401 protein-coding genes, 15 tRNA genes, 1 other RNA gene and 4 pseudogenes are annotated in these 461,373 nt (G+C 57.8%); 262 read left to right on the forward strand and 159 right to left on the reverse strand.

All coding sequences use genetic code 11. From position 1 onward, the window contains the following. Positions 1-42: 42 nt before the first annotated feature. From dnaA to gyrB, 5 genes are all read left to right on the forward strand, one after another. Entirely contained in the window at positions 43-1,557 is a 1,515-nt protein-coding gene (gene dnaA, locus CDUR_RS00005; protein WP_040358297.1) for a chromosomal replication initiator protein DnaA, read from the forward strand. Positions 1,558-2,200: 643 nt separating this feature from the next. Further along, complete coding sequence (dnaN, locus tag CDUR_RS00010; protein ID WP_006061639.1) at positions 2,201-3,385, forward strand: DNA polymerase III subunit beta; 1,185 nt, start codon at positions 2,201-2,203, stop codon at positions 3,383-3,385. Between the two features lie 14 nt (positions 3,386-3,399). After that, a complete protein-coding gene (gene recF, locus CDUR_RS00015; protein ID WP_179418509.1) occupies positions 3,400-4,596 on the forward strand; it encodes a DNA replication/repair protein RecF in 1,197 nt (398 codons plus the stop codon). Beyond that, positions 4,583-5,155, forward strand: a complete 573-nt coding sequence (locus tag CDUR_RS00020) for a DciA family protein (protein ID WP_179418510.1) — start codon at positions 4,583-4,585, stop codon at positions 5,153-5,155. Before recF ends, CDUR_RS00020 begins: the two co-directional genes overlap by 14 nt. A gap of 124 nt (positions 5,156-5,279) precedes the next feature. Beyond that, positions 5,280-7,388 carry a DNA topoisomerase (ATP-hydrolyzing) subunit B gene (gene gyrB, locus CDUR_RS00025; RefSeq protein WP_179418511.1) on the forward strand — a complete coding sequence of 703 codons (2,109 nt, stop codon included), beginning with the start codon at positions 5,280-5,282 and terminating at the stop codon, positions 7,386-7,388. A 106-nt stretch (positions 7,389-7,494) separates the two neighbouring features. Here the strand turns inward: gyrB and CDUR_RS00030 are convergent, their stop codons facing one another. After that, a complete protein-coding gene (locus tag CDUR_RS00030; protein WP_006061635.1) occupies positions 7,495-7,938 on the reverse strand; it encodes a DUF6918 family protein in 444 nt (147 codons plus the stop codon). A 162-nt stretch (positions 7,939-8,100) separates the two neighbouring features. Here CDUR_RS00030 and CDUR_RS00035 point away from each other — a divergent pair, with 162 nt between their 5' ends. Beyond that, positions 8,101-8,862, forward strand: coding sequence for an ABC transporter ATP-binding protein (locus tag CDUR_RS00035; protein WP_179418512.1), 762 nt, complete (start codon positions 8,101-8,103; stop codon positions 8,860-8,862). A gap of 5 nt (positions 8,863-8,867) precedes the next feature. Beyond that, a complete protein-coding gene (locus CDUR_RS00040) occupies positions 8,868-9,599 on the forward strand; it encodes an ABC transporter permease (RefSeq protein WP_040358435.1) in 732 nt (243 codons plus the stop codon). Here CDUR_RS00040 and CDUR_RS00045 read toward each other — a convergent pair. Further along, complete coding sequence (locus CDUR_RS00045) at positions 9,596-10,450, reverse strand: VOC family protein (RefSeq protein WP_179418513.1); 855 nt, start codon at positions 10,448-10,450, stop codon at positions 9,596-9,598. The genes CDUR_RS00040 and CDUR_RS00045 overlap by 4 nt on opposite strands. 78 nt (positions 10,451-10,528) lie before the next feature. On the opposite strand from CDUR_RS00045, the gene CDUR_RS00050 reads away from it, so the two are divergent. Beyond that, complete coding sequence (locus CDUR_RS00050) at positions 10,529-11,101, forward strand: TetR/AcrR family transcriptional regulator (protein ID WP_179418514.1); 573 nt, start codon at positions 10,529-10,531, stop codon at positions 11,099-11,101. A 304-nt stretch (positions 11,102-11,405) separates the two neighbouring features. Here CDUR_RS00050 and CDUR_RS00055 read toward each other — a convergent pair whose 3' ends face one another. Further along, positions 11,406-11,708: a hypothetical protein gene (locus CDUR_RS00055; protein WP_006061630.1), complete on the reverse strand. Its 303-nt coding sequence runs from the start codon at positions 11,706-11,708 to the stop codon at positions 11,406-11,408. After that, positions 11,705-11,923 carry a CopG family transcriptional regulator gene (locus tag CDUR_RS00060; RefSeq protein ID WP_179418515.1) on the reverse strand — a complete coding sequence of 73 codons (219 nt, stop codon included), beginning with the start codon at positions 11,921-11,923 and terminating at the stop codon, positions 11,705-11,707. The genes CDUR_RS00055 and CDUR_RS00060 overlap by 4 nt, the downstream gene beginning before the upstream one ends. Positions 11,924-12,044: 121 nt before the next feature. Here CDUR_RS00060 and gyrA point away from each other — a divergent pair, with 121 nt between their 5' ends. The 4 genes from gyrA (at position 12,045) to CDUR_RS00080 (ending at position 15,345) form a co-directional block, all read left to right on the forward strand. Beyond that, positions 12,045-14,603 carry a DNA gyrase subunit A gene (gyrA, locus tag CDUR_RS00065; protein ID WP_179418516.1) on the forward strand — a complete coding sequence of 853 codons (2,559 nt, stop codon included), beginning with the start codon at positions 12,045-12,047 and terminating at the stop codon, positions 14,601-14,603. After that, the gene (locus CDUR_RS00070; protein WP_179418517.1) at positions 14,603-14,941 is read left to right on the forward strand and encodes a DUF3566 domain-containing protein; all 339 of its coding nucleotides are present in this window, start codon (positions 14,603-14,605) and stop codon (positions 14,939-14,941) included. Before gyrA ends, CDUR_RS00070 begins: the two co-directional genes overlap by 1 nt. A gap of 244 nt (positions 14,942-15,185) precedes the next feature. Further along, positions 15,186-15,262: transfer RNA gene (locus CDUR_RS00075), tRNA-Ile, on the forward strand. A 10-nt stretch (positions 15,263-15,272) separates the two neighbouring features. Beyond that, positions 15,273-15,345 (forward strand) — tRNA-Ala (locus CDUR_RS00080). Here the strand turns inward: CDUR_RS00080 and CDUR_RS00085 are convergent. Further along, a complete protein-coding gene (locus CDUR_RS00085; RefSeq protein WP_179418518.1) occupies positions 15,336-15,683 on the reverse strand; it encodes a hypothetical protein in 348 nt (115 codons plus the stop codon). The genes CDUR_RS00080 and CDUR_RS00085 overlap by 10 nt on opposite strands. Before the next feature lie 145 nt (positions 15,684-15,828). Between CDUR_RS00085 and CDUR_RS12940 the strand changes: the two are divergent. Next, positions 15,829-16,056 (forward strand): annotated as a pseudogene (locus CDUR_RS12940) (IS1634 family transposase); the annotation flags it as partial. A gap of 138 nt (positions 16,057-16,194) precedes the next feature. Continuing rightward, complete coding sequence (locus CDUR_RS00095) at positions 16,195-17,493, forward strand: low temperature requirement protein A (protein ID WP_179418519.1); 1,299 nt, start codon at positions 16,195-16,197, stop codon at positions 17,491-17,493. A 100-nt stretch (positions 17,494-17,593) separates the two neighbouring features. Here CDUR_RS00095 and CDUR_RS00100 read toward each other — a convergent pair whose 3' ends face one another. Then, complete coding sequence (locus CDUR_RS00100; RefSeq protein ID WP_233452960.1) at positions 17,594-17,887, reverse strand: hypothetical protein; 294 nt, start codon at positions 17,885-17,887, stop codon at positions 17,594-17,596. 193 nt (positions 17,888-18,080) lie between these two features. Here CDUR_RS00100 and CDUR_RS12945 point away from each other — a divergent pair. Next, positions 18,081-18,266: pseudogene (locus tag CDUR_RS12945) on the forward strand (IS1634 family transposase); the annotation flags it as partial. Between the two features lie 74 nt (positions 18,267-18,340). Continuing rightward, complete coding sequence (locus tag CDUR_RS00110; protein ID WP_179418520.1) at positions 18,341-18,694, forward strand: hypothetical protein; 354 nt, start codon at positions 18,341-18,343, stop codon at positions 18,692-18,694. A 339-nt stretch (positions 18,695-19,033) separates the two neighbouring features. Here CDUR_RS00110 and CDUR_RS12905 read toward each other — a convergent pair whose 3' ends face one another. From CDUR_RS12905 to CDUR_RS00120, 3 genes are all read right to left on the reverse strand, one after another. Further along, on the reverse strand, positions 19,034-19,273 hold the full coding sequence (locus CDUR_RS12905; RefSeq protein ID WP_179418521.1) for a helix-turn-helix transcriptional regulator: 240 nt from the start codon (positions 19,271-19,273) through the stop codon (positions 19,034-19,036). 535 nt (positions 19,274-19,808) lie between these two features. Then, the gene (locus tag CDUR_RS00115; protein ID WP_425551741.1) at positions 19,809-20,903 is read right to left on the reverse strand and encodes a Fic family protein; all 1,095 of its coding nucleotides are present in this window, start codon (positions 20,901-20,903) and stop codon (positions 19,809-19,811) included. A gap of 94 nt (positions 20,904-20,997) precedes the next feature. Further along, on the reverse strand, positions 20,998-21,525 hold the full coding sequence (locus CDUR_RS00120; protein WP_179418523.1) for a hypothetical protein: 528 nt from the start codon (positions 21,523-21,525) through the stop codon (positions 20,998-21,000). Positions 21,526-21,612: 87 nt separating this feature from the next. Here CDUR_RS00120 and CDUR_RS00125 point away from each other — a divergent pair, with 87 nt between their 5' ends. Together CDUR_RS00125 and CDUR_RS00130 are read left to right on the forward strand one after the other, a co-directional pair. Next, positions 21,613-22,143, forward strand: a complete 531-nt coding sequence (locus CDUR_RS00125; protein ID WP_040358425.1) for a peptidylprolyl isomerase — start codon at positions 21,613-21,615, stop codon at positions 22,141-22,143. 111 nt (positions 22,144-22,254) lie between these two features. Then, positions 22,255-22,977 (forward strand): rhomboid family intramembrane serine protease, encoded by a 723-nt coding sequence (locus CDUR_RS00130; RefSeq protein WP_179418524.1) that lies wholly within the window; start codon positions 22,255-22,257, stop codon positions 22,975-22,977. A 618-nt stretch (positions 22,978-23,595) separates the two neighbouring features. Here the strand turns inward: CDUR_RS00130 and crgA are convergent. The 8 genes from crgA to CDUR_RS00170 form a co-directional block, all read right to left on the reverse strand. Continuing rightward, on the reverse strand, positions 23,596-23,862 hold the full coding sequence (crgA, locus tag CDUR_RS00135) for a cell division protein CrgA (protein ID WP_040358289.1): 267 nt from the start codon (positions 23,860-23,862) through the stop codon (positions 23,596-23,598). 135 nt (positions 23,863-23,997) lie between these two features. Beyond that, positions 23,998-26,118, reverse strand: coding sequence for a Stk1 family PASTA domain-containing Ser/Thr kinase (pknB, locus tag CDUR_RS00140; RefSeq protein WP_006061618.1), 2,121 nt, complete (start codon positions 26,116-26,118; stop codon positions 23,998-24,000). Between the two features lie 5 nt (positions 26,119-26,123). Then, entirely contained in the window at positions 26,124-27,605 is a 1,482-nt protein-coding gene (locus CDUR_RS00145) for a serine/threonine-protein kinase (RefSeq protein WP_179418525.1), read from the reverse strand. Positions 27,606-27,625: 20 nt separating this feature from the next. Continuing rightward, positions 27,626-29,077, reverse strand: a complete 1,452-nt coding sequence (locus CDUR_RS00150) for a penicillin-binding transpeptidase domain-containing protein (RefSeq protein ID WP_006061616.1) — start codon at positions 29,075-29,077, stop codon at positions 27,626-27,628. A gap of 2 nt (positions 29,078-29,079) precedes the next feature. Beyond that, positions 29,080-30,432 carry an FtsW/RodA/SpoVE family cell cycle protein gene (locus CDUR_RS00155; RefSeq protein ID WP_006061615.1) on the reverse strand — a complete coding sequence of 451 codons (1,353 nt, stop codon included), beginning with the start codon at positions 30,430-30,432 and terminating at the stop codon, positions 29,080-29,082. Beyond that, positions 30,433-31,851, reverse strand: a complete 1,419-nt coding sequence (locus CDUR_RS00160) for a PP2C family protein-serine/threonine phosphatase (RefSeq protein ID WP_179418526.1) — start codon at positions 31,849-31,851, stop codon at positions 30,433-30,435. Continuing rightward, positions 31,851-32,333 (reverse strand): FHA domain-containing protein FhaB/FipA, encoded by a 483-nt coding sequence (locus tag CDUR_RS00165; protein ID WP_179418527.1) that lies wholly within the window; start codon positions 32,331-32,333, stop codon positions 31,851-31,853. The genes CDUR_RS00160 and CDUR_RS00165 overlap by 1 nt, the downstream gene beginning before the upstream one ends. A gap of 44 nt (positions 32,334-32,377) precedes the next feature. Beyond that, positions 32,378-33,343 carry an FHA domain-containing protein gene (locus tag CDUR_RS00170; protein ID WP_179418528.1) on the reverse strand — a complete coding sequence of 322 codons (966 nt, stop codon included), beginning with the start codon at positions 33,341-33,343 and terminating at the stop codon, positions 32,378-32,380. Between the two features lie 460 nt (positions 33,344-33,803). Between CDUR_RS00170 and CDUR_RS00175 the strand changes: the two genes are divergently transcribed. After that, positions 33,804-33,889 (forward strand) — tRNA-Leu (locus tag CDUR_RS00175). 379 nt (positions 33,890-34,268) lie between these two features. On the opposite strand, the gene CDUR_RS00180 is transcribed toward CDUR_RS00175, so the two are convergent. Continuing rightward, positions 34,269-35,678, reverse strand: a complete 1,410-nt coding sequence (locus tag CDUR_RS00180; protein WP_179418529.1) for an aminotransferase-like domain-containing protein — start codon at positions 35,676-35,678, stop codon at positions 34,269-34,271. A gap of 489 nt (positions 35,679-36,167) precedes the next feature. Between CDUR_RS00180 and CDUR_RS00185 the strand changes: the two genes are divergently transcribed. Both CDUR_RS00185 and CDUR_RS00190 read left to right on the forward strand, forming a co-directional pair. Continuing rightward, positions 36,168-36,608: a MerR family transcriptional regulator gene (locus CDUR_RS00185; RefSeq protein ID WP_179418530.1), complete on the forward strand. Its 441-nt coding sequence runs from the start codon at positions 36,168-36,170 to the stop codon at positions 36,606-36,608. Continuing rightward, a complete protein-coding gene (locus CDUR_RS00190; protein ID WP_179418531.1) occupies positions 36,605-37,645 on the forward strand; it encodes an aldo/keto reductase in 1,041 nt (346 codons plus the stop codon). The genes CDUR_RS00185 and CDUR_RS00190 overlap by 4 nt, the downstream gene beginning before the upstream one ends. Before the next feature lie 147 nt (positions 37,646-37,792). On the opposite strand, the gene CDUR_RS00195 is transcribed toward CDUR_RS00190, so the two are convergent. The 7 genes from CDUR_RS00195 to CDUR_RS00225 all read right to left on the reverse strand — a co-directional run bounded on the left by CDUR_RS00195 (position 37,793) and on the right by CDUR_RS00225 (position 63,800). Beyond that, a complete protein-coding gene (locus tag CDUR_RS00195; RefSeq protein WP_179418532.1) occupies positions 37,793-38,131 on the reverse strand; it encodes a chorismate mutase in 339 nt (112 codons plus the stop codon). A gap of 387 nt (positions 38,132-38,518) precedes the next feature. Beyond that, entirely contained in the window at positions 38,519-43,018 is a 4,500-nt protein-coding gene (locus tag CDUR_RS00200) for a condensation domain-containing protein (RefSeq protein ID WP_179418533.1), read from the reverse strand. Beyond that, the gene (locus CDUR_RS00205; protein ID WP_179418534.1) at positions 43,011-56,984 is read right to left on the reverse strand and encodes a non-ribosomal peptide synthetase; all 13,974 of its coding nucleotides are present in this window, start codon (positions 56,982-56,984) and stop codon (positions 43,011-43,013) included. The genes CDUR_RS00200 and CDUR_RS00205 overlap by 8 nt, the downstream gene beginning before the upstream one ends. Continuing rightward, complete coding sequence (locus CDUR_RS00210) at positions 56,977-58,161, reverse strand: GNAT family N-acetyltransferase (protein WP_179418535.1); 1,185 nt, start codon at positions 58,159-58,161, stop codon at positions 56,977-56,979. Before CDUR_RS00210 ends, CDUR_RS00205 begins: the two co-directional genes overlap by 8 nt. Continuing rightward, on the reverse strand, positions 58,162-61,734 hold the full coding sequence (locus CDUR_RS00215; protein ID WP_179418536.1) for a non-ribosomal peptide synthetase: 3,573 nt from the start codon (positions 61,732-61,734) through the stop codon (positions 58,162-58,164). Positions 61,735-61,750: 16 nt separating this feature from the next. Next, positions 61,751-62,806 (reverse strand): iron-siderophore ABC transporter substrate-binding protein, encoded by a 1,056-nt coding sequence (locus tag CDUR_RS00220; protein ID WP_233452962.1) that lies wholly within the window; start codon positions 62,804-62,806, stop codon positions 61,751-61,753. A 34-nt stretch (positions 62,807-62,840) separates the two neighbouring features. Continuing rightward, on the reverse strand, positions 62,841-63,800 hold the full coding sequence (locus tag CDUR_RS00225) for an MTB12 C-terminal domain-containing protein (protein WP_179418537.1): 960 nt from the start codon (positions 63,798-63,800) through the stop codon (positions 62,841-62,843). Positions 63,801-64,280: 480 nt separating this feature from the next. Here CDUR_RS00225 and CDUR_RS00230 point away from each other — a divergent pair, with 480 nt between their 5' ends. Both CDUR_RS00230 and CDUR_RS00235 read left to right on the forward strand, forming a co-directional pair. Further along, positions 64,281-64,511 carry an MbtH family protein gene (locus CDUR_RS00230; RefSeq protein ID WP_006061590.1) on the forward strand — a complete coding sequence of 77 codons (231 nt, stop codon included), beginning with the start codon at positions 64,281-64,283 and terminating at the stop codon, positions 64,509-64,511. Between the two features lie 2 nt (positions 64,512-64,513). After that, positions 64,514-65,308 carry an alpha/beta hydrolase gene (locus CDUR_RS00235; RefSeq protein ID WP_179418538.1) on the forward strand — a complete coding sequence of 265 codons (795 nt, stop codon included), beginning with the start codon at positions 64,514-64,516 and terminating at the stop codon, positions 65,306-65,308. Here CDUR_RS00235 and CDUR_RS00240 read toward each other — a convergent pair. The 3 genes from CDUR_RS00240 to CDUR_RS00250 form a co-directional block, all read right to left on the reverse strand. Continuing rightward, positions 65,305-67,017, reverse strand: a complete 1,713-nt coding sequence (locus CDUR_RS00240; RefSeq protein WP_179418539.1) for an ABC transporter ATP-binding protein — start codon at positions 67,015-67,017, stop codon at positions 65,305-65,307. The two genes, CDUR_RS00235 and CDUR_RS00240, sit on opposite strands and share 4 nt — an antisense overlap. Before the next feature lie 4 nt (positions 67,018-67,021). After that, a complete protein-coding gene (locus CDUR_RS00245) occupies positions 67,022-69,634 on the reverse strand; it encodes an ABC transporter ATP-binding protein/permease (protein WP_233452963.1) in 2,613 nt (870 codons plus the stop codon). A 73-nt stretch (positions 69,635-69,707) separates the two neighbouring features. Then, a complete protein-coding gene (locus tag CDUR_RS00250) occupies positions 69,708-71,069 on the reverse strand; it encodes a lysine N(6)-hydroxylase/L-ornithine N(5)-oxygenase family protein (RefSeq protein WP_179418541.1) in 1,362 nt (453 codons plus the stop codon). Between the two features lie 30 nt (positions 71,070-71,099). On the opposite strand from CDUR_RS00250, the gene CDUR_RS00255 reads away from it, so the two are divergent. The 5 genes from CDUR_RS00255 to CDUR_RS00270 all read left to right on the forward strand — a co-directional run bounded on the left by CDUR_RS00255 (position 71,100) and on the right by CDUR_RS00270 (position 77,545). Continuing rightward, positions 71,100-72,704 carry an AMP-binding protein gene (locus tag CDUR_RS00255; protein ID WP_233452964.1) on the forward strand — a complete coding sequence of 535 codons (1,605 nt, stop codon included), beginning with the start codon at positions 71,100-71,102 and terminating at the stop codon, positions 72,702-72,704. Positions 72,705-72,861: 157 nt separating this feature from the next. Continuing rightward, positions 72,862-73,188, forward strand: a complete 327-nt coding sequence (locus CDUR_RS12910; RefSeq protein WP_325064672.1) for a protein-tyrosine phosphatase family protein — start codon at positions 72,862-72,864, stop codon at positions 73,186-73,188. 647 nt (positions 73,189-73,835) lie between these two features. Continuing rightward, the gene (locus CDUR_RS00260) at positions 73,836-74,537 is read left to right on the forward strand and encodes an ABC transporter ATP-binding protein (RefSeq protein WP_179418542.1); all 702 of its coding nucleotides are present in this window, start codon (positions 73,836-73,838) and stop codon (positions 74,535-74,537) included. A gap of 326 nt (positions 74,538-74,863) precedes the next feature. Continuing rightward, positions 74,864-75,844 (forward strand): hypothetical protein, encoded by a 981-nt coding sequence (locus tag CDUR_RS00265; RefSeq protein WP_179418543.1) that lies wholly within the window; start codon positions 74,864-74,866, stop codon positions 75,842-75,844. A gap of 474 nt (positions 75,845-76,318) precedes the next feature. Beyond that, positions 76,319-77,545, forward strand: a complete 1,227-nt coding sequence (locus CDUR_RS00270; RefSeq protein WP_006061578.1) for an RtcB family protein — start codon at positions 76,319-76,321, stop codon at positions 77,543-77,545. A gap of 1 nt (position 77,546) precedes the next feature. On the opposite strand, the gene CDUR_RS00275 is transcribed toward CDUR_RS00270, so the two are convergent. Genes CDUR_RS00275 through CDUR_RS00285 form a run of 3 tightly spaced genes read right to left on the reverse strand, consistent with a single transcriptional unit; the run spans position 77,547 to position 79,095 of the window. Next, positions 77,547-78,203, reverse strand: coding sequence for an anti-sigma factor (locus tag CDUR_RS00275; RefSeq protein WP_179418544.1), 657 nt, complete (start codon positions 78,201-78,203; stop codon positions 77,547-77,549). Further along, positions 78,190-78,783, reverse strand: a complete 594-nt coding sequence (locus tag CDUR_RS00280; protein ID WP_179418545.1) for a sigma-70 family RNA polymerase sigma factor — start codon at positions 78,781-78,783, stop codon at positions 78,190-78,192. Before CDUR_RS00280 ends, CDUR_RS00275 begins: the two co-directional genes overlap by 14 nt. A 39-nt stretch (positions 78,784-78,822) precedes the next feature. Then, the gene (locus CDUR_RS00285; protein WP_179418546.1) at positions 78,823-79,095 is read right to left on the reverse strand and encodes a hypothetical protein; all 273 of its coding nucleotides are present in this window, start codon (positions 79,093-79,095) and stop codon (positions 78,823-78,825) included. Positions 79,096-79,285: 190 nt separating this feature from the next. Between CDUR_RS00285 and CDUR_RS00290 the strand changes: the two genes are divergently transcribed. Both CDUR_RS00290 and CDUR_RS00295 read left to right on the forward strand, forming a co-directional pair. Beyond that, positions 79,286-80,995 carry a cytochrome c biogenesis protein CcdA gene (locus CDUR_RS00290; protein ID WP_179419152.1) on the forward strand — a complete coding sequence of 570 codons (1,710 nt, stop codon included), beginning with the start codon at positions 79,286-79,288 and terminating at the stop codon, positions 80,993-80,995. Between the two features lie 256 nt (positions 80,996-81,251). Beyond that, on the forward strand, positions 81,252-81,557 hold the full coding sequence (locus tag CDUR_RS00295) for a hypothetical protein (RefSeq protein WP_233452965.1): 306 nt from the start codon (positions 81,252-81,254) through the stop codon (positions 81,555-81,557). A 222-nt stretch (positions 81,558-81,779) separates the two neighbouring features. Here the strand turns inward: CDUR_RS00295 and CDUR_RS00300 are convergent, their stop codons facing one another. From CDUR_RS00300 to CDUR_RS00320, 4 genes are all read right to left on the reverse strand, one after another. Then, positions 81,780-82,820, reverse strand: coding sequence for a putative glycoside hydrolase (locus CDUR_RS00300; protein WP_179418548.1), 1,041 nt, complete (start codon positions 82,818-82,820; stop codon positions 81,780-81,782). A gap of 19 nt (positions 82,821-82,839) precedes the next feature. Then, a complete protein-coding gene (pelF, locus tag CDUR_RS00305) occupies positions 82,840-84,591 on the reverse strand; it encodes a GT4 family glycosyltransferase PelF (protein WP_179418549.1) in 1,752 nt (583 codons plus the stop codon). Next, positions 84,585-85,892 carry a hypothetical protein gene (locus CDUR_RS00310; protein ID WP_179418550.1) on the reverse strand — a complete coding sequence of 436 codons (1,308 nt, stop codon included), beginning with the start codon at positions 85,890-85,892 and terminating at the stop codon, positions 84,585-84,587. The genes pelF and CDUR_RS00310 overlap by 7 nt, the downstream gene beginning before the upstream one ends. A 1,046-nt stretch (positions 85,893-86,938) precedes the next feature. Beyond that, positions 86,939-88,426 (reverse strand): succinic semialdehyde dehydrogenase, encoded by a 1,488-nt coding sequence (locus CDUR_RS00320; protein ID WP_233452966.1) that lies wholly within the window; start codon positions 88,424-88,426, stop codon positions 86,939-86,941. A 12-nt stretch (positions 88,427-88,438) separates the two neighbouring features. Here CDUR_RS00320 and CDUR_RS00325 point away from each other — a divergent pair, with 12 nt between their 5' ends. Then, positions 88,439-88,642: a hypothetical protein gene (locus CDUR_RS00325; RefSeq protein WP_179417163.1), complete on the forward strand. Its 204-nt coding sequence runs from the start codon at positions 88,439-88,441 to the stop codon at positions 88,640-88,642. Positions 88,643-88,726: 84 nt separating this feature from the next. Further along, the gene (gene amn, locus CDUR_RS00330) at positions 88,727-90,157 is read left to right on the forward strand and encodes an AMP nucleosidase (protein ID WP_179418552.1); all 1,431 of its coding nucleotides are present in this window, start codon (positions 88,727-88,729) and stop codon (positions 90,155-90,157) included. A gap of 16 nt (positions 90,158-90,173) precedes the next feature. On the opposite strand, the gene CDUR_RS00335 is transcribed toward amn, so the two are convergent. Beyond that, the gene (locus CDUR_RS00335; protein ID WP_179418553.1) at positions 90,174-91,559 is read right to left on the reverse strand and encodes an MFS transporter; all 1,386 of its coding nucleotides are present in this window, start codon (positions 91,557-91,559) and stop codon (positions 90,174-90,176) included. A 46-nt stretch (positions 91,560-91,605) separates the two neighbouring features. Between CDUR_RS00335 and CDUR_RS00340 the strand changes: the two genes are divergently transcribed. Beyond that, positions 91,606-92,355: an ArsR/SmtB family transcription factor gene (locus CDUR_RS00340; RefSeq protein ID WP_290208004.1), complete on the forward strand. Its 750-nt coding sequence runs from the start codon at positions 91,606-91,608 to the stop codon at positions 92,353-92,355. A 6-nt stretch (positions 92,356-92,361) separates the two neighbouring features. Here the strand turns inward: CDUR_RS00340 and CDUR_RS00345 are convergent, their stop codons facing one another. After that, entirely contained in the window at positions 92,362-92,934 is a 573-nt protein-coding gene (locus CDUR_RS00345; RefSeq protein ID WP_179418555.1) for a DNA-3-methyladenine glycosylase, read from the reverse strand. 81 nt (positions 92,935-93,015) lie between these two features. Between CDUR_RS00345 and CDUR_RS00350 the strand changes: the two genes are divergently transcribed. From CDUR_RS00350 to CDUR_RS00360, 3 genes are read left to right on the forward strand one after another with little or no spacing between them, the layout of a single operon-like run. After that, the gene (locus CDUR_RS00350; RefSeq protein WP_179418556.1) at positions 93,016-93,597 is read left to right on the forward strand and encodes a nitroreductase family protein; all 582 of its coding nucleotides are present in this window, start codon (positions 93,016-93,018) and stop codon (positions 93,595-93,597) included. Between the two features lie 54 nt (positions 93,598-93,651). Then, positions 93,652-94,242 (forward strand): HAD family hydrolase, encoded by a 591-nt coding sequence (locus CDUR_RS00355; protein WP_179418557.1) that lies wholly within the window; start codon positions 93,652-93,654, stop codon positions 94,240-94,242. 1 nt (position 94,243) lies between these two features. Beyond that, entirely contained in the window at positions 94,244-94,801 is a 558-nt protein-coding gene (locus tag CDUR_RS00360) for a gamma carbonic anhydrase family protein (protein ID WP_179418558.1), read from the forward strand. 11 nt (positions 94,802-94,812) lie between these two features. Here the strand turns inward: CDUR_RS00360 and CDUR_RS00365 are convergent, their stop codons facing one another. Next, the gene (locus CDUR_RS00365) at positions 94,813-95,784 is read right to left on the reverse strand and encodes an ROK family transcriptional regulator (protein WP_179418559.1); all 972 of its coding nucleotides are present in this window, start codon (positions 95,782-95,784) and stop codon (positions 94,813-94,815) included. 160 nt (positions 95,785-95,944) lie between these two features. Between CDUR_RS00365 and CDUR_RS00370 the strand changes: the two genes are divergently transcribed. From CDUR_RS00370 to CDUR_RS00380, 3 genes are all read left to right on the forward strand, one after another. After that, the gene (locus tag CDUR_RS00370; RefSeq protein WP_179418560.1) at positions 95,945-96,523 is read left to right on the forward strand and encodes an LOG family protein; all 579 of its coding nucleotides are present in this window, start codon (positions 95,945-95,947) and stop codon (positions 96,521-96,523) included. 117 nt (positions 96,524-96,640) lie between these two features. After that, positions 96,641-98,260 (forward strand): DUF885 domain-containing protein, encoded by a 1,620-nt coding sequence (locus CDUR_RS00375; protein WP_290208005.1) that lies wholly within the window; start codon positions 96,641-96,643, stop codon positions 98,258-98,260. Positions 98,261-98,302: 42 nt separating this feature from the next. After that, a complete protein-coding gene (locus CDUR_RS00380; RefSeq protein WP_179418561.1) occupies positions 98,303-99,133 on the forward strand; it encodes an SDR family NAD(P)-dependent oxidoreductase in 831 nt (276 codons plus the stop codon). Here CDUR_RS00380 and CDUR_RS00385 read toward each other — a convergent pair. Then, positions 99,130-99,897 (reverse strand): helix-turn-helix transcriptional regulator, encoded by a 768-nt coding sequence (locus tag CDUR_RS00385; protein ID WP_040358252.1) that lies wholly within the window; start codon positions 99,895-99,897, stop codon positions 99,130-99,132. The genes CDUR_RS00380 and CDUR_RS00385 overlap by 4 nt on opposite strands. A gap of 53 nt (positions 99,898-99,950) precedes the next feature. Between CDUR_RS00385 and CDUR_RS00390 the strand changes: the two genes are divergently transcribed. Together CDUR_RS00390 and CDUR_RS00395 are read left to right on the forward strand one after the other, a co-directional pair. Further along, positions 99,951-100,445 carry a VOC family protein gene (locus CDUR_RS00390; RefSeq protein ID WP_179418562.1) on the forward strand — a complete coding sequence of 165 codons (495 nt, stop codon included), beginning with the start codon at positions 99,951-99,953 and terminating at the stop codon, positions 100,443-100,445. A 134-nt stretch (positions 100,446-100,579) separates the two neighbouring features. Continuing rightward, positions 100,580-102,106: an ATP-binding protein gene (locus CDUR_RS00395; RefSeq protein ID WP_179418563.1), complete on the forward strand. Its 1,527-nt coding sequence runs from the start codon at positions 100,580-100,582 to the stop codon at positions 102,104-102,106. A 4-nt stretch (positions 102,107-102,110) separates the two neighbouring features. Here CDUR_RS00395 and CDUR_RS00400 read toward each other — a convergent pair whose 3' ends face one another. After that, complete coding sequence (locus tag CDUR_RS00400; protein WP_179418564.1) at positions 102,111-102,851, reverse strand: SDR family NAD(P)-dependent oxidoreductase; 741 nt, start codon at positions 102,849-102,851, stop codon at positions 102,111-102,113. 112 nt (positions 102,852-102,963) lie between these two features. Here CDUR_RS00400 and CDUR_RS12915 point away from each other — a divergent pair, with 112 nt between their 5' ends. Both CDUR_RS12915 and CDUR_RS00405 read left to right on the forward strand, forming a co-directional pair. Further along, complete coding sequence (locus CDUR_RS12915) at positions 102,964-103,395, forward strand: DUF2867 domain-containing protein (protein WP_179418565.1); 432 nt, start codon at positions 102,964-102,966, stop codon at positions 103,393-103,395. Positions 103,396-103,409: 14 nt separating this feature from the next. Next, positions 103,410-103,859 (forward strand): methyltransferase family protein, encoded by a 450-nt coding sequence (locus CDUR_RS00405; RefSeq protein ID WP_060995922.1) that lies wholly within the window; start codon positions 103,410-103,412, stop codon positions 103,857-103,859. A gap of 5 nt (positions 103,860-103,864) precedes the next feature. Here the strand turns inward: CDUR_RS00405 and CDUR_RS00410 are convergent, their stop codons facing one another. From CDUR_RS00410 to CDUR_RS00420, 3 genes are all read right to left on the reverse strand, one after another. Next, entirely contained in the window at positions 103,865-105,109 is a 1,245-nt protein-coding gene (locus tag CDUR_RS00410) for an ATP-binding protein (RefSeq protein ID WP_179418566.1), read from the reverse strand. 171 nt (positions 105,110-105,280) lie between these two features. Further along, on the reverse strand, positions 105,281-106,198 hold the full coding sequence (locus CDUR_RS00415; protein ID WP_179418567.1) for an alpha/beta hydrolase family protein: 918 nt from the start codon (positions 106,196-106,198) through the stop codon (positions 105,281-105,283). Positions 106,199-106,209: 11 nt separating this feature from the next. Next, on the reverse strand, positions 106,210-107,286 hold the full coding sequence (locus tag CDUR_RS00420; protein WP_179418568.1) for an AbrB family transcriptional regulator: 1,077 nt from the start codon (positions 107,284-107,286) through the stop codon (positions 106,210-106,212). A gap of 72 nt (positions 107,287-107,358) precedes the next feature. Here CDUR_RS00420 and CDUR_RS00425 point away from each other — a divergent pair, with 72 nt between their 5' ends. Continuing rightward, positions 107,359-107,760, forward strand: coding sequence for a DUF3151 domain-containing protein (locus CDUR_RS00425; protein ID WP_179418569.1), 402 nt, complete (start codon positions 107,359-107,361; stop codon positions 107,758-107,760). 23 nt (positions 107,761-107,783) lie between these two features. Here CDUR_RS00425 and hrpB read toward each other — a convergent pair whose 3' ends face one another. Then, complete coding sequence (hrpB, locus tag CDUR_RS00430) at positions 107,784-110,147, reverse strand: ATP-dependent helicase HrpB (protein ID WP_179418570.1); 2,364 nt, start codon at positions 110,145-110,147, stop codon at positions 107,784-107,786. 16 nt (positions 110,148-110,163) lie between these two features. Beyond that, the gene (locus CDUR_RS00435; RefSeq protein WP_179418571.1) at positions 110,164-111,075 is read right to left on the reverse strand and encodes an NgoMIV family type II restriction endonuclease; all 912 of its coding nucleotides are present in this window, start codon (positions 111,073-111,075) and stop codon (positions 110,164-110,166) included. A gap of 143 nt (positions 111,076-111,218) precedes the next feature. Between CDUR_RS00435 and CDUR_RS00440 the strand changes: the two genes are divergently transcribed. After that, positions 111,219-112,253, forward strand: a complete 1,035-nt coding sequence (locus CDUR_RS00440) for a DNA cytosine methyltransferase (RefSeq protein WP_179418572.1) — start codon at positions 111,219-111,221, stop codon at positions 112,251-112,253. On the opposite strand, the gene CDUR_RS00445 is transcribed toward CDUR_RS00440, so the two are convergent. Continuing rightward, positions 112,254-112,844 carry a sugar O-acetyltransferase gene (locus CDUR_RS00445; protein ID WP_179418573.1) on the reverse strand — a complete coding sequence of 197 codons (591 nt, stop codon included), beginning with the start codon at positions 112,842-112,844 and terminating at the stop codon, positions 112,254-112,256. It abuts the gene before it with no gap. A gap of 82 nt (positions 112,845-112,926) precedes the next feature. Between CDUR_RS00445 and CDUR_RS00450 the strand changes: the two genes are divergently transcribed. The 7 genes from CDUR_RS00450 (at position 112,927) to CDUR_RS00480 (ending at position 117,500) form a co-directional block, all read left to right on the forward strand. After that, the gene (locus CDUR_RS00450; RefSeq protein WP_179418574.1) at positions 112,927-113,544 is read left to right on the forward strand and encodes a DNA-3-methyladenine glycosylase I; all 618 of its coding nucleotides are present in this window, start codon (positions 112,927-112,929) and stop codon (positions 113,542-113,544) included. Positions 113,545-113,549: 5 nt separating this feature from the next. Continuing rightward, on the forward strand, positions 113,550-114,275 hold the full coding sequence (locus CDUR_RS00455) for an SDR family NAD(P)-dependent oxidoreductase (protein WP_179418575.1): 726 nt from the start codon (positions 113,550-113,552) through the stop codon (positions 114,273-114,275). Positions 114,276-114,430: 155 nt separating this feature from the next. After that, positions 114,431-114,724: a hypothetical protein gene (locus tag CDUR_RS00460; protein ID WP_179418576.1), complete on the forward strand. Its 294-nt coding sequence runs from the start codon at positions 114,431-114,433 to the stop codon at positions 114,722-114,724. A 145-nt stretch (positions 114,725-114,869) separates the two neighbouring features. Further along, complete coding sequence (locus CDUR_RS00465) at positions 114,870-115,199, forward strand: heavy metal-binding domain-containing protein (RefSeq protein WP_040358246.1); 330 nt, start codon at positions 114,870-114,872, stop codon at positions 115,197-115,199. Positions 115,200-115,264: 65 nt separating this feature from the next. Further along, positions 115,265-115,558, forward strand: a complete 294-nt coding sequence (locus CDUR_RS00470) for an RNA-binding S4 domain-containing protein (RefSeq protein WP_179418577.1) — start codon at positions 115,265-115,267, stop codon at positions 115,556-115,558. Continuing rightward, entirely contained in the window at positions 115,558-116,379 is an 822-nt protein-coding gene (locus tag CDUR_RS00475) for a VOC family protein (RefSeq protein WP_006061535.1), read from the forward strand. The genes CDUR_RS00470 and CDUR_RS00475 overlap by 1 nt, the downstream gene beginning before the upstream one ends. 131 nt (positions 116,380-116,510) lie before the next feature. After that, complete coding sequence (locus tag CDUR_RS00480) at positions 116,511-117,500, forward strand: hypothetical protein (RefSeq protein WP_179418578.1); 990 nt, start codon at positions 116,511-116,513, stop codon at positions 117,498-117,500. 9 nt (positions 117,501-117,509) lie between these two features. On the opposite strand, the gene CDUR_RS00485 is transcribed toward CDUR_RS00480, so the two are convergent. After that, complete coding sequence (locus CDUR_RS00485) at positions 117,510-118,127, reverse strand: NAD(P)-dependent oxidoreductase (RefSeq protein WP_006061532.1); 618 nt, start codon at positions 118,125-118,127, stop codon at positions 117,510-117,512. A 139-nt stretch (positions 118,128-118,266) separates the two neighbouring features. On the opposite strand from CDUR_RS00485, the gene CDUR_RS00490 reads away from it, so the two are divergent. Both CDUR_RS00490 and CDUR_RS00495 read left to right on the forward strand, forming a co-directional pair. After that, positions 118,267-118,635 carry a winged helix-turn-helix transcriptional regulator gene (locus tag CDUR_RS00490; RefSeq protein ID WP_006061531.1) on the forward strand — a complete coding sequence of 123 codons (369 nt, stop codon included), beginning with the start codon at positions 118,267-118,269 and terminating at the stop codon, positions 118,633-118,635. A gap of 39 nt (positions 118,636-118,674) precedes the next feature. Next, positions 118,675-119,535, forward strand: a complete 861-nt coding sequence (locus tag CDUR_RS00495) for a DUF2189 domain-containing protein (protein ID WP_290208006.1) — start codon at positions 118,675-118,677, stop codon at positions 119,533-119,535. 29 nt (positions 119,536-119,564) lie between these two features. Here CDUR_RS00495 and CDUR_RS00500 read toward each other — a convergent pair whose 3' ends face one another. Both CDUR_RS00500 and CDUR_RS00505 read right to left on the reverse strand, forming a co-directional pair. Then, positions 119,565-120,353, reverse strand: a complete 789-nt coding sequence (locus tag CDUR_RS00500; RefSeq protein ID WP_179418580.1) for an alpha/beta hydrolase — start codon at positions 120,351-120,353, stop codon at positions 119,565-119,567. Between the two features lie 6 nt (positions 120,354-120,359). Then, positions 120,360-122,291, reverse strand: a complete 1,932-nt coding sequence (locus tag CDUR_RS00505; protein ID WP_179418581.1) for a M13 family metallopeptidase — start codon at positions 122,289-122,291, stop codon at positions 120,360-120,362. Positions 122,292-122,407: 116 nt separating this feature from the next. Here CDUR_RS00505 and CDUR_RS00510 point away from each other — a divergent pair, with 116 nt between their 5' ends. Beyond that, positions 122,408-123,499 (forward strand): glycoside hydrolase family 25 protein, encoded by a 1,092-nt coding sequence (locus CDUR_RS00510; RefSeq protein ID WP_233452969.1) that lies wholly within the window; start codon positions 122,408-122,410, stop codon positions 123,497-123,499. A 553-nt stretch (positions 123,500-124,052) separates the two neighbouring features. Beyond that, a complete protein-coding gene (locus CDUR_RS00515; protein ID WP_179418582.1) occupies positions 124,053-125,474 on the forward strand; it encodes a glycoside hydrolase family 25 protein in 1,422 nt (473 codons plus the stop codon). Between the two features lie 310 nt (positions 125,475-125,784). Here the strand turns inward: CDUR_RS00515 and CDUR_RS00520 are convergent, their stop codons facing one another. The 5 genes from CDUR_RS00520 to CDUR_RS00540 all read right to left on the reverse strand — a co-directional run bounded on the left by CDUR_RS00520 (position 125,785) and on the right by CDUR_RS00540 (position 134,251). After that, a complete protein-coding gene (locus CDUR_RS00520) occupies positions 125,785-129,153 on the reverse strand; it encodes an arabinosyltransferase domain-containing protein (RefSeq protein ID WP_179419156.1) in 3,369 nt (1,122 codons plus the stop codon). A 28-nt stretch (positions 129,154-129,181) separates the two neighbouring features. Further along, positions 129,182-131,323, reverse strand: a complete 2,142-nt coding sequence (locus CDUR_RS00525) for a galactan 5-O-arabinofuranosyltransferase (RefSeq protein ID WP_179418583.1) — start codon at positions 131,321-131,323, stop codon at positions 129,182-129,184. 170 nt (positions 131,324-131,493) lie between these two features. Continuing rightward, the gene (dprE2, locus tag CDUR_RS00530) at positions 131,494-132,255 is read right to left on the reverse strand and encodes a decaprenylphospho-beta-D-erythro-pentofuranosid-2-ulose 2-reductase (RefSeq protein WP_006061522.1); all 762 of its coding nucleotides are present in this window, start codon (positions 132,253-132,255) and stop codon (positions 131,494-131,496) included. 17 nt (positions 132,256-132,272) lie between these two features. Then, positions 132,273-133,739 carry a decaprenylphosphoryl-beta-D-ribose oxidase gene (gene dprE1, locus CDUR_RS00535; protein ID WP_179418584.1) on the reverse strand — a complete coding sequence of 489 codons (1,467 nt, stop codon included), beginning with the start codon at positions 133,737-133,739 and terminating at the stop codon, positions 132,273-132,275. Between the two features lie 287 nt (positions 133,740-134,026). Continuing rightward, positions 134,027-134,251 carry a hypothetical protein gene (locus tag CDUR_RS00540; RefSeq protein ID WP_006061519.1) on the reverse strand — a complete coding sequence of 75 codons (225 nt, stop codon included), beginning with the start codon at positions 134,249-134,251 and terminating at the stop codon, positions 134,027-134,029. A 48-nt stretch (positions 134,252-134,299) separates the two neighbouring features. Here CDUR_RS00540 and CDUR_RS00545 point away from each other — a divergent pair, with 48 nt between their 5' ends. From CDUR_RS00545 to CDUR_RS00555, 3 genes are read left to right on the forward strand one after another with little or no spacing between them, the layout of a single operon-like run. Next, positions 134,300-134,818: a hypothetical protein gene (locus CDUR_RS00545; protein ID WP_179418585.1), complete on the forward strand. Its 519-nt coding sequence runs from the start codon at positions 134,300-134,302 to the stop codon at positions 134,816-134,818. Further along, positions 134,819-135,388: a hypothetical protein gene (locus CDUR_RS00550; RefSeq protein ID WP_060994417.1), complete on the forward strand. Its 570-nt coding sequence runs from the start codon at positions 134,819-134,821 to the stop codon at positions 135,386-135,388. 28 nt (positions 135,389-135,416) lie between these two features. Beyond that, positions 135,417-136,292: a hypothetical protein gene (locus tag CDUR_RS00555; protein ID WP_179418586.1), complete on the forward strand. Its 876-nt coding sequence runs from the start codon at positions 135,417-135,419 to the stop codon at positions 136,290-136,292. Here the strand turns inward: CDUR_RS00555 and glfT1 are convergent. Beyond that, positions 136,278-137,198: a galactofuranosyltransferase GlfT1 gene (glfT1, locus tag CDUR_RS00560; protein ID WP_179418587.1), complete on the reverse strand. Its 921-nt coding sequence runs from the start codon at positions 137,196-137,198 to the stop codon at positions 136,278-136,280. The genes CDUR_RS00555 and glfT1 overlap by 15 nt on opposite strands. Before the next feature lie 252 nt (positions 137,199-137,450). Between glfT1 and CDUR_RS00565 the strand changes: the two are divergent. From CDUR_RS00565 to CDUR_RS00580, 4 genes and pseudogenes are all read left to right on the forward strand, one after another. Beyond that, a pseudogene (locus CDUR_RS00565) lies at positions 137,451-138,485 on the forward strand (metal ABC transporter solute-binding protein, Zn/Mn family); the annotation flags it as partial. Between the two features lie 130 nt (positions 138,486-138,615). Continuing rightward, complete coding sequence (locus tag CDUR_RS00570) at positions 138,616-139,350, forward strand: metal ABC transporter ATP-binding protein (RefSeq protein ID WP_179418589.1); 735 nt, start codon at positions 138,616-138,618, stop codon at positions 139,348-139,350. Then, positions 139,350-140,234, forward strand: coding sequence for a metal ABC transporter permease (locus tag CDUR_RS00575; protein WP_179418590.1), 885 nt, complete (start codon positions 139,350-139,352; stop codon positions 140,232-140,234). The genes CDUR_RS00570 and CDUR_RS00575 overlap by 1 nt, the downstream gene beginning before the upstream one ends. Continuing rightward, positions 140,231-141,076 (forward strand): metal ABC transporter permease, encoded by an 846-nt coding sequence (locus tag CDUR_RS00580; protein WP_179418591.1) that lies wholly within the window; start codon positions 140,231-140,233, stop codon positions 141,074-141,076. The genes CDUR_RS00575 and CDUR_RS00580 overlap by 4 nt, the downstream gene beginning before the upstream one ends. Positions 141,077-141,080: 4 nt before the next feature. Here the strand turns inward: CDUR_RS00580 and CDUR_RS00585 are convergent, their stop codons facing one another. Next, positions 141,081-142,184, reverse strand: coding sequence for a hypothetical protein (locus CDUR_RS00585; protein ID WP_179418592.1), 1,104 nt, complete (start codon positions 142,182-142,184; stop codon positions 141,081-141,083). A gap of 217 nt (positions 142,185-142,401) precedes the next feature. Between CDUR_RS00585 and CDUR_RS00590 the strand changes: the two genes are divergently transcribed. Further along, complete coding sequence (locus CDUR_RS00590; protein ID WP_179418593.1) at positions 142,402-143,436, forward strand: DUF418 domain-containing protein; 1,035 nt, start codon at positions 142,402-142,404, stop codon at positions 143,434-143,436. Positions 143,437-143,514: 78 nt separating this feature from the next. On the opposite strand, the gene wzt is transcribed toward CDUR_RS00590, so the two are convergent. Further along, positions 143,515-144,321 carry a galactan export ABC transporter ATP-binding subunit Wzt/RfbE gene (gene wzt / locus CDUR_RS00595; RefSeq protein WP_006061507.1) on the reverse strand — a complete coding sequence of 269 codons (807 nt, stop codon included), beginning with the start codon at positions 144,319-144,321 and terminating at the stop codon, positions 143,515-143,517. A gap of 22 nt (positions 144,322-144,343) precedes the next feature. Next, on the reverse strand, positions 144,344-145,288 hold the full coding sequence (gene wzm, locus CDUR_RS00600) for a galactan export ABC transporter permease subunit Wzm/RfbD (RefSeq protein ID WP_218865457.1): 945 nt from the start codon (positions 145,286-145,288) through the stop codon (positions 144,344-144,346). Positions 145,289-145,327: 39 nt separating this feature from the next. On the opposite strand from wzm, the gene CDUR_RS00605 reads away from it, so the two are divergent. After that, positions 145,328-146,575 carry an aminotransferase class V-fold PLP-dependent enzyme gene (locus CDUR_RS00605; RefSeq protein ID WP_179418595.1) on the forward strand — a complete coding sequence of 416 codons (1,248 nt, stop codon included), beginning with the start codon at positions 145,328-145,330 and terminating at the stop codon, positions 146,573-146,575. Here the strand turns inward: CDUR_RS00605 and CDUR_RS00610 are convergent. Beyond that, positions 146,572-147,531: an NAD(P)H-quinone oxidoreductase gene (locus CDUR_RS00610; RefSeq protein WP_179419157.1), complete on the reverse strand. Its 960-nt coding sequence runs from the start codon at positions 147,529-147,531 to the stop codon at positions 146,572-146,574. The two genes, CDUR_RS00605 and CDUR_RS00610, sit on opposite strands and share 4 nt — an antisense overlap. A 110-nt stretch (positions 147,532-147,641) precedes the next feature. On the opposite strand from CDUR_RS00610, the gene CDUR_RS00615 reads away from it, so the two are divergent. Next, a tRNA-Ser gene (locus tag CDUR_RS00615) sits at positions 147,642-147,728 on the forward strand. 20 nt (positions 147,729-147,748) lie between these two features. Here CDUR_RS00615 and CDUR_RS00620 read toward each other — a convergent pair. After that, complete coding sequence (locus CDUR_RS00620) at positions 147,749-148,165, reverse strand: MarR family transcriptional regulator (protein ID WP_218865458.1); 417 nt, start codon at positions 148,163-148,165, stop codon at positions 147,749-147,751. A 114-nt stretch (positions 148,166-148,279) separates the two neighbouring features. Between CDUR_RS00620 and CDUR_RS00625 the strand changes: the two genes are divergently transcribed. Next, entirely contained in the window at positions 148,280-148,792 is a 513-nt protein-coding gene (locus CDUR_RS00625; RefSeq protein WP_179418597.1) for a DUF1453 domain-containing protein, read from the forward strand. On the opposite strand, the gene CDUR_RS00630 is transcribed toward CDUR_RS00625, so the two are convergent. After that, a complete protein-coding gene (locus tag CDUR_RS00630) occupies positions 148,764-149,117 on the reverse strand; it encodes a MerR family transcriptional regulator (protein WP_179418598.1) in 354 nt (117 codons plus the stop codon). The genes CDUR_RS00625 and CDUR_RS00630 overlap by 29 nt on opposite strands. A 99-nt stretch (positions 149,118-149,216) precedes the next feature. Here CDUR_RS00630 and CDUR_RS00635 point away from each other — a divergent pair, with 99 nt between their 5' ends. Beyond that, complete coding sequence (locus tag CDUR_RS00635) at positions 149,217-150,218, forward strand: LLM class oxidoreductase (RefSeq protein WP_179418599.1); 1,002 nt, start codon at positions 149,217-149,219, stop codon at positions 150,216-150,218. A 31-nt stretch (positions 150,219-150,249) separates the two neighbouring features. Here the strand turns inward: CDUR_RS00635 and CDUR_RS00640 are convergent, their stop codons facing one another. Next, positions 150,250-151,203 carry an Abi family protein gene (locus CDUR_RS00640; protein ID WP_179418600.1) on the reverse strand — a complete coding sequence of 318 codons (954 nt, stop codon included), beginning with the start codon at positions 151,201-151,203 and terminating at the stop codon, positions 150,250-150,252. Between the two features lie 251 nt (positions 151,204-151,454). Next, entirely contained in the window at positions 151,455-152,483 is a 1,029-nt protein-coding gene (gene hisC / locus CDUR_RS00645; protein WP_179418601.1) for a histidinol-phosphate transaminase, read from the reverse strand. Positions 152,484-152,569: 86 nt separating this feature from the next. Here hisC and CDUR_RS00650 point away from each other — a divergent pair. The 3 genes from CDUR_RS00650 (at position 152,570) to CDUR_RS00660 (ending at position 153,007) form a co-directional block, all read left to right on the forward strand. Continuing rightward, positions 152,570-152,661, forward strand: a tRNA-Ser gene (locus tag CDUR_RS00650). Positions 152,662-152,684: 23 nt separating this feature from the next. After that, positions 152,685-152,760, forward strand: a tRNA-Arg gene (locus tag CDUR_RS00655). Between the two features lie 171 nt (positions 152,761-152,931). Then, a tRNA-Arg gene (locus tag CDUR_RS00660) sits at positions 152,932-153,007 on the forward strand. A gap of 1 nt (position 153,008) precedes the next feature. Here CDUR_RS00660 and CDUR_RS00665 read toward each other — a convergent pair. The 4 genes from CDUR_RS00665 to CDUR_RS00680 form a co-directional block, all read right to left on the reverse strand. Beyond that, a complete protein-coding gene (locus CDUR_RS00665; protein WP_179418602.1) occupies positions 153,009-154,169 on the reverse strand; it encodes a hypothetical protein in 1,161 nt (386 codons plus the stop codon). A gap of 43 nt (positions 154,170-154,212) precedes the next feature. After that, on the reverse strand, positions 154,213-155,112 hold the full coding sequence (locus CDUR_RS00670; RefSeq protein WP_233452970.1) for an alpha/beta hydrolase family protein: 900 nt from the start codon (positions 155,110-155,112) through the stop codon (positions 154,213-154,215). Positions 155,113-155,590: 478 nt separating this feature from the next. Next, a complete protein-coding gene (locus tag CDUR_RS00675) occupies positions 155,591-156,643 on the reverse strand; it encodes an LLM class flavin-dependent oxidoreductase (RefSeq protein ID WP_179418603.1) in 1,053 nt (350 codons plus the stop codon). Between the two features lie 74 nt (positions 156,644-156,717). Next, complete coding sequence (locus CDUR_RS00680) at positions 156,718-157,755, reverse strand: prephenate dehydrogenase (protein WP_179418604.1); 1,038 nt, start codon at positions 157,753-157,755, stop codon at positions 156,718-156,720. A 59-nt stretch (positions 157,756-157,814) separates the two neighbouring features. Between CDUR_RS00680 and CDUR_RS00685 the strand changes: the two genes are divergently transcribed. The 5 genes from CDUR_RS00685 (at position 157,815) to CDUR_RS00705 (ending at position 159,506) form a co-directional block, all read left to right on the forward strand. Then, positions 157,815-158,366, forward strand: coding sequence for a tRNA adenosine deaminase-associated protein (locus tag CDUR_RS00685; protein ID WP_179419159.1), 552 nt, complete (start codon positions 157,815-157,817; stop codon positions 158,364-158,366). Between the two features lies 1 nt (position 158,367). Further along, the gene (locus CDUR_RS00690) at positions 158,368-158,844 is read left to right on the forward strand and encodes a nucleoside deaminase (RefSeq protein WP_179418605.1); all 477 of its coding nucleotides are present in this window, start codon (positions 158,368-158,370) and stop codon (positions 158,842-158,844) included. A 5-nt stretch (positions 158,845-158,849) separates the two neighbouring features. After that, the gene (locus tag CDUR_RS00695) at positions 158,850-159,032 is read left to right on the forward strand and encodes a CsbD family protein (protein ID WP_179418606.1); all 183 of its coding nucleotides are present in this window, start codon (positions 158,850-158,852) and stop codon (positions 159,030-159,032) included. A 91-nt stretch (positions 159,033-159,123) separates the two neighbouring features. Next, entirely contained in the window at positions 159,124-159,327 is a 204-nt protein-coding gene (locus CDUR_RS00700) for a CsbD family protein (RefSeq protein ID WP_179418607.1), read from the forward strand. 88 nt (positions 159,328-159,415) lie between these two features. Beyond that, positions 159,416-159,506: transfer RNA gene (locus tag CDUR_RS00705), tRNA-Ser, on the forward strand. 124 nt (positions 159,507-159,630) lie between these two features. On the opposite strand, the gene CDUR_RS00710 is transcribed toward CDUR_RS00705, so the two are convergent. After that, the gene (locus tag CDUR_RS00710) at positions 159,631-159,843 is read right to left on the reverse strand and encodes a PLDc N-terminal domain-containing protein (protein ID WP_179418608.1); all 213 of its coding nucleotides are present in this window, start codon (positions 159,841-159,843) and stop codon (positions 159,631-159,633) included. 202 nt (positions 159,844-160,045) lie between these two features. Here CDUR_RS00710 and CDUR_RS00715 point away from each other — a divergent pair, with 202 nt between their 5' ends. From CDUR_RS00715 to tgt, 6 genes are all read left to right on the forward strand, one after another. Continuing rightward, positions 160,046-161,416 carry a hypothetical protein gene (locus CDUR_RS00715; RefSeq protein ID WP_179418609.1) on the forward strand — a complete coding sequence of 457 codons (1,371 nt, stop codon included), beginning with the start codon at positions 160,046-160,048 and terminating at the stop codon, positions 161,414-161,416. Positions 161,417-161,488: 72 nt separating this feature from the next. Continuing rightward, complete coding sequence (locus tag CDUR_RS00720; RefSeq protein ID WP_179418610.1) at positions 161,489-162,037, forward strand: SMI1/KNR4 family protein; 549 nt, start codon at positions 161,489-161,491, stop codon at positions 162,035-162,037. 212 nt (positions 162,038-162,249) lie between these two features. Then, complete coding sequence (locus tag CDUR_RS00725; protein WP_179418611.1) at positions 162,250-162,825, forward strand: hypothetical protein; 576 nt, start codon at positions 162,250-162,252, stop codon at positions 162,823-162,825. A gap of 193 nt (positions 162,826-163,018) precedes the next feature. After that, complete coding sequence (locus tag CDUR_RS00730) at positions 163,019-163,648, forward strand: hypothetical protein (protein ID WP_179418612.1); 630 nt, start codon at positions 163,019-163,021, stop codon at positions 163,646-163,648. Between the two features lie 167 nt (positions 163,649-163,815). Then, positions 163,816-166,278, forward strand: a complete 2,463-nt coding sequence (locus CDUR_RS00735) for an MMPL family transporter (RefSeq protein WP_179418613.1) — start codon at positions 163,816-163,818, stop codon at positions 166,276-166,278. A 37-nt stretch (positions 166,279-166,315) separates the two neighbouring features. Next, positions 166,316-167,614, forward strand: a complete 1,299-nt coding sequence (gene tgt / locus CDUR_RS00740; RefSeq protein ID WP_233452972.1) for a tRNA guanosine(34) transglycosylase Tgt — start codon at positions 166,316-166,318, stop codon at positions 167,612-167,614. A gap of 45 nt (positions 167,615-167,659) precedes the next feature. On the opposite strand, the gene CDUR_RS00745 is transcribed toward tgt, so the two are convergent. Then, on the reverse strand, positions 167,660-168,364 hold the full coding sequence (locus CDUR_RS00745) for a queuosine precursor transporter (protein WP_179418614.1): 705 nt from the start codon (positions 168,362-168,364) through the stop codon (positions 167,660-167,662). Positions 168,365-169,194: 830 nt separating this feature from the next. Between CDUR_RS00745 and CDUR_RS00750 the strand changes: the two genes are divergently transcribed. Together CDUR_RS00750 and gluQRS are read left to right on the forward strand one after the other, a co-directional pair. Further along, a complete protein-coding gene (locus CDUR_RS00750; protein WP_290208007.1) occupies positions 169,195-171,006 on the forward strand; it encodes a DUF7926 domain-containing protein in 1,812 nt (603 codons plus the stop codon). Positions 171,007-171,095: 89 nt separating this feature from the next. After that, on the forward strand, positions 171,096-172,007 hold the full coding sequence (gene gluQRS / locus CDUR_RS00755; RefSeq protein ID WP_179418616.1) for a tRNA glutamyl-Q(34) synthetase GluQRS: 912 nt from the start codon (positions 171,096-171,098) through the stop codon (positions 172,005-172,007). 150 nt (positions 172,008-172,157) lie between these two features. On the opposite strand, the gene CDUR_RS00760 is transcribed toward gluQRS, so the two are convergent. Then, positions 172,158-172,242: transfer RNA gene (locus tag CDUR_RS00760), tRNA-Ser, on the reverse strand. A 124-nt stretch (positions 172,243-172,366) separates the two neighbouring features. Here CDUR_RS00760 and ffs point away from each other — a divergent pair. The 9 genes from ffs (at position 172,367) to CDUR_RS00805 (ending at position 185,280) form a co-directional block, all read left to right on the forward strand. Further along, an RNA gene (gene ffs, locus CDUR_RS00765) (signal recognition particle sRNA small type) lies at positions 172,367-172,463 on the forward strand. Positions 172,464-172,578: 115 nt separating this feature from the next. Continuing rightward, on the forward strand, positions 172,579-173,850 hold the full coding sequence (locus CDUR_RS00770) for an aspartate aminotransferase type Ic (protein WP_179418617.1): 1,272 nt from the start codon (positions 172,579-172,581) through the stop codon (positions 173,848-173,850). Between the two features lie 2 nt (positions 173,851-173,852). Beyond that, a complete protein-coding gene (locus tag CDUR_RS00775) occupies positions 173,853-174,455 on the forward strand; it encodes a suppressor of fused domain protein (protein ID WP_179418618.1) in 603 nt (200 codons plus the stop codon). A 214-nt stretch (positions 174,456-174,669) separates the two neighbouring features. Then, positions 174,670-176,250, forward strand: a complete 1,581-nt coding sequence (locus tag CDUR_RS00780) for a DUF7926 domain-containing protein (RefSeq protein WP_179418619.1) — start codon at positions 174,670-174,672, stop codon at positions 176,248-176,250. A gap of 56 nt (positions 176,251-176,306) precedes the next feature. Next, positions 176,307-178,535, forward strand: a complete 2,229-nt coding sequence (locus tag CDUR_RS00785; RefSeq protein ID WP_179418620.1) for a DNA polymerase III subunit gamma and tau — start codon at positions 176,307-176,309, stop codon at positions 178,533-178,535. Positions 178,536-178,600: 65 nt separating this feature from the next. After that, positions 178,601-178,915, forward strand: coding sequence for a YbaB/EbfC family nucleoid-associated protein (locus CDUR_RS00790; RefSeq protein WP_006061475.1), 315 nt, complete (start codon positions 178,601-178,603; stop codon positions 178,913-178,915). 87 nt (positions 178,916-179,002) lie between these two features. After that, positions 179,003-179,629 (forward strand): recombination mediator RecR, encoded by a 627-nt coding sequence (gene recR / locus CDUR_RS00795; RefSeq protein ID WP_006061474.1) that lies wholly within the window; start codon positions 179,003-179,005, stop codon positions 179,627-179,629. Positions 179,630-179,716: 87 nt separating this feature from the next. Further along, positions 179,717-180,505, forward strand: coding sequence for an NADPH-dependent FMN reductase family protein (locus tag CDUR_RS00800; protein ID WP_179418621.1), 789 nt, complete (start codon positions 179,717-179,719; stop codon positions 180,503-180,505). 335 nt (positions 180,506-180,840) lie between these two features. Beyond that, complete coding sequence (locus tag CDUR_RS00805; RefSeq protein ID WP_179418622.1) at positions 180,841-185,280, forward strand: hypothetical protein; 4,440 nt, start codon at positions 180,841-180,843, stop codon at positions 185,278-185,280. Between the two features lie 111 nt (positions 185,281-185,391). Here the strand turns inward: CDUR_RS00805 and CDUR_RS00810 are convergent, their stop codons facing one another. The 3 genes from CDUR_RS00810 to CDUR_RS00820 are packed head-to-tail and all read right to left on the reverse strand — an operon-like array spanning position 185,392 to position 188,602. Next, the gene (locus CDUR_RS00810) at positions 185,392-186,141 is read right to left on the reverse strand and encodes a type 1 glutamine amidotransferase (RefSeq protein ID WP_006061469.1); all 750 of its coding nucleotides are present in this window, start codon (positions 186,139-186,141) and stop codon (positions 185,392-185,394) included. After that, the gene (locus CDUR_RS00815; protein ID WP_179418623.1) at positions 186,138-187,430 is read right to left on the reverse strand and encodes a MurT ligase domain-containing protein; all 1,293 of its coding nucleotides are present in this window, start codon (positions 187,428-187,430) and stop codon (positions 186,138-186,140) included. The genes CDUR_RS00810 and CDUR_RS00815 overlap by 4 nt, the downstream gene beginning before the upstream one ends. A gap of 26 nt (positions 187,431-187,456) precedes the next feature. Further along, positions 187,457-188,602: a BRCT domain-containing protein gene (locus tag CDUR_RS00820; protein ID WP_325064668.1), complete on the reverse strand. Its 1,146-nt coding sequence runs from the start codon at positions 188,600-188,602 to the stop codon at positions 187,457-187,459. 166 nt (positions 188,603-188,768) lie between these two features. Here CDUR_RS00820 and CDUR_RS00825 point away from each other — a divergent pair, with 166 nt between their 5' ends. The 6 genes from CDUR_RS00825 to CDUR_RS00850 are packed head-to-tail and all read left to right on the forward strand — an operon-like array spanning position 188,769 to position 195,739. Continuing rightward, the gene (locus CDUR_RS00825; protein WP_233452973.1) at positions 188,769-189,407 is read left to right on the forward strand and encodes an MptD family putative ECF transporter S component; all 639 of its coding nucleotides are present in this window, start codon (positions 188,769-188,771) and stop codon (positions 189,405-189,407) included. Next, positions 189,407-190,150 (forward strand): energy-coupling factor transporter transmembrane component T, encoded by a 744-nt coding sequence (locus tag CDUR_RS00830; RefSeq protein ID WP_179418625.1) that lies wholly within the window; start codon positions 189,407-189,409, stop codon positions 190,148-190,150. The genes CDUR_RS00825 and CDUR_RS00830 overlap by 1 nt, the downstream gene beginning before the upstream one ends. Continuing rightward, positions 190,147-191,541 (forward strand): ABC transporter ATP-binding protein, encoded by a 1,395-nt coding sequence (locus CDUR_RS00835; RefSeq protein WP_179418626.1) that lies wholly within the window; start codon positions 190,147-190,149, stop codon positions 191,539-191,541. Before CDUR_RS00830 ends, CDUR_RS00835 begins: the two co-directional genes overlap by 4 nt. 5 nt (positions 191,542-191,546) lie before the next feature. Beyond that, the gene (locus CDUR_RS00840) at positions 191,547-193,358 is read left to right on the forward strand and encodes an ABC transporter ATP-binding protein (RefSeq protein ID WP_179418627.1); all 1,812 of its coding nucleotides are present in this window, start codon (positions 191,547-191,549) and stop codon (positions 193,356-193,358) included. 3 nt (positions 193,359-193,361) lie between these two features. Next, positions 193,362-195,101 (forward strand): ABC transporter ATP-binding protein, encoded by a 1,740-nt coding sequence (locus CDUR_RS00845; protein WP_179418628.1) that lies wholly within the window; start codon positions 193,362-193,364, stop codon positions 195,099-195,101. A 5-nt stretch (positions 195,102-195,106) separates the two neighbouring features. After that, positions 195,107-195,739 carry a TetR/AcrR family transcriptional regulator gene (locus CDUR_RS00850; protein WP_179418629.1) on the forward strand — a complete coding sequence of 211 codons (633 nt, stop codon included), beginning with the start codon at positions 195,107-195,109 and terminating at the stop codon, positions 195,737-195,739. Positions 195,740-195,808: 69 nt separating this feature from the next. Here the strand turns inward: CDUR_RS00850 and CDUR_RS00855 are convergent, their stop codons facing one another. Further along, positions 195,809-196,669 carry a LysR family transcriptional regulator gene (locus CDUR_RS00855; protein WP_179418630.1) on the reverse strand — a complete coding sequence of 287 codons (861 nt, stop codon included), beginning with the start codon at positions 196,667-196,669 and terminating at the stop codon, positions 195,809-195,811. 78 nt (positions 196,670-196,747) lie between these two features. On the opposite strand from CDUR_RS00855, the gene CDUR_RS00860 reads away from it, so the two are divergent. The 3 genes from CDUR_RS00860 to CDUR_RS00870 all read left to right on the forward strand — a co-directional run bounded on the left by CDUR_RS00860 (position 196,748) and on the right by CDUR_RS00870 (position 200,125). Continuing rightward, entirely contained in the window at positions 196,748-197,755 is a 1,008-nt protein-coding gene (locus tag CDUR_RS00860; protein WP_179418631.1) for an aldo/keto reductase, read from the forward strand. A 219-nt stretch (positions 197,756-197,974) separates the two neighbouring features. Beyond that, positions 197,975-198,988, forward strand: a complete 1,014-nt coding sequence (locus CDUR_RS00865; protein WP_218865461.1) for a pentapeptide repeat-containing protein — start codon at positions 197,975-197,977, stop codon at positions 198,986-198,988. A 213-nt stretch (positions 198,989-199,201) separates the two neighbouring features. Next, positions 199,202-200,125 carry a Dyp-type peroxidase gene (locus tag CDUR_RS00870; protein WP_179418632.1) on the forward strand — a complete coding sequence of 308 codons (924 nt, stop codon included), beginning with the start codon at positions 199,202-199,204 and terminating at the stop codon, positions 200,123-200,125. A gap of 39 nt (positions 200,126-200,164) precedes the next feature. Here CDUR_RS00870 and CDUR_RS00875 read toward each other — a convergent pair whose 3' ends face one another. Both CDUR_RS00875 and CDUR_RS00880 read right to left on the reverse strand, forming a co-directional pair. Next, entirely contained in the window at positions 200,165-201,631 is a 1,467-nt protein-coding gene (locus tag CDUR_RS00875; RefSeq protein WP_179418633.1) for a dynamin family protein, read from the reverse strand. A gap of 6 nt (positions 201,632-201,637) precedes the next feature. Next, positions 201,638-203,506, reverse strand: coding sequence for a dynamin family protein (locus CDUR_RS00880; RefSeq protein ID WP_179418634.1), 1,869 nt, complete (start codon positions 203,504-203,506; stop codon positions 201,638-201,640). Positions 203,507-203,662: 156 nt separating this feature from the next. Between CDUR_RS00880 and CDUR_RS00885 the strand changes: the two genes are divergently transcribed. The 6 genes from CDUR_RS00885 (at position 203,663) to CDUR_RS00910 (ending at position 210,479) form a co-directional block, all read left to right on the forward strand. Next, positions 203,663-204,994 (forward strand): DUF7373 family lipoprotein, encoded by a 1,332-nt coding sequence (locus CDUR_RS00885; RefSeq protein ID WP_179418635.1) that lies wholly within the window; start codon positions 203,663-203,665, stop codon positions 204,992-204,994. A gap of 82 nt (positions 204,995-205,076) precedes the next feature. Then, the gene (locus tag CDUR_RS00890; RefSeq protein ID WP_179418636.1) at positions 205,077-206,966 is read left to right on the forward strand and encodes an Hsp70 family protein; all 1,890 of its coding nucleotides are present in this window, start codon (positions 205,077-205,079) and stop codon (positions 206,964-206,966) included. A gap of 148 nt (positions 206,967-207,114) precedes the next feature. After that, positions 207,115-208,179 (forward strand): hypothetical protein, encoded by a 1,065-nt coding sequence (locus tag CDUR_RS00895; RefSeq protein WP_179418637.1) that lies wholly within the window; start codon positions 207,115-207,117, stop codon positions 208,177-208,179. A 54-nt stretch (positions 208,180-208,233) separates the two neighbouring features. After that, positions 208,234-209,319 carry a C39 family peptidase gene (locus CDUR_RS00900; protein WP_179418638.1) on the forward strand — a complete coding sequence of 362 codons (1,086 nt, stop codon included), beginning with the start codon at positions 208,234-208,236 and terminating at the stop codon, positions 209,317-209,319. Positions 209,320-209,355: 36 nt separating this feature from the next. Next, positions 209,356-209,820: a hypothetical protein gene (locus tag CDUR_RS00905; RefSeq protein ID WP_179418639.1), complete on the forward strand. Its 465-nt coding sequence runs from the start codon at positions 209,356-209,358 to the stop codon at positions 209,818-209,820. 125 nt (positions 209,821-209,945) lie between these two features. Continuing rightward, the gene (locus tag CDUR_RS00910) at positions 209,946-210,479 is read left to right on the forward strand and encodes an RNA polymerase sigma factor (RefSeq protein WP_006061442.1); all 534 of its coding nucleotides are present in this window, start codon (positions 209,946-209,948) and stop codon (positions 210,477-210,479) included. Positions 210,480-210,482: 3 nt separating this feature from the next. On the opposite strand, the gene leuA is transcribed toward CDUR_RS00910, so the two are convergent. Beyond that, positions 210,483-212,300: a 2-isopropylmalate synthase gene (gene leuA, locus CDUR_RS00915; RefSeq protein ID WP_179418640.1), complete on the reverse strand. Its 1,818-nt coding sequence runs from the start codon at positions 212,298-212,300 to the stop codon at positions 210,483-210,485. 281 nt (positions 212,301-212,581) lie between these two features. Between leuA and CDUR_RS00920 the strand changes: the two genes are divergently transcribed. Beyond that, positions 212,582-213,796: a putative hexosyltransferase gene (locus CDUR_RS00920; RefSeq protein WP_179418641.1), complete on the forward strand. Its 1,215-nt coding sequence runs from the start codon at positions 212,582-212,584 to the stop codon at positions 213,794-213,796. Here the strand turns inward: CDUR_RS00920 and CDUR_RS00925 are convergent. The 3 genes from CDUR_RS00925 to CDUR_RS00935 all read right to left on the reverse strand — a co-directional run bounded on the left by CDUR_RS00925 (position 213,763) and on the right by CDUR_RS00935 (position 218,936). Continuing rightward, a complete protein-coding gene (locus CDUR_RS00925; RefSeq protein ID WP_179418642.1) occupies positions 213,763-215,166 on the reverse strand; it encodes a serine hydrolase domain-containing protein in 1,404 nt (467 codons plus the stop codon). The genes CDUR_RS00920 and CDUR_RS00925 overlap by 34 nt on opposite strands. Before the next feature lie 68 nt (positions 215,167-215,234). After that, positions 215,235-217,526 (reverse strand): MMPL family transporter, encoded by a 2,292-nt coding sequence (locus tag CDUR_RS00930; RefSeq protein ID WP_290208102.1) that lies wholly within the window; start codon positions 217,524-217,526, stop codon positions 215,235-215,237. Between the two features lie 552 nt (positions 217,527-218,078). Further along, complete coding sequence (locus CDUR_RS00935) at positions 218,079-218,936, reverse strand: DMT family transporter (RefSeq protein ID WP_179418644.1); 858 nt, start codon at positions 218,934-218,936, stop codon at positions 218,079-218,081. 75 nt (positions 218,937-219,011) lie between these two features. Between CDUR_RS00935 and CDUR_RS00940 the strand changes: the two genes are divergently transcribed. The 13 genes from CDUR_RS00940 (at position 219,012) to CDUR_RS01000 (ending at position 235,776) form a co-directional block, all read left to right on the forward strand. Further along, a complete protein-coding gene (locus tag CDUR_RS00940; protein WP_179418645.1) occupies positions 219,012-220,277 on the forward strand; it encodes an aspartate kinase in 1,266 nt (421 codons plus the stop codon). Positions 220,278-220,367: 90 nt separating this feature from the next. Next, positions 220,368-221,402, forward strand: a complete 1,035-nt coding sequence (locus tag CDUR_RS00945) for an aspartate-semialdehyde dehydrogenase (RefSeq protein WP_179418646.1) — start codon at positions 220,368-220,370, stop codon at positions 221,400-221,402. Positions 221,403-221,819: 417 nt separating this feature from the next. After that, entirely contained in the window at positions 221,820-223,358 is a 1,539-nt protein-coding gene (locus CDUR_RS00950; RefSeq protein ID WP_179418647.1) for a SpaH/EbpB family LPXTG-anchored major pilin, read from the forward strand. Positions 223,359-223,409: 51 nt separating this feature from the next. Beyond that, the gene (locus tag CDUR_RS00955; RefSeq protein ID WP_179418648.1) at positions 223,410-224,300 is read left to right on the forward strand and encodes a class C sortase; all 891 of its coding nucleotides are present in this window, start codon (positions 223,410-223,412) and stop codon (positions 224,298-224,300) included. After that, entirely contained in the window at positions 224,297-225,523 is a 1,227-nt protein-coding gene (locus tag CDUR_RS00960) for a SpaH/EbpB family LPXTG-anchored major pilin (RefSeq protein WP_179418649.1), read from the forward strand. Before CDUR_RS00955 ends, CDUR_RS00960 begins: the two co-directional genes overlap by 4 nt. Beyond that, positions 225,520-231,561: a DUF5979 domain-containing protein gene (locus tag CDUR_RS00965; protein ID WP_179418650.1), complete on the forward strand. Its 6,042-nt coding sequence runs from the start codon at positions 225,520-225,522 to the stop codon at positions 231,559-231,561. The genes CDUR_RS00960 and CDUR_RS00965 overlap by 4 nt, the downstream gene beginning before the upstream one ends. Further along, on the forward strand, positions 231,548-232,423 hold the full coding sequence (locus CDUR_RS00970) for a class C sortase (protein ID WP_040359269.1): 876 nt from the start codon (positions 231,548-231,550) through the stop codon (positions 232,421-232,423). Before CDUR_RS00965 ends, CDUR_RS00970 begins: the two co-directional genes overlap by 14 nt. A gap of 430 nt (positions 232,424-232,853) precedes the next feature. Continuing rightward, positions 232,854-233,231, forward strand: a complete 378-nt coding sequence (locus CDUR_RS00975; protein WP_179418651.1) for a hypothetical protein — start codon at positions 232,854-232,856, stop codon at positions 233,229-233,231. A gap of 30 nt (positions 233,232-233,261) precedes the next feature. Next, entirely contained in the window at positions 233,262-233,642 is a 381-nt protein-coding gene (locus tag CDUR_RS00980; protein WP_179418652.1) for a hypothetical protein, read from the forward strand. Positions 233,643-233,840: 198 nt separating this feature from the next. Further along, positions 233,841-234,011, forward strand: coding sequence for a hypothetical protein (locus CDUR_RS00985; protein WP_179418653.1), 171 nt, complete (start codon positions 233,841-233,843; stop codon positions 234,009-234,011). A gap of 156 nt (positions 234,012-234,167) precedes the next feature. Beyond that, positions 234,168-234,722 carry a hypothetical protein gene (locus CDUR_RS00990; protein WP_218865462.1) on the forward strand — a complete coding sequence of 185 codons (555 nt, stop codon included), beginning with the start codon at positions 234,168-234,170 and terminating at the stop codon, positions 234,720-234,722. Positions 234,723-234,771: 49 nt separating this feature from the next. Next, a complete protein-coding gene (locus CDUR_RS00995) occupies positions 234,772-234,957 on the forward strand; it encodes a hypothetical protein (RefSeq protein ID WP_179418654.1) in 186 nt (61 codons plus the stop codon). A gap of 315 nt (positions 234,958-235,272) precedes the next feature. Further along, the gene (locus CDUR_RS01000; RefSeq protein WP_179418655.1) at positions 235,273-235,776 is read left to right on the forward strand and encodes a DUF2247 family protein; all 504 of its coding nucleotides are present in this window, start codon (positions 235,273-235,275) and stop codon (positions 235,774-235,776) included. A gap of 11 nt (positions 235,777-235,787) precedes the next feature. Here the strand turns inward: CDUR_RS01000 and CDUR_RS01005 are convergent, their stop codons facing one another. Then, entirely contained in the window at positions 235,788-236,369 is a 582-nt protein-coding gene (locus tag CDUR_RS01005; RefSeq protein WP_179418656.1) for an RNA polymerase sigma factor, read from the reverse strand. Positions 236,370-236,552: 183 nt separating this feature from the next. On the opposite strand from CDUR_RS01005, the gene CDUR_RS01010 reads away from it, so the two are divergent. Then, on the forward strand, positions 236,553-238,130 hold the full coding sequence (locus tag CDUR_RS01010) for a catalase (protein WP_179418657.1): 1,578 nt from the start codon (positions 236,553-236,555) through the stop codon (positions 238,128-238,130). Between the two features lie 18 nt (positions 238,131-238,148). Here CDUR_RS01010 and CDUR_RS01015 read toward each other — a convergent pair whose 3' ends face one another. Continuing rightward, positions 238,149-238,814 (reverse strand): DUF7822 domain-containing protein, encoded by a 666-nt coding sequence (locus CDUR_RS01015; RefSeq protein WP_179418658.1) that lies wholly within the window; start codon positions 238,812-238,814, stop codon positions 238,149-238,151. Between the two features lie 123 nt (positions 238,815-238,937). Here CDUR_RS01015 and CDUR_RS01020 point away from each other — a divergent pair, with 123 nt between their 5' ends. Further along, positions 238,938-239,369 carry an Ohr family peroxiredoxin gene (locus CDUR_RS01020; protein WP_179418659.1) on the forward strand — a complete coding sequence of 144 codons (432 nt, stop codon included), beginning with the start codon at positions 238,938-238,940 and terminating at the stop codon, positions 239,367-239,369. 196 nt (positions 239,370-239,565) lie between these two features. Next, on the forward strand, positions 239,566-240,813 hold the full coding sequence (locus CDUR_RS01025) for a salicylate synthase (RefSeq protein WP_179418660.1): 1,248 nt from the start codon (positions 239,566-239,568) through the stop codon (positions 240,811-240,813). Between the two features lie 8 nt (positions 240,814-240,821). Here CDUR_RS01025 and CDUR_RS01030 read toward each other — a convergent pair whose 3' ends face one another. From CDUR_RS01030 to CDUR_RS01055, 6 genes are read right to left on the reverse strand one after another with little or no spacing between them, the layout of a single operon-like run. Next, entirely contained in the window at positions 240,822-241,151 is a 330-nt protein-coding gene (locus CDUR_RS01030) for a Na+/H+ antiporter subunit G (RefSeq protein ID WP_179418661.1), read from the reverse strand. Next, the gene (locus CDUR_RS01035) at positions 241,151-241,411 is read right to left on the reverse strand and encodes a monovalent cation/H+ antiporter complex subunit F (RefSeq protein ID WP_179418662.1); all 261 of its coding nucleotides are present in this window, start codon (positions 241,409-241,411) and stop codon (positions 241,151-241,153) included. Before CDUR_RS01035 ends, CDUR_RS01030 begins: the two co-directional genes overlap by 1 nt. Beyond that, the gene (locus CDUR_RS01040) at positions 241,412-241,759 is read right to left on the reverse strand and encodes a monovalent cation/H+ antiporter subunit E (RefSeq protein ID WP_006062708.1); all 348 of its coding nucleotides are present in this window, start codon (positions 241,757-241,759) and stop codon (positions 241,412-241,414) included. Next, positions 241,756-243,261: a monovalent cation/H+ antiporter subunit D family protein gene (locus CDUR_RS01045; RefSeq protein ID WP_179418663.1), complete on the reverse strand. Its 1,506-nt coding sequence runs from the start codon at positions 243,259-243,261 to the stop codon at positions 241,756-241,758. The genes CDUR_RS01040 and CDUR_RS01045 overlap by 4 nt, the downstream gene beginning before the upstream one ends. Further along, a complete protein-coding gene (locus tag CDUR_RS01050) occupies positions 243,258-243,650 on the reverse strand; it encodes a cation:proton antiporter subunit C (RefSeq protein WP_006062710.1) in 393 nt (130 codons plus the stop codon). The genes CDUR_RS01045 and CDUR_RS01050 overlap by 4 nt, the downstream gene beginning before the upstream one ends. Beyond that, complete coding sequence (locus CDUR_RS01055; RefSeq protein WP_179418664.1) at positions 243,647-246,493, reverse strand: DUF4040 family protein; 2,847 nt, start codon at positions 246,491-246,493, stop codon at positions 243,647-243,649. The genes CDUR_RS01050 and CDUR_RS01055 overlap by 4 nt, the downstream gene beginning before the upstream one ends. A gap of 158 nt (positions 246,494-246,651) precedes the next feature. On the opposite strand from CDUR_RS01055, the gene CDUR_RS01060 reads away from it, so the two are divergent. Further along, entirely contained in the window at positions 246,652-248,070 is a 1,419-nt protein-coding gene (locus tag CDUR_RS01060) for a YhgE/Pip domain-containing protein (protein ID WP_179418665.1), read from the forward strand. 1,056 nt (positions 248,071-249,126) lie between these two features. Here the strand turns inward: CDUR_RS01060 and CDUR_RS01070 are convergent. Next, positions 249,127-249,203, reverse strand: a tRNA-Pro gene (locus tag CDUR_RS01070). Between the two features lie 58 nt (positions 249,204-249,261). Continuing rightward, a complete protein-coding gene (locus CDUR_RS01075) occupies positions 249,262-250,167 on the reverse strand; it encodes a metallophosphoesterase (RefSeq protein ID WP_179418666.1) in 906 nt (301 codons plus the stop codon). A 48-nt stretch (positions 250,168-250,215) separates the two neighbouring features. On the opposite strand from CDUR_RS01075, the gene CDUR_RS01080 reads away from it, so the two are divergent. Beyond that, entirely contained in the window at positions 250,216-250,683 is a 468-nt protein-coding gene (locus CDUR_RS01080; RefSeq protein WP_179418667.1) for a GatB/YqeY domain-containing protein, read from the forward strand. On the opposite strand, the gene CDUR_RS01085 is transcribed toward CDUR_RS01080, so the two are convergent. Further along, positions 250,666-253,008: a transglycosylase domain-containing protein gene (locus tag CDUR_RS01085; protein WP_290208008.1), complete on the reverse strand. Its 2,343-nt coding sequence runs from the start codon at positions 253,006-253,008 to the stop codon at positions 250,666-250,668. The two genes, CDUR_RS01080 and CDUR_RS01085, sit on opposite strands and share 18 nt — an antisense overlap. 135 nt (positions 253,009-253,143) lie before the next feature. On the opposite strand from CDUR_RS01085, the gene CDUR_RS01090 reads away from it, so the two are divergent. The 4 genes from CDUR_RS01090 to CDUR_RS01105 all read left to right on the forward strand — a co-directional run bounded on the left by CDUR_RS01090 (position 253,144) and on the right by CDUR_RS01105 (position 255,042). Beyond that, positions 253,144-253,488, forward strand: coding sequence for a WhiB family transcriptional regulator (locus CDUR_RS01090; RefSeq protein ID WP_040359288.1), 345 nt, complete (start codon positions 253,144-253,146; stop codon positions 253,486-253,488). Between the two features lie 56 nt (positions 253,489-253,544). Beyond that, positions 253,545-253,706 carry a Sp36 family protein gene (gene sp36, locus CDUR_RS01095; RefSeq protein WP_006062719.1) on the forward strand — a complete coding sequence of 54 codons (162 nt, stop codon included), beginning with the start codon at positions 253,545-253,547 and terminating at the stop codon, positions 253,704-253,706. After that, the gene (locus CDUR_RS01100; protein ID WP_006062720.1) at positions 253,706-254,161 is read left to right on the forward strand and encodes a RidA family protein; all 456 of its coding nucleotides are present in this window, start codon (positions 253,706-253,708) and stop codon (positions 254,159-254,161) included. Before sp36 ends, CDUR_RS01100 begins: the two co-directional genes overlap by 1 nt. A gap of 62 nt (positions 254,162-254,223) precedes the next feature. After that, a complete protein-coding gene (locus CDUR_RS01105; protein ID WP_040359289.1) occupies positions 254,224-255,042 on the forward strand; it encodes an MBL fold metallo-hydrolase in 819 nt (272 codons plus the stop codon). On the opposite strand, the gene glxR is transcribed toward CDUR_RS01105, so the two are convergent. Further along, positions 255,039-255,722, reverse strand: a complete 684-nt coding sequence (gene glxR / locus CDUR_RS01110; RefSeq protein ID WP_179418669.1) for a CRP-like cAMP-activated global transcriptional regulator GlxR — start codon at positions 255,720-255,722, stop codon at positions 255,039-255,041. The genes CDUR_RS01105 and glxR overlap by 4 nt on opposite strands. A 223-nt stretch (positions 255,723-255,945) precedes the next feature. Beyond that, complete coding sequence (locus CDUR_RS01115; RefSeq protein WP_006062723.1) at positions 255,946-256,077, reverse strand: hypothetical protein; 132 nt, start codon at positions 256,075-256,077, stop codon at positions 255,946-255,948. Positions 256,078-256,122: 45 nt separating this feature from the next. Here CDUR_RS01115 and nth point away from each other — a divergent pair, with 45 nt between their 5' ends. The 4 genes from nth to CDUR_RS01135 are packed head-to-tail and all read left to right on the forward strand — an operon-like array spanning position 256,123 to position 259,333. Continuing rightward, positions 256,123-256,857 carry an endonuclease III gene (gene nth, locus CDUR_RS01120; RefSeq protein WP_179418670.1) on the forward strand — a complete coding sequence of 245 codons (735 nt, stop codon included), beginning with the start codon at positions 256,123-256,125 and terminating at the stop codon, positions 256,855-256,857. Beyond that, complete coding sequence (locus CDUR_RS01125) at positions 256,847-257,401, forward strand: TlpA family protein disulfide reductase (protein WP_179418671.1); 555 nt, start codon at positions 256,847-256,849, stop codon at positions 257,399-257,401. The genes nth and CDUR_RS01125 overlap by 11 nt, the downstream gene beginning before the upstream one ends. A 56-nt stretch (positions 257,402-257,457) precedes the next feature. Next, complete coding sequence (locus CDUR_RS01130) at positions 257,458-258,096, forward strand: NUDIX hydrolase (protein ID WP_375379402.1); 639 nt, start codon at positions 257,458-257,460, stop codon at positions 258,094-258,096. A gap of 37 nt (positions 258,097-258,133) precedes the next feature. Then, positions 258,134-259,333, forward strand: a complete 1,200-nt coding sequence (locus CDUR_RS01135; protein WP_051033924.1) for a MarP family serine protease — start codon at positions 258,134-258,136, stop codon at positions 259,331-259,333. On the opposite strand, the gene CDUR_RS01140 is transcribed toward CDUR_RS01135, so the two are convergent. Both CDUR_RS01140 and CDUR_RS01145 read right to left on the reverse strand, forming a co-directional pair. Further along, positions 259,330-260,118, reverse strand: coding sequence for an alpha/beta fold hydrolase (locus tag CDUR_RS01140; protein ID WP_273111954.1), 789 nt, complete (start codon positions 260,116-260,118; stop codon positions 259,330-259,332). The two genes, CDUR_RS01135 and CDUR_RS01140, sit on opposite strands and share 4 nt — an antisense overlap. A gap of 57 nt (positions 260,119-260,175) precedes the next feature. Next, complete coding sequence (locus CDUR_RS01145) at positions 260,176-260,682, reverse strand: phage holin family protein (protein ID WP_006062729.1); 507 nt, start codon at positions 260,680-260,682, stop codon at positions 260,176-260,178. A 99-nt stretch (positions 260,683-260,781) separates the two neighbouring features. Here CDUR_RS01145 and CDUR_RS01150 point away from each other — a divergent pair, with 99 nt between their 5' ends. After that, positions 260,782-261,411 carry a hypothetical protein gene (locus tag CDUR_RS01150; protein ID WP_179418673.1) on the forward strand — a complete coding sequence of 210 codons (630 nt, stop codon included), beginning with the start codon at positions 260,782-260,784 and terminating at the stop codon, positions 261,409-261,411. Here CDUR_RS01150 and CDUR_RS01155 read toward each other — a convergent pair. Continuing rightward, positions 261,408-262,211: an HAD family hydrolase gene (locus tag CDUR_RS01155; RefSeq protein ID WP_290208009.1), complete on the reverse strand. Its 804-nt coding sequence runs from the start codon at positions 262,209-262,211 to the stop codon at positions 261,408-261,410. The genes CDUR_RS01150 and CDUR_RS01155 overlap by 4 nt on opposite strands. A gap of 377 nt (positions 262,212-262,588) precedes the next feature. On the opposite strand from CDUR_RS01155, the gene CDUR_RS01160 reads away from it, so the two are divergent. From CDUR_RS01160 to CDUR_RS01200, 9 genes are all read left to right on the forward strand, one after another. Next, on the forward strand, positions 262,589-263,542 hold the full coding sequence (locus CDUR_RS01160) for a quinone oxidoreductase family protein (RefSeq protein ID WP_179418674.1): 954 nt from the start codon (positions 262,589-262,591) through the stop codon (positions 263,540-263,542). Between the two features lie 117 nt (positions 263,543-263,659). Next, the gene (gene ssd, locus CDUR_RS01165) at positions 263,660-264,679 is read left to right on the forward strand and encodes a septum site-determining protein Ssd (protein WP_179418675.1); all 1,020 of its coding nucleotides are present in this window, start codon (positions 263,660-263,662) and stop codon (positions 264,677-264,679) included. Next, complete coding sequence (locus tag CDUR_RS01170; RefSeq protein WP_179419166.1) at positions 264,672-265,790, forward strand: TadA family conjugal transfer-associated ATPase; 1,119 nt, start codon at positions 264,672-264,674, stop codon at positions 265,788-265,790. Before ssd ends, CDUR_RS01170 begins: the two co-directional genes overlap by 8 nt. Next, on the forward strand, positions 265,787-266,542 hold the full coding sequence (locus CDUR_RS01175) for a type II secretion system F family protein (RefSeq protein WP_290208010.1): 756 nt from the start codon (positions 265,787-265,789) through the stop codon (positions 266,540-266,542). The genes CDUR_RS01170 and CDUR_RS01175 overlap by 4 nt, the downstream gene beginning before the upstream one ends. After that, a complete protein-coding gene (locus CDUR_RS01180; protein ID WP_179418676.1) occupies positions 266,539-267,072 on the forward strand; it encodes a type II secretion system F family protein in 534 nt (177 codons plus the stop codon). The genes CDUR_RS01175 and CDUR_RS01180 overlap by 4 nt, the downstream gene beginning before the upstream one ends. 11 nt (positions 267,073-267,083) lie before the next feature. Further along, positions 267,084-267,260, forward strand: coding sequence for a DUF4244 domain-containing protein (locus tag CDUR_RS01185; protein WP_006062737.1), 177 nt, complete (start codon positions 267,084-267,086; stop codon positions 267,258-267,260). After that, on the forward strand, positions 267,261-267,548 hold the full coding sequence (locus CDUR_RS01190) for a hypothetical protein (protein ID WP_179418677.1): 288 nt from the start codon (positions 267,261-267,263) through the stop codon (positions 267,546-267,548). Further along, positions 267,545-267,838, forward strand: coding sequence for an Rv3654c family TadE-like protein (locus tag CDUR_RS01195; protein WP_179418678.1), 294 nt, complete (start codon positions 267,545-267,547; stop codon positions 267,836-267,838). The genes CDUR_RS01190 and CDUR_RS01195 overlap by 4 nt, the downstream gene beginning before the upstream one ends. A 122-nt stretch (positions 267,839-267,960) precedes the next feature. Further along, positions 267,961-269,124 carry an HNH endonuclease signature motif containing protein gene (locus tag CDUR_RS01200; protein ID WP_179418679.1) on the forward strand — a complete coding sequence of 388 codons (1,164 nt, stop codon included), beginning with the start codon at positions 267,961-267,963 and terminating at the stop codon, positions 269,122-269,124. Here CDUR_RS01200 and CDUR_RS01205 read toward each other — a convergent pair. Beyond that, complete coding sequence (locus tag CDUR_RS01205; protein WP_179418680.1) at positions 269,108-271,201, reverse strand: DEAD/DEAH box helicase; 2,094 nt, start codon at positions 271,199-271,201, stop codon at positions 269,108-269,110. The genes CDUR_RS01200 and CDUR_RS01205 overlap by 17 nt on opposite strands. Before the next feature lie 132 nt (positions 271,202-271,333). On the opposite strand from CDUR_RS01205, the gene CDUR_RS01210 reads away from it, so the two are divergent. Together CDUR_RS01210 and topA are read left to right on the forward strand one after the other, a co-directional pair. Further along, positions 271,334-271,537 carry a cold-shock protein gene (locus CDUR_RS01210; protein ID WP_006062742.1) on the forward strand — a complete coding sequence of 68 codons (204 nt, stop codon included), beginning with the start codon at positions 271,334-271,336 and terminating at the stop codon, positions 271,535-271,537. A 162-nt stretch (positions 271,538-271,699) separates the two neighbouring features. Continuing rightward, on the forward strand, positions 271,700-274,600 hold the full coding sequence (topA, locus tag CDUR_RS01215) for a type I DNA topoisomerase (RefSeq protein WP_179418681.1): 2,901 nt from the start codon (positions 271,700-271,702) through the stop codon (positions 274,598-274,600). Positions 274,601-275,222: 622 nt separating this feature from the next. Here the strand turns inward: topA and CDUR_RS01220 are convergent. Further along, positions 275,223-276,629: an MFS transporter gene (locus CDUR_RS01220; RefSeq protein ID WP_179418682.1), complete on the reverse strand. Its 1,407-nt coding sequence runs from the start codon at positions 276,627-276,629 to the stop codon at positions 275,223-275,225. Positions 276,630-276,956: 327 nt separating this feature from the next. Between CDUR_RS01220 and CDUR_RS01225 the strand changes: the two genes are divergently transcribed. Then, positions 276,957-278,228, forward strand: coding sequence for an ATP-binding protein (locus CDUR_RS01225; RefSeq protein WP_290208011.1), 1,272 nt, complete (start codon positions 276,957-276,959; stop codon positions 278,226-278,228). Here CDUR_RS01225 and CDUR_RS01230 read toward each other — a convergent pair. Further along, positions 278,225-279,751 carry an adenylate/guanylate cyclase domain-containing protein gene (locus CDUR_RS01230; RefSeq protein WP_179418684.1) on the reverse strand — a complete coding sequence of 509 codons (1,527 nt, stop codon included), beginning with the start codon at positions 279,749-279,751 and terminating at the stop codon, positions 278,225-278,227. The two genes, CDUR_RS01225 and CDUR_RS01230, sit on opposite strands and share 4 nt — an antisense overlap. A 42-nt stretch (positions 279,752-279,793) precedes the next feature. Between CDUR_RS01230 and CDUR_RS01235 the strand changes: the two genes are divergently transcribed. The 3 genes from CDUR_RS01235 (at position 279,794) to CDUR_RS01245 (ending at position 281,588) form a co-directional block, all read left to right on the forward strand. After that, positions 279,794-280,984, forward strand: a complete 1,191-nt coding sequence (locus CDUR_RS01235) for a DNA polymerase III subunit delta' (RefSeq protein ID WP_179418685.1) — start codon at positions 279,794-279,796, stop codon at positions 280,982-280,984. A gap of 42 nt (positions 280,985-281,026) precedes the next feature. Continuing rightward, positions 281,027-281,102: transfer RNA gene (locus tag CDUR_RS01240), tRNA-Thr, on the forward strand. Between the two features lie 36 nt (positions 281,103-281,138). Continuing rightward, on the forward strand, positions 281,139-281,588 hold the full coding sequence (locus tag CDUR_RS01245) for a Panacea domain-containing protein (protein ID WP_179418686.1): 450 nt from the start codon (positions 281,139-281,141) through the stop codon (positions 281,586-281,588). 281 nt (positions 281,589-281,869) lie between these two features. On the opposite strand, the gene CDUR_RS01250 is transcribed toward CDUR_RS01245, so the two are convergent. From CDUR_RS01250 to CDUR_RS01270, 5 genes are read right to left on the reverse strand one after another with little or no spacing between them, the layout of a single operon-like run. Beyond that, entirely contained in the window at positions 281,870-282,700 is an 831-nt protein-coding gene (locus tag CDUR_RS01250; protein ID WP_179418687.1) for a cytochrome c biogenesis CcdA family protein, read from the reverse strand. After that, positions 282,700-283,578, reverse strand: a complete 879-nt coding sequence (locus tag CDUR_RS01255) for a DsbA family protein (RefSeq protein ID WP_179418688.1) — start codon at positions 283,576-283,578, stop codon at positions 282,700-282,702. Before CDUR_RS01255 ends, CDUR_RS01250 begins: the two co-directional genes overlap by 1 nt. Next, positions 283,575-283,937, reverse strand: coding sequence for a DUF2304 domain-containing protein (locus CDUR_RS01260; RefSeq protein ID WP_006062753.1), 363 nt, complete (start codon positions 283,935-283,937; stop codon positions 283,575-283,577). Before CDUR_RS01260 ends, CDUR_RS01255 begins: the two co-directional genes overlap by 4 nt. After that, positions 283,934-284,641 (reverse strand): polyprenyl-phospho-N-acetylgalactosaminyl synthase PpgS, encoded by a 708-nt coding sequence (gene ppgS, locus CDUR_RS01265; RefSeq protein ID WP_179418689.1) that lies wholly within the window; start codon positions 284,639-284,641, stop codon positions 283,934-283,936. Before ppgS ends, CDUR_RS01260 begins: the two co-directional genes overlap by 4 nt. A 16-nt stretch (positions 284,642-284,657) precedes the next feature. Next, entirely contained in the window at positions 284,658-285,476 is an 819-nt protein-coding gene (locus CDUR_RS01270; RefSeq protein WP_179419168.1) for a glycosyltransferase, read from the reverse strand. Between the two features lie 244 nt (positions 285,477-285,720). Here CDUR_RS01270 and CDUR_RS01275 point away from each other — a divergent pair, with 244 nt between their 5' ends. After that, on the forward strand, positions 285,721-286,311 hold the full coding sequence (locus tag CDUR_RS01275) for a hypothetical protein (protein WP_290208012.1): 591 nt from the start codon (positions 285,721-285,723) through the stop codon (positions 286,309-286,311). Between the two features lie 486 nt (positions 286,312-286,797). Here the strand turns inward: CDUR_RS01275 and CDUR_RS01280 are convergent, their stop codons facing one another. Next, positions 286,798-287,646 (reverse strand): glycosyltransferase, encoded by an 849-nt coding sequence (locus tag CDUR_RS01280; protein ID WP_179419169.1) that lies wholly within the window; start codon positions 287,644-287,646, stop codon positions 286,798-286,800. 723 nt (positions 287,647-288,369) lie between these two features. Then, positions 288,370-289,227 (reverse strand): annotated as a pseudogene (locus CDUR_RS12950) (transposase). A 1,245-nt stretch (positions 289,228-290,472) separates the two neighbouring features. Here CDUR_RS12950 and CDUR_RS01290 point away from each other — a divergent pair. The 3 genes from CDUR_RS01290 to CDUR_RS01300 are packed head-to-tail and all read left to right on the forward strand — an operon-like array spanning position 290,473 to position 292,954. Further along, positions 290,473-291,192: an ATP-binding cassette domain-containing protein gene (locus CDUR_RS01290; protein ID WP_179418691.1), complete on the forward strand. Its 720-nt coding sequence runs from the start codon at positions 290,473-290,475 to the stop codon at positions 291,190-291,192. Positions 291,193-291,194: 2 nt separating this feature from the next. Next, positions 291,195-292,370, forward strand: a complete 1,176-nt coding sequence (locus CDUR_RS01295; protein ID WP_233452975.1) for a hypothetical protein — start codon at positions 291,195-291,197, stop codon at positions 292,368-292,370. Continuing rightward, a complete protein-coding gene (locus CDUR_RS01300; RefSeq protein ID WP_179418692.1) occupies positions 292,340-292,954 on the forward strand; it encodes a hypothetical protein in 615 nt (204 codons plus the stop codon). The genes CDUR_RS01295 and CDUR_RS01300 overlap by 31 nt, the downstream gene beginning before the upstream one ends. Here the strand turns inward: CDUR_RS01300 and CDUR_RS01305 are convergent. The 6 genes from CDUR_RS01305 to CDUR_RS01330 form a co-directional block, all read right to left on the reverse strand. Continuing rightward, a complete protein-coding gene (locus CDUR_RS01305) occupies positions 292,951-294,321 on the reverse strand; it encodes a M1 family metallopeptidase (protein ID WP_179418693.1) in 1,371 nt (456 codons plus the stop codon). The two genes, CDUR_RS01300 and CDUR_RS01305, sit on opposite strands and share 4 nt — an antisense overlap. 12 nt (positions 294,322-294,333) lie before the next feature. Next, positions 294,334-294,984, reverse strand: a complete 651-nt coding sequence (locus CDUR_RS01310; protein WP_179418694.1) for a response regulator transcription factor — start codon at positions 294,982-294,984, stop codon at positions 294,334-294,336. A gap of 142 nt (positions 294,985-295,126) precedes the next feature. Further along, a complete protein-coding gene (locus CDUR_RS01315) occupies positions 295,127-296,395 on the reverse strand; it encodes a sensor histidine kinase (protein ID WP_179418695.1) in 1,269 nt (422 codons plus the stop codon). A 128-nt stretch (positions 296,396-296,523) separates the two neighbouring features. Next, positions 296,524-297,597: an alpha/beta hydrolase gene (locus CDUR_RS01320; RefSeq protein ID WP_179418696.1), complete on the reverse strand. Its 1,074-nt coding sequence runs from the start codon at positions 297,595-297,597 to the stop codon at positions 296,524-296,526. 31 nt (positions 297,598-297,628) lie between these two features. After that, positions 297,629-298,699, reverse strand: a complete 1,071-nt coding sequence (locus tag CDUR_RS01325; RefSeq protein ID WP_040359413.1) for an alpha/beta hydrolase — start codon at positions 298,697-298,699, stop codon at positions 297,629-297,631. 26 nt (positions 298,700-298,725) lie between these two features. Beyond that, complete coding sequence (locus CDUR_RS01330; RefSeq protein WP_411763063.1) at positions 298,726-299,814, reverse strand: alpha/beta hydrolase; 1,089 nt, start codon at positions 299,812-299,814, stop codon at positions 298,726-298,728. Positions 299,815-300,437: 623 nt separating this feature from the next. On the opposite strand from CDUR_RS01330, the gene lpdA reads away from it, so the two are divergent. After that, positions 300,438-301,853 carry a dihydrolipoyl dehydrogenase gene (gene lpdA, locus CDUR_RS01335; RefSeq protein ID WP_006062764.1) on the forward strand — a complete coding sequence of 472 codons (1,416 nt, stop codon included), beginning with the start codon at positions 300,438-300,440 and terminating at the stop codon, positions 301,851-301,853. Positions 301,854-301,944: 91 nt separating this feature from the next. Then, positions 301,945-302,055 carry a DUF6767 domain-containing protein gene (locus tag CDUR_RS12920; protein WP_353959458.1) on the forward strand — a complete coding sequence of 37 codons (111 nt, stop codon included), beginning with the start codon at positions 301,945-301,947 and terminating at the stop codon, positions 302,053-302,055. Here the strand turns inward: CDUR_RS12920 and CDUR_RS01340 are convergent. Next, positions 302,018-302,548: a short-chain fatty acyl-CoA regulator family protein gene (locus CDUR_RS01340; RefSeq protein WP_179418697.1), complete on the reverse strand. Its 531-nt coding sequence runs from the start codon at positions 302,546-302,548 to the stop codon at positions 302,018-302,020. The two genes, CDUR_RS12920 and CDUR_RS01340, sit on opposite strands and share 38 nt — an antisense overlap. 474 nt (positions 302,549-303,022) lie before the next feature. On the opposite strand from CDUR_RS01340, the gene CDUR_RS01345 reads away from it, so the two are divergent. The 10 genes from CDUR_RS01345 to CDUR_RS01390 all read left to right on the forward strand — a co-directional run bounded on the left by CDUR_RS01345 (position 303,023) and on the right by CDUR_RS01390 (position 314,282). After that, positions 303,023-303,781 (forward strand): succinate dehydrogenase cytochrome b subunit, encoded by a 759-nt coding sequence (locus tag CDUR_RS01345; RefSeq protein WP_179418698.1) that lies wholly within the window; start codon positions 303,023-303,025, stop codon positions 303,779-303,781. Positions 303,782-303,801: 20 nt separating this feature from the next. Next, positions 303,802-305,811 (forward strand): fumarate reductase/succinate dehydrogenase flavoprotein subunit, encoded by a 2,010-nt coding sequence (locus CDUR_RS01350; protein WP_179418699.1) that lies wholly within the window; start codon positions 303,802-303,804, stop codon positions 305,809-305,811. After that, positions 305,811-306,560: a succinate dehydrogenase/fumarate reductase iron-sulfur subunit gene (locus CDUR_RS01355; RefSeq protein WP_179418700.1), complete on the forward strand. Its 750-nt coding sequence runs from the start codon at positions 305,811-305,813 to the stop codon at positions 306,558-306,560. Before CDUR_RS01350 ends, CDUR_RS01355 begins: the two co-directional genes overlap by 1 nt. Before the next feature lie 40 nt (positions 306,561-306,600). Continuing rightward, on the forward strand, positions 306,601-306,954 hold the full coding sequence (locus CDUR_RS01360; RefSeq protein ID WP_179418701.1) for a hypothetical protein: 354 nt from the start codon (positions 306,601-306,603) through the stop codon (positions 306,952-306,954). Between the two features lie 234 nt (positions 306,955-307,188). Continuing rightward, positions 307,189-308,517 (forward strand): DUF445 domain-containing protein, encoded by a 1,329-nt coding sequence (locus CDUR_RS01365; RefSeq protein WP_179418702.1) that lies wholly within the window; start codon positions 307,189-307,191, stop codon positions 308,515-308,517. A 30-nt stretch (positions 308,518-308,547) separates the two neighbouring features. Further along, on the forward strand, positions 308,548-308,844 hold the full coding sequence (locus CDUR_RS01370) for a DUF2516 family protein (RefSeq protein WP_375379407.1): 297 nt from the start codon (positions 308,548-308,550) through the stop codon (positions 308,842-308,844). Between the two features lie 85 nt (positions 308,845-308,929). Next, positions 308,930-310,495 (forward strand): alpha/beta fold hydrolase, encoded by a 1,566-nt coding sequence (locus CDUR_RS01375; protein WP_179418704.1) that lies wholly within the window; start codon positions 308,930-308,932, stop codon positions 310,493-310,495. A 4-nt stretch (positions 310,496-310,499) separates the two neighbouring features. Beyond that, a complete protein-coding gene (locus CDUR_RS01380) occupies positions 310,500-311,888 on the forward strand; it encodes an ABC transporter permease family protein (protein ID WP_179418705.1) in 1,389 nt (462 codons plus the stop codon). After that, positions 311,869-312,600, forward strand: a complete 732-nt coding sequence (locus CDUR_RS01385) for an ABC transporter ATP-binding protein (protein WP_179418706.1) — start codon at positions 311,869-311,871, stop codon at positions 312,598-312,600. The genes CDUR_RS01380 and CDUR_RS01385 overlap by 20 nt, the downstream gene beginning before the upstream one ends. 344 nt (positions 312,601-312,944) lie before the next feature. Beyond that, positions 312,945-314,282 (forward strand): hypothetical protein, encoded by a 1,338-nt coding sequence (locus CDUR_RS01390; RefSeq protein ID WP_179418707.1) that lies wholly within the window; start codon positions 312,945-312,947, stop codon positions 314,280-314,282. A 198-nt stretch (positions 314,283-314,480) separates the two neighbouring features. Here the strand turns inward: CDUR_RS01390 and CDUR_RS01395 are convergent, their stop codons facing one another. Together CDUR_RS01395 and purU are read right to left on the reverse strand one after the other, a co-directional pair. Then, positions 314,481-315,728, reverse strand: a complete 1,248-nt coding sequence (locus CDUR_RS01395) for a pentapeptide repeat-containing protein (protein ID WP_179418708.1) — start codon at positions 315,726-315,728, stop codon at positions 314,481-314,483. A 130-nt stretch (positions 315,729-315,858) separates the two neighbouring features. Beyond that, positions 315,859-316,755, reverse strand: coding sequence for a formyltetrahydrofolate deformylase (gene purU / locus CDUR_RS01400; RefSeq protein ID WP_179418709.1), 897 nt, complete (start codon positions 316,753-316,755; stop codon positions 315,859-315,861). Between the two features lie 54 nt (positions 316,756-316,809). On the opposite strand from purU, the gene CDUR_RS01405 reads away from it, so the two are divergent. Continuing rightward, a complete protein-coding gene (locus tag CDUR_RS01405; RefSeq protein WP_179418710.1) occupies positions 316,810-317,682 on the forward strand; it encodes a hypothetical protein in 873 nt (290 codons plus the stop codon). Positions 317,683-318,061: 379 nt separating this feature from the next. Here CDUR_RS01405 and CDUR_RS01410 read toward each other — a convergent pair whose 3' ends face one another. After that, positions 318,062-327,181, reverse strand: a complete 9,120-nt coding sequence (locus CDUR_RS01410) for a type I polyketide synthase (protein ID WP_179418711.1) — start codon at positions 327,179-327,181, stop codon at positions 318,062-318,064. 216 nt (positions 327,182-327,397) lie between these two features. After that, complete coding sequence (locus CDUR_RS01415; protein WP_273113396.1) at positions 327,398-328,087, reverse strand: TetR/AcrR family transcriptional regulator; 690 nt, start codon at positions 328,085-328,087, stop codon at positions 327,398-327,400. Positions 328,088-328,143: 56 nt separating this feature from the next. Here CDUR_RS01415 and deoC point away from each other — a divergent pair, with 56 nt between their 5' ends. After that, positions 328,144-328,830: a deoxyribose-phosphate aldolase gene (gene deoC / locus CDUR_RS01420; protein ID WP_179418712.1), complete on the forward strand. Its 687-nt coding sequence runs from the start codon at positions 328,144-328,146 to the stop codon at positions 328,828-328,830. On the opposite strand, the gene CDUR_RS01425 is transcribed toward deoC, so the two are convergent. From CDUR_RS01425 to CDUR_RS01440, 4 genes are all read right to left on the reverse strand, one after another. Then, positions 328,715-329,209, reverse strand: coding sequence for a hypothetical protein (locus CDUR_RS01425; protein ID WP_179418713.1), 495 nt, complete (start codon positions 329,207-329,209; stop codon positions 328,715-328,717). The genes deoC and CDUR_RS01425 overlap by 116 nt on opposite strands. A 106-nt stretch (positions 329,210-329,315) precedes the next feature. Then, on the reverse strand, positions 329,316-330,080 hold the full coding sequence (locus tag CDUR_RS01430; RefSeq protein WP_179418714.1) for an LmeA family phospholipid-binding protein: 765 nt from the start codon (positions 330,078-330,080) through the stop codon (positions 329,316-329,318). Between the two features lie 42 nt (positions 330,081-330,122). Further along, positions 330,123-330,980, reverse strand: coding sequence for a class I SAM-dependent methyltransferase (locus tag CDUR_RS01435; protein ID WP_179418715.1), 858 nt, complete (start codon positions 330,978-330,980; stop codon positions 330,123-330,125). 9 nt (positions 330,981-330,989) lie between these two features. Continuing rightward, positions 330,990-331,493, reverse strand: a complete 504-nt coding sequence (locus CDUR_RS01440) for a DUF2505 domain-containing protein (protein WP_179418716.1) — start codon at positions 331,491-331,493, stop codon at positions 330,990-330,992. A 23-nt stretch (positions 331,494-331,516) separates the two neighbouring features. Between CDUR_RS01440 and CDUR_RS01445 the strand changes: the two genes are divergently transcribed. Both CDUR_RS01445 and CDUR_RS01450 read left to right on the forward strand, forming a co-directional pair. Continuing rightward, complete coding sequence (locus CDUR_RS01445; RefSeq protein WP_179418717.1) at positions 331,517-332,650, forward strand: UDP-N-acetylmuramate dehydrogenase; 1,134 nt, start codon at positions 331,517-331,519, stop codon at positions 332,648-332,650. Between the two features lie 397 nt (positions 332,651-333,047). Further along, entirely contained in the window at positions 333,048-333,497 is a 450-nt protein-coding gene (locus tag CDUR_RS01450; RefSeq protein ID WP_179418718.1) for a hypothetical protein, read from the forward strand. Between the two features lie 41 nt (positions 333,498-333,538). On the opposite strand, the gene CDUR_RS01455 is transcribed toward CDUR_RS01450, so the two are convergent. Then, positions 333,539-334,084, reverse strand: coding sequence for a hypothetical protein (locus tag CDUR_RS01455; RefSeq protein WP_179418719.1), 546 nt, complete (start codon positions 334,082-334,084; stop codon positions 333,539-333,541). A 76-nt stretch (positions 334,085-334,160) separates the two neighbouring features. Here CDUR_RS01455 and CDUR_RS01460 point away from each other — a divergent pair, with 76 nt between their 5' ends. The 4 genes from CDUR_RS01460 (at position 334,161) to CDUR_RS01475 (ending at position 337,558) form a co-directional block, all read left to right on the forward strand. Next, positions 334,161-335,075 carry an ABC transporter ATP-binding protein gene (locus tag CDUR_RS01460; RefSeq protein WP_233452976.1) on the forward strand — a complete coding sequence of 305 codons (915 nt, stop codon included), beginning with the start codon at positions 334,161-334,163 and terminating at the stop codon, positions 335,073-335,075. Further along, entirely contained in the window at positions 335,075-335,794 is a 720-nt protein-coding gene (locus tag CDUR_RS01465; RefSeq protein ID WP_179418721.1) for an ABC transporter permease, read from the forward strand. The genes CDUR_RS01460 and CDUR_RS01465 overlap by 1 nt, the downstream gene beginning before the upstream one ends. 8 nt (positions 335,795-335,802) lie before the next feature. Further along, positions 335,803-336,555 (forward strand): ABC transporter permease, encoded by a 753-nt coding sequence (locus CDUR_RS01470; RefSeq protein ID WP_179418722.1) that lies wholly within the window; start codon positions 335,803-335,805, stop codon positions 336,553-336,555. Between the two features lie 217 nt (positions 336,556-336,772). After that, complete coding sequence (locus tag CDUR_RS01475) at positions 336,773-337,558, forward strand: hypothetical protein (protein WP_179418723.1); 786 nt, start codon at positions 336,773-336,775, stop codon at positions 337,556-337,558. Here the strand turns inward: CDUR_RS01475 and CDUR_RS01480 are convergent. Then, positions 337,512-338,285, reverse strand: coding sequence for an alpha/beta fold hydrolase (locus CDUR_RS01480; RefSeq protein WP_179418724.1), 774 nt, complete (start codon positions 338,283-338,285; stop codon positions 337,512-337,514). The two genes, CDUR_RS01475 and CDUR_RS01480, sit on opposite strands and share 47 nt — an antisense overlap. A 42-nt stretch (positions 338,286-338,327) precedes the next feature. On the opposite strand from CDUR_RS01480, the gene CDUR_RS01485 reads away from it, so the two are divergent. Continuing rightward, positions 338,328-338,714, forward strand: a complete 387-nt coding sequence (locus CDUR_RS01485; protein WP_179418725.1) for a MerR family transcriptional regulator — start codon at positions 338,328-338,330, stop codon at positions 338,712-338,714. Positions 338,715-338,721: 7 nt separating this feature from the next. Here CDUR_RS01485 and CDUR_RS01490 read toward each other — a convergent pair whose 3' ends face one another. Together CDUR_RS01490 and CDUR_RS01495 are read right to left on the reverse strand one after the other, a co-directional pair. Next, entirely contained in the window at positions 338,722-339,066 is a 345-nt protein-coding gene (locus CDUR_RS01490) for a hypothetical protein (protein ID WP_179418726.1), read from the reverse strand. Positions 339,067-339,076: 10 nt separating this feature from the next. Next, the gene (locus tag CDUR_RS01495) at positions 339,077-339,757 is read right to left on the reverse strand and encodes a hypothetical protein (RefSeq protein ID WP_179418727.1); all 681 of its coding nucleotides are present in this window, start codon (positions 339,755-339,757) and stop codon (positions 339,077-339,079) included. 447 nt (positions 339,758-340,204) lie between these two features. Here CDUR_RS01495 and CDUR_RS01500 point away from each other — a divergent pair, with 447 nt between their 5' ends. Together CDUR_RS01500 and CDUR_RS01505 are read left to right on the forward strand one after the other, a co-directional pair. Continuing rightward, positions 340,205-341,086 (forward strand): YwqG family protein, encoded by an 882-nt coding sequence (locus tag CDUR_RS01500; protein ID WP_290208013.1) that lies wholly within the window; start codon positions 340,205-340,207, stop codon positions 341,084-341,086. A gap of 26 nt (positions 341,087-341,112) precedes the next feature. Continuing rightward, positions 341,113-341,256 (forward strand): hypothetical protein, encoded by a 144-nt coding sequence (locus tag CDUR_RS01505; RefSeq protein ID WP_179418728.1) that lies wholly within the window; start codon positions 341,113-341,115, stop codon positions 341,254-341,256. Here the strand turns inward: CDUR_RS01505 and CDUR_RS01510 are convergent. Together CDUR_RS01510 and CDUR_RS01515 are read right to left on the reverse strand one after the other, a co-directional pair. After that, a complete protein-coding gene (locus CDUR_RS01510; protein WP_179418729.1) occupies positions 341,253-341,843 on the reverse strand; it encodes a CG0192 family protein in 591 nt (196 codons plus the stop codon). The two genes, CDUR_RS01505 and CDUR_RS01510, sit on opposite strands and share 4 nt — an antisense overlap. Positions 341,844-341,856: 13 nt before the next feature. Further along, positions 341,857-342,357: an HPP family protein gene (locus CDUR_RS01515; RefSeq protein ID WP_343883602.1), complete on the reverse strand. Its 501-nt coding sequence runs from the start codon at positions 342,355-342,357 to the stop codon at positions 341,857-341,859. A gap of 103 nt (positions 342,358-342,460) precedes the next feature. Here CDUR_RS01515 and CDUR_RS01520 point away from each other — a divergent pair, with 103 nt between their 5' ends. Then, entirely contained in the window at positions 342,461-343,006 is a 546-nt protein-coding gene (locus CDUR_RS01520; protein ID WP_179418730.1) for a TetR/AcrR family transcriptional regulator, read from the forward strand. 104 nt (positions 343,007-343,110) lie between these two features. On the opposite strand, the gene CDUR_RS01525 is transcribed toward CDUR_RS01520, so the two are convergent. From CDUR_RS01525 to CDUR_RS01555, 7 genes are all read right to left on the reverse strand, one after another. Then, complete coding sequence (locus tag CDUR_RS01525; RefSeq protein ID WP_179418731.1) at positions 343,111-344,091, reverse strand: hypothetical protein; 981 nt, start codon at positions 344,089-344,091, stop codon at positions 343,111-343,113. Further along, on the reverse strand, positions 344,063-344,599 hold the full coding sequence (locus CDUR_RS01530) for a methylated-DNA--[protein]-cysteine S-methyltransferase (RefSeq protein WP_179418732.1): 537 nt from the start codon (positions 344,597-344,599) through the stop codon (positions 344,063-344,065). Before CDUR_RS01530 ends, CDUR_RS01525 begins: the two co-directional genes overlap by 29 nt. Beyond that, positions 344,596-345,492, reverse strand: a complete 897-nt coding sequence (locus tag CDUR_RS01535; RefSeq protein ID WP_179418733.1) for a DNA-3-methyladenine glycosylase family protein — start codon at positions 345,490-345,492, stop codon at positions 344,596-344,598. Before CDUR_RS01535 ends, CDUR_RS01530 begins: the two co-directional genes overlap by 4 nt. Positions 345,493-345,494: 2 nt before the next feature. Further along, positions 345,495-346,808: an FAD-containing oxidoreductase gene (locus CDUR_RS01540; RefSeq protein ID WP_179418734.1), complete on the reverse strand. Its 1,314-nt coding sequence runs from the start codon at positions 346,806-346,808 to the stop codon at positions 345,495-345,497. 55 nt (positions 346,809-346,863) lie between these two features. After that, a complete protein-coding gene (locus tag CDUR_RS01545; protein WP_179418735.1) occupies positions 346,864-347,187 on the reverse strand; it encodes a hypothetical protein in 324 nt (107 codons plus the stop codon). A gap of 102 nt (positions 347,188-347,289) precedes the next feature. Continuing rightward, a complete protein-coding gene (locus CDUR_RS01550) occupies positions 347,290-348,630 on the reverse strand; it encodes a cryptochrome/photolyase family protein (protein WP_179418736.1) in 1,341 nt (446 codons plus the stop codon). Positions 348,631-348,743: 113 nt separating this feature from the next. Beyond that, entirely contained in the window at positions 348,744-350,477 is a 1,734-nt protein-coding gene (locus CDUR_RS01555) for a long-chain-fatty-acid--CoA ligase (RefSeq protein WP_179418737.1), read from the reverse strand. A gap of 227 nt (positions 350,478-350,704) precedes the next feature. Between CDUR_RS01555 and mshA the strand changes: the two genes are divergently transcribed. The 4 genes from mshA (at position 350,705) to CDUR_RS01575 (ending at position 354,641) form a co-directional block, all read left to right on the forward strand. Next, positions 350,705-351,970 carry a D-inositol-3-phosphate glycosyltransferase gene (gene mshA / locus CDUR_RS01560; RefSeq protein WP_179418738.1) on the forward strand — a complete coding sequence of 422 codons (1,266 nt, stop codon included), beginning with the start codon at positions 350,705-350,707 and terminating at the stop codon, positions 351,968-351,970. Between the two features lie 70 nt (positions 351,971-352,040). After that, a complete protein-coding gene (locus CDUR_RS01565) occupies positions 352,041-352,787 on the forward strand; it encodes a phosphoglyceromutase (RefSeq protein WP_179418739.1) in 747 nt (248 codons plus the stop codon). A gap of 25 nt (positions 352,788-352,812) precedes the next feature. Next, entirely contained in the window at positions 352,813-353,949 is a 1,137-nt protein-coding gene (locus CDUR_RS01570) for a sensor histidine kinase (RefSeq protein WP_411763067.1), read from the forward strand. 2 nt (positions 353,950-353,951) lie between these two features. Then, a complete protein-coding gene (locus CDUR_RS01575) occupies positions 353,952-354,641 on the forward strand; it encodes a response regulator (RefSeq protein ID WP_006062831.1) in 690 nt (229 codons plus the stop codon). An 8-nt stretch (positions 354,642-354,649) separates the two neighbouring features. Here CDUR_RS01575 and CDUR_RS01580 read toward each other — a convergent pair whose 3' ends face one another. Continuing rightward, entirely contained in the window at positions 354,650-357,217 is a 2,568-nt protein-coding gene (locus CDUR_RS01580) for an ABC transporter permease (protein ID WP_179418740.1), read from the reverse strand. A gap of 116 nt (positions 357,218-357,333) precedes the next feature. Further along, positions 357,334-358,233: a DUF3109 family protein gene (locus CDUR_RS01585; RefSeq protein WP_179418741.1), complete on the reverse strand. Its 900-nt coding sequence runs from the start codon at positions 358,231-358,233 to the stop codon at positions 357,334-357,336. 33 nt (positions 358,234-358,266) lie between these two features. Between CDUR_RS01585 and CDUR_RS01590 the strand changes: the two genes are divergently transcribed. The 5 genes from CDUR_RS01590 (at position 358,267) to CDUR_RS01610 (ending at position 361,770) form a co-directional block, all read left to right on the forward strand. Then, the gene (locus CDUR_RS01590) at positions 358,267-358,875 is read left to right on the forward strand and encodes an acetate and sugar kinases/Hsc70/actin family protein (protein ID WP_179418742.1); all 609 of its coding nucleotides are present in this window, start codon (positions 358,267-358,269) and stop codon (positions 358,873-358,875) included. Next, positions 358,868-360,295 carry an Rv0497 family membrane protein gene (locus CDUR_RS01595; RefSeq protein ID WP_233452977.1) on the forward strand — a complete coding sequence of 476 codons (1,428 nt, stop codon included), beginning with the start codon at positions 358,868-358,870 and terminating at the stop codon, positions 360,293-360,295. Before CDUR_RS01590 ends, CDUR_RS01595 begins: the two co-directional genes overlap by 8 nt. Further along, on the forward strand, positions 360,296-361,108 hold the full coding sequence (gene proC, locus CDUR_RS01600; protein ID WP_179418743.1) for a pyrroline-5-carboxylate reductase: 813 nt from the start codon (positions 360,296-360,298) through the stop codon (positions 361,106-361,108). 262 nt (positions 361,109-361,370) lie between these two features. Next, complete coding sequence (locus CDUR_RS01605; protein WP_040359457.1) at positions 361,371-361,562, forward strand: helix-turn-helix domain-containing protein; 192 nt, start codon at positions 361,371-361,373, stop codon at positions 361,560-361,562. A 106-nt stretch (positions 361,563-361,668) separates the two neighbouring features. Further along, complete coding sequence (locus CDUR_RS01610; protein ID WP_003402602.1) at positions 361,669-361,770, forward strand: 30S ribosomal protein bS22; 102 nt, start codon at positions 361,669-361,671, stop codon at positions 361,768-361,770. 102 nt (positions 361,771-361,872) lie between these two features. On the opposite strand, the gene CDUR_RS01615 is transcribed toward CDUR_RS01610, so the two are convergent. Then, positions 361,873-362,958, reverse strand: a complete 1,086-nt coding sequence (locus tag CDUR_RS01615; RefSeq protein ID WP_218865465.1) for an HAD-IB family hydrolase — start codon at positions 362,956-362,958, stop codon at positions 361,873-361,875. Positions 362,959-362,981: 23 nt separating this feature from the next. Here CDUR_RS01615 and CDUR_RS01620 point away from each other — a divergent pair, with 23 nt between their 5' ends. From CDUR_RS01620 to hemC, 3 genes are all read left to right on the forward strand, one after another. Beyond that, the gene (locus tag CDUR_RS01620) at positions 362,982-363,218 is read left to right on the forward strand and encodes a glutaredoxin family protein (protein ID WP_006062841.1); all 237 of its coding nucleotides are present in this window, start codon (positions 362,982-362,984) and stop codon (positions 363,216-363,218) included. An 82-nt stretch (positions 363,219-363,300) separates the two neighbouring features. Continuing rightward, entirely contained in the window at positions 363,301-364,593 is a 1,293-nt protein-coding gene (locus CDUR_RS01625) for a glutamyl-tRNA reductase (protein WP_179418745.1), read from the forward strand. Beyond that, positions 364,590-365,480, forward strand: coding sequence for a hydroxymethylbilane synthase (gene hemC / locus CDUR_RS01630; protein WP_179418746.1), 891 nt, complete (start codon positions 364,590-364,592; stop codon positions 365,478-365,480). Before CDUR_RS01625 ends, hemC begins: the two co-directional genes overlap by 4 nt. On the opposite strand, the gene CDUR_RS01635 is transcribed toward hemC, so the two are convergent. After that, entirely contained in the window at positions 365,450-365,959 is a 510-nt protein-coding gene (locus CDUR_RS01635; RefSeq protein WP_179418747.1) for a PadR family transcriptional regulator, read from the reverse strand. The two genes, hemC and CDUR_RS01635, sit on opposite strands and share 31 nt — an antisense overlap. Positions 365,960-366,175: 216 nt before the next feature. Between CDUR_RS01635 and CDUR_RS01640 the strand changes: the two genes are divergently transcribed. Genes CDUR_RS01640 through ccsB form a run of 13 tightly spaced genes read left to right on the forward strand, consistent with a single transcriptional unit; the run spans position 366,176 to position 380,416 of the window. Beyond that, the gene (locus CDUR_RS01640; RefSeq protein ID WP_179418748.1) at positions 366,176-367,849 is read left to right on the forward strand and encodes a bifunctional uroporphyrinogen-III C-methyltransferase/uroporphyrinogen-III synthase; all 1,674 of its coding nucleotides are present in this window, start codon (positions 366,176-366,178) and stop codon (positions 367,847-367,849) included. Further along, the gene (gene hemB / locus CDUR_RS01645) at positions 367,846-368,793 is read left to right on the forward strand and encodes a porphobilinogen synthase (RefSeq protein ID WP_179418749.1); all 948 of its coding nucleotides are present in this window, start codon (positions 367,846-367,848) and stop codon (positions 368,791-368,793) included. The genes CDUR_RS01640 and hemB overlap by 4 nt, the downstream gene beginning before the upstream one ends. A gap of 45 nt (positions 368,794-368,838) precedes the next feature. Continuing rightward, positions 368,839-369,042: a helix-turn-helix transcriptional regulator gene (locus CDUR_RS01650; protein ID WP_040359341.1), complete on the forward strand. Its 204-nt coding sequence runs from the start codon at positions 368,839-368,841 to the stop codon at positions 369,040-369,042. Then, positions 369,014-369,475 (forward strand): hypothetical protein, encoded by a 462-nt coding sequence (locus CDUR_RS01655; protein WP_179418750.1) that lies wholly within the window; start codon positions 369,014-369,016, stop codon positions 369,473-369,475. The genes CDUR_RS01650 and CDUR_RS01655 overlap by 29 nt, the downstream gene beginning before the upstream one ends. A 9-nt stretch (positions 369,476-369,484) precedes the next feature. Beyond that, positions 369,485-371,986: a heavy metal translocating P-type ATPase gene (locus CDUR_RS01660; RefSeq protein WP_290208015.1), complete on the forward strand. Its 2,502-nt coding sequence runs from the start codon at positions 369,485-369,487 to the stop codon at positions 371,984-371,986. 39 nt (positions 371,987-372,025) lie between these two features. Then, on the forward strand, positions 372,026-373,078 hold the full coding sequence (hemE, locus tag CDUR_RS01665) for a uroporphyrinogen decarboxylase (RefSeq protein WP_179419176.1): 1,053 nt from the start codon (positions 372,026-372,028) through the stop codon (positions 373,076-373,078). A gap of 3 nt (positions 373,079-373,081) precedes the next feature. Next, positions 373,082-374,410, forward strand: a complete 1,329-nt coding sequence (locus CDUR_RS01670; protein ID WP_179418751.1) for a protoporphyrinogen oxidase — start codon at positions 373,082-373,084, stop codon at positions 374,408-374,410. Between the two features lie 31 nt (positions 374,411-374,441). Then, complete coding sequence (gene hemL / locus CDUR_RS01675) at positions 374,442-375,746, forward strand: glutamate-1-semialdehyde 2,1-aminomutase (RefSeq protein ID WP_179418752.1); 1,305 nt, start codon at positions 374,442-374,444, stop codon at positions 375,744-375,746. Between the two features lie 11 nt (positions 375,747-375,757). Then, a complete protein-coding gene (locus CDUR_RS01680) occupies positions 375,758-376,375 on the forward strand; it encodes a histidine phosphatase family protein (RefSeq protein WP_179418753.1) in 618 nt (205 codons plus the stop codon). After that, on the forward strand, positions 376,368-376,973 hold the full coding sequence (locus tag CDUR_RS01685; protein WP_006062854.1) for a TlpA family protein disulfide reductase: 606 nt from the start codon (positions 376,368-376,370) through the stop codon (positions 376,971-376,973). The genes CDUR_RS01680 and CDUR_RS01685 overlap by 8 nt, the downstream gene beginning before the upstream one ends. Next, the gene (locus CDUR_RS01690; RefSeq protein WP_179418754.1) at positions 376,970-377,725 is read left to right on the forward strand and encodes a cytochrome c biogenesis CcdA family protein; all 756 of its coding nucleotides are present in this window, start codon (positions 376,970-376,972) and stop codon (positions 377,723-377,725) included. Before CDUR_RS01685 ends, CDUR_RS01690 begins: the two co-directional genes overlap by 4 nt. A 33-nt stretch (positions 377,726-377,758) precedes the next feature. Continuing rightward, a complete protein-coding gene (locus CDUR_RS01695; RefSeq protein ID WP_179418755.1) occupies positions 377,759-379,390 on the forward strand; it encodes a cytochrome c biogenesis protein ResB in 1,632 nt (543 codons plus the stop codon). 51 nt (positions 379,391-379,441) lie between these two features. Next, complete coding sequence (ccsB, locus tag CDUR_RS01700) at positions 379,442-380,416, forward strand: c-type cytochrome biogenesis protein CcsB (RefSeq protein WP_179418756.1); 975 nt, start codon at positions 379,442-379,444, stop codon at positions 380,414-380,416. Positions 380,417-380,476: 60 nt separating this feature from the next. Here ccsB and CDUR_RS01705 read toward each other — a convergent pair whose 3' ends face one another. Then, positions 380,477-381,838, reverse strand: a complete 1,362-nt coding sequence (locus tag CDUR_RS01705) for an HNH endonuclease signature motif containing protein (RefSeq protein WP_179418757.1) — start codon at positions 381,836-381,838, stop codon at positions 380,477-380,479. An 88-nt stretch (positions 381,839-381,926) separates the two neighbouring features. Then, positions 381,927-382,286 carry a VOC family protein gene (locus tag CDUR_RS01710; RefSeq protein WP_325064670.1) on the reverse strand — a complete coding sequence of 120 codons (360 nt, stop codon included), beginning with the start codon at positions 382,284-382,286 and terminating at the stop codon, positions 381,927-381,929. Between the two features lie 23 nt (positions 382,287-382,309). Here CDUR_RS01710 and CDUR_RS01715 point away from each other — a divergent pair, with 23 nt between their 5' ends. Continuing rightward, the gene (locus CDUR_RS01715; RefSeq protein ID WP_179418759.1) at positions 382,310-382,678 is read left to right on the forward strand and encodes a hypothetical protein; all 369 of its coding nucleotides are present in this window, start codon (positions 382,310-382,312) and stop codon (positions 382,676-382,678) included. On the opposite strand, the gene CDUR_RS01720 is transcribed toward CDUR_RS01715, so the two are convergent. Next, a complete protein-coding gene (locus CDUR_RS01720) occupies positions 382,662-383,009 on the reverse strand; it encodes a barstar family protein (RefSeq protein WP_179418760.1) in 348 nt (115 codons plus the stop codon). The two genes, CDUR_RS01715 and CDUR_RS01720, sit on opposite strands and share 17 nt — an antisense overlap. A 36-nt stretch (positions 383,010-383,045) precedes the next feature. On the opposite strand from CDUR_RS01720, the gene rfbB reads away from it, so the two are divergent. Genes rfbB through rfbA form a run of 3 tightly spaced genes read left to right on the forward strand, consistent with a single transcriptional unit; the run spans position 383,046 to position 385,541 of the window. Continuing rightward, positions 383,046-384,035, forward strand: a complete 990-nt coding sequence (gene rfbB / locus CDUR_RS01725) for a dTDP-glucose 4,6-dehydratase (RefSeq protein WP_179418761.1) — start codon at positions 383,046-383,048, stop codon at positions 384,033-384,035. Positions 384,036-384,045: 10 nt separating this feature from the next. Continuing rightward, the gene (rfbC, locus tag CDUR_RS01730; RefSeq protein WP_233452978.1) at positions 384,046-384,669 is read left to right on the forward strand and encodes a dTDP-4-dehydrorhamnose 3,5-epimerase; all 624 of its coding nucleotides are present in this window, start codon (positions 384,046-384,048) and stop codon (positions 384,667-384,669) included. Continuing rightward, entirely contained in the window at positions 384,666-385,541 is an 876-nt protein-coding gene (gene rfbA, locus CDUR_RS01735) for a glucose-1-phosphate thymidylyltransferase RfbA (RefSeq protein ID WP_179418763.1), read from the forward strand. Before rfbC ends, rfbA begins: the two co-directional genes overlap by 4 nt. Here the strand turns inward: rfbA and CDUR_RS01740 are convergent. Next, positions 385,538-385,837, reverse strand: coding sequence for an ArsR/SmtB family transcription factor (locus tag CDUR_RS01740; protein WP_006062865.1), 300 nt, complete (start codon positions 385,835-385,837; stop codon positions 385,538-385,540). The genes rfbA and CDUR_RS01740 overlap by 4 nt on opposite strands. Positions 385,838-385,862: 25 nt before the next feature. Then, positions 385,863-386,114: a hypothetical protein gene (locus tag CDUR_RS01745; RefSeq protein ID WP_179418764.1), complete on the reverse strand. Its 252-nt coding sequence runs from the start codon at positions 386,112-386,114 to the stop codon at positions 385,863-385,865. Positions 386,115-386,134: 20 nt separating this feature from the next. Here CDUR_RS01745 and CDUR_RS01750 point away from each other — a divergent pair, with 20 nt between their 5' ends. Further along, complete coding sequence (locus CDUR_RS01750; protein WP_006062867.1) at positions 386,135-386,449, forward strand: DUF4229 domain-containing protein; 315 nt, start codon at positions 386,135-386,137, stop codon at positions 386,447-386,449. On the opposite strand, the gene CDUR_RS01755 is transcribed toward CDUR_RS01750, so the two are convergent. Continuing rightward, entirely contained in the window at positions 386,446-387,339 is an 894-nt protein-coding gene (locus CDUR_RS01755) for a 1,4-dihydroxy-2-naphthoate polyprenyltransferase (protein ID WP_179418765.1), read from the reverse strand. The genes CDUR_RS01750 and CDUR_RS01755 overlap by 4 nt on opposite strands. Positions 387,340-387,400: 61 nt before the next feature. On the opposite strand from CDUR_RS01755, the gene CDUR_RS01760 reads away from it, so the two are divergent. Continuing rightward, positions 387,401-388,270 carry a hypothetical protein gene (locus CDUR_RS01760; RefSeq protein WP_006062869.1) on the forward strand — a complete coding sequence of 290 codons (870 nt, stop codon included), beginning with the start codon at positions 387,401-387,403 and terminating at the stop codon, positions 388,268-388,270. Here CDUR_RS01760 and menE read toward each other — a convergent pair. The 7 genes from menE to CDUR_RS01795 all read right to left on the reverse strand — a co-directional run bounded on the left by menE (position 388,267) and on the right by CDUR_RS01795 (position 395,486). After that, positions 388,267-389,397, reverse strand: a complete 1,131-nt coding sequence (gene menE, locus CDUR_RS01765) for an o-succinylbenzoate--CoA ligase (RefSeq protein WP_179418766.1) — start codon at positions 389,395-389,397, stop codon at positions 388,267-388,269. The two genes, CDUR_RS01760 and menE, sit on opposite strands and share 4 nt — an antisense overlap. 15 nt (positions 389,398-389,412) lie before the next feature. Next, positions 389,413-389,691, reverse strand: coding sequence for a hypothetical protein (locus CDUR_RS01770; RefSeq protein WP_179418767.1), 279 nt, complete (start codon positions 389,689-389,691; stop codon positions 389,413-389,415). 119 nt (positions 389,692-389,810) lie between these two features. Continuing rightward, entirely contained in the window at positions 389,811-390,125 is a 315-nt protein-coding gene (locus CDUR_RS01775; RefSeq protein ID WP_179418768.1) for a DUF3349 domain-containing protein, read from the reverse strand. A gap of 95 nt (positions 390,126-390,220) precedes the next feature. Continuing rightward, on the reverse strand, positions 390,221-390,514 hold the full coding sequence (locus CDUR_RS01780) for a hypothetical protein (protein WP_006062873.1): 294 nt from the start codon (positions 390,512-390,514) through the stop codon (positions 390,221-390,223). After that, on the reverse strand, positions 390,511-391,725 hold the full coding sequence (locus tag CDUR_RS01785; RefSeq protein ID WP_179418769.1) for an inorganic phosphate transporter: 1,215 nt from the start codon (positions 391,723-391,725) through the stop codon (positions 390,511-390,513). Before CDUR_RS01785 ends, CDUR_RS01780 begins: the two co-directional genes overlap by 4 nt. A 301-nt stretch (positions 391,726-392,026) precedes the next feature. After that, positions 392,027-394,162, reverse strand: coding sequence for a PAS domain-containing protein (locus CDUR_RS01790; RefSeq protein ID WP_179418770.1), 2,136 nt, complete (start codon positions 394,160-394,162; stop codon positions 392,027-392,029). 388 nt (positions 394,163-394,550) lie between these two features. Next, positions 394,551-395,486 carry a 1,4-dihydroxy-2-naphthoyl-CoA synthase gene (locus CDUR_RS01795; protein ID WP_179418771.1) on the reverse strand — a complete coding sequence of 312 codons (936 nt, stop codon included), beginning with the start codon at positions 395,484-395,486 and terminating at the stop codon, positions 394,551-394,553. A 12-nt stretch (positions 395,487-395,498) separates the two neighbouring features. Between CDUR_RS01795 and CDUR_RS01800 the strand changes: the two genes are divergently transcribed. Beyond that, a complete protein-coding gene (locus CDUR_RS01800; protein WP_179419177.1) occupies positions 395,499-396,458 on the forward strand; it encodes an o-succinylbenzoate synthase in 960 nt (319 codons plus the stop codon). 91 nt (positions 396,459-396,549) lie between these two features. On the opposite strand, the gene CDUR_RS01805 is transcribed toward CDUR_RS01800, so the two are convergent. Next, entirely contained in the window at positions 396,550-396,978 is a 429-nt protein-coding gene (locus tag CDUR_RS01805; protein WP_179418772.1) for a nuclear transport factor 2 family protein, read from the reverse strand. Between the two features lie 424 nt (positions 396,979-397,402). Here CDUR_RS01805 and CDUR_RS01810 point away from each other — a divergent pair, with 424 nt between their 5' ends. The 5 genes from CDUR_RS01810 (at position 397,403) to CDUR_RS01830 (ending at position 402,275) form a co-directional block, all read left to right on the forward strand. Next, positions 397,403-397,918, forward strand: coding sequence for a helix-turn-helix domain-containing protein (locus CDUR_RS01810; protein ID WP_179418773.1), 516 nt, complete (start codon positions 397,403-397,405; stop codon positions 397,916-397,918). Positions 397,919-398,199: 281 nt separating this feature from the next. Further along, positions 398,200-399,852: a 2-succinyl-5-enolpyruvyl-6-hydroxy-3-cyclohexene-1-carboxylic-acid synthase gene (menD, locus tag CDUR_RS01815; RefSeq protein WP_179418774.1), complete on the forward strand. Its 1,653-nt coding sequence runs from the start codon at positions 398,200-398,202 to the stop codon at positions 399,850-399,852. Beyond that, positions 399,849-400,277, forward strand: a complete 429-nt coding sequence (locus CDUR_RS01820) for a DUF3592 domain-containing protein (RefSeq protein WP_006062884.1) — start codon at positions 399,849-399,851, stop codon at positions 400,275-400,277. Before menD ends, CDUR_RS01820 begins: the two co-directional genes overlap by 4 nt. A gap of 49 nt (positions 400,278-400,326) precedes the next feature. Continuing rightward, positions 400,327-401,526 carry a glycosyltransferase family 4 protein gene (locus CDUR_RS01825; protein WP_218865858.1) on the forward strand — a complete coding sequence of 400 codons (1,200 nt, stop codon included), beginning with the start codon at positions 400,327-400,329 and terminating at the stop codon, positions 401,524-401,526. Positions 401,527-401,585: 59 nt separating this feature from the next. Beyond that, positions 401,586-402,275, forward strand: coding sequence for a demethylmenaquinone methyltransferase (locus CDUR_RS01830; RefSeq protein WP_179418776.1), 690 nt, complete (start codon positions 401,586-401,588; stop codon positions 402,273-402,275). 13 nt (positions 402,276-402,288) lie between these two features. On the opposite strand, the gene CDUR_RS01835 is transcribed toward CDUR_RS01830, so the two are convergent. Continuing rightward, complete coding sequence (locus CDUR_RS01835; protein WP_179418777.1) at positions 402,289-403,566, reverse strand: geranylgeranyl reductase family protein; 1,278 nt, start codon at positions 403,564-403,566, stop codon at positions 402,289-402,291. 105 nt (positions 403,567-403,671) lie between these two features. Between CDUR_RS01835 and CDUR_RS01840 the strand changes: the two genes are divergently transcribed. The 10 genes from CDUR_RS01840 (at position 403,672) to CDUR_RS01885 (ending at position 414,845) form a co-directional block, all read left to right on the forward strand. Further along, positions 403,672-404,685, forward strand: a complete 1,014-nt coding sequence (locus CDUR_RS01840; protein WP_179418778.1) for a polyprenyl synthetase family protein — start codon at positions 403,672-403,674, stop codon at positions 404,683-404,685. 80 nt (positions 404,686-404,765) lie between these two features. Next, positions 404,766-404,846 (forward strand) — tRNA-Tyr (locus tag CDUR_RS01845). A 175-nt stretch (positions 404,847-405,021) separates the two neighbouring features. Continuing rightward, positions 405,022-405,094, forward strand: a tRNA-Thr gene (locus tag CDUR_RS01850). Positions 405,095-405,136: 42 nt separating this feature from the next. Then, a tRNA-Met gene (locus tag CDUR_RS01855) sits at positions 405,137-405,208 on the forward strand. 140 nt (positions 405,209-405,348) lie between these two features. Further along, positions 405,349-405,421, forward strand: a tRNA-Trp gene (locus tag CDUR_RS01860). Between the two features lie 34 nt (positions 405,422-405,455). Beyond that, a complete protein-coding gene (secE, locus tag CDUR_RS01865) occupies positions 405,456-405,782 on the forward strand; it encodes a preprotein translocase subunit SecE (RefSeq protein WP_179418779.1) in 327 nt (108 codons plus the stop codon). A 127-nt stretch (positions 405,783-405,909) separates the two neighbouring features. Next, a complete protein-coding gene (nusG, locus tag CDUR_RS01870) occupies positions 405,910-406,665 on the forward strand; it encodes a transcription termination/antitermination protein NusG (RefSeq protein WP_006062890.1) in 756 nt (251 codons plus the stop codon). Between the two features lie 188 nt (positions 406,666-406,853). Beyond that, the gene (gene rplK, locus CDUR_RS01875) at positions 406,854-407,285 is read left to right on the forward strand and encodes a 50S ribosomal protein L11 (RefSeq protein WP_006062891.1); all 432 of its coding nucleotides are present in this window, start codon (positions 406,854-406,856) and stop codon (positions 407,283-407,285) included. Positions 407,286-407,360: 75 nt separating this feature from the next. Next, positions 407,361-408,068: a 50S ribosomal protein L1 gene (gene rplA, locus CDUR_RS01880; protein WP_179418780.1), complete on the forward strand. Its 708-nt coding sequence runs from the start codon at positions 407,361-407,363 to the stop codon at positions 408,066-408,068. A gap of 444 nt (positions 408,069-408,512) precedes the next feature. Next, on the forward strand, positions 408,513-414,845 hold the full coding sequence (locus CDUR_RS01885) for a DUF5979 domain-containing protein (protein ID WP_179418781.1): 6,333 nt from the start codon (positions 408,513-408,515) through the stop codon (positions 414,843-414,845). Positions 414,846-414,948: 103 nt separating this feature from the next. On the opposite strand, the gene CDUR_RS01890 is transcribed toward CDUR_RS01885, so the two are convergent. After that, positions 414,949-415,740, reverse strand: a complete 792-nt coding sequence (locus tag CDUR_RS01890; RefSeq protein ID WP_179418782.1) for a DUF1266 domain-containing protein — start codon at positions 415,738-415,740, stop codon at positions 414,949-414,951. A gap of 103 nt (positions 415,741-415,843) precedes the next feature. Between CDUR_RS01890 and CDUR_RS01895 the strand changes: the two genes are divergently transcribed. The 9 genes from CDUR_RS01895 (at position 415,844) to CDUR_RS01935 (ending at position 430,014) form a co-directional block, all read left to right on the forward strand. Then, positions 415,844-416,377, forward strand: coding sequence for a hypothetical protein (locus tag CDUR_RS01895; protein WP_179418783.1), 534 nt, complete (start codon positions 415,844-415,846; stop codon positions 416,375-416,377). 33 nt (positions 416,378-416,410) lie between these two features. Next, entirely contained in the window at positions 416,411-417,250 is an 840-nt protein-coding gene (locus CDUR_RS01900) for a hypothetical protein (protein ID WP_179418784.1), read from the forward strand. Positions 417,251-417,256: 6 nt separating this feature from the next. Beyond that, complete coding sequence (locus CDUR_RS01905) at positions 417,257-418,453, forward strand: MFS transporter (protein ID WP_179418785.1); 1,197 nt, start codon at positions 417,257-417,259, stop codon at positions 418,451-418,453. Positions 418,454-418,547: 94 nt separating this feature from the next. After that, positions 418,548-419,702 (forward strand): hypothetical protein, encoded by a 1,155-nt coding sequence (locus CDUR_RS01910; RefSeq protein WP_179418786.1) that lies wholly within the window; start codon positions 418,548-418,550, stop codon positions 419,700-419,702. Between the two features lie 283 nt (positions 419,703-419,985). Beyond that, positions 419,986-420,504, forward strand: a complete 519-nt coding sequence (rplJ, locus tag CDUR_RS01915) for a 50S ribosomal protein L10 (RefSeq protein WP_006062899.1) — start codon at positions 419,986-419,988, stop codon at positions 420,502-420,504. A gap of 72 nt (positions 420,505-420,576) precedes the next feature. Next, entirely contained in the window at positions 420,577-420,966 is a 390-nt protein-coding gene (gene rplL / locus CDUR_RS01920; RefSeq protein WP_006062900.1) for a 50S ribosomal protein L7/L12, read from the forward strand. Between the two features lie 158 nt (positions 420,967-421,124). Beyond that, positions 421,125-422,144: a cell envelope lipid trafficking protein PgfA gene (gene pgfA / locus CDUR_RS01925; protein ID WP_179418787.1), complete on the forward strand. Its 1,020-nt coding sequence runs from the start codon at positions 421,125-421,127 to the stop codon at positions 422,142-422,144. 220 nt (positions 422,145-422,364) lie between these two features. Continuing rightward, the gene (gene rpoB / locus CDUR_RS01930) at positions 422,365-425,865 is read left to right on the forward strand and encodes a DNA-directed RNA polymerase subunit beta (RefSeq protein WP_179418788.1); all 3,501 of its coding nucleotides are present in this window, start codon (positions 422,365-422,367) and stop codon (positions 425,863-425,865) included. Between the two features lie 144 nt (positions 425,866-426,009). Next, a complete protein-coding gene (locus CDUR_RS01935; RefSeq protein WP_179418789.1) occupies positions 426,010-430,014 on the forward strand; it encodes a DNA-directed RNA polymerase subunit beta' in 4,005 nt (1,334 codons plus the stop codon). 77 nt (positions 430,015-430,091) lie between these two features. Here the strand turns inward: CDUR_RS01935 and CDUR_RS01940 are convergent, their stop codons facing one another. Together CDUR_RS01940 and betT are read right to left on the reverse strand one after the other, a co-directional pair. Next, positions 430,092-431,669 carry an aldehyde dehydrogenase family protein gene (locus CDUR_RS01940; protein WP_179418790.1) on the reverse strand — a complete coding sequence of 526 codons (1,578 nt, stop codon included), beginning with the start codon at positions 431,667-431,669 and terminating at the stop codon, positions 430,092-430,094. 32 nt (positions 431,670-431,701) lie between these two features. Beyond that, positions 431,702-433,828 (reverse strand): choline BCCT transporter BetT, encoded by a 2,127-nt coding sequence (gene betT, locus CDUR_RS01945; RefSeq protein WP_051033936.1) that lies wholly within the window; start codon positions 433,826-433,828, stop codon positions 431,702-431,704. A 363-nt stretch (positions 433,829-434,191) separates the two neighbouring features. Here betT and betA point away from each other — a divergent pair, with 363 nt between their 5' ends. The 22 genes from betA (at position 434,192) to CDUR_RS02055 (ending at position 455,104) form a co-directional block, all read left to right on the forward strand. Further along, entirely contained in the window at positions 434,192-435,955 is a 1,764-nt protein-coding gene (gene betA, locus CDUR_RS01950) for a choline dehydrogenase (RefSeq protein ID WP_006062909.1), read from the forward strand. 335 nt (positions 435,956-436,290) lie between these two features. Then, complete coding sequence (locus CDUR_RS01955) at positions 436,291-437,595, forward strand: PAS domain-containing protein (RefSeq protein WP_325064673.1); 1,305 nt, start codon at positions 436,291-436,293, stop codon at positions 437,593-437,595. Positions 437,596-437,898: 303 nt separating this feature from the next. Beyond that, complete coding sequence (locus CDUR_RS01960) at positions 437,899-439,260, forward strand: hypothetical protein (RefSeq protein ID WP_179418791.1); 1,362 nt, start codon at positions 437,899-437,901, stop codon at positions 439,258-439,260. 295 nt (positions 439,261-439,555) lie between these two features. Next, on the forward strand, positions 439,556-439,927 hold the full coding sequence (gene rpsL, locus CDUR_RS01965; protein WP_040359496.1) for a 30S ribosomal protein S12: 372 nt from the start codon (positions 439,556-439,558) through the stop codon (positions 439,925-439,927). 3 nt (positions 439,928-439,930) lie between these two features. Continuing rightward, on the forward strand, positions 439,931-440,398 hold the full coding sequence (gene rpsG, locus CDUR_RS01970) for a 30S ribosomal protein S7 (protein ID WP_006062915.1): 468 nt from the start codon (positions 439,931-439,933) through the stop codon (positions 440,396-440,398). Between the two features lie 193 nt (positions 440,399-440,591). After that, complete coding sequence (gene fusA, locus CDUR_RS01975; protein ID WP_179418792.1) at positions 440,592-442,715, forward strand: elongation factor G; 2,124 nt, start codon at positions 440,592-440,594, stop codon at positions 442,713-442,715. A 267-nt stretch (positions 442,716-442,982) separates the two neighbouring features. Beyond that, the gene (gene tuf / locus CDUR_RS01980) at positions 442,983-444,173 is read left to right on the forward strand and encodes an elongation factor Tu (RefSeq protein WP_006062917.1); all 1,191 of its coding nucleotides are present in this window, start codon (positions 442,983-442,985) and stop codon (positions 444,171-444,173) included. A 112-nt stretch (positions 444,174-444,285) separates the two neighbouring features. Continuing rightward, on the forward strand, positions 444,286-445,110 hold the full coding sequence (locus CDUR_RS01985) for an RCC1 domain-containing protein (protein ID WP_179418793.1): 825 nt from the start codon (positions 444,286-444,288) through the stop codon (positions 445,108-445,110). A gap of 519 nt (positions 445,111-445,629) precedes the next feature. Continuing rightward, complete coding sequence (gene rpsJ, locus CDUR_RS01990) at positions 445,630-445,935, forward strand: 30S ribosomal protein S10 (RefSeq protein ID WP_003854291.1); 306 nt, start codon at positions 445,630-445,632, stop codon at positions 445,933-445,935. A gap of 32 nt (positions 445,936-445,967) precedes the next feature. Continuing rightward, entirely contained in the window at positions 445,968-446,624 is a 657-nt protein-coding gene (gene rplC, locus CDUR_RS01995) for a 50S ribosomal protein L3 (protein ID WP_006062922.1), read from the forward strand. Continuing rightward, complete coding sequence (rplD, locus tag CDUR_RS02000) at positions 446,621-447,280, forward strand: 50S ribosomal protein L4 (RefSeq protein WP_006062923.1); 660 nt, start codon at positions 446,621-446,623, stop codon at positions 447,278-447,280. The genes rplC and rplD overlap by 4 nt, the downstream gene beginning before the upstream one ends. After that, the gene (rplW, locus tag CDUR_RS02005) at positions 447,280-447,582 is read left to right on the forward strand and encodes a 50S ribosomal protein L23 (RefSeq protein ID WP_006062924.1); all 303 of its coding nucleotides are present in this window, start codon (positions 447,280-447,282) and stop codon (positions 447,580-447,582) included. The genes rplD and rplW overlap by 1 nt, the downstream gene beginning before the upstream one ends. Before the next feature lie 30 nt (positions 447,583-447,612). Continuing rightward, the gene (gene rplB / locus CDUR_RS02010; RefSeq protein WP_006062925.1) at positions 447,613-448,455 is read left to right on the forward strand and encodes a 50S ribosomal protein L2; all 843 of its coding nucleotides are present in this window, start codon (positions 447,613-447,615) and stop codon (positions 448,453-448,455) included. Between the two features lie 15 nt (positions 448,456-448,470). Then, the gene (rpsS, locus tag CDUR_RS02015; RefSeq protein WP_006062926.1) at positions 448,471-448,749 is read left to right on the forward strand and encodes a 30S ribosomal protein S19; all 279 of its coding nucleotides are present in this window, start codon (positions 448,471-448,473) and stop codon (positions 448,747-448,749) included. A 3-nt stretch (positions 448,750-448,752) separates the two neighbouring features. Then, positions 448,753-449,115: a 50S ribosomal protein L22 gene (rplV, locus tag CDUR_RS02020; protein ID WP_006062927.1), complete on the forward strand. Its 363-nt coding sequence runs from the start codon at positions 448,753-448,755 to the stop codon at positions 449,113-449,115. Continuing rightward, complete coding sequence (gene rpsC, locus CDUR_RS02025) at positions 449,115-449,861, forward strand: 30S ribosomal protein S3 (protein WP_006062928.1); 747 nt, start codon at positions 449,115-449,117, stop codon at positions 449,859-449,861. The genes rplV and rpsC overlap by 1 nt, the downstream gene beginning before the upstream one ends. Positions 449,862-449,863: 2 nt before the next feature. Continuing rightward, complete coding sequence (gene rplP / locus CDUR_RS02030; protein ID WP_006062929.1) at positions 449,864-450,280, forward strand: 50S ribosomal protein L16; 417 nt, start codon at positions 449,864-449,866, stop codon at positions 450,278-450,280. Then, a complete protein-coding gene (rpmC, locus tag CDUR_RS02035) occupies positions 450,280-450,510 on the forward strand; it encodes a 50S ribosomal protein L29 (RefSeq protein WP_006062930.1) in 231 nt (76 codons plus the stop codon). The genes rplP and rpmC overlap by 1 nt, the downstream gene beginning before the upstream one ends. A 2-nt stretch (positions 450,511-450,512) precedes the next feature. Beyond that, positions 450,513-450,791, forward strand: coding sequence for a 30S ribosomal protein S17 (rpsQ, locus tag CDUR_RS02040; RefSeq protein WP_006062931.1), 279 nt, complete (start codon positions 450,513-450,515; stop codon positions 450,789-450,791). 359 nt (positions 450,792-451,150) lie between these two features. After that, complete coding sequence (locus CDUR_RS02045) at positions 451,151-451,756, forward strand: DUF1269 domain-containing protein (protein ID WP_179418794.1); 606 nt, start codon at positions 451,151-451,153, stop codon at positions 451,754-451,756. A gap of 126 nt (positions 451,757-451,882) precedes the next feature. Beyond that, entirely contained in the window at positions 451,883-454,396 is a 2,514-nt protein-coding gene (locus CDUR_RS02050; RefSeq protein WP_179418795.1) for a bifunctional lysylphosphatidylglycerol flippase/synthetase MprF, read from the forward strand. Positions 454,397-454,411: 15 nt separating this feature from the next. Further along, complete coding sequence (locus CDUR_RS02055; protein ID WP_179418796.1) at positions 454,412-455,104, forward strand: NUDIX hydrolase; 693 nt, start codon at positions 454,412-454,414, stop codon at positions 455,102-455,104. 18 nt (positions 455,105-455,122) lie between these two features. Here the strand turns inward: CDUR_RS02055 and CDUR_RS02060 are convergent, their stop codons facing one another. Continuing rightward, positions 455,123-455,716: a GNAT family N-acetyltransferase gene (locus CDUR_RS02060; RefSeq protein WP_179418797.1), complete on the reverse strand. Its 594-nt coding sequence runs from the start codon at positions 455,714-455,716 to the stop codon at positions 455,123-455,125. A 95-nt stretch (positions 455,717-455,811) separates the two neighbouring features. On the opposite strand from CDUR_RS02060, the gene pnuC reads away from it, so the two are divergent. Continuing rightward, the gene (gene pnuC / locus CDUR_RS02065; RefSeq protein ID WP_233452979.1) at positions 455,812-456,516 is read left to right on the forward strand and encodes a nicotinamide riboside transporter PnuC; all 705 of its coding nucleotides are present in this window, start codon (positions 455,812-455,814) and stop codon (positions 456,514-456,516) included. Further along, entirely contained in the window at positions 456,504-457,493 is a 990-nt protein-coding gene (locus CDUR_RS02070) for an AAA family ATPase (RefSeq protein ID WP_179418799.1), read from the forward strand. The genes pnuC and CDUR_RS02070 overlap by 13 nt, the downstream gene beginning before the upstream one ends. Positions 457,494-457,678: 185 nt before the next feature. Here CDUR_RS02070 and CDUR_RS02075 read toward each other — a convergent pair whose 3' ends face one another. Together CDUR_RS02075 and CDUR_RS02080 are read right to left on the reverse strand one after the other, a co-directional pair. Further along, positions 457,679-458,161, reverse strand: a complete 483-nt coding sequence (locus tag CDUR_RS02075) for a DUF3995 domain-containing protein (RefSeq protein WP_179418800.1) — start codon at positions 458,159-458,161, stop codon at positions 457,679-457,681. Positions 458,162-458,273: 112 nt separating this feature from the next. Then, on the reverse strand, positions 458,274-459,140 hold the full coding sequence (locus tag CDUR_RS02080) for an EamA family transporter (RefSeq protein ID WP_179418801.1): 867 nt from the start codon (positions 459,138-459,140) through the stop codon (positions 458,274-458,276). 98 nt (positions 459,141-459,238) lie between these two features. Between CDUR_RS02080 and CDUR_RS02085 the strand changes: the two genes are divergently transcribed. The 3 genes from CDUR_RS02085 to tsaE are packed head-to-tail and all read left to right on the forward strand — an operon-like array spanning position 459,239 to position 461,364. Then, positions 459,239-459,730 (forward strand): MarR family winged helix-turn-helix transcriptional regulator, encoded by a 492-nt coding sequence (locus tag CDUR_RS02085; RefSeq protein ID WP_179418802.1) that lies wholly within the window; start codon positions 459,239-459,241, stop codon positions 459,728-459,730. Between the two features lie 46 nt (positions 459,731-459,776). Next, positions 459,777-460,874, forward strand: coding sequence for an alanine racemase (alr, locus tag CDUR_RS02090; RefSeq protein WP_179418803.1), 1,098 nt, complete (start codon positions 459,777-459,779; stop codon positions 460,872-460,874). After that, on the forward strand, positions 460,864-461,364 hold the full coding sequence (tsaE, locus tag CDUR_RS02095) for a tRNA (adenosine(37)-N6)-threonylcarbamoyltransferase complex ATPase subunit type 1 TsaE (protein WP_179418804.1): 501 nt from the start codon (positions 460,864-460,866) through the stop codon (positions 461,362-461,364). The genes alr and tsaE overlap by 11 nt, the downstream gene beginning before the upstream one ends. Positions 461,365-461,373 lie beyond the last annotated feature (9 nt).

Here is a 461,373-nt window from a genome sequence, read left to right on the forward strand (position 1 = left end):
GTGGATCATCGTGGCGTACGTACAGAGCATGTGAGGACGAAGGTGGCGGAACATTCAACCTCCCTTGAGGAGACATGGCGACAGGTTGTTGAAGACCTCCTGCGCCTTTCAGAGCAACCTGATTCAGGTATTCCGACCCTCAACGGCAGGGCACGAGGTTTTTTGAAACTGGTCAAACCCATCGCCCTGTTCAACGGGTTTGCTGTGCTCTCAACTCCCCATGCAATGGCGAAAGATGCTGTGGAAAAAGACCTCGGTGGCTACATCACCACAGTCTTGTCTGAGCGTATGGGCCGCCCCTACAGCCTGGCTGTAAGCATTGACCCAGGCGTGGAGGAACCTGACCCTGAGCCGCCGATTGTTGCCGCAACTCCGGAACCAGCGCAAGCTCATCCTGAGGGCATGTGGAACACGACGTCGATAAGCATGCCTGACCAGGCAGCAACCATCAGCCGAGGCAGGTTTACCCACGACGATGGGCGTCGTTTTACACGCGAGCCTGCAGGACCCGCGCCGCAGCAGGATCGGTCGCTAAACCCGCGCTACACCTTTGAGAACTTCGTCATAGGTTCCTCCAACCGGTTCGCGCACGCAGCAGCAGTGGCAGTGGCGGAAAATCCGGCGAATGCCTTCAACCCCCTGTTCATCTCTGGGGGCTCTGGCCTGGGGAAGACGCACCTTCTGCACGCGGCTGGCAACTATGCACAGGTGCTGCAGCCGGGCTTGCGTGTGAAGTATGTGTCCAGTGAGGAATTCACCAACGACTACATCAACTCCGTTCGCGATGACCGGCAAGAATCGTTCAAGCGTCGCTACCGCAACCTGGACATTTTGATGGTCGATGACATCCAATTCTTGGAAGGCAAAGAAGGAACCCAGGAAGAGTTCTTTCACACGTTCAACGCATTGCACCAGGCCAACAAGCAAATCATTTTGTCTTCGGACCGGCCTCCGAAGCAGCTGACCACGTTGGAAGATCGCCTGCGCACCCGCTTTGAAGGCGGGCTGATCACGGACATTCAGCCGCCGGATTTGGAAACACGCATCGCCATTCTGGAGAAGAAGGCCCAGATAGATCAGACAGTGATGGATCGTGACGTGCTGGAACTCATCGCCAGCCGATTTGAGGCATCCATCCGAGAGCTGGAAGGTGCACTGATCCGCGTGTCCGCGTACTCCTCACTCAACGGGGAGACCACTATCAGCCGCGAAATGGCCGAAATTGCGCTGCGCGACATCATGCCCGAGGCCCCTGACGTGGAAATCACAGCATCCACAATCATGGAGGTCACCGCCGATTATTTCGATGTTTCCCTTGATGCCTTGCGGGGATCAGGTAAAACCCGAGCAGTGGCCTATGCCCGACAGCTCGCCATGTACCTGTGTCGCGAGCTTACCGATCTTTCCCTACCCAAAATCGGGGATAACTTCGGTGGTAAAGACCACACCACTGTGATGTACGCCGACCGCAAGATTCGCAAAGAAATGACCGAAAAGCGGGACACGTACAACCAGATTCAGGAACTCACACAGATCATCAAAAACCGCGGGCGGTAAAGGAACCGCCAGCGGGGAGGGGTGCCGTAAAGAGGGACGTCGACAAGCAGGGGAGGGGTAGCTAGGGGGACTTTTGTGATTTTGCCGACGGCCTACCCCCGGAAGGGAAGGTTATCCACAGGTTTACTCACAGCTGTGTAATTACAAGAATGTAGTTCAGTGATCCTTGCCACTTTCTAGTGGTAGCTTGTGGATGACATGGGTTGTGCACAACCACGGCGAAAATGTGAAGAAAATTGGGATGACATGGGGATAGATTGTGGATAAATCTCAAGCAGCCAAATTTATCCACAAGACGCAAAAGTTATCCACAGGTTTTGCACATGGCTGTTCACACCACGTTTTCTGCGTGCTAGCTTGGATAACAAGCCCTCATCCACAGAGTGCACAGGACTTACTGTTCTTATTCTCTTAAAACTTGTAATTTCTCTAGAAGAAATAGGGCGTGGGGATAACAATGATCATGCGACCCTGCCACACAGGCTGCAAGCAAGGACGAGCAGACGAATAACAAAAGATGCGAGATTCAGTTTGCGGCGGCGGGCGGGTACGTTGGTGTTGTAATTCCACGCACTCGTGGCACCGTCAGATGGCGGAATCAGGGTGAGGTGTACGTTTCATTTTTCCTAGGAGCTAGACCAGCATGGACTCACAAGCGGTGTCATTTAGGGTTGACAAGGACGACTTCGCCAACGCAGTCGGGTGGGTTGCCCGTAGTCTGCCTGCCAAACCAGCTCAACCCGTGCTACGCGGCATGGTGATCACCGCTTCTGATGAAGGCTTGGAACTCGCCGGTTTTGACTACGAGGTATCCACACAGGTCAAGATCCCCGCCGAAGTCAACGAGGCCGGACGCATTGCCGTGGCTGGTAAGCTGCTCGCTGACATCACCGCCATGCTGCCGAACAAACCCGTGGAGCTACGTGTTGAGGGCAGCAACGTGCTGGTCACCTGCGGTTCCGCGCGTTTTGAAATTCCTGTAATCCCACTGGACGACTACCCGCAGTTGCCTCAGCTGCCGCACACCACCGGAAACATTGACCCTAAACTGTTCAGTGAAGCCGTCTCACAAGTGGCTATTGCTGCAGGTAGGGACGAAACCCTGCCCATGCTCACCGGCGTGCACATGGACATCAACGGCGACACCATGCTCCTCGCGGCCACCGACCGATTCCGCCTGGCTGTACGCACATTCGACTGGGAAGCCACCGACAAATCCGCAACTGCCAAGTTGCTCATCCCGGCAAAAACGCTGCTGGATAACGCGCGATCTATCGATTCCCAGGTGGGAAATGACCTGCACATTGCCGTCGGTGTGGGCGAACAACTTGGCAGGGAAGGACTCTTCGGTCTGCAGTCCGACGCCCGCCAAACAACCACCCGCATGCTGGACGCGGAGTTCCCGAACTTCCAGCCCCTGCTTCCTAAAACCCACGAATCCATGGCAGTTGTGCAGATCAGCCCCCTGCAAGACGCCATCCGGCGCGTCTCCGTGGTGGCCGACCGAAATTCCCAGATCACCATGCAATTCTCCGATGGTGAGCTTGTTCTTTCCGCCGGTGGTTCTGAGGCCGGGCATGCCGAGGAAAACCTGCCCTGCGCCTTCTTCGGCAACCCGTTGACCATTGCGTTTAACACTGGATACCTCAAAGACGGATTGTCTGTGATCCACACAGAAAACGTGATGTTTGGGTTCACCCAGCCATCCCGGCCCGCGATCCTGATTCCCGAACCAGAGACCGTCCCCGAGGCCGACGACAACGGAGTGTTTGCCACTCCCCAGACAAACCTGACGTACCTGCTCATGCCAGTCAGGCTTCCTGGATAAGCCCATTTACCGCCGTGTACCTGCGACACCTTGAACTGCGTGACTTCCGCTCATGGCCCGAACTTACCGTTGACCTGCATCCCGGCGTGACGGTGTTTGTGGGCCGGAACGGCCACGGAAAAACCAATGTGGTTGAGGCCGTCGGTTACCTCGCGCACCTGTCCTCGCACCGAGTTTCACAGGACGCCCCCCTGGTTCGAGCCACCGCAGACAACGCGCGCATCTCAGGAACGGCAGTTAATAATGGCCGTGAACTGACCGCCCACCTGCTGATTAATCCCAAAAAAGCAAACCAGGCACAGCTCAACCGCACTCGCCTGAGCACACCACGGCAACTCCTTGGGGTGGTGAAAACGGTGCTATTTGCGCCGGAGGACCTGGCACTGGTGCGCGGCGAACCCGCTGAACGACGCCGCTACCTCGACGAGGTTATGTCCACCCGCCAACCCCGCCTTGCCGGTGTCAAAGCCGACTATGACAAGGTTCTGCGCCAGCGAAACGCCCTGCTCAAATCCGCCAACCAGGCACTTCGTCGGGGCTACGGCAACGATGACGGCGCCAGCGCGCTTGCCACCCTCGATGTTTGGGACGGTCAGCTTGCCGCACTTGGTGCTCAACTAACGGCCGCAAGAATGCAGCTTGTCACAGACCTCGCTCCCCGCGTCCATGAGGCGTACCACACGCTCGCGCCGGAATCCCGCGAGGCCCACATCCATTACCGCAGTACGCTTATCGACGCCCCCGATGCTGCTGTTGATGTTGACGTGCTGGAAGCCACCATGCTTACCGAACTGGGGCACATGCGACAACGCGAAATCGAACGGGGACTTAGCCTTGTGGGACCACACCGCGACGACCTCGAACTGATGCTGGGCAGCCAGCCCGCTAAGGGGTTTGCCAGTCACGGTGAAACGTGGTCTTTTGCACTCTCTCTGCGGCTTGCTGTGTTTTCCCTGTTCAGGTCCGATGGCACCGACCCTATCTTGATCCTGGATGATGTGTTTGCTGAACTGGACACCCAACGACGCCGCGCACTGGTCGGCATTGCAACCACAGCTGAACAAGTGCTCATTACTGCGGCGGTGGGCGATGACCTGCCGGATAGCCTCGACGATGCCGTGGTGCACACCCACACCGTAAGGGCAATAGACAATGATGGAACACGAAAATCCGTGCTGGATGTGGAGGATATGACAGATGACCACGCCTGATGATTCCGTTTCCGCTGCCTTTTCGCACATTCGCGACGTTGCCCGCAAGCGTTTCGGTAAAGTCCCGGACCTGAGTCATCAGGGGCGTGCTACGCAGCCCACCCGCAGTGCTGTGCGTGGGCCACGAGAGGTGCGGGAGGTGGGGGCGTCGATACGCAAGCGCGGCAGGCCAACCGGGCCAGACGGGCGGGCGCTGCCGAAACGTCGTGACTACGAATCCCTGGATTCGGTGCTCAACCGCGAGATACAGCAACGCGGCTGGCAGCGGGAACTTGCTGGTGGCTGGGTGCATTCGCACTGGGAAGACGTGGTGGGTGCCAGGATTGCCGAGCACACGACAGTGGAGATGCTGAAGGGGAAATCCCTGTTTATTAGCTGTAATTCCACGGCGTGGGCGACGAACCTCCGCATGATGCAGCGGCAAATTCTCCAAACGATTACCCAGAAGGTCGGACCGAACGTGGTAGAGGAACTGAAGATCTTTGGCCCATCAGTCCCGAGCTGGCGAAAAGGCCCCCTCCATGTGAAAGGTCGGGGGCCGCGCGATACCTACGGATAAGGCTAAATTTCGTTTTCGGCGATTTAAAGGCGCTTAGACGCGTTGAAACCTAAGTCGTGTAGGGGGCCTAAGGGGTGTACTATAGAGGGGTCTATTAGAACATAATTTAGGAGTGTTGCATCACGTGTCTGCCACAGAGCACCATTATGACGCATCGTCGATCACTATCCTTGAAGGCCTTGAGGCAGTACGCAAACGCCCAGGTATGTACATTGGCTCCACCGGTGAACGCGGCCTCCACCACCTTGTGTGGGAGGTCGTCGACAACTCCGTTGATGAAGCCATGGCAGGCTACGCCACCAAAGTCGACGTCACACTGCTGGAAGACGGGGGAGTGGAAGTTGTTGACAACGGCCGCGGCATCCCCGTGGAAATGCACCCCACTGGTGCACCCACCGTTCAAGTGGTGATGACCCAGCTACACGCCGGCGGCAAATTCGACTCCGATTCCTACGCCGTTTCCGGTGGTCTACATGGTGTGGGTATCTCCGTGGTCAACGCTCTGTCCACCAAAGTGGAAGCCGACATCAAACGCGAAGGCTTCCACTGGTTGCAGAACTTCACCTACGCCATCCCTGAAGAACTCGTCAAAGGCGAACCCGCCAAAGGCACCGGCACATCTGTGCGATTCTGGCCGGACCCGGAAATTTTTGAAACCACCACCTTCAAATTCGACACCATCGCGCGGCGCCTTCAGGAAATGGCGTTCCTGAACAAAGGTCTCACCATCACACTGACCGACCTGCGCGCCACGGAAGAGGAAATCGAACTCGAAGACCTTGCGGCCGCAGGCGATGAAGCCCAAGCCGTGGACGGCGACGGTAGCGCTAGCGAGGCTGCTGGCGGGGAGCAATCCCTCGAAAAATTGGACCTGCTCGACGGGGCCACTGATGGTGATGGCGAGCAATCCACCGGCGAAGCAGCAGCTAAGACCACAAAAACCAAGCGACGTGTTTTCCACTACCCAGAGGGGTTGAAGGACTATGTGGAGTCACTGAACAAGTCCAAAACCCCCATCCACCCCACCATCGTTTCCTTTGAAGCAAAAGGTGAGGAACACGAGGTGGAAATCGCCATGCAGTGGAACTCCGGCTATGCGCAAAGCGTGCATACCTTTGCCAACACCATCAACACGATTGAAGGCGGCACTCACGAAGAAGGCTTCCGTGCGGCGCTGACCTCCTTGATGAACCGCTACGCTCGCGAACACCGCATGTTGAAGGAAAAAGAAGCCAACCTCTCCGGCGAAGACTGCCGCGAAGGACTCGCAGCTGTCATTTCCGTGCGCGTGGCCGATCCGCAATTCGAGGGCCAAACCAAAACCAAACTGGGCAACACCGAAGTGCGTTCCTTTGTGCAGCGCATGACCAACGAGCACATCGCACACTGGTTTGAAGCGAACCCGGCGGAAGCAAAAGCCATTATCACTAAGGCAGTTTCCTCCGCCCAGGCACGCTTGGCAGCCCGCAAAGCCCGCGACTTGGTGCGGCGCAAGTCCGCCACCGACCTTGGTGGCCTGCCCGGTAAACTTGCCGACTGTCGCTCCAAAGACCCGGTGAAATCCGAACTCTACATCGTGGAGGGTGACTCCGCCGGTGGCTCCGCAAAATCCGGCCGTGACTCCATGTACCAGGCCATCCTGCCGCTGCGCGGCAAGATCCTCAACGTGGAAAAGGCACGTTTGGACAAGGTGCTGAAAAACAATGAAGTTCAGGCAATCATCACCGCATTGGGTACTGGCATCCACGATGAATTTGATATTGCCAAGTTGCGTTACCACAAGATCATCCTCATGGCCGACGCCGATGTGGATGGGCAACACATTGCCACGCTACTGCTTACCCTGCTGTTCCGCTTTATGCCGCAGCTGATCGAGCAGGGCTATGTGTACCTGGCACAGCCACCGCTCTACAAACTCAAATGGGCCAAGGGTGAACCTGGATTCGCTTTCTCCGACTGGGAACGCGACCAGGAACTGGAGAAAGGACTCGCGGAAGGCCGCAAGATCAACAAAGACGACGGCATTCAACGCTACAAGGGTCTTGGTGAAATGAATCCCAAGGAACTGTGGGAGACCACCATGGACCCTTCAACCCGCATCCTGCGGCACGTGACCATGGAAGATGCCGCAGCCGCCGACGAATTGTTCTCCATCCTCATGGGTGACGATGTGATCGCACGCCGATCCTTTATCACCCGAAACGCCAAGGATGTACGTTTCTTGGACGTGTAACGGGATGTAAAAATACAAAAGTGGGCGACCACCCCTCGATTGTTGGGGAGTGGTCGCCCACTGTGTTGTTTAGCCTATTGGTTTTGGCCTGTTATGTTAACTAAAACTAGCCCGCGTATTTCTCTACAATCGGGCCAACCTTGGCGATGTTAGCCTCCACGACGCTGGCAATTTTGCCGCGAATCGGGCTGTACACCTTAGCCAGGGCAGCGGGGGCTTTCTCGGCCTGCTTGTCAGCTGTTTCCAGCACGGAGTTGGATAGGGCGCTGGAGTTTTCCTGCAGGTATGCCTCGAAGCTGTCGCCGTGCCCACCTTCTTTGAAGGTTGCCCAGTAGGGGTCAAGAGCTTCAGCGAGATCGGGGAGGAGGCGAGCAACAGCCTTGTTGACAATGTTGCTGTCCACCTTCTTAGCTGCGGACAGGGCACCTTTGATGACGGTGCCGGACACGCCGCCCTGTTCGCCGACGGTGTTGTCAACGAAGGTGCTGAGGTCTGCAATAACGGCCTCGCGGTGTGCATCGGATGTAAGGAAAGTAGACGGTGACGTCACCAGAACTCCTTCAATAGAAAAATTGGTTTACAAAGAGACTACCGAACAACAGCGCTTCTGCGGCCTTATTGGGCGGCGGGTTGTGAGGAACAGGTCTCTTGGGAGCCTTGACGGCGCTTCGATAACGGTGTTATCTTCGGCGTTGTAAGCAATATTCAACAAATGTTGAGCCAGTTCAAGGCATACGAGGATGAAACGATGGATGCCGCCATTGAAGCACAGGACCTAGGAATAAGCAGGGGTAGAATAAAAGCTAACACGGTGATCCCCCACATGACTTTCAGTGTTGAAACGGGGTCGGTCACCGGTCTGCTCGGCCCCTCAGGATGCGGAAAAACCACCCTCATGCGCGCCATCATTGGCGTGCAGCGCTACCAAAACACCCTCACAGTTCTGGGAAATCCCGCGGGTTCGCGCAGAAACCTCGGGCGCATCGGCTACGTCACGCAACAAGCCAGCATCTACCCAAACCTCAGCGTCAAAGCTAATCTTGATTATTTCGCCGCACTCAACCCGGTCAAAATAAAAGACCAGGTTGATGCGATTATCGACGTCCTGGGACTCGCTGCCGTTGCCCACCGTCCGGCGGCTCAGCTCTCGGGCGGGCAACGGGGACGGGTGTCCTTGGGGTGCGCGCTCGTCGGAAAGCCTGAGTTGCTGGTGTTGGATGAACCGACCGTCGGTTTGGATCCAGTAACCCGCGACGACATCTGGACCTACCTGCGGCAGCTTTCCGACACCGAAGGCACAACGCTCCTGGTGTCCAGCCACGTGATGGACGAGGCGCTGCGTTGCGATGCCGTACTCCTTATGCGCGAGGGTGCGTTACTCGCCCATGACACCCCGGCGGGGTTGCTGCGTACTGCAGGTACGGAGACTCTTGATGATGCATTCCTGGCCCTCATCAAAGCACAAGGGAAGTGAACCTCATGTCACTCACACTCATCACCGCACGACGTGTTATTGCCGAAGTTCTGAGAGATCGACGCACTGTAGCGCTTGTTTTGCTGGTGCCATCATTCATGTTGTGGTTGATGTACCTCATTTATGACGGCAACCGGCGACTTTTTGACAGCATTGCCGTGCTCATGCTGGGAGTATTCCCCATGCTTATGATGTTCATCATCGCCAGCGTGAGTATGCAACGTGAGCGCTCAAACGGCACCCTCGAACGCCTTTGGACCACGCGGCTCAGCCGCATTCAATTCCTCGCGGCCTACGGGATTTCCTTTAGCTTCTTCGCACTCCTGCAGTCGACCCTGCTGGTGGGGGTGGCGCACTGGCTACTCGACGTCACTACTGCCGCACCGCTCGGCTGGGTGTTTCTCGTCTCACCACTATCAGGCATTGTTGGTGGATCGCTGGGACTTATGACCAGTGCCTTTGCCAGTAATGAATTTCAGGCTGTGCAATTTATGCCTGTGGTTATCGTGCCGCAATTCCTGCTCAGTGGCGTGCTTGTCCCCCGGGACACCATGCTGAGGGGACTGGAAATAGTTTCCAATGTCCTGCCGCTATCCTACGTTATCGATGCCCTTCAAGAACTCGCGGCACAGCCTGAACTGGGGGACAACTACTGGAAAGACGTGGCCATTCTAGTGCTGTTCATCGTGGGGATCCTGGTGACTGCGGCACTCAGTATTCCGAGGCAAACCACCTAAAATCTGAGTTTATTCAGCTCAATCTTGCCCATCTGCAGGATCTGGTCGCGCGTGGTGGGATCGGCCATGAGCTCAGCTATGTTGTGTGGAACAACCTGCCAGGAGACGCCCCAGCGATCTACACACCAGCCGCAGCGCTCGGCTTCTGGCGCCGCAGACAAACCCGCCCAATAGTGATCGATCTCCTTTTGATCGCGACAGGAGACGATCATGGAGACCCCAGGCGTGAAAGTGAAGTCATGGAAAGTCCCAGAATCCATGGCTGCCATCCAGGTGCCGCGCAGGGTGAAATCGGTGAACATGACCGTACCTGGATCTATTGGTGCGCCCTCCTCGTAGCGGTGCAGAGCCCCACGGTGGGAGTTGTCGAACAGGGTAATCCAGGCGTCGGTGGCCTCTTCTGCGTTGGCGTGGTTGGTACCGCCGAACATGAAGGATGGGATGACGAAGGGGCGTGGCTCACCAGCTGGGTCAGTAAGCATGAGCTGCCACGTCATGCCGAAGCGGTCACGAACCCACGCATAGCGCGGCGAGAAGGGATACTCGCCCAGCTCCGTGAGCACGCCGCCGGTGTTCAGCTGTTCATAGAGTTCATCAAGGTAGGCGCGGGCCTGCTCCTCGCTGCCGAACAGAAGTGGGTCGAAGTTCAGGAAACAACTGATCGACGGATTCGGGGCATACTGATCGTCGCCGTTGATGAGTGAAAGCCGGAAACCGTGGATGCTGACTGTGGACGCGACCCCAGGAACCTGCTCGACGACGGATGCGTCGCGGAAGACGCTGGCGTAAAACTTGGCTGCCTCGTCTGCGGTACCGTTGCACCAGACGGCGGGGGTGATGAACTGATCCATACGGCCACCGTATCTGACGTGGATTGCAGCAGCCAGCATTCTGACGGTGTTCCACGGCAAACAGCCTAAAATGGCTGCATGACGCAGATTCCCGCCAAAGAACGAATCCTCAACGCCGCGCGACGGCAATTCGCCGTCACTGGATTCAGGGCTACAACGCTGCGGGCGATCGCTGCCGAAGCAGAGTGCGATGTGGCCCTGATCCCGCACTACTTTGGCAGTAAAGAACGACTCTTCCGTGCGGCCATAGAGTTTCCCATTGATGTGGAGACGATTGTGACGCGGATGAGTGACATTCCCTTCGAACAGCTGGGGGAGACCATGCTGAATGAAGCACTCTCTGTATGGGATTCCCCGCTGCTAGACCACATCATTGCTGCGTTCAAGCGCCAAATCGACTCCCCGCAGTTACTCTCCGACTTTGTGAACAACGCGCTATGGGTAGGAATCCGTACGCGTCTAGAAGGCATGGGGCTGGAGAAGGACGTGCTGGAAAAGCGGATAGGACTTGCCCAAACACAGTTCATTGGGCTGCTTGTTGGACGGTACGTGCTGAAGCTCCCCGGCCTTGTGGAGCAGAGCCGGGATGAGATTGTGCAGGCCATGGCACCAATCCTGCAAGGAATACTAAATGGCGACCACCATGGTTGAAAGCTCAAGGGGGGTGAAGCTTTCAACGACGGAGGCCGCCTCAGGTGTTGCAACTCTTCCTCCGCAGCAACATTAGTTAACTGCAATCACAACAGTCACAGATGTTACCTGTAAACACACAAGGACACAAGTGCGACACGCCGATGCCCGCGAAACGGGTGGGTAGATAGGTAGGATGACGAACATTCGGGGGTGGCGAGGGAGTTCCGATAGTAAATGCTCACCAAAATGTTGTTTCGAAGTGTAATTTTTGACTATTTGGTATGCATTTACTATGAGATGGAGTGCTCACCAGCCCCAACCCCTACGCATTAACCTGGTGAAATACCTCCACAGCTACTGCAGCTAACACATCATTGTTCTTGTTCAGCGGCTTCAATACCAGAATCACACGAGCAAGCTCATGTTCGACTGCAGCGAGGTCCCCACCATGAATGTCAATGCCGGAAATGGCGGCCGTTGTAACAGCGCTCGCGGCACATAATGCAGAGAAGTTTGTGATGCTGCAGTGGTGTTGGTGGCATACTTCGTCAGCAATGATCAGGAGTTGTTCAGGGGTGAGGCCGATCAGTCCACGCAACTCATAAATACTCTTATACTCACTCATTTCACCCTACTTACCTGCCGGATACGCCGTTCGAGGGTGGTGCGATCGGCGAGTGTGTTACGTGCAAGTTCGGCCACCTGGGCGTCGTTAAGCGTGCGGGCTGCAGTGGAGACGATGGCGCGGACGGCAGCTTCTTGTTTGCTGGTGCCGTGGGTTTCAGCGAGGAGGGTGAGCGCGCGGTCTTGGGCGGGTGTGAGGCGGAGGGTCATGGCCATGTGCATATGGTATCAGAATGGTATCATGCCACGTTGTTACGCGGCGGGATAATCGCTGACAGCGCCAATTTCACGTAGAATGGAGGGGAAAGTCTCTCAAGCTCAAGGAAACAGGTGAATTGTGAGCGACGATAATTTTGATGGTGGCGGCGACCTTTTTGACCGCATCCACCCGGTGGATATTGGCGAGGAGATGCAGTCGAGCTACATCGACTACGCCATGTCGGTCATTGTGGGTCGTGCCCTCCCGGAGGTGCGGGACGGTCTGAAGCCAGTGCACCGCCGCATTTTGTACGCGATGTTTGATAATGGCTACCGGCCGGAGCGTAGCTATGTGAAGTCGGCTAAGCCTGTCGCGGACACAATGGGTAATTACCACCCGCATGGTGATTCGGCTATTTACGACACATTGGTGCGTATGGCCCAGCCATGGTCAATGCGGTATCCGCTGGTGGACGGCCAGGGCAACTTCGGTTCGCGCGGTAACGATGGCCCGGCCGCCATGCGTTATACGGAGTCTCGCTTGACTCCGCTGGCCATGGAGATGGTGCGCGATATTCGTGAAAACACCGTGGATTTTGCTCCGAACTATGACGGCAAAACCACCGAACCAACAGTGCTCCCTTCGCGTGTACCTAACCTGTTGATGAATGGTTCCGGCGGTATTGCCGTGGGCATGGCCACGAACATTCCGCCGCATAACCTACGCGAATTGGCCGATGCAATTATTTGGATGCTGGACAACCCGGATGCTGATGAAGCTGCGGGGTTGGAAGCATGCATGGAGTACATTAAAGGCCCAGATTTCCCGACCGCTGGCCTTATTGTGGGGGACCAGGGCATTAAAGATGCCTACACCACTGGTCGTGGTTCAATTCGTATGCGCGGCGTGACCTCTATTGAAGAGGAAGGCAACCGCCAGACCATTGTGATCACGGAACTTCCGTACCAGGTCAACCCCGATAACATGATTTCCAACATCGCGGAGCAGGTGAATCAGGGCAAGCTTGTTGGCATTTCCAAGATTGAGGATGAATCCTCCGATCGTGTGGGTATGCGCATTGTGGTCACATTGAAGCGCGATGCTGTGCCGCGCGTGGTGCTGAATAACCTGTATAAGCACTCGCAGCTGCAAACCAGTTTCGGTGCCAACATGCTGTCTATTGTTGACGGCGTGCCCCGCACCCTGCGCATCGATCAGATGATCCGCTACTACGTGGCTCACCAAATTGATGTGATTGTTCGGCGCACCCAATTCCGTCTGGATGAGGCAGAAAAGCGCGCCCACATTCTGCGAGGCTTGGTCAAAGCACTGGACATGCTGGATGAGGTTATCGCCCTGATCCGCCGGTCCGAAACCGTGGACATTGCCCGCAACGGCCTGATGGACCTACTGGACATTGATGAGGTCCAGGCCGATGCCATTCTGGCTATGCAGCTGCGCCGTCTCGCCGCCCTGGAACGCCAGAAAATCATTGATGAATTGGCAGAGATTGAAGAAATCATCGCCGACCTGAAAGATATTCTCGCCCGCCCAGAGCGCCAGCGTGCCATTGTGCGTGACGAACTCAAAGAAATCGTGGATAAGCACGGCGACGATCGCCGCACCCAGATCGTGGCTGCTACCGGCGACGTGACCGAGGAAGACCTCATCGCCCGCGAAAACGTTGTGGTGACCATCACCTCCACGGGCTACGCGAAGCGCACCAAGGTTGACTCCTACCGCAACCAGAAGCGCGGCGGCAAAGGTGTGCGCGGCGCCGAACTCAAGCAGGACGACGTGGTGCGCAACTTCTTCGTCTGCTCCACGCACGATTGGATCCTGTTCTTCACCAACTACGGTCGCGTGTACCGCCTCAAGGCATACGAACTGCCAGAGGCATCCCGCACAGCCCGCGGCCAGCACGTGGCCAACCTGCTGGAATTCCAACCCGGCGAGCATATTGCGCAGGTGATCCAGATCCAGGGCTACGAGGACGCCGAATACCTGGTGCTCTCCACCGCCCATGGCCGCGTGAAGAAGTCCCGCCTGGCCGATTACGATTCCTCCCGCTCCGGTGGTTTGATTGCCATCAACCTCAACGAAGGCGACCGCCTCATCGGCGCGGCATTGTGTTCCGCAGACGACGACCTGCTGCTGGTCTCCGAGGAAGGCCAGGCAATTCGATTCACCGCCAACGATGACACGTTGCGCCCCATGGGCCGCGCCACCGCTGGCGTGAAGGGTATGCGCTTCCGTGGCGACGACCAGCTCCTGGCCATGTGCGTGGTCCGCGACGGCGACTACCTCCTGGTGGCCACTTCCGGTGGCTACGGCAAGCGCACTGCCATGGAGGAATACCCTGTCAAGGGCCGCGGCGGTTTGGGCGTGGTCACCTTCAAATACACCCCCAAACGTGGCAAGCTTATTGGTGCCCTGGCGGTGGATAGTGATGACCAAATCTTTGCCATAACCTCAGCCGGAGGTGTGATCCGCACCGAAGTTGGTCAGATACGTCCTTCGTCCCGCCAAACAATGGGCGTGCGACTAGTTAATCTAGAAAAAGACGTGGAGCTGTTCGCCATTGACCGCAACGTCGAAGGCGAAGGCGAAGAAACAGCCGAAGCTGTGGCAATCAACGACGCTCAAGCTCCCACACTTATCGACGCCCCCGACACCACAGCAGGCGAGGAGAGCTAATGGCCACCCGTAAAGTAACCGTTCACCGAATCTCACCCATGTCCATGTTCCGCACGGCACTGGCGCTATCCCTTGCCGGGTTGGTCGCATGGATCCTGTGCGTGGTCATCCTTTTCCTAGGGATGCAGCTCACCGGCGTCCTCGGGCGAGTCAATGACGGCTTCGGCGGTAGCGGCTTCCTCTCATTCGGCACGGTCCTCAGCATTGCAGCTCTCATCGGCGCTATTAACGCTCTGCTGGTTACCGCGTTGGCCCCCATCGGTGCTGTCCTGTACAACAGCTTCGTGGACCTGTTCGGCGGCCTCGTCGTGGAAACCAAAGACGGCGCCAACAGCTAACGCGCCGTTTATCGCTTATCGACGGCCCGGGTGCACCGTGGGCTGTCATAGTACATGTTGCAGCCACTGTGACATCTGGGAGACTTCCTGGTGTTGCGGTGGCTGTCGGCGTGCTCGTGGGGGTGCCTTCGAGTGGCGCGATGCCGTAGTATCAGCTACTATGTAAGTCAGTTCCGAAAAAAGGTAGTTAACCAGCGGATTTGCCTAGTTTCATTTAACTCGGTAAAGTTCTATCTCGTTCCAAGGGCCTATAGCTCAGGCGGTTAGAGCGCTTCGCTGATAACGAAGAGGTCGCAGGTTCGAATCCTGCTAGGCCCACCATTGGAACAAAGGGGCATTAGCTCAATTGGTAGAGCATCTGCTTTGCAAGCAGAAGGTCAGGAGTTCGATTCTCCTATGCTCCACCTGAGGGGGAAGTGTCGAACTCGTGCTTTCTGGCATAGGTTCGCACTTCCCCCGCTCTGTCCCCGCTGAGAAGGGCCCCTTCCAGGTCATCGAGCTCGATGTGCTTCTCGCTGTCGTAGTAGTAGGGCACGATGACGATCTGGTTCGGCCCGACGAAGACCTTGTCGACGAAGTAGTCGAACAGCTGGTCGCGTGTGTCGACGGTGTCGATCGTGGCTTCGGCGAACCTCTTGTAGAATGATCCGATTGAGACCTCGTCCTCGAAGAGGGTTGCCTTGACACGCTCGGTCTGGATCGCGGCGTCGAGTTCTTGTTTCTGGGCCTCCAGGGCGTTCATGGCCTCAGCGGTCGACGCGTTGAAGATCCCCTGGGCGATCGCCTTGACGAAGTTGGCGAGCTTGGCCTCGCTGGCTGTCGACCTAGCCGACCACTATCGCAAGACCCACGAGCGCGGCGATGAGGTCCTCAATGCGCTGGAGGCCCGCAGGAGGGACATCGAGGCGCACCTGACCGTGGTCATGGCCGCCCTGGCCGTCGCCCGACACCTCCAGGAGACCACCGGGATCAGCATCAAACGCATCATCCGCACCCTCAAGCCCCTCCAGGACGTCACCATCAACCTCAACGGCCACCACCTCACCGCCGCCGACCCCCTGACCCCCGAAGCCGAAGAAATCCTCACCGCCCTGAGCATCCCAACAGGGCACTAAAAACTGTGCAACTCAGGCCCGACTTCCCTGGGACGCACTATATGATAACCTTGCTGACGCCCAGTAGTCGAACAGCGGATATCTTCAACACCGCCCGAGAACCGCCCGCCCACGTGTCTGCCGACAGGAACACTCCTCATGACCGATACCAGCGTAACCGACGCACCCCGTTCAGCCACTGCAGTACCCCCTTCTGCGACCGTGGGCCGCTTCCTGCACTCCCTGACGCCCATGCGCTCACGCGACCCGCACGAGGAGCACCGGGTGGCCACCACCCTGGAGCTCCTCTACGACCTGACCCTGGTGATCGCCTTCGGCGTCAGCGGCGTCCAGATGGCGCATGCCCTGGCCTTAGGGCATGTGGCGGCGGGGCTGGCTGCCTTCAGCTTCGTCCAGTTCTGCACGATCTGGGCCTGGATGAGCTACTCCAGCTTCGCCTCCTCCTACGACACCGACGACTGGGGCGTGCGGTCGGGAGTCGCGGTCCAGATGGTGGGCGTCATCATGATGACCACGGGCATCCCCGCGCTCTACGAGGGCTTCGAGCACGGATGGCAGCTGCACTCCGGCACCATAGTGGTCGGGTACGTGGTCATGAGGGTCTCGCTGGTCGTGCTGTGGCTGCGGGCCGCGCGGGCCAACCCGGACCAGGCCCGCGCCTGCCGGATCCACGCCCTGTGGATCGTACTGGTCCAGGTGCTGTGGGTCGGCACGCTCTTCGTCCACCTCAACGCCCTGTCGCTCTTCATCGTCTCGGTCCTGCTGTTCACCATGGAGTTGGCGGTGCCGATGCACCTCGTGCGCCGCTACGACCACATGGCCTGGCACCCTCATCACCTGGCCGAGCGCTTCGGCCTGTTGACGATCATCACCCTGGGCGAGGTGCTGGTGGGAACCGCGCAGTCCGTAACCGCTCTGTACACCGAGCACGGCTGGTCGGCCTCCGCCGTGGTAGTCCTGGCCTCAGGAGTCTCGATCGCGCTAGGACTGTGGTGGGTCTACTTCGAGGTGCCCTTCGGCCAGGTCCTCCACAAGCACCCCACCAGGACCGTGACGGTCGCCTACGTCCACTTCATCCTCTTCGCCTCCCTGGCAGCGATCGGGGCGGGCCTGCACGTCGCCGCCCTGCGCGAGGAAGGACACGCAGTGATCTCGTCCACCGGCGCCGTCCTGAGCGTCGCGGTACCCGTGGCCGTGTTCGTTATCATCCTGTACGCACTCGTGGTCGCGGTGAACCTGCTCGCCCTGGGGCGCATCTACCAACTCATGCTGGGCCTGACCATCGCGGCCCTGGCCGGGTCGGTGCTCCTGTCCCTGGCCGGCGTCCCCTTCGAAGCCTGCCTGGCAGTCATCGTCCTGGCACCATGGATTAACGTGGCCGGCGTGGAGACCGTGGGGTCTTGGCATATGCACAAGCGCCTGGAGGTCGATGCATAGACCGCCGATTCATCGCACAGCCCTACGAATAACCGCACAAGCCCACCAGCCCACCGACACAACCGCTCCCGTCCCGAAGGACCCGCAGCACCCCGCCTGATCAGCTCTTCTCAGCGCTGCCGCCATCCGCGCCGTCCGGCGAAGGATCCCCGTCGGGAGCATTGGCGGGAGGGATGAGCCCGGCTCTTCTGGATTGCTCGAGGTATTTCCGATACAGGCAGTCCAACGCCTCGGCCATATCGACCCGGTTATCCACTTCCAGCACGGTGAGCTGCTCATTGGAAGACGGGTCGGGCACCGGCCCCACAGCGGGCGGCAGGTCAGGACGGCGCAGCCGCCTCTGCTCCGCCAGAAGGTAGGCGCACTCGACGGATGACAACGGCATGGTGTCCATGGTCAGCGGCGTCGGCGGGAAGCCCTCTATCTTCGAGATGAGCCAGCAGTAATAGCGGCGAATGGGCCGTAGATGCTTCCATCCTGAGTTGCACAGGTTGGGGTGGTTTGTGTTTCAGGGTGGGGTTTTTCGTTGGGATTGTGGGGGTGGGGTGGTCGTTTCGGGGCACTAAGGCGGCGGTAGGATCTGGTGGGTGAGTCCGTACCTGCGTCAGGTCAAGACAGCCTCGGGGGCCACGGCCGTGCAGGTCGTGGCCAAGGACCATGGTGTGCGCCGGATCGTGGAGCACCTGGGGTCGGCCCATGACGAGGCCGAGCTGGCTGCGCTGATGCGTCTGGGGCGCCAGCGGCTCCTGGCCGGCCAGCAGGTCCTGGACCTGGGGCCGGGTAACGCAAACCACGAGGCGAGAATCTCCGGGCTGATCTCCTTGTGGGTCCATAGCAGGACGTGGACGTGATCGGTACCGACGTCCTGGTCCTGGAGAATCCAGGCCCAGCCCTTGATGGTGCGGTGGCTGAAGCCCTTTTCCAGAGCGTCGAGAGTCCAGTCCGTCCCATCGAGGTGCTGGACGAACTTGTAGACGCGCACTGGGTGCTTGTCCTCCAGGAGGTTGATCATGTTGCTGTCACTCATGGCATGTTCCTTTCTGTTGAGCAGAGGACACGTGGCAGCCCATCGACCATGTTATATGAGGACCCAGCCGTCGGAAACGCATCGGTGCTTCTGTCCCCGGAAGAGGTACAGATGTACAGATTCGCGCAACGCGTTCTGTACCTGAACCCCACCGAATTGCGCCTGTGCGCGTAAGCCGTTTTCCCTGGTAGGACACGGTTTTAGGTTCAGGGGCAGGCGAAGAGGTACAGAAGGTACAAAGATGCACGCGTTCTACGTGAGAACATCTCTGTGCCATTGAGCTCCCGAAAGCTGCTACATCTGCTACAAGGGTCTGTTTCGGTTGGTACGTCAGGGGGAACGCTGTAGCAGCTCTTGCAGCGGCTCTGCTACGAACTGCTACCGTTTCTGCTGCTTCGCGACGGTTCGCCTGGTAAACGAGGGGAAACGGTGTAGCGCGACGTGTAGCAGAACCAGTGCGCGAGTGGCTATCAAAACTGCTACAGGGGCCAGCGGGGGAGAGATCGGCGGAGGTCATCGTGCCACCGCCTTCGAGGCAGACGTCTCGACCCGGTTGGCGTCGAGCCAGGTTCGCAGGTCATCGAGACGGTAGAGCGTACGCGAGTGGGGCGTACCGACGCGAACGAAGACCGGGCCGACGCCCTGTGTGCGCCAGTTAGAGAGTGTGCGCGGGCTGACACCGATGAGGGCTGCGGCCTCCGTGGCCGGGACCGAGAGCGTGGATAAATCGTTGATCGTCTGGGGAGTAGACATAGTTCACCCCGTGGGTGAACCTCGCCAGAACGGTCTTACGTCTCCTATGCAACGGCCATATCGGTTCGTCGTGCTTCTGTGCCTGCCGGTCCGATGAGTTCCGCCCTGCGAGATTCGGCGGCAGCTGGGATTTCGTCGTACATCGGGTGACCTGACACCTTGGCGCTTCGTGGTAAGTCTTGTGCGCCAATCCTACCAAGCATGTCAACTGCGGGTCAACTGAGTGGTGCTCCAGTCTGTTTCTGCCGCATCGCCGCCTTACGCAGACAGCGCCACCAGCAGTAGGTGGTCTTGCGCCGGGATGAGTTCGACACGTGCACCCTGAGCCCCACAGCGTAACCGCTGGGTCTTAGATGTGAGACCCAGCGGTTTTGTTTGTTTGAGGGGTTGACATTGGTTCTCGCCGTTGCTGTTTGATAGACCATAACCTGCACCAATGCCATACCCTAACCCCATATGTACACTCAATCGACATATCCCCCCAATATGTCGATTTTTCCGCTCAAAATCGACATATCACTGCATCGCTCCTGGTCTAGGGCGCGGGGAGAACGTCGAGTGCGCGTTGGTTGATGAATACCTTCTGCCGTCCGTGCTTCACTTCGACGAGGATCCCAAGATCCGCAAGAGTGCTCAGCCAGTGTGCGGCTGTTTGGCGTTTCGCCAGGCCAGCCTCCTCAATGTTTTTGATACGGATGTAGGGGTGGGTGAACAGGAGTTCTGCGAGTTCCTTGGCCGGGCTGATGCCAGCTTTTTCGCGAAGCTCAGAGGCTGTCTGGTCTTGTAGTCGCCAAAGTTTCTCAATAAGCGTTGACGCAGTGCGCGCAGATTCTTCAATACCTTTGACAAGGAAGATGATCCATTCTTCCCATGCCCCTTCAGTGGTGACGGCGCGTAAAAGCCCGTAGTAGTCGGCCTTGTTGTTCACAATGTAGCCGGATAGATACAAAACTGGTAGGCGAAGTAGCCCTTCTTGCACCAAGAGCAAGATGTTGAGAATGCGTCCCGTTCGCCCATTACCGTCATAGAACGGGTGGATGGCTTCAAACTGGTAATGCAGCAGTGCCAACAAAACAAGCGGGTCAAGTCCATGGTCAGAGTAGATGAAGCGTTCCCATTGGCTTAGGTGCTGTTCAATGATCTCTTTACCTTCCGGCGGGGTATAGAACTTGATTTTTTTTACCGGATCGCCAATGTACGTGCCAGGCATGGATCGCACTACTGCAGGTGCGTCGTGCAGGGCGGAACAGACCTGCTGCGCGGTGTGGATTGATAGTGGGCGTGTTGCTAAAGATTCCACACCTAAGTGAAGTGCCTTGTTGTATCGCAAAGCTTCTTTGGTCGCGGGTGTTGGTTCGGCGTCCACTGCATAGGCGGCGCGGAAAAGCTCGTCGTTGGTGGTCACAATGTTTTCAATTTCGCTGGAGGCTTGGGCTTCTCGTAGCGGAATTGTTGAGGTGATAATGGCCGGATTAGAAATGAGACGACATGCAGAATCCAGTGCGCCAAGTTCTTTATTGGCGGCGATGACGGCCTTGAGTACCGCGACAGTTTCTACTTCGTCACGCGGCGGTAGTGGCGGCAGGTTGTTGTACGGGATATTTGGGTCGAACGGGCTGTGGTCGCTCATGTCTAGAGAATAAACATATCCCCCGAATATGTCGATTTTCCCGCCCAAAATCGACATATCACTGCATCGTCGCTGCTAGAGCAACCCCTAGAATCTACTTTTCGTCGTTATCCTCAGGCGTCTGGGTGGTGTAGACCAGCCGTGATTCGACGTAGTCGTCGCGGGAGTGTTCTTCCACGCGGGGCGGCTCGGTGCCGGGTTCTTCCGCGGTGCTGCGTGCCCACCAGTAGTAGATACCGCCTGCGATCCCCGCGAAGAGGGTGCCAAACAAGGCGAACTTGCCTAGTTTGCCGACTTTGCGGCAGCACTTTTTCTTTCCTGCTTTTTTGGCTGCGCGCTTTTCCAGTTTCGCGGCTTTGCGGCGGGCTGCACGGGACAGTTTTTTGCCGGTGGCACTGGTTTCTTTGACGAGTTCTTGGCGGCGATTGTTCAGTTCTTCACCGATGTCACCTGCGATTTCGCGGACGTTGGCGCGGAGGGAGTGGTAGGTGTTCGCGGCGTCGTTAAGCACCTCGGAGGTGGCATCGTAGGCTTCAGCGGTTTTGCGGTTGCGATAGTCTTTGAAGGTGCGGTAGGCGGTTTTCCCGGTTTTGTAGGCGAGACGCACTGTTTGTGGAGTCATCCGTTGTCCTTTCGGTGGGTTTTCATCCAGGGTAGCGATATTTCCTTGCGGGTGACAGCAGGAGGGGTGTTCATTACGATGGTGTGCATGACAAAGAAAACCGCTACGGCGATTATGCACACCAATCGTGGTGATATTGCCATTGAGCTTTTTGGAAACCATGCCCCTGTGACTGTTGAGAATTTTGTTGGGTTGGCTCAGGGCTCGAAGGAGTACCAGGCCCCGAATGCCGCTGGCAATGCTGAGGGTCCATTCTATGACGGGTCGATCTTCCACCGTGTCATTGATGGCTTCATGATCCAGGGCGGCGACCCCACCGGCACCGGTCGCGGTGGCCCCGGCTACCAGTTCGCCGACGAGTTCCACCCCGAGCTGAGCTTTGACCGTCCGTACCTGTTGGCCATGGCGAATGCTGGCCCCGGCACCAACGGTTCGCAGTTCTTCATCACTGTGAATGCGGACGCAACTCGTCACCTGACCAACCATCACACCATTTTCGGTGAGGTCACTGACCCAGAGTCCCAGAAAGTTGTGGACGCCATCGCCACAACCCCCACCGCTCCCGGTGACCGCCCGGTAGAGCCTGTGGTGATTGAAAGCATCGAAATCACTGAATAAAGCTTTCCGCACTTGTTGCGGCCCTGCTCGTTTATTGCTTATCGACGCTCGCTCGTTGTCAGCAATCCACAGCAGGGCCGCTGTTTTTATGCGTACCTAAAGGAGGAGATAGTGCGCGAAGTCAAAAGGGTGCTTCGCCGGTTGTTTAGGCAAGCACCCGCAACCTTTACCCTATGCGCCGCCAACGTGGTGGTGTACCTGCTGACGGCAGTGCAATCCCTGTCGTTTCTACACAATCTTGATGAAAGCTCGCTCGCCCAGCATTGGGTGCTGTACCTGCCGGACATGGTGGACAGCATCGTCGGGCCGTTGCGTGCAGTGGGGGCGACATTCCTTCATGATGGACCAGCTCATCTGTTGTTTAACATCGTGATGATCTACCTGCTGGGCAGGGAAGTGGAAAAGAAAATAGGCCACGCGCTATTTTCCACAGTCTATTTTGCTGGGGGTGTGTCCGGTTCGGCGCTATCGGTGTGGTTGGATCCGCAGCATGCGGTAGTGGGGGCGTCGGGAAGCGCCTATGCGCTGATGGCGGTGTTCGCTGGGCTGGCAGCGAAACGGCGGGGGAGTACCGACCTTCGGGGAGCCATTACATTGATCCTGGTCAATCTAGGTTTCAGCGTGCTCAGCCCGGGAGTCTCGCTGGCCGGGCACGCTGGTGGATTGACAGCGGGGATTGTGATGGCGGTGGTGCTCACCATTGCCAGAACCATGCTCATGCGCTGGGGTGGTGTGCTGGCCGTGTTTGGGTCGGTAGTGGGGGCGTTGATGACACGCGTTATTGAGTTCGCGGATCAGTTTTCCACAGGGGGCCTGTGGAATTCACTGCACTAAATCCACTGGCCTGTGAGTAGTTACGGATCAGTTGTCCACCGCCCGTGGGGATATTTTGTTGATATATCCCCACCGGTAGGTTATCCACAGTAGTTATCCACATTGTGGACAATAGCAGGAGTGGTGCATACCAGCGGGCTATCTAAAACCCTGATGAAATAAGGGTTGTACGTGCAAAAACCGCTGGTTACTCGAACGTGTGACCGCGCAGCGAGACTAGTGCACAGGTTTATCCACAGGCTGTGGAAACGGTGTGAAAAGAGTATCCTGGGCAAAAATTCACATGTTCTTTCACAGCCTGTGGATAACTTTCCCCACACACGGTGAATTGTGGGTAATCCAGTTATCCACAAATTACCTGTGTGTAACTCGCTCAGCCTGTGGATAACTTTTGCGCTGAGCTCCTGGTATGCGCCCCGTCGCAGACCCTGATGCTTGCCTCTGTGGAGTGCCCTGTAGCACCCGTTATGAATTGCGTACTAGCATACGCATGTTTACTGCACCGGGTGGTAGCGACACGCCGACAATAGAAGCTTTTCTTACTAGATGTGCCTATGTCTAGGCACGAAAAAGCACCCCGTCCAGTGGTGGCGGGGTGCTTCAAAAAATATGTGTGGCTTAACGCCATCCCATGGTCATCAGCAGACCAATGATCAGAAGCGTGAAACCAATGAGGTAGTTCCATGCGCCCAGCTGCAGCATGAAGTCGATATCCGGGCCAGCAAGATAGTTGACCACCAACCACAGGAGGCCAACAATCATGAAGGCAAACATGATGATCTTGTACCACATGGGTGTGCCCGAGGTGTTGATCTTCACCGGGGTCCGGCTGGCAGACGTCACAGGGGCCGGGGAGGAACTCTTAGTGACCTTTGACTTTGGCATGGGGTAAAACTCCAGAAATTGATTGGTTGCAGCCACGGCGCGGCCAAGGGCTCACTGCGAGGCGCAATTTATATGCTCACAATGTACCATTATGCCGCGCCGGGGTGGCAACGTTGTTGGCATGTACTGGGACTATTAAGGCTGCACTGCCAAGAGATCGAACACAAACACGCCGACCGTGACGGTTCCGTCCTTGCGAACAAGGGCACCACCGTTGGGAGACTGGTTGGCGATCTTGCCTTGGTCAAGCAACGCTCCCGTGCGGACCTGCTGTTGGTGCAGGGAGTTGTTGGATCCCTGCCAACCTGCGGCACGGAGAGCATCAAGAGCCTGTGACACGTTTAGCCCGATCAGCGACGGTGCCTTGATCATCTGACCGTTGGACACGCGGACGGTGACAGTGGAGCCTTTGTCCACGCTGGTGCCTTCACCGTCTATACCCACGACGGTGCCTTCCGGCTGGTCAGAGTCAACATTAGCCACCCGAGGATTGAGGCCGATAGAGGTGATGTTGTCTTGCGCTTGCTCCCACTTCATGCCAGTGATGGTGGGCACACGCACCTGGGCCTTACCAGTGGACACGGTGATCACCACCTTGGTGCCCTTACTCACCTGGGAACCGGCCGACGGGTTCTGTGAGACCACAGCACCATCATCAACAGTGTCCGATTCTTCTTCCTTGACCACAGGATCAAGCTCCAAACCAGACTCTTCCAGCAGGCGCGATGCCTCCTCCGTGGTCTTGCCGGTAAGATCTGGCACCTCAGTGACTTCCTTACCAGAGGAAATAAACAGCGTGACCGTGGCACTGGATTGTACAGACGACCCAGCGGCGGGATTGGTTTTAATAGCCACGCCGCGTTCCACATCCGGGTTGGTTTGCTGCACAACTTCCACGTGATAGCCAAGCTTCTCCAACTTGGCTTTGGCCTCATCTTCCTTCTGGCCACTCACATCAGGGACCTTCTCAGTTTTGGAACTGAGGCCAAGGCCCTGGCCAATGTAATCCCAGGCGAAATATCCACCAACGCACAGTGCAAGCACCGTGAACAGTGCGATGATCCAGGTCGCGGCGGAACGCTTCTTTGGCTCGTCTTCTTCGTAACCGTCGTCATTGCCGTCGTTGTAGTCGGTGCTATAGCCATTCTCATAGCCATTGTTGTACGTCCCACCGGAGTAATCCACTGGGGATGATGCACCCGTGGGTTGTATCGGAGGGACCACCTCGGTCGCTGGGTATGCCTGCTCTGACGATGGGACTCCGGCACCTGCTACAGGAACAATCTGCGTCGCAGCAGTGTCCGCAGCACCACCTAACGCCGCAGCGCCGGCAGCTCCAGCGGCACCGGCTGCAGCACCAGCCCCACGTCGTGGGGCATCCGTCGTGGTCAAGTGCGAACGCGCCGCCTGCGACACAGCGTTGCGGCTGACTCGCTTCAAGTCTTCCGCAAATTCCGCCGCAGACTGGTAGCGATCCGCAGGGTGTTTGGCCATGGCTGTCAGTGCCACGGCGTCGATATTCAACGCGGCAGTGGGCGACAAATCAGCGATGAAATCCGACGGCGGGTTCGGATCCTCCTGAACATGCTGGTAGGCGATGGCAAAGGGGGATTCGCCTTCGAAAGGTGGGCGTGCGGTGATCATCTCGTAGAAGACGCAGCCGATGGAGTACACGTCGGAACGGGCGTCAGCCATCTTCCCGCGAGCCTGCTCCGGCGACAAATACTGCGCGGTACCAATCACTGCTGACGTTTGCGTCATCGCTGAATGCGAATCATCCAGCGCACGTGCAATACCAAAGTCCATCACCTTCACCGCGCCGGTGTTGGTGATCATGATGTTCGCCGGCTTAATATCACGGTGAATAATCCCAGCATCATGCGACGCCTGCAGCGCCTCACAGGCGGTGACCAGGATCCTTGCTGCATCCGCAGGGCTGAATGCGCCTTCCTCGCGCACAATGTCACGCAACGTGCGGCCATGCACCAGTTCCATGACAATAAATGGCACCGCAGTGCCACTAATATCAATCTCTCCGGTGTCGTACACCTGCACAATCGCCGAGTGATTCAACCGACCCGAATTTTGGGCTTCGCGTCGGAAACGTTCCTTGAACTTTACATCCCGAGCTAGCTCAGGGCGCAGCATTTTTACAGCTACGCTTCGGCCCAGCAGCGTGTCATTGGCCTCATAGACATCAGACATGCCACCGGTACCAATGATTGCGCCAAGCTCATAGCGGTCTGAAAGTATCATGGCCGTCACTGAGATGCTCCATTTTGCTCACTAGTCGGTTGTTCAACGCTGGGCACCGATGCAGCGGAGGACGGTTCTTGATAATACTGCGAAGGATAAGTGTCCTCGTCGCGTCGCCGCCGTTGCTCCGAATTGCTGTTTTGCTCCGACATAAACTCCGAGGGCGCAGCATTCTGCGTTTCCGGTGCTCCTCTTGAAGGCTGAACAGGCTCCAAGGACGTGCCGCCTGTTGGGGCTTGTGATACAGGCTCGTCATTCCCACCCGTTGGGTTAACCGTTGTGGTCACCCACTCCGTCACCAACGGTGTACTGCTTGTCGACGTCTCGTTTGCCGAACCGCCACTCAAGATTCCAGAATTGTACAGCATCCAAATAAGTAATGCTGAAACAACAATGAGCACGATAACCACAAGCGCAATGACACCGCCGTTGCTACGCCCAGACTTGGACGATGCCCCCTGATCCTGCGGGCGTCGAGTCTGCGGCGGCCGCGCGGAATGGGCCGTCTGCTGCGGAACATGCCGCTGCACATTCACCGCTTCACCCAGCTTTGTTGCTGGCAGCGACGCTGGTGGTGGGCTATGGACGGCGGTTGCAGCCGCAGCGAAACGCGGCTGCGGGGGACGCTGCCCCAACCGAACAGCCGACACCGCCCGCTCCAGCTCCTGACCATCGGAGAACCGGCGCTGCGGATCCTTACGCAATGCAATACCAATAAGCTCACGCGCCGGGCCGGTCACTGTTTGCGGCAGCTGCGGCGGGGCTTGGTTGATGTGGGCAATGGCCACTGACACCGAGGAATCCCCGTTGAAAGGACGCCTGCCCGCCAGCATCTCGTAACCCACAACACCCAGCGAATACACGTCAGATGCCGGACTGACTTTCTGGCCTTGAGCCTGCTCAGGGGACACATACTGTGCGGTGCCCACCACCATGCCAGTCCGGGTCAGTGGCACGGCTGCGGCGGCCTTGGCGATGCCAAAGTCGGTGATTTTCACGTGCCCAGAATCTGTGATCAAAATGTTGCCGGGTTTAATGTCGCGGTGGACCATGCCCAGGGAGTGGATCACGGACAGGCCGTGGGCCACCTGCTCGAAAATATCGAGGGCGTCCTCCTCGGGGACAACGCCGTCACGTACCAGACGGTCCGCCAGGGATTCTCCAGGGACGTACTCCATGACGATGAAACAGAAGGTGTGGTCAGCGGCGTCGGTAATCTCGCGGTAATCGTAGGTTTGCACCACATTATCGGAGTCGATTTTCTCCGCAGCCATGGCCTCGTTGCGGAAGCGGCTCAGAAACTCGCTGTTGTCGGAAAACTCGGGGCGCAGAACCTTGATTGCGACCTCGCGGTTGCCGTTGTTGACGTCGTCTGCCAGCCACACTGTAGACATGCCACCGTGCCCAATGATCCACTTCAGGGTGTAGTCGGGGCCGATGAGTTGCTGGAGGCGCTCAATCCCGGTTGTATCGTTGTTATCACTCATGTGCTTTGACCTTTCCGGGACTACCGTGCGCTACGTAACGCGGCGTCGATAACCGCACGACCAATTGGGGCGGCAACGGAACCGCCAGTTGCTTGCTGGCCCCGATCACCACCATTTTTCACCACTACGGCGACAGCGACATCCGCATCCTGGCTTGGCCCGAATGCAATGTACCACGCGTGGGGGTTGGAATTGCGGGAATCCTCGCCGTGCTCGGCGGTACCCGTCTTGGAGGCAATATCTGAACCCGAGTAACCGGCGGTGTTTCGCTCGGAAGATTTCATGAGTTCCGTGATCTGTGATGCCACCTCAGGGGAGACAGCCTGGTTCAGTTCCTTTGGACCAATGGTTTTAATCGGCTTGAGGTCCTGACCCACAACCTTGGACACAATATGGGGGTTCATGCGCTTTCCACCGTTAGCCACTGTGGCTGCAATGACAGCATTTTGCAGCACAGAAAGGGAGACATCGCGCTGACCAATCGACGACTGCCCCAGGGCAGCATCATCTGTGATCTCGCCAACCGTTCCAGCGACCATAGGAACACCCAAGTCGTAGCTTTCACCAACACCAAAAGCCTCAGCTGTCTTGTTAAATTCCGACGTACCCACGCCGATGCCCATCTCCACAAATGCCGTATTACAGGACTTTGTGAAGGCGACCGTCAACGATGTAGTAGCACCTGGCGCGCAGGCCATGCCACCATAGTTTTCCAAAGTAGCAGTTGTGCCAGGAAGCGTCACTTCAGGCCTGGCATTCAACTGCGAATCCGGGGAATAGCCGTTAGCCAAACCCGCAGCGGTGGTGATCACCTTGAAGGTCGACCCGGGCGGCAGGGTTTCCTGCGTCGCGTGGTTCAGCAGCGGCGAATCCGAATCGCTGGTCAGTTCAGCCCACGAATTTTCCGCCGTCTCTGGGTTCACAATGGAACTGGGGTCAAAACTCGGTGTCGAAGCCATGGCCAGAACCTCGCCAGTCTTTGGTCGGATAGCCACCACGGCACCCGCGTAACCCTTAGAACTCAGCTGCTGGTAGGCAACGTCCTGTACTTCTGGTACCAGCGTGAGTTCCACATTGGCACCCTTCTTTTCTCGGCCCAGAATCACGTCTTTCCACTGCGCCGCGAACAACGACGGATCGTCGCCGTTCAGGATGCCGTTGTAGCTCGACTCAATGCCTGATGCGCCATAAATATCCGACAGGTAGCCCTCCACGGGGCCGTACTGAACCGGATTGGTCACATATTCACGCTGGTAAAAACCATCCGCACCCTGTACCGAGTGTGCCAAGGTCAGCCCGCCCGTGGAAATCTGTCCACGCGGAATGGATTTCATCTCAAAAAACTGACGCTTATTCAAGCCGTTTTGGGCATACCGTTCCTCGCTGAATACCTGGATCCTGGTCAGGTTCACCATCAAGATCACTGTGAGTAGCAAGGCAAAAATAGCAGCAAAACGAATAGAACGGTTCATGGTTAACGCACCGCCCCTTCCTCGACAGGTTCGCTATTCGACGCCTCAACCGCTGGGGCAATCATCGACTGCTGGGCCGTATCCGAAATGCGCAGAATAAGAGCCAGCAGAATGTAGTTGGCCATCAGCGATGATCCGCCCTGAGACATAAACGGTGTGGTCAGGCCCGTCATCGGCATCAACGCCGAAATGCCCGCAACCACCACGAACACCTGAATAGCCAACGTCAACGACAACCCAGAGGCCACCAGTTTGCCGTAGGAGTCGCGAGTGAGCAACGCTGTGCGGAAACCGCGGGAGACAAAAATGGCAAACAGCACCAAAACTCCGGCAAGACCCACCAGGCCAAGTTCCTCACCCAAAGCGGCAAGGATGAAATCCGATTCCGCAACTGGCACCTGCTGGGGATAGCCTTGGCCCAAACCCGTACCAGTGATGCCACCAAACGACATGCCAAACAGCGCTTGCGACAACTGATACCCAGTGGTGTCGTAATGGCCGATCGGGTCCATGAAGTTATGGACACGGGACTGAATCTTGTCTGAAATTTGGTACACGCCAAACCCACCAATGGCCACCAGCACAGTACCGATGATCAGCCACGATGAGCGGCCCGTGGCCAGGTACAACATGCCCAACACTGTGCTGAACAGCAGCAATGCGGGACCGAAGTCGTTTTCTCCGGCCATGATGAGCAGTGCCACTGCCCACACGCCCAAAATCGGAGCCAAATCGCGGAACCGCGGGAAGACCAAACCCAAAAAACGGGCGCCAGCTACCTGGAATAATGCGCGCTTATTCACTAGAAGCTGGGCGAAAAACAGCAGCAGGAGGATCTTGGAAAACTCACCAGGTTGCAGAGAAAACGGGCCGATGGAGATCCAAAGTTTCGCATCAGCATTGGTTCCGCTCGGCCACACCATAGGTAGCGCAAGCAGCACCAAACCCACCAAACCCAGCAAAAAGGAATAGCGGGACAAGGTGCGGTAATCCCGCACCACCAGTAATACGACGATCATCAACACAATGGCCACCAACGCCCACATGACCTGCTTCGGTGCCATGCTGGTGCCACGCGCCACATCAAGGCGGTTAATCATGATCAGGCCTAGGCCATTGAGCAGGGCAGCGACGGGCAACATCAGCTGGTCCGCATAGGGGGCCAGGAAACACAGAGCCAGGTGCGCGATGCTGAACACGCCAAAGTAGCCGCCGATGACCCACAGCACAGAGCTGGAAAGCTCGTTGCCTTGGGAAAGCTCCAGGTTAACGACAGTCACCGCCATGATGAGGGCACCTAAAAGCAGCAGACCGAATTCAACACGACGCATTGATACGCGCTGCCACATGCTCATTTAATTCACCTCCCGGCAGTTCACGCCTGGTGTTGTGAGATCGCCTGAATTTGCACCAGTGGACGATGGATCACTGGGATTATCGGGGTTTGGTGCACGGGTGACACATGCAGGAAGGGCCTGCTGCGCGAGACGCTGCGTCTGTTGCAGCACATCGTCATAGGAGCCTTCCGGCAGGGTGCTCACACTGCTACGCAGCGATTCGGGAAGGTCCTGCAGCTTAAACGTCCGGCACTTAGGGTCGTTGCTTGTTGTTTCAGTTGCCTGCAGCAACGACAAATCCCCCTCTGCGTCCATGCAGAGATTGTGGGCGCGTGTGTGCAGGTCACGCCCGAACACCGAATAGTTCAGCCCTTTTTCAATAACAATCGCGTCCTTAGAGGTGGACACGAAATATGTTTTTTTTACCTGGTTATTACCCCACCAGCCAGCAGCAACGATCCCCCCGAGAAGAATCAGGAGGATGGAAAACGTGAGAAAAAATCGGCGTTTTCGACGTCGTGGTTTCTTCGGTTTTTCCTCTGCGGTTGGCTCCTCTTTATCTTTGTCCGCTGGCGCGCTACCCGCCGGGGGAATGGTCTGTGGTTCCCGTGCAGCCATGGCCGCAGCTCGTCCAGCGGCGGTGTCGGGGCGCGGGTCTTCCGGGGCGTCGCCAAGCAGGGCACCAGCAGTGAGGGGGGTTGAGGGGACGGCGGTGGAGTGGTCGCTGCTGCTGAGGATGTCAGCAACGACGACGGTGACGTTATCTGGGCCGCCGGACCGCAGCGCTAGTTCCACAAGACGGCGGGCGGCCTCGTCGGGAGTGCCGTAGCGCAGGGCGTCGGCAATAGTGGAATCGGTCACCGGGTCGGACAGACCGTCCGAGCAGAGCATGAGGCGGTCACCCACCTCAGCGGGAATGGTCCGCAGCGAGGGTTTCACGGGACGACCGTTGTATGCCTTGAGAATCAGTGAACGCTGGGGGTGCGTGGATACATCTTCCTTGGCAAGTTTGCCCTCGTTGACCAGGGACTGGACGAACGTGTCATCAACGGTGATTTGCTCCAGCTCGTCGTTGCGCATCATGTATCCGCGGGAGTCGCCCACGTGGCACAGCGCCAGCTGCTCGCCGTCAAACATGATGGCAGTGAGAGTCGTGCCCATGCCGTCGGTTTCCGGGGCGTCGCGCACAGCGCGGGCAATAGCGCGGTTGGCGTCATCAGCGACGGAGGCGAGCATGGCCAGCATGTCGTTGTCGCCCGGGTCACCGTCCAGGTTCTGGAGGTGGCGGATCATCATCTGGGAGGCGATCTCACCAGCCGCGTGGCCGCCCATTCCGTCGGCTAGGGCCAGTAAGTTCGGGCCAGCGTAGGCCGAGTCTTCGTTGTTCCCGCGGACCAAACCCCGGTCAGACGCGACAGCATAATTTAACTTCAGCATTAGGGTTCGAGCCTCACAATTGTTCGACCAATTTTGATATCACTATTGGAATTCACACGTTCCGGTTGATCAATCCGATACCCACCAACAAAAGTGCCATTGCGGGAGTCCAAATCCTCCACAAACCACTCCGAACCATGCTTAAACAAACGAGCGTGACGTGCCGATGCGAAATCATCACCCACAACAAACGTGCATTGTGGACTGCGGCCCATCACAACTTCATCCAACGAGGAAATATCCATATGTGATCCCACCAACGGGCCTTCAATCACCCGAAGCTGGCTTGGCGCATCAGACTTTTTTAATGCAGACACAATGCTTGGTTTAGCTGGGCTGGCGGTCTGTACAGCACCTCCGCCTGTGGCCAAACTAGCCGTTGTTTTTGTGTCGGCTCGTAATGCGCGAAGTGTCATCAGCACGAAAAACCACAGCAAGACCAGCAAACCTATGCGGAATGCAAGCAATACAACAGAGTCCATGGTTTCTCCGCGCCTCCTAGAAAAGAAAAATAGATGAAATTAATCTAATCCTCTACAATACGGACCTCAATATAGGAGTGACCAATAGCGATCACATCGCCATCTGCCAGCAACCAGTTTTCGATCGGCATATCGTTGACGGCCGTGCCGTTCGTGGACTGTAAATCCACCAAAATCGCATCGCGACCGTCCCACGTAATCTCCGCATGTTTCCGAGAAACCCCAGTATCTGGCAGGCGGAAATCCGCCTCGTTGCTGCGGCCAATAATGTTTGAGCCTTCCTGCACCATGTACGAACGACTCGACCCATCCTGCAACAGCAAACTCACAACGGGGTTCTTCTCGGGGGTACCGTGCATACTTCCCGCAGCCACAACCACCGTCTCTGGGTACTCATACGAGCTCTGCCGATCGGGTGCTGCGGCCGGGGCAGCAGGAGCTGCCGACGGGACGTCGATACGCGGTGCCGCCGTGTACGGTGCCGCCTGAGGCTGTTGCGGGTACTGAGGCTGCGGGTCACGACGCCGTGTTTCCTGACGCCGCTGCGGAGCCTGCTGCGGCTCATGGCGCGACTCCTGATGCCCTGCCTGCGGGGCGTCAACGCCTTCAAAACCTGATACCAACTGGGTACCAGCATCCGCGCGGGACTCAGCCTTCAACTGGCCGGTGCGAAGCCCCTGTTCACTGAAAATCTCCACCACAACCGGGCCTGCGGCAACCCAGCGCTGGTTGCGGAAAAAACGCGACAAACGATCAGCGAAATCACCAGGCAACGTCGGTGCCTGGGACGATAGATTCTTAAAATCCTTCGGGCTTACAGCCACGCGGAACTCGTTAGGTACCTCAACGAAACCCTCATAAGTGTGAACAACGTTGTCCTCGGCCTCCTGCTTCAGCAGTTCCTCAATCTCGGCCGGGACGACCTTGCCACCAAACACGAAGGCAAAGCCATTGTCTAAGCCACGCTGCAAAGAACTGTCTAGCTTTGCGAACCGACCCATCACAGACATCGCACGCCTACCTTCCTAACTCAACGAATTACCACCCGCATGGGGCCGCCAGTAAGCCAGCGATCGGCCGACGGTCAGCTGACGGCCAAAGGAACCACCATACGGAAACGAAAAAAGAGTGTCCTGCCTAGTATAGGTTCCAAACGCTCAACTCCCTAGGTGAGTTCCCCACTAAAAGAGAAACCAAAGGCAAACGGGGTGGTAAAGTAGTCAGGCTAAGCCTCAAGGTAAACGTTAAGGTGGCGCTTAAGGTCGCATCTTCGGCGAGGGTTGGGTGGGTGATTGGTGGGTGTGAGGCAGAGGGTGTGGGAGCTGCTGGTGATGTATCTCGGCAGGTGGGCGGCAGCAGTGGATAGACTGCGCAGCTGCTTGGATGAAAATAGGCTGTGATCAGCGTATTTGACGCAATGCTGCGACTGTGTGCTATCTTAAACAAGTCGCTCAGCGGCCAAAAACACTCGGGCGAGTGGCGGAATGGCAGACGCGCTGGCTTCAGGTGCCAGTGTCCTTCGGGACGTGGGGGTTCAAGTCCCCCTTCGCCCACCATGACAAAACCGTGGATCCTTTTGTGGGGTTCACGGTTTTTCCGTGTTTCTGGGTTGTGGGGGAGTGTGGGAGAGCAGAGAGGGTGCTGCAAAGTTTGCACCGACTTTGTTCAACGGCTGTGGTCTAGGAAACTGCCTGTATGGGTGAGCCTCTGTCCTGGGTTTTGCTGTAACTACACCGTTTTGATGGGAAACGGTGTAATTACGTTCTGCGACTCTGGAAAAGTCCCAGGTTGCGGGAGTAGCACAAGACGTAACTACACCGTTTTTTCGAAAATGGTGTAAAAATGTTCCACCTTGTCAAGTGTGCTTATGCTCAAGCACGAAAATGCCCTGTTTTGCAGCTTGGGGATAAGCACATTTTACGCAGACGTTTAAGGCTAGAGTCTATCTAGCTCGCCAAGAATCTCCACCGCGTGCTCAAGGTCATGGACTGGGCTGGTGAACGGAAGCCTGAGCGCATGCGACCAGTCTCGCTGGCTGGGGGAGAACATCACGCCCGGCAAGAGCTCCACGCCACGTTCTTTGGCGCGCTGGACCAGCTCGTGCGCGGGAAGAGTGAGGTTCTGGCACCACAGGGATAATCCGCCCTCTGGTGCCTGATAGGTCCAGTGTGGAAGGTGTCGCGCCATGGCATCCGTGAGCGCTCGATACTGCGTGGCGATGAGTTCGGCGTGGCTAGGGGCTTGGGCATTGGCGGTGCGGTTCATAAGTTGCGCTGCCATCAGCTGCTCGATTACTGGCGCACCTAGGTCAACACCCAGCCGAATGTTTGCCAGGGCATCGGTGGCGCGTCTCGACGTCCTGATCCACCCGACGCGCAGCCCCGCCCACAGGGATTTCGACGTCCCGCCCACCAGGAATGTTGGTGCGCTGTCGCGATCAGTGCTCACCATTGGTGGTGGCATCTCTTTGCCGCGCCAGTTGAATGTCACAAGGGACTCGTCAATGATCAGTGGGGTGCGGCTCACGGCGGCTGCACGCAGGATGTTGGTGCGATGGGCTTCGGAAAGCACATGCCCGGTGGGGTTATGAAAATCAGGTGTGATAATTGCCGCATCAAGTGTGCCTGAGTGCAGCACCGCCGTCAGCGCGGCCGGGAAGCCGCTGGCGACATCGAGGGGGGTGATGCGGCGGCGTTCCGTGTTCACCACGCGCGGGATGTTGGGGTAGGTGGGGTTTTCGACGCCCACCAACGCACCCGGGCGCGTCGCGGCGATGAGGGACAAATGCAGGCCGCTAATCACACCATTGGTGACCACCACCTGTTCTGGGGAGGTGGGCAGGCCGCGGCGATTGTAATGCTGGCAGATAGCGTCGATGAGTTCGGGGACGCCCTGTGCCGGACTCGCTCCCAACGAGGTAATCGAACCAATCCCCGAGGCGACGGCCGTGGCGCACTCCTGGACCAGTGGGTGCGGCGGCATGACGGTCCAGCGCAGGTCAATCGCGTCATTGCTCGCCAGGGTGGGATGGGGGTCCAGCGACTCAACTGGGCGGGCAGCTCGTTTAGGAAGGCGAACACGATGCCCCGAACCTCGCTTGCTGTCCAGCATGTCGTGCTCAAGCAGCTGCTCCATCGCGCGCGTGACAGTTCCACGCGACACATCAAGCGTGATTGCCAGCGAACGTTCCGACGGCAGAATGGATCCAGTACGCAGCCGTCCCTCTGCGACCAGCGCCATAATGTGACTGGATACCCATGCACTGGTTACGCGATCAGGGAGCGGACCTAGGAGCTCAACCAGTGCCGGTGCGGCGATGGTGGATCTGCTACTTTTGTTCGCCATAAAAAACAGTGAATCACAGGTGGCTTTTTTTGATAAGTCCACTTGTTAAAGATCACACTTTTGAGGCTGGTGTGACTATTGTGATTAGTGGGGCTGCAGTGGCGATTAATGTAGGGTGATCAGCGATCTTGCTGATGATGTGAGGGTAGATGGTGCGAAATTGAGGTACCCCCAAAGGTGGGTGCAAGGTATGCCTAGGCTCAGACTCAAGAAACGCCATTTTCGCGCCTGAGCGTAGGCAGACTGTACGCAAATCTGTTGCACCAACGTTGTTCAATCTTCGTTCAATCCGTGGGGCAAAGGTGGGTGAATAAAAGTCGCACTCTATGATGTGACGGCATGCTTAAGGCAATACCCATCGGTGTGTTGATAGTCGCGGTGACGCTGCTGTGCTGGCTCAGCATCGTCCTCCGGCAGAGGTGAACTTCACACGGAATGCAATAATCACCCCTTGCGTTGGAGCGCACTCCAGCGCCTAGTGTCGGGGACATGGACTTTACAGACCACCTTGGGATTGCGGACGTCGCTAAGCAGACGGGACTGACGCAGGACACTTTGCGCTGGTATGAACGTCAAGGGGTGATCCCTCCCGTGCCGCGCCAGGGTGATGGTCGACGGTCCTATGATGAGGCGAGCGTGCGGATTATTCAGTTGATTGTTCGATTGCGGCGCACGGGCATGCCGGTGGAAGATATGCGGCAGTTCTGCGGGATGGTGACGGAGGGGGCGGCGAGCCATGGGCGTCGGATGGCTCTGCTGCGTGACCACCGCACAAGAATCGAAGAGCAGATTGCGCAGCTACAGGAGGATTTGCAGGCTGTGGATGCGAAGATTGAGCACTACGCGGACCTCATTGAACGGGGGCTTGACTGCGACGAGCAGCCGGTCACCGACCCAGATATTCGTGAACAACAGAGGAGATTGTTGTGACTATTCCTACTATTCACCTGGGCGACGGCCTAGAGGTCAGTCAACTGGGTTTCGGCGGTATGGCGCTTAGCCATGTGTACGGGGATGTGAATGAGGAGCAGGCAGAACGCACCCTGCACGCTGCCATTGATTGTGGCATCACATTTATCGACACCGCGAACGTGTATGGCAAACCTCGGCCTGGAACGGTCGGGCCGGCGGGGACGAATGAGGAGCTAGTGGGCCGGGTTCTCGCGTCGAGGCGGGACGAGGTGCAGCTGGCCACCAAGTTCGGGATCACGGGGCTGTCCAACAACCCAGAGACGCGGGTGCGGGGTGATCGTGAGTATGTTCGGCAGTGCTGTGAGGAGTCGCTGCGTCGCTTGGGCGTGGACACCATTGACCTCTACTACATGCACCGCCCGGATCTGAGCCGCCCGATTGAGGAGACGGTGCAGGCCATGGCGGAGTTGGTACGGGAAGGAAAAGTCCGCCACCTGGGGCTTTCTGAGGTCACAGCTCCCGAATTGCGCGCCGCCATGACGGTCCATCCGATCGCTGCGGTGCAAAGTGAATGGAGTGTGTGGTCGCGGGACGTGGAAAACCATGTGGTGCCCGCAGCAAGCGAACTGGGTGTCGGTTTCGTGCCGTACTCGCCGCTGGGTAGGGGTTTTCTCACGGGAACTCTGACAAAAGAGAAAATTCAAGCCTCGATTCTGGCGGACCAGCCCCGCTACGACCAGAACTTTGACGCTAACCAGGTGGTGGTCGCGGAGCTGCGCGCCGTGGCCACTAACTACGTTGTAAACGGCCACACAGCCACACCCGCACAGGTGGCGTTGGCGTGGCTGCGGAAACAAGGCGAACACTACGGCCTGCCGGTGGTACCCATTCCAGGCACCAGCAAAATCGAGCGCGTGCAGGAAAATGCGGGTTCGCTGGCGGTGGACCTCACCGACGAGGAGATGCAGCGCCTAGACGAGGTGTCCAAAAACGTCCAGGGCGAGCGGAACTTCACCTTCACTGGCCCGAACTGGTTGTCCCACCACCGGGAATAACGCCAGTTCACGCACGGCTAGCTCAAGGCGTGACGACGCCCTGAGCAACTTCCTCCCAGCACCACCAACAGTGTCATCTCCAGATAAATACAATGACGTCGTCTGGGAGGAGCGTGTGCGCACCAGTTGCTTCAACGATAAATCGGCCTAGCTTTCAGACCCGGTTTCATCATCCGAAACGACTTCTCGATCTGTATGAGATGAGCGATATTCGCCCATCTCATACTCAATATAGGCATCAATCATTGGACGATACACTTTTTCAACAATTTCGGGAGACATTCCTATTTTTTCGGCTAAGCCTCGTACTCGTTTAATGACCTCTTCGACACGACTAGAATCCCGAACGGCATGTTCGTTCTTTTTTAAAGATGAGGCTCGGTTTACCAGGTCTTGCCTTTCTTTCAGAATTTCAACCAGTCGATAATCAATCTGGTCAATTTCTTTCCGTATACTGGATAGTTGATCTTTGTTCCCATCGCTCATACGTTCAGATTCTAGCGAATGTTGAACGTAGTTATGCGTAAGACGGACTTTTGTTGAGCTAAGTTGCTATGTTTGCTTCATCTACCTGGTGATTTAGGCAAATCTGTTTTCGGTTACCCTCTGTAGGCGGGTCTCCATGATCTTAGGTACGCGGCAAGGTGACCTGGTGAAGGGCACAGAGAGCAAGATCTAACTAGAAGAACATAGACTATGCATATAGCACTCCACATCTCGCGATTTTTGCGCTCAGTGTTAGGTGTCAGGTTGGATTGTGGCGGTAAATTCTATTCCTCCACCTGTTTCCAGTAAACCTGACATGCTTCACCTTCACCGGCCCGAACTGGCTGTCCCACCACCGGGAATAACGCCAGTTCACGCACGGCCAGCTCAAGGCGTGACGACGCCCTGAGCAACTTCCTCCCAGCACGCCCGCAACGCCTCCGCATCATCCGGGGTGAATACCCCGGTGGCCAGGTTGAAATGTGCGCTGAGCTGCGGCCCACTAGCTTCCTCAGTGCCCGAACCAGCTTCACCTGGAACCACGGACAACGTGACTTCCAGCGCGTAGGTGCGGGGTAGCTCGGGATCGGGCATCTCGGGCAGTGCCTCGTAGACGGCGTGGTCTGTGCTGATGCTCCAGGCATCGTTGGGAATGCTGTCTGCGGATATGCCGCCTGCGCCTGCATCAAGACGCCCCAGGTAGTTCACCTCAATTTCCGCCGGGCCGTTACTCACCCCGCAGGCCAGGGAGTGATCAACAGGGCTGCTAGGTTGTGCGGCAATGGAGTCCGCCACACGCCCCGCCATCGCACCGATGCTTTCATCGCCCATATCAGCTGGCAGAAGCGTCGGCGTGATGGTGGTGAACCAACCTGCGGTCCGGGAAAGGTCATCGCCAGGGTGGCCGTAGGCGTCGAGAATGTTGGCATCACGGCCGTGGCCTTCCAGGTCCACAACCACCGGTCCGACCCCGCGCCAGCGGTGCAGGGTGCGCGCCAGCATGGCCAGCAGCACCTCCCGCAGGCTCACGCTTCCGCCGGTGCCGCTGCCCGCTTCGTCGGCACGCTGCAGCACCTCCGTCGCCGGGGTGAGCGAGGTCGCGGTGTGCGCATCGGCCGCCAAGTCCATGGCAGGATCCACGGCGCGACTGCCCAGCGTGCTGCGGTCCCGGGGCTCTACATAGGATGCCCAGGTGTCGCGAAGTGCTTGGGTATCTAGTGCTTCTCGACGCCGCTCCATCAGCTCCGCCCAGCGCGCAAACGAGGTTGTTTCGCTGCCGCCGGTGGCACTCATGAGTTCGCCGATCAGCACGCGCCACGAGGTTCCGTCCACGGCGTGGTGGTGGACCAGCAGCAAAAGCTGTTGCTGGGGTTTGAGCCACACGGCCCGCAGCATCCGCCCGGCCATAGGGTCGATCAGGTTGATGGCACTCTCGGCGGTCTGACGCAGCACGTCAATGTCATCGCCCGCAGCTTCTTCAACACTCAACCATTCCTCCGCAGGTGGCACCTCGGCGGGAATGGTGAATGTGCCGTCGTTGGCATTGACGGTGGCGCGCAGCATGCCATGGTTGGACAGGAGCCGCCCAATGGCCTGTTCAATATGGGTGCGATCCGTGCCCTGGGGAAGGTTGAGCAGTGCCCATTGGCTAAAGCGTCTGCCGCCGCCGACGTCGATAAGCCACTGCTGGACGGGCATGGCGCGGAAAGTTCCCACTCCGGAATCGGGCGCGGCATTCACGCTATCCGCAGCAGTGAGTTGCTCGGCGATGCCCCGGACGGTTGGGTTGCCAAGGATCATGCGGGGAGTGAGGCGCTTGAGCGCGGGGTGGGCGTCGTCAAGTGATTGCAGGTCGGAGGACAGCTGCATGAGCAGAATGCTGTCCAGCCCCAGGTCGCGAATGTCGGCGTCGCGGTCAATGGCCTGCACACCGGTCAGCCGACTGATGGTGGCCGCGAGCTGCGTCTCCACCGGACCTTCTGGTGGCGTGACCACGGCATCGGCGGTGATGCTGGGCAGTGCGGCGACATCGATTTTGCCGTTCCGGGTGAGCGGGAATTCCCGCACCGGAATAATCGCGGCCGGAATCAGGTGGCTTGCCACAGCGCTGCGCAGCTGCCCGATCAGGCGCGCGGAGGTCCCCGCCGGATCGTCCACGGCATTGTGCAGCACATCGTCGGTGGGAATCACAACCGCGATCAGGCGCGGGCCCGCATCGGTGGTGACCACCTGAACACGTGCGTCCCGCACCCCAGGCAGTGCCAGCACTCCGTGCAGCACCTGTGACGGCTCCACCCGGAAACCCCGGATCTTGATCTGGTCGTCGGCACGACCGATGTAGCGCAACGCCTGATCGTTCGGATCAAACACCACCACATCGCCTGTCCGGTAGGCGCGCTCGCCTGAGGTCGTGGCAATAAAGCTCCCCGCGGTCAGGTCGGGTCGGTCACTGTAGCCCAACGCCACCTGTGACCCCGACACATACAATTCGCCGGGCAGACCCGCTGGTAGTGGGCGCAACCAACGATCCAGCACCCGGGCTTTCAGGCCAGGAAGCGGCGCGCCAATGCACGGGGTGGTGTAGTCGGACAGCCGTGCCGCCGCTGCATCCACCGTGGTCTCGGTGGGACCGTAGAAGTTAAACACCGCTGGGCGTTCACGCGCAGCAAGCCGCGACCACACGGCGGGGTCAATCGCCTCGCCACCCAAGCCCAGCACGCTCAGACCCGGCCACTCATCCGTGGCATCCAGCAGGCCGCGCGGCTCAAGCTGGCTAAACATGGTCGGCGAAGTCTCGATCATGTCCACCCCGTGCGTGCGCAACGCCTCCATGTACAGCTGAGGGTCACGCTGCTGCTGCTCATCCAGAATCGCCACCGCATGTCCCGCAAACAACGCCGTCAACGGCTGCCACGACGCATCAAACGCCATGGACCAGGCATGCCCCACGGTCAACTGACGATCCTCCGGCAACACCCACCGCTCATGCGCGGCAATCAGCGCAGACAACCCACGCTGCGTACCCACCACGCCCTTCGGGGTGCCCGTGGAACCCGAGGTAAACACCATGTACAGCGGCGCATCCAGCGACGACGCGTCCGGTACCTGCGCCAGCTGCTTATCGACGCTCGCCGCATTCGCCGTATCTATTGGCGGCACCGTGAGTACAGGTACATCGCCATATGCGGCGGTTGTGCCAGTAGTGAGTACGGCATCCACGCCCGCCTGTTCGATAATCGACTGATTATGCGCATCGGGTGCCGAGGCATCCAGCTGCACAGCCACCGCACCCGTCCAGGCGCAGGCCACAAGGCTCGCGGGCTGAGACACCGTGCGGGGCAGCAGGATAGCCACGCGCCGACCGGTGGTGAGCTGGGCGTCGATAAGCAGGCGCGCAATATCCAGGATGTGGTTGAGAAGATCGCGCCGGGTGAGCTGCGTTGTTGCGTCCGCAAGTGCTGGGGCATCGGGATTAGCATCCGTGAGGTTCCTCATACGCTGCGGCAGGGTGCGGGGTTCAGCCGTCGGTGCATACGGGATTGTGGGAGCGGAAAAACCGTTTCCCACCTGCGCTAACGGCAGTCCATCGGCGGTGGGGAATGTGCGCAGCAGTGTCGTGATCGCCGAGGCAATCGCACTGGCGGCCGCAGGTAACGTGCCCTCCATCAAATCCGCGCGGGCCTCCACTTTCACCCGGAACACCCCATCTACCAGGGCGGGAACGATGGTGAGGGGGTAGTGCGTCGAATCGTTGGTTGCCAGGGGAGTGACCTTGAGCCCGGAATTGTCGTCGGTTGTCGCGGCACCCAGGGGAGTGTTCTGGAACACAACCAGGGTGTCGAACAGGTCGCGGGTGCCCGCCGCACGCTGAATGTCGGACAGGCCGATGTGCTCGTGAGGGCGGGTGGCCACCAGAGTGTCGCGAAGCGCCTGCACCTGCGTGGCGGCATCCTCGCGAGGGTTCAGCGTGGCGCGGGCGGGAACGGTGTTGATGAACAGGCCAATCATGGATTCCGCACCCGGCAGATCCGCCGGACGGCCCGACACCACCGTGCCCGTCAATACCTCATCGCGATCCGTCAGTGTTCCCAACACCATCATCCACGCGAACAACACCGCGTTACTCACCGTCACGCCGTGTTTCCTGCACCATGTCTGCAGCTGTTCGGTCTGTTCGCGGTCAAGTTGCGCCTCAAACACCACCGGTGGCAACCCGGGGGAACTGGGGGCCTGAGGAGCGACAAGGCAGGGGGCTGGCTGCTCGCCCAGCGCAGTACGCCACACCTGCAGGCTTTCTTCCTTCGATTTCTGCTGCAGCCAGGCAATATACTTCCGATAATCCGGGGGAGGGGGTAAGAGTTCCGCGTGGCCACCGTGCCGATACAGGTTAATCAGCTCCGCGAAAAACAACGGCGCGGACCAGCCGTCAATCAGAATGTGGTGCGCTGTGAGCACCAGGTGGTGGCAGTGGGAATCCCAGCGAAGCAGCCTCAGCCGCAATGGGGCAGGGCGGAACAGATCGAACGGCTCGCTGAAGTCGGACGCGGCAAACTCCGCAGCCTGAGCGTCGCGGGTATCCGTATCGGTGGCAGCATCTGGCGCGCTGGTAGCGGTCATCGGCACCACCTCCCAGTCGAGCTTCGCTGAGGCGGGCACCACCTGCACCGGGTGTTCCACGTTCTTGTCATAAAACGCAACACGCAGGTTGGGGTAGCGCACCAGCATTGCATCCGCGCAGCGCGCCAGCAGGGCCTCATCAAGGTTGCCGTCAATGCGGAACACGAACTGCACGTGGTACGGGTCCGCACCGGAACTCAGGCGGTGCAGGGCCAACAGCCCCTCCTGCAGCGGTGTTGCCGCGAGAACATCAACAACTGCTTTACTCACTGTCATCTCCAAACGCTCCCAGCACGCGGGACAAATCATCACCGGATAGTCCGGACAGGTCACCCATGGCGTGATCCTCGGGCGCAGTCTCCGCTGTGGTGTCGGATTGCCGTGGCCTGGAATCCGCGATGGCACCCAGTTCGTGGATGGTGGGTGCCACCAACACGTCCTGGATGGTGATGGGAAGTCCCTGCTCAGCGGCCCGTGCCGCCAACCTAATGGCGGTGATGGAATCACCACCCAGGGAAATGAACCCTTGGTTACGTCCAGGCAGCTCATCGCTGCCCAGAAGCTCGGCAACAATACCGGCGAGCAGTTTCTCCGTCTCCGTTTCGGGCTCCTGCCATTCCTCCGGTTCCGGGTCGGGAAGTGCCGCGACGTTGACTTTTCCGTTGTCCGTAAGCGGCATGTCCGGTAGGAATACCAGCTGCGCGGGCACTGAATAGTCGGGAAGGATACGCCGGAGTGCGAGCAGCAGGGTGCTCTCATCTGGGGCTGTACCTTCGGAGTTGTCCTCCAACACAACGTATCCCACCAGTGTTTTCGCCGTGCCGCGTTCCAGCACCTTGGCTGCCGCCTTGGCCACCTCGGGGAGAGAAAGCAGCGCGGAGACTACTTCGCCTATTTCCACGCGGTGTCCACGCAACTGTATTTGCTGGTCACGGCGTCCCCAATAGGTGAGCCGACCATCGGCGTGACGGCGAACCTGATCACCGGTGCGGTACATGACCCGCCCGGTGCCCTGTGGATCCGCAACAAACGACGCCGCCGTGAGGTCCGCGCGACCGACATATCCGAAGGCAATCTGTGAGCCGACCAGGTACAGGTCACCCAGCGCACCGTCGGCCACGGGCACCAGGTAATCATCCAGCACCCGAATCTCCACTCCTGGCAGCGGCAGGCCAATATCCACAGGGCCCGCATTCTGCTCACCTGCGGTGGCGAACACGGTGGCTTCGGTGGGGCCGTACAGGTTCCACACCTGGGCACCGGCATCGGCCACGGCAGTGGCTACGGTCTGCGGCAAGTCCTCGCCAGAAATGACGGCACGCACACCGCGAAGTTCGTCCGCTGCGGCCTCAGCAATGAGGGACCACAGGCCGGGGGTTGCTTCGCAGCAGGTCACACCATGCTCGGCCATGAGCGTCACGATGGCGCGTGGGTCACGGTACTGCAGGTCGTTGGCGATGATCAGCCGCGCACCCGCAGCCATCGGTGCCAGATACTCCCAACCGGTGACGTCGAAGCAGAAGGGCGACAGCGCCAGCAGTACATCCGTATCCGTAAGCGGCACGGAGTCGTTGGTGGCAGCAAGTAGTGCCTCCAGATTTGCGCGAGAGACCAGCACGCCCTTTGGCGTTCCCGTGGACCCGGAGGTGAACAGGACGTAGGCAGGGGCATCGGCCGGAATGCTCTCCGCCGCTGGAAGGTCAACCTCGGGTGCTTCGCCGATTGTCGACGCCGCATCATCACCGATAGACACCAGCGTTACCGAATCCGGAACCTCAAGACCTGCCGTGTTGCTGCATAGAGCAACACGAACACCGCATTGTGCGAACTGCGCGGCAAGCCGCTCCGCGGGAGTGTCGGGAAGAATCGGCGCGTACGCGGCACCCGTGCGCAGCACCGCCAGCTGTGCGACCAGCTGGCCTACGGTGCGTTGGCACAGAATGCTCACCACGTCGCCGGGTTTCACGCCGTGGGCGACCAGCAGGCGAGCAACGGCGGTGACGCGCTGTTCAAGCTGCTCGGCAGACAGCCACGAGCCGTCGGTTGCCAGCACGCTTCCCACAGTAGGAACGCCGCGAACCAGCTGCCGGATTGACTCGGTAGGCTGGGCAGCGGTGCCGTGCGTGGTGCGCAGGTGCGCGCGTTCGTCGTCAAGCAACACCGGAAGGTCATGCAGCTTGATGTCTGGCGTGGCGGCAGCGGTCAACAGCACGCGTTTGATGCGGCGGGCGATGCGGGCAACGGTGGCCTCATCAAACAGCGCCGAATCGAACTCGATGGCGAGCTGCGCGGGCAGGTCGGCGGACGGGTCGTCGGAACCCAAGAACACGTCCACGTTCATGTCAAAGCGGGACACCTCGGGATTGTCCGGCAGGATCGTCGCCGTCACACCGGCAGGGGCCGGGAATGCGGACGGCAGGTTCTGCAGGCCAATACCCACCGTTGCTAGTGGATGATGAGCCTTCGAGCCGCCCGCAGCGAGCTCCCGAACCAACACGTCAAATGGCATGCCACCGTGCTCAGCGGCCTGCAGGTTCGTGGTTCGAATGCGGTCCACCAGCTCCCGGAAATCCGGGTTGCCGGCAAGCGATGTCCGCAAAACCAGCAGGTTGACAAAGCACCCCACCGCAGCCTCATCCATGCCACCATGGCGGCCCGACACCGGCGTGGCCAGCGCAATATCCTCACCACAACCCAGCCGTGACAACACCGCAGCCACGGCGGCATGCACGACCATAAACGGCGTGGCATCCAGAGTGCGGGCCGCCTCGTACACGGCCTGCACCTCCGCATCGCTCAGCGCATAGGACGCCAACATGCCCTTCGTCGCGCCTTCCGGGTTGCGCGGGCGATCCAGGGGAAGCGGCAAGGGGCAGGGCACGTCAGCCAGTTGCTCCTGCCAGTACTCCCGGTCGCGCGCTTCCTGGCCAGAGCTTTCCCACGCATCCTGCCAGGTGGCGATGATGCCAGTGGGTGACGGCGCGGGTTCCACAACTGTAGTGTCTGCGGCCTCCTCGGCATGAGTCCATGCCGCCTCCAAATCAGCCATGAGCAGCGGCAACGACCAGCCGTCGCAGGCTGAATGGTGAATCACCAGCGACAACAGCACGCTATCCCCATCAGGGCAGACCGCCGCCCGAATAGGCACATCTTGGTCGAGACGGAACGGGGTGGCGCGATGCCGCAGCAGCTCCGCCTCATCCGCCAGTACCGTGATGGTCAGGCGATGGGCCGCTTCGTCAGCGGGAAGTACCACCTGCTGTGGGCCGTCAACATCCCCAGACAACAGCGTGCGTAGCGACTCATGCCGTCGCACCAGGCGCTCCACACCACGCTGAACATGCCCAGCCATGGTGCGAGCATCCAGGGAGTCAGCATCGCCCTGCCCTTCCGGTGTCAGCCGGACCATGAGCGGCAAATGGTAGGTAATGTCGCCCGGATTCACCTTCGCCAACGCCCAGAACCTGCGCTGCGCAGGTGTGGCCGGCGCAGGGACACCCGGCGTCGGCGTGTGCTGCGTGTAATGCTCGGCAAACTCCTCGGGAGTAAAACCGGTGTCTGTGTCACCGGCGGCCACCGCCTCCGCAATGGCGCGCGGGGTGCGGTGCTCCAGAATCGTACGCAGCGACACAGGGGTACCCAGAGCGGAACTCAGCCGACCGCTCAGCCGCGTGCCGGACAGGCTTTGCCCGCCCAACGCCAAGAAGTCATCGTCGGGATGAACGCGGGTGGGTTCGCTGTTCTGCTCGGCCAGCACATCCGCCATGATTGACGCCACCAAATCCACGCTTGTCGACGCCCCGACGCTCACCACACCGGCGGCCACTCCAGGCGTGGCGGTGGTGCTTGCCTCCTGGCCAGACGGTGCGCCGTCGCGGAACCAGGAGTGCAGCATCCGAATATCAGTCTTGCCGTTAGCTGTCACTGGTAGTTCTGGGACCACCAGCACCCGTTCTGGCACAAGAGCGTTATTCCCGGCGGGATCGCCGCCGCCAACCAGCTGGGCATACTGCTCACGCACATCATCAGCAATAACAGCATCGGGGGCGTCTGCTCCGGCAACCACGGCCAGACACAACACGCCATCCACCTCACACGCCGCAGCCTCCGCAACACCGGCAACAGCCTGGGCGATGGCAACAACCTCGGCGGGGGCGATACGAACACCCCTAACCTTCATCTGATCATCGGCGCGCCCACGATACTCAAAAGAACCATCCGGGTTCTTCACCACCACGTCACCCGTGCGGTGACACCGCGGCACCGCACCAATCCCGGCGGGGAACCGCTCGGCGGTGAGTTCTGGGTCATCAAGGTACCCGTCAGCCAGCGCCCCAGCGATGTACAACTCGCCAGGTTCACCATCGGGGACGGGCTGCAACTGCTCATCCAGCACCAACGCCTGGACATGCGGCAACGGGGTACCCAAGGACGGTGCTGCGAGTGCTGCGGAATCCGCCGACAGGTTGCCGGTGGCCAGCACCACATGCGTTTCCGTGGGGCCGTACTGGTTATACAGTGCCGGGCCGTCCGGGGAGGAACACCAGGCACGCAGATCCGCGCCGGGCTGCAAAGCCTCCCCGGCCTGGACTAGAACACTCACGCTTGGCTTTCCGCTGCGGGCGTACTCACGGGCGAGCGCGTTTAACACCACGTTCGTGGCAAACAGCACATCAACACCCTGGGAATCCAGGAAGCGTGCCAGCGCAGACATGTCCTGGCGTTGTTCCTCGGCCACCACCACAAGGGCATGCCGCCCAGCCACGGCGGTAAGAAGCTCCTGCATGGATACGTCAAACTGGTCCGGCGCATAGTGCGCCAGCGTCGCACCCGACGGGATGATTCCGGTGGCGGTCTGCCAGTGGATCAAATCCTCCATCACCTGCCACGGCACTACCACGCCTTTGGGGACGCCGGTGGTTCCCGAGGTGTGAATGATGTACGCGGCGTCGTCACGCGTTAACCGCCTGGTGCGGTCGGCGGGCGTGAAGCGTCGGGAAGCAGAGTCGGTGGCGGCTAGCTCCGCAAGCAGCGCGGAATCAACGACCACAGTGGGGTTCGCGCGGCCTACAATCGCGGCGGCGCGCGCCGTCATGATGCCAGTCGAATTCACCTCAATGGGCATGGTTGCGGCACCGACCAGCCAGACGGCAAGGGTGGCGCACACCTGCTCCACCCCACGGGGTAGGGCAACAGCAACCGTATCGCCGGGGCCGACACCACGGTCCCGAAGCGCCCACGCATAGGTGTTGATGATGTCATCGGTGTCGGCGGCGGATAGGCGCTGAGTAGCGGACACCATCGGTAAGCCAGCGACCTGGTCCGCTAGCAGCGGCAGGCCGGCAATACTGCGAAGGTGCCGTTCCAGATGCGCGAGAAGATCATCTGTGGTTGCCCCGCCAACAAGCTCCACACCGTCAGCCACGGCAATGCGCAACGACACCTGCCGATCCGCACTATGCGCCACCACCATCACCGGGTAGTGCGTCCCATCCTGGAACGACAAGTCCGACACAGTCACCCCATCCAGCGGGGCCAGCAATGCAGCCTGGTCAAGGGGATAATTTTCCACCACCATGAGGGAATCAAACAGGTCGCCAGGTGCATCGGCGCCGCTGGCGTCGCCATGTTCCACCAGCCGTTGCGCATCCGCCAGTGACGGCGGGTTTTCCGCACCGAGCAGTAACAACTGCGAGGCGGAACGCGCCGCATACAGAGGGGAGTCGGCGGTGACAGCGACGGGAATGGTGGTGGCGTATAGACCCACAGCCTCCTGCGCGCCGGGGGCGTCCAATGGCCTGCCGGACACCACGGAACCGAAGGTCACGCGTGTTTGACCGGTGAGTTCGGACAGCACGCGCGCCCAGGCGCCGTGAATCAGCGCCGCAACGGTCACATGTTCGCGCTGCGCCGTGGTGGTCAGAGCCTCCGAGGTTGTTGCATCAAAAGTCAACCTCAGTTCTGTTCGGGTACCCTGATCGCGTCCGCCGGCGGCAAGCATAGTTGGCTGCGCAGCACGCAGGGGTTTCCGCCATGCCGACAGTGGACTCGTGGACTGCCGCACCGCCAACAGCGAGGGCAGGGGATCAACCACAACCAGATCCTGATCCGGATCCATCAGCGTGAAGAAGTCCCTGATCAGCAGCGGAGCCGACCAGCCGTCGGCCACAATGTGGTGGAACACCACGTCAACGATGTGACGTTGCGGAGCATCAGCGTGGGCAGTGTCCACCTGCTTCATCCGCAACCGGGTCAACGGGCCAGCCGTCACATCGAACGGGCGCAGCATATCGACCTCGGTAAACGTTTCATCGTAGCGGGCGTCCAACTCCAACGCGGGATCAACAGTGGCCACAACCGACCCATCAGCATTCCGGGTGAAATACGCCCGCAGAATCGGGTGACGGTCCGCCAACCGCGACCACGCCTGCAACACACGCTCAGAATCCAGCGCGCCATCCAGCGTGAACGTCATCCTGGTTAGATACGCAGCAACTCCCGGGTCACCCTGCTCCTCCAGGTAGAACATGCCTTCCTGCGTGGGGGTCACCGGCAGGGTATAGGTTTGTGCACGCGTATCAACGCCGCGTGCATCCCCACCCTGTGCACCAACCTGACGTTCCAGTGCGGCCAGGAATTCCTCTCGCAGCTGCCGTGCAGTCTCTTCAGAAACCAACCGCGTGCCGCGAATAAACATCACCTGGATTGCCTGTTCGGCAGTGACTACCGAAGTCACTGACAGGGGATTACGCAGGGGAACATCGTCGCCGACAACCGTATCCAATGCCGGTAGTTCAGGAACCGGCGACGGCACGAACCCCACCGGGGATGAATCCTCGCCCGTGGTGAACATGCCACCCAAATGATTAAACAAAATATCCGAGCGTTCACCAGCAGCAACGCCGCGCTGCGCTGGGGGCAATTCGCGGAGGGAATCACCATCATCAACCACGGTGAACACCTGCGTCCACCAGCCCACAGAGCGGGGGTCAATGACGTCATCGCGCCCATGGTCCTCCACATCAAGGGTGACTAGGTGTGGTCCCCACGGATCGGTGGCCCGGACCGCCTGCGCCAGTGCGGACATCAGGGCGTCCCGTAGCGTGCCGCCGTGGCCGTGACGCTCGATGAGCTCGTCCGCCGTGTCTCCTGCCACAGTAAACGTATCCACCGCGGCCGTTGCGGCGACGTCGTCAGGGCTCACCTCGCCCGCAGCGATACGTGCCCGCAGTTCGGGCTGGGGTGGGGCGTCGGCTCCGCGTACCATCAGGGAACCTGCGCGTGGCGACGTCCCCTCCGGCTCCGGCAGTTCACGACCACTCATCGTGGCAATGACCATCTGCCGCATATCGCCAATGATCTGCATCCAGCTTGCCGCATCCACCGCCATATGGTGCGCGACCAGCAGCAACATCGGTCCTGAGTCCGTGGATACTTCCGCACCAGCAAGGAGCACTCCGGCGCGCACATCAAGATTCTCGGCTAGGCGGTGACGTAGCTGCGCTAGATCCTCAGTGGCCGTGTCCCCTGTGAGTGTGGTGGTCTCGGTATCGAAGTACGACTGGCCCTCGGCCAGGGTTTCACACTCGCCGGTGTCGGTGACGCGGGTGCGGAATGCGGGGTGCCGGGCCACCAGGGCGTCGACAAGCGCCGAGCCGTGTCCGCTGACAGGTTCAAGCATGGTGAGCAACATGCTTTGTGCGAAAACACTGTCGGGGGCGTCGGCGAGGTGTTCGGCGGCGACGCGGATGGGGGCGAAGGTTCCCAGGTCGGAGGGTGGTTCGATGGGTGCGACGGGCTCTGCCTCAGCGTCGTCGGTACCGCTAGTGCCATCGGCTGGGGTGAGGGCGCTGGCGAGGTCGCCGAGTGTGCGGGCATCGAAAATGTCGCGGGCAGCGGTGACCCAGCCGCGGTCCTTGAGCTTTGCGATGAGTTGCAGGGCCAGGATGCTGTCGCCGCCGAGTTCCAGGAAGTCATCGTCTTCACGGATGCTTCGGGGATCGGTGTCCAGCAGGATGGCCACTTCCTCGGCAAGCGCCTGGAACTGTGGCGATACCGGGGCAGCGGGCTCCGCTGCAGGTTCCGCATGGGATGCTTGTTCCGTGCTGGATGTTTCAACCTCGTCGGGGGCCTTGGACAGGGCGTCCAGCACCATCAACAAGGTGGTGGCGCGGTCGGCCTTGCCGTTGGGTGTGACCGGCAGGCCGGGGACCTGCACAATGCGCTGCGGAACGAGGTGTCTAGGCAGCTGGGATGCCAGCTGGTGGCGAATGTCGGCGAGGCTTGCTGCGGACAAGGTTCCCTCGGTGGGCACGACAGCGGCGGCGAGAATGTCGCGATCGCTGCCGATCCGCGAACCTGGGACATGAACCACGCGGGCACCGTCAACGCGGGAGTCGGCACGCAGCGCGGTTTCAATTTCCGCAGGCTCGATGCGCAGCCCACGGATTTTCATCTGATCGTCCACGCGGCCGAGGCACAGGAACTGGCCATCGGGCCGGAGTACCGCCAGGTCGCCGGTGCGGTACATGCGCGAGCCGGGTGGAAGCCCAAGGTGATCGGGGGCCGCGACAAACACGGAAGCGGTAGTGCCCGGCATGGCCGGGTATCCCACGGCGAGTTTGTCGCCCGCTAGCCACAATTCGCCCACCATACCGATGGGGGTGGGTTGCAGGGCGCTGTCCAACACCACGGCCGTGACATGCGGGTCGGCCACACCAATGGGGATCGCGCTGCTGGTGGGGTCGGGTGTGATGAAGCCGTGGATGGCGTTGACGGTGACTTCCGTCGGGCCGTAGAGGTTGATCAGGCGATGCCGCGCGCACCACCGTTCCGCCAAATCGGCGGGCAGTGGCTCGGCACCGGAGAAGACCTGCACGTCCTCGGAAATGGAGCTGGGGTCACCGAGGAATCCCAGCACGGTGGGGGTGGAGGCGAAGTGCGTGGCACGGTGCCTGCGCACGGCCTCCGCGAGAGGAGGACCAACGCGTTCCATGTCGTGGGCGACATACAAATGCCCGCCGGTACAGAACGTGGCAATGACCTCCAGCAATCCCACGTCAAAGGACATGGGTGCAATGGACACCAAGCGCGGGCGGAAGGCCGCGTTGTTCGGGTCGGTGCTGCTGGTGGCACTCAACAGGTCGAAGATCAGGCCGTTCAGACCGGACATGGCGCGCTGATCCACCAGCACGCCTTTCGGGCGTCCCGTTGTCCCAGAGGTGAACACCATGTAGGCGGGATAGTTCGGGTTGCGCTGGGGGGCGGGGGCGGCAAGTTCCTGCGATATGCCCAGGCTGTCCTGGGAGTCCGGTAGCACAGGCGGATGACCTGCGGGGAGTTTATCGGGGTCGCTGGAGATGATCAGTGACACATTCGCGTCAGCCAGGATTGCCGCAAGACGGTCGGCCGGGTCATCCGGCCTGAGCACGGTAAACGCCGCCCCGGAGGCCATGACACCCAGGATGGTGAGCACTTCGTCGAAGCGGGTGGGTTGGTGGATGGCCACCATGCGACCAGCGGTTATACCGTCGTACGCCGCGCTGATCCGCGCCGCAAGCCCACGCATGTGCTGCTGCACTTCCGCGCCCGTCAGGGTCACACCCACGGTGGAGAGCATGGGCTCGTCCTGGTGTTCCGTCAGCTGGCGGTCGATCAGCTCGGGGATGGTCATATCCCGCAGGTCAGGCTGGGTATCGGTCTGCGTATCGACGCCTCGTTCACCCGCCGTTTCCGGTTCGGTGCTGCGGGTTTCGGTACTGTGGGTCTCAGGACTGAGCGCAATAGCGCCCAGGGTGGTGGAGGTGTCTGACTGTCCTTGCGGGGTGGCGTGGGCCTGCGCGACACCCATGATGGTGTGTTGGAGCGCTTCCACGAAGGCGTCCGCGCCACGCTGCTCGAAGTAGTCGCCGGAAAAGAGCACGTCAATGCGGTGCGTGGTGGCGCCATCTACCTCGGGAAGCTCCGTGTGCACAATGGTGACCGGGAATTTCGGTAGCGGCGGCACCACGGGCAGGAGTTCACTGCTCCAGTCGGCGGTGGCGGGGACCTGCGGCGCTCCGACGCGGTGGTCCACAATCACCTGGAATGGCGCGGTGCCGGACAGCTCCTCAATGGGGATGCTGGAATGCTCCGCCACGTCCAAAACTTCGTGGTGAACCGCTTCAATCAGCTTCCTTGTGTCAAGGTCATGGCTGAAGGACACAGCGGCATCCCCGGCGCGATCAACAGTGACCGGCAGGGTGTTGCCCAGGTACCCCACGACGTCAAGTAGCTCCGGGTGATGCCGACCAGACACGGGAATACCCACGGCGGAGTCGGCCCCGGCGCGCTCAAGGAACAACAGCACGGCGGCTTTGACCACGTCACCAGCGGTGGCTTTGAGCGTGGGGTCGGGGCTTGCGGCGGCTATCGCGGGGATGGTGACGGTGCGGTGAATGGCCGGGCCGCGCCCACCCAAGGCTGTTCCTGCCGCTCCGGCGCTGACGGCGGCCGCCCGGGAGAACGGCAGGGGAGCGGGCGCGCCGGGTGCGGTGTCGCGTTGGCGAAGCGACCAAAAGTCCACGTCAGCAGGGTTTGTTGTGCTGGCGATGGCATGAATGCGGTGGAAGCTCGGTCCGTTGTGTGTGTTGAGGGCATCGGCGTTGTCGTAGGCGCGCGCCAGGTCTGTGAAGAAGGGTTGGAGGCTCCACTCGTCAAAAAACGCATGGTGGAACAGCAGGGCCAGCACGGTTGACGCGGTGTCCTTGTTGTTGCCTTGTTCAGCAACCTGCACAACGTATGCCTGTAGCGGCTGGTCGCTGGTGGCGGGGAAGGGGGTGCGCACAAGCTCGTCAAGGAATGTGGCGAGGCTACCTGGCGTGGTCGTGCGCTGATGTACAGCAATAGGCTGTGCCAGCGCTTCTTCTGGGGATAGCAGCGTTGCATTGATGATTCCGGCGTCGTCAATGCTCAGCCTGCTGCGCAGCACTGGGTGTGCGGCAACAACTGAGGTCAGGGCTGCGGATAAGCGCTCGGTGTCGATGGTGCCGGTGACGGTGGCGAACAGCGGAATGGTGTACAAACCATTCTCGCCGTCTAGTTGCTCGGCAAGAATGACGCGGCGCTGCCCAGCGAGCGCTTCGATGGGGCCATCCTCGGGTTCGGCGTCCTGCGGCGGTTCAGGTTGTTCAGTTATGTCCGTGGCATCGGCATCACGCAGATTCGCGCATGCCTCAGCCAGTGCCACGAGGGTGGGTTCTTCAATGACGGCGCGCACGGGAACATGCACCCCGAGTGCGGTGCTGAGCGTGAGTGCCAGTCGGTGCGCAAGGAGCGAATGCCCGCCAAGCGCCCGGAAATCAGCGTCGATGGACGGGGTGTTATCAAGCTCCAGCACGTCCTGAACGGCCTGCACAACGGCGTGTTCCTCTGGAGTGTCTGCCACGCGATGCTGGTGGCTGCCGGTATCCTCTGGCAGTGGTAGGCGCGCGCGGTCAATTTTGCCGGTGGGGGTGCGCGGAAACTCATTTACCACGACGATTGCGTTGGGGCGGGCGGCGCTTGGCAAGGCATCGGCCACAGCGGCCTGTATTGCCGCCACGCTATCGTCCTGAGCGTCGGCGAGCACCACATAACCAATGATCGTCGGGGTTTCCGCCGTGGTATCCACCCGTACCGCCGCTGCTGTCACGCCCGGTGCCGCTGCCAGCGCGGCCTCTATCTCGCCGCGTTCGATACGTAGGCCATGCAGCGACAACTGTTCGTCGGCGCGGCCAAGGTACATGAGGTCACGCGTATCGACGTCCCGTGCCACCAGGTCACCCGTCCGGTATCGGCGCTGCCCACCCGGCGCGGCCACGAAGGTGAGTGCGGTCAGCGCTGGGTCGCCAAGGTAGCCGTAGCCCAGGTGCGGTCCAGAGAGATACAGTTCGCCGAGTGCACCATCAGGAGTGGCGGTGAGGGCTGCCCCGAGAACGTCTCCGCCGACGCTGGGCAGAGTGGTGCCCAAAGGCGGTGTGCCATCGCCGGTGACGTGGTGCGATGTGGCCACGATGGCGGCTTCACTGGGGCCGTACAGGTTGAACACGTCCGCACCGGCGGCACGCAGCGTGGTCACCAGGGTGTGGGGAAGTGCCTCCCCACCAGCGCAGGCGCGGATTCCCCGCACCGCCTGCGGATCCTGGTGCACGATTTCCGCCCACAGCGACGGGGTGGCTTCCATGACGGTGGGACGTACTCGGTGCAGCAGCGCGCAGGCTGCGTCAATGTCAATGGAAAAATCGGCGGGTGCCACGTGCACCGTTGCCCCAGCGAGGAGAGGAAGCAGGTTTTCCACAATGGAGATGTCAAAGCCGAGTGTGGAGGCAGCCAGGTAGGTGTCATCCGCCGTGAGCTGGAGAGTGTCCTGCATGGATCCCAGCACAGCATCCAGGCCGGAACGGGGAATCACAATGCCCTTCGGGGTGCCTGTGGTCCCGGAGGTGAATACCAGGTAGGCGGGATGCGCCTGCGACCAGTCAGGTACTTGGGGTGCATCGACAGGGCTGGCGAGGACTGTGGCCACGTCGGAATCGTCAATGATCAGTGCGGGATTGGCCGCGTCCAGGATCATGCGGGAACGCTCCGCCGGGTGGTTCGGGTCAATCGCCACAAAAGGCGTTCCCGCCCGCAGCGCCGCAAGCAGGGCGACAGGAATACCGACGCCGCGCGATAGCCGCAACGCCACCACATCACCGGGCTGTGCCCCCTGTGCGGTGATGTGCTTGGCAAGGGTGGCCGCCGACGCGTTGAGTTGGGCGTACGTGAGGGTGGTGGTCCCATCCTCCACGGCCACGGCATCGGGAGTGGTTGCTGCATGCGATGCCACAGCACGTACCACATCCTGTGCAGTGGTGGCTACCTCAGGCAGGTCTGGTACTTCCGTGCCCTGAGCTGGGTGGATGGCCGCATCCCGCCATTCCTCAAGCACACGCTGTGCTGTTGTCGGGCGCAGGGCCGCGTGTCGGAATTCCAGCGTCAGTTGGGCATCCTGTTCAGATTCCTCCAAGGACAGCACCGCATCAAACGGCGCTGCACCGGAATGCACAAACACGCCCACTGACGGCTCGCCGTCAATAACAAGGTCGCGGGTTCCCGCACGATGCGTAACCACCACGTCCACAAGCGGCGACCTGCCCGGAATGTGTGGCAATCCCGCAGCCCGGATCACATCGTCCAGACCAGCGCAACGATCCGCGCTGGCGGCCCGCACGGCGGCAGCAACATCAGAGAGGGACGACCCTACCGGAATCGGACACGGCACCACGGATACGCGGTCGCCATCCGATTCGGCGGCGTCTCCACCCAGGGCGTCGCGCACATCCGTCGGGGTTCCCACTACCACCGTGGCATCGTGTGCAGCGCCGGCGCGCCGGGCGATGACGTGTGCCGCGGCGTCGATAAGCACCGATAGGACGGTGGTGTTGTCTGCCTTGGCACGGTCCTGAACAGCCTGAACCCAGTCCTGGGGTACCGGCAGGGTAATCCTGTCAGCAGTGTTGTCGGCGGTGGTGGTGCGCTCAGCGGCGAAGGGGTCGGGCTGAGGCGTGGGTTCACCGTCCACGTCGTGGGTTGCGGGGCGCACGGCGGTGAGTCGGCGTTCGGTCGCTGTGGCTACCTGGGCCGTCGTGGCGTCGCTACGCGGGGGCGTGGGTTGGGCGGACAGCGCACCCGGGGAGGCAATCTCGGCATTGATGTCGCGCAGTAGCAGCACCCACGTGTGCTCATCAGCGGCAACGTGATGGGTGCTCACAACCAGCATCGTGCCGTCGGGAGTGTGCAGGAAACGTGCGCGAAGTGGGGGTTCGGACGTGGGATCGATGGGGGTGGCGGCAAGCGCATCCACCTCCGTGGGTTCCGCGGAATCGGAGGAGGGGGTGACCACGGTGTCTGCGGTAAGGACAGTGCGCTGCAGCCCGCCGGTGTCGTCGGCAGAGACCGTAGTCCTGAGGTCCGGCCGGTGCTGCGCCACAGCAATGATGGCGTCGCGTATCCGAGCCTGAGTTGCGGCATCCTCAGGAATGGGAAACGCCCAAGTCAGCATGCCTGCCGCCCCGGCGTTTGCAATGAGCCTGCCTAAAATGCGCTGGTCGGTGACAGTGCCGGAATCACCCACCTGAGTATTGGCAGCCTGATCCGCCGACTCCTGTTTAAACCCTTCCGCGCGGAGCCGCGCCCGCAGCAGCTCCCGACGACGATCCGATACTGCATCACTCATATTGTGCCCTCGCTGATATAACTGCTGATAAAACTGTTGGTGCCGAGCTCAGCAACGCGGCGCATTTATGCGGAAACGCCAACTGTGCGACCTCGCCACCCATGGTGTGTTTCGCCGCTCCCCGTGCGGCATTGTTCAAAAGGTTTGGTTCCCCCAGCGCGTGGGAAAACAGCGTTTTATCCCCCAGCAGCGCCGCCACCCCAAATAGTGTCACGAGGTCACGGCCCATGCCTTTGCCCACCCGCGATGTATCGGCAACGCCGATGTGGATCCCCACCGTACGCGGGTCGGTGGGTCGCGACGCCCCGATGCTCATGTGCGCGGGGCGGTACACCTCAATGTAACCAATGGGGGCACCTTCCGCGCTCAAAATATAGGGCTGGGTGAACGGCTGGCTGTTCAGCAGGTCCAGCTCCTCCTCCCAGCGTTCCACGGACCACGGCTGCCGGAACGTGTACAGCAACTCTGACTGCATCCACTCCGCGATGCGCTCCGCATCGGCTGGGCCGTGGGCTTCACGAAGCTCACAGCCCTCAAACTCCACAGCACCCGCCATCTTCCCTGGAAGATCAAGCCCATCCAGAGAAAGCTCCGGCATGTCATCCTTCGGGCCACCAAAACCGGCAGCGGCCAGCCACGTTGTACCCGTCGGGCCGCTGTGATTCAGCGTGTCCCGGCCCCGCAATGTGGGGAAAAAGAAGGAATCAGCCTCCAGCCACGCGCCCGGCGTGTGGCCCTCCACTGAGCCATCGGCGGGCTCAGCAGGGGTGCTTGCTGCGGGAGTATTGTCAGAAGCGCTTTCGGTGCTGCTCAACACATCAACAAGCGCCTCATGAGCGTGCCCAACGGCCTCCAGATCCGGGTTATCAGGGGTGTCTCGGCCAGCCCTGAATGCCGCGACACGCTGCAATAACGCCAACAATTCCGCCGGATCAGACACCGGCACCTGCCGACCCGACTCGTCAGCAGGGTCCACCAGGCTTACCTCATCCACTGTGGGCAGCCCCACCTGCGGCACTGACCACTGGAAAGACAACGCCGCAGCATCTCGCTGGTCAGCGGCCACAAACAACGGTGGGGTCACCACACGTGTCGACGTCCCCCGCTCCACCGGCGGCAGCACATGCGTCTCTGCCGCCCACAAACGCACAATATTCGCATTATCCTCAGCAGACATTCACAGACCTTCGTTGTCGAGCTCATACACAATCGCCGCAGTCCGGTCAAACAACCCCGGCTCGGCCTCTACCTCGCGTAACGACGCCGCGACACTCCGCGGTGTCCTTGACTCGAACAACAACACCGCCGGGAGGCTCGGATCGTCCAGCACATCACGCAGCACAGAGGCGGCCTTGGTGGTCAGAACCGAATCCCCGCCCACCTGAATGAAATCATCATCCAGGCCAATGACAGACTCGGGAACGCCAATGACCTCGGCAAACACGCCTGCCACCAGGTGCTCCAACGTGCCAGGGGTGGGTGGCTCCGACGCAGACTGCTGCACCGTGTCGCGCCGGGCAGTGTCGATGAGCTGGGCGCAGTACTCCCGGTCTGACTTGCCGTTCTTGTTCACCGGAATGGCCTCTACGATCACCATGAGGTCGGGAATCATGTAGGGCGGTAGCGTCTCGCCGAGGAACGCTCGTACCTGCTCTTCCAGGTCCGGCGCAGGGTTGCTGCCAGCGGCGATGACGGCACCCAAATGGGCGGAACCATCCCGCGGACCACCAGCGGGGCGCGACACCACAGCCACGCAGCTGTGCACACCCGGGGCCTGGCGGAGCGCCGCCTCAACCTCGCCAATTTCGATGCGGTAGCCCCGGATTTTCACCTGGTCATCTCGGCGGCCCAGGAATTCAATGCATCCGCCGGGAAGGTAGCGCGCAAGATCGTTGGTGCGGTACCAGCGTGCCCCATCAATGGTGGGGAATTTACGGTCCGTCATTTCGGCATCGTGGCGGTAACCACGGGCAATGCCAGGTCCAGACACCAGGTATTCACCGGGCGCGAAGTCAGGTCTGATGCGTCCTGCATCATCAACGATGCGGGCATGCATGTTGGGCAGTGGGCTGCCAAAGGGTACCGATCCCCATATCGGATCGATGGCTTCTGGGTCCGTAACCTCGAAGAAGGTCGAGTGGATGGCGGTTTCGGTGGCGCCACCGAGTCCGGCGAAGCGGCAGTGTGGTGCGCGTTCCCTTAGGCGTCCGGGCAGGTCGAGAGTGACCCAGTCCCCGCCGAGGAGACACCAGCGCAGCTTGTCAAGCTGGGTTGTTGATGTTGAAGACAACAACATGTCAAGCAGCGGTGGGACGCAATACAGCTGGGTCACATGGTGCCGCGTCATTAAACCAATCCATGCTTCCGCGTCGCGGCGTTCCTGCTCGGTGAGTGTCACTACGGCTCCGCCGACGTTCAACGGACCGAACATGTCATGCACGGACAGGTCGAATTCCAGGGACGATAGGCCCAACGTGCGGTCGTCGGCAGTAAGGCCGACAATCTCGTTCACAGCGTTGATGGTGTTCATGACGGCACGATGCGTCAGCTCTACACCCTTGGGCTCCCCGGTGGAACCGGACGTGAACAGCACATACACCACATCGTCGGGGGATTGGGTGGTCGCCTGCGCCGCAGCATCCTCGGGGAGGTCGGTAGTCAGGGCGTCGTCAAGCAGAACACCGGTGATCCCCTCATCCGGGTCGGACAGCGCGTTCGTATCGTGCAGCACCACAGTAGCGTCGGCGCGCTCAAGGATGCGGCTCCGGCGCGTGGCGGGTTGGTCCGCACCCAGCGGCACCCACGCCGCACCCGCCGCCAACACGCCCAGCAGCGCGGTGAGTTGGTGTGGGCCTTTAGCGATGCGAACACCCACAATATCCCCAGGTGCTACGCCGTGTTTGCGTAACGACGTCGCGACGCGCAACGCATCATCCCGCAGCTCAGCGTAGGTACGCACACCGTGCTCACCCCACAACACGGCCGGTCGGTCAGGATGTGTGTCAGCAAGGTCGAAGAAACGTCGGTGTAGCAGGGCGTCCTCAGGGAGTGGGGCTGTGGTTTCCGTATCGCGCCGAGCCTGATTCTGCTCTTCCGGAACGGCACTGGGGAACGGTGCTGATGCCCATTCCGCGTCCTGCACCAGCAGATCAACATTGGCGCGGTACGACTCAAACATGGCATCTACCATGCCCGGAAGGAACATTCCTTCGCGAACATCCCAGTTGGCCAGGAAACCACCATCCAGTTCCGTGACCTGCGCATCAAGGAGAACCTGGGGGCCTTCCGAAAGGATCCACACTGGATCGCCAAACACCGAGCGCACCCGAGCAGAGAACAATTCCCCCAAACCCACCGCCGAGGTGTACACAATCGGGGCGATCACCTGACTGCCGCGACTACGGCTCATATCGCGCAAAATATCAAGCGCTGACCAGTCCGAATGCCGCATGCTGCCGTGCATACTTTCCGAGACGGCACGGATACGATCCAGCACCGTCTGCTCCTGGGAGACATCGACGGTCACCAGCACTGAGGAACTGAAATCTCCGACCACACGGTCAATATCGGGGAGGATCTGCTGCCGGTGGAACAGCGGCACGTTCAACAGGAAACGCGATTCGGTGGTGAAAGAACCAATGGCCTCTGCAAAAGCAGTCGCCAGGCAGGCCGCGGGAGTCACACCGTTATCCTGCGCATGGTGCTCAAGCGCGGCGCGCTGCCGCTCATCCAGGAACAAATGCCGACGCTGCGGGCGCACTGAATGTGCGGGCACACCGGTATAGGTGGGGAGTTTAGGAGGATCCGGCAGAGTTGCCAATTGCTCCGCCCACCACTGTTGATCTCGTTCTCGGTTCCTCAGGGACGTGACCTCCGGGGCATCAAGATACTCGCGGAAACTGCTGCTAATGGGGGCAAGCTCTTCGCCAGTGAGCACGGCGGCGAGGTCATCCAGGACGATGCGGTAGCTCATGGCGTCGCCAGCCAGCATGTCAAAATCCACGTGCAGGCGTGCACGCCCACCGGGGAGGCGGGTGAGGCGAACATCAATCATCCGGCCCAGGTCAGCTGCCGCACGCTGGCCGCTCATCTCTGAGCGAATATCCTCCAGTGTCGCGGCGACGGTGACATCGTTGGTGTCGCGTAGATCCAGCGAACTAAATATCGGGGTGTCAGGCTGTGCCTGCACTTTCTGCGTGCCGTCGTTCAGGATTTTCACCCTGAGCATGTCGTGCCGTGCGACCACAGTATCCAGTGCTGCCTGCAGGGTATCCGGTTCATGGTCGGGGCCGTCTAGTTCCACGTAGAGGTGCGCCGACACCCCGCCCAGCTTGTCGGTGTCGTAGCCGCCCGCCCAATAGGCGTGTTGCAAGGGAGCCAACCGGAATGGGGAGGCATCGTCGCTGGTGCTGCTGGTGCCGCTGTTGTCAGCAGGCGTGGCAGCTTCGGGGGCGGTACTGGGCGTCGTTACGCTTGGGGCTTGAGTGCTGGGCGCATGGTTGTTCAGCAGCTCAGCCCAGGCTGCGGGTTCTGGCTTTTCCAGGAAATCCGCGAAAGAAATGTCAAAGCCAGCTTTTCTGCACAACCCTGCGAACCGCATGATGCGCAGGGAGTCAAAGCCGACGGAAAAAAGATCAGAGTCTGGGCGGATGGAGGTGTTGGGGAGAAGGTTCTGTAGCTCTTCTATCACATCGTCCGCTGTGATTGGGGGTTGTGATGTATCAACAGCTGGACGATTGCTAATTCCCATGTCTCCATCCGATCAGTCAAAAGGTGGCAAGTGTGGGTTTGATCTGTTCGATACTCCACGGAACCGAAAGGACTGTCGGCACGCGGAACGACGTGACCGCCGCAGGATCCAGTTTGAGAACATGGTTTTCCCGTACCGCCGTGAGACCTGGCCACAGGGGAGATGACTCCATTGCAGACAGGTCCCCTGTCGAACCCATGATGATGATATCCGAATTCATCTTATCAATTGTTTCTAAGGACAGCCTACCCTGAACGCCACCTTCGCCGCCACCCAGGCCGATGAGGGAGTCTGGAAGCTTCAAACCCATTTTCGTGAGCATCTGCACCGTAATATCGTTCGGGTCCGTCACGACCTGGATATTATCCGCGCCACCAAAGAACGCAACCGCAAACGTCTTTCCTGCGGCGGCCGGGAACTCCTGGCTCACAGCCGACAGTGTCTGTTCTGTTGAGGCAACAATATTGTCTGCCTCACTTTCCTTCTTGAACAGCTGGCCAACAATCTTGGTTTGGTCCTGCCAGGAATCTAGCTTACCGTCAGCCAGCGCCGGGAGAGTGGGGGCAACATCCTGCAACTTCTTATAAATTTCCTCGTTGGAAGCCAAAGCACCGGCGAGAATCAGGTCGGGTTCCTGCTGCGCAATCTGTTCCAGCGGGACGTCGCTGGGGTTCATCAGCTTCAGCACATGGGTACTGCCCTCAGGCTCAACCTGCAGCTTGCCTTCCTCCCACGGCATGACCGACTTGGGGAAACCAGCGTAACCAGCAATCGCGGCAGGAGACTCACCCAACGCCAGCATGGCATCCGTGTAGCCCGGAACCAGCGTCACCACCTTCTTGGGTTTGGTGGGTAGCTGAGACTCGCCGTAGACGTGGCTCACTGTGATCGTTTCTCCCGACGCGCCACTACCAGACGAGGAACAAGCCGACAGGCCAGCAACCAGCACGATGCTGGCGACAAACGCCAGCATCATCAGGGCGGTTCGATACAAGGGGCGATGTGAAAGCCCTGCGGGTGAACCCATGGCTAATACGGTCATGCGAGAATGACCAGTGGTGGGATGCGTCATGGTGTTGAGAATCTCCTGCTATAAGACGTGATGATTAGTAACAGTTGACCCACGCTGCTGAAGCGAGGTTACAGACTGTGGATTTTTGCAGCTTCCATTCGCCATCCACGTACTGGAAACCGGAATTGGGGTAGGTCCATTCGCCCCAACCAGCTGGCCAGATGATAGTCATGGTCGCGGTGGCGGTGTCGCCCGTGACTACGACGTCGCGGACATCAAACTTCACAATGTCACCCATGGCTTCCATGCCGGGGGGAGGGGCCATCCTGGACCGCACAGCAGCAACCTGCTCTAGGGTGCCTGCGGTGACGGGACCGTCGACCGTGCGCTTAGCTAACTCTGCGCCAGGAACACCAGGCTGGGCTGCGGCCATGGTGGTTTGCAGCAGTAGATCGGCGGAAGGCATCGGGGCTGAAGCTGCTGGGGCCGGCGCTGCGGGGGCTGCCGGAGCTGCCTGCTGGGGTGCAGCTTGCTGTGCCGGAGCAGCGGCTTGCGGTGCTGCGGCTGCCGGAGCTGCCTGTCCTTGTGCAGCGCCGCCAGCACTGGCCGCACCCGGCTGAGCCGCGCCTGCCTGAGCTCCGCCCGCTTGAGCCTGCGCGCCAGGCTGACCCGGCTGGGCTGCGGCGGCACCGGGCTGACCCGGCTGTGCACCTTGAACTGCACCCGACTGATTTGTTGCTCCCGCAGAGCCCTGAAGGGCATATGATTGCGGTTCCTTCAGGGCTGCGACAAGCTGCGCGGTGCGTTCTTCGCTCCGGGTGGTGGATTCTAAAATATAAAATACTGTTGCCCCAGCAGTCACTGCTGAGGCTAGTGCAACGATCAACGCTGCAGCGGCGATCACGCCGAATCCTTTACCCATCCGCGTGTCCGTCACTTCCGGTTCATATTCTTCATATTCTTCTTCTGCTTCTACGGGTTCTACAGGTGCCGTAGCTTCGTCGGTGGGTTCGGTGGGGGGGTCTTCTTGGGTTCTGGCTTCGGCCAGTGTCATGACCTTCCTCCTGACGCGTTTGCGTGTTATGGAAATTACTTCTGTTATTTGGCCATAGCCCTTAAGCTGCGTCAGCCATTATGCTGCGCCAAATATTGTGGACGATTGTTGCATACTAAAAAAAGGCCGTCAAGGGTATCCTTACCTCAGTTTGTTGAACAAACTTGCACGGTTCAGATGGCTGTTTCCTCAACAAAGAACTAGTGTCTCCACATGCCTTCGATTTATCGCCTCTGACATGCCAATAGTCATTTCTTCTCACTATATAGTTTAGGTGAGCCTTGCTTTGTGGGTATCCTGGAGACGCGGCCGACACGTGATGAATAAACATTAATGTTGCGGTGCGGCTAGGCGGCAACTATGCGTCGCGCCTTGGGCCGCGCTGATCTTATATCCACGGCGGCAGCTCAGCGCCTGATGCGAACACAAGTAGTGAACGCGAATGAATAATGACACGGCACCATAACAAGGAGCGAACATATGAGCCAACCGACCAATCCCTTTGATGATGACAATGGACGCTTCTACGTTCTTCGAAACAAAGAGGAACAGCATTCACTGTGGCCCACATTCGCCGCCGTCCCCGACGGTTGGGATGTGGTGTTTGGGGAGGCAAGCCGCGCAGAATGCCTGGACTATGTGAACGAAAACTGGACTGACATTCTGCCGCTGTCAGCGAGGAAAGCCGTTGCGGAAGCACGTGGCGAATAATAATGGCCGCAGATCTTGGCCTGAACATCACAGGTGAGGGCACGCCTATCGTCATGGTGATGGGCCGGAACGCCTCTGGCCGGGTATGGGATGCCCACCAAGTCCCAGGGCTGGTGGCTCGGGGGTGGCGGGTAGCCACGTTTGATAACCGCGGCAGCGGCGGCAACATCGACCCCAACCAGCAGTTTCATTTCAACGACCTGGTCCAAGACGTCCTGACCATCATTGACCAGCACCTCGGCGAACCGGCGTTCCTCGTGGGCACGTCCCTGGGGTCCCGCATCGTTCTGGAGGCTGCGCGCCAGCGGCCTGACCTGGTGCGGGGCGTCGTTGCTGCGGCCGCCCACGCGCGCCTCACGCCCCTGCAGATTGCACAGTCGAAAGAACTCGTGGCGGTCACGGATGCTCTGTCTACCGTTGCCCCCGACTACCTCGCCGCGACCACCGCAACGCTCAATTTATCCCCCAGCACCCTGCTTGACGACGCCGCGTCTGCCGACTGGCTCGCCTTGCTCACCTTCGCGGGGCAAGGATCAACAGTGGGGCTTGCCCAACAAATCGCGGCGGACTGCGGCAGCGATCAGTCGCAGCACTACCCGCAGATCGCGGTGCCTGTGCTGACGTTGGCATACGCGGATGACCGCGTGATTTTCCCCGAGCAAGTGCGCGATGTCGCCCAGCTCATTCCTGGGGCGGAGTATGCCGAGTTACCTCGCGCCGGGCATTTTGGTTATCTGGAACGCCCCAACGAGTTCAACGAACTCGTGCATGAGTTTTTTACTCGCACGAATTCTTAAACAGTCCACTGCTCAACGTCTTGCCAGCGGTGCCACAGGTGGGTGAACAACCCGCCTTTGTCAATGAGTTCGCTGACGGTGCCGTTTTCGGCAATGGCACCGTCTTTGAGCACCACAACAGTGTCGGCGATGGATACCAACGCGGGGCGGTGCGTCACAATCACCATGGTGCGGTGACCCCGCAGCCTGCCCAGGGCATCAACAATTGCTTGTTCATTGGTGGCGTCCAGGGCGGATGTTGCCTCATCGACCAGCAACAAGCCGGTGTTTTTGGCCAGCGCCCGAGCGAGTCCAACACGTTGACGCTCGCCGCCGGACAACGTGCTCCCGCCTTCGCCGACGGTGGAATCCCAGCCGTGTGGCAGCTTGTCAAGAATGTCAACAAGCTGCACCTGATCGGCAATGCTGTCTAAATCAGCGTTGGCATCGGCTGCGGTGACGTTGTCGCGGAGTGTGCCTTGACGGAGCTCTGTCGCTTGGAACATCACAGAGGTATGTGCCAGGCGATTGGGTGCGTCCAAGACAGTGCCGTTAAAGGCAATGCTGCCAGTGTTGTGTTGCCGAAGCCCCGCGAGAACGTCCAGGAGAGTGGATTTTCCAGAGCCGGACTCCCCAACAACAACGGTGATGCTTCCCGCAGGCAGGGCAAGGTTGATGGAATTGATGCCCACAGTGGTGTCGGGGTAGTGGTAGGTCACGTCGCTGACCTGCACTTCCACCGCCTCAGAGGACGTTCCAGTGGGTGGAATGGAATCGCTGGTGTCGGCGGCGTCGACAAGCGCTCGGATGTCCCTGAAGGTGCGTTCCATGGAGCTCATGGGTGTGGCCAGGAGCGACAGGGCACCGGAGGCTTCGATGATGCGCAGCAACACGATGATGAGGGCTGCGGCAGTGGCGCCGGAGATGTCGGAATTGAGGTACAGCATGCCGGTGACCAGTGCGAATGCGAGAAGGCCGAGCTGTGAGGCGATGCTGAACAGCGTCTCACCCGGGATTTGCCAGAGGAGGAGCCGCAGGCCGCGCTGTCGTGACCCGCGGAGGACGTCGTCAAGGGCGGAACGGCTCACCCCGGCGGTGCGGAGCGTTGGTTGTGCCCAGGCGAATTCCAGTGTGGCGTCGTTGAGTTCGCGGGTGGCGTCGTCGTAGGCCGCCTCGGAGCGGGCGATCAGGCGCTGAGACCCCACCAGTGCCAAGGTCAGAAGAACGCCGGTCACGAAGGCCACCATGGCCAGCTTCCACGATATGGTGAGCAGGAAAATGCTGAGCAGTGGGGTAATCAGGATCCCTTGGATGAGAGGGAACATCAGGTGCGCAAGCGCAGAGAGGGATTCAGCACCAGCGGTGGACAGTAGTTTTGAAAGTTTTGACGCGGATTCGGAGTGCAGCTGCGAGATGTCCATCCCACGGATCGACGCCACCCCGGAAGTTTCAACGGTTTTGAGAATGCGGCACCCCAAGGAAAAACCAATGCGGTGGCTGATGTGGTCAATGCCCCACCCCAGCGCCACCAGCCCAACCAGCATGCCCACCCAGCGGATTGCGGAGGCGGGAGTATCCGAGAAAAGTCCCTCGAACAGCGGAATCAGCGTCATGATGGCCCCGGCCTGCACCGCCGTGGACACGACGCTCAGCGTGAAAAATGAGATGCGGTCGCGTGTGGCTTCGGGGCCGGTGATGGCGGCGAGGTTGGAGGGGGCGTCGAAAAGCATGGGTCTACTTTCTGTGCATGCTGGAGGCAAGGCTGCTGTACAACCCGTTGGTGGTGACCAGTTCATTGTGTGTGCCCTGCTCAGCGATGTCGCCGTGCTGGAGCACAACAATGCGGTCGGCGTGGGCGATGGTGTGCAGGCGGTGCGCAACAATGATCTTGGTGCGGCCCTCCAGAAGGGCATCGAGGCCCTTGCGCACAGCCCATTCGGAATCGGGGTCGGCGGCGGCGGTTGCCTCATCCAGCACTACAACATCCGGGTCACCCAACAATGCCCGGGCGATGGCGACGCGCTGGCGCTGGCCACCCGATAGGCTCTTGCGGTCCACGGGCGTGTCGTAGCCGTGGGGGAGGGACATGATGAAGTCGTCAATGTAGGCGGCTTGGGCTGCGGCCCGAACGTCTTCGCGTGTTGCCTCCGGGTGACCCAGCGCAATGTTGTCAAACAGGGTTCCCTTGATCAGCTGCACGTCCTGCAACACCACAGCCACTTTGCGGTGCAGCGTATCTTCTGGGATGTCGCGCAGGTTCACGCCGTCGAGAATGATGGCACCATCCTCGGGGTCCCACAGGCGCGCCAGCAGGCTTGCAAAGGTGGACTTCCCGGACCCGGACGGCCCCACCAGCGCCGTTGTGGTGCCAGCGGGAATATCAAGGTCGATCTTGTTCAGCGCCCGTGTGCCCGCCGAATAGGAGAACGAGACGTTCTTCACCGTGATGTTTCCGCAGGTGCGTGCGCTCGCGACCTCAGTTGTGTCGGCAGCGTCTTCCACGCCCGAGGCAGCATCGCGCTGCGAGCCATCGCTGGATTCGCTGAGTTCCGGTGTGGTGAGCAGCAGCTCCAGGCTCTTTTTCGCGTTGAGACCTTCGCGAATGCCGTTGGCGGAATAGGAGACGGCCAGCAGGCGATCACCAAAGGACGTTCCCAAGATCAAAAACGGAATGATGTTCTCCGCAGGCATGATGCCACTCACCACAAGACCGGTCCCTACCAGCAGCAACAACGCCATGATGCTCATCGGTTTGGTCATTTGTGTGGAGTTCAGTTTGGAGTCCAGGGTGCTCCGCTGCCAGGTGATCAGGTAATCGCCCATTTCTTGCAGTTCACGGGGCAGGTTGACTGTGGCATCGTCGCCAAACACTCGGCTCACGGCCTGCCCGGACACGAACCGTTCCGTATCGCCGCTGATGGTGGCGTTCCAGCGCAGAATCCGGGCAATTTTTTGCTTATCGGCACTGGCCTGGCGCACCGTGACCACAATGTAGAGCACGATAGGAAGCAGCAGCACCAGCGCCAACCGCCAATCCACCGTGAACAGGTAAATCAGAATGGCGAGCGGGGTGACTACCGCACCCACCATGTCCGGCACCGCGTGCGTAATCAAATAATGCAACGAAGACACATTGTCCTGCACCAACGTCTTCACTTCTGCGGACCGGCGGTCCTTAAACCAGCCCAAGGGCAGGCGTGACAGTTTGTGCAGCAGGCGCTTCCGCAGTGCCGCCGAATAGTTGGCATCGTACACATGCTGCGCGAACAGCAACACTGCCGTCCCCAACGTATTGAAGCCCAGGATGCCGACCCCCACAAGCCCCACCTGAATCAGCTCGTCCTGGTTCGCACCCCGCACCAGGCGCTGCGCGAGCTCAGAAAACAGAATAAACGGCACAATGTAGGTGATGGACAGCAGCGCCTGTGCCAGCCCACTGATAATCAACGCTACCCGCGCCGGGCGCAGCACCGAAACGGCAGCTTTATCGCTGGTCGCCGTATCGCTTGTCGACGCCGCGACCGGTGCCGTAGTCTGCTCCGTTGCTGCTGCATCCGCAGTATCTGCGCCTGAGTTGTCGGCTGTGGTGTCAGGTTCAACATCAACCTGTTTGCCCATGGCTCGGCCTTCAATCCAGTACGCCTGGGAATGCAAGGTTGCGCGATTGTGGCCAAAATTCAGTTCCAGATGCGATTTGACCAGCCGGGTTGCCGTGCTTTCGGCGGCGACCCAACAGCGCCACCCGTGAACGTCGTGGCCTTCGAGGGCGTCAACAAGCGCGCGGGCGTCGTGACGCGTGGGTATCCAGCGGACGGTGATGTCGGGGTGGTCAGGGAAGGACAGCTGAGTATCGTCGTCACGGAATTGTTCCATGACAACCTGGATGGGTGCACCGGTGGGCAGCGTGCCGATGATGGCGTTGATTGCGGGCCACGATGCTGCGTCGCCGACAAACAGGTAGCCGCGCGGCGGTTGGTCGTCGGGAGTAAAGCCGTCCCCACCGAATCGCTGCATGGTGAGTTCATCCCCCGCGCGGGCGCGCACAGCCCACGAGGATGCCGGGCCGCTGGGGGTGTGAATAAGAAACGCGATGGAAAAGACTCCAGTGGTGGGGTCGGCGTGGAGGAGGGTGTAACAGCGCTGATGAAGTTTTCCCTGGCCCTCATGGTCAGGGAACCATACGCGCACCCACGAGGCGGGAAGCTCCCCGTCGCTGTTCAGTAACGTGTCGGAATGAAACGTAATGTGTACAACGTGCTGCGTGAGCCATTCGGACTCGATGACGGTTGCGGTGTGCTCCTCAACGCGCATGGCGCGGAGCATGGCTCCCTGAAAGCCTTTCCCCATAGCGAGCTTCCTCCTCCTGGGTAGTGTCGTGTCGGTGCCACTGCCCTTAACTGCCGCCCGCATGTGTGTGGCGTTAGGTCACGCGGGTAGATGTGGTGGCGAGGTAGCTTTTCACCGATTCAAGAACTTCACCTGCCCTGATGGATACCAGGGACAACAGTGATGAACTGAAACCATGACTATGTTCTACACCACCACACAGGTAAATAGCTGGAGCGGGGGTATCACCAGTAGCTAACCGGTAGTCTCGTTCCACAATGACGCGCCCATTGTCATCCACGGGTATGTGTGATAAGTCTACAAAAAATTCCCGAGGATCGGATTCATTAAAACCTGTTCCGCAGATGAGCATGTCCGCATTGAGGGTTTCCGTGGTGCTGTCCATGGAGTTTTCCAACTGAAGCTGCACGCCATCAGGAGTTTCTGCAATCGACGTTACGTATGTGGTGTCGTGAATGAAAAGGCGTTTCTTTCCATCAAGGCGCTCTTTGTAGGTCAAGCGGAAGAGTTCATTCAGCAGATCTGGATCCACCGCAGTGTAGTTTGTCCCAGCATGGACGGCCCGCAGACGCTCGCGTTCTTCGACGGGGGCGGCGTGCCACTTGTCCACGGCGTCGGGGTCAAACACTCGGTTGGCAAAGGGTGAATCGTCGCTGGGGGTAAGCCCATATCGGGTGTGAATCAGGTGGACTTCCGAATCGGGGAACGTAGCGTGCAGGTACTTTGCTATTTCCGCTGCGCTTTGTCCGCCGCCCAACACGGCGAGTTTTTTGTTCGGAGTGGTGGTGTTGTGTTCCCTGAATTGTTCAAGGAACGGCAGAATGTGCACGCTGTGGGACACTCGATCATTCTCGGTGAGGCCGTCGGGGAGTGATGGATTCAGTCCCGTGCCTAGGAGAACGGCGCGGGCACGATAGTGCTGGGTGTTGCCGTCTGCGTCGACCGTGTTGACCACGGCGATGTCTCCATCGGTATCGATGCTGGTTACGCTGGTGCCGTACTGCACGTCAACGGGGACGTTGCGGGCCGCCCACTGGATGTAATCTGCGATTTCCTGGCGGGAGGGGAAGAACGTTTGCAGATTAATGAAGTCCGTGAGCCGATTGTTTTCAAACAAATAGTTGAAAAAAGTGAAGCGGCTGCGGGGATTGCGCAGTGTGGCTAAGTCCTTGGGGAAAGCGATCTGCATCACGGCGTCGGGAAGCAGCATGCCCGGGTGCCAGGCGGTGGTGGGGGAGGACTCCAAGAATAGGGCTGTGAGCTGTGCTTTGTCTGGGTGTGCTTCGTTTTCGTCGGCCAATGCCGCTGCGAATGCGATGTTCGACGGTCCGAAACCAATGCCAATGACATCAAGGGTGTCTGTGCCATTGGTTTGGCGAATGTCTTGATGTGATGGCAAGCTATCTGAAGACAAACTAGTGGTAGGCAAGGTCATATCTAATTATATTAGGTTAGACTTACCTTTATGCACAAGGAAACTACCTCACCTGCTCCGATGTCAAGCACCGACAACAACCTCCGCACAGGATTCGTCGGCTCCCCCATGCTGCCTTTCCTTAACGACGACCCCTCACTCGATGCCGGGCAGCCCCTGGACCAGCTGGTATGGGACCAGCTAGAACAGTCCCCGAACAAGGTCGCGATTATCGACGGCCCACGCACCCTCACCTACGCACAGTTACGCGCCCATGCGGAAGGTGTTGCGCGGGGGCTAGTAGCGCGGGGACGTCAGCCGGGCGACCGTGTGCTGTTGCACCTTGAGAATGGTCTAGCGTTTGCCGAAGCGCTGATGGGAACCCTGCTTGCCGGATGCGTGCCAGTACTCACACTGCCAGGTCATCGCTTTGCGGAACTGTCGCACTTGGCGCAGCTCAGCGGGGCGGCCGAACTAGTGGGCACAGATAAGGCTCTGCTAGACGAGGTGGCTGCTTCGTGCGATGTTTCTGTTGTGCATGTTGGGGGGCTGCCGATTACAGAAGGGACTGACAGGGGAGATGCTGGTGCGGATGCGGCCGAGTGGCATCCCGGGTTTGTACCAGATAACCCTGCCGTATTGCTTGTGTCTGGCGGAACCACAGGGTTGCCCAAGCTGATTGCCCGGACCCACCAGGACTACCGCTACAACATTGCCTGCGCGGCCGCTGCCTGCACCATTACGGGAGACGACGTCTACCTTGCTGCGCTGCCGTTGGCACACAATTTCCCGCTGGCAAGCCCTGGGCTGTTTGGGGTGCTGGCCGCAGGCGGGACTGTTGTCTGTGCGCCCATTCCCAGCCCCGACATGATCTTTGACCTCATCGAACAACACCGCGTCACCATTGTCTCCGCAGTTCCTTCCCTTGCATTGCTGTGGGCCGAAGCCACCGAATGGGAAACCCAAGACCTCAGCTCACTGCGTCTTGTGCAGGTCGGCGGCGCGCGGTTTAGCCCGGAACAAGCGGTTATTGTGGATGAGGCATTTAACAACACCCTCCAGCAAGTATTCGGCATGGCCGAAGGACTATTGTGCTTCACCACTCCAGGAGACTCGGACCGCGACCGTGTGCGCACCACCCAGGGCTACCCCATGAGCCCGCTCGATAAGCTCCGCATCGGTGCCGATGGTGGCCTGGAAACCAGCGGACCCTACACCATCCTCGGTTACTACCGGGCACCCGCCGCCAACGAAGCATCCTTTACTGACGACGGCTGGTACCGCAGCGGCGACAACGTGCACATCCACGACGACGGCTCCGTGGTGGTGATGGGCCGCATCAAAGACGTAGTGATCAAAGCCGGGGAAAATGTGGACTGCGTGGAACTGGAAGAAGTGTTATCGCAGGTACCAGGTGTAGCGAACGTTGTGGTGGTCGGTGCTCCCGACGAGTACCTTGGCGAAGCCGTGGTGGCGGGGATTGTTGCGCAGCCCGGAAGCCAGATTGACCTGGAACTACTACGCGCAGCCGTCCACGATGCGGGCATGGCCGACTTCAAACAACCCGACCGGTTGCTCATGATGAACCGCGTTCCACTCACCGCCGTGGGAAAGCCAGACCGGAAGGTTGTGGCGGAATGGGCGCGGGAGGCTTAACGCCTTCGGTGAGTGATGATGTAATAGATACGTGAATGCAACGGTGCAGTGGAGTGAACAAGAACCCGGCGTTGTTGTATTCCCTTCCGGTGCGCGAATAAGAGGTCGGCCTCGTAGCTATTACCGGGAAGGCGTGGAATTACCCGATCATATTGTGATGCTCGCAGGGTTTTCTCCACGTACTTTACCCATAGCTGAGACTCAGTGGATTAGGTGGCCGGATTTTTGGATTCCAGTTGATGGACCAAAAACTCGCTGTGTTTTAGAAACCGCGCTTAAAAAGGCACGGGATTCCCGTGTGGACATAACATGTGGCGGAGGAATTGGGCGAACAGGAACTGCGCTCGCATGCATTGCGGTACTTGATGGAATAGATTCAGCCAGCGCAGTGGCCTTTATTCGAGAAAACTATCATCCGCGAGCAGTGGAAACTCCGTGGCAACGCTGGTACATTTCACGGTTTGCGTCCACAGTTGGTCAGTGAAGGAACGCGAAAGAGAAGCGATTTGTTGTTTGGTTGTTTATGTTGCGACGTGCAGGCGTGTCTCACGATTATCGCTGGATAAGCGTGTTACAGTGAGTTATCTACGTTGACGCGTCCCCATCAAAGCGCTATCTACCCAGTTCAAGCATGTTTTTGAACGGGGTTAACTTGCAGGGGTGGTGGGGTGGTCTCAGATAACTCGATACCGGCGTTTGGTGTGTAGTGGGTTGACCTGGTGTTTTTATTGGAAATTAAGGAAGCAAATGCGGGAATGTGATCTATTCGACGGGGGTGTGTAAACTGTTTCCTCCGCCGCTGGTCAGAGGGGGTGTTTTTCTGGTAGGGTCAGAACCCAAGTACCGCGATATAGCGGATGAGGAACACCCCTACTTCTTTTCTTGCTTCACTCTATTTCATTTAGCGCAGAATCGCCAGGAATATTCACATGTCTTAATGTGATTAAATTCGTTGAATAAGGGTGACTATTCGTGCTATCGCTCAATGAAAAAGCGACCCACTTTCGATTATATGGGGAATTATTCACGGGCCTAAAGAATATTCAAAAAGTAGTTATTTTCTGAGGTTGTTCCTTGTAGTATGGGGTCCACGCGCAGTACGGCAATACGATCGGAAGGCGGGAATCAACCATGCTGAGTGTCTCTACTTTGGGTAAGACAATCGCCATGAACGGGAAAACTGGGAAGAACAGCAAGAAAGCATGGCTGTTCAAAAACGTCACGCTCGATGTCCACGCAGGTGAGATGGTTGCCCTCATGGGACAATCAGGGTCGGGAAAATCAACGCTGCTCAACTGCATGTCTGGCCTAGCCCCTGCAGATGAAGGCACCTGCCAGGTTGATGGAAACATGCTTTCCAACGTCAGCAAACGACACCTGCGGCGGAACCTGCGCAACCATGTGTCGCTTATCTTCCAAGACCATCATCTGATTCCTGGGCTCACGCTTTTACAGAACGTGCAGCTAGCACGCAGCCTCTCAGACGCAACCGCAACAAACGCACAACCACAGCAACTCACTCCCGATGAAGCATTGGACAGACTAGGGATTGGTCCGGAACGCAATTCCCTCCCAGAGTCGGTATCGGGAGGCCAGGCTCAACGCGCCGCCATTGCGCGTTCTCTGGTCACCTCGGCGCAGGTCATTTTCGCTGATGAACCTACTGGCGCGCTGGATGGGGAGAACATTGGCAAAGTACTCACCGAAATGCGGCGTGCCTGCCATGAAATGAAGACGCACATGGTGGTTGTCACCCACGACCACGCTGTTGCCGCAGCGTGCGACCGTACGTTACTGCTGGAGGGAGGCACCGTCCATGCCAGCGACCACTAAACAGGTCACCAGGGAGTACGCCAAGCACACCTTCCCCGCCACAGCGACCGCCACTGCTGTATTCGGCTTGTCCTGTGGTGTGCTTGCTGCGGTGCTCAATATTCGTAGCGCTGCCGCTTTGGAAGGTGATAGTTCAAACATTATGGTCCCGATCTCCACGAACGCGGCAGTGTCCTGGGTGATTGCCTCCCTGTTCTGCGTGCCGTTTGTGCTGGACAAGGCGTTTCGGCGCGCGGATTATCTCAACTCCTGCCTTGCCGTGATTGGTTGGCCTATCCGCCGCCAGGTCCGCATGCTGGCCGGGCAGTTCGCGATCATTCTCGCTGGTGGAACGGTACTCAGCTATCCGGTTTCCGTGGTCACCCAGTGGGGGGTTGTGGCGTATTCGCCGCGCCAACGGTGTGGATATGTTGTTTCCCCAGCACGTGCATGCCTCCATCTCGTTGACTTCTTTAGCAACAGCAACCATACTCACGGCACTGCCGCTCGGGTTATCCTTTCTTGCAGTGCTGCGTTCGGCCGCGTTCGGGAAAATTCGGGAAAACCTAGACCCCACACCAGTGACCATTACGGTCCCACAGCCCCGCTTGTTGAGTGGCCAGTTCCTGGTGTTTCTCATTGCCATCGTGTGTCTGTGGGGTGCGATCTCAGCGGGGGACCAGGCCGGGATTTTCGTTATTCTGGCTTTTGTGCTGCTGCTTTCCTGGTTTGCAGCCACCTGGACGCTGCCCCTCACCCGCGCTGCGGAGAAGGTTCTGGCCAAAGCCACCCCGCGATCACCGCGTTCTGCCGCCTTATCAGCGTTGTTGGGTGAGTTTCATCCGTCTCTTCGTGCGGTGTTTGTGCCGCTTGTGTACATTCTGGGTGTTCCGGCGGTGTTGTTTTCGGTGAGCCGAACCGAGGCCATTGCACACCATGATCCCCATGCCGGTGTGGCCGTGTGGGATTTTTCGGTGCTGTTGGGGTTGGCTTTGGTGTATGTGGGGTGTGCCTGCGTCGTTACCTTTTTCATCGCCGCCGCAGAGCACAACACCACAGCGGACTACCTCAACCAGGTTGGTATTGGTGAGCTGACAACCAGGGTGCTTAGGTTTCTTGGCATTCCCGCCATGCTTTTAGGTGCCAGTTTGGCAGTGGCCGCTGTGTTTGCCTTCCTGGCCAGCCTGCTTCACGCCACATTGCTGGGAGGCACTATCGTCGCCGCGTTTCAGGGGTTGAGGCTGGGTTTTTCGTGTGGCCTGGCGGCTGTGTTGCTGGTGGTGTTCGCGGTCGTCGGTACCTGCTGCGTGCTTCGCGCCCGCAACTAACGCACATCCCCCGCAGAATCTCATAAAGGTATTCTGAAAAAGTTTTTGTTGAATGTTATTGCGTTCGCGAAAAGTATGTGTAATAATCAACCGTGGCTCGACAAAGCGATGGGCCACAATACAGTTACATGCAGGACATGAATGAGTGATGGAAAGGAGTCCCGCCGTGAGTCAACGCGCACCACTGATAAGCTATGAACAGCCTCAACGTGAACGCGAGCGCAGCTATAATCAGCCTTCGGATCTATGGCCACTGACCTCGGCGTTTGATGAACTCCTCCCACTCTCTCTGCTAGTGAGAAGCTAGTAGCTACAGAGAATTCATCAGCGCCCACGTCAGAACGTGAGGCGCTTTTTTGATGCTGTCATTTCCTTTTTAATTGGGTGAAATACTTTTACCACATAAGTGTATTTGGCATGCAAAATATAACACCAAGTAGATGAAATTCTGCATGTCGTAAGAAAGGGTAATCTATGTGTAAGACGAACCGAGATGATGCCGCAGAGGCTACGCGTACTGCGACGCATAATGTGCACATCTCGGATAGGAAGGTGAAAGTCTTCGCTTCTGAGGTGGAGGAATCCACGCTGAAGCAGGCACGTGAGCTGGCTCGGATGCCGTTTGTATGGCCGCATGTGGCACTGATGCCGGATGCGCACACGGGCCTGGGGTCCAGCGTGGGCACTGTGTTCGGCACTAAGCGCGCGGTCATTCCCGCCGCTGTGGGCGTGGATATTGGGTGCGGCATGATTGGCGTGCTCACGCAGTTCACCAAGGATGACCTGCAGGGTAAGGATCTGAAGGACCTGCGTCAGGCCATTGAGGATAACATTCCGTTGTCGCCGGGTAACTACAATTCCTGGCAGCTGCGGGATAGCGCTAATGATCGGTGTCGCGAGTTGAATGCCCTGGCTGAAGAGCTGGGTGTGGATTTGTCGCATTCGCCGAAGTGGCGTCAGCAGTTAGGTTCGTTGGGTGGTGGTAACCATTTCATTGAATTGTGTTTGGACGAGCAGGACCGCGTGTGGATGTTCCTGCACTCCGGTTCCCGCGGTGTGGGCAACAAGATTGCAAAGAAGCACATTAAGATTGCCCAGCGTCTGTGTGAGCAGTGGTGGATTCCCCTGCCCAACAAGGATTTGGCGTACTTGGTGCAGGGGACCCCAGAGTTCAAGGCTTATCTGCAGGATTTGAAGTGGGCGCAGCGGTTTGCCTTCCTCAACCGTGAGGAAATGATGGACCGTTTCGCTGACTGTCTGGAGGAGTTCATGGGCCAGGAGCTTGTGGAGCTGGAGCGCATTAACTGCCACCACAACTACACGGTGAAGGAGAAGCACTTCGGGCACGAGGTGTGGCTGACCCGTAAGGGTGCGGTGAATGCGGCAGAGGGCCGGAAGGCCCTGATCCCGGGTTCGATGGGCACTGCGTCCTACGTTGTGGAGGGTAAGGGCTACCCGGGTGGTTTGATGTCTGCGCCGCATGGTGCGGGGCGTCGTTTCTCCCGCACGGAAGCCCGCCGCCGTTTCACGGTGGATGATTTGGCGGCCCGCATGGAAGGTATTGAGTACCGTCCGGGTGAGGAGTTCATCGACGAAATCCCGGACGCCTACAAGGACATTGACGTGGTGATGCGCGACGCGGAGCCGCTGGTGACGGTGCTGCACCGCCTGCGCCAGGTCATGAACGTCAAGGGTACGTAGCCTACAGCGGGGTTTCCGCTAGAACACGACCGGTAGGTTGATGACTGCCGGCCATCGGCTCCTCAGTAACCATCACTTTTTCAATGTTGGCAGGCAGCGGCATCCATACGTCGCTGTGTGGTTCCGGTCCGATCACGCCTGCGGAACGCATGGTGCCGTCCTGACCAACGGCCCATACTTGCGCACCCATTCCAGCATCAACCACCGGTTGCCCGTCCACCATGGCGCCGCCTTTGCCCATCGAATCGGACACCACAATGGACAGGTTTGCCCCCTTGGCATCCATGTCGGCGCTGCGCACATCGAAGGCACCCATGATGGCGTGCATTTCCCGGGTTCCGGCCTGTTCGGCGCTTATCGACGCCCCGTTTCCCCCGCTCTCCTCTTTGCTGCCCGACCACAGCACGGTGGCACCAATGCCCACACTCGCGATGGCGAGGCACGCGGCGGCGATGGTGAGGAAGCGGGGGGTGGGGCGGCGTCGAGAAGCAATAGTGGTTACATTGTCCTGGGGAGTCTCGGCGACGGCTGCCAGCACGGAGTTTTTCAGCGCGGGGGAGACGGGGACGGGGGATGGGAGGTCAGCGAGGGCGTCGCCAGCTGCCTGCAACTCGGGTTCGGTGCGGATCGCGTCGGTGAAGGCATCATCGCGGGTCATAGTGCGTCACTCCCTTTCCATCTAAGAGCGTTTTGAGTTTGCGCAGGCCGTCGCGCACGCGGGTCTTTGCTGTGCCTAGGGGAACGCCAGTGGCTTCGGCAAGTTCACTATGCGTCAGACCTGCGAAAAAAGCCAGCACAATGGCGGTTGTGTGAGGTTCGCCAATGTCATCGACAATCCGGCGGAGCTCTGCATTCTCCACAGCGGATACGGCTTCCTCCTCAACAGACAAGGACCAACCGGCTGCCCGTTGTGTCGCGTCCTTCTCCTCACGATCATGGGAGGCAATAAAAGAGCGCAGCCGATCAATGCTGCGCATGCGGGTCAGGCGAAGCACCCACGAGCGTGCGCCACCCAGAGTGGCATCAAACTGCGGGGCTTTGCGCCACACTTCCACAAAAACTTCCTGGACCACTTCTTCCGCTTGGGCGTGGTCATGAATAATGCGGGTTGCCAGGCCCAAGGCTTGGGGTGCGAGGTGATCAAAAAGCTGCTCGAAGGCATGCTGATCACCCCGCGCCACCTGCTCTAACAGCGCGTCGCACCACTGCGAGGACTGTGGCGATGCTCCAATATCCACGACATGTGAGCTTAATATAGGCACGACGCTGTCCAGTGTTTAGTGGTTGCTTTCAGACATCATGGTGTCGGGCTTCATCTCATCCGACATCATCATGCTGTCGCTGGGTGCCATGCTGTCGCTCGGCATCATGCTATCGCTGGGTTTCATGGACTCGGAGGTCATCATCGACTCTGACGATTTCTCCATCTTCTCCATGGTGCTGCTTTCCTTGGATGACCCGGTCGAATCATTGTTGTTGCATGCGGTGAGTCCGAAGGCGGCGATGCCAATGGATGCGGCGGCGATGGCGAAACGAATCTTCTTCTGCATGAATTGCTCCATTCTTTATGTAATGCCCCGCTCAGTGCGGGATGCACCCAGTACTACGGAGTGCTGGGTTGCGTCGGATTGCACCGGATTGTGTGATGTACATCATGGGTAAATGGGTCAATCCGAACGGCCGGTTGGCTCCGTAATGCTGGGTGTTCCCATCCCAATAACCAAGGAGGAAGCCCAAACCATGTGGGAGTTAGCAGCAATTGGCCTGATCGGAGGTGTGGTCACCGGTATTTCGCCGTGCATTCTGCCCGTGCTACCGGTTGTGTTGGCCGTGACCACCGGGGAACGTGCCCGTCCCTTCCGCGTTGTCGCGGGCATTGCGCTCAGCTTTTCCGCCATTACCTTGCTGGGCACCGTGGTGCTCGGTGCCCTCGGTTTACCCACAGGTATTCTGCGCTGGGTAGGCATCACCCTGTTGGTGCTGGTAGGGCTCGGCATGATCGTCCCGCAGCTAGGGCACCTTGTAGACAAGCCCTTTGAATACCTTCCCCGGCCTGTGTTCCTGCAGAACAAAGCTCGTGGTCGTGGGGGTTTTGTGGTGGGCATGGCGCTCGGCGCGGTGTATGTTCCCTGCGCCGGACCAGTGCTGGCGGCCGTCACTGTGGCCGGTGCCACTGGTGATATTGGCTGGTCAACCGTGGTGCTCACCGTAGCATTTGCTCTTGGTGCATCCGCGCCATTGCTGGTGTTTGCGCTTGCGGGAAACAAAATCGGTGAGCGCATTGATGCTGCTCAGAAAAACCGCACGATCATGCGCGGTGCCGCAGGGTCTGTGGTGCTGGTTCTGGCATTGGCCTTGGCTATCGACGCCCCGGCGCGCATCCAACGCGCCCTGCCCGACTGGACCGCTAGTGCACAGCGATCCCTCGGGGACAATAGCCAGGTGCAAGAAGCGCTGGGTGCAGTGCGCAACGGGGCGTCGACAAGCGGTGGAGGCAGCCTCGATAGTTGCCGCGATGCCGACCCAGGTGAGCTGCACGATTGTGGTGTTGCCCCAGCGTTTGCGGGACTCAGCGGCTGGTTGAACACGGATGAGCCCGTGGACCCGACGAAACAGGTCACGCTGGTGGATTTCTGGGCCTACGCCTGCATCAACTGTCAGCGCGCCAACCAGCATGTGACCGCCCTGTATGACACCTACCGTGACTACGGGTTGCAGGTGGTTGGTCTGCATGCCCCCGAATACGGTTTTGAACATGAGGCTGCCAACGTGCAGGCTGCGACGAAGGAGCAGAACATTCATTACCCTGTGGCACAGGACAATGACTTTGCCACCTGGAAAAACTACAACAATCGGTACTGGCCTGCGCATTACTTGATTGACAGTCATGGGAAGGTGCGGCAGATTCACGAGGGTGAGGGGGCGTATGCGGATACGGAAAAACTGGTTCGTACGCTGCTGAAAGAAGCCAACCCGGATGTAGAGTTACCCGACCCCATTGAAACATCTGGCGCGGATGGCGGGCGTGCCGCAGAGGGAACGGAAGGGCACCGCAATCCTGAAACCTATCTGGGTACGGCGCGAGCACGGTATTACGCCAACCCCGGCAGTAAGTATGTGACTGGCGTGCAGACTTTTGAGGAAGTCGAGAAGCCGGATCGCTATTTCTATACGCTGGGCGGAACCTGGAATCTGAAGAGCGATTCTATTACCCCGGCTGCGTCCGAGGGTGCTTCGCTGACCTTGAATTTCCGTGCCGCCGTGGTGCAACTGGTGGCCTCGGGGCATGGAGTATTGAAGGTTACCTACCCCGATGGCAGTACCAAGGACATTCCCGTGCCAGATGTTCCGGGCTCGATTGACCTGATTCGTGGCGATTCTGCGCAGGAAGGGCTGCTGAACGTCAGTGTTCCCGAAGGCGTGGAGATGTACTCGATGACCTTTGGGTGACTGTGAGTTAGGCTTGGCACCCCTGGATCGGGGTGTCGTGCTTGACATGGTGATTGATGGAGGGATTTTCAATAAGAAACCGGCGCTTGTATTTGTGCAGGCCAGAGTTGTTTTAAAAATGTTGAAAAAGTTTCCCAGTTCAAAGGCTTGATTTTCATTAGCGTTTTCAACTAGTCTCTGATTCGAAGCGAAAAAGAAGCATCATCTTTTTCAATAACAGAAGCGCAATGCTTCCATGAAACGAAAGGACACCACCATGGCACACGTCGTTCACGAGGGCCACGATCACGAGCACGGCGAGGGCTGCGGCCACGTTGCTGTCCAGCACGGCGACCACGTCGACTACGCTCACGATGGCCACCTGCACCACAAGCACGAAGACCACTGGGACGAGTGCGTAAAGTCCGACGAGCACGTCGTTCACGAGGCTCATGATCACGAGCACGGCGAGGGCTGCGGCCACGTTGCTGTCCAGCACGGCGACCACGTCGACTACGTCCACGATGGCCACCTGCACCACAAGCACGAAGACCACTGGGACGAGTGCGTTTCTGCTTCCTAAGATCTCACGCGGACGCGCCTTCTGTTTGCCACGAACAGGGGGCGCGTTTGTTGTGTTTTAGGTTATTGTGACCTGCAATGATGCCCGTGAAGCTTGCCGTGGCGTCAACTGTGCAATGTCCTGAACAACGTTAGTGCAAGGGTTTGCATAAAATCTGCTTATGCTCAGGCTCCAAAAAGAGGCATTATGGTGCTTGAGCATAAGCAAACTTGACCAGGCCGACTACAGCGGCTTCAATGCCATGAATCCGCTCCACGGCTCCAGCATGTGACGCCCCAGTGGCCTGCTCTGATGCGACAGGTTCACCGCCGCAATTCCCTTATCCAAGGTGCGAATATATACGCCCGGCGCGGGATTCAACGGTCGTGGATGGGTCGGCAATCCCAGATCCCAGCGAGCTTCCTCTCGCCACGGCATGGCGTTGTATCCGTCGTGCGCCGTTGCAGATACCGCAACATCCGAGGTTGGCGCGAAAACCCAGGCAGCCGCCAACGCCAAAAGCAGGTTCGGATCACCAGGCTCGCCCGTACCCGGAGTGCGCGCCACGCTCACGCCAGGTGCTCGCAATGTTCGCATTTGCTGCCAGATCGCGCGGTAGTTAAGACGCGTCTCGGGTGAATTGTCCCAGCCCATCCAGCATTCCTCCACGCCACCGCCGTATCTGCTGTGCCGCAACCAGCGATCTTTTTCGCGCCGAGCTTCAGCAATATTGGGCACCAGCAGCTTATCGACGCCGCGTAATGCCTCCCCGGCTTTCCTCACCAGCTGGTCCAACGCCGCGTGGACGGTGGTGATTTCTTCCCCACCGTAGAGCGGGAAGTTAAGGTTGTAGTAATCGTCGTAGACATCATTGTCGGCGAAGACACCATCGAACGGGGTGTGCTCGAATCGTTTCACCACCGTCTTGACCCATCGTTCCTGGTACTCGGGCTTCCATACTTCCTGTTGGAAATGCCCCGGGTAGCCTGCCCATTCGATGCGGCGGCGGCTGGAATTAAGGGCAAAGGAACCTAGTTGTTCTGCCTGTCCTGGGGAAATACCGGAACTGTAGATCGGCCCTTTCTCATAGACCCGCACTGAGGATAAGCACTGGTAGGCCAGCACTATCACGTCGGAATCTAGTTCCTTGAGCGTTTCTGCAGCTTTGAGTTCCCAGGGCTGGATGATGGCCACCCGGAATTTTCCGGCGGCCTCTTGTATTTCCTCGTCAGTCAGGTCATGGCTGCCGTAGCGGATCCAGGCCAGGCGTGGGCGGTAACGCACTATTCTCCTTTAGGTCTCCCTATTTTTGTCTACGGAAATATCCTCCCATAAGCTGGCCGGTACGCACCGTTTCGGGGTTGCGCGTGGTACCCCAACCAAAGAGTTGGCTGCCCTTCGGACGGCGAAGGAAACCACCTTCGCGGATATCGTCTTCACCTCGCGCGAGGTCTGCATTCGGCAAGCTTGCGGGCGTGGAGGCGGCACCGAGGCGTCGATAAATGGCGTTGTAGCGGCTCATCACCACGGGCATGAGGAAGGTGCCTTGCAGGCGCACAAGGGCGTTCTCGTACCACTCGCGGTAGGCTTCGCCGGACCCCATGAGGGTTGCGATGCCTTTGGCCAAGCCTTCAGAATCGCCGGGTTCCACGAGGATGCCGCAGGGGCCGACTTCACCGCCGTCGAGGTCAGGCAGTGGGTCGCGCACAACCTGGTCCATGCCGCCAACGTTGGTGCCCACCACGGGCAGGCCGCAGGCCATGGATTCCAGCACCACGATTGGTTGACCTTCGTTGAAGCTGGCCAGGACGAGGGCGTCGTAATCGTGGATGACTTCGCGCACCTTCACCGTGCCGCGGAAGACCACGCGGTCGCTCACGCCGATTTTCTCTGCGTAGGCCACGCAGCGGCGGTAGTACTCGGGAATGTGGTCGGTGGGACCCAGCACGTCAACAGTGAAGTTGGTGTATCCCATGCGCACGAGGTGCGCGACCGAATCAATAAGTTCAATGATGCCTTTAATGGGCACCACGCGGGCGATGCAGGCGAAACGCCAATTTTGCTTCCGACCACTGACGATGTCGTCCAGTGCTTCACGACGGCGGAGGCGCCCATAGGAAAAATCGTCCCACTCCATGCCGTTAGGCAACACCTCGGATTTGCTCGGAATACCACCCAGGGCCTCTGCCTCTGTGATGGCCAGGGGATAGAGGTAGGTGATGTGGTCGGCTGATGGGTACAGCCAGGCACCCATTTCAACCCACCATCGTGTCCAGAAGTACTCCACCGTGTTCTTCGGGAGCTCCAGGTGGCTGGTGCGGGTAATGGGAAGGTCCATGCGGCGGTCCAGCAGAGTGTTCACCGTGTCACGCACATACAAGTTGTGTTCCGTGAGCAGGAAACTGCCGTTATGCTGCCGAGCACCACAGGCGGCAATGACGGAGGCGTAGCCGGTGGTGTGGGCGTGGTACACCTTCGCCGGGGGTTGTACGCGGTCCGTAATGGCGAACGCAAGGCTGAAAAAGTCACGGAGCTGCCAGAACAGCGTGCCCACAGACATGTCCTCGGCGTTGCCCACCATCTTGATGGACTGCTGCATCATGGCTTTGGTGGGGAACACCGGCCACAGCCGGTACGAACGGGTCAGGGGGTTGACGGCTTCATCGTACAAATCCCACAAAGGCTGCGGATTATCACGAGTAACCTGGTCAAGCGCGTACATGAGCTTCTTGGCCACTTCATTGGGGCTGTGGCCGTTAAGTTCTGCAGTGGAATCGAAAAGCTTCTGCAATGCCACGCTGGTTTCAGCCATGGAGAGGTAGATCATGTCCACCCACAGCACGTTGCCCGGCACGTCATAGAGGTATTCGGTGGGGGATTCGGAGTCCCACGCGATGTGGATGATGCCGAACGTCAGCTCAGGATTGTTCGTGATGATGTCGTGAACCACCGCCGACACACCCCCCTTAAGGAACGGGTAGGTTGATTCGGCGACGATGGCTACGTCCACTTCCTCCAACTCGAAATTTTCGTTGGGGCGGCGGGTTTTTACCATTTCGCGGCTTCCTTCCAGAACAACTCATATGGAGCATCAGCGAAAGCGCCACGGCAACTCCGCAATGCCAGGTAGGTCAGGACAATATCGACGATGATCAGCGAGAAGTACGCGGCCGGAATGGGTAGCGCAATCAAGCCGATGGTCACCACTGCGATGTGAATGGCGGACAGTATCTCCGCAGTGCGGTGCTGTTGTAGCTGGCTGAGCTCGAAAATCAGCAGCATCAACATGAGGAACACAATCGGAGCCAACACCAAGGCCAGTACTTCCGTGTTGTGGTCCATGCCCATGATGGCCGAAATGAGCATCATTCCCAGGCCCAGGCCACTGGCGATCAAGGTCGTAGAGGCCACGGATTGTTCCACGCTGCTGGAAATGCCTCCCGACTGGGTGGACAACTCATTACACGGAGCCTGATCGATCATGGCGCGGATACCCTCCATGGAGCGGGTGAGAATATCCAGCTGGGAGGCGAAGTACACGCCTTGAGCCAACACCATAGGAATCAAGGCAACATAGACCACGAAGATGTTGATTTCACCGGCGTAGATCAGTACCAACAGGAATTTATCTGCCCAGAGCACGCCACCGTACAGTGCACCACGCAGCAGTTCGCGGGTGATGCGGCTGGGATTAAGCGCACGTGGCTGGAACAACCCAATCAGGGCAGAGTTCAACAGGACCAGGTGGGGGAGCAGCGCAAACACCGGCGCCAAGAACCATAGTTGCGGCATCCAGAACATGAAGGCTGCATAGAACACCCAGGAAAAGAAGATGTAGCCGAAACGCTTGGTCTCTTGCGCCGGGATGATGGCCTGAGAGAACAACATGTTAGTGAACACGCCAACCATGAAAAAGCCGGTCTCGGAGACGCCCCAGCCTTTCACGGACAGCATGACCAGTGCAAAAAGACCCACCACCGGAATGGAGCACAGCAGCAACGGCGGCCACAGTTGGCAGAAGCTGCGGTAAAACAGTGCGGTGTCCCGGCGGTCCACGGTGGCTAGCGGCTCGTAGACGGGCATACTCACCGTGCTGGCAATCCAAGGGACGGTGACAGACACCGCCAACACCACCATGAGCTCGCGAGAATTACCAATGCTCTGTGAATTCAAGGTGCCGCTGATGAACGGGAACACGGACATCAACAGGATCGTCGGGGAGAGGTTGGTGAATAGTTGGAACAACCGTGCGTAGGACTGCCCTTGGTATACCGTCATGTAGACAGCTCCGCCAATGGTGATCGCGCACACAAACAACCCGATAACCGCCAAGAAGGCGGGAGGGTTGGGCGTCATCTCAATGTACGCCCAGGTGACCGGAATCAAAGCAGTGCAGATAGTTAGAACAACCCAACTGATCCAGTGGGGCTGCCCAGATCTAATAACTTTCTGCTGAAAATTATGCTCCGATCCAGGTGCTTGTGTAGTTGATGTCATAGTGCGCTCCGAGAGTCGCTCCAGGGGTGTGGAGCTGGGGAATAACAAGAGGTAAGTGTGATCAGGGTCAGACCGGTTGTCACGGTAATAATCCTATCGAACGCCGCGCGGACCACGAACCTTCCCGTGCGAAATATCAAAATTTGCGTAGCAATACATGAGTAAAATTTGAGAGCGTTTCGCGAGCAAAAGCCGTTGACCTGCGATGATCGAAAGTGTTCCTCTCACAGTCTAGTTTAAGGATAATTACACATTAAAATTATTTAATATTGTATGGGTAATCTTCTTGCTAGCGCGGGGGTGAAAAACACCCCCGAAAGTTGAAGAATTTCCTACTGAAGCAGGTGTGTGCGGCTCCTTCGCTGGCGTTGCCACCCTGCGTCGCATGGGCCTTGCGCACATGCCGTCACGTGAGAATACTGGGCCTATGACTCCTGCACCGTCGCCGCGCCCAGCTATCCATGGTGTTGATGTTGATCCCCATGGACGTTGTTGCCACTACCGGTCATCGGTGGACGTCATTGCGAACCGCTGCGCTACCTGTAATGCCTGGTGGGCTTGTTATCAGTGCCATGAGCAATGTACCGACCATCCGTTTGGCACTGTCTCTGTTGATGCGGATAACACCATTCTCTGTGGTGTGTGTGGAATCACAATGGGGTATGTGCTCTATGCAAGGACTCACTCATGTCCGCATTGTGGACACGGCTTCAATCCTGGTTGCGCTCTGCATAAAGAGCTGTATTTTCATACCTGATTTCTCTTCAAAAGTCAAGTTGATATAACATTTGCTATGGTTGAGATGTTATAAGAAAGCCCCGTTAGCGTGCGAAAACGCGCGCAGCGGGCCTCGTCCTGTCATTTGATTTACTATTTCTTAAGGAAATGACATCTCTGCTACTTGGTCAGCGCAGCACACGTTTGCCCAGCTTTAGTGCCGTCTTCAATGCAGAGGTATAGGTTTCCCGCGCAACCTCGCCAGGGCCTGACACTGGCATGACGCGCTGCGAGGAGACAGTGCGTGTTGTCGTGTACTTCAATAAGCCCTCGTCGCCGTGGCGACGCCCCACGCCCGATGCCTTCCAGCCACCCATCGGGGCGTCGATACTTCCCCAGGTGGCAGCGTAACCTTCGTTGATGTTGACTGTGCCCACCTCCAACTGCGAAGCAATCTCCCATGCAGTGTCGGGGTCGGCAAACACGCTGGCGTTCAGGCCATATTCAGAATCGTTAGCGCGTTGAATGGCCTCGCTGATGCTGTCGACTGTCTCCACGTACACCACCGGGCCGAACACCTCCTCGCGGTATAGCTTCGATCGTTTCGCCACGTTCGTCAGCACAGTGGGCGCATAGAAGGCTTCGCCGAGGTCCGGGAGGGCACGTCCGCCAGCAAGAACGGTGGCGCCACGAGTCACGGCATCGTTAACCATGTCCTCAACGCGCTCGCGGTGCTCGGCGGAAATGAGACTTCCCATGTCCACGTCCCACTCCGGGCCGGGACCAATCCGCATCGCCTCTATTGCTGCGACGAACCGTTCAAGGAACTCCTGCGCAATCGCCTCATGCACATAGATGCGTTCAATGGATACACACAGTTGCCCCGAGTTGGAAAAACACCCCGAAATAGCACCCTGAACAGCGCGTTCAATATCCGCGTCGTGGGCTACGATCATGGGATTCTTGCCGCCTAATTCCGCCGAATACCCGATCAGACGCTCACCCGCGATGCTGCCCAAGCGTCGCCCCGTCATCGTTGAACCCGTGAACATCAAATAGTCGCATCCCTCAGTGATCGCGCGTCCCACCACGCCGCCCGACCCCGACACCACATGGAACAGATCACGGGGAATGCCCGATTCGTACAACAGCTCAGCAATCTTCAATGCCGTCAGCGGAGTAAGCGAATCCGGCTTGAGCACCACACCATTGCCCGCCAGCAACGCCGGAATCGCATCGGAGGCCGTCAGTGTCAACGGGTAGTTCCACGGTGCGATAATCCCCACCACGCCATGCGGAACATGCTCCTCAACAGTGTGCGTGAGCACGGGTAATGCGCCCTTTTTGCGGCGAGTTCGCAGCATGCGCGGCGCGGCATACGCGTAATGACGCGCGGTGATTGCCACATCCAGCACTTCATCGAACGCACTTGCGCGGTTCTTGCCAGTCTCCGACTGAATCACATCCATGAGTTCCGACTGCCGCTCCAACACCATGTCATGTAGCCGCAACATCACCGCCTTCCGGTGCTGAAGCGACGTCGACACCCACTGTTTTTGGGCATCGCGTGCGGCAGCAAATGCTTTGCGGGTGAAATCGGCGGTGTGCGCGGGGACATCACCAACATGCTCGCCAGTGGCGGGGGAATAAACAGAAATGATGTCACTTGAACTCATACCCTTAAATCTATGGCATCTATTTTCGACTCTGGTGCTGCACAAAGTCTTGGGCGTGCCGTCATGCACTGTTTTTCCTGCAAAACCGATGCAGCAAACGCACACAGCATCGTTGCGACCACGATGCCGGTTCGACGCATTCAAGCCTGCGAACAGCAGAAACTCCGGCGGCATATACCCTGCGCGTATCGACACCGCGAACAACAATACAGGTGATAACAACACTGTTTCCTGCGCACTAACCAGCAATAATGACATAGCACACCAGCTGCGAACATGTTTTTCCCTATCCTGGAAACCATGACGTTCACTGAGCATAACAGCGCCGAAGCCGCAGTTGACGCCCTCATTACCATGTACGATGCGGTGGTTGAGTTGGCCGAGGAGGCGCTGGGCAGCGGGAACCACGAGCTTTACCGCGATGTCGTCTACCCAAAGCTCATTGTTGACGTGAAACAATGGCGGCCCATCGACCGCACCGAACCCTACGGGTATGTTGACCATGCGGGGCGGTACTCGGCGGTGCTCAGCAGGCCGCGAATGATGCGCGCCTACCTCATGGACATGCTCACCCGGCTGGTCACCAACTACCCCTGTGACATCTACACCTGCTACAGCGACATTCAGATCCCGCCCGTGTTCATTGACGGACTGGAAAACACCCCGCAAAATATTGGTGGCATTGGGGGAGAGACGGGAGGTGGCTCGGGGGACTCGGCAATTCCACAGCCCAGCCTAGACTTCGTTGACGACGGCATTGTCGACAGCGCCTGGGACGCCTTTCACAGTGACGAACTGCCGCTTTTCCACTTCGCGCCGCACCGCTTCGATGTGGCCTGCAAACGCATCGAACACTACACCGGCATCCCCGCCGACGGCGTGCAACAATTCATCCTGTTCACCAACTACGCCATGCACACCACAGAATTCGTGAAGTACGGACTGGCCGAACTGGTGAAAGGCGACACCCGCTACACGCATATGCTGCTGCCCAATGGCGAAAAAGTTACTGCCAACAACGCTGCAACCTGCGAGTATAACTTAGATAGCCGCTACCAAATGCCGCGCTACGATCTCTGTACAACCGACGGAGATGGCATCACGATCATCAACATTGGCGTCGGTCCATCCAACGCCAAAACCATCACCGACTGCCTTGCCGTCCTCCGCCCCGAATGCTGGGCGATGATCGGACACTGTGCCGGGCTTGATGGGCGCATGCGCATCGGCGACCTCATCCTCGGCAACGCCTACCAGCGCCGTGATCACATTCTCGACGACCGCATCGGGGTCAACATCCCCATCCCGGCAGTTCCGGAAGTGCAACGCGCCCTCGAAGCCAGCGTTCACGCAGTCTACGGGGAATCCCAAGACCTCATGCGTACTGGTACCGTCCTCTCCACCGACGACCGCAACTGGGAATGGCACACACCCCATGATCTGTGGCGCATCCTCCGCGGCTCCACCGCTGTGGCCGTTGACATGGAAAGCGCCGCGCTGGCCACTAATGGTTACCGCTACCGCATCCCCTACGGGACACTGCTGGCGGTGTCTGACCTGCCACTCCACAACGTACCGAAACTCCCCGCCGCCGCCCAAGCCTTCTACTCCAACTCCAAAGAAGCCCACCTCATGTGCGCCGTTCGCGCAATGGAAACGCTGGCCGCGAACCCCGAGAAACTGCACACCCGCAAGCTTCGGCGCACCATTGGGGAAGTGCCGTTTAGGTAGCTTATCGACGCCCCGGTTAATCCACGCCGTCTCCGAAAGTAGCTGTGTCTAGTGGTGGACGGCGTGGGCGCAGCATGGAACCCAACACGATGGCGGCTGCCAGTGCAAAGACCCCGCCTGCGATGAGAACAGCGACGTGGAACCCCGTAAGAAAACTGCCCGAGGTAATGAATGCCCCCAGTGCCGCAACGCCAAAAACGCTACCGATTTGCCGCGCGGTATTAATAACACCACCGGCAACTCCGACATGTGCTGGTGGCGACGCATTGACGGCTGCCGAGGTTGCCGCTGGCATAGCGAACGCCATGCCAAATCCCGCGCAAAATGTGAGGACTGCAACCACTGGATAGGGGGTCTCTGGCGATACAAACATAAGACTTGAAAAGCCGCCCGCGCCCACAAGCAGTCCAGCCAACATCGCTGGGTATGTGCCGTATGCGGCAGCACATCGTCCGCCCAGAGGCGAGGCGATGATGGCCGAGGTGGCTTGCGGCGCTAAGGCCAAGCCTGCCAGCCATGGCGACCAGCCAAGGAAATCTTGAAAATACAGCGACAGAATAAAGAGTTGTCCGAAAAAGCTGAAGTTAAGGCAAAAGCCGACGAACAACGCGATTCTGAATCTTCTTTCCTTAAAGAGCGCCAGTGGAAGCATGGGGTCGGGCGTTGCTGATTCAATGATGAAGAAACATAAGACCAGCATTATTCCGCCGATGAGCCAGGCGATATACAAGGAGTTCCATCCACGTTCTCCCCATGTGATGACAAGATAAGTGATCGCGGATAGGCCGAGGATTGAGGTGACCTGTCCCCACAGATCGAAGCGCTTATTGTTATCAGGTTGTCGAGAGGGCACATAACCGATAATCAGCACGATAAGGACGGCGATGATGGGTATGTTGATCCAAAACGCTGCATTCCAATTTATCGCTGAAACAAGCATGCCCCCTAAAATGGGGCCAAGTGCTGCTGCAATTCCTCCAGCAGCGCCCCACAAACCGATTATCTTCGTGCGTTTTATATGGTCAGAGTACATTTCTGCAATCAAAACAAGCGAGCTCGGAACGACCATTGCTGCCCCAATGCCTTGAAAAGCTCGAAAAATAATCAGTGCGCACATGGATGTGGACAGTGCGCAGGAAAAGGAAAAGATCGCGAATGTGATCAGTCCTGCGCAGTAGATGTATCGAGTCCCCAGGCGATCGCAAGCGGTGCCTGATGTTAGAAGAAGCGCAGCGAATAAAAGCGTATAGGAATCAACCACCCACTGTAGAGACGAGGTTGTGCCACCAAGGTCCTTGCCGATGTAGGGAAGCGACACGTTGACAATGGTCGTGTCGAGCATAACTACGAAGAAACCGCATAATACTGTGCACAGTGCTATGCGCTCATTAAGGTGTCGCATGATTGCCTTACGTGATAACTGTAAGCTGTGGTCGAGGGGTACGAATGTGACCATAGAACCGTTTTGGTTCGATGTGGGGCGAACAAAGTGGTCGCTAGAGTGGTTGTTAATGAATACGCGTTATTTTCCCGAGGCAGTTCCGGATGTTTCTGTCCTCTGCGATGTGCTATCCGACCAGTCGCGTGCAGCAATGTGCGCAGCGCTTATGAGTGGCACTGCCTGGACTGTTGGCGAACTTGGGCATTATGCAGGCGTATCGCGATCCACGGCAACGGAACACGTGAATAAGCTGGTTAAGGTCGATATTGCGCATGACATTCGGCAGGGGTGCCATCGTTATGTCACGCTTGCTGGCAGCCATGTTGCGGAAGTGATCGAGGCTCTTGGTGTATTGTCGTCAGATCTACTGCCAACACCTCAAAGCCTGAATGCACATCGAACTACTAAGGCTTTAGCGGATGCACGTACCTGCTATTCCCATCTCGCTGGAAGACTTGGGGTTCGTCTTTGCACCCATTTCATTGAGCAGGGGTTCATTGCGCCGGATTGGGCAGTCACTACTGACGGCGTGAACTTCTTCCATTCCTTGGGAATCGATGGTTCCAGACAGCTTATGGCGAAGGCCTGTCTCGACTGTACAGAGCGTCGGTTTCATGTCGGTGGTGCGCTGGGCAAGCACGTGTGTCAGCAATTCTTTGCTCGCCAGTGGATAACACGGGTAAAGGGAACTCGCGCTGTAAAGCTCACACCGGCGGGTACCACGATGCTGAACGATCTGAACATAGACCTCGATTAGCCCCATTCACCTGCGTTTTTTCGAGACTGTGGGGTCCCCAGGAATCCAGAAACGCCAATGGGGTTCGGTGTTTTTGCTGATACCGATGCGCGGCCCGGTCATGTAGTCCACGGGTTCATCGGGGCTGACTAAAAGAAAACCAGCCTCCGCATCAGTTGGGTCCTGCGAGATGGGGGAGTGGTTGTGTTCGATGAGCAATCCGAGTGCTTTCCCGAGGTTGCCTGGACCTTGGGCGAGTCGGGAGTGCGGGTGGACGTCGCCACGCCTGGCCTGCGCGACGTCGCTACCAGCAACAATGGCACCTGCTCGCAGAAGCACTCCGCCTGCGGTGCCGTCGGGCCAGCACACAATGTTGCCTGCTTTGTGGATGCCATAGGAGTTGTAAACGTAGAGGCATCCGGGAGGTCCGAACATAGCGGCGTTGCGGGCGGTTTTGCCTCGATAAGCGTGGGAGGCTTCATCATTCGCACCGAGGTAAGCTTCTACCTCCGTAATACGGAGGCTGACCTCGCCGATGGTGAGCACGCACCCGAGTAGTTGTGGGGCGACAACGTCGGGGGCATCGGCGAAGTTGATCATGTGGCGAGTGTACTGGACAACCCGGTGTCGTGGATGGAGCGTGTAGGATAGTGGCAATTTGATCAACCTATGGAGGTTTCTATGTCGTTAACTGTTGCAGAGGCGATTGCATCCCGGCGGGCCACACGCAAATTTGAGGATAAGGACATTCCGGCTGACGTGCTGGATCGCGTCGTGTCTCATGCTCTGGAGGCACCGAGTTCTTTCAATCTCCAGCTTCGTGATCTCGTGGTGATTCGTGATCCAGAGGTAAAGCAGGCGTTGTTTGAAGCATCTGGTCAACGGCAGTTTATCGACGCCCCGGTGGTGCTGGTCACCGTTGCTCGTGCGGAAACCTTCCCTAAGGATGCGGAAGAGATTCTAGGGGCAGAGCGTAAGGCTGTGGTTGCGCAGTGGCGGGATCCAAAAACTCCGGCTGAACTGCGTGAGGCTGGTATGAAGGACGCGATGCTTGTTGCTGGGTTTGCGTTGCTTGCCGCGCAGGCTGAGGGCTTGGCTACCAGCCCGACAACGGGGTGGGATGAAGAAAAGGTGAAAGAGGCTATTGGTCTGGGTGGTCGTGATGACCGTGCTATTGGGCTTGTCACTGCTGTGGGGTATCCGGCTGAGTTTCCTGCGCACCCAGGTCGTGCTGCCGATAGGCTCGTGATCGACCGGTACTGATCACACACTGGATTATGATTGCAGCAGGGTAATGCTTCATTTAGCCTTGGTGCTATGACTGCGTATCTTTTCGATCTGTATGGTGTCCTGCTGAAAGTCCAAGAGGAGGGGGCGCTGCGCGACATCGAACGAGTGGTGGGGGCAGGTCCAGAGATATGGGAAACATATTGGGAGTTCCGCTACGACTTGGACGCGGGTCTTCTCACTGAGCAGGAGTACTGGGAGAAGTTCCGCACTGCTCTTGACCTGCCGCCGTTTGATGTGGATGCTGCGATCGAGGTGGATTATCGCGGTTGGTTGGCACCTGATGAAGAGATGGTTTCCTACGTAACTGAGATGATCAACCAGGGGGAACGCGTGGGCTTGCTGTCGAATATTCCGCATGGTCTGGCGCGACGTGTGCGGAAGCAACATGCGTGGTTGGATAAGTTTAATGCGGTGACCATGTCCTGTGATCTGGGAGTGGCTAAGCCGCACCCGGAGGCTTTTAAGGCGGCGTTGCAGAACTTAGGTTCCACACCCGAAGATACGGTGTTTTTTGACGATAACCCCGACAATGTCGCTGCTGCCCGTGCGCTGGGGATCACTGGCGTGGTGTTCCGCAACATTGATGATGTGAAGGATGAAGTGGAGAGGAATTCCTAGTATGAGTATGCAGCCGCTGATTCTGCCGTTTAAGGGCGCTGTGCCGAGGATCCATGAGTCGGCGTGGATCGCCCCGAACGCCACCATCATTGGTGACGTGGTGATTGGCCCCGATTCCAGCGTGTTTTATGGGTGCGTGTTGCGTGGTGATGTGGGCCCGATCCGCATCGGTGCGCGCACTAATATTCAGGATAATTCGACCGTTCATGTGGATGGGGATGCGCCCTGCACGATTGGCGACGATGTGACAGTTGGCCACATGGCCCTGCTGCACGGGACCACTGTGCATGATGGCACGTTGGTGGGCATGAAGGCAGCGTTGTTGTCGCATTCGGTGGTGGGGGCGGGGTCGCTCATTGCCGCTGGCGCGATTGTGCTGGAGCACCAGGAGATTCCGGCAAAGTCCCTGGCCGCAGGTGTTCCCGCGAAGGTTCGCCGAGAGTTGAGCGACGAACAATCCGCTGCGTTCATTCCCCATGCCGCACGCTATGTTGTGACGGCCAGCACGCAGGCGGGTATCGACGCCGCGCTCACCCTCGACGAGGTGCGTTTCAGCTAGCCTGCTTCCGGCTAGCTTGCCACCGGGTGCGCGATGCACCGATCGAGGGCGATCGCCCGTGCTGCGGAGCGCATTTCCAGTTCACGCTCGGGGATGAGCCGCAGTTCGATGGTGTCTTTCCCGCTGGTCGAGAGTTTTTGTCCCACATGGGAGCGGAGGTCTTGGTCACGCACAAAGCTGGCACCGGCAAGGATGATGCGCTGGATGTTGGCTTCGTGCACCACGGGAGTCGCGGCGTCGATAAGCGCCTGAACCGTGGTTGGTTGCGTGCTTTTGATGGGGGCGGCCACGCCATCAACAATGGTGGCGGCGCTGAAGGTGTCGTCGGCAACCAGGACGAGCGTGGGTGGCACGGGTCCGGTGGGGGCGGAGAAAAGTTCCGCTGCGGCAAGTGAGGTGGCGATGTCCGCGACGCTGACGGGTGCACCGAATTCCGTGAGGAGTTTTTCGGTGCAGTTGATGGTGCCCCAGCCGGGCAGTGGCATGGTGACGGTGCCTTGGTCGTCAACGGTGCCGATGGTGGAAATGCCTATGTTGGCGATGGGCAGTCCCAGCGAAGATCCAGTGAGATGGATTGAGGTACTAATGTGCTCCCATAGTTTTTCCGGCGTGGTTCGTGAAAGCGTATAGGGCACTTGACGGTGCCGTACTGTGCGACCTTTGGTGTCAAAATAACCGACGAAATATTCGTGAGCAAAAATACTAACTCCGACGTGAAGTCGTGGTGAAGGGGCTAGTTCCACAGGTACGCGCGGCCGGCCCGGGCCGGACGAAAAGATGAGATCGGGGCGCTCCTGGACCAGCTGTGCCTGAATAAGTGCTGTGACCGCCCTTGTCACCGTGGGCTGAGAGAATCCTGTACGTGTTACAAGTTCATTACGGGTGGTTAATCCGTGGTGTCGTAGGTAATGCAAGCATGCGGCAGCCGGTGTTTCGGGCAGTATGAAGTACGGTGTTGCTGGGGTTGTTGCCAGGGTGCGCATGAAAAAAAGTCTATAAAACATAGACTAGGCCGTCTAGGAAAAACTTAAATTTCCCAGTCTGTGAGATAAGTTCAATAGACCGGATGGTCTATTTTTAGGTCATTGAAAAATTCTATACCAGAGGAAGACAATACCTATATTAACAGTTAATGTGGAGGTCATGCCGCATTCCCCACACTGTATTGCCTTCTACTGCGGATCTGCAAACGGGCATAATCTGACTTACAAATCTGCTATCTCTGAAATTGTTGAACAATTAGCCGTGAGAAACATTTCCGTCGTTTATGGCGGCGGAAACATCGGTTTGATGGGTGTGCTTGGTGACGCCGCGACAGCACATGGGCTCCACATCACCGGCATCATCCCCCGCAGCCTCGTCGACCGTGAAATTGCTCATCCTGGCCTCACTGAGCTGGAAGTGGTGGACACCATGGCCCAGCGCAAAACCCGAATGGAGCAACTCGCCGACACCTACATAGCCCTTCCTGGTGGAGTGGGGACCCTGGAAGAACTCAGTGAAGTACTCACCCTCCAACAGCTGGGTGAGATTACCGGGCCGATTGTGCTCTACAACATTGACGGTTTCTGGACCCCCTTCGTGTACACCCTCCAGTGCATGTGCGACGCGGGATTTATCAACCCAAAGTACATTGCTACCCTCATTGTGGTGGATAACCCTGATGATCTTTTCGCCGCGTTGGAACGGTGGCACGCGCCCGGTGGGAAATGGGGAGACTGATATACACCGTTTTTCTGGCTGCTGTGCTGCGTGAGGGGTTCCGGCCGCTATTTCTACTGTGGTTTCCCTGAGCGTTTCCCATCGCGGCATCCTGTTACACGGGTAGCATGTCTCATTGTGACTGAACAGCGAACCCCCTCAAAGCTCGACCACGCCTGTGACACATACGTGCATAACCTGGCGAAACTTTCACCTCTCTCCGCCACCGCCTGGGGCATCCACGGCCGTGACGGCGATATAGAAAACTTCTCACCTGAGTATTATGATTCCCTCGCCGTTGAAGCCCGTACCCTGCTCGCTACAGTGATGGAAGAGGAGGCTGCGGGCGACAACACCCTCGACGACGTGGACAAGGTTACCGCCGCAGTGCTGAAAGACCGCCTAGGGGTGGAACTAGCCAAACACGAACGTGGCGAAAACTACCGCGACCTCAATAACATCGCCTCACCCATCCAATCCATCCGCGACACCCTCAACCTCACTCCCAAACGACATATGCAAAGCCGCCTTGCAGCAGTGCCCGCAGCGCTAGAGGGGTACAAGGAATCCCTTACCCTCGCAGCATCCCAGGGAAACGTCGCGGCGATCCGCCAGATCAACGAAGTGATCACACAATGTATTGACCTGGCCAAAGACGGCTCGATGCTGGAGCGACTGGGTGTCGGCAGGCACGCGCAGGAAGTCCCACAAGCACGGGCCGCATTCGGGGAATTCGCGGACTGGCTGAAACAAGAACTCGCACCCCAAGCCCCCACCGACGATGCTGTGGGGCGGGAACGCTACGAGTTGTTTTCCCACGAGTTCGTTGGTGCCCGCGTGGACCTTGATGAAGCCTACGACTGGGGACTAGAACGCCTGAAGGACATCACCGCCGAACAGGAACGCATCGCTACCGAACTCTACGGCAGCGACGTCGGGGTGAAAGAAGCCATGGAACGCCTCAACAAAGAGGAGCGCTACCAACTCCACGGCACCGACGCCCTCAAAGAATGGATGCAAGGCATCGCAGATAAAGCCATCAGTGATCTAAATGGCACGCACTTTGATATTCCCGAACCCGTCAGGACCATCGAATGCCTCATTGACCCCGCAGGAACTGGCGGCATTTTCTACACCCCGCCCACCGACGACTTCTCCCGGCCAGGACGAATGTGGTGGTCCGTTCCTGCAGGTGAAGAAGTATTTTACACCTGGCAGGAACTCACCACCGTCTACCACGAAGGCGCGCCGGGACACCACCTGCAGTTGGGGCTGGCGCTGACCGAGCGCGACAAGCTCAACCTGTGGCGTCGCGTGGCCTGCTGGAACTCCGGGCATGGTGAAGGGTGGGCTCTGTACGCCGAACAACTCATGGCCGAGCTGGGGTACCTGGAAGACCCCGGTTTCCGCATGGGGCTTCTCGACGCCCAGCGTTTCCGTGCCGCCCGTGTCGCTCTTGACATCGGCGTGCACTTGGGCAAGAAAACCCCCGATGGACAGGGTGTATGGGACGCCGACTATGCCGGTGAATTCCTGCGCTCGCACACCGCCATGGCCGACGCGAACCTACGTTTTGAACTAAACCGTTATCTCGGCTGGCCCGGGCAGGCGCCCTCGTATGCACTGGGGCAACGCCTCTGGCAAGAGTTGCGTTCCGATGCAACCGAGGCCGGGTTATCCGCTGTGGAATTCCACGCAAAGGCGTTGGCGCAGGGATCCATTCCCATGGAGATTCTCCGGGACGTCGTGATGGGATGACCGCGCATGCCTCGTTAAAGCCGCTTCGGTAGGGTCGGGGGCATGAAACGAACCATCATCCTCACCGGAGCCAGCGACGGCATCGGGGCCGCCGCAGCGAAACGGCTGGCCACGGACAATAACACGTTGATCCTGGTCGGCCGCAACCCAGAGAAAATACGCGCGGTGGCCGACCCTCTAGGTTGCACCTACCTCACCGCCGATTTCGGCGATCTAAGTCAGGTTCGTGACCTCGCGGCCCGCATCAAGGAGAAGGTGCCGCGTATCGACGTCCTGATTAACAACGCAGGCGGTATCTTCGGCGCTGTACGTGAAGAAACCGTGGACGGCTACGAGAAAACCTTCCAAGTTAACCATCTCAGCCCATTCTTGTTGACAAACCTGCTGCTTGATGAGCTTGCGGAAGGTGAAGGGGTGGTGGTGAACACGGCGTCGTTAGGTGCAAAACTGTTCTCCGAGCTTGATATGGACGACCTCAACCTACAGCATCACTACTCCTCAACCCGAGCGTACGGAAACTCCAAACTTGCCAACATTCTTTTTGCCAAGGAACTCAGCGTGCGATTCGCTGACCGCGGCATTTTCGGGGTGTCATACCATCCCGGTTCCATTGGCTCAAACATCGGCACAGGCACCACGGGTCTTGCGGCGCGGTTCTACAGCAGCCGACTACTCAAGCCCTTCCTGCGTTCCACCAACTATGGAGCAGACCGCATGGTGTACCTGGTTAACGGACGATTGGGTGTTGATTTCATTCCCGGTGGCTACTACCAGAATGATCGCCCGGCCAAAAGCGCGCCGCTTGCTGCCGACCCCAATGCAGCCAGCGAACTGTGGGAAAAATCCGCAGAGATGGTAGGGGTGTTGGTTTAGGCGCTGGTGCGTCGATAATCTCCCGGGTTGAAGCCCAGAACCTGCCGAAAATCCGCGTTGAGATGCGCATGGTCAGCGTAGCCCAGGTCCGCTGCTATCTGCGCGATGGTTGTGTGCGTGTCCTCACGTAGCCGCTGGGCTGCCTCCTGAAGGCGATACCTGCGGATCATTGCCACCGGCGAAACCCCCACATACCTTTTGGCCAGGCGTTGCACACTCCGCACCGACACATGAAGCTGCTCCGCGACCTGCTCCACCCGCACGATACCCCGGTCGCCAGCAATAATGTCCTCCATACGGTTAGCGAGCTGCCCGCCCTCATCAACGTCGGCGGCGCGTTCGCGCATCCATTGCGCATACGTATCGACGGCCGCGTCAGCATCATGTGGCATGGACGATACAACGCTGCGGTGGAGTGCGGGGGCGTCGATACGCAACGTGGTGCCGCACGTCATGCCGGGGTGAAGTGCGCCAGTACCCGCAGGTCTGAGCAGCGCGCCTATTGCCCAGCCGCTACCACGAAGCGTGCGTGTGGATAGCTTCGTGGTGGGGCCGTGCAGAGCTATCATTGATGGTTCAATGACCAGGTTTGTTGCGGGAAAAGGCAACACTTTTTGGGTTGAGACTTCACCTGGTGGGAGATTCCAGCGTGGTATCCAGAACCAGCGGATCATGTGCGTCAGATCAGCGGGGGCGGGGCGACGCTCAAAACGCGGTAGGTGATGCGGGTACAGAATTCCACGGCTATCGGAGAGGGCTGGCATGGCTGTCGTGAATCTTCAAGAATAGGGGTCGAGCGTGCTCATACGGTTATTGTATGGAAAAACACCATGGCGCGACAGGCGCGCATACCACCAACGGAATCCCGCACGGCTCAACCAGCCTGACACCATTTCTCACCATCCCACAGGCGAGGGAGGCCATTGCATTCTATGAATCAGTGTTCGGGGTTCGGATCGTGAGCATCGTTGAGGCAAACGGCACAGTGATGCATGCGGAACTGGACTTTGGGAAGGGAAAACTCCAGGTTGCCGACCCCAACCCCCAGTACCACACCGTGGCACCGCCTGCGGGCGAAGATTGCTGCTATTCTCTAGCGCTCTACTGCCCAGACGTGGACAATGTGGTCAACCGTGCTGTTGATCATGGTGCGACTATTCGCGAACCATTGACAACCTTTGTCTCGGGTGACCGGTACGCTTCCATGTGCGACCCCTTCGGCGTTCGGTGGACCATCCTCACCAGAGTGGAAGACCTCGGCGAAGAAGAAAGCGCGCGCCGCGTTAACGAATGGGCGGCGGAACAAGGATAGTTTTACAGTGTAGAGTGTAAAAATTTGCAGTGTGATTTACACTGTTGCAGTGTAAAAGTGCTGTTCGGGGGATTTTTGCACTCCACAGTGTAAAAAAGTTTGCAGTGTAGAGTGTAAATTTGTAGTCTTACAGTGTGGGTTGGTCCAAGGAAGAGGTGCTCCAGGTCATTGAGCACCTGCGTAGCAACCGTGGCGATAACGCTACTGTTGAAGTGAAAAAGGCAGCTGGGGGATTGCCGATAAACCTGCCAGAAACGCTGTGTGCTTTCGCCAACATGCCTGAAGGTGGAACGATCATCTTGGGTGTTGACGAGAAGGCGGACTTTGAACTGGTTGGCGTGCCCAATGCCGCAGAGATTGAAGCTGGGATTGTGAGCCAAGCGCGAAACCTTGTTCATCCGGCTCCCTGGGTGGACACAGAGACCGTGACCATTGACGATAAAAGCATTGTGGTGTGCTCGGTGGCCAATGTGTCTTTGATGCACAAGCCAGCACTGTACAAGGGGAAAGCGTACCTTCGCCAAGCTGATGGTGACTACGTGATGAACGACAGTGATCTTCGCATGCTTGAAGTGGCGAAGCTTGGGGCAAACGAACGAACGCACTACGATGAGGCGCCAGTTCCAGGGACATCTGTGGCTGACCTCGATGAGGATCTTCTACGAGAGTTTATTGTGAACTCCCGCAAGAGCAGTAGAAGGCTCGCGTGGGTACATGATGACACTGAACTTTTACGGCTGACAAGAATCATTACCAGTGATGGAGAGCTGACCCTTGCTGGTTTGTATGCGCTTGGCAACTATCCGCAAGGCCCGGAGCCAGGACTGCAGGTCACGGCTGCGGTGCGATTGCCTCGCGATGAATCACGGCAGCGAACACGTAATCTGACGCATTTCGATGGTCCATTACCAACGCTCCTACAGGATGCCATGGATTGGGTGGAACAAAATCTATCAACAGTGCGTGTTTACCTGGATAACGGGCACATGACTGATCTTGCTGAACTTCCGCTCAGCGCCATCCGTGAAATCATTGCCAACGCTCTTGTGCATCGAGACCTTGGCCCCAACACCCTGGGGGCTGGAAAGAGTGTTCAGATTCGGTTACTGCCCGATGCGTTGATTATCGATAGTCCCGGTGGCTTGCAGGGAGTATCGATTCGCCAACTTGAAAGTGCAGATATTACGCCAGTGGCAGTAAATCCCCGGTTGTACTACATTGCACGCCAGCTACGTACCCCTGAGGGGTATCCCATCATTGAAGGCGAAGGTAGCGGAATCCGTGAAGCTATAGAAAGCATGGACGACCGTAACCTGGGAAAACCCATTTTCACGGACAATGGGGTCCATTTCTCTGTGCGGCTTCTAAGGCATGGGAATGCTGTTATGGGGTTGGTGCCAGCTAGAGCTACAGAACCGCAACCAGTTATAGACGGCAACACAGAAACGGATGCTCAACTGGACAAATATGGTAAGAATGCCTCAGTTGTTTATCGGGTCATTGACCAGCGAGGAAGCATCAACCTGAACGACATAGTCGACGCTACGGCGCTGTCAAAAGGCCAAGTGCGGTATGCGCTGAAAGCCTTGTTGGACAATGGGCTGGTCACTATGGTTGGCACTCAAGGACGACGAGATACTGTCTACAAAGTTTCGCGTTGACGTGTCAGCTCATAAGCAGCCCACCATCCACCACATATGAACTGCCGGTTACGTAACTGGCATCATCGGACAGCAAGAACAATGCCACGGCGGCAGCTTCCTTGGCGTCTCCCACTCTCTTAAGCAACACGACGTCGGCAAGCTTCTCTTCAAATTGTGAACGAAGTTCATCAGGAAGTACGGAGCGCAAGTTGCTGGTAATCGGCCCCGGTACCAGGGTATTTACCCGAATATTGCGCGGTGCGAGTTCCGACGCCCAGCTGCGTGCCGCCGCGAGAATAGCGGCCTTGCTGGCGGAATACAGCGCAACTCCCGGCTGCCCCTCGTACACCGCGCTCGATGAGGTAACAAGTACCGACGCCCCGGTATTCAGGAAGGGAGAAAGCGCACCCATCTGCAGCATCGGTGCCACCACATTCACCTGAAACATGTCCTCGATTGTTGCTTTATCTGTCTCCTCCAGCGGTGCGCCAACAGCATAAGCGGCATTCAGCCACAAACCGTCAAGCGAACCCACTTTCTCTACCACGGGGATGAGGCGTTCCAGTGTTTTCCCGTCCGACACGTTGTCTAACACGGCAATCGCATTATCACCCAGCTCAGCAGCCGCAGCCTGAAGACGTTCTTCGGTACGGCCAGTGATAATGACCCGCGCACCTTCCTCAACGAGGCGTCGCGCCCCGGCCAAACCAATTCCGCTGCTACTGCCAGTGATAAGGATGGTCTTATTCTCAAAACGTTGCATGATTTTCCCCTCTGTCTCGCCTGTCGGAAACGCGTCCACCCTACATGTGTTTGTTGCGGAGTGTACACTGCGGCTATCGAGACGAAATGAGGACAAGGACGGAATTTCGACAATGAAGCGCGCTGATATCCACTACGCGAATATTCCTCCCAGCTGGGATGCTGTGAAGTTTACAACTATGCTGCTTTCGGCAACTCCTAGATGGCTGCACATCCTCATGCACCTGCGAGACCGTGTAGTCTCAACAGTAGGTTTTGCGCCACAGCCAAAACCTAATCCCCCGAATCTTAGCGTTCAAGTCGGATCAGCTGCTGGCCCATTCACCTTTTACGAGGTTTCCCCTGAAGCGGTAATTGGTGGGAACAACGATAAGCACATCTCATATACCGTCAGGTTTGTCGTTGAATCGTCTCCTAGCAGTACGCATGGTGGAGTAGAGACGCAAGCACGGTCCTATTCGACCTTGGGATCTGCGTATCTGACTGCTATATGGCCGTTTCATAAGCTTGTGGTGCATCGCCTTTTGCAAAACGTTCAGGTCTAGGCTGTTGTAGTGGTATGGATAATTTTCGTATTCCTCCCGCCGCTATTGCCCTCGGCGCTGCTATCGTGCAGCTATCGTTTGGTCGAAAAGCCAAAGGTACGTTGCTGTCACGGGGTGCGGCACTCAGTCTGGCCTCGGCATCCACACTCATGGGTGCCTCTGCAGTGGCCAAGTTCAGGGCTGAAACTACAACCGTGGACCCCATGAATGTTTCCGCAGCGGCAACTGTTGTGCAGTCTGGTCCATTTCGCCTGACCAGAAACCCCATGTACGTCGGAACGGCTGGAATGCTGTTTGCACATGCTTTGTGGAGAAAATCGCTGCTTGCTGTTGTGCCCGCCATGATGTATATCGCCATGATTGATCGATTTCAGATTCCCGCAGAGGAAGCGGTGTTGAAAGAGAAGTTCGGGGCAACATATGAGGATTACGCTCGACGGGTACCCCGGTGGGTATTAAGGTAACCAGCTTAAATAGACCACAACGCCGATACTGGCAGGCCCCATAATTTATCCGCGAAGCGGTACCCCTGTGGGGCTGTGCCAAGGACGAAACCGCCAAGGAATCGGTCTCCCAGTTTGTCTCGAAGATACGTGAGGCCGCGGAATTGATCGGCTTTGTACGTGGCTGAGGCTTTTACTTCAAAGGCATAAATCTCGCCGCTGGAGAGTTCCACGATCACATCCACTTCGATGCCATCGCGATCCCGGTAGTGTGACAACGTATAGCGTTTGCTGCTCCATTCTTGTTGCTTCAGAAGTTCCTGCACAACGAATGCTTCCAGCACTCCACCCATGGCTTTTGACGTGACACCAGAGATTTGTTCAGCTGTTAAACCTGCCATGTGCATCGCTAGACCGGAGTCGGAAATCATTGTTTTCTTCCTGCCTACCTCGCGCTTTGTTAAGTTAGGTGTCCACGGCGGAAGCTGGTCACAAAGATAGATGGAGTCGAGGGCATCCAGGTAGGTTTGGATGCTGCTTTGAGGGATGCCAGCTTGTTCCGACAAGCGAGCTTTTACCAGCTCACCTGCCTGGTTAGCTGCAATTAGGGAAGCTAAGGTGGTGATTCGTTGGGTTTGGCTACCTCCAGAACGCACAGCAGCGTCTCGTTCCAAAACGCGTGAAAGGTACCCGTCGAACCAGCGGAATTGCAATGGCTCTGGTAATGCTGAAACGTCGGGAAAACCACCTGTTGCTAATGCGTGCGCGTAGTCATTTTTTGCCCATGACGAACTAAAGGAAAGAGGATTGAAATCAGCATCATGGATATTATGAATGAAGTCGTCAGTATGGCTGTGTAGTTCTCCTTGGCTAAATCCTCGCAATCGGAGGGTAACTGCTCGCCCGGCCAAGCTATCGGTATCGCCATAGAGTCTCAACAAATTAGCGGAACCGGTGAGAAGAAAACGCCCTGGTCGACGATTTTGATCAACGCTAGCCTTGACTGTGCGTAGTAGTTCGGGAAGAAGCTGTACCTCGTCAATGATGAGTGTCTGCGAGGCGTGGGAGTCTATAAAACCTACTGGGTCTGCAATGAGGGAGTCACGTACAGATACGTCATCGAGGGAGTAATACTGGGCACCGCGTTGCTTTCCTAAGATCTGCGCCAGAGTGCTCTTTCCTACTTGCCGAGCGCCTTGAATCACGGTGATGGGGAAGTGGCCAAGCAGTTGGTTTCCTAAGGATTCAGTGTTTCTGTGTAGAAGTTCCATGCCGCCCATCGTACATACCTTGACCTGCGGAACCTATGCTATTCGTAGAAACGCGGAGGATTTTTCGTAGAAACGCGACACAAAAATCGTAGAAACGCGGAACCAATGCGGGCCGAAACCTGCGCCGCAGACGGGCAGACGGGGAGGGGAGCGGCGTCGATAAGCGGTGGACTACTTCTGGTTGTTCAGCACATCATCAAGGATTTTGGCTTGGGGAATGCTGAAGTGGTCGTCGCCGTCAATGACGTGCTCTTGAACATTGTCGTAGCCACGTGAGCGGTACCAGTGCGCGCCGTTGTTGGCTGCGTTCAGGGCGTTGAAGGTTGAGCGTGGATCTTTGCCGTTGTCTTTGCTGCCCACGTACCAGTACAAAGGCAACCTGGCGTTTAGTGCTGGTGCGGGGTCTGGTTTGTCTGTGGGTGCCCCGCCGCCGCCGATCATAATGGCGCCAGCTGTGATGTTTTCCGGTTCCTGTGCGAGAAGCCCGTAACTGATGAGTTCCGCGCCGCCGGAATACCCCATCCACCACATGTTATGTGTGTCAACATTGTCGTAGTCTTCCCGAAGTTGGGAAATCAGCCCTGTAAGCCATACGGAGCTTTCACCAATGTTCTCCCACCAGGTGCGTGTGCCTTCGTGATCGGGGGTTCGGGGGGCAACAAGAATCATGTTGTGGGATGCCGCAACAGAAGCCATGCAGTTGAGCAGGCCCTCCGGGTGATCGTACTCATAGGCGCCATCGCCATGTAGGCGCATCACCACGCCCACCGGCTTTGAGAAGTCGACGCCCCGCGCAAACACGTGGTAGCGGCTGCGAATGCCGTGCACGTCAAGGGATTGGTTCATCTTGATGCTGTTGTCTGGTGCCACTTCACGGTTTTCGCCAGTTTCATCAGTTTCAGGGAGGGGTTCGGGGTTGGAGCGCGGGTCGTCAGCAGGTATGCCGTATTCAGCGCACAAAGAGCCAGTGCGTGTGGCTTGTTGGTTGTGAACAACGCCGTAAATCACCACGGCGATCACGAATAGTAAAAGAGCCACAATGCATGCGATGATGGTTCGCATCAGTGTGCGCTTTGATTTTGTCGGCATAATAATAGAGACTAATGCGGTTTGTGTGCCAAGGACAGTAGGGCATGAATCAGTTGCGGCAACCACCCTGCGATAATCAACACAAATAACAGGCGAATAATCTGGACGGATGCAACAACCGGGCCGGAATTGGCTTCGCCTGCTAGGGCCAGCACGGTTTCCAGCCCGCCAGGAGTGGTGGCTAGATAGGCGTCGAGGTAAGAAACCCCTAGCCACGCATGAAGTACCCAAGCCATGGCAGCGCAGCCCGTAAGAAGGATTGCAATAAACGCAATGGTGACGGGGAGCTGACGTGCAAAGCTGGTGAGGGCGGTCGTCGATAAACCGCCGCCTGCCATCCAGCCGATGGCGAGGAACGCTGCCACCCGCACCGCATCCGGGGGAAGCAGTGATGTGCCCTCTGGGCGGAGAAAAAGCGCCGTAACCGTGAGAAACAATGGTGCGAGGAATCCGGCGGCGGGGAGGCGGAGGAGCTTTCCTAAGGGTTCACCGAGGACAATGATCAGGATCATGACAAGCCAGCTTGTCCATGTGAATGTGCCAGGGTCGGATTGTGCGGCGGTGCCTTGCGAGTACAGGCCCAGGAATGGTGTGAGCAGCGGCAAGGTGAACGACACTGCGAGTAGGCGAAGGTATTGGGATAGTGCGACATATCGGTAGTCGGCACCAAGCTCCTGCGCCAATACCGGCATGATGGACGCGCCACCCGCCAGCAGCGACAAGATTCCTGTTTCTGGGGAGATGTCGCCCCTGCGTGTTCGTGCAAGTATTAATCCACCCGCACAGCTCATGGCCAGCGTCACAGCCGCGACCATAAGACCAGGAAAAATAAAATGCACCAACTGCTGCGGTGGAGTCGTGGTCAACGGGACCGCCGCGACCATGGCAATCAGCGCCTTGGCAAACATTGTTGCCTCCGAACGCACCATAAGTTCACGGCGGGTCAACAGCGCACAACCACCAGCGCAGAGAATCGCTGCGAGAATCCATGCTGCGGGAACATTCCACTTATCAAAAAGCAACCCCACAACAATGCTCAGCGGGAGAACCGCGAGCCAACGTTTGTCATACGTGCGGAGTTGAGGCACTGCTTCAGTGTAAAGGCGCGGCGCTGTTTGTGCCTAAAACTGTGCGCGGCAAACCCAAGTACCCTGAAATATATGACTGAATTTAAAGACATGCTGCTCCCACCACCAGTTTTGCTGCCGGAAGACCCCAATACCAATGCGCTTACGCACCCCGAAAGCCCGCTCGCCTGGGCGATTCTAGCTGAACAGGCGTTGGAGGGCGCTAGTACAAACAGCACTACTGACCAGGAGAAACTGCAAGCATATGCGTTTGCGCGCACTGGTTATCATCGCGGCTTGGACCGGCTGAGAGCACACGGGTGGAAGGGGTTCGGCCCTGTGCCCTGGTCGCATGAACCAAATCACGGGGTGCTGCGCGCCATCGCTGCGCTGGCGTTGGCTGCGCAGCTCATCGGCGAAGACAGTGAGTACGAACGCTGCCGGGCGTTGCTCACAGACGCGGATTCCTCATGCGTCGAGGTTTTACTGCCGTAGGATAAGCCGGGCAGGCGAATGATTTAGCGTTTTCCCCGCCCCTTGACTCGTCCCGTCGCCTCCGCAGACCACGGATCCTCCGGCCATGGATGCTTGGGGTAGCGGCCACGCATGTCAGCGCGGACCTGGGAATACGGCCCGGACCAGAAACTGGCAAGATCATCAGTCACGGCCAGCGGCCTACCAGCGGGGGAGAGCAAATGGAACAGCACCCGCTGCCCGCACAACGTCGGGGATTCAGCGAGGCCAAAACATTCCTGAAGCTTCACGCTCACCACCGGTCTGCCGGTGCTGTAATCCACAAAGACATGACGGCCACTTGGGACAGTGAGCTGCGAGGGAGCATACTCATCAAATGATGCTGCCTCCGGCCACGGCACAAGCCTGCGCAATGCCGGAAGCATATCTACCTGCGATAATGGCGTTCCCTGGGCAATGTCCTGAATCTCTGGGGCAAGCCAGTCGCCCAGCATGGAATTCAACGCGGCATCGGACACATCCGGCCACGGTTCCCCGCGCTGCGCACGCACAAACGCCAAACGATTCCGCAGTCCTGTGGCTGCTTGCGACCAAGGAAACAACGACACATCCAAGCCAGCGACCAACGCCTCTGCAGCCTGCTCTGGCGGCACGGCAACAGGCGTCGACGACAACTCAATTTTCCCAGCTCTGCGCACTTTTCTGCCGCGAATCCGGCCATTCACAAGTGACGCCTCCACGGTCTCCGAAACTCCAATCAACGACAGCGCTTCATCTTCCGACAGGTGGGCCGCAGCATGAATGTACACCCGCTCACCTGCGGAGGATAATGACGCCACCGCCAACCACTCAGAACCAGCAAAAGTATTATCGCGCGTCACGGCTCGAGTGCCGCTAGCCAGCAGAAACTCATTCTCACCCACCCGCTTGGCAATGAACTCAGGATAGGCAAAGCCCGTTACCACGCCAGGGGAATCATCGTAGGAACCCGAGGAAGTTACCAAAGAATGCAACCGCTGCGCTTCGGCCTTATTCGGCGTGAGCCGGGCAATGTCCCCACGCGGATCATCCGCAAGACACGCCACAATGCCTGCGGCGCGCCGGGTACCTGTGAGTAGTAGTGCTCGCCCAAGCCTGGGATCACAAGGAATGGACGCCAGACGACGTCCAAAGTTGGTCACCGTCCCAGAAGAATCCACCGCCCCCAGTTGTTGCAATGTTGCTTGAGCTTGCTGAAACGGTCCGGGAGGAGGGGCGTCGATAAGCGGCAGGTCGGGGCTGCCCCAGCACGCCATGAACAACGCCGCCTGAGTGAGATCAGTGGTGAAAATTTCTGGTGTGGCGTGCGGTGTCATGTGCGCAAACTCGGATTCGGTGTAGCACCGGTAGACGATGCCCGGCCCCTCGCGACCTGCACGACCTGCCCGCTGTTCGGCTGATGACCGCGCGCACCCCACCGTGACCAGCCCAGATATGCCGCGCGTTGCATCGTGCTGAGGCTGTCTGGCGAGCCCCGAATCCACCACGACCCGGACCCCAGGAACCGTCACTGAGGACTCCGCAATTGACGTAGACACGATGATGCGAGGGGTGCCACGATCGGTCAGGGCGGCATCTTGCTCTCGCGCACTGAGCCTTCCATGCAGGGGAATTGCATTATCAAGCAACTCGCACGCAGCAGTTACCTCGCGGACCCCCGGTACAAACACCAACACCGATTCTCCATGCTTTTCGATGCCTTCCCGAGCCACTCGCGCGACATGCTCTAGGTACTGCTTCTCGACGCCCCGCACACCCAGCCGCTGCGGACCCGGACGGTACAGCACATCAACAGGATGCGTGACAGCGGGAGTGGCAATAATCGGTGCGTTATCAAGCAACTCAGAATAACGCTGGGCGTCCAAAGTTGCAGACATAGCCACGAGATAAAACGGTGAATCAAGCGAATTGCGCAGTTCATGCAGCTCACGCAGCATTCCCAGGGTGAGGTCGGTATCCAGCTGGCGTTCATGGACTTCATCAATGATGACGCCGCTGATGCCCTCCAAACCGGGGTCTGTGAGCAGGCGGCGCAGCAACACCCCGGGAGTCACAAACTCCACCGCATCGCCCCGCTGATACTCGCCCCGCACGGCAAAACCCACTGAACGCGCCTGCTGCGGGTCGAGGTGCCGAAGCCTCCGTGCCGCCGCCCTTACCGCAACACGACGCGGGGCTGTGACCAGTATTTTCCCCTTAACGTGATTGTGTAGCGCGGGCGGGATGAGGGTGGTTTTACCCGTACCCGGCGGAGCCTGAATCACCGCAGTTGTTCGGCTGGCGGTTTGATTGCCAAGTGCGTGCGACAACTCTGGCAGGCTCGCGGCAACAGGCAGGCCAGCGCCAATACGGTCAAGATCAAAGGGCACGGGGAGTAGTTTAGTGTTAAGTAACTAGATCGAGTGGCAGATCGGAAATATCTCGAAGCCGATCACCATTCAACAACGTTTCCAGCTGAGCTTTGCCCTCGTCATTATGACCTGCTTCGACAGCGGTGATGAGTTCATCCAGGGCAAAGTGGTAGATCATGTCAAGGTCGCCTGTTCCTAGCGCCAATGAAGCAATGCGACTGGGTGTTGGTTCTGCTGTTACGGCGACGATGTGTGGTGTGCGTCCTTTTCTGTTTCTAATGAGGCTTAGGGCTTCAGACCGACTGTTTTGTGCGCGATCCGATCGCATAGTCCACTTGCATGAGACTACTGCATGAACGATAGTGGAAGTGCTTTTATTGTTGTCTGAATGCTGTTGTTCCTTGTTGGCCCGGATGTGAGAACGTTGTCCTGTAGTGTCATCAACTAATTTTTCATGCTGGTTGAATACGCTATCTTCCAGAGCACTACGGAGAACCAAGACGTCTGGATTAACTGAATAAAGATTGCCGAGAACGGCCTCCAACGTTCTGTCGGCCTGGACTTTTGTTTGGAGTTCGGCAAGGTGGCGGTATGGCCAATACTGAGCTAGATGGTCACGTTTGCGTGAGTTGCCAACATTTTCAACATGCCAACCTGTAGGGTGTCCAAGGCTTATGATTGGGAGTGTTGTTATAAGGAATTCTGCTACAAATTTTTCGAAGAGTGTGCCAGCTGTTTGTGCAGGGAGTTTTCGGTCCACCGTGTGGGCTTCAAGGTTATTAGCGATGTGCATTGCAAGCTGGCGTGAGTAGTCTTGTGAGCTGTCTGCGTTTGATGCTATGTCAGGTGTTTTGCCTGTTGTGACGATGGTCAAAACTTTCTGATCGACCAGCATTTTGTGGAAAGCTTGGCGTGCCTGAGTTAGTAGTGCGGATTGTGCGGACATGTTGACATCCTTGCAGGAGTTTAGATGAATTCATACGCTGGATAGTATATGACGAATGACCTCTGACCTGCTTGGAAAGAGATTTCAGCTCATATGTTCGATAGATTGCTGGGCATATCGGTGATCCAAGGTATCGTGATGCTATGGAAAAATTAACCTCTCTGGAGATCTGCGCTGGTGCCGGGGGACAGGCTTTGGGCCTGGAACAAGCTGGATTTACCCATGTTGGAGTTGTTGAGCTTGATACTGATGCTTGTGAAACGCTTCGACTGAATCGTGGTGAGCAACAACCGGGTGTTGTTGAACCATGGCCGATCTTTGAGCAGGACGTGATGAGCTTTGACGGCTCACCATTTCAGGGTGTCGACTTACTCTCGGGTGGAGTGCCATGCCCTCCCTTCTCCGTTGCGGGGAAACAGTTGGGAAAAGCAGATGAACGAGATCTTTTCCCTGCAGCGCTTGATTTAGTGGAAATCATCAGACCTAGGGCGGTGTTGTTGGAAAATGTTCGTGGACTGTCTACGAACAAATTTTCCGGGTACAGGAGGGAGATTATTCGGAGGCTAGAGGACTATGGTTACTTTGCGCATTGGCAGGTGATTCAGGCATCTGAACATGGCGTTCCTCAACTACGTCCTCGCTTTGTGCTTGTTGCTCTTCAACGTCGCTATGACGGATTTTTCCAGTGGCCTCGACCGGTAGGAACGCCTCCGACCGTTGGGGAAACTCTGTTGGATCTTATGGCAGAAGGTGGGTGGTTAGGGGCAGAGCGTTGGGCTGATAATGCGGCTGGTATAGGCCCAACACTTGTTGGTGGATCAAAGAAACATGGTGGGCCAGACTTGGGGCCAACGAGGGCGCGCGAAGCGTGGTCTCGCCTTGGAGTTAAAGGGACAAGCATTGCCGATGCCCCTTTGACAGTAGATGATCCGATTGATGAGGTTCCACGTCTCACAGTGCGTATGGCTGCTCGATTGCAGGGTTTCCCTGATAGTTGGAAGATTTTCGGTCGGAAGACCACTGCTTATCGACAGGTTGGCAACGCATTTCCACCGCCTGTAGCTCGTGCGTTGGGTACTGCGATTGCATCAGCGTTGAGGGAAGAGTCTTCGAAGGAAGAAGCTGAGTACAGTGCTAGTACTTTAAGGGGAGTGCAAACCGAATTGCCGTTTATGTGACTACGTAATTAGTCGTATCACCTTCGCCGGATTCCCTACAGCTACAGCGTCGTCTGGAATGCTGCGCGTGACCACGCTGCCCGCTCCAATGACGCTGCGAGCACCAATGCTCACGCCTGGTAGTACGGTGACTCCTGCACCCAACCATGCGTCTTCCCCAATGTGTATGGGTGCGGCCTGTTCCCAGGCATCGCGGCGTCGTTGAACGTCATCAACGGGATGCCCGACGGTAATGAGCTGGCAGTTTGGTCCAATGAGCGCGCGATCACCTATGTGCACTTCAGCGCTATCCAGGATTGTGACGTTGAAATTGATGTACGCACCTTCGCCAACGAATGTATGAATGCCGTAGTCAATTGAAGCGGGCGGAATGAGGAAGCTTGACTCGGGGAAGTTGCCAAAAAGTTGGCCGAGAATGCCTCTGCTGCGGGTGGGGTCGGTGGGACCAAGCTGGTTGAATTCATGAGCAAGCATACTGGCGTTGTGCCGTAGCTCTCTGAGTTCTGGGCCAAACGGCAGGTACCATTCACCGGCCACCATTTTTCGGTGCTCATCGCTGACGTACGTGATGGCATGATTAGTCTGATTCATCACACCATTGTGCCTTGTCAAAGGCCATGAAGGGGGTGACGGTACCCCCGTATGTCTGGCGCATTGTCTAGGGTGCTGAAGCATGGAGAATCTTGGGGACGATCTGGAAGCTCGGGGGCTTGTGTACAACCCACTGGATGGTCGTGTTCGACCTGAGTGGGCGGTGGCAAATGACCAGCTCCGCGACTACTACGACTATGAGTGGGGCGCGCTCGCGACCACCGAGGCTGAGTTTTTTGAGCGCGTGTGCTTGGAGGCATTGCAGGCCGGCTTATCGTGGAATCTGGTGTTGAGTAAAAGGGAGGCACTGCGTGCTGCTTTCCACAATTTTGATGTGGATGCCGTGGCGGCCATGACCGATGAGGATATTGAGCAGCTTGCCACCAATCCCTCGTTGATCCGCAATCCAAGGAAGCTTAGCGCGTTGGTGAACAATGCCCGCGCTGCACAGAAACTGCGTGATCAGGGAGGTTTGGTGGATTTTATGACAAGTTTTGCCCCGCCACCGCGTGAACAGCCGCTGGAATCTACCGCAGATATTCCCACGTCCAGCCCCGAATCAGCCGCGTTGGCGCGGGCACTTAAGCAGGCTGGATTCAGCTTTGTCGGACCTACAACCTGCTATGCACTTATGCAGGCAACCGGGCTTGTCGACGACCGCGTGAAGGGTTCCTCACCGCTCCTTCCGCAGGTAGATTGAAAGCCATGACTAAAAAAATTGCAGTAGTAACCGGTGCGTCCAGTGGAATTGGTAAGGCAGCTGCTGTGGCGCTTGCCGCAGATGGGTGGCATGTTGTTGCCGCAGCTCGTCGCGTGGACCGGCTGGAAGAACTAGTAGAAGCTATTAGTGCCACTGGTGGCAGCGCGGAAGCCATTGAACTTGATGTCACGCGTGAGGATTCCGTGGTTGGTTTTGCCAGCCGTGTCCCACACTGTGATCTGCTGGTGAACAATGCTGGTGGTGCCAAAGGGCTGGATTCCGTTGCGGATGCTGATCTTGACGATTGGCAGTGGATGTACGACACCAACGTGCTCGGGACGCTGCGGGTAACCAAGGCATTGTTGGACAAGCTCATCGCATCAGGTGACGGGCAGGTGATCAATATCGCGTCGATTGCCGCGCATGTTCCGTACGTGGGCGGTGCCGGGTACAACGCCGCCAAGCACGGGGTTGCCGCCATGACCAGGGTGTTGCGCCTTGAACAGGTTGGCCAGCCACTGCGTATTTGTGAGATTGACCCTGGCCGAGTGAAAACGGAGGAGTTTTCGCTTGTGCGATTCGGCGGTGACGCTGAGCGCGCTGACAAAGTCTACGAAGGCCACCTCAACCTCACCGCCGAGGATATTGCCGAGGCGGTGCGGTGGGTGGCGGCGCTGCCGTCCCACATGAACATCGACAGGATGCAGATTATGCCCCGTGATCAGGTCTAAGCACTATTCATTTTCATGTCCCTAGTTACGTTTGGTGCATTGTTATCAGCGTGGTTTGCGGCTCTTGCCAGCCCCGGTCCTGACATTTCAGTGGTGTTTGAAGTGGGATTCATATGATGGAACCGACAATCTCAAATCCACAGTGAGGTGTACATATGGAGCAACAGCTGGATCATGAGTCCTTGGAACGCCTTATTCGAATATCGCGAACTTCCCTGGAAACAGCAACGATTACGAACGTTGGCTCGTTTAACGTTGAGGCATTGATGGTGAGTTTTCTTGAAGATGAAGACTCGCTGCACACACTCGCCTGGGAGGGGTTAGCCCCAGGTCGTTCATGGGACTTTGAGATTCCTAGTGATTACGTTGGTGATGAGCAGGTGAAAATAGGGGTGTCCTATCCCGTTATCGTCCCTAATCCACGTGTGATCCGAGACATGGTTATCTGAGCTTCGATGAAGCATGTTCTTGGATTCGCACTGCCTGCGCATCCATCAACTTTTTCTCTCAAAACCACCCCCGGTAGGTCATCAACTCGCCGAAATGCATACAGTGGACAGGGAATTTGTTTATCCAGCCATGAAAGGAACAATCATGATCGTCACCACCACCTACAATGTTGAGGGACGGCAGATCTCGGAGTACATCCGCGTTGTTGCTGGTGAAACTGTTTCCGGTATCAACATGTTCAGGGACCTCGCCGCCGGTTTCCGCAACATCGTTGGCGGCCGCAGCCAAGCCTATGAGGAAGAAATGATCAACGCTCGTGAAAATGCGCTGGCGGAGATGGTGCAGCGCGCCATCGAATTGGGGGCTGAAGGTGTCGTTGGCGTTGATATTGACTATGTCACCATGGGTTCGGATAACGGCATGATGATGGTCTCTGCAACGGGGACCGCTGTACGTTTCGCTCCAGCGTACTGATTGTGATGTAGGTGGGTGGTGCGATTCTTCGCATCACCACGGGGGTACAGCATAGACTGCTAGTCATGCAACCTTTCGACGTCTCGATTCGCGATGAGACTATTAAACTTGGGCAGTTCATTAAGCTGGCGAATCTGGTGGAAACCGGTGGACAGGCGAAGGATGCTATCGCGGACGGCCAGGTGACGGTGAATGGTGTGGTGGATACACGCCGCGGTAAGACGTTGCGTGAGGGGGACGTGGTGGGGTTCGGTGGTCAATCTGCTCGGGTGGTGCGTGCCACTGCCGAGGAGTTGGATTATTTTGATGAAGCTACCGCCGATGATGATTTTGACCCTGAAAAGTGGAGGAATATGTAATGCCTGCTTTTATGGCTGAGGGTGGCATGCCCTACTGGATTGACTTGATGACCTCGGATGTTCGTAAGTCCTCGCATTTTTATGGCGAGCTTTTGGGCTGGGACTTTGAGGAATTGTATGTGGGGTACCGCGTGGCGCGCGTGCAGGGGCTTCCGGTAGCAGCGATCGTCGATAAGCCTGAGGATTCGCCGCTTCCTGATACGTGGGTGACGTACTTTCTGGCGGATGATATTGAGGCGCTTGTGCAGCGTGTGAAGGACTTGGGTGGGCGCGTACTTGCGGAGCCAACGGATGTGAATTTGGGTCGGATGGCACTGTTGGTGGATACTTCCGGCGGGTTGTTTGGGGCGATTGAGCCGTATTCGGAGGAGGCGTTCATCGCGGCAGGCGAGCCGGGCACTCCGGTGTGGCACGAGCTGACCTGCACGAATCATTATGAGGAAGCTGCGGAGTTTTACCGAGATTTGTTTGATTGGGTAACGCGGTCCACAGAGGCTGGGGGGTTCAGGTACACAACTGCGCTTGTCGACGGCGCGCCGTTCGCCGGTATCTGGGATGCGCAGGGGAGGTTTCCGCGCGAGGTTCCATCGTTCTGGCAGTCGTATGTGGGTGTGAAGAATGTGGATGAGGCCGTGTCGAAGGCAGAGAAACTGGGCGGTGAGGTTGTGCGCGAGCCGTGGGAGTCGGAGTTTGGACGCATGGCGGTTGTGGCGGATTCCACAGGCGCGACTGTAACCATCGCTGAGGTTGATGAGCCGGTTGTGGAGGGGCATGAATCCGATCCGCTGGAGGGCATCGACCTGAGCCAGTACGGTCTTTAGGTAGCACCAAATCTAGCCAAAAACCCGTCAGCACCTGCACTTCTGCAGCAATACATCGTTTTACGTAGAATATCTCTTGTGATACCCCAGGTCAGAGGGTATTGCTCAAGAGTTGGAAGGATATTGCGCACGTGAAACGGATGCTAGCTAAACATGTGATGGCAGGGGTGGTTGCGGCCTCCCTTGCTACAGGAATGACCCCGGCGTTTGCCGCGGAAAACGTCAACACGTTGGACACTGTCATTTCTGATATGACCAAGGAAAACGACAAAGTCCTCGCCTACAACGGTGAGGTGGGGAAACGCTTCTACGGACCGGGAACCCTCGTGATGGGTACCAACCCGCATGGCGATCAAACACCGGGCTATTACAAGAAAGCCCTGGTGCACCCCGATTTCAAAGATGCTGATGCCTGGAACGCCATGGTGCCGTGGCTGGAAATCTTCACGGCACGCGAAAACCAAGCACGCAACACCAGTGTGGAAATGAGCAACATTAAGCTCTATGTGCTGCGGAAATCCACCGGTAAGTGGCAGGAAGTAAGCGACACGGCTGTTGATGGTAAAGACTTTCCCAAGCATGGGGCCAGTGGCGATGTTCTGACCCCTGATCTACACCCTGAAGGTGACAATAAGGTTGTGACACCCGCCAGTGACATAAACCGTATGTTCCACGGTTGGGGTAGTGAAACAGATACAAGGGAACTGGCTGAGGGTTTTCCCACCACGGATATTAAGGCTGTTTTCGCCACGGTTAACGCCAGGTTGGTGAAAAAAGATGATAAAGGCACAGATGACAGGGATAAGTCGGAGTACCATTTGCAAATGGGGACTGATTACTATCCTGACAAAGGCGTTCGTACCGAAGATGAACGCATCCTGATGAAGGGTGAAGATGGGAAGCCAATGCGCAATAAGGAGGGAAAGCCTATTGGCACCTACTTCCCAGGTGTGGGCGTCAGCCGCGCGAAGCGCGTGACCAATGACTGGCAGGCATTCAACTTCGTCACCATCTGGGACGAGGAAGGCAAGATCACGCAGGATGACAACAATGGTATTTCCATCAAGGAACGTGCCATCTCTGTTGATGAACTCCGCAAAAACCCACCGCCATTGAACTAGTTGGCTAGTTTAAGCGTCGGCCACGGTGAACCGTGTGCCGACGTGCTGGGGGTTTTCCACCTCATCAATCATGGCCACAGCGAAGTTTTCGGCCGATACGGCACCACCGACGGGGGAATCTGTGCCAAGAGTGATGTTGCCGGTGCGTTCACCGGGTGCGATAGCGGGGGAGGGGGAAAGCATGGTCCAGGTGAGATCTGAATTGCGGTATAGGTTCAGAATTTCCACAAATGCCTGAGCCTCTGCCTTGTATTCCTCGGGGAATTCAGGGCTGTCCACTAGTAGCGAGCCATCTTCACGTTGGAGTGAGCCAGCGCCGCCGACAATGAGTACACGACCTTTGACGCCACGATCAATCAGCTTCTTGTGGGCATTAACCAGTGGTTGAGTTGAGCCTCCTGTGCGATCGGGAGAGACGGCGATGATGGTGACATCGGTGTTGGGGGCTTCGATGAGTTTGGCGACGGCATCCGTGTCTCCCAGTTCGACGGCGATAGCGCGGGCGGCACCATCAACTGGCTTGCCTGAGCGGCTAGCAGCTGTGACGGTGTGTCCGCGTCGGACTGCTTCGTTGACAATGCGGGACCCGACCATGCCGGTACTGCCGATAACGAGGATGTTGCTCATTGTTTTCTCCTTGTGGTGTGAGCCTGTGTTGGTCGTACGGTTCACACCCTAACCATAAAACTTACTTTTGGAAAGTAAGTACTTTATGGTAAGTTCACTTACCGGAAGGTAGTAAGCCAGCTCTGAGGAGTTACGTATCATGCAGGATGTGGCAGAAAACACATGGGACCCCTTTGCTCGAGGTTGCCCATCCCGGGATGTGTTGACCAAGATTGGCGATCGCTGGACGGTACTGGTTATTAATGCCCTTGCCCAAGGACCACTGAGATATTCTGAGCTGCACCATCGTGTGGATGGCATTTCTCAGAAAATGCTTTCCCAAACACTGAAAGGACTCACTCACGATGGTTTGGTAGCGCGGCAGGTTTATCCCGAAATTCCGCCACGGGTGGAATATGAACTCACGGCTGCCGGGCTTTCCCTGCTTGAACCGCTTCAGATGCTTGTTAATTGGGCAATTGCCCATATGGATGACATTGTTGCTGCCCGAAAACGTGCGGAAAAATAGTAGACTGGATTTGGACGTGAACTCTAATTATTTTTGCACATGCAAGTAGGAGGAAGCAGGAATATGACATACCCACCATATCCGCAACAACCAGGTGGTGATGGCTACCAACACCCCGAAAATGACCATGGCGGCTATGCTAACCCCCAGTATCAACAGCAGCAGTATTCGGGTATGCCAGACCCTGGTGGAACTGCCAACGGAACCGGAAAACTTGACTTTGGCGGAGCCATCAGCTTTGGGTTCAAGGCTGTGTTCCAGCAGCCTGGATTCTGGATTGGCATGACTCTGCTGATGGGGGTGCTTATTGCTCTTATTGGAATAGTCGTAGCCATCATCGTTCCGGGGCCAGTATACGATGTGTCAAATCCAGACGCAGCCCCGACGGTGAGTAGTACGTTACAGCGAAATATTCCGTCGATTATCGGTGGTGCATTGAGCATTTTTGGGATTAATGCTGCGCTGAGATATATAGACAAAGGATCGGTGTCAGTTTCTGAGACATTCCAAAATCCCCAACTTGTTGTTGTGTTTGCAATTCAGATCGTTGCTGGCTTGCTGGGGCTAGGATTGTCCCTGGGAGCATTAAGCTCTTCTGCTTTTTTGGCTGTGGCTGTGGTTATTAGTATAGGTTCCTTTTTCCTTACGCCATTCTTTATGTTCCTGTACCCTTGCCTTCTCGATGGTCGCGGCTCGGTTACTGAATGTCTGTCGTTGAGCATTAACTATGGTCGCCGCCACTATTTGATACTTTTGGGCTTCAGTATTGTGATGGGACTCATCTCTGTTGCTGGTTTCCTCCCCTGTGGGTTGGGCCTGATTGTCATCATGCCAGCAATATTTCTTATGTATGCCACCGCCTATCGCCAGATCAGCGGTGGCTTGGTGCGCAGCCTCTAAACTCTAAAGCCACGCACGTTCGCACACCGCTAGACCGAGCGTAGAAACTCTGCCGCATCCTGAATGCGTTGACGCGCCACTGCTGGGGTCAGTACATGGTGTTCCGCCATGTACTCCCGCACAGTGGCGCGTTTTTCTGCATCTTCCCAACGTGTAGCCACGTCATCACGAATGCCGTGCTGGATCATTGTCGCAGGCCAGGATTCTGTTGCTGAGGCAATAAATGCATCAGGGGCATACACGGGTCGCGTGAGCAGCAGGGCGTCGATAAGCGGGGCGAGGGAGCAGGCATCCGCCGCTGATTCCGCTGTGCCCCATGCGGTGACGTGCTGTGCCCCCTGTGCGCGGGCGTACTCGATGGCGGAGGCGGCTTTACTGGGGTCGGAGACGTCGATGATGGTGGTGCCGGAAAGGTTCGCTGCGGCGGCGACCTCGGGTCGCCAGGCATTATCCAGCGCGAAAGCAGACAAGCCGGGACTCAGGGACACCGCCCAGCGCTGGCGGTCGTTCGGCTGCTGTGGAATGAACATCACCGCAGCTAACTCGGGCAGTTCCTGCACCTCAACGCCCTGAGTGAAAGCCACACCCGGCATGGTGTGATCCACCGCAGCCCCCAGCATGAGCATGGCGGCGTGGGTGAGTCGATCGGGTAGGCGGGCGAGCCAGGCGTCTTTATCCGCAGGTGCGGTGGGCATGGGATGGTGCTCGTGGATGTACCAGCTCAGCTGCTCAAGCTGCTCGGCCTCCGAGAGGTTGCGGTCCTGGCCGCCAACATGAAAGTCGCGGCCTGTGGAATCGTCATGTACAACATCGCTCATGGTGGCCTACCAGATGGTCACTCGATCGTTGGGAGCGATCCATGTTCCGCTTTCAGGATCAACATCAAAGGCATCGTAGAATTCCGCGACGTTGGCGGCGATGATGTTGCAGCGGAACTCGGCGGGGGAGTGCGGGTCCACCGCTAGGTACTGCGTGGCCAGTTCTGGACGGATCTTGGTGCGCCAGATGCGTGCCCAGGAGAGGAAGAGGCGTTGGAGGCCGTTGTATTCCACATCCTGCATGGAAGGGTCGGACCCGGCAATGTCCACCGTCATGCGTTCGGTGGTGGAGAAGTCTTTGCCGTGGTCAGCCAGGTATCGTTTGTACGCCACCACGGCAATACCTAAACCGCCAAGGTCGCCAATATTTTCACCTAGGGTGAACTTGCCGTTTACACCCTTGGAATCCGTGTCAGCGAGCACTGCGGGAACTTTGCCATCGAACTGTGTGACAAGTTTTCCGGTGAGTTCTTCAAAGGCTGTGCGGTCCTTGTCAGACCACCAGGAGTTGAGGTTGCCATCGCCGTCATACTGGCTGCCTTGGTCATCAAATCCGTGGCCAATTTCGTGGCCAATCACCGCGCCGATAGCACCGAAGTTAGTGGCTGCATCGGCATCGGGGGAATAGAACGGAGGGCGGAGGATGGCTGCGGGGAAGGTCACGTCGTTGAGCACGGGATGGTAGAACGCATTAACGGTTTGCGGGGTGGTCACCCATTCGTCGCGATCTACTGGTTTGCCCAGTTTCCCCAGCTCATAATCGTGTGTAAACGCGGACCCCGCGCGGGCGTTAGCCACCAGGGAAGCACCAGAGGGGTTGAAGGACAGTCCTTCGAAGCTGCGCCACACCTCTGGGTAACCGATTTTCGCACGGAATTTAGACAGTTTGACCAGAGCTTTTTCTCGGGTTTCCTCCGTCATCCACGGCAGCGCGGAAATGCGCTCTTTGTAGGCGGCGAGTAGGTAATCCACCAGCTCCAGCATGTGGGCTTTGTATTCAGGGGCGAAATGCCGGGCTACGAACTCTTGGCCGATTTCTTCGCCCACATGATTTTCCGCCAAGCCTACGCCGCGTTTCCAGCGTTCCCGCTGCTCGGTCGCGCCGGACAGTTTCGTGCCATAAAAATCAAAGTTCGTGCGGGAAATGTCGTCGGTGAGCAGCCCGGCGCGGTTGAGCAGGATGTGCCAGGTGGCCCAGAGTTTCCAATCCTCAAGGCGGTCCTCGGTGAACAGTCTGTCCAGGTGCTGGACGAAGGAGGGCATCATGTTGATGAGTTTCAGCTCTGGCACGCCGCTGGCTAGGAGGATGCTGCGTACCGTCTCAGGCAGGTCGGCGAAGTCAGTGGGGTTGAAGGTTTTCAGGCTGTCGCGGGAGTCCACCACGTCCCAGTGTCCTGCGGCTATGTCTTTTTCTAGCTCGACGATGCGGCGGGCGGCGTCGACGGGGGTGACGCCACCGAGTTGTTCATCATCAAGGAATGCCAGCATGGTGGCGATGTGGTGTTCATAGTCTGCGAGGGTGTCCGCGTGGTCGGGGTCGCGATAATATGCCTCATCGGGGAGGCCCAACCCGGATTGCGCTAGGTAGAGGACGTTGTTGTCGCCGTCGGAGTCTTTGGTTACGTAGAAGCCTAGGGGAGAACCCACGCCGGTGCGGTCGAGTGCCCCCAGTGCGGGCAGGAAATCGGTGATGGTTGGGACGTCGATAAGCGCGAAGTCTTCGGCGAGAGGTGCGGTGCCGGCGGAGTTGATGGCATCGGTGTCCATGAAGGATTGGTAAAGGGTTCCAGCGAGCCCGGTGCTCTCTTCAACGATGGCGCGGACGTCGGCTTCGGCGGTGTCGCGGAGGGCGTGGAAGGTGCCGTCAACGCCGCGGTCGTCGGGGATGGTGTGGGTGTCGAGCCAGGGGCCATTTACTAGTCGGTAAAGATCGTGCATGTGCCCACTGTAGCGCCCATGGCTGTAAGGCGCGTCACGTGTTCCTACACCCGTGTGACAACTGTTACGTGTGTGAAAACTGTTGTATGTGTGAAAAATGAGGTACGTTGGTCCGCATGGACTTAAGCACTACCCACACACAAGAATCAGGCCGTCGACTCCGAAGCCGCGGTGTCACGGTGGCCATTATGATGGCCATCACGCTCGCCTTCAGCGTCATTTCCGTGCCCAAAGCCACGGCTTTCGATGACGCCAACCCCGTTTCCGGCGTTGACGTCGCAGACTGGCAGCATCCTGATGGATCCGACATTGACTGGAAATCCGTGGAAGCTGACGGACAAAAATTTGCCTTTATCAAGGCAACCGAAGGTCAGGGATACACCAACCCCTACTTCGAGGACGACGTCAAACAGGCCAAGGAAGCAGGGTTGCGTGTGGGTAGCTACCACTTCGCGCGCCCCGGCGAAAGCGCAGCTCTCCAGGCTGCGAACTACGCCAACACCATCCGCACCATGCCACAACCCTCCCTGCCGCCCGTGTTGGATATTGAAAGCGATGACGGCGTAGGCCCAGAAGAAGTGCAGCGTTGGGTGAAGGAATTTGTCACTGAAGTTGAAGCGCTCACCGGCCGTACCCCCATGATTTACACCTACCGCTACTTCTGGTCAGAGCAAATGGGCGATACCACCGACTTCAAGGACTATCCGCTGTGGCTCGCCGCCTACCAGGACGAAGTACCCACCGAACTGCCAGGTGGCTGGGAGTACATGACCTTCTGGCAGCGTAGCGATAGTGGCAATGTCAATGGCATCACCGGCAACACCGATATGAACCTGTTCAATGGCAGCGAAGCCGAGCTTGACTCCCTGGGCACCGGCAACCAGGTCAAACTCGGCAAGGTTCTGACCCCCAACTTTAAGGCTAGCGACGCCCTCGGATCCTCCAACCTCGGAGCACTCTCCCGAAACAACGGTGAAATCGTCGGAATCATCCTCGCGCTCGCCCTTGGTGCTGTCTCCATTGGCGCGCTTAACGACGCCGTGAGCAGCGCCGGGTTCGACGCCGGTGGTACGAAAACACTCGCTGGTGAAGTGCAGAAACAAATCGACAACAAGACACTTCCCGTTGACGATCTCAAGCGCATGGCCGACAAGAACGAATACAGCATTGGTGACCTCATCATTCTGCTGAGTAACGCCAGCAAATAGTCGCGCTGTTTAAATTTGCTTAAGTTCAAAAAACGTGGCGGGGCCCGCCGGTGGTTTTCGATCAAAGCTTCGTAGTGGATGGCTTTTATGAAAGCCCCAGGCAGGGCCCCGTCGTCATGCGCGGCGCTTAGCGGGAGACCTACCCCCATTTGGTTGGGGTTTGGATACGGTGCGCGTGTCGCTGGTGGGCGAGGCGTCGATAAGCTGGACTGTGCTGCGGAGGGGGTGATGCGGCGGAGTAGCGGTCGCGCTGGTGCTCATCTGTAGGGGGTGGAAAATTCCTGAGAAGCTAGCGTTTTTGCGGCATCAAAACGCACATCTGCTGTGGTTGTGGCGTGGGGGTGATAAACGCGGGGCATGGGTGGCTTGAGTGGCAGATGTGATGTTTCTAATTGATCACAATTGCCGAGGTGTCTACATGTAGCGTTTGTTATGACGTAGGGTTGGTGGCAGCTCTGATAAGTACGTAAGATCACGCAACTTTTGCCAGGTATATGGCACTGGTTGCCTCAGCGCAAGGCGAGGTTTTATAACAATGAGGATTTGATTTTTCATGTATATCAGCAATTTCCGTACGCCGACCCAACGTCGGCACCGTGCTATTGTGTCGGCGCTGATCACAGCAGCCGCACTTGCCATTGCCCCCAACACTGCGGCTAGCGCAGAAGTGGGGCTCAATTCGAACCCGATTCCAGGAATTGATATTTCTAGCCATCAGCATCCTGGTGAAAAGAACGAAACCCTTAATTGGAAGAGCGTCGGTAGTGATGGGCAGAAATTTGCCCTGATCAAAGCAACTGAATCGGATTCCTATGAGAACCCCCACTGGAAGTATGATGCAGAACAGGCAAAAGCCAATGGTATGAAGGTAGGGCTCTATCACTTTGCTCGAGTGAAGCAAAGTGCAAAATCTCAAGCGGACTTTTTTGCAAAAGCTGTGAAAACTCTCGGTGACGACTCCCTTCCGCCTACGCTTGACATTGAGATTGCTAATGATAACGCTGAAGATCATAACCCGCTGGATGCTGCGGGCGTGCAGCGTTGGGTGAAAGAATTTACCACCGAACTGGAAAAGCAAACTGGTCGCCCAACTATGATCTACACTTACCGATTCTTCTGGGAAGACTCAATGGCAAATTCCCAAGAATACAAAGATCATCCACTGTGGTTTGCGGCTTATGAACAATTGCCTCCACAACTTCCCGGTGGCTGGAAGCACATGGTCATTTGGCAAAAGTCCGATAAAGGTCACGTGTCTGGCATCGAAGGTGATGTTGATTTGGATGTGTTCAACGGCACCGAAGCCGAATTCAACTCTTTTGCATCGTCAGGCAAGCCCAAGGAGCAACCAAAGCCTAAGGAGCAACCGAAAGATAAGGATGCTTCTAAAGACAACAAGGACTCCAAGGATAAGGACGCTTCTAAAGACAAAAACGCGACCAAAGATGATGCATCCAAGAACAAGGATACGTCTAAGGACGACAAGACCACCACGTCTCAGAATGCGCCGAATAAGCCACAGGACAATCCAACGACACAGTCCAATGACTCCACCAGTAATAACCTAGCCCAAGACAAGCAGCCAATTGGTCCATCAGGCTCTGCCGATTTGTCGTCTGGAGGGCTGTCGTCTGGAAACTCCTCCGGTACCCCCGGTAACAACCCAGATCGTACCAAGGGATCTGGATCGTCTCACTCCTTCAGCTCTTCTGACCTAGAGGTGCTGTCCAAGGGAAACAATGGTCTGATCAAAGCTATCCTTGCTATTGCGACCGGTGGCGGCTCTAGGAACTTGCTTACTGATGCCACGAGCAGTGCAGGCTTCGATGAAAATAGTTCACGTGAGTTCGCTGACGAAGTGCAAAGCCAGATTGATCACAAGACCCTTCCAGTGAACGAACTGCAGCGCATGTCTGAGAGTGACAAATACAACATCGGTGATCTGACCATTCTGCTCAGGAACTTCAGTGACTAAGGGGGTAACAGCTATTGCTGTTTTTGCGTAATCCTGTTTAAATTTGCATAGGCTGTTTTGCTCACGGCAGGGCCCGACCTACGGTTTTCGTCCAAAGCTTCGTAGTGGATGATTTATACGAGAACCACACCATGGTCGGGTCCTTCTGATTGTGGGTGGGTGGATACATGGCGTTTTTGGGGCAGTGCGATAGCCCACCAGTTACCTGACGCGTCCCAGCTCTCCCGCAAATACCGAGAAGAAACCCCCGGGCCCTTGCCATCAGACAAGAGCTCCGGGGGTCTCTCAGTCAACCAGTCGAAGCCAAGTTTTAGTCGTTGATCTTCATGCGACCAGGGGTCCATAGTCCAGATCGGTGGATTTCCTGGTAGTCGATGATCGCCTCGGTGGGTGCGACTCCCCGGGAGTTCGTACGCAGGTGGTAGCGCTCAATGGAACCCCAGTCACGTCCCCAGTCATTCCGCAGATAGCTGGGCACCTCGATGGAGGAGTTGATTGCCTCAGCAACGCCGAGCGCGCCACCGCCGTTGTAGTCCTGCCATGGGGACAGCGTGACTTTGCCAGGGTGATCGGGCGCGATGCGGTACTCAGGGATTTCGGTGACACCAGCGTAGTGATCGAATGTGCGCTGGCAGGGGAACTGCAAAGCAACCGACCAGTCCAGTAACCCTGGGTTACTCGATCCGATGACGGTGTTCAGAGATTCCAGGGTGGGTACCCGCGGCGGGGTAAACGCCAGCCATTGCTCCGGGTTGAGGCTGGTGTCGGATGCCACGACACGCACCACGTTAGCGTTGGCCGGGATCTGGTCCATGGGAACACGCAGGTTGCGCCAGGACGGGGCGGGTCCAATGTCGAGCGGTTCGACGCTGCCAGTGTCAGTGACAGTTCCGTCGGGCTGGCGGACACCGTATTCCACGGCAAGTTCCTGTCCGTCTTGGTGCACGCCGCTAATGTCATGGTGTTCGATGCGTCCGGCAGCGGAAACCACCAACAGCGGTGCGTTCTCGTTGCGTTCAGGCAGCTGGTACCAGGCGGTGGTCACTTCGGCGGGGAACTGCGGGCCGTCTGTGTAGGAGCCCAAGACGGGGACCTTGGTGTAGTCCAAGCCGAAGGGGAGACGTGCGCGAGAGCCGTTGACACCAACGTCACCACGCACACCACCAGAGGTGCCAGTGGACTGTCCGGCGGCGTCGCCACTGGAGGTGTCATCGTCGGTGGAACCTGCGATGGATCCAGCTGCTTCCCCGCCCGAGTCAACGCCTTCAGCAGAGATGGAGGTGGGCACGTTGTTGGCATCGAAGCCGCGGTTATCTCCAATTTCTAGGGAGGATCCTAGTGGTGTTCCGTCAGCAGGGGTGAGGAAGGATTCGTTGGAGTTGGTTTCAAGCATGGCGTCATTGGCCAAGGCGCAGGTATTACCAGTCAGCGCACGCAGGTTGCCAAGCCCCACGGAATAGGCGGGGTACTGCGTGACAAAGCCTTTGGTCAGTGACAGCAGGGAGAACACCACCACAACAGCCGAAACCACGGCAATGGGGGCGGCGGCAACACCAGCGAATTTCATTTGGTTGCGTTGACGTTTGGCGTTGAGTTGCTGCACCGTTCCTTCGGTTTCGGCGCGGGCGGTCTGGACGTCGCCAGCAAAAGACTGGATGGCGGCCGCCAGCAGCACAAGCAGTGCGATAACTAGCATTACTGTGGATGCTTCAATGTGGCGGTATTGGATGGATTTATCAAACCAGGGGATGCCAAAGCTTGAAATGTACCACCAGCCGTTGGTGCCGGACAGAGAGAAGGCCAGCACAAACAGGATCACACCGATGAAAAGCGTGCGGTTACGTGCGGACCGCATGGCCATGTGTGACACGGCCACCGCAGCGAGCGCTGCCAGCGCGGCACCGATACCCGCGTACACACCGAAGTGGTGAGTCCACTTGGTGGGGGTGAACATCATGAAGAACATGGTGCCGAAGAACACCATCATCAACCGGTTCGACGGGCCTGCGTCGGATCCCGGCACGCTGCGGTTGCGCAGCACAGAAGCCAACACCAACCCCAGGCACAGCAGCATCATCAGCACAGCAAAACGCCGGGTAAACGAGCCGTCCACCGTCTGTTGCATCAGGGTTTGGTAGCGAGCCCATTCCTGGTACCACGACAAAGCCGGTCCAATAGCGGACCGCACGCGTGTGGATTCGCGCACCGTGGCCAGCGTTTGATCACCAAACACCGCTAACAAAATAGCCGTTCCCGATGCCAGGAATGGTGCCGTCATGGCCAGCACACCCTCAATTTTCGCGCCTCTCGACGCCTCGGGGCCAGCATCCAGCAGCGGCAACCTGCGGTACACAATCTTGATCAAGCTAGACAATGCCGCAAGCAGCGCCGCGACAGCCATCAAACCAGTCGGGCCGGCACCCAAGGAGACTGTTGCAATGATGACGCCTACAGCAGCGGGCAGCAGTCGACGTGTCGCAATGGCGCGCTCCATGCACACCCACGTCAACAGCGCGCCCAACGCAATCACAGGCTCCGGGCGCAGGCCATTGTTGTAGACCATCCAGAAGCCCAGGAATGAAAACGCCGCCGTCCAATGCGCCACCTTGCGCGCATTAATCTTCTCACCCATGCGTGGCAGCACCTCACGGGAAATCACCCACCACGTCAAAATGCCAGCGACAAACTCCGGTAATCGCATCCACACAGAGGCTGTGGAGACGTGAGTTAATAAGGCCAGCAAGTCATAATATGGCGAACCAAACGGGGCTTCAGATACGCCGAACCAGCGGTAATAGTTCGCCATGTAGGTAGCGTTATCGGCAACGCGGGCCATGGTCAGCAGGTAACCATCATCGGACGTGTTCGCACCAATGATGTACCAGTAAACCAAGACGACAATCACAATGGCGTCCAACAGTCGAGGCCGGAACCATCCATTGGGCAGCACTTTCCTGTGGCCTTGGCCATCCAGGCGATCCATTCGCTTCAACGCCCACAGTGATGCCACCAGCATGACCAGGCCACCGTACATGCTCATGTACTTCCAGATACTGGGTGACGATGTAAACCGTGAGTTAATTTCCACCTGAACGTTGAGCCCGGCGTCGATAAGCGATGCCGTGTTGGCCGGTGTGTTGGCGAGTTCAGTGTAAATACCCGTCAACTGCGGGCGCTCGTCCCCCTTCAACTCGCCGCGATACTCCTCACCGCTGCTATCCCGTGCGCCGGGGATGCTCGCGACGGTGGATTCTTCGGTGGAGGAAATCTGCAGCACAGCGCCAGGTGGCAGGGCGTTGATTTGCTCGCGGTTCAGCTCCAGCGGAACCTTGTTACGTACCACAACATCCAAGCCCGACTCGGAGTAGCGAACAAACAGGCCACGGGTGGTGGCATCTTTACTGTCTGCAGGGAGGGTGGACAGCACCATGGACTGGTCAGGATTCATGTCCTGCAACGACTGCAGGGGTATCGACGCCTCGATCGACTGCGGTGCGTAGGAAATCAGCGGTGCCGTAATACTGTTCAGCTGATTCTGCTGCGGCCAACTAAACGACGACTGTGTTTGGTTCACCGGCATGAACGGGGTGAGCACAAACAACACGAAGCCGAGAAGACCACTCACAATGGCCAGTCGCTTCACCCACCGGGGCGCGGTTTCTGACGGTTTTTCTGGCATTGGTTCTGACACAGTGCCATATTTTACGTTAGCTGCCATGATTTATACGGGTCACCACCACAAAAGGACCCACCTGGGTCACGTTCCAATGTTCAGGATTATTTAAGAAAACCGCTGGATTAAACCACACACCGCGGAACCGCACATTCGGGTTATTCGGATAAATATCCTCCGCGATGTCGTACATCCAGCCCTTGGACTTATCATCAACGTCACCAGTGAAAATGAAAACATCTGGGGAGCGCCACTGCTTGTCCGACTCATCCAAGGATTCCCGGAACCTGCGGGGATCGGCAAGCGACGTCCAGGACTGCGTTGCCCACTCTTCAATCACATGGTTACGCATGGAAAACTCGCCTAGTGGATTAGCATAATGGCTGGTAAAAGACTGGAAACCATGATACGGGTAGAACGCCATAAAGTTGCGTTCATCCGTCAACACCACTGTTTCCCGTGGAACATACCCATCTTTCTGGATCACGCGATCAATCTCTGCATAATGGGCGCCAGAATCCGCAGGGAAACGGTCAGCGCGTTCGCCATTGCCGTCCGTGTCTGTATAGGCCAAATCAATCGCGTCATGATTACGGTTCGAAATTGTCTGTGCATAGCTCAAACCGCCAAAACCCAGCAGAATCACCATCACCAACGTCACCGTGCGACCACGACTTCGACCCACCAGGCGCGGATACAAGCGGGCAACCCCCACGAGGCGAATCTCCGCCAAGGCCAGCACGCCAGCTGTGGCCAACTGCATGGCAATCAGCGCGTCCAAACGGAAACCAAGCAGGGTATTACCGGTCAACGTGGCAACCATCGAGGCCACAATCCAGCCGTAGAACACCACCAATGCCGCGCCCATGGCGCGCACATCACGATCCACAGCGCGGACCACTAAATACACCAAGCCGCACATACACAGCGCGCCAATGACGCTGAAAGACAACATGGGCATGGGGATCTGCGTGCCCTCATTGGGCAAATAGTGCATGGCGGTGGCGCCCGATTGTGGCCTGCCGCGATACACCGCCATGACATAGGGACCCCACACAATTGCCGCAACAGCAATGGAACCCACACCAACCGTTAGCAAATGCAGCAGCGGCATCAGTGTGCGGTGCGCGCCCGCAGCCAACACTGCAGCTACCACCACCACGCTGAGGGCAATGGCGGCTGTGTACAGCGTGTACATGGAGGCAGAAGCGCCAAGGAACAAAATTGCCCCAGCCATCGAATACACCGAACCACGAACGGCGCGTCCAGCTACGATCGTTGCGGCGGGAGTGCCCAGGGCGATAATCGCAGCGTAGGGCTCCTCCGCCGACATCACCAACACCACGCACACGTTTACCAAAGCAATGCCCGTAGCTACGGGAAGGCTGCCGCACAGCCGTTGCCACACTGGAACCAACATGCAGGCCGCGGCAGAAATCGACACCAGTGCCCATGGCTGGAATGCCTCCCAGCCGGGCAGTCCAATGAGGTTGGCAAAACGGCCGCCCAACCAGAACCAACCAGCTGGGTAGTAGGGCGGCATATCGATGTAACTCATGTCCTTGAGCTGCATCGAATCAGTCATACGGGTGAGATATTCAGTGCGGAAGCCCTGGTCAACCGTCACACCGTCCAAATATAATTTGGTGGCAGCTAAGGGGACGCCTATGGTGGTCACCACAAGGGCGGCAGGGGAGAGGTAGCACACCACATAGGTCAACCATGTGCGCCACCGTGGGCGCTTCCTAGTAGTGACATCCGCATCCCGCGATGTTGTTGTACGGGCATCATCGGGGTTGCGGGACGTGTGGGCATCATGCGATTCCGATACGTCAGCTGCAGAGGTGTTGCCCGAATTGTGCTCGTCTCTCAGCCAGAAATACACCAGCACCATAGTCACAATCAGGACGGCAATCGTGCCAGCGTTACCCACGGCGCGCGATACGTAGGAACCGCCAAACGCAGGTAAATGGGTTTGTTTCAACACAAACCAACACAACAAAGTAAAAAGACCCCCGCCGAAAGCGGCGGCAACAATGCCCAGCGTGGTCCAGCCACGGCTCACAATGTCTGTTTCATACGCCTCATGCCGACCTCGGTCCGGGCCTGAAGTGGAGGCCAGCTTCGCCTCATGGCCACGTGATGAGCCAGAGGCGCTGGTAGCTGTATGTGTCATAGCGTCCAGTGTTCCATATTCGCAGTGCTTAACTGTAGATACCGCCGGTGCGGATGTCCCCCGCTCCCCCTGTTGCAAGGAAGCGTAAAAGGGCCGACCAGCCTAAACAAATAGTCTAAACTAGTTGACCCTTTAACTTTAGGATCAGCCTTACGTCCCCAAGGAGGGTTTTAGAAAGGCAGCTTGCGGAAAATCGGACGCGGGATGTGCTGCAGCACTGCCATTACATACTGGAAGGCCGGGTGAACCCAAATGATGTCTTTACGGTCCAAGACGGCCCTGAATACGGCCTCAGCTACCTGCTGGCGGTCCACCGTCAAGGGAGCCTCTTTCACGTCGGCGCTCATCTTTGTGCGTACCTGACCTGGGCGAACCACAAGGACGTGGGCACCACTGCCGCGCAGTGCTTCGCCCAGCTGGGTGTAGAAACCATCGAAACCGGCTTTGGTGGAGCCGTACATGAAGTTCGAGCGGCGTACCTTCACACCAGCAACAGATGACAAAGCGACGATGGTGCCGTGGCCTTGCTCTTTGAACTTCTGCCCCAGCAGCACGCCCACAGACACGGCACCGGTGTAGTTGATCTGCGCGCTTTCAACAGCCTTTTCCTGGTTTTGCCACAGTTCTTCGGCGTCTCCGAGGGTGCCGAAGGCAACGACGGCAAGATCAACATCGCCGTTGGCAAAGGCGGCGTCAATGACCTCAGGGTGTGAATCGGTATCGGCGGCGTCGAAGTCGATAACCTCAACGGCGCTGGCACCTGCCTGCTCCACCTGGCGTACTGCGGCGTCGAGACGCGGGGAATCGAGGCGGGCTGCGAGGGTGACACGGGCGGGGCCGTGGCTGAGGAATTCCTGGACAATGGCGAGTCCAATGTCGGAGGTCCCGCCAAGAAGCAGAATGTTTTGGGCTTTACCCACAGCGTTCAGCATGTTTTTAAGTCCTTTACTTAGTGCAGTTCCAGGCGGCGCGACATGTCAGATGCGAAAACGCCGTTCGGGTCGATGGCATTGCGGGTCTTCAGCCAGCCTTCCATGCCGGGGTACATAGCGTGGAAGTCCTCTGCAGAGGTGCGGGATTCTTTGGCCAGGTACAGGCGGCCGCCGAACTCCATAACGCGACGATCTAGGTCGTCCAGGAACTCGCCAAGACCAGCCTTAATGGGGAAGTCCACACACACATTCCAACCGGGCATCGGGTAGGACAAGGGAGCGCGGTTGCCCTCGCCGAACAGCTTAAACACGTTCAGAGCGGAGTAGTGACCGGAGCGCTGGATGTCGCGGATAATCTCCTTGAACGGCTCCACGGCCTCGCGGGGAACAACAAACTGGTACTGCAGGAAGCCGCGGGAACCGTAGCCGCGGTTCCACTCGCCAATCAGGTCCAGCGGCTGGTAGAACTGCGTGAGGTTCTGCACCTTGTTCTTGTAGGTGCCAGATTTCAGCCACCACAGCTCACCAATGGCGATCATGCTGAGCTTGTTCATGGTGAACGAGGGGAAAATATCTGGAACGGTGACTAGCTGCGGGGCGTTGAACTTCAGCGGGTCTTTCGCCAGCTTCGGGTTGAGTTCTTCCAGCTGGGCGAGGGTGGCCAGGGAGCCGCGGGAAATGGCGGAGCGTCCCAGCTTCGGTTCGGGGGAGATCGCATCGAACCATGCGGACGAGTAGGTGTAGTTCTTTTCAGACCCGTCGGAGTGGAACTCAATGGTCTCATCCAGTGAGCTGGTGAGGTCGCCATCGGCAATGAAGTAAGCGGTTTCGGTGCGGGTCATCTTGATGCGGGCGCGCACAATGATGCCGGTCAGTCCCATGCCGCCGACGGTGGCCCAGAACAATTCACCTTTCGGGTCGTCGGGGGTGCCTTCCGGTTCGAGGTGGAGAATCCGGCCATCGGCGACCAGCAGATCCATGGAGACCACATGATCGCCGAAGGAACCCGCTGAGTGGTGGTTCTTGCCGTGAATATCCGGTCCGATGGCGCCACCAATGGTGACCTGGCGGGTGCCCGGCAGAACCGGAACCCATAGGCCGTAGGGGAGGGCAGCTTTCATCAGCTGGTCGAGGGTGACGCCGCCTTCTACATCAACAATGGCGGTTTCTGGGTCAATGGAGTGGATGCGGTTAAATGGCTGCATATCCACCACCAGGCCACCGGCGTTTTGGGCGCAGTCGCCGTAGGAACGGCCCATGCCACGTGCGATGACGCCGCGGCGAAGGTGTTCAGGTTTGGAATCGTTCTGCTCTGCAACAAGGCGAACCGCCTCGCAGATGGTCTCCAAGTCGGGGGTGGAAAGAACCTCGGCTGTGGAGGGGGCGGTGCGGCCCCAACCGGTCAAAGATTTGGCTTCTGTGTTGAGGGCTCCGAAGGCACCGCTCGAAGCAACGGTGCTGGACGCGCCCTTATCGCTCGTCATCGCTTTACCAGGCTACTCCCGATTTCGATGCTTAGCCTGGAGTTACACGCCCATGTTTGTTTCCAGACGTTTCGCTTGGGGTAGGGAATGGGGAAGCGCTGCGTGACGACGCCGCGTCCACCACGGTAAAAGGGCACGTTAAGCGTGATATTCCTGCTGTAGCTGGCGGTTTTAGGAAAGCCTTATATGTGTGATAATTCCCACGTTCCGAATGTGTGGGTTTATGGTGGTTTTATGTCCGTACGCGAGTGTGCTGATGATTGCTTTTGGGCAGGTAGTGGTAGGTATCACAGATCCATGAGGTCACGGATCTCCTGCGGCAGTTCCTCCTGTGAGGTGATTTCGGGTCCGTCGTAGTTGTCTAAAATCTCGTAGACGCGCACCCGATCCTTGCTGTCCAGCATGGGGATTTCCTGCGCCATCATGAGGGTCATGGCCGGGCTCATGGGGGTGGTGGTCTTGTCCGCTGCAATGTGGGAGGCGGGTTCTTTCTTTTTAAACAGGCCAAACATGCCCTCTAGGGTACCCCCGTGTCTGTATTCTCAAGTACTGTGTGGTTCATGAGCACAGAGACCCATGACACATATGCCGGTAACAACGCCTTGTTGGATGACACCCTGCTTAACGACACCCTGCCGTCCCGCATTACCCAGGCCGTCGGTGCCGGACTGTTTATGGCCGTACCAGACTATGTTGACTCGCGGCCGTTGCGCTGGCTGGTCCGCGGAGGTATCGCCGCGGGAACGGTTGGTTTGGTGGCCTACTTTAACTCCATTGACGATGACCCCAACAACGATCCAGCCATCATTATGGATCGCGTCAAGCAGCGCGTTGGTGACCTTGGTTTTGGGGATGGCCCTGAGTCTGATGATGTGATCGGTGATTTTGATTCCCCACTGAAAACCTGGGGGATTCTCGGCGCTGGTGCCATTGGCGTGGCCACTGTGCTGAAAGTTAACGGGGCAGTTAACAAGGTCCTCGCTGGAGGACTGCGCAAGGTTGGTGTTGGTCGCCCCCACACCGCACTCGGCGTGCTCACTGGTTCAGCAGTGTTTGCCTTGAGCGGTCGGGAGCGTTAAATGTACCCCACGGTGTCCGTGGTTGATGTCATCTCCGCTGAGGGGGCCAATGGTGCTCCCGACGGTGAGCGACTCGTCGTTTGGCACGTGCAAACCGCCCCTGATGCTGCAGCGGATGCGCTCAGCGGTGCCTGGATTTTTGGTGACAGTACGGGCCACAGCATCGCACAGGCGGCTGATGTGGTGTCGGGTACCGTGATGCTGCCCACGCCAAGCGCCAGTGATCATGCGGTGCTGGAGCAGCTGGGCGTCGATAAGCAGATCAGCGTGGATGCTGTGATCAAAGCCATGGAGGCCGAGCTCAAGCGCTATAAGGCTGTGGCTACAGAGGCGAAGAAGAACAATCCACAGTTGACGCTTCCGCGTTTTGAAGCAATCCGTACGCCGGACCTGGATGATATTACTGCGGGTTTTCATGGCGAACCGGAGGCGCGTGATGCGTGGGCCTACGCCACGGCGGTGGCTGAACTGGTGGAGCAGTGGAACGCAATAGAATCGCAACGCAAAACCCGCAAATACCTGCAGGAAGAGTTCGGGGCGGATGTTCGGCCGCTGCCTGTGGCCCCCTGAAGCATGATATGTCACTACGCTGGGAACCATGTCCACCTCATTGGCACAAGGCGACGCGTTGGCGAAAGTGATCACTTTCCCCACGACGCGCAGGAAGCCGCGCACCCTAATTTTCCGCGCGGCAGTCGATCAGGCAGACGTGCATCGTCACCTCGGCATCAATGATTCGCTTCCGCTGACGGAGCTTCACCGCGTCCTGTCCATCAGCTTCGGGTTGAGCGAGGAGCAAACCCCGTGGTCGTTCGACAGTGATGATGTGGCCGTGGATGTGCAGGAGTGCGTTCATCAGTACCTGTCCGAGCCTGAGGACCAGCTACTGTACCGCTGGGGTTTATGGACCATCACACTTGAGACCATCGATTCCTACGTGCGGGATGCCGGCACACCTGATGCGTTGTGTATTGGTGGTTCCGGCGCGCTTGGCCACGACACCTTCAATGTTGCGGAGATAAACGCGCAGCTCACCGGCGAAGCCACGATTGAGGCGGTGCTTGACTCTGTTCGGGAACCGGTGCGGGACCTCATCGAGCGTTCCCAGCTTTACGACTTTGTCGCTCTGCTGCAAGCCATGGAACTGACCCGTCCGGCGGTGCTGGAGCCCTCGCTTGTCGACGCCCGCGACACCCTTCCCCTTGAACATGAGGCTGCGGCCCGCGACGCCTTCTGGTCCTGCGTCCTCGCCCTGTCCACGCTTGCCGACGCCGCCGTGGGCGGCAAGATCATTGAGGAAACGATGGCCGCCATAGGCTGGACCAACGATAATGGCGATCCCCTCAGCGCCACCCATATCCGCAGCATGTGCGCGCAGTCCCTGCATAAATTGGCCGAGCTGGGCGCTTATGGGACGCAGGCCCTCGCTCCCGTGGATCGTCTGGATATTTACCGCGCGCTACTCAGGGCGTGAGAAGCGTTCCCGCCAGCCCATGCGTTGCAGACGCAGCCACTCCACAAAACCTTTGGGATCTTTGCGTTGAACTAGGAAGAACCAGCCGAAACGGGCGTATTCCTGGGGAATGAGTCGGCGCATACCGGGCTGGCTCATCAGGAAACCGCGATTGCGGTAGGTGAAGAAACGTTTGTTGGGATTGTCGGGGTATTGGGTGTGCATCCGCCCGCCAAGAATGGGTTTGAACTCGTCAGTCCCATCGGGATGCAGGTAGGCGGTGGAGAGGCAGGTGCCAAATTTCAGCCCAGAGCGGACGAGTCGACGATGGTATTCCACTTCATCGCCGCGAATGAAAAGCCGCAGATCAGGCACCCCAATGCGTTCCATGGCGTAGGCCGAAATGAGGGCACCATTGAACAGTGAGGCGATGCCTTCAAGGAGATCATCCTCCGGGTGGGCGGGGTCGATGAGTTCATGGCGGTAGCGTCGCCATTCCACACCGCGCCGCAAGGGGAAGGCAAGACGGTCCGGGGTGTTGGCGTTGCATACGACAGGGGATACTTCCTCCAGCTGGTTGCGTTCCGCGCAACGCAGCAGTGTGGCCAGCACTTCAGGGCCTTCGGGGCTGCCGTCATCGTCGGCGCACCACACGGCGTCGGCACCGAGGGCGAGGGCATGCAGGAATCCGTAGGCGAAACCTCCGGCACCTCCAAGGTTGTGTTTCGAGGGCAAGTAGACACCTTTATCTCCGGCGACCTCGACGAGCAGATTCCGGACAGTCTCCTCAGCGCCGTTATCCACAACAATGATCCAGTCCACAGGGTGGCTTTGGGATGCAACAACAGCGAGGGAGGTGCGGAGAAGATCGGCGCGGTTGTGGGTGACGATGACGGCGGCGATGGTCGAGTCGTGGTCAAGCGGCATGACTGTTATTGTCGCACAGGTGACAAGGCAGTGTGGCGTGGCCGGTGTGTTTAGTTTTATTCACAGTAAATGGATAATGCGTGCATGCTATTGAACATAGGATAGGTGCTGAAATTGTGTCCGAAAGCAGGTATCGGTTCAGGTGAGGGGTGAAAAAGGGATGTGGCTAGGCCACAGAGAGACACCCCCAAAAGAAACCAAAGGGGCCCCCATTTAGATGAGTTTCATATGTTCAGATTTATGCTTTTGGGCATGAGATTTTACTTCTTTTCCGCATCTGCCCCTGCGGCCGCGCCTCGCGCGTCGGTCACGAGCCGTCGTGGATTCCTCCGCACCGCCAGTGCTGTTATTGCTGCAACAGTGCTGGTAGGAGGGTTGAGCGCTTGCGTTGTTGATAATTCTGATTCCAATAATTCTTCCTCCAAAAACAGCAGTGGCGATAAAGCTCTGACCGTGTTTGCCACCACGGGTTACATTGGTGATGCGGTGCATAATATTGCCCCCGATGCCGATGTGTCTGTGATGGTTGGACCGGGGGGAGATCCACACACCTACCAGCCCACAACCCAGGATTTGGCCAAGATTCAAGACTCGAGTGTGGTGTTGTGGACTGGACCCGACATGGAAACTCACATGGCGGATGAGCTAGAGGCCCAAAGCGACCGTCAATTTGCGGTATCGTCGGCGATTCCCGAGCAGGATTTGTTGCCCTGGCAGGATCATGACGAGCACGATCATGATCATGACCACGGCAAATACGATCCGCATATTTGGAACAGCACCACGAACTGGAAGTATGTGGTGGATGGCATTGCCAAGAAACTCGGCGAAGTGGATAGCGGCAACGCCGATACTTACAAGAAAAATGCCGAATCCTATAAACAGCAAATTGACGAGGCTGGTAATTATGTGCAAACGAAGATGACGGAGATCCCGCAGGATCGCCGCATTTTGGTCAGCGGGCATGATACTTTTAATTACTTTGGCAAGCAGTTCGGTCTTGACGTGAAGGCCACTGACTTGATCACTTCTGAGTCTGAACTCAGCGCGACTGAGCTCAATGAACTTGCTGATTTTATTGCCCAGCGGAAAGTGCCCACGATTTTCGGGGATAATTCTGCCAACCCGCAGGCCATTAATTCGCTGAAAGAGGCCGTGAAGTCCAAGGGCTGGGACGTGAATGTGTCAACGGATGAGCTTTATGCCGATTCACTCGGCGCTGAAGCCCCAACGGATACCTATGTAGGTGTGATGCGCTACAACGCTGACACGATTCACAAGGCTTTAGTTGATCCTGCCGCGACCCCAGCACCCGGACCAGCGCCAGCACCCGGACCAGCGCCAGCACCCGGACCAGCGCCGACACCTGCTCCCGAGCAAGCCCCGGCTCCTGCCCCCTAAGCGCCTCTTGAGTAGTATGCCGCAGAAGAAAAAGAGTAAAAGCGCGCTTGCTGTTCGGGATTTGACGGTTAGCTATGGCTCAAATCGGGTGGTTGATGATGTCTCATTTCGAGTCCCGCAGGGGACCGTGATGGGGCTTATCGGCCCGAATGGTGCTGGAAAGTCAACGATCATTAAATCGGTGATTGACCTCATTCCCCTTGAGCGTGGTGATATCCGTTTTTTTGGCGAGCCGCTGTCGCGTAGCCGTCACCGGGTGGCTTATATGCCGCAGGCCGCCGATGTGGATTGGGATTACCCCATCACGGTTGAGCAGGTGGTGGCCATGGGCTTGTACCCCAAGCTGGGCTGGTTTCGCCGCATGTCGGCCGAGGAGAAACGCCTGGTGGCCGCCAATTTGGAGTATGTTGGCATTTCTGATCTGGCTAAGCGCCAGATTTCCGAATTGTCGGGTGGCCAGCGCCGTCGAGTGTTTATGGCCCGTATTTTGACACAGCAACCGGATTTGTATTTGCTGGATGAGCCCTTCGCGGGTGTCGACGCCGCGAGTGAACAGGTGATCCGCGATGTTCTGGTTGAACTGCGGGATCAGGGTGTGACAATCCTGATTGTGCACCACAATTTGTCCACCGTTGCGTCGTTGTGCCAGCACGTCACCATTGTGAATAAGCGCCTAGTTGCTTCCGGCCCGATTGATAAGGCGTTTACCAAAGAAAAAGTCAATGAGGCATTTGGGCTGGGGTTGGTGTGATGTCGTTCATTGACTTTCTTTCCGAGTTTTCCTACCAGCGCATCATCATCGGCACCACTCTCATCGGTGCTTGCGCCGGGGCGATGGGGGTGTTCCTGTATTTGCGCAGGCAGTCCCTGCTATCGGACGTCATCGGGTCCGCCGCCACCCCCGGCGTCATGGGCATCTTCCTGGCTGTGTCGCTGTCGCCACTGCTTTTCGACGCCCGCTCCATGCCGGTCATCACCATTGGTGCGCTGGTCACGGGGTTGCTGGCTGCGGTCCTGGCGAACCGCATCGCGGCCACTACGCGTATTGGCATCGACACGACTATGGCCGTGGTGATGTCGCTGTTTCTGGGTGGCGGCCTGGTGTTGCTGCAGGTCATTCAGCGTAGCCGCATTCGGGGTAAAGGTGGCATGGAGGAGTTGATGTTTGGTAATTCCGCCACCCTCACCAACCTGGATGTGGGCACTATCGCGGTGGTGAGCATCGCCGTGGCTGTTGTGATGATCCTGCTGTGGCGGCCCTTTACCATGATGACCTTTGATCAGACACTCAGCCAGGTGTCTGGGCTGCCCCTACGGTGGCTATCGCCACTGCTGCTGTCGCTGATTGTACTGGCCGTGGTGATCGGCGTGAAAGCGGTGGGCTTGATCCTCATGATCGCGTTTGCGGTGTTCCCACCCGCCGCAGCCAGGCAATGGTCCAAGACGGTACGTCAGATGGTGCTGTTCTCGGCGGGTATTGGTGGTGTCGCGTCGGTGGTGGGCACCTACATTTCTGTCGCTGTGGGCAAGGTGCCCACTGGACCAGTGATTGTCCTAGTCCTCACCGCTTTCGTGGGTGTGTCCCTGGTAGCGGCTCCTCGGCGTAGTGGTGTGAGGGGAGGGGCACGCGCATGAGTTTTGCCATTTCGGTTGCCTTGTTGGCGGCTGTTGTTGCAGTGACCTGTGCGCTGCCGGGAACGGTGCTGGTGCTGCGTCGACAAGCGATGATGAGTGACGCGATGGCACACGCGGTGCTTCCGGGCATTGCGGTGGCGGCGTTGTGGTCGGATTCGCCAACCTCGCCGTGGCTGATTGTCGGTGCGACGTTGGGCGGCGTAGTGCTGGTGGCGGGCACGGAATGGCTGCGTGGTCTGGGGCGCTTTACTGAGGATAGTGCCGTTGGCCTGGTGTTTCCCGCGTTTTTTGCTGTGGGTGTGATCATCATTTCCACGCGCGTGCGGCATTCGCCGATTTCTGAGCATTCGGTGTTGATGGGTGACCTGAACATCGCAGCCCTGTCGCACTGGATTGTGGGCAATATCGACCTGGGGCCAGTGGACGCGTGGATTGTGGGTTCGGTGGGCCTAGTGACGGGGATTGCGTTGTTTATCGCCCGCCGTCCGCTGTCGATTTCCGCATTTGATCCCGTGTTTGGGCGGTCGATTGGGCTGCGCACGAGGCTGCTGCACTACGTGATTATGACGCTGGTCTCGCTCACGGTTGTGGTGGCATTTCACGCCGCCGGTGCGGTGCTGGTGGTGGCACTGATGGTGGTTCCTGCCGCGACGGCGCTGCTGTTTACCCGTTCGCTGAGTTCAACGGTGCTGGTGGCCGTGGTGGTGGCACTGGTGGGGTCGCAGCTGGGTTTCTGGCTGGCCTACCTTATCGACGCCGCGACCTCGCCCATGATGGCGCTGCTAGATGGTGTTATTTTTCTCGCCGTGTGGTTGGTTACCCGGTTGCGGGCGCGGGCATAGCGGGTCAGTCCTCTGCCCAGATTTTTTCCAGCACGTGCCAGTGGTCGGGGGTCATCATGCTGGCGGGGGTCACGGAGACGGAGTTTGCGCCTGCCTTGGCCACGGCCTGCAGGCTCGTCTCTAGGTCGCGGGGGCTGACGGTCTGGTTGTCGGGGGCCCAGAGTCCGCTAGACATGGTGAAGTTGTCGGAGAATGACTTTTTCAGCTCTTTCGTCACTTCGCCGCCGTATGTGGGGCGTTTATTCTCAAGGCCGAAGTAGTTCCACACCACAATACGATCAACGGATTCGAGAAGCATCTTGTAGTTGTGCCCAGATTCGGTGCGGTCGCCTTCAGCGTCGTCCCAAGGGGCACGAACGTCGACATCAAGCTGGGTATCGTCATGGCGGCGCGCTTCGGCTTTGACCTTAGACAACAGCGATGCCAGGGCTTTTGATCTCCACTGCCCGATGGAGGCGTGGGATTCGTTGATGCTGCCATCGTTGCGCCGCGGCCAGTCTTTGGCACCGGTAGCGGCGCAGTAGGATTTCAAATCATCCTCGCCGAACGTGGCGTTGTCAAACATGAGCTCAGTGAGGGCGATGCGGTGTGGTGTGTAGCGGGTACACAGCTCTCCCACAAGATTGACCAGGCGCTCCGCCACCGCGCCCTCGGTGAGCGCCGTCACGCTGGCGAACTCGCTGGATTTTTTGCCGGACGGCGTGTTGCCCGCGAGGTTGGCCTGCTGGCTGATCCAATTGGGAAGCAGGGCGTCGATAGTCAGCGTGAGCTGATAGTCCCCCGGGAGGAACTTCCCCAGCTTATCCAACGCCTCTGCAACATAGTCGGTGCCGCTTTCCTGGACCATGCTGGCACTGATTTCTGGAACAGTGGACCATTCGAATGCCAGCCAGTCGGTGCGACCCACGGCCAGACTAATGGCATTCACATGAGCTTTTTGCAGGTTAGGGCCATAGTCGGCCCAGCGTGGTGTGGCGGTGACCAGATCCTCAAAACCGAAGTTCATTGAGCGTTCTTCAGGAACAACCTTCTTTGCCACACAACCTCCCAAGACTGTTGCCGCGGCCGCAGTGGTTGCAGCAATCATGAACTGACGACGGTTCAGCATCCTGCCTCCAGACTTCATAAAGCTAGTTTCGTGTAGCTAAATCCCACTCAGTCACTTTAGCGGTCGGAGCCTGTGTCCGCGTGCCGGGGTTACCGCGAGGACCGGAGCAGGGAGATTAACGCCGCGCGTACACCCCAGGAGCGACGTCGCGAGTCTGGCGAGAGATACTGCTGATGCGGCGGTGTGGTGGCTATGCGGGGCTGCCATAATGGGCCGTATGGTACTACCGATACAGCGACGCACACGGATCGATTCCCTTGATGTTGTGCGAGGGATCGCCGTCTGCGGCATTGCCTTTGTGAACATCGCGCCCATCGTGCGCTTTGACAGTTGGGCAGAAAATGCTGTCAGCCACTTCCTTAACCTTTTTGTGCAGCAGCGTTTCTTCCCGATATTTTCGCTGCTCTTCGGCATCGGTTTCGGCATGATGTGGTCCCGTGCCCGCGAACGCTCTCAGCGTCCCCGCCTGGTGTTGCTTCGCAGAATCTTGTTTCTACTTGGGTTGGGGATTCCACACGAGATGGTGCACCCAGGTGAGGCGTTGCTGCCCTACGCCACTGTGGCATTGGTGATCCTCCTGCCCGCAACCTGGATCCCACAGCGGTGGCTCGTGCCTGTGACTGCCGGTCTTGGTGCTCTTTCACTGGTTGGTCTTTTGGCTATTGGTGGGGGAAGCATCATGATCGTTCCATCGCTGCTGCTTCTTGGCTTTGCCTACGCCGTGTCCGGCGAGGTTGAGCACTGTGAAGATGATTTCCGGGTGTTTGTTTTTGCTTGCGCAGTGCTTCTGCCTGCGGTTATTGGGTGCCTGTATTGGCAGCTCCATCCGAGTAGCCCCGAGATGGCACTACAGGCAGAATCGGTAGCAGGTACTGTATTGGCCGCCTTCTACATTGGGGTGATCATGCTGCTCATGCACACCCCAGCGCGGCGTGTATTGACGGCCGTGTTTGCTCCGTTGGGACGCATGGCCTTGACGAACTATGTGTCCGCCACCCTGGTGTTTTACATGGTGAAGTGGTGGGGGAAGGACGCGCTTGGCTTGGCGGATGGCACTCTGCGTGACTGGCAAATATTGATGCTAGTGGTGGCGGTTATGCTGATTGCTCAGTCCATCGTGTCGGCATTGTGGCTGCGGCGCTTCAAGCAAGGGCCGCTAGAACAATTATGGCGCTGGGCGACCTGGGGGCAGTGGGGTGTCACGTCGCAGACTGCGGCGAAAATTTCGGCGGCGTCCGGTCAAAGGGAGTAACACTGCGCATGAAAATTTGCTTATCGCCAAGCTCAAAAAACGCCGAATTTCGTGCTTCGAGATAAGCAAATTTTGTAGCTACTCTTCTTCGCCTTTGTCCCGTTTTTCCATGCGTTTCATCAGGCGACGAACGTGGTCGGCGGCACCTTTGCCTTCGTATGCTTCTACGATGTCATCAACGGTGCCCACTTGGTGGAGGGTGCCGTGGTCAACCCAGATTGCGGTGTCGCAGAGCTGGGCTAGGAAGTCATTGGAGTGTGAGGCGAAGACGAGGATACCGGAGCGTTTCACCAGTTCTTGGAGTCGGCTTCGGGCTTTGGCCATGAAGGCGGCATCAACGGCACCGAGTCCTTCATCAAGGAGGAGGATTTCGGGTTCGATGGAGGTGACCACACCGAGGGCGAGGCGGATGCGCATGCCGGTTGAGTAGGTGCGCAGCGGCATGGAGAGGTATTCGCCGAGCTCGGAGAATTCGGCGATTTCGTCCATTTTGGCTTTCATCTGTTTACGGCTTTGTCCAAGGAAAAGCCCGCGGATGATGATGTTTTCGTAGCCGGAGATTTCCGGGTCCATGCCCACGCCGAGGTCGAAGACGGGGGCGACGCGCCCGCGAATGTCGGCGGACCCGCGGGTGGGTTCGTAGATGCCGGAGAGCAGACGCAGCAGGGTGGATTTGCCTGCGCCGTTGTGGCCGACGAGGCCAACGCGGTCGCCTTCGCGCAGGTGGAGGTTGATGTCTTTGAGGGCTTCGACCACCACGACATTGTCGGAGTTGCGTCCGATGGCGCCACCTGCTGCGCCAAGGAAGGCTTTTTTCATGGAGCGCGATTTTGCGTCGAAGATGGGGAAGTCGACGCAGGCGTTGTAGGTATCGATGGAAACCATGGTGTTGTGTTCTCCTATGAGCCTAAACCCAGTAGCTGACGCGGAATCGCCATTGTTTCATGGCGAAGAGGGCGAGGAGTAGCCCGGCAACGGTGAATCCGATGACAACCCACCAGTGGTAGGTCGGCAGTGGCGCGCCGATGAGGGGGGATCGGAAGACTTCCATGTAGTGGTAGAGGGGGTTGAGCTGGGCGATACGTGCCCGTGACGCGACGTCGCCACCTTGAGCGGTGAGGATGTCGGTCATCCAGACGATGGGGGTGACGTAGAACAACAGCTGGATGAGGGAGTCGAGGAGTGGGGCGACATCGCGATAGCGAGTAGCGATGATACCGAAGAACATGGACACCCACACGCCGTTGATGACCAGGAGTGCGAGTCCGGGGATGGCGAGGAGAAGGTGCCAGCCGAGGGGGCGAGGGAATACGAACATGAGGACGACCCAGATCACCATGTTGTGTGCGAGGAAGAGCGTGTGTTTCCACACGAGGCGGTAGACGTGGACCGACAGTGCCGAGGGCAGCTGCTTAATTAAACCTTCATTATCAATAAAAATTTCAGACCCTTCCTTAATGGAGCCTGAGATAAAGTTCCACATAATTAACCCCACCGTAACGTGCGGTAGAAACTTCTCTACTGGTACCTTAAAAAGGACCGAGTAAAGCAAGCCCAAAGTGGCCGCCATAACACCCGTTGCGATGGTGATCCACAATGGTCCTAGCATTGACCTGCGGTAACGCTGTTTAATGTCTTGCCAACCCAGTTGTAGCCACAGCTCATGCTGCAGGAAACCGCGTACAAGGTCGGACCATGCGGCACGAAAAGTTCGAGACTGGGAAGTGTGAGTTTCAGAGGCATCAACCTGCGTGATACGTGCGAAGGTTTCCTGAGACTCTTTGGGAACTGCTTTATCTGACACAACCACAACCCTAGCTGCCCGGGTGCGTGAAGCGGGATAAGCGGGCATACTAACAACAGGGAAACTTTTTTGATGAGGAGTGACGCCATGGTTTTTGACGTGGCCCGAGTGCGTGGGCTCTACGTCTCGTTGAGTGACGGTTGGACCTACCTCAACGCGCAAGAGAACGCCCAAGTTCCAGAGAAGGTATCGACGGGCGTGGCCATGGCTTTTCGTACTGCGGCATCAATAGCGATGCTGGAACCGGCCACCGGTTCGCATTCAAAATCCCAGCTGGTTGGCCAGCAGCTGGGAATTTCGCAAGTGGAGGCGGCGCGTCGAGCCATTGCCGACCTTGTTGGGGCCACCCCTGAGCGGGTGGTGCTCGGGCCAAATAAGCAGATGCTTATGCGTTCGCTTGCCGACGCCCTGCGCCCCATCCTCCGCCCCAACACCTCCGTTGTGCTCTGCCGCAGCGACGAACCCACCACCACGCAACACTTCCAAAACTTTGATGCCTCCGTGATGTGGGCCGAACCAGACCTGGGCACTGGCGAACTGCCGGCATGGCAATTCAGCAGACTGGTGTCCGGTTCGACGCGGCTTGTGGTGCTTCCTGCTGCTCACCGTCTCGTGGGCACAATCACACCCGTCTCTGAGATTTCCGATACCGTTCACTCAGCTTCCCGCGCCTGGGTGCTTGTCGACGCCTCGGCTATCGCACCGTATCGCAGCATCGACATGGAGATCATGGGCGCGGACATCATCGCAGTGGAATGCGCCCCTCTTGGCGGACCCCAAATCGCCGCCTTGGCGTTCCGCGACACCACCATGTTCCCGCGTCTCGCGGCCGTCAATCCCCTCGCGCCCCATGATTCCGCCCAAAAGCTAGAACTCGGTGCCCTGCCGATTGGTTTGCTCGGGGGAGTGGCCCCCGCTATTGAGCACCTTGCCGGCCTGGATGAATACGCACGCGGAACCCGCCGCACCCGACTGACCAGTAGCTTCGCAGATCTGGCGCACTACCATTACTTCCTCACGCACCACCTCGTGGAATCCCTACACGGGTTGGGCAATGTGCACCTGCTGGGCATTAGTGGCGAGGCTGCCGGACTAGGTGTCACCGCTATCGACCGTGTCCCTCGAGTCACTTTCCTGGTTCCTGGGGTCTCTGCAGAAACGGTTCAGCAACGGCTCATGGCCAATGGAATCGTCACCAGCGTGAGTCCTCATGATCCCCTCCTCGAAGCCATGGGAGCCGGTGAGGCTGGCGGATCAGTCACCGTGGGACTCGCCCCCTTCAACACCACCCACGACATCGACCAGCTCACCCGCGCACTGGCATCCCTGGCCTAATCCACTTCTAAGATCACCTTGCCCGTAACCGCGCCGGAGCCAAGCAGCTCATGTGCGCGGGCGGCATCGGCAAGCGGGATGGTGGCGTGGATACGGTGAGTGATGCGGCCGTCGGCAAGCATGGGCCACACGTTCTCCACTGTTTCGGACACGATGCGGGCCTTATCGTCGAGTTTGCGTGCCCGCAGCGCCGTGGCCGAGATTGTGCCGCGTTTGGTGAGCAAGCGGGCGATGTTGAGTTCGCCCTTCACCCCGCCCTGCATGCCGATGATCACCATGTGGCCGTCCATGGCTAATGCGCGCACATTCTTGTCCAGATACTTCGCGCCCATAATGTCCAAAATCACATCGGCCTTGTTCTTCATGACCTCAGCGAAATCCTCATCCCGGTAATTAATCAGGATGTCCGCGCCCAGCTCCTTGCAGGTCTGCAGTTTTTCCGGCGAACCTGCCGTGACCGCCACCGTGCAGCCCAGAGCCTTGCCCAACTGAATCGCAAACGTGCCGATACCGCCCGCGCCGCCGTGAATCAGCAGCGTCTGGCCCTCGTGCAGGCCCGCCAGCATCACCAGATTCGACCAGACCGTGCAGGCCACCTCCACAATGCTCGCAGCCTCCACGAAGGAATAGCCCTCCGGCAGTGGCATGAGCTGGCCCTCCGGCACCGCCACGTACTCCGCGTAGCCCCCGCCTGCCAACAAACATGCCACTTGATCGCCACGCTTGTGGCCGGTGGTGCCAGGATCTACCACGGTGCCCGCGCACTCAAGGCCCATGATCTCGCTCGCGCCAGGAGGTGGGGGATAGTGACCGGCAGCCTGCAGGAGGTCGCCACGGTTCACGCCCGTCGCATGAACCTTCACTAGGGCCTCGCCGGGGGCCAGTTGGGGCATGGGTACCTCGGTAAGCATGAGGGAGGTCTTGTCCTCTGGGTTGCTTAGCGTGATTGCTTTCATCGTGTCCGTCATGACATCGAGAGTAGGCCAAAATGGTGCGGAGTGGGGGTTATCCGCTACAATGCTGAGGGTGCTTGGCATGGATGTTGTTGATCCATGAACTGAGCCTAGGAAGTATGGCAGAGCGGCCGAATGCACTCGCCTTGAAAGCGAGCGTCCCGTGAAACGGACCGGGGGTTCAAATCCCTCTACTTCCGCACAAACACCCCTGGTAGCTCTAGCTGCCGGGGGTATTGCTGTTTAGAGCTTCGTTGCTGAGATATCTGGAAAGCGCGTGTAGATACTTGAGCACATCATTGATGGCGGTGTCAGATAGCGCGGGGTAGATGGTATGCAGGGCGGTGCTAATGGCATCGTCAGTGTCCGTGCTATTAAAAGTGCTGAGTAGTTGTTGGGGGACAGTGAGTAATTTTCGCCGTTTGTCGTGAGGGTCAGGTGTGCAGGTAACAGACCCATGGTCAATCATGGCGTAGACCAAGTGTGACACGCGGCTTTGTGCTAAATGCGTCCGGCGCGAGATGTCCATGATGGTCGTGTTGGGGTGCTCGGCGATGTCCTCAAAGACCATTACCTCAGTGGGGTTGGCAGGGTTGTCTGGCAAAGAGCCGGCCGCAACGGCAACGGCGTGGAGCATACGAGAAAGTTTGTGAAGTTCACCTAAAGTCACAGTGCTTAGCCTAGGTGGGTGGCTGAAACTGGGAAAGTGCGCCATAATATATCTCTAGAGATGTATCTATGGAGATGATTTATGAGTATTGTGGACTACCTCATTTCGATCGCGTTGATTCTGCTGGTCATTCGGCAAATGTGGCCGCGCCGACTCACAATCGTGGGGTTGATGTGGCCACTGCTGCTTATCGCCTGGGCAGCAGTGGACTATGTCACAGTTCCTGAGCTTTCAGGCAACAACGGCGTCATGTTCGTTGGGTGCGTAGTGGTGGGGGTGTTGTTTGGCATTGGCTGTGCCATGTTTACCCGCGTCTACTGGGAAAACGGAACCTATAAAGTTCAGGCGACGGGGTTAGCACTGTTTTTCTGGCTGCTCGGTGTCGGTGGGCGATTGGTATTCGGGATTTTCGCTGAACACGGAGGTGGGGAGCGGATCTATACCTTTTCCATGAACCACGGCTTACGCTTAGAAACCTGGGGAACAGCACTCATATCGATGGCGTTGTGCGAAGTGGTGAGTCGGGCGCTAGTGCTACTGGGAAAACGAATAAAACAAGGTGCCGTTACTGTACCCGGCCAAGGTAGCAGTTGATGCGTTCGCACGCCGTGGTGAGATGGTCAATGTGCTCCTGGAGTCGGTCGCGTTCGGACTTCAGCAACGCCGCCATCTCAGGATTGGCCTGGCGGGGGAGTTCCGCGGTGGGGCCATGCAGGCAGGGGAGCAGTTCACGCACAATCCTGGTGGGAATGCCTGCTCCCACCAGGATCTTGATCTGGTGGACCTGCTCAATGGCCTCATCGCCGTAGTCGCGGTAGTTGTTGCCGGAGCGGTCCGGCTCCAATAAACCCTGCTCCTCGTAGTAACGCAGCTGCCGGGTGGTGCTTCCAGTGCGCCGGGCAAGATCCCCAATTTTCATACTGCTACTCCTTACGGCATGTGCCGCTACGTGCTGTTATACGCTTCTTATGCGCTTCGACTTGACCTTCACGTCAACGTCAAAGTATAGCCTTGGCGCATGAGTAATCACACCGACATAGACGTCACAGTGGAAAACCCCCGCCCGTGGGCCGACCATCGTGGCTTGAACAGGGCATTCCGCGCTGGCGCGATGACCATTGGTTTGATCGCCCCGCTGGAAGGTTTCGACGGCCCCGTCCCCACAATGAGCAATCACATCGAGCTGATCCAGCAGGCAGAGCGCGCTGGTTTCTCCACGCTGTGGGTGCGCGACGTACCCCTCCTCGATCCATCGTTCGGCGACACCGGTCAAGTGTTTGATACCTGGACCTACCTCGGATACCTCGCCGCGCGCACCGAAAATATCGCATTGGGCACCGCGAGTGTGGTGCTGCCGCTGCGCCACCCCCTCGACACCGCCAAGGCGGCCACCAGTGTGGACCAGCTTTCCGACGGTCGGTTCCTTCTCGGCGTTGCCACCGGGGACCGGGCTGTGGAATTCCCCGCCTACAACATTGACTACCAGACTCGCGGCGCACGATTCCGAGACACGCTCGCCTACCTGCGAACCGCCACGGAGCGACGCTTCCCATTGATCTCCTCGTCCCTCGGAACGATGGAGGGTACGGACCTGCTGCCCAAACCCCTCCATGGCAGGCTGCCGATCTTTGTCACGGGTCGCAGCCAACAACAGATCGAATGGATCGCCGACAACGCCGACGGTTGGCTGTTCTACACGCTGCCGTTCGAACAGCAGGCATTCAACGTGCAGCGCTGGCGGCGGCTAACCAAACGAGACGACGGCGTGTTTAAGCCCTTCGCCCAGGCAACCTACCTCGATCTTGTCGAAAACCCCCAACAGCGCCCACGATCCATCCACCAGGGCATCAGCATTGGCAGGGAACCATTGCTTGAACTGCTTCAACACTGGCAGGGGATAGGCATCGACCAGCTCATGTTCAACTTCAAGCAAAGCCGCCGTCCCGTCGCAGACGTAATGGCCGAAATGGCCGAATATGTGCTGCCGCACTTCCCTCCGGGGGATCAGGAACGTGGGTAAGAGCTAAAAAGATAGCTGTTATTTTTAATGGCTATCTCTTGGATCCCACATGTGATATGCCATATGTGTAAGCCGGATTCTGATCAAGGATCGCCTTTAGTTCGCCTGCGAAAGCACGACGGGTATCACGTCCTTGAAAACTGGCTAGATTATAGAAGGCAATGACCATGGACCGAGGGTCTGCATGTGCTATTTCCTTGCGGAAAAGCCCTTTCTTGGGCATTGAGTATGTAGTGGGCCTCATCCATAGTCGCGCGTGGTGGGAGACCAAATTCCGCAGCGAGCGCAAAGAGTCAAGTCCACGATGGAAGCGATCGGCCTTGAAGTCTATTTCTTCCGCGACCCGCCTCCAGATGTGTTCCTTAGAGTCTTGATCAGTGTCGCAGCGGATGATGAACTCAGACAAATGTCCAAGGGAAAAGCTGTCAACCACCGACCATAGGGGAAGGCCCCTCAGGATCTCCTGCGTTTTGTTCGGATCCATTGCGTTGCATGTTTTTGGTACGCTTATGTGCAGGTCAGTGCAGTTTCCTTTGATTATGTCAACTACGCACTTCTCACTATATCTAAGTATGTCGTTTGCTATCCCTGTTGCAAAATCTTCATTGCTATATTCGCTTCCTAGATCGATGAAATTTGAGGATTCCAAAAAGTCGCCAGTTGCAGGATATTTGTCGCAATAATGTTTTATAATGCAGTGCCGAAGCAAAAGTTCTGCTCTTCTGAGTCCCTTGTAGAGCAGGATTGATATTTCGGTTTCTGTATCAATAATGTCAAAAACTTGTGACGGAGTCTTTGGGGTGTCGATCAATTGCTGGTCATGCAGCATTCGAAAATTTCGTGCGTACCCAATGAAATAATGAAAATTTATTTCTCCCAGTCTGTGTCTATCTGGCTCAGCAATGCTATCTTTTGGGAAATAATGTTTTGTGTAAAGGTACTCTACTCGATCGTCCAAGCTCAGAAATGGAGGTGTGCTGGCCATATTGGGTCTTTCTTATGAGTAGAGAGACCCCTAAACGATCAATGTCGCTTAGGGGTCAGGGCCTTCAGCGGGACGCATATAAAATAGAGGCGGCTGCAGGGGCTGTTGGTGCCATTCTATAGTCTTTGCATGCGCATGCCATCGGAATGGCTTAGACTTGCCAGGATTTACCCCCGTGTGTAGGCTCTAGCTGGTATTTTGATCAAACCGTCGGGGATGCCGGGGCTTGTCGTCTGAAATTTGCATAAGAACTACGCGTTTAAAGCCTCCCACGCCGCCAGCAATCTTTCCGTCTCCTCCGCTGTTGTCGCCGTGATGCGCAGCCCTTCCGGGAAGGCTCGCACCAGCACACCCGCAGCGGCGAGGCGGGCGGCGAGTTCCGGGGCGTCGTCACGCGGCACCCACACGAAATTGGCTTGCGATGCCACGCCACCCACCGCCGCAGCGATACGCGCTCGCCCCGCAACAACCTCGTCGGTGTGTTCCAGCAGGGCATCCGCGGCCGCGAGCGACGCCAGCGCACCTGCCTGCGCCACAGCATTCACCCCGAACGGCAGCGCAACCTTATTCAAGGCGTCAATAACCTCCGTATTCGCGCTAAACGCGTAGCCCACACGGGCCCCTGCCAGCCCATACGCCTTAGAGAAGGTGCGCAGGCCTACCAGGTTTGGAAACGCCTGAAGATACTCGGTAGACAGCGGCGTATCGACGTCCCGAATGTACTCCATGTACGCCTCGTCAAGCGCCACCAACACCTGCGGCGGAACCTTGCGCATGAAGTCCTCAAATTCGGCGCGGGTGATGGTTGTGCCTGTGGGATTATTCGGATTGCACACAAACATCAGTCGCGTGCGGTCGGTGATGGCGTCCAGCATTGCGGGGAGGTCATGGCGATGATCCTTGGTGAGTGGAACCGGCACAGGGGTGGCCCCGACGACCTGGGCGAAAATCGGGTATGCCTCAAAACTCCGCCACGCAAACACCACCTCATCCCCATCGGTACAGCTGATCTGGACAAGTTGCTGGCACAACGCCGACGACCCGCACCCCACCGCAACATTATCAAGGCCGGGAAGCGAAAGCGCGCTGGCCAATGCCTGCCTGAGCTCCGTGACACCCATATCCGGGTAGCGATTCACAGTCGCCGCCGCATCGGTCATTGCCTGCACTGCCTGAGGCAGCGGCGGATGCGTGCATTCATTACTGGACAGCTTCAGCGCATCAGACATACGCGCGCCGGGAACATAAGCGGGAATGGAGTTAAGGTCAGGTCGAATCATAGGCGCCATAATACCGCGTGAACAGTGCTTTTGGTGGCTGCAGGTGTGGGAAGGTAGTATTGCGAATGGTTTCTTTTGAAGCCGCTGGAGGCGTGCCAGAGCGGCCGAATGGGGCTCACTGCTAATGAGTTGTCCTCTTAACGGAGGACCGGAGGTTCAAATCCTCTCGCCTCCGCCACCCTCACAGGGTTAACTGAATATGCGCCCGTAGCTCAACGGATAGAGCATCTGACTACGGATCAGAAGGTTGGGGGTTCGAATCCCTCCGGGCGCACCACAATCCCGGTTTTCGTGCTTGGTTGCACAGCCGGGATTTTTGCTTATCGCGGGCGGGTTTTGGATGGCTTTGCGGGTACGGTATTTGCCCCAAATATGCGCTGCGTACAGCCCATTTGCCAGGGGGAGGGGTGCAGTGTAGTGTTATTTTTCGTTGCACACCAGCAAAACTGCGCCCGTAGCTCAACGGATAGAGCATCTGACTACGGATCAGAAGGTTGGGGGTTCGAATCCCTCCGGGCGCACCACTTACATAATGCTCAACGCGCTCAGCGTTGTGTAATCCTCATCGGAGGGGCGCGCAATAATCCATCGTGGGGGATGAAAATTCGGGTGTTCCCGAACAAGATGGGGGAATTCGTTCAGAACCTTGTCACTGGGGACGAGGTATATCGTATTGTCCTCACGGGCAAAAACAAGCATGTCGGTGGATGGCACACTTGTTTCGTCCATCGTTTCTGCGACGATGGCCGTGGAGATTACATCATCGTTTAACCCCCGAACCTCAAATGTGGCCAGGAAAACCTCGCTGTGCTCCTGCATTACACTTTGGATGGCCGAATGCAGCCGATGCTGAGCTTTAAGCTCCAGCATGCGCAGTTTCATACCCAGCTCAGTGTCGCGGGGAGGCAGCTTGACCACCCAGTGATCGTCCACAATCAGGTGTGGTACTGGGTGAATTCCATCATGGGCATCAATAGCCGGGTTGAGTAGATCTAACAAGGCATCCCACTGGTCCGTTTCGGAATTCACCAGAAACAGTTGAGAGCGGCGCGCAGGGATAACCACCCAATAGGTGTCTGTTTGCGTCCACAGGTGGAAGAGCAAGGACTCCATGGTTTTGACGTCCGCGAACCAGGCTGCCTCGTTGCCGTCTGGGTTGTCCAGTACCAAGACGTCTGGGCCTAGGCCAATTTCAGAGAACGTCATGTTCCCGGCCATGGTGCGCAGATTTTCAATTGCTTGGCTTTGAAACTGCAGGTCATCAAAGTGATCATGCTGCTCTGGCATCTGTGAATCGTTGATAATGCGCAATAGGTCAGGTTCATCAATGGCCAGACCAAGCCCAATAAAGTCAGTAAGCCACGCCACGACGCTGGGAGCAGCGTTGTCTGGTCTTGGTGCGAAATAATCCGCGCTGCGGACTAGTGGAACAACATCTTGGAGAGACAGCTGGTCAGAGGTCTTGCCGTTTGCTTTCATGACATCCAGGGTCCGGTGGATCCGGGCGATGCGATCCTCCTCTGACTCATCAGCCGTGAGCGGGTTAGCCATTTCGGGGTTGATTCCCGAGGACGTCCCGTCGTCAAAGAGCACGGTGATTAGCCCAAGGTTGTTGTCCTCCGACGGGCGTACATCCACCACCTGAGGATGTAGTCGCAGGATCCGCATCATGTCTTCTCTGCTCATGGTTAGATCCTACTGATGTCGGGTGAACATGTGAGGGCACCAGCTAGGAATTAATCATCTTGAGGGTGGCATCAGCAACGATTTCTTGAGTTTGGTAGCTAAAACCATGACCTTCACCATCAATGGGTTTTAACGTTGCGGTGGTAAATGTCTTTGCTGCTCGCTCTGAATAAGAAATGGGCACGAGCTCGTCCGCTGCTCCGTGAAAAATGAGAACGTTGCCGCTGAACTTTGACATATGTTTGTAGATGTCCACGTTGTAGACGTCCGTAAAGTACCGTCGGCCAACAGTTAATCCCATCAGGTCGTAGGTGTTGGGAATGTCGGCTTCCGTGGGGAAGCGTTTATGGGCATCGTCAAACAGAGAAAAAGCCGGGTACAGAAGGACAATGCCCTGCACTCCTGCAGGGTGTTGGTTGGCGACCAGCGTGGTGACAACGCCACCCTGGCTAGCACCAATGAGGTAGATGCGTCTGGAGTCTACGTAGGTAAGTTTCTCCACCTCTTTTAGTGCATCTCGTAGATTTTGCACCTCTGTAAACACGGACATGTCGGTCATGTCGCCTTCACTTTGCCCAGGTACATACCCTGAACCTCCGGAGAAGTCGTAGCTGAATACGACTATTCCATGTTGAGCCAGAATGTCTTGCATGTGTGATTCCTGATCATGGTTTCCTCCAAAACCATGGCTCATGATTGCTACTGGCCGTTGTCCTGTAGCCTCAGGGATCCTTATTTTACCGTAAATACGGTTTCCGTCGCTCTGAAAACTGAGCTCTTCGGTTTTCACTGTGTACGTTTCTTCGGACGATGCGCTGGTTGATAGTCCGCCCGGCGAGGCGGTGGCATGTGAACCTTCATCTGATGACGAGCACGCACTGGTACCAAGCAAAATTCCGGTAGCTGCGAGCGGCAGCATCTGCAGAAAGGTTCTTCGTTGCATGTTATCTCCACCTGTTTCTCAGTGATAAGGGCTAGACAGTCGCTGTGGTTGGCGGCGACATCCGTGATATTTTCTTGAAACCCCGATGGAGAATCACGAAAAGAAAGATCACAGGGAAGCTGATGGTGTGCTTGAGCAGTGCTGCGGGGTTCATTGGAGCGTACAGGGCAGGCAGCCCTGTACGCTTCTGTGGCTAGCGCATTTCCGCGTTCCCATGCCCAGCTACCAGGTGTTTTTGCGGTGTCTTCCCTGCGACGGGATGGTGTGCAACTGTGTAGCGTCATTGCGGAGGTGGCTACTTTGCCACCAATAAATACAGCTCGCCCTGTGGTCATATAGCCCTTTGTTTTTGTGACGGTATATCTCTTCTGGGAATCTATGCCATTTTAACAAGCATCCTAGATTCCTGGAAGGTATTTTGAGTACTTTTCAGGGGCGTAGAACTTAATGACCACCACTGTCCACCCCCCCGATCACCTCACTTAATCGTGTACCCCGTCACTGGCCCCTCGGTGTTGGGTTTCCAACCAAGTTCTGGTGCCACGTGTTCGGCGAAATTGCGAAGGATACTCAGGTTAAGCTCTACTCCTAACTGGTTGGGGATGGTGAGCATGAGGGTGTCGGCGGACATGACCGCGGCGTCGTTACGCAGCTGTTCCACCAGCTTGTCGGGTTCGGCGGCGTAGGTGCGGCCGAAGGTGGAGACGAGGCCATCGATACGCCCTACTTGGTCCTGGCTGTGTGCCTGCGAGCCAAAAATCTGGTGATCGTGGTCGCTGACTAGTGGGAAGATGCTGCGGCTGACGGAGACACGCGGTGCGTTGTTGGCGTGCCCAGCATTTTTCCATGCTGTGCGGTAGCGTTCGATTTGCTCGGCTTGGAGGTCGGCAAATGCTTCGCCATTAGTTTCAGTGAGCAAAGTGGAACTCATTAGGTTCACGCCTTTTTCCGCTGCCCATTCGGCAGTGTCGCGGGTGCCTGCACCCCACCAGATATGATCGCGAAGGCCGGGAGAATGGGGCAGAACCGGTAACTTTATGCCGTCCCCGTAGTAGGTGGGGTCGGCTGATACCATGCCTTTGCCTTCCACAGCATCAAGGAAACGGTCGAATTTTGCGCGAGCAATGTCGGCACCGCGCGGATCAGTGGATCCGGTGTAGCCGAATGCCTCCCAGCCGCGTTCGGCTTCTTCGGGGGATCCCCGGGAGACGCCGAGGGCGACGCGGCCGTCGGCAATGTAGTCGAGTGCTGCAGCTTCTTCAGCGAGGTAGAGAGGGTTTTCGTAGCGCAGGTCGATCACGCCTGTACCCACTTCGATGCGCGTGGTGCGGGCGGCGATGGCGGAGAGCAGCGGCATGGGGGATGCCGCTTGGGTGGCAAAGTGGTGGACGCGGAAGTACGCGCCGTTGACGCCGATCTCGTCGGCGCCGACTGCCAGGTCTATCGCCTCGTGGAGAACATCGCGCGGTCCGGGGTGCTGGTCGCGCGCCATGCTGTAGTGTCCGAAACTTAAAAATCCGAATGCCTTCATGTTTCCTACAACATTGTTGATGTGTCACCTATTCCCCGGCGCGCTCCGCGGCGCGCCCTTTGCTCTATGTCTGTTCAAAACACCTCAATCCGCGCGCCCACGTTTTCTGCCTGGATCAGCTGGCTCACCCAGTTGTCTGCGCCAGGGTGGAAGCGAATAACGGGGCGGGCGGACATATCCGACCCAGGACCACTGTGCACAGAACCGCCGCTGCTAGAACCACTCCGGGAGTTGGAGCGCGCTTCGTAGCGGATGCGGGAGCGGTACCCGGCATCGACAAGCTCGCCAACGCTGGGTTTGTCGGCGTCAAGGTTGGCGCGGGCATCCTGAAGCAACGTCAGTGTTTCGTCTAGGGCGTCAAGCAGGGCGGCGTGGTTGGTTTCGCACATGGCGCGCACCAGGGACGGTGCCGAACCCGCCACGCGGGTGCCGTCGCGAAAACTGCCCGCAGCCAGGGACAACGCCAGAGTGCCGCCGTTGTCTCCGACGATGGCTAGGGCTTCCGCGAGGATGTGTGGGAGGTGGGAGATGCGGGCGACGGCGGCATCGTGGTGGTCCACCCGAGCGGGAATGACCTCTGCCCCCACTCGGGTGGCCATGTGCACCACATCAATCCACAGGTCAATCCAGCTTTGCGAAGGCCGCGTGTCCAGTGCGTGATCGAAGGTGACTACCCAGGCCGCGCCGTCGAAAAGCCCATTTTTCGACGCCCGCCACCCGCTGTCAGCGGTACCGGCCATGGGGTGCCCGCCGACGTAGCGATCCTCCAGTCCGTGCTGTTTCACCAGCTCATACACTTTCCCTTTGACACTGACCACGTCGGTGAAACCGCAGGAAGGGGCGTATTCTTTGATGTCGTGAAGCAGCGCATCAATGGCAGGCATAGGGGTTGCCAGCACGATCAGCGCAAACTCCTCCTCGGCGCGGCGTAGCGCATCCTCTAGGGAATCTGTGACGTCGAATCCCTCAGCCCTTGCAGCGCGGGCGGCGGAGGGGGAGCGGTTGTAGCCAAAAGCGGCATGTCCGCTGGTGGTGAGGTCGCGCAGCAGCGAACCCCCAATCAAGCCAAGGCCAAGAATACAAACCGGGCGGGAAATGTCAGTGGTGGTCACCTGACAAGTGTGGCACATTCCGACTACGGTTACTCCGTATGGAAACGAACAGCACACCAATGGGTGACCCCGCATCGGTTGCCCCCGGTGTCACGGATGCAGGCGCGACCTTAGACGGACACGAACCTGACCTCTGCTTTGCCGTCACTGTCACCCGAAACGGCACCGACTGGACGGTCAACTCCCTGAAAAGCTGCTTCAGTCGCATCGACGACACCATCGAAGCTGTTCAGAGGCTTGGCTCGGAAAACCCCACCTTTGCCATGCTGTGCGTTGACGACGAGTACTTCATCATCGTCCGCCCCACCCCCTCCCGCGTCCACCTCCTGCTTTCCGACGCCACGATGGCCGTGGACGATAACCTCGCCTCCAGCGTCCTTGACGCCATGGGTGCCCAAACCCCCGAAATGACGGAGGAAGAACTCGACCGCCTCGATCCCTGGGCCGAAGGCGACCTGAGCATCCTTGCCGACCTGGGGCTCAGCGAACAAGTGATGTCCGTCATCTGCGATGACTCTGAACTTTGGGCCTCCGAACAACTGCTCCGCATCGCCGCTGAACTCGGGTTTGAATCTGAACTCTCCGCTGCCGCAGACCTGGACCTGGATTAGCATGACCCTGCCGCGCGAAGCCGGGCTCGTGCGCGATGAACGCTACATGCGCCGCGCACTTGAGGTTGCCCGCAGCACACCGCGTGACGACGTCCCGGTGGGCGCCGTAATATTCGGACCTGACGGGCGGGAACTCGGTTACGGCACCAATCGCCGCGAAGCTGACCAAGACCCCATCGCCCATGCCGAAATTCTGGCCATCCAAGCGGCCGTCCGTTCTTATGGGGACGGGTGGCGGCTCACCGACTGCACTCTCGCCGTCACCCTCGAACCTTGTGCGATGTGCGCCGGTGCGCTCGTTGGTGCGCGACTGGGGCGACTCGTCTTTGGGGCATACGAACCGAAAACAGGTGCGTGTGGATCGGCTTTTGACATTGTTCGCGACCCCTCTGTACTGCATAAACTCGAAGTGCGGGGCGGGGTTCTCGAACGAGAATGTGCTGATCTCTTGAAAGTTTTCTTCAGCTCATTACGCTAGGGGCCATGAGTAACTTTGGAGACAAGATCCGCAAGCAAGGCGACGAACTGAAAGAAAAATTCGACGACGCAGCCGACAAGTTCAAAGACTCGAAACTTGGTGAACAGGTCAGCGAAGGCATAGACAAAGCTAGAGACAAAGCCGAAGAAGCCGCAGGTAAACTCAAGGACAAGTTCAACCGGGGGTAGTGCGCACTCAGATGCTGATCAATAAAATATGTTAACCTCGCTGCAGGTTCGCACAAGCGGATTTGTCCCCACTACATGTAAGGAGTGCACCATGGGTGATCTCGGAGACAAGGCACAAGAATTCGGCGGAAAAGCCAAAGAAGGAATCGGCGAAGCCGTAGGCAACGACGACCTGGCCAACGAGGGCCGTGCCGACCAGGCGAAAGCAGAGGTCAAGGAAAAGCTCAGCGAAGCTGGGGACGCCGTCAAAGGTGCCGCCGACAAGGTTCTTGGGCACTTCAAAAAAGACGATTAGATAGCGGTTTATGCTGCTAGGCGCCGTTTTGTGAGTACTTAGCAGCGGTGATTTGGCTTAGCCGCTACGCTCCGATACGCTTGTTGGCGGTGGCGTGTCCGAGCGGCCGAAGGTGCTCGCCTCGAAAGCGAGTGTTGGGTAATCCCCAACCGGGGGTTCAAATCCCCCCGCCACCGCCAATAACCCCCAGCTGAATGGCTGGGGGTTTCGTGTTTGCTGGATGCGAAATGTGCTTATCCCCAAGCTGGAAAAAGGGGTGTTTTCGTGCCTGGGCATAAGCACATTGTGCAACCCACCGTGGTTTTAATGATCTTTCAAAGATGCGCGGCGATACACCAGGTACGCCACCGGCCCAATAATGGGCAAGATGATTACAGCCAGTCCAGCCATTGCCTTTGCTGTGGAGGAGGCCTCGGATCGGGCGATAAGGATGATCACGCTTATAGTGAGAATGGCGGACGCGATGAAGATCAGGCTCATGATCACGTCGTATGTAGTGGGGACGAGCGGATTCATGGGGGTGAGCATATGGTGTGATCTGTCGCATGGAGGGGCGACACGCCGTTACCATCGTTGACGAAACCAGCAACCATTAGTACACTCTCTATCGAACAAAATTTCCTATTGTGAGGGGTGTGTGCAATGCAGGGTAGTCCGCTGTTGTCTAGCAATGGTATTAGAGGCAGCTTCATGACCATCGTTACCGAAAGTTAGTGCGATGGCGAGGAAACACTTTGAGCTCACGGACTGCACGCAGCGGGTGGGGGACCGGGTGTTGCACCGCATTCGGGCGACGCGGGATCTACCGCGTCACGGCGTCGATAAGGGCATGGTGGGTGGTTGGGTTGAGCATTCGACGTGCCTTGCGGGTGATGCTTGGGTGGATGACGACGCCCGCGTCTTCCGCAACGCCAAAGTCTATGGCCAGGCGCTGGCGGGGGAAGATGCGTTGATTGCTGACCGGGCGAAAGTGTACGGGGATGCTGTGGTGGTGGGGGATGCCCGCGTTATGGACCAGGCGAAAGTGCTGGGCAAAGTGGAACTAAGCGAGTGTGTGCAGGTGCGTGATAATGCGCGCATTCGTGGGGACACATGGATTGAAGATTTTGTGCAGTTCACGGGCGATATGGATTACAACGGTGGCCCTGATCTGCAGGGGTTTAGGCCAGACATAACGCCACGGAACGAGCAGGATGATTACGTTCCGGGGGAGCCGTATTTCAGGCTTGTGGGTCATGCTCGAAAAATCGAGGGCGTGTTGATGAAGCGGGTGAAGGCGATACGGAACCTGCCGCACGCGGGTGTCTTCAAAGGCGATGTTGGTGGCTGGGTTGAGAAAGAAAGCAACCTGGCGGATGGTGCGTGGGTCGCCGATGATGCAAAAGTCTACGGTGATGCACTTCTTGCGGGGGAAGTAGTCGTGTTTGAGCAGGCCAGGGTGTGTGACCGTGCTCGTGTAACCGGTCGCGCGAAGGTGTGGGGAAGCGCCGTCATTTGCGGTGACGCCCAGGTGAGGGGCGATGCGGTGGTGTGTGGTCAAGCGTACGTATGTGGAAAAGCACAGGTTGGAAGCGATGATGAGAGGGCGTGCGTCTGCGACTGCGCGCGCGTGGACGGTAGGGCGCGGGTGCTCAATTGCGCCCGCGTTTATGGCAACGCTGAGGTGACGGGGAGCGCGGTTGTTTCGTCGTTTGCTCGGGTGTTTAGCGACGCACGGGTGCGTGCGCGGGCGAAAGTGCAGGATCGCGCTCGGATTTTTGGCACCACCATACTCACTGGGGCGGTACGGGTCGGCGGCAATGCGGAAATATGTGCTGATGTGACGCTGAGTGACACAAAAAACGTGACCACCATCGGCGACTATCTTGAGCCGTTTTATGAAAGCGCAACTTTGATACGCACAGGTGACGGGGCCGATGATCACCTGCTCCGGGTGGGACTGTGGCAGGGGACCGTGGATAAGTTTGCCACCAGGATTGAGGAGCTGCCTGCGAGCTGGTCGGCAAACGGCACGCAGCGGAGGATGTGGCGCGCCGAATATAAGAAAATAGAGAAGACTGCGAGAGTGCTAACGTCGCGTCCGCGTTGACGTAACATACATAACAAAATTGGTGGGTTTATTGGGAAAACTAGTCGATGATGACGCGTCTATAATCAAGATATGTCCTCGCTCACAAGTAGATACTACGATACGCTGCTGCGGCACTTGTCAACCAAGGATCGAGCTGCATTTTTAGAGCTGCCGGGAGCTGAAGAGGACGACATTACGCAGGTTCTGGAAGCGTATCCGAACGCGCCAGTTGATGTGATTGAGCTGCTGCGATTGCGCGATGGAACGCCTTTTGAGTTGCCAATTTTGGGGTGGCATAACGGGGATTTTTGGGAGGGTTATAGTCTCAATTCGTGTCGGGATATTATTGGGAATAAATCGCGAGAAAGTATTATTGACTTTTACGGAATTGACTATATTGAATCCGAAGGCGATGAAATTTTCGACCCCCGCATTGATGTCACAATTCCCATGTTTCGTCGCTTATTCTTTGCGGCCGATACGACGTTCTATCAGTTGTATGTGGATGTTGATCCGGCGCCCGGCGGCACGGTGGGGCAGGTGATTCGCTTCGCGGGCGACGGCGACGAGTGGTTAGTCATTGCACCCAGCTTCGCGGACTACCTACAGCAGGTCATTGATGCCTATGGGTACCCCTGAGGTACCCTAACCCCTCGCGTGTATCGACCATGTATCGACATCGCGTCTTACCTGCTGTTAGTGCGCAATTCCACTGTTTTTATGAACAAAATTGTGATTTTTGTTCATTCTGAAAAGGAAATTTTCATGATAGCCTTATGTGGTCCATAAGGGGCCACTGCTGTAGTCAGCGATAGTGGCCAAGAGTGCAGGTATGGTGAGTGAGGAACTCTATGCGCAAGAATATGACTGCCGTCGCGGCGCTGGCGGCAGTAGCAGTGCTGGCTTTTGGTGTTGCCGGCTGTGGAAGCGATGATGCTGGGGAAAAGAAATTTAAGGTTGCTGACGTATCAAAGGAATCTCGCGTTTTGACAACCACTTTTGCTGATTCATCCGTCCCGCCAAGCACCTACGAGCAAGATTCGAAGGGCAATTTCAAGGTGACGGCGGAGACCCCGGGTCAAGGCAAGTCAGAAACGTATTACGTTGATGGGAAGTTCTATAACTGCAGCAACGGTACATGCGCTGAAGATTCAACAATGAGTAAGGCTGCTGCCAACACTGACGTGCTCAAGGAATATCAGCAGCGGTTGGATCAGGCCAAGGACACCGCGCAGTATCTGGGCGAGGAATCCTGCTCCTCTGGCACGTGTGATACGTGGGAAGTGGAGAATCAGAAGTTCTTCATGGATAAAGATCACCGCGTGGTGCGCATCGTTGCCCAGACGACCAATCCATTCACCAACGAACCAACCGAGTCGACCACCGAGGTTGAGTACAAGGACGTGCCCGAGATTAAAGCGCCGTAGGTGTAACTGTACGCGTATCGACGCCCACCCTGCCTGCTGTTAGTGTGCACCGTCCCTGCTTTACGGCAGAAATTGCTATTTCCGTTCATTCTGAAAAGAAAATCTTCATGATACGCTTATGTTGTCCATAATTGGCCGCCGTCACATGTGGCAAATGCGGCCAGGATCACATGTATGTTGAGTGAGGGATTCTATGCGCAAGAATATGACTGCCGTCGCAGCGCTGGCGGCAGCGACGGTGTTGGCTTTTGGTATTGCTGCCTGCGGAAATGGCGGAAGCAGTGATACCAGCAGCGGGGGAACATCGGCGACAGCCCAGAGCGGCAATGGGGAAAAGAAAATGGAGGTTGCTGACGTATCAAAGGAATCTTTTGTTTCCACTACTAAATACGCTGATAGCGGTCTCCCTCCCAGCGTTCAGGAGCAGGATAAAAAGGGGAACCTCAAAATCACAACGGAAGTCCCCAACCAAGGTAAGACGGAAATATATTACGTAGACAAGAAATTCTATCGGTGTGAGAATGGTCCGTGTACCGAAGATGCGACGCTGAACGAAGCGGCAGCTGATACAGATATGGTCAAACAATTCCAGGACCAGCTACAGCAGGCCAAGGACGCTGCGAAGTATCTAGGTGAGGAATCCTGCTCCGCAGGTACCTGTGAGACGTGGGAGATGGGAGGCCAGAAGTACTTCCTGGACAAGGATCACCGCCTGTCACGTGTCACCGCTTCAGCAACTAATCCGTACACCAACGAACCAACGGAAATGACCACAGAGGTCGAGTACAAGGACGTGCCCGAGATTAAAGTACCGCAGATGTAGCGAGACGGTACCCCTGGGCTGAAACCTTATCCGTCCGGGCGTCGATAAGCATGAGGTACGCATCAACAGTGATACATGTGACGGTGCCTGTCGCCGAGGAAGCGACGCGAGTCTAGGTACACTGGAGTACTTGTTGGTAGTTGCGACGTGGAGTGGAGGGTAGGGTAGTGGCCCAGTTGCTGTTTAAGCTGGGGCGTTGGTCTTTTCGGTGGAAATGGATTGTGATCGTCGCCTGGCTGCTGATCTTCGTGGCGGTCTGGGCGGCGCAAACGTCCCTCCAGCGTGGATTTAACGACCAGTTCGCCATCCCCGGCACCCCCTCGGAAAAGGCCGTGGAGCTGCTACAGGAGAACTTCCCAGACGTACGCAACCCCGTCGAAGCAACGGGCGTGACCATGGTGTTTGCCGCCCCAGAGGGCCATACCCTGACGGAGGAGCAGTACACCAAGGCGATTGATGAGGTGATCGCCTCCCTGGACGCGAACCTGGACGGCATTATTGACCGAACTCGTTACGGCAATCCAGTAACGCTCAGCCCCCAGCTGGAAAAAATGGTGATCGACCAGACCACCTCCATGGGGCTGCCAGAGAATATCGCGCATGTCGACGCCGCGAACCTCGCCCTGCTCAGCACCGATAAACGCGTCGGCTACACCACATTCAGCCTGGATGTGCCCTCGCCTGCGGACGTGACGGACGAACAGCGCGCCGCGATCCGTTCCGCTATGGATGTGGGCCGCGAGAAGGGTCTGACCGTGGAAACCGGCGGAGCGGCGTTTGGTGACCCCCTGAATATTAAGACCACCAGTGAAGCCATCGGCGTGGGCATTGCCTTTATCGTGCTGATCTTCACTTTTGGGTCGGTGGTGGCTGCGGGGCTTCCACTGATCACCGCCATCTTTGGCGTGGGACTTGGCAGCATGTCTATTCTGCTGGCCACCCACTGGGTGAACCTCAACAACGTCACGCCCGTCCTGGCGGTGATGTTGGGCCTAGCGGTGGGCATCGACTACGCCCTATTTATCCTCTCCCGGTATCGCGCCGAGTACAGACGCATGCCGCGTGACCAAGCGGCAGGCATGGCGGTGGGAACCGCAGGTTCCGCCGTGGTGTTTGCTGGGCTGACGGTGGTGATTGCGCTAGTGGCGCTGTCCATTGTGAACATTCCATTCCTCACCTACATGGGGCTTTCCGCCGCCCTCACGGTCAGTATCGCAGTGCTGGTGGCGTTGACGTTTGTACCGGCGCTGCTGGGCGTGGTGGGCAAGTACGCGTTTGGCATCAAGATTCCGGGTGTTGGCGGTAATGCGTGGAGCAAGAAATCCACCCGCGACCCCTCACAACGCCGGTCCAAAGGCCGGATGTGGGTGACCTTTGTGCAGAAAGTCCCGGCGCTGATCCTCACCGTTGTGGTGCTGGGGTTGGGCGCGTTGACGGCCCCGGTGATGCGTCTGGAACTGTCGTTGCCCAATGACACTCTGTCCAACCTGGATACGACCCAGCGTAAATCCGCCGATCTGCTCAAAGATGCCTTCGGTCCCGGCATCAACGCGCCCTTCTTGATCGTTGTGGACGGCAACAATGTCAACCCTGATTCTCAGGTATTGGCACCGCTGATCGAGGCCCAGGAAGCCGAAGCGCAGCGTAACAACAAGCCCTTTGACCGCAAAGCCGCCGCAGCAGCAGCGTCGTTTATTTACGTGGCGCAGCGTTTCAACGGCAACGTGGATGTGAAACACGCCCAGCTAGTTGCCGCCAACGAGAAAGTCACAGCCGCGCAGTTGATGCTCACCCCGAACTCGGGTCCGGCGGATGAGGCTACCTCTAAACTCATGAGTTCCTTGCGTGCTCAGGAAGCCGAAATCGAATACTCCACCGGCGTGAACATCGGCATTACCGGGCTCACGCCAATCCAGCGCGATGTGACGCAACGCCTCTCCGACGCCATGCCGCTGTACCTGGCCGTGGTGGTGGGCTTGGCCATCTTCCTGCTGCTCCTGATTTTCCGATCCATCATGGTGCCGCTCATTGCGGGCTTGGGCTTCCTGCTCTCTGTTGGCGCGGCCTTTGGTACTACAGTGCTGTTCTGGCAGGAGGGACTCGGCGGGTTCGTGAACACCCCTGGGCCGCTGATCTCCTTCATGCCCATCTTCCTGATCGGCGTGACGTTCGGCCTGGCCATGGACTACCAAGTTTTCCTGGTCTCCCGCATGCGGGAATACTACGCTCACCACCGCGGCATACCAACGCCTGGGTCGAAATACAACGCAGTCGAGGAATCGGTCATTGAGGGCTACACACTGGGGAGCCGCGTGGTGACCTCAGCGGCGCTCATCATGATTGCTGTGTTCATCGCCTTTATCGACCAGCCGTTGCCGTTCATCCAGGTCTTCGGCTTCGCGCTTGGCATGGGTGTGCTTTTCGATGCGTTCTTTATCCGCATGGGCCTGATCCCCGCCTCCATGTTCCTGCTTGGGCGCGCCACCTGGTGGATTCCCCGCTGGCTTGACCGCATCCTGCCCACCCTGGACATTGAGGGCACCAAGCTGGAAAAACAGTGGGAACAGTACCGCGAACAGGAAGAACGTGATGCGGAACCCGACTATGACCTAGTGCCTGAGCGCGCCTGACGGTCCCTTGCAACAGGCCAGGCGTTACAGTAATGGAATGACTGAAGGTACCTTTCACGACACCACTTTTGAACTGGGCACTCGCCTGGAGGCAACACCCCGTAACGGCGATGGGGGCCATGGTGCACGCCACGGTCGTACCGGGGTGATCCACACCCCGCACGGTGATATTGCCACCCCAGCGTTTATTCCGGTGGGTACGAAAGCCAGCGTGAAAACCCTCACTCCCGAGCAGGTCCGAGATGCGGGCGCGCAGGCCGTGCTTTCCAACGCCTACCACCTGTACCTTCAGCCGGGACCAGACATTGTGGATGAGGCCGGGGGTGTCGCCGCGTTTGAAAACTGGCACGGGCCGACCTATACCGACTCGGGTGGCTTCCAGGTGATGAGCCTGGGAGTGGGCTTCAAAAAAGTCCTGGCCATGAGCACCGAAGGCCTGAAAGAACACGATATCCGCGCCCGTGGCAAAGACCGCTGGGCCCACGTGGATGAAGAAGGTGTGAACTTCCGCAGCGTGATCGATGGTTCCAAGCACCGCTTCACCCCGGAAATATCCATGCAGATTCAGCACCAGCTCGGCGCGGACATCATGTTCGCCTTCGACGAGCTCACCACCCTGCTGGATACCCGTCTTTACCAGGAACAATCGGTCGAACGCACCCACCGCTGGGCCCAACGATGCCTCGACGAACATGATCGCTTGACCCGCGCGCGCGTCGATAAGCCCCTGCAAAGTCTGTGGGGCGTGGTGCAGGGGGCGCAGTACGAGGACCTGAGGCGTCAGGCAGCCCGCGGGCTTGTGGAACTGAGCGATGCCGCGGAGGCCGAGGGGCGTCGCGGGTTCGGCGGGTACGGCATTGGTGGAGCACTGGAAAAGGAAAACCTGGGCACCATTGTCAGCTGGGTGTGTGACGAACTTCCCGAGCTGAAACCCCGCCACCTCCTGGGCATTTCCGAACCCGACGACCTGTTTGTTGCCGTCGAAGCAGGTGCCGATACGTTCGACTGCGTGGCACCAACCCGGTTGGGGCGTCGCGGCGGCGTGTACACCCTTGACGGGCGCATCAACCTGACCAACGCGCGGTTCACCCGTGACTTCACGCCCATTGACGCGGAACTTGGCGGCTACGTGTCCGAAAACTACACGCGCGCTTACATTCATCACCTGCTCAAAGCCAAGGAATTCCTTGCCGGAACGCTATGCACCCTGCACAATCTGCACTTCATGATCGGGCTGGTGGATAAAATCCGCTGGTCCATCGACAACGGCGACTACGAAGCCTTCCGTGACGACTTCCTCGGGCGGTACTACGCCACGGGCGGGCGCGCGCAGTAAGTTCGTGCGCAGTAGGTTCGTGCGCAGTAGGTTTTAGTTGCTATGTCAGTAGCCCTCGTGGTTTTTCACAAACCGAATCACCGCGTAGGTGACTGGCATGACAGCGACCTCAACAGCGGTTTTCCACAGAAACCCCACCACCGTGTAATTTACCGTGTCGCCCACGCTGGCAATCCCAATAACAGGTGCTGCAATGAGGCAAAACACCAGGGTGTCACCACATTCCCCGACTACGGTGGACCCCAGCAACCGAGCCCACAGGCTTTTCTCCCCGGTACGCTGCTTCATATGAACCAGCACGTAGGAGTTCAGCAATTGCCCCACCAGATACCCGGCTAACGACGCCACGACAATCCGCGGCACCAGCCCCAGAGCTGCGGAAAAAGCGTCTTGCCCCTCATAAAAAGGTGCAGACGGAAGTGCGATGGCGATGTAGAACGATGCCACTGCCAACATCATGGCGGCAAAGCCCGTCCAAATGGCGCGCCGAGTTGCGGCAAAGCCGTAGCATTCCGAGAGGACGTCGCCGATGACGTAGGCGATGGGGAAGAGGAAGAACGCGCCATCGGTAATCAGTGGCCCCAAGGCCACGCCTTTGGTGGCCGTGACGTTGGAGATGATGAAAACGACAACAAACAGCGCAAGAAGTATGGGATAGTAGCTGCGCTGTACTGGAATTGACCTCACAGTGGAGTTTGAAGTGCTGTTGTGCGGCGGGGTGCTGGGTATCGGGCCGGGTATGTCAGGCATGGGTTTTATCGTGCCATAGGGGGCGTGGTGTCGGTGTGTGGGGGTTTGTGGACAATACGGTGACCAATGTAGAACATTGCGTACATATTCCCCCAATTCGGACGTTCCAACAACGCGAAGCTGTGTGTTGTTCGTTTTTGGAAACGATCATAGTGTGGGTGCCATGTGTGCCTACGTGGATGTGCTAGGTGTTTGAAAATGGCGGCTGGAATGCATTAATGCCTTTGGTTGATATACCAACATTTCTCAAGCACTTTAAGCTTAAAATAAAATAAGAATAATTTGATGAATCTTGATCGGGAAATGTATCTAGTTAGCGGGGGTGACACGTGTACGCTACGGATACTTTTATTGGCAGGGAGAGATGTGGGGTTGGTGTGGTTTCATTCAAGAATGAAAGTAATGGTGATACGCCAACAAAAACTGCTTTAGCTGCAGTTATGCTAGAAACTTCGATGAAGTTTGAAGGCTAGAAACGGGGATCAATTCGCCGGAATGCTTCCTTGCTCCGTACGAAAGATTTTCATTAGTGGGGGAGGAAAACGGGGGTGATTTTTGCTAAGAATTCGCAGTTGAGAAATAAATATCTCGATTATATTGACTCTTGGATTTATTTAAGGGTTATAGTAACGAGCGAAGATAACACCTTGTGCTCTTGTTGCAGTGTGATGGGGTTATCTCGTCATCAGTCTCTTTGTTTTGGGCTGCTCACGCCTCCTTTATATGTGAGCATGTCTGCGAAGCAAGAGTGATTCACTAAGGATGGGAATTAAATGAGTACTCTTCACCTAAATCTTAGGGAGGGGAAGCACCACATCTTGCTGGCTATCGTGACTGCATTGTCACTCGTAGCTGGTTTCTTGGTCGCTCCTCCCACTGCGCAAGCGGATGTCAACACTGGAATTAAGGTGACCGATCTGAAGCTGACGGCTTCGGATCAAAACGGCAACCCGCTCAACAACAACGCGATGATTACTCGTGACACCGCAGCACGTCTGGACTTCAACTGGGATGCCTCTGGAACGCGTGTGAAGTCTGGGGATACTTTCACCATTGATCTTCCTGAGCAGTTCCAGAGCTGGCGTAACTACGAAAAGCACCCCCTTGTTGTTGACCACAATGGTCAAAGCGTGCAGGTGGGTGACTGCAACAGCGAGACAAAGACCATCAACTGCGTTTTCAATGACAAGGTTGATGAGCTGAATGCAGACGGTTACCGCGGCATTGAAGGCTCAGGCTGGGCCGTGTTCAAGGTGCTCGGTGAGCACGAAGGCCCCGCCATTGACTTTGTAGTCAACGGTGAGAAGACCGCCGTTGACCTTCCCGGCGGCAAAATCCCCGGCATTCCTGGTGATTACTTCAACATGGGCTTTGGCAAGATGGCTGCCTACCTCGGCCCGAACACCGATAGCATCACCTGGGACATCAACTTCAACTCCACTCACGTGAAGAACCTGCTGAAGGACACCCCTCAAGCATTGACTGTGGACGGCAAGACCTCCCAGACCATCACTTTTGAAGACATCCTGGGCCCCGGCCAGAAGTTCAACCCGAATACTGGCAACTTCCAGCTGATGATCCGCAACAGCAAGAACCACCCCGCCAACATCCTGAAGCCTCTGGCTTTTGTGAGCGGTGCCAAGGACAAAGTGGTCACCGAATACGGCGACTTCACCATCGCTTTCGACCGCAAGAATGACCAGGAAGGTACCTTCACCCTCACTGGCCCGTGGGCAGAAGACACGAACTACAAGATCGTGTACACCGCCCTGCCGGATTCCGCCGATGGTCGCGCAGTTGCCGACCACGCTTACTACAACGAATCCACCATCAAGGGAAGTACCCAGAAGGCTCACTTCTCCCGCCAGTTCAGCCGATCCTTCGACGTGACTGCTAGGTTGCTGCCTGGTTTCGGTGGCCTGGAAGTGACCAAGAAGGTCGCCAATGACCCGCAGAACAAGGTTCCGGCCGAGTCCGAGTACATCGTGAACATCGAGTACACCCTGCCGAACAACACCACTGCATCGAACTACCCGACCTGGACCCCAGTGGGCACCCTGAACGATGCGAAGACCGGCGGTACTGCCTCCATGACAGTGAAGGCCAATGAAGCTAAGCGCTTCACCGGCCAGTTCCCCACCGGAACCACCGTCAAACTGACAGAAGAAAGGTCAACCCTCCCGAACGGCATCCAGTGGCGTGACCCTGAGTTCACCGTTAACGGCAAGAGCGCCGATACCTTCACGGTGGAAGAGCTGAAGCACGCTTCCGTGGAGCTGACCAACGAAGTCGCACGCATCGACGTCAGCCCGCTGCCGAACCCGGATCAGAATGATCCCACCAATCCGGACAACCCCACCGATCCGGTCAACCCAATCAACCCGACCGATCCGACGGACCCGAATAAGCCGGACAACAACAATGGTTCCTCTGGTAACGGTTCCTCCGGTGCTGGTTCCGCCACTGGTAGCTCCCGTGGATCCAGCATCTCGGGTAGCTCCGTCTCCCCGTGGTGGCTGCTCCTGGGTATTGCCCCGCTGCTGATGTTCCTTCCTCCGCACGTGCTGAAGCACTTCCAGCCCAGCAACAACGCGCAGGTTCCGGCACAGGCACCGGTCAAGCAAGGACCCCGTAAGGGATAGTTCCTTAACACCAGATTTACGGTAACAACGCTCGCTCGCCCCGCTCGACATTCCTGTTGAGCGGGGTTTTCTTGACCCTGCGTTGTACCATGGTGGGCATGTCTGGAGCTGGACGTTACGCGCCGTCGCCAAGTGGTGACCTGCATTATGGAAACCTTCGCACCGCCTTGCTGGCCTGGTTGTGGGCGCGCAGCACTGGCCGCGATTTTCGGATGCGGGTGGATGACATTGATACGCAGCGCTCCTCGGCTACAAGCGCCGAACGTCAGCTGGCGGACCTTGCGGCGCTGGGCATTGATTGGGACGGCGAGGTGCTGTACCAACACGACCGCTTCGATGCCTACGCCAACACCCTCAGACACCTTGAGCAACGCGGACTGGTGTACGAATGCTACTGCTCCCGGCGCGAAATTCAGGAAGCCGCCCGCGCCCCGCACGCCGTGCCTGGCTCCTACCCAGGAACCTGCCGCTCGCTTGACGACGCCACCCGTGCCCAGCGCCGCGCTAACCTCGCCGCTGCGGGGCGCGTGCCCGCGCTACGACTTCGTGCCGACGTGACGCAGTGGACCGTGCACGATTTTTTCGCGGGTGACTACACCGGCGACGTGGATGACATGGTGCTTCGCCGCGGCGGGCAGGCTCCGGATTGGGCGTACAACCTGGCCGTGGTGGTCGACGATGCATTTCAGGGCGTTGACCAGGTGGTTCGTGGCAGGGACCTGCTTTCCTCCGCGCCCCGGCAGGCGTATCTCGCGGGCCTTCTGGGTATTGAGGCTCCGGATTATGTGCATGTGCCGCTGGTGCTCGGCCCCACGGGGCGCAGGCTGGCCAAACGCGACGGTGCCGTTACACTCCGCGAAATGCTTCACGACGCCACGCCAGGGGAGGTTGTCTCCCGGCTTGCTGCGTCTTTGGGTTTCGGGCAGGTGAGTTCTGCGGCGGAATTGCTAGAGGTGTTCGATCCGGCCGCGCTGAGCGGGGAGGATTATGTGTGGGGGTAGGGGGCTGCGAAGTTTGCTTATGGTCGAGCGTGAAAATCGGCCATTTTTGAGCTTGAGCATAGGCAAACTTTTATGCAAGCGTTTGCGCTAGCGCCGTATCCCGACGCACAACAAAAGGACCCCAGCCATATTTGGCTGGGGTCCTTACTGCGGAGGATAGGGGATTTGAACCCCTGAGGGATTGCTCCCAACACGCGTTCCAGGCGTGCGACATAGGCCGCTAGTCGAATCCTCCATCAAGAACATGTCACCAAAGGGCGCTGTTCCTTGAAAGACTGTACACTTTCCGCACTCCCGTTGGCAAATTGCTGGTGGGAGTGGTGTTTTGGCGCGTGGTGCGGTGTGAGGCTAGGGTTGTTGCTAGGACTCCGTGTGGTGTTTATCTTGTGAACTCCCCCAGGGCAGGAATGCAGCAAGGGTCAGCGAGCTCTGGCAGGTGCGCGGGGTCCCTTAATTCTTTCTAAAAACTCAACATCTTTTGAGGTTTTGCGTCTAAAGTGGGGGCCGGTGGCCACCTTTTTGTTTGGCCACCATAGTTGCAGTTTTTTCGCACCGTGGAGGGTGGCCTGATATGGCGTTGCAGGATTTTGAGGCCCAGGAGTTGGCCCAGTTTGCTGAGGATATTTCACAGGCGTATGAGGATTTGAAAGCCCGCAATCTTGCTTTGGATTTGACTAGGGGGAAGCCGTCTTCCGAGCAGCTGGATTTTTCCGACGAGCTGCTTGGCCTGCCCGGATCCGGTAATTTCCAGTCTGCGGATGGCACGGATTGCCGTAACTATGGTGGTTTGGCTGGTGTTAAGGATATCCGCGAGATTTATGCGGAGTTGCTGGGCATTCCTGTTGATCAGGTGTATGCGGGGGATGCGTCGAGCTTGAACATTATGTTTGACCTGATCATGGCCTCCTACATTTGGGGGACTAATGATTCCCCCCGTCCTTGGAAGGATGAGCCGGTAGTGAAGTGGCTGTGCCCGGTACCGGGCTACGACAGGCACTTCACCATCACCGAACATTTCGGTTTTGAGATGCTGCCGGTTCCCATGCTTGACGACGGCCCCGACATGGATGTGGTCCGTGATCTGGTGAAGGATCCTGCAGTGAAGGGCATGTGGACGGTGCCGATTTTCGGTAACCCGACAGGCGTGACCTTCTCCGAGAAGGTGTGCCGCGAGCTTGCAGAGATGGAGACCGCAGCTCCTGATTTCCGCATCGTGTGGGATAACGCTTACGCGGTGCACACCTTCACGGATGAGTTCCCGGTAGTGCATAACGTTATTGAGTTTGCCAAGGAAGCAGGCCACCCGAACCGTTTCTGGTTCATGACCTCCACCTCTAAGATCACCTTTGCGGGTTCCGGCGTGAGTTTCTTTGCCTCGTCACCAGAGAACCTGGCATGGTATGCCTCTCATGCGAATGTGCGTGGTATCGGCCCGAACAAACTGAATCAGCTGGCCCACGCGCAGTACTTCAAGGATGCCGAGGGCGTGCGTATTCTCATGCGCAAGCATGCTGGCTCGCTGGCCCCGAAGTTTGAACGTGTGCTGCAGATTCTTGAAAAACGCCTGGGGGAGTACGGAGTGGCTAGCTGGACCAAACCCGAGGGCGGCTACTTCATTTCCCTGGATGTTGTGGACGGCACCGCGTCTCGCGTGGTGGAGCTGGCCAAGGAAGCGGGCATTGCTCTGACGGGAGCTGGCTCGTCCTTCCCGCTGCACAAAGATCCGAATGACCGCAATATCCGCCTCGCGCCGTCGCTTCCGCCGGTGGAGGAAGTGGAGGTAGCCATGGATGGTGTGGCTACGTGCGTGTTGTTGGCTGCGGCAGAAAAGTTTGCGGATTAACCGTGAATTTGCAGGAAACAGCATATTGGCTGGATGGTCTTTTTCCGGGAGATTTGAAATTCTCCCGGATTAACGGCCTGCATATTGCCAGCATTGATCTGAGTTCCGAGGACACCACTGAGGCGTTGGCCTGTACTGCGGATTTCGGCCGGGTGGACACTGGTTTGGTGAGTTCGGAAGAGGCGTTCGAGGACAGGGGCGTCGAAAAGCAGGTGGAGGTGCGCAGCGAGATTTTCTGCGTGGCATCTGCTGAGCCTGAGGTTGTGGAACGCGCGGTGGTGGCTGCGGCGTCGTTTTTGGCGGAGAGCAACACCATTCAGACTGGTATTGTGCCTGCTCAGCCGGGCCAATTGCTGCCTGCGGTGGGGGTATTTGGTGGGCTGGCGGAGATGCCGGGGATTGAGGTTCGGCATGGGTTGCTGGTTGCTCCGTATGTGTGGTCGGATGGGGTGCCCCGGATGCGTGAGGATGACCGCATCACCACGATGCTGCAGCTTGTGATGCTCACCGACGATGAATATGAGTACGCCACCACCTATGGTGTTGATGAGCTTCAGGAAGCGATGGTGAACGAGGGAGTCAATATTCTCGATTTGGGCCGATAACCTGGTACTTATCGCGTTATCGGCCCTGGATGGGGGTCAACCTGAGAATTCTTTATTGAAAAAGGGCTGCGTGGCCGCAAGTGGCCTGGACAGCTCGATTTGTGCATTGGTATTATTAGTGTATCCTGTGAAAAACGCTTATTAATTTTAGTTTATATTTCAACTAATTTTTAGAAAACGGATGTCACGTGGATTCACTGTTTAGGAAAAACCAATGATCCTCAGCTCTGAACACACCAACACAACCCGCGCCAGGATGGTTGCGCTGCTGACAGTGCTGTGTGTCGTGTTGTCCATCACCGTTGGGGCTGTCGCGACCGTCACAGGAACCGCCGTCGCCCACGCACAAACCGCCAACAACCAAGCGAGCGAGCCTCGTGCGGGCGATGCCTGGTCCACCCGAACCAACACCCGCAAGCTCGACGGCACTTACGCCACCTGGGCGGCCCGCTTCAACACCACCGCGCTCGCCGCAAACGTTCCCAACCTTGCTTTTACCGGCACCCCCACGCAGCTTAACTTTGCGGTGACCGCCGACGACGGGCAGGTACTCGTCGATGAACAGCCCTATTGGGAACTCCACCGCGTCGAGGCTGGAAAGGCCGAGGGTGCCGGGGAAGCGGACTCCGCCACTCTTCTGGCCTCCGCAGCAGTCGCAGCAGATGGCTACAGCGTCAGCTACGAATTCACCGATGCTGCCGGGACCAGCGCGAACGTTACTATCAACGGCCCCTTCGCCCCCGACGCCACCTACGAGGTACGCTTCCACACCATCCCCATCAGCCCCGCGAAACCCTACTTCGATCGGGGTGCTGGCCTCCACGTCACCACCGCCATCGCGGGGCTTAACTCCACGGCGACAAACTACGACATCAGCGGCACCATCACCAGCGAGGAGACCACGCCAGGCTTCGGTACGTTCTCCATCACCAACCTGGTTCAAGGCGGGGCAGCCGACAAGATGCCCGCAGGCGCGCGCTTCATTATCAACGGCACCTACACCCTTCCCAACGGCACCACCACCAGCGACTACGCTGACTGGTCCGCCCCGGGGACCATCCGCGCCGACAAAACCGGCGGCGCCTTCACCATGATGGTGGGCAAAGACAACGCCGCCACGCTTGACGACGCCGCCCACCCCGGGCACATCATCCAGTTTCCGCTGGGCACTCGCATTGACTTCAAAGAACAACAGCCCCAAGACTCGTGGGAGTACGCCTGGGCACCGCCCTTTTTCCGCATCGGAAACGACATCATTTCCGGCGTGACACTCAGTGCAGAAAAAACCCACATTGAGGTAGTGAACCAGGTGCACATGCGAAGCGACGTCACACCTGCCTGGACATTGCTCACCGGCATTCCATTCCTCGGATCCGTCATCGCCCCGCTCGTAGCCTCAGGACTGGGGATCCTACCTACTGGATCGTCCACGCCGTCTGGGGCTGGCATGTCGGGGGCAGCGCAATCAGCAGCCCCCGACAACCCGGTCGTGCCCAGCGCGAATGGCTTCTCCGGCTCATCCCAGCCCGGCGAACTTTCCCAAGGGGATTCCGGTCACGAGCAGCCCAGCATCGCCCAGGCAGAAGTCCTCAACCGGGACGGGGGAACCGCGCGAAAGATCGCAGGCAATGCAGGCACGTCCGCCCATATGGACGTGTCTGCGGTGCGCGCCACCTCATCCTCCGCCGTGCTTGATGCGCTGCGCGTGGGCTGGGTGGTTATCGTTTTGGCACTGCTGTTGCTGGTCGTCGCCGTGGGTCTGCTGATTACCGTGGCGTACCGCAATCGCCTGTAACCCTGTAACCAGGCGCGGGTGTCCCCGTGTCTGGCCTGGGCGGTAGGCTCTACATCGTGGCTCTTTATCGTAAGTATCGTCCAGCCTCTTTCGCGGAGGTGATCGGCCAGGATCATGTGACCAGGCCGTTGTCCGTCGCTCTTGATAGCGGACGTATCAATCATGCTTACTTATTTACTGGCCCGCGGGGGTGCGGTAAAACATCGTCGGCTCGTATTTTGGCGCGGTCCCTCAACTGCGTGCAAGGGCCAACGTCCACCCCCTGTGGGGTGTGTAACTCGTGTGTGTCGCTGGCACCCGGGGGGGCGGGCAACCTGGACGTGGTGGAGTTGGATGCCGCCAGCCACAACGGCGTGGACGATATGCGTGACCTGCGCGATCGCGCCACATACGCCCCGGCGGAATCCCGCTACCGCATCTTCATTATCGACGAAGCCCACATGATCACCACCCAGGGCTTCAACGCCCTGCTGAAGATTGTGGAGGAGCCCCCAGAGCACCTGATCTTCATTTTCGCCACCACCGAGCCAGAAAAAGTCATCGGCACAATCCGCTCCCGCACGCACAACTACCCGTTCCGGCTGCTCGCCCCGCCGGACATGCGCATGCTGCTGGAACGCACCTGCCAGGCGGAAAGCGTGCAGGTAGAGGATTCCGTCTACCCGCTGATCATTCGCGCCGGGGGTGGATCGCCCCGTGATTCACTCTCCGTCCTGGACCAGCTGCTCGCGGGCACTGGTCCAGAGGGGTTGACGTACGATCTTGCCTCCCGGCTGTTAGGCATCACCAGTTCCACGCTTATCGACGCCGCCGTGGACGCCCTGGCCACCAGCGACAGCGCAGGTATGTTCCTCGCGGTAGATCACGCCATCGCCGCAGGTTTGGAACCCAGGCGTTTTACTGCTGACTTACTAGACCACTTCCGTGACCTCATGGTGTTGCAGGCTGTGCCCGATGCGGTGGACAACGGCCTGGTGGACGCCCCGCAAGACCGCATTGAGACGCTACAGCGGCAGGCCGCGTCCTTCCAACCAGCGGCTCTGGCTGCCATCGCCTCCACCATCAACAGCAATGTGGACGAAATGCGCAACGCCACCGCGCCCAGGCTGCTTCTGGAAATCCTGGCGGCGAAGCTCATCATCTCTGCGTCTGGTGGGGGAGTGGTTCAGGCTGCGCCTGTTGCCTCTGCTGCGGCACCAGCGCCAACGCCGCCTGCGCCTGCGCCCGCGCCCTCGCCAAGTGGTCGGGTCTACGAGCGGAAATCCCAGCGTCTTGCACGGGAAGCAGCCGAGGCTGCAGCGCAGGCATCTGCTGCTCCAGAACCCGAACCCGAAGTGGCACAAGTCCAGGCCCCAGAACCCGAACCTGTGCCGGCTCCCGAACCCGTGGTTGAGCAACAGCCTGAGCCGGAACCCGAACCAGCACCGGAACCCCAACCCGAACCCGCGCAGCCTGCCGCGTCTATTGCCGAGCAGGTCCGTTCGCAATGGACAGCCGTGCGCACGAAGGTTGGAAGCGCGAATAAGGTTGCCGAGATTATGCTCACCGAAGCCCGGGTGCTGGGCATGCGCGACGGCACCTTAGTCATCGGGCACAACACTGGCGCCCTCGCCTCTCGACTGAACGATCCCCGCAACAACCAAGCCATCGTGGACGCGGTGAAGGATGTTGTGGGAGTTGAAGTGCCGATCACCTGTGTGATTGGGACAAACCCCAGTGAAGCCGGAATTAGCGCGGAGAACACGGGGGAGCTGACGCCAAAAAAACCGTGGACCCCACCGGTCGTTGAGAAGAGCGAGGAGAAGCCGGGAGAAGAAGAAAAACCCGCCTCGACCGGATGGGGAAAGCCCGCTGCTCTCGGTGGGTCTCAGGGTGAGACACCTCAAGCCCCGCAGCCTGCGGTAACCCCGAAAGACGTCGATACGCAGCCAAAAGAGGAACCCCGGAAGCTGAAACGCTGGGAAGAAGCGGCGGCGCGCGGGCGGGCTGCTCTGGAGGCAAACGGTGGCATGCCGGAGCCTCCACCGCCACCGCCGATGGACGAGTCAGTGCCGCTGCCGCCCGAACCCGACGATGACGTGCCGCCCCCGCCAGCAGGTGACCCCTACGGATACCCCGCAGATGAGGGTATTCCCGCACCGCCGCCCCCGCCAGCGGACACGAATGCGGAGGAAGAGGAAATGCTGCGGGAAGCTGCGCAGGAGCCGGGAAACCGCGACCGTCGAGACGCAAAAACCGTAGCCATGGACCTGCTGAGCCAAGAGCTCGGCGCCAAGCCCGTCTAACAGCCCCACGGCGACGGCAAAAAATACTAGACTCGTACTACTACTGACAACACGAAAGGTACATAATGACTGAGCCTAACGACATGGCCGCACTCATGGCGCAAGCCCAGGAGATGAAAGCCCAGCTGGACCAAGCCCAGCAAGAAATCATGGCAGCCTCCGTGGTCGGCGAAGCCGGAAATGGACTGGTCAAGGCCACCATGGGTGGCAACGGTCAAATCTCCGACCTGGTTATCGACCCCAAAGTCGTTGACCCCGAGGACGTAGATACCCTCCAAGACCTCATCCTCGGCGCACTTGCCGATGCCCACCAGAAAGTCGCCGCCCTCGCCGAAGAAAAAATCGGCCCCCTCTCCCAGGGCTTCCAAGGAATGTTCTAAACCTTCCACCCAACGTGCGGCCAGGGCAGATGCATACTTACCTGGCCGCTTTTCCACGTCTCACACAGAAAAGGCTCGCTCACCACAGTGTTTGAAGGACCACTCCAGGACCTCATCGACGAACTTTCCCGGCTACCAGGCGTAGGTCCAAAAAGCGCCCAACGGATCGCCTTCCACCTCCTCACCGCCGAAACCACCGACATCAACAGGCTTATCGACGCCCTCGGGGCCGTGCAGCATGGCGTCACCTTCTGCCGCATCTGCAGCAACATCTCCCGCGAAGAAATCTGCCGCTTCTGCGCCGATTCGGGGCGCGACCCTGGCATTATTTGCGTGGTTGAAGAACCCAAAGACATCCAAGTCATCGAACGCACCGGTGAATACAACGGGCGGTATCACGTGCTCGGTGGGGCGCTCGATCCCCTGGCCAACATTGGACCCAAAGACCTGAGCATCACCGCCCTACTTCAACGTGTCGGCGGTGTTCTCGACGACGTGGAAGGTCGGGGCATTCCCGAGGTGCGCGAAGTCATCCTGGCTACCGACCCCAACACCGAAGGCGAAGCCACCGCCTCCTACTTAGCGCGCATGCTTCGCGACTTCCCCGACCTCATAGTCTCCCGCCTGGCCAGCGGCATGCCCCTCGGCGGCGACCTCGAATTCGTGGACGAACTCACCCTCTCCCGGGCGTTGAGCGGGAGGTTGAGACTATAGGGGGGTAGCGATTGAGAAACGTCATATGATTGCCGGCATGGGCAAAAAGTACCGATTCTATATTTTTCTGGTTCTGGCAGCACCAAGATGGTGGCCGAAGTGGTTGCAGAGACCCTATCGGGCAGTGAGATTGAGCCAGTGATGATGGAGGTCACGCAGAAGCTGTCGGCCGATGATGTAGCACCGTACGGTTTCTTTGTTGTGCTAACGCCGACCTATAACGCGCGTCCGTCGCAGTTGCTGCTCGACTTTATCGATGGGCTGCCGTTAGCGCGCTATGAGAAAGCTGCCTATGTTATCGCCACATACGGCTTGTATCCAATCAACTGCCAACGCATTGTTGGGCAGCGTCTATTGAGTCGGGGAATTCGGCCGGTTGGATATGGTGGGGTTCGCGGTCCGGCATCTGACGGTTCTTTACTATTCCCAAGTTGGCTTTCCTTCATGTTCCACTACGAAAAGCATGTTCCCCGAAAAATACGTGCCATGGTTGAAGAGATAGAAGCGTTGGCACAGGACTGGCGTTCGCGGCCAACAACATTGCCGCAGTTCAAGTGGTACGCTCCGCTCGATTTTCCGGTCAACACGGTTTTCACTCGCTGGTACTTCCGGCGCTTCTACCGGCCGAACATTCGTGTCCTACCGGACCGCTGGGACGGTAAACCCATTGACGATGCCTACCCAGAAGCATGGCAGAAAAATGGCAACGGAGTGCCGGTATATCACCCAGAATCTGATCACGATTTTGCTCTGCGGGCCGTCCACAGGACGCCACATAAGGCAGTTATTTTCCATGATCGCATGAAGGACAAGCCCCGCTTAACGCCGGAATTCTATGCGGAGCGCAAGCGGGAGATTTTAGAGCGTATGCGGTAGGAGGTTTTGTCGCTGGGTGTAGTAGTGCCGTCATAATGTTTGCTCATCAAACTGTCGCTTTTGGTGTCTGAAAACGACAGTTTGATGAGCAAACACTATAGGACACCGTTCACAAAAGCCTGGTGTATCAGTGGTCTCATTGTTTATGACGGTACTTAACGTCTCCCGTTGCTGCAGGAAAAGAAGAGGCCCCTGGGACCCCAGCCGGACGATTGGCCCTAGAGATCTCGCGTGGGGAACTTTCGCTGGTCACGTAGTGCTGCTTGTTTGCTATCTGGGTGGATGTGTGGTTTCCTCAACCAAGGAATCAATAGTATCGCACCTACTACACCCTTATGGAAAGCACACACCCCCTCATCGCAATGACGTTCAGCGGACCAGCCCACTCGCAGCCTGTGGTCCGCTTGGTTTCTGAACCCATTATTCCCGCCGAAACCACCATGCTGGGATTATTCGGCCTGCATGCCGACACACAACAGGCAGTGGGGACAAGCACCCAACACGCTGTTGGTTTTCCTGCATGGCCAATTATGACCGACCCAGACAATGCCCACCATGCCTTGAATCTGGTCGCCGAGCTGGAACAGATTCGCCGTCGCCCCAGTCTTCGGCGGGCTAGAACACGTATTAATGCTGTGACCGCGCAGTTGGCAGCTTCTGCACCGCATTTTGCCCCGACGTTTTTGGAGGAGGTTGCCCGGATTTTCGTCACCGTGGGGAACCGACAAGCCGCACGACAATTTTTCGGCAAAGCGAGGGCGGTGGAGCGTGCTCATAAAGTGGCGATTGATCTAGAACGGCACCAGGCTGCGTGTGTGGAGTTTGCTCATGCTGGTGTTGTTGGTGCTGCGGAACTGGTGGCGGAATGCCGTGCAGTTGGAACTCGTGACGGTGATGCCAAGCAGGGGTTTACGTATGCATTGGGGTTGGTGCATGCTCAGGCTCGGGCGGGGGTGTGTCCGTCAACGGGCGTGGTTGTGGTGCTACGGCAGTTGGGCCAGCGCGCGGGGATGACTTCGGCTGAGGTTGATCAAGCACTGGTGGCCGGATTGCTGGGGCTTGCTGTGCTTACAAAGGCGCCGACCAAGTTGTTTGTGGTGCTTGCTGAGGCGTTGAAGCAGCATCCAAAGGCGCTTGAGGTGTTGTGGGGTGTTACACCTCGGAAAACAAAGCCGCTGCATTTTCTGCGGTTGTGGCATGCTGCGGGGTTGTTGGAGTTTATGCACACTGATCGTGCGCGCTACGCGCAGTGGTTGGTGGAATTTATTAATACCTACAGTGATGATGATGAAATAAGCGACTACAGTGCGGTGCTTGAGGGGGAGCTTGCCTATTGTGGTGATGCGCTTCGTGGGTTGCGTGTACGCAGGAATTTTATGTGGATGCCGCTTAATGTTATCGATATATTATGTGAATATGACGTCTCCTGGGATGTCAAAGGTCTTGGCATTGCCATGGGGGAAGTAGATTGGGCTTATTGGCTGGAGGATGAGCATGCTGAAAATCGTCGACCTCTACTACATGCGGCACGCCATCAAGATATTTCTTCATGTTTTGTTGAAGGAATTTTCGATTTCGAGGTCAAGAAATATCTTGATGTTTTCCTTTCCCATGAGGGTGCGCGAATAATACTAGGTAAAAAATTAGATGAACTAGTAGGTCGCACGGAAGATATCTTCAATAATAATAAAATTATTGATGATTGGTCTTTTCTGGCGGTGCCAAAAGTGTATGATGTCTATGGTGAGCGAGTGAAAAAACTCTTTACTCGTAATGCTGATGAGCTCTTGGTGTCCGCGCTACATGCAGGAACGATAGCGGAATTAACCTGGCCTGCTTATGAGCAGGCGGTTGCGCGAGTTAGGTCGAAATCTAAGAAAACTGATTTTAACGTCTTCGATTCTTTCCCTGCTGTGGCGGTAGTCTCTGGGGCATATGTAGAGGTGGTGGATGGTGATGCCACACTAGCCAGTGGAGAACTTCCTGCGCGCTATGAAAACATTCATTCGGTTTTAACCGTTGGTGATAAAGTTCAAGTTTATCTTACGCCGCATAACCAGTCAGATGGTCGCCTTATGTGGCTGGGTGATTTGCAAACTTATTCAGTAGACGAACATAGGTGGGGTTCTGAGGGTGTCAGCCTGCCTCTTTCCGATGGAACACGTTTAACAGCTTTTGGTCTACTGCGGCCGACGGAGTTGAAGTTAGGGTTATGCAATTTCGGGAACGTTATAGCTATAAATAAAGAAAATTTACCCATTTTTGCATCAGCTTATAACGAAGATGAACTGGTGCTATGGGATGGAACTGATTATAAAAAATGGGAGGGAACTGCTAGGGAAGCACTAGAAAAAATAGGTGCGTTTTCCTATGGGGTAGATATTTCAGAAATCCCGGAAGAATCCAAGATCATGACTGGATTATCAACCATTATTCCAGCCTTTCCAACGACTAAGCATAGCCTGCTTGGCGCTGTGCAGGGGAACCATGTTTACATTCAATATGAATATAATGATGACTATTATATTGTCTCGCCGCATGGTAACTACAAGTGTGATAGTAATTTCCAGGGTGCCATTCCTAAACCTGGTGGTGGTATATGGCTTGTATGTAATAGTAGTTCCCCCTGGAAAGATACTGAAACAGAAGTGAAAATCACATTACAAGATAAAGATTCCCCATTTCAAAATTTGCCTTTTGCTGCATTTCATCAGTTCCACTATCGTGATGAACATGCAAGTAAGCTCATGCGAATCTATACCCATGACCAAGCACGGCAAGTGTTCGACGCAGTAACTGATAACGAAGTATATTCCATTTTTTCTCATCAATTAAGAAGTGGCGATGAGATATTACTAAACGAACTTGTAGCCACGCAACGCACTATCCGCGTACAAGTTGCGAAATTTCAAGAACTTGTCAAGCAGTTAACTCAAAGCGCTGTCGTCCCTGATATTTGCATCAGTGAACCAGCTGCAAACTTACTATATCTATACTTAGATAAACGATCCTATGATTATCTACATTTAGCATCGCGTGATGCTCAAATCATCGCATCGTTCATTGTCGATCCCGATAACTTTTCCGCTCTTTCTTCCGATGAGTTTGACTCTGAATGGGTCAAACTCATGCATAATGAACGTTTCATCATTGGCATGCTGGGCTCTCCCTTGCTTCCTCAACTCTATAAAAAAGATAATGCTTTTACCGACCTAGTAGATTTTTTCCGTACAGCAACTAAACTTGGTATCTTTGGATGTGGTTGGCGCCGAGCTTCCATTGATATTGGTACCTATGAGTCAGTTGAATATGTGGCAGATATTCTTCCTCACGGTTCTGTCGTTGAGGGGTGTCTTGTGCTTGATTCTGAATATGACTGGAATGGAAATAAATGTAGTATATCTCGCATTATTCTCACTCCTGATGGTCGGGAAAAAGTTGGCGAATATACAGTTAAGTACAATCAAGATGTCAGCATGAATGCCGAGGATTTCCTTGCCTGTCTCGATGCGATCAGTGAAACGAGCAGTAGAACCCTTAATGAAGATGTAATAAAGGAAATCTCTCGGGGAACCGGCCTGATTCCCGCTACTGTCTGCTATGTATTTGGCGGTATGAAACATCATGATGATTTTGATTTTCCAAGTAGCTATGGATTTACAACCGTAGAGAGAGCAATTACAAGACTTTACCTACATTTCTTGGCAGATGAATGCCTTGATCATTTTTCTAAAAATAACAACGATGATCAGCAGTTTACCGGTTTCCTTCAGTTACTGGCTCACGCTGTACCGCAAACCGATCCAGTATCTTATATCCAGCAGGGGCCGGATACTGCAGCCATTATTTCTTATTGGCAAGAAATATTAGGAGAACCCGGTATGCATATCACCGCTGATATGCACTACAAGGTTCTTGTGGATTCTCATGTGACGTTACATTCGCCGTGGTACAGACCAGTGTACGAAATAATTTTTAATCGTCCCGAACTAGACCCTTCAAGTTGGCCACCTTTCTACAAGGACTCTCTTGCGATCTACTTGCATTTGGCGCAGAACCTAGAGCTCAACGATCCGGGAAGGCCATTTGTTGCCCATAAACTCTCGTGGCTGCGTGAATCCGCAGAGAAAAACTTGAAAAATTCTGAGTATCTTGCCGCTGTTCCTTTTGGCAGTAGTTTCACTGATCCCGGTTTTACTGGAGATAAGCGCCCTGATGTTCAGGCAATCAGGCTTTTGATGGACGGCCACCTGGATGCCTACATTGCGGATCTGAGCATTGTGCATGACGTCGCGGGATGTCCCTGGGATCCTGCGGTTTCCGCTCCTGAGGTAGTAGACCAGGTTGCCACCCAGTTGAATGTCAGTCATGATGCTGCGCGCTATTACCTGCAGATGTTGGGTTTGATGTACCCAACTGACGCAGATGTTCGTAGGTGGAACAACTGGGATGCGGCCACTCTCCGGGCAGCAGTTGCCGAGCTGGCAGACCGTGGGTTGATTGTGGAAGGTCATCGTGCGCGTGCGGGCCGCAGTTGGTTCCTACCTGGTGCCTGGCTTGAAGGTAGAAAGAAGGATCGCCCGACAGAGGAGTGGAAAGCAAAGCATTATTTGTTGTGGCAGGATCTCAAAGTTCGGCCGGTGCTTCCTGGAAGTCCTTTGCTTATGCCAATCGCCCAGCTGTATCAGCAGGTATGGCAACGCTATATTGCCGGTGATGTGCCGGGATATGTGGAACTACGTACCAAAAAGTATCGGCCGCGGAAAAACCGCTAGTGGGCGTTGCTAACGTGTCGCTCGACGCATGTCTCCCGTCACGGCCAATGCTCTACCAAGATCCCAGTTCACAACCGAGGCCCGCATAAGCCCCCAGAACCTCCCAAAAACCTACCTCAATCTCTCCTTCCTTAGCTGCTCAACCTCGGGAATATCCAGCGGCTCCAGGGAGGACAGTTCAACACCCATCGCACGAGCAAGCAGCAGGTCGGCAAGCTGAGGGTTGCGGGCGAGCGCTGGTCCGTGCATGTAGGTGGCTATGATGCTGCCTTGTACTACGCCTTCGGCGCCTACTTGCCCGTCAGCTTCAGCGGAACCGTCAGCGGTTGCGCCGTGGGCATCGCAGTTTCCTACACCCCGGATCACGCGCCCGAGTGGGGCGGCGTCGGGACCAAGGATGGTGGCACCCATGTGGTTTTCAAAGCCGGTGAGTGTGTCGGTGAGTTCCGGGATTCCGGCTGGGGTGGAGATGAGTTCGCCGATGGTGCGTTTCCCAAGGGAGCTGGTGGTGGCGTCGATGAGTCCAACGCCGTCGACGATGCGCCCGTCGGCGCGGAAGGATTCGCCAAGGACTTGCAGTCCGGCGCATATGGCGAAGATGGGTCGCCCGAGGTTGGCGGCTTCGATGAGTCCCCGGTGTTCGGTGAGGTGTTTTGCTGCGAGGATTTGTGCGGTGTCTTCGCCACCGCCGACGCAGTAGAGGTCCAGGTTGGTGGGCACGGGTTCGCCAAGTTTGATGGTCACGACCTCCGTGTCAATGCCGCGCTTGCGGGCGCGTCCCCGCAGAACAAGGGCGTTGCCGTTGTCGCCGTAGGTGCCTAGGACGTCGGGGAGGATGAGTCCGATGGTTAGTTCGCTCATTTGCGCACCTCTGTTATTTTCTCCAGGGCTTTTTTCAGGTCGCGGAATGCGGTGTAATTGGCGAGTACTTCGACGTGTCCGGGTGGGCAACTGCGGATGGCCGCCACGGTGCTGGGTACGTGCGTGTGGGGCACATCGGCGTAGATGAGTCGGACGGCGAGGTCGGTACCACGTTCTCCGGCTGCGACAATGTGGGTGTTTTCGAATGCTTCGAAGGAGACGTCCCAGAGCCAGGAGAGGTCTTCACCGTCGGCGACTTGCCCGTTGACGCTGATCACGATGCCGTCGGCGGTGCGGTCCACCATGGAGAGTGCTTCTTGCCACCCTGCGGGGTTCTTGGCTAGGAGCATGTGCACTTCCCATTGTTCGAAAGTAATGGTGGAGTAGCGTCCGGCTACGTTGGAGACGGCTTGGACTGCCTGCACTGCACCATCAAGGGGGATCCTAAACACTTCAATGGCAGCGGCGAGGGCTTCTGTGGCGTTGCCACGGTTAGCGTTGCCGGGCAGGGTCAACGACAAAGGCACAACCTCCGCCGAAACCTCAGAAGGTACTGCAATGCCTGATTCGCTGATGCTCCAGGTGGGTGTGGGGCGGCGGAATGTGCGGCCGTCGGCAAGCGGGGTGAGGGCGTGCCAGTCGTCGCCGTCGCGGACGATGTGCCCGCCGGTGCGGGGGCAGCTGACGGAGTCGCCAACCCAGCCTGCACCTGCGGAGACCCAGATGACGTTGGGTGCGTCGTAGGCAACGGAGGTGACCAGGACGTCGTCGCAGTTGGCGATCACGGTCATTTCTGGGTGTGCTTCCACGCAGGCCCGCAGACGCCGCTCGATGGTGTTAATTTCACCCACGCGGTCAAGCTGGTCGCGGGTGAGGTTCAACAGCACCAGGCAGGAAGGGTTCAGGCGGTCGGCAACTGCGGGGACGTGCAGTTCGTCGCATTCCAGCACCACATGCGACGCCCCGCGACCCGCCATGAGTGCGGAAATGATGCCGGCGTCCATGTTGTCGCCACCTTCGTTGGTGGCCACGGCGTACTGTGTGCGCAGCGCTGCGGCCAGCATGCGTGTGGTGGTGGATTTTCCGTTGGTGCCGGTGATCAGGGCCACGGGGCGTCCGCCACCGAGGTTGGCCATGATGTTCGGGTCAATGGCCCCCGCGATGAGGCCGCCGATCATGCCACCGGCCCCCCGACCAGTCATTTGCGACGCCTTGGTGGCCAATGTCGCCGCTGTGGTGGCTACGGTAGTGCGCAGCCGCTGCAGAGGCGCAGGAAGGTTCAAGCTCATTCCCTAAATACTAGTGAATCCAGCACTTATTCGGCGGTACCTGCACGAACATTTTGGGTGAGCTGCATAAATTCAGTATCGGACACCAAAGGAATGCCTTTGCGGCGCGCGTGCATGGCCTTTCCGCGTAGTTCCCCCTCCTGGTTGCACACCACCAGGCTGGTTTCCCGGGTGAGCTGTTCAGAGTAGGCGAGTCCTGCATCCATCGCCGCCGCGATTATCTCGTCGGGGTCAACGGTGATGTCGGGGGTGATCACCACCTCCATCCCCTGCACCAGTTCCTTTCCGGGTTGGTGCATGCCGGGATTGGTGTAGCGGCGGGTGGCGGTCGCAGCGTCGAGACGCAGGCGACTGCGCTGCAGGCCAAAACGATCCCCACGCAGGTCATTCGGGCTTGCCTGAACCACGTCACTGTCTCTCAGGCGGTTGAAAAACATGCGTCCGAGCAGCAGCGTGTTTTCCCGCGCCAGCTGCTCGGCCGGGATGGCCGCGCGCGCCACGGATGCCTTGGGGGAGGGGGCGCGCATGCCGAGTGCCCGTGCCACGGCCCGTAGGCGTGTGTCCGGCAGGTTTGCCTGACGACGCCGCGCACTCTCCAAGGTGTCCACCACCATCTCAGGTCGGGGGATGTGCCCTATGCGGCGTCGCCGTCCCCGCTGGCCGCGCCGTTGTCCCCGGCTGCGTGGGCCTTTAGAGTTGAGGACGCGCACGGCGCGCCTGGATTCCGCGACGATGAAACCCCAGTCGCGGGTGGAGTTGTGCACGATGAGGGTGCGGCCGTCGATAAACGCGCAGATCTGGCGCAGTTGCGTTTCAAAACCCACGCCCTGCTCAATGTCTTCCGGCGTGAGGGAGTGTAGGTGCCGGGGACCGGGGTTGTCGCCGGGGTTGAACACGCAGAAGTAGGTGTCCACAACGTCGCCGTCGGGGGAGTAGGTAGCCATGTGCAGGCCCACCATGCGGGAAGTAGCGGGGTGAATGCCGGTGGACAGTACCGTTGCGGCGACATAGGGGGCGGCGGCGAGTTCAGCGCGGCGCTGTTCCTCGCGTTCCGCCCTGCGTCCAGCATCGCGCCCAGCGTCACGCCTGGTATCACGTCCTGCCTCGCGTTCGGCCTTGGGCGGTGTGGTGGGGTTGGCGTGGCTAAATGTTGGTTTCTGCGTGGGGCTCACGCCGGTGATTCTACCTGTTTGGGGGTGCCTATTTGGAAAAAGTGCTTGCTTGGCAGGGGGTGGCGGCGTTAAATAATGAATGAAATTCATTATTAACTAAGGCAACCCTTATTTATTGTGATGGGGGTTGGGTAAGCATCACTGCAAGCACCACTAAGGAATCGCAATGACACAACCAACAATGCAATCCACAATGCAACCAGAAATGCGCAAAACCTCAGCTCAGAGCATCACTAATCCGCGGTATCTTGTATACGCGGGCGTTTTCACCGCTCTGTACTTTGTCATCACCTTCGGCAGTGGGATGCTGGGAATTATCTCTCCCCTCATGATCATTGTCGGCGCCTTGATCGGAGTGGTCTGCAACGGTGTCGTCGTGATGCTCTACATCGCCAAAACTCCCTACTTTGGCGCGCTCACCATCACAGGTACCATTGTCGGTTTCCTCATGATGGCCACCGGACACACCTGGTACGTCAGCATCCTCGGCCTGGCAATGGGCTTCCTCGCCGACCTCATCGCCAACAGTGGACACTACCGAAGGCGCATCACCAACTGCCTCGCCTATGCCGTACTAAACCTGTGGAGCATCGCGCCCATCGCGCCCATCTTCTACAACTCAGATGCCTACTTCGCCCACGTCCGGGACTCTATGAGTGCCGAGTACGCCGAGGCCATGCAGCAACTACTCACCCCCACCGTGTTGATATGTTGGATGGTCCTTACCTTCATCATCTCCTTTGTTGCCGCCAATATCGGCATGACCATGCTGAAAAAACACTTCCAGCGAGCAGGCGTCGTTTAATGAACCACGTCCCATCTCGCGTTCCAGCGCACAGACTCACAGGTAGAAGCGGCCTAGACCCCCGCACCAAACTGCTCACCATTACCGTGTGCAACATGCTGGCGATGGGTGCCTTTCCCAGCAAGGTTCTGTGGATCATCGTGGCCTTAGCAACCATGTTGCTGCTTATCGACGCCTCCCTCCGAGCCGTCGCCACCTACGCCACCGGAATTGCCATCGCCGCAGTGCTGTACACCGCGCCCCTGCTGCCGCATAATTCGGTCACCGGCTGGATCATCGCCACTAGCGCGTTGGTGGGGTATTGGCTGGCGCGCATCGGCACCTGCATCGCACTGGCCTATTGGATGATCACCAGCACCACCGTCAGCGAACTCATCACCGCGTTCCGGCAGCTCCACGCCCCACGCGCCTTCATCATTCCCCTCGCCGTGGTGTTCCGCTTCATCCCCGTCGCCTTCCAGGAATTCCGTGGTGTCCTTGAGGCCCTGGCCCTGCGCGGATTCAGCGGCTCGGCGCTGTGGTTGCATCCCGTCCACACCGCCGAAAAACTCATCGTTCCCGTGCTGTCCGCCTCCGCCCGCATTGCCGACGACCTCGCCGCCGCCGCGCTCATCCGCGGACTCGGCGCGCCGGGCACCCCCACCTCCGTTGTTCGCCTGCGGTTCTCGCTTGTCGACGCCCTGACTATCGCCGTTGTCGCGGCCATCACCGTGTACGCGTTCTGGGGAGGTGCATTGTTGTGAGCATCCACATTGGCGATGTTTCTGTGCAATACAGCGGTTCGGAGGAATCGGTGTTGCACGGGATCAGCCTGGACATTGAACCCGGCACCGTCACCCTCATCTGCGGTGCCAGCGGAAGCGGAAAATCCAGCGTGTTGCGGCTGATCAACGGCCTGATCCCGCACTTCCACACGGTGGAGAGTACCGGTACCGTTACCGTGGACGGGCACAACGTCGCGGAGACTGAGGTACACCAGATGGGGACCCTCACCGCCACTGTGTTTCAAAACCCCCGCACACAGTTCTTTACCACCGATGTGGATAGCGAGCTCGCCTTCGCCGGGGAAAACTACCAGCTACCTCCAGATACGATCCGCGCTCGTAGCGCAGAAGCGCTGGAGTACGTGGGCATCAGCGACCTGGCGGGCCTGAACCTGTGGGGCCTGTCTGGTGGGCAGCTGCAGAAAGTCGCCTGCGCGCAAGCCTACGCACAGGACACCCCCATCCTGCTGTTTGATGAACCCACCTCCAACCTTGACCCCGAGTCCATTGAGGACTTCACTGCCCTGCTGCGCAGGCTCAAGGAACAAGGCAAAACCCTGGTGATAGCGGAGCATCGCGTGTATTTCCTCGCCGGCATTGTGGACCGCGTGATCCTCGTGGAGGACGGCAGGATAGCCCAGGAATTCACTGGTGAAGAATTCTTCCAACTTAATGACGCTCGCCGCCGCGACCTGGGGCTTCGCTGCTTGAGTGCGCCGGAACTCACCGTCCCCGAACAAGAAACCGGCGATGTTCCAGGGCTGCACATTGATTCGGCGGTGGTGTCATTCCAGGGCAAACGTGTCCTAGATATATCCGGTGTTGTGTTTCCCGCAGGCCAGGTCACCGGCCTCGTTGGCCCCAACGGTGCGGGCAAAACCACGCTGGCTCGGGTGCTCTGCGGCCTGCAAAAAATGGATAGAGGGACACCGAAAAACGGCATACGCTTGGTGCGTGCTGCGGAAGATGGGGCGTCGATAAGCGAGCCGATGAAGAAGGGCACAGCCTTCCTAGTGATGCAGGATGTGCACCGCCAACTATTTGCGGAAACCGTGGCGCAAGAAGCCGACGCCCAGCACCTGGAACAGCTGGGGCTGGGGAAACTGGCGGACAGACACCCGATGTCGCTGTCCGGCGGGCAGAAGCAGCGGCTGGTGATCGCCACAGCTCTCAGCATGAATACCCACGTGCTCATTCTCGACGAACCCACGTCCGGTGTGGACTACCGGCACCTCGTGGACATTTCCGAACAACTAAAAAAGCTGGCCGCACGTGGTGTTGTGGTGATCGTGATCAGCCACGACCATGAATTCCTTAACCACTGCGCGGACCGCATCGTCCGCCTTAACCCTCTTGCAGGAAAGGAGTAACAGCCATGACGAGCAACACCAGTAAACCCATGACTGAGCGTGAAGCCGGAAGGGTTGCGCTGAAAGAACTACTCAAACCCATCTCGGTGCGTCTGCTTGTGGCGCGAATACTCGCGGCTCTGGGCGGTGTGCTCGCCATCGCCCCCTACATTGCACTGGTCAAACTCGGTGCGGTGTTTTATGAGGCATACTCCACCGGCACGGAGGTGGACACGGTGCGCGTCACCACCATTGTGAACATTCTGATCGGCACATTTGGTGCGCGGCTCGCGTGCATCGGCATTGCTTTGGGCGTGACGCATTTTGCAGATGCGAAATTCGCGGCACTCGTGCGTGAACGCACTATCGCACGTGTAGCCAGTGCGCCGCTTGGCTGGTTCACCTCTACCAATGCGGGAAAGGTGCGTAAAGCGCTGCAAGACGACATCTCCATGGTGCATGCTTTGGTGGCCCACCAGCCTGTGGATGTGACGCAGGCAATGGTCACTCCGGTTGCCCTAGCCGTCTATGCTTTTGTGATCGACTGGCGGCTCGGGTTGCTGACTATAGCAACATTGCCCATCTACGGGCTCATCATGGCCATAATGATGCGCGGCATGGGCGATAAAACCGTGCAAGTAGACAACAAACTCGCCCAGGTATCCGCCACCATGGTGGAATTTGTCACCGGCATTACCGTGGTCAAAGCCTTCGGTACCGTCGGGCGGGCACACAAACGCTACCAAGACGCAGCTGATGAATTCTCCGCCTTCTACCTCGACTGGACCATCCCGCTACTGCGCAGTAATGCTTTTGCCAACGCTACCGTGACCATTCCGCTGCTGCTGGCCATCAACCTGGGTGGGGGAGCGGCCATGGCGCATGCCGGGTGGGTGGAACCTGCCGACGTGCTGACCACCTCACTGATCGCCCTGATGCTGCCCTACTCCATTGAAGTATTGGGTAACACTGCGTGGACCTACCAAACCGCAGGTGCTGCCGCGCTCCGCGTGACGCAAGCGCTGGACATTCCGATTCTGGAGACGCGAGCTGGGGGAGATGCACAGGTCGATGGTGCTGCTGACGAGAATGCTAGTGGGCCTGTGATTGCAGGCTCGGATGTGGCCTATGAGGACGTGTCCTTCTCCTACGGGGATGTGCTGGCCGTGGACCACGCCAGTTTCGAACTGAAGGAAGGTACTGTTACCGCGTTGGTCGGCCCTTCCGGCTCGGGTAAATCCACGCTGGCAACCCTGCTGGCCCGGTTCAACGATCCCGATTCCGGCCGCATTACCTTGGGTGGTGTTGACTTAAAAGACATCCCTTCGAACAAGCTATACAAGCACGTTGCCTTCGTGCTGCAGGACCCGCAACTGCTGCGCATTTCACTGCGCGATAACATCGCTCTGGGCAAGCCCGGTGCCAGCTATGAAGAAGTCCGCGAGACCGCGCGCAGCGCCCATATCCTGGACGTGATTGAAGCGCTCCCCGACGGGTTTGACACCATCTACGGCTCCGATCAGGGACTTTCCGGTGGTCAGGAGCAACGCATCGCCATCGCCCGTGCCCTACTGATTGACGCCCCGGTACTCATCCTTGATGAGGCCACCGCTTTCACCGACCCCGAATCCGAAGCGGAAATCCAAAGAGCACTCAGCACGTTGGTCAAAGGCCGCACCGTGCTTGTGATCGCACACCGCCCCGAGTCCATTGTCGGCGCGGACCGCATCATCGTGGTTGATCGCGGGCGTGTGGTGGCCAGCGGAACTCACGATGAACTGCTCGAACAGCCGCTTTACCGTGCGCTTTGGCAGCACGCACCCGCCCAGGAGGCATAACCAATGAAACTCACACTTGTAGACATCATTCCCCGCATCAAAAGGATGCTTAAAGAACAGCGTCTGATCAACACCACCATCTGGTTCAGCATTGCTGCTGGACTCATCGAAGGTGTTGCCCTATGCCTGTTGCTACCTTGCGTCACTGCTCTGGCCAACAACGAACCGGTATGGGGGCTTGGGGTGTGGGGTTGGGTGATTGTACTCAGCATCCTCGCCGTAGTCAGTGCCATTGTGGGATATGTACAAAGCCTGCGGGGCTACCAAACGGCCCTAGACTTCCTGGTTAATGTGCACAAAAAAGTTGGTGACCAGGTGTCATCGCTCCCACTTGGCTGGTTTAACCGTCCCCTTGCTGGATTGCTGTCCCGACTGGTAGCCAACGAACTCGTCATGACCGGCGAAATCATCGCCCACATGCTCTCTCCCATTATTCAGCGTGTCACCGCCAGTATTGTGCTGCTAGTATTCGCTTGGACGTGGGACTGGCATCTTGGTCTTGCCTGCACCATCTCTATACCCGTATTCCTGCTGCTTGTGCTGTGTACCACTGGGCTGATCAATAAAGGGAAGAGCATTGGTGAACCCACTGAAGTGGAACTCAGCAACCGCCTTGTCGAATTCACACATTGCCAAGCCGCGCTGCGCTCCTGTGGACGCAGCACCCACTACAGCAAACTCGACGATGCCAACGCCACATGGCTTAAAGCAAAACGCAGGAAGCTCTGGTACGAAATTGCTGGTAACCTGCTCGGCGGTGCCTTCACGCAAGTGGTGATCGTTACACTGATCAGCCTTGCCGCAAACCTCGCCGTTGGAGGAACCCTCGAACCAGTCGCCACCATCGCGTTCATCGGGCTGTGCCTCCGTTTTACCCATACGCTCGTGGGCATCACCGAAACCGCTGCTAGCCTTGAAGAACGACGCTCCGCCCTCGACTCCATTGACGACGTCCTGACCGCCCAGCCCCTGCCCGAACCTACGGAATCCACGGCACAACCCACGCCCGGGACCATTGATTTTAAGGACGTGACTTTCGGTTACGGGTCGGACAAAACTGTGCTGAACGGTGTGACCTTCCACGTGCCCAACCGCAGCATGGTGGCACTGGTCGGGCCGTCCGGCTGCGGTAAAACCACTGTGGCCAGGCTGGTCAGCCGCTTCTACGACGTTGATAGTGGTGCGGTGAAGGTTGGTGGGCTTGATGTGCGGGAACAAACAACATTCACGTTGATGAAAAGCCTCTCCATGGTGTTCCAAGACGTTTATCTCTTCGACGACACCCTTGAAGCTAACATCCGCATCGGTAACCCGAACGCTTCCGATGAGGAAGTCCACGAAGCAGCCCGTTTGGCAGGCGTGACCGAAATCGTGCAGCGTCTACCGCGTGGCTGGAAAACCTCCGTGGGCGAAGGCGGACGGGCACTATCCGGGGGTGAACGCCAACGCGTCTCCATCGCGCGTAAAGCACCCATTGTGCTGCTTGATGAGGCCACATCGGCGCTGGACCCGGAAAATGAAACAAATATTGTCGCGGCTGTCGATAAGTTGCGTGAAAACGCAACAGTGCTGGTGATAGCGCACAAACTGGACACCATCAAGAAAGCCGACACCATCGTCCAATTTCGGGCAGACGGCACCATCGAAGACATCGGAACCCACTCCGAACTCTTCGAACGAGGCGGAACCTACCGGGCATTCTGGGACACCCGCGCGGCTGCGCAGGGCTGGCAACTAACGTAGACACCATGGTCACACCACGACTCGGCCGCAAAACCGGCCCCAAACCTAAATTCACCAGTGAAGACGCTGTTATGGCTGCACTCCGCCTCGGCATTGACCGCTTCACCATCGCTGGTGTGGCCACCCAACTCGGCGTGGCTACCTCGGCCGTCTACCGGCTCTTTGACAACCGGGACGCCCTCGTCCACGCCTGCCTTGCCCATGCTGGGCGCTCCATGACACCACCACCCAACGGACTGAGCTGGCAAGATATCCTCCGCCATGCAGCCGAAGAAGTATGGGCATGCTGCGAAAAATACCCCGGCCTGGACATCACCATCTTCCAGTTTCCCAGTGCATTCACGCACATTGAGGACTACCTTCGAAATATTGTGGGCCAACTTGTGGCGGCAGGGCTCAGCGAAGAACAAGCCGCCTTCGCCTTCGACTTCATTGGAGACACCACCATTGCCTGCCACATCGGTGTTGCAGCGCTCCGGCAGGTTGGTGATGACGGCCGAACCGGTATTGAGGTTGTGCGTGATCGTACCACCCATACCAGCGTCTTCGTCCCCGATCCCAGCTGGACCGACCGTGGGACGCTTGACCGGAAAGTCGAGTTCATTATTCGGGGGATGGAAAAGGAGGTGGAAGGTTAGGGGCGCGTGAAGTGTGCTTACCTTCAAGCACGCAAACGGCCTTTTTCCGACCTGGGCATAAGCAAACTTTTAGCAGGCGAGTTCTTCCACACACCGAACAATGGGCGGATCGGCGTCCGGCTTCCACAGAGCGCTGATTGGCGGGTGTGGGGGAAGGCCCGACAGGGTGTGAACCTGGACCGCCGGACCTGGTGCTTCTGCCACGGAGTGCGCGATCAGTGCGCACCCCATCCCAGCCGTAACCAACTCGCGAATACTCGCAGGACTGTGCGTTTCAAACTCCACGCGCGGTTGTGCGTTGAAGGTTGCGAAAGCCTGGTCTAAGAGTTGACGCAGGCCGCTGTCTGGTTGCAGGCATATGAAGGGTTCGGTTGCCACATCCTTTAATGAGGTGACGCGGCGAGGACCCGCCAGGGGAGTGATAAGAACCAGGTGTTCAGGTGCAATTTCTTGATGCTGTAGATGTTTGGAGTGGGCGGCATCGGCATCGGCAGGGCCGATGACCACATCAACCTGGCCTTCCCCAAGGGCGTGTATGAGCTCTGCGATGAGGCCAGTGCGCAGCGATACCGTGACACCCGGATAGCGCGTTCGGAAGCGACTGAGCGCGCTCACCAGGTCAAATTTTCCTGTTAGTGGGGTCACTGCAACCCGAACATGACCCGCCGAGACCGACCGGAACGCTCGCATCAGGCGTTTTCCTTCGTCCAGATCAGCGAGAGCCTGGCGAACATAGGGAAGAAACCGCTCACCGGCGGCGCTGAGCGTGACGGTTCGTGAGCGATGCAACAGGGTTACTCCCAACTCCTGCTCTAGCTTCTTGATGTGAGACGAAATCGCAGGTTGAGCAAGGTGTAGGTCCTCGGCGGCCTTAGTGAAACCACCGCAACGCACAACCGCCTCAAAAGACTCCAAGTAACGCAGTTCCATGGTGTCATAATAAATCGTGATGGGAACGATGAAAACTTTGTCTTAGACATATAGTTCCATGAATGCCAGGCTGGTGGCATGACATCAGAACACAACTTTGCAGATACGGCCGTCCGACATCTCGGCGGTTTGAAGACCTCAGCCCTTGGCTTTGGATGCATGGGCCTTTCCCAGGGGTACGGGCCCGTTGACGACGCCGAATCCGTTGCCGCTATTCATGCAGCTCTCGACTCTGGAATCACCATGCTCGACACCGCTATGAGTTACGGGCAAGGGCACAACGAAGAATTGGTTGGGCGAGCTGTGGCAAGCAGTGGCGTGCCGCGTGAGCAGATTCAGATCGCGACAAAGTTCGGCATCATGCGCCGCGACGACGGTGTTGGGCTGGACGCCCACCCCGACCGCATTGCCACCTACTGCGACGATTCCCTGCGCCGACTAGGAACCGACACCATCGACCTCTACTACCTGCACCGCGTGGACCCTCAGGTACCTATCGAAGACTCCGTTGATGCCATGAGTGATCTAGTAGCTCAAGGAAAAGTGCGCCATCTCGGGGTTTCCGAAGTCACACCCGATGAACTACGACGCGCTGTGGGTGTTCACCCCATCGCAGCAGTACAACTGGAATGGTCACTAATGTGGCGCGAACCCGAACGCAGCATTATCCCCGTTGCTCGTGAGCTCGGAGTGGGGGTTGTTCCCTACAGTCCGCTCGGGCGTGGGTTACTCGGTGGGCGACTGGACGCTAGCGCTGTTTCTGAAAGTCCGTTTCGCGCGAATGACCCGCGATTTGTTGACGCCAATCTGTCCGCCAATATGCAACAGGTAGATGCATTAACTACTTTTTCGGAATCACGGGGTATGACTGTTTCGCAGGTTGCTTTGGCCTGGCTGCTCGCCCAAGGCGATGACGTTGTTCCCATTCCCGGCACGCGCAAACCAGAACGAGTGCGTGAGAATGCGGGGGCGATGCGCTATGGCTTTAGTGCTGATGATCTTGTTGCGCTGGAAAAGGCTGTTCCAGAGAGTGAATGGGTGGGGGATCGGAAGTCGTTTGCTGTGCCAGTTACTAAGAGGGGGTGAGGAAGGTTGTGTAGGTTGGGGGTACTTGCATTATGGACTGCCTGTAAAATTATTGAGTAATGTTACAGCTCCCAGCTATTATCTTATTGCAAAACGCAATATTGTTAATAGTGGGAGCTGGTATTAGTGGGAAGAGATGGAGAAAAGAAGACAGTAAGGCAACGTTTCCTGGGGTGGGGTCATCGGCGCTCTGTGTTTATTTTGGAGTGGTTGCTTCCGGTGCTTGCTGTCATTTTTATTGTTGGGGCAGCGTGGTGTCTATATCTGGCAGGGCATCGTGACTATGAGCGGATTGCTTTTGTATTGATGCCTACAGCTGGAGGTATGTTAACTATCTGGGTTGCTCAGGGACGTTTCATCGAGCAGCAGGAACGAGAAGATAAGCGACAAAATGAACGTCTTGAATCTGAGGCAAAGATGCATGATGAACGGCTTAAGTCAGAGTCTGAACGGGAGCATGAACGGCTAACGGCGGAGGCTCAAAAGGATAGGGTTCAGCGATCAATTACTCAGCGTATTGACCTTGCTGAAAAACTGGCATCGGCGATTGAACATTTATCCAGTGAAAATGAGCTCAAACAGGCTGCCGGGGTGCAAGAAATTTTATTCCAAATAGACGATTGGTATGCACTGATTGAATCGGAAATTACAGGAATTGGGGGAGATAAAGCTAAGAAAGATTCGCTAGAGCAAGAGGGCTTGCGTCATCGGCAGGAGCTCTTTGATATTGCTTATAAGTTTGATACTGAGAATATGCATGTGCTGAAGTCTCGCGCGAGAGGATTGAAGCAAAGACTTAGAGAAGAAGGTCCTTACTCTCTTATTAAATTAGACTTTTCTGGGATGGTGATTGGTTGCTCAATACCTGTGGTAGGAGGTGATGTCTATTTGGATTTAAGAGGTATCTTTGCCAATGGATTTGTGATGTCAAATGCTAAGATGTCCTATGTTGATCTTAGTGACGCGCACCTTGAGTTAGTTGTTTTAGAATCGGCTAACCTTGAGTCTGCTATACTGCACAGAGCTCATCTTAGGTCTTCCAATTTAAATAGGGCTAATCTTGAGTCGGCTGATTTGGAGGGGGCTGATCTTAGGTTGGCGGATTTAGAATTAGCCAACCTAAGATCAGCTGATGTGCGAAATGCTGACTTTAAAAATACACTTCTTAATGCTATTAGTATTAAGGATGCTAAAAATTGGAATCAGGCTAAAAATCTGGATATCGAAATGTAGTCGATTCTAGTGCTGTTAATTTTGAATAAGGTTAGAGGAATGGAGGGCTGATGTTTGTTGAATCAACTTTTGGGTTTTGATTGCAAGATAAGCGTATCGCAGGATGCTTATCTTGGTTTTGGTAAGGTGTATAATTTTTCTTTCTTGAGCTGATTTTAAAATGAAAATCGGCCCTCATTACCTCCATCTTCCACCATCGCGCATAATGGAACCATGACTCATCAAAGTGGAATCACAGCCCTGGGTACCACTGATCACGTGTACCTGGAACTTGACCTTGTCGAAGGCAAGGATCCGAAGGAAGCAATCGGCAGCCTAGCTGCGACAATCAATCTCCCCACTACCGTCGGGGCCAACGCCGTGGTTGGCGTGCGCCCCGAACTGTGGGCCAAAGTCTCTGACGCACAGCACGTGCCTAACGACGTCCATGGGTTCAACGAACCTCTCAAAGGCACAGACGGGTATGAAATGCCCGCTACCCAGCATGATGCATGGGTGTGGGTAGCGTCGTTCTCTCGTTCTCAGGCGTTTGAGGTGTCTTCCTACGTTCTGAAGCAGCTCAAGGGGTACTTCAAGCTCGCTGATGAAACAGTCGGTTGGGCCTATGAGCTCAACCGCGACCTCACTGGCTTTGAAGACGGCACCGAGAACCCAGGTGCACTGGAAGCGCCTGGACTGGTCGGTGTTCCTACTGGTCAACCTGGTGCCGGCTCGTCTGTGTTGTTGTTCCAAAAGTGGAGCCATCGCATTCGTGAATGGTCCAACTTGTCTGTGGATAGGCAACAGGACGTGATCGGCCGTACTAAGCAAGACAGCGTCGAATTGCCTGACGATGTTAAGCCTGACTCGTCACACGTTTCTCGCACTGTGGTCGAAAAAGACGGAGAAGAACAAGATGTGTTCCGCCGCAACACCTCCTACGGGGAACTGGAAAATCACGGTACCACATTCGTTGGATTCTCGTTCGAGCAGTGGCGTTTGGAAGAAATGCTTCGCCAGATGGCCGGTGCCGATGGTGGCCCACGCGACGCTCTGACCTACTTCACCGATGCTGAAACCGGTTCGTGGTATGTGTGCCCATCGGTGGCTGGCCTGCTGGCTATTGCTGAGCCGTTCATGGAGGACGACGAAGACTAGCTAGATAGCAATCCCACCTACTACCATCTAACGCGCCCCTCACTGCCTCTGCGCCATGCGGATGAGGTCGTTGTAGGCGCGTTGGATGGTCACGAGTGCCGCGTCTTCTGCGGGGGTGAGGGCGGAGAGGGATTCCATGTGTGCCCATTGGAGTTTCTGCTGGGCGGTGTTCACTACGTCCCACATTGATGCCGTAACGGGGAGCCCAAGTTTTTCTTGGAAGGTGTCTCCGGCAATCAGCTGGGTCAGTTCTTGGATGAGCTGGGTGTTGGGGTTGGTGTCTTGGACTGCTTTCAAATCCAGGAGCAGGAACACGGTGATCAGACGCGGGTCGGTGCGCATGGTGGAGACCAGGTTGAGTATCTGATCTTTGGGGTGTTGCCTACTAAAAGCCAGGCTTTCTATTTCTTTAACTATGCGCCCAGCACGGTGTGTGGTGGCGAACTTGCCAAAGCGCGTGACCAGTAATTGCCGCAGCTCGGGTACGCCGGATTTGGTGGTGGCCCATTCGTTGAGTTCACTGGCACCTCGACGGGCGACGTTGCGGGCGCGGAATAGCCCATATTCACCAATGAGTCTTACAACGCGTCTGCAGATCTCCTGCTGTTGCGTCCCACCGGCACCACCCGCACCGGCACCATCACCGCCGGTGCCACCCTCAACAGCGTCACCTCCAGAAGCAATGATGTCGATGAGGTCAAATTCGGTGGCCTCAGCGAGGCTGGCCATGACGCGGGCGTCGTTTTCCGTGATTACACCGGTGTGAGAGGTTTCGGCGAGCAATCCAGCAACGGGGATAACGGTGAGCACGGAGCTTGAGAGTTGCGCGGCCAGGGTGTCGGCGTGTTGGCGTGCGTGTTCGAGGGGGTCGCGTTCGCCGAGTGCACCTTCACCGAAGGAGTCAGCACGGGAGAGCACACCGAGTGTGTTCAGGGAGGTGAATCCCAAATCCTTGATGAACTTCACTTCATCCATGCGCGGGGTGGCATCGAACAGGAAGACGGCGGCATCGGCATCCACGGACATGGCTTTGGTTTGTTCGTAGCCGTCGATGAGGATGCGCCGGGTGCGTTGTTCGTTTTCCACGGTCAACGTGGCAAGACCGGGGGTGTCGATCAGCGAGAAGTCTTTGATCGAGGCGGTGGGCATCCAGCGGTGGATGAAGCTAATTTCTTCAACAGGCGCGGGGAGCGCCGCCACTTCGCCGCGCTGGATGGTGATGGGTAGGCGTTCGCCGTTCAGAAGAACGGCTTCGGCGCGGTCGGGTGCGCCGTATTGGAAGACGGTGACCACGTTGGTGGCTTCGAGCGCAGCGGTTTCGGCCACGGGAGCGCCGATCAGGGCATTGACCAGCGTGGATTTGCCTGATTTGAGGCGCCCGACCACCACAATGCGTGGCGGGGCGTCGAGAGTGTGGCGGATGCGTTGTGCCTCGTCGTACAGCGCGGGGCTGAAGGTGCCGAGGTAGTCGAGGGCTTGGTTGAGTGCGATTGATGTGAGGTCCATCTCGGCTTATCCTTGCTGTCCGCGGCGGGCTACCTGCGAGGTGAGTTCGGTGATCATTTTTTCCGCCGCGGTGATGTTTTTGTTGATGATGGTGATGTTCTTTTCCAGCGTCTTTTTGCGCTTTTCGCGGCTGGCCTGGTCGGCTTTGGCCACGCGCTCGGCTTCCTGGATTTGTTTTTGGGTGGTGTCCAGCATGTCTTTGAGGTATTCGCGGTAGCGGAGTTGGATGGCGGGCCGGGCGTTGGCGATGGCTGCTTCAAGGATTTTGGAGGTGAACATTTTTGAGGTGGCGGTGGTTTCGCGCATCCAGTTGAGCAGGTTGGTTTTGCCGGAGCGCATGGCGCGGAAGCCCACGTTGAAGGCCACCCAGCTGACGCCGACGATGGCGCCAAGGCCGGTGAAGCTCACCATGGTGCCTATCACCCCGCCGAGCATGGAGCCGCCGGACATGCCCATCATGAGCATCATGGGGTCGAGAAGCCCTTGGCGTTTTGTCTGCACAGTGTGGGTTTGTAGTTCTTTTCCAATGAAGGCGGAGCTGACTTCGTTTCTGATTTGTTCCCAGATGACGTCAGAGTCAACGAACCTGGGTTTGACGATCCTGTTTTCCAGCTCGGTGGAAAAGTAGGTGAGTGTTTCGCCGATGGCAGTCTGGAATTCGCGTTCCATTTCTGCGGTGAAGTACTGCGGGTTTTTGCGCAGCACAGCCATGCCGTTTTTGTTGATGCGCTCGGTCCAGGATTCGCGGATGGTATCGAGTTTTTGTTCCAGCTGGTCCATGGACTCCTGCCGGATGAGGGTGAGGTCGCGGCCGAGGTAGTAGTCCCAGCTTTCGCCTTCTTTTTTGAGCTGTTTGAGTTCTTCGAGCCGGTTGGATAGGTCGGGGACGGCGGCGTCGCCTTCCCGCAGAATCTCCAGCCGTTGCTGCAGGTCCTCGCTGAGGTCGCGGAGTCCTTTGGTCGCGATGCGCAGGCCATTGGCCAGCGGAAGATGCTCGGCGATGCGGAATTTGCCGGCGATCAGCGCATTGAGGTCGTTGATGCCGGATAGTTCCAGCACTTTGCCGCCACCTGCCGCCATGGACATTTCCGAACCAATCACTGCGAGCAGGCTGGACACGCCCACCACGGGAATATCGCGGCCGATGTGCTCACGCAGGAGTTTCTTGTTCTGCTCCACGATTTCCTGCCAGCGCACAAGGTGCTTGTCGGTCTTGGTGACGGCCACGATGATGGCTTCGATTTCGGAACCGGTATCACGGATAAAATCCATCTCGGGCTTGGTGATGGTGGTCGACGCATCGCACACGATCACCAGCACACACGCCTGATCCACCGACACTTTCGCCAGCGCCGACAGCTTCGGGTCCAACCCGCCCACACCCGGGGTATCCACAATGGTGACACCCTCCAGCGGCATCCTTCGGATCGGAATGGTGGCGCGGGTGGGCAGGGAATCCGCGTCCTCTTGCGCGGCGCGCACGGCACCAGCATTGATCCATTCACCCACCTCATTGAGGCGCACGATTTTTTCACCGTCGGGGTAGAACAGGCAGGCTTGGCCCTCCCGTAACTCATCCGTCTCGGAGGTCAGAGCAATCGCCGTTGATGTTGTGACATTCACGCCCACAGGTGAGGCATTTCGCTTGCCGACGATCGCGTTTACCAGAGAACTTTTGCCGCGTTTAACCTCTCCAACAACAACGACCGATCGTGTTTGCTGCGTGCTTGATGCGCGGGCGACGGCAAGATCGCTAATGTCATCAAGCTTGTATTGACGCAGGATTTTATCGGTAATGGTTGTCAGGAGCTTGGTTGCGCGGTCTTCAATGTCGCTGTGATCAGCCTCTTGACCTGTACGTATCTCTGTTTTCACAATGTGTCACTTTCGGTGATGGCACGATTCGCTTATTTACCCTATCGAAAACTTAAGGTGACTGTAACCTTTCGCACGTTATACGCATCCAAGCAAATGTTGAGGGCTGACAGCCTAAGATGTTATCTGTACTTTTTATCTCAAAAAGGAGACGCCATGAAGAAGCTGAAGGCCAGCGTCGTAGCTTTGCTCAGCGTTACGCTGCTATCTGCTTGCGGAAACTTGCCTAACCCGTTAAGCAAGTCTCAGGACGGCTCGACCGGGCAGACATCCACCGCTACCGACGCTGTCGGCGCAGGAAAGGAGTCGGACGCCGCCAAAGCTTTTGACACCGGCGGATTCAAGACGGAGCCACTCAAACCGATACCGGATCCCACCCCAGAAACTGGTCACATTACTGAGTCGTTTTTGCTGGCAGAGTACGTGCCCATGCCGTATGAAGTTGATCCTGTGTTGAGTAAAGGTAAGGGTGGCCGCGCAGTTCTCGGTGCGGGTAACTTGGGGATGATTGCATCCAATCGGGCTGTCGATATGCTGAAAGCGTATGACAACAGATTGCAATCCGGCTACTATAATTCGGCGGAAGCTCCCAAAGCTCGGGCTGTGGATCCAGCGATGACCACATTTCAGGTAGTGCTGCGCTATGACAGCCCTGCAACCGCGCAAGAGGTGGCGCAGAAGCTGGCTGAGGAAATTACCGCGCCTGTCGCTGAAGGTGAGTTGGCTGTGTCTTATGTACCAGACTCTATCCCCAACATGCCCAACACTTACGCAGCGCATTATACATCGGAGAGTACAGGAGAGACAGACTATAGCGCGTTTACTCCCTACAATGAGTATGTAGTCTATACATGGACATCGACGCCTGTTGGTCAGGAACAATGGAGTCGAGACTATGTCAAAAAATCCTACGACAAGCAGATTCCATTGCTGGAGCAGTTCCCGGGCATAAAAACTCCAGCAGGATACGGTAAAGCTACAAATTATCCACCCCACGATCCCAACAACATTGCCATCTATGCTTTGCAAAAACGTGAGGGGGATTCTGCGCAGGTCCCAGGTACGTATGGTCCGCGTGGTACGGCAGCGTTTTACTCCAATACCAAAAACATCTACGACACTATTACGCAAGCTGGATCAGTGAAGAATGGTAAGGCGGTCTCGCTTGTGTTCCGTGCCGATAATGATTTTGGTGCCCAAGCGATCCTCAACTCCTTCATGTCCAAGGATCTGCAAGCCGGGGCAAAACAGTACGATGAACCGCAGGGCGTTCCAGGTACTAGCTGTACCGAGAACGAAGAGGTGAATGGTACTCAATATGCTTGTTACGTGACTAATGGCCGTTATGTTGCTGATGTTAGCGACCGCACCTACACCAACAAACCGCAAGACAAGGCTGACAAGAAGCAGCTAGTCTCACAGATGGCCGCGGCACAATATGAGATTCTGAAGAAAGCTGATCAGAAGATCGAAAACGTCAAAAACTAGAGGCATCGGGAGACCCCGCTGGTAGTTGTGGTCTCCCTGGTGTTGCGTTTATCTACAAAGAACATTGTGAAAGGGCGGCTACATGTCCGGGACAAACTGGACCATTGGCATTGACTTTGGAACCTCCAACACGGCGGCGGCGCACACAAACCCCGTCAAGGGAACCGTTGAGGCGGTGAATCTTAGCCACAACCGCACTACTATGTCCTCGTCCGTGTACGTCGAATCACCCGAGCAGATCGACGTTGGCGACGTCGCTATGGACAAGGCTGAGTCCAACCCTGCGGGTTTCATTCCGGCACCCAAGCGCGTGATCCCGCAGCAAATGTTCCAGGTCAACGGCTATGATCTGTCCGCCTCCATGCCGGTTGCTGCGGTGTTGTCCTCCGTAGTGCAGCGCGTGTCTCGCGAACATGGCAACGTACAGCCTTCCGAACTGGTGCTCACCCACCCGGAGGCGTGGTCCTCCAACGAGATTAAGGTTCTGCTGGATGCCGCTGCCCAACTGGGCTTGTCGGCGGCGAAAATCACCACCATTTCCGAGCCTCAGGCTGCCGCGCACTACTATTCCCGAGCAAAAGCCCTGCAGCCGGGGCAACGCATCGCTGTGTTCGACTTCGGCGGTGGCACATTGGACGTTGCCGTGCTGGAAGCCAATGACAATGATGCCTTCGATGTGATTGCTGCCCGCGGCGATAACACACTGGGTGGAAAAACCTTCGATGCGATGATGCGCAGGTGGGTTGACCAGCAGCTTGATGACCGCAACCCAGAACTCCTGGATTACTTCCGCACCCAGGCACCTCTGCAGGAACGCCACGCGCTGGAAGATTCCATCCGCCGTGCTAAGGAACTTCTCTCTGAGGCTTCCTACGCCACGGTAGTGGTCAGCGGCGGTGGTGAGACCGAACGTTTTCAGATCACTCGCGCCGAATTTGAAGAGATTATTTCCCCGGCATTGGATAAAGCTGCGGCGCTGACCCGAGCCACGCTTGCCGACGCGGGAATCACCAACGCTGAGGATCTTGTTGCGTTATATCTCACCGGCGGCTCATCACGTATTCCGCTTGTGCAGGACCGCCTCAAGAATTTTGGACCACTCGCCACATTGGATGACCCGAAAACCGTGGTCGCTCAAGGTGCCATTTCCGCCTTAGGCCCCATCGTTCGCGGCATGACCCCGCACAACATGGGTGCAGATGCCCCGACTATGCAAGAACCGGCTCAGGGTGGAGTGGACTTCGGGTCATCCGGCTATGGTACTCCGAACTATGGCACAACGAATTACGGTGCATCAGCACCTAGTGCGACAGCACCCGCAGGGCAGGTGGCCTCGGCGACCCCTGCGGCGTCGACAAGCGCGCCCACGAAAACCCGCAGAAACCTGATCATTGCAGCAGCAGCGGTTGTTGCAGTGGCAGCGATTGGTGCAACGACGTTGTATCTGTTGGGCAACCGTAATTCGGAGGAAACGACCACGACACAACCAACCGCAGCGGCTACTAGCAGTGCAAGCGCGGGCAACTTGGTGAGTCGTGAGGCAGTGATTGCCGCTGCCCCGTCCAAGTTCAGGGAAAGCCTGGATAAATGCGAACTCAACGGAACTACTGAGACTGGTCGACTGAAAGTTCAATGCCAGATCAAGGAAGGAAGTTCCGCGTATAGTTACTTCGCTAGGGACTCGACATCGGTTCCCATAGTAACGTTCAACATCGACCCTGACAGCTCGGATATTGAGCGTCGTCGTATCACTGAAGGCTGGTACGACACACGCAACAAAGACACTGAAACCGTGGAAAACGGCAACAAAACCGCAGCTGCGTTTATCTACTCTGACACCGCAACGTCCGGTAGCAACAACAAATACTCATTGGCCTACTCCAGTACTGAGACAAACCTCATCCTGACCAGCTCTGATCTGAAGGACAAGGAATCTGCAAAGGCCTATCTCCAGGCGGCCGGACTGATGTAGCTAGGTTCCCAAAATAAAAATGATCATCGGTTGTAACTTTCTGTAGCTACGGCGTGTCTAAGTAGTGTCCAGCAGATAGGTTCGCCAGCGCTGACGGTCATAACCAAGACCGTAACAAGCGGGACCTGCCAACAAGAAAGGAATATTCATGAGCGACAATCCAGTGCAGGGTATGCAGGAAAACATCGAGGCAGCTATCCATGGTGCGCAGAGCGCGTTTAGTAGCTTCACCAGTTCAGGTGGCTCATCTGCCGGTTCTTCTGACGTTGCTGGGTCATCCGCAGGCTCCTCAGGCGACGCTGAAGCAGCAGCCGGTTCTTCTGCCATCCACGATGCAGCCGGTGGTTCCTCGGCAGGCTCCTCCGATGCCGCCGGGTCATCTGCTGGCTCCTCCGACGTTGCCGGATCCTCCGTGACCCACGACGCTGCAGCCGGCTCTTCTGCCGCTGCTGGTTCCTCAGCTAGCGCAGGCTCGGCTGGCTCAGGTTCAGCAAGCGCAACTCCTGTCGATCACATGCCTGACCAGCCTGAACCGGACATTTCGAACGGTTTCAGCCCGGACTACTCCCAGGATGATGTTCTGATCGCCGACCCGTACGCAAGCGATGCGCAGAACATTTCCAGCCGCGATGTTGATGGCGACGGCAGCATCGACGTCGTACATTCCACCACTGATGGTGTGCAGCAGATTGATTATCTCGACAACCAGGGCGAGGTTATTCTCACCGATGTTGACTTAGATGGCAACGGCACGTTTGAAACGGCCGTCACCACTGAAGAAGACAATGTTGTGGTTGCATCGTCCGACATTGACGACGATGGTGACATGGACGTGATCAGCTACGCCGACGGCGCAACCGGCCAAGTGTTCCAGGAAGACACAGTTGAGGGCAATGTTGTTGTTGATTCTCAGCTCGACTTGGACGGCGATGGCATCACCGATGTGGAGCTGATGGACGACAACAAGGACGGCACTTTTGATGTCGCCGCTGTTGACTCAGACATGGATGGTCACGCAAACGTGCTTTATCACGATGTAAACGGTGATGGAAACTTCGACTACGCAGCTTTCGACTCCGACGGTGACGGCATCATGGACACCAACGTGGATGCTAGCTCGTACGCCAATGGTTCAGTTGGTTCTGTGGATAACTTTGACAACCTCGGACACGACTCCGTCCAGCACGATGCTGGTATGGACGGCACTTTCTAACAGCTCGACCTTCACTCCTCCCTTCCCACTGCAACACACAAGGAAATAACGGTAATGACCTCCATGGACGGATATGACGACCACTCCATGTTCGATGAGTTGAACTCGCTCATTGACCCGAGCGACCTCGAAGACGATTCTTTCAATGAGTCCTTCGACGATATGGGGCATGATCACCCCTTCGCAGATCCGTTCGTGGATCCCATTGCCGACGACCCGGCTGTCAATATCCCGGATGACGGCCTCCCTGTTGTGCCTGATCTGCACGATCATCCCATCGATCCGACCACGCACGACCCTGCCGTGCAGGACCCCGCAGTGCAGGACCCCGCCGTTGCTGACCCCAACATGGTGGATCCAGATACCGTGGACATTGACGATGCTGATCCCGGTCATGCCGACCCTGCCCCCGCACCGGAAGTCCACGACCCAACCACCCATGATCCGGTTATCGACGCCCCCGCTCCCGATCCTGCGCCCGAATCCGACCCGTCCCTTGATGTTCCTGCTCCAGGGGAGGAGCCCGCACTGGATGATGATGGCGTGTACGGCAACTCCTACGAGTGGAACTCTGACTGGTTCTACCAACAGGTAGATGGTTATTGCGGCCCCACCTCCGTGGCCATTATTGCCAACGAGTTCTCTGACGCTGGCATCACCGACCCGCAGGTTATGGTGGACCAGGCGTACAACATGGGCCTCACGCAGGACATTTCCGAAGGCTTGTATATGGAGGATATTCAGACATTGCTGGATGCCTCCGGCGTGCCCTGTGAGACTGTTACGAGTTCTATGGATGACCTCGCCGCTCGCCTTGACGCTGGTTGCGGCGTGATTGCCGCCGTGGATTCCGGCGAGCTGTGGGGCGATTCCGCTGATGCGGCTGGCGAAGATAATATGCCAGATCACGCGCTCGTTGTCTCTGAGATTGATACCAATACAGGCATGGTCACCCTGGAAGATCCGGGTAACCCTGATGGGAATGGCACTCAGGTCCCGATCAGTCAGTTTGAGGATGCCTGGGCAGACAGTGGCTTCCAGATGGTGGCCACCACCGAGGGTGACCCTGATCTGGGTGGGACTAGCGACAACCCGCAACTCGCTTTTGTTAACGTGACAGGTAGTGATGTTATTCAGTAACGTTGCGGTAAAATGCACATGCTCTGGAGTTGATGGATGATGACGATGCCCCACGATGATGCGGCTCCCTTGACCCCTGATCTTTCGTTACCAGTGGATTCCCTGGACCCAGCCGTGTGGGACCGAATCCTCTCCGACGCTCTCGCCATGCCTGATGACGACATTGATGCCTCCATCGTCCCCGACTATGACGAGTCGGATGAAATCACATTGGACGACACCGACTTCGACAGCATCATGCTTATCGACGCCGATGCAACCGATGATTCCACGGATGCCAATGATCAGGCTCATGACGAGGTCACGCATGACGACGTTGATGATATGGACAACGGGGACGATAACAGCGACTTCGGGCAGCACGACCTCACGTTTGACGTGTCCCATGACGACACTTTTCACGACAACGACGATGGCCACAACAGTGCAGTCACCTATCACAATGATGACAATGGATTCGATACCGACGACATAGACATTGACTTTGACATCAATGGATAGCATAAAAGCTGTATGCATTTGTCTTCAAAATAGGTTGAGCTAGGCTAAAGTTGATAGGAGGTTGATAGGCGGCGACGCCACTTTATTTGTGGTGTGCGCATACGAGTGAAGGTTTGTTTGGGTACATGAATGATGATGCTGAGCTTCTAAGCAAAGCACGCGAGGGCGACGAGCGTGCCTTCGCGGAACTTGTCACCAGGTATCAACACATTGCCTGGAGCGTATGCATGCGCATTACCGAAAACCAGCATGATGCAGAGGACGCACTTCAGCATGCGCTGGCCTCAACGTGGAAAAATCTGTCTCGCTTTCGCGGCGAATCGAAATTTGGCACCTGGTTCTACCGCATCGCCAGCAACGCGGCCGTAGCGTTAGTGCGCAAACGCAAGCAAGAAAAACCCATTGACGATGATGAAGACGGTTATTTCATCCAGCTGGAGGACACAGCAGCCGCCTTTGAAGAACAACTTGCTGACCATGACCGGCTCAGTATCGCACTGCAACAGATCAATGCTGATTCCCGCGAAGCACTCGTCCTCGCGGAAGTGGCGGGGCTAACATACGCAGAAATAGCGGTCCACCAGAATGCTTCCCTGTCTGCGGTGAAAGTGCGTATTCACCGCGCAAAGAAGAAACTGGCGGACCTTCTGGAAAAGTAGCGGCTAGCCAAGCGCGCGGTTAACCGCGGACGTCACGGCCTTCAAGGAAGCGTAGGTGATGGAGCGGGCGATCCCCACACCCCAGACCTTCTGCCCGTTAACCTCGGCGTAGATGTAGGCGGCAGCCGCGGCGTCGTCACCCGCACTCAGCGCATGCTGCGTGTACTCCTGCACCTCAACGTCCACCCCAATGGATTCCAGGGCGTTTGCATATGCCGACACCGGGCCGTTACCCGTGCCTGTCACCGTCACGTCCTTGCCGTTGAAGCGGATCTGGGCGGTAATGGTGGCGGTATCATTCTCCGTTTTCGCGGCGTCAACTTGCATGGACACCTGCTCCAACGGAGTGGTCCGATCCAAGTACTCCTGGGCGAAAATGTCGAACATGTGCTTCGACTCCACCTCGCCGCCTTCGGCATCAGTGACGTTCTGAACCACGGAGGAAAACTCCACCTGCATGGGACGCGGCAGGGTCAAACCATGATCCGTCTTCATGATGTAGGCGACACCGCCCTTGCCGGACTGGCTGTTCACGCGGATCACGGCCTCGTAGGTCCGGCCCACATCCTTCGGGTCAATCGGCAGGTAGGGAACCTCCCATTCAATATCCTGCAGCTCCTCCCAACTCACATCGGTGTGGCTCGCGCCGGGGCGCAGCTTAGCGGCCATGGCGTCCAGACCCTTGTTCACGGCATCCTGGTGGGAACCGGAGAAGGCGGTAAACACCAGGTCACCGCCGTAGGGGTGGCGTTCTGGCACGCGCAGCTGGTTGCAGTACTCCACTGTGCGGCGGATCTGCTCAATGTCGGAGAAATCGATTTGGGGGTCCACACCCTGGGTCAGCAGGTTCAAGCCCAAGGTGACCAGGCAGACGTTGCCGGTGCGTTCACCATTGCCAAACAGGCAGCCCTCAATGCGGTCCGCACCAGCCATGTAGCCCAGTTCCGCAGCGGCAACACCCGTGCCACGATCATTGTGGGGGTGCAGCGACAAAATGATGGAATCCCGGCGGTTCAGGTTGCGGTGCATCCACTCGATGGCATCGGCGTACACGTTCGGCGTGGTCATCTCCACGGTGGAGGGCAGATTCACAATAATCGGATTCTCGGGTGTGGGATCCATGACCTCCACCACGGCGTCACACACCTCCTTGGCGTAGGCAACCTCCGTGCCGGTAAAGGACTCGGGGGTGTACTCCCAGCGCCAATTCGTGTTTGGGTACTCGGTGGCAATCTCCTTGATCAGCTGCGCCGCGTCTGTAGCCAGCTTCTTAATGGAGTCCTTGTCTTTGCGGAACACCACGTTGCGCTGCAGGATCGATGTGGAATTGTACAAGTGCACAATCACATTTTTTGCGCCCTCGCAGGCTTCAAAGGTGCGCCGGATCAGATGCTCACGGGCCTGCACCAGTACCTGGATGGTCACGTCGTCGGGAATGAGGCTGTTTTCGATAATGTCCCGTATGAAATCAAAATCAGTCTGGGAGGCAGAGGGGAAACCCACTTCAATCTCCTTGTAGCCCATACGCACCAGCAGTTCAAACATGCGGTGCTTGCGCTCGGAGCTCATCGGATCGATCAGGGCCTGGTTGCCGTCGCGCAGGTCCACCGCACACCACTGCGGTGCGGAATCAACCACCTTGTCTGGCCAGGTACGGTCGGGCAGCTCGATTTTCTCCACCTCAACCTCAAACGGATGGTAGCGCTTCACGGGCATAGAGGAGTTGCGTTGCTTATTCCACGCGGGCTGGCCGTCGGGTCGGGGGCCGGCCGGGGTGGAAATGTCACGTGGGGCGGAGATAAATGCATCAGAGGGGGCCATGGCTTAAAAAATTCCTTTGGGGATTGGTTGGTTACCCAGTTTCCTATGGGCCACGGCTGGCGCGCCTGAACTCCGCGACGGGGTGCCAGCCGTGCTCTAGACCGTTGACCCGCCGCGGCACAGAAGGAGGAGACGTGCGCGCAGCATGTTGTACAGTCTACAGTATCTTTCCGTGATATGGGCAAAAAGCTAGAAAGCTACCATAGAAATGGGATCAGGCATGGAGATTTTTCGCCCGACCCCACTTCCAACGGGGATAGCGCTTAAGGGATAATGGGGCAGTGTCGCAACAAGCCCCAGATCCCCCGGATTACCCAGCCCTGGATCACACACCCCCGGTTACCGCAGATCGCCCGGTGGGCTTAACTCGAGTGGACTGGCTGTGGGCATTCGGCATTTTCAGCGTTGCCTCACTAGTGCGGTTGGTGATCATGGGCATGATGGCCACCGCCAACGGCTACACACTGCATTCCCTGTTCTACCGTTGGGACGCGGAATACTATGTGAGCATCGCCCGCGACGGTTACTTTGCCATCACAGAACCCGTGGTGGAGGTGCCTGTTTACGAACGCTCTCTGGCGTTTTTCCCGGGGTTTCCATACCTGTTGCGCGGACTGCATGCGGTGCTGCACCCGATCACGGGGCTTCACCATGAAACCATTGCGTATGGTGTGAATTTCCTTCTCGGGGTGGTGATGATCGCCGGTGTCATGGCCCTAGTCAACCGCATTCCCAGCATTAACCACTGGGGCGCTAAAACCCAGCGCGCCCGCATCCTCGCGGCTGTTCTTATTGCCGGTGTGCCCATGGGCATCACTTTCAATATGGCGTATTCGGAATCCCTGTTCGGGGCGCTATCTATTTGGGCTCTGGTGGCCATTATGGACCGCCGCTGGTTGCTCGCCGGGCTCCTTGTTTTTGCCACCGGCCTGACCCGCATTACCGCCGTGGACGTGATGTTGGTGCTGTTCCTAGCCGTACTCACCACCGACCGGAAGAACTGGCGAGGTTGGCTCGCGACTCTGCTTTCACCCCTGGGTTTACTGTGGTATTTGTGGTGGTCCTCCAGCTACCTCACCCACATTGGCGGCTATTTCGGCATGCAGCGCGAGGGCTGGAATTCCGCGTTCGACTGGGGCATAGCCACCTGGAAATTCGCCACCTTCACCATGTTTGCCTCCCGTGAATTAGGCTACTTCCTCTCGGTGGCCGTCATGATCGCCTTTGTATTCATTGTTGCCGGGAGTTTCCGCAAACTACCGTGGCAAATCTGGGTGTTCAGCGCCGCCGTCGCCGCCAACATCCTGCTTTCCGACGGCATTATGCACTCCCGCCCGCGCCTACTCATCCCGGCGTATCTACTGCTCCTTCCGCTGGTGTTCTTCTTTGCTCGCCGCTTATCGACGCCCGCGCAGATCACCATTGCCGTCAGCTGGTTACTGTGGGGCGCGTGGTTTGGGGCCTACATGCTGGGCGTCTTCCCCTGGGCGATCTGACGGATAACGATCAGGCCGGTGAGCACGGCGATCTCCGCCGCGAGAATCCAACATTGCAGCATGAGATCGGGGGCAGTTATATACAACAGCGGCAACGTGAAACCGAGAAGAGCCACTGGTCCGAACACGAGGGTCAGCACGCTGCCAATCCCTAGTACAAGAGCTGCGACAATGGTGATCACCCTGCGCCTTGTGCTTCGCGCCGGGGGAGTGCGACGCACCCACGTGTATATCACGCGGCCGATGGTCAGCAGAGCAAGCACAATGAGCGCGGTTTGGGTATACACAATCACGTCACCCCAGTGGGTGTTGGAGGATTGTTGCTTGGGCGTCACACCCAGGGTTTCCTCCGCGAAGACCAGTGTCGGCGTGACGATGCCAGTGTTCATCTGATCACGAAGCCCCATGACGTTGTAGAGCACCACGACGCCCTTGCCGGTTTGCTGATTGAAGCCCATGTAGGATTTGAATCCAGGAACAGCCCCGCTGTGATATACCAGCTGTGTTCCATCGAACTGCTCGTAGAAAAGCCCCGCGCCGTACTCGTAATCATCAGTGGTGGAGACCTTGGACAAGGTGCTTGGTAGCTGGCCGGCTTGGTGTTGGCGGAGTAGCCACGCCCCGTAGTCGGCGAGTTGCCTTCCAGTCCCGGCGAGGTTGCCTTCGCCGATTTCGTAGTCCTGAATAGGCTCCCGCACCGCTAGGTTTCCAGTGAAGAAGGGTGCGTAGCCTGCGGGGACAGTGCTGTTTATCGTGGCTGCGCGGCTAAGAGGAGTCACGCCGGTCGCCGGATCCACGTAGGTTTCTAACAGCGTGCTATACGATTCCCCAGTGGCGCGTTCTATCAGTTGCTGCAGCAATATGTAGCTGATGTTTGAGTAGGAATGCGTGCCGACCGGGTCGACTGATGGTAGGTCTTTTACCCCGTCAATGACACTTTGCAGGTTGTGGGGATAGGGATTGAGTTCTCGGGGCAGTCCTGCCGTGTGGTGTATGAGGTCAGTGACGGTGGCACCATTATTGCCCAGTGCTGTTCCTTGGAATTCGGGATAGTACCTGGTGAGGGGCGCATTGAGATCAATTTTTCCTTGTTCAGCTAACATCATCGCCAGTGCGGACGTGAACGATTTAGAAATGGATCCCCATATGAACAGGGAATCCGGGCCGATGGGGTTGCTGTTTGAATCAACACCGACGTAGTGTTCATCGGTCACGCCGTTGGCATCAAAGGTGACCACCGCAAGACCGGGTGTTTTAAGATCGTCTGCGAGTTTCTGGTAACGGTCATTCTCATGTGATTGAGCATGTGCTGGGCTTGCCATGAAGGCCATAGCAAGAATCACCCCCAGCAGGGATATGAGTGCTTTCATGCAGTTGAGCGTATCCATGTTGGGGGCGTGTCAACATCAGGGGTTTCCCTGAAAAATACCCTGAAAATTTACGTTAACCCTGAGGTAAGTTTCTCTCCCTCGATGTCAACGTTGGGGAGTAGGCGGCCGAGCCAGCGTGGAATGCTCCAAGCACGGGCGTCGAGAAGGAACATGGTGGCGGGAATGATGGTCATGCGCACAATGAAGGCGTCAAACAGCACCGCCGTGGCCAGGGCAAACCCCATGACTTTGATGAGTTGCAGGTCCATAAACATGAAGGCGGCGAACACACTGATCATGATCAACGCGGCTGCTGTGACCACGCGGGCACCATGCTTGAAGCCGTACACTACCGCAGGCCCAGCGTTCATGCCGTGGTGGTACCCCTCGCGCATGCGAGTGACCAGGAATACCTGGTAGTCCATAGCCAACCCGAACACACTACCAATCAATATGATCGGAAGTTGGCTGATCAGGGGCTGCGGGTCCGAGACCAGTCCGGCGAAGCCCTCCTGCCAGATCAGCACCGTAATGCCGAATGTTGCTGCCACCGATAGTGCAAATCCCAGCGCGGCAATCAGAGGCACCCAGATGGAACGGAATACCACCATGAGCAGCACAAACGCCAGCGCAACGACAATGGCAACGTAGGGGATCAGTACGCCAGAGAGCCGGTCGGAAAGATCCTGGACTATCGGTGCCATGCCTGTGATGCGGTACGAGGCACCCGTCTGCTCCTGGAAATCCGACTTGTGATCCCGCAGATTGTGCAACAAATCCACAGTGCGTTTATCTGTCGCGCCATTCGAGGGGATGATCATCACTTGGGCGGCATCGCCAGCATCGTTGACTGTGGCAATCTGGGCATTTTTCACGCCATCCATTCCTGCGAAATCGCGGACGGCGGTGGTGAATGCCTCGGGGCGTTGCTGCTCGGGGAGGGACGCGACGTCGACAAGCGCGATCATCGGTGCCTGGCGGCCGGGGCCGAAGGCATCCTCAATCATGGTGTAGGCGGTGCGGCTCGGCGAACCCGGCGCGGCCGCACTGCCACCTGTCGGCATGGCCAAGCGCAGCTGTGCAGCGGGGATAGCCAGTAGCGCCAGCGCAAGAACGCCTGCCACCAGGAACAAGGCCGGGTGTTTGCGGATCATGCGCACCCAGCGGGTACCCATCGTCGGGGTCTCCTGCTCTGGGTCGGGAGCCTTGATAAAGGGCATGCGTGCCGCAAACGCACGGGTGCCCCACAGTCCCAGAATTGCGGGAAGTAAACCGATAGCTACCAGCACGGCAATAGCCACTGTTCCCGCAGCACCCAGTGACATGGCGGACATGATCGGAATATTGATAATCACCAGCGCCACCAGTGCAATAATCACCGTCAGCCCGGCGAACACTACGGCCGTGCCCGCCTTACCCACGGCCAGCCCCGCCAGATGCGCGCGCTTGTCTCGGGGAATGCTGCGCAGACGTTGTGCCAGCTCCTTAGGAGTCAAGTTATGGCCGTCCACGTACTGGATCAGCTCGCTGCGGAAACGCGACAGAATAAACAACGCATAATCAATGCCAACGGCCAGGCCGATCATCGTGGCCAGGGTTGTGGTGTTCTGATCGATGCTGTCCGTCAGGCCCGACGCCGCGTTAATGCCCAGCGAGCCAAGCAGGACGCCCACGATTGCCGTGGCCAGCGGCATTCCTGCAGCCACCAGCGATCCGAACGTGACTAGCAGCACCACAGCTGCCACGAGAACACCCGCCAGCTCGCTCTGCATGCCCGGTTGCTCTGCGCCGTCAAATGCGTTGCCCGTGTAGGCAATGTCAAGGCCATCCGCGTTGTCTTTCAGCAGTTTAGTAACGTCCGCTACCTTATTTTTATCAACATCCTGCATTTTCGCTGCATCAAACATCACCTGGATAATCCCCGTTGTCTTATCCGGACTCAGTGGTGACTGCTCGTCCACGTCCGCGCTGTTGGGGTTGCCCTGCCGCATCGCCGCGTCCGCTGCCACCGGGTTCACGATCATATCTTTGCTCTTCAGCGCATCCGAATGCTTCAGCTTATCGACGATCGCGTCAATTTTCACCGCCTGCTCCGGGTCGCTGAGGGTGCCCTCTTTCGCCTTGACCACAATCATGCCGGTTGGAGCTGTAAGTTCATCCTCTGACGTGTTGAAACGCCGGCTGATTTCCTCCTGAGCTTCCACCGACTCCGCGCCTGGCATGCTAAATGAATTACTTGGTGGCTTCGCTAACGCCCCCGCTGCCACTGCGGCCGCCGCAAAAAGCAGCAACCACATGGCAATAAACTTCAATCTGTGCGTATACGCGGCGCGACCGAGCCGATACAACAAACGCGACACAATAATCACCTCAAAATTCTGAACAGTATGAACAGTGCTGACATGCAACTGAGCATATCTATGTTGGGGATGTGGCAACATCGGGGTTTTCCCTGAAAAACACCCTGAAAAGTACCCTGAGAACCGTCATGTTGACACTCATTAAGCTTGGCAAAAAGGCAGGTCACAGCACATCGGCTGAACAGGGGAAATTTCGGCGGGCAAAAACTCCGCCGGAAGGGGGAGGTGATTGTGGAGATGTCGGTCAGGTGGAGGAGGGTGTCGGTTGATAAGCCATGACATTTCTTGGATGGATAGGTCCATGGCCGGGTATGGAAACACTCCAATGTCGTACCCGGTGGTAGACGTATATTCATGCAAACATTTGCACTAACTTTGTTCAAGGCATTGCAGTTAGCTGCGCTCTACTAGATTTCCGTCCTTGAGGTGCATTACCTTTGTCACAACCACACGAGGTAGACCACCGCAAGCGTGCACTGCAAAGTTTGCCCATCGTCAGGCACGAAATCAGCCCTTTTTCGAGCTTGAGCATAAGCACATTGTGCGCCCGCCCTACTCCTTCATGCTCTTCTGGGACAGCACCACGGTGGAGATGATCATGGTGATCAGGGCGAGGGCCATCCAGAGCCAACCGAGGTCGGTGACCTGGAATTTTTCGCCAAGCACGATGTAGCCGAGGCTGAAGGCGACGATGGGTTCGGAAATGGTCATGGCGGGCAGGGAGTTTTTCAGCGCGCCCGCGTTGAAGGAGGATTGTTGCACGGCGGTCCCGAGTGTCGCGCCGAGGATCAGAGCGTAGCCTTCCCAGTTGGTGATCAATCCGATCACGCCGTAGTACTGGTAGATTTCCACGGCTGCTTTGGAGAGCACAGCGACGTAGCCGAAGAGCGCGCCGGTGACTATGCCGAGGATGAGGGCTTTTTCGCGGTTGGGTCGGATGTGCGCAAAGCGTTCTAAGCCGGCCATGACAACGATGCCGACCGCTAGGGCAGGTACCCACCGCTCAAGGGGCGGGTGTGTGATTCCGGGAAGCGGTCGTCCGAGGATCACCAAAACGGCCACCGCTACGGTGAGTGCCCCGGACCAGAAGGTTTCGGTTTTGCTGATGCGGCGGCCGTCGTAAAGCGCGGAAAGCGGAAGGGTGAACATGAGGGAGAGCACCAGTACTGGCTGCACCACCAGCAGCGTGCCAAAACCCAGGGCGATGGTTTGCAGGAAGTACCCAAGCAGGGCTGTTCCTGTGCCTGCCCACCAGAGGGGTCGGCTAATGACGGTAAGGATCGGGGCGTTTGTGAACCTGGATCCGTCACCGGGGGCTTGTTCGGCGATGCGGTGCCGCACGACTGTCCCCCAGGCGATGGTGAGCGCGGAGGCGAGTGCGAACAGCACAGCAATAAAATTGCTTTGCACTTTCTTAACCGTAGTTGATTCTTGGGTACGATGAACAAACGTAACATTGTTTTACGCTGAAAGGGCGGCTGTCTAGTGGCATTGATCGTACAGAAATATGGGGGATCTTCGCTGGAGAGCGCTGAGCGGATACGTCGAGTTGCTGAACGGATTGTTGCCACTAAAAAGCAGGGGAACGATGTTGTTGTCGTGTGTTCTGCGATGGGTGACACCACCGATGAGCTTCTTGATCTTGCCGCGCAGGTGAACCCGGTGCCGCCGGCGCGTGAGATGGATATGTTGCTTACCGCTGGTGAGCGTATATCCAATGCGCTGGTAGCTATGGCCATTGAGTCGTTTGGGGCCGAAGCGCAGTCGTTTACTGGCTCGCAGGCGGGGGTGCTCACCACGGAACGGCATGGTAACGCCCGGATTGTGGATGTGACGCCGGGCCGTGTGCGGGAGGCGCTGGATAACGGCAAGATTTGCCTCGTAGCCGGATTCCAGGGCGTGAATAAGGACACGCGTGATGTGACAACGTTGGGGCGTGGCGGATCCGATACCACTGCTGTGGCGTTGGCGGCGGCGTTGAAAGCGGATGTGTGCGAGATCTATTCGGATGTGGATGGCGTGTACACCGCCGACCCCCGCATTGTTCCTAATGCTCAGAAGTTGGAGAAGCTTTCCTTTGAGGAGATGCTAGAGCTGGCTGCGGTTGGTTCTAAAATTTTGGTGCTGCGTAGTGTGGAGTATGCGCGCGCTTTTGATGTCCCACTCCGCGTTCGTTCGTCGTACAGTAATGACCCCGGCACGCTCGTTGCTGGATCAATGGAGGATATCCCCGTGGAAGAAGCAGTACTCACCGGTGTAGCAACCGATAATTCCGAGGCGAAAGTCACCGTGCTGGGCTTGCAGGATAGCCCCGGTGAGGCGGCGAAAGTATTCCGCGTGCTGGCGGATAGCGAGATCAACATTGACATGGTGCTGCAGAACATTTCCTCCCTGGAGGACAACTGCACCGACATCACCTTCACATGCCCGCGTGCCGACGGTCCCCGCGCCATGGAGTTGCTGAAAAAACTGCAGGTAGATGGCGTGTGTAAGAATGTGCTGTACGACGACCAGATTGGCAAGGTTTCCTTGGTCGGTGCAGGTATGCGTTCCCATCCGGGCGTTACCGCCGTCTTCTGTGAGGCGGTACGCGATGCCGGGGTAAATATTGAGCTCATTTCCACGTCGGAAATCCGCATTTCGGTGCTGATCCGTGAAGCTGACATGGCTAAAGCTGCCCGCGCGATTCACGATGCGTTTGATCTGGGCGGCGACACCGAGGCCGTGGTGTACGCCGGAACCGGCCGCTAAATTACCTTATTGCTACTCCCGCCGCATTGTGTGGTGGGAGTAGACTCATTTCGAAATGTTTATGTAGGTCGGTGCAGGAAGGAACTCCCCATGACCACCATTGCCGTTGTCGGTGCCACGGGCCAGGTTGGCCGCGTGATGCGTTCTATTCTTGAAGAGCGCAACTTCCCGTTGGATAACATTCGGTTTTTTGCTTCGGCACGGTCCGCTGGCACGACCCTTCCTTTCGGTGGGAAAGACATTGTGGTGGAGGACTTGGCGCAGGTGACAGAGGAGTCCCTGAAGGGTATTGACATCGCGTTGTTCTCTGCGGGTGGGTCCACGTCCAAGCAGTACGCCCCGATCTTTGCCGCAGCGGGCGCTGTGGTGGTGGATAATTCCTCCGCATGGCGTAAAGACCCTGAGGTGCCGCTGATCGTCTCGGAAGTGAACCCGGGGGAGAAGGACAACCTGGTTAAAGGGATCATCGCTAACCCGAACTGCACGACCATGGCGGCGATGCCGGTGCTGAAGCCGCTTCACGACGCCGCTGGCCTCACCCGTCTGCACGTGTCCTCCTACCAGGCGGTATCCGGCTCGGGCATCGCGGGTGTGGATGCGCTGGCCAAGCAAGTTGCTGAGGTGGGGGACCGGAACGTGGAACTCGCCCACGACGGTTCGATTGTTGCACCTGAAGACCTCGGTCCTTATGTCGCTCCCATCGCCTATAATGCATTGCCGCTGGCGGGGAATATCGTCGATGACGGCTCGGGCGAGACGGATGAGGAGCAGAAGCTGCGCAATGAGTCCCGCAAGATCCTGAACATTCCCGATCTTCGGGTAGCTGGCACCTGTGTGCGTGTGCCTGTGTTTACCGGCCATACGTTGACCATTCATGCCGAGTTTGACCGCCCCATCACCCCCGAGCAGGCTAAGGATTTGCTTGCCAACGCCCCCGGTGTGGAGCTTGCCGATGTGCCAACCCCGCTCGCTGCTGCGGGTAAAGATACGTCCTTGGTGGGACGTATCCGTCACGATCAGTCGGTGGACGATAATCGCGGTTTGGTGCTGGTGGTCTCAGGTGACAACCTGCGCAAAGGTGCCGCGTTGAATACTATCCAGATCGCCGAGCTGTTGGTGGACTAATTCCCGCCACCACAGAGCCCCACATCCTGTGGGGCTTTTTTGTTTTAGGGGGTGGGGACATTTTCAGGGGTACGTTGTGTGACAGTTGTGCCGTAAGTGACATCTGAGTGTGGAGCAGAGCAGAGATGCGCAGGTATCGAGGGTAATTCAAAGGTAGATGGTTAGCTTTCTACTAACTAAGAAATAATTATGAAAATATTCTTTTTTCTCAGTGGGCGGGTGTAGCGAAACATTCGCAACAGATGCTTAATTGATTTGAGTATTGGTGCGTTGTACTCTCAATTGCGTCTGGACAATGCTGTAAAACCGCCAGGTATTGGAGTTTTCCACTACCGAATGGCGCGCATGTGGAGTGGATTGAGGCCGTTGCGTCACGAATCCACTCCATGAACGCGCTTACCAAAAACTGAGGAAAACATGAGGACTTCTAAGTTTCGATGTGCTGCACTGTTGGCAGCAAGCGCCATTGCCCTTTCCGGCTCACTGGCTCCCTCTGTCGCGTTTGCGCAGAACAAACCATCCGTCACCAGCCCAACCTCTACCACGGTGGATCTTGAGCACGAGGTCTCGCTGACCATTAACAAGTACAAGGGTGAGCTCGGCCAAACGACGGAACCGTTCCCGGGCGTTGGTTTCAAAATTGAAAAAGTATATATTAATAACCCCCTCAATACGGCAGCCGGGTGGAAAGAGGCTTCCCAACTGACCGCGGAGACTGCCCAGATTGATGGCTCCTGGCCTGCGATCACCCCGCAGACCAACGGCAGTGGTCAGATCAACATCAGCACCACCAACCTCAACGGTGCGAAGGATTTCAAGGTCGGCGTCTATAAGATCACCGAGCAGCAGCAGACCGGTTATACCGTGGCCAAGCCGTTCCTGGTTACCCTGCCGTTCGTGGATGAAGGCGTGTGGAAGTACGAGCAGACCGTCAAGCCAAAAAACCAGGATGTCCAACCCACCAAGACTGTGGTTGATGAAGGTAAAACCCTGGGGGACGACTTGGAATACACCATCGAGGCTCCCGTACCCGCGGACAAGCTTAGCCGCTTCGCAATCAAAGACGACCTGCCATCCTACCTTGGGTTTAATGAAGCCTCCGGCCCTCAGGTAAAACTGATCAACAAAACAGGTGATGTGAATACACTCATCGCAGGCACGGACTTTGTGCTGACTAAACCGGCTAATGGGCAGTCTGGTCAGGTATCCATTGACTTCCAATCGGATGGCCAGCGCCAAGCTCTGGAAAATTATCGTCAAAACGAACCTGGGCTTAAGGTGCAGATAAAGTTCACCGCTAAGCTCCTGTCCGTTCCTGACAACGGCAAAGTGGATAACGACGCCGTGGTGGACCTACCCAACAATGTTTCTGTGACCACCAACAAGGACGGCAACCCCGGTGCATCCTCCCACTTTGGTCAGCTGGTGATCACCAAGAAGGGTGAAGACAACGCACGTCTCACGGACGAGCAGAGGACCATGACAGGTGCGGAATTCCAGCTGTACCGTTGCACCGAGGAAAGTGGCAAGTGGACGGTCAAGGGAAGCCCGATTAACGGATCGAGCGAGCCGACCACGAACAGCAAAACCAACACCTTTGTCACCCCGCGCGGTGCGAACCTGACCACCTCCGTCACCGTGTACGGCGTCCAGCATGAGGGCCGGGTCAACAATGCCGACGTTACTGATGAGCTGTGCGTGGTGGAAACCAAAGCACCGTCTGGTTTTGCTCTGAACCCAGAGCCGCAACCCGTGGTGAATGCTAACCCGAAGGTTGGAAACAACGATTTCAACATGACTGCCGAGGTCATGGACTACAGCGATTCGGCCATCGGCCAGTTGCCAGCCACCGGTGAAAAGGGCGTGTTTGCCCTCATGGCTGCCGGTTTGGCGCTGCTCATCGGCGGTGTGTGGGCGCGTCTGCGCCACAACCGTAAGCAAGCGCACGGTGCCTAAAACTCTGACATCCTAACCGTTCACTCCACCACTATCCCGAGGAGGCCGCACATGGTGTGGGTAAGCACGAAACCAGCGAAGCATCGTGCGGCTGATCGGGCACCCCGGCTTTCCTCTGCGCCACGCCGCACGTCGGTATTGTCGGCGATCCTTATCGTCATGGGAATAGTTGTGCTTCTGGCTCCCGTGGTCCTGACCAAGTTGCACAACGCTGACCAGGTGCGGATTGCTGAACAGTACTCGGCGTCGATACGCGAGATGCCGGTGGATCAGCGCGAGCAAGAGCTTGCCCGCGCACAGGAGTGGAATGAACGGTTGGGGCGTTTTGAGCTACGCGATCCGTGGAGTTTCGCGCCAGACCCGGAATCCCCCGAATACCAGGAGTACCTGAGTGTGTTGGCGATGAATCCGGTGATGGCGCGCCTGCGGGTCCCGTCGGTGGGTATTGACCTGCCGGTTTACCACGGGTCCACCGAAAAGGTCCTGGCACAGGGGGCTGGGCATGTCTTTGGCAGTGCTTTTCCCATTGGCGGCGAAGGCACGCATGCGGCACTGACGGGTCATACTGGAGTGTCCACATCGACCATGTTTGACAATCTTCACAAGGTGAAGCTGGGTGACACATTCACCGTGGAAACCCTCGGCAAACGAGTGGCGTACCGGGTGGACAACATCATCGTGGTCAAGCCTGAAGATACCCAGCATCTTCAACCTGTGCAGGGCAAAGACTATGTCACCCTGATCACGTGTACTCCCTACGGCATTAACTCGCACCGGCTGTTGGTGCGCGGCGAACGTCTGCCCGACGATTCCCCGGCGCTGGCCGAAAATGTTAATTCCGACCGCTGGCAATGGTGGATGCTCCTGGCCATGGGCTTGTCTGCGCTGGCGTTTATCTACCTCATCCTGGGGTTTGTGAAACGGAAGAAAGGACAACAATGACACGCACAGTCGAGTTGCTGGTGTCTTCACTTCTGGTTGTACTGCTGATTGTGCTCGGTGTGGCGACGATGCCCGCCGCCGACGCGCATCCTCAGTTTGACGCAGGCCGTACAGCGCAACTGAGTATCCACAAAACCGCAAGTTCCACTGACACGGCGCAGGAGCCTCTTGCGGGTGTGGTGTTTGGCATCCAAAAAGTCAATGGAATTGACTTAAACAGCAACGAAGGGTGGAAAGAACTCTCTACGCTTGACGCTCGGGACGTGCAACAACATCCCGAACGACTCGGAGAACTCACCCATGTGGCTACCCGCATGGTAGATGCCACCACAGCCGCCGCAGTGTTTTCGGACCTCCCGCTCGGCGTCTACCTGGTCACGGAGCAACCCGCGCGTATTGGCGACGTGTCCTACTCCGTGGTGGCGCCATTCCTCGTGCCGTTGCCGATGAACACGGGCGACGGTTGGAACTATGACGTTGTGGTGCAGGCAAAAAACCAGCCCATTTCCATCACCAAAACCGCTTCCGCGACTAACGTTCAGTCCGGTGATGACATCACCTACACCCTGGACAGCACCATCCCGGCCCCCGATACGCAGGGAAAACTATACCGCTACATAGTTACTGACCCCCTGCCGAGTGCCGTCGCGTACCGCTCCGCCGAGCTTGCCCTCACTGGTTTCGATGGGGCACCGCAACTTCGTGCCGACACCGACTACACCGTGCGTTACGACGCCGCCAGTCGCGAGGTTACCCTCACCGTCACCGAATCCGGTCTGCGCACGCTTGCCGACGCCCGCGCCCACAACGCCGCTGCCCATGTGCTCGCCAGTATTCGGGTTACCGCTGTGGGTAATCCGGGTGACCCCATTGACAACACGGCAGCGTTCTTCCCTGATGGCTACGACCCGGCCACGAGTAAGGGAATCTCATCAAACACGCACCGGATTGTGATTGCAGACCACAAACCACCTGTTGATGGTTCTGGAAATAACAGCGGAGGTGCTGCCAGTGGTGCTTCTGGCGGTGGGCCTGCTAGCAACGGGACTTCCGCCGACACACCCACATCGTGGCTGCAACGCCGAGGAGTGTTGCGTCAGGGGCAACTGGCACTTACCGGTGCCGGAATTTACGGATTATGCATCGCAGGCGCCACCGCGCTGTTCGCCGGTGCAGCACTCATGTATTACAGGGACAGAAAACAAAGGAAAGCGAAACGATGAGCACACTGGTGAACCCAGTCAGCCACCTCCGGTACCTGCGTATTTCACTGGTGTCTATAGTGAGTGCTGCCCTTATCCTTCTCAGTCAGATGGTGAGCATGCCCGGTGCTCCAGGTGACCTCGGTGCGGCCGTTGCACATGCGCAGGCGAATGCAGCGCAAGAGGGAAGCCAGGGCTGCGACTACCGGAAAGAAGGACCTTTTGCCAATGATATTTGCTGGTTAAACTTCAGCAACATTGATTTTGCCAAGGCTCGTCAGCCGCAAGGCGTTGACGTAAGCATCAAACTTGATTCAACCCTTACCGCCTACTTCAACCTACGCGTGGTGGATAGTTTCACAGACTCACAGAATGGCAAGGTGTGGGATCGAAAGATCCGAGACAGTGACGTGCCATCGTGGACATGGGCGACGTTTGGCAAACATGTGTACACGCGCCCGGATCTCAGAAAGAACCTCAAGAACAGTATTGGTACCACAGCGTTTGGTTCTGGTACGCCAGTAGACAGTCGGTCGTCGGTTCAGCTCACCCGTATGCGTGTCGTTGGTGCCGGCGGGCTGCCCGTTAATTATGGTCTGACTGTGTGGGATGCGGAAAGCACCAACAAGGGTGAATTCCTGGAAATGAGTTCCGATGTTGACCTTGGTGATCCGACCTATTTCACCCCGTCAGGTGCCGAGGCTGCCTGTCGCTTGGGTGCGGTGAAAAATGGCAATACATTCACCTGCAATGGTTCCGAAAGCAACTTTATTGGTTCTTTTGGTTTTTATACGAAAAATCCCACGCAATTCACCACAGTGTTGGGTGGTAAAAGTCAGCAGAAGATTGCTATTGGTTTTGCCAAACTCAATGCCACAGGAACAGTGACGGTGGATCGTAAAGGCGCTGACCGTATCGGGGATACCACCGAGTTTCAACTTGATAATAACTGGGCGAACTCTACCCTTGCTTCCACGACGGTTACCCCTGGTCAGACCACAGGTAACGTGTCTGCAACATACTTGGTGGATAGGAAAGATCCCCGCGTCGAGTTTGTTGGGCAGCTCACTAAGGAAAAGCTTGCGTATCTTCGATACCGTCCAGAGTGGATGTGTCGGGTAGATACTCCCGATGGTCCAGGTGTAAGTAAGGCTCCCAAGACAGCGGACACTAGGGCATTATCCAAAGTGATTTACCGGCAGGAATTCTTTGGGCATATCCACTGTGACGTGGTCTATAAGTCTGTTTTTGATTTTTCCTCGACACTCACCATTGCTAAAAAAGTCACAGGGGACGCAGCTGGGGCTGCACTACTCAACGGACGTGAGTACCGGATGCGGTACACCTGTACCAAGGAAGGTTTTGCCGACGCATACCCCGACCAGCAGGGATATATGAGTGGAGAAGTATCCCTTCGAGGCGGGCAGACGCATCGAGTGGACAACATCCCGGTGGGCAGCAACTGCACCGTGGAAGAAGTGGATCCGTTTACCGACCCCTCCCTGGCTTTTAACAAAAGTGTCTCCGTTGACGACGGTGCTCAGCAGCCCAACCAGCGCGTGGAACTGACCACAAAAACTGGCATCAATGCCGTCACCATGACCAATGAGTACAACAGGATTCTTGGCAAAATCAACGTAACCAAAGATGTGACCGGTCCCGCCGCTGCGCCGTTTGCCAACACCCCGGTGACCATGAAATACCAGTGCACCGGCGACTCAGAGAAAACACTCACCGCCCACCCTGGTAGCGCCGTGACCTCTGCGGTGGAAGTGCCCGTAGAAACAGATTGCTTCCTGTGGGAGGAAATCACCCTGACTCCCGAGCAGCAAGAAAAGCTGCAGATGACCACGAGTTATGCGGTAAATGATGGTCAATTGGCTGTGCTGCAAGGATCCCGTATACCCTTTAGGATCCCAGCGGCTCGCCGCGCCGGTGATATTGCCACACTGCCCATCCGCGTGGTGAACAATTTTGATTACCGGCGGGCACCCCTGACTATCACCTCGACTCTTACTGGTGCTGCTGCGGCCAAAGTAGCCAACAGTGGTGCCACCTTCCCCGTAACGTGGGAATGCACCTGGGATAATGGTGCACATAGTGAACGAGGGGAGGTTCCTTTTTCGCCAGGTTCGGAACAGGCCGTAGCGCAGGTTCCCGTCGGCTCGATGTGTCGTGTTTTTGAAAAGGAACCCACCGGCGGGCAACCCGTGCTCTCCCAGGTGGAGCTCACTAAATCCACCGTCAAGTATGCTGACGGCGAGAAAACCAACGCCGATGCCACTACGGCCGCGCATTTTGTTGCCATCAAACCAGTGTTCACCAACGGTGGAAACCACGTCACAATAGAAAACAACTACATCGACAAACTTGGTGTGGTGCACCTACAGAAAAAAGTGGATTCTACTGTTAGCGACGCACACTCCGCCGAATACACGGTGGCTTATAACTGTGGTGTCCGCACCGTTGCCACAGCTCACGGCACCACGGACGTTCCCCTGACTGGTCGCATCCGACTGACCGAAGGACACGCTGCCGCACCCATCCAGGCAGATAATGCAGACGCCAATGACCAAGCAGGCGGCGGCATGGGCATACCATTTGGCAACACATGCGTGTTTACTGAAGACCTTGATAACCTTCCCGCCAACACCACGGGAACAAACAGGTTTACGTCGGAGGCGGGATCTCCGATCACCGAGAATGGAACACTCGTTATCAACGATCAGGACACTACTGTCCAGGTGACCAACACCGTAGCGCTCATCCCCGGTGGCCTATCCGTGCAGGCCAGGACGGAAAGCACTGTCGGGCTAGAGACCGATCACACCGATCTTCATGTGGTGTGCAAAGCCCCTGAAGATGCCGTGGGGGCCCGCGACATTGATGACGACCTCGCCTTGTCCACCAACGATGGACACGACACTCATGAGTACGAACGTCACGACGTCCCCTCCGGGACGCTGTGTCAGGTCACGGTAAAATCCGAACCAAATACGCGTAGTAACCCCCTGACCGGTGGTTCCTTCCCGGTTAAGAAAACCGTCACAGTGCAAGTGGACGGTAAAAACATAGGGACCAGCACCTCCTTTGAGGACACCGCCTTCCCGCATTTCCGCGTTGATGATCAGGCAAAAGTCGTGGTCACCAGCGTCTACGACTACGCCTATGGCGATGTTGCCATCGATAAAAATGTTGCTTTTGATAGCAACACGGGAAATATGGTGCCCGACCATGATGGCAAACAAGCGCACGACTACACCTTCAACGTGGTGTGCACCACCCCCCTCGGAGCGAGTTCCACCCATACTGTGACCGCGCACCATGGCCAACGGGGCGTCGTCACGCATGTGCCGGTGGGAAGCGTCTGCTCAGCAGCAGAAAAACCACTCACCCCGACGGAACGCGGCGACGGCGTAACACTTGCCGTTACCTCGCACCGTGGCGATGGTGCGGGCGTGGCTGCGGCACCCGCCACGCACAAACTCACCGGTGAGGCAAACCTGCCGTTCCTAGTGACCACGGAAGACGGTGTTCAGACCATGCACTTTGTGAACACCTTCGCGCGCGAACTCGCTGATGTAAAAGTCCTGTTTGCCATGGAAAACCCCGGCAACGACGCGGCGGCGGCACTGACGAGCGGCGACAATCCCAACGATTACACCGTTACCCTGACCTGCACCGACCCGCTCGCGCCAGACGCTGCGCCCATGACCGTGCGTGCCACCCCGCAGCGCCACGACCTTGTGACGAATGGTTCCGCAGAAATTACCCTGCCCAACGTGCCCATTGGCACCAACTGTGTGGCCTCTGCGGGCATTCAGAACGTGACATTCAACTACACAGCGCAATTGCCGTCAGGCCAGGTCACCTCACGGCCGGAACTCACTACGCGCACGACGTGGAAAACTGACGACACCCTGCCTACCTACATCCTGGAAAACGACTCGAAATCCGCGGACACCAACCACTCCACCCCGCTCCGCGTGCGTGCAGGGCAACCCGCGAACGGCAACAACACCGTTAACGTGACTGTTCGCCATACCTACACAACCGCAGCAGTCGAGATGAAGAAAGTAGTAAAAATTCCCGCCGACGACGCGCAACTACTCCGCGACGCCCGCCCCACCTACCACTTCACCTACGTCTGTAAAGGCCCCGATCTGAGCACTACCAACCCCAGCGGAAACGTCAGTAGCCTGTTCACAAGCGCTACCTTTGAGGGTGACGACCTCCTTGGAACCGGATTCATCTCGTCACCTGGGTCGCATCCCACCGGACGCGAGGAAAAAACATTTGAGTACCGCAACTTTGCCAACGATGACAGCGTGATCCTGCCCGTCGGCTCCTTCTGCCACATTGAAGAACAAGAGCCCAGCGGCAACCCCGACGCACTCACCATGAACAAAGACCCCCAAGGACCTCAGGTTTTCCAGGTGAAAAGCCTTGAGGACATCCAACCGGGACAAGAAAACGCGGCCAACATCTGGGTATTCACCAACACCTACAGCCGACGCGCCACAGCCATCGGTGCCTACAACTACGTCACCGGTTCTGGAAAAGACCACGCGGCAACCGACTCCTACACTTTCACCTACCGATGCACCCTTGACGGAAAGGACTACCCCAACAACACCGGAACATACACTCTCGACGCCGCGCACACTGGCGATTACGCAGGACTCGACGGAACAACGCTCGTCACCCGCAACAGCGCAGGTAACGACGTCCCCAGCACCACCGCCTTCACCGCGCCTGCTGGTGCGCTCTGCACCGTGACCGAAAGCGCTGACTCCGTACCCGCAGCGCCGGAACTCGCTGCAACTGGACGTACACCCCACCACGACCGCAGCCCATACACCCTGTTTATGGGGCGTGCCGGAAAAGACAATAAACCGGGGCTCGCCGTTGACAAAGCAGCACAAGGCGGCTCGGCACACACCACGCCCGTGGATGATGGGAAAGTTGATTTTGCAGGCAACATGATTGTTCCTGACACCACGACCGAACAGCAAGCATTCAAAAACCGCACCTTCACCTTTGAAGTACCGACCACCATGGATGCTGCCCAGCCCTACGGGTACGAAATAGTCACCGGGCATGTCTACGTCATAGACACCAAAGACATCACCATTACTAAGACCGGACGCTTGCCTGAAGATGCGCAAGACCAACAATTCCGCTTCAAATACAGCTGCGAAGGAGGAACACCCCACGAAGACATAATTCGCGTAGGCGCGCGCTTCACCATCGCTGGAGTGCCCGTCGGTAGCACCTGTCACGTGGAAGAAGTCCCAGATTCCTACACCATCAACAGGCTGCCGCCACAGATCACCTGGACCACAGGTGCCAACTCGCGGATCGGAGACTTCCGCAGTTACACCGGCGCTGAAACAGTCCAGCGTGAAAACAACGGAGTATCCTTTACGGTCCAGCCCGTGGCCGACGTCAACGACACAAAACCTGACCCTGCACACTGGGCTATCACCGTTGACAACAGCTACCCGAACATCACGCTCACCAAAACAATCGACGGCCCGCGTGTCTCACCCGACTGGACCAACGAACTCAACACAGCAGTGCTTCGGCCGGGTCAGCCCGACATGATAGTCAACTACCATGTGCAGAACACTGGGCCGCTCCCGCTGACCAACGTGAGCATTCGCGACCTCGAACTACGCAGCGAAATCCACCAACTCACCGACGACGCGGGGAACCCCATCACACGGCTTGATGATGGCACACTCAGCGGACTCAACTGTGCAGCCCTCCTACAACCAGGGCAAGAAGTGGACTGCAAAGTACACGTGAAATTCCTGGAAAACGAAGACAGGCCGCTCTACTACGGTGGGGAAGCCTACGCCATCGCCAAATTCGGCGATGCCGACGTCACGGACCAGGACTTCTTTGCGGCAATTCGTCCGCCGCTCCTGCCCTTCCTGCTCCCCAACACCGGCACAAAAGCCATGGTGTGGGTACTAGGTATCGGACTTATTGTGGCGCTTGGGGCACTGTGGAACTACATGCGCCGACGCAAGGATGACGATGGCGACGCTTAAGGTGCGTGAGTCGGCGCGGAAGACGCGGCGTCGACACGCAAAAAAGCGCAGCTGGAACCTCCTGTTCGTGCTGCTGGGTACACTGATCCTGCTGTACCCAGTGGCAGCAACCCTGTGGAACGATCACCGCCTAGAACGCATCGCCGAGGAGTACAGCAAAAACGTACAAGCCATCAAACCCGAAGAAACGGTGGAGCGCTACATTGACGACGCTCGCGCCTATAACGCGGAACTCGCAGCACAAGGCCACCTGCCGAAAAAAGACATTGACGGCGACCCTGACTATGAGAACTACAAAAACCAACTCAACACCCCGCAAACCAACGGGGTGATGGCACGGCTGCAAATTCCCGCCATTGACGTTGACCTGCCTGTTTACCACACCGTCCGATCCGAAGTGCTCTACCGCGGTGCTGGACACATGCACGGCAGTGACCTGCCCGTTGGTGGCATGGGGACCAATGCTGTCATCTCCGCGCACACTGGCATGGTTGATGCCACCATGTTTGACAACCTGCCGAAACTCAAAGACGGGCAAGACGTGTACATCAACGTGCTTGGTGAACGGTTGCGCTATCGCGTTACCGGCCGACAGGTGGTCAAGCCCGAGGACTACTCCGCAGTCACTTACGAGCCCGACAAAGATAAAATCACCCTGGTTACCTGCACGCCCTACGGCATCAACTCCGACCGGTTGTTGGTTACTGCCGAACGCATAGCTCTCGACGCCGAACCGCACGACGCGCTAGGTCCGCGTTACCGATTCGCGTGGTGGATGATTGCCGACCTCGTAGTCATTATTGTGGTGCTGTTGATCGTGCTGGTCAGCGAGGTGAGAGGGGCTATGCGGAAAAGAAGGTAGCTGCGGCGAAAACCAAGGCCGATGCTGCGAAGGAGGTGGCGGTGTTGGGGGCCGGTGACTCCAATGGGTGCTGCGACAGGGGCTGAGCGTGTTATGAGGTCTGTGCGTAGTGCTCACGCTTCACAGAACGCGCAGCCAGTGGGGGTGGAGACGAAAGGCACTCCGGTCACCCGCGTGGGGAAACCTCCTACACTTATGACAAGGTGGGATGGGTCACCGAAACTGCGACCAGGCGGAGCTTATTGAAGCCACTGCTCACGCGGTTTAGCTACGCTGGGTATTCAGATCAGGTGACCCCTAATACTGGTCACGGTAAAGGCGCTATTCATATCCCAAATAAGTCTCTTCCTGCTGGATAGGGCGCTTTACCTGAAGGGTTTAGCCCTATAAAACCAATAGGCACATAGAAAAGATGATTGAGGTGTCAGGTGTGAATGTTGTAGATGCTTTTGATAAATTTGACTACTTCAGGGGATTCTTTCTGGAATCAATAGCAATCAGTTATCTTGAAGATGGAAAAATAAATTGTCACGTCTCGCTTAGGAGGGGTGGGGAGTATGGTGAAGATTATGGCCTAGATGTGCCCAAGGTGGCTAATATTACAGTAGGTGACGTCTCGTCATATAGACTTTATCAAAAACCTGGAATTATGAGATTGCCCATCCTTACTGGTGTCCATCTTGTGGATATTGATGGAAAACTGGGTATTGACTTTGGAGATTTGCCGAGTCAACCCAAGGATGCTGAGAGATTTTTATCGTCAAAGTTATTTTTCATTGGAAGATATATTGACTTGCAGGTAAATTGAAAATTTTGAAAAGGGTAGGTGTTGTGATCCTTGAATAAGTATGACATTTTTGAAAGGTTTAATTACTTTCAAGATTCCTTGTTGCGGTCTGTAAGTATTAAATATGCGGAAGATGGGAGAAAAAATGGTGAAGTAGTCATATATACCCGGGACTATATTGATGGTGCTGAAGTATGGGGAACTGTTACTATTCTTGTCGCTAATGTGTCCTCATATAGATTTCAAGAAGCTGTGAACACAACAGCGGTGGTTATTTCCACTGGTGCCCATCTCGTTGATTTTGATGGAAAAGAAGGTGTAGAGCTTGGGGATATCCTAGATGCCCCTGAGTCATTAGAGGAGTTATTTTTCTCTGATTTGTTTATTTTAGGCGATAGGGTTGAAATAATTTTGAGTGAAGAATTCTGCTAGAATTTTTGGTGTGGCGGATGCTAAGCTCCGTAGATATGTAGATGCGTTTTTTGCTGCCTGGGATCAAGAACGTCCAATCAGTTGCTGATAGCGAACCCCGAGTGTATGGCCTCGGAACGGTATGTTGATGATCTGCATTTTTCGCTGACTCGCTGAGGTTATCTGTTCGGCGGGAGGAAACGGTTGATGGGATGATGGATGAATAATTTTACTATACTTAAACAATTTAATTATTTTCAAGATGATTTACTAAGCTCTGTTGGTATAAGGCATACTAAAGAGGCTGGTTTAAGGGATTGTAAAATAGCTATTGATTTAGGTGGCTGGAACCTCAATGTATGGGGTGGAGTTATAGATTCTTGTATCTAGCGCCTTATAATATAGATTTGAAGAATTGGCTGATCATTTAGCTCAAGTTATCTTTACGGTGTTTATCTCGTAGAATGTGATGGAAAGGTAGGCATTGACCTTGCCGACGCTTCAGGCGCTCTGCCTGTGTTTTGGAAGGAAAATTTACAGCTAATCATGAACTTTGAAGATTTTGATCAAGCTTACGAGTGGTTTACGCCACGTCACGACCCGATGCCTTTCCCTAAAATGACTAAAGCGCAGCTAAGGAACGCTGTTAAGTTGTTCAAGGAGGATCAAGGACCAAGGATTACGTATGTCGCAGAGTACCTAGACTCTACAAGTGGGAAAGATTTTCCTACGCTTGGTGATTTGGAACAGTTGTTGCGGTTGGGTAGGAAGTCCATGGATAGGACTGGGCCAGAGTTTGATGATATTTCTGGCACTTTTTTCAGTCTGGCCAATGATTTTGCTTTCTGTCTGTGTGCATTCTTGCAGAAGTATCGGGATGATGTGGATTGGGTGGCATCGAAAACGTCAAAGAAGTCAGGTGCGTACAATCGGCCGTTGATAGCTCGTCCTAATTATGAAACCTCAAAAGGGTATATTGATGGTCTGCGTTTTTTTTCTGACTCGTTGAGGTCATCTGTTCGACGGGGGAAAACGGTGGATGATGTGATGAGGCAGTTGAAACGTTCAATAAAAAGGAATTTCGACATTGACCTCAGCTAGCATCGTCTCGAAGCAATAGGAAGGAACTTTCGTTCCTGATTCCGGCGAGATGATGCGCCGCAGCCCAACAATCAAGGAGTTCTATCTTGAGTGGGAAGGGCTGCGGGTTTTCGGCGCGATTGACATCACGAACGTCCCGAAGGAGCTGGAGATACGGTTCACCTCACCGCGCCCGCCTAAAGAAGTGTCGTTACTCTTGACCGCCTACAGCAGCGTTAACGCACGCGGACGGTAAGCTTTCGGAGAGAATCAGGCTGGTCCATGGTGACGTAAATACAACCCAGCATGGCGAGAATTACGCTCGAATCTCTATTCATGGTGCAACGCCAGAATCGTCAATTCTTGTATATAACGAGTACCCGGTAGGTTCCCCGGGGACTCATGGATGTAAAGCAGTGGGATGCTGGTTGAATGTAGCGATAACTGCATTGCGTTTCAATGCAACTCATGGAAACCTGCCGATAGGAGGGCTTTTGCTGACCTGCAGGGAACCAATACCCTGCTGCGCTGAGCAAACCAACAAGCATGCCAAGCAAGAAGGAACAACGCCATGGAAAGCCATTACATCGGTTTCGCTGGCATACGCGACAGTATAATGACGTGGCGCGACCTGCAATGGGGGCTTGAGCAGGGGCTGATCAATCATGAGGACGTTGTTCGCTTTTCGGACTCCACTCTAGATGCTTCAGGTGTGCTCGCTGACCAGCTGCATCTCAACCTCTCAACCTGCTACAGGGAGGACGCGTGGGCCATAGAGGATGCCCTCAATGCATTAGTCAACGCCCATAACGCAAGCGTAGACATTTCACTATGGCAGTACCTTGTCCTACGCCACGTCTACATCAACAGGGATTCCTACCAAGATCCTTTAGATGAGGTCGCCTCGATTTACGCTGATTTTGGCTTCGATGAAGAAGTAGAAAAGTTCGTGTACTACATGCCCCCTAGTGACTACAACCCATCTCGCCACACCTACGAGGAGAATATCGCGAGACTATACGCCAACTGGGAGTTATATCTTCGCACTAACCGCGACAAATACGTCCACCACTAACTCAGGAAACGTTAGCCCAGCCCCCACGCCTTGGTTTCTTGTTCTTGGGCGTGGGTGGCGGCGATCACGTCGGCGCGGGCGCGGGCGACGCGGGAGCGTATGGTGCCGATGCGTACACCCGTGATTTTGGCGGCTTCTTCGTAGGTGTATCCGAGTATTTGGGTGAGTATGAGGGCTTCGCGACGTTCGGGAGGAAGGGCGTCGATAAGCAGGCGCGCGTCTACCCATTCAGTCCAGGTGCTGGAGGAGGGGGTACGTGCTTCGATGGCTTCCGGCTGGGTGGATGCTTTGCGGGGGCGCGCCATGTCGTGGCGGATGTTGTCTACCCAGACGCGACGGGCGAGGGAGAGGATCCAGGTGCGTGCTGAGCTGCGGGCTGCGAAGCGGGGGAGCGCGCTCATGACGCGGAGGTAGGTTTCCTGGGTGAGGTCGTCGGCGATGTCCTGTCCGCCGAGGTGAGCGAGGAGGCGCCACACGTCTTTTTGGGTGGCTTGGATGAAGTCGGTGAGGGCAGCGCGGTCGCCTCGCCCTGCTTTGAGGGCGAGTGCGGTTACGGCGTCATCGGCCGATTCGTGCGCTGCGTGGGGGTTCATACAAGGAAGAATACCAGGTTACGTGCGGGGTGCGGTGATGCCACATACGTCGATAGGTCGACATGATAAATAGAATCTGCCTAATGAAGGTTCGCCTTGGTTGCGCTCTACCCTATCAATATATAACCTATTGATAAGCCCGAATTGATAAGACTCTCCCACTAGTGGAAGGATTCGTAACCCATGCCCCACACTCCACCCAGCAACAGCAGCCAGTCCTCCGCCGCCGACCCCATCGTTTCCGCCGGACGTTGCCCCGTCGTCCACGGAGCAGCTGCCAGTGCGTCAACAAACCTCAACGGCGCGCCCACCCCCAGCGAGAATCACTCCGTTACCCAAGGCCAGCAGGGCGGAATATCTTTGCACGATATTCACTTGATTGAAAAGCTTGCCCACTTTAACCGCGAGCGCATCCCGGAGCGTGTGGTGCACGCGAAAGGTTCCGGCGCTTTCGGCGAGCTGGTCGTCACCGAGGACGTGTCCGCTTACACCTGTGCAGCCTTGTTCCAGCCCGGCACCGTCACCCCGCTGCTGCTGCGTTTCTCCACTGTTGCTGGTGAGCAGGGCTCACCAGACGCGTGGCGCGATGTACGTGGATTTTCCCTGAAGTTTTACACCTCGGAGGGCAATTACGACATTGTGGGTAACAACACCCCGGTGTTTTTCCTCCGCGACGGCATTAAGTTCCCGGACTTCATTCATTCCCAGAAGCGCATGCCGGGTTCTGGCCTGCGCGACGCCAACATGCAGTGGGATTTCTGGACCCGCACCCCGGAGTCGGCACACCAGGTGACCTATGTGATGGGTGACCGCGGCATTCCAAAGAGTTTCCGTCACATGGATGGTTTCGGTTCCCACACCTACCAGTGGATTAACGAGGCCGGTGAGCGTTTCTGGGTGAAGTACCACTTCAAGACCCGCCAGGGCTGGGAATTCTACACCGACGAAGAAGCCGCACGGGTCGCAGGTGAGAATGCCGATTCCTCCCGCAGCGATCTGTACGATGCTATTGCGCGCGGAGACTTCCCCACGTGGGACGTGAAAGTGCAGATTATGCCCGTCGATGAGGCCGCAAGCTATCGCTGGAACCCCTTCGATCTGACAAAGACCTGGTCCCAGAAGGATTACCCACTCATTCCGGTGGGGCATTTCACCCTGAACCGCAACCCGGAGAACTTCTTCGCCCAGATCGAACAGGCCGCGTTCGCTCCGTCGAACCTGGTACGCGGCATTGGTTTCTCCCCGGATAAGATGCTGCTGGCCCGCGTGTTCGCATACGCCGATGCGCACCGCTACCGCGTGGGTGCTAACTCGGATCAGCTTCCGGTGAACCGCCCGGTCTGCCCGGTGAATTCCTACAGTCACGACGGCCCCATGACCTACCAGTTCCAGGGCCCTGACCAGCCGGTGTATTCCCCGAACGGCTACGGACGGCCCGCAGGTTTCCAGGATTCCGGCACCAGCTCGGACGTCGATACGAACCTTGGGTCTGCAGGCAACCTGGGGTTGTGGGCGGACACGCACGGTAGTGAATTCGTCCGTGATGCTTACGTAAAGCACCCCGACGATGACGACTTCATGCAGGCCGGCATCCTAGTGCGGGAGGTGCTTGACGACGCCGCGCGCGAACGGCTTGCAGGCAACATCAGCCGTGCGATGAACGGCGTCACCCCCGAGGTGGAGCAGCGGGTGTATGAGTACTGGACCAACGTTGATCCGTGGTTGGGTAACCGCGTGCGTGAGCTGTTCACCAGCGCCTAAGCCCTTTACTGCAGCCCTTTACTGAGTGAAATTGTAGTAGTCACCGAACTCACCAAATGCGGCAAACCCCAAGCGATGAAGATTCTCCTGGGGTGTGCTGGTGAGTTCGGTTTTTTCTATGTCATTGTGCAGGTAGGCGGCGTATTCTTCATCGCTCATGGCATCAAAATCGGGGAAGAAAAAATCGTCTTCCTCGTCGGTGGGAGCCTGCTTCGAGGATTCAGTAAAAATGCGGATCAGGCGCTCTTCTGCCGCAGCATCCACGCGAGTAACCTCTGCGTGGTCGCGCCCTAATTGCTGTTTGAGATTGCCAGTAAGCATCTGGGCCACGTCCACGGATTCCAGCAATACATGCGTGCAGCCCTCCAATGTGGGCTGGGTTATCACAGTGGTGACCTGCTGAATCATGTTTTCCAATTCTTCAGTCTCCACAAGCGAATGCTGATTATTCAGTTCCATGCAGCGGTCTAGGAATGCCAGAACCTTCTGCTTGCCCTCCGCATAGTCCCCGATAATGGCCAGCGCATCCTCGTCCTTGAACGTGCGGCTGGGCACGAGCTGCGGGTTGTGGCTGCACAGCAGCTGAAACAACAGTGGGATCTCGTAGGGATTCACCGCAATGCAGCGATGCTCCAGTTTGTCGCCTGTGGGTGTGACCGCGTAAAGCTCCACAGTATTGGACATTGCCTGCTCCATAGGTGGTAGAAGAATTGGTACAGTGTGCATGCTACCCTGCGAAGCAGACACGGCAGGAACGTCGTGATCTACAATAGTGTGGACTGTCTCACAGATGAAAGGACACTGACCATGGCAGAAACCCTGTACACCGCAACCGTCACCTCCACCGGTGGGGGCCGCGACGGCCGCGTCGAATCCAAAACTGGCGACCTCGCCCTTGATGTTCGCCCGCCGAAGGAACTCGGTGGTGCAGGTGGTGCCGCCAACCCCGAGCTGCTGTTTGCCGCCACCTGGGCGTCCTGCTTCAACGGTGCGCTTCAGCTCATCATGAAGAACGCGGGTGTTGACGTCGCTCACCACCAGCCCACCGTGACCGCCGATGTGTCCCTGAACCGCGACCCCAGCGACGAGGGTTTCCGCCTCAGCGGCACCATCACCGTTGCGTTTGCCAACCAGGACGAGCTGTCTAACGCCGCCGAGCTGATGGAGAAGGCCCACGCCTTCTGCCCCTACTCCAAAGCCGTGCGCGGTGAATTCGACGCAGACGTTGCGCTTGGGTAACTTTTACTAGGAACCCATTACCCCAAACCAGCCCACTGGGGAGATGGCCCGCGCCCGCATAACCCACCCCATCATGCGAGGCGCACGGTCGTCTACCTTGTTGTGTGCTGGTGATTGTCGTTTTATGGCCTATTTGTGCTGTTACTGCGAGGTCACCGCATGCACCGGCCACCACGCGGACTTCAAGGAGATAGGCATGTTTACAGAAACAATCCTCACCACAGCACAACCAACACGGAACATTCTTGCGGCGCTCACCAGCGCACTGGGGGATTACATTGTCTACGAACAAGGCGAGGTCACCTTCATTGTGGCCCAGCCTGTCTGGGAATTCACCCTGCACGGCGGGCACGACACCCCATGGGATGCGGTGCGCGATGTCATTCAGGGCACCGACTACGCCCACGACCAGGCCATCTATGGGTGGGTGGGGTTTGAACTCGCCTCCGGTGGGGCAGCGGGGCAGGAAATAGCACACTTTCTTATCCCTGGTATTGAAATCCGCATCGCAGGCGAGAACGTCACCATCCGCACTAGCGACGATGTTGCCCCAGACGTGGTGGCCCAACTCCGCAGCATCATCGAATCGGCTGACCCCTACCAGCCCGAACCCCCACGAGGGGCCAATGTTCGCGCACTGGATCAGCGCTACCTTGATGCTGTCGCAGCAGCTGTGGCGGAGATTCAGGCCGGTGTCCTGCAAAAAGTCATTCTCTCCCGCGTGGTTGACCTCCCCTTTACCGTGAATATGCTGGACACCTACCTGCATGGCAGGGCAGCCAACACCCCGGCGCGCTCCTTCCTGTTCTCGTTGGGCGACTGGCAGGCGGCTGGATTCAGCCCGGAAACAGTGGTGGAGGTGAATTCTCGTGGCGAGGTGTCCACCCAGCCACTCGCGGGGACTAGGGCGTTGACTGGGGACGCGGTGGAAGATGAGATTCTGCGCAGTGAGTTGTTGGCTGACCCGAAGGAAATATTCGAGCATGCTGCATCGGTGAAGCTTGCTTGTGAGGAACTAAGCATGGTTGCTGATGCCAACGGCCCGTGGGTGTCTGAGTTTATGGAGATCAAACCTCGCGGTAGTGTGCAGCACCTAGGTTCACGGGTGAACTGCCACCTAGCAGACGGGAAGAACGCGTGGGATGCGCTGGCGGTGTTGTTCCCGGCGATTACCGCCTCGGGAATCCCGAAGGCCCCGGCCTACGAGTTGATAAAAAAGCATGAAACCGCACCCCGCATGCTCTATTCGGGTGCTGTGTTGCGCGCCGACAGCGATGGTTCCCTTGACGCTGCGTTGGTGCTGCGCACCGTGTACCAGCATGCGGGGAAAGCATGGCTGCGCGCTGGTGCTGGCATTGTGCTGGGGTCCACGCCCGCCAGAGAGCATGAGGAAACATGCGAGAAGCTCAGCAGCGTGGCACCATACGTGGTTGCCCAGGACTAGAACTCACACTAAGCGTCAGCAGCCTCCGCAGCCTCAGTGCGTTCCCGCGCGGTTTCCTGCAGTGAGCGCCCCATGTAGAACCCGGACACGGAGGCTACGATCAGCAGTCCCAGGATTGCTAGTACCGCACGGATGAGGCTGTTGGGGGTGATGCCGTCGGCGGCGTCGTACACTACTTTCGCGATGATGAGCAGGGGAGCGGCGACACCCGTGGTGGGGCCCATGAGGTTTGCGCGGGTTACGGCGTCGGGGGCGCGCCACAGGGCAATCACGGTTGCCACGATCAGGAGGGTGGCCACCACCACCAGCGCGGTTGCAATGACAGCGGCAATACTCATCAGCGGCGTCCTTTCGACAGGATGCGTGCCATAGACACTGTGCTGAGCAGGCCAAGCAGCGCACCTAGCACTGTGATTTCGTAGGCTATGGAGGAGTCATGCAACAGCGTCCACACCAGGTAGGTGGCGATCATGCAGTAGAAAATCATGTCTGCCAGTACCGCCCGGCTGGGCACATCCTTGGTTCGCACCATCAGCAGCAGTGTGGCCAGCAGGGATACCCCAATGACGGCGATGCACGCCCACAGAACCATAGTCATTTACGCAACCTCCTTGACGTGTGGCGCGAGGCGTTCCTCCATGTCCGCAAGCCCCGCGATAACCTCGTCCGGGTCCGCCCCGTACACAGCATGGACCAACAAAACCCGTGGGCAGCCAGACTCGTCCACGTCTTTAAAGCCCAACGATAACGTACCCGGGGTCATGGTGATGGAGGTGGAAAACGCCGCTAACTCCCAGTCGGAGCGCACCCGCAGGGGATACTCCACCACCGCAGGGTGCATTTGGGATCGCACCCTGATCACATCGAAGACAATGACAAACGCGCCCACGATCACTTGGCCGATCAGCCAGGTTGAGTACCGTACGCCGTGAATAATCCGGTTCATTTCACCACTCCAATTGCAGCGTTCACGTCACCTAGGATGGCGTGCTGATACCCGGACACATCAAGCAGGCCGGAGGCGGCGGTCATCGCGGCGTCGATAAGCGCGCCACCAGCGATAAACATGCCCACGGACACCACAATCAATGCCGCGCCGGGTGCGAGTTTGGTCAATGGCACGTACAGGCCGTCGGGGAGCTGGACGTTGCCGCCCCAGAACGCTTCCCTCCACAGGCGGATCATGGACAGTAGCGCACCAAAGCTCGCCACAATAATCACGGCAATGACCAGCCAGGCGTGCCAATCCCCGGCGCGTGCGATTTCCGTGACCACGAGCACCTTGCCCCACAGGCCAGAAAACGGGGGGAATCCCACGATGGAGAATGCACCCATGGCGAACACGGCGGCCACCAGGGGGTCGCGGCGGGCCAACCCGTCCAGTCGAGAAAGCAGGTCCGTGCCGTAGGTTTCCTCAATGGCACCTGCGGTGAGTACCAGCGACCCCACGGTGATCATGTGGTGCACCATGTACACAATGCCGGCGGCGACGGCGCGCGTGGGATCGTCGGCACTGAACGCCAGCATCACCACGATGTACGGCATGCCGGTGACCATCTGGTAGGCAATAATGCGTCGCATGGCGTGCTCCGCAAGCCCGGCGAAACTACCCACCAGCATGGAGACTACGCAGAAGATGATAATCGTCCACGCCCAGCGCTGATCCAGGTCAAACACCACCACATAGATGCGGTACAGGGCGTACACCGCCACTTTGGTGTGCAGCCCAGAGAACAAACCCATCACCGCAGCTGAGGTTCCCGGATAGGTGCGCGGCAGCCACGTATGCACGGGGAATAGGCCCGACTTCACCGACAGCGCCAGCACCACTAGGCCCATCGCCACCGTCAGCGGTCCGTTGCCTTTGGCTGCGCCCGCGAGTGCGGCCAGGTTCACCGTGCCGATCACGCCATACACTATGGACACGCCGATCAGCAGCACCGTTGACGTCAGCAGGTTCACCAGCACAAACATGCGGCCACCAGCCAGGCGGGACCACGACCCGGTCATGGTGATCAGGCCGTAGGACGGCAGCAGCATCACCTCAATGAACACAAACAGGTTAAACAAATCCGCCGTCAGCAGTGCGCCGTACACGCCGCCCAACAGCATCAGCGTCAGCGCCGGGTAGAAACGCGCCCGGGTTTCGCCCACCACCAGCGCAAACCAGTTGGAGGCGAACGCCACTATCGACGCCGCGACAATCATCACCGCACTCAGCGCATCCGCAGCGAAAGGAATGGCCACTCCGCCGGTAAACAACCCCACGCTGTGGGCGATGGTTCCGTGCTGCGCGGTGGTGGCAAACAACCATATCCCGGCAACAGTTCCGAGAGCTGGAATGGCGAGTGCCAGGGCGTCGCGAAGCACCCGCCACGGGGACACCACAGCCAACGCCGCGCCCGTCAAACCGCTGGCCATGAACAAAGGCAGCATCACACCGCTCATCGCTGCTCCTCCTTAGCTACCGCCGACTCTGACACCGAGGCGGTACGGCCGCGGGTCTCCAGTGGCGACTCTTCCTCCGGGTCCTCCACCGTGCGTGTATCGTCGGAACGACCCAGTGCCGCCAGCGTCAACATAAACGCCGTCGTCGCCATTGTGATCACAATGGCCGTCAGCACAAACGCCTGCGGCAACGGGTCAGCCGCGTCGGACAGGGGCGTGCGCTCCGCAAACGGTTCGCTACGCCACGCCCCAATGCCCGTGGCCAGGATCAGCAAGTTTGTGGCGTGGCTGACCAAACCCATGCCAAACACAATGCGCACCATGCCGCGCTGCAGGATCATGTACACCCCGCCCGCAACCAACACTGCGATAGTCACAGCAATAATCATGAGGAAACACCAGCCTCGGAAGTGTCAGAAGCATCAACCTGCGGCGTCTGGGGGAGAGGATGATTGCTGCCGCGGGTAAACGGGAGAAGATCACGGTCCGCGCCGGGGCGTTGTGGTCCACCCAGGGCGTTAATTGCCAGGGTGAGCATGCCCAGCACGGCGAGGAACACGCCCAGGTCAAAGATCATGGAGGTGGTCACGTGTTGGTGCAGGATATGCCCGTGAATGGGGTAGAGGAACGACCCATGCGTCAGCCCCAGCACGCCCGCGAATAGGGCCGTGAGCATGCCGAACCCAGTCAGGTAGAAGGGTGTGTTCTGCTTGACGATCGGCCCGTCCGACCCCTTGGACAAATACCGCGCCACCACGGCGGCACAGGCCACCAGCGCCGCAATGAAACCACCGCCAGGATCGTTGTGCCCACGCATGAAGATCACAAACGCCAGCACACTCAGCACCGGTACCAGCGCGCGGCACAGCATGCGCATGGGGATCGAATTCACCTCAGGCAGCGTGAACGGCGCGGGATGGGTGCCTTTCAGGAAGGGGTGCCGGGGAATCGACCCAACCACCGCTGCAATAACCACACCAGCCATACCCAGCACCGAAAGTTCGCCCATGGTATCCAGTGCACGGAACTCCACAAGAATTGTGTTCACCACGTTTGCGCCGCCTGAAATGCCCGGCGCTTCCCGCAGGTACCACATCGCAATCTCTGGGCGTTCGTGCCTGCCCAACAGCGCCCACACGCCCAGGAAGGTGGCTACACCAGCGGCGATGGCAATAATCCCGGCGCGCGCGCTACGCGGCCTGGACGTGCGGTGGAACAACTCGGGTTGTTGCCGCAGCACAAACATGATGATCACCACCACCAGCAGCTCCACCAGGAACTGCGTGAGCGCCACGTCCGGGGCACCCAGCATCAGGATCTGCAACGTCACACCCACGCCGGTGGTACCCAGCATCACAGCTGCGGTGAGGCGCGAGTGCGTGGTGATGAGCGTGATCACCGACACCACCACGATTGCCAGCGGCAGTAGGTCCATGGGACGGTCAATGCCGTCCACACGCGGTTGCATGGGCACGCCATCTACGCCGGGGAACATGGTGGTTCCGGCCGCGAGCAGCACAATCATGAGGATCGGATAGGTCAGGTGTGGGGTCGGGCTGTAGGAATCCGCCATGCGCGCCACAAAACGACCCCAGCGAGCCATGCCCAACAGCAACCCCTGCAACGCCTTGTTTCCGTTGAACGGGAGGAAGTGGCGGGCGTCGGCAAGCGCAAATACTGCCTGACGCTTCCACACCACAACGGCCCCAGCGGCGAGGACACCCAGGGAAATCAAAAGCGGCGTGCTCACCCCGTGCCACAACCCCAGGTGCACATGCGTATCGACGGCCGCCCCTACCGGAGCGTCCAACACACCCACCATGAAGGCCAGCGGCACCGACATCAACCCAGGCAGAGCGGCGGGAAGCCACAGCACTACGGGGGCTTCCTTGACCTGCGACATATCGCGGGGACCATCCACAAACGCACCAAACACCAGGCGAGTGGAATAGGTGATTGTCAGCAGCGCGCCCGTCGCTGCGGCGGCGAGGAGCAACCACACGGCGGCGGTTGGAAGGGGTGCCTCGGTGTATGCTTCCAGCATCCCTTCCTTAGAAATGAACCCCAGTAGCGGCGGGACAGCAGCCATGGACAATGCGCCCACCACCACGGAAATAAAGGTGAACGGCATCTGGCGGTAGAGCGAACCCAAGCGACGAACGTCACGCGACCCAGCCTGGTGATCGACCACGCCAATCAGCATGAACAAACTTGACTTAAACAGGGCGTGGGCAAATGTGTGCACTAGCGCTGCTGCCAGGGCAAACGGCGTTCCCACGCCAATGGTTGCCACGATCCAGCCCAAATGAGACACCGTGGAATACGCGGTCAGGCGCTTCAAATCTGTTTTCTGCACCGCAAACAATGCGGCCATGACGGCAGTAAACATACCCACCGTTATGAGCACAACATTCCAGGCGGCATTGTTATGAAATACCGGCGAAAAACGCAACAGCAGATAAATGCCTGCCTTCACCACGGCGGCGGCGTGCAGAAACGCACTCACCGGAGTGGCCGCAGCCATGGCTTCCGGGAGCCAGAAATGGAAAGGAAACTGCGCCGACTTGGTAAACGCGGACACTGCGATAAGCATGGCGATGGCGGTGGTCAAACCAGGCTTTTCCGTCCAGAAATTCGAGGCGATAATATCCGTCAGGTTGGTTGTTCCAGCCTGAGTGGCCATAATCGCCACCGCCGCCAGCAGGGTCAAACCGCCGGTAAAAGTGAGGATCAATGTGCGCATCGAACCCGCCTCGCCGCCCGATCCCGCGCGGGCGATGAGCAGGAACGAACCAATGGACACCAGCTCCCAGGCGATGAACAGCACCACAACATCGTCCGACAACACCAGTAGCAACACCGACAGCATAAATGCTGACATAATGAGATAGAAGCTGGTATTGCCGTCATTGTTATGCAAATATGCGGCGGAATAGATAAACACAGCCGCGCCAATAACAAGAGCTAACAGGGCAAAAAATACGCTGAGGGCATCTCCCCGCAACGCAAAATCAATATCCATCCCTGGGGCAATGGCATCCTTAAGCCACGTTATCTTGTAGGACAATGGTGAATGGGAAATAACGTCAGGGACATGGCGTCCCACCACCCACGCAGCGGCAATAAACAACGCCGCTAACGGCCACCCAGCTTTTCGGTCCAATACGCGAACAGCAAACGGGGAAACCCCCACAGCAACCGCCGATAGCACAAGCACAACAAGCAAGGTCACGGCACTACACACCTGAAAAATCGGGGACTATAGACAAAACCACGTTACCAGCGGCGGCAATCCCACGTGCCTGAATGCAGCGCTTCTTGTTGTTTGTTCAGCGTTTGCTTATGAGTCAGCATCTGCGCTCACGGCTTTTATACAGCTAGACTGCATACATGAGCCCCTTGCGTACCTTTCTTGTCAGTCTTGCCCTCGCGCTGCCGCTCATCGGTGGTGCTATCTATGTTGCTGCATCAGGTTCTGATGTCTCTCAAACCTGGAACAACAGCAGCGATACCACCAGTGGTGCTCCCGCAGCGGGTGGTACTGGCGGGATCCCGCCCGAAAGCCTCGTGGGGGCTCGGCGTGCAGCGGGTGAGGCGGGTACGCAATCAGGTTTTCTGGTCACCGGCACTGGGGAACTTGTGGCAGGTGTAGACAAACTCACTGGTAGCGCCAACGACATGACTGGTGCGACCAAAGAACTTGCAAACGGTACCCAACAGCTTGCTGACGGTATGACGCAGATCCAGGCAGGCACGGGGCAGCTTGGCTCCGCAGCCAGCCAAGTCGCCGATGGTGTGGACCAGGCTGTGGAACAGGTACAAGGCGTCATTGCCCTGCAGCCGCAGCTCCTCGCCGCCATTGACGACGCCGACCGCAAACTTGCCGCCAATCCCGCTCCCGATGCTGCCGATGCCCGCAAACAACTCGCTGGTTTCCGCTCTCAGGTGGCGGGCTTCAAACTCGGTGGCGGAACGGTTGACCAGCTCGCCCAACTGCGTAGCGGTTCCCGCGATATCGCCAACCAGCTCACCCAACCTGGTTCCCAATACCACGACGCCATCTACACAGCCACCGACGGTTCCAAGCAGCTGTCCTCCCGCATGCAGGAATACGCCACGGGTGTCGACGCCGCGTTAGCCTCCGTTGGTGAGCTCCACAACGGCGTCCAGCGCATTGACGGAATGGCTAAGGCAACCCAGGACAAAACCACTGCCATGCAGCGTGCCTTGCCCGCAGTGACACAGGTGCAACCTGCGGAAAATACTGATTCCGAGCCTGAGAAAACCTCCAGCTTGCCACCCATGTATGCCTTCCTCATTGCCGCGCTGGTCAGCGCAGCAGGGGTGGCCTACGTCTGGAGCACCGGTGGTGGTCGAAACTGGCTGAACCTGCTGGGAGTATCCGGTGGTCTGGCGCTTGTGGGTAGTGTGCTCTTCGCTCTCCTTGCGAATGGGCTTGGTGTGGGGAGTGCACTGCTGGGGGTTCTGACATTGTGTGCCACGGCGGGAGTTTCCGTGTTCGGCAGTTCCGCCCTACTGTCCCTGCTTGGTGAGCGTTGGGGGCGCATCGCACTCGCTGTCGGCAGCATCGCCCAAGTGGGCGTGGTGGGATGGGTGTGGAAAACCTCAGCCGCCGCAGAAACCGCATCGTGGGCGCAGGCCATTTCTGCCCTCATGCCCCTGCACTATCCAACCTCAGCGCTTACCACCATCGGCAACGCCGGATCGGGATCCGCGCTGGCAGTGGCGCTGATCGTAATGCTGCTCCTTGGTGTTGGTGGGGGAGTAGTGGTGCGGAGAAGTGTGTAGATAGCGTGCACATTGTCAGTTACCACTGTTTGCGAGGATCCTCCCGGGCGACTTGCCTAACCCTGCTATCTGCCATCGCCCACGTTGGATAGTTAGGGCCTATACTGCTCAATACAGTGAGCATGTCCCGCAAGCGATCATTCACATTGATGCGTAGCAGGTTTTCTTGATGTGATATTCGATTACGAAGCTGCCGCATCCTTTCCAAGCGTTTCCCTATATAACGGCGCCCGGAGGCATTGATGCGAGCATAAGGAAAAGCGTTGTGTAGCGCATCGTACCAAAGCGTATCTGTTTCACATGCGCGTTGCCAGGATAAACCCTCGCCTAGTAATGAAGACCAACTCCCGAAAGTTAGTTGAGCGACAATATCGTCATGTGAGACTGGCTGACCATAACGTGGATGGTTTTGGTGTCTTGATCGTGATTGAGCCTCTGACTCTGCACGTCGACGTGCATTTTTTAGGGGAGATTGGATAAGGCGATATAGGTCGTCGTTGGCGTGATGCCTTAAAGACCATGATGCAGGCAGCCCCAGTGTTTGATTCCAATCCGCTAGTGCTCGATCCATGGCGTTCCTGACCATCACTTCAAAATAAGAGAACTGTGTGTGCCAAGCCCCCGCTAAGTTGCAGTTCCAACGATATAGATCAACAGCGCGGTCAATATCCCCACTGGATTCGTGGAGGTAGGGTGCTAGTCTAGCTGAGCCTAAAAACGACTCAATATGTATTGCGTTTTCTCTTCCCACCTACTTCATGCTACAGTGGCCTCATCGAGCAACGATGAAGTTCGTTGCACTTACTTTTCGGTATCCCCCGTGGTCTGTGGCCTCGGGGGATACTTGTTGTTTTGGACCGGGCGACCTGCATGCATCACTGATGTGCTCCCCTGACACGAAGTCGGCCATACAACTGTGTCAGGCTGTAGGGGGCGGCACATAAGTGGGCCCATCGCTAAGCTCAAGAAGCAGTGATTGTTGTACCTGCGGGTGGACCTGCTCTACGTCGGTCCCACAAAACAAAACCCACGCCCTGCTTTGGCGTGGGTTTGATCTGGTCGGGATAACAGGATTTGAACCTGCGACCTCTTCGTCCCGAACGAAGCGCGCTACCAAGCTGCGCCATATCCCGGTTACTACCCGGAATACTTTAGTCGATGACGCAGGTTACAACAAAACTGCATGTCATCTTACTTCTCCACGATGCGCAGCAGCGTGGCGGAGGGGCGGCAAAACAGTCGCACAGGTGCGTATTTCGAGGTCCCCAACCCGTTGCTTACGTGCATGAGCATGGAGCCAAAGCGGTGCAGTCCGGATGCTCGTTCGCGGTCAATGCCGCAGTTGGTCACTATGGCTTTGCCGTTAGGTAGGCAGATCTGTCCACCGTGGGTGTGCCCGGAGAGGGCGAGCTGGTAGCCGTCGGCGTCGAAAAGCTCAAGGACGCGGGGCTCGGGCGCGTGGAGGAGGGCGAGGCTGAGGTCGGCGTCGCTGTTGGGGGCACCGGCGACGGCGGAGTAGTCGTCGAGGTTGTGGTGGGGGTCGTCGACACCTGCGGCGGCGATGCGTACTGGCCCTACTTTGAATTCGTGACGCGCTTGGTTGGCGTCGCGCCAGCCGCGTTCGATGAAGGCGGCCCTCATACCTTCCCAGGGGAGTGTGATGCGGCTGACCTTGCGTTTTTTGCCCAGCAGGTAGCCAAAAGGATTGACGGGGCGTGGCGCGTAGTAGTCGTTGGTGCCAAAGACGAACAACCCTGGGCGGTGGAGCAGTGGGTCGAGTGCTTGGAGGAGGTGGGGCACGGAGTTGACAGCCCCGAGGTTGTCGCCGGTGTTGATCACAAGGTCGGGCGCCAGCTGGTCCAGCGCGGCCACCCATTCTTTTTTGTGCGGCTGATTGGGCAGCATGTGCAGGTCGGAAATGTGCAGGATGCGGAATTCTTTCTCGCCGCGCAGCGTTCCTGGTTCGAGGAGGGGCAGGGTGTACTCGTGAAGGGTGAACTGGTTGAGTTCGCGGTTTCCCCAGGCGGCGAGCGCGAGCCCGGCTACACCGCCGATAAGGGGGAGGGATGCGAGGATTTTAACTGCTTTGTGAACCACGAACCTAGACTACCTGTCCGTCCGCGCCCCGCGAGTATCGTTGCTGTTATGAGCGAACTACAGAATAAAATTCTTGCTGATTTGAAAGACTCCATGAAGGCCCGCAACAAGGAACGCACAGCAACGCTGCGCATGTTGAAGGCCGCCGTCATCTACGAGTCGGTGGAGGGGGCCAAGCACGAACTCACCGACACAGATGTTCTGGCGGTTATCCGCCGCGAGGTGAAGAAGCGTCGGGAGTCGGCCGCAATTTACGCTGAGGCGGGCCGCCAGGAGCTTGCCGACGCCGAGATCGCCGAGGCCACGATCCTTGAGGAATACCTCCCGCAGCAACTTGACGACGTCGCGGTGGCCGCGGTCGTCAATAAGCATGCCGCAGCATTGGAAGCGGAGTTGGGAGAGCCGCTGACGATGAAGCACATGAAACGCATGATGTCCGCCGTGACCGAAGAAGTTGCAGGTCAGGCGGACAGTAAGCGGCTGTCGGAGGCAGTGCGCCTACGGATTCAGCAGTGACTCCAACAGCGAGGTGATTTCATCCAGGGTGACGGGATCTTGGGTGATGTCGCCACCGCCAGGAAACCCGGTGCCGTCGGAGATTCGGAGGGTGACGGTGCCACGGCCGAGCATGGCCGTGCCGTTATCCGCACTGACCACGTGGCCAGCAGGAGTGCCGTTCCCTGGAACATTCACGGTATTGACGGTGAATCCTGCCTGTTGAAGCCTCGCTCGGGCTTCAGCTTCCGTCAACCCTGAGACGTCCGGGACGGAGCTGTTGGACGCGCCGCGAAAGGAACTTCCGTCCGCAGGTGGCAGCGTTCCTTGTAACGCTGCCGGGACTTGGTTCGCTGCGGCAAACCAGGTGCGGGCGGCCTCCATACCACCGAAGAGGTTGCCCCACGAGCACTGGCGCAGAGGCGCGGTGCACAGCGGGGAGACGTTGCCGCCGTCGTTAAACACGTAGGAGGAGGCAGCGAAACCGCTGTTGAATGCCAGGAACGCCGAGGATTGGTGGGACTCCGAGGTTCCGGTCTTAGCGGCCACCGGAGTGCTCCACCCGTAGGAGTTTGCGGCGGCGGCGCCGGTACCGCTCTTGGTGTCGTGGCTCAGTGCAATGCCCAGTCCACGCGCAATATCCGGCTCTAGAACCTGTTCGCAATCGGGGGTGTCAATGTCCACCTTCTCGCCGTGGCGATCCTTGATCTCAAGGATGGGGTTCGGCTCACACCACATGCCATCAGAAGCGATGGTGGCGGCCACGTTAGTCAGCTCCAAGGGGTTCACCGCTGTGGGGCCGAGGGTGTAGGAGCCCAGGTTGTTGTCTTTGATAAAGTCCGCGACTGACTGTTCGCCGTCATAGCTGCCCGGCTGTGTATAACTACGCAGGCCCAGGCGCACAGACATATCCACGGTTTCGGACACACCTACGTTCTCAATGAGCTGCACGAATGTGGTGTTAGGGGACTGCGCAAGCGCTTCCTGGAGCGTCATGCTGCCCTTGTAGTTGCCGGAGTTTTCCACACAATAGGTCGCGGGCGGGCAACCAGCGGCACCGCCGGACCCCATGCCGCGTGCCTCATAGCGTTTGGGCACGCTCAACACCTGGTTGATGCCCATGCCTTTTTGCATCGCCACGGCAGCGGTGAACACCTTGAACACAGAGCCGGCACCATTGCCCACCATGGAGGTTGTTTGTGGCAGCACGGTTTCCATGTTGTCAGCGTCCAGGCCATAGTTGCGCGAGCTGGTCATGGCTAGCACATGGCGGGAATCTTTACCCGGTTCAATCACGTTGAATGCCTCGGCCACGCCGTCTGCTTGTGGATCGGCCTGGCTGACCACAGCATTGTGGGCGGCTTCCTGCACATTCGGATCCAGGGTGGTTTTGATGGTGTATCCGCCCTTGTTCAGCTCGTCAGAGCTGATGCCTTTTTCTTCCAGGTAGCGCACAACATAGTCGCAGAAGAATCCCTTGTTTCCTGCGGAAATGCAGCCTGAGGGAAGTTTATCTGGTTCCTCCAGCACACCGAGTGGTTCCTGCTTGTACTTAGCGCTGTCCTCCGCCGTAATGGCTCCAGAGCTCACCATGGTGTCCAGCACGGTGTTGCGGCGGTCAATAACGGCCTGCTTGTTGGTGTAGGGGTTCAGATATGACGATGATTGCACGATACCCGCGAGCATGGCAGATTGAGGCACATTGAGGTCCTTGGCGGAGATGCCAAAGTAGGTTTTTGCAGCGGACTCAATGCCAAACGCGCCGCTGCCGAACGGCACAATGTTGAGATAACGCGTCAGAATTTCGTCCTTACTCAGTCGCTCCTCCAGGTCCGATGCCATGCGCATTTCACGTATTTTGCGCGCATAGCTCGTCTCGGTGGCGGCGATCTGCTCGGACTCGTCTTTGGCATCAACCAGAAGCAGGTAGTTCTTCACATACTGCTGGTCGATGGTGGATGCACCCTGTTCCACGGCGCCGGAGAACATGTTGGCGGCCATGGCTCGGATGGTTCCTTGCCAGTCCACGCCTTTGTGCTCATAGAAGCGGCGATCTTCGATGCTGACAATGGCTTGTTTCATCACTGGTGATATCTGGTCACCCTCGACGTTGATACGTCGCTGGTTATATAACCACGCAATGGGGGAGCCTGCATCGTCTGTGACTGTGGTCACTGTAGGGGCATCGCCGTTGGTGAGGTCGGTCAGGTTTGCTGTCATGGTTTCCTGGGTTTTGGCCAGTGCCATTCCAGAAAGACCAGCTAACGGGGCTAGGCTGAGCGCACTAGCTACGCCGGCGGCAAGCACGGCGGCGCAGACGTTTGTCAGAGATTTCATCAAGGACACCCCTTCACCCTACGCACATTCTGCCGTGGAGGAAACCAAAATAACCCCGGCCTGTGTGACACATTCGACATAGGACCACCCAAGTGAATAGACTTACAAATGTATCTGAAAGGCACCCACCAGGAGACTGAGAGAATGACAACCTCACTCATCACCGATTCCCAGCGCAACTCATATGCCTGCGGAACAGCGCAAACGGCGTCGTTGGAGCGTGGTGAATGGGTTACTCAAGCCAAGTGTCGTAACGGGGATCCTGACGCCCTGTTTGTCCGTGGGGCAGAGCAACGCCGGGCTGCTGCAATTTGTCGACATTGCCCCGTGCTTCTCCAATGTCGCGCGGATGCGCTGGACAACCGTGTAGAATTTGGAGTTTGGGGTGGGCTCACTGAGCGACAGCGCCGGGCGCTGTTGCGGAAAAATCCTGACATTACAGATTGGGCGGCCTACCTTGCCGCTGGTGGGGAACTGATCGGTATTTAATAAGCGTGCAATGAACACAACGCCTGCCCACGGATAGGGTAGGTACAGTGGACTTCATGAGTCATACACAATGGGAATACGCTACCGTACCGCTACTAACTCACGCCACGAAGCAAATCCTGGACACCTGGGGTGAGGATGGCTGGGAACTGGTCACGGTGATGCCGGGGCCAACTCCAGAGAACCTGGTCGCCTTTCTCAAGCGGGAGAAAAACTAATGCACAGTACTAGGCTCGCTGAGCTGGGGATTACGCTTCCCGACGTCGCTGCTCCCGTAGCCGCCTATGTTCCCGCCCTGCAGGTGGGTAATCAGGTGTGGACGTCCGGCCAGCTGCCCTTCGTTGACGGCGTTCTCCCCGCCACTGGCAAGGTTGGCGCGGAGATTTCTCCAGAAGATGCCGCTACCTATGCGCGCCAAGCGGTGTTGAACGCGCTTGCCGCTGTGGATGCTTTGGTGGGGATCGACGCGGTGACGCGGGTACTCAAGATCGTGGGATTCGTGGCCTCAGCCGAGGGGTTTACCGGCCAGCCAGCTGTGGTCAACGGTGCTTCGCATCTTGTCGGCGAAATTTTTGGCGATGCGGGAGCACATGTGCGATCCGCAGTGGGAGTGGCCGAATTACCGTTGAGTTCACCTGTTGAGGTGGAACTTGTTGTGGAGATTGCCCACTAACCTGGGCACAAATTGCTCATTAAGCGCACACGAGAACGGGATTGGGCATTAAGCTAGTGTGCATGAAGCACCCTGCTTACAATCAGCTGCGGCCAGTAACACAGTCCGCAGCAGTAGTATTATGCGCCAATCCCAGTTATAGCTCTTTAGATGGTACAAATACGTGGGTCATTCGGGCGCCGGAGGATTCACGCAGTATTGTGATTGACCCGGGTCCTGACGATGAAGGGCACCTCAACATTGTGCACAACAAAGCCGAAGAGGTTGCTTTGGTGCTGATTACACACCGGCATCAAGATCATGCTGATTCGATTGATCGTTTCCGCCAACTCACAGGGGCGCCGGTGCGGGGTTTTGATCCTACCTACTGTCGGGGTGCGGAACCACTAGTGGACGGGGAGATTATTACGCTTGAGGGGGTCACGCCTCAGATTGAAGTGGTGCACACTCCAGGGCATACCTCTGATTCGGCGTGCTTTTTCGTGTGGAGTGGGGTGCCTCATGATTCCACGCTAGAGGGCATTATCACTGGCGATACGATTGCTGGCAGACACACCACCATGATTTCCGAAACAGATGGTGACCTAGGCGCGTATCTTGACACCCTCCACATGCTGGAAGATCGTGGCAAAGGCGTGATGCTGCTGCCCGCGCATGGCCCAGAACATGAGGATTTGTCGCTCCTGGCCCGTAAGTATCTTGACCGCCGCGAGCAGCGTCTGGCACAAGTGCAGGCAGCGCGAGAGAAACTCGGTCACGACGCCACACTCAAGCAGATTGTGGATGAAGTCTACACTGATGTGGACCCCGTGCTGCGTGGGGCAGCAGAGCAGTCCACAAGGGTGACAGTCCGCTACCTTGACAAGGTAGCGGGGGTTTAGCGGGCTCGCTTGGCAAGGTGTTCCGTGTCGCAGATCAACACTGATTTTCCTTCCAGGCGAATCCACCCACGATGGGCGAACGTTGCCAGTGCCTTGTTGACCGTTTCACGGGAGGCACCCACCAGCTGCGCTATTTCCTCTTGCGTGAGGTCATGATTCACGCGTAGTGCGCCTGCTTCTTGTGTGCCAAAGCGATTGGCCAGTTGCAGCAGTGTTTTTGCCACGCGGCCGGGCACATCAGTGAAGATCAGGTCAGCGAGCGAGGCGTTGGTGCGGCGCAGTCGGCGTGCCAACACACGCAGAAGTTGCTCCGAAATTTCCGGGTGTTCTGAGATCCAGGTGCGCAGCACGTCCGAGTTCATGGTGGCGGCGTGCACTTCAGTCACGCACACGGCGGAGGAGGTGCGGGGGCCTGGGTCAAAGATGGATAATTCGCCGAACATGTCGGAGGGACCCATCACTGTGAGGAGATTTTCACGGCCGTCGGGGGCGTGGCGGGCGAGTTTCACCTTGCCGGAGGTGATGATGTACAGGCGGTCACCAGGCTCCCCTTCTTCAAAGATTGTTGCGCCGCGCGGGAACCGTACGGTTTCCAATTCTTGGATCAGGTTGCCCACGGCCACGGGATCGACGCCTTGAAAAATGCCAGCCCGCGATAGGATTTCCTGAATTGCTTCCACTCGATACTCCTTAGTCAGCATGTGAAACATGTCTCATATCTCGGCCTAGACCATGGGTGGCGTCCGGCGGAATTACGCGAGGCAATGGTTTGATGGCCGAAAATATTTTAGAAATTGTGCTCTCTAAGACACTCTACTATGTTCTTTGTCACTTTGCAGGAGTTAAAGTGACCTGTTCGATGCCTGGATCGAGAACACGCATAGGAGCAGTGGGGAAATGTGTTTATTTTTCCGCTTTTTTCGGTTCGTTGGTGGCGGGAAGTGAGCTGCGAGTGCTGAAGGCTTCGAAACGTTCCATCTGCATAGCAAAAACCGCCAAAATAACAGGTGTGAGAAGGCATAGTGCTGCAGTCATGCACACAATAATACCGTGTTGAGGCTGCTCGCTACAGTAAAAGGTATGGAGACATCTCTGACGCTCAAACGCAGGGCGCGGCGCATCAACCGCATCCTGGCGGAGGCGTATCCCAACGCACAAGCTGAGCTGAATTTTACTAACGCCCTTGAATTGATTGTGGCAACAGTACTGAGCGCGCAATGTACTGATGTGCGGGTGAATCAGGTTACCCCGGCCTTATTTGAGCGATATCCCACCGCCGCTGACTATGCTCACGCTGACCCAGAGGAACTGGAAACGTACATCCGCTCAACTGGCTTCTTTCGGGCGAAGGCAAAAAATCTCATTGGTCTGGGGGCGATGCTCGACGAGGATTTTGATGGGGAAGTACCCCCACGGTTGGAGGATCTGGTGAAGCTTCCGGGGGTGGGCAGGAAAACGGCAAACGTGGTGCTGGGTAACGCCTTTGGTATCCCTGGTCTGACGGTGGACACGCACTTTGGCAGGATCGTGAGGCGACTGGGTTTGACGCACGACAAAGACCCAGTAAAAGTGGAGCACGCCCTTGAACAGCTCATAGAGAAGCGGGAATGGACGCTTTTCTCTCATCGTGTTATCTTTCATGGTCGCCGCGTGTGCCATAGCAGAAAGGCTGCATGCGGCGTGTGTTTTCTGGCCAAACAATGCCCCTCATATGGAAAAGTCGGACCAACAGAAATACCGTTAGCTCAAGCTCTGGTAAAAAGTCCAGACAGAGAACATTTGTTTCACATGGCTGGAGTAAACGATGAAAACTAACCTCACGTGGTTTTTCGTGGGCGTGGTGGTGATCGCTGCGATGCTGGTGGCTGTGGTGCCGATGATGCTGCGATCGGTCAACGGCGGGCAGGAGGCGTCGACAAGTGTGGAGCAAGCCATTCAGGCGCGCCCGAACTGCCCAACCCGGCAGGTGGGCGGGGTGGATTTGCCGTGTCTTGGCGGAGAGTTTGGGGATGCCGAACCCCGCGCGACCGTCGTGAATGTGTGGGCGTGGTGGTGCGAGCCGTGCCGCACGGAACTGCCGCTTTTTGACACCCTCGCCGCCACTCATCCAGACCTCAACGTGGTGGGTGTACACGCCGATACCAATGCAGCCAACGGTGCCGCCATGCTTAATGACCTGGATATTTCTTTGCCAAGCTACCAGGATGATCGTAACATCTTCGCTGCTAAATACAGCCTTCCCAGCGTAGTGCCCATTACAGTTGTCATTGATAAAGACGGTCAGGTCCGAGCCACCTACACTGAAGCATTCGGCAGCATTGAGGAAGTGGAAGACGCTGTGAACAAGGCACTCTCATGAATCACGACTCACCCGGAGTAAACACCAGCCTGAACCCCGAGGCGGCACCTGTCTGGATGCATCGACTCGTGGATACCGTCCGCACCACGGAACAGCGCCCGCCCACTACCGCAGCCAAACAAGCCGCTGTACTCATGTTGTTTTCCGGCACCGAAACCAGTGCCACTCTGCCTAACGACGCCGCGGTGCTGCTCACCCACCGCTCACCCTCCATGCGTTCGCATTCTGGGCAGATCGCCTTTCCCGGCGGTCGCCTTGACCCCACTGATGCCAACATTGTGGACTGTGCCCTCAGGGAAGCCTGGGAGGAAACCGGACTAGATCGCACTACCGTCACCCCCCTCGCGCAGCTCAGTGAAGTGCATATCCTTGCCAGTGGCTACCCCGTTCACCCTGTTCTCGGACACTGGCATACCCCCATGAATGTGGGGGTGGTCAGCCCCGAGGAAGCCGATGCTGTATTTGACGTGCCGGTTTATCAGCTCATCGACCCCGCTAACCGAATCACAGTAGGGTGGAATACGTGGAGCGGACCGGCGTTCCGCATCAATGACTACATCATCTGGGGATTCACCGGTGGTCTCCTGAGTGCCGCCCTACACCAAGCCGGCTGGGAGGAAGAATGGGACCGAGACACGGTGCACGATCTCCAAACAACTCTGGCACAATCGCGCAATAATGAACGGCTGAGGTAACTCACCAGAATAGCTACCACGACACACGAGGAACATAGTGACCCACAACCCAGGCGTTTTGACCGACGGCCTGCTCGTCATCGCACTTCTACTCGCCCTGTGGGGCGGCTGGCGGCAAGGGGCGTTCGCCTCCGTGCTCAGTACCATCGGTGTGGTCTTTGGACTCATCTGCGGTGCTGGATTGGCCCCCAAAATCATGGGACTTACCGACAGTACAGCCCTCCGTTTCCTTCTGGGACTGGGCACAGTGGTACTGCTGGTGGGTATGGGTAACCTTGTTGGTGGTCTGCTGGGGGCCGGGGTGCGGGACAACATGCGGCTCAAAAGCGCCCAGCGCATCGACTCGACCATCGGGGCAGTGTTCCAGGCTCTAGCCACCCTCATCGTTGCGTGGCTTGTGGCCATCCCGCTGGCCACTGGCGGGACGTCCGCCGTTGCCCAAGGTGTGCGGCAATCCCACATTCTGGGGTTCGTGGATAACTTCACCCCCAGCTTCATGGGGCAATTGCCTGCGAAAATCTCGGCCATGCTCAACGAAAGTGGGTTGCCACCGCTCATTTCGCCGTTTGAAGACCACGTCACCCGTGAAGTCGAAGCACCCGCCATCAAAGTGGACAACGTTGCCCTAGTGGAACAACTGCGGCCGTCCGTCATCCACATCCTTGGCGACGCCCAGCAGTGCCGCCGCCGCCTCATGGGGTCCGGCTTTGTGGCGGCTCCCGACATGGTGATCACCAACGCCCACGTCGTCGCAGGTACTGACACCGTGCACCTTGACACGGCGCTCGGCGTTAAAGAAGCGAGCGTGGTGTTTTACGACCCGGCCGAAGACATCGCGGTTCTCCGCAGTCCTGGTCTAGACCTCCCCGCGCTTCCCTGGGCGCCCGAGGTAGCGTCCTCCGGCGATGATGCCATCGTCATGGGATTCCCCGCTTCCGGTCCCTTTGAGGCTGCTCCCGCCAGGGTCCGCGACAAGATCACCATCAACGGACCAAACATCTACGCCAGCGGGCGTGTGGACCGCGAGGCGTACACCGTGCGCGGCTCCATTCGCCAAGGCAATTCCGGCGGCCCGATGGTGGACGTCAATGGCAACGTTCTTGGTGTGGTGTTTGGTGCCGCTACCGACAACACGGACACCGGATACGTCCTCACTGCAGCCGACGTGCAGGGCAAGATTGGGGACATCACTAAGCTTGTTGACCCCGTGAATACCCAAAACTGTGTGGCCCGCTAGCCCACAAAGGTCAGTAGCGAGGCCACAAAATCCTCGGGTTTTTCCACGTGAGGCAGCGTTTTTGTCTCGGGAATATGGCTGACTGACACTGACTCTCCGCGGACGCGCCGGGCGGCGAACTCCAGGAAATGCGGGCAGAGCATACCATCGCCATGAATCACAAGTGTTGGACGGGTGATGTGGTCTCTGTGCCATTTCAGCGGCAAACGTGCGGATCGGAGTCGGGCGTTTCTGCGCATGGCATCATCAACATGGGCAATGTCGGCACCTTTGGTGCGCAGGTCGGCAGCTTGGGCAAACAATTCCGTGTGGTGGAAACTGGGGTGGGTGAGGCTGCGGAGCCTGTGAGTGGGGGTGCGGAAGGGGCGGGCGTCGAGAAGTAACAGCCAGGGGCGCGTGCGCTGGAGTTGCCGATAGTCGGAGGGGTCGGCGGCACACATACTAGTGAGCGACAAAGTGTGCTCAGGGTAGTTTGCGGCGAGTGTCCACGCGACGGCACCCCCGGACCCACAGCCAACGATGTGGGCGCGCTTGTGACCTAGAGACTGGATGACTCCTGCGACATCCCCCACGGCATAGCGGATGCCATAGCCTGATGGGGGTTTGTCGGACATGCCGAATCCCCGCATGTCCAATGCCGCAACGTGGAACCCAGCCGCCGCGAGCGGGGAAATGGAGTGAATGTAATCAAACCAGCCCCCGGTGTGGTCGTGGAGGAGGAGAATCAGGGGGTCTGTGGGGTCGCCAGCAGTGGCGGCGTGGAGCCGGACACCACGGGTATGCACGAACTCGTGACTAAAAGGGCCTTCTACAGCAACTTCAGAGGGGGAGAGGGAACCCAATTAGCTATACATCCCACCGTCGGGGGCATCAATGGCTTTAGATCCCTTGCCGGGGATGAGTTGGCGCAGCTCCGTGACTGATTCGATGGTCTCTTTAGGCATGCCGATCTTCTTGACCTTTCTCCAGCCGAACAGGGCGAACAAGCCTGCAAGAACCAGCATGATGATGAACACAATGAGGAACGCAGCCCAGCGCTGCAACCAGATGTTCAGCACCTCCGCGACGAAGAAGAAAAAGAAGAATGAGCTATACAGCGCAATAATGCCAGCCACACCGAACAGGCCGCCGCCCCAGACACCCTTTTTCACTTCCGTGGCGATCTCCGCCTTGGCCAACTCCACTTCGGCGCGGACCAGGCTGGACATTTGGGCGGTGGCATCGCTGACCAGGTCGCCAATGGACCCGTTTTCTGCGGTGTACGCATCCGAATCTGTTAAGGGGATGGAATTCGCGCGCGGAGCGTAGGGGTCAGATCCATCAGTGAATAGTCCGTTTGTGTTGCTCACGGTGCGTAATCCTCCAAAATCAGCGAATTGAATCTATAGCCAATCGTGCCACGATTTTCAGTGTTATGTGAACTTATCACTCAAGAGTATCCTCGGTTCATGTCTTTTGCGCACCCCCTTGACGCTTTGGCCACTGTGGCAGGGGTAGCGGATGCGGAGCAGCGCGCGTCAGCTGCGATTGCCGCTGTGCATCGACGCCCCGTGAATCTGCGCCGCTCGGAGATCACAAGCTCCGAATCGGCGGTCCGGGGTGCTCGCCTGTCCGCTCTCCTCAGCGGGGGTAGTGAGGATGCGGAGGTCAGCGCCTACAGTCTCCTCGCGCCCGCCCAGCTGCAAGCCACTGCCCGCACCTTCCAACGCGCGCCGTTGCAGGTGCTCGCGCGTCTCGATGCCCTCCTTGGTGGCTCCGGTACCCCACTCTCCGGTGCCTCACGCTTATCGACGCTCGCGCAACTCATTGTTGGTCCCGCCCATCCCCGTGCCGGGCTACTTCCGGTTTTTGTGCACATGGAACTTGAAGCCGGTGAATTTTTTGGCCCCCGCAGCGGCAGTATTGCGCGTGTGGCGTCCCGGGTGACGGCTGTGATGACGGGTTTTGATCCGCGAGGGTTGGCCGTCCCTGAAACGTACCTACACCGCCACCAGGACGATCCTAAAGATCCGGTTTTCCTGCTGCGCGCCTGGGAAACTGGGGCTGAAGAGGCCGAGGGGATAGCGCGTGCTGTTTAAGCTGGACCGGGCTTTCCTCGGCGGGCAAGCCACCACCCGCCAACGGTGACGGCGGCAATGCCCGCGACCACGCCTGCGCCAATGCCCATGTCCCGAGTTTGAAACAGGGGTTCTGGGTTTTTGAAGCTGCGAATGTCCCACCCCCGTGCCAATGCCTCCTTCTTGAGAGCACGATCGGGATTGACAGCTACGGCATGTCCCACGGCTTCCAGCATGGGCAGGTCTGTGGCGGAGTCCGAGTAGGCGAAGCTTTTACTGAGGTCATAGTTCCGTTCCTTGGCTAACGCATTAATGGCCTCAGCCTTTGCAGGACCTTTGCAGTAAAACAGCACCTCGCCGGTGTATTTTCCGTCTTCTATGCCGAGCTGGCTACCCACCGTGCGGTCCACACCGAGTTCCCGGGCGATGGGTTCTACCAGGTCCGTGGCGGAGGCGGAAATAATGATCACTTCGTGGCCCTGTTCGTGGTGGGCTTTGATCAGATCGCGGGCCTCCGCGTAGATGGTGGGAGTCACCACGTTGTGAAGGGTTTCCTCGCCAATGGTGCGGACCTGCTCGACATCCCACCCGGCGACCATGGTGGCTAGCTGGTCGCGTGTTGAATCCATCTGATCACTGGTGTGCCCGGCGAACATATACATTGCTTTGGCCATGCTGAGCTGTAGCGCCTCTACAGGCGTGATGAGTCCGTTGTTCATGAACTCCCGGCCGAAGGCAAATGCCGAGGAAGTGGCGATAATTGTCTTGTCCAGATCAAAAAACGCCGCGACGCGGGAGGCTGACTGATCTGCTTTCTTCACAGCGCCCAGTCTAGCGACACCCAGACAAAACGTGTGGTAGAAGTCGGAGTTGCGCTACTTAAAATCGTGTGCCATAATGGATTTCGCAAGGCCCCGATATACAGTGTGGCCTGCCCCGGTTCACCCCCCCCGAAACCGGGTGATGACGGTCCGCGCCACACCCCCCCGAGACGCGGACCGTCCTTTTATGCAGGGAGCAGGTGGGGAAAAGTATTATCTAGCAGGGATAACGCGCTCTTGCCTTCTTTACTTTAAAGGTTGAACGCCGTTAGTGCAACAGGTTTGCATAAAGTATTTTCATCTCCAGATTCACTTGACCAGTCTGTCCTTTATGTCAGTATGCTGTCCTATGTAAGCCTACTGATATAGGAGGAAATGTGTACGCCTACACAGTGAATAATGGTGGCCTGCAGTATGTGCAGAAACCAGAACCGACACCGGAACCTGGGCAGGTAAGCATCACGGTTCATACCGCTGGACTGGGGCTTATTGATGCCCTCTGGACTATTGGGGCCATGCCCTCGAACCCGGACTTTGTTCCCGGCCTGGAGGTTTCAGGCACTGTCCGTGCTCTTGGCGAGGGCGTGAATCACCTCGCCGAAGGGCAGCTGGTCGCCGCAATCCTTCCAGCTGCCGGGGGCTTCGCCGAGGTTGTGTGCACCCCAGCAACACTGGTCGCCCCCATCCCTCAGAAGCTGGATCATGACCTCGCGGCGGTGGTGCCCATCAACACTGTGACCGCGCACCTCGCCTTGACGACGGTCGCGCGCCTCGCCGAAAGCGAATCGCTGTTGGTCAACGCTGGGGTTGGGGGATTGGGCTCGCAGTTCCAGCAGGTGGCCCGGGCTTTGGGTGCGGGACCGTGTGACGCGGTCGTCGGCACCCCGGAAAAACAAGCCTTGGCACTCGAATGCGGGTACCGAACCGCTTACCTGCGGAGTGAATTGCGCGACATCCCCGACGGCACCTACGACATTGTTGTTGATCCCGTGGGCGGCGACGCCACCACCCAGGGCTTTCGTGTGCTCCGCAGTGGCGGTCGCCTGGTCAGAGTGGGTAATGCCTCGCAGGCACCGGATGTGGAGATCGGCACGCTGGCACTCTGGCTGGAAAACAAAACTGCAGCCGGGTTCAACGTTGGTGCCTGGCTAGCCGAACACCCTGCAGACGGCACGGATTCCCTGGCATGGTCGCTGGAGGCAGTGGCGCGTGGCGATGTTCGAGTGGATCTCACCGCCGTGGGTGGACACGAGCAGTTGCCGCAGTTCCTGGAAGCCCTAGAGCGTGGAGAAACTACGGGGAAGCTGGCTGTTCGTTTCGTGTCGCCATAGCTCAAAAATTGCTGGCTTGTAGAACGTTATCCACAAGCATTGCTTCCTAGACGAGTTATCCACAACCTGCATGTATGACTATTGCCGGGCACGCCCCAGCAAGCGCAGCATGAAGGCATGTCAGGTGTACAGCAAGAAGCCATCGTGGTTGCCGTCGAGGATCCAGTTCTGCATCCAGAAGCCATGCACGTTGCAGCAGCCACGGGGCGGCCGGTGGTGGAAACGTGTGTGCCTGCGGAGGTTGTGCGGGCGTCAAGAAACGCCTCAGCCGTGCTTGTCGACGCCGCCACCGCCGCCGTATTCACCCACGAACGCCGTGACCGCGTGTTCTTCCTGGGGCTGGACCCGGGGCCTGTGGATTGGCGACGCGCCATGGAATGCCATGCCGAGCACGCGTTTCTCTTGCCCGCGCAGGCACCGGAACTGCTCGCAATGCTGGGGCGTCACAACCGGGCGCGCGGCACAGCTCGCACCATCGGAGTCATGGGCGTGTGCGGTGGTGCCGGAACCAGCGTCCTTGCCGCCAGCATCGCCCTGACCGGTGCACCCGCCCTGCTGATCGATGCCGTGCCCTACGGCGGTGCCGACCTCCTGCTGGGAATTGAAAACACGCCCGGCGCGCGGTGGCAGGACCTGAACCTCGGTGACGGTTTCGTCGGGGCATCGGATCTGTGGCAGGCGCTGCCGCACACCAAAAGCGAGGTGGCCGTGCTGACCAGCGCGCGTACCACCATGGCTGATGGCTTTTCGCTCGACCCGGCGCGGGTCAGTTCCGCTGTGGAATGTGCGCAAACAGGCGACAATCTTGTGGTGGTGGATACCTGCGACGCGGCTGTTCTGGGTTTATGTGATCTGGTGGCGCTGGTCATTCCTGCTGAGGTTCGGGCCGTAGCGGCGGCCACCACCCTGGCGGCACAACTGAAAGCTCAGCGTATCCACCCGATCGGGGTGCTGAGGCATCGGGGATGGTCGGGCATGGACGCGGACGAGGTGGAACGCGTGGTGCAGCTGCCCATCGTGGGGGAGGTAGCTCATGTGCCGCGGCTGGCTAAAACCGTGGAAACTCAAGGATTGCGCAGTATTCCTCGGCCGCTGACCAAGGTGGCGCTGGATGTGATGGATGAGCTCAATGTATGAGGCGCTGGTGGAGAAAGTGCAGCGCAGGCTGGCGGAACGCCCCGGCGCTGCGGCCGCTGATATTGCGCAGTTGGTGCGGGAAGAGGCGGGGGTGATCAGCGATGTTGACGTGCTGGGGGTGCTACGTAAACTGCGCAACGATTCGACGGGGGCTGGGATTTTGGAGCAAGTGCTGGCAATAGAGGGGGTGACGGACGTGGTGGTCAACGGGCCGGACAGTATTTGGTTTGATCGGGGGCAAGGTCTGCAGAAGGCGGGCTTGCGTTTCGATTCGGATGATGAGGTCCGCCAGCTGGCTACCCGGCTCGCTGTAGCGTGTGGCAGGCGTTTGGATGATGCGCAGCCCTTTGCCGATGGTCGTCTCCGCCGGGATGACGACAGCAGCATTCGTGTTCACGCCCTGCTCAGCCCGCCAGCGGATGGTGGTACCTGCTTGTCTCTGCGTGTGCTTCGCCAGGCAGTGACCACGCTTGATGGCCTAGTGGATCGCGGCACCATGCCCTCCGATATTGCTGACACTCTCACGGGGATTGTGGAATCCAAGAAAGCCTTCCTGGTGGTGGGCGGCACTGGCAGCGGGAAAACCACGTTGTTGGGTGCCATGCTGGCTGCCATTGGGCACAACGAACGCATCATCTGCATCGAAGACACCCCTGAGCTGCACCCGCCCCACCCGCATGTGGTGAACCTGGTCTCCCGCACTAACAATGTGGAAGGTCAGGGTCAGATCACCATGTCGGACCTGTTGAAACAGGCTCTGCGTATGCGGCCTGACCGCATCATTGTCGGTGAGATACGTGGGGCGGAAGTGGTGGACCTGCTCGCCGCGCTCAACACTGGGCACGAAGGTGGTGCCGGCACCATCCACGCCAATTCCTTGATGGAAATCCCGGCGCGCATGGAAGCCCTGGCTGCTCTCGGTGGGCTGGATCGTGCGGCACTGCATTCCCAGCTCAGCGCAGCCATCCGCGTGGTGCTAGCCATGCGACGCACCCCGCACGGACGTATTTTGCATCAGATTGGGGTACTGGAAGGAAACCCGGTACGCACCCGTGTGTTGTGGCAATCCGACCTTGGGCCACAACCGGGTTTCGAGGAGCTTGCGTCATGACTTCACTGTTGCTGTGCGCGGGCGCGTTGCTTGTGCCCGATGCCGCGCCGCTGCATCGCATTACGGAGCGAAAAAACTGGAAGAAAACACCAGCGCTTGCCGTGTTGCTGTTGGTCCTGTTGAAAGGGCCGGTGAGCCTGATCCTCAGTGCGATGCTGGTGGTCGGGACTATCGTCTGGGCGATCCGCACCGCGCGCCAGCGCGCCCGAGCCACAGCGATACGTTCGCACACCAGCACGTTCTTGGGGTTCGTGATTGGAGACCTGCGCGCCGGGAACGGCATGCCGCACGCGTTGGGGGTGGCGGTTGATTCGCTCAGCTCTGATGCGCCTTCGGAGCTTCGTGACGCCGTGCGAGTCGCCGCCGCTCGGTCCGCTGGAGGTGGCGATGGTCCCAATGTTCTTATCAGTTCCTCCTGCCCCGACCTGGTCCGTGTGGGGCAACTCTGGAAGCTAGCAGCACGGCACGGTATTCCGCTGGTGGCGCTGTGCGAAAATGCCCAAAGGCGTATCGACGCCCAGCTCACCCACGCTGCTGCGACGCGTGCTGCGCTGCAGGGGCCTAAGGCCACAGCGATGGTGTTGAGCATTCTTCCGGTTGTGGGGATTGGCATGGGTGGACTGTTGGGGGCGGATCCGCTGCACTTCCTACTCGGGGGCGGCACTGGGGGAGTCCTCCTGGTGGCGGGTACCGGATTGACCACAGCTGGTTTTGTCTGGTCGCAACGAATCATGGGGAAGGCGACATCATGATGCTGCTAGCTTTAGCCTGTCTCGTGCTGGCTACGACGGTGGGGGTGGCACCGTCGATGCGGATTGAGCGGAAGGCGTCGATACGCGTGCGTGACGGCCCCACAGACATCCTGGCCATTGCGGCTGATATTGAGTTGTTCGCTGCCTGCATTCACTCGGGACTCAGCACTGCGCACGCCGCTACGGCGGTGGCAAGCGTCAGTGAGAACGAGCAATGGCGCAGCGTACAGGCCCTTCTTGCCATCGGGGTGGGTGCTGGGCGGGCGTGGGAACCCATGCGCGGCATCGAAGGGTTGGGGGAACTCGCCGCACTGGCCACCATGTCTGAACGTTCCGGGGGCGCGTTATCGACGGGGTGCGAACGCATTGTGGACAAACTTCGTAACGACACCGCGCACGCGGCCACCGCCGCAGCCGAACGGGCAGGCGTACTCATTGCCCTGCCCCTTGCAGTGTGCTATCTACCTGCATTTTTCATCCTGGGACTGGCACCAACGGTGATCAGCCTCGGGGCAACCATGTTGAACTAAAGGAGTAAAAAATGTTGCAGCAACTTCAGCAATTTCATAGCGATGATCGCGGAATGAGCACCATCGAATACGCGCTGGGCAGCCTCGCCGCAGCGGCGCTCGCCGGGGCGTTGTACCTGGTGGTCAGCGGCGGCGGAATCAGCGAAGCCCTGCAGGGCATCATCACGGATGCGTTGAGCCGACGTTAAATGAACGACACAGGATCCGTCACCATTGAAGCCGCCCTAGCGCTCAGCTCATTGGTGCTGGTGGGGGCACTCATGGTGAGTGGATTAGTGACCCTGGCGGACTACATCGCCGCTGTTGACGCCGCCGGTGCAGCCGCCAGGGCGCACGCCATTGGCACCGAGTACACACCGCCACGGGGAACCGTCGATATTGCTCACGATGGCGAGCTGGTGCGGGCAGTGGCGAAAGTCCCCAGCCCGCTAGGCACCATGGAGGCCGAGGCTGTGTACCCGGCTGAGAAACCATGAGCAGCATCACCACCGCAGGGATTGTCGCTGCGCTGGTGAGTGTGTTTCTCACCATTGCGTGGCTGGGTGGCATGGTGGTGGACAAGCACCGCGCTCAAACTGCCAGCGACCTCGCTGCCGTGGCTGGTGCCTACGCCGCTTACTACGGGCGGGATGCATGTTCGGCTGCTGATCGGGTGGCTGTTGTGAATGGCGCGTCGGTCGTTGAATGTTCCGTTGACGGGCTGGATGTGACCATACGGGCACGGTCCGGTGGGCAGGAGGCCGTAGCGAAGGCTGGGCCGGTATAGGGCGGAGCGCTTGTGGAGCGGCGTAAAGTTTATCGAAAATTTTTCCTATTTTTGGTTGCTACAGGCGATGAGGTTTGGTAGAGTAGGTGCTAGGAAAGAATTTTTGGTATCTCGGGGAAAATATGACTGAAACAACAGCATATTACACGTGTTGCGATCCTGCTGATCCGTGCGCGTGTATGTCCATGCGCACCAACTACAACTTCCTCTGCGACTGGTTGGCGCTGTTCCCAGATGGTTTGGAGGAAGTGGATGAGGATTCCTTTATCCGCTGCCTTGTTGTGGGAACGGGGCTAGGGTGCGGGGTTATTCGCACAAACCTCTATATCGCAGATCAGCTCAAACGCATGCCTCGCTTGTGCGAATTTGCCTTAACTATGCGACACCTTGACCGTGCCCGCTTGGTGGCAATCGAACATGCCTGTGTCTCTGTGAAAGACGAACTCCTTCCGCTTGTTGAGGAAGAGATAATCCGTCTGCTCACCCCCACCAAGCCTCGGCAAATGCTCATCACCGCACGCACCATCACCGAAAAGATCAAGGAGATTATCACCCAGATAGATCCACCTGCAGCGGAACGCTCCGCCTACGAATCCGAGGAACAACTCGATATGTCGCATCAGCCCGATGGCATATCAACCCTCACCTGTACATTCCGCGCCGATGAAGGCCATGAGGTGCACACGATCCTGAAATCCGTGGCGGCCAGGGAACACTGCACTCAAGCTCAAGCGCTACTACAGTTAATCCGCCAGCAAACCACAGCCACTGTCGTGCTGAACCTCTATGCGCCACAAGACAAACACCAGCCCGTCAACTTCGGCGGCACCCATACTCTTGATGCCACTGCTGCTGCAGAATGGCTTGACCGGGTGACGCGCACTCGTGACATTGACTGCTACGCCAACGCGCACACCCCTGCCTACCGCATCCCCGAAGCAATGAAAGCCTTTGTGAAAGGCCGCGACGGTGGCTGCCGCTTCCCAGGCTGTGGCGCACGCGCCGAGGTGTGCGACATCGACCACGTTGTTCCCTATGACCAAGGTGGAGCCACCGCGCCAGCCAACCTCCAATGCCTGTGTCGCCGCTGCCATAACCTCAAAACCGACGGCATGGTAACCGCCACTATCACCAAGGACGCCACCGTCGCCTGGACCATGCCCGACGGCAGTACCGTGACAACCATGCCCCAAGGACCAGTGGCACCCACCATCAAGCACCGTGACAGCCGCTGGGCAGTAAGCATCGCGGGACGTCGCAAACGACGAATCAACCGAGCCGCTTAATCACATCCCCCAGAAGTTCCAGTGCCCCGGCCTTATCTAACGGCTCGTTACCATTACCGCATTTCGGGGACTGCACACAGGAAGGACACCCAGACTCACACTCACACAAACGAATCGTCTCGTATGTTGCGGTCATCCACTCCTTGAACCGCCGGAAACCGCAGTCGACAAACCCTGCGCCGCCCTGCCCGTCGTAGATAAATATTGTCGGCATGCCCTCATACACTGTGGACAACCCGCCCAGATCCCAGCGGTCACATGTGGCGAAGAGCGGAAGCAGCCCAATCGCCGCATGCTCTGCCGCGTGCAGCGCGCCGGGACTGCCGTGTGCCGTGAACACTACCGCGCGTGTTTTCAGCACCTGCGGCGGCATGTCGAGGGGAATAATCTCTGAATCCCGCGTGTAGCCGATGACTTGCTCAGTAACTTCGACATCAACGTTGGATACCCAATCACTCACCTCGTCCAGGATGCGGATGTTTTTGGTGGTGCGGGCATAGGTAGTCCACTCGGGCTCTTCTGGGTGGGCGAGGGCGAGGTCGTCATCAAGGGAATCAATGACAAACGATTCGCCTTGGTGCAGGTAAACCGCACCCGGATGCGTCTGCGTCATAGCTCTCGCCCGGTCAATGGTTCCCAACAGTCTGCCATCGGTGGAATCCACAATGGAAACCTCCGAACCGCCTCGAAGCGTTGCTGGTGCCTCCATGGCGTACCACCGTTTTCGGTGGCGCATGAGTTTTTCCGCAACAAGTTCTTCCACAACCTTTTCTGCATGAAATTCTGCAATGTCTTCATCCGTGAGAGGAATTTCTACCGCTGCAGCCAGCATGTGTGTGCGCAGAACAAAAGGATTAGTCGGGTCGAATACGTGCTGCTCAAGCGGGCGGTCAAGAAGGGCTTCCGGGTGGTGCACCAGATACGTGTCCAGTGGATCATCCCGAGCAATAAACGCAGCCAGGGCGCCCTGACCACGGCGCCCAGCACGGCCTGCTTGCTGCCAAAACGATGCGACAGTGCCGGGATAGCCAGAAATTATCACCGTATCTAGCCCTCCCACATCAATGCCCAATTCCAAAGCATTCGTAGAGGCGACACCAAGGAGCTCCCCACTATCGAGCATGCGCTCCAGTTTGCGGCGATCCTCCGCAAGATAGCCGGAGCGATACGAGGCGACGAGATGAGATAGGTCAATGCGACCCATCATCGCTAGTTCTTCCGCACAGCGCAGCGCCACTATTTCTGCCTGCCGCCGAGAGCGCACAAACCCCAAGGTCCGGGCACCTTCTGCGATGGAAGTGGCCATGAAGCCAGCGGCGTCGGCAACCGCAGATTTATCAGGCTGCCACAGCATGATGGTGCGGGCGCCGGCGGGGGAGGCGTCGTCAGTGACGGCGGTGACGGGAAGGCCGAGAAGTCGGGAAGCATGAGCGGCGGGATCCGCGGAGGTGGCGGAGGCGAAGAAAAAGGTTGGGTGCGAGCCGTAATGCGCGGCAATGCGACGCAGACGGCGTAATACTAAGGCCACGTGCGCGCCGAAAACGCCTCGGTAGGCATGGCATTCATCAACGACCACGTACGTAAGGTGGCGGAATAACCGTTGCCACTGCTTGTGGTTCAGAAGAATCGTGTGCAGCATGTCGGGATTGGTGAACACCCAGCGCGCGGCATCACGGATGTGGCGGCGGGCGTCGATAGGTGTGTCGCCGTCGTAAGGCGCGGCCTGAACATCGTGGCGAATGGAAGTGAGCTGGTCCGAACCCAGGGCCTTCGTGGGCGTGATGTACAGCGCGCAGGCGGTGGGGTCGTTCAGCAACGTCGTAATCACCGGCAGCTGGTACGCCAGCGACTTGCCCGAGGAGGTACCCGTGGCCAACACCACATGTTCGCCGTTCCACGCGCGCTGCGCAGCCTCCGCCTGGTGCTCATAGAGCTTATCGACGTCGCGGACCACTGCCCACTCGGGCCACTCAGCGTAGCGGGCAGGGCGCGCCGGGAGAGTCACCATGTGAGTGCAGGTGCCCTGGTGGCGTTCGGTGATCAGAGAGGCGATTTCTTCGCCAAAAAAGCGGTTCATTTCTGTGAATAATCTGTGAAATTGGGATAGGACTATCGCTGTGTCGCCAAAACGTGACACACTAGGTCTTGGTTGATTATCAACCCAATACTCTAAGCGGAGTGTTCGATAGCAAGAAAAGGTTTTAAAAGTATGGCACAGGGAACTGTGAAGTGGTTCAACGCTGAGAAGGGCTTCGGCTTCATCGCGCCAGCCGACGGCTCCGACGACGTTTTCGTCCACTACTCCGAGATCCAGGGCAGTGGTTTCCGCACCTTGGTGGAAAATCAGCAAGTTGAGTTTGAGATCGGTGAAGGTGCCAAAGGGCTGCAGGCAGAGAAGGTTCGCGCCCTCTAAGAGACACACCCCCAGACACTGGGGGTGTTTTTGGTTGTAGGGGGATGCTGCTTGACAGGACGCGAGACACCCTGTTAGCAACATTAGAACAGCTTTCCCTTGAGAACTGTGTACGGTAGGCAAGGGAAGAAATAAAACTCGCGATATAAGGACGTACAACCCGTGGCAGCAAAAGGGACCAGGCGCCTCGTTATTGTCGAATCAGCGACAAAAGCCAAAAAAATCGCACCCTACCTGGGGTCGGATTACGTTGTTGAGGCGTCTGTGGGTCACATTCGTGACCTGCCCCGTGGTGCTGCCGACGTCCCAGCAAAATACAAGAAGGAAGCATGGGCGCGCCTTGGCGTGGACGTTGACCACGGGTTTACCGCGCTGTACGTGGTCAGCCCTGACAAAAAGAAAAAAGTCGCGGATTTGAAAGCCAAGCTCAAAGACGTTGACGAGCTTTTCCTGGCCACAGACCCCGACCGCGAAGGCGAAGCCATCGCATGGCACTTGCTGGAAGTATTGAAGCCAAAAGTTCCAGTGCGACGCATGGTGTTCAATGAGATCACTAAACCAGCGATCCTTGCCGCTGCCGAAAACACCCGCGAGCTGGACGACAACCTGGTGGATGCGCAGGAAACCCGCCGCATCCTAGACCGCCTGTACGGCTACGAAATTTCCCCGGTGCTGTGGAAAAAAGTCATGCCGCGGCTATCGGCTGGACGCGTGCAATCTGTGGCCACCCGCGTGATTGTGGAGCGCGAGCGCGAACGCATGGCCTTCGTACCCGCCACCTACTGGGACCTGACTGCCGAGTTGGACACCGGCAAAGACGATGGCGATAATCCGCGGCGCTTCAACGCGCGGTTGACCGCCGTGGACAAGCAGCGCGTGGCCGTGGGGCGCGACTTCAACGACAAAGGCGAACTGAAAAACAACGCCGTTGTCTTGAACGCGGACACCGCTCAGGCGCTGGCTGAGAACCTACACAAAGCCTCCATGAGTGTGGCAAATGTGGAGGAAAAGCCCTACACTCGCAAGCCGTATCCGCCGTTTATGACCTCCACGCTGCAGCAGGAGGCGGGACGTAAACTGCATTACACCTCCGAACGCACCATGCGTATCGCGCAGCGCCTGTACGAAAACGGGCACATTACCTATATGCGTACAGACTCCACAACGCTGTCCGAGTCTGGCATCAGTGCTGCTCGTGCACAGGCACGCGAGCTATATGGCGCGGAATATGTTGCTGATGCCCCCAGGCAATACACGCGCAAGGTGAAAAACTCGCAGGAGGCCCACGAGGCGATCCGTCCGGCAGGTGAGACCTTTGCCACCCCGGGGCAGCTGCACAGCCAGCTTGATGCGGAAGAATTCAAGCTCTACGAGCTGATTTGGCAGCGCACTGTGGCCTCGCAAATGGCTGACGCGCGGGGAACGTCCATGAAAGTCACCATTAATGGTGTTGCTCGTACTGGCGAGGAATGTGAATTCTCCGCAACCGGACGCACCATCACTTTTCCCGGATTCCTCAAAGCCTATGTTGAGGTCTCTACTCTCGACGGCCGTGATGTCGCCGACAATGCCGAAAAGCGCCTGCCACGCCTGACGGCTGGCGACGCCCTGACTGCCGAGGACGTCACTGCCGATGGCCACTCCACCAACCCTCCGGCTCGCTACACCGAAGCCAGCCTGGTGAAAAAAATGGAGGATCTGGGCATTGGACGCCCCTCCACCTACGCCTCCATTATCAAAACCATCCAAGACCGTGGCTACGTGTACTCCCGTGGCAACGCTTTGGTGCCATCATGGGTGGCGTTCGCAGTGGTTGGGCTCATGGAATCCAGCTTTGCGTCATTAGTTGACTACGACTTCACCTCCTCCATGGAGGACGAGCTCGACGATATTGCCACCGGCAATGAAGACCGCACCGACTGGCTCACCGGATTTTATTTCGGCAATGCTGATGCCTCCGACCGGACCGCCGAAACCGTGGCCCGACTGGGCGGTTTGAAAGCCCTGGTGCGCGATAACCTGGAGCATATCGACGCCCGGTTGGTCAACTCCCTGCACCTGTTCAACGATGCCGAAGGGCGAAGCATCGTGGTGCGCGTGGGGCGGTACGGCCCGTACCTGGAGCGTGTGGTGGGCGTCGATAAGAACGGCGAACCAGAGCACCAGCGCGCCAACCTGCCGGACAGCGTGACCCCCGACGAGCTGACGCTTGAGGTGGCGGAGAAGCTGTTCGCCACGCCGCAAAGCGGGCGGGAGCTGGGCGTGAACCCGGCGAACGGGCGCATGGTGGTGGCTAAAGAAGGACGCTACGGCGCGTACGTCACCGAAGTGGTGACCGATGCGGAACGTGAAAGCGCCGCTGAAGTTGCCGAGAAAAAGATCGCAGAGGAACGGGCCGCCGAGGACGCGCAGCGCGCCGCCGAAGGTAAACGGGCGAAAAACTGGGAAACCAAAACGGCGATAGCGCAAAAAGAAAAACGCCTCGAACAGCTTATTCAGGAAATTCTCAAACCTGAAAGCCAATCGTTGTTCAGCACCATGGAGACCTCCACCGTCACCTTGGATGATGCGCTGCAGCTGCTCAGCCTGCCACGTGAAGTCGGCGTGGCGCCTGATGGGGAAGTGATCACTGCGCAGAACGGTCGCTACGGGCCGTACCTGAAGAAAGGCAGCGATTCCCGGTCGCTCGCCAGCGAAGCGCAACTGCTCACCATCACTCTCGACGAGGCACTGGCGATCTACGCCGAGCCGAAACGACGAGGGCGCAGCGCGCCGCAGGCGATCCGAGTGCTCGGCAACAACGATGTCTCCGGCAAGCCCATGCTCATCAAAGATGGGCGCTTCGGTGCGTACGTCACCGACGGCGAAACCAACGCGTCGCTTCGACGCGGCGACACCCCCGAGACGCTTACCGACGCCCGAGCCTGCGAACTACTCTCCGAGAGGCGTGCCAAAGACGCCGAAAACCCCAAGAAGGCAACAAAAAAGGCGGCGAAAAAGACGACGAAGAAGACCACTAAGAAAGCCACGAAAAAAGCGACCAAGAAGGTGGCTAAGAGGTAGCGTCGTCTAAAGCGCCGATACGGCGGTATTCAAAAAGATGCCGGTGAAGCCTAGTGTCGTGGAGAAAGCGCTGATGACCGGCAATATATCAAGGATGTGCTTCCAGCGTTTTCTCACACTAATTTTTCGTGCGCTTCGAGTTAGTTCACGAGCCAATCTAGTTCGCACATGCTTGTTGTTCTTTTTATCGCTCGTTGCTTCTATGCGCACAGTCAGCCAGTCCGCAGCCTCAGCTTTACGCGCAATTTCATTGAGGAGCACTGTCCAACGCCGCGCAACCCATGCACAATGATTCCTCTGTTATGTAAGCCGCGTGCGGTGCGAGAAATCATCGTGTTGATGAGTGTGAGCTCGGTTGACCTGCCGACGAGGACAGCAGGATGGATACCTGCTCGGGGGTATGGGTTGAGTGCTTGGTCAATGACTCAAGTCGATAGCAAAAAATAGTGAAAATTTTTCACACTGTGCCCGACTCCGAAAAATTACATTTTTAAAAATAATTCTCATTAATGCTTTGGCTGAGTGGCCTGGTAGAGCGTCTTTTGTTGCCTGCATCTAAGACCTGTTCGCCAGCTTGGGGTGGCTTCATGGTGTCGGTTGCCTCTGGCATGCATGTGATCTCCTAATCGCTGTTCTTTGTTGGTAGTCCGCGAGTAGAGAAGAGAGCGGCCGCAGTTATGATCGCGAGAGCGGCAAAGACTATGCCAAATGCCGAGCTTTGGTCGCTGATGTACTGACTGGCGACTTGAATGGAGACGGCGGCAAAGGCAGCACCGAATGCTCCTGCAATCTGCTGGACGATGGCGTTTGTAGTGGTGGCCTCCGCGTATTTCTCGGTCGGCAATCCCGCGTAAAGAGTTAGCATCGTTGGAGCGACGGCAAAGGCCAAAGCTACACCACGGGCAAGAAGTAGAGCCAACGCGATGGGTGCTGATAGGTCGTTTGCGACGATGGCGAGCCCGAGAGTCGTGATAGCCACACCTGTCAACCCCGCGAATACGAGTTTTCGTGGGTCGCCAGAGATGTCGATTTTCTTCCCAACATACAGGACTGCTAGTAGCATTCCGATACCCTGCGGAGCCAGGGAGAGACCTGCGGTAAGTACAGATTCATTAGGGTTGGAAGTCTCAATGATCAGTGGTATCAGGAATGTAATTCCCATCATCCCAAAATTGTTGATGAACACAATGAGAGTGGTGGCCTTGAAGGACGTGATCTTTAGTAGCGTCAGTTCGAAGCCTACGCTTCTTGTCGAGGATTTTGCGCGTTTGAAGAAAGCAAACAGCAGGCAAACAGCGACTATTCCGAACACGAAGGTGGGTACCGAGAAATCTGATGAAGACACCCGGGTTAGAAATAGCAGTATGACCGTCATGGCTGGCATGAGCATGAGAATTGACCAGTAGTCCACCCGAGTCGTGCTCTCTGTGAGTCTGTTTGGAATCCACAGGGCAGCAGGGATTAATGCCAGTAGTGCTAGCGGAATACTGGCCCACAGTGCCCATCGCCAGGATGACTGGTCGATGATGATCCCACCTAGGACAGGTCCGACGATTGGCGCAATCTGGACGGGGATTGCGGTTAATGCCATTACCCTGCCCATTCGAGACTGGCCTGCGATTTCTACGGCCAGAAGCCTCATGAGAGGGAAGAGCATGCCGCCACCCAACCCCTGGATTACACGAAATGCAATGAGCGAGCTAAGAGACCATGCGAGACCGGCGGCCAGCGTGGCGCCTGTGAAAACCGCGAGGCTCATAACCCATGTGCGTTGGGCACCATACCGGTGGCAGAGTGAACTAGTGAGTGGGATCACGGTGGCCATGGCTAAGAGGTACCCGGCGCTTGTCCATTGAACAACACTGACTGACGCGTCGAAATCGGATGCGATGTTTGGTACTGCGATTGCGATGATGCTGCTGTCGACGAGACCGACGAACCCTCCAGCGGCCAGGATCATCGACTGCCAAAAGATTCGACTTGTGATGGTGGAGGGCGTGCCGGTTTCTTTGTCACTTTCTTCAGGCATTGTTTTCGTTCTTTCCCCAGTTGGCAAGCGTGATACGTGCTTTTAGAATTGCTGTGCGCGACGAAGTGGCGACAGACCTTGGATCTCCAAAATCGTCCTATGTTTTCTTTGGCATAGAGTCTGTAAGCCCAAAATGCTTGGATCAGAATACGGAAGATACGCCGACCCGGCAACGTCAGCCCCGCCGAGCTTCCGACGAAACGGCTCCTAAAACCCTGACGAAACGGCTCCTAAAACTCCGACGAAACGGCTCCAACCGTGTCAATAAAACGATATTTCCGCATGTAGAGTATACTTTTGGTGTGTGCTACCTGGAAGGAGACTTTTGTGCTCCCGAAACGACATTCTAAGCAGGCGTATCTCACTCGATATATTGACTATGAGCTGGACGAGCTGATCGAGGATTTATCAGGCATCGCGATTGATGGCCCTAAAGGTGTTGGGAAGACGGCGACAGCTTCGCTTCGCAGTGACGTGGTCTTGATGCTGGATGATGTTGCGGTGAGGCAGGTTGTTGAGGCTGACGCGAAAAGGCAGCTCACAGCAAAAAGTGTTGTGTGCGTTGATGAGTGGCAAAACTATCCCCCAGTCTGGGACACGGTGAGGAGGCTGATCGACGATAAAGTGGCAACCACCTTTCTGCTCACAGGTTCTGCATCGCCAGTCGTGGGAGCCAGAACACATTCTGGCGCGGGGCGAATAATTTCGCTGAGGATGCGCCCCTTGAGTCTCGCTGAACGTGCAGGAACCCAGCCAACTGTGTTTATCCGCGATCTGTTTGAACGCGAAGCGGACATCGCTGGTAATAGTGATTTTTCGCTTTCTGACTATGCCACCGCTATCTGTTCCACGGGTTTGCCAGGCATTTATGACCTTTCCCCGCGCGCTCGCCGTGCGTCCATTGCCGGATATGTCACACGGATTATCGACAGGGATGTGCCGGAGCAAGGTGGGAGTGTACGACGACCTGACACACTGCGATCGTGGTTAACCGCATATGCAGCAGCATCATCAACCACGACTACCTACACTAAAATCCTTGACGCAGCGACTCCGGCCGATACCGACAAAATCAGTAAGAAAACATCGGATAAATATCGCGATTTGCTTACTAAGATCTGGGTACTGGATTCTGTTCCTGCGTGGTCGCCGCAAGCCCCTTCCTTGGCCCGATTGAACTTGAGTCCTAAACATCAGCTTTTTGATCCAGGAATAGCAGCCAACCTTCTAGGTATCACGGACCGTACACTTGTGAGCGCCGTTAAAGGTACTGGGGAGATTTTTGGCCAATTATTTGAGTCATTGGCAACACTGTGCGTCCGCACTGCTGGACAAGCCGCCGAGGCGCGGACTTTTCACCTGCGAACGAAGGCGGGCGAACATGAGGTTGATCTTATTCTCGAACGCTACGATGGTGCTGTTTTAGCGTTTGAAGTGAAATTGTCTCCGACAGTGGACGATAAGGATGTTTCACATCTTCATTGGCTGGGGGAGCAGATAGGCGACCGCCTTGTGGACAAAATAGTTCTTACAACAGGCTCTACTGCGTATCGACGAGCAGACGGGGTCGCTGTCGTGCCCTTAGCCCTGCTCGGCTAAGACCTATCCGCCAGTGTCGGGCGAATCGGCCGGGCGAGCTGGGTCATTTCTTTGCGTCCGCGCAGCTCTACGGATTTCAGGACGGTCCAGCGGGCTTGTTCGGCTTCGTTTGCTTCCCGGAGCGTGGCAGCGGAGGTCAGTACCCGACCAGGGGTGTCTTTGGCCAGTTCGGTGAGGCGGGCGGCTTGGTTCACGGCGTCGCCAATGACGGTGTATTCGAACCGGTCGGAACCGCCGATGTGCCCGGCCACCACGTGACCTGCGGCGACGCCGATGCCGCACGAGAGTTTGAGTCCCTTGAGTTTCTGGCGCAGTTCGCGGGCGGCGGCGAGGGCGTGGCCCGCGGCGTCGGAAAGCGGCAGGGGAGCGCCGAATACGGCGAGGGCAGCGTCGCCCTGGAACTTGTTGATGAAACCTTTATTGTGGTGCACCACAGCAACAACCTGCTCGAAGAAGTCGTTGAGCGCGGCGACAACGTCCTCGGGAGTGTGGTTGACGGCGAAGGATGTGGAGCCGATGACGTCGATAAACAGGACGGCGACGTTGCGGTCCTCGCCGCCGAGGGTGGGCAGCTCCTCCAGTGCGCGGCTGGCCACTTCTGCGCCGACATAGCGCCCAAACAAATCGTGGACGCGCTGGCGTTCCCGCAGGCCACGCATCATTTCATTGAAGCCCGCTTGAAGTACACCAATTTCCGAGCCGTCGTAAATGCGGACGGCGGTGTTGGCGTCGCCGCGGCGCACGCGCTCAATGGCCTCATGAAGCTCAGAAATCGGGTCCACGATGCTCTTGGTCACCAGGGTTGTTCCCACAGCGCCGGTGATCAGCGCCACGCATCCCAGCGCAATAATGCCTGGCAGGATGCTACTGGAATCGTGGTGGAAATACTGCACACGCTGGCCCACCATCATGAGCAGCATGCCCAGGATAGGCACCCCCGAGGTGACTATCCAGGTTAGTTGCATGCGCACCCGCACCGGCGGTTCCAGGGTAGAATCCGCAAACCCTTGGGCGAGGGCTTTCGCGGCAATAGGGCGGACCAGCAGCTCCGCCTCCAGGTACGTCAGCAACACCACGATCGCCCCGCCGAGGATCGTGGCCAGCGCCACCACGAACGCCAGCCGCGAGGATGTCGACGCCGCGACCACAGTGACTATGGACACCCCAATCAGCCACACCACGGCGCACAGCACCGCCTGGTACACCGGAATCCTGAGCACCAGGTTACGAACCATATTCGGGTCATGTTCGTCCGGTTTGTGCTGCCATCGAAGCACCGGAAGGAACAGCCGCAGCGTCACCGCCACACCCGCAAATACCGCCAGCACCACGTACACAATCCCGGCTATCCGCAGGTAGTTGGAATCCGTGCCAAAATTAGCTATTTCCGGGATCGGCAGTAGGTAGCGCACAAACAGCATGATCGCCAGCGCGCCCAGGACATTTGAGCCGAGTACCGTAGCAGCATAAAGCGGCCATGAGGTGCCCCACAGCCACTTCATTACCTGCGCGAACCGTCTCATGATCCTCCTTCAACTGGTCCCGAATATTATAAGGTGGGGTAGGTGAGCACATCTACCTCCACTGTCTTTGATCGCCTAACCGGGGGCAGTCAACTCCGCAGCTTGCTTATTGACGCCGCGACGGCCGCCCGCTCCGGTTCCGTCACCCACGCATGGTTGTTTACCGGTGCGCCCGGGTCCGGCAGGACAGTGGCAGCGCGTGCTTTAGCCGCTGGACTTGTGTGCACCTCAGAAGTGCCTGGCTGTGGAGAGTGCCAGGCCTGCCGCACTGCGTTGGCGGGCAATCACCCTGATGTGGAACTTATTCAGCCCCAGGAACTCACCACCGGCGTGAAATTTGCACGCGACGTTGTGGAGAAAGCGCATACCCTGCCTACCAGCGCGCCCTGGCGGGTAGTGATTTTTGAAGACGCTGATCGCATGACGGAATCCGCCAGCAACGTCCTTCTGAAATCCGTGGAAGAACCACCGTCACGCACCGTGTTCATGTTGTGCGCCCCCTCTACACACCCCCGAGACATCCTGCCGACCATTGTGTCCCGCTGCAGGCACGTGTATGTACCGGTACCCAGCAACGACGACGTCGCGGCATTACTCGTTGCTGAAGGAGGAGTCAGCGAGCATGATGCCGCCCTCGCTGCGGCGGCCAGTGTAGGACACATCGGCCGGGCCCGGCACCTCGCGCACAACATCGTCGCCCAACAACGACGCGCCCAGGTCCTAGGGCTCGCCGAACTGATCTACCACGGCGACCTGGCCTTCCAGGAAGTGGGAGTGCTTTTTACCAAAATCGAAGCCGAAGTAGACCAACGTCTCGAACCCATCGAAGCTTCTGAAAAGGAGAAACTTCAGACAGCCATGGGTGGTGGCATGAAAGGAAAACGGGTGGCCAGCCTGCGATCTTCCCTCAACGCCGCCGAAAAAGAACTCGAAGCCACCCACAAGAAACGACGCACCCGCCAAAAACGCGACGCCCTCGACCTGGCGCTTGTAGACTTCGCCGGAATCTACCGCGACGCACTCATTACTGCGACCGGCGCTGGCATCGGCCTTACCCACCCAGACATGGAAGGACTCTCCAGGGAAATCGCTTCCCGACACCCCGCAGAAGCCATTGTGACCTGCATAGACGCCATCATGAAAACCCGGGAACTCTTCGGGCAAAACGTCCGGCCAGTGGTCGCCCTAGACAGCATGGTGGGACGCATCCGCCTTGCATTAGGTGTGCGCTAACACCATAGGGTAAAGTATCTTCTCGGACTTCACGGAGTCCACGCCGCCTTAGCTCAGTCGGTAGAGCGATTCACTCGTAATGAATAGGTCGGGGGTTCGATTCCCCCAGGCGGCTCCAACGTGGGGGTGGATATTGAAGGGGCAGAGTGAAACTATGGTTTCAGTGATTGACGTGGCTTCTTACATCCTGCAGCAGCGTGGATCAATGACCACAATGAAACTGCAGAAGCTTTGCTATTATTCGCAGGCTTGGAACCTTGCTTGGGATGAAAAGCCGCTTTTTCATGAGCCGATCCAGGCATGGGCAAATGGCCCTGTTGTGTACGCATTATTTGAACGGCATCGTGGCAAATTTGTTGTAGAACAAGACGATATTGCAGGCAATCCAGAGGCACTTGATCGTGATGAGCGCGAGACCATTGATGCTGTGTTAGATGCATACGGGCACCTTACTGGACAGCAGCTTAGCGATATTACTCACTCCGAAAGGCCATGGAAAGTAGCGCGCGGCGAAGTGTCAGAGGGTGAGTATTGTTCCGAGGTAATAGATCTTGACATTATGCAAGATTATTACGGCGGCTTGGACTCTGCAGCTGCGTCGTGATGGGAAAGAAACCTAAGGGGCGGGGGAAGCAATCAGCTCAGAAAAAAATGAAGGCGGTTGCGGACACGAATCTTCATCACATAGAACGTACTTCCTCTAAGCAAGTGTCCGCATCAGCAGGCAAATTAACCCAACACTAGACCAAGCGGAAGAAGAGCTATTTAGATTTCGCCTGGGCTCGACGCGTCGCCTCTGGGGGTATAGATCAGGGGCGACATTCCGAATTCTTTGGTGGGATGAACATCATCAGGTCTATCCAACGGAGCCTAAGAATACGTAGTCTAGCCCTCCGCCTTCCTCCCATCCTGCAGGATTTTCACCAGCAGAATGAGTTCGGCGATAACTGCCACGGCTAGGAGTACTTGCGCGTTGGTATAGCGCTCGGACCAGCGCCCAGCCCAGGTTTGAATGTTGAATTGCGTGTCGGTAGACAGCAGCGAGGGGAGTGTTGCGGTGCCGTAGGACGTGATGAACAGCAATCCAATGAAGATGAATAGCGCACCGGCAATCATGCTCATGGTGTTGAGCCGCAGGGGGCCAAGCTGCCATGCTCGTCCTCGTAACCAGGTGCGGGAGCCGATATCCCAGCGGTCCCACACCAGCGCCATGAGAAATAGCGGTACCGTCATGCCAAGAGCGTAAAGTGCCATAACCAGCGCGCCATAGGCGGGATTTCCGCCAACCACAGCGGTGGTGAGCACCGCTCCAAGGAGCGGGCCTGCGCAGAATCCAGCGAATCCGTAGACCGCTCCAAGCAGGAACACCGACACCCACCCGGAACCACGCACTCGGGAGGCCAACGATGATAGTACGGGGATGTTAAAACCAAACCCCAGGAAGGTGTACACCCCAAGGGCTATGATCGCCCAGCCGCCTATGGTGATCAGCGTGTCACGGTGTTGCGTGAGCAGGCCACCGAGGTTCCCGGCACCCACGCCAACGGGTACGAGCACGCAGGCCAAGCCCAGGAAGAACACAAGGGTTCGGGCCGCGAGTTGCTGTTTCGAGGTGAAAGCGTAGGCGAAGAAAGCGGGCAAGAGTAGTGCGGAGCAGGGGCTGAGGATGGCGAGCACGCCGCCAAGAAATGCCCCGAGGAAACCGATGCTGACCATTAGCGTTCCTTGGAGACGGTTTTTGCGAGTTCGTCGTTAATCGCCTGGACGAATACCTCGGTGGGTTGTGCGCCGCTGATGAACTGGCCGCCAACGAAGAAGCCGGGGGTTCCGCTGATGCCAAGTGAGGTGGCGTAGGAGCGGGCTTGTTTCACAACCTCGTTGTAGGTGTCGCCGGAGGCGTCCTCACGGAATTTGTCCATGTCAGGTACGCCTGCTTCTTCAGCGAAGCGTTCGAAGTCTTCCATCTGGTAGCCCGGATGCCCGTTCACGTCTTTGGAAGCCGTGTACAGGGCGTGCTTGAATTCCACAAACTTGCCTTGGGCTGCGGCGGCTCGTCCTGCGCGGGCTGCGGCTTCAGCGTTGGGTCCGTTGATGGGGAGGTCGTTCCATTCCAAGCGCACCAGGCCCTTATCCACATAGTCCTTGAGGATGGCGGGTTCGGTCTGGTTGGCAAACCGCGAGCAGAAGGGGCATTCGAAGTCGGAGAATTCGGAGATGACCACCGGGGCGTCGATAGCCCCCACGGCGAAGGGGTCGGTGGCGGAGCGGCGGTGGATGTTGTACACATCTTCTTGTTTTTCCAGCGGGCCGCCGGGACCGTAGACCTTGGCATCGTAGGTGCCGTCGTCTAGTGCTTTAGGGCCGTCGCCTTTGGTGCCGTTCGCGCCGGGTTTCGCCATGGCGGCGAGGGCGGCGGTGTCCTCATTGTTCCCCTTAGCGCTCGGGGCGTTGCTAGGTGCCGCATTGCCAACGGCACTCTCAGAAGCAGCACCACCCCGTTCGCCTAGTACGTATCCGGTGAGTCCGGCAATGACGATGAGCAGGGCGATGAACGCCCACATTGTTTTAGTGATGGCGGAAAACGCGTTTTTCATTCTTCCTCAGTGTCAGGCTCGGGTGCAATGGCGTTTTGTAAAGCCACTGCCCGTGCGAGACGCGCGTAACGGAGTTCCAGCTCGCGGAAGCGAATGTAGGAGCTCAAAGTGGTAAACATAAACGCAACCACTAAAAGATACAACAGAAGGTCTGTGCCTCGTGAAACACCAACATAATTCGCCACAATGGTGAGATCATCTGGGCGGAGTACGGCCCAAATGCAGGCGGCGATAAAGAGTAGGAAACCAAGTTTCACACCTGCTTTTGCGCGGGCTTTGCGGCGGTTTCCCAGGAAATAGAGGACAAGGGTTGCGGTAGCAAGGAGCAGGAAGAGTTGCATTAAGAGCTGTCCGGTCATGGTAATTTCCTCGCAAGCAATCCGTCGGCAAGAATGTTCACACCATTAATAAGCGATTGTCCTTTGCTCATTGAGTATTCGGTGTACAGAATGTCCACAGACTGTTCCGCTACCCGCCAACCGCGTTCGTCCATTTGGGTGACAAATTCGGAGGCATGGCTCATGCCGTTCATGCGGATATTGAGTTCGTCGGCGACCTTGCGGTTGAAGGTGCGCAGACCGTTGTGGGCGTCGGTAAGCCCGAGGCGTCGTGTTTTGGGGGAGAGGAACACCACGGTTTTGAGAACGATGCGTTTGAGCAGCGGCACTTGGTCGTCGGTGGGGCGGGGGCGGCCGAAGCGAGTGCCCACAACGATGTCCAGGTCGCCGGTGCGGAGGCGATCGAGCATTTCGACCACGTCTTTCACCTGATGTTGACCATCCGCATCGAAGGTGACAAAGTACCGCGACCCCGGTTGGGAGCGGGCGTATTCCACCCCCGTTTGCAGGGCGGCGCCTTGTCCCAGGTTGACGGGATGGTTGACCAGGTGTGCGCCCGCAGCTTTGATCTGGGCGGCGGAGTCGTCGGTGGAGCCGTCGTTGACGGCCACCACGTTGGGGAACACGTGGCGCACGTTACGGATCACATCGCCAATGACTGCGCCTTCATTGAAGCAGGGGATGATCACCCACGTGTCTGTGTAATCCAGGGACGTATTATCCATGAGTCAACCCACGCGCCTAGCGGCGGTGAAACAACCTTCCGTATGCTGCTTTCAACGCGACCGAGGGGAGTAGGCGATAAAGACTACGTATCGCCAGGTTCAGCCACGCACGGCGCTTGGAAATAAGCCCATACGCCACCAAATTTTTCTGCATTTGTCGTTCAGCGCTGAACATTCCTTGGGCTGTTCGACGCTCAAAAACGCTAGTTGATATGCGAAAATATGTCAATGCTTCCGGCATGTTGTGGAAGCGTTTTCCACCGGCAAGCATGCGAGCGTAGAGGTCGTAATCCTCCATGTGGTACACGTCTCGGTAGCCGCCCGCTTCCCGCACGGCATCCACGCGCATCATCACACTGGGATTATTAATCGGCGAGTTCAGGCGCGCGTACCGCAGGATCTCCGCATGGGAGGTGGGCAGGCGCCGCGTGCTAATCACCTGGTCCACGCTGCCATCAAACTCATCCATTGCTGTTCCCAGCACATCAACATCCGGGTGCTGCTCAAAAAATTCAAGCTGCCGCTCAAACCGCTCCGGCTTTGCGACGTCGTCCGCATCCAGGCGCGCCATAAACTCCGTGTTGATCGTGGCCAGGCCAGCCGCCGACGCAGGTCCGGCACCCATGTTGCGGGCCAGCACCACACTGCGGGCACCCGAATATGTGTTGATAAATTGCTCCACAATCGCCCGCAATTGGGGGCCGAGGGGGCCGTCTTCCACAATGACAACATCCTCGGCCGGACGGGTTTGCGCACTTAAACTATCCAAACACGCCCGGAATTGCGCCGGATCAATGCGGTGATACACCGTGACAAGTGCAGTGAGCTTGGGCATGGTGCTTATTTTAGCACTGCTAAAGGTATCAGCCGCTGTTGTATGTCCGTTAAGTCTTAAAAGATATATTCCGAAAATCTGGATTACACAACCGGACATGGGGCCGAGAAGTAATGCAATACATACGCATGTTTCAAGTGGCAGGGGTAACAGCAAGCTGCTGAAAGCAATAATGGCGGCCGATACCCAGCCTGCAACATAGAGTCTGTGCAGTTCAGAGGCCAAAACAGCGGCAGAGGTGATTATGAGTGCGCCGCTGAAAGCTGAGGCAAATGTCAAAACAGATAGAATGATACCGGGGACCTCGAAGTCGGGTCCAAAAAAAGCGTCTAAGAACCAAGGCCCAATAAAGAAAGCGGGAAGGGTTCCAACTAATCCTATTAAGATTGTTATAAAAATGGGTTTTAAGGCCGCCTTAAATATTTCATTCTTGTGCTCCACGAAATACACAATTAAAGTTGATTGGAAACGTTGCAGGGGAACCAGAAGGGGCGCGCGGGTCAATGTTACGGCCATAATGATCCCGCCTAATGTGGTGGTGGCTGTTGATCCTCCTAAAATTTTAACGGCAGGCGAAAAGCCGGTTATCAAAATCGCGGTTGCCCCGGAAGCGAGCATAGCTACAAATGCACGCCGAATAAATTCGCTTGAAGGAACGTCGGCGTATGTCACGAAAGCGCGCTTCGCGGATTTTGAAGTAATGAAGACAATGGCCCAGCTTAATGCTCCGCTGACTGTGACAAAAAGGAAAAAAGGTAATCCCCATTGTGTGGTCCATGCGCATAGCGTTAATATGAAGCGTATCCCCGAATCTAAAGCAACAAGTCCCGCATAATGATGCCAAAGCCCAAGCCCTGACAGGGTTCCGGAAAGTATTGATTGATATGTGTATGATACCACCCCAACGGCGAGCATTATTATGGCGAGACTGTGGTCGCTTGATAGCAAATAGATAAGCCATAACGGGGAGGTTGCTAGCGTGATAATGCCTAAAATGACTGCTATTAGCGTCCCTATTTTCCAAGGTGAAGCCGCATGCATTACCTTTTTTGACTTTTGAGCTGATGTTGCGACTGCCCTGGTGGTTTCCTGCATCAAGCCGTCAATAAAACCTGCGAAAGCGAAAAACATGCCCCAATAAGCCATGAAGTCAGCAGCGTTTTCGGCGCCAAGTATTCGCGCTGAAATTAATACTACTACAAAACCAGATAAGGCTGCGAAAAAAGTTGCAAAACTGAGAGTCTTCATGGGGGCTCCATAGTGGTAGAAACGCTGAACAATTTTGTCAGCCATCAGTTATGTGAAACTAATTCAAAATATTTTATCTTTTACTAAATAAAATGGAATTTATTTTTTTGAGAATTGGCCCGGGAATAGTTCGATAAAAAGTACGCACAATTAGATTGAAGATGGCCTGAGGCTTGGATATTATTCCGTATGAGATAAGATTCCGCTGCATCTGCCACTCTGGCTTAAGCATTCCCATCCCAGTGCGTCGCTGAATTTGGGCAGTTGATGTGCGGAAATAAGTCAGTGGCTCGGGTAAGTTATGTAGACGTGCCCCGATAGAAATTAGTCGAGCCCAAAGGTCATAGTCCTCCATGAAATGTAGTTGGCGATATCCGCCGGCTTGCCGAATTATAGCCGTGCGGGCCATGATTGAAGGGTGGTTGAGTGGTGAGTTGATCCGGCAATACCGTACGATATCATCATGTTTTTCTGGCAGTGACCGTATCTCTGTTGTTGCAAGATTTAGATTTTTTGTTTTTTGATAAATGTGGTCATCGAATTCTATAACTGCCGTTCCAACCACAGCAATGTCTGGATGGTCTTGAAGGAAGATAATTTGATGTTCTAGTCGATGTGGTAGTGCGATATCGTCTGAATCAATGCGTGCGAAAAACTCAGTATTAATTTCCGCAAGTCCTTGTTGTAGTGCGGGGCCAAGACCTTGATTTTCCTCTAGTTGTATTGTGGTGAGCTCGGGATGGTGTGATTGATGATATGAGATTACTTGATTTATTTTATTCGGGGTAGGGCCGTCTTTTATTATGAGGACAGATTCGGCTGCCAGTGTCTGTCCCCATAAGCTATTCAATGTCTCATCAAGTTCATTTGGATCAGATCTGGAATATACTGAAATAAGTACGGTAATGCTTCCTGGTTTCATTGTGGGCATAGTGTGCTACTCTAATATATTTTTTGAATGTCATACTGCGGGATGGTGAGTGGTTAACGGATTCTAATTATATTACAGTTGGTGGGTGCGGTGGATGCTGTTCCAGGTGGGAGTGTCCAAAGATTTTGTTGCGCGCCGGGTGTGGTGAGCATTCGATCATAGAAAACGCTATGTTGCTACCATTGGGGTATGCTGGCACCATCACGTGGTCTCATATTGTGAGGTGGGGTATTTCGGGGGTGCTGGGCGTCAGGTGACAGCTCCTAGATCAAACCGGGCATAGTTGTGCTAAATAATCCGATCCTAACCTGGGATAACCTATACCGACCGTTTGGACGACTGTACTGTTGTCGCGTTGGCGGGTTCGCGTGGTGATTCCTAAGATGGTACCTCGACTGGAGTATTCGACTCGTTGCACAAAAGCAGAATTGATTCACCCTACAGGTTCGTGGACAGGATTGACCTAGTTGAAGGTGGCTACTTCAACGTATGCGGAGTTGGGTGATGATCTGGGTCAGGATGGCTGTGGCGTGGTCGAAGATGCGATGGTAGGGGGCTGCTGTGTCTTTGCCTGTGTGGTGTCCATTAGTGTGTCCTTATTTTGTAGTGCTTGTAAATTATCGTCCAAGGAGGGCGGGGATCCTTGGTTCACAACCACCGAGACACAGAGGGGCGGGTTTTCTCTGATAGGTCAGGTGGTTCATGATGGTGTGCTTAGGCTGTCTCCTCCTCCTGCGGCTGATCCGTGTCGGCATCATGGTAGAGTTCACCATTTTCATCACAGCAAACAAGACCTTGATGCGTTTGTGCGCCAAGGTGACCACAGTGGCGTTGTGTCGCTTGCCCTCATGCCGTTTTATGTTCGTAGAACTGTCGGGAACGCTCGTGGGATCTGATCACTGCAGAAGACGATTGCCGCAGGGCGTTTTTTAGTTTCTTGTTGCCAGCCCGGTTCAGCGAAGTCGTCATGATCGTAGTTCCTGATTGGCTGATCTGGCGTGATAATCCAGTAGAGGACGCCAGATGCCCTGAGATCGGGAAATCGGACATATGGCCCACGGTCATAAGAATTTGCGCTGCTGTTTTCAGCTCAATCCCCCGCATTGATGGCAGGATATGTGTCTGCGAAATCTCGTCAAGAAGCTTGAGGTCTTTTGTCTTGATTGCGTGTTGATGCTCTCGTTTGAGTAGAGCATCCTCTGTGCTATAGCCACTCTCAGTGTGGGTTGGAGGGTACCGGTAATAGCGACGTGTTGGTTGGTCATCGTGGCAAACAGCGCATCACTGATCGGTTCGGGAAGCTGGGCACGGGTGAGGTCGTTATCAATGTCTGCTAGGACTTTTCAGCTGTTGAAATGCCTCTTCCACCTACCCGATGCCGTGTAGCGCATCGGGTAGGTGCAGTCCAACGTGTGCGATGACACAAGCATTCTGGATGTCGGTTTTGCTGTTGCCCGTGTGGATTGTCGATAGTTGCCGCATGACCAGTATTTGCTGTCCTGTTGCATCAACAACACAAGCATGGTGGAAGTATCCTCCCACATTGATGTCTATGGCAAAATCTAAGGAGATAGAAGTTCTTCTAGCGACGTTGCATAGTTGGTTGCATTGTGTGTCGCCCGACGCGTTAGACATGCTTTGTGTTTGCATTCACATTACGGTGAGACCTCACATTGGTAGTGGGCGTGGGTTGAGGTCACATGAGCGGTGTGGAATATGTCGCTGCCTTCGGTGGCATCACCCCCGGGGGTATGATGGAACAGGGTAAAACGGCCATATCGAAGTCAGTGACTGGTTCCGTTACTAGGGGTAGAGAACCGGGGCCAACCTACCTCGCATGGATGGGTGGCAGGGGTGAGCCTTTTGGTTTTCTTTGCTGGGAACTGCCAACGACATAATGGGCTATCAGAAACGGACTCCACGATTAGATTAACATCCAAAGGAAAACAGTTGAATCCTGATGACGACATCTTTAGAAAACCATCGATGTCAGACCAGGTAAAAGGGGGAAACGTGTCTTTTTAAGGACTGCAGGGTCCTCAAAATGTGAGCGTGCGTCCGATGGCGGACATGAAGATCGTCTGCAATGTACTGGTAGTGATATCGCCGCGTTAGGGCACTAGGTATGAATGCCTAACGAACAAATATTCTGACAAGAATGGCCCTACATATTACTTCAAGGTTAGTTTTAGGTAAATAATGTATTGACTATTTGCTGATGAATCACCTTCTTTATTTTATAAATTTTGAACGGCGGTTGACTTCGTGAAAAGGGTTGGGATAAGGTTTATTTGTAATGAATGAATCGTAAAGATGTTTGCTAGCAAACGTCAATTTCGTTCATCTTGTCATCTATGTGGGAAAGGTTTTGTGGTCGAAGTGATTGGAAAAATATTCAAGCAAGAAGTTGTTTGAAAATTTTGATGGCGGCATTCGCAATGTCTATGATGGTTATGGTTTTTGCTCCAATGCAAGCGGAGGAATAGACTCTGCATAAGTCTTTCAGCGGTGTACGTAATGGATTCGAGAGTGGTCGCTGGTGGGATGGTTCGAGCGGTCTGACTTGGGTTAATACAAGTAGGTGCTCTACGGATTCTGGTGCTGCGGCTCATCGGACGTTGATGATGGAAGTTAGGATGGATAATAGCTTCAGGCCTGATGCTAGCTTTGGGGTTCGTGATGCGCGAGGTTGTTATTGGTCAGTTGCTCATAATTCTTTCCCGGTTGTTGCTGGAAGTCACTACTATAAGGTGGGTGGATTGCAAGGTTGGCAACGTATCTCAGGGGCAACTACTCTCGATTTTTAGATAGCGTATCATGAATTTCTACCTTAAGAATCTTGTTTATAGGCATCCAAAAGCTGATGATTTAATTTTTGATAAATTGAATCTTCCACTATCTTTGGGTCCTTTGTTGCTTCTCGGTAGAAATGGGGCAGGTAAAACAACGCTTCTCAAGCTGATTGCTGGGTTGTTGAAGCCTGCCTCGGGGACTGTTCATCGAGATGGGCGGGTGCTGTATCTTCCCCAGAGATTTATTGCAGTACCTGGCTTTAGTTGTATGGATTATGTAGTCCACCTTGCATGGTTGAATGGTCGCCCACGTCGTGAAGCAAAAGTTGATGCGGCGTATTGGATTAAGCATGTTGGACTTGAGGGCTATGAACAGCGTCCCTGCCAAAATCTGAGTGGTGGTCAGCAATCACGATTGGCCTTGGCAATGGCGCTTAACTCTCATGCGGACTTGGTTCTTCTTGATGAGCCAGGCGCAGCCTTAGACCCATTGAGCAAAGAAACATTGAGAAGCCTGTACCAGATTGTAGCGGATGCTGGTGTGGGACTGATTGTTTCTAGTCATGACCCAACGGATATTCTGGGGCCTTTTGTCCGCGTGGTGATTATTGATGAAGGCGTGGTCCGTTTTGATGATGCACCAGATGTGCTCCGTACTTCACAACATTCTGATCCTTTGGTGGAAGCGTTTGCACGGTCGATGTTTCCTAGCGAGGGGACTAATGGGAGGACCAGGAAAGCATGAACATGAGCAGGTTTATTCGTAGGCCCTCACTGTGGCTGCCTGGGGTGACCATCGCTTTTTCTGTCTACGCTTCGTTGGATGCATATCTTACTAATGCGCTACCCTCATCAGTGGGGGCGTTTATCTTAAGCGGGATGGTCTTTGTTATTAGTGGTCTGTGTGTGTCGGCTGCCTGGGATGCGGCACGTTTACACGGCGTCGCTAAGAACCTGGGTCGGCGACGTAATATGCTTCGGCTACTCGCTTGGATTCTAATTCCCTGTTGGATATGGACGGCTGTGGCTTTCGGTGTGCTCTGGGCGTATCAGATGTGGTTATTTGGCATGGTGCTGTACCCGCATCCGCTTACAGTGCTGCTTGCTGCCCTGATGGGGTTTGTCTGGTCGTTGATGGGTGTGGTGTTTGTCTGGGTGTTTCCCCGCGTTGTTGGTTTGTTGCTTGCTACGGTGCTGCCTTTTACAGTTACATCATTTGCGTGGTCGCTTACTGATTACAGGTGGCGGCACATGTTTGGCGTTCCGTCTGCCTGTTGTAAGTTATCCTCCACCTTGAGTACCCAAATGGTGTTTGCGTCAGTCCTGTGCTTGAGTGGCATTGCCGCAATTGGGGCGTCTGTTGTGGCGTTCAGAAGGGGAAACTCATACATTCCGAGCATCAGTGTTCCTCGGGTACTGTGCGGGGTTGTCAGTATCATTGGCATCGGAAGTATTGTGTATGCATCAGTGGTCGCCCAGTCGATTGAAAATTTTGCTGCGGCGCAGCCGCGTGACACACGTGAAGCTATCTGTCGGGATGGTATGTGTTCGTGGCCCGAAAATACTGATGCGGAAATTCAAGCCAATCGCAGTGCGTATAGACAGATTCTTGCAACCATGCCGCCTGAGTGGCTTCCAAGCAATGAGCCTGTTATCATGCCGGACCCTAACTACAAGATCGGTGCCATTGACATGTCACTGTGGATTCTTGGTGAAACAGGTTCGGCATTGCCGTTCAGCAACAGCACTGATCCTGCTGAAGCATATCGGCATTTTGCTGGAACGCTTGCAGCTAGGGAATCAGAACTGTGGGCGACGGCGATCAGCAGTGATGCGTGGCAAGAGTGGGCGGCACGTCAGACGAGACCGGCAACACCAGAGGAAGTTCTGACGTGGGTAAACATGAAAAAGAACGAGCTGTGATGCACTGGCTTCGTTGCTACGTCAAGGGACACCGGCTCACCCTCGTTCTCCCACTGGTTGCGGTAGTGTATGTCATTTCTGCACTGAGTGGTGGTGTTCCGCTGCCGCTCCCGCCAATATTCAGTTCGTTTGCCCCACCAGTGACCATCGATTCGGTCCTTGCTCTCATGATTACGGCCGCCATTGGGCTATATACAACCAGCGCTTTATCGTATTTTGAGTGTTCGTCGCGGTTGCCGTGGTGGTGCGCAGACGCTGTGGTGCTGATCGCACTAACCTCACCGTCCATGCTCATCTGGGGCATCTCTACTGAAGAATCCTTGTTGGCGCGCAACCTTGCGGTCTATCTTGCGCTGTTCTTCCTGCTTACTGCATTCTGTGGTATGAATACGACTATCGTTTCGCTGGCTGTATGGATGATCGGCCAAAGCGCGCTGTACGACCCTGAGTCTGGTCTTTTATTGTGGGCGCTCACTATCATTCTGCAAGAAGCATCGTCCACTCAAATAGCCGCAGCATCTTTAGGGGCCGCTGTGACATGGGTGGTCTTGAGAACAAGGATCAAACAAAGCGCGTATGTTTAAGACACGGGAAACGCCGGAAGCTCCCGCCGGTACAGCCAGGAATTCCATACCTCGTGGAAGCGGGCCACGTCTATGCCTTCCTCCGCGCATGCTTGTTCGCACAGGTTACGCAGATCGATCGGTTCCACCACCGAATGCCTGCCCGCCGCAACGTAGCGTTGGATGGTGCGGAAGAAGGCGGCGTCGCCAAGCACACAGCGCAGGGCGTGGACGGTGAGGGCGCCGCGTTTGTACACGCGGTCGTCGAACATCAGGTGCGGGCCAGGGTTGGAGAGCAGCAAATCCTGCGGCAGGCGGGCCAGAATGTCGTAGTGGTGGCGGGCCGAGACCGACGCATGCACCCCATGCGCGTGCTCGCGCCACAGCCACTCCGCATAGCAGGCGAAACCCTCATTGAGCCAAATGTCATTCCACTGGGCAAGCCCCATCGAATTGCCAAACCACTGGTGGCTGAGCTCGTGGGCAACCAGGCGCTCCCACGTCTTATCGCCCGGCACGTGATTCCTGCCAAAAATGGATAAGCCTTGCGCCTCTAGGGGAATCTCCAGGGGGTCTTCGGTGATCACCACGGTGTAGTCGCGGAACGGGTAGGGGCCAAACAGGTTCTGGAAGAGCTGGAGCATGGCCGCCTGGTCGGCAAAATCAACATCCACATAGGGCCGTAAGCTGGGGGGAATGTAGGCGACCACGGGAACGGGATTCTGGGCCAGTTCGATGCGCTGGTACTCACCCACCTGGATGGTGGCCAGGTAGGAGGCCATGGCGTGGTCGGTGCGGTAATGCCAGGTGGTGCGGGAGCCGGAGGCGCGCCGGGCAAGCAGGCGGCCGTTGGCTACTACCGTGTAGGGGTTGTCGGCGCTGATGACCAGGTCAAAGTGGGCTTTTTCGTCGGGGGTGTCGTCGCAGGGGAACCAGCTGGGAGCACCGCAGGGTTGCGATGCCACGAGCGCGCCGTTGGTCAGTTCCTCCCAACCCAGCTCACCCCAGACGGTGCGGATCGGCCGGGGGGTGCCCACATATCTAATGGTGAGGTAAAACTCCTGGTCCTCGGGAATGCTCTGTGCGAAAAACACCCGCAGTTTTCCCTGTGTGTGCCGGAACTTGGACACCTGGGCGCTCATGCCGCCCACGCCGCGGGCGCTAACCTTGGCCACACGCATGTGGTGGGAGAGGTCAAGGGTGAGGCTGCGAAGCGGCTGGTAGTTTTCTATTGTGAGCACCGCCGTGCCGGACAGGCGGTTCGGTCCGACCCGGTAATCCAGCGTCAACTCGTAGTGACGCACATGAAAACCCAGGTTGAAGTCAACCCCGGTATAGGAATCGCGGACACCGGGGATGGGGGAGCGGCGCAGCCTCGTGGTAGTCATCGCTTGTGTATCTTAGTTGGCTTGGTGCCGCAGCCACGCCAGAACCGCCCGCACCCGGCGGTTTTCGTCGTCGGGTGTGAACCCCAGCTTGATGAACACGTTGGCCACGTGCTTGCTCACCGCACCGGCGCTCACAACAAGACGGTCACTGATTTCGGAATTGCTCAGCCCCTCCGCCATCAGCCCGAGTATTTCCTGCTCACGGCTGGTTAAGTTGCTGATGCCGCTGGTGCGGTTCTGGATCAGGGTTTTCACCACCTCGGGGTCCACCACCGTTCCGCCCTGCGCCACCGTTTCCAGGGTGCGGGTGAACTCTGCAACGTTGGCAACGCGCTCTTTCAAGAGGTAGCCGAAACCTCCGTGCTCCAGCAGGGTATCCAAGTAGGCGCTGGCCACGTATTGGGAAAGAATCACTGCAGGCAAGTGTGTGTCGTTCGCGTCGGCGCGTGCTTTGCGCAGACGATACACAGCTTCCAGACCGTCGTCTGACATTTTTGGCGGCATGCGCACATCAGACACCACCAGGTCAGGGGAGGTGGCCTGGCACGCCGCTACCAGTGAATCCGCGTCCACGGCCTCCACCACCTCATGCCCTGCCGCCCGAAGGAGTTCCGCCAGGCCGGCACGCAGCAGTGCCGAGTCTTCCGCTAGAAGAATTTTCACAGTACCTTCACCTTTCTCGCTGTTACCATTATCAGCTACGGTGCGCGTCGCGGTGTTGATACGCGCCCACAGTGTGGGTGAGCTAACTTTTCGGCTTCAGATTCAAGCAACGATGCGCAACATACGGCGAAACGTCATGTTTTCACAGACTTTCAGCCGCGCTAATAACCTCAATCCGAGGCAATTTAATCCGCAAACACGCACCCCTCATCAGTGCCGACGGCTCCAACACCACCGCGCCCCGCAGTGCCGCCGCGCGCTCCTGCAAACCCGCCGTCCCCGTTCCGCTGCTGCTCTGCTTTTCGACGCCCTCCTGCACCCCGATGCCATCATCATCCACCGCCAGCACCGTTGACTCGTGATCGAAATGCACTCGAATACACACGTGTGTTGCTTTACCATGCCGCACCGCATTAGTAATCCCTTCAGCAGCGCAGTGGTACATCAACAACGCGGGGGTACCCTCAATGTGATCGGATGCCCCAGGAGACGCTGCGACCAGAACCTCTCCCTCAATGCCGCTATGTGCCACAAGCTCCCGCAACGCCGCCACAAGACCCATGTCTTGCAGCACTTGGGGGTAGATTCCACGAATTGTGGACCGCAGCGCCTCCAACGCCCGTCGCGCGTTCAGTTTCGCTTGCTCAATGGATTCCGTCGCGGACTCGCTGGGACTATCCATACTGAGTTCCAGCGTGGCGATGTTCAGCTGCAGCGCAGTCAAATACTGCTGCACACCATCGTGCAACTCCCGCTCAATGCGCCGACGCTCCCCGGTGAATGCATCAATCAGAACCTCGCGGGAACGCTCAATCTCCTCCACCTGTTCCTGAGTGGACAGGTTCGCTGCGGTGGTGACATACATTGATGCACCAGTAAAAAACCAGCCGGCATACACTAAAGCGGCGAAACTGCTGAATACGGTAAGCACGTCAAAACCGATGGATACCGCGATTGGTGGCTGCCAGTCACCGAATGTCAGCCCATAATCATGTGGGCTCCCGTTGATGCCGAGCATGACTAACTCTGCTGTTAGAGCGATAGCCATCATGCTCAGCATGAGAGTGATGATGAGGCACACCGATGACAAAATCACCTGAGCCGCGAGGCTGATAATCAGCCGCCAATCAAGCCACCCAGAACGCGGTCGCTGAATAACCGTCATGCCCATCCACCGCGCGCCGCGTCGTGCCAGCCAATCAATCGCAGCGGCTGTGGGCGGTATGGTGATCACAAAACCGCACACCACCAACAACGGCAAGGCGAGTATTGCCATCACATACGACCAGCACAGTGCTTTCCACGTGTTCCGAGTTTTGAGCAGACGAAAAAAGTTAAAGGTGAAACCACGTGGCCACTGCACGGATTGTGAAGGATCTGCCTGCTGGGCGGTCGTCTGCGTGGAAACCATGCTTCTACCCAACCAAACTGTGACCTGGCGGGCAATGCAACAGAACTCCATTCTGAGGTAGAGCTGAGTCCACTTCCGACACGAAAAAGCGCCAGCCCCACAGGCTGGCGCTTGTGAAAAAGGGAGGTTTACTCCATGCCGAATGCTTTGGCAATTGTTGGCCAGGAATCGCGCAGATCCTGCTTCCAGTATTCCCACTGGTGGGTGCCGGTGGGGCGGAAGTTCCATTCTGCGCCGATGCCGGCGGCGTCGAGACGGGCCTTCAGGTCGTGGGTGCAGGCGTTGGTAGCACCCTCGATGGCGCCGCCCTGAATTACGTACACACCAACCAAGTTAGAATCACCGCCAGTGCGGGGGCTGGACCACAGGTCCCCTGGGCCTGCCAGGCCGGAGGCATTGGAGATGTACATGGGGGTGCCACGTAGTTTCTCGGCGTTGATCAGGGCGTCGTTGTAGGCCCACTTCTCGGTGCCCAGCGGGCCCCACATCTGCTCAGGGACAGCTTGTCCACGGTCCAGCGTTATGCGGACGTACTGCAGTGGAAGTCCTTCGGAGGTTTGGGCGCAGCCAGAGAAGGAGCCGACTGCATCGTAGAAACCGGGGTAGTGCTCGGCGTAGAGCAGGGACGTGGTGCCAGTCATGGACATGCCCATAATGGCGCGCTTGTCGGAAGCCTTGAGGGTCTTCTCCAGCGGACCAGGCAGTTCCTTGGTCAGGAAGGTCTCCCATTTTTGCTTGCCGCCCAGGTTTGCATTCTCTTGCTCCCAGTCGGTGTAGTAGGAGAACTGGCCGGACATAGGGATGACCACGTTGACGTTCTTATCCATGTAGAAGTCAACAACATCGGTCTGCATCACCCAGTTGGCTTTGCCTTCGCCGCCGTCCGCGCCATTAAGAAGATAAATGGTGGGACGAGGCTGGGAATTATCTTTCGCGGTGATCACAAACAGTGGCACATCGCGATCCATGGACGGAGAGTGCGCCCACATTTCCTTCACACGATCAGGGTGTTCAGCAACCTTTTCACGCCACATGGGGACTGGGTCGACGTTACGCGCGCCCACCGTCACCGTGGCCTGTGGGGTATTTCCTGCTAGTTCAGCGGCCTTGGTGCCAGCCAGTGCGGTGGGGGCTGCCAACGCAGAACCCACAATAAGTGCGCTAGCGGCAGCCGTGGCTGCTATGTGTCGAAAAGCCTTCATGGGAATCGTACTCTCCTAGTCGCGTAGGGTTTTACATACCGAATGCTCGGGCGAAAGTCTCCCAGGAGCCACGCAGGTCTTCCTGCCAGTAGTTCCAGGAGTGAGTGCCGGTGGGGCGGAAGTTCCAGTCTGCGCCGATGCCGGCGGCGTCGAGACGTGCCTTCAGGTCGTGGGTGCAGGCGTTGGTAGCGGCCTCAATGGCACCGCCTTCAACGACATACACGCCAACATTTGCGGAGTTGCCACCAGTGCGGGGGCTGGACCACAGGTCAGCCTGGCCAGCCAGGCCGGAGGCGTTAGATACGTACAACGGGGTGCCGCGCAGCTTCTCGGCGTTGATCAGGGCGTCGTTGTAGGCCCACTTCTCGGTGCCCAGCGGGCCCCACATCTGCTCGGGGGTAGCGGGGGCGCGGTCCAGCGTCATGCGGATGTACTGCAACGGAAGACCCTCGGAGGTCTGAGCACAGCCGGAGAAGGAACCAGCAGCATCGTAGAAGCCGGGGTGGTGCTCAGCGTAGAGCAGGGAGGTGGTGGCGGTCATGGACATGCCAGCGATAGCGCGTTTGTCGGAAGCCTTGAGGGTCTTCTCCAGCGGACCGGGCAGTTCCTTGGTTAGGAAGGTCTCCCAGGTCTGCTTGCCACCCAGTGCCTCAACGTCCTGCTCCCAGTCGGTGTAGTAGGAGAACTTACCTGCCATGGGAATGACCACGTTGACGTTCTTATCCATGTAGAAATCAACAATATCGGTCTGCATCACCCAGTTAGCGCGACCTTCACCGCCGTCACCACCATTGAGCATGTAGATGGTGGGGCGAGGCTGGGAGTTGTCCTTCGGGGTGATCACGAACAGCGGCACGTGGCGGTTCATGGACGGGGAATATGCCCACATTTCCTTCACACGGTCGGGATGTTCTGCAACCTTTTCGCGCCACATCGGAGCCGGGTCGACATTGCGCTCACCCACTGTCACCGTGGCCTGGGTGGTGCCTCCAGCCTGCTCGGCTGCACTCTTGCCCGCCAGGGCGGTGGGAGCTGCCAGTGCAGAACCCACAAGAAGCGCGCCGGCAGTGACGGCGGCGGCTACGTGTCGAAAAGTTTTCATGGGGATCTTCATTCTCCTAGTTTTTCTTAAGGCTGCATTCCAAAGGCTCGGGCAAACGTTGGCCAGGAACCGCGCAGATCATCCTGCCAATAACCCCACGAGTGAGTTCCGGTGGGATGGAAGTTCCAGTCTGCGCCGATACCAGCGGCATCGAGACGCGCCTTCAAATCATGCGTGCAGAGGTTGGTAGCGCCTTCAATAGCGCCACCAATAATAACGGTACCAGCGGCGAATACAGGGTCCCCGTGCATATGTGGACTGGATACCATATCCGATTGGCCTGCTACTCCAGACCCATTGGATACGTACATGGGGGTGCCGCGCAGTTTTTCGGCATTGATCAGGGCGTCGTTGTATGCCCACGTTTCAGTGCCAACCGGTCCCCACATCTCCTCTGGGGTTGCCTTACCACGGCTCAGAACCGTGCGAACATACTCCAGGGCAGGCCCTTCGGAGGTTTGCGCACAACCAGAGAAAGAGCCAACGGCATCATAGAACCCTGGGTGGTGCTCGGCATAGAGGAGGGAGGTTGTGGCCGTCATTGACATGCCAGCAATGGCGCGCTGGTTAGACGCCTTGAGGGTCTTCTCCAGCGGACCGGGCAGTTCCTTGGTCAGGAAGGTCTCCCACGTTTGCTTGCCGCCCAGGTTTGCGTTCTCCGATACCCAGTCGGTGTAGTAGGAGTACTGGCCGGACATGGGGATGACCACGTTGACGTTCTTATCCATGTAGAAATCAACAATGTCCGTCTGCATCACCCAGTTGGCTTTGCCCTCGCCCCCATCTGCACCATTAAGAAGGTAGATAGTGGGGCGGGGCTGGGAATTGTCCTTCGGGGTGATCACAAACAGTGGCACATGGCGATCCATTGATGGGGAGTAGGCCCACATCTCTTTCACGCGATCAGGGTGCTCAGCAACCTTTTCACGCCACAAGGGAGCCGGATCAACGGCACGTTCACCAATCGTCACAGTTGCCTGAGAGGCATTACCTGCCTGCTCAACAGCAGTTTTCGGTCCGGCTGTAGCTGATGGGGCCAGTGCTGCAGTGAGGAGCATCCCAGCTGCGAAGCTGGTTGCTGCGGCTGATACGGCGATACGGCGAAAAGTGCTCACAACGTAGTTCCTCGTTCCTTTGCGTGTCAAAGCTAGTCTTAAGCGTCCTGTGTTGCTTAAGAGACAACTGTTCTTATCAACATTTGCCGTTAACAATGTCGCTTTCTAACTATGAAACGTTAACATTTTTCAGGAATCACCGCTGTGCCCTGCTGGCCGAAAACGTTTGTATGGGGTAAACGTTGAACGTGACACGAACAGCGGTGTGCAGACCACATCACTGGCTCAAAACCTACGTGAAGGAGTATCGAATGAACCCATTAGAGCAGGTCATCGTCTTTGTTAACACCATTCTGGGCAGCATGCTGCACGCTGGTTCCTCTGCGTCTAGCGTCATGCACACCGTTGCCAAGTAGTCGTGATGTAGCGGGTGCGTAACCTGCCACAATGATGAAACGGCAACAACGCCAACCCCTTTTCTGTGGTAAACAAAACCGCACGAAGAGGGGTCTTTTTGTGTGAAAAATCAACTAAAATTTAGCTAAAGAGACACGCCGATGCTTCCGTGAGCTACCCCACTTTTGGGTTAGGGGAGGCGCTTCCATGGCGCTTCCATGGGGCGGGGGTGTAGGAGGGGTGTTAAATTCACGACACGCCGTCCCCAGACACGTATTGTTGAACATGTGACTGAACATTTTGATCTTGTTGTACTTGGCGCTGGCCCTGGTGGCTACGTCTCCGCTATCCGTGCAGCCCAGCTTGGGCTGAAAGTTGCTGTTGTAGAGAAGCAGTACTGGGGTGGGGTGTGCTTGAACGTGGGGTGCATTCCCTCCAAGGCGTTGCTTAAAAACGCTGAACTAGCACATACCTTCAACCATGAGGCCAAGACTTTTGGCATTTCAGGTGATGTTTCCTTCGATTTCGGTGCAGCGCACGACCGTTCCCGCAAGGTCTCTTCGGGGATTGTCAAAGGTGTGCACTTTTTGATGAAGAAGAACAAGATCACCGAGATCGATGGTTTTGGCTCCTTCACAGACGCCCACACCATGCAGATTACTGATGGTAAAGACGCAGGTAAAACTGTTACGTTCGATAACTGCATCATTGCCACCGGTTCCGTGGTGCGCTCCCTGCCTGGCGTGGAGATCGGCGGTAATATCGTCTCCTTCGAGGAGCAGATTCTTACCCGCGACCTGCCGAAATCAATGGTCATTGTGGGTGCCGGTGCGATCGGTATGGAGTTCGCTTACGTGCTGTCCAACTACGGCGTGGACGTGACCATCGTAGAGTTTATGGACCGCGTTCTCCCCAACGAGGACGCTGACGTCTCCAAGGAAATCGCCAAGCAGTACAAAAAACTTGGTGTGAAACTTCTCACTGGATACAAGACCACCGCGATTCGTGACAACGGCACCCTCGTTGAGGTGGATGTGGAATCCAAGGACGGCTCGAAGTCTGAAACCCTCAAGGTCGACCGTGTGATGGTTTCCATCGGCTTTGCCCCGCGCGTGGAGGGCTACGGCCTGGAAAAGACTGGTGTGAAGCTCACCGACCGTGGTGCCATTGAGATCGACGAGCGCATGCGCACCAACGTCCCCGGCATCTACGCCATTGGCGATGTCACCGCGAAGCTGCAGTTGGCGCACGTTGCGGAAGCACAGGGTGTGGTAGCTGCGGAAACCATCGCAGGTGCGGAAACCATGGAGCTTGGGGATTACATGATGATGCCCCGCGCTACCTTCTGCAATCCCCAGGTCGCATCCTTCGGCTACACGGAGGAAAAGGCCCGCGAGATCGCTGCTGCTGAAGGCCGTGAGGTGAAGGTTGCGACTTTCCCGTTCTCGGCCAACGGCAAGGCTCAGGGCCTCGGCGAATCCGCTGGTTTTGTGAAGATCATTGCCGATGCTGAGTTCGGCGAGCTGCTGGGTGCACACATGGTTGGCTCCGGCGTGTCCGAGCTGCTGCCACAGTTGACGCTCGCCCAGCGTTTCGATCTCACCGCTGAGGAAATTGGCCGCAACGTCCATACCCACCCAACCCTATCTGAGGCGATGAAGGAGGCGGCTGAGGGCGTCGGCGGCCACATGATCAACTTTTGAGGCTCTCGTTCCTGTTCGTAAACGTAAACGCCGCGCTTCTCGACGCCCACCCGAAGCCCGTTGCCCAATCCGCCCCGGCGACCCGTGCTCGCTGTGTGTTCCCGGGGCAACGGGTCCGCATGACTGCACGCTTGTTGCCTTGGTCCGGGAGGACCCGGACCTACCTAATACGGGGCAACAGTGGATTCGTGGGCGTCGATAAGTAGGGGGCGATGTATCGGGGGGTAGGCGCGCTGCGCGCAGTCCTCGCGCGTGCACACGTAACAGCTGGCACCGATGGGGGTGGCGGTGTGCAGGTCGTTCCAGTCGAGGCCGTCGGCCAAGGCCAGAGCGGTGCGGGTGTTGCGATAGCGCTGGTGCATGGCGACCACTGCGCGGGCGATCGCGGGGTGGTTATCCACCAGCTCTGCGAGTTCGTGGACATCCATGGGAGTGGGGTACAGGTCTTTGTCCAGCATGGCGTCCTGTACTTCGGCAAGGAGCCGGGAGTTGTCGTCGCGGGAGAAGAACGTAGCATCCACATCAAAGGCGCTGGTGATGCGGTTGAGGACGGGGTCGGTGAGGGGACGGACGTCGTGTTCAATCTGGTTGACGTAGCTGGCCGAGAGTCCGAGGGTGGCGGCGAGTGATGCCTGGCTCAGGTCATAGTCGCGGCGCAGCTGCCGGAGCCTGGAGCCAACGTAGGTCTTTCCCATGTGTCCACTATAACGCGCTGTATAGTGACCCCCGTCACTTATTGAGGGCGTTGTGTATGTTTGTGTGGAGCCTTTGCAAAGTTCTGGCTAGGGCAGGCGACGGGGCGTTATGTGTGTTAAGTAAGGGGCTGGGCGATTGTCTGCGGGTGTTGTTTGCGGGTTTTTGTGGCGTGGGATTGGGTGGTTTTTGTGTCGCGCGTAGTATTTTCGGTTGATACCAAACGGGGGCATGGGGAGTGGGCTATATATGACCTGTGATTTTATTCACAGGGTTAGGGCCTCGTCTAAATGTTAGCTGAAAACGGGAAGTGAGTGGCGCTGAACAAGGCGTATGTGCGCAATCTGACAGGTGAGGCTACCCTAAATCGCAGGTCAGCGGTATAAAGGGGTTTTGTGACTTGTGACACGGGGGCGCGTAACGGGTGGTTTGATCACCTGAAAAAGCCGTACAGTAAAAGCGACACTGGAGGTGCCATGACTGTTAAATATGACGACCGTGACGCAATCGCTCACGGCAAAATTACTGAAAAACCGCTCCGCGAGCGGCCCAAGTTCCCGACCTGGGCACTGAAGCTCACCATGGCCATCACTGGCCTGATTTTTGGTGGGTTCGTGCTGATCCACATGATTGGTAACTTGAAAGTCTTCATGCCCAAGCATGACGACGGCCACTACCCGATCGACCAGTACGGTGAATTCCTGCGCGAGGTCGGTTACCCCCTCATTCCGCACGAGGGCGTGCTGTGGATCTTCCGCATCACCCTTCTTGCTTCCTTGATCCTGCACGTCTACGGAGCGTTCGCCATCACCGGGCGTGCACACCAATCCCGCGGTAAGATCCGCCGCACCAACCTCATGGGTGGCCTGAACTCCTTTACTGCCCGCACCATGATTGTCACCGGCATTGTGCTGCTGGCGTTCATCATCTTCCACATCCTGGATCTCACCATGGGTGTCGCTCCTGCGGCGTCCGACACGTTCGAACACGGTGCTATCTACGCCAACCTGGTGGCAAGTTTCAGTCGCTGGCCCGTGGCCATCTTCTACATCATTGCCATGGTGGTGCTGTTCCTGCACCTCACGCACGGTATCTGGACCGCTGTGAGCGACCTGGGTATCACCGGCAAGCGCACTCGTGCGGTTCTCCTGTTCGTGTCGTACCTGGTTCCCGCCATGGTCATGGTCGGCAACATTTCCATCCCGCTCGCAATTGCATGCGGCTGGATTAGTTAGGACGGAAAGGTTCACTTTTAATGAGCACTCACTCTGAAACCACCCCCCGTCCCGAGTTCACCGCTCCCGCTTCGTGCGTTGATGGCGTGACCATCGGGTCGGTTCTGAGCGCCAACGCGCCCGTCGGTGTGCCCTCCAAGGATGCTTGGGAGTGGCAAAAAGACCACTACAACCTGGTGTCCCCGCTGAACCGTCGTAAGTTCCGCATTATTGTTATCGGTACCGGCCTGGCTGGTGCTGGTGCTGCCGCAGCCCTCGGCGAACTCGGATACGATGTCAAAGCCTTCACCTACCACGATGCACCCCGTCGTGCACACTCCATCGCCGCACAGGGCGGTGTGAACTCCGCTCGTGGTAAGAAGGTGGATAACGACGGCGCGTACCGTCACGTCAAAGACACCGTCAAGGGCGGCGACTACCGCGGCCGTGAAATCGACTGCTGGCGTCTGGCCTACGAATCCGTTCGCGTCATCGACCACATGAACGCCATCGGTGCCCCCTTCGCCCGCGAATACGGCGGCACCCTGGCCACCCGTTCCTTCGGTGGTGTGCAGGTCTCCCGCACCTACTACACCCGTGGACAGACAGGTCAGCAGCTGCAGCTGTCCGCTGCTGCGGCACTACAACGCCAAATCCACCTCGGATCCGTGGAGATATTCACCCACAACGAGATGGTTGATGTAATCGTCAAGGAAGACGAAAACGGCGTGAAGCGCTGCCACGGTGCGGTGATGCGTAACCTCATCAATGGTGAGCTGACCGCGCACACTGGCCACGCAGTCATCCTGGCCACCGGCGGCTACGGCAATGTGTACTACATGTCCACGCTGGCAAAGAACTCGAACGCTTCCGCCATCATGCGTGCCTACGACCAAGGTGCCTACATGGCATCCCCGTCGTTCATTCAGTTCCACCCGACCGGTCTGCCGGTCAACTCGGAATGGCAGTCCAAGACCATCCTCATGTCCGAGTCGCTGCGTAACGACGGCCGCGTCTGGTCCCCGAAGGAGCCCAAAGACGACCGCGACCCGAACACCATCCCCGAGGAGGAGCGCGACTACTTCCTGGAGCGCCGTTACCCGGCCTTCGGTAACCTGGTGCCCCGCGACGTCGCCTCCCGCGCCATTTCCCAGCAGATCAACTCTGGCCTGGGCGTTGGACCACTGCACAACTCGGCGTACCTGGACTTCCGTGACGCCATCGAGCGTCTGGGTAAAGACACCATCAAAGAGCGCTACTCCAACCTCTTCCAGATGTACGAAGAGGCCATCGGTGAGGACCCCTACACCACGCCCATGCGCATCGCCCCCACCTGCCACTTCACCATGGGTGGCCTGTGGACCGACTTCAACGAAATGACCTCCATTCAAGGTCTTTTTGCTGCTGGTGAGGCATCCTGGACCTACCACGGCGCTAACCGCCTGGGTGCAAACTCCCTGCTCTCTGCATCCGTGGACGGCTGGTTCACCCTCCCATTCTCTGTGCCGAACTACCTCGGCCCGCTGCTGGGTACCGAGCGTATGGCTGACAACGACCCCGTAGTCATTGAGGCAGTCAACCGCGCTCAGGCCCGCATCGACAAGCTGATGAGCATCAACGGCAACCACGGTCCTGAATACTTCCACCGCAAGCTTGGAGACATCCTGTACTTCTCCTGCGGTGTGGCACGTAACAAGAAGGACCTGGCTTCTGGCATTGAGAAGATCCGCGAACTCCGCAAGGACTTCTGGTCTAACCTGCGCATCACCGGCGAACCCCACGAGATGAACCAGGTGCTGGAGTACGCCAACCGCGTTGCCGACTACATCGAACTCGGCGAACTCATGTGTGTTGACGCACTCGACCGCGACGAGTCCTGTGGTGCCCACTTCCGTGACGATCACCTTTCTGATGAAGGCGAAGCCGAGCGTGACGACGACAACTGGTGCTTCGTATCCGCCTGGGAACCCGGCGGCCCCAACAAGTACATCCGCCACGCTGAGCCGCTCTACTTCGAAGCGATCCCGCTGCAGACAAGGAACTACAAGTAATGAAACTGCATCTTAAGATTTGGCGCCAAGCCGGTCCGACCGCTGAAGGACACTTCGAGTCCATTGATGTGGACGACGCTGTCCCACAGATGTCCATCCTGGAACTCCTTGACCACGTCAACGAGGGGCTGATCGAAGCTGGCAAAGAACCCTTCGCATTTGCATCCGACTGCCGTGAAGGCATCTGCGGAACCTGTGGCCTCAATGTCAACGGACGCCCCCACGGCCCAGAGAAAAACAAGCCCTCCTGCCACCAACGTCTGGTGAGCTACAGCGATGGCGACACCCTGGAAATCGAGCCGCTGCGCTCCGCAGCGTACCCGGTGATCAAAGACATGATCGTGGATCGCTCCGCACTGGACCGCGTCATGCAGCAAGGCGGCTACGTGTCCGTCAACGCGGGTACTGCGCCCGACGCTGACACCCTGCACATGAACCACCAAACCGCCGAACTGGCGCTGGACCACGCAGCCTGCATCGGCTGTGGTGCCTGCGTCGCAGCTTGCCCCAACGGTGCTGCACACCTGTTCACTGGTGCCAAGTTGGTTCACCTCTCCCTCATGCCGCTGGGCAAGGAAGAGCGAGGAAAGCGTGCACGCAAGATGGTGGACGAAGTTGAAACCAACTTCGGACCCTGCTCCCTCTACGGCGAATGTGCTGACGTTTGCCCGGCAGGCATCCCCCTGACTGCGGTTGCGGCGATCAACAAGGAGCGGGCACGTGCTGCCCTTTCCGCCAAGGACCACTAAGCTGTACCTCAGTACGGTTTAATACGAAAGGCACACAGCAATGTCTGATGCACATGCAGCTACCCAGCGTGAAGAGCAAACCTTCCGAGTGTTCGAAGGCGAGCCGCACTACATCGACGGCTACACGCCCTCAAGCCTCGATTCCCAGCACTCCTCGCTGCAACGCAGTTCCACCTGGCTGGGAATGGGATTCATTCTCACCTCCCTCGCGGGTCTAGGCGCTTTTGTCTTCGGACTTTCCTCCAGCATTGCTGGAACCCAGGAAAATGGAAACACCTACGCTATCATCGGCGCAGTGTTGGCCATTTCCTGCCTGGTCCTTGGATTCGGTCTCATCTACTACGGGCGCCGTCACTACCGCGCCTACGTGGCTGCCACCGGCCGCAAGCACTAAAAAACGGTGCCCCTACATTGTGGGGGCCCGAACAGTCAGACTCCGTGATAAGCGGGGTTACTGGCACCTCCAAGAACAACCGCCGTCGTGTTCCTTCGGGAATGCGGCGGCGGTTGCTGGGGTTTGGATGGGGTTTGCGGGAGGGTGGGCGTCGATAAGCGGTGCGGGCGGGCAGGCGTGCTTAGAGCGAACATTTGGTGGGAATCCTCACCCGTCAGCGCTGTTGCGTAGATAATGGAGGCTATGTCTGACAAAGCCGTTGATGTAGCTGCCCAGGATCGTCTGGCGGTGCCTGGTCCGTCGCCTGAGGTGGAGGCGGAGCGACGTCGAGTCCTACGCCGTTACAAGGCCGTGGCCACCGGATTGCTGCTGGTTGCAGCGGCGATTTATTTTGCCTGTCGGTGGGCTGAGGCGCAGCCAGGTGAGACGGCGACGTGGGTGGGATTTGTTCGCGCCGCGGCTGAGGCTGGGATGATTGGTGGTTTGGCGGACTGGTTTGCGGTGACGGCACTGTTCCGTAAGCCACTGGGGTTGCCGATTCCGCACACGGCGATTGTGCGGAATAAGAAGGACCAGATCGGGGAGTCGTTGAGCGGCTTTGTCGGTGAGAACTTCCTCAATGCGGAGTTGATTACCCAGAAGGTGCGTGCCGCTGGGATTCCTGATCGCGCGGGGGAGTGGCTGTCGCAACCCGAGAACGCGGAGAAGGTATCCAGCGAGGCGGGTCGACTGACGGCGAATATTGTGCGGGCGCTGGATCCGAAGGACGCGGAGGCAGTGATCAACACGATGTTGATTGATAAGCTTGCGCAACCCGAATGGGCGCCGCCTGCCGGCCGACTGTTGGAACAGCTCATTGAGGAAGGCCGCACCGAACCCGTCGTGGACGAAATGGTGCAGTGGCTGCATCGCAAAGCCCTGGGGAGCGAGGCGCTGATCACCCGCATCCTGGATGAGCGCCTGCCCACCTGGGCACCGCAGTTCCTGAACGACGTTGTGGGCGACAAGGTGTACCGAGAGCTGGTGCAATGGACCAGCGCCGTGTCCACCGACCCGAACCATGAGGCGCGCCACGCCATCCGCCGCTTCCTCAACAATCTCGCGCGTGACCTGCAGGAAGATCCCACAATGATCCAGCGCGTCGAGGACATGAAGCACGACATCATGGGGTCCACACCCGTGCAGGGGCTGGCCTCCGCGCTGTGGGCATCCACCTCCACCACGCTTATCGACGCCGCAGAAAACCCCGACTCCCTGCTCCGGCAGAAGGTCGCAGAACTCGCCGTCAGCTGGGGCAACAACCTGCGTTCCGACGCGGAGTTGCGGGAATCCCTGGACCGTCGTATCACCGGCGCGGCCGCATTCCTGGCGGATAACTACGCTGACGAGGTGACCTCCATCATCAGTGAAACCGTGGAACGCTGGGACGCTGACGAGGCCAGCGACAAGATCGAATTGATGGTGGGCAAAGACTTGCAGTACATTCGCCTCAACGGCACCGTTGTTGGCGCCCTCGCTGGTTTACTGATTTACACTGTGTCGCATCTGATCTTTGGTGCCTAAAGAACTTTGGGATTGAGTGAATTGATTACTGTGCTCTACGCAAACTATGTCACCCTGGCCGTGTGGGGGCTTATGCAGATCGTCGCTATCTGCGGTGTTGTCGGCGCGGTGCAAGTCGGCATGACCCGGGAAGACGCATTCCGCGCAGCCGACCGCCAATCCAAATGGGCGTGGCTGGGTCTGCTGCTGGGTTCCGCATTCGTCTCATCCATGGGATTGGCTTACCTGTCATTCATGGCGATTATCGGCGTTGTGATCATCGGTATCTACTGGTTTGACGTGCGCCCCCAGATTAAGGACATTTTGAGTGGTAACTATCAGTGGTAGGGGTTTGCCCTGAGTTACCCTGACTTTTAAAAATCGGGGAAACCCCCGATGTGCTGGGGGTATGGCATGTAGCAGGCTTGGGGTTATGCGAAACCTCAGAACAATCATTGCAGCTGTTGCTGCGTCAGCGAGTCTTGCCGCGATGGCTACTGTATCCATTCCGGCGCAGGCCGAACCTGTAAAACGACCAGCGATTACGCAGGAAGACTGCCCAGAATACGTCAACAAGCCTGGCACAAGTTGCGGACGGATGGACGTTCCCATGGACTACTCCAACCCGGATGGCAAGAAAATCAGCGTTGGCTTTATCAAGGCCGCAGCCACCAAACCAGAAAAACGCCGAGGTGTGCTGTTTATTAACCCCGGCGGTCCGGGCGGCTCGGTGTACCACCAGTTCACCACTGTGGAGGGTTATCCTGATACTACGCCTCGCTGGCCTAAAGAGGTGCGGGAAGAATGGGACATTGTGGGAGTGCAGCCGCGCGGTCTGGAGGGGTCCACCAAGCTGGAATGCGAAGAGGTCAACGCTGGTCCCATCGATCAGATCCAGCGCTCTGGTGGATTGATCAAGGATGCGTGTGACGCGAAAATGCCGGGCTATGCCGCGACGCTGACCACGGAGAACACTGCCCGTGACTGGGATCAAGTGCGTCAGGCCATGAGAGAGGAGAAGATCTCCATCTACGGCAATTCCTACGGAACAGTCCTGGGATCGATGTACGCAACCACATTCCCAGAGCACACCGACAAGGTGGTACTGGATTCCGGCTACAACCCTGATAACGACCATTCTGAGCAAGTTGATGGATTCCGCAAAGCCGCTCATGATTTTTTCGGTTGGGTCTCTCAGCACGATGACGTCTACCACATGGGAACGACACCACGAGCTGTGTACAAGTCCTGGGCAGAGCGGGTGAGGCAGGAAACCGGTGTGACCCCAACATTTCCGCCGCCAGCTGCCGAGGAAGAGGACCTGCCGGACGCGCTAGGCTCCACTGGAAGCATCGGTACCGAGGCTATGACCAGGGTGGATCCGACGGCAGTGAAGGCCGAAGGGTTGCTGACGCAGTTGACGCACCCCGGTTCGAAACAAAACCAGTCCGCGTCCATGCAGCTTCTCAGTATGGGACTGAGTCAGCCTGCTCTGTGGCCGTGGGTTGCTGGAAAACTGTCCAGCGCCGAGCCAGTGACACTTCCCGACAAAGTCTTGGAAGCCCTGAGTGAAGTAGGGAACATGCCCCTCATGGTGGAGTGCAACGACCGCGCCCACCCCGTTCACCTCGACAGGATGATTTCGGGACTATGGGGCCAGACCGTCATTGGAGACCCTTTCTCCGATATAGACCTGACCTCCAGCGGCATGACGTGTTCCGGCATCACCCCAGAGCACCCGGCCCCGGATATTACGGGCGAGAAGTTGGCTGTACGGCCTTTGCAAATCCAGGGCACTAGTGACCCGAACACCCCGTATGAGACATTCAACAAGATGGCCACCGCCATGCGCAGTCACGTACTCACCGTCGATGGCCCAGGTCACGTGCAAATTAGTACCGATAACCCCCAGTTGGGTCCCGTTATTACCGAGTACCTGCGCACCGGAACTGTGAACCAGACCCGCATTCCTGGGACCGACCCGAAGCCAGAGCGCTAGAACCATGCTTTTCAAACTTATTCTGAAAACCAACCTGGTCACCTGGCTGGCACTCATCATGTCCAACACGGTGCTGGCCGTGGTCATGTCACTGAACATTGGGTTTATCGTTGCGGGCGCGCGCTCCACGGGCGAAACTCAGGAAGCCTACATATCACTTGGTTCCACCGCGCTGCTCCTGGTGGTGGCCACCAGTTTGGTGTCCCTCACATTGGTCACTAATTTCACTCTCCGGCTGCAGCACCCCGTGGTGGCCAGGTGGCAGCTGGTAGGCATGCTGCCTGGTCAAGCGGCCCGCATTCTCAGGGCGCAAGTGCTCGTGGTGTCCACGCTCACCGGCGTGATTGGCGCGGCCTTCGCCTGGCTGCTGTGGTACCCCTATGCGCATACTGTGGCCACCAGTGGACTACCCACGAGTCCCGCGCTCGACCAGCCCATCCCCGCACCGGCGCTGGTCATCGCCATAGTAAGTGTTGCGGGAATGAGCCTGCTCACCGGGCTGATGGGTGCGCGCCGGGCGATGCGTGCAGAGCTGGTGGACGGGGCGTCGATAAGCGGTGCCTTCCGTCGTACGAGTGTGGGGATTGTTCGAAAACCCTTGTGTGTCGTAGCATCCCTCGGTGTGGGGGCGCTCTATTATGCGATTGCGCAGGTTGAACCGCTGCAGAACATTGATGAAATGGGGGGAATGCTCGGCGCTTACGTGGGCGTGGGTGTGCTGCTGAGCGTGGTGGTGGCGCTGTGGGGGCCGTATATTCTGCGCGTACTCGTGGAGATGCTGCGCGTGCTGCCGATTACGGCGACACCGTGGTTCCTGGCTGTGCGCGAGGCACAGGCGCGGCCCACGCTCACCGGAACCCTCATCATGCCCATTGCTATCGCGGCGAGTACGACGGGGATGGCGGGGATGTCGATAAGTAAATTCCGGCAGGTGCTCGTGAGCATGGGGGTGCCGGACTCTGAATCATTATCCGCGCCGCTCAGCATATCCCTGCTCCTTGTCGGCGGGTCCATCGTTGTGGCCTGTGCTTCCGCAGCGTCCGTGGTGCTCATCGCCCTCAGGCCCCGGCAACACGACGCCCAGTTGCTGTACACCTCCGGCGCCACCGACGAGCTGCTCACACAAAAAACTCTGATGGAAACCCTGGTGTACCTCATTCTTGCCGGGATCATCGCCTACGGGACGGTGATCATCAACGACGTGTGCATGACGTTCGCGTTCGCGCGCGGGCCGCTGCCCATGACGCAGCTCAGCATGCCCGCCGGAAGTACGCTCGCCGTCCTCTGTCTGGGCATCGGCATTGCCGCCACCATGCTCTGGAGCATCACCCTCACCGAACTCCGCCGCAACACCGCCGAAAGGACACTCAGCCATGCTGCTCCAAGCGCTTAACCTGCACAAACAATACGACGACCTGCCGGTGCTGCGAGGCGTGAACGTCGACATTCACGAAGGCGAATTCGTGGCCATCATCGGGCAATCCGGGTCCGGCAAAACTACGCTTCTGCACAGTCTCAGCGGGCTCACCCCCATCGATCGTGGCGACATCTTCATCGGCGAACACCGCATCACCAGCAAAGACGCCTTTTCTCGCCGGAAACGACGCCGCGATGCCCAGCGGGTTGCCATAGCGAAACTGCGCCGCGACCACGTCGGATTCATCTTCCAAGACCTCAACCTCATCGAATCCCTCAACGTGGAAGACAACCTACGGCTGCCCGCCAAACTCGCCGGAGTTTCCGTCCCCGATCAGGAGATTAACGACGCCCTCGACTACGTCGGGCTCACAGGAAAAGCACATGCCTACCCCGACCAGCTCTCCGGTGGGCAACGGCAGCGCGTGGCTATTGCGCGTGCGCTGGTACGCAAACCCCAGTTGCTATTCGCAGATGAACCCACCGGATCGCTCGACGTGCACACCAGCGCGCAGGTCATGGATCTGCTGCGGGCAACCGTCACGCCGCACACGGCGCTGGTGATGGTCACCCATAGTCTCGACATTGCCGCCACCGCTGACCGGGTGATCATCCTCGCCGATGGTGTCAACCACGCCGAGCTGCGCACACCCAGCGTGGAGGAGCTGTTTCATGTGATGCATGGGTGAGGGGGGGGTGTTTATGCAGGATAGGTCCACCGCTGGGTACGGAATTGGGGTGTTTCCGAGCCTGGCGGTGGACCTACTTGGCTGGGGAATGTTGTGGTCTGCCAAGAAGTTTGCTTATCTCCAGGTCGGAAAATGGGGTGTTTTCGTGCTTGAGCATAAGCAAACTTGACGCCCTCAGGGTTTTCCCTGATTTTTCAAAGATCAGGGAAAACCCTGGTGTGCAGGGGCATGTTGGGGGAGCAAGCTAAAACCATGAACCCAACACAAACCACTACAAACCTCGTCGCGCTATCGGCGCTTGCGCTCGCGGCGCGGACCACTACTGACGAACAGGGGCAACAACAATGAAATACCTTGGCATCGGACTGACCAGCACGACTTTCGCCTTCTTCCTCTCCCTGAGCACCGGGCTACTTGATGCGGGGATACGGGCGCACGGCGACGACCAGGCAGTGATTACCGCACTTGGTGGAACCACATTCGGGATCAACATCCTTGTTGGCATAATCGCCATGATTGTCTTGGCTGTATTGTCGCTCAAGAGGCGCAGTGATGAGGCGGGCCAGTCCAATCAGGGGATTGTTACGCTCAATGCTCTGTTGGCCAGCGTCGTGGGTGGCGGCATCGGCTCGTCACTGAGCTATGTCCTGTGGCCAATGCACGTGCAGATGTTGGTTGGGACCGGCGTATTCCCGCCCGATCCGCTCAGCGGGTCGCTGCCGATTAATGCTGTGACCAGCAGCCTTGGGGGCGTCGCCCTCACGGGTCTCATCGCCGGGGCCATTGGGGCGAAGGCGGGGGCACGCCGTGCGGGGAAGCGTGCGAACGTTTCTGCTGCTCAAGCTACCCAGGTTGGTCAGATTGCGCAAGCTGGTCAGATCGCACGGCCTGAGCCGATTGAAACCGAGCCGCCGAGCCGTATGGGCTGGCGCATCTTCAGCGTCTTCCTTGGGTTGTCCACCATTGCTGGGGCATCCTCCATCTACCGTGTGATCGCCAACGCCCAGCCGACCGGCAGCGAAGATGCCTATACTATCTACTTTGCGATGGGTGCGATGCTCTGCCTCGCCGCAGCATTCCTCGGCGGCATCCTCGTCCACACCATCGGCGCAGTACTGGCCATGCTTATGGGCAACGGCGACTTGGTGAACAACACCATCAGTCGTGTCACCCGCGCCGGGTCGCTGGTCCTGCCGCTTGGCCTGCTTGCTGCTGCGACCGGAATCATGAGCATGTGGGTCACCAAGATGACTCAGAAATTTAGCGTCGAGCAAGCAGATACAGTCACCCCCATAGAAGCCATCAAAATCTTCAGCGGCCCCATCGGCATCCTCATCGTCGCACTGATTTCCATCGTTCTGGCCAGCGCTGGCTCCGGCAGGCGCGTAAACAGCAACGCCGTCTGGTCCACCGTGCTTATCGACGCCGTGGCCTACCTCACCATCAGCACCACCATCGCATATTCCCTGATGATCATCAATGAAGTCATCACCTCAGCCGTGCTGCGCAACGGTCCTCTCCCAGATTTTCCAACGACACTGCCCGATTGGCGAGCATTCGCCGTTGTCCTCGGTGGCGTTGGCATTCGGATGATCATTGTGTGGGCGCGGAGTCGGAGGGAGAGTGTTGTTGGGAATCAGAATGTGGCGAGTGTTGCTGCGCCTAGCGGCGTGATTGTTTGAGGTATGAGTGCCGGTGAGGTTGGGGTGGAGCTGGAAACTAGGATGGAGTTTGGGGGTAAATATTAAGACTGAATAGATGGTAGATGCTGTAAAGTGAACACGCTGCGAAGACAGCGTGTTCACTTCCGTTTTATGATCATTGATGCTGATGCTGCGGTATATAGTCTCGATTGGCAATATTGATGGAAAATTTTCAAGTTATTTTGTGGGGAATTCTACGCCAAATTTCGCGTTGTCTAGATTGGTGTTGAGTAGCCTAATTATTTTGTTATTTTCGCTAGATTCAGGAAATTTAAACTTGGTGCTTGAGAAGTCTGCGGCATCGACAAAATAAACATTATCAAAGTTTGTACCTCCATTAAAGTGTGCATGTTTAAAAGATGTTTTTTTGCTAAAGTTGGAATCTTTAAAATGCGCAAACTTTTCAAAGTAGACTTTTTCAAACCATGCAGATTCGTGAAAATCCACATTATGAAATTGAGCATCCATGTGGAAGTATGCTTGGAAAAAAGAGGCGATGCCGTAAAAGTGTGCTAGATCAAACGTTGCGTCTGTAATGAAGACTGTAGCTGTTCGCGGAGGTGTGTTGCTATTAAAGTGTGCTCCATCAAAGGTTGCTCCGCTATGGAATATTGTTTTTATAAAAGAGACGCTGTCGTGAAAATTTGTTCCACTAAAATCTACGTATGTTCTATAGTGATCATTAGGATCGAGGGGCGTTCTAATATTGAAATGTGCCCTGTTGAAATCTGCATGTTTGCAAAAGTGCGCACTTTTAAAAAGGGTATTGTTATAAAAATGGGCGCCGGTGAAAGATGTCCTTCCGTGAAAGTATGAGTTTGCGAAGGAAGCTCTATTCTTAAAAATTCCCTTTGAGGAAATATTATAAAAATGACAGTTTTCTAAATTTAGGTTTAAATCTGACCATTGGCCAGGACTTTTTCCATCCTCCTCTTCAAAACGTGTGAATATTATATCTTGCATTCTTTCTTTGAATGTGTACAGCTCGGATGGTGAGTCTTTTGATATTGGGTCACGGAGCTGTCCAGTCAGGATATTTAGGCAAACTTGCTGTTCTCTTAGTGCTGATTCTGGATCATCTTTATGGAAGGCTGCCCAATCGCCAGCAAGTGCTGCAAGCGCGTATGCTCCAGATTCGCGCTTGGTGAGATCGTCAGTTGCTAAAAGCTTGACAATTGATGTGAATCGTTCGCGAAGGGTACGCTCTTTATCTTGCACTCTTGTTTTCTCTCCATTGTGAAGAGCAATTGCAGCAGCGATGATAGCTGCAGTACCTGCGCCTAGAGTTGCTAAAGGTTGAGCTGCCACAGACCAGTCCCACGAAAAGTTCCAGTCTCGAAGTAAGAATCCCGCAAGTGTAAATCCCACCCCGCCAGAGGCTGTTGCTACTAGTGCAGTTTTTCCTTTTTCTATAAACCTTCCCACCTACTACTCTCCTCATTACCCGCACCAACACATTCACGAAAATATTATCAACCCTGCTGCCTATCCACTATAGAAACAGCAAAAATCGACGCGGCGAGTGGGTGTCGCGGCGTCGATAAGCGGTGGGAGTTTAGTCGAAAATGACGGTTCGGTTTCCGTAGACCTGAACGCGGTCTTCGAGGTGGAAACGCAGGCCGCGGGCGAGGACGATTTTCTCGGCGTCGCGGCCGAGTCGTTGCATATCGGAGGGGGTGTCTTTGTGGGAAATGCGAATGACGTCCTGTTCGATGATCGGGCCGTCGTCGAGGTCTTCGGTGGCGTAATGGCAGGTGGCGCCGATGAGTTTCACGCCGCGTCGATAAGCCTGGTGATAAGGGCGCGCGCCCATAAACGACGGCAAGAAACTGTGGTGAATATTAATTGCCTTACCGGCCCACATTTCGCACAAATCCGGCGGCAGAATCTGCATGAAACGCGCAAGAACAATGGCGTCGGGGCTTTCCGCATTCACAAGGTCTGCAACCTGGTCAAAAGCCTTGCGTTTACCCACCGCATCCTTCGGAAAAGGAACATAATGGAAAGGCACGCCGTGGGCCTGGGAAATTGGCCGCAAATCCTCATGATTACCGATCACCGCAGCCACATCCATCGGGTAATCATTCTGCGCAACCCGCCCCAACAAATCATGCAGACAATGACCCTCCTTGGACACCAAAATCACGGCCTTCTTCGGCTTCGCAGTATCCCACAAACGCCACCGGACATCCGGGCCCATTTCGGACGCGACCTCCGCAAAACGCTGGCTCAGCTCGTCAAAACCCATGCTAATCGACGCCGCGCGCACAGCCTGGCGGGTAAAAAACCAGCCGCTCTCCGGGTCGGTGAAAAAACCTGCCTCTGTGATCCAGCCGCCAATATCGGCAATGAAAGACGACAATTTAGCCACAATTCCCGTTGTGTCGGGGCAGCTCAAGGTAAGGACATACTGGCGTTCGTCGGTGGTGGTATGCGCAGCTGGAATGGTCATTCTGTGCATTGTACTAGGAAAGCTTGGTAGGGTGATCCGAGGGGAGGGGGATGTATGAAGCTTGTATTTTCGCGCGACTGTGATGACGCGGGGCGTCGTGCACTCAGCCGAGGGGTGCTTTCTGGGACGCACCTGCGTTTGGCCCTGGGAGTCTATGTGGAGCGGGACGGCTTTAATGAGCTGCCGCCGTGGGAACAACACCGGCTACGAGCACTTGCCCTTGGGGCTAGCGGGACGCGAGTCATTGCTGGTGTCTCGGCCGCGTTGCTGTGGGGGATGTGGGTGAGGGTTGGGCGAGATGATCCGGTGGAATACGCTATGAACAGGGGAAGCAAAGACGTTGGGGGCGGTCGGCGGCTTAGGGCGTTGCTCGGGGAAAGCAGCTATGTGGATGGGAAAATAGCCAAAGTAGCTACCATCCCACGTGTGCTCTTGGATCTGGCCAGGTACCACAGCTTTGAAGACTGCTTTATGGCCGCGAGCTGGGTGATGGCGCACGACGCATACCCGCTCGCTGAACTGCGGGAAGCGGCTCTTAGCGATGAAACCCTTACGCGGGTGCTTGATCTTGTTGACCCCTATGTTGAATCAGCCGCCGAGGCGTACTTCCTGGCGCAAGTGCGCAAAGATGGGGTGATCGATGTGCAGCCGCAGGTCACAGTGGCTGATTCCCGTCTGGCTACGCGGCGGCCAGACTTTCAGATCAGGCGGACACGGATTGTGATTGAAATATCTGGCCTGGGTAAATACGGGGAGACTGCCGAAGAGCAACAGTTTAACGTGGAACGTGCTACCAATCGTTATGATCGTTTGGTCACTGCCGGATACACCATCTGGGCGTACTCCGCCAAGGATGTGTTCTCTGGGTTTGCCTACAGGGATGTGCTGCGGCGGTACAAGGAAATGCGAGAGCGGGAGTCAATGTGAGCGCTGGGACTGGCGGTGCTCGTACCTGATCCGGTCGAGGAAAGCGAAAATGTCCCAGGATCCACCATTTTTAAGAATTTGGTGGATCCTGGGACAAAAACAGGGGATTGGTGTCCCAAAAACCATCAACTAACCGGAAAATGGTGGATCTTGGGACAAACCGCAGTTCAGCCCAACAAGGCGGGGGATACAGAGGGGTAGCTGGCGCAAAGACCCGTCGCAAAGACCTAGCGTGACAGCAAAGCAGACAAGAACCCGCTGCACCCGCCGCAAAGAAAGCCCCAGCCACACAACGTGTGACCAGGGCTTTTCGGGCGACTAGCAACTGGAAACTAGCAGCCAGCCCGGCCGGAACCGGCGAAACCAGCCCGGCCAGAATCTACGCCGACGGGTAGATTCCGTCTTCGCCGAGGCGGGCGTTGGGGTCGAGAAGCAGGGCGATTTCTGCTTCGTGTGCTCCGACGGCGGGGAAGCGGCGTCCGTCGATCACGCTGAAGAGTTCAACGTGTCCGACCATGCCTTCCTCGAGGCGTCGGGCACCGGCGGCCAACCGCGCATTAGCGGATGCTCGCCATTCGTCCGCAGAGTAGCCAGAGGCGTCAAGTGCAGCTTCGAACACACCGGGGTGTGCAAGCACCACCACAGCGGACACGTGGCCGAAGCCCAGCGAGGTGAGCACGCCTGCCTTCACTGCGCCGGCACCCAGAGAGAGGGGAGCGCGTAGCCAGACCAGGGGCTTGGCCAGCGGCTCGATGGCAGGGTCAACGCAGTCGAGGGATGCGTTTTGCGGCAGGTTGCCGGTGGCCAGGATGTGGCAGAGTCCTGCGGTTTGGAAGAGCGCAGCGCCACCCTTGGCGTGTCCGGTGAGGGTCTTCTGGGAGACCACGAACAGCGGGTTTCCGGCGTCGCGTCCCAGGGCATTCCACAGCAGGCTGTGGAGTTCGGACTCGTTGGGGTCGTTGGCGTTGGTGGACGTGTCGTGCTTGCTCACTACGCGCACGTCGTCGGGGGTGAGGCCAAGACCGTTCAACGAGCGGGCCAACGCGGAGTTGGTTCCTCCTCGTCCGGCGGCAAGTGCACCGAGTCCCGGAGCAGGGATGGAGGTGTGGATGCCGTCGGCGTAGGACTGTGCGTGGGCAACCACAGCGTAGACAGGCAGTCCGAGCTTGGCGGCGACGTCACCACGCGCGAGGAGGACGGTGCCTCCGCCTTCGGCTTCGACGAAGCCTGCACGGCGGCGGTCGTTGGCGCGTGAGTAGAAACGCTCGTTGATGCCCTTGGCCGCGAGTGCTGCGGATTCGGCGGTGGCGTTCATGTCGCCGAATCCGGTGAGGGATTCGACGCTGATGTCGTCAATACCGCCGGTGACCACGAAGTCGGCTTTGCCGAGCTTGATCTTGTCCACGCCTTCTTCCAGGGACACGGCTGCGGTGGCGCAGGCACCGACGGGGTGGATCATGGATCCGTAGCCGCCGACGAGGGACTGCATGACGTGTGCGGCCACCACGTTGGGCAGGGCTTCCTGCAGGATGTCGCTGGGTCGTTCTTCGCCGAGGAATCGGGTGACGAAGACCTTGTGCAGGGATTCCATGCCACCAATACCGGTGCCCTGGGTGGAGGCGACATCGGCCGGGTGGACGATGCGGAGCAGTTCGGCGGGGGTGAAGCCTGCGCTGAGGAACGCATCAACGGCGGTGACAAGGTTCCACACGGCGATGCGGTCGAGACCTTCGATCATGGTGCCGGGGATGCCCCAGTTGGCGGGGTTGAAGTCGGTGGGCAGCTGACCACCAACAACGCGGCTGAGGGTGGCTTTGCGCGGGATGCGCGCCTGGGCGCCACGCTTCTTGTGCACCAACCATTCGCCGTCTTCGGTGGGGCTGATGCTGGTGGTTGCCGGGTCGGCGTCCACGTAGTCCTGGGCTTCTTCCTCGGTGGCCACGGTGAAGGAGATATCGCGGTCGAGGTAGACGGTGGCTACGTCGATGGAGCCTTCGTCAACCAGGGTGTAGTCGTCCACGAAGCGGCGGATACCGGCGCGGGCAACCACTTCGTCGCGGAAGCGGTCGTAGATGTCTTCCTCGGCGACGGCTTCGCCGGAGGCGTCGTACCAGCCGGGTGTGGGGTCGTCGGACCAGTTGACCAGGCCGGTCATCCAGGCGAGTTCCAGCACACCGGCGGCGGTGAGGTCAACGTCGCCGTCGCGTTGGATGCCGTATTCCGCGAGGGTGCGGGTGCGGCCGGAGCCCCAGGAGGAGACTTCGCCCAGGCCGACAATAACCACCATGTCTTCCAGCGGCGTGGTGACTTTACCCAGGTCAATGCCGCCTGCCTGTTTCGGTGCGGCGGGGGAGGGCAGCGCGTTGATGGTGACGGGCTTCTCTTCGGCCTCTGCACTGTCTGAAGTCAGGTCCAGCGATGCGGCCAGTTCCGGCAGGGACACGTTGGCGTCGGCGAGCCCACCGGTGAAGTCCGCATCCAGGGGTGCTTCGGCTGCCTCGGTGCGTGCCGACGGTGTGCACAGTCCCAGGAGTTCCTCAGAGATTTCGTCGGGTGTGTACACGTGGATGCCGTGCTTCTGCACCAGCGGCACCAGCGGGTCGTTGCCACCCATCAGGTTAGTACCAGCCACCCAGCCGATGCGGGCCTGGGCGAGGGACACGTAGTCCGGCCAGACGCTTTCAGCGGTCCATTTCGCCAGGATGGCATCGAAGGCTGCCTTGACTTCGCCGTAGGCGCCGTCGCCGCCGAAGGTGCCGCGGTTCGGGGAACCGGGCAGCACCACGTGCACGCGGGAACCAACGCCTCGGGAGGCAAGATCTGCGACACCAGCGATGGTGCGTTCCACGCTCCACAGCAGCAGGCGTGCCTGGTTTTCTGCGGCGGGGCCGGCATCGGCCAGGCTGCCGGACACGCGGGGTGCGGCGAAGGGGAATACCAAGGTGGGGGTCAACGCAGGCTTGGTGACCTTCACGTCTTTACCCACAGTGACTTTCTGCTCGGTGCCAATCCACTCCACCAGGGAATCCACGTCACGGAAGGAGGACATGTTGGCGGGCACCAGCCACAGCTTCGCGTGGGCGGAAGCGTTGTTGGCGTAGAGGGTGCGGGCGTATTCCTTGCGGGCATCGTTGACGTTGGAGGCCGTCATGATGACGGTTGCGCCGCCTGCCAGCAGTTTCTCTACCAACGCACCGGCGATGGAGCCGGGGGCTGCGCCGGTGACCAGGGCAACATCCTCGACCCACGGCTCGGTGGGCTCTTGGGTGGCAATCTCGGACACCGAGGTAAGGGTCTGAGCCAGTTTCTTGTCGGAGGTCTGTCCAGCCCACCATGCGGCCTGTTTTGCTACAACCTCACCGGTTCCGGCGAAACGCTGCACGGCAATGTCGGCGCCGTTTGCTAGGCGGGCGAGGTCTTCGCGGGCGCTGGCCCAGCGGTCGTCGAAAAGCACGGCGCGCTGTTCGTCGAAGGTGGGGGTGACCATCTTGAACCATTGCGGATCCAGCTCGGCCTCCACCGCGTCGATGAGGGCGGTGTCGGAGGTTTCGGGTTCCGCAGGTTCGGGGGTGAGGTGCCCCAGCTGGTCCAGGATGGTGCGCGCCGTAGCAGCGAGCACACCTTCCGGGCCGGTGACGGTATCGGCGTAGGCATCCAGAGCAGCAGAATCAACCACGCCGCCGCCACCGGCAGCATCACCGCTCCCCAGGGAGACGGACACGCCGTGTGCGGCAGCGACGTTGGTCACTGCGGCGTCGATAAGCGCATCCAGGGCAGCCTTGGAGGAGGGATTGTCGGAGGGCAGGGTACCGGCATCGCCGCCGCGCACGGACTCGCCGTCGCGGGTGCCCAGCACCAGCTCGGCCTCCACGTGCACCGCCCACGACTCAGGCAGGCCCCAAGCGCCGGTCACGCGGTCACGAATGTAGGCGGGCTTTTGCGACGCCTGGCCGGTCAGGGTACGCAGGCGACCGCGCACAACCTCCGACAGCACCGGGCCGAACGCACGGTAGCCGGGGGCGGCGGTGGCCACGCGGGCCTTCAGCGTATCGACGTCCGCCTCTGCCGCACCGTCAATGGTGGGCACACCCAGCTCGGTGGACATGTCCATGAGCAGCTGGTTACGGCGGGAGGATACGCCATTGGTGAGGGTTTCTGTGGTGTCGCTACCCGCGATCTGGTCCAGGCGCACCTTGTTCTGCACCGCAAACAGGAACATGATCGCATCCGCAGCGGTAAACGGCAGCTCACCAGCGGGAGAGCCACCCGTCGGTGCGGCGGGAGCGGGTGCCGGAGCAGCCTCAGCGGCGGGTGCAGGCTCAGCGGGTGCCTCGGCCGGAACTGCCTCAGCAGGTGTTTCCTCGGCCTCGGGGGCGGCTTCCTCCACCACCGGAGCGGACTTTGGATCGGCCAGGTTCACGGCATCCGCGTCGCGCTCGACGTTGAACACGCGCACCGATGCGCCAGCGTTCTCCGCAAGATCCAGGGTGCGGGCGGCCAGGTTGGCCAGCGTGGGTGCAGAGGCCAAACCAACCTCCACAATGTGCTCCACCTTCGCCTCGTTGATCAGTAGATCCTGCGTCTCAATCCAGCGGACCGGGGAGGCGAACTGCCAGCTCAACAGCTCAATCATGAGCACGCGGGCAAGCTTGGCGGGGGAGCCGGTGGCCTGGCGTTCAAACTCGCCGCTATCCAGCAGTTTCTTCAGCGGTTCGGAGGGAACAACATCCAGAATTGCTTCGGCGAAGTCGCGGGTCAGCTCGAAGGGGCGAGCCACCAGGTTCGGCACGTAGCGGTCGACCAGGGCGTCCACATCCAGTTCTTCTGGCAGCAGTGAATCCAGCTTGGCGGCAAACGCCGGGACTCCGGGGCGCAGAACGCGGGAGTGGAAGGGCACGTCAATGCCGGGGATTTCCACGTAGGCGCGCTTTCCGCCGCGCTCCTGGGCGTCCGCAGCCAGGGCCTTCAGGCCGGCGACCGTGCCGGCCACGGCATACTGCTGGCCAGCCACGTTGAAGTTCACAATCTCCAGGAACTCCCCGGTGCGCTCGGCGATGTCAGCAACGTAGTTCACGACTTCCGCGTCACTCAGCCCGAACATATTGGGGCGCAGCGCGCCCAGGCGGTAGTTGGAGCGTCCAGCGGCATCGCGCTCAACCAGGGAGTGCATGGCGGAGCCGCGGGAGAACACGATGTCGATCACGGCTTCCAGGTCGAAGATGTTGGCCAGCGAGGCCAGTGCCGTGTACTCGCCCAGGGAGTGTCCCGCGTAGAGGGAGCCGGGCACAATGGTGCCTGCTTCGCGGAGGCGTTCGGTTTGGCCGTAGGCCACCACGGCCAGAGCCACCTGCGTGAACTGCGTCAGGTACAGCACGCCCTTGGGGTGGCGGAACACGGTTTCGCCCACGCGCAGGACGGTCGGGTTCTCGTCCACGATCTGCACGATGGAGAATCCGAGTTCGTTGCGGGTGTGGGAATCGGCGCGCTCCCACACAGCGCGGGCAGCAGCGGAGGCGGAACGGTCGCCCGAAGCCATGCCGGGGCTTTGGATGCCCTGGCCCGGGTACACGTAGGCGGTGGTGGGCGGTGCAAGCAGCGCCTGGCCGCGGGACACCACGTTGCCGTCCACGCGGCAGGTAACCTCCACGGCAGAGATGGCGCCGCGGGCGGAGCGGCCGATGCGTTCGACGGTGATGTCCACGGCGTCGTTAAGCTGCACCATGCCGAACATGGAGTAGGTCCAGCTGATGAGACGGGAGGGGCGCTTACCAGCGGTAGCCAGGTGCTGCGCGGTGGCCGACAGCCACATGCCGTGCACCAGGGGAGCCTCCAGGCCCACGAGACGGGCGGCGTTGGTGGAGGTGTGGATCGGGTTGTAGTCGCCGGACACCATAGCAAATGGGGTCATGTCGGCGGGCGCGGTGACCACGGCGCGGCGCAGGAAGTGGCGCGGAGTGTCCACAATCTCTACGTCGACTCCACCCCAGTTGGGTGCCAGCGACGGTGCCTGAGTGCTGGTCACGCGGCCGCGGATGGCAAAACGCTCCACAAGCCGGGCGACAACCTCACCCTCGGAGGTGAGAGTCAGGTTGACGGTGACAATGCGTCCCGATGCGGATTCCTCCAGCGGGGAGGTTTGGGCCTCCACCTGGATGGTGCGGGAATTGGCCAGCTCCTCCAGCGGAACCAGCAGCTCCACGCAGTGATCTAGGTGCACGGCATTGAGCAGGCCCTCAATCACCGGATAGCCGTCGGGCAGGTACGCAGAACCCAGGGCGGCGTAGATGGCGGGCCAGCAGGGACCCACCAGCGCATCGGCGGTGCCTGCGTTTAGTGCCTCCCCATCCAGGTCGCCCAACGGAATGCCCGCGCCCGACACGGCGGTGTGCTGCGTGAGCAGGGTTGCGGGCAGGGTGAAGGAATCCCGCACCACGCCAAACGTGGTGCCTTCCTTAGGCTCCACCGTGGGCAGGGAATCAATGCTGTCGCCCGCAGCGGAGGTGGAACCCACGCCCGCGACGGCGGCCAGCAGGCCATACACGGCGTCCGGCAGGGCGTCGTGATCCACCACTGGGGATGCGCCCGTGGCCGTGGCCCCGGACAACGCCACCGGAATATCCACCTGGGTGACCACATAGGGCTTCTTCGCGCCGGGGTCCAGGTCGTCCCACACGGAATCGGCCAGCACGCGGATGGTCCACACGTCGCTGGTGGGATCGGTGGGGGCGATGATGTCCACGGCCTCCGGTGCCAGCGCATACGCCGGGTTATCAATCAAATGGCCATGCCACACAATATGCGGTGCGGTGCGCAGCAGCTCCTCGCCGTCGGCGACCTCGCCCAGGCGGGCAAACACCTTCGCGGGTGTGCTGTTCGCACTGAGGGTGTCTGTGCATGCCTGCTCAAAACGACCCAGCAGATCAGCCACCGGCTCGTCGATACGATCAATACCGGCCACCGACACCGGGCCCGGGATCACGCGCACAGCATCAGCGGAGTAGCGCTCGTCCTGAGACTGCCACAGGGTATCCAAGCCCCACCAGCGTGCCAGGTCCGCATCAATGGCGGGCACCCACGGCATCGGCTTGTGGTGCTTGCGGCACAGGCCAATAAACCACGCAGCGTCGCGGGCACCCACCTTCAGCTCGCGGGCCTGCGGGTACTCCGACAGCAGCTTCTCGACGGCCGCCGGACCATCCTCCGCATCCTCCAGGGTGGGGAACAAAGTGACCACCGGGCCGTGATCCACATCCGACAGGCGGGCCTCCACACGGTGCAGCAGATCAAAGAAGCGATCCGGCCAGGTCGGGTCCGTCCAGGGGTACGCCAAATCCACAAAACGCTGCAGCCACTCGGCGTAGGTCATCTCCTCCAGATCACCGAAATACGGCTTCGCCGTCTTATTCAGCGCGGCAATAATCTCATCGCGCCGGGCAGCCACGGCCTCGTCGCTGGGCTCAATGGAGGAAATCAGGCGGGAACACGCGGCGGAGGCGTTATCCACCTCGTACATGTCCGCGTGCAGGTGCGATAGGCCGGAGGTCACGCCACCACGGGACTCGCCGCGGCCGACCCAGCCGCCGCGATCGTTGGGATCCACACCAGGGGTGTCCTTGAGCAGCTTCTTGACCTGCGGAGACGTCTTTGCCTCCTTGGCGGTCATGGCTGCGGTGCCCACCAAAATGCCGTCCACGGGCATGGCGGGGGCGTGGTACTGGGTAGCCCAGGAACCCGTCAGGTATTCCGCGGCCTTCTCCGGGGTGCCAATGCCACCGCCCACACACAGCACCACGTTCGGCTGAAGGCGGATTTCGCCGTAGGTGGCCAGCAACAGGTCATCCAGGTTCACCCAGGAATGGTGGCCGCCAGCGTGGCCGTCCTCCACCTGCATGATGATCATGGCATCTGGGTTGTCCTTGGCGATCTCCAAGACAGAACGAATCTGCTCCACGGTGCCCGGCTTGAAGCTGATGTAGGGGAAGCCATCCTCGTGCAGGCTCTGGATCAGCTCCTTAGCTTCCTCCAACTCGGGGATACCGGCGGACACGGTCACGCCGTTGATGGAGGTGCCTGCGGCGCGGGCGCGCGAAACAATACGCTGCGCGCCAAACTGCAGGTTCCACATGTAGCGGTCGAAGAACATGGAGTTGAACTGCGCTGCGCGGCCCGGTTGCAGCTGGGCCACCAAGCCGTCACGATTCTTGGTGAACACTTCCTCCGAATACTGGCCACCACCGGCCAACTCGGCCCAGAAACCAGCGTTAGCGGCTGCTGCGACAATATCCGGGTCCACGGTGGTGGGGGTCATGCCCGCCAGCAGGATCGGGGAGTAGCCGGTCAGGCGGCTAAACGCGGTGACAACCTTCACGCTGCCGTCCGGCAACTCCACCAGCTTCGGGGCGAACCGCTCCCAGGTGTCCTCCTGCGGGATGGTGGTACCGGGAGTGACCAGCTTGTCGCGATCTGCAGCGGTACCAGCGGCAACGAGGGTGATGCCGCGGCCGTCGAGAAGCTTGGCGGTGATGCGGGCCAGGCCGTGACCCGGCTCGGTGTTTAGCACATGGGTGATCTCGGTGCTGGTGGTCAGCGCCGACAACTCTGCGGGCCAATCGTGGTGCTTGACCAGAATGTCTTCGGCAAGGGCCTGGGCGGATACCGTCAAACCAAGCGCGGAGGCCCACTCGGCGGCGCGGTCCGCACCGGGCTGCATTGCCGTGAAGTGGAACGGCGCGGAAACCTTGAGTTCGTTGAACAGCGGCTCCACCCGAGTACCGCCCGAACGCTTATCATCCAGCTCCGCGTTATGCTTCTCCGCAGCCTGCTCAATCAGGCTCTCCACCTGGCGCAATGCCGCAGGCGCACCCGCAATCACAAAATGCGTGTGGCCATTACGCAGCGCCAATTCCGTGTCCTTAACCTGCGCAATGGCGCCCTCAACAGCCTCGCGCGGCACATTACGGACACTCAACATCCAGGAATCCCCCGCGTGCGTGCCCAATTCCTGCGCGCGCAGGGTGGCAGCAGTGCCCATCAGCAGGGCAAACGCCACCACATCCACCAGCGCAGTGTTCTCCTCCACGGCCTTACCGCTGGTGTCCGCCGCGATGGCCTCCGCTGCGGCCACGCCCAGGCTGCCCTGGGAATGCCCGATGAGTGCGGCCTTTGAAACATCCAAACCAGCATCCTGAAGATGCAACACAGCCGCAACCTGCGACAACACAATCCCAGGCACACTCACCGCAGGAAGCGTATCCACATCGACTGACAGGGAGGCATCCGGATTGGTGATCAAATCCTTCAACCGGGCATCCGCGCCGGGCACGGCGCTGGCGCGCTCCCGTGCGTAGGCGGCGACGCGACGCTCAGCGGCATTCAGTAGCGACAACAGTCGAGGATCCTCAGCACCCCGGAGAGCCTCCTGCCAGGGAGACGCTTGCCCCGCGAACAACAACGCGGGGCTTTCAAAGGCATGCAAAGGAAGCAAAGACGGCAAGTTCACGCAAACTCCTCATGTGTGACAAACGTGTTTTCCCGAATGCTAACAAGGCTTACTTTCAGCGTCGAATACATAAATGTATCGTCCCTGCTTGGTTAATAAAAACTCATGTGTGCAGGTGGTGCTTGGTGCGGGGTTGGTAGTCGTTATTTTCCATCGTCCCTGCTTGTGTGCTTAACGACGCCCCCCCACGTCCCCGATGTTGCAGCCCCCGCAGCATTACACCATTGGCTTGGAACATGCAAATAATAAAGTAAGGATCATGTCCACAATATCGTCGGCTTCAAGCATTGTGCCGCGCGGTTCAAAAGTGTCATTATCATTAATAAGTTCTGTTTTCCAGGCGGAAACTCCCGTAACCCGCAATGCAATGCCAATAACCGCCTGCGCCACCGCCTCTGGGCGGCGATCTAAGGTGCGGCCGACCTCGTTCACAATAAGCTCCAAAACCTGAGCGACACGCAACACAAAATCACGGTTGATTTCCCGGAACTGCAGTGCCCACTCCGGTTCCCGCGCCGCCCGCGACAGCAGCTCATTGTGCAGGATGAAAAACTCCCTGTTCAGACCTAGTTCTACCTGTGCGCTGCCCAGGAACTCGGCGACCTTCACTTCCGGCTGGCCGCCGGGCTGTGTTGAGGGCTGTGCTGCCCAGCGTTCCACGATTTCGTCGAGGCGTTCAATAATCCGGGCGTAAGCGTCCCGCGCCACGTGGGTGAAAAGTTCCTCTTTGGTGGCGTAGTTGGAATAGAAGGCACCCCTGGTCAGCCCGGCTTCTTTGCAGATGCGCTGTTGTGTACAGCCCTCAATGCCGGAGTTAATCATGACAATGCGGGCGGCCTCTACTAGGCGTTGTTGTGTTTCTGAACGCTCCCTCATTGGCCCACCGCTTCCCGTATTGTGCTGCACCCTGGATACTGTACGAGTGCCATTGTGCCAGAAAAAGGCGGCTATTCTTGAGCCTTATGGATCTGGACCGAGCCACACAACCCAGCCGCGAACAACTCGCCCGCATCATGGACTACACCCTGCTCTCGCCCGAAGCCACCGCTGCCGATGTGGGGCACCTGATCGATAGCGCCATCTCTCTCGGAGTGGGTGCCATCTGCGTATCCCCGTCTCTGCTGCATGCCACGGAGAAAGCCGCCCAGGCTGGCCTGACGGTGGCCACTGTCTGTGGGTTCCCGTCCGGCAAGCATCATGTGCTGGTGAAGGCGGCAGAGGCCCGGCTGGCGGTGCAGTTCGGGGCGTCGGAAATTGATATGGTGGTGGATATTGCCGCAGCTCAGGCGGGGGACAGCAATGCCCTCATCTCTGAAATCGCTACCGTGCGCGAGGCTGTGCCGCACCCGGTGGTGCTGAAGGTCATTTTGGAATCGGTGGTGCTCAGTAACGACGCCCTGGCTACCGCCTGCCGCGCTGCACTTGCCGCCGGTGCCGACTACGTGAAAACCTCCACTGGGTTCCACCCTGCGGGCGGGGCTTCAGTGGAAGCAGTACGCGTGATGAATGACGCCGTGGGCGGGCAGATGGGTATCAAGGCTTCTGGTGGAATACGTACCTGGGATGATGCGCAAGCGTTGGTAGCTGCCGGTGCGACCCGTCTTGGAGTGTCAGCAGCAGCAAAGGTTCTTGATGGCGCTCCTGATTAAACCAGTGCAGCATCAGGGATGTGCCCGAGGAATACAGCATTCCAAAGCCGCAGCCGCTTAAGAAGAAACCCGGGTGTGCGGTGATGGGTTGGGTGCTGTCGGCCATCATGACCCACTGGCTCACCACAAACAGCACCATGCCGCAATACATGAGAATCAGGTTGGCTTTCCTGCTGCGTGGCCCGAAAAACAGCGTGGATACAAGCGCGATGGGCACCACGAGCACCGTAATGCCGCTGCCCCAGGTTGACAGCAGCGGGTACAGAACATGAGACTGCCCGTCGGGTCTTGTTCCTGCGATGCCCACCCAGTACATGCCGATACCCGCAGCTAGTAATACTATTTCTGGGATCAGGTAGCGGAATGAAAAAGATCTCACACAGCTCAGCCCCTTTGGCGCATGTAAGAAAAAGATAACGATTTATTAATGTGTATCTTATCTGCGTATTAGGGCAGGGGCAAACTGGGCAGGCTGAAGGCCGGGGCTACTTCTGCTGTGAGTTATCGCTAATCTCGCTGAAATTGACGTTCGTGCCGGTCAGGCGCAGGGCAACTGCCTTATCTTCCACCGACACGCTCTCCACGTTCAGCCCCCCGGCCATCTTGCTGGCGCTCTCCCGCAGACTATTAGTAATGGCTTCCGACATCTCCTTGGGCAGCTCCACCCCAAACAAAGCGGCCCGTTCCGCCTGGAACTGCAGCTGTCCGTCCGCGGCACTGGGGCGCAGCGTCAGCGTGGCAGCACCGTCGGTGAACTCAACGCTCACAGTGCCGTCATTCGGGTGCGAGGTGATGCCGGTGACGCGCACAAGGCTTTGGATCAGCGCGCCCGCGTAGCCATTGTTGGTGTTGCCTGCTGCTTGTTCCGCTATTGCGGATTGCACCTGTGCGAGCATGAACTCGTCGGTCAGTCGGGTATCCAACAGCATGGACCCGGCGACGGGATTGTTGCGGTCCTTCAGGGAAAGATTGCGGATCTTCACCGTGGACGCGGGGCTGCCCGTCACGGTGGGGGCGCTGTTGGTGCCGTCGGGGTAGTCGATCTTCAATGTGGACGGCAGGTCCATGTCCACATGCTTCACATTCCCCGTGACCAGCGTGGCCACAACCGGGTAGGCCCCGAAGCTGACGCTGGCCCCCTCACCCGAATCGGCTTTCAATTGCTGGGACACATACCACCGGGTACCACCCTCGGCGATACCGGCTATAAGGAGGAAAGCAACAACAAGACCAACAAGTAACTTTTTCACCCAATCTAGTTTTCCTGAATCTTCAGCAACGCGCTACTCGCACTACACCTGATCGCCACTCACAAAAGACCACGGTACGGTGAGCAGGTTGTCGCGGACTCGGCGGCGAATCGGGGTGAGGGGCACCGAGGCGTCGATAAGCAGGCGGCGCGCCTCCCGCCAGCGGATGCGCGGACCGTAGGTGGCCCAGGCGGCGGCGCGGTCCCAAGCGTCGTCGGCCATGCGCAACAGGTCGTAGATGGGTTCGCCGGGGACGTTTCGGTGAATAAGGGCCTTAGGGAGCCGTTCGGCCAGGTCAGAGGGGCGGGCGGTGTGATTCGGATCCCAAGCTAGCGTGAGGGACTGCGGGCCGTCCGCGTCCAATAGCACCCAGGAGCAGCGGCGGCCCAGCTCGTCGCAGGTGCCTTCCACAAACAGCCCGCCGGGGGCGAGTCGGGAACACACCAGCTGCCAGGCGTCGTGAACCTGGGAGACATCGTACTGACGCAGTACATTAAACGCCCGCACCAGATTCGGGCGGTGGCCCGCCAGCTCAAACCCGCCCACGGCAAAGTGCACGCCGTCGCGGGGTGGCAGCACACGGGCGGGATCAATCTCCAGGCCGAGCACGGAGACATCGGCACGCAGGTGGCGCAGCCAGATGGCCCACTCGCAGGTGGTGGTGTGTGAGGCACCGTACCCCACATCAATGGCCAGGGGAGTGTCTTGGATGGAGGCATGCGAAAGGCACCGCTGCACCGTGGGATGATGAACCATCCAGCGGTCGCAGCGGCGCAATCGATTCACATTCGTTGTGCCGCGTGTGATCACACCCACCGGGCGGGTGCTTCGAGTAGCCTGCCGACGAGTGCGTTGGTGATCTCCGAACGTGGCACGCAGATTATGGGCGTGATCAGCCACAAACGTGTGTTAGAGGTTTTCCGAAATCCACTTCTCGGTCAGAGCGGCCTCGTTGGCCACCAGTTCGCTGAGGGCTTCGGCAACCTTCGGCTCAATCGCGGGGCCCATGAACGGAATGGTCACGTTCACTTCGTTGGCGTAGGACAGGGTGGTGGACGCATCGTCGCCGGACAGCTCAATATCGCCCTTGAAATCCACCGGGGCACCCTTCACGTCTGCGGTGTAGGACGCCTTCGCGGCACTGTCGGCTAGCGCGCCAATGGTGTACACGCGCTTAATCTTCAACGACTGGCTGATCATCGCACGCACAGCCTCGGGAAGCAGCTCCATCGGCATGATCTCGTACAGCACAACCTCAGCGCCGCCGTCAGTGCTGGTGATCTCATGAACCTCGCCGGGTTCCGTGCTCAGATTCGCCACATTGTAGGCCCAGTAGTCAGCATTCGTCAGGGCCTCATGCACCTTTGCAGGCGGAAAATTGATAGTTACAGAAGTTTCGGTACGCGTTGCCATGTGTACAGACTACCGTTAAAGGTGTGTCCGACCTATTAGTAACCCAAAAACTATCCAGCATCCCCGGTGCCACTATCGACACCGTCACCCAGTTCGCCGACCTCACCACCCTGCACCTTGGGGGGCAGCCACGCGCCGTTGTGCGGTGTGCATCCACGCAGGCAGTCATAGACGTCGTATCGCTTCTCGACGCCCACCAGGTGTCGCTGCTCATTATCGGTGGCGGGTCCAACCTCGTTATTGCCGATGGTCCCGTTGACGTGGTTGCCGTCGTCCTAGAATGCGACAACATTCACATCGACCCCGACAGCGGGATTTTGCGCACAGAAGCCGGTGCCGTCTGGGATTCCGTGGTCGCTGCTGCTGTGGACGCGGGGCTCGGCGGCATCGAATGCCTCTCCGGCATTCCCGGCTCCGCGGGTGCCACGCCCGTGCAAAACGTTGGTGCCTACGGGGCGGAAATCTCCGACGTGCTCACTCACGTTCGACTGTGGGATCGTTCGGCGGGCGAAGATGTGTGGGTGCCCGCTTCTGAGCTGGATTTGAGTTACCGACACTCCAACCTCAAACACACCTCCAGGGCGGTTGTGTTGGAGATCGAACTCGCTTTAAGTGTGGACGGGCTATCTGCACCTCTGCGATTCGGTGAGCTTGCGCGGACATTGGGGGTTTCGGGTTCTGAGGGTTCTGGGGCTTCTGGGGCGCGGCGACCGGTGGAGGAGGTGCGCGAGGCGGTACTAGAACTACGCAGAGGAAAAGGCATGGTCTACGACCCGTCCGACCACGACACCTGGTCAGCTGGGTCCTTCTTTACCAACCCGATTGTTTCTGCGGTGTTGGCTGAAAAAGTCCGCGCCGTGGCCACCGAGCTGCGCGGGGCCGATGATGCCGAACGCATGCCATGCTTCGACGTAGGTGACGACCAGCGCAAACTCTCCGCAGCCTGGCTCATTGACCGCGCCGGGTTCACCAAAGGGCATCCTGGTGAGGGGGCCGCTGCTCGGCTGTCGACCAAACATACTTTGGCGTTAACGAACCGCGGCAACGCCACCACCGCCGACCTTGTAGCGTTGGCGCGCGAAGTCCGCGATGGGGTCCTTGATGTTTTTGGGGTCGAGCTCGTGCCGGAACCCGTGTGGGTGGGGGTGGAGTTGTAGGTTTTGGGTTGGTGCGTCAGGTAGGTCCATTGCTGGGCTCGGAAAAGGGGTGTTTTCGGACCTGGCGGTGGACCTTTCTTCATGCAAATGTTTGCACTAACGTTGTTCAGGGGTTTGGGAGTTGTGGCGCTCTATCAAACTGCCGTTTTTGCAGGGATTTTTGGCGGTTTGGTAGATCACGAGTAGCTATCTGGTTGTGGCGCTCTATCAAATGTTCACGTCCTGGTGCTTTTTTGCGGGCTGTGACCGGTCAAAAATGATTGAACAGCGCTAATGGAAAAGTATGTATATCTCCAGGTTCGAAAAAGCCGGTTTTCCGCCTGGGGATATGCATACCTGAGAGGTTGGTTTTGTGAGATGTCGTATCGGCGGCAATGCGCCGCAATGGTGTGAACATATGGGGAATGAGCTGGAAGGTTTGTTGTTTTATGGCAGCTTTCAGCACCCCTATCAGCTAGAAACACAGGTGTCGGTATTCTTCAACGGCGATCCCGACGAACTGCTGCAACGCAGAATCTACCCAGATTGTGCCGTACGAGTGTTCACCCATGAACCGTCTGCAGAAGGCTCTGATACGCGCTTCACCTGCGACTATCTGAACCTCACTTCCATTGAATCAGGCGATGAAGAGGGGTTGATCATTGTGGGCCAACCCGAGATGATCCAGGAGGAAGAGTATTACACAGACGCTCTTGATCGCGACGGCTGGGAATTTCTCATGCAAATCGATGAGGCAGGCTACCCAGACGATCTTGCAACAACATACCCGTTTTTCTATGGATCATTGTATTTGTACTGGAAGCCAGAGAGTGGCGAGGTCACCGCTGGCTATTGGCAGTGTTCCTAGCCTCCCCAATCTCAACCGCCGGATATCCAATCTCTTCCAGATCAGCGGCGAGTTGGTCCCAGTCGTCGAAGTCTGGGGAGAGGGCGAGCGACCATGTCGCGGGTGAGGGGTGTGAAGTCGTAGATCAGTGAGGCCACCACAGTGGCTGCGCGTGTGTAGTTGAGGCTGTCGTCAAAGTAGTCTTCGGCGTCGTCAAGATAGCTATCCCGTCCGTCAGCGATGAGTCGGAGCCAGTCGGGTGCGTCGGTGGTGGGGTTCCCACACCAATCACCACCGTTTCCTACGCGCCACCAGTATGAGGTGGTCCCGAGGGTCGCTACGGGTTCTCCAAGGAAGAATTTCTCAAAAGCACCTGGAATGACTTCAACGAGCTGGTCCTCCATGCTGAACAGGTTGATGGCCATGCTCTCATCCTGGAAGAGGATAAGCAGGGAGTCGCCCTGCCCATCTCGTCCTTCCAATACTTGTTCGCCGTCATCCCAGTTGGGGTTCCACGAGTATCGACGCCCCTCCCACTCAGGCGATGCGATAGCGTCCAGCACCGCGATGGCCTGGCATCGGCGTCGACAAGCGGTGAATGGATTCATCAGCCTGGGGTATGACCTGGGGTTTCAGTCTCCAGGGTGATGAGCTGCAGGGGTGTTACCAGCGATGATAAAAGACATGAGCACGCATGAGATGAATGTGATCCGAACGCTGGGGCTGACTAAACGGTTCGGTAAGGAAACTGTGGTGGATTCGCTGGAGCTGCAGGTTCCGAGCGGGGTCGTATACGGCTTTCTAGGACCGAATGGGTCTGGCAAGTCCACCACCATGAAAATGCTGCTGGGGTTGATGGAACCGTCGGCGGGTGAGGTGTACCTGTTCGGGCAGCGTCTGAACCATTCGAACCGTGCGCGGTTGCTGCGCACCATCGGGTCGATGATTGAGGCACCTCCCGGATATGGGCATCTAACTGGCTGGGAGAATATGTGCGTTGTGGAGTCGATGCTGGGCCTGGAGCGGCGCAACATCGAGCAGGCGCTGGAGACGGTGCACCTGACGGCGCACAAAGACAAGCTGGTTAAAAACTATTCCTTAGGCATGAAGCAACGGTTGGGAATCGCCATGGCGCTGGCCCGGAATCCGAAGCTGCTGATCCTGGATGAGCCAGCGAACGGCCTTGACCCGGCAGGCATCGAGGAGGTGCGCGAACTGCTGATTGAGTTAGCAGCCCAAGGTATCACCGTAATGGTGTCCAGCCACCTGCTGGACGAGGTGGATAAAACCGCGACGATGCTGGGCATTATTGACCGGGGTCGGCTGATTTTCCAGGGAAGCCGTGAAGAACTGCTGGGGCAGAGCATTCCCGACCTCATCCTAGAGACTGAGGCGGAGAGGATTCCAGAGCTGCTGACCCTGCCGAATGCCCGGCAACTCACCGACACTACCGTGGCCGTTCCTAATCTGAGCAGGGAGAATGTTGCGTGGCTGTTGGGGCAAATGGCTGCGCTCAATGTGCCGATCTTTGAGGCGCGGCGCGCCCAACAATCCCTGGAAGAAGTCTTTATGGACCTCACAGTGCAGGGGAGTTTGTAATGATACTGCTGGAAGTGAAAAAGCTGCGCAGAATGCGCATGGGTTTGCTGATCTTCGCGATTATGGCGGCGGTGATCCTGATGAGTGTGGCGCAAATTCTGGGAAAAGCATCGGGCATAGGTTTCGTTGAACTCTTGACCATGGTGGGCATGGTGCAGGCGCTGCTATCCCCGATTTTTGTGAGCCTTGTTGCCACGAGACTGGTGGAAATAGAGCATGAGGGAAACGGATGGCAGGTTGCAGGAACAGCGGGAATTCCGCGCGGAAAACTCTGCGCCACCAAAGCCATACTGACTGGCATTATCACAACAGTGATTGTTGCGATAGAATTCGCGGCCGTTATTGGTATTGGATTCCTTCGGCTCGGGTCTGTGGATTTTGAAGCGACATATTGGCTGGGCTATGCCGTGTGCCTGATGGTGGTCAATGTTTCTTTGGGGCTCCTCCATGTCATTCTTGCCGCATATGTGGATAATCAGCTGGTCAACCTGGGTGTCGGCGTGCTGGGGGCGTTTGTGGCGGTGTTTTCGCTACTGCTGCCCGGTGTTGTTGTCAGGTTTATTCCCTGGGGCTATTATGCCGTGAGCATGCATGCAACCTTCACCCCGGCCGGGGCGGAATACATTATGCCGAATTACTTCTGGATCATCGGATTCTGTGTTGTATCTATGACGGTGTTTGGAATGGGTGTTTATAAACTGAATCGCATGGAAAGGTAACTAAGGCAATGCTGCGTGCAGAAATTATTAAACTCAAGCGCTCAAGCCTGTGGGTTATAGCTGTGATCCTGCCGCTACTGGCGGTAACTACCGGCAGTCTGAACTATTGGGGCAACAGGGGAGTGCTTAACCAAGCGTGGGCATCTCTCTTTGGTCAAGTATTCCTCTTCTATGGAATGTTCTATTTATCCATGGGGGTGGGGTTGCTTGCAGCAGCCGCCTGGAGAATGGAACACCAGGGCACAAACTGGAATCTCCTACGTACTAACACGAGTAATGCATTATCGCTCATTTTGTGCAAAATCGTGGTGATCATTATTCCCGTGGCGTTTATGCAGATTATTCTGCTGGCCGGAACGTGGATAGTGGGGCTGTTCATCGTGGATAACGGCACGGCCGATGCGGGGCAACCACCAGTAATGTACCTGGTTGCGGGCCTTTTGGCTGTGTTGGTGGCCGTTCCGCTGGTTGCTCTGCAATCCCTGCTCTCCGGACTGCTCAGATCCTTTGCCATGCCGGTGGTGATCTGCTTCCTCGGGTGCGTCGTTGGAACCATCGGGGCAATGGCTCCCATGCCCATTGGCATCATCGGGTATGTGATGCCTCAAGGTATTGTTACCCGCACGCTCAGCATCGGATCCGTCTCCATCGGCGACGGCAGCGGCCTGGAAACCGCAGGTCCCTTACTGTTGTGTGCTGCGGTTATCACCGCCATTGTGGTGGCGGTTTCCCCGAAATTCATCAAGATGCACAGCACGTAGGTGCTTATCGATGCCCCTCCTCCCGCACCATTGTTTGTTATGGAGTGGTGAGGGGGTGGGGCGTCGTGGAGCGGAGGCTGGCAGGGGTGGAAACGCACTGTGATTGAGGTAGCTAAAGATGAGATCTTGCCCTCACAGGTGACATGTGTCATGTATGCTGCTTGTGGATAAAAATTTGCTGGGCAAACTACTATTGGCGCTTCTGAGGGGTGTGGTGATGACAACTCAATACACGACCAACCGGTTGGTGGCGGTATGCGCGCTGGTCACGGCGGGGTTATTCGCACTCAGCTCCTGTGCAGACGGCACCAACACTCTCGAAAGCGGAGACTCGGTGCGCGGTGCCGCTGCGGTCGCATCGCAGAACGCCTCCCCTGAAAGCGCCCCCACCTCAGCACCCAGCCCCAGCGCAGACCCTGCTTCGGCGGGCGCCCCCGTCAACCCCGCGCTGAACCATGGGGCTGTGGCCTGGGAATTCCCCTGGCAAGCACTTGGCTGGCAGGCCACTGACATCAACGAGCCGGGCGTGCTCCAACTAGCCAACGCACACGGCTGCAGATTCACCGCTACCCAGCACCTCTTCAAAGCAACCATGCAGGCCACCGACCAGCAGGAAACCCAGGTGCAGGCCAACCTGTGGATTAAAACGTTTAAGAAAAATACCGTCAACCCTATCTCCAACACAGAACCCGCCACGGATATTCGGCGCTTCAGCGGTCTTCCGGGTGAACCCAACCCGCCTGTTGGTGCACAGGGTGTTCCCGGCGATCCAGTGGACATGCTGCGGGTGAACACTGACTACGCCACTCCCGACGGTGCTACCCATCGCTCAAGCGCGTGGCTGAGGGTATTTGCCAATGAGCGCACGCCGGTGGTGGTGACCCTCAACTATGCATGCCCATCGGCATCATATTCGCCGATTGACTTGCAAGAACTCATTGAGGCCACCACTCTGGCTAACGTTGAGCATCCACAGATGCTAGAAAACTCTGCACGCCCTTAGCAATGCGGCGAGATTCTTCGGGCGTGGGTACATGGCCGGCCTCGGGGAATTCCACGATGTGGCTGTTCGGGAGTAGGCGTGCCAGCTCACGCGTCGATTCCGGCAATACAATACGGTCCTGGCCAGCAACAATCACCAGCACTGGGACTGTGATGTGGGGGAGGAGCTGAGTGACATCTGCCGTGGCCACGGCCTCCATCTGCGGCACATGCCCCTGAGCTGCGGGATTGAGTTGCGCAGTGAGCTGTTCTACCTGCGTGTTCGGTTCAGTGGTTTCGCCCAGCACCGCCGGGGACTGCGCCAACATCAGCAGGTGTGCCAGATCCTTGTAGCGGCCTTCCTGCGCCAACGATGCATAGAGGCTGCTAAATAGCGTGGCCTGGGCATCCGCACGGGGAAAACCAGCGAGAAGGATGAGGGCGGTGACAGCATCAGGGCGTCGATAAGCGGCAGTGATGGCGACGGTTGTGCCCAGGGAATATCCAAAAACGGGAAACCTGAAATAACCGAGTTCGAGTGCGGAGTTGATGAGCTTATCGGCCTGTTCTTCGATGCTCAGGGGTGCATTATCGGCGGGTGTGTCGCCGCTTCCTGGGTCGTTATGCCCGAAGAGATGAAACTCGTCCCGCAGGGCATGCGCAATGTCTGCGAAATTATCGTCTATGGCGCCGCCCGCGCCGTGCGCCAACGCAATGGGGCGCGTGTTGTGTCGATTGAAGTGGATCATGGTGCGGATGCTAAACCCTGACACTGATGTTAGGGTCAAGTTATGGATAACCAGGAACTTCTGATCGGCCAGCTGGCCAGCGCCACCGGGGTATCCGTGCGATCACTGCGGCACTACGAAAAACGTGGGCTTATTACCTCCACCCGAATGAGCAACGGATATCGGCGTTTCAGCCCCGCCACTATTAACACTGTCACCCGCATTACTATGCTTCTCGACGCCGGGTTTTCCCTCCGCGCCGCGGCCATTATTCTGCCTTGCTTTGAACTTGACGACGAAGGTAGCGTTCGGGTGGGAATGTGCCCCGATGTTGCGCGGGAAGTACGGGCATCATTGCGGGACATTAGCCGCCAAGCGAAAAAGCTCAAAGCGCGGCGTGAGGCCATTATTAAACTGGCTGAATCAGGCGTGGGGGAATCTTTGGACTAGCTGAGTGCTACTTTCCATAGCGCAGGACATATGCGATATACACGAGTGTGGCAATAAGAGCTAAAAGGCGGGTTATATTGCTGGGAACGGCCCAACACGATACCGCCATAATAGCCATGAAGATGAGTGCGCGAACGAAGTTGTTCGGATGGGTGGTGCGGTGGGAATGACGGAATGCAATCCACACACATAACGCGGTTTCCGCAGCATAGCCGCATAAAAGAAACATATCAGTACCGGACAGGGGCCGACTTGTTATGTTAAGCCCATCCGTGGTGATGATGGTGAAACCGGTGAACAGGATTTCCGCAACGGGAAGTTTCTGTTGTACGTCCTGATGCGTGTGTGTCATGGGTAGAATCCTACATGTTCAATTGCGAACTTTCGATGTTCATCAACTTTGTCTGCTCCAGCATACCCTTTAACTCTTCCTCGGAAAACGACGACGTTGGGGTTGCATACGTTAACGATACAAAGCCAGGTTTTGTGCCTTGGGTAAACGCACGAATCCACACAACCGCACGATAATTCTGGCCATCTGCGCCAACATACTCGGCATCGGTGCGCATCATCTGCACCGGTTGACCCGACGCTGTAATCTCCGTCGAATCGGCGGTTTTGTGCTGCATGCCTGTTGTTTTTGCCTGAATATCCTGAATCCACCTATCCGTCTGTTCTTGGGTTGCGGCGCGATCCCCAGGAGCCGGTGGGGAGGGGTACACGCTTTGTGTTGCTGTGTACTGCCCACCTTTGTCATTGGTCAACTGCATGGCACCAGGCTGATCTAACTGACCGAGCGTCCACCCGGAAACAACGCTGGGGAACTGCCATACCGCAGCGCCCCCAGCCATGCTTTGATCCACCGACAGATCTGCTTCCTTTGTCTCTGATGAGGACGCTGCGGCGGATGATGATGACTGCGCGTGTGAACTGTTATCAACATCGTTGCCGCTCTGGTTTCCGCACGCAGCCAGCGAAATTGCTCCCATTGCTAGGAGAGCGCACACCGATAACGGGCGCGCTGTGGAACGTCGGGTATTCATAGGCCTGCTCCTCATGATGAAACTAGATTTACCGCTGAAAATATCGTACAGGAGCTGACTTCTTGGCGGAAGGGATTAATTGTATTTGTGTCGAAAATGTAACTTTTGTGGCGATATGAAATTGTGATACATTTGTGATGTTAAGGTGCGCATGTGCAGGCAGGGGTATGTTTTTGGTGGCGGAAAATGTGTGGGCATTGTAATCTTGTTATCAGAATTGGCACTGTGTGTAACTTTTTAGGATGGCTGAGAATTTTTGTTACTAGTTTGTTATGGACAATATTATTTCTGCAGAAATATCTAGAAGGCTTTTAGTTGTCTAGTCGACAGGATTAGATGCCAACAACCTTCAGTAATCATTTTCGGAAACCTCCAGGTAGCGGCGTTGAAAAGCGATCTGTGGCATAGTGGTCAGGAAGTATGTGTGATAACCGGAGGAGTTGTACGGTGGGCAAGATTCTTGATCAGGCACGTAGGGTGATGTCGCTGCTGAACGAGCGTGATCGCAGTTGGGTGATTCGTATCACTCCTATGATTGCGTCGGGGCCGCTGCCAGTGACTTCCTCGAAGTTTGGGGGAGTGCCCTACCTTCCGGAAGGTGTGGACGTGCCCACCAACGCCGATGGTGATCCGCTGGGTATGATCGCGCAGATTAACTGCGCTGAACTGCCAGACAATGATATTTATCCGAAAACCGGGATCCTGCAGTTCTGGTTGGACCCGACGGATGATCTGTACGGTGCGAATTACGATAATCCCATCGCGCAGGACAATAATCGCGTCATGTATTACCCAGAAATTGGTACGCCCAATTCCGTTGTGGGACTTGCCCAGGTTGATCAGCAGAAGGGTGAATTGCCTGTCTATTGGCCTATTTCGCCATTGGATATGGAGTTGGCCCTCAGCTTTGAGGCTATTCAGCAAGGCGAGGCAGTTCTGGCCGAGGATTTTTTTGATGCGTTTGTGAATCAGTGGAATAGTCTGTACCCCGATCAAACCATTGAGGAATTGGATGAACTCGATGATTTGAGTGATGAACCCGTCACGGATTTCTTCGACGATTTTGCAGAGTTCCATAAAATCGGCGGGAAGCCAATTTTTGTTCAAGGCGATCCACGTGATTTTAGGGACGACCTTAAAAACTACACCGCCAACTTGCTGACTATGGTTTCTGAAGTCTTTCGTGATCCGCAGGCGGGGTCGTGTTCCCACCCGTACCTTGCGGAGATTATGTGGGGAGATCTGGGCACAGCCAACTGGCTGATCACGCCCGAGCAGCTGGCAGCCTGCGATTTCAGTCAGGTGCTTTTCGAATGGGCATGTGGCTAGCGGCACGACTAATATCATTTTCGGCTATGCCGCTCATCTCGGGGCCGCCGCCGTCGTCATTGTTGCGGTGGCGCTGGTTAGCGTTCGAAAGGCACCCGAAACTGAAACTGCTTGACGACGCCCCGTCGCTGGCGCGCCCAGGTGCGGTGGGGTTTCTATCGCGGCTCTAGCTAAGCGTGAGGTACGCCACTGGAAAAGATGAATCTGGTTGGGTTGCTACCAAAGCCAACGTGGAATCCTTGACTGTCACGGCGTCGTTAATGGGCGGAAAGGATAGTGAAAATTCACGTCGCTCGCCGTCGATGTGTATGGTGCCAGAAGCATGTGTGGAACCGTAGGTTGTGATGTCTGGGTTGGTCACGGTGCTGTTTGGTGAATTGCCTGAGCCTGCGACCACAAATAATGGGCCACCTGCCGAGTAGTCGGCACATTTCTTGCCAGTCATGATGAGTCGAATGAATTCGGTTATCGCCACAGGATCTGAGGTTGCGTATGAGATGGATCGGCTGCCCAATACGGAGTGGTGTATAGTCATGATCTCGCCTGGTAGGGCATCTGAAGAGGCTCGGTATGTTACTGGTAATTGAACCAGGCAACCATCGTTAGATTCACCAACAATGACTTCAATTCCCACCTCACCTGTTGGGTCCACGGCTCGATATGAGCCAAGTCGTTGTGCAATGTCGGAAAATTGGGCGCACATTTCATCTTTTGATGGGGTCAGGGTCGCCGCTGAATGGATTTCCGCTATGGACACGTGAGAAGTCTCCTTACCACCAGTAGATTGGGTACTTTGTTGTTGATATTTTTGCGCTTATTGCCCCAATAAGAACCAGGATTGCGGCAGCTATACCTGCGCATAGGATAAAAGTTAGTTGCCCAGAAGGTATAACAGCCCCCAGGATGGCGGTTGCTGCGGCGGGGGAGTGCGCCGCACGTGCCGCCAGCATTACCCCAAGTGCGAGGCCGCCTGCGATGGCCAACGCCCATATTGAATGGCTGACAACACCCACTGCGCAGCCAACAATGGCGGAAAGTAATTGCCCACCGATAACGTTTCGTGGCTGGGAAAGTGGGAGGTTGGGGCATCCTGCGATGAGTGCCATGCTGGCTGCAAGGGGTGGGGTTAGTAACGCGAATCCCGTAATTTCTCCGATGAAAGCCAACACTATGAGCGCCATTATTGACATGACCGTCACGGCAGCGATCTGTCTCCATGGAGGCCGTGGAGGGGCATCGCTTTTTCTCAGGGTGAACCACGGGGTTGGCATTCTGTGCTCCTATGAAACATCGCAAACAATCGTTCGCGCGGTATGTGTTAGCCTAGAGAACGATCGTTCTCCATGCAAGAGTCAAGGTTGGAGGGAGAGTCTTATGAGTACTGCTGAACTGGAAAAGCTTCTCGATACCGCCGAGTATCTTTTTTATGAGCGTGGTTACCAGGCCGTGGGTATGGATGAGATTCGCTCCACCTCTGGACTGTCACTGAAACGCATCTATGCTCTAGTTGGAAACAAAGAGCAGTTAGCTGTGTCTATGCTCCGGCGGCGCGATGACAAATGGCATGCGGACTTGAAGGCTTATGTAGACAAGGCCAGTGAAGATCGGCATCTTGTGGCGATTTTTGACTGGCTCTATGACTGGCTATCGGAGGCTGGGCATCGTGGTTGCGCATGGATTAATGTGGCGGGCGAGATGGGGGCCATTAGCCCACCGATTCTTAACGAGGCTCAACGCCACAAAAAGCGCTTCCTGGACTTCATGAGAGACGCCGCAAAAAACTCTGGGCTGAGCGAAGACGCCGCCACCACGATTTTTCTCCTGGCGGAAGGGTGCATGACAACGGTTGGGATTAACGGTGATATTTCGGTTGTGAGAGACGCCCAGCGACATGTTGAGCAGATGGTGCAACGCGCTTAACGACGCCCCGTAACTGGCGCACCCAGGTAAAAGTTGCTGCCAACTTGGTAAGTGCACATCTTTTCGGCAATGCGCTGTATACGATACTCACAGCCCAACCAACATCACAAACTGGCCTCTCCCACCATCTCCCGCAATTCCTCCCTGTCGCCTGGCAATCCCGCCTCGACAAGAGCGGCGGCTGCGTACGGGGTTTGCCACAGGAAGTCATTGTCCACCACGGCATGCAGGAACCGTCTGGTCGCATCCGCGTCAAGCACCCCGTTCCCATTTCCTGCGTTGATGAGCTGCAGAAAATGTTCCCATGGCATGAAGTTGGTGGACGCATAGAGCACGGCCAGGGATTCCAGTTGTGCACGCTCCGCTTCGGGTATTGCGCCAAGGTTGCGCGTAAGCAGTTCGTCCGCCACATCGTCAAGCCGACCTTCTGGCTCAATCTCCAGCCAGACATCCTCAATGTCGGGGTCGCCCAGCACATCTATCAGCGCAGCCGTCCCGGCATTGCTGCGGTCATGAAAGGCGGCGGCTGCTCGTACCCCCAGGTCATCAGAGGTGAGGTAGGTACTGAGATCCCCGCCCCATGTACCCAACGCGGCAAGTGTTCCACCGTCAACCGGGCATTCCTGCAGCCGTGTGCGAACACGATCAGACAGCCCATTCTCCGCGTCACAACACCACGCCCCTAGCGCTCGCGTGTAGTACTCGCCGCCTTTCTTGGCATCGAGTGCAAGCAAGGCTTCCACCACGGAAATGGCCTCGGCGCGCAATTCCGCCGCATAGGGGGCCTCGGGAGACGTTCTGGTAAGGCTTCCAACAAACTGTATCCACGCCACCACCTGCTCAGTTGCATCAGCGCTTAGCTGGTCGAGCACGCGAACACAAAAACGCATGACGGGTAGGGTAGCGCTGTACAGAGTGCCTTGGTGCGTCAGCACACCAAATAGGAATTCGGTTGCCTCTTCAAGGTCATCCCCACCTTCCATGAGTTGCCGCAACATATCTGGCGCATCCACGGCGGGGCCGTACGCGTGTGTAACCTCGGCCCACGCGACGTCGTTAAGCGTCTGTAGGCCAGCCTTGTTCATTCCCCGAACCGTCCTCCTCCATCTCAAGAAGGCGCTTCTTCACGTCCGTGCCGTAGAGAAAACCGCCCAGACTGCCGTCCTTGCTCAAGACCCGGTGGCAGGGCACAAACAACGCTGCGGCGTTCTGCGAACACGCACTCGCCGCCGCCCGCACGGCCTGGGGACGTCCCGCCAACGCCGCGAAATCACTGTACGTAATGCACTGGCCAGGACCGATGCCGCGCAGCACGTCCCATGCGTGGCTGCGGAACTCTCCAGAAACCTGCCGAACCGGGGTTCGCAACACGGCGGCGAAATCCCCGTCGTAGTATTTGCGCACAGCATCCAGCGCAAACTCCGCTTCGGTGTCCGATTTCTTCAAAGCTGACGGCAGCAGCGACTGGTGAATGCGGGGAAGCAGGTCCTTCGGGTCGCTGGTCCAGCCGGAGCCCAGCACCGCGCCGTCCGACACGATCACGGTGAACGGGCCGTCGGGGGTGTCGGTGTGAGCGTAGAAAGCAGTGGTCATGATGCGTTCCTCCAAATATGCATGGCAGCGTACGAACGCCACGGTGCCCAGTCCATGGCTTTGCGAGCCAAAATCTTATGTTGCTTGCCCTCCACTATCCCAAGTTTTCGCGCGCCCGCAACCAAGGCCACGTCGCCCTCCGGCCACACATCGGGATGCCCCAACAAACGCATCAACACATAATTCGCTGTCCATATCCCGATCCGCGGGCGGGCCACCAGCTGCGTAAACAACTCCTCGGGGTCCGCGTCTGTATGAACATTCAGCTCCCCGTCCAGCAGTGCCCGCATGGACGCTACCACCGCCTTGACGGATTGCCGTGGCAGCCGCAAAGGACGCGTCGGCTCCAGGGATTCCGGGTCGCCCACCGCGGAAATGATCTGCTCAGGCGTGGGAAAGCACCTGTTTAACCCCGCAATTTCCGACTCATACGGCGCGCCCGCCGCCTCAGCTAACCGGGACAAATGCTTGCGCGCAGCCGCCACCGAAATCTGCTGCCCCACCAACGCGCGAACCAGCATTTCCTCATAGTTCGCGGCCCCAGGAACCCGAATCCCCGGCGTCGCACGCACACTCGGCGCAAGCAAGGGATCCGATTTCAGGTGCGTATCGACGTCCCCCGGATCCCGGTGCGCATCAAACAACCGCTGGACACGCCCTATCGCCGCAGGAGCATCCGTAGTGTCTGCGAGTTCCAACGTGGTCTCCAGCGCCCCCTGCGTATAGGTCACCTCTACCGCGCCGGGGCCGTGGGGCAGATGTATGGTTCGGGCGTAGCGCAGCTGATCCAGGTCGGCGTGCTCCACTCCGTCGATCACACGGTCGGCGAGGAACGTGAAAATCCCCGGCGCATCGTAGGGCTCCTGGACAGGGATGCGGTGCCGGGTCAGCATTACTACATGTTAAACAGGTCGTTGAGGGCTTCGCTCACGCTTGGGTGGGTGAACACCTGATCCCGCAGCGTGGTGTACGGCAGGCCCGCGTCCATGGTGGTTTTAATCAGGTTGATCACCTCCGGCGCGCCCTCGCATAGCAGAGTCGCGCCAAGAATCTCCTTCGTGTCAGGATTTACTATCGCGCGCAGCAGACCGGTCGTGTTTCCATCCACATGCAGGCGGGGCACGGCCGATGCGGGTAGTTCCTTCACCGCTACGGGCTGTCCTGTGTCGCGTGCCTCGGCCTCATTCATACCGATGCGGGCAAGGGGCGTTTGCATGAACACGGAATACGCCATGGGTTTGCGTTGGGCACGGGTATAGCTGCCATCGCCCAGCAACTGGCTTTTCACAATCCGGTAATCATCCAGCGACGCATACGTGAACTGTGGGCCACCGTTCACGTCACCCAACGCCCAGATATGTGGAACGCTTGTTTGCAGCAGGTCATTCACCGCAATTGCGCCCCGCTCAGTGAGTTCAACACCGGCGGCCTCCAGGTTGAGTCCTGCGGTGACAGGCCGACGCCCCGTGGCCAGCAGCACGGCATCAAACTCGTCACCATTCACCAACACTCCGCTGTCAGTGTCTTCGATGTGGGTGATGTTTGCATTGAGTACAATCTGGATTCTCTGATCAATGAGCGCCTGGGTGGCTGCCGCCGCAACCTGCGGATCTTCGTCGGTGAACAGGGCGTCGCTACGCTGAAAAACAGTGACCTTGCTGCCCAGCTTGGCGTACGTGGACGCAAACTCCAACCCAACATAACCCCCGCCGATTACCGCCAAACGCTGTGGCTGGTGGGTGTGGTCCAGCAGTTCGGTGCTGGTGTAGACGTGTCGGGAATCCTCAATGCCCGTGATAGGCGGGATGATCGGCTCCGCGCCGGTGTTGATGAAAATTCGCGGGGCGTTGATGAGGAGGCGTTCGTCGCTCGCGCGAACCGACACCGTATGCGAATCAACGAAAGATCCCTCGCCGTCAATCACCGTCACATGGGGGTTATCGGCCAGCATATGGTAGTTGCGATCGTGCAGGAGCGACACAACCGCCTGTTTGTGTGCCATGGCCTGGTCGAAAGACTCATTGTGCGCTGCGGCACTGACCAGTGCTTTTGTGGGGATACAGGCGATGTTAATGCAGGTGCCGCCGTACATCTTGGACGAGCGTTCAACCATAGCGACCCGTTGTCCAGCATTCGCGAGCGCTACCGCAAGCGTCTTTCCTGCCTTGCCGAAACCGATAATGATGGCATCGTAAAAATCTGCGTTCATACCACGAATATAGCAGTGGTTGAGGTGTCAACGGTTAGTCGTTTGCTGTTTGTCGTTATCCCCAAAGAGCAACAGCCAGCCGGGGCCGAAAAATGCGACAACCAAAATCGATCCAAGTGGCATTGAGCTGGCTTCGCGCATTTTTTCGTTGAATGTTGTGTGCGGTCGCGGTGAGGATTTTTCTCTGGAACTCAGCGACCGGGTCTTCTTGTCGCACCGTCTGATGATCCCGGGGCCAAGAATCAGGCTGATGCCAATAGACGATGTTGAATTGGAAATTGCCGCTGATTGCGACCGTCATGATGGTGGGTTTTAAACTCGTCGAACCTATGATGTCGCGCCTGTGGATGCGGGTATGGTCCAGGGTGACGGTTGTCAAGTATTTGTAGGTAGTCGCGTTGTCATTGACCTTGTCCTGAACGCAGGGTGGTCGGCGTTTGCCACCGTCCTTAATGGGCTCTCACTGGGCACATCGCGCAGCTCAACCGCTGATATCCTTGTAAGCCGCCAGTGCGGTTTTTCGCGACTCCGCGATATCCACCATGGGTTCCGGATAGAGCGGGGTCAGCGCTTCCGGCACCCAGCGCGCAATGTAAGTGCCGCTTGCGTCGAATTTTTTCTGCTGCGTCAACGGGTTGAAGACGCGAAAGTAGGGTGCGGCGTCATCCCCGGAGCCAGCGACCCACTGCCAATTGAAGGGGTTGGAGGCAGCGTCGGCATCAACAAGCGTGTCCCAGAACCACTCCTCCCCGTGACGCCAATGGATACCCAGGTTTTTCGTCAGCCAGGACCCAACCACCATCCGGGCGCGATTGTGCATGGATCCGGTCGCCCACAGCTCGCGCATCCCGGCATCGACGAGGGGGACGCCGGTGTGACCTGCTTGCCACGCGGCCAGCTCACCGATGTGCTGAGCCTCCACGTCCATCTCGATGTGGGCAAAGGCACGCGAAGTCGATGACGGCTTTGCCCGCGGTGTCCATTCCCACGGGAAGCGATTGAAAGCTTCGCGCACGTTCACGGTTGCCATGTTCGGCAGATGATAGAAACGGTGCCAGGCGAAATCGCGCCAGATCAATTGGCGCAGAAACGGCTCGGCGTTTTCGGTTGAGTTGCTCACTTCCGCCCATGCGGTCGCGGGGCTCACCTCTCCGAACCGCAGGTATGGAGAGAGACCCGACGTGGAGGGGACTCCGAGATTGTTGTTGTCATAATGGTCAACATCGAAAGAATGAAGCTTATCGACGCCCCCAATCTCCCCCGGGCAGTTATAACGCCCCAGCGTGCTCGCCCACTCCGACTCATCAGGAGCGGGCAGCGTTTCCGGCTCCACGTTCGCTGGAGTCACCTCAGGTACGGGGAGAGGGGACGGGGGATCGTCGACAAGAAATGCATGTGCTGCGCGGTAAAACGGGCTGAATACCTTGTACGGTGAGCCGCTTTTCGTCGTGATCTTCCATGGTTCGGTGAGGAGGTACCCGGGATGGGTGGTGGCGCCGACGGCGCTTTTGATCTCCGCATCAACCTCGGTGAGGTGGTAGCGACGATTCCACGTCACCGCAGCCCCAAGTTCATGTGCGAGCTGGGGCACGATGACGCGAGGATCACCGCGCCTTTCGATGAGGGGAGCCGGAAGACGTTCGCGCAGTTCGTTGAGGCTGCGGCGCTGCCACCACGCAGCGGCTGCTCCCAGCGGGCGCCCCACCGTTTCATGGATGAATAAGCCCACCACGGGTCCGCGTTCCGCAGCCCAATGGAGGGCCCTATTATCGGCTAGGCGTAGGTCATCGCGGAACCAAACAATCGTGGGAGAAGAACGCATTACCCCAGACTACAGTTCTGCGGCAACCTGACTTTCCTTGAAGCGTAAGCGGTTCGAGTAGGGGTTGGGGGCATGTGATAGTGCGGTGTCAGCGCATCAATCCCGTCACCAGCTCACTCCCCGGGCCGCCCCCCGTATCGTTCGACGAGTTGTTGTTGCACGTCGCGGCGTCGTACTTTGCCCATCTGGTCGCGGGGCAGGTCTTCGAAGTGGTAGAAATTGCGGGGTACTTTGTAGCGAGTGAGTTGTTCGCGGCAGTAGTTTTTCAGGCCGTCGGGATCCAGTGCTGCGCCTTCGGTGAGGGTGATGGCGGCGGCGACGTTTTCTGAGCCATCTTCGCGGGGGATGCCCACCACGGCGGCGTCGGCAACATCGGGGTGGCTGCAGAGAACTTCCTCGACTTCGGCGGGGTAGACGTTGAATCCACCGGTGATAATGACTTCCTTGATGCGCGCCACCAGCCGGATGAAGCCGTCAGGTTCCATGACGCCGACATCACCGGTGCGGTACCAGCCGTTGTGGAAGGAATGTTCGGTGGCGTCGGGCTGGTTGAGGTAACCCTGGAAGACTTGCGGCCCCCGGACAAGCACTTCGCCTTCGAACCCGTCGGGTTGGGTTTTGTCCAGGTTGTCGGGGTCAGCGATACGCACGTCGGTGTCGGGGAAGGGGATTCCCACGTAGCCGGGACGTCGTTTGCCGTTCATGGGGTTGCCCACAATGATCGGGGAGGTTTCGGTGAGGCCGTAGCCTTCGACGAGGGTGCCGTTTGTGTAGTGCTCCCAACGATCAACGGTGCGAACTGGCAGGGTGGAGGCTCCGGAGAAGGCGTTGCGGATGCCTTTGATGTTCACGCCGGTTGCTTCGGCGGCGTCGACAATTTTTTCGTAGAGGGTGGGTACACCGGGCAGCCAGGTGGGGGTGTGGCGCTTCATCACCTGCATGATGAGTTTCAGGTCAGGCGCGGGCAGGAGGATGATTTCCCCGCCGATGAATACCCCGAGGGTGGCCACCATGGTGAGTCCGTAGGCGTGGAACATGGGCAGCGCCGCAAGCAAGCGTTCTTCCTGCTCGCCGAGTCCCGGCACCCAGGCTTTGCCTTGCAGGACGTTGGCCACGAGGTTGCCGTGGCTAAGTTGCGCGCCTTTGGGGGCGCCGGTGGTGCCGGAGGTGTACAGAATGAGTGCCGTGGTGTCGCGGGTGACGTCGGTGGGGCTTTCAACGTCGGAGCCGTCGCCACCGATTGCGGGATTGATTAAGGACTCCCAGGGAATGGTGTTGGGGGCGTCGGCGGTGAGCTGTGCCCGGGCTTTGCGCAGCGACGGAATGGGCAGTCGGAGCGCGATTTTCTGCAGCAGCGGCATCGCCTCGGTCATGTTGACGGAAACGATGGTCTCCAGCGGAGTGCACCCGCGTAGTTTCTCCAGCGTGGGGGCGGCTTTGTCCCAGCAGATGGCCACGCGTGCACCGTGGTCATTGAAGGGGTGTTCGAGTTCGTGGGCGGTGTAGAGGGGGTTGTGTTCCACCACGGTCGCCCCGAGTTTCAATACAGCGTAGAAGGCAGCCAGGTGTTGCGGGCAGTTGGGCAACAGTATGGCCACGCGATCCCCGGCGCGAACCCCCAGCGCGCGGAGTCCGGCGGCGGCGTGGCGGACGTGCTTGTCAAACTCGCCGTAGGTTTGGGTGCGCCCGAAGAAGTAGATGGCCGGCTTGTCGCTGTTGATGGCCAGGTTGTTGTCGTAGAAGTCGAGCAGCGTGGTGTCACCGTATTCGATGGTGGTTGGGGTCCACTCGGCGTAGTGCTTCAACCAGGCTTTAGATTCAAAAGCCGAGGATTCAGTAGCCGACATTAACGTCCCTTCATCAGGTGCGCGCTGGGAGGGGTTACCACAGCGTAAGTTTGTATGTTGCATCAAGTATACCTGCAGTACATGTGCTTACTTACCGCTAGCTGTACGTTACATATTTGTGACTATCGCGTAACGACGCCCGTCCTTCCCACACGTTTCTTCACTCCTGCACCGCTTCGGGCATCCACCTCACCGCCTCCCGAAAAGTAATCGTTAAAATGCGGTTTATGCGCATTGCCATGATTTCCATGCACACCTCGCCCCTGCAGCAACCGGGTTCGGGGGATGCGGGCGGCATGAACGTCTACGTGCTCTCCACTGCTACGGAGCTGGCCAGACAGGGCACCAAGGTGGATATTTACACCCGAGCTACCCGTCCCAGCCAAGGTGAAGTCGTGGAGGTTGAACCAAATTTAAGGGTCATCAACATTGTGGCGGGTCCCTATGAGGGCATTGATAAGGAAGAACTGCCTACACAGCTGGCGGCGTTTGCGGGCGGGGTGTTGGTGTATGCACGCTGCAACAACTTGAACTATGACCTCATTCATTCGCATTATTGGCTCAGTGGTCAAGTGGGGTGGCTGCTGCGTGACGTCTGGCAGGTTCCCCTAGTACATACCGCCCACACGCTGGCGGCGGTGAAAAACGCCCACCGCTCAGAGATAGACACCCCTGAGTCCGAAGCCCGGCGCATGTGCGAGCAGCAGTTGGTGGACAACGCGGATTGCCTAGTGGTGAACACAGCGGAGGAGGCGCTGGACGTGCAGCGCCATTACGACGCCAGCCCAGAAAAAATAGCCGTGGTCGCGCCGGGTGCGGCGGTGGCCTTGTTCCACCCAGGCAATGATCGCGCCACGGAGCGCAGCCGCCGCCAGTTGGGTATTCCGCTGCACGCAAAGGTTATTGCGTTTGTGGGTAGGTTGCAGGCGTTCAAAGGCCCACAGGTGCTGATCCATGCGGTGGCGGAGCTGCTGCACAGGGATCCGCATCGTAACCTGCGGGTGCTCATTTGCGGGGGACCGTCGGGTGCGCATGCTACCCCGGAAACCTACCAGGATATGGCTCGTGAGCTGGGAATTGAGAAGCACATTCGGTTCCTTTCCCCACGTCCACCCGCAGAACTGGTCACCATTTACCGCGCCGCCGACGTTGTGGCGGTCCCCAGCTACAACGAGTCCTTTGGGCTGGTGGCCATGGAGGCGCAGGCATCGGGCACCCCGGTGGTAGCGGCGCGCGTTGGTGGCCTGCCGATAGCCGTCGCGGAAGGGGAGACGGGTCTGCTGGTGGATAGCCACGATCCCGTTGAATGGGCAGATGCGCTGGCCCAGCTCCTGGATGATGATGACACCCGCATACGTATGGGTCAGGATGCGGTGCTGCATGCGGCTAATTTCTCCTGGTCGGCGACAGCATCGACGCTGGCATCTGTCTACACCGATGTTCTTTCCCACACGCATTCCTACTGTTATTCACGACAGGCTCCCGGCGCATAACAGCGCGCTTATTCTGTGACTTCCTGCCAAAGTACGGCACAATGCGTCGCAAAGTGGCAGAATCGGTGCCATGACTACTGGAAAGTTGATTCTTTTGAGGCATGGTCAAAGTCAATGGAATGCGTCCAATCAGTTCACTGGTTGGGTCGATGTGGCTTTGACAGAAAAAGGCGAAGAAGAAGCGCGCCACGGCGGCGAATTGCTGCGCGAGGCCAATATTCTTCCCGATGTCGTATACACCTCCCTGCAACGCCGCGCCATTAACACTGCGAATTTGGCATTGGATGCGGCTGACCGTTTGTGGATTCCCGTCGTGCGCGATTGGCGCCTGAATGAACGCCACTACGGTGCACTCCAGGGGCTGAATAAGGCAGAAACAAAAGAAAAATACGGTAACGACCAGTTCATGGCATGGCGACGCTCCTACGACACCCCGCCGCCACCACTGGAGGAAAGCTCCGAATACAGCCAGGCAAACGACCCCCGCTACGCGGACCTTGACAAGGTGCCGGACACCGAATGCCTGCTTGACGTGGTCACTCGCTTTGTCCCCTACTTCAAGGAAGAAATTCTGCCGCGCGTGCTCAAGGGCGAAAACGTGCTCATTGCCGCCCACGGCAACTCCCTGCGTGCCTTGGTTAAGCACCTCGACGGCATTTCCGATGCCGACATCGCCGAGCTGAACATCCCCACCGGTATTCCGCTGGTGTACGAACTGGATGAGAAGGGTAACGTCACCAACCCCGGTGGCACGTACCTTGACCCGGAGGCCGCCGCCGCGGGTGCCGCTGCCGTCGCCGCGCAGGGCGGAAAGTAACCGGTTTTCCTTGTCGGCGGTGATTATCGGGTGCCTCATTGGCATCGTGATTGGGATGGTGATCACGGTCATGGCGTTGCTGATCACCCGCCACCGCCGCACCACCGCCACCCCCGGGGCGTCGATAAGCCAGTTGTTGCACCTTGCGGTGCAGGGCTCGCCAGCGGGGGTGGCGGTGGTGACGCATAAGGGGGATGTGGTGCTTTCCAACACTCAAGCCCACGCGCTGGGGATCATATCGGACCACACCGTGCGCCCCGACGTGTGGCGCCAGGCGCACAACGTATTCACCCACCAGAAACCCCAAACCCTGGACCTTCCGGCGGGGCAGCAGCGCACGGGAAGCCGCGTCAGCGCTGTGAAAGCCGTGATCAAACCACTCACCCTTGCCGACGGGGACTTCGTGATCATCTACTGCACCGACGAGTCGGAAAACATGCGGCTGGAAGCCGCGCGCCGGGACTTCGTGGCCAACGTGTCGCACGAACTGAAAACACCCGTGGGAGGCATGGCACTGCTGTCGGAAGCGCTCATCGAATCCCGCGATGACCCCGACACTGTCGAACACTTCGGCATCAAACTAAATAAAGAAGCCCAGCGGATGGCCAACCTCATCAACGAACTCATCGCACTATCGAAGCTCCAAGGCGCCGAGCCGCTGCCCAACATGGAACCCGTCTCAGTCGACGAGGTCATTGACGACGCCCTGCAACGCACCCAACTCGCCGCCGACAACGCCAACATCACCATCGACCGCGGCCCCGCCTCAAGTGCGTTTGTCATGGGGGACAAAACACTCCTGGTCACCGCCATGGCCAACCTGCTGAGTAACGCCATCAATTATTCCCCTGCCAACACCTCCGTCAGCATCAGCCAACGCCGCGCGGGCGGCAATGTGCACATCAGCGTCACTGACCGTGGCATCGGCATCGCTCCTGAAGACCAACAACGCGTCTTCGAACGATTCTTCCGCGTCGACAAAGCCCGTTCCCGCGCCACTGGCGGTACCGGGCTGGGTCTTGCCATTGTTAAGCATGTTGCAGCAAACCACGGTGGGGCGATTACAGTGTGGTCAAGACTCGGTGTCGGCTCCACCTTCACCCTGGAACTGCCGGAACTGCTGGACCCGCCAGGCGGCACCACCAACGAAAGGACAACGTAACCATGACCACCGTCCTTATCGTCGAAGACGAAGAATCCCTCGCCGAACCGTTGGCGTTCCTCCTAGGCAAAGAAGGCTTCACCGTGCTCATCGCCGGCGACGGCCCCACCGCCCTCGACGAATTCGCCAACAATGACGTCGACATCGTGCTCCTCGACCTCATGCTCCCTGGCATGTCCGGCACCGACGTGTGCCGACAACTCCGCAAAACCTCCACCGTTCCTGTCATCATGGTCACCGCCCGCGACTCCGAGGTGGACAAAGTGGTGGGCCTGGAACTCGGGGCCGACGACTACGTCACCAAACCCTACTCATCCCGAGAACTTATCGCCCGCATCCGCGCCGTCCTCCGCCGCGGTGGCGATGCCGACCACGAACCCGAACCCAACCCCAGTGTGCTTGGCGACGGCCGCGTGCGCATGGACCTCGAACGCCACACCGTCACCGTCGACGGCGTGGACACCCCCATGCCCCTCAAAGAGTACGACCTGCTGGAATACCTGCTCCGCAACCCAGGGAGAGTGCTCACCCGCGGGCAACTCATCGACCACGTGTGGGGCGAAGACTACGTCGGCGACACCAAAACCCTCGACGTGCACATCAAACGCATCCGCTCCAAAATCGAAGAAGAACCCAAACGCCCTACCCACCTTGTCACCGTGCGGGGCGTGGGCTACAAATTCGACGCCTAGGTGGCGTCCTACTCCGCAATTGCCTCCAACGGCGGTGTCGCCGCAGCCTTCTGCGCAGGAACCAATGCGGCCAGCAAACCCACCACAACGCTTCCAGCCATCATGAGTGCCACCTGGCTCCACGGCACATGCGGCGATGACATGCCCTTATCCTGCAGTACAGTCACCACGCACCACCCCGCAAACACGCCCACAACCACACCACACAGTGCGCCAAATACAGACATCTGAACTGCTTCCAGCTGGATCATTCTCCTGATCTGGCTCCTACTCACCCCAATTGCCCGCAGCGTCCCCAGCTCACGGGTGCGTTCCGATACGCTCAGCGCCAGCGTATTAATAATGCCCATCACCGCAATTACTACCGCCAACGCCAACAACCCATAAATGAGAGACACCATCTGGTTCACCTGAGTCCCCAGTGCTCCCTTATATTCCTCCTTCGCCTTCACCTGCACCACCAAATACTGCGCCACCGCATCCTCCAACTCGCGGCGCAGCATCGAATCAGAAAACCTGCCGTCGCTGGTCACAAACGCAGTTTTCCTGTTATACGCCTCCAGGTCCGGCAGTACGCGCAGCGCCCCAGCCAGGTTAATGACCATGTGGCCCAACAAACCCGTCTCCTCATAGACACCGCGAATGGTCACCACGCTGCTATCGGTGCCCTCGCCGCCCAGGTAGGGGCGCAGGGTAAACGTGTCGCCCGGTCCCAAGCCGGATTGCTTGGCGTAGGTGGTGGAGATCATCGCGCCGGGTTGGTCGCCAAACTCCGAGGTACCGCGTACCACACCAATGTCCACGAAAGGGGATATGTCGCCGCTGACTACCGTGGTGGTGGGGTTATCCCAATGGTCCGCCTGCAGTGGGGCGGACATGAGCACTCCCACCGAGTTGACCCCGTCAAGATTTTCTACCGTGGTAATGGCTTCTTCCGGGATGGACAGGCCCCCGCCACCGGTGGGAGAACCGGCGAGGCCGCTACTGTGTCCACCGTTGGGGCTGTCCAGTACGAATGGTGCCTTGACTTTTGACTCCACTAAACCGAACACGCTGGCCTGCGCGGTGGCGCCGATCACGCCAACGCAGGCCACTAATCCGACCCCCAACGCCAGGGCGAAAGCCGTGGTGGCGGTGCGCCTAGGATTGCGGGAGCTGTTGCGGGAGGCAAGCCGCCCGATGGGGCTGATGGGCAGCCCAGGGGAGATGCTGGCCAGGGCGGGGCCACTTAGCCACAACCCGGCAAGCAAGAACAATGCCCCCACCGCCACGGCGGATAAGCGCTGGTAGAGGTCCATATCAAAACCACCGATGGTGGGGAAATGCGCCCCCGCGATGCCAAACCCCACGCCCAGGACTGCCGCCAGAACACCAAAGACAGTGCGGAGTCGGAGGGAGTGGTCGGAGCGGTCGTCGGCGGGGCGGAGGGCGTCGATAGGCGGGAGTGATCCGGCCCGACGTGCGGGTTCGGCGGCGGCGATGATGGTGATGATCATGCCAACAGTGAAGGGGACGATGATGGCCTTGGGGGTGAACGTAAGAGAGATGGCGGAGAGCCCGTCGCCAACCTGGTTGAGCACATTAATCACCACCACAACCAGCGATATGCCGACGGCGATGCCGGTGATGCAGCCAATAACCCCAGCAATGGCGGCTTCGGCGAACACGGAAGTGCGTACCTGGAGCGCGGATACCCCGATGCTGCGCAGGAGGGCGAATTCTCGGGTGCGCTGGCCGAGGATCATGGCGAAGGTGTTGGTGATGATGAACGACCCGACGAACAGGGCGATGACGCCGAAGGCGGCGAGCATGTAGGTCATGAAGCCGAGCTGGCGGACGTAGTCGCCGGATTGTCGTTCTGCGATTTGTTCGGGCAGTAGTGGCGTCAGCGTGGGGTACTGTTGGCCGAGGCTGTTGCGCAGGTCCATGGGGGAGACGCCATCGGCGGCGGAAATGATCACCTGGGAGGCGTACCGACCGTCGGTGAAGAGTTCGAGGTAGCGTTCGGGCGTGAACATGACGCCGATCCACCCGGCGGTGTCGCGGGGGATGTCGTAGATGCCGCTGATGGTGACGTCGAGGCGTTCCGAACTGGTGATGACCGTTACTGAATCACCAACATGTAATTTTCCCCGTTTCGCTGCGGAGGAGTTCAGCATAATTTCATGTGCTTCGCGGGGCTCTGTGCCTTCCACAACGATGGGCGGCCGCCCCACGTAGGCGTCAAAAGGGTAGGCGGCGAGTGGGTGTGCCCCTGAGGAGCCTGCCTGGAGGGGGCGGCCGTCGGAACCTGTGATGACCAGCGAACTTTGTCCGGATCGCCGAGTTCCGGAGGGGGTGCCCGGACCGTCACCAGTGACGTTAACCGCCCGAACGTCGGGGCGGGCGGCTAGCTCCGACACCACAGACAGCGGCACGCCGTGAGGGGAGCTGGCGCTGCCCACAAGCCCTACGTCAATGCCGTCTACTCCCGAGTCCACGATAGAAGCGAAAGATTCCTCCAAGGATTGCGTAAGAATCAACGATCCAGATATATAAGCAGTACCCAAAGCAACCGAAAGAACCGTGAGCAGCATTCTTATCTTATTTGCAGCTGCTGTGCGCAGGGTGATTCTCCGCATTGGTGGTGGAGCGGGTTTCGGTAGGCGATGGCGGGCGGAAATGGGAACTCCAGACAAATTATGTTTTTTATTTACATTTTATTGTCATATCGTAACCGGGTAGCGGGATGGGTATTAAACGCGGTGGCGGCTTCGTCCGCTGTGAGCTGTGCAGATAGCGCTTTCGCCGCCGCTTTCCTGGCCCTGCAATGCTCCGCCAGCACCTCGTATGGGCCATCGCCCATGAGTACCCGCAGCTCATGCTCGTGGCTCACCCAAATCGGATCCTGTGATTGGTGACATGCAGGCGCAGTGGTGCAGTACCAGTCAAAATCCTCCCCACCGTTGCCCCAGCCACGCCGATCATATTCGGTGATGGTGGTGCGCAGAATCTCCTCCCCGTCCGTGCGCTCTTCGTAATCCTCCAGCCGACGCAGCGGTAACTGCCAGCACACCTCCGGCTTCACCACCGTCAAATCCTCGCCGTTGTCCACACCCCACTGGTGCAGCGCGCACCCGCTGCCGTCCCGGTTGGCAAAAATACATGCCCCATCCACCACTTTTGTGCGCAGTGCGGGTTCATCATCCAGTTCGTCCCATTCCAGCCACGGCTCTAACTCTTCCGGTTCCAGGTGCGTATCGACGCCCGTCGGGCGCAGCTGCCAGTACCGCGCCGGCATGCGGCGCACGGCGTCGAGAAGCTGTTCCCGATCCTCCTCGTCGCACATAAACGCGCCGTGGTTGCAACATCCCACCGACGGGGAGGTGCTATCAATGCCGCGACACGCCGGTGTGCCGAACCCACAACCCCAGTGGGATTCCAGCCACGTGAGGTCGCAACTGAACACATGAAGCGGGTCCTCTGGGTGGGTAAATTCAAACCAATCACGGGGAAAATCCGGTGGAAGTTCCGCGCCAGAACGGATAGACGCGGCGGCCGGCGAGTCGGCCGGAAAACCAAGGAACACGGGCGGCGTTTGCGGGCAATACACACTTCGTAACGGTAGACCGTCTACCCTTGTAGTGTGCGATTAGGTGTTACGGATGAGGAAAAAGCTGCCAATCCGCTGGTAGCGGTGGGTGCGATACACCGTGCTCACCTGCGTCCCTCCTGCTCTTTGGTACGACGATGGTACGGTTGGGTAGCGGAACGTGTGACCAACCTTCGCATTCTTGATGGCAGCCTTGACACTAGGGGGCGATCTTTGGAATTGTCCACAGACGAAGCGGACGAACAACCAGACGCCGTGTTTCCCCTCACCTATGGTGCGGCGCGGAACACCCACCAATGGTGTGACACAGCCTCGCCAACACGCGAAAAAATAAATATTCTGCGCGAGACGGCAGTCACGGCAGAATCAGTGCGTGCCCTCCGCGCAAGCGGATACATGCGCCGCGCTGCTGGCACATCCACAACCTCCCGCACCCTCGCCCGACTCGCCGATACCACGCCGCCCCTAGCGGATGTGCGTTCGGGCTTAGAGCACAGTGTTGCAGGTGCGCTAGTTGCAGAAGCTAGCATGCGTGCGCTTGGCTTAGGACAGCTGCAAATTTGCCCATGGGCGCTGCGTGAAGGAGTTATCTTGCGGCGTATTGACAAGGGATTGGACGAGAAAGGACGCGAAAATGAGTGACAAACAACTCACCGTCGCGGAACTTATGGCGCGCGCTGCGCAGGAGGGAAACTCCCCGCGGGAGTCCCGCCCGCGCCGCCGCCGGAGCCTGGATGAGGGTGGAGTCTCCGTCGCGGAACTAACCGGATCCATCCCCCGTGTGAACAAAAAACCCGCGGAATCCAAGCACTCCAGTGTGCCGCTGGACGCCCCGCAGGAAAGGGTTGAAGAAAAGGTCGCTGCCTCGGTTGATTCGGCAACGTCCGACACTATGGTGGGGGCCGCCGCCGGGGCTTCCGGCGGCATGCGTGAAGCCCATCGCGAACCGCCGGCTCGTCCCGCACCCCAAGCTCCGCAACCGGTGATGGTTGAGCCATCCGCCCCATCGGTGCAGGACACCGGCGTGGCCGATGCCTCCGACGTGGATGATCTAGATGACCTGGATGATTCCCTCACTGATGAGGAAACGATGGTGCTGAGCGTGGTCACCGAGGATGACCCGGTGCGGCTCACCACGGGATCGTTCCCGGCGTTGACGGCGGAACTCCTCGGTGATGACGAGAATGATGGGTCTGCGCAATACGGCGCTACCGACAGTAATTCGGGTGTCTCCTACAGCCCCCAGCGCAGCGTTGACGACGATGCGCTAACCGATAATGAGGGTAGCGGCGCGGAAGATGAAGAAATTGTCACGAAAGTCGTTTTTGCAGGCGATAACATCTCGGGTCCAGAAGGCTACGATGCTTCCGATGAGTATGCCGACGAAGATTATGCCGACGAGGACTTCGCCGACGAGTCCATCGACTCCATCGCACCAGTGGAAGACGCTCTCCCGGACCGCTACGACTCCGAAGAACTTGACCGGGTGGATGACACCGCCTTTGTGGGATCGCGCGTCGGTTTTGCCACCGGCACCTTTGAGAAGACCCGCACTGGTCAGTTCCCCGAGGTAAGTGATGACGCCGAGGCTGAGGCTGATGTCGACGACGACGCGAGTGCAGACGTTCGCGCAGTCGACAGTGCCACCTTCAGGGCCGTTCCCGCCCAGGAGGACGTGGAGTCTGACTCCGAATTCGACGAAGAAGACGACGCCTTCGATCCCGACTTTAATGATGAGGAGACCTACGAGGAGGACGCCTTCGACGAAGACGACGAACTCGACGAGGTTGACGCGAACGACAACCAGAAAGTGTCGGTGTTGAGTGTCGTCCTGATGGTGATCATCGCCATTGCTGTGGGTGTGGGTCTGTTCAAGGGTTTTGAGATGCTATGGGCGAACATGTCCAAGATCATCACTGCCCTGTTGGCTGTGGCCGCCACCGGCGCCATTGTCGGTATCGTGCATGCCCTGCGCACCGAGCGTGACGGCCTGAGTATGGTGCTGGCTGGTGCTGCGGGTCTCGCGGTGACCTTCGGACCACTGGCGATCGTGGGGTTCTAGATGCCTAAGATCGCTGTCATCGGCGGCGGCAAGATCGGCGAGGCGCTCATCGCCGGGCTCATCGCCGGTGGTGTGCCGCCGAAAGATATTCACGTGGCTAATCGACGCCCCGAGCGCGGCAAGGAACTCGTTGAGGCGTACGGCATCATCGATTTTGTGGATCACCAACAGGCCACGGACGGTACGGATGTGGTCTTCCTGTGTGTGAAACCCAAGGACACGGTGCCTGTGCTGACCGACCTCGCGGATTTTATTGACAATAACGAGAGCGACACGGCCGTGATTTCCATGGCCGCCGGCGTTACCCTCAAGCAGCTGGAGGACGCCGTATCGGCGGGTACCCCGGTGGTGCGTGTCATGCCGAACACCCCGATGCTGGTGGGTGAGGGTATGAACGTGGTTGTTCCCGGGCGGTTTGTGTCTGAAGAGCAGTTGGATTCCATTGTGGAGTTGCTGGGCATGGTGGGCGATGTGGTGGTTACTGAGGAGACCCACATGGATGCCGTCACAGCCCTGTCTGGTTCGGCACCTGCCTACATTTTCTTGGTGGCAGAGGCAATGGTTGACGCGGGCGTCAGTTTGGGCCTCAGCCGAGATTTGGCGAAGCGTTTGACGGTGGGTGCGGTGTCGGGTGCGGGTGCGATGCTGTCGCAGCCGGATGCGGAGCCATACGAGTTGCGTTCCCATGTGGCGTCTCCCGGGGGCACGACGATTGCCGCGATCCGCGTTCTGGAAGAGGGCGGTATCCGCGCAGCGATGTATCGCGCCACGGAGGCTTCCGCACGACGTTCCAGGGAGCTGGGGCAAGGGTAGCGGAGCTGACATCGGCCAAATCGGCGTGTCGTGGCGTTGGGATTTTTACCCCCAACGCTATTTTTTATTTTGTAGGGTTAACATGTGCTTTTAGCAAAATGTCTCGAGTACTACTTGAGGCTTCAGGGGCGATGTGAAGTGCGCTTTTGCCACTCTTGTCGCAATAGTCACAGAAATCACGGTAGGCTGTTTTAAGCACGTGCGTGTCTGTTCTGCAGGAGGGGAAGCCTGCAGCGCGCTCTGCATGAAGGGTATAGAGAAAATGACTAATGAAGATAACGGAACGTTTTTGACTGTCGCAGAGGTCGCCGAGATCATGCGCGTGTCCAAGATGACGGTGTACCGCCTGGTGCATTCGGGAGAGTTGCCTGCCGTCCGCGTGGGACGCTCCTTCCGGGTGCATGAGAAGGCAGTGAACGAGTACCTGGATTCCTCGTACTACAACGTGGGCTAGACTTTTTGTCTCCCAGCGTGTGGCGGCCTATGATAGGACACATTCGTGTCGATTTTTGAGGCCGACAGGTATTTGTACGTATCAACATTAAAAGCGAGGAAACCCCATGGGTTCAGTCATTAAGAAGCGCCGCAAGCGTATGTCCAAGAAGAAGCACCGCAAACTGCTCCGTCGCACCCGCGTTCAGCGTAGGAAACTCGGCAAGTAGGGTTGTGCGGGCCGCTTCGGCGGCTTCTGGCCTCGCAGTAAGGGCGACACCGCGTGTAGTAATTGCGCGTGGTGTCGCCCTTACATGCTTTTATGGGCCCGTTTAGGTGCCTTTGCGTAGAAACCGCCAGCCGAATGCGGCAGTAAACAGGGCTGGTAGCCCAAAGGTTCGGATGGCCTTCCTGATGCTGCGGTAGTCCCGAATGTCCCAGCCCCGCCGGATAGCTTCCTTGCGTAGGGCGGAATCTGGGTTGATGGCCACAGGAGTGCCCACCATGGACAGCATGTGAATGTCGTTGATCGAGTCCGAGTAGGCGGCGCACCGCAGGAGGTCCAGCTTTTCGACGGCCGCGAGTGCCGCCACCGCGTGCTGCTTTCCAGCGCCGTGCAGGATGTCACCCACCAGGCGACCGGTGAATTTTCCGTCTCTGACCTCGGCGACGGTTCCCAACGCCCCGGTAAAACCCAGTTTGCGTGCCAGGATCTGTGCCAACTGCACGGGCGTGGCGCTGACCAACCACACTTGCTGCCCGGCGGCGAGGTGTTTTTCGGCGAGTTCCCGTGTGCCGGGCCAAATTTTTTCACTCATGTGAGTGTCCACGATTTCCTCACACAGGCTCACAAGTTCGTCCACGGACCGCCCTTCGATGAATTCCAGGGCTTGTTGTCGCCCCTCCGCCACATCGTCGGCGTTTTCAGATCCGGTGATGCGGAATTTTATTTGCTTCCACACCACGGGCAGGATTTCCCGGAGGTTGAAGTAGCGTTTGCGGGCGAGTCCCGTGGCGAACACGATGAGGGAGGCGCCTTGAATGAGGGTGTTGTCGACGTCGAAAAACGCGGCAGCACCGTGGTCTTGGGGGATGTCGGGGTTGGGGAAGCTTACGTGCCCGCCCCCTGCGGCTTCAAACGCGCCGGACACGGATTCGATGCCAGAGGTGAAGTCGTTGAGGTCTAGGCCATAGGTTTGTGCCACCGCCGCCGCTGCGGCTGCTTCGCCTGCCGCTTTTTGTTCCCGGTCGCCCACGGGCGGTAGTACTGTTTCTTCCAGGAAACGTCGGAGGTTGCCACGGGACGCGGACGACGCGAGGGATGCGAGAAAGTCCTCCGGGGTGCCGGGGATCGCAATGTTCTCGTTGGGCGTGTTCACTCGCGGTGGTACCTTCCAGTAAGCATGATCTTGTTTCATCGTAAAGCAATGAGGGTACAGCGATGCATGTGGTTGAGTTAATGGTGCGGCGGACCTGCGGTTCGTGTGAGCGTGTGCGGGAGCAGATCACCCCGGTGGTGGCGTCAGCTGACGCTCACCTGACCGTGGTGGATGTAGACACGGACGCATCATTAGCCATGGAATTTGGGGACAGGGTGCCGGTGGTAGTAGTGGATGGGGAAGAATTTGCCTGTTGGGAGGTTGATTCTGAGGAGTTAGCTGAGGCTTTGTTGTGGTAATTAGCGCCCCCGACTACCGTTGTTTTGTGATCTTGAGGGCAACCGACGGGGTAGTCCATAAGGTTGATGAAAAGGAGTGAGGGTGAGCGTGCTTGTGGTGGGCATGTCGCATCGTTCGGCACCCGTGTCTGTGTTGGAGCAGGTCAGCATGACTGATGAGGCCTGCAGTGCGACCACACGTGCCCTCCTAGACCGACCCTCCCTCACGGAAGCCATGATTGTATCCACCTGTAACAGGGTGGAGGTGTACGCTGTCACCTCCAGCTTCCACACTGGGGTGAACGATGTGGTTGAGGTGTTGCATCAGGAAAGCGGGCTGCCCACCGAGGTGCTGCGTCGCCACCTCTATGTGCATCACGCCGATGCCGCAGCTGAGCACATGCTCGTGGTGGCCTCCGGGTTGGATTCCATGGTGGTGGGGGAGCAGCAGATTATTGGGCAGGTGCGTAGTGCCTACCAGCAGGCCAATTCCAACAACACGGTGGGTAGAACCCTGCACGCATTGGCGCAAAGCGCCCTGCACACGGGCAAGCGGGTCCATTCGGAAACCGACATTGATGACGCAGGGGCCTCCATGGTGTCGTTTGCCTGCGCCGAAGCGATGAGGCGCATGGGACTCGGTGGTGACAACAACACTGAAAACAACACCCTGGAGGGAAAAACCGCGTTGGTGCTCGGTGCGGGCGTGATGGCCTCGCTGGCTGCGACGCACCTGGGCAAACTGGGCGTCGATAAGTTGATTGTGGCCAATCGCACCCGCAGCCGCGCGGAAATTCTCGCAGAGCATGCGCGGGAGGCAGGCGTGCCTGCTGAGGTTGTGGACTTCGCCGACCGTGCCGCAGCGCTAGCGCGGGTGGATCTCGTGGTGTCCGCCACCGGCGCGGATTCTTTCACCATCACCGCAGACGACGTGGCAAACGTCACGCACCCCGTCATGCTGATCGATTTGTCGCTGCCCAGGGACATTGACGATACCGTCACCGACCAGGATGGAGTTTCACTGGTGAACATCGAAAGCCTACATCAGACCCAGCAACGCAACCCCGACGAACAGCAATCCCAGGCGCTGGCCATCGTCGCCGAGGAACTGGAGGCATACTCCTCCGCCCAACGCGTTCGGGACGTGGTACCCGCCGTGGCGGCGCTGCGGAAGATGGCCTCCGAACTGGTGGACACCGAGCTGCAACGCCTCGGGCAGCGCACCCCCACCATGGACGAGTCGGACCGTGAGGAAGTTGGGCGCGCCGTGCGACGGGTCGTCGACAAGCTTCTGCACCAGCCCACCGTGCGTGCCAAGGAACTCGCGGCGCGCTCCGGCACCGTGTCCTATGATTCGGCGCTGCAGGAGCTGTTCGGCCTGGAGGAACAACTGTGACCCTGACCATCGGCACTCGGGGCAGCATGCTCGCCACCACCCAGGCCGGGCACGTACGCGACGCCCTCATCGCCGCAGGCTACCCCGCCGAACTCACCATCATCTCAACCCCCGGCGACCGCTCACAAGCGCCCGTCGAGCGCATCGGTGTTGGGGTGTTCACCCAGGCCCTGCGCGAAGCCCTGCACGACGGCGACTGCGACATTGCCGTGCACTCCTTCAAAGACCTGCCCACTAGCCCCGACCCCCGCTTCCATCTCGTGGTGCCCCCGCGTGCCGACGCCCGCGAAGCCCTCATCGCCCGCGACAACCATACCCTGGACACCCTGCCGCACGGGGCCCGCGTGGGAACCTCCGCGCCCCGGCGCATCTCCCAGCTCCTGGCACTTCGTCCCGACCTGGACATTCAGCCCCTGCGCGGCAACATTGACACCCGGATGGGCCGCGTCGGACAGGATCTCGACGCCGTCATCCTGGCCTGCGCCGGGCTGGAACGCGTCGGCATGCTGGACCGTGCCACCCAGTGTTTCGACCCGCACATTATCATGCCGGCCCCCGCCCAAGGTGCGCTCGCCGTAGAATGCCGCAGTGGCGACGCCCGTGCCGTCGCCGCCATTGATTTCCTTGCCGACCCAGATACCACCGTCCGTGCCACTGCGGAACGCACCCTGCTGAGTTGCCTCGAAGCTGGGTGCACCGCCCCCGTCGCCGCCTTCGCTGACATCCGTGCAGGGCGATTGGAACTGCGCGCCGGGGTCTTTGCTCTCGACGGTAGCCGCCAGCTCATTCACAGCGCTATGAGCGACGTTTCGGAGGCGGCGGAATTGGGGGAACGGGTGGCCAGGGAACTACTGGCTCAGGGCGCTTCCGATGTGATGAGATCCTGAAGAAACTTCACGCAGAATGCCGTAGTGGCGATGCCGTAGTCCAGAGTGGCCCGCTGGAAGCGGTGCTCGTGGGGGAGCGTCGGGAGTTCGCGGTCCAGTGATTCTAGGTCTGCGAGTTCTTTCTGGGCGCGTGTGAGCATCATGGTGAGGATGGTGTGGCGGTCGGACGGGGCGTCGATAAGCCCCAGGAAATAGAGCCGCGACAGCATGGCGGTATCCAGGTTGGAGCCACTGATAGGGCTGTGCATCCACTCCTGAAAGGTTGCAATGCCACGTTCGGTCGGGGAGTAGATTTTTTTCAGTCGACCGTTCTCAATGGTTTCCGTGACGGTGGCGTTGCCGTCGCGCACTAGGGTTTGCAGCGCTGTGCGGATGCTGCCCAGGCTGGCCTGGTAAAACAGCAGCACCTGGAATTGTTTATTCAGCTGGTAGATGGTTCGCGGGGCGAAGATGAGGAGTCCTAGGACAACGTAGCGCATGCCTCCAGTCTAAAATATTACTTTGAGAAATATTTTTGCCTGTGCAGTGCTGTCGCGGCGTGATGCTGTTTAACTGCGCATTCGCATACTTGGTTGTGATGCTTTATCGTTGACATACCACATGTGTACGCCCCATGAGTGATACGGTCCCGTTAATCGTGTTCTGGTGGGGTGTTGTGTCATGTTTACGGACAAAGCCGACAAGAAAAGAACTACATGAGTAACGACACTGCCTCTTCACCTGCGCCGGGAAATGTCATTTTCGTCGGCGCAGGCCCAGGTAATCCTGACCTTTTGACGGTCAGGGCCCGGGAGGTGCTGGGCCGCACCGCAGTGGCGCTCACCGATCCGCAGGTGCTGGACGGTGTACGCGCGGTCGTCGGTAGTGAACTGGCGGTGCCGGAAGACGTGCTCAAGGCTGCCGACGAGGCGTACGAACGTTTGTGTGCGGAAGCAAAAGCGAACGGGGCGCGGCGTCGTCCTCCGCGGCCGCCCGCGCCCACAGCGGCGGACATTCGTGAAGTCTCTGGTGCGCCAGAGAAGATTGCCCAGCAGCTCGCGGACGAAGTGGCGGCGGGGCATGATGTGATCCGGCTGGTTGCGGGCAATCCCCTCAACAACGAGGCTGTGCTTGCTGAAATCCAGGCCGTAGCCAACGCTGGCGTGGAGTTTCAGGTGGTGCCGGGCATGTCGGTGCCATCCACCGTGCCGGTGTTTGCGGGTATTGCGTTGGGTTCAACCTACACCGAAACGGACATCACCAGTGGAAACGTCGACTGGGATCAGCTGGCCCAAGCCCCGCAGCCCCTGGTGCTGCAGGCCACGGCCCTGGACCTGCCGAAAATCTCCGTGGAACTCAGTGACCGCGGTATCTCCGCCACCACACCCGTGTCGGTGACGGTCAACGGCACCACGCGCTTGCAACGCACCCACGACGCCACCCTGGGTACCCTCGGCAAATTGGATGCCGACCTGCAGGGTTCTCTGGTGGTCACCCTCGGCAAGGGTGTCGACGACCGCTCGAAATACTCGTGGTGGGAAAACCGCGCGTTGTACGGCTGGCGGGTGCTGGTCCCCCGTGCCAAGGAGCAGGCTGGGCCAATGAGCACCCGGCTTGCGGGGCATGGTGCCATTCCGCAGGAAGTCCCCACCATTTCCGTGGAGCCGCCCCGCAACCCGCAGCAAATGGAACGCGCCGTCAAAGGCATTGTTGAGGGACGTTACCTATGGGTGGTGCTCACCAGTGTCAACGCGGTCAGTGCCCTGTGGGAAAAAATCACCGAATTTGGCCTGGATGCCCGCAGTTTCGCTGGGGTGCGGATCGCCGCCGTGGGTACCAAAACGGCTGCGGCCATCCGGGAACTCGGTATCACCCCCGAGTTGCTGCCGTCCCCCACTCAGCAAAACGCCGCCGGGTTGGTGGAGGTGTTCCCCGAATACGACGAAGACCTAGATCCTGTGGGCCGCGTGCTGCTGCCCCGCGCCGACATCGCCACCGACGTGCTGGTAGACGGGCTGGCCAACCTCGGTTGGGAGGTTGAAGACATTGTGGCCTACCGCACCGTTCGTGCTGCGCCGCCCAGCGCCGAAATCCGCGACATGATCAAGTCTGGGGGTTTCGACGCCGTGTGCTTCACCTCTTCATCCACCGTGCGCAATCTCGTGGGTATCGCAGGTAAACCACACCAACGCACCATCATTGCCTGTATCGGCCCCATGGCCGCCGCCACTGCCCGCGAACTAGGGTTACGCGTGGACGTGCAGCCAGAGATCGCCGGGGTGGACGAGCTTGTCGACGCCCTGGCGGAGCATGTTGCCGGTTTGCGCGCCGCAGGCCAACTTCCGCCACCTAGGAAAAAACGCCGCTCACGAAAGGCAAAAACCCAGTGATTCGTCGCCCCCGCCGCCTCCGCCAGCACCCAGCCATGCGGGAGTTGGTTGCCGAAACCAGCCTCGGTGCCTCCGACCTCATCCTGCCCCTGTTCTACGCGGACGTGAACAGGGAAATCCCCTCCATGCCCGGGGTGTTCCAACATGACAGGGACTCTATGCTGCGGGCCGTGCATGACGCATTGGACGCGGGAGTGCGGTGTGTGGATGTGTTTGGTGTTCCCACCGACAAGGATGACATCGGTTCAGGGGCCTGGGACCCAGAGGGCATTCTCAACCGCGGGGTGCGTGCCTTGCGGGAGGAATTCGGCAACGACATCATGGTCATGGCGGACACCTGCCTTGACGAATTCACCAGCCATGGCCACTGCGGAGTGGTTACCGAGGACGGCGTGGTGGACAACGATGCCACCCTACCGCTCTACCAAAAAATGGCGGTCGCTCAGGCGGAGGCTGGTGCACACATTGTGAGCCCCTCGGGCATGATGGATGGCCAAGTCGCGGCCATCAGGCATGCGCTTGATGATGCCGGATACATCGATGTGGCCATCATGGCCTACTCCGCGAAATACGCCTCGGCCTTCTACGGTCCGTTCCGTGACGCAGTGGGGTCGTCCCTGCACGGCGACCGCACAACCTATCAGCAAGACCCCGCCAATGCGCGGGAATCACTGCTGGAAGTGGAGCTTGACATTGAGCAGGGCGCGGATTTTGTCATGGTCAAACCGGCGCTTCCGTACCTCGATGTGCTCCGGGCCGTGGCCGACATATCCACCGTTCCTGTTGCCGCGTACCAGGTCTCAGGGGAATATGCCATGATCCAGTCGGCGGTACACTGGGGTAACCGTGAGGCGTTGATGATGGAGTCGCTGCTGTCCATCAAACGTGCTGGTGCCAACCAGATTCTCACCTACTTTGCCACTGAGGTGGCGCAGAAACTCTAGATTGCCAGCCTTGGGGTCACCGTGGAATCACCATCAAAAACAAACATGGTGCGCAAACTGCGCCGCTGGCATGAATTGTCACAGGCCGAGTTGGCGCAGCGTGTTGGTGTGTCCCGGCAAACCATTGTGAATGTGGAGAAGGGAAGCTATTCTCCCTCGGTGTACTTGGCACTGGCCATCTGTAAAGAACTTCGGGCTACCGTGGAGGAAGTTTTCGGCGATGAACAACATGCACGAAACGCGCTCTGAACGCCCAGAATCGCTGTGGCTGGCCAGGCGCATGTGGCTAGCGGCCGTCGCTATGGAGGCTGTGCACCAACTACTGGGTGTTGTGCGTGCTTTCGTCGATCCCAGTGATATTCGCTCCGAGATGCGGCAATATTATCCGAGCATGCCCCAAAACACACTGGACTTTTTTATCTCCGTGTCAAGTGTGATCGCGCTGGTTTTCGCCCTGTCCCTTTTGGGGATTGTGGTGTGGTTGGCTGTATCGTGGCGGCTGCGGCTTCTCGTCTTCTTCGGCGCATATGTGGCGTTGCGTGGCGGCCTTGTTTTCTTTGAGGAGCAGCAGGGCTGGTTGTTCCTTATTGATGGTGCCGTGCAGATTGTGGTAGCAGTGTTTGCCGTGCTTGCAATTATCTTCGGAGCGCGTAAAGATTCAATTGAATGGATGTCAAGGTAGGGGAGTTGTGTGGCAGTGCACGACGGCTTAGATACTGGCTTGAAGACCTCTGAACGCCACGTTGAACAGGCTATTGCTGAGGCAAAAGCGGCAGCCCATAAAGCCGGGCTGAGTACAGAAACCCTTTCTGAGGAAAGCCCCCAGTTGAGGCTTGCCCGCCGTTCTGGAGGCGGTTTGACGACCTTCTCACTGCACCTTCACGGCATAAAAGGTGCAGCACAGGTTCGCGAACTGGAAGATTCCCTGTGCGCCATTGATGGAGTGAGTGCATCCGTCATTTATCCCACCAGCATGGCGTGGATCACCGCACCCGATGATGTCTCGCCAGAAGACATCATGATGGTATTGGCTGATCTGGGGGTGTCAGCGGAACTCACACGCAGCTCCCTACAGCGCCGCGCAGAGCGGTTGGAAATTCAAAACCGCAGGAACCGACTCCTTGCTCACCGGAAGTCCGCCGCTAAGACGACACCACTGCGAAAGAAACCCGACAACCCGCAGCACACACGTACACGCGAGGAACGCCTTCAGCAATCCACCGACGTGCTGTTTACCCCACGGACGTTGGTCACCCCGGAACGGTTGGTCCTGAGCATCCTGCTCTCCATCCCCGTTCTGGTACTCAATCGCTTCCCCGACTGGCAGTGGGCTTGCCTTATCTTGGCTACTCCTGTGGTGTTGTGGGGAGCGTGGCCATTTCACCGGGCCGCGTTGGCTGGGCTGCGGCGCGGACTGCCTGCCTTAGACGCAGCTAGCTCGGTGGCCATCATTGCGGCCTATGTGTGGTCCGCAGTGATGCTGATTATCCCCATGACACACGAACACAGATCGTTGTTTCTGGATGTTGCTTGCGGCGTGACGGTGCTGCTGCTGATTGGGCGTTTCCTATCAGGCAAGGGCCGGACCAGCCTTCTACAGTCAGCTCTTCCCACAGAGGGGTTACTCAAAGAAGTCGTGGTGGTGCGCAAAGACCCACACAGCGCCAAACCCGTCAAATACACCATCCCCATTCAAGAAATCCGCATGGGAGACGACATCATCGTGCCCACCAACACCGTCATCCCGGTTGACGGCCACGTCATCGGTGGTGCCGCCACTGTTGAACCCGGATTGATTGGTGGCGGCCGCGACGAAATTGCGGTCAAAGTGAATTCGCAGGTGTACGCAGGTGGAATCAACCGCGGAGGACCGCTGAAAATCCGCGTCCAACGCACCGGCTCCCGCACCCGGCTGGCGGCAATGAAACGCTGGGTGGAAAAAGCCGCACACCACGAAAACCGCACCGCACAGCTGGCCACTCGTAGCGCCTCCATGCTGGTTCCCGCGGCATTAGGGCTTGCCGCCGTTGATTTTCTGCTCTGGTGGTTTATCAGCGGTGACATCAACAAAGCCTTCTCCACTGCACTGGCAATACTGTCTTGTGTAGCCCCGGTGGCGCTGGCATTGTCCACGTCGCTGGCCATGCGGTTCGGCATTGAAAAAAGCGCCCGACGCGGGGTGCTGGTCCGAAACGGTGACACCATGCGGGAATTGGTGGACGTCAACGCCATCATTTTCAATCGCGTAGGTACCCTCTCCCAAGGTGACATGACCGTAGAAACCGTGACGGCGGCACGCGGAGAAAACCCTGAACTGGTATTGCGTGTAGCCGGTGCCCTGGCCATGGAAAGCCGTCACCCGGTGTCCCGAGCCCTCGTCCGCGCATCCAGGGAGGCGCGTGATGCCGGAACGGGTGGCGAAGAAGTCCCCCACTGGATAGATGTCTCCCATGCCCACATCACCAAGGACGGGAGCTACACCGGCCTCATTGAAATTCCCCTTAAAAACGGGGACGGGGACATTGAAATGCGGCAAGTCGATGCGACGCTGTGGCGTCCCCGTGACCTATCCTCCCTGGAAGGCAAACTCGCCACAGCCGCCACCAGTGGTGGTACGCCCCTGGTTGTGAGTTGGAAGCACAAACCCCGCGGCGTCATCACCCTGTATGACAGTGTCAAAGACGACGCAGCCAACGCCGTGTCAGACCTGGAAAAGATGGGTGTGGAAACAGTCATGCTTTCCCGCGATACCTACCCAGTCGCCCGTCGATTCGCCGACAACCTTGGTATTTCTAAAGTCCTGGCAGGCATTGCCCTCGGCAAAAAAGAAATCGCCGTGCGCAGCGTTCACGCCCGTGGCGCGAATGTGGCGTTGGTGGGTGAAACCTCCGTGCTGGACTGCATGCGCGTCGCCGATGTGGGGATCCTCATGGGCAACCCAGAATCGCTGGGGTTCGCCGAGGCGGACGTGGTGGTGCTGCGCGACGACGTCTCATCCATTCCCGAGCTTTTCGGCCTGGCGCGCCGGGTCACGGCGGTTGCTGACCGCAACATCATGTTTGCCTGGGTGTACAACGTGGTGGCCATGTCGCTGTCGGTCATGGGTGTGGTGCACCCAATGGCCGCGACAATCATGATGATCGGCTCGTCCTTGGTGATTGAAACACTGTCCAATCGAGTTCGACGTTTTTGAGGCTTCACTAACTTTGTGGCTGGCGCAGAAAACACCATAATGGGCCTTATGTCACGCACCCTCACCAACGCCCCGCTTATTGATGCCGCGCAAGGGCGTACCCCAACCCGCACCCCCGTATGGTTCATGCGTCAGGCTGGCCGTTCTTTGCCTGAATACCGTGAGGTGAGGGAAGGCATTCCCATGCTGGATTCATGCTTCATGCCGGAACTGCTGGCCGAGATCACCATGCAGCCAGTGCGTCGGCACGATGTTGATGCCGCCATCTTGTTTTCAGACATTGTGGTGCCACTGAAAGCCGCAGGCGTGGACGTGGATATCGTGCCCGGCCGGGGGCCAGTGGTTGCGCAGCCGATCCGCTCGCTCCGTGACGCGGCAGCCTTGCCCATTTTGGAGAATGATGTGGATGAGGTCGCTACTGGCATTGGACTGATTACGGAAGAACTCACCCCAGTGCAGGCTCTTATCGGTTTCGCTGGTGCCCCGTTTACCCTGGCGAGTTACCTGGTGGAAGGCGGTCCCAGCAAAAACCATGATGTAACGAAGGCTATGATGCATTCCGACCCGGATGCTTGGCATACGCTGATGCGACGGTTGGTTCCCACGATTGTGAGGTTCCTCACCACTCAAATCAATGCCGGAATTGACGCCTTACAGTTGTTTGATTCGTGGGCGGGGTTTCTCACTGAACGCGACTACCGCGCTCATGTGCTCCCATACTCCACGGAGATTTTCGCTGAGGTCGCCCGCGTGCCAAGGATTCACTTTGGTGTTGGCACGGGGGAACTACTGGGCGTGATGTCAGAAGCCGGGTCGGAAGTGATGGGCGTGGACTGGCGGGTTCCTCTTGACCAGGCTGCTCAGCGCATGGTGGAACCGAAGGTGCTGCAGGGAAACTTGGATCCGGCCATGCTTTTTGCTGGTCGGGATGCCATCGCGCGGGAAGTGGCTGTGATTAAGCACCAAGCCCGCGTCGCCATCCAGGAGGGGCATGCGCGTCAGCATATTTTCAACCTAGGGCATGGCGTGCTGCCCACCACAGACCCTGGTGTTATCACCGAGGCCGTGTCGATTATCCACGAGGAGAACTAAACCATGAAGATCGCGATCATTGGTGCGGGCCTTGCCGGGCTTACGGCCGCTTACGAACTCCGCGACCATGAGGTCGACGTGTTTGAAGCCGACGACCGTATTGGCGGGAAGCTGCGTACCGTTGCGTTTAACGACGGCCCGGTGGACATGGGGGCCGAAGCTTACCTTGCGGTCCGCACCGATGCCACCGACTTTTTCGAGTCCCTTGGCCTCGGGGATCATGTGGTCTACCCCTCGGACGCGCGCCCAGCGATTTACGCCGGCGGTGAGCTGCACGCCATGCCCACCGAGACAGTCATGGGGATTCCTGCAACCTCTGATGCCGTTGAGGGACTGATCAGCACCGAGGAGGCGGTGCACATTGATGCCGAGCGTAACCGCGAATCGCTGGATTGGCAGGTAGGTGAAGACCGCTGCCTTGGTATCATGCTCCGCCAGCGCTATGGTGACGGCATTGTTGATCACGTTGTTTCTGCGCTGCTTGGTGGCGTGTATTCCAGTGGTGCTGACGCCCTGGGGGTGCGGGCAACCATTCCCCAGCTTGCCGCCATGTTTGATGAGATGGCCGAGGCAGGGGAAAAGATCACGGTCAGCGGGGCCGTCGAGAAGCTTCTTGCCCGTCGCGGCCCGCGGAAGGGGCCGGTGTTTGCCACATTTAGTGGTGGGTATGCCGAACTGTACGAGACCTTGGCCGAAAAATCTGGGGCCAGCATTCATATCGACTCGTTTATTTCGGAATTAACACCGCAGATGCTGGAGAAATACGATCGCATCCTGTTGGCCACCCCGGCACCGACTACGGCACTATTGCTCCGGACTGTCGCCCCGGAAGCCAGTACTGAATTGAAAAAAGTAGAGTTGGCCAGTTCCGCCGTGGTGGGGCTGAAATTCGACAACACTGAGGGGCTACCCGATAATTCCGGCATTCTTGTTGCCACCGATGAACCTGACGTGCAGGTGAAGGCGTTCACGTTCTCCTCCAATAAGTGGCCACACCTGCGGGAACGTGGCGGGGCGTTGGTGCGAGCATCGTTTGGGCGGTTTGGGGAAAACATTCTGCTCAACACCACCGAGGCCGACCTTGTGGATCGTGCGTTGGAGGACCTCACCCGAGTTACCGGGTACAGGGGAGAACCATCCGAAATATTTGTGCAGCATTGGTATGGTGGTCTGCCGCGCTACGATCACGACCACCTTGCTCGTGTTGCTACGGTGCGTTCCCTTCTGTCCAACGTTCCCCAGATCGGGGTAGCTGGGGCATGGGCCGATGGCGTGGGTGTTCCCAACGTGATCGTGGGGGCACGGAAGGCAGCGCACGAACTGCTGGGGTAGCACTGGAGGTGGGGAGGTTAGAATGGTCGCCATGACTAACACCTCCCTTTCTGCCGAATGGTTTGACCGCGCCCGCACTCTCACCCCCGGTGGGGTTAATTCCCCGGTGCGGGCGTTTGGCTCGGTGGGGGGACAAGCCCGCTTTATCGCCAGCGCCGCGGGGTCCACGCTCGTTGATGTGGACGGCAACGAGTATGTTGATCTGTTCTGCTCGTGGGGACCCATGCTGATGGGGAATGCGCATCCTGAGGTGGTCGAGGCAGTGACCAAAGCCGCCGAGAAGGGATTGTCGTTTGGTGCGCCTACTACCGCTGAGGTGGAGTTGGCTGCGATGGTGGTGGATCGCACGAGCGTGGAGGAAGTCCGGCTGGTGAACTCTGGAACGGAGGCCACCATGTCGGCGGTGCGCCTGGCCCGTGGATTTACTGGTCGGCCTAAGGTCGTGAAGTTTGAGGGCTGCTACCACGGACATGTGGATTCGTTGTTGGTGTCTGCGGGTTCGGGAGTGGCAACCCTCTCACTGCCAGACTCGCCAGGTGTGACGGGAGCTACTGCCGGGGACACGATTGTGGTCCCCTACAACGATAGTGAGGCGGTACGCCAGGTGTTTGCCGACAATCCCGATAGCATTGCGTGCGTCATTACTGAGGCGGCGGCTGGGAACATGGGGACGGTCGCACCGTTGCCGGGCTTTAATGAGTCGCTTCGTGACATTGCCCACGAATACGGCGCGTTGCTGATCATGGATGAAGTGATGACGGGGTTCCGCACGTCCTACAGTGGTTGGTTCGGCGTTGATGGGGTGGCCGGGGACATCACCACCTTCGGCAAGGTCATTTCGGGTGGGCTGCCCGCCGCCGCGTTCGGCGGTCGCCGCGACATCATGAACTACCTCGCACCGCAAGGCCCGGTGTATCAGGCGGGCACATTGTCTGGTAACCCGGTTGCCGTTGCGGCGGGTATGGCATCGCTGCGCTTGGCGACGCCCGAGGTGTACCGCGCCGTCGATAAGCATGCTGACCTGCTGAGTAACCTTGTCAGCACGGCGTTGAGTAAAGAAGGGGTTGCGCACCATATCCAGCAGGCGTCCAACATGCTGTCGGTGCGGTTTGCGGATGGCGAGGGACACAATTTTGCGGACATGAAAGCGGCTGACACTTTCCGGTTCCCAGCGTTTTTCCATGCGCTGCTGGACAACGGTGTGTTTGTTTCGCCCTCGGTTTTTGAGACCTGGTTTGTGTCCAGTGCCCTCACCGACAATGATTTTGACAAGATTGAAAAAGCATTGGTTCCTGCAGCAAAGGCTGCGGCGGCCGCACACGACACGAACGCATAGCGAAAGAGCACATGAGCACCACCATTGTTCACCTCATCCGGCATGGGGAAGTCCATAACCCGGAAAAAATCCTCTACGGGCGTCTACCTGGCTATCGCTTGTCCACGCGAGGCCGGAACCAAGCCGCTCGCACGGCTGCGTCCCTGCGTGGGCATGACGTCGTGTATCTCGCGGCGTCGCCACTGCAGCGGGCTCAGGAAACGGCGCAGCCTTGTGCGCAAACCTTCAACCTGGGGATCGTTGTGGATGAGGGGCTGATTGAAGCTGGAAATCAGCTGGAGGGGCTGCGTGTGCGCGGCTGGCGTTCGCAATTGTGGAACCCGGTGCGCTGGCCGATGCTGCGTGATCCGTCTTTGCCAAGCTGGGGTGAACATTACACTGACATTGCTGAGCGCATGATGGATTCCGTGGAGCGTGCCCGACTGGAGGCGGAGGGCCATGAAGCCGTGTTGGTCAGCCACCAGCTACCGATTGTGTGTGTGCAACGCGCGGTCATGGAGCTGCCCCTCGCACACAATCCTGGTAGCAGGCAATGCGACCTTGCCAGTGTCACGTCTTTGGTCTTTCATGATGAGGTGATCACAGACATTTACTACACCGAGCCCGCGCGGGAGAAACGACATGCGTAACACCGTGATCGCAACCTTGGCGGCGGCCAGTTTGCTGCTCGCCGCCTGCGGCGAAGATAACACTGCTGGACAGGATGCTGTGGCGGTGGGCGGGACTTTCACGTTCTACGCTCCTGGTGGACAAACCAAAGTCACCTACCCGCAAAATGAACGCAAGCCAGTGAAGAACTTCAGTGGTGAGTCGCTCATGGATCCTGAGAAGACAATCAGCCTTGACGATTATAAGGGCCAGATCGTGGTGCTCAATGCGTGGGGCCAATGGTGCGCCCCGTGCCGCAGTGAGTCGGATGACCTGCAGGAAGTTCAGGAGACCATCTCCAGCAAAGGTGGCACAGTGCTAGGCATTAACGTGCGGGACCATTCGGCTGAGGCGGCGCGCGACTTTGTCACAGACAACGGAATTAGCTACCCCAGCATCTACGATCCACCGTTTAAAACTGCGGCTGCTTTGGGTGGGGTCCCCGCGTCGGTTGTTCCCACCACCATCGTGCTTGACCGGCAGCACCGCCCAGCAGCTGTGTTTGTGAGAGAAATTACCGCCAAGGAGCTTATGGAGACCGTACAGCCCCTGTTGGATGAACCTCTGGACGGGCAATGAGTGGCACTGGTGCGCAGTTTGCCGACGTCGTGGCATCGGGGCCGCTGCTGCTAGGAATACTGGCCGCCGCTGCCGCAGGTTTCGTCAGTTTTGCCAGCCCCTGCGTGGTGCCGCTTGTTCCCGGGTACATGTCCTATCTCGCGGGGGTCGTGGGTGGGCAACAGTACCGCTGGCGGGTTGCCGGTGCGGCGTTGATGTTCATCGCGGGTTTCACCGTGGTATTTGTGCTGGCAACGGCCACCGTGTTTGGTGCCATTAGTGCGCTTACCCTGCAAGCTGAGCTGCTGCAGCGGCTGGGGGGAGTGGTCACCATTGTCATGGGCCTTGCGTTCATGGGAATGATTCCTGCCCTGCAAAACGAGCGTCGTTTCCATCCTCGGCGCTGGTCCACGTGGGTGGGGGCGCCCCTGTTGGGGGCGGTCTTTGCCCTGGGGTGGACTCCCTGTCTTGGCCCCACCTTGGCGGCTATTATTTCCATTTCCGCAGGTACAGAGGGGATGACGGCTGTCCGTGGCATCGTACTGATTGTCGCATACTGCCTGGGGCTGGGGTTGCCTTTCCTTGTGGTGGCTCTGGGGTCAGCGCGTGCCATGCGTGGCGTAGGCTGGTTGCGGAAACACTCGCGCGCCATTCAAATCGCCGGTGGTGTTGCGCTTATCCTTGTGGGAATAGCACTGGTGAGTGGGCAGTGGGCGCACTTCATCACCTGGGTGCGCCAATGGACCGTGGACTATGGCACCACGCTGATTTAGCACACTAATGTAGTGAGATAACACGGAGGTTACATGTCCGCACAAAACCCCTGGCTTCGCCGTGCCCTTTCGGGTCCTCGGTGGCTGTGGCGTTGGCTGACCAGTATGCGCACGGCGCTGGTGTTGCTGTTTCTCCTTGCGCTGGGGGCGATACCAGGTGCGCTGCTGCCGCAGCGTTCACTCAACGCTGACAAAGTGGATGAGTACATTGCCAACAACGGTCGCGTGGGTGAAATCTACGACAAACTCCAGCTCTATGATGTCTTCTCTTCGGTGTGGTTCACCGCGATTTACGTGCTGTTGTTTGTGTCCCTTATTGGGTGCATCCTTCCCCGTAGTTGGGAGCATTATCGCGCCATGAAAACCCCTCCGGTGCGTGCCCCCAAAAATATGGCGCGCTTACCGTTGCATGCCTCGGGGGTCGTGGACTGCGCTGTTGATGAGGTGGTGCAACCCGGCATGCTCAAAGGCTGGCGGGTTGCCCGCTACACGCCGGAGGAGGATCGCGCCGGGGCGACATCACTGTCAGCGGAGAAGGGGTACATCAGGGAGTTTTTCAACTTGGTCTTTCACCTCGGCTTGGTGGGTATTTTGGTGGCTGTTGGCTTGGGCCGCATGCTTTACTACGAGGGACAAGTGGTTGTGGTTGCGGGGACAGAGAATTCACAGTTCTGCAACACGGCGGTGGCTAACTATGATTCGTTCCGGTTTGGTGCGTTGTTTGATGGTGGGAAACTGAAACCGTTCTGCGTGAAGGTGGAGGACTTTTCCGCTGATTATCTGCCAAACGGCCAGGCGAAAATGTTTACCTCTGATGTGCGGTGGGCTGAGGGGGATCAGGTTTTTACGGATACCAATGAATGGGAGCAGTATCGGCTGCGGGTTAACCACCCGCTGCGTATAGCCGGGGATCGCGTGTACCTGCAGGGCCATGGCTATGCCCCGCGTTTTACAGTGACCTGGCCTAACGGTGAATCGCGCACCCAGATGGTGCAGTTCCGCCCCGACGATCCGACGTTTTTCTTGTCATCAGGTGTGCTGCGTTTTGATCCTCCGGCTGGAATGTATTCGGACTTGTTTGAACGCCGTCAAAAACAGCTGGCTATTCAGGGATTGTTTGCTCCTACCGCCGAGTTCAGCGGTGGCGAGGGGGATATTATGAGTTCGTCATTCCCTGCAATGCGCAACCCAGGGGTGGCCATTGATGTGTACCGTGGCAACGCCGGTTTAGATGATGGGCGTGGGCAGTCGATCTACAGCTTGGACCCACGACTCGCGCATTCTGGTGAACTGCAGAAAATCGAGCGCGTCAATCTCATGGAGGGGGAAAGCGTCACCTTGGACGATGGTACGGTGGTGCGGTTCGATGGGGCCAACGAGTTTGCTAATCTTCAGGTGAGTCACGACCCAGCCCAAGTGTGGGTGCTCGTTGCCGCCGTTGTCACCCTGATTGGTTTGGTGGGGTCAGTGTCGGTGAAGCGGCGTCGCGTGTGGGTGCGGATGCAGCCTGATACTGCGGGAGGCACAGCGGTGTCCATCGGCGGGCTGGCACGGACGGATCGCGCCGGTTGGGGGGCGGAGTTTGAGCGTATTCAGCGGGCGATTCTGCGGCTGCCGGAGGAGTCATCGGAGGAGTTAGAAGAGGACGACGAGGATAACGACTGATCGGGTAGTGTCTTGTACTAGTTCATAACCATGCCAAAAGAGGTCATCACCATGCCTGTAAACCAGACTTTTGCCAACTATTCTGATTTGGCATTCAAGGCAGCTTTCGCGATTTATATTGTCGCGTTAGTCATGTCACTGGTGTATTACGTCAAGCAGCAGATGCTTATCGACGCCCGCCGTGAGTCCAAGGTTCTTGTGGGGGCTGGTGGGGATGAGATTACTGGAGCGTCGGAGCCGCAGGACATTTTTGAGGCACGCGCGGACGCTGCTGACAAGTTTGGTGGTATGGCGCAGAGCCTCGTGTGGTTGGGCATTATTATTCATGGCACATCGGTGGTGCTGCGTGGATTGTCAGCAGGAAGATTCCCGTGGGGCAACCTCTATGAATATGTGTCGGTCACCACTTTCGTTGCGTTGGCTATTGCTGCGGTGGTGTTCCAGCGACGTGAGTACCGGATTGTGTGGCCGTGGGTGCTTACCCCGGTGCTGGCACTGCTGTTTTATGGCGGGACGAAGTTATATGCCCAATCAGGCCCTGTGGTTCCTGCGCTGCAGTCTTTCTGGTTCCCGTTCCACGTGTCCACTGTGTCCATTGGCGGTGGTATTGGTTTGATTTCGGGGTTGGCATCGTTGATGTACGTGCTGCGATCATGGCAGCCGGTGGGGCAGGAGAAGGGCTTCTTTGGTGCTATCGCTAAGCCTTTGCCCAGTGCTAAAACCTTGGATGCGATCGCGTATCGTGCGGCGATTTGGGCGCTGCCGATTTTCGGCTTGGGTGTTGTTTTGGGCGCGTTGTGGGCTGAGGCCGCGTGGGGCAGGTTCTGGGGATGGGACCCCAAAGAAACGGTGTCATTTATCACGTGGATGTTGTACGCGGCGTATCTGCATGCTCGTGCTACATCGGGGTGGCGGGATCAGCGTGCTGCGTGGATCAACGTGTTTGCGTTTGCGACGATGGTGTTCAATCTGTTTTTCATCAATATTGTGGTGTCGGGCCTGCATTCCTACGCGGGCTTGAACTAGAAAGCTGGACGCTGAAAAATGCAGCACTGGTACCCCTCTCAGAGTTGCTGGGAGGGGTGTTTAGTGCTGCCTTCGCTGACATAGTAGTTTTTCGGCGGCGCACTCGTCATGTGCTGATGTTGTGTTCAGCAGCACGGTGTCTGGGTGCTCGGGGTCAGCGTACCCTACGCGTTTATCGCCGTCGGTAAGCCGGGTGGCGTATCCGCGTTGTGCGTTGGTTTTTGTGTCGTCGTTGAATCTGTGATGGTGTCGGCACTGTAGCGTGAGGTTAATCAGGTCGGTGGTGCCGCCGAAGCTCCACGCGTCAATATGGTGTTGGTCGCACGTGATGGCGGGGGCGTCGCAACCCGGGTGCGAGCACACGAGTTCCTGAACGAATAACGCGAGTTTTTGCCAGGCTGTCGCGTTGCGCCGGGTGCGTTGGAGGTTGAGGTTACCGGGGTTATCCAGGTCGTGGATGGCCAGGAAGTCGTAGGGCGATCCTAGAAGCGCCGCCGCTTCGATGGGGTTCAGGAGAGTTCCTGTGTTGGTGGGTAGTTCCGTGGCTGCGGTGAGATGTGCGAGTTCGTCGGCTGTGGTCGAGATGACTAGTGACGCAATGCCATAGGAATTATTAGCGGATGTCGCCTTGAGGTGTTGTTCGCAGATGTAGGCGAGGGTGTCCATGCGGCGTTCTGCGAGGCTCCGGGTGTCCTCTTTGTCGCTGACGTTGACTAGGCTTCCTCGGTGGGAAAGAGGCGTGATGGCTGCGGTGATCACGGCTTGTTGGGCTGCGGTCATGGTGCCATAGAAAGGATGATTGCCATCGGTGTCTTGACCGGAGATGGTGAACCTGCGTTTTTTCATGGTTTCCTGCGGGTCAGCCGCAACGGTTTTGTTGGCGCGGCGGACTGCTTTTGTCACCCAGGTTTTGAGGTCGCGGTCGTTGCGATGCTCGGCTTCGTTCACAGCCTGCAGATAAAGGTCGTGTCGCGCAGGGGTGGTGCCATCTCTAAGATTGTCGAGGACCTGGTTAATGGTGTTGAGTTTGCTGGCGCTGATGTGGGCGTCAATGGCTTTTTGTCGTGCTTGCTCCCGTTGCATTTCGGCGGCTTCTGGTTCTACGGTGTCCTGCGGCAGGGGCGCATGATCAACGTAGCCGCGTCGGAGGCGATTGTTGGCTTCCTGAAATGATAGGTTCAGCTCGTCCATGAGGAAGTCCGTGGCGGTGTCGGCGGTGATCAGTTGCCTATTGATGGCTTGGTCGGCGGAGTAGGCGACAAGTGAATCAAATGAGGCTTTGATATTGCATGCCTGCTCGATGGTTTTGATGTGGTCGAGGTTGCCTACCACGAGGTCGGGGGAGGGGGCGTTTCCAACAATGGAGAGTAGTTCCGCGAAGTCAGCATGAATGCGTGCTGCCACATTTTCCAGTGTGGACATGCCCCCTCCTCCGTGGTCTTCATGAGTGTGTCAATTCCTTAGACCGACGAAAAACCACGAAGGTTCCATAACTGGAAAAATTGGTGATCTAGTGTTCGGTGCCGTCTCCCACGCAGAAGAAATTCCCTTCGGGGTCGGTCATGACGGTCCAGCTGAAGCTGCCGTCTGGCAGGGTTTCGACGCTCTGAGCTACCGCACCGATCGATTCAAGCCTCCGCACTGCAGCTTCGCGGTCGTGGGAACGAAAATCAATGTGCACGCGGTTTTTGCCTGGGGCGGGGTCATCAACGCGTTGAAAACCTAGGGTGGGGGTGGTGCCTACCATGACAAAGTAGCCTTCGTAGTCCATGATGATGGGAGCGCCGGTGGCTTCGGACCAGAAGTGGGCCAACGCCCGTGCGTCGGTACAGTCAACAGTGATCATGCCTGGAGTGATGTGAGTGTCCATATCGAACATTGTAGCGAAAAAGTGTGATGTTTGAACAGTGCCGGGATCACATCCAGATCACTGCCTGTGATGGCACGTCGCTTGTGTATCACCAACGAACCTACGCGTTCTTGCTGTTTGGAGTGCTCACGCATTATCTGAGATGGTCGCCTGAGCGGGCGGAGCGCCACGTTGCAGAACGGATGGACAATGAGATCCCACCAACATCGGTCGATGCGGTGGGAAACCCGCATGATGGTGTCTATCACCAAGCCATGCTCCTCGCCTACGGTGAAGGCTACTGGTGGGAAGACAACGGGTATAACTCGGCAGAACCTGAGGATTTTGATGCGTGGTGGTGCCGTTACACCGCTCAACATGGACTCGAGGGGGACTTTATTGAGTTTCTGTAGCTAACTCAATCTGCACATCCCGCTCTATCTGTTTCGTCGAACGCCAGTAGTCAGCGCAGAAGAGGATGGACTCCTTGATGGATGCAGCCAACATGGGGTTGCGTGCGGCAACCCTGTCCAGGCCGCGAATGTGAATCACGATGTGCTCGTCAGAAAGCCACGCCAGATCCCGGAAACACTCCTCGAACGCATCGAAGGTGCCACCAAAGTATTCAGGAAACGACAATTCTTTACTCATGAGCTGGAGAAATCCTCGTGCGGTGCGGACCGCACTGAGGTCGATGGCGTATTCCGTCATGATGATTTCGTCTACCATGCAGGTGCGTTTCACATCTTTAGCGTAGCGCCGCCCCGCTACCATGGGTGCATGCGTATCCTCGTCACCGGCGGTGCCGGTTTTATTGGTTCGAACTTTGTTCACCGAACGCTGCTCACCAAACCAGAAACAGAGGTGACGGTGCTGGATAGCATGACGTATGCGGCTAATCCGGCGAACCTGCCTGAGGGGGTGGAATTGGTTCGCGGTGACGTGTGTGACCGCCAGTTGGTCAACACTCTGACTCAACGGGCGGATGTGGTTGTGCATTTTGCAGCGGAAAGCCACAATGATAACTCGTTGAAGGATCCGTTTGCGTTCCAGCGAACCAACGTGGAGGGGACACTCACCATGATCCAGGCCGCGACCACGCACGGCACGCGGTTTCATCACATTTCAACGGACGAGGTCTTCGGTGACCTTCCGCTGGATAGCACAGAAAAGTTCACCCCTGAGACGCCGTACAACCCATCAAGCCCGTACAGCGCATCGAAAGCCGCGAGCGATCATTTTGTGCGGGCGTTTGTGAGGTCCCATGGCCTGCAAGCGACCATCAGTAATTGTTCCAATAACTATGGACCGCGCCAGCACCCAGAGAAGTTTATTCCACGCCAGATCATCAACCTGCTGCACCGAGAGAAGCCTCGCCTATACGGGCAAGGGGACAACGTGCGGGACTGGATTCATGTGGATGATCATAACGATGCAGTGTGGCACATCATTGAACACGGTGAGGTGGGAAAGACCTACCTCATTGGAGCCGACGGGGAGCGCAGCAATAAACAGGTGGTCAGTGACCTACTGGCGGAGTTTGCCCAGCCCGAGGACTTTCTGGTGCATGTAACGGACCGTCCGGGGCACGATCGTCGATACGCAATTGACGCAACATCCACGCTGGAGTTGGGCTGGCGGCCGCAGTTCACGGATTTTCGGGAGGGGCTGCACCACACCGTCGCCTGGTACCGTGACCACCCCGAATGGTGGGGAGCGAGCCGCGCGGAGTCCGAGCGTATCTATGCAGCGACCGAACGTGAGCTTTAAACTGGAGGTCATGCTGCATGAACTTTCTCTTCCTGGTGTTTTTCTAGCTAAACCGACCATTCATTCGGATGAGCGGGGGACGTTTCAGGAGTGGTTTAAGGCCAGTACTTTTGAGGAGGCTACTGGGTTTCCTCTTGATATGCAGCAGGGGAATCTGAGCACGTCGCGCCGGGGTGTGGTGCGAGGGTTGCATTATGCGGATGTGCCGCCGGGGCAGGCGAAATATGTGACGTGCGTGGCGGGCAGTATTCGGGACGTTGTCGTGGATGTGCGCCTGGGTTCGCCCACGTTTGGTCAGCATGTGGTGGTGGAGTTGAGTGCGGAGAATCGTCATGCGGTGTTTGTTCCGGTGGGGTTTGCGCACGGTTTTGCCGCGTTGAGTGACGCGACGGTGATGTATGTAACCACCAGCGAGTATGACCCAGAGATTGAACGGGAGCTTAATCCTTGTGACCCTGCGCTTGCGATTGAGTGGGGTGTGGCGGAGCCGATTATGTCGGACAAGGATGTCGCCGCCGTCTCGCTTGCCGACGCCCAGTCGCTCGGCGTGCTGCCCACCTTTGAGGCGTGCACGGAGTACGAGACTATGCTGCGGGACGCGTGGGTGCTGGCCAATGAGGAGGCGGTGCAGTGAAAGGAATTATCCTCGCCGGTGGGACGGGGTCGCGCTTATGGCCGATTACTCTCGGTGTGAGCAAGCAGCTTGTTCCGGTGTTTGATAAGCCAATGGTGTACTACCCGCTGTCCACCTTGATGTTGGCAGACATTCGGGACATTTTGATTGTGTCCACTCCCCAGGATGTGCCACAGTTTCAACGGCTTTTGGGAGATGGGTCGCAGTTTGGCATTACGTTGTCCTATGCGGTCCAGGACGCGCCGAGGGGGTTGGCGGATGCGTTTATTGTGGGGGAGGAGCACATCGGTGATGATTCTGTCGCCCTGATTTTGGGCGACAATATTTTCTACGGCACGGGCCTGGGAACGCAGCTGCGGCGCTTTAAAAATCCTGATGGCGCGGCGATTTTTGCGTACTGGGTGGCGGAGCCTGAGGCGTATGGTGTGGTGGAGTTTGACCGGGACGGTCGGGCATTGTCGCTGGTGGAAAAGCCGGATGTGCCGCGGTCACAGTACGCAGTGCCGGGGTTGTATTTTTATGACAATTCCGTGGTTGAGATGGCGAAGAATCTTCAACCTAGTGCCCGGGGCGAGTTGGAGATTACGGACATTAACCAAGCGTACTTGGACCAAGGGAAATTGCAGGTGCAGAAGCTTCCCCGTGGCACTGCGTGGCTGGATACGGGCACAGTGGATTTGCTCATGGCTGCAGGTGATTTTGTGCGCACGATTGAGCAGCGGCAAGGGTTGAAGATTGGATGTCCAGAGGAGGTGGCGTGGCGCATGGGGTTTGTGGATGACCAGCACCTTAGGGAGCGTGCCGACGCCTTGAATAAGTCGGGCTACGGTGCATATTTGGCGTCTATTCTTGCCCGGGGCAAAGATAATTAGTCGATGCTTGCAATGATGGCTTCGACGCGTTCAAATTGCGCCGAGTTGACGCTGTAGTACGCCCATTTTCCGTGTTGTTCGCGGTCGACCAGCCCGGCGGCGGAGAGGCGTTTCATGTGGTGAGTGATGGTGGGGGCGGAGACGTTAAGGGCTTCCGATAAATCGCAGGCGCAGATGTTGTCCTCGCCTCGGCGGGCAATCATGTAGAGAATGCGCAGGCGGGTGGGGTCGGCGAGTGCTTTAAAAAGATTGCTGGCCTTGGAATGTTGTGTGGCCGACAAAGTTACTCGGGACATGCAGATAAGTATAACCTAACTTTGGTTAGCCTCCCTTGTTCTTGTTGTGTCGTTCACGGCGACGGCGTTCCTCCTCGGCCTCTGCTGCAGCTTCGGACGCCCTGCGTTTTTTGAACTGCTCAAGTTCCAGCCGCCACAGGAATTCCTCATCATCGTCGGGGCCTTTAATCAGCGGTTCCACTTCGTCGTCTGACCTACGCCATGTGCTCGGCCCAAATGCTTTCCACAACAGCACAAAAGTGGCAACGAGAAGGAGTAAAAGCAAAAGACGTCCCATGGTTGACTAGGATACCGAGTGTGAGTAATTCCTCGGAGATCCCCCAGATTGACCCAGGCTTGCGCGCACGAGCCGCCCGTGACTTTGCCCTGTATGGTGCGGCGCGGTTGGGGTTGTTCCTCGTGCTCACTGTGGTTATCCAAGGGCTGGCGGTGCTTATCGACGCCCCCGTCCCCCTCGCCATTTCGGCACTCCTGGCGCTGCTTGTTGCCTTCCCTCTGTCCATGTTTGTGTTCAAAAAACTGCGCGTACGCGTGACACAGGAAATGGCGGCGTGGGATGCGCAACGTAAGGCGCACAAGGCGTGGGTGAAAAAGGAACTCTCAGAACGCTAAGCCCCGGCGGAGAAGGCTAAGGCGGCGGCAGTCAGTACTGACCACGCCAGCATGGCACGCCCAGTGAGTCCCAGTACGGGAATCAGCGCGGGGCCGGTTGCCCCGCGCATGACCGGGCTGGCGGCCAACCGGGTGAGAAGAAGGGCGGCGAGTGCCGCGAGCGTCGGCACGCACTGCGTCGCCAGCACCAGTGTGGAGAGGTAGGGTACGGCGACCAGCCCTAACCACAGGCGACGAGTGCCGCGATCGCCTAGCCGCACTGCCAACGTGCGTTTGCCGGAATCGGTGTCTGAGGGAATGTCGCGGAGATTGTTTGCCAGGTTTACTGCGGCGGAAAAACACCCAATTGACACAGCGCATGTCACGCCGACCCAGGTGAAGCGGCCAGCCTGCGTGTATTCGGTGCCGCACACGGCCACTAGCCCGAAAAACACGAACACTGCGCATTCCCCCCAGCCGGCATACCCATAGGGGTGTTTCCCGCCGGTGTAGAACCACGCTGCCAGGATGCACAGTGCACCCACAGCGATGAGCCACCACGAACTCATGACGCTTAGGAGCGTCCCAGCCACAGATGCCAGCGCAAACGCCCCAAAAGCCGCGTACTTGACGTGTTCCGGCTTGGCCAGCCCTGAGCCGGTAAGCCGCTGCGGCCCCTGGCGGTCGTCATCTGTGCCGCGAATCCCATCGGAGTAGTCGTTGGCGTAATTGACCCCGACAATCAACGCCCACGCCACCACCATGGCCAACATGGCGCGGTAAATACTCGCATTCCCGGACCATGCGGCGGCACCAGTCCCAGCAACGACGGGGGCAAAAGCGTTAGCCCACGTGTGCGGGCGTGCCCCCTGGAGCCAGTCGTGGAAGGAGGCTCGTGAAGATTCAGGCATGCATCTGATACTAGAGTGGAGATGCCAACGAGGTTTATCAGGGTGCGTGGAAAGGACAAATATGTGGGTTGGTTACGTGTTGGGGCAGGTGGCCAGCTTTTTCCTAACGCTACTTCGAATGCTGCCCTTAGCCATTGCCAACCGATTGAGCAGAACGCGCATTCCCCAAGACGGAGACGTGGTCATCTCGCTCACCTCCCACGGTAAGCGCCTGAACAAGGTGCATTTCACTCTTGAATCCATCGCGCGCGGCTACACCAAGGCCCCCATCGTCCTGTGGCTCGACGAACACGACTACAACGCCCCTCTGCCCGTCAGCCTGCAGCGACTGGTCCACCGCGGGCTCCAAATCCGCTGTTCCGACGGCGACTACGGCCCCCACACCAAATACTGGAACCAATTCCGCGACGTTGCAGGCACAGGCATCCGCGTTGCCACCATTGATGACGACATGATCTACCCCGAATGGTTCCTCCAGCGCCTGCTGTTCATCGGCGACCTGCGTAACGACGCCGTGATAGCCTACCGCGCCCACCGCATCGAACTGCGCGACGGACGGATGCTGCCCTACGTGAAATGGACGGCAGTGAACACCTCCCAAGCCTCGCTGCTGCACTTTGCCACAGGAGTCTCGGGCGTACTGTATCCCACCAGTTTCATTGACTACGTGGTTGCCCAAGGTGACACGGAGTTCATAAAACAGTGCCCTCGCGCCGACGACGTGTGGCTGCATGTCTGCGCGCTGCGCTCGGGGCACCCGATCAGGCAGGTTTACGCCAAACCCCGGCACTTCGCCGTGGTACCTAGCACTCAGGTTGGTGCCCTCGTCGTAGGAAATACCCTCATGGGGGGCAACGATGAGCAAATACGGCGGGTCTACACCAATGAGGACATCGCCGCACTGGTTGCCGCCAGCGAACGCGAAGACTAAAACAGGCGCTGCACTGCGCGGCGATCCACCTTGCCGGGGCCGGTGAGTGGCAGGGCGTCGAGACGTTTCAATTCCTTGGGCAGCTGCCAGCGCGGAAGCTCCGACAACCCGGCGATCACCTGACCCGGTGATGCGGGTCCCACATACACCGCCACCACTGCCTGGCCCAGACGCGGGTGTGGAACCCCCACCACACACGCGGCCTTCACCCCGGAAATACCCAGCATGGCGCTTTCCACCACCTCCGGGTGCAGTTTCAAACCACCTGAATCAATTACTGTGTCAATCCGACCTGTTACCTGCAGACGGCCATCAACCATCTGACCGGTGTCCTGGGTGGAAAACCACATGGGGTACGCGAACGCCTCATCGTCGGAGGAGTTGCGGTACCCCTGCGCGATCATCGGACCGCCCAGGTGAATACGCTCACCTGTCACATGAATGCGTGCACCGGGAATGGGCAGGCCGTTGTAGACGCAGCCCCCCGCAGTTTCCGAGGAACCATAGGTGCACACCACATGAATGCCAAGTTCGCGGCATTGCCGGCGGGTTGTATCGGCGAGTGGTGCGCCGCCTACGAGGATGGCGTGGAAACGGCGTAGCGCTTCGATGCCACGGAGTTCGTCCATGGCTTTCAGAAGTTGCAGGGGGACAAGCGAGGTGTAGGTGTAGCCACCGTCGTCGGCCAGCTCGTGTGCTGCGGCGGCGAAGGCTCCAATGCTGAACCCGTGGCTCACGTCGAGGCATAGTGGTTCATAGCCCGCCACCACGGAGCGCACCAGTACTTGAATGCCTGCGATGTGATGTGGTGGAAGTGCCAAGAGCCACTGCCCCTCGCCGCCTAGAGCCTTGTGGGTGGCATCTGCTGAACTCACTAGGTTGCGGGGGGTGAGCATAGCGCCTTTGGGGGTTCCTGTGGATCCGGATGTGGCGACCACTAAGGCAATATCCTCAGAAATGGGTTCGCCCGCCCTCTGGGAAGTCCGCAGCAGTTCGGCGCGGTGAATATCTTCAGCTGGGACAGGAAGGTAGGTCTCACGTCCGGCTATGGCCAATTCCAGGTTCGGAAGAATATCCTCCGGGTGGGAGGGGGACACGGGAAGAGGTGTTAGCAGACGTGTGCTCATGGCTATAAAGCCTAGCTAAGCACACAACCCCAGGGGAGCTAAACGTTGTGAACGGAACCGTTCAATTTCATTGACGTCGGCAGATTTCTCACAGACCATGAGATATGCCAGCTCTACGTCGCTGGGCTGGGCTGGGGTAAGTCCAGAATCGATAAGCCACCATGTAAGGAGATCATCCCGGCTAAAAACGTCAAACATACGACGCCGCACAGGAAGCACATCCAATGGGGTGCATGTTCCGCCTGGATCAGTGCGTAACCAGTTGATCACCTTGGACATCGTTGATGCTTTCAATCAAACGCCTCCTTTCCTTGTTCTGTGTTGCATGATCTTGGGTGCATAACCACTGAGGTCTCACTACCGTGGGAAAATGCATTAGTTGGTGAACATCAAGTGATTTTACAGTCTACACATTACTCAACCGGAAAGCCACTCTCTGCGAGGCGTGTCTTGACCCGTTCAATGTCCTCTGGGTTTGGGACCTGATGGACGCTGTGACGGATGTAGTCGCGGATCTGCTTGTCAGTGAAACGGCGAGTAGGGCTGTCTTGTGGTGATGCGTCAATCATTTCCTTGATTACCGCTTCAATATCTTCATTGCTGAGGTGGCGCTTGAGCACATACAGCACGGCAATATTGTCCTGCGACGGAACGCCCTGGGGGTACCCCCGGCGCAGCCAGTTGATGGCACGTGTGACAATGTTGTCGCCGGTGTGCTGGTGAGGCATGGGTTGTGTGCTCCCTCGCGGTAAAGAATGGAAAACCGGGCCACAGGTACCAGTGGTGGTCCGGCAGCCCGGATGGTGATCATCCTCGATACGGATTAGCCCTCTGTGCCAAAGATGTCCCAGGCGAAACTCTCGTAGATCACGCCTTTAGTGATCCACAAAATGCCTGCAATGATGGCCACAATAATAACCCCAAAACACAAACCTGCAAGCGTTTTTTGAAAAAGGTTCGCATCTTTGGTGTGCGTCACAGTGCCATCAGGGTTGACGGTCCCGCTTCCAGAGGCCAAGCGGATACCCACAGCGAAGAGTGCGGGAAGACCAGCGCCCAGTACCAGACCACCGATGATAACCTGCAGCAGGTCAGTCACTATCTCTACAGCATTCATGAGGATAAGGCCTCCTTGCGTGGGGTGCTAGCAGTGACGTCAGGGGTAGAGGTGCCGTCCTCATCCCATTCGGCATTGACGTTTCCAGAGTGTACGGGTGCTTTGCGGGACTGCATGTAGATGTATCCGGACAGTCCCAACAGCACAGCAAATGCGGCGAGCACGCCCACCATGTCGTTGGTGAAAAGGCCAACGCCATGGGCGAGCCACCATGTGGAACAACCAACCAGCGCGGCGGCGGGCAGGGTGATCAACCATGCTGCGGCCATGCGCCCAGCGACGCCCCAGCGAACTTCGGCCCCTTTACGCCCCAAACCGGTACCCATGATGGAGCCGGTGGCCACGTGCGTGGTGGACAGTGCCATACCGAAGTGTGAGGACGTGAGGATAATGGCCGCTGACGACATTTCAGCTGCCATGCCCTGTGGGGAGTCGATCTCCACGAGTCCTTTGCCCAGGGTGCGGATGACGCGCCAACCGCCCATCCAGGTGCCTACGGCAATGGCGATGGCGCAGGCGGCTTTCACCCAGAAGGGGATGGTGGCGTCTTGGTGAAGGTGGCCGGTGGCCACCATGGCTAGGAAGATGACACCCATGGTTTTCTGGGCGTCGTTAGTGCCGTGTGCCAGGGATACCAGCGAGGCTGAACCGATCTGGCCCCAGCGGAAGTACCGGTTTTTGCGTTCTTCGACAACACGGTTGGTGAAAAAGTACACCAGTGCCGTGCCCACCGTGGCCACCAGCCCGGCCACGATGGGAGAGGCGAGTGCGGGAATAACGACCTTTGCTAACACGCCAGTCCATACAACGCCGCCCATGCCAAGAGATGCGAGGGCTGCACCAATGAGGCCGCCGAACAGGGCATGGGAAGAGCTGGAAGGGATGCCAAGCAACCAGGTGAGAAGGTTCCAGACGATGCCGCCAATAAGGCCGGCGAATACGACGAGCAAGAGTCGGTGCGCATCGTAGGAGTTGTTCAGATCAAACTGTTGGAGGTCTACCACGCCTTTGGCAACGGTGGTTGCCACTTCGATGGACAGGAATGCGCCGATGAGGTTCAGGGTGGCGGACAGGCCGACTGCGACCTTTGGTTTCAGCGCGCCGGTGGCGATGGAAGTGGCCATTGCATTGCCGGTGTCGTGAAAACCGTTGGTGTAGTCAAAAGCCAGAGCGGTGACAATCACGATGAGGAGAATGATCAATTCGGTCACAATTATGGAGTATGCCCGAATGTGCGGCAATGTTGAACTGGAAAAGCGCCCTTTTGGTGGCGGATGCAGGAAAGTTAACGAAACAAGGCCCCCATGTGGGGGCCTTGTAGTGTACTTGGGTGATCAATTAATGGTGTGGTACCAACTTATTCACCAGTGGTTTTCGGTTTTGATTCGCGCAGCGCACCCAAAAATCACCTAGATTTTCACCGTGCCTCCTCCCACAGTAAAAATCGAAACCACGCAGGTGAATTTTAGGTTAATTCTTAGTGCTGTCCGCCACTTTTGTCACAGTAGAACGCTACAGTGACGTCTGATACGCATGGGCCTCGGCATCAATGTGCTCCACAAGGCTACGCAGCGTGCTGGTGTCGTGGACAGAGCCAGATTCCAGACGGGCCACCAGTGAATCCAACTCGGCAATGGCTGTAGAAGCGCCACTGATGGAGGAGGAGACAGTATCCACCAACGCGGAGGTGGCGGGGGTGAAGCTCCGGTACCGAACGTCCTCGGTCCAATCCACAATGAGCGTGCGCGGAATTTCCATGATGGACTTCACAGAGCGGATGCGTGCGCTAACGCGGGATTTCACACGCTGATAAGTCAGCGCTTGGTCGTCCATTTCGTGGAGTGTCTGACGCAGCGCGGAACACAGGAGGTGAATGGCGGGTGCGGATTTTTCCGCATCAGGCTTCCCGTCGATGAGCTCGGTGGTGAAGGTTCCCACCATGGTGGTGTGTAGACGCGCCAGGGCGATGTGGAAACGGGTTTTTGCTCCGGCGTCGGAAAGCTGCGGCAGCAAATCCACCAGTTCCTCAAGGTACTGGCTGGCCAGGCTGTGCATGTTCATCCAGATTTTGAGGGGAATGAGCAGCACTTCCCGTTCGGGGCCGGAAACATCGAGTTCGTCCATTTTGTTGGCCACGCCGACGGTTGCTTGGATTTCCTGGCGTAGCTGTTCGCCGGTGGTGGTCAGCGAGCGGGCCAGTTGCAGGATGTCTTCTTGCTCCCTCATCCAACTGTCCAGCTCGTTGAAGGTTTCCCGGGTCACGGTGAGCAGTTCGTTGAGGTGGCCGAAGGCATAGGGGCGTTCGGGAATGCCCACGCTGTAGGCTTCGCGTGCGGAGATTTCGTCCGGCAGTTGCATCCACTGCAGATGTTCGTAGTCGGCGATGCCCAGTTCGTTGAGCATTTCGGTGAGTCGCTGCGAGCCGCGTTCGGCGGCGGTGCGACGGTTGAACCCGGCGTCGGCAAGCTCGGTTTCGAGTTCGCTGAGCTCGTCATAAATGCCCTGGGCCAGTGCCCAATTTTCGCTTATCGACGGCGCGATCCGCACCGACAAGTATCCACCATTCTCTAGGCGGGTGACGGTGGCGTAGACGTCGTAGGAACTACCGTCCTTGGCGCGGTTACGCACGTATCCGGCGAAGGGGATGCCTTTATGCAGAGCGTCCCACATGGTGCGGAACACGGCACCCGGCATACCGCTGTGGCGGATGATGTTGTGCGGGGCACCAATAAGCTCGTCGCGGGTGAAGTGCGATAGGCGAATGAACACGTCGTTGGCTTCTTCGATGACGCCACGGGCGTCTGTGGTGGAGAAGAAAACCTCGTCGGGGCGTACTTCGTGCTCGGGCAACGGCCAGGGCATGTCCTCTGGTGAGTTCAGGTCGACGGGGTTAGTCCAGTTTTCAAGCAGCGCAGACTGGGGAGGAAGGTCCGGGACGATGGCGGCGGCGGGTGCGGGGGGAGCTGGTTTGGTAGACACCCTTTCCTGAAGAAATTCCGTTGTTGCGGTACGAACCAGCTCGGTGAAATTTGCGGGAGTAGTACCACCAATCTCTGTGGCAACGACTTTTGACGCAAGGAAGTTGACCCACGAGGGATCCGGGTAGTTGAACTGTTGGACCAGGATCTCTTTGATCTTGTCAATGTACTTGCGGTCCATGTTGGCAGAGCCGTGGAACCGTGGATCGAATTGGAACTTTGTCAGTTTTTCCACGTTGGGGAAGGTGCTGAAGTCCAGCGCGGAAAGGTTGAGATTGAGCACGGGGCGGCCGTCCATGAGTTGGCTGTCGCTGCGCCGAGTGTAGATTTCGTAGCTTTCCCCGTTGGCGAGGATGCCAAAGTTCGCGTTGCTGGCGTTGAAGCAGCGTGCCAGCTCTGCGGTTTTTTCACGGGTGAGGGGTTCGTTGATTTTTGTGCAGAGCAGGAGGATGCGGATATCGGCCCCTGACTTGATGGCGTAGTCCACTCGTTCCCCTGTTCCAGCGGTGTATTCAGGAACGACCTCGCGGGGGTCGCTGACATCGTAGCCGAGTACGTCGTTAATGAACGGGGTGATAAAAGCTGTTTTTGTTCCAACCTCACTGTCGATCAGCGGCTTGAGGTCGCGAACCTTATCTGCAAGCTTTGTGATTGCTTGGTCGATTGGCATCGTCAGTTTCCTTCGGGGGATAGGGTGAGGCTTCCGGTGGTCCCAGAGGCTCCGGGGAGCCGCCAGGTTCCGCAGGGAACCTCGTGAAGCCTCAGCCGCGTCTTAAGTGTTTGCTTAAGGTTATTGCTAGAGCTTCTTTAATTAGTTTTTGCAAACCAACTCAGGTACTGCAAAGTATATTACCTGAATCTCCACAGGTGAAGTGTGTGACGATGCACTATATGTGCGGGCGTCGCGATTCACTGCGCCTGTATGTGATCCATCATCAACTTAAAATTACCTTAACACATAGTGTGTCATTTTTAAGAATAATTTTTAAAGCGATGCCCGCGTGTCATATAGTAGCAAAATTGCTATTCCAAATTGATGCCTCCAGCTGTGGTTATGTTTAGTAGTAGTAAGGGAATGGTGACCAATCTGGTTCGCGCTTTTCTAAGAAAGATTCCTTGCCTTCCACAGCTTCATCGGTCATGTATGCCAATCGTGTTGCCTCGCCTGCAAACACCTGCTGACCCATCAGACCATCGTCGGTGAGGTTGAATGCAAACTTCAACATGCGCTGCGCAGTAGGGGATTTTCCATTAATCTCCATGGCCATCTGAATGGCTTCATTTTCCACTTCTCCATGGTCAGCCACCACATTTACTGCCCCCATCTGCTGCATTCGCTCCGCGTCGTAGGTTCGTCCCAGGAAAAAAATCTCGCGCGCGTACTTCTGTCCGACCATTTTCGCCAAGTACGCCGAGCCGTAGCCGGCGTCGAAAGAGCCAACATCTGCGTCGGTTTGCTTGAACCGCGCCTCCTGGCGGGACGCCACCGTGAGATCGCACACAACATGCAGGGAGTGGCCACCCCCAGCGGCCCACCCGTTGACCACGGCAATCACCACTTTCGGCATGGTACGGATCAGTCGCTGCACCTCTAGGATGTGGAGCCTGCCTCCTTCTACCTTCTCTCGAGCCTCGTCAACGGTGTCTGCGGTGTCCCCGTCGGCATAACGGTAGCCTGAGCGGCCGCGAATCCTTTGATCGCCGCCGGAGCAGAACGCCCAGCCGCCGTCCCTGGTGGAGGGGCCGTTTCCAGTGATGAGCACGCACCCCACGTCGGAGGTGCGACGTGCGTGATCCAGTGTTCGGTACAGTTCGTCCACCGTGTGAGGGCGAAAAGCATTGCGCACGTCTGGCCGATCAAACGCGATTCGCACAATCCCGTGGCGGCGGCCTTCACCTACGTGGCGGTGGTAGGTGATGTCAGTGAGGTCTTCGAAACCCGGAACGGTGCGCCATTGCGTCGGGTCAAAAGGGTTGTCTGTGCTGTAGGTCATGACCACTATCCTATAAATATGCCTAGCTTGGATGATGTCCTTGATCGTGCTCACGTTGTGTCCCTGCCGATGCGGGTGAGATTCCGGGGCGTCGATACGCGTGAGGCACTGCTTATCGACGGTCCTGCGGGCTGGGGTGAGTTCGCTCCCTTCCTGGAGTATGGCGATGACGAGGCTTCGTCGTGGCTGGCTAGCGCCCTGGAATCCGCCTACGAGGGGCTGCCACCGCTGCCGCGCAAGGTTGTCGAGGTCAATGCCACCGTTCCAGCTGTGTCTGCGGACGATGTCGCAGGAATCCTTGATCGTTTCCCCGGGTGCAGGGTGGTCAAGGTGAAGGTTGCTGAACCCGGCCAGAGCCTGCGTGACGACGTCGCGCGTATTGACGCCGTGCGTGCCGCCCGCCCTGATGCCCTCATTCGGGTGGATGCCAACCGGGGGTGGAATGTGGAGCAAGCGATCGAAGCTTCCCGCGTGCTGGGACCGCTGGACTATATGGAGCAACCCTGCGCAACCCTGGCCGAATTGGCTGAGGTGCGGCGACGTGCTGGTGTGTGCGTTGCTGCGGATGAGTCGATCAGACGTGCCGATGATCCCTATCGGGTTGCTCGGGAGGGTGCTGCGGATGTGGCTGTTATTAAAGTGGCGCCACTTGGCGGCGTGCGGCGGGTGTGCGAGCTAGCCGAGTTCATGCATGCACGGGGGCTTGGATTGACCGTGGCAAGTGCCCTAGACACCGCTGTGGGAATGAACGCAGGGTTGGCTGCGTCCGCACTGGTGGGGGAGCGGGCCGCAGGGCTCGCCACGCAGGAGTTTTTCCTTGAAGACGTTGCCGAGCCGCGCGTCATCCAGAACGGGCGCATGTCCACAGTGCCGGTTGCGCCTGAGCCTGACCGTTTGGCTGCGCTCGCCGCGTCCAGCGAGCGTCGGGACTGGTGGTTGGAGCGTGTGCGAAGGGTGTGGGCTTTCTTGTAGATGCTGGTAGCAGCGAGTTGTAGATCTGCCTTCACTAAGCAACTTTTGGTGAAGCGAACAAACGAGAAAGCGTTGTACTTCTCTCGAAGATTCAGAGTGGTCGGGTCTCGCTCAAAACCAAATATTGCTCACGTCGTTTAATCAACCATGTGCCATCCACCAGGATAAGCGTGTCTGAATAGCGATAGGAGCGGTCGATTACCATCTCAGTACCGTCAATCTCCTGAACGAGGATAGCTTTGCCGTAGTGAATATTGGTAGCGGTATCACCGTTGACTGTAATGAGCTGCTGACCATTGAGATGATAGGCAGTTTTAATCGGTGATATTGCCTCTTTGAATACTTCAATGAGCTTGTCTCTACCATCAAGCTTCACCATGACGGAACCATCAGGAGCATAAACCTCAAAGTGGACATCAGGGGTAACGAGTTTGGCTTGGGCTTCGGCATCGATCTCCAGAGTGGAGAAAAGATCGATGACCTCGCGAATGGCTTCCTTGTGTTCAAGCAGCGTTGTCATGGTATCCCTCAAATTTTTGTTCCCACGCTGTTGCGTGGACTGCGCGGGTATATAAACGTACGAAAATCATACTACCTAAAAGTCTAGTGAAGAGTGTCAGGTTTGCTAGATGGGGAGCATTGGAGGATATATCGGTAAGAAATGGGGCATGGTGATATTGCCAGCTATAGATAGAGCAACGATGGTGTAGGTTGCGTGATCCTATTTGGTTCCACCTTCTCCGTAGGAAAGCGGTAGCAGTTGACGATATGGGGTGGTGAAAGGTGCTATGCATGTTGGTGATGGCAAACCTCAGCTGCTCAGGTAGTGCAAGTAACTAAGTGACGTGGCTAAATACTGACATGACGTCTAAAATCGTGGTTAAATCGAGCAAAACGTGCAAAATGCTCATAACAACCAACACTGCGGAGAGGATGAAGTCACCATGTCAAGCCCACTCCCCATCCATGAACAAACAACGCAGTCGGCATCTAATAGTGCTGATATCGTTGATTTTTTGGAGCGTCTGAAGGCCCACGAACCGCAACCCCGATGCCTCCTTGCTGGACCGGACAAACACGATCATGTGGAATTGCCTCCCGAGTTGTTCGGTATTTTGGCGCAAGCTGCGCATGCACTTCTTGATGGAAAAAATGTGGTCATTAAGCAGTATGATCCTTTTCTTACTACGCAAGAAGCTGCTGACTACCTTGGTGTTTCTCGTTCCACTGTGGTCCGTATTGTAGAGCGTGGTGAACTTCCTTTCACGAAGGTGAGTAGGCATCGGCGCATCCGCTTCACCGATCTACAGGCATTTATTGAGCAGGAAAAAGAACGTCAAATAAACGCAATTACCGCAACTGCTAGTTCTGTCGACGATGAAGACGTTTCCTATGACGAGCACAAGGAAATACGCGCCGAAGTTGCGAAGCAGAGACGTTCCAGAGAAAGCGGTATGTAGTGTTTATCGCTGCACTTGATACGTGTGTTCTTTACCCAAGTTTGCAGCGTGACCTGCTGTTATCGTTGGCTAGTGAGCGGCTATTCCGCCCGGTCTGGAGTGATATCACCCTTGAGGAGCTTCGCTACCATGTCCCCCGATGTCTGTTGAAGAATGCTGCGATATTTTAGTGCAGAGATATAAGTTGGATGACGCGGTTTCTCTTCTGCTGCAAGAACACAAGAAGCGCAGCAGGCATCCGCGGCCTTGATACCCACGCCCCCGCAGTTAAAGTGGTGTCCATGACCCCTTCCCAAACCTCTCTCCAAGACTCTCCCCGTGTTGCCCAGGTGATCGCTGCAGAACTGGCCCGACATGTGACTGATGTTGTGGTGTGCCCGGGGTCGCGGAATGCGCCGTTGTCGTTGGCACTGGCAGCCCGCCTGGATCTGCGTATCCACGTGCGTATTGATGAGCGCAGCGCCGCATTCTTGGCTTTGGGTATGGCTCGGGTGCAGCGCCGCGCGGTGCCGGTAGTGATGACGTCGGGCACTGCGGTGGCTAATTGTCTGCCTGCGGTGGTGGAGGCCCATTATTCGAACACGCCGATGCTGGTCGTGTCTGCGGATCGCCCGGCGCGTCTTGTTGGTACGGGTGCGAGCCAGACTATTAATCAGCAGGGGATTTTCGGGGAGTTTGCCCCCACGGTGCATCTTCCGGCTGGCGTCGGTGACGGGGAGGCGAAGCAGGCTACTTTGAAGGCTCTAGAACTGGGGGTCGCCCAGTTGAATGTTGCCTTGGAAGCGCCGTTGGTGGGCAAGGAGCTTCCGCTGAATCCAGAGCCGGTGAGTAAAGAGTTTGTGCGGCCTAGAAGGGTGGATCATGGCGAGGTTGCTCTGGATTTGAGCGAGAATACGCTGGTCATTGCCGGGGATGAGGCATGGGAGGTTCCTGGCTTGGAGGATGTTCCTACCATCGCTGAGCCGACGGCTCCTGCGCCGTATCACCCGGTACACCCGTTGGCGGCTGGGGTGTTTGCTCGTGAGCAGTTGTCTGCTGATGGCTATGTTGTGGATGCGAAACCGACGCAGGTGGTGGTGGTTGGTCATCCGACGTTGCATCGCGATGTCTTTGCGTTGATGAAGGATCCGAACATTCGGCTGGTGTGTCTTTCTCAGAGCAGCCAGGTCACGGACCCATATCATCGTGCTGACGCGGTGGGGACCACTGTGAAGGTGAGCGGTCAGTGTAGTGACCGGTGGTTGCGGTTGTGTGAGGCGGCATCGGACATGGCGGCGCAGGCGGTGCGCGACACATTGGAGGAAGATCACGGGTTTACAGGTTTGCACGTAGCGGCTGGGGTGGCGGATACGTTGGCGGTGGGTGATTCGCTGGTGCTGGGGGCATCGAATCCAGTGCGTGATGCGAGTTTTGTGGGCTTACCGTTTGATGGTGTGGATACGTATGCCCCTCGCGGGGCCGCGGGTATTGATGGCACGGTGGCCCAGGCGGTGGGGGTGGCATTGGCTACGCAGGCGCGTTGCCCTGATGAACCTCGCGCCCCTCGCATGGTCGCGTTGATGGGGGATGTGACGTTTCTTCATGATGCGGGTGGGCTTCTTGTCTGCGAGGGGAGTGCTCGCCCAGAGAATCTGACAATTGTGGTGGCCAACGATAATGGCTGCGGTATTTTTGAGGCTCTGGAGATGGGGGCACCAGATATGCGTCCTCAGTTTGAGCGACTATTCGGCACGCCTCATGGGGTGGAGTTGGGGGATGTAGCACGCGGGTATGGTGCTGATTTCCTTCAGGTGGATACGCTTCCAGCGCTTATCGACGCCCTGGTGGACACCGCCGAGCGCCCCTCACCGTCGGTGTTGGTGATTGAGGCTGTGACTACTCGTAGTACTCGGCGTGCGTTGCATGCGAGTATTGCCGATAAGGTGGCGATGTGAGAGTTCGGCGGAGGCTGCACCAGGTGGTGCTGGTGGTGTATGCGGTGTTGTTGTTGGCGTCGATAAGCATGGTTGCTGGACCGTTTTATAACGATTACCGCATTGCTCAGCACCCGGGGAGGGCGTTGGCGCATGTCACGGCAGTGGGGGCGAAGCGTACTGCGGTGGAATATCAGGATGGGGAGGGGATCTTTCATTCTCCTGCAGCAGGTGTGTTCTACCCCACTGGATTGGGGGAGGGGCAGCGTGTGTGGGTCACGTATTCCACGGAGGATCCCGATTTGGTGAAGGTGGAGAACCGTTCGTGGACCTTGGCTATTGTCCCTGCTCTGAGCGTTGCGGCTGTGAGTACCGTCGTGGCTGTCGTGTTGTGGTGGTTGGTGGGGTTTTTCTCTAGGAGAGCGGTGCGTAGACACAGGGCATAGAGTGTTAGCTACGTTGCGTAGGGGGAGGGGTTTGAGGAAGATGGACGCTATGCGAGTGGCGATCGTGGCGGAGTCCTTCCTTCCAAACATCAATGGAGTGACCAATTCCGTGCTGCGCGTGCTGGAGTATCTGCACGACAATGGGCATGAAGCGCTGGTTATTGCACCGGGTGCGCGGGATTTTGAGGAAGAAGTTGCGGAGTATCTGGGATTTGAGATTGTGCGGGTGCCTACCATCATGGTGCCGTTGATTAATTCGCTTCCCATTGGTGTTCCCATGCCGGCTGTGACGCAGGCTATTCGAAACTTCCGGCCTGATATTGTGCATTTGGCCTCGCCTTTTGTTTTGGGCGGTTCGGGGGCATTTGCTGCCAGGCAGCTGCGCATTCCGGCTATTGCGGTGTATCAAACTGACGTGGCGGGTTTTGCGCACAAGTATCACCTTGCCCCACTAGCTGCGGCGAGCTGGGAATGGACCCGGACAATTCATAATATGTGTCAGCGCACGCTCGCGCCGTCGTCAGTTGCTATGGCAGACCTGACGAAGCATGGAATTAACGAGGTGTTTCATTGGGGCAGGGGTGTGGATTCGGAGCGTTTCTCCCCAGATAAGCGTTCCACCGAGCTGCGTGAGGAGTGGGACCCCACCGGGCAGAAATGCATCGTGGGCTACGTGGGGAGGCTTGCCGCAGAAAAGGGGGTGCGCAGGCTTGCGGTGTTTGACCAGGATGAGCGCTACCAGGTGGTGATTGTGGGGGACGGGCCGCAGCGCAGCGAGCTGCAAGAACTGATGCCCAACGCTGTGTTCGCTGGGGCGCTGGATGGCGACGATCTCGCCCACGCCTACGCCAGCCTCGATGTGTTTGTGCACACCGGGGAGTATGAAACCTTCTGCCAGGCCATTCAGGAGGCGCTTGCCTCGGGCGTGCCCGCCATTGGGCCTCATGCGGGTGGTCCGATCGACCTGATCACCAGTGGAGTGGATGGTTACCTGCTGGACGTAGAGACGTTTGAGCAGGAACTCGTGGAGACAGTGGAGATGATCACCGAACCCTCACGCCACAGCGCGATGCGTGTCGCCGCCAGGGAGGGCGTGCGTCATAAAACCTGGCACGCCCTGTGTGGGCAGCTGATGACCCACTACAACGATGTTATTGACCGCAGCCACCGCATCCCCCTCACCTTCTTCGGACCGATGCCGGAATTGCCCCTGTGGGCAGCCAAGGCACTCGGCGCGCGGAGCGCTTAAACCACACAGCACCTCATCTGCATCCCGCCAAGCCCGCTCCGTGTTGTACGCTCAATCCTGTGGCAAAAGCATCCCTGGATAAAAACCCTTTTGATGTCGCCCGCATGTTTGACGGGGTGGGCGAGAAATACGACATCACCAACACTATTTTGTCCTTCGGGCAGGACCGCGCGTGGCGCCGCCGCACACGTCAGCGCCTCAACCCCCAACCCGGTGAGCGCATTCTTGACCTCGCGGCAGGAACCGCAGTGTCCACCGAGGAGCTCAGCACGTCGGGAGCGTGGGTGGTTGCCTGTGATTTCTCCCAAGGCATGCTTGCCGCCGGTATCCACCGTGACGTGTCAAAGGTAGTGGGCGATGGCATGCATTTGCCCTTTGCAGATGCCAGCTTTGACGCTGTGACCATCAGCTTCGGGCTGCGCAATATCCATGATTTTCGCGCCGGGTTGCGGGAGCTTGCGCGGGTCACCAAGCCGGGGGGTCGGCTGACGATTGCGGAGTTTTCCACCCCCACGTTCCCCGTGTTTGGAGTTGTGTACAAGGAGTATTTGATGCGCGCGTTGCCGCTGGTGGCGCGGGTGGTGTCGTCGAATCCGGAAGCCTATGAGTACTTGGCGGAGTCGATTCGTGCGTGGCCGAATCAGGAGGAGTTGGCCCGCGCGGTGAATGAGTCGGGATGGGCCGACTGCGGCTGGCAGAACATGACCGGGGGTATTACCGCCTTGCATTCGGCTGTGAAGGCCCACTAGCCCAGGGGCAGACTCAGAGGGTGCTCTCCCACAGGGGGCGGTGGGAGAAGGCGCGTCGCGCGCGTCCCGCCGCATGCCATGTTCGGGCGACCAGGTCTCGGTCGGAGTCGGTGACCAGGTTGCCCATCAGTCGCACGGCGAGCGGCATGAGTATGCGGGATTGCGGCCCTCGGAAACCCACCGGCCCGACTGCACCAAGAAAGCGTGGGTAGGTGAGTACCCGCGCGAGCGTGCGGGCGAGCAGGAATGTGTCGCCATAAGCGCTGCGGAGGAGGTACGGCCAGAGCAGTGTGAGGTCTTTTGCGTCGTCGAGCATGCCGACGGCCATCCGAGCGGTTTCCAGGCCGTAATCAATGCCTTCACCGTTGAGGGGGTTGACGCAGGCGGCGGCGTCGCCAATGAGCGCCCAGTTGGGTCCAGAGACGTTGCTAACGGCACCTCCCATAGGCAGGAGGGCACTGGCCACGGAGGTCGTCTGCCCTAGCGACCAGGCGGCACGCTGCTGTGAGGCGTAGAGTTCCAGAAGTTTTTTGGTGTTGACTTTTGCCGGTCGCGCGTCGGTGGATAGTGCCCCGCAGCCGAGGTTGACGCTGCCGTTGCCAAGAGGGAAGATCCACCCGTAACCAGGTTGGATAACGCCGTCGCTGTCGCGTAGCTCCAGGTGGGAGTGAATCCAGGGATCGTGAGACAACGGGGTGGTGCAGTAGGAGCGGGCCGCGATGCCGTACACGTCCCCTTTGTGCCAGGTGCGGCCCAGTTTTTTGCCAAACGGTGAGCGCACGCCGTCGGCAATGATCACAAAACGGCAGGTTATTTGCTTCTCGACGCCCTGGTGCCGCACCGTCACCTCAGTGATTCTGCCGTGCTGCGTCTCGGGGGTGAGCGCGGTGGCGTTGTCCCACATCGTCACGGCTGGCTGCGCGTTTGCGTGGCGACGCAGCAGGTCATCAAGTTCGGTACGCGGCATGGCTGAGCCAGTAGTGCCAAACGGTGATGTCGGCCAGGGCGCAGTGACGGAGCCGCCGAAGCCGTGGAGTTTCAACCCACGTGACGTGTAGCGAGAGGCGATGTCGTGGGCGACACCCAGAGCGGCAAGTTCGTGCATGGCACGGGGAGTGAGACCATCGCCGCAGGTTTTGTCGCGGGGAAAGGTGGCGGCGTCGATAAGCAGCACGTCGTAGCCACGGTTGGCGGCGTGAAACGCTGCGGCGGAACCGGCGGGACCAGCGCCGACTATGAGGACGTCACAGGCTGTATATGGGGCTGCGGGTGGAGGAGTCACAGTGTTCATTGTTGTCTATTGGTACCGATTGTGTCGCAGACTAGGTGAAAAGTGGGCTACGGTAATACCCTAGCGAGGAAAACAACTGTAACCATGAATTGAGAGAAACGACGTATGAGCCACGGCGAGACTTCTACCACGCCGACTCCCCAGGTGGATCTAGGCGACCCACAGCTCACCGCCACAATCAACGACGGATTGAGCCAGGTCGAGCAGCTGCTGCGTGCTGAACTGTCTGGAGGCGAGGACTTTATTACCGATAAAGTCCAGCACTTGGCTGTCGCGGGCGGTAAACGATTCCGCCCCATGTTTGCCCTGCTTGCGTCGCAATTCGGGCCACATTGGCAGTCCGATAAGGTAGTGCAGGCGGCTGTGGTGGTGGAAATGATTCACCTGGCTACCCTGTACCACGATGATGTGATGGATGAGGCAGACAAGCGCCGGGGTGTGCCCAGCGCCAACGCCCGCTGGGATAATTCCATGGCGATTCTCGCTGGCGATTTTCTTCTTGCTCAGGCATCCCGGATCATGGCTGAGCTGGGGACGGATACAGTGTCGCATTTTGCGGATACCTTTGGCACCTTGGTCACGGGTCAGATGCGGGAAACCGTGGGGGCTGGCGACGGTGATCCGGTAGAGCACTACATGAACGTTATTCGTGAGAAAACCGGTGTGCTTATCGCCTCTGCTGGGTATTTAGGGTCGTTGCATGCCGGTGCTGATGCCGCGACTGTGGAGGCGCTGCGCCGCTATGGTTACGCCATCGGCATGGTGTTCCAAATCGTCGATGACATCATTGATATTTTCTCCGACGCGACGCAATCAGGGAAGACCCCAGGTACCGACCTGCGGGAAGGTGTGTTTACCCTCCCAGTTTTGTATGCGCTGGCCGAGGACAGTGCCGTCGGCGAACAGCTGCGTGCCTTGCTGACCGGACCACTCACTGAGGATGCTGAGGTGGAGCAGGCACTGGATTTGCTCGCGCAGTCCACGGGCAAGCAGAAAGCGCTTGACGACGTCCATCACTACCTCGCCGAGGCCGAAGCGCAGCTGGATCTCCTCCCGGACGGTAAGGCGACTCAGGCGCTACGCAGTTTGTCCGGTTTCACGGTTAGTCGCGTGGGCTAATCACGTTCCTATGCTGCGGATTTGCCTTTGTTATTGGTGTTCGTAGTAAAGTGTGTAACGCACCATGACGTGTGGTGCACGCCAGGTTGCCCGAGCGGCCAAAGGGAGCGGATTGTAAATCCGTCGCGCAAGCTACGTTGGTTCGAATCCATCACCTGGCACTCTTTTTGTTTCTTATATAAGACCCCGCCGGAGGCACTGCTTCCGGCGGGGTCTTTTTCTTGTTAAAAACACCATTGACCTGCTGATTTGTGTTAGGTAGTGGCTTCGGGTTAATCTTTGTGAGGCTTCAACGGCGCAGGACCTTATAGAAGGTGCTGATAATGACGAGGCTGTGCCCCCTTAGCTCAGTCGGCAGAGCGTTTCCATGGTAAGGAAAAGGTCGACAGTTCGATTCTGTCAGGGGGCTCTGTTGTTTTTCTCCGTTGTGCGGGGAAGAGCAACATAATTTGGCGGTGTAGCTCAGTGGTAGAGCAAACGACTCATAATCGTTGTGTCGCGAGTTCAATTCTCGCCATCGCTACTGAGATTTGTGATGAAATCTCTGGTTCACGCCATGGTTGGGTAGAACTGTTACGGAAGTTGGATCTGATAACTTTTCTGCTAATATGGTCCAGTGTTGTGCCAGCCCGGCGGTATTTCCGGATGTGGCGCGATGCGCATAGGGGCGTAGCTCAATTGGCAGAGCAGCGGTCTCCAAAACCGCAGGTTGCAGGTTCAAGTCCTGTCGCCCCTGCAAAACAACCTTCAACGTGATCTCAAGGAGCACTGTGACCGAGCACAAGAGACCGGATAATGCAGTAGCCACTGCACGCCCAACCGGTAAACGCCAGGTGACGGGGGCCGCCACAAACAGTGAGGCGTACAAGGCTAAGCAGGCCAGGGGTAAGGAATCCTCTGATGAACAGCACGGCGGCGGTGTTGCCGCGTTTTTCCCTGAAGTTGTGCAGGAGATGCGTAAAGTCATTTGGCCCACCGCGCGCCAGATGGTGGTATACACCAGTATCGTGTTTGCGTTTTTGATTATCGCCACCGCACTTGTTGCTGGTGTGGATTTCCTTGCAGGCATGGGAGTTGAGAAGGTGCTTACGCGCTGAGTAAACTAAAGTCCGCGCTTTTCCCGCCGAATCCGCCCAGGAATCGGCGGGTTGTTTTGTGAAACCAGGTAGCATGGTGAACATAGCGTGGTGAACAGGCTCAACATAGTCACATGGAGTAGAAAACATGAGTGAAGAAACCAGTTCTGAAGTTATTGAAGAAACCGCCGTCGTTGAGGAAGCTGCCGCAGCGTTGGGTGACACGGAGCTGTCCGAGGAAGAGGCGGCCCTGGCCGAATACAAAACCCGCCTGCGTACCTACATTCGCGAGCTGAAAAAACTCCCCGGCGACTGGTACATCATCCAGTGCTACTCCGGCTACGAAAATAAAGTGAAAACTAACCTGGATATGCGCGCCCAGACCTTGGAGGTGGAGGACTCCATCTACGACGTTGTGGTGCCCATTGAAGAGGTTGTGGAAATCCGCGAAGGTAAGCGCAAACTGGTGAAGCGTAAACTGCTCCCGGGGTACGTGTTGGTGCGCATGGACATCAACGATCGCTCCTGGTCTGTGGTGCGTGACACCCCCGGTGTGACTTCCTTTGTGGGAAACGAGGGGCATCCGACGCCGGTGAAGCACCGCGACGTCGCCAAGTTCCTTATGCCGCCAGAGACTGCTGCGGAAACCAGCGAGGCAGAGAAGGCTGTTGTTGCTGATGGGGAGAAGGTTGTGGCCAGCCCGACACCCAGCACCGCGAACACCATTGAGGTGGATTACCAGGTTGATGAAGTGGTGACCATCCTCACCGGGCCGTTTGCGTCCATTTCCGCCACCATTTCCGAGATTGATGCCCAGGGCGGGAAACTGACCGGAATGATTTCCTTCATGGGTCGTGAAATGCCGGTGGAGCTCACCTTCGATCAGGTGGAAAAAATCAACTAGGTATTCGTGAGGGTGTTCGTGTAGGATTGTCACTCGCGTGTTTTCACGCAGATACGACAATCATCCCCGGTGGCCGGGTTACACGAACATCCTCATTGTTGTGAGATAGTGGGGCCCGGCATCCGGACGGCGCTGGTTGGGGCACATCGAACCCGCCAGCCGCCGGTAACAAGGAAGCAGGTATATCGATGCCCCCGAAGAAGAAGGTCTCCGGCCTCATCAAACTGCAAATCCAGGCTGGTCAGGCTAACCCGGCTCCGCCGGTTGGCCCCGCCCTGGGTGCCCATGGTGTGAACATCATGGAATTCTGCAAGGCATACAACGCTGCTACTGAACAGCAGCGCGGCAATGTCATCCCGGTGGAAATCACCGTGTACGAAGACCGCTCCTTCACCTTCAAGCTGAAGACGCCTCCGGCAGCCAAGCTGCTGCTGAAGGCCGCTGGCCTGCAGAAAGGATCCGGCGTCCCCCACACCCAGAAAGTGGGCAAGGTGACCATGGATCAGGTCCGGGAAATCGCCCAGACCAAGATGGAAGACCTCAACGCTAACGATATCGACGCCGCTGCCAAGATCATTGCCGGTACCGCGCGTTCCATGGGTATCGAGGTTGAAGGCTAATCCAGTTCACTCATCGTGGAAGGGTCCTCGACTTTCGGCCCGTACCACACAATTCTTCTGACATAAGGAATTCACATGCGAAAGCGTTCTAAGGCTTACCGCGCTGCCGCCGAGAAAATCGACGCCGGCCGCATCTACAGCCCCCTTGAAGCAGCAAAGCTGGTCAAGGAAACCTCCACCACCAAGAACTTCGATGCCACCGTGGATGTTGCCATCCGCCTGGGCGTAGACCCCCGCAAAGCAGACCAGCTTGTGCGCGGCACCGTCTCCCTGCCCCACGGCACCGGTAAGACCGCTCGCGTTGTGGTCTTTGCCGTTGGCGAAAAGGCAACCGAAGCTGAGGCCGCAGGCGCTGACTTTGTTGGCTCCGACGACCTGATCGAGCGCATCCAAGGCGGCTGGACGGATTTCGACGCCGCGATTGCCACCCCAGACCAGATGGCTAAGGTTGGCCGCGTGGCCCGCGTGCTTGGCCCCCGCGGCCTCATGCCTAACCCGAAGACCGGCACTGTGACCACCGACGTGGCCAAGGCTGTGGCCGACATCAAGGGCGGTAAGATCACCTTCCGCGTGGACAAGGCATCCAACCTGCATGCAGTGCTGGGTAAGGTGTCCTTCGAGCCGGAGAAGCTTGCCGAAAACTACGGCGCCCTGATTGAGGAACTGCTTCGTCTGAAGCCGTCTTCCTCCAAGGGCACCTACCTGAAGAAAGTTACTTTTGCTGCTACCGCAGGCCCTGGCATCCCGGTTGATGCCACTGTGGTGAAGAACTTCGCTGGGTAGTTTTTCTTTTCTTCATACATAGCCCGCCTTTCCCTGTTGGGAGGGCGGGTTTTGTATGTATTTGTTACAGGTACTTTGTGCATTCTGCATAATACTTGGTGTCTGGGAGGGGAATGTGCCGGTGAGAGAGTTATGCTTAATGCATCTGATGCCTCGGGGGTAGTGCGGGGGAGTAGCTATTTCATACGGGGAAGAAAACACAATACGGCCAGGTATCGCTTGTAGTGCATAAACATAAAGTATGTTTAAACTAAGTAAATTCTTTGTTATATGTCTTTTTATTATGGATTTGCTTAAATTTTTCACATGTGCGGAACTAGGGTGATGGCTCTTTTACTGTCGTGCGGCATCCATGTGGTGCGTACAGGACGTGAATGACCACTTTCCCTTTCCCGTATTAGGGCGCCTGAGGCGTCCAGCGAGATTCTTATAAAGGACGTACGAGTGAGAAACACGCATAGGCTCATGCGGCTGCCGCTGACGGTGTTGGCTGCGGCGGGGCTTATCCTTGCGAGCACGCCTGACGTTGCCACAACTGTGGCGGCGCAGGCGCAAGTTGCGTCAGATGCGTCGAAAGATGCGCAGACACAGACAACAACGCCCACTTCAGATCCCACCCCAACCACGACCAGTACACCAGCGGCTCGCGCGCCGCTGGCCGTACCGCTACAAGACGCAGGAGCGGGAACAAACCTCGACCTGGGGATTACCATTGAATCCGACGGCACGCCCGACTTCAATGGTGACGACACCGCAGGTAACGATTCAGGCGCCAATAACGGCATCGTCCGCGTGAACGACACCGTGACTTACCGTGTCCAGTTTTCGGTCAACGGCACTGTTGGTACCAACACGACATTCCGCATGACCCTGCCCAAGGGCATGGAGATGACGGCGGTACCGGGATTTTGCCAGGCCGGAAGCACGTTGACTCCGCCCACGGCCGGTGAACCAACCTTGCCGCTCAGCGCCGATTCCGTAAACCAGTTGAGCGAACAGACGCTGGAATGCAATCTCGGTTCAAGAGAAAATGCAACTGATAGTGTGAGCGTGACGGCACGGGTATCCAACCTGGTCCACCAGGGGCAGAAACTCGCACCCGTATCTGCAGAGATCAGCGCGGACGGGGTAGCGCCGGTGTCGGTGCCGCAGGCAAAACTCCCCGAGGTCACGGCGTCGGCACGCCTCATGTGGGATATATCCAAAAACAGTGTGGCACTTACGGAAGATTCCGGTTACCGCTATGGCCCTGCCACGGAGCCGTGTCCGTGGGACAATAAGCAGGTATGTAAACGTACGGGCTACACTCTGCTGATGTCTGCTCCGGCTGGCGGCAAAGGCGCCATGCCTGCTATCGGGGACATCACCCTCGTGGATGACCTGTCGTTTGCATCGATGTACCCGGATGCAACCCCAGAGCAGATCTCCGCAATGAACGCGGCCCCGGAAAAGTACGGGAGCCGCATCTACCCTGATAGCTATTTCTATAACGCCCCAGGAAACAAGATCGGCACCACAGTCAACGGGGTTGCCCTGACGGAGAAGAATTCTGTCCGTGACGCGGGAACCTTGACGTTTGATAGCACTCTCGTGGGTAAGCCTGTTCCGATGCGCATCACTGGTGTGGACATGACACTGCGGACGTATCCGACGCAGGTCAGTAGGCCGCAAGGTACTGCGATTCCAGGGAACAAAGCATATGCGATTGCGCAGTCATTTAACGTATTCACCCCTGTCGATGTGCTCACTGACTTTGGTGTGCAAAACCAGGCGAAAAATACCTGGACGCTGAAGACCGTGAACAGGTACAAAGACCTCAGCATCAATGGTTTTACCGCCTCGGATCATCAAGATAGTGCGAGCCAAGATCAGAGCAATGACTACCGGACTACTACGCCGGATGTGTCCTTGGGTGCTCGCATGAACAAAGTGTTCACAGGGGTTCCAGGCGAAGCGGGGAACATGTCGCCGAATGAGTTTTCACCAGGCTATGCAGCTCGCGGTGAAGGACCAGCTGGCGGTGCGACCCTGCATAGTGGTGGCATTACGGTTGCGCCGACGCAGGACGTGTTGTCACAGATAGAGGTAACCGGTTCAACCCCGGATTTGCCAGCTGATGTGAGCATGGTGCTGTGCGATGCCTGGGATAATTCCCGGCTGCACCTGCATGCGCGGGACGTTCCCGCCAGCACCGTCCGTGACACGGACTTGCAGAGCATCCCATCGAACGGTGCTCCGGTGTGGGTGTCGGGGTACAACAATGCTGCCGACGGCAGCAAATCCCGATGGGCCACCAACAGTGGCGAAACTCCGGCGCTGAAGGTGCAGTACTCCGCGGTCAAGGGTGGTTCTGGCACGGACTCTGCCTGTGGTGACGATAAGGGGCCATGGTATGACGACCCCGCCGCAGTTCCGGGCAATGACCAGGCTCTTCTTGCCCAAGGCGTCTACAGCGCGGTGTCGCGTGTGCGCATTCATGCCGTGCTGCCCCCGCCTGTGGACAACAGCCCTGCTGTGGGTGGTGGCGTGCGTATGGCGCTGTCCATCAATCACCGCGTTGTTGATTCCGGCCGCGACACTGGAGATATTCTGCCGAACTGGGCGTCGATCAAGTACGTGCTGAAGAAGAACACCGATATGCAGGGTGTGCTAGCTGATTCCGGTTCGTGGGGAATCTCGGACTATAACCCTGATTCACACACGGGCGCCCCTGGCGACCGCCTGATTCTTGCGCTGGCGCAGGCCCGCGTGGATAAGCAGGTTCGCAAAGGCGAAACAGGCGAGTTTTCGGACACGCCGCCGCAGGTCAGTGGTGGTGACGCGGGCGCGCAGCCGCCCATCCCTGCAGACAACGTGCAGTACCGTATTGTGCCGTCGTTGACCTCCGGGGCGTCGACACGCAACATCCTGAAGGACGTGTGGGTGGAGGATTGTCTTCCCTCGTCGCAGATGTATGTGAAAGCGTCGCGGGAGCCTAACGTGGTGTCGGTGGGGTCCACCCCAGACGACAAGAAACGCCCAGCCTGTGGACCCAACGAAACCTACATTCGGTGGGTATATCCGAAGCACGAGGTCAACACGGCCATTGATCCTATTATCCTCACTGCTGAGGTTTCGCCCGGCGCGACCTCAGGTGTGTACAACAATGTGGTGCAGGTCTGGGCCGAGGATGATGCCTCCCCAGCGGCTGTACGTACCAATGACGCACAGGTGCAGATCAGCAACATCGCGGGCATCAAACTGCAAAAAGAAGCCCTCACCCCGGTGGTGCAGGTCAATCGCCCTGGTCAGGCCACCAACGAACGCAATAAGTGGCGCATCCAGTTGCACAACACTCTGCCACCAGCGCAGGCAAGCCTGGTGAGCAACCCGGATATTATCGACGTCCTGCCACAGAACAACGTCGCAGGCACCAGCTTCAACGGCACGTTCACTTTCGATTCTGCTGAGGTGAAAAACGGGAATAAGCCGGGCCAAGAGGTTCGTATCCTGTACACCAACGCCGCGGCGGTTCAGCTGGATCCACGTGATGTCTCCAATCAGGCGGACGGCACCACCACATGGTGCGATAAGGCTGAAGGTGGCACGGCTGTTAGTGGTAGTGGTACCTGCCCTGCCTCGCCGAGTGAGGTGACGGCCTTGCGCGTGCAGCGCCCTGGCGCCTACAACACCGGTGAGGTGATTGAGGTTGAGCTGACGATGGTGGGCGTGGATAATGCTGGCGGCGATACCTACGTCAACCGTGTGCTTGCCCGTGCTGATGGGTTCCAGTTTGCCGTTGGGCCTATCGCCCGTGCTGAACACGCTATTGAATCCTCGGTCGGCGACTACACGTGGTGGGATATTAGCCGCAACGGTGTGCAAGACGCGGGTGAACCTGCGGCCGCTGATGTTCCCGTCCAGCTGGAGGGTGTTGACGACCTCGGCAACAAGGTCTCCGTCAGTACACACACGAATGCACAAGGGCTTTATTCCTTCCCGCATCTGCGTTCCTCTAATGCTGATGGGTATGTGGTGACGTTCAACAAAGACACCCCACGCGCCCTGACGTTCACGACTAAGGGAACCAACGCCCAGGATCCGGCGACCGACTCGAATGCGGATCCCGCAACGGGGGCAGCCGATCCGGTGGTGCTGGCCAAAGACACCAACAACACCACCGTTGATGCTGGTTTCATTGCCGACGGCAGCCTCGTGGTCACCAAAATGCTGGAAGGTCCTGGTGCGAATTTCGCGGATGGGAATACCTTGGAATTCCAGGTGCGCTGTACAGCGGACGGCAAGACCGTAAAAGAAGAAACCGTGAAACTCACGGCAGAACGCGGGAAAACCCAGCTGAACAGTGCACCCATTACTGGTATCCCTGTGGGAGCCAGCTGCACCGTTACTGAAACAAAAGCAGGCGGGGCTGATCCCACCAATACGGGTGACCTACCCAGCACAACAGTGCAGATCGGCTTGGACGCGCAACGTGGAACGGGCGCGCAGATGACCGCCGTGCTCACTAACCGCTACTCCGCTGGTGTGGTCACCATTGCCAAGAAAATTGTCGGTGAACCTGCTGCGGTGGCTGCGGCACAGCAGAAACACTTCACCTTTGACGTCACGTGCCAACTGCCAGGGCAGGGCGGTGCGGAACCGTTGACCGTGCTGAAGAAAAACGTGACTGTCACTGGAGAAGCGGCGGTTCCGGTCCCCGGCGACGATGGTGGTCCCGCGAAACTACCCGTGGGTGCACGCTGCTTTGCCACAGAAACCGATAACGGCGGTGCCGACAGCGTTGACATTGATTTCAACAGCTATGACAAAGCCGCGCTGGTCACCGCCAGTGCCGCTGACGAACCCGCGCAGCTCACTATCACCGCCACCAACACCTTCACGGTGCCTCGTGGAGAATTCATCGTATCTAAAACCGTTGTGGCTGGTGGTTCCACCGGCAATGAGACCTTCCCTGTCAACTACACATGCTCGGCAGCGGGCCAAGCCATCGACAGTGACGATGAGGTTGCTGCAACAGGAACCATCACTGTGACCGCAGGTAAAGACACAAAGGTTGGGCGTTTCCCCGTGGGCACCACGTGTGAGATCACCGGCGAGGACAACAAAGCCGCCCAGCGTACCGGGTATTCAGTGAATGTTCAGCTGGGTGAAAAGGTGGAGATTGCGCGGCCGTCGTCACGCGTGGAGGTGACCAACACCTACAGTCGCGATCATGGCACCTTTAGTGTGCAGAAAATAGTTGAAGGTGATGGCGCGGATACCATCGGTGACAAGCGTTTTGACATTGACTACGTGTGTGGCGACCTCACAGGAACGCTGACGGTTGCGTCTGGTGCTACTGTTACCGGTCCGCAGGTTCCTACAGGGACGGAATGCCACCTTTCGGAGAGGGAAGACAGTGCACAACGCGAGGGGTACACACACACCATGCGGATTGATAAGTCAACCTTCACTGTTAGTGAGAAAGACTCTGTTGTCGCCGTTATAGTGACCAACACCTACAGCCGTGATCTCGGCAGCTTCACTGTGGCGAAAAAGCTCACGGGTGATGATGTCGACGCCGCACGCGCCACAACGTTTATTGTCCATTACGTGTGTGGTGAGCAGAACGGGGACCTGAAGGTTCCTGGCGACGGCACGGCGGTAGCTGGGCCTAAGATGCCCACAGGAACGCAATGCCAGCTGAGCGAGGACGAGAAGTCAGCCCAGCGTGATGGCTACAGCGTGGCCGGGAACTTCGACCACTCCACGTTCACTATCGGAGCGAAGGATTCGGTCTCTGCTGTGACGCTGACCAATAACTACAAGCGCCACAAGGGCGGATTTACCCTGGCTAAGAGCGTGACGGGTAACGCCGCCGCACTAGCGGGTAAGAGCTTTGACTTCACCTATACCTGCACAGGGTTGGGGGAGAAGGAGCATACTGTCAAGGTTGTGCCGGGGACTGTTACGGAGGTCACGGATATTCCTACGGGTAGGTGCACCATTACTGAATCCGATGCCCCTGTCGACAACGCGGATTACACCACCTCACTGAGCGTGAACGGTGCAACCCCGGTTACGGGCCGCAGCGTGACCATTGATGTTGCTAATGCAGCAACGGTTCAGGTCACGGCCGTCAACGAGTACACCACCCACAATGGTTCTTTCGAGCTTGTCAAGAAGGTTGAACCCGCCACGGGAGAGTCCATCAACATTCCAGAGGATAAAACCTTCGACTTCACCTACACGTGTGAACCCGCCTACGAGGGGGCGGCCCATCCATCTGGCACACTTACCGTCCGTGCTGATGGAAAAGCTGTGTCCTCGCCGCAGCTGCCCGTTGGAACGTCCTGCACGATTGCGGAGGATGCTGCGAGCGCGAAGGAACACGGCTATGAGGCGATCACACCGCAGCCGGTGAGCGTGACCATCAGTAAGAAGGTGATCACGGTTGAGGCAACCAACACCTATAAGCGCCTCATTCCGCCGCCCACGACGTCCGTGCCACCCACGACGCCCCGCGAAACCCCGCCGGAGACCCCGAGGCGCCCACGCGGTACCGTGACAAAGCCTGTCCCGGTGCCTAGCACCACACCAGTCACTCCGGCTGTGGGCACGACGGTGATCATGCCACCTGGGAAACCACAGCAACCTGGTGGCCAGGCTCCTGAAAAACCGCATCGTGCTCTTGCGAAAACGGGACTGTCTAAGCAATGGCCCGTCATCGTCATGGGTGCTGGGCTGCTCATTGTCGCAGGTGTCGGCTGCGTTGTTGTAGCTCGACGGAAGCGGTAATGCGGCAACGGTAACGCATAACCACTACACATAACTACTCCCCAGGTGCGCATATGATGCGTCATCCTGGGGAGTAGTTTTTCGCGCGCCGGGGCTACGGTAACTAAGGCTGTAGCGGCACTTTCACCCATGGGGAGTCGGGGTGGGTCAGGGCGGTGCTGAACAGGTCGTCGTACACGGTAAGCAGACCAATATCCAGTGGCTCGTCGGCCATCCACATGGCTCGGCCCCACCAGAAACTCAACGCCACCTGGTACCAGTTGGCGAAGCTTTTCTGCAGCTCCTGGACGGCACGATGGGAGTAATCCTGGCCCTCTTCGGGGGAAAGCAACCCGCAACCGACGGCGCGACCTGCGGTGAGTTCTACCCGAACCACATCCCAGGCGCGGGTGGTGTGGGGCATCCGGTCAGGGCACACGTTTTGGAACTCCTGGGTAACAAGCATGTTGACCCAATGGTGGAAATGCTGTGCCTCGTGGTCAGGGTCAAAGTTGTTGTAGTAGTACAGGCCGCGAAGGAAGCTGGTGAAAAGGTCAGTCTGGGTGCGAAAATCCAGGGGTGATGCTGATTCTCTATACATTTGGGCTAGCGTATTTGAGGGGGTCAGCATGGCATCAAAGGCGCGGTAGTGCATGCCGTTGCCCAGGAGTATTTCGCATGTTTGGCGCACGTCGTCTGAGTCATTGAAACCCCATTGAGCTTGTAAGACTTGCTGAATTTGGGTTTGCATCTTTTTGGGTAGCAGTTCACCGGGAGCGTCCACTGGCTGTGGCTCGCGATAAGGTAAACCGAATGAGTTGGCGCGTACCATGGCCGGGTCGAGGGGACGCCCTGACCATTTAAAAGGGGATTTTTGGTTGGGTTTGAAGCTAATGGGGGTGACTGTTACGGTCATGAAAACAACCATACACAGTGCATGGTGCCGTGATGAAAAGTTATCTATATTTCATAACAAAATGTGCTGAGATACCCAGAATATGGTGATAGATTAGAGCCTCATGGAGCAAACTTTCAGCGATATGTCAGTGCAAATGGCTGTCGAACGGGCGGGGGCGTCAGAACTTGTGATGATGGTAGCAAAAGATGTGCACGATGTGTTGCGTCCGAATGAGTTTGTGTTGGAGTTCGCTGATACAACCTCCCCGGGGTTTCACTCAGCACTGGCGGTAACTAATTACAGGATACTCATCGGCGTTGGTCCTGGTCAGCTGCAGGAAATTGCAGTGGATAGTGTGACTCGGGTGGATGCTGTTCGGGCGCCAGAAGTGACCCTGCTGATTCGTGTGTATAACGCGGATGTGACGGTCTATGGGTTGGGGGACAGGGGACTTCGTCGCATTTTCCACGCGTTTAATTGGATTGTGTCGCAGAATGCTGCTCGTCCTGCTCATGCGGATCCTGAAAATTCCATTGCTGATATGTATAACGAATGGATTGACGTTCAACGTTTCCTCCACGAAAACCCGGATGTTTCTGATGAGGAAGGAAATCAGCGCCTCGCCGGGATGGTGGCCAATAAGCGCTGGTGGTAAGGGAAGCAGAGATGACGAGAAAAGGCTACACACGTGGATAATTCACCCAACAGCAGGGGAAACGGAATGGGGCCCAGGGATCAACTGTCGTCGTATGATCCGGCACCGGAATCCATTCATGGATCTGACTCATTGCCAAATCCGCCGCAGCGAGGTCCAGAGGCGATTGGTCGCCATATCGATTCGATGATGGCTAGTCAATCACCTCTGGGTACGAACACCAACCCGAAGATTAAGCTATCGCCGCTGGTGCAGGTCCTTATTGCGCTGGGGGTTGTGGCGCTGATCGCCATTATGGTGCTGGTGTGGACAACAGTGTTTGGCACTAAGAAAAGTGACACCACCGCGTTGGACCCCTCCCAGACGATCACTACCCCGACGGTCAGTGTGCCTCAACTGGCTCCATCCGCAGCCCCAACCACACCTGAAGAATCGCTACCGGATTCCCTTCATGAGAATCTTCCCCCTGAGATTGCCAGCCATGTTCCTCAAGAGATACGCGATAACGTGGTTTCCTGCCACGCTGCCGCAGCATTTGGGTTTGTGTTTGGTTTACAGAGTGCACAGTCGACTTCGTGTACTTGGGTGAACATGGCGGACGCGGAATCTGAGTATGGTCATGGTACTGTTCTATTCACCACCGATAAGAAATTGGCGGAGAGTGCCAGGAAGCCTCTGATGATGAAGAAACAGGACATCAGTCTGAAGCCTACGCAGGGGCATGACATACTGGTGAGTTCCTTAAGCTCCCCGGGTACTAACTTTGTTTATATCACGGACTTCGCCAGCGACAGTGCCACCATTGTTTACTTTATCGAGGGCGGCAAAAACGAGGCCGAAGCATTTCTCAAGAAGTTCCATCTCGCTGAATAGTCATATATGACAACCTCCGCTTATCGACACCGCGTCCTCACCGCCCTCATGATCGCCCAGGTAATGGGCGGTATTTCGGCGGGTGTGGCGTTTTCCTTAGGGTCACTGCTGGCTGCGGATATCGGCGGCACAGAGTGGGGTGGTGCCGCCTCGACAGTGACAACTGTGGGGGCGGCGTTGTTTTCTGTCGTCCTAGCCAAGATTGCGGCCGCTCATGGGCGTCGATTGTCCTTGACCTCTGGGATGATCCTCGGCGCGCTTGGCGCAACCGGGGCTATGTTCGCCGCCGAATGGCGACTATTATGGCTGCTTCTGGCTAGCTTTCTTCTCATTGGAGCCTCGTCCGCCGTGAATCTGCAAAGCCGCTTTGTCGCCGGCGATGTCGCAGCGACTGACACCCGCGGCCGCGATCTGTCCCTGGTGGTGTGGTCCACGACGATTGGGGCGGTGGCGGGTCCGAACCTGATGGAGCCAGGTCAGCGACTCAGTGAATTGTTGGGTTTTAGTAGCTTCTCGGGTGCCTACTTGATCTGTATTGGAGCGCAGGCGGTGGCGGTGCTGGTGTTGTCCGTGGCGCTGCACCCCGATCCAGTGGCACCCGCAGCGCCAGATGAGGAGACTGCGACCGACGCGACGTCGATACGCGCATACCCCATGGTCATTGTTGTTATTGCGTCGTTGGCGGTGGCTCATGCGGTGATGGTTGCAGTGATGGCGATGACACCGGTGCATCTGCACGGGCATGGTGCGTCGCTGCGGCTGATCGGCATCACTATCAGCGCGCATGTGGCGGGCATGTACGCCTGTTCGCCCCTATTCGGCCTGTTGGCGGACCGCGTTGGGCGTCGATGGACGCTTGCGTTGGGCTTTGTAGTGCAGCTCGCGTCATTGGGCTTGCTGATTGCGTATGGACAGCAGGATGCGGCCGTGGTAGCCGCACTGGTGCTGCTGGGCTTGGGCTGGTCAGCGGCGCTAGTGTCCTGTTCCACCCTGCTTATCGACGCCGCGCCTGCCACCCGCCGCACCCACATTCAGGGTCGCAGCGATTTCACCATGAATATCGTCGGCGCCTCAGGTGGAGCGGTGGCGGGGCCCATCGTCCACAACTGGGGTATGCCGACCCTTGCCAGCCTGACGGGATTTCTCATCATTGTTGCTGTAGTGGTACTGCTACCCAGGGTGCGTGACATATCAACGCGGTGACGTCTGTGCAGCGCAGCACCCCTCCTGCCGGGTTGAAAATGGTGATAGATTTATCTGTTACAAAACCAAAGTATCGGTGTGAAGGGCTGAACATATGGATAACCAACAGGGTGGCACCAACCCCCAGGGCGGTGACAATAATCCGCAGGGCAGCGGCAATAGTCCGCAGGGCGGTGACAACGCGCAAGGAAACAACTATGAGTACGGCCAAAACATGGACGGCTCTCAGCCTTATTACAACCCATACCTGCAGAACCAACAGAACCAGCAGCCACCACAGGGGCAGGTCCCACAGGAGCAGGTGCCGCAGAGCCAGTCACCTCAGAGTCCTGTACCCCAGAATCAGCCACAGCCGAACCCTTACCTGAACCAACAAACCCCGCCGACAGGGCCACAGGTACCTCCACAGCCGACTCAACCGCCGCAGCAGCCCATGGGAGCGCCCAGCGGATACGCACCTCAGCAGGGACAGCAACCTCAACAGCCGCCAGCTCAACCTGGTGGGCCGCAGTACTACCAGTACCCACAGAATGATTACGGCGCAGGCTATCCAAACCAACCGGGTGCCGGGCACATGGCTGGGCAGCCAATGCCGCGCAAGAAATCAAACGCCGGTGCCATTGTGGTTGTGGTGCTTCTGGTTGCGGTACTCGGACTTTTAGCCATGCTCAAGATTCTTTCTGCCTTAGTGGATGCTGGCACAACCGCATCAACCGAGCGCACCTACCCCTCGTCCCGCGTGCTGCCAACCTCACCGCACATGCGGGTGCCGTCCACGCCCATGCCCAGTCGAACCACCGCCCCAACCCGTGGCGACACCCCGCCTACCGTTATTGCCGATGATGTGCGGGCAGTCCTCCCCGCTAATATTGCCAACCTGGTTATCGGAGAAAGCTGCGAAGAAGACGTCTTCTCCCTTGACGACGTAACCCCAGAGAAACTCTGCCAGCTCAACACCGACGGCAACTCAGAGTACGCCAACTACCTAGGTGTTGTGACAGACCGGACTGTCATTGCGGATGTCCGCCGATATGGTGACTTTGAAGAATGGAAGAGTATTGAATCCGCCCCAGGTCACACGCTGAAACTGGGGTTCACGGGGCCTCAGGAACGTGTCGGTGAATCCACTGTCTTTTTTGACTTTGTCAACAGCAACACGCTGGTGACCTACCGGATGCTCGGCAACGAGGATGCTGTGAGCCAATACCTTGTGGACCTTGGCCTGGCACAGTTCCGCGACAAGGCCTAGGCCCTACTGATTTGACTAGTTCCAACAGCGTGGACTAGTGTTGCCGATCGAAGTTTGATGTGCGTTTTCGCACAGCTCAAGTTTCACCGAAGACCGTCGGTTACCCCGTTTAATGGGGTCGAAGGAGTCTGACTGAAGTTGGACCAACCTACGCAGGAGACACTTGGAGCCATTTCATCAACGTATGGATGCGCCTCGTGCTCTTGCACGGGGCTTTTTGCTGTTATGGCGAAAAACCCCGGCGGATCGAACACCATACGTTAATGAGGAAGGAGGCGAAGTAATGGCAAATGCTAAGAACACTGCTGCAGTGGCCGAGCTGAAAAAGCGTTTCGAGGAAACTAACGCTATCGTGCTGACCGAGTACCGTGGCTTGACTGTTGCTCAGACCACTGAGCTGCGTCGTAAGCTTGGCGCTGATGTCCAGTACTCCGTCGCCAAGAACACCATGATCAAGCTGGCTGCTCGTGAAGCTGGCGTTGAAGGTCTTGATGATCTCCTCTCCGGTCCCACCGCTGTGGCATTCATCAAAGGCGAAGCCGTTGATGCTGCTAAGGCGCTGAAGGAATTCGGTAAGGACAACAAGGCATTCGTGGTCAAGGGTGGCTACATGGACGGCAATGCCTTGAGCGCGGCTCAGGTTGAAGCCATCGCTGAGATGGACAACCGCGAGACCACGTTCGCGAAGATTGCTGGTGCCATGAACGGCGGCTTGGCAAGTACCGCAGCCCTGTTTGACGCTCACGCTTCTCAGCTTGCACGTCTTTTCGCTGCGTACGAGGAAAAACTGCAGGACGCATAAGTCGTTCTCGGCGCGTATCACGCGCCACGCATACACATTGCTTTACCCCATAAACTTGAAAGGATTGCCACCATGGCTAAACTTACCCCCGAAGAGCTCATTGAAGCTTTCAAGGAAATGACCCTCATCGAGGCTTCCGAATTCCGCAAGCTGTTCGAAGAGACCTTCGACGTTACCGCTGCTGCTCCGGTTGCTGTTGCTGCTCCTGGTGCTGCTGGTGGCGACGCTGCTGCCGCTGCTGAAGAGAAGGACGAGTTTGACGTTGTTCTCGAAGACGCTGGCGCTAAGAAGATCGGCGTGATCAAGGTTGTCCGCGAAATCGTGTCCGGCCTGGGCCTGAAGGAAGCCAAGGAACTCGTTGAGAGCGCTCCGAAGGCTCTGCTCGAAGGCGTGTCCAAGGACGACGCTGAGGCTGCCAAGACCAAGCTGGAAGAAGCTGGCGCTAAGGTCTCCCTCAAGTAATATCTTTCTTTCAGGAAAGATTCCCCCGATTGCTGCGTTCGCGTGGCGGTCGGGGGTTTGTCTGTTGTGGATATGCAAACCTGGTGGGGGAGGGGAAACGGTGATAGGTGCGACGTCGATAAGCGCCTGACTGTAACCTCACTGTAACATCGGAAACTATGCTTCCTAAGTCGCGGGTCTTTTGTGTGATGCTGTTGGGTCTGAGCGCTGCACTACTGGTCGTTGGTGTGCTACTTCCGCGCTACGTTCATGCCGACAGCAGGCTACCGCTGTCGCTGGGACAGACCACAATGGTGCTGCGTGACAACAATGGCACGGTGGGCAGCGGGGAAAGCGAATATAAGGGGGCGTTGCTCAAGCAGGTGAATACGGAGCTGATGGACCCCGTCGACGCCACCGAGGTGACCCTCCGTATTGGCATGACGCTGAGCAAAGACATTAAGGAAAGCGATCTGAATCGTTTGGTGAACGCGAAAATCTGGAGTTACCGGATGGACCGCATCACGGGGGAAGCGGTCGGGGATGCAACGTTGACGGATCAGATTGTGGGACCCACGCAAACCGTGGCCGTTGATGGTGTGTGGACGAAATTCCCCATGGATGCAGGTCAAGGCCCCTACCAAGTTTTTGACGACACCCTCCGGCAGTCCCGGCCCGCACATTTCGTGGGGGAGGAGCGGCGCGAAGGACGCACCATCCTGCACTTCCGCCAGGATATTCAACCCGTCAACGTGGCCACACTGTTTGCCGACGCCGCGAACACCACCAACTTCGCCGAACCCGATGGTGCGATGACCTCTGGATATTTATTCCACTCCGCCGTACGGGACTGGTATGTGGACCGCGCCACCGGCCTGATCATTGATGCGGAGGAGCATATTGATGATTTCTATGGCACTCGGGAAGGGGAAAAACGTGAGCAGGTCATTCTTTTCCATGGTAAGGTGACGCCGGACAGTGCTTCGACATTGATGTCGCAGGCATCGTCAGTATCTAATGGGAACTGGGTGCACACCACCAGCACGGTTCTATTGGGAGCAGGCGGCGCGCTCGCGTTTGTTGGATTGATTGGCGTCTTTGGCGCTTTCAGCCTTGGGCGTGGGAGGAGTGAGCGTGAAAGCCGACGCGAGCGTGGAAATCAGCGTGGGCGCGGGAGTCGGCGCGGCGCACGGTCATAATGTAAAGTATCCCTTTACTTTTTTGCGCTGTTGGTATAAGCTATTTCGTTGCGCTGGAACCTCCCTCCATATCGCATGTGAGACCTTGTTGCCTCGGGTTGAAAAAACTCGATTTGACAAGGTCATTCAGTGCTATCTGGGCGGCGTTTCCACAGCAGACCGTATTCTCAAATTCTAGCGGCCCGGTAGCCCACCCACCTTAGGTTGCCGACCGCGTGAGGTGCTGGAAGGACGCATCTTGGCAGTCTCCCGCCAGACCAAGTCAATGGCCGAAATCCCCGGTGCTCCGGAGCGATACTCTTTTGCGAAGATCACGGAACCCATTGAGGTTCCAGGTCTCCTCGACTTGCAGCTTGAGTCTTTTGCATGGCTCATTGGTACGCCTGAGTGGCGTGCCCGCATGCAAGAAAAGGTCTCCGAGGGTACCCGTGTAACAAGTGGTCTTGAGGACATTCTTGAAGAATTGTCCCCAATTCAGGACTACTCAGGAAACATGTCTCTATCTCTGTCGGAGCCCCGCTTCGAAGAGGTGAAGTACTCCATTGATGAGTGCAAAGAAAAAGACATTAACTACTCGGCTCCGCTGTATGTGACAGCGGAGTTCGTGAACAACGATACTGGTGAAATTAAATCGCAGACCGTATTCATCGGCGACTTCCCGATGATGACGGACAAGGGAACGTTCATTGTCAATGGCACGGAACGTGTTGTTGTCTCCCAGCTGGTTCGTTCCCCCGGTGTGTATTTTGATCAGACGATCGACAAGTCCACAGAGCGTGCCCTGCACTCGGTGAAGGTGATCCCTTCCCGCGGCGCATGGCTAGAGTTCGACGTGGATAAGCGCGACACCGTTGGTGTGCGCATTGACCGCAAGCGCCGTCAGCCCGTCACCGTCCTGCTGAAGGCCCTGGGTTGGACCCACGAGCAAATCGTGGAGCGTTTCGGCTTCTCCGAGATCATGATGACCACGCTGGAATCCGACGGTGTATCCAACACCGACGAAGCCTTGCTGGAAATTTACCGCAAGCAGCGCCCCGGCGAGCAGCCGACGCGCGACCTTGCACAGTCCCTGCTGGATAGCAGCTTCTTCCGGGCGAAGCGCTACGACCTTGCCAAGGTTGGCCGCTACAAGGTCAACCGCAAACTGGGTCTTGGCGGCGACCATGATGGCACCATGGTGCTGACCGAGGAAGATATTGCCACCACCCTGGAGTACCTGGTGCGCCTGCACGCAGGTGAAACCACCATGACCTCCCCAACCGGCGCGGTCATTCCGGTTGAGGTGGACGATATCGACCACTTTGGTAACCGTCGTCTCCGCACCGTGGGCGAGCTGATCCAGAACCAGGTCCGTGTGGGCCTTTCCCGCATGGAGCGTGTGGTGCGTGAGCGTATGACCACGCAGGATGCGGAGTCCATCACTCCCACCTCGCTGATTAACGTGCGCCCCGTGTCTGCGGCGATCCGCGAGTTTTTCGGTACCTCGCAGCTGTCGCAGTTCATGGACCAGAACAACTCCCTGTCTGGTCTGACCCACAAGCGCCGTTTGTCTGCTCTTGGCCCGGGTGGTCTGTCCCGTGAGCGTGCAGGCATTGAAGTTCGCGACGTGCACCCCTCGCACTACGGCCGCATGTGTCCGATTGAAACCCCTGAAGGCCCCAACATTGGTCTCATTGGTTCACTGTCCTCCTACGCGCAGGTCAACCCGTTCGGCTTCATTGAAACCCCCTACCGCAAGGTTGTGGACGGCAAGCTGACGGATCAGATTGACTACCTCACCGCAGACGAGGAAGACCGCCACGTGGTCGCCCAGGCGAACACGCCTTTTGACAAGGACGGCAACATCACCGAAGAGCGTGTTGTGGTCCGCATGAAAGGCGGGGACATTGAGGTGGTCAACGCCACCGACATCGACTACATGGATATTTCCCCACGTCAGATGGTGTCCGTGGCTACCGCCATGATTCCCTTCCTGGAGCACGACGACGCTAACCGTGCCCTCATGGGTGCGAACATGCAACGTCAAGCCGTGCCGCTGGTCCGCTCGGAAGCCCCCTACGTGGGTACCGGCATGGAGCTGCGCGCCGCCTACGACGCAGGCGACTTGGTTATTTCCAAGAAATCCGGCGTGGTGGAGAACCTCTCTGCGGACTTCATCACCGTGATGGGTGACGACGGCATCCGCGACACCTACATCCTGCGCAAATTCCAGCGCACCAACCAGGGTACGTGCTACAACCAGAAGCCACTGGTGGACATTGGCGACCGCGTTGAAGCTGGTCAGGTTATTGCCGACGGCCCCGGCACCGACAACGGTGAAATGGCACTCGGCCGTAACCTGCTGGTGGCGTTCATGCCATGGGAAGGCCACAACTACGAGGACGCGATCATTCTGAATCAGCGCCTTGTGGAGGAGGACATTCTCACCTCGATCCACATTGAGGAACACGAAATTGACGCCCGCGACACCAAGCTCGGTGCCGAGGAAATTACCCGTGAAATCCCCAACGTGTCCGAGGACGTGCTGAAAGACCTGGATGACCGCGGTATTGTCCGCATCGGTGCCGACGTCCGCGACGGCGACATCCTGGTGGGTAAGGTCACCCCGAAGGGTGAGACCGAGCTGACCCCGGAGGAGCGCCTGCTGCGCGCCATCTTCGGCGAGAAGGCCCGCGAGGTCCGCGACACCTCCATGAAGGTGCCGCACGGTGAAACAGGCAAGGTTATTGGCGTTCGTCGATTCTCCCGGGATGACGACGATGACCTGGCCCCCGGCGTCAACGAAATGATTCGCGTGTACGTCGCCCAGAAGCGCAAGATCCAGGACGGCGATAAGCTGGCCGGCCGCCACGGCAACAAGGGCGTTGTGGGCAAGATCCTGCCGCAGGAAGACATGCCGTTCCTGCCGGACGGCACCCCGGTGGACATTATTTTGAACACCCACGGTGTGCCGCGTCGTATGAACATCGGCCAGGTGCTGGAAGTCCACCTTGGCTGGCTCGCCGCCGCCGGGTGGAGTATCGATACCAACAACCCGGACAACAAGGATCTGATGGAGATGCTGCCGGAGGAACTCTACGACGTTCCCGCCGGTTCGCTTACCGCAACCCCTGTGTTCGACGGTGCCTCCAACGAGGAGCTCGCTGGACTGCTCGCCAACTCGCGCCCCAACCGCGACGGCGACATCCTGGTGGACGGAAACGGTAAGGCTCAGCTTATCGACGGCCGTTCCGGCGAACCGTTCCCGTACCCCGTTTCTGTGGGCTACATGTACATCCTGAAGTTGCACCACCTGGTGGACGAGAAGATTCACGCTCGTTCCACTGGTCCATACTCCATGATCACCCAGCAGCCGCTCGGCGGTAAGGCCCAGTTCGGTGGCCAGCGCTTTGGTGAAATGGAAGTGTGGGCAATGCAGGCGTACGGCGCTGCCTACACTCTGCAAGAATTGTTGACCATCAAGTCCGACGATGTGGTTGGTCGCGTCAAGGTCTACGAAGCAATCGTCAAGGGTGAAAATATCCCTGACCCGGGCATTCCCGAGTCATTCAAGGTGCTGTTGAAGGAACTCCAGTCCCTGTGCTTGAACGTTGAGGTTCTCTCAGCGGACGGTACCCCGATGGAGCTGGGCACCTCCGACGATGACGAGTTTGACCAGGCAGGCGCGTCGCTGGGCATCAACCTGTCCCGCGACGAGCGTTCCGACGCTGATAGCGCCTAAACCGCACTACTTTCCTCGGCCTGCTGACAGCATGCACAACCGGGGTGCCGGTCCACGGTGAGAAGCCGTGGGTCGGGTTCCCCGGGGCGTCGATAAGCAGGCGAATGATTGCCACTAGAACTTATTTTTAGGAAAGAGAGTTACGTGCTAGACGTCAACTTCTTCGACGAGCTCCGCATCGGACTCGCCACCGCCGACGACATTCGTCGCTGGTCCAAGGGCGAGGTTAAAAAGCCGGAGACCATCAACTACCGAACCCTGAAGCCCGAAAAGGACGGCCTCTTCTGCGAGCGTATTTTCGGCCCCACCCGCGACTGGGAATGCGCCTGTGGCAAATACAAGCGCGTCCGTTACAAGGGCATCATTTGTGAGCGCTGTGGTGTGGAAGTCACCAAGTCCAAGGTGCGCCGCGAGCGTATGGGCCACATTGAGCTCGCTGCACCCGTGACCCACATCTGGTACTTCAAGGGTGTGCCTTCCCGCCTGGGCTACCTGCTGGACCTGGCACCGAAGGACCTGGAACGCATCATCTACTTCGCTGCGAACATCATCACCAGCGTTGATGAGGAAGCACGCCACAACGACCTGACCACTCTAGAAGCCGAAATGCTGCTGGAGAAGAAGGACGTGGAGGCTGACTCCGAATCCGAGCTGGCCGAGCGCGCTCAGAAGCTGGAAGAAGACCTTGCCGAGCTGGAGGCAGCCGGTGCCAAGGCCGACGCCCGCCGCAAGGTGCAAAACGCAGCTGACAAGGAAATGCAGCACATCCGCGAGCGCGCCCAGCGCGAAATCGATCGCCTGGATGAAATCTGGAACACCTTTGTCAAGCTTGCCCCGAAGCAGATGATCGTTGATGAGACCATCTACTCCGAGCTGGTGGACCGCTACGAAGACTACTTCACCGGCGGCATGGGTGCCGAGGCAATCCAGACCCTGATCCGCAACTTCGACCTTGACGCCGAGGCCGAGGAGCTGCGCACCATCATCAACGAAGGCAAAGGCCAGAAGAAGATGCGTGCCCTCAAGCGCTTGAAGGTCGTTGCGGCTTTCCAGCGTTCTGGCAACGACCCGGCAGGCATGGTTCTGGATTGCATTCCGGTGATCCCGCCTGAGCTGCGCCCCATGGTTCAGCTTGACGGTGGCCGTTTTGCCACTTCCGACCTGAACGACCTGTACCGCCGCGTGATCAACCGCAACAACCGCCTCAAGCGCATGATCGACCTCGGTGCCCCCGAGATCATCGTAAACAACGAGAAGCGCATGCTGCAGGAATCCGTGGACGCACTGTTCGACAACGGCCGTCGCGGCCGCCCCGTCACCGGCCCGGGCAACCGCCCGCTGAAGTCCCTCTCTGACCTGCTGAAGGGCAAGCAGGGTCGCTTCCGCCAGAACTTGCTGGGTAAGCGCGTGGACTACTCTGGTCGTTCCGTGATTATCGTTGGTCCGCAGCTGCGCCTGCACGAATGTGGTCTGCCCAAGCTGATGGCGCTGGAACTGTTCAAGCCGTTCGTGATGAAGCGCCTGGTGGAAAACCAGTACGCACAGAACATCAAGTCGGCCAAGCGCATGGTGGAGCGTCAGCGCCCCGAGGTGTGGGACGTGCTGGAAGAAGCCATTGCGGAGCACCCGGTGATGCTGAACCGTGCGCCGACGCTGCACCGCCTGGGTATTCAGGCGTTCGAGCCGGTGCTGGTTGAGGGTAAAGCTATCCAGCTGCACCCGCTGGCTTGTGAAGCGTTCAACGCCGACTTCGACGGTGACCAGATGGCCGTGCACCTTCCGCTGTCAGCGGAAGCACAGGCTGAGGCGCGTATCCTGATGCTGGCCTCCAACAACATCCTGTCCCCGGCGTCCGGTAAGCCTCTGGCCATGCCGCGTCTGGACATGGTGACTGGTCTGTACTTCCTCACCCTGGAGAAGGGGCCGGAGGAGTTCGGTGGACAGGGCGCCTACAAACCCGCCACCAACGAGCAGCCTGCACAGGGCGTGTACCTGTCTGTTGCCGAGGCCATCATGGCCTTCGACCGTGGTGTGCTAGGCCTCCAGGCACCGATCAAGGTGCGGATTTCTCACCTGCGTCCCCCGGCGGACATTGAGGCTGAGCACTTCCCCGACGGCTGGCACAAGGGTGACACCTGGTTGGCTGACACCACCCTTGGTCGCATCATGTTCAACGAGCTGCTGCCGTGGAACTACCCGTACCTTGAGGGTGTGATGGTCCGTAAGGGCGGCGGTTCCGACAAGATCATGCTGGGTGATGTGATTACGGATCTTTCCGCACGCTACCCGATGATTACCGTGGCCCAGACCATGGACAAGATGAAGGACGCTGGTTTCTACTGGGCAACCCGCTCTGGTGTGACCATCTCCATGTCCGACGTGCTGGTGCTCCCGGACAAGGAGAAGATCCTTGACCGCTACGAGGCCGACGCCCGCGACATTGAGAACAAGTACTGGGTCAAGGGTGCCCTGACCTCGCGCGAGCGCTACGACCGCCTGGTGGAACTCTGGAAGAGCGCCACCGACCATGTGGGTAAGCTCGTGGAGGAACTGTACCCGGATGACAACCCGATTCCGATGATCGTGAAGTCCGGTGCTGCCGGTAACATGCGCCAGATCTGGACCCTGGCCGGCATGAAGGGCATGGTTGTGAACTCCAAGGGTGACTACATCACCCGTCCGATCAAGACCTCCTTCCGCGAGGGCCTGACCGTGTTGGAGTACTTCAACAACTCTCACGGTTCCCGCAAGGGCCTGGCCGATACCGCTCTGCGCACCGCCGACTCGGGTTACCTGACCCGTCGTCTGGTGGACGTTGCGCAGGACGTGATTGTGCGCGAAGAGGACTGCGGTACCCGCCAGGGTGTCAAGGTTCCCGTGTCCGTGCCCGTCAAGGATGCTAGTGGCGAGACCGTGGGTTACAGCCGCCACAGCCTGGTGGAGACCTCGGTACTGGGCCGTGTGCTCGCCGCCGATGCAACAGACGCGGACGGCAACGTCGTCCTCCCGGCAGGAACCGACATTGGTGAGCTGCAACTCGATGCGCTGGTGGATGCCGGTATTCCCGGCGTCAAGGTCCGTTCCGTGCTGACCTGCCAGACTCCGACCGGCGTGTGTGCCAAGTGCTACGGCAAGTCCATGGCATCCGGCAAGCAGGTGGACATTGGCGAGGCCGTGGGCATCGTGGCCGCGCAGTCCATTGGTGAGCCCGGTACCCAGCTGACCATGCGCACCTTCCACCAGGGTGGTGTTGGCGGTGACATCACCGGTGGTCTTCCGCGTGTGCAGGAGTTGTTCGAGGCCCGCGTGCCAAAGAACAAAGCCCCGATTGCCTCTGTCTCCGGCACGGTTCACCTGTCCGACGAGGGCAACTTCTACACCATGACCATCAGCCCGGACGATGGTTCCGATGACGTGGTGTACGAGAAGCTGTCTAAGCGCCAGGGCCTGGCCATGATCAAGGTTCCCATGGAAACCAACCCAGGTGCGTTTATTGAACGCACCATTCAGGAAGGTGACCACGTGAACGTGGGCGACCGCCTGCTGCGCGGTCCGGCTGACCCGCATGATGTTCTTGACATCCTGGGTCGCCGTGGCGTGGAACAGCACCTCATCGACGAGGTTCAGGCCGTGTACCGCGCCCAGGGTGTGGCCATTCACGACAAGCACATCGAAATCATCATCCGCCAGATGCTGCGCCGCGGCACAGTCATCGAATCCGGTTCCACCGAATTCCTGCCCGGCACCCTGGTTGACCTCTCCGAGGCGAAGCTCGCCAACGCTGAGGCAATCCAAGGCGGCGGTCAGCCCGCCGAGCTGCGCAGTGAGATCATGGGTATCACGAAGGCATCCCTGGCTACCGAGTCGTGGCTATCCGCTGCGTCCTTCCAGGAGACCACGCGTGTGCTTACCGACGCCGCGATCAACAAGCGCTCCGACAAGCTCATCGGCCTGAAGGAGAACGTGATCATCGGTAAGCTCATCCCGGCTGGTACCGGCATCGCCCGCTACCGCAACATCTCCGTCAAGCCCACCGAGGCTGCTCGCAACGCCGCCTACTCGATCCCGACCTACGGCGATTCGATTTACGGTGACGATGGCTTTGGCGACTACACCGGCGCGTCCGTGCCGTTGGATGGTGCCTACTAAGTCGGCTTAGGTCTGCATGACATAACCCCGAGTTCCTGTGGGTGGGAACTCGGGGTTTTCCTGTGCTTAGATGGTGTTTACTGGGCAAACCAGCCCGTTACACCTGGTGCAATGTTGTGGTACACATGCTTGTGCTCCTGGTATTCGGCCAGCCCGGTGGGGCCCAGCTCACGGCCGTTGCCGGACATCTTCATGCCGCCCCATTCGGCCTGGGGGAGGTAGGGGTGGAAGTCGTTGATCCAGATCGTGCCATGCCGTAGCCGCGCCGCCACACGTTCGGTGGTTCCCGGGTTGCTGGACCACACGGCCCCGGCCAGCCCATATTCCGTGTCATTGGCAATGGCCACGGCCTCGTCCTCGGTGGTGAACGTTTCAATGGTGACGGTGGGGCCGAAGGCCTCATCGTGTACGCAATCCATGTCTGAGGTGCAGCCGTCAATTATAGTGGGCAGGTAAAATTCGCCCTGGCTGAGATCGGTGTTGCCGGTGCCGTGGCTGCTGGTGTTATCCGAGGCGTCGGCACGCCGACCACCAGTGAGAATAGTGGCACCCTGTGCGCGGGCAGTGTCCACATAGGCAGCAACCTTATCCAGGTGCTCGGAAGAAATGAGCGGACCAGTCTCTGCGTCCGGGTCCAGGGGGCCGCCGAGCTTAATATTCTTAGTGCGTCGCACTAGTTCGTCGACGAACTTATCGTGCAGGGATTCCTCAACCACGATGCGCGCGCCTGCGGAACACACCTGGCCGGAGTGCACAAACGCGCCGTTTAGGGCGTTATCCACCGCAGCATCGAAATCCGCGTCGGCGAAAATGACGTTGGGGTTCTTGCCACCCAGTTCTAGGGCAGTGCGTTTGATGGTGTCCGCCGCGTTTCGGGCGATGAGCCTGCCGGTGACCAGCCCGCCCGTGAAGGACACCATATCCACCAGTGGGCTGGTGGATAGCGGCGTGCCGCAGCTAGCACCCGCGCCGGTGATCAGGTTGGCCACCCCTGCGGGGACCCCGGCTTCGGCGAGAACCGTCATGAGCATCATCGCCGTGTGCGGTGTCAGCTCAGCCTGCTTCAGCACAAACGTATTACCCGCAGCCAACGCCGGGGCGACTTTCCACGACACCTGCAGCAACGGGTAATTCCAGGGAGTAATCAGGGCACACACGCCTACCGGCTCGTTATCAATGCGGGAACGCACGGCGGGGTCACCTACGCCCACCACGCGGCCCGAATCCTGCTGGATAAGGGCACCAAAATAGTCGAAGGCGTTGGCAATATCGTCCATGTCGTACTTCGACTCTACGAGTCGCTTCCCGGTATCGGCTGACTCGGCGGCGGCAAACTCGTCCTTGTGTGTGCGGATGGCCTCGGCAACCTTGACCAGGATTTTTCCTCGCTCGGATGCTGGAGTGGCGGACCAATCGCCAGCATCAAACGCAATACGAGCCGCGCGGATGGCCTTTTCCGTGTCCACATCGGATGCCTCTGACACCACACCCACCACACTGCGATCCGCAGGGTTGGTGATGGTGCGGGTGGCGCCACTTTCGGCCGGAACCCACTGGCCGTCGATAAACAGCGATGCCGGTGCCTCAGGGGAACCCTTACCACTAAAGACGTGGCTAAGCAGAGCGGACTCGGTCGGGGCGAACACAGGTGTCATAATTACACTCCTAAAAATCTATGGGATCGGTTCTATGAAGTTTCGGACCAGTCGCGGATTGGCTCGGCGCCACCAGACATATCGGAACTTCCCGGTAGGTCGCGCTGCATGTGCAGGAACTCAAGGTGTCGTTCGTACAGGTCGAGGATATTGTCAATGAGCTGCTCAACCGTGTACCCGTAGACGTCATACCCCAGCGAACCTGTGTTATCGAATACCTCAATGCGGTAATATACCTCGTCATTCTCGCCGGTGTCTCTGGTGAACGAGGGGACAGCGTACTCCAGTGGGTATAGCTGATAACGGAAATTTTGTTCCTCATCAAGGTTCACCGTCAGGTCAAGTGTACGAATCGGTGAATCGGACACGTCCGTGGACACCAAGGTCGCCTCAATGCCGCGATTCTTCAGTTCCGTGGCCACCTGTTCCATTGCGGGAATCGCCACATTTTCCATGTATTTCTCGGTCTTGGCGGCGTTGGGCCAGGTGCTGGCGCGGCTCAAGCGACGTCGCCACGCAACGGGATGCCCCACCGCTGTTGAATGCTCAGTACGACCCGACATCGCTGAATGCAGTGAAATGCCGCGAGCCTCCGCCTGCGTTTGCTCAAGTCTGAAGGAACGCACCAAACTCAGCATGATCAAATACATGACCACGGTAAACGGCAAACCCATCACCACTGTTGCGGACTGCACTGTGACCACGCCATCAATCTGCAGCAGCACAATGGTGAGCACACCCACCACCACTGACCAGAAAATGCGCGACCATACGGGGCCGTCTTGGCTGCTGTGATTCGTCCGGGAGGTGAAGTTACTCATCACCAACGCACCGGAGTCAGCTGAGGTGATGTACAGCAGCAAACCGATCATCGTGGCAAGACCCGTCAGGAAGGTTGCGCCGGGATAGGTGGCTAGCAGATCGTAAAAGCCCTGTTGTGGTGTGGATACGGCAGCTTTTCCGAAGGCGTCGTTACCATGACGGACAAGGTCAAGGGCAGAGTTTCCAAAGAAGCTCATCCACAGCAGAACGAAAATGAAGGGGATACTGAGGGTACCGATCACAAACTGTCGCAGGGTGCGGCCGCGGGAAATGCGGGCAAGGAACAACCCCACAAAAGGAGCCCAGGCCACCCACCAGGCCCAGAAGAACAACGTCCAGGATCCCAGCCATGCTTGGGTTTGCTCGGGAGTTTCGGAGAAAGCATATGTATCCATGGTCATGCTGGGGAATGAGGACACATAATCGCCGATGTTCATGACCAGGCCGTCTAGAAGGAAGGCGGTCCGTCCTGTGATTACCACGTACACCATGAGTCCCACGGCGAGGAGGACGTTAAACTCGCTGAGCATTTTGATGCCGCGATCCACGCCCGACACGGCGGAAACAGTGGCCACGCCCACCGACAGCACCACAAGTGCGCACTGCGACGCGAACCCCTCTTCAAGGCCAAACATCACCTTCATGCCGTAATTCAGCTGCACCACGCCAATGCCTAACGACGCCGCGATACCGAAGACGGTGCCCAGCATCGCCGCCACGTCCACGGCATCTCCCACCGGTCCTTGGGCGCGTTTACCAATGAGCGGATACAGTGCCGAACGAATTGCAAGTGGCATGTTAAGGCGATAGGCGTAATACCCAAATGCCAACCCCATCAGCGCATACATTGCCCATCCGGTGATGCCATAGTGGAACAGTGCCCACACAACTGCCTGCTCGGCTGCCTCGCGGGTTTCCCCTGGACCCACCGGTGGTGTGTAGTACTGCGTGACTGGTTCCGCCACGGCAAAGAACATCAAATCCACGCCAATGCCGGCTGCGAATAGCATCGCCGCCCAGGAAAAAAGTCGGAATTGTGGCCGTGAATGGTCTGGCCCTAGCCGAATTTTCCCCGATTGCGATAGTCCGATGAATAACACGAATACCACGATTATCGTGGCGGTTAAGATGTAGAACCACCCAAGGTTGGTAGCGATCCAGGTGGTAACGCCAACAAGCGTGCGTTCAGCGCTGTCACCGGCCACTGCGGCCCATATGGTTACGCTGAGAATGCCCAGAGCCGAAATGATAAAAACTGGCCAGTTGGTTGTGGGGCGTGGGATCCCAGTCTCTGGTGCCTCATCAGGCGCAGGTGCGGCGCGGAATGATCCTACGATTGTTTCAGTCGTGTTTTTTCGTTTTGATTTGTTTTCAGGTGTAGGGCTATCTGTGGAGTGTGAGCTGTCTGACGTTGGCTGTGTATCTGCCTCCGCGTCAGTGCTTGTGTTCCTTTTTTCGTGTGATTTTTTTGAATTTGCCAATGTAGACAATCCTCTCTTCTGACTGATTGCTACCGTGCCCTTAGCCGAGGATACACGGTGTCGGCGCGCGCTGGGGGTGGCCGAGACGTCGTAACGCTGGCACACTGGGGTAGGTCAAGTGTGTCGTGATGTGTAGTTGAATCACAGCTTTTTGCGCTGTGAGCTGCACCTGAAAGGGGTTAGAAGTTGTCCATCAAAAATCGAATCCTATCGCGCCTGATGGGTGCCCACCATGTAGATCGGTCGGGTGAGATTGTTGAAGACCGTCGGCGTGACGTGGTCATCGTGGGTGGCGGCTCCGCTGGTTCAGTGCTGGCGCGGCGACTCAGCGACGATCCGTCAACCGAAGTAATGGTCTTGGAGGCGGGGCGCATGGATTCTCTGTGGGACCTATTCATCCACATGCCCGCCGCGTTCTCCTTCCCGATTGGAAACAAACTTTACGATTGGGAATACGAGTCCGAGCCGGAGCCAGAGATGAATGGCCGCCGCATCTACCACGCACGCGGCAAGGTTCTTGGTGGTTCCAGCTCCATCAATGGCATGATTTTCCAGCGCGGAAACCCGATGGATTATGAAAAATGGGGCAAGCTCCCAGGGATGTCCAACTGGGACTTCAAGCATGTGTTGCCCTACTTCAACAAAATGGAGACGGCGTTGGGGTCGGAACCGAACGATCCACGCCGCGGGCACAACGGCCCCCTGGTGTTGACGCGTGGACCAGCAACAAGTCCGCTATTCCAGGCGTTTTTTGAATCGGTGCAGCAGGCCGGATACAACCTCACCAACGATGTTAACGGGTACCGGCAGGAAGGGTTTGCGCCCTTCGACCGCAATATTTTCAAAGGCAAGCGCTTGTCGGCAGCACGTGCCTACCTACACCCAGTGCTGGATCGTAAGAACCTTGATGTGCGTACCCGCGCCTTTACCACCCGGATCCTTTTTGATGGTGAAACCGCAACTGGGGTGGAATACGAGTGGAAAGGGGCGAAACGTCGGGTGTATGCCGACAAGGTCATCCTCTGCGGTGGGGCGATTAATACGCCGCAGCTGCTCCAGCTTTCTGGTGTAGGGGACAGGGACCATTTGGAGAAGCTGGGCATTAATGTGGTCAAGCACTTGCCTGGTGTGGGGGAGAACCTTCAGGATCACTTGGAGGTGTATGTGCAGTACAACGTGACCAAGCCGGTGTCGTCGCAGCCTTACTACAAGATGTGGATTCGCCCGTTTATCGGGCTGCAATGGCTGCTGACCAAGCGTGGTCCCGTGGCTTCGTCGCATTTCGAAGCGGGTGGTTTTGCCAGGTCAAACGATGATGAGGCATACCCGAACTTGATGTTCCACTTCCTGCCGATGGCGATCCGCTATGACGGTACACAGCCAGAGGGGGAGCACGGTTTCCAGTTCCATGTTGGGCCGATGTACTCCGATACGCTCGGGCATGTTCGGATCACCTCTGCGAATCCGAAGGACAAGCCGGAGATTATCTTTAACTATCTGGCTACTGATCAGGATCGTCGCGAATGGGTCGAGGCAGTGAAGGTGTCACGCCGCCTGCTGGACACACCAGCGATGAAGGAATACACCGATGGTGAGATTTCCCCTGGTGCTGATGTGCAAACCGATGAGGAAATCCTCGAATGGGTGCGTAACGACGCCGAGACGGCACTTCACCCCTCATGTACCGCCAAGATGGGGTCGGCCGATGACGAAATGGCCGTGGTGGATCCGGAAACGATGCAGGTCCACGGTCTGAAAGGGCTGTATGTGTGTGATGCGTCGATCATGCCGATCATCACGAACGGTAACATTTACGCGCCGGTCATCATGATGGCAGAGAAGGCTGCTGATCTGATTCAAGGAAAGCGGCCACTGGACCCGATTGATGTGCCATTCTACCAGGTAAACAAGGGCATGCCCTTGTATGCAGAAGGGGAGGAGATTCGGGACCACAAACAAAAAATCAAGGGCGCTGATCACTAGAGTCCTGTGATTGGGGATTGCTGCGATCCATGGTGCTTAAGTGAGCATGCTCGTTGAGTGTGTGGGGGGGCATTTGGCACCATGGATCGAGTCTCACGGGGGAGGAATGGGGCGGGGGAATTAGGTGAGTAAAAATTAATCTTTGAGACCTGGATTGTTGAAAATCGCGTGGTAGAGTCGCACACAAGCGCTGATAGTACTTTTGCGTCAATGAGATAATTTCGCATATAAAATACTTTTAATTTGTCATTATCACGCGATAATCACCAATTGAGGGAGTGGGTATGACTAGGGTGCGGCCAACTGGCGCACACCACGAAGTGGGCATCAATGACATGTTTTTCTCGACCACCGATGAGCGCGGTGTTATCCAGGAATCGAATAACGTTTTTATTCGACTTTCGCGTTATAGCAGAGACCAACTCGCAGGTGCTCCCCACAATATAATTCGCCACCCTTGCATGCCCGGAGGAGCGTTTTATGCGATGTGGAATACGCTCCACGCAGGCAAGCCTTTTGTCGCTTACGTGCATAATCTGGCCAAGGATGGCAGCCAATATGATGTGTTGGCAACGGTTACTCCACTCAAGGCCGGAGGCTATTTGTCTGTTCGCATGCGTGCATGTTGCACCGATATTTTTAATGCTGCAAGCAGCATCTACGAGCAGGTTCGGGAGCTGGAGGATGGGTACATTTCGCAGGGATGTAATCGTCGAGAGGCTGCCGAAAAAGGTGCAGGCAACATCATTGAGAAGCTGAATGGCGCAGGTTTCCCCTCCTACGACGAGTTTCAGTGGACCGTTTTGCCTGCTGAGGTGATGCGTCGCGAGGCTCAGGTTGATGGAAAACCGCCTCGCCGTGACACAGCTACGGGTGAGCTACGCATCATTCATGATGCTGTGCACAGCGTCTACGATGAGTTGAATCAGTGGATGGGGGAGCTGGAACGGCTGGGGGAGTTGTCTACGCAACTCAAAAATGCAGGTGAAAAGATCAACCAGGAGCTGGACACCACGGGTCGGCTAACAGCTCAGATTGAAGTGCTTAACCGTGAGTCGGGTGCCCGTTACGAAGACATTCTGATGCCGTTGCGTGTGTGGGTTCAGATGCGTGGCATTATCTCGGCGAAAATCGTCAATGTGGTGGATGGTATTGCTGCCCTGGATAGAACGGGTGCGGAAACGCGTTTTGGGGTAGCTCTGGCTCGTCTGCAAACCACCATGATGGCGAATTTTGTCGCGGAGCTGATTGATGGTGAGGCGGACGAACATTCTGCGGCGTCGATATGCATGCTTGCCCAGGCTATTCGTGACGGGGTGGAGGCGATGCAAGGACAGACGATGGAGCATCGGCGGCAGGCGGAGGCGGTAGAAACCGCTATTAAAAGTGTGATTTCTCTCATGGAGATTCCGCAGCAGCTGATTACCGACTGGCAGGCGGTATCACAGCGGCAGCTTCCCAGCGATTTGACGGAATTGCTGAGACTGGTGTCCGGGTCGATTGAAGGTGCCACTATAGCCATTGCGAACCTTAAAGAACTGGTGACAAACATTGGCCAACTAAGTCGCGGGTTTGATATTTCCACAATTATCGGAAAAATTGATCAAGTAGAGCGAGAGACTTCGGTGGGGAATTTGTAACATCAAGCAATGGAGAAATTATAAAAAGGCCCTGAATTGTAGGGTCTTTGGGGTCACTTGTCCAGTATCAGAGACAGTGAATGGTGGTGAATCGCCGCGAATGCAGTGCTCCTGTGACCGTGATTGACGTGTCACGTGTTAGCATATGTTGTATCGCGAGTTTTCTTGGCGGTTTGCTTTGCCATGTGCACATCGTGGTGAACTGGCGTGCGTTGCTGTACGGTAGGTCATCACAACTCCTGTGCCGGGCGGGGTGCCAAGAAGAGCTGTGGTCGCGTTCGGCATATTAAGGCAGGACAACCTATGAACAAAGTAGAAGCAACTGGAGCCACTCATGAGGTCAAGGCGGAGGAGCTGTTCTTCTCTGTCACGGACGATCGTGGTGTGATTACCGAGGCCAACAAGGTTTTTGTTGATTTGTCGCGGTATGAGCTTGGCGACCTCATCGGCGCTCCGCACAACGTCATCCGCCATCCGAACATGCCGGGTGGCGCCTTTCACGCTATGTGGAACGCATTGAAATCGGGGTTGCCTTTCGGTTGCTACGTCCAAAACCTGGCTCAGGACGGCAGCAGGTATGACGTTTATGCAACAGTCACTCCTCTCCCCAATGGGGGGTACCTTTCTGTACGCTCCCGCCCCATGTGTGTGGACGTGCGGGACGTGGTGTTTGAGATTTACGAATCCACCATTGAGCACGAAGCGCATGTCAAAGAAGAAAAAGCTAACCGCAGGGAAGTGGCCGCTTCTGGTTCGGATCACTTGCTTGAACTGATCAAAGAAGCCGGTTTTTCCAGCTACGCGGAGTTTCAGAACGCCATTTTGCCCATGGAAGTGCTGGCCCGTGAGGCTGAAACGACGCCTCTGACCATGGAACGAACCGCCAGCGGCGACCTTGGTGAGTTGCAGGATTCAGTGCATGGCGTGTTTACAGAACTGCATGAGTGGATGGACGGGCTGGAACCCCTGGAACGGTTGTCCATGCTGTTGCGGCGCGCACGGCGTCGATTAGGGCGCGACATTGAAAGCGCCGCCTCCATTGTGGACAACCTGGAGGATCTGAAGCAGGACGGCTCCGACACCGACTACGAACAGGTGCTGGCACCGCTCAAGGAATGGGCGGAGATGCGTAGCGACGCCCTCGGATCCATCGACCACCTGCATGGACAGCTGGAAGAGTTTGACGAGCAGATTGAGCAGTCGCGATTCACCATTGCGCTTGCGCGTCTGCACACCACTATGGTTGCGCAGTTTATCGATGAACTAGCGGCCATGGATACTATTGATGAGGCCGCTCAACGTGGCATTCGGCTGTTGGCGGACGCACTGGATGCGGATATTCTCACCATGTGGGAGACGGCCGACAAGCTGACCTCGTTGTCGGATACTGTGAATACGGATATTGATAACTTGGTGAAGCAGCTGGAAAAGCCACTTGAAGTGATGGTGGACTGGCGTGAGCAAAAGAAAGAGTACAAGACCGGCGACTTGGCCGAGTTGTACCAGTCCGTCAGTTCTTCTACCTCTGGTGCTGATGCGGCCATTGCTGAATTGAAAAAGCTGGCCGAAGAAGTCAGTGATGTGAATGCTCCCAGTACGGATGAATTGATGACGCACATTGAACGCGTGCGTGAACTGGCGAGCATCAAGAAAGATGAGTCTTAACCTGCCTTTTCGGGGGGTGGGTTTGGATTCGTCTCGGGATATGTGTACTCTGTCTAGCTAGTCCCACGTCTCCATGGTGGGGGCCCGATATTCCCCGGTAGGCCAGCGAAAGCGGCTGACTGGGTTTCGCGCGTTCATATGCACTCTGTGTTTTTGCACTTAGCGTTTTTCGTGCCGTTCGGGCTGAAACTACAACAACAGGTCGGTGTGTATCTGGTGTGTGCCTAGTGGAGTGCACATGGAACACGCGGAAAGCGCACCGATAATCACACCGATCAAACAAGAAAGACGGTTCATGCCCACAATTCAGCAGCTGGTCCGCAAGGGCCGCCAGGACAAGACTGCCAAGGTGAAGACCGCGGCTCTGAAGGGTTCCCCTCAGCGCCGTGGTGTGTGCACCCGCGTGTACACCACCACTCCGAAGAAGCCGAACTCTGCTCTGCGTAAGGTTGCCCGTGTGCGCCTGACCTCCGGCGTTGAGGTTTCCGCTTACATCCCCGGTGAGGGCCACAACCTCCAGGAGCACTCCATGGTGCTTGTCCGTGGTGGTCGTGTGAAGGACCTTCCTGGTGTTCGTTACAAGATTGTCCGCGGCACCCTTGATACCCAGGGTGTGAAGGATCGTAAGCAGGCCCGTTCCCGCTACGGCGCTAAGAAGGAGAAGTAAGCAATGCGTAAGGGAGCAGCGCCGAAGCGCCCCGTCGTCAAGGATCCGGTTTACGGTTCCGAAACTGTGTCCCAGCTGGTTAACAAGGTTCTGCTGGACGGTAAGAAGTCTGTTGCAGAGCGCATTGTGTACAACGCGCTGGAGATCTGCCGCGAGAAGACCGGCACCGATCCGGTTCTGACCCTGGAGAAGGCTCTTGGCAATGTCAAGCCTGATCTTGAGGTTCGTTCCCGTCGTGTTGGTGGCGCAACCTACCAGGTTCCGGTCGAGGTTCGTCCGGGTCGCGCTAACACTCTCGCGCTTCGTTGGCTGGTGACCTTCACCCGTCAGCGTCGTGAGAACACCATGACCGAGCGTCTTGCCCATGAGATTCTGGACGCCGCTAATGGTTTGGGTGCTTCTGTGAAGCGCCGCGAGGACACTCACAAGATGGCTGAGGCCAACCGCGCCTTCGCTCACTACCGCTGGTAGTCGCACGCATCTTGATGATGACCCCTTGCCCGGCATCCCAGACAGGCTCTGCTTAGATACACATGCTTTGCGGAACGCCCTCGTGGTCACCGCAGGCGATGGGGTCATTAGTGCTCTATTGAAGGAAACTTATCCACAGGTAACAAGCGCACTACGTGTTTTGTTGCCGGAACCCACAAGTTAGGGAAAAACCGTGGCACAAGAAGTGCTTAAGGACCTGAACAAGGTTCGCAACATCGGCATCATGGCCCACATTGACGCCGGTAAAACCACGACCACCGAGCGTATCCTCTACTACACCGGCATCAACCGCAAGGTCGGTGAAACCCACGAAGGTGCTTCAACCACCGACTGGATGGAGCAGGAGAAAGAGCGCGGCATCACCATTACCTCCGCTGCTGTGACCTGTTTCTGGGAGGGTAACCAGATCAACATCATCGACACCCCCGGTCACGTGGACTTCACCGTTGAGGTGGAGCGTTCCCTACGTGTCCTGGACGGTGCTGTTGCAGTGTTCGACGGCAAAGAAGGCGTGGAGCCCCAGTCCGAGCAGGTGTGGCGTCAGGCTGCTAAGTACGACGTCCCGCGTATCTGCTTCGTGAACAAGATGGACAAGCTGGGCGCTGACTTCTACTTCACCGTTCAGACCATCATCGACCGCCTCGGCGCAAAGCCGTTGGTTCTGCAGCTGCCTATCGGTGCTGAAGACGACTTCGACGGCGTTGTTGACCTGGTGGAAATGAAGGCCATCACCTGGCGTGGAAAGGTCGAGGTTGGTGCTGAGCCCACCATCGAAGAGATCCCCGCTGACCTGATGGAACGCGCTGAACAGTACCGCGAACAGCTGCTCGACACTGTTGCTGAAACCGACGAAGAACTGATGGAAAAGTACTTCGGTGGCGAAGAACTTACCATTGATGAGATCAAGGGTGCCATCCGCAAGCTCACCATCAACTCTGAGGTGTACCCGGTGCTGTGTGGCACCGCATACCGCAACAAGGGCGTACAGCCGCTTCTCGACGCCGTGGTGGACTACCTGCCCACCCCGTTGAACATCGGCGAAGTTGAGGGCCACAAGGTGGGCGATGAGTCCACCGTGATGACCCGCAAGCCGTCCATTGACGAGCCGTTCTCAGCTCTCGCTTTCAAGATTGCTGTGCACCCGTTCTTTGGCAAGCTGACCTTCGTGCGCGTGTACTCCGGCATTGTTGAGCCGGGTGCTCAGGTGGCTAACTCCACCAAGGGCAAGCGCGAGCGCATTGGCAAGCTCTTCCAGATGCACGCCAACAAGGAGAACCCGGTTGATGAGGCACGTGCAGGTAACATCTACGCGTTCATCGGCCTGAAAGACACCACCACTGGCGACACCCTGTGTGATCTCAATGACCAGATCATCCTGGAGTCCATGGACTTCCCGGATCCGGTGATTGAGGTGGCCATTGAGCCGAAGACCAAGTCCGACCAGGAGAAGCTGAGTACCGCTATTCAGAAGCTCGCTGAAGAGGACCCGACCTTCACCGTGAAGCTGGACGAAGAGACCGGCCAGACCGTCATCGGCGGTATGGGTGAGCTGCACCTCGACGTCCTGGTGGACCGCATGAAGCGCGAGTTTAAGGTCGAAGCTAACGTGGGTGCACCTCAGGTTGCCTACCGTGAGACCATCCGTAAGCCAGTTGAAAAGCTGGAATACACTCACAAGAAGCAGACTGGTGGTTCCGGTCAGTTCGCCCGCGTCATCATCGGTATTGAGCCTTACGCTCCGTCCGCTGACGAACTTGAGGAAGGCGAGTCCGCAACCTACAAGTTCGACAACATTGTCACCGGTGGCCGTGTTCCGAAGGAATACATCCCCTCCGTGGACGCTGGTATCCAGGACGCGATGCAGTATGGCTTCCTCGCCGGCTTCCCGCTGGTGAACATCAAGGCCACGCTTATCGACGGCGCGTACCACGAGGTTGACTCCTCCGAAATGGCGTTCAAGGTGGCTGGCTCTCAGGCACTGAAGGAAGCTGTTGCCAAGGCAAAGCCTGTTCTTCTTGAGCCCGTGATGGCCGTTGAGGTCACCACCCCCGAGGAGTACATGGGTGAGGTTATTGGTGACATCAACTCCCGCCGCGGCCACGTGCAGGCCATGGAAGACCGCGCTGGTGCCAAGCTGGTCAAGGCTAAGGTTCCGCTGTCCCAGATGTTCGGCTACGTTGGTGACCTGCGTTCCAAGACCCAGGGCCGCGCCAACTACTCCATGATCTTCGATTCCTACGCTGAGGTTCCCACCAACGTAGCAACCGAGATCATCGCTGAGCGCACCGGCAACTAAACCCCGTGTTCGTCCCCCGCCCGCCAGTGCGGGGGAGCGGAGTGCCATGCTGGTAGCGGTCCGCTGGATAACCACCTGCTGGTGTGGTTGCCCAGCCGGCCGTTACCCGCGTGAAAAACAGGACGTGGAGAAGGGTTTGAAAAAGTCTTCCTCTACCCCTAATATCAAGTAACTGGCATAGTGAACCAGCCGTGTCACCTGACATGGCAATTACCACCAATGTGGCTGCGAAAGTCGTAGCCACCGCGAAGTCCAGGAGGACATACAGTGGCAAAGGCGAAGTTCGAGCGTACCAAGCCGCACGTTAACATCGGTACCATTGGTCACGTTGACCACGGTAAGACCACCACCACCGCAGCCATCACCAAGGTTCTGGCTGAAGCATACCCGGAGCTGAACCAGGCTTTTGCTTTCGATGCCATCGACAAGGCACCGGAAGAGAAAGAGCGTGGTATCACGATCAACATTTCTCACGTCGAGTACCAGACCGACAAGCGCCACTACGCACACGTTGACGCCCCCGGCCACGCCGACTACATCAAGAACATGATCACCGGTGCTGCTCAGATGGACGGCGCAATCCTCGTTGTTGCCGCCACCGACGGCCCCATGCCGCAGACCCGTGAGCACGTTCTTCTCGCCCGCCAGGTGGGCGTTCCTTACATCCTCGTCGCTCTGAACAAGTGCGACATGGTTGATGATGAGGAAATCATCGAGCTGGTCGAGATGGAAGTTCGCGAGCTGCTGGCTGAGCAGGAGTACGATGAGGAAGCTCCCATCGTTCACATCTCTGCTCTGAAGGCTCTTGAAGGCGATCCCAAGTGGACCCAGGCAATCGTTGACCTGATGAAGGCCGTTGACGAGTCCATTCCGGATCCGGAGCGCGAGACCGACAAGCCCTTCCTGATGCCGATCGAGGACATCTTCACCATCACCGGCCGTGGCACCGTGGTCACCGGTCGTGTTGAGCGCGGTCAGCTCAACGTGAACGAAGAGGTCGAGATCCTGGGCATCCGCGAGAAGTCCACCACCACCACCGTTACCGGTATCGAGATGTTCCGCAAGCTGCTGGATTACACCGAGGCTGGCGACAACTGTGGTCTGCTTCTCCGTGGCATCAAGCGTGAAGACGTTGAGCGTGGCCAGATTGTGGCTAAGCCCGGCGCTTACACCCCGCACACCGAGTTCGAGGGTTCCGTCTACATCCTGTCCAAGGATGAAGGTGGCCGCCACACCCCGTTCTTCAACAACTACCGTCCGCAGTTCTACTTCCGCACCACCGACGTTACCGGTGTTGTGGAGCTGCCTGAGGGCACCGAGATGGTTATGCCTGGCGACAACGTTGACATGTCTGTCAAGCTGATCCAGCCGGTTGCTATGGACGAGGGCCTGCGCTTCGCTATCCGTGAGGGTGGCCGCACCGTTGGCGCTGGTCGCGTGACCAAGATCATCAAGTAATCACTGATTACGAGGATCACCAAGAATCCACTCCGCCTCCTTGTGAGGCAGGGGTGGTTTTCTTTTTCCTAAGGTGTTTACTAATCGTGAATATGGTTGCATAGTAAACGCTATGAACCTAGCGGCAGGGCGCCGGCATTCAGTGGTAGTGCGCGCAGACGGCACCGTGTTGGCCACCGGGCATAATGGTGCTGGTGAATGCGACGTGGAGCATTGGAGGAACGTGGTTGGGGTGGCCGTCGGCAATGTTCATACTGCGGCGAATACAGGTAGGTCGCACACGGTGGGGTTGTGTTCGGATGGCACGGTGTTGGCCACGGGCTGGAATTCCTACGGACAGTGTGAAGTAGGCGAATGGCGCAATGTCGCCGCGATTGCTGCGGGGTGGCGTCGTACGCTTGGACTTCTTGATGATGGCACTGTTGTAGCGACCGGTCGTATGCAGGAAGGTGCATGTGACGTGCAGTCTTGGCGCGATATTGTTGGCATCACGTGCGGCGATTGGCATTCGGTGGGGCTGAGGCGCGATGGAACGGTACTTGCGGTTGGTAATAACAGCAAGGGGCAATGTTTAGTGCAAGGCTGGCGGGATATTGCTGCTGTTTCCGCAGGATACCTACATACTGTTGGGCTGCGTATCGACGGCCGCGTCATTGCCGTTGGCTCGGCAGTTGCGGGTACCTGCGACGTGGGGGAGTGGGAGGACGTTGTCAACGTGGATGCGGGAAGCAATCACACGGTGGCTGTCACGTCAGCCGGCAGGGTGCTGGCAACCGGCGACAATGGTTATGGACAGTGTGACGTTGCAGCATGGACTGATATTGTTGCGGTTGCTGCTGGCTCAACCCATACGCTCGGGTTGCGCGTCGATGGAACTGTGCTCAGTGCTGGTAATCGTGACGATGGGCGGTGTGATGTTGGTGGGTGGATGCGGTAGGGGCGGGCGTCGATAAGCGTGGGAAAGATAACTTGTGTTGGTGGGAAACGTGTGGTTAAATTTCAGGGTTGCTTCAACACGGCATGCCTTTGAGGGTGTGTGGTGGTGTGGCAAACATGAACCACCTTCTAGTGTCGACTCGCCTGCTTGATCAGCGTATCGCACAGAGTTGGTGCCCCGCGTTTGTGCGTGGGGGACTGGTGAAGAAGGGGCATGGCAAATAAACAGCGGCAGTAGGTAAGAGCATCGCTTCGGCGGGGCCTCTTCCGACGTGACATATGGTTTCGTGTTTGAACCTTGCGGTTGGTATTTCCGGCAAGGGGTAAAGCATGATCCTGACGTCTGCGGATCAATGGCGTGTGTTTATGCCACGCTCACATCCGCAGTTGTTTGAGGGAAATACCAGCATGCACGAGAAAACTGGCGTTGAACCGTGGCCTGAAGCCGGACAACGTTATAGAGACAACAGCGATTCCCACCAATCATTGCGATGTGGGACAGCGTAGGAAGAGGATAAGCGTGGCGGGACAAAAGATCCGCATTAGGCTCAAAGCCTACGACCACGAGGCGATTGATGCGTCTGCACGCAAGATCGTCGAGACGGTTACCCGTACGGGCGCCCGTGTCGTTGGCCCAGTGCCGTTGCCCACAGAGAAGAACGTGTACGCAGTTATTCGTTCTCCCCACAAGTACAAGGATTCTCGCGAACACTTCGAGATGCGCACTCACAAGCGCTTGATCGACATCCTCGACCCGACGCCGAAGACGGTTGATGCCCTGATGCGCATCGATCTTCCGGCCAGCGTCGATGTGAATATTCAGTGATCGACGGAATTTTTGGCAGCGGAGAATAACTAATGAGTGAAACTGAGATCAAGGGCATTCTGGGCACCAAGCTCGGCATGACTCAGATCTTCGACGAATCCAACCGCGTTGTTCCGGTTACCGTCGTCGAAGCTGGGCCGTGTGTGGTTACCCAGATTCGCACCGTAGAAAACGATGGCTACAACGCCATTCAGATCGCCTATGGCGAGATTGACCCCCGCAAGGCTAAGAAGCCGCAGGCAGGTCACTTCAAGAAAGCTGGCGTTACCCCCCGCCGCCACATGGCCGAGATTCGCATGGACGACGTCTCTGGTTACGAGGTTGGACAGGACGTCACCGTCGACATTTTCGAAGGCATTGACTTCGTGGACGTCACCGGTACCTCCAAGGGTAAGGGCTTCGCCGGTGGTATGAAACGCCACGGCTTTTCCGGCCAGGGCGCATCCCACGGTAACCAGGCAGCACACCGCCGCGTCGGTGGCATCGGTGCCTGTGCAACCCCGGGTCGCGTCTTCAAGGGCACCCGCATGGCCGGACGCATGGGTAGCGACCGCGTTACTACCCAGAATCTGAAGATTCAAAAGATTGACACTGAGGCTAACCTGCTGATCATCAAGGGTGCCATCCCTGGTGCTCGCGGCGGCCTCGTAACCGTGAAAACCGCAGTGAAGGGCGGTGAACGAGCATGACCAATCTGAAGCTCGACGTACACACCGCTGATGGTGGCACCAACGGCCAGGTTGAGCTGCCTGCTGACATCTTCGACCGTGAGGCCAGCATTGCGCTGATGCACCAGGTTGTTAATGCTCAGCTTGCTGCAAAGCGTCAAGGCACCCACAGCACCAAGACTCGTGGTGAAGTCTCCGGCGGTGGCCGCAAGCCATTCCGCCAGAAAGGCACTGGCCGTGCACGCCAGGGCTCCATCCGCGCACCCCACTTCACCGGTGGTGGCATCTCGCACGGACCGAAGCCCCGTGACTACAGCCAGCGCACCCCCAAGAAGATGAAAGCTGCTGCACTGCGTGGTGCCCTTACTGACCGCGCACGCCACAGCCGCATTCACGTGGTGGAAGAACTGGTCCCCGGCCAGAATCCGTCCACCAAGGCTGCCCGCGCCTTCATTGAGCGCCTGACTGACCGCAAGTCTGTCCTCCTCGTCCTGGGACGTGAGGACAAGACCGCTTGGAAGAGTGCCCGCAACCTGCCCGACGTCCATATCCTGGTCGCCGATCAGCTGAACACGTACGACGTCCTGAAGTCTGACGATGTTGTGTTCTCTGTTGAGGCTCTCACTAGCTTCATCAACCACGCCAGCAAGAAAGCTGCTGCTGAGGAGGAGAAGTAATGGCTAACCTCACAGATCCCCGCGACATCATCATTGCACCGGTTGTCTCCGAAAAGTCCTACGGGCTCATGGAGCAGAACGTGTACACGTTCTTCGTCAACCGCGAAGCAAACAAGACTCAAATCAAGATCGCCATCGAGCAGATTTTTGACGTGAAGGTCGCCTCCGTGAACACCATCAATCGCGAGGGCAAGCGCAAGCGCACCCGCACCGGCGGTTATGGTCAGCGCAAGGCCACCAAGCGCGCTATTGTCACGCTGCGTGAAGGCACCATCGACATCTTCGGCGGTTCGGCCGCGTAAGGCGAGCCGGATAGGTAAGGACTAAATCGTATGGCTATTCGTAAATACAAGCCGACTACGCCGGGTCGCCGCAACAGCTCCGTTTCTGGTTTTGACGAGATCACTCGCTCCAAGCCAGAAAAGTCTCTGCTGCGCCCGTTGCACAAGACCGGTGGGCGTAACTCCCACGGTCACATCACCACCCGCCACAAGGGTGGTGGACACAAGCGCCGCTACCGTCTCATCGACTTCCGTCGTAACGACAAAGACGGTATTCCGGCCAAGGTTGCTCACATTGAGTACGACCCGAACCGCACCGCAAACATTGCGTTGCTGCACTACCGTGATGGCGAGAAGCGCTACATCATCGCCCCCAAAGGCGTGACGCAGGGCACCATCATCGAATCGGGTCCGAACGCCGACATCAAGCCCGGCAACAACCTGCCGCTGCGCAACATCCCCGCTGGTGCCATGATCCACTGTGTGGAACTCCAGCCCGGTGCAGGCGCCAAGCTGGCTCGTTCCGCCGGTGCATCCATCCAGCTGCTTGGTAAAGAAGGCCGCTACGCCGTGCTGCGTATGCCCTCCACCGAGATCCGCCGTGTGGATATTCGCTGTCGCGCAACCGTTGGTGAGGTCGGAAACGCCGACCAGATCAACGTTCGCTGGGGTAAAGCAGGCCGCATGCGCTGGAAGGGTGTCCGCCCGACCGTCCGTGGTGTTGTGATGAACCCGGTTGACCACCCGCATGGTGGTGGTGAAGGTAAGACCTCTGGTGGTCGCCACCCGGTCTCCCCGTGGGGCAAGCCCGAGGGTCGAACCCGCAAGCCCAATCGCCCGAGCGATCGCCTGATCGTTCGTCGCCGTCGCACCAACAAGAACAAGAAGCGCTAAAGGAGGTAACAGAGAATGCCACGTAGCCTTAAGAAAGGCCCATTCGTTGACGAGCACCTCCTGGCCAAGGTTGATGCACAGAACGAAAAAGGCACCAAGCAGGTTATTAAGACCTGGTCTCGCCGTTCCACCATCCTCCCCGATTTCATCGGCCACACCTTCGCTGTCCATGATGGACGCAAGCACGTGCCGGTGTTCGTGGATGAATCCATGGTTGGACACAAGCTGGGCGAATTTGCACCGACCAAGACCTTTAAGGGTCACGTCAAGGACGACAAGAAGGGACGTCGATAAGCGATGAGTGAAGAAATCACCACCGCCCGCGCTACCGCGCGCTTCGTCCGGGTTACCCCGATGAAGGCCCGCCGCGTTGTGGACCTGGTTCGCGGTAAGTCCGTGTCCGAGGCACTCGCCATTTTGAAGTACGCCCCGCAGGCTGCTTCCGAGCCGGTAGCCAAGGTTGTTGCTTCCGCAGCTGCCAACGCTGAAAACAACTTCGGCCTGGACCGCGACACCCTGGTTATCTCTCAGGCTTGGGCTGATGAGGGACCGACCATGCGTCGTTTCCGCCCCCGCGCTCAGGGGCGTGCATTCCACGTCCGCAAGCGCACCAGCCACATCACCGTTGTCGTCGAGAGCCAGAAGGGAAGTGCTCAGTAGTGGGCCAGAAAATCCACCCCCACGGCCTCCGGCTGGGCATTACTTCCGACTGGAAGTCCCACTGGTACGCCGATAAGAACTACGCTGATTACCTCGCCGAGGACATCAAGATCCGCGACTTCCTGGCCAAGAGCCTGGACCGCGCCGGTGTTGCCGACGTCGTGATCGAGCGTACCCGTGACCGCGTTCGCGTTGACATCCACACCGCCCGCCCGGGCATTGTGATCGGCCGTCGTGGTTCCGAAGCTGACCGCATTCGCGGCGAGCTGGAGAAGCTCACCGGCAAGCAGGTCGCCCTCAACATCCTTGAGGTGAAGAACATCGACGCTAACGCTCAGCTGGTGGCTCAGTCCATCGCCGAGCAGCTGTCCAACCGTGTTGCTTTCCGCCGCGCTATGCGCAAGGCTATCCAGTCTGCGATGCGTCAGCCGCAGGTCAAGGGCATCAAGGTTGTGTGTTCTGGACGTCTCGGCGGTGCCGAAATGTCCCGCACCGAGCGCTACCACGAGGGTCGCGTTCCGCTGCACACCCTTCGCGCCGAAATTGACTACGGCACCTACGAAGCCCACACCACATTCGGCCGCATTGGCGTGAAGGTGTGGATCTACAAGGGTGACGTTGTTGGTGGTCGTCGTGAAAGCGAAATCAACGCACCGGCTGAGCGCCGTGGCCGCGGTGACCGTCGCGAGCGCACCCGCCGTGGTGGTCAGCGTCGTCAACGCGCAGAGCAGAAGCAGGAGGGCTAAGAATGCTTATCCCCAGGCGCGTCAAGTACCGCCGTCAGCACCGCCCGCACCGTAGCGGTGTGTCCAAAGGCGGTAACCGCATCTCCTTCGGTGACTACGGCATTCAGGCTCTGGAGCCGGCCTACATCACCAACCGTCAGATTGAATCCGCGCGTATTGCCATTAACCGCCACGTCAAGCGTGGTGGCAAAGTGTGGATCAAGATTTTCCCGGACCGTCCGTTGACCCAGAAGCCGCTTGGCGTTCGTATGGGTTCCGGTAAAGGCCCCGTTGAAAAGTGGGTGGCTAACGTTAAGCCCGGCCGCATCCTTTTCGAAATGAGCTACCCGAACGAGGAAATGGCCCTTGAGGCTCTTCGCCGTGCGGGTCAGAAGCTCCCCTGCAAGGTCCGTATCATCAAGAAGGAGGACCAGTTCTGATGGCAGCCGGTACCCCCGCATATGAGCTCCGTGAGCTCAACTCCGAAGAGCTGACCACCCGCCTTCGCGAAGCAAAGGAAGAGCTGTTCAACCTGCGTTTCCAGATGGCCACCGGACAGCTGACCAACAACCGTCGCCTGCGCACGGTCAAGCGCGACATCGCCCGCATCTACACCGTTATCCGCGAGCGTGAGCTGGGTCTGTCCGTAGTTCCGGGAGCTGAGGCTTAAACATGAGTGAGGCAAACGTGGACAAGAAGGTTAAAGGCGCACGTAAAGTACGCACCGGATATGTGGTTTCTGACAAGATGCAGAAGACCATTGTTGTGGAGCTTGAAGACCGCAAGCCCCACCCGCTGTATAAGAAGACCATGCGCACCAACTCCAAGGTCAAGGTGCATGATGAGAACGAGACCGCCGGTGTCGGCGACTTGGTTCGCATCGAAGAGACCCGCCCGCTGTCTAAGGACAAGCACTTCCGTCTCGTGGAAATCATCGAGAAGGCTCGCTAGTTTTCCTTAGAAGCTGGACCTAGTGCACCTGCACAAGGCGAAACCCCTGCCCGTTCCCCTTTTCTGGGGAGTTGGCGGGGGCTTTGTGCTGTGATCCTTCTGCGTAGTTAATTGTTGATTTTATTATCTTATTTTAAAAACTCACCGTTTTTGTGATGCGCTTTTACTATGTGTGTATCCTAGTTTTTTTCCTGTGCTTTTCATGAGCCTTTCGACTTTGCGTTGACGCCCTAACAAAACGTCTATATACTGGGGCGGTGTTGGCCTTGGAGGTATATTTCCCGGGGCTGATGACCTGCTATTATGCGGTATTTTTTCCGTATTGCAGTAACGGTATTTTCGTGAAAAGAGAGATTGTTATGGTCGAAAAGAATGTTGTTTCTATTTCGTTTGCTGATCAGAGCAAGGCATATCAAGCATTTACTGAGTTGAAGAATTTGTCCGCCGCTGGAGCGATCAGCGTTGATAGCGCCGCCATTGTGGTCCGCGATAAGGACGGCGCTGTGTCCTTCCCCGATGGCATTGATGAGGTCACTGGCGCAGGTTTTGCTGGCGGCGGCCTGGTCGGCATGCTGGTGGGCGTGCTGGGCGGTCCCCTGGGTATGCTGCTCGGCTGGGGAAGCGGTGCGCTGATTGGCGGCGCGCTTGATGCGACCCGCGCCACCGCCACGGATGAGGTTGTGGCGGAGTTCAGCCGTGCACTCCCCGTGGATTCCACCGCCGTGATCGCTGAGATCGCGGAACCGTCTGAGGCTGCGGTGAATGAGCTGGTGGCTCAGCTGGGTGGAACTGTTATCCGACGCCCCGTCGATGAGGTTGTCGCTGAACTCGCCGCCGCCGAGGCCGCCGCCGAGGCCGCACAGGCCGAGGCTCACCGGGTGATGCGTGAGAAGAAGCGCGAAGAGCGCAAGGAAACCGTGGAGGAGTGGTGGGAGTCGGTTAAGAGCCGCTTCCGCCGCGACTAACCAAACCAGCTCCACTCACGGCTGTTCGCTTAACGACGCCCCGCCCCTCATGCTTGTGTGCCGCAGGCCATGGCGCGTATTGCTGCGACATTGGATAACCTCGTTAGAGGAACAATAGCGAGTGTTATGGGAGAGCTGGCGGTGACGGATGTCGACAAGCATGGCGGGAAACGCATCGTACATGTGGTGAAGGCGCTGCGTTTCGTGCCTGTGTCGATGGCCTTGCTGGCCGTGATGTGGGTGCTACAGGCTGCGCATCTTCAGCAGGCCGTGGGTTTGCCGTGGGTGGATGTGTGGTCGGCCCCTGGTGATGCGGTGCGCCGCGTGCTCACCTCGGGGCTTACGGGGGAGCATATTCCCGCAACGATGGTGGCCACGTTGGCGCTGTTGGTGTTCGCGGTTCCAGCGGAACGCCTGCTGGGGTCGCGATTATTTGCTACGGCCTCGGCCGCGTTGCATGTTCTCGGGGTGCTCGTGGGGTTTGCCTGCATGGGGGTTGTGATGCAGCTGGACGATTGGTGGGGGAATGTGCTGCGTGCCCAGAGTTTTCTCAGCCCAACCCCGTGGATTTTTGGTGTGATGGCGTGCACGAGTGCGTCCATGCCGGTGTTGTGGCGGCGTCGTACGCGGCTGGTGTTGTTGGTGGTGGCGGGGACGCTGCTGTTGTACGACGGCGTGATTGTGGATTTTGTTCGCCTGTCCGCCTGCGTGCTGGGTGTGTTGTGGGGTGAGGTGCGCGTCCGGGGGTGGGGTGGCGTGGCGCAGCGTTATCGCTCGGGATATCGCCCACGGCTGCATCGTCCCTCGTTGCGTGAGGGCCGCGTGCTGGTGGCCATTGTGGTGACGGCCGTTGCGGTGGGGCCGTTTTTGGCGAGCGTGAACCCGTATTCGGCTGGTCCGTTGTCGGAGATTGCCGTGGTGGCGTGGCAGGCCCATGCGGTGAACACACTGGGGCATACGAGCTTTGCGCTGCGTTTCGCGGGGCAGATTCCGCTGCTGGCGGTGGGGATTGTTGCGGTGGGGCTGGCGTGGGGGCGTCGTTTAGCGTGGGGTACCGCCTTGTGCATGCAGGTTGTTGTGGTTGTGGCGTTGATGTGGGAGATGGAGCACCTGATCCGTCACTACGGTGACAACACTGATCGGGCGATGGACGTGCTGTCGGTTATTTCACCGTGGCTGGTGACGTTTGTGGTTCTGCTGCTCGCGCGCCGGTTTTTCCAGGTGTCGGTGGGTGTGAAGGAGGTGGCGCGACTGGCGCAGCGCATCATCCTCGCCGTCGCCGGGGGCGCGGCGGTGTGGTGCGGTGTCGGCTGGCTGCTGCGGTCTGGTTTTCACGGATCGCCAGGGATGACGGATTTTGCCTGGGATTACCCCATGCGCCTGCTGCCGCCGGTGGTTTCTGAGGTGATGAACCCGCGGGTCGTGCCCGTACGCTGGTTTGCGTGGGTGCTCACGGACTGGGTGGGTGTTGTTGTGGGCATCGTGGTGTGCGGTGCGCTGGCGGCGGCGATGGTGGCGGTGCCCAATCCGGTGGCGGTGGCTGATCGTCACCGTGCGCGCGCATTGTTGCAGCAGGGCACCGGCGGGCATTTGTCGTGGATGACGCTGTGGCCGGGGAATCGATACTGGTTTGATACCTGGACCGACGAGGATGGCGAACACACACGCGGTTTCGTGGCGTTTCGCGTCCACGCGGGCGTTGCCGTGACCCTCGGGGAGCCGGTGGTGGTTCCGGGGGTTGATCCGCAGGATGTTGCCGATAGGTTCGAACGCTCCGCAACGCGGTCCGGGTGGACAACCACCTGGTACTCGGTGGGGGCTGCGTTTTCCGATGGCCGCGCGGACTGTGGCTGGAACCAGCTCCAGGTCGCTGAGGAGTCGGTGTTGGACACCTCCGGTGAAGTGCAGTTTCGTGGTAAGCGTTTTCAGGATATTCGCACCGCTCGTAACCGCGCCGCCAAGGAGGGCATTCACACGGAGATGACCACCTGGGAGACGGCAACCCCGGTGACCCGTGAGCGCATTATCGCGTTGAGCGAGGAGTGGGTCTCGGAAAAATCCCTCCCCGAAATGGGGTTCACGCTCGGGGGTGTGGAGCAGCTGAACGATCCCGACGTGCTGCTGGTGCTGGCGCTTGACTCTGAGGGGCATGTGCATGGGGTGACCAGCTGGCTGCCGGTGTATCGCGACGGCATGCTGGTGGGCTACATTTTGGATTTCATGCGGCGCGACCCCGCGGGATTCCGGCCGGTCATTGAATTCCTCATCGCGGAGACCATGCTCATGGCCGCCAGCAGAAATGTTGAGTGGATCTCCCTCTCGGGTGCGCCGCTGGCGCATTCTGCGGGGATGTCGGGGACCTCTGGCGCGTCAGGGGCTGAGGGACCAGAGGGGCCGGACAGTTTTCTCAGCACAGCCCTGGACCGCGTGGGGCTGGCGCTTGAGCCACTGTACGGTTTTCGCACGTTGGCGGCGTTTAAACGCAAGTTTCACCCCGAGTATCAACCGTGGCTGCTGTGCTACCGCGACGAGCTGTCGCTACCGGCCATTGGGGTGGCGCTGGGTCGATGCTATGTTCCCCAGCTGCACGTGACGGGCATGGTGGACATTGCCCGCGAATGGCGGGCCAACAACAGGTAAGGTGAGGCGGTGACCATGCAGCATCATTCTCAGCAGCATCACTCCGAGTATCGCCCGCCCACCCTCGCGGTGGATCTTGTCGCGTTTCGCGTGCACGCCGGGGTGTTGGAGGTGCTGCTGATGCGGCGTCGTAATGAACCGTTTGCGGGGGAGTGGGCGTTGCCGGGCGGCTATAACGCGCAGGGGGAGACCACCATGGAGGCGCTGTCGCGGGTGGCGCGCACTAAGGTGGGCGTGAATATTGACGCTGACCTGGGCTTTGTGGAGCAGCTGTACACCTTTGACACCACGGCGCGTGACCCTCGGGGGCATGCCGTGTCGGTGGTGTACCTGGGCTGCGGGTTTGGTCTGGAGGATGTGACGGGCGGGGATAATCCACACGAGTTCAGGCCGGTGGACGAGCTGCCGCCGCTGGCTTTTGACCACGCCGACATTGTGCACTACGCGCGGGAGCGGCTGGCGTCGAAAATGTCCTACAGCACGGCCGTGTACGGGTTGCTGCCCAGCGAGTTCACGTTGACGCAGGTGCAGGCGGCGTATGAAGCGGTGCGGGGGCGGCAGCTGGACAAACGCAATTTTCGCAAGAAGTTTCTCAGCCTCAGCGTGGTCCACGAGACGGGTGGAGTGTGGCAGGAGGGCGCGCACCGGCCCGCCAAGCTGTACGCATTTAACGGCCGCACGTTGCAGGACTTCGACTCGGGGGTGTAGGAGCCGCCAGTGGGCCGCCTAGCGGGTCAGGCGCATGAGGATGCGCGGCACCCCGTCCAGCGCGGAGGTGGTGTCGGCTACCTTGGTGAAACCTTCCCTCTCGAACATTCTGCGGAACCCGGGGTAGGCAAAAATGGGGGCGACCTTGGCGTCGGTGTCCAGGGGATAGCCCTCGATCACTGTGGCGCCGTTGTCCCAGGCGAAGGCGATGGCACCGGCGAGTAGTTGCTGGCCGATGCCACCTTTGCGCATTCGGGCGCGGGTGCGTAGGCAGAAGATGGACCACGGGGCGTCGTCGGCGATGCGCGGGTAGGCGGCGGTGCTGAGTTCGGCGACGTCGGCGCGGGGCGCTACCCCCGCCCAGCCCACGACTGTGCTGGTGCCGTCGGCATCGTCGCGGTAGGCGAGGATCCCCGGCGCGGGTTCCGCCTGGCAGAGGTGCTGTACTTCGGCGCGCCGGGCTGCGGCGTCGAGCTTGGCGGCGGCTTTGTATCCGAGCCGGTAGCTGAGGCACCAGCAGGCTTTCGCGGTGGGGCTTTTCTTGGGGCTGAGGAGGAGTTCCATATCGTTGAAACGTTCGATTGTGGCTGGTTCGATGCGGAGAGGGTCCATGGTATTTAGGGTACCAGCGTTGACTCCAGCCCTACCCCGTGCTACAGTTAGTGTAAATAAAACACTAACTACCGATTGTGGGAGTTGTTATGGACATGATCACCGCTTTCTTTAGCGTGAACACCATAGCCTTCACCATCCTCGGCTATTCCATTAGCTGGCTGGAACTTGTTGGCACCATTTTCAATCTCGTGTGCGTCATCCTCGCTGCGCGCCGCAACATCTGGAACTGGCCTATAGGGCTCATCGGCGTCATGCTGTTCGGTGTTCTCTTCTATCAAATCAATCTGTATGCGGACGTATTCGAGCAGGTGTACTACCTAATTACCGGTATTAGCGGCTGGTACCTGTGGGCACGAGTGGGCACCAACAAAAACACCGACGAAAAAGTGCTTATCACCACCAATAGTCTGCGCAGCAACCTATATTGGGTTGCGGGCATTGCCGGGGCGTCGTTACTCACCGGATGGATTGTGTCGAACCTGCACATATGGCTACCCACCCTGTTCCCGGAACCAGCATCACTACCGCTTCTCGACGCCGCCTCCACCATGACCGCCTTCGCCGCGCAGTTCCTCATGATGCGCCGCAAGCTTGAAAGCTGGTACCTGTGGATCATTGTCGACATCGTGGCGGTTGGCCTGTACTGGTACAAAGGTGTGCCCTTCGTCGCCCTGCTCTACGCCGCATTCCTCATCAACGCGATCTACGGCTGGTACACCTGGAGGAACAACACCGCAGCTCGCGCAAATGTAAAGGAAGCTGCCCCTGAGAAAGAACCTGAGCTGTGCGAAGCCTAACCGGAGTTCGCGGCGTTATAGCAGGAAAATTCTACCCACCGCATAAAGGCCACCATCACCTGATTAACACCGCGCTTGCCGACTGCACAGAAGTGGACGTGCTGGTCGTGGACAACCCCGACTACGTCATACCCGCGCAACTGCGCAGGCAATGGCTCCAAGCCGAACATCCCGGCGCGCGGGTACACATCGTTCCCGACATTGGGAAAGATGACGATTCCGTTGCGTGGGCGGCCCACGCCATGCAATTCCTCGGATATGCACCGGACGTGGTGTACAGCAGCGAGGACTACGGCCCGAACTGGGCGCACTACATGGGTGCCCAGCATGTGATGGTGGATCAGCCCCGCCAGGTGGTGCCCATGTCCGGCACTATCGCACGCCGGGACATCCTTGCAGCCTGGGATTACCTTAGCCCTTCGGTGCGCGCTGGACTGGCGTTGCGTGTGGTCATTGTCGGTGCTGAATCCACTGGCACTACCACGCTCGCCCGTGCGCTTGCCGACGCCCTGCACGTGCCATGGGTTCCAGAGGTTGGGCGTTTCTACACCGAATCTATTCTGAGCGACGGCGGTGCTTGGGGCAACGAAGATTTCTATCGGATCGCTCACCTGCAACAGTCCTACGAGGCGGCCATTGCGATGCGCTCGCGCGGCGTGATTGTCTGCGACACCAACACCGTGGCCACCGAGCTATGGCAGCGCCGCTACCTGGGCGAAACAACCTCGCACATGCATGAGATAGCCAGCAAGGACAAGGCCGACCTGTATGTGATCACTGGTGACGAGATTCCCTTCGTACAGGACGGCATTCGCGACGGCGAACACATCCGGCACGAGATGCACCAGTGGTTCCTGGAACACATTGCGGCGACGGGTGTGCCTTTCATCGTGGTCACTGGTTCTGTGGAGGAGCGCCTCGCTGCCACTGAACAGGCTGCGCGGGACATGATTGAGCGGTGCCGGGTAGTGCGTTGAAGGGGGGATGCCTGAAGTGTTTTGGCACTTTAAGCTTCCTGTCCGGGCGGTCTCTGTCCTGTAAAGTGTGCTTATGCTCAAGCACGAAAATGGGGTGTTTTCAGGCTTGGAGATAAGCAAACTTTCCCCTTGGGTTCTAGTGGTTGTGGAAACACCCCAATTTTCGAACCCGCCGGGTCGTTACGCTAGCGCGCCTCAACGGCATCGGGCCGACTCCAGCGCAGGTATGCGACTGTTGCGGCCACGACCAGGATTCCACCCACCCAGAAGTGGGGCATCCACAGGAATAGTCGCCACCAGCCGTAGCGCGAGATCGGCTGATTCGACAGAAGCCGCACGATTCCCTGGGTTGAACCAAACAGTCCATAGGCTATGAGCAACACTCCTGAAACCCAGCCGAAGGCCAGGCGCAGCCAGCGCGGTACCCTGATGACATCTGGGCGCAGGAGCGCGAACCCGAAAATGACGAAGCCTAGTTTCACTAACCCGGAGATGAGCACAACTGCAACGAACCAGGGAGGTCGCTCTTGGGCAAGCCGTTGACCGTCGCCCTGGAGGACTGTATCTACTAGCCATGGGGAACCCAGTGCCCACGACACGCTCACCAAACCAAAGAACCCCCACCACAGCATCATGGCGATGACAACTACTCGCGACCGGCCTTTCATGTCATGTTCCTTACTGGTGAAAATGGGAGCTGTGGGGCAAGGCTACCCACAAGGGCTTGCGTGCCCGAGGCTATCAGAGTTTGTGCAGGAAGATGTGTACGTGCATTTCCCATCATGAGGCATCCGCAGAAGCCCGCATCGGGCTTTTCTGGGCAATCACAATGGCGGCCAGCACCATAATGATCCCGCAGAGCTGTAGGGGAGTGGGGGCGGTGTGGGTCACGGCGTCGAGAAGCAAAGCGGTCACGGGGCTGAGGGCCCCGAGCAGCAGGACAGCGGTGGCGTCCAGGCGCTTGAGGCCCGCGAACCAGTTGGGGTAGGCCAGTGCTGCGCCGAAAATGCACAGGTAGGCGTAGCCGCCAATTGCGGGCAGGTCCACGTCGGTGAGTGGCCCCTCTGCGATGGCGAAGGGGATGAGTGCCGCACCGCCCGCGATGAGTTGCCACGCGGTGGTGTCTAGAGGGTTTCTGCCTGTGGGTTGTCCCCAGCGTTTGGCCAGGACCATGCCGAAGCCCATGCTGATGGCGGAACCAAGACCGGCGATCACGCCAACGACAGTGAGCCGGGCACCGGGAGTGAGCGTGATGGCGGAAACGCCGAGGAGCGCAAGTATGGCGGCGATAATGTGTCCGCGAGTGGGCTTAATTCCTAATAGAAAAGGAGATATGGCCATTGCGACAAGTGGGGAGGTGCTTGTGAGGATGGCGGCGACACCGCCGGGGAGTTGTTGGGCGGCCATAAATAGCAGCGTGAAAAACAATCCGATATTGAGTATTCCGAGTACTGCTGACCGCCACCACCATGAGCCTGTGGGAAGGGTTCGGGTGATCAGAAGTAGGATAAGCCCAGCTGGTAGGGCTCGCAGCAGTCCGGCAGTGACGGGGTGCCCCGCCGGAAGCCAGGTGGTTGTTACTGCGTATGTGGTACCCCAGACAATGGGGGTGAGGGCGGTTCTGGTGGCAATGACATTTGCGGTCATATCGTTATTCATCATGTTTCTGTTACGTCTTATATTGAATAGTTTGACGTTAAAATATTATGATATGGGATGTCAAAATGATATGGGATAATCAATGTGTGAGCGACGACGTGGACCAGATCCTTGAACAGTGGCGAAATGCCCGCCCCGACATTGACCCGTCCCCCATGGAGCTCACAGGACGATTGCAACGCGCTGCCGTTTTTACCCGCGAGCAGCTGACCAGTAATTTCACCGCCGCCGGTCTTGAACCCGGACAATTTGACGTTCTTGCGACGATCTACCGCGCTGCGGGGAAGGCTGGCGCGCTCACCGCCGGCGAACTCGCGCGCTGGGTCATGGTCAGTGCGGGGGCACTCACCAACCGTGTGGATAACCTCGTCGCTGCGGGCCTGGTTACTCGCCGTCACGACACCGCTAATCGACGCCGCGTCCTCATCGCCCTCACCGATCAGGGGCGTCACAGCGTGGAAACCGCCCTCGAAACCCACCTTGAGAACTGCCGGGCTGTCGCAGAGCGCCTTGATGTGGAGGAAGTTCAGCAGCTCAACCGCCTTCTAGCAAAAATGCTGCCCGCAGACCCCGACTAGCGGAATGTGCATCACAATCCGCTGTGAAATGGCACAATAACTAACCATGGACTTGCTCACCACCACCATTGACCTTGACGCCATTGCGCACAACACTCGCGTGCTCAAAAAACTCGCGGGCACGGCGCAGCTCATGTGCGTGGTCAAAGCCGACGGCTACAACCATGGTGCCGTCGAAACCGCGCATGTCATGGCGCGCAATGGTGCGGACCAGTTCGGGGTGGCAACGCTGGTAGAGGCGCAGCAGCTGCTGGACGGGGGTATTGACAAACCCATCCTCGCGTGGATGTGGCGGCCGGAACAAACCCTCATCAAAGGAATCGAACTCGGCATACCCAGCCCCGAGCACGCCCGCGCCGCCATCAACTCGGGGCTGGATCTGCGGGTTACCCCCAAAATAGACACCGGTCTCAACCGCTCCGGCATCGACGAAGCCGACTGGGCCGACACCTTCCGGCTGCTTCACGACGCCCCGAACATTGCCGTCACCGGCCTGTTCTCCCATCTCGCATGTGCCGATGAACCAGGTGATCCCAGCGTAGACGAGCAAGCAGACGTATTCCGACGCGCTATTGCGGTGGCGCGTGACTGTGAATTAGACGTGCCCACCAACCACCTATCCAACTCTCCGGCAGCGCTCACCCGACCAGATCTGAACTTTGAGATGATCCGACCAGGACTCGCCTGCTATGGACTATCTCCCATTCCAGGGGTGGATGTTGGCCTGCGCCCCGCCATGACGTGGGCCGCGCGCGTGTCGGTAGTGAAAAAAATCACAGCAGGAGAGGGGGTGTCCTACGGGCACACCTGGCGCGCACCCTCCAACGGATACACCGCTGTGATTACGGTTGGCTACGCCGACGGCCTGCCCAGGACTGCGCAGGATGCGCTCTCTGTCACCATTGGTGGTGCGCGATACTCGCAGGTAGGGCGCGTCTGCATGGATCAAATCGTCGTGTGGCTAGGTGCTGAGGCCAGCGTGCGTGCCGGGGATGAAGCACTGATTTTTGGCTCCGGTGAGCAGGGCGAAATGACCGCCGACGAGCTTGCCGAAGGGCTTGGCACCATCAACTATGAGGTTATCTGCAGGCCGAGTGGGAGAACGGTGCGGAAGTTTAAGGGAGGGGATGTCCATGAAAGCTGATTTTCCGACTCGTGGTGAGCGGCGGTTTGAAACGGCCGCTGACACCCAGGCTTTCGGTTCGCAACTGGGCTGTGCCCTGGAAGCAGGCGACGTGGTGATTCTGGACGGGCCGCTCGGCGCGGGCAAAACGACATTCACGCAAGGTCTCGCGCGGGGGCTGAACGTCAAAGGCCGGGTTACGTCCCCAACATTTGTGATCGCGCGCGAACACCGTTCCGTGGTGGGTGGTCCTGCGCTGATTCATGTGGATGCCTACCGGCTTTTGGGGGAAGACCCTTCCGCTGTGGATGCTGATCCATTGGGGGCGCTGGATTCCCTGGATTTGGACACCGAGCTGGATGATGCTGTTGTTGTCGCCGAGTGGGGCGGAGGGCTTGTTGAACAATTATCGTCCTCCTATCTGAAAGTGACGTTTGATAGGGAAACCGCCGTGCGCGAGAACACCGAATCGGAGGCGCGCATTATTTCCTGGGAGTGGGTTGAGGGGTAGGCGCTAATT

Origin of the sequence: Corynebacterium durum (assembly GCF_030408675.1) — a bacterium.
GTDB classification, from domain to species: Bacteria; Actinomycetota; Actinomycetes; order Mycobacteriales; family Mycobacteriaceae; genus Corynebacterium; species Corynebacterium durum.

What these genes read in the sequence shown, in the direction of transcription:
- pknB (WP_006061618.1), bottom strand. Translation starts at nt 26,118, where the DNA reads ATGATACTTTCAGACCGCTATGAGCTTGGCGCAATCATTGGTACCGGT.
- CDUR_RS00610 (WP_179419157.1), bottom strand. Translation starts at nt 147,531, where the DNA reads ATGAAAGCAATCACGCTAAGCAACCCAGAGGACAAGACCTCCCTCATG.
- CDUR_RS01910 (WP_179418786.1), top strand. Translation starts at nt 418,548, where the DNA reads ATGGATAACCAACAGGGTGGCACCAACCCCCAGGGCGGTGACAATAAT.
- CDUR_RS00095 (WP_179418519.1), top strand. Translation starts at nt 16,195, where the DNA reads ATGACCGATACCAGCGTAACCGACGCACCCCGTTCAGCCACTGCAGTA.
- CDUR_RS01030 (WP_179418661.1), bottom strand. Translation starts at nt 241,151, where the DNA reads ATGAGTATTGCCGCTGTCATTGCAACCGCGCTGGTGGTGGTGGCCACC.
- CDUR_RS01490 (WP_179418726.1), bottom strand. Translation starts at nt 339,066, where the DNA reads ATGACACACACGCATCAGGACGTACAACAGAAACTTCCCGTTGCGGAA.
- rpsQ (WP_006062931.1), top strand. Translation starts at nt 450,513, where the DNA reads ATGAGTGAGGCAAACGTGGACAAGAAGGTTAAAGGCGCACGTAAAGTA.
- CDUR_RS00185 (WP_179418530.1), top strand. Translation starts at nt 36,168, where the DNA reads ATGGACTTTACAGACCACCTTGGGATTGCGGACGTCGCTAAGCAGACG.
- hemL (WP_179418752.1), top strand. Translation starts at nt 374,442, where the DNA reads ATGACTAACACCTCCCTTTCTGCCGAATGGTTTGACCGCGCCCGCACT.
- CDUR_RS01100 (WP_006062720.1), top strand. Translation starts at nt 253,706, where the DNA reads ATGCACAGTACTAGGCTCGCTGAGCTGGGGATTACGCTTCCCGACGTC.
- CDUR_RS01270 (WP_179419168.1), bottom strand. Translation starts at nt 285,476, where the DNA reads ATGCCCAAGCTCACTGCACTTGTCACGGTGTATCACCGCATTGATCCG.
- CDUR_RS01775 (WP_179418768.1), bottom strand. Translation starts at nt 390,125, where the DNA reads ATGCCTCACCAGCACACCGGCGACAACATTGTCACACGTGCCATCAAC.
- CDUR_RS00485 (WP_006061532.1), bottom strand. Translation starts at nt 118,127, where the DNA reads ATGAGCAACATCCTCGTTATCGGCAGTACCGGCATGGTCGGGTCCCGC.
- CDUR_RS01835 (WP_179418777.1), bottom strand. Translation starts at nt 403,566, where the DNA reads ATGAACACTGTGACTCCTCCACCCGCAGCCCCATATACAGCCTGTGAC.
- CDUR_RS01320 (WP_179418696.1), bottom strand. Translation starts at nt 297,597, where the DNA reads ATGAAGGCTTTTCGACACATAGCAGCCACGGCTGCCGCTAGCGCACTT.
- CDUR_RS00245 (WP_233452963.1), bottom strand. Translation starts at nt 69,634, where the DNA reads ATGGGGAAAGGCTTTCAGGGAGCCATGCTCCGCGCCATGCGCGTTGAG.
- CDUR_RS01790 (WP_179418770.1), bottom strand. Translation starts at nt 394,162, where the DNA reads ATGCCAATCGACCAAGCAATCACAAAGCTTGCAGATAAGGTTCGCGAC.
- CDUR_RS01615 (WP_218865465.1), bottom strand. Translation starts at nt 362,958, where the DNA reads ATGAAACAAGATCATGCTTACTGGAAGGTACCACCGCGAGTGAACACG.
- CDUR_RS00020 (WP_179418510.1), top strand. Translation starts at nt 4,583, where the DNA reads ATGACCACGCCTGATGATTCCGTTTCCGCTGCCTTTTCGCACATTCGC.
- CDUR_RS01045 (WP_179418663.1), bottom strand. Translation starts at nt 243,261, where the DNA reads ATGAGCGGTGTGATGCTGCCTTTGTTCATGGCCAGCGGTTTGACGGGC.
- mshA (WP_179418738.1), top strand. Translation starts at nt 350,705, where the DNA reads ATGCGCATTGCCATGATTTCCATGCACACCTCGCCCCTGCAGCAACCG.
- CDUR_RS00965 (WP_179418650.1), top strand. Translation starts at nt 225,520, where the DNA reads ATGAGCACACTGGTGAACCCAGTCAGCCACCTCCGGTACCTGCGTATT.
- CDUR_RS01250 (WP_179418687.1), bottom strand. Translation starts at nt 282,700, where the DNA reads ATGGTCAGCATCGGTTTCCTCGGGGCATTTCTTGGCGGCGTGCTCGCC.
- CDUR_RS01390 (WP_179418707.1), top strand. Translation starts at nt 312,945, where the DNA reads ATGAAATACCTTGGCATCGGACTGACCAGCACGACTTTCGCCTTCTTC.
- CDUR_RS01710 (WP_325064670.1), bottom strand. Translation starts at nt 382,286, where the DNA reads ATGGACACTCACATCACTCCAGGCATGATCACTGTTGACTGTACCGAC.
- CDUR_RS01565 (WP_179418739.1), top strand. Translation starts at nt 352,041, where the DNA reads ATGACTACTGGAAAGTTGATTCTTTTGAGGCATGGTCAAAGTCAATGG.
- CDUR_RS00295 (WP_233452965.1), top strand. Translation starts at nt 81,252, where the DNA reads ATGGCACACGTCGTTCACGAGGGCCACGATCACGAGCACGGCGAGGGC.
- CDUR_RS00685 (WP_179419159.1), top strand. Translation starts at nt 157,815, where the DNA reads ATGGGTGACCCCGCATCGGTTGCCCCCGGTGTCACGGATGCAGGCGCG.
- CDUR_RS02050 (WP_179418795.1), top strand. Translation starts at nt 451,883, where the DNA reads ATGGGAGAGCTGGCGGTGACGGATGTCGACAAGCATGGCGGGAAACGC.
- CDUR_RS00570 (WP_179418589.1), top strand. Translation starts at nt 138,616, where the DNA reads ATGCCGCAGAAGAAAAAGAGTAAAAGCGCGCTTGCTGTTCGGGATTTG.
- CDUR_RS00310 (WP_179418550.1), bottom strand. Translation starts at nt 85,892, where the DNA reads ATGACGCCCAACCCTCCCGCCTTCTTGGCGGTTATCGGGTTGTTTGTG.
- CDUR_RS01755 (WP_179418765.1), bottom strand. Translation starts at nt 387,339, where the DNA reads ATGCCTGAATCTTCACGAGCCTCCTTCCACGACTGGCTCCAGGGGGCA.
- ccsB (WP_179418756.1), top strand. Translation starts at nt 379,442, where the DNA reads ATGCCTGTAAACCAGACTTTTGCCAACTATTCTGATTTGGCATTCAAG.
- CDUR_RS01740 (WP_006062865.1), bottom strand. Translation starts at nt 385,837, where the DNA reads ATGTCCCGAGTAACTTTGTCGGCCACACAACATTCCAAGGCCAGCAAT.
- CDUR_RS00575 (WP_179418590.1), top strand. Translation starts at nt 139,350, where the DNA reads ATGTCGTTCATTGACTTTCTTTCCGAGTTTTCCTACCAGCGCATCATC.
- CDUR_RS00410 (WP_179418566.1), bottom strand. Translation starts at nt 105,109, where the DNA reads ATGGAACTTCTACACAGAAACACTGAATCCTTAGGAAACCAACTGCTT.
- CDUR_RS00985 (WP_179418653.1), top strand. Translation starts at nt 233,841, where the DNA reads ATGAATAATTTTACTATACTTAAACAATTTAATTATTTTCAAGATGAT.
- rplK (WP_006062891.1), top strand. Translation starts at nt 406,854, where the DNA reads ATGCCCCCGAAGAAGAAGGTCTCCGGCCTCATCAAACTGCAAATCCAG.
- CDUR_RS00150 (WP_006061616.1), bottom strand. Translation starts at nt 29,077, where the DNA reads ATGAACCGTTCTATTCGTTTTGCTGCTATTTTTGCCTTGCTACTCACA.
- menD (WP_179418774.1), top strand. Translation starts at nt 398,200, where the DNA reads ATGACCCCTTCCCAAACCTCTCTCCAAGACTCTCCCCGTGTTGCCCAG.
- CDUR_RS00355 (WP_179418557.1), top strand. Translation starts at nt 93,652, where the DNA reads ATGACTGCGTATCTTTTCGATCTGTATGGTGTCCTGCTGAAAGTCCAA.
- CDUR_RS00475 (WP_006061535.1), top strand. Translation starts at nt 115,558, where the DNA reads ATGCCTGCTTTTATGGCTGAGGGTGGCATGCCCTACTGGATTGACTTG.
- CDUR_RS00440 (WP_179418572.1), top strand. Translation starts at nt 111,219, where the DNA reads ATGGAAAAATTAACCTCTCTGGAGATCTGCGCTGGTGCCGGGGGACAG.
- CDUR_RS00825 (WP_233452973.1), top strand. Translation starts at nt 188,769, where the DNA reads ATGACACAACCAACAATGCAATCCACAATGCAACCAGAAATGCGCAAA.
- CDUR_RS00950 (WP_179418647.1), top strand. Translation starts at nt 221,820, where the DNA reads ATGAGGACTTCTAAGTTTCGATGTGCTGCACTGTTGGCAGCAAGCGCC.
- CDUR_RS01180 (WP_179418676.1), top strand. Translation starts at nt 266,539, where the DNA reads ATGATGCTGCTAGCTTTAGCCTGTCTCGTGCTGGCTACGACGGTGGGG.
- CDUR_RS00875 (WP_179418633.1), bottom strand. Translation starts at nt 201,631, where the DNA reads ATGGACCTCACATCAATCGCACTCAACCAAGCCCTCGACTACCTCGGC.
- CDUR_RS01580 (WP_179418740.1), bottom strand. Translation starts at nt 357,217, where the DNA reads ATGCTGCTCACGGTTCTTTCGGTTGCTTTGGGTACTGCTTATATATCT.
- CDUR_RS00120 (WP_179418523.1), bottom strand. Translation starts at nt 21,525, where the DNA reads ATGACTCCACAAACAGTGCGTCTCGCCTACAAAACCGGGAAAACCGCC.
- CDUR_RS00500 (WP_179418580.1), bottom strand. Translation starts at nt 120,353, where the DNA reads ATGAGCGATGTTGTACATGACGATTCCACAGGCCGCGACTTTCATGTT.
- CDUR_RS01680 (WP_179418753.1), top strand. Translation starts at nt 375,758, where the DNA reads ATGAGCACCACCATTGTTCACCTCATCCGGCATGGGGAAGTCCATAAC.
- CDUR_RS00040 (WP_040358435.1), top strand. Translation starts at nt 8,868, where the DNA reads ATGTCACTCACACTCATCACCGCACGACGTGTTATTGCCGAAGTTCTG.
- CDUR_RS01290 (WP_179418691.1), top strand. Translation starts at nt 290,473, where the DNA reads ATGAATTTCTACCTTAAGAATCTTGTTTATAGGCATCCAAAAGCTGAT.
- CDUR_RS01015 (WP_179418658.1), bottom strand. Translation starts at nt 238,814, where the DNA reads ATGTCCAATACTGTGGAGCTTTACGCGGTCACACCCACAGGCGACAAA.
- CDUR_RS00230 (WP_006061590.1), top strand. Translation starts at nt 64,281, where the DNA reads ATGAGCCAACCGACCAATCCCTTTGATGATGACAATGGACGCTTCTAC.
- CDUR_RS01985 (WP_179418793.1), top strand. Translation starts at nt 444,286, where the DNA reads ATGAACCTAGCGGCAGGGCGCCGGCATTCAGTGGTAGTGCGCGCAGAC.
- CDUR_RS00180 (WP_179418529.1), bottom strand. Translation starts at nt 35,678, where the DNA reads ATGGCGAACAAAAGTAGCAGATCCACCATCGCCGCACCGGCACTGGTT.
- CDUR_RS00365 (WP_179418559.1), bottom strand. Translation starts at nt 95,784, where the DNA reads ATGCGCACCCTGGCAACAACCCCAGCAACACCGTACTTCATACTGCCC.
- dprE2 (WP_006061522.1), bottom strand. Translation starts at nt 132,255, where the DNA reads ATGCTGAACGCTGTGGGTAAAGCCCAAAACATTCTGCTTCTTGGCGGG.
- rplV (WP_006062927.1), top strand. Translation starts at nt 448,753, where the DNA reads ATGAGTGAAGAAATCACCACCGCCCGCGCTACCGCGCGCTTCGTCCGG.
- leuA (WP_179418640.1), bottom strand. Translation starts at nt 212,300, where the DNA reads ATGGCCCCCTCTGATGCATTTATCTCCGCCCCACGTGACATTTCCACC.
- CDUR_RS01455 (WP_179418719.1), bottom strand. Translation starts at nt 334,084, where the DNA reads ATGAATCCATTCACCGCTTGTCGACGCCGATGCCAGGCCATCGCGGTG.
- CDUR_RS01575 (WP_006062831.1), top strand. Translation starts at nt 353,952, where the DNA reads ATGACCACCGTCCTTATCGTCGAAGACGAAGAATCCCTCGCCGAACCG.
- CDUR_RS00830 (WP_179418625.1), top strand. Translation starts at nt 189,407, where the DNA reads ATGAACCACGTCCCATCTCGCGTTCCAGCGCACAGACTCACAGGTAGA.
- CDUR_RS01375 (WP_179418704.1), top strand. Translation starts at nt 308,930, where the DNA reads ATGCGAAACCTCAGAACAATCATTGCAGCTGTTGCTGCGTCAGCGAGT.
- CDUR_RS00350 (WP_179418556.1), top strand. Translation starts at nt 93,016, where the DNA reads ATGTCGTTAACTGTTGCAGAGGCGATTGCATCCCGGCGGGCCACACGC.
- CDUR_RS00635 (WP_179418599.1), top strand. Translation starts at nt 149,217, where the DNA reads ATGAGTAATCACACCGACATAGACGTCACAGTGGAAAACCCCCGCCCG.
- CDUR_RS00060 (WP_179418515.1), bottom strand. Translation starts at nt 11,923, where the DNA reads ATGGCCATGACCCTCCGCCTCACACCCGCCCAAGACCGCGCGCTCACC.
- rpsS (WP_006062926.1), top strand. Translation starts at nt 448,471, where the DNA reads ATGCCACGTAGCCTTAAGAAAGGCCCATTCGTTGACGAGCACCTCCTG.
- CDUR_RS02055 (WP_179418796.1), top strand. Translation starts at nt 454,412, where the DNA reads ATGCAGCATCATTCTCAGCAGCATCACTCCGAGTATCGCCCGCCCACC.
- ssd (WP_179418675.1), top strand. Translation starts at nt 263,660, where the DNA reads ATGTCAGGTGTACAGCAAGAAGCCATCGTGGTTGCCGTCGAGGATCCA.
- CDUR_RS00620 (WP_218865458.1), bottom strand. Translation starts at nt 148,165, where the DNA reads ATGCTCCACGCCGTTGCCGTTGCGGCCGGCTCTTTGCCAGACAACCCT.
- rpmC (WP_006062930.1), top strand. Translation starts at nt 450,280, where the DNA reads ATGGCAGCCGGTACCCCCGCATATGAGCTCCGTGAGCTCAACTCCGAA.
- alr (WP_179418803.1), top strand. Translation starts at nt 459,777, where the DNA reads ATGGACTTGCTCACCACCACCATTGACCTTGACGCCATTGCGCACAAC.
- CDUR_RS00035 (WP_179418512.1), top strand. Translation starts at nt 8,101, where the DNA reads ATGTTGAGCCAGTTCAAGGCATACGAGGATGAAACGATGGATGCCGCC.
- CDUR_RS00325 (WP_179417163.1), top strand. Translation starts at nt 88,439, where the DNA reads ATGGCATCTATTTTCGACTCTGGTGCTGCACAAAGTCTTGGGCGTGCC.
- CDUR_RS00855 (WP_179418630.1), bottom strand. Translation starts at nt 196,669, where the DNA reads ATGGAACTGCGTTACTTGGAGTCTTTTGAGGCGGTTGTGCGTTGCGGT.
- amn (WP_179418552.1), top strand. Translation starts at nt 88,727, where the DNA reads ATGACGTTCACTGAGCATAACAGCGCCGAAGCCGCAGTTGACGCCCTC.
- CDUR_RS01810 (WP_179418773.1), top strand. Translation starts at nt 397,403, where the DNA reads ATGTCAAGCCCACTCCCCATCCATGAACAAACAACGCAGTCGGCATCT.
- CDUR_RS00745 (WP_179418614.1), bottom strand. Translation starts at nt 168,364, where the DNA reads ATGCCTGACATACCCGGCCCGATACCCAGCACCCCGCCGCACAACAGC.
- rplC (WP_006062922.1), top strand. Translation starts at nt 445,968, where the DNA reads ATGAGTGAAACTGAGATCAAGGGCATTCTGGGCACCAAGCTCGGCATG.
- CDUR_RS01260 (WP_006062753.1), bottom strand. Translation starts at nt 283,937, where the DNA reads ATGACCGGACAGCTCTTAATGCAACTCTTCCTGCTCCTTGCTACCGCA.
- CDUR_RS01195 (WP_179418678.1), top strand. Translation starts at nt 267,545, where the DNA reads ATGAGCAGCATCACCACCGCAGGGATTGTCGCTGCGCTGGTGAGTGTG.
- tgt (WP_233452972.1), top strand. Translation starts at nt 166,316, where the DNA reads ATGACTGAAGGTACCTTTCACGACACCACTTTTGAACTGGGCACTCGC.
- CDUR_RS01550 (WP_179418736.1), bottom strand. Translation starts at nt 348,630, where the DNA reads ATGCGTTCTTCTCCCACGATTGTTTGGTTCCGCGATGACCTACGCCTA.
- CDUR_RS01480 (WP_179418724.1), bottom strand. Translation starts at nt 338,285, where the DNA reads ATGATCCACTTCAATCGACACAACACGCGCCCCATTGCGTTGGCGCAC.
- CDUR_RS02075 (WP_179418800.1), bottom strand. Translation starts at nt 458,161, where the DNA reads ATGAAAGGCCGGTCGCGAGTAGTTGTCATCGCCATGATGCTGTGGTGG.
- CDUR_RS00605 (WP_179418595.1), top strand. Translation starts at nt 145,328, where the DNA reads ATGGTTTTTGACGTGGCCCGAGTGCGTGGGCTCTACGTCTCGTTGAGT.
- CDUR_RS02080 (WP_179418801.1), bottom strand. Translation starts at nt 459,140, where the DNA reads ATGACCGCAAATGTCATTGCCACCAGAACCGCCCTCACCCCCATTGTC.
- CDUR_RS01000 (WP_179418655.1), top strand. Translation starts at nt 235,273, where the DNA reads ATGGAAAGCCATTACATCGGTTTCGCTGGCATACGCGACAGTATAATG.
- CDUR_RS01170 (WP_179419166.1), top strand. Translation starts at nt 264,672, where the DNA reads ATGTATGAGGCGCTGGTGGAGAAAGTGCAGCGCAGGCTGGCGGAACGC.
- CDUR_RS00585 (WP_179418592.1), bottom strand. Translation starts at nt 142,184, where the DNA reads ATGCTGAACCGTCGTCAGTTCATGATTGCTGCAACCACTGCGGCCGCG.
- CDUR_RS00490 (WP_006061531.1), top strand. Translation starts at nt 118,267, where the DNA reads ATGCAGGATGTGGCAGAAAACACATGGGACCCCTTTGCTCGAGGTTGC.
- CDUR_RS01705 (WP_179418757.1), bottom strand. Translation starts at nt 381,838, where the DNA reads ATGTCCACACTGGAAAATGTGGCAGCACGCATTCATGCTGACTTCGCG.
- CDUR_RS01090 (WP_040359288.1), top strand. Translation starts at nt 253,144, where the DNA reads ATGACAACCTCACTCATCACCGATTCCCAGCGCAACTCATATGCCTGC.
- rplP (WP_006062929.1), top strand. Translation starts at nt 449,864, where the DNA reads ATGCTTATCCCCAGGCGCGTCAAGTACCGCCGTCAGCACCGCCCGCAC.
- CDUR_RS00720 (WP_179418610.1), top strand. Translation starts at nt 161,489, where the DNA reads ATGTCCTCGCTCACAAGTAGATACTACGATACGCTGCTGCGGCACTTG.
- CDUR_RS00545 (WP_179418585.1), top strand. Translation starts at nt 134,300, where the DNA reads ATGAGCACAGAGACCCATGACACATATGCCGGTAACAACGCCTTGTTG.
- rplW (WP_006062924.1), top strand. Translation starts at nt 447,280, where the DNA reads ATGGCTAACCTCACAGATCCCCGCGACATCATCATTGCACCGGTTGTC.
- CDUR_RS01350 (WP_179418699.1), top strand. Translation starts at nt 303,802, where the DNA reads ATGAGCACTCACTCTGAAACCACCCCCCGTCCCGAGTTCACCGCTCCC.
- CDUR_RS00160 (WP_179418526.1), bottom strand. Translation starts at nt 31,851, where the DNA reads ATGCTGAAGTTAAATTATGCTGTCGCGTCTGACCGGGGTTTGGTCCGC.
- CDUR_RS00890 (WP_179418636.1), top strand. Translation starts at nt 205,077, where the DNA reads ATGTCCGGGACAAACTGGACCATTGGCATTGACTTTGGAACCTCCAAC.
- CDUR_RS01405 (WP_179418710.1), top strand. Translation starts at nt 316,810, where the DNA reads ATGAAGCTTGTATTTTCGCGCGACTGTGATGACGCGGGGCGTCGTGCA.
- CDUR_RS01685 (WP_006062854.1), top strand. Translation starts at nt 376,368, where the DNA reads ATGCGTAACACCGTGATCGCAACCTTGGCGGCGGCCAGTTTGCTGCTC.
- CDUR_RS01795 (WP_179418771.1), bottom strand. Translation starts at nt 395,486, where the DNA reads ATGACCTACAGCACAGACAACCCTTTTGACCCGACGCAATGGCGCACC.
- CDUR_RS00370 (WP_179418560.1), top strand. Translation starts at nt 95,945, where the DNA reads ATGCCGCATTCCCCACACTGTATTGCCTTCTACTGCGGATCTGCAAAC.
- rplB (WP_006062925.1), top strand. Translation starts at nt 447,613, where the DNA reads ATGGCTATTCGTAAATACAAGCCGACTACGCCGGGTCGCCGCAACAGC.
- CDUR_RS01305 (WP_179418693.1), bottom strand. Translation starts at nt 294,321, where the DNA reads ATGACTACCACGAGGCTGCGCCGCTCCCCCATCCCCGGTGTCCGCGAT.
- rfbB (WP_179418761.1), top strand. Translation starts at nt 383,046, where the DNA reads ATGCGTATCCTCGTCACCGGCGGTGCCGGTTTTATTGGTTCGAACTTT.
- CDUR_RS01275 (WP_290208012.1), top strand. Translation starts at nt 285,721, where the DNA reads ATGAGTGCGCCGCTGAAAGCTGAGGCAAATGTCAAAACAGATAGAATG.
- CDUR_RS00085 (WP_179418518.1), bottom strand. Translation starts at nt 15,683, where the DNA reads ATGAACGCCCTGGAGGCCCAGAAACAAGAACTCGACGCCGCGATCCAG.
- rplD (WP_006062923.1), top strand. Translation starts at nt 446,621, where the DNA reads ATGACCAATCTGAAGCTCGACGTACACACCGCTGATGGTGGCACCAAC.
- CDUR_RS00810 (WP_006061469.1), bottom strand. Translation starts at nt 186,141, where the DNA reads ATGAGCGAACTAACCATCGGACTCATCCTCCCCGACGTCCTAGGCACC.
- CDUR_RS01295 (WP_233452975.1), top strand. Translation starts at nt 291,195, where the DNA reads ATGAGCAGGTTTATTCGTAGGCCCTCACTGTGGCTGCCTGGGGTGACC.
- pnuC (WP_233452979.1), top strand. Translation starts at nt 455,812, where the DNA reads ATGATCACCGCTTTCTTTAGCGTGAACACCATAGCCTTCACCATCCTC.
- CDUR_RS00285 (WP_179418546.1), bottom strand. Translation starts at nt 79,095, where the DNA reads ATGCAGAAGAAGATTCGTTTCGCCATCGCCGCCGCATCCATTGGCATC.
- CDUR_RS00215 (WP_179418536.1), bottom strand. Translation starts at nt 61,734, where the DNA reads ATGGGAATTAGCAATCGTCCAGCTGTTGATACATCACAACCCCCAATC.
- CDUR_RS00210 (WP_179418535.1), bottom strand. Translation starts at nt 58,161, where the DNA reads ATGTCTGCTGAGGATAATGCGAATATTGTGCGTTTGTGGGCGGCAGAG.
- CDUR_RS00380 (WP_179418561.1), top strand. Translation starts at nt 98,303, where the DNA reads ATGAAACGAACCATCATCCTCACCGGAGCCAGCGACGGCATCGGGGCC.
- CDUR_RS01210 (WP_006062742.1), top strand. Translation starts at nt 271,334, where the DNA reads ATGGCACAGGGAACTGTGAAGTGGTTCAACGCTGAGAAGGGCTTCGGC.
- CDUR_RS00260 (WP_179418542.1), top strand. Translation starts at nt 73,836, where the DNA reads ATGCTGAGTGTCTCTACTTTGGGTAAGACAATCGCCATGAACGGGAAA.
- CDUR_RS01380 (WP_179418705.1), top strand. Translation starts at nt 310,500, where the DNA reads ATGCTTTTCAAACTTATTCTGAAAACCAACCTGGTCACCTGGCTGGCA.
- CDUR_RS01640 (WP_179418748.1), top strand. Translation starts at nt 366,176, where the DNA reads ATGAGTAACGACACTGCCTCTTCACCTGCGCCGGGAAATGTCATTTTC.
- CDUR_RS01325 (WP_040359413.1), bottom strand. Translation starts at nt 298,699, where the DNA reads ATGAAAACTTTTCGACACGTAGCCGCCGCCGTCACTGCCGGCGCGCTT.
- CDUR_RS01175 (WP_290208010.1), top strand. Translation starts at nt 265,787, where the DNA reads ATGACTTCACTGTTGCTGTGCGCGGGCGCGTTGCTTGTGCCCGATGCC.
- CDUR_RS01355 (WP_179418700.1), top strand. Translation starts at nt 305,811, where the DNA reads ATGAAACTGCATCTTAAGATTTGGCGCCAAGCCGGTCCGACCGCTGAA.
- proC (WP_179418743.1), top strand. Translation starts at nt 360,296, where the DNA reads ATGCCTAAGATCGCTGTCATCGGCGGCGGCAAGATCGGCGAGGCGCTC.
- CDUR_RS00250 (WP_179418541.1), bottom strand. Translation starts at nt 71,069, where the DNA reads ATGACCTTGCCTACCACTAGTTTGTCTTCAGATAGCTTGCCATCACAT.
- CDUR_RS01245 (WP_179418686.1), top strand. Translation starts at nt 281,139, where the DNA reads ATGGTTTCAGTGATTGACGTGGCTTCTTACATCCTGCAGCAGCGTGGA.
- CDUR_RS01595 (WP_233452977.1), top strand. Translation starts at nt 358,868, where the DNA reads ATGAGTGACAAACAACTCACCGTCGCGGAACTTATGGCGCGCGCTGCG.
- rplJ (WP_006062899.1), top strand. Translation starts at nt 419,986, where the DNA reads ATGGCAAATGCTAAGAACACTGCTGCAGTGGCCGAGCTGAAAAAGCGT.
- CDUR_RS01040 (WP_006062708.1), bottom strand. Translation starts at nt 241,759, where the DNA reads ATGAACCGGATTATTCACGGCGTACGGTACTCAACCTGGCTGATCGGC.
- nusG (WP_006062890.1), top strand. Translation starts at nt 405,910, where the DNA reads ATGAGTGAAGAAACCAGTTCTGAAGTTATTGAAGAAACCGCCGTCGTT.
- CDUR_RS01540 (WP_179418734.1), bottom strand. Translation starts at nt 346,808, where the DNA reads ATGAACGCAGATTTTTACGATGCCATCATTATCGGTTTCGGCAAGGCA.
- CDUR_RS01485 (WP_179418725.1), top strand. Translation starts at nt 338,328, where the DNA reads ATGGATAACCAGGAACTTCTGATCGGCCAGCTGGCCAGCGCCACCGGG.
- CDUR_RS00590 (WP_179418593.1), top strand. Translation starts at nt 142,402, where the DNA reads ATGGTACTACCGATACAGCGACGCACACGGATCGATTCCCTTGATGTT.
- CDUR_RS00840 (WP_179418627.1), top strand. Translation starts at nt 191,547, where the DNA reads ATGACGAGCAACACCAGTAAACCCATGACTGAGCGTGAAGCCGGAAGG.
- rfbC (WP_233452978.1), top strand. Translation starts at nt 384,046, where the DNA reads ATGCTGCATGAACTTTCTCTTCCTGGTGTTTTTCTAGCTAAACCGACC.
- CDUR_RS01695 (WP_179418755.1), top strand. Translation starts at nt 377,759, where the DNA reads ATGTCCGCACAAAACCCCTGGCTTCGCCGTGCCCTTTCGGGTCCTCGG.
- rplA (WP_179418780.1), top strand. Translation starts at nt 407,361, where the DNA reads ATGCGAAAGCGTTCTAAGGCTTACCGCGCTGCCGCCGAGAAAATCGAC.
- CDUR_RS00995 (WP_179418654.1), top strand. Translation starts at nt 234,772, where the DNA reads ATGATGCGCCGCAGCCCAACAATCAAGGAGTTCTATCTTGAGTGGGAA.
- CDUR_RS01315 (WP_179418695.1), bottom strand. Translation starts at nt 296,395, where the DNA reads ATGGTTTCCACGCAGACGACCGCCCAGCAGGCAGATCCTTCACAATCC.
- CDUR_RS00495 (WP_290208006.1), top strand. Translation starts at nt 118,675, where the DNA reads ATGCAAGTAGGAGGAAGCAGGAATATGACATACCCACCATATCCGCAA.
- CDUR_RS00525 (WP_179418583.1), bottom strand. Translation starts at nt 131,323, where the DNA reads ATGACACATACAGCTACCAGCGCCTCTGGCTCATCACGTGGCCATGAG.
- CDUR_RS00670 (WP_233452970.1), bottom strand. Translation starts at nt 155,112, where the DNA reads ATGCAACGAAGAACCTTTCTGCAGATGCTGCCGCTCGCAGCTACCGGA.
- CDUR_RS01060 (WP_179418665.1), top strand. Translation starts at nt 246,652, where the DNA reads ATGAGCCCCTTGCGTACCTTTCTTGTCAGTCTTGCCCTCGCGCTGCCG.
- CDUR_RS01635 (WP_179418747.1), bottom strand. Translation starts at nt 365,959, where the DNA reads ATGCGCTACGTTGTCCTAGGACTCCTCATCTTCGCCCCGCGAACCATC.
- CDUR_RS00145 (WP_179418525.1), bottom strand. Translation starts at nt 27,605, where the DNA reads ATGAGTGATAACAACGATACAACCGGGATTGAGCGCCTCCAGCAACTC.
- rpsL (WP_040359496.1), top strand. Translation starts at nt 439,556, where the DNA reads ATGCCCACAATTCAGCAGCTGGTCCGCAAGGGCCGCCAGGACAAGACT.
- CDUR_RS00715 (WP_179418609.1), top strand. Translation starts at nt 160,046, where the DNA reads ATGGCGAGGAAACACTTTGAGCTCACGGACTGCACGCAGCGGGTGGGG.
- CDUR_RS00415 (WP_179418567.1), bottom strand. Translation starts at nt 106,198, where the DNA reads ATGCCGACAAAATCAAAGCGCACACTGATGCGAACCATCATCGCATGC.
- CDUR_RS00895 (WP_179418637.1), top strand. Translation starts at nt 207,115, where the DNA reads ATGAGCGACAATCCAGTGCAGGGTATGCAGGAAAACATCGAGGCAGCT.
- CDUR_RS00885 (WP_179418635.1), top strand. Translation starts at nt 203,663, where the DNA reads ATGAAGAAGCTGAAGGCCAGCGTCGTAGCTTTGCTCAGCGTTACGCTG.
- CDUR_RS01105 (WP_040359289.1), top strand. Translation starts at nt 254,224, where the DNA reads ATGAAGCACCCTGCTTACAATCAGCTGCGGCCAGTAACACAGTCCGCA.
- CDUR_RS00695 (WP_179418606.1), top strand. Translation starts at nt 158,850, where the DNA reads ATGAGTAACTTTGGAGACAAGATCCGCAAGCAAGGCGACGAACTGAAA.
- CDUR_RS00805 (WP_179418622.1), top strand. Translation starts at nt 180,841, where the DNA reads ATGGAAAGCACACACCCCCTCATCGCAATGACGTTCAGCGGACCAGCC.
- CDUR_RS00790 (WP_006061475.1), top strand. Translation starts at nt 178,601, where the DNA reads ATGACTGAGCCTAACGACATGGCCGCACTCATGGCGCAAGCCCAGGAG.
- CDUR_RS00540 (WP_006061519.1), bottom strand. Translation starts at nt 134,251, where the DNA reads ATGTTTGGCCTGTTTAAAAAGAAAGAACCCGCCTCCCACATTGCAGCG.
- deoC (WP_179418712.1), top strand. Translation starts at nt 328,144, where the DNA reads ATGGATCTGGACCGAGCCACACAACCCAGCCGCGAACAACTCGCCCGC.
- CDUR_RS01450 (WP_179418718.1), top strand. Translation starts at nt 333,048, where the DNA reads ATGGGGAATGAGCTGGAAGGTTTGTTGTTTTATGGCAGCTTTCAGCAC.
- rplL (WP_006062900.1), top strand. Translation starts at nt 420,577, where the DNA reads ATGGCTAAACTTACCCCCGAAGAGCTCATTGAAGCTTTCAAGGAAATG.
- CDUR_RS00520 (WP_179419156.1), bottom strand. Translation starts at nt 129,153, where the DNA reads ATGCCAGAAAAACCGTCAGAAACCGCGCCCCGGTGGGTGAAGCGACTG.
- CDUR_RS00580 (WP_179418591.1), top strand. Translation starts at nt 140,231, where the DNA reads ATGAGTTTTGCCATTTCGGTTGCCTTGTTGGCGGCTGTTGTTGCAGTG.
- CDUR_RS00870 (WP_179418632.1), top strand. Translation starts at nt 199,202, where the DNA reads ATGACTCATCAAAGTGGAATCACAGCCCTGGGTACCACTGATCACGTG.
- CDUR_RS00165 (WP_179418527.1), bottom strand. Translation starts at nt 32,333, where the DNA reads ATGGACTCTGTTGTATTGCTTGCATTCCGCATAGGTTTGCTGGTCTTG.
- CDUR_RS00045 (WP_179418513.1), bottom strand. Translation starts at nt 10,450, where the DNA reads ATGGATCAGTTCATCACCCCCGCCGTCTGGTGCAACGGTACCGCAGAC.
- CDUR_RS00255 (WP_233452964.1), top strand. Translation starts at nt 71,100, where the DNA reads ATGCACAAGGAAACTACCTCACCTGCTCCGATGTCAAGCACCGACAAC.
- CDUR_RS01895 (WP_179418783.1), top strand. Translation starts at nt 415,844, where the DNA reads ATGGAGCAAACTTTCAGCGATATGTCAGTGCAAATGGCTGTCGAACGG.
- CDUR_RS01035 (WP_179418662.1), bottom strand. Translation starts at nt 241,411, where the DNA reads ATGACTATGGTTCTGTGGGCGTGCATCGCCGTCATTGGGGTATCCCTG.
- CDUR_RS00235 (WP_179418538.1), top strand. Translation starts at nt 64,514, where the DNA reads ATGGCCGCAGATCTTGGCCTGAACATCACAGGTGAGGGCACGCCTATC.
- CDUR_RS01200 (WP_179418679.1), top strand. Translation starts at nt 267,961, where the DNA reads ATGACTGAAACAACAGCATATTACACGTGTTGCGATCCTGCTGATCCG.
- CDUR_RS01080 (WP_179418667.1), top strand. Translation starts at nt 250,216, where the DNA reads ATGAGCGAACTACAGAATAAAATTCTTGCTGATTTGAAAGACTCCATG.
- CDUR_RS00845 (WP_179418628.1), top strand. Translation starts at nt 193,362, where the DNA reads ATGAAACTCACACTTGTAGACATCATTCCCCGCATCAAAAGGATGCTT.
- CDUR_RS00860 (WP_179418631.1), top strand. Translation starts at nt 196,748, where the DNA reads ATGACATCAGAACACAACTTTGCAGATACGGCCGTCCGACATCTCGGC.
- CDUR_RS00170 (WP_179418528.1), bottom strand. Translation starts at nt 33,343, where the DNA reads ATGTCTGTGATGGGTCGGTTCGCAAAGCTAGACAGTTCTTTGCAGCGT.
- CDUR_RS01365 (WP_179418702.1), top strand. Translation starts at nt 307,189, where the DNA reads ATGGAGGCTATGTCTGACAAAGCCGTTGATGTAGCTGCCCAGGATCGT.
- CDUR_RS00455 (WP_179418575.1), top strand. Translation starts at nt 113,550, where the DNA reads ATGACTAAAAAAATTGCAGTAGTAACCGGTGCGTCCAGTGGAATTGGT.
- CDUR_RS01555 (WP_179418737.1), bottom strand. Translation starts at nt 350,477, where the DNA reads ATGTCGGCTACTGAATCCTCGGCTTTTGAATCTAAAGCCTGGTTGAAG.
- CDUR_RS00505 (WP_179418581.1), bottom strand. Translation starts at nt 122,291, where the DNA reads ATGCACGATCTTTACCGACTAGTAAATGGCCCCTGGCTCGACACCCAC.
- CDUR_RS01190 (WP_179418677.1), top strand. Translation starts at nt 267,261, where the DNA reads ATGAACGACACAGGATCCGTCACCATTGAAGCCGCCCTAGCGCTCAGC.
- CDUR_RS12910 (WP_325064672.1), top strand. Translation starts at nt 72,862, where the DNA reads ATGCTCGCAGGGTTTTCTCCACGTACTTTACCCATAGCTGAGACTCAG.
- CDUR_RS00400 (WP_179418564.1), bottom strand. Translation starts at nt 102,851, where the DNA reads ATGCAACGTTTTGAGAATAAGACCATCCTTATCACTGGCAGTAGCAGC.
- CDUR_RS00690 (WP_179418605.1), top strand. Translation starts at nt 158,368, where the DNA reads ATGACCCTGCCGCGCGAAGCCGGGCTCGTGCGCGATGAACGCTACATG.
- CDUR_RS01530 (WP_179418732.1), bottom strand. Translation starts at nt 344,599, where the DNA reads ATGACCACTGCTTTCTACGCTCACACCGACACCCCCGACGGCCCGTTC.
- CDUR_RS00925 (WP_179418642.1), bottom strand. Translation starts at nt 215,166, where the DNA reads ATGAAAGCACTCATATCCCTGCTGGGGGTGATTCTTGCTATGGCCTTC.
- CDUR_RS01840 (WP_179418778.1), top strand. Translation starts at nt 403,672, where the DNA reads ATGAGCCACGGCGAGACTTCTACCACGCCGACTCCCCAGGTGGATCTA.
- CDUR_RS00335 (WP_179418553.1), bottom strand. Translation starts at nt 91,559, where the DNA reads ATGCGACACCTTAATGAGCGCATAGCACTGTGCACAGTATTATGCGGT.
- CDUR_RS01745 (WP_179418764.1), bottom strand. Translation starts at nt 386,114, where the DNA reads ATGGGACGTCTTTTGCTTTTACTCCTTCTCGTTGCCACTTTTGTGCTG.
- hemE (WP_179419176.1), top strand. Translation starts at nt 372,026, where the DNA reads ATGGGCCTTATGTCACGCACCCTCACCAACGCCCCGCTTATTGATGCC.
- dprE1 (WP_179418584.1), bottom strand. Translation starts at nt 133,739, where the DNA reads ATGACGAGCGATAAGGGCGCGTCCAGCACCGTTGCTTCGAGCGGTGCC.
- CDUR_RS01385 (WP_179418706.1), top strand. Translation starts at nt 311,869, where the DNA reads ATGCTGCTCCAAGCGCTTAACCTGCACAAACAATACGACGACCTGCCG.
- CDUR_RS01025 (WP_179418660.1), top strand. Translation starts at nt 239,566, where the DNA reads ATGTTTACAGAAACAATCCTCACCACAGCACAACCAACACGGAACATT.
- CDUR_RS00055 (WP_006061630.1), bottom strand. Translation starts at nt 11,708, where the DNA reads ATGAGTGAGTATAAGAGTATTTATGAGTTGCGTGGACTGATCGGCCTC.
- CDUR_RS00195 (WP_179418532.1), bottom strand. Translation starts at nt 38,131, where the DNA reads ATGAGCGATGGGAACAAAGATCAACTATCCAGTATACGGAAAGAAATT.
- CDUR_RS00955 (WP_179418648.1), top strand. Translation starts at nt 223,410, where the DNA reads ATGGTGTGGGTAAGCACGAAACCAGCGAAGCATCGTGCGGCTGATCGG.
- CDUR_RS00625 (WP_179418597.1), top strand. Translation starts at nt 148,280, where the DNA reads ATGAGTATTGTGGACTACCTCATTTCGATCGCGTTGATTCTGCTGGTC.
- CDUR_RS00470 (WP_179418577.1), top strand. Translation starts at nt 115,265, where the DNA reads ATGCAACCTTTCGACGTCTCGATTCGCGATGAGACTATTAAACTTGGG.
- CDUR_RS01760 (WP_006062869.1), top strand. Translation starts at nt 387,401, where the DNA reads ATGTGGGTTGGTTACGTGTTGGGGCAGGTGGCCAGCTTTTTCCTAACG.
- CDUR_RS00850 (WP_179418629.1), top strand. Translation starts at nt 195,107, where the DNA reads ATGGTCACACCACGACTCGGCCGCAAAACCGGCCCCAAACCTAAATTC.
- CDUR_RS01520 (WP_179418730.1), top strand. Translation starts at nt 342,461, where the DNA reads ATGAGTACTGCTGAACTGGAAAAGCTTCTCGATACCGCCGAGTATCTT.
- CDUR_RS00115 (WP_425551741.1), bottom strand. Translation starts at nt 20,903, where the DNA reads ATGAGCGACCACAGCCCGTTCGACCCAAATATCCCGTACAACAACCTG.
- CDUR_RS00700 (WP_179418607.1), top strand. Translation starts at nt 159,124, where the DNA reads ATGGGTGATCTCGGAGACAAGGCACAAGAATTCGGCGGAAAAGCCAAA.
- CDUR_RS01690 (WP_179418754.1), top strand. Translation starts at nt 376,970, where the DNA reads ATGAGTGGCACTGGTGCGCAGTTTGCCGACGTCGTGGCATCGGGGCCG.
- CDUR_RS00320 (WP_233452966.1), bottom strand. Translation starts at nt 88,426, where the DNA reads ATGAGTTCAAGTGACATCATTTCTGTTTATTCCCCCGCCACTGGCGAG.
- CDUR_RS00435 (WP_179418571.1), bottom strand. Translation starts at nt 111,075, where the DNA reads ATGTCCGCACAATCCGCACTACTAACTCAGGCACGCCAAGCTTTCCAC.
- CDUR_RS01495 (WP_179418727.1), bottom strand. Translation starts at nt 339,757, where the DNA reads ATGAATACCCGACGTTCCACAGCGCGCCCGTTATCGGTGTGCGCTCTC.
- ppgS (WP_179418689.1), bottom strand. Translation starts at nt 284,641, where the DNA reads ATGGATAATACGTCCCTGGATTACACAGACACGTGGGTGATCATCCCC.
- CDUR_RS00900 (WP_179418638.1), top strand. Translation starts at nt 208,234, where the DNA reads ATGACCTCCATGGACGGATATGACGACCACTCCATGTTCGATGAGTTG.
- CDUR_RS02045 (WP_179418794.1), top strand. Translation starts at nt 451,151, where the DNA reads ATGGTCGAAAAGAATGTTGTTTCTATTTCGTTTGCTGATCAGAGCAAG.
- CDUR_RS01185 (WP_006062737.1), top strand. Translation starts at nt 267,084, where the DNA reads ATGTTGCAGCAACTTCAGCAATTTCATAGCGATGATCGCGGAATGAGC.
- CDUR_RS02060 (WP_179418797.1), bottom strand. Translation starts at nt 455,716, where the DNA reads ATGGACCCTCTCCGCATCGAACCAGCCACAATCGAACGTTTCAACGAT.
- CDUR_RS01535 (WP_179418733.1), bottom strand. Translation starts at nt 345,492, where the DNA reads ATGCTGACCCGGCACCGCATCCCTGTCCAGGAGCCCTACGATGCGCCG.
- CDUR_RS01505 (WP_179418728.1), top strand. Translation starts at nt 341,113, where the DNA reads ATGCCGCTCATCTCGGGGCCGCCGCCGTCGTCATTGTTGCGGTGGCGC.
- CDUR_RS01255 (WP_179418688.1), bottom strand. Translation starts at nt 283,578, where the DNA reads ATGAAAAACGCGTTTTCCGCCATCACTAAAACAATGTGGGCGTTCATC.
- CDUR_RS01205 (WP_179418680.1), bottom strand. Translation starts at nt 271,201, where the DNA reads ATGAACCGCTTTTTTGGCGAAGAAATCGCCTCTCTGATCACCGAACGC.
- CDUR_RS00275 (WP_179418544.1), bottom strand. Translation starts at nt 78,203, where the DNA reads ATGACCCGCGATGATGCCTTCACCGACGCGATCCGCACCGAACCCGAG.
- betA (WP_006062909.1), top strand. Translation starts at nt 434,192, where the DNA reads ATGGGTGCCCACCATGTAGATCGGTCGGGTGAGATTGTTGAAGACCGT.
- CDUR_RS01020 (WP_179418659.1), top strand. Translation starts at nt 238,938, where the DNA reads ATGGCAGAAACCCTGTACACCGCAACCGTCACCTCCACCGGTGGGGGC.
- CDUR_RS12905 (WP_179418521.1), bottom strand. Translation starts at nt 19,273, where the DNA reads ATGTCTACTCCCCAGACGATCAACGATTTATCCACGCTCTCGGTCCCG.
- CDUR_RS01890 (WP_179418782.1), bottom strand. Translation starts at nt 415,740, where the DNA reads ATGACCGTAACAGTCACCCCCATTAGCTTCAAACCCAACCAAAAATCC.
- CDUR_RS01360 (WP_179418701.1), top strand. Translation starts at nt 306,601, where the DNA reads ATGTCTGATGCACATGCAGCTACCCAGCGTGAAGAGCAAACCTTCCGA.
- CDUR_RS00555 (WP_179418586.1), top strand. Translation starts at nt 135,417, where the DNA reads ATGTCCACCTCATTGGCACAAGGCGACGCGTTGGCGAAAGTGATCACT.
- CDUR_RS00800 (WP_179418621.1), top strand. Translation starts at nt 179,717, where the DNA reads ATGGTGGCCGAAGTGGTTGCAGAGACCCTATCGGGCAGTGAGATTGAG.
- CDUR_RS00155 (WP_006061615.1), bottom strand. Translation starts at nt 30,432, where the DNA reads ATGAGCATGTGGCAGCGCGTATCAATGCGTCGTGTTGAATTCGGTCTG.
- CDUR_RS00290 (WP_179419152.1), top strand. Translation starts at nt 79,286, where the DNA reads ATGTGGGAGTTAGCAGCAATTGGCCTGATCGGAGGTGTGGTCACCGGT.
- CDUR_RS00510 (WP_233452969.1), top strand. Translation starts at nt 122,408, where the DNA reads ATGGACTTAAGCACTACCCACACACAAGAATCAGGCCGTCGACTCCGA.
- CDUR_RS00240 (WP_179418539.1), bottom strand. Translation starts at nt 67,017, where the DNA reads ATGCTTTTCGACGCCCCCTCCAACCTCGCCGCCATCACCGGCCCCGAA.
- CDUR_RS00205 (WP_179418534.1), bottom strand. Translation starts at nt 56,984, where the DNA reads ATGAGTGATGCAGTATCGGATCGTCGTCGGGAGCTGCTGCGGGCGCGG.
- CDUR_RS01475 (WP_179418723.1), top strand. Translation starts at nt 336,773, where the DNA reads ATGACAACTCAATACACGACCAACCGGTTGGTGGCGGTATGCGCGCTG.
- CDUR_RS00465 (WP_040358246.1), top strand. Translation starts at nt 114,870, where the DNA reads ATGATCGTCACCACCACCTACAATGTTGAGGGACGGCAGATCTCGGAG.
- gluQRS (WP_179418616.1), top strand. Translation starts at nt 171,096, where the DNA reads ATGGTGGGCATGTCTGGAGCTGGACGTTACGCGCCGTCGCCAAGTGGT.
- CDUR_RS01780 (WP_006062873.1), bottom strand. Translation starts at nt 390,514, where the DNA reads ATGAATGCTGTAGAGATAGTGACTGACCTGCTGCAGGTTATCATCGGT.
- CDUR_RS01515 (WP_343883602.1), bottom strand. Translation starts at nt 342,357, where the DNA reads ATGCCAACCCCGTGGTTCACCCTGAGAAAAAGCGATGCCCCTCCACGG.
- wzt (WP_006061507.1), bottom strand. Translation starts at nt 144,321, where the DNA reads ATGGTTTCCATCGATACCTACAACGCCTGCGTCGACTTCCCCATCTTC.
- sp36 (WP_006062719.1), top strand. Translation starts at nt 253,545, where the DNA reads ATGAGTCATACACAATGGGAATACGCTACCGTACCGCTACTAACTCAC.
- tsaE (WP_179418804.1), top strand. Translation starts at nt 460,864, where the DNA reads ATGAAAGCTGATTTTCCGACTCGTGGTGAGCGGCGGTTTGAAACGGCC.
- wzm (WP_218865457.1), bottom strand. Translation starts at nt 145,288, where the DNA reads ATGCCCGCTTATCCCGCTTCACGCACCCGGGCAGCTAGGGTTGTGGTT.
- CDUR_RS00970 (WP_040359269.1), top strand. Translation starts at nt 231,548, where the DNA reads ATGGCGACGCTTAAGGTGCGTGAGTCGGCGCGGAAGACGCGGCGTCGA.
- CDUR_RS01465 (WP_179418721.1), top strand. Translation starts at nt 335,075, where the DNA reads ATGATACTGCTGGAAGTGAAAAAGCTGCGCAGAATGCGCATGGGTTTG.
- CDUR_RS00630 (WP_179418598.1), bottom strand. Translation starts at nt 149,117, where the DNA reads ATGAAAATTGGGGATCTTGCCCGGCGCACTGGAAGCACCACCCGGCAG.
- pgfA (WP_179418787.1), top strand. Translation starts at nt 421,125, where the DNA reads ATGCTTCCTAAGTCGCGGGTCTTTTGTGTGATGCTGTTGGGTCTGAGC.
- CDUR_RS01230 (WP_179418684.1), bottom strand. Translation starts at nt 279,751, where the DNA reads ATGAGACGGTTCGCGCAGGTAATGAAGTGGCTGTGGGGCACCTCATGG.
- CDUR_RS00910 (WP_006061442.1), top strand. Translation starts at nt 209,946, where the DNA reads ATGAATGATGATGCTGAGCTTCTAAGCAAAGCACGCGAGGGCGACGAG.
- CDUR_RS00220 (WP_233452962.1), bottom strand. Translation starts at nt 62,806, where the DNA reads ATGACGCATCCCACCACTGGTCATTCTCGCATGACCGTATTAGCCATG.
- CDUR_RS00815 (WP_179418623.1), bottom strand. Translation starts at nt 187,430, where the DNA reads ATGAGCTTGAACCTTCCTGCGCCTCTGCAGCGGCTGCGCACTACCGTA.
- CDUR_RS00385 (WP_040358252.1), bottom strand. Translation starts at nt 99,897, where the DNA reads ATGCCAGCCCTCTCCGATAGCCGTGGAATTCTGTACCCGCATCACCTA.
- CDUR_RS01345 (WP_179418698.1), top strand. Translation starts at nt 303,023, where the DNA reads ATGACTGTTAAATATGACGACCGTGACGCAATCGCTCACGGCAAAATT.
- CDUR_RS00360 (WP_179418558.1), top strand. Translation starts at nt 94,244, where the DNA reads ATGAGTATGCAGCCGCTGATTCTGCCGTTTAAGGGCGCTGTGCCGAGG.
- CDUR_RS01280 (WP_179419169.1), bottom strand. Translation starts at nt 287,646, where the DNA reads ATGAAACCAGGAAGCATTACCGTACTTATTTCAGTATATTCCAGATCT.
- CDUR_RS12915 (WP_179418565.1), top strand. Translation starts at nt 102,964, where the DNA reads ATGAAGCGCGCTGATATCCACTACGCGAATATTCCTCCCAGCTGGGAT.
- CDUR_RS01130 (WP_375379402.1), top strand. Translation starts at nt 257,458, where the DNA reads ATGCATCGACTCGTGGATACCGTCCGCACCACGGAACAGCGCCCGCCC.
- CDUR_RS01005 (WP_179418656.1), bottom strand. Translation starts at nt 236,369, where the DNA reads ATGAACCCCCACGCAGCGCACGAATCGGCCGATGACGCCGTAACCGCA.
- crgA (WP_040358289.1), bottom strand. Translation starts at nt 23,862, where the DNA reads ATGCCAAAGTCAAAGGTCACTAAGAGTTCCTCCCCGGCCCCTGTGACG.
- CDUR_RS01460 (WP_233452976.1), top strand. Translation starts at nt 334,161, where the DNA reads ATGAGCACGCATGAGATGAATGTGATCCGAACGCTGGGGCTGACTAAA.
- CDUR_RS00050 (WP_179418514.1), top strand. Translation starts at nt 10,529, where the DNA reads ATGACGCAGATTCCCGCCAAAGAACGAATCCTCAACGCCGCGCGACGG.
- CDUR_RS00390 (WP_179418562.1), top strand. Translation starts at nt 99,951, where the DNA reads ATGGAAAAACACCATGGCGCGACAGGCGCGCATACCACCAACGGAATC.
- CDUR_RS01340 (WP_179418697.1), bottom strand. Translation starts at nt 302,548, where the DNA reads ATGGGAAAGACCTACGTTGGCTCCAGGCTCCGGCAGCTGCGCCGCGAC.
- CDUR_RS00960 (WP_179418649.1), top strand. Translation starts at nt 224,297, where the DNA reads ATGACACGCACAGTCGAGTTGCTGGTGTCTTCACTTCTGGTTGTACTG.
- CDUR_RS01610 (WP_003402602.1), top strand. Translation starts at nt 361,669, where the DNA reads ATGGGTTCAGTCATTAAGAAGCGCCGCAAGCGTATGTCCAAGAAGAAG.
- CDUR_RS01655 (WP_179418750.1), top strand. Translation starts at nt 369,014, where the DNA reads ATGAACAACATGCACGAAACGCGCTCTGAACGCCCAGAATCGCTGTGG.
- CDUR_RS00070 (WP_179418517.1), top strand. Translation starts at nt 14,603, where the DNA reads ATGGCCACCCGTAAAGTAACCGTTCACCGAATCTCACCCATGTCCATG.
- CDUR_RS00515 (WP_179418582.1), top strand. Translation starts at nt 124,053, where the DNA reads ATGTATATCAGCAATTTCCGTACGCCGACCCAACGTCGGCACCGTGCT.
- CDUR_RS01650 (WP_040359341.1), top strand. Translation starts at nt 368,839, where the DNA reads ATGGTGCGCAAACTGCGCCGCTGGCATGAATTGTCACAGGCCGAGTTG.
- CDUR_RS01125 (WP_179418671.1), top strand. Translation starts at nt 256,847, where the DNA reads ATGAAAACTAACCTCACGTGGTTTTTCGTGGGCGTGGTGGTGATCGCT.
- CDUR_RS01805 (WP_179418772.1), bottom strand. Translation starts at nt 396,978, where the DNA reads ATGACAACGCTGCTTGAACACAAGGAAGCCATTCGCGAGGTCATCGAT.
- CDUR_RS00225 (WP_179418537.1), bottom strand. Translation starts at nt 63,800, where the DNA reads ATGACACTGGCCGAAGCCAGAACCCAAGAAGACCCCCCCACCGAACCC.
- CDUR_RS01010 (WP_179418657.1), top strand. Translation starts at nt 236,553, where the DNA reads ATGCCCCACACTCCACCCAGCAACAGCAGCCAGTCCTCCGCCGCCGAC.
- CDUR_RS01525 (WP_179418731.1), bottom strand. Translation starts at nt 344,091, where the DNA reads ATGAACAAGGCTGGCCTACAGACGCTTAACGACGTCGCGTGGGCCGAG.
- CDUR_RS01150 (WP_179418673.1), top strand. Translation starts at nt 260,782, where the DNA reads ATGTCTTTTGCGCACCCCCTTGACGCTTTGGCCACTGTGGCAGGGGTA.
- CDUR_RS00905 (WP_179418639.1), top strand. Translation starts at nt 209,356, where the DNA reads ATGATGACGATGCCCCACGATGATGCGGCTCCCTTGACCCCTGATCTT.
- CDUR_RS00665 (WP_179418602.1), bottom strand. Translation starts at nt 154,169, where the DNA reads ATGAGCAGAGAAGACATGATGCGGATCCTGCGACTACATCCTCAGGTG.
- pelF (WP_179418549.1), bottom strand. Translation starts at nt 84,591, where the DNA reads ATGGTAAAAACCCGCCGCCCCAACGAAAATTTCGAGTTGGAGGAAGTG.
- CDUR_RS00710 (WP_179418608.1), bottom strand. Translation starts at nt 159,843, where the DNA reads ATGAATCCGCTCGTCCCCACTACATACGACGTGATCATGAGCCTGATC.
- CDUR_RS00990 (WP_218865462.1), top strand. Translation starts at nt 234,168, where the DNA reads ATGAACTTTGAAGATTTTGATCAAGCTTACGAGTGGTTTACGCCACGT.
- CDUR_RS00675 (WP_179418603.1), bottom strand. Translation starts at nt 156,643, where the DNA reads ATGAAGGCATTCGGATTTTTAAGTTTCGGACACTACAGCATGGCGCGC.
- rpsG (WP_006062915.1), top strand. Translation starts at nt 439,931, where the DNA reads ATGCGTAAGGGAGCAGCGCCGAAGCGCCCCGTCGTCAAGGATCCGGTT.
- CDUR_RS00425 (WP_179418569.1), top strand. Translation starts at nt 107,359, where the DNA reads ATGACTGAATTTAAAGACATGCTGCTCCCACCACCAGTTTTGCTGCCG.
- glfT1 (WP_179418587.1), bottom strand. Translation starts at nt 137,198, where the DNA reads ATGCCGCTTGACCACGACTCGACCATCGCCGCCGTCATCGTCACCCAC.
- nth (WP_179418670.1), top strand. Translation starts at nt 256,123, where the DNA reads ATGGAGACATCTCTGACGCTCAAACGCAGGGCGCGGCGCATCAACCGC.
- CDUR_RS00780 (WP_179418619.1), top strand. Translation starts at nt 174,670, where the DNA reads ATGATCCTCAGCTCTGAACACACCAACACAACCCGCGCCAGGATGGTT.
- CDUR_RS01440 (WP_179418716.1), bottom strand. Translation starts at nt 331,493, where the DNA reads ATGGCAACGCGTACCGAAACTTCTGTAACTATCAATTTTCCGCCTGCA.
- CDUR_RS01470 (WP_179418722.1), top strand. Translation starts at nt 335,803, where the DNA reads ATGCTGCGTGCAGAAATTATTAAACTCAAGCGCTCAAGCCTGTGGGTT.
- CDUR_RS00270 (WP_006061578.1), top strand. Translation starts at nt 76,319, where the DNA reads ATGTGTAAGACGAACCGAGATGATGCCGCAGAGGCTACGCGTACTGCG.
- CDUR_RS01905 (WP_179418785.1), top strand. Translation starts at nt 417,257, where the DNA reads ATGACAACCTCCGCTTATCGACACCGCGTCCTCACCGCCCTCATGATC.
- CDUR_RS00730 (WP_179418612.1), top strand. Translation starts at nt 163,019, where the DNA reads ATGCGCAAGAATATGACTGCCGTCGCAGCGCTGGCGGCAGCGACGGTG.
- CDUR_RS00770 (WP_179418617.1), top strand. Translation starts at nt 172,579, where the DNA reads ATGGCGTTGCAGGATTTTGAGGCCCAGGAGTTGGCCCAGTTTGCTGAG.
- purU (WP_179418709.1), bottom strand. Translation starts at nt 316,755, where the DNA reads ATGACCATTCCAGCTGCGCATACCACCACCGACGAACGCCAGTATGTC.
- CDUR_RS00100 (WP_233452960.1), bottom strand. Translation starts at nt 17,887, where the DNA reads ATGGACACCATGCCGTTGTCATCCGTCGAGTGCGCCTACCTTCTGGCG.
- hisC (WP_179418601.1), bottom strand. Translation starts at nt 152,483, where the DNA reads ATGATTCGACCTGACCTTAACTCCATTCCCGCTTATGTTCCCGGCGCG.
- CDUR_RS01955 (WP_325064673.1), top strand. Translation starts at nt 436,291, where the DNA reads ATGTTTTTCTCGACCACCGATGAGCGCGGTGTTATCCAGGAATCGAAT.
- menE (WP_179418766.1), bottom strand. Translation starts at nt 389,397, where the DNA reads ATGAGCACACGTCTGCTAACACCTCTTCCCGTGTCCCCCTCCCACCCG.
- CDUR_RS00405 (WP_060995922.1), top strand. Translation starts at nt 103,410, where the DNA reads ATGGATAATTTTCGTATTCCTCCCGCCGCTATTGCCCTCGGCGCTGCT.
- CDUR_RS00445 (WP_179418573.1), bottom strand. Translation starts at nt 112,844, where the DNA reads ATGAATCAGACTAATCATGCCATCACGTACGTCAGCGATGAGCACCGA.
- CDUR_RS01115 (WP_006062723.1), bottom strand. Translation starts at nt 256,077, where the DNA reads ATGACTGCAGCACTATGCCTTCTCACACCTGTTATTTTGGCGGTTTTT.
- CDUR_RS00725 (WP_179418611.1), top strand. Translation starts at nt 162,250, where the DNA reads ATGCGCAAGAATATGACTGCCGTCGCGGCGCTGGCGGCAGTAGCAGTG.
- CDUR_RS00460 (WP_179418576.1), top strand. Translation starts at nt 114,431, where the DNA reads ATGGAGCAACAGCTGGATCATGAGTCCTTGGAACGCCTTATTCGAATA.
- CDUR_RS00640 (WP_179418600.1), bottom strand. Translation starts at nt 151,203, where the DNA reads ATGGCCAGCACACCTCCATTTCTGAGCTTGGACGATCGAGTAGAGTAC.
- dnaN (WP_006061639.1), top strand. Translation starts at nt 2,201, where the DNA reads ATGGACTCACAAGCGGTGTCATTTAGGGTTGACAAGGACGACTTCGCC.
- CDUR_RS01670 (WP_179418751.1), top strand. Translation starts at nt 373,082, where the DNA reads ATGAAGATCGCGATCATTGGTGCGGGCCTTGCCGGGCTTACGGCCGCT.
- CDUR_RS01960 (WP_179418791.1), top strand. Translation starts at nt 437,899, where the DNA reads ATGAACAAAGTAGAAGCAACTGGAGCCACTCATGAGGTCAAGGCGGAG.
- CDUR_RS00125 (WP_040358425.1), top strand. Translation starts at nt 21,613, where the DNA reads ATGACAAAGAAAACCGCTACGGCGATTATGCACACCAATCGTGGTGAT.
- CDUR_RS01605 (WP_040359457.1), top strand. Translation starts at nt 361,371, where the DNA reads ATGACTAATGAAGATAACGGAACGTTTTTGACTGTCGCAGAGGTCGCC.
- CDUR_RS01220 (WP_179418682.1), bottom strand. Translation starts at nt 276,629, where the DNA reads ATGCCTGAAGAAAGTGACAAAGAAACCGGCACGCCCTCCACCATCACA.
- CDUR_RS01825 (WP_218865858.1), top strand. Translation starts at nt 400,327, where the DNA reads ATGCGAGTGGCGATCGTGGCGGAGTCCTTCCTTCCAAACATCAATGGA.
- CDUR_RS01620 (WP_006062841.1), top strand. Translation starts at nt 362,982, where the DNA reads ATGCATGTGGTTGAGTTAATGGTGCGGCGGACCTGCGGTTCGTGTGAG.
- CDUR_RS00945 (WP_179418646.1), top strand. Translation starts at nt 220,368, where the DNA reads ATGACCACCATTGCCGTTGTCGGTGCCACGGGCCAGGTTGGCCGCGTG.
- CDUR_RS00345 (WP_179418555.1), bottom strand. Translation starts at nt 92,934, where the DNA reads ATGATCAACTTCGCCGATGCCCCCGACGTTGTCGCCCCACAACTACTC.
- CDUR_RS01940 (WP_179418790.1), bottom strand. Translation starts at nt 431,669, where the DNA reads ATGACACCTGTGTTCGCCCCGACCGAGTCCGCTCTGCTTAGCCACGTC.
- CDUR_RS00450 (WP_179418574.1), top strand. Translation starts at nt 112,927, where the DNA reads ATGGAGAATCTTGGGGACGATCTGGAAGCTCGGGGGCTTGTGTACAAC.
- CDUR_RS00550 (WP_060994417.1), top strand. Translation starts at nt 134,819, where the DNA reads ATGTACCCCACGGTGTCCGTGGTTGATGTCATCTCCGCTGAGGGGGCC.
- CDUR_RS01050 (WP_006062710.1), bottom strand. Translation starts at nt 243,650, where the DNA reads ATGATTATTGCTGTGACTATCGCAGTGTTGGTTGCGGGCGGGGTGTAC.